The organism is Alistipes communis (assembly GCF_006542665.1).
Classification (GTDB): Bacteria; Bacteroidota; Bacteroidia; order Bacteroidales; family Rikenellaceae; genus Alistipes; species Alistipes communis.
On sequence record NZ_AP019735.1, the window covers coordinates 287665 to 749037 of the forward strand.

Consider the following 461373-nt stretch of genomic DNA (forward strand, 5'->3'; position numbering starts at 1 on the left):
AACCGCTCCAGCAGCTCCATATCGCGCGCCACGCCCGGCATACCGCCTCCCTTCAACGCCCGCCGGGCGCCGTCGAGCGTCATCCCGCGCTCCTTGACCAGATGATAGATCAGTTTGAGGTTCTCCACGTCCTCGGGCGTGAACATCCGGTTGCCCTTCTTGTTCTTCTGCGGTTTCAGCACCTCGAATTTCGACTCCCAATGCCGGATCAGAGAGGGGTTCACATCGAACATCTCCGACACCTCGCCCATCGAATAAAACAGTTTCTTTGCCATATCCCGTAAAATTTATCGTCCTATCCTTTGAGTATCCTGAGCGAATTCGGATACAGATTGTTGCAACGGCGCCCGATCCGCTTGGCGAATCCCAGCGCCGCACCGTCGGCCGTCACCAGATTCATCCCTTCCGCGAAACGGTCGGCAGCCACCTCGCCGCGACGCAGGTAGCGCAGCGCCTCCTCCGGCGGCAACTCGCACACGGCCGCAGCCCCGCGGCGCAGCCCCGTGAAGAGCGCCAGCGCATGGGCCGGCCGGAGAACGCCCTTGAAAAGCTGTCCCATCTCCACCCCCGACGCAATGACGTTCAACACACCCGAAAGCATCGCCACGGCCTCCGCCTGCGGCTGCCAATAGCCGTAGAACGTATCGCCCACGGCAGCGAACCGCATCGCTTCGGGCTCCTCCACCCACCGCTCCAACTCCTGCACGGCACGGCGGTCGGCCCACGCCAGCGGGTCGCGCTGCGGTCTGAGCACTCGCCGCCGCTCGCCGCCGGCGGCACGTTTGCGCACCGCCGCCGCGAAAAAGCCCTCGCCCTCCACCCTGTGGGGATAGAAGCGGAAGGTCTGGAAATCGCCCTCCGCGCCGCACACGACGCCCCACGCCGGATCGACCGCGATCCGTTCGGCAGGTTCGGTCTCGCCGGCCGCCCAGGCCGAGAAGTCGCGCAGCACTCCTTCGTTCTCCGTAAAGTTGAAGGTACAAGTGCTGTACAACAGCAATCCGCCGGGACGCAGGGCCCGCCACGCTTCGCGCAGAATACCCCGCTGCCGTTCGGCGCACAGCGCTACGCCGGCCTCGCTCCACTCCGTGCGCGCCTCCTCCGACTTGCGGAACATCCCCTCGCCCGAGCAGGGCGCATCGACCGCCACCGCGTCGAACCACCCTTCGAGACGGGCGACCTGCGACGGATCGTTGACCGTCACGACCACGTTGCCCACGCCCCATTTACGGACATTGTCGGCCAGCACGGCGGCACGGTTGCGGACGATCTCGTTCGCTACGACCAGCCCGCCGCGCCCCGCAAGCGTCGAATAGAGGGTCGTCTTCCCTCCCGGAGCGGCGCACAGATCGAGCACGCGTCCGCCCCCGATTCCGCCGCACGCCGCGACGATATGGCCGACGAACTGCGACGACGCCTCCTGCACATAGTAGCGTCCTGCGTGAAAATCGGGGTCGAGCGTAAACGACGGACGGGCATCGAGCCAGTATCCCCCCGAGCTCCAACCGATCGGACGGCCGGAGGGTGCGGCGAGTCCCTTGGCCGCATTGAGCCGCACCGAAACGGACGGTTCGCCCGTCAGCGCACGGCACAACGCGCCGCCCTCGTCCGGACCCAGTTCGCGCAGGACGCGTTCGACGAATTTCGCAGGCAGCATCGTCAACGCTTCTGTTCGTTACGCAACCGGTCGATCCGCCGGCAAATCTTCTCCAACACGGCGGGATTCTCCACGAAATCCTCCGTATCCTTGTCGACCAGGAGCACTTCGCCGTCGTAGATGTCGTTGACCCAGTGTTCGTACTTGGCATTCAGACGGCAGAGGTAGTCCTCGTCGATATTCATTTCGTAGTCGCGCCCGCGTTTGCGGATCTGCGCGGTGAGCGTCGGCACGCTCGCCCGAAGATAGATCAGCAGATCGGGGCGGGGAATGAACCCCGAACCGAGCCGGAAAATCCCCATATAGGTCTCCAAATCGCGCGTCGACATCAGCCCCATCTGGTGCAGGTTGTCGGCGAAGATGTGGGCGTCCTCGTAGATCGTGCGATCCTGAACGATCACGTCGTCGCCCGATGCGAGCATATCGAGCGTCTGCTGGATACGACTGCCCAGAAAATAGATTTGCAGGTGGAACGCCCACCGCTGCATGTCGTTGTAGAAATCGCCGATATAAGGATTGTTGCTCTCCTCATAGTAGGCCTTCGCGTTGTAGTGCCGGGTCAGTATCTCGGTCAACGTCGTCTTTCCGCTGCCGATATTTCCCGCAATTGCAATGTACATGTCGTTATAATCTCCTTCGTTATCAATTCACACCTGCCGCCGGACGTTCACGCCGCACATTGCCGCTGCGCGGATGCCGACATTCCCTCCCCTTCGCCCCTCCCTTTGGCAAAGGGAGGGATTCAAACGAAATCCGAACTCTATATTCTCCTTCGTTATCAATTCACACCTGCCGCCGGACGTTCCTGCTGCCATCTTCCCGACAGTGCTGCGCGCCGTCGCCCCGTGCGGCGAAGTGCTCTCACACGAAACGGCTCGTGCAACTCCGACCGCTGCCGACGAACCGCGACACCACAGCCGCCGGGGCCGCTACCCCCGCACGCCTACCGCCGCATCCTGTTCGGCCGTCGTCGCCAGCACATCCTCCAACACCCTGCGGTCGTTGGCAAGGCGCGGAACCTTGTTTTTGCCGCGCCGAAGCATCCAGCGGGCGAACGTACCCGCCGGAACGACATGCATCTCGGGCGGCGCCATCGTACTGCGGCGTTTGGCCTCGTAATCGGAGTTGAGCCGCATCAGTTCGCCGTCGAGCTTTTGGACAAAGGCATCGAAACTCTCCGGAGCGCGGCCGAACTCCACGATCCATTCGTGGGCGCCCCGCCCGTGCAGCGTCATGTAGCGGGGACCGGCCGTATACTCCGACACCACGGCACCCGTGGCTTCGGCGGCGACCGTCACCGCCCGTTCGGCATTTTCCATGACCACCTCCTCGCCGAAAGCGTTGATGAACTGGCGCGTACGCCCGGCGACCCGAATCCGGTAGGGATCGGTCGAGGTGAACTCCACCACGTCGCCCAACTCGTAACGCCACAGCCCGTTGCACGACGAAATGAGCATCGCATACCGCCGCCCCGCCTGCACGCCTTCGAGCGGCACCACCTCGTCGCCGTCGCGGAACTCGTAATAGGTGCCGTAATCGAGCATCAGCAGCATGTCGTCGCGCGACGCATCGTCGGCGATGGCAAAAAATCCCTCCGAGGCGTTGTAAGTCTCCATGTAGTGCATCCCCGCCGAAGGGATCAGTTCGCGGAACGCCGCACGGTAGGGTTCGAACCCCACGCCTCCGTGAGCGAACAGTTCCAGATGCGGCCATACCTCGCACAGGTTGCGGCGCCCCGTGTACTCCACCATGCGGCGCAACAGCGCCAGGTTCCACGACGGGACACCGGCGAAGGCCGTCACCCGCTCCGATGCGCACTCGCGGCAGATGCGTTCGACCTTCTCGTCGAAATCGGCCAGCAATGCCGTCTCGCGGCGCGGCGTGCGGAACCAGCCGCTCCAAAAAGGAGTTCGCTCGACCAGCAGCGCCGACAGGTCGCCTACGACGATTCCGCCGCTCTTCGAACAGGTGCCCCCGAGCGTCAGGGTCTTCCCCTCGAATACCCGTGTCGAGGGATACTGCCCCACGTAGAGGGTCGCCACGTCGCGCAGCCCCCGCGTGTGGCAGCGCCACAGCGAGACGTCGGTGACGGGCAGGTATTTGCTCCGCTCGGAGGTCGTGCCCGACGAACGGGCGAACCACCGCACCCGGCCGGGCGCCGCGACATCGGCCTCGCCCGCCATCATCCGCTCGACGTAGGGTTTGAACGACGTGTAATCGAACCGCTCCACCCGCTGCGCGAACGCTTCGGGCGTGCGGATCTCCCCGAAACCGTACCGTCGTCCGAACTCGGTTCGTGCGCATTCGCGCAGCAACCGTTCGAGTTCTTTGCGCTGCGTCTCGGCGGGACGACGCCGGAACCGTTCGACCGAACGGCTGCGCAACGAGAAAAAAGTCCGTAAAATCGTACTCTTGAATGACACCGGAAAATCAGTTACAACTGCGCCTCGCCGCTCCCTCCATCCGTTCCGATCGCATACGGAGCGGGCCGGCCGCCGTTAATCAATTAAAAAAATCGCACACTCGCTCCACCGCATCCGGCAGGGCGAAGACCACCACACGGTCGAAAGCCTTGATCTCGGTACTCCCGACGGCGATTTCGACCTTGTCGCCGCGGACGATGCCGCCGATGATGACATTCTCCGGCAGCCCCATCTCCTTGATGCGGCTGCGCGTAGCGGGCGAGTTGGGCTTGGCGATGAACTCCATCACCTCGGCTTCGCTGCCCGTGAGGTATTTGATCGCCTGCACGTCGGACGACATCGTGAAACGAAAGATGTTCGACGCCGTAATCAGCTTCTTGTTGACGATCGTATCGATGCCCATGCTCTCGGCCAGATTGATGTAATTGAGGTTCTCGACCTCGGCGATCACCTTCTTCACCCCCATGCGGCGCGCCAGCAGCGCCGCGAGGATGTTGGTCTCGCTGCGCCCCGTGACGGCCAGGAAGGCGTCCATATTGGGCAGTCCCTCTTCGAGCATCGCCTCGGTGTTGCGGCCGTCGACATTGATGATGAGCGTCTTGTCCAGCAGCTCCGCCAACCGGTAGGCCTTCTCGGCGTTGTAGTCGATCAGTTTGATGTTGACCTCGTTCTGCAACTCGGAAGCCACCTGCACGCCGATGCGCGATCCGCCCAGGATCATCAGGTTCTTCACCTCGATGTGCGACTGCCCCGACAGGTCGTTCACCTCGCGCACCGCATCCTGACGGGCGATCACGTAGATCGTGTCACCCTCCTCGAAACGCTCCTCGGCGTGGGGAATGATCGTCCTCCCGTCGCGCGTGATGGCCACCGTACGGTAGCTCAGCTCGGCGTCGCTGTCCGAAAAGCCGGCCAGCTCCCTGCCGACGAGCGGAGAGGTAGGTTCCAACTTGAAGACCGACAGCGAAAGCCGTCCGCCTGAAAAATCCACGTATTCGGTCGTCGAGGTGTGCCCCAGCAGATCGACCACCTCGGCCGCCGCGACCTTTTCGGGATAGAAAAGGTAGTCGATTCCCATTTCGATGAAAATCTCCTTATTGTTGGGTTCGAGATACTCGTTGTTGTCGATGCGGGCGATGGTTTTGCGCGCACCGAGCTGCTTGGCGATCACCGCCGCGACGATGTTGTCGTTTTCGGTGTGGTTCACCGCGATGAAGAGATCGCACTTGCGTGTCGAGGCCTTGCGCAGCGCCTCGAAGGTGGTCGAGTCCCCCTCGACGGTGATGATGTCGGCCAGCGTCCCCACCTCTTCGAGCGCCTTGGCGTCGCGGTCGATGACCGTGATGTCGTGGCCGTTGCCGCTCAGCATCGTCGCCAGATGGCTGCCCATCTCTCCGGCTCCTGCTATGACGATTTTCATAATTGCTCTTCGTTGTTTTCCGCCTCCGGCGCGCACGTCGCCGGCGTCCGCCTCCGTCCGCCGCGACATCCGCCCGCAGGGATCGTGCCGCAGGCGACCGTCCCGTGCGAACGATCGGGGCAGGCATTTTGCGTTTTGCAGACAAATGTATAAATTTGTTGCGGAAAGCACAAATTTTCCACCCCTTTTTCCTCCATGAAGCGAGACTTCAAGTCGGAGTCGGGAAACTTTTAAGATTGAATTCGTTATGTCCAACTGGATCATCGTCATTCTGTGCGCCGTCGCGGCCGTCGCGCTCTTCGTCGCGGGTATGTCGCTCACGCTCATGCTCAAAGGCCATCATATCGATTCGGAAATCTCGACCAACAAGGAGATGCAGCGCCGCGGCATCAAATGCGCCGTACAGGAGACGCGCGAAGCGATGCAGCAGGCCGACTGTTCCGACACGTCGGGCCTCTGCTCGGGCAACTGCGCCGGCTGCGACGTGGAGCACGAACAGAAATAACGGTCCGCTCGCACGAAGAGATTCCGCAGCGCCGAAAACCGCGTAATGGGCTTTCGGCGCTGCGGAATCCGTTTGTTCCCGGACACGGATGCGGCCGGCAGCGAAAATCGGTGATTTTTGACAGATCGTCCGACGTATCGGGCTTTGCGGCGGCGTAAAAAACGATTCCTTTGTTCCGAAGAAACCATTTGCCATGAGAAGCCTTTTACGAACCGGTCTGTTCCTGCTTCCGCTGCTCGCCGCAGGCTGCGACCATATCGAATACCACCCCTACGACACCGACATAAGCGGAGAGCAGAATATCAACGCCAAGAACATCGCCCGCATCGAAGCCGCCTGCCGCGGCAGGCAGACCGTGCGTTTCGCCATGATCAGCGACACGCAGCGCTGGTACGACGAAACCGAAAAAGCCGTCGAAGCGCTCAACGCCCGCGACGACATCGACTTCGTGCTCCACGGCGGCGACCTCTCGGATTTCGGGCTGAAAAAAGAGTTCATGTGGCAGCGCGACATCCTCAACCGCCTGCGCGTACCTTACGTCTGCCTGCTGGGCAATCACGACTGCCAGGGTACGGGCGAAGCGGTGTTCGAGAAGATTTTCGGACCGTCCGACTTCGCATTCACGGCCGCCGACGTGCGCTTCGTCTGTCTGAACACCAACGCCATGGAGTACGACTACTCGCATCCCGTCCCCGATTTCGATTTCCTCGAACACGAATACGGCTCGTTCGCACCGCCGGCGCGCCGCACGATCTTCGCCATGCACGTGCGCCCCTACGACTTCCAGTTCAACAACAACGTGGCCAAAGTCTTCGAACACTACGTCATGCGCTTTCCCCAGCCGCTCTGCTGCATCTTCGGCCACGAACACCGCTGGATCGAGGAGGATATTTTCGGCGACGGCATGATGTACTACGGCTGCCCGAACATCGAGAAACGCACCTATATCCTATATACGCTCACCCCCGACGGATACAGCTATGAGAAGGTCGATTTTTAGTCTGCTGCTCCTGCTTCCGCTCTGCGGGGCGGGACACGCCGTCCCCGCCGCCGACTCTCTGCCGCTGCATCCGCCCGCACCCGCCATCGCCCCCGCAACGATCGCATTCTCTCCGGCCGGCCGTACGGAAGAACTGCCGCAGCTCGCCGGCGACACCCTGCCCGCTGTGCGGACGCACCGGATCGAGCGGCTGCCGCTCGACCGGCGCCGCCATACCTGCCGCGACGGATGGCGGCGCATGATCCCCACCCACGTCAAGGTACAATACGCCGGCGGCATGGGTTTCCTCTCTTTCGGTGCCGGATGGGACTACGGACGCAAATGTCAATGGGAGACGGATCTCTACCTGGGATTCCTGCCGCGCAGCAAGGCCGACAAATTCTACGTCACCACCACAGCCAAACAGAGCTACATCCCGTGGAGCATCGCCTGCGGCAACCGTTTCGCCGTCGAACCCTTCTACTGCGGCATGTACATCAACACGATCATCGGCGAGAAGTTCTGGGTCAAGGAACCCGACCGCTATCCGCGCAAGTACTACACCTTCTCCACCAAGATACACACCTTCCTCTTCATCGGACAGCGGTTGACGCTCTATACCAACCGCTACACGCGCTCGCTGCTCAAAGGCGTCACGGCCTACTACGAACTGAGCACCTGCGACCTCTACCTCATCAGCGCCGTCACCAACAAAAGCCTCGACGGCTGGGACATCGTCGGGCTGTCGTTCGGAGTGAAATTGCAACTGTTCTGACCGGCGGAGGCACCGTCGCCCCGCACGTCCGAAGACGAAACGGCGGAACGACCGATCCCGCCGCAAAAGAAACGCTTATCCGCAGAATCTCTGATTTCCGCGGGTCCGTCCGCTGTTCGCCGACGCCGGAACCGATGCGAGTCCCGGCGAGCGCAAGCCGCCCTATCTCGACCTCCCGAAACCGGACAAAGGCTACTATACAAAAATCCGGTCTCCCTTCCAGGGAGACCGGATTTCGTATCCGTCGTGCCCGGCTTACTCGGCCAGAGGCGTTACGCTCACATAGGATTTGCCTTCACGCTTCTTGCAGAACGAAACCGTTCCGTCGACCAGTGCGAAGAGCGTGTGATCCTTGCCGATACCCACGTTTTCACCCGGGTTGTGCACCGTACCCCGCTGGCGAACGATGATGTTGCCGGCCTTAGCGAACTGACCACCGAAAAGCTTCACTCCGAGTCGTTTGCTCTCCGACTCACGGCCGTTCTTCGAACTACCTACACCTTTTTTGTGTGCCATGTTTCTCTAATTTTAAGGTTATGCGACAATTTCTTCAACCAGAACCTGGGTCAGATACTGACGGTGACCGTTCTGCTTCTGATAACCCGTTCTGCGCTTCTTCTTGAACACGAGGACCTTGTCGTCCTTCAAGTGTTTCAGAATCTTGCACTTCACCGAGGCGCCTTCTACTACAGGTGCGCCTACCTTGACCTGACCGTCGTTGTCTGCGAGCAGGATTTTGTCGAAGCTCACCGACGAGTCTACCTCGCCCGAAAGACGGTGAACATAGAGCTTCCGACCTTTTTCAGCCTTAAATTGCTGACCTGCAATCTCTACTATTACGTACATCTGTGTCGATTATGTTTTCAAACATAAATTTCAGTCCGCAAATATACGCAATATTTCGGAATATCCAATCCGGGCCCCGTAAATTTTTCGCCGTCGGCAAACCGTTTTGGCATATTTTTAGGAAGTTGCGAAACCGGATACCGCCGCAACGGCATTTCCGAAGGTTTTTCCGGCATTCCGGAGAAGCAATAAGCGGTATGTTTTTACGTTTTATATACGCAATATCGAAAATATTGTTATCTTTGAACGGGCCAATGAGTATCAATACGACCGAAACCATGTTGAGCGAACAGATCAAACGCTTTCTGCTACCCCATACGTTCAATGCCGCAGTACGTGCCGGAGCCGCCGTAATGCGGATCTACGAACACCGCGACGATTACGACCTGTCGAAGTACGACGGAAATTTCCGCTCCATCACCGCCGCCGACCGTGCGGCGCACGAGGCGATCAAGCGCACGCTGGGACAGACACGCATCCCGATTCTGAGCGAGGACGGCCGCGAAATGCACTACGAGGAGCGCTGCAACTGGGAACTCTTCTGGCTGGTCGATCCGCTGGACGGCACGCGCGAATTCATCGCCGGCAACAACGAGTTCACGATCAACATCGCCCTGATGGAGAACAACGTCTGTGCGGCGGCCGTGATCTACGTCCCCTATCTGCACAAGATCTACTTCGCCGACCGGGGCTTCGGCTCCTATGTGCGCGACGGGGTCGAACCCAGCGCCGACGCCGCCTACACCTTCGACGAAATCAAACAGGGAGCCCGCCGGCTGCCGCTCGTCGCCGAACGGCACGCGCACCCCTTAATCGCCATCTCCCGTTCGCACAACACCCCCGAAACCTTCGCCCACGTCGAGGCGCTCCGGCGTCGTTATCCCGACGCCCAAGTGATCGAGCAGGGCAGTTCCTACAAATTCTGCCTGCTGGCCGAAGGGCGGGTCGACTACTACGTCCGCACGACCCACACCTACGAGTGGGATACGGCCGCCGGCGAACTGATCCTCGCCGAAGCGGGCGGACGGCTCGAAGCGCTGGCGGACGGCGCCGCCTTCCGCTACAACAAGCGCGACCTGCAAAATCCGTGGTTCGTCTGCCGCGCGCACAACTGCGCCATCGGCTGAACCGCCGGCGTCCGCGCATCGACTCACAGAGACCGGAAAATTCCGGTCTCTTTCGTTATGGCCGACAATTCTGCCGAAAAAGAAAGGATAGGAAACAAAACATCACGGAAGTTTTGATTTCTCCTGCTCTTTTTCTATTTTTGTTGGGATAATCGACTACTAACCTAACTTTCTAATCTTATGAAAAAAAGTCTGCTGCTCCTCGGCGGCGCTCTCGTACTGTTCTCGAACAGCGCCTTCGGATGGGGAAAAATGGGCCATGACGCCATCGCCTACATCGCCGAATGCAACCTCACGCCCAAGGCGAAGAAAACGATCGAAAAGATCCTCGGCCACTCGATCGTCTACTACGCCACCTGGATGGACGAATGGCGTGCCGAGCCCGGTTACGAACATACCAGCGCCTGGCACACGGCCTCCGTGGACAAGAATCTCGTCTATGCACCGCGTCCGAAAGGCGACGTGATCTTCGCACTCGAAGACGCGATCGCCAAATTGCAGGACTACAAACAGCAGGACGACTCGACCGTCGTGATGAGCCTACGCTGCATCATCCACTTCGTAGGCGACATGCACTGCCCCGTCCACGTGAAGTACGCCGACCAGAAGAGCTACAACGTCTACCTCAACGGCGACAAGTGCAGTTACCACAACGTATGGGACGACCAGATCATCTCGCGTTCGCACCGCTGGGGCTACCTCGAATACGCGCATCAGTTGGATCGCTGCACCAAACAGCAGATCAAGACGATCACCGCCGGCACGCTGCGCGACTGGTTCCACGAAAACGCCCGCGACAGCCGCCACATCTACGAACTGGTCGGCCCCAATGAGAAACTCGACAAGAACGAAACAAAGTCCTTCGTCAACCATACGCACGAATACGCCGAGCGGCAAATCCTGCGCGCCGGTTACCGGCTGGCACACGTGCTCAACGAACTGTTCGACTAACCGATCCCGCAATACCTAAAATGAAAAAGACGCTCTTCCTGCTCTCCGCGGCGCTGATTCTCTGCTTCGACTCCGCTTTCGGCTGGGGGAAAATGGGCCACGACGCCATCGCCTACATCGCCGAATGCCACCTTACGCCCAAAGCGAAGAAAACGATCGAAAAGTACATCGGCACCTCCATCGTACACTACGCTTCGTGGATGGACGCCTACCGTTTCGAGCCTCAGTACGCCCACACCTCGCTGTGCATACCGCCTGGGTCGACGACAACGACGAGTACGATCCCACGCGCAAGCCCGACGGCAATGCGATCAAGGGAATCGAGGATACGATGGAGCTGCTGCGCGACTACAAGTCGCTGGACGACTCGACGGTCGTGGTCAGCATCAAGTATCTGGTGCATCTGGTGGGCGACATGCACTGCCCGACGCATGTCAAATACCCCGGCATCAAGGGCTTCAACATCTACGTCGACGGCCGCAAGCTCAACTACCACGGCGTCTGGGACAGCTACGTGCTCGACTGCAACGTGCGATGGAGCGGCATGGAATTCCAGCACATCCTCGACCGCTGCACCAAGCGGGAGATCAAGGCCATCACCGCCGGATCGGTGCGCGACTGGTTCCACGACTGCGCCGTCTACTGCCGGCAAATCTACGTGCTGGCACAGCCCGACCAGCAGTTCAAAAGTCCCGACGTATGGGAGGATTTCCTCAACCCCGCACTTCCCATCGCCGAACGGCAGATTCTCTACGCCGGCTACCGGCTGGCGCACGTGCTCAACGAACTGTTCGGATAACACCCCATCCACACGAACACAAAAACGGCGATCCTTTCGGGATCGCCGTTTTCGACAAATACCGTCCGCCCTATTTCTTCTCAGCGGGCGTCAGTTTCTCGGCCGGGACGACGGCCTTCACCGAATCGGTTGCGGGAGCCTCCCCGACAGCCGCAGGTTCGGCCGCAGGCAGCGGTTCGGCCTTCGTTCCCTTGAAGACGAGCGCCTTCTTCCCGTCGTCGAAAAGCGTCAGCACGTCGCCGTCGATCTCGTACTTGTCGGCCTCTTCGAGCAGCTTCGCGAAACGGCTCTCCAAATCCATGTTCGGACAGGCCATCATCGTGCTGGCCAGCCGCTCGATGTCGAGTCCGTTCCCCTCTTCGAGTTCGTAGGGGCCGAACAGGCGGTTGCAGGCACCCACGCCGTAGACCATCATCCGCGACGGGTCGAGCGTGAAATTGAACGTATCCTCTCCGGCCGCGAAGGCGGGATCGGCCTTGCCGTCCATCTCCGTGAGTTTCCACTGCGTCCCTTCCAGCGGGAGGTTCGTTTTCGGGCTTCCGCAGGCCGCCAGCATCAGCATCGCCGCAGCCGCTCCTAAAATCTGTTTCATCTTCGTAATCATTTTGGTTTCGATCGGTTTCCGATCCTGTTTTCAATAAAAATGCCGGAAGAAGGCAAATCCTGCATCCTTCCGGCAAAATTCGTCATGCGGGACTAATATTCCATTTTCGAGAGCCGCTGATAACCGGCGTAACGCCACTTGGCATTCTCCTCGGCTGCCTCGAACAACTCCTCGGCCTCGGCCGGGAAGGTCTTCAACAGCGAAGTGTAGCGCACCTCCTTCATCAGGAACTCGCGGAACTTCGACCAGTCGGGCTCCTTCGAATCGAGCACGAAGGGATTCTTGCCCTGCTCGGCCAGTTCGGGATTGTAGTGCCACAGGTGCCAGTAACCGCAAGCTACGGCCTCCTTGCCGACGGTCTGCGTGCGCGTCATGCCGCCCTTGATACCGTGGTTGATACACGGCGCATAGGCGATCACGAGCGACGGGCCGGGATAGGCCTCCGCCTCTTTGAGCACGTTGAAGAGCTGCATCTGCGATGCGCCGATCGAAACCTGCGCCACGTAGACGTAGCCGTAGGTCATGGCCATCGCACCGATGTCCTTCTTGCGGATGCGTTTGCCGCTCGACGCGAACTTCGCCACGGCACCCACCGGCGTCGCCTTGGACGACTGACCGCCCGTATTGGAGTAGACCTCCGTGTCGACGATCAGGATATTGACATCCATACCCGACGCCAGCACATGATCCACGCCGCCGTAACCGATGTCGTAGCCCCAGCCGTCGCCGCCGATGATCCACTGCGACTTCTTGACCAGCAGGTCTTTCATCGCCAGAATCTCCTTGCAGGTGTCGCAGCCGCAGGCCTCCATCATCGGGACGAGCCGTGCCGACACCTCGGCCGAACGCGCCGACGAACCGCGCGCTTCGATCCACTCCTTCATCACGCCTTTCAGCTCGTCGGAGCACTTCGTGCATTCGGCGATCGCCCGCTCCATGAGGTGCTGTATCTTGTCGCGCTGCTTCTCCACGCCCACGTGCATACCCAGACCGAATTCGGCATTGTCCTCGAAGAGCGAGTTGGCCCACGCCGGGCCCTGTCCCTGCGCATTGGTGCAGTAGGGAGTCGAAGGCGCCGAACCCGAGTAGATCGACGTACAGCCCGTAGCATTGGCCACCATCATCTTGTCGCCGAAGAGCTGCGTAATGGCCTTGATGTAGGGCGTCTCGCCGCAGCCGGCGCAGGCTCCCGAAAACTCGAAGAGCGGCTGCGTGAATTGCAGATTCTTGACCGAACGGGTCTTGTCGACCGCATCGCCCTTGTAGCCCACCTTCTCGTTGCAGTACTCCCAGTTCTTCTGCTGATCGAGCTGCGATTCGAGCGGTTTCATCACCAGCGCCTTCTGCTTGGCGGGGCAGACGTCCACGCAATTGCTGCAACCCGTACAGTCGAGCGGCGAAATCTGGATGCGGAATTTGTACTCCTTCGTCTCGCCCAGGCCCTGCTTCCATGCTACGCCCGATGCGGCGGCCTCCTCGTCGGTAGCCAGGAACGGACGGATCACGGCGTGCGGGCAGACGTAGGCGCACTGGTTGCACTGGATACAGTTGTCGATCTGCCACTCCGGCACGTTCACGGCGATGCCGCGTTTCTCCCACGCCGCCGTACCGTTGTCCCACGTACCGTCCTCACGGCCGTTGAAGGCCGAAACGGGCAGCAGGTCGCCTTTGAGAGCGTTGATCGGATCGACGATGCTGCGCACGAACTCGGGACGCTTCATGTCCACGCCGTGCGACGCCTCCTTCACCTCGATCCCTGCCCACTCGGCGGGCACTTCGACCTTCTCGACCAGCTTGCCGCCGGCGTCGACGGCCGCATAGTTCATGTTGACGATATCCTCGCCCTTCTTGCCGTAGGTCTTCGCAATGGCCTTCTTCATCTCCTCGACGGCCTTGTCGAAGGGAATCACGCCGGCGATCTTGAAGAACGCCGACTGCATGATCGTATTCGTGCGCGAACCCAATCCCAGCTCGGCGGCGATCTTCGTGGCGTTGATGATATAGAAATTGATCTTGTTCTTGGCCAGATAGACCTTCATATGATCGGGCAGCGTGCGGCAGGTCGTCGCAGCGTCGTGCACCGAGTTGAGCAGGAACGAACCGCCCGCCTTCAACCCTTTGAGCACATCGTACTTATCGACGTACGACGGCACGTGGCACGCCACGAAGTCGGGCGTCGTGACCAGATAGGGCGACGTGATGGGCAGGTCGCCGAAACGCAGGTGCGACGAGGTGTAACCGCCCGATTTCTTCGAATCGTAGGAGAAATAGGCCTGGCAATACTTGTCGGTCGTGCCGCCGATGATCTTGATCGAGTTTTTGTTGGCACCCACCGTGCCGTCGGCGCCCAGTCCGAAGAAGAGCGCCTCGAACGTACCGGGCTTGGCCATCGAGATCTCCTCGCCCACGGGCAGCGAACGATTCGTCACGTCGTCGACGATGCCCACCGTGAACTGGTTCTTCGGTTCGCCGGCTTTCAGATTCTCGAACACGGCGAGCATCTGCGCCGGCGTGGTGTCCTTCGACGAGAGACCGTAACGGCCGCCGATGATGAGCGGTTTGCGCTCGGCGGGAATCTCCTTGCACGTGGCGAACGCCTCGACCACGTCCAGATAGAGCGGATCGCCGTTGGCTCCCGGCTCCTTGGTACGATCCAGCACGCAGATGCGCTTCACAGTCTCGGGCAGCACGGCGCCGAGGTATTTCACCGAGAAGGGACGGTAGAGGTGTACGGTCACCACACCCACCTTCCCGCCGCGGGCGTTCAGGTAGTCGACCGTCTCTTTGAGCGTCTCGGTCACCGAACCCATCGCCACGACGACATGCTCGGCATCCTCCGCACCGTAATAGACGAAAGGCTTGTAGTCGCGGCCCGTGATCGCGGAGATCTCGCGCATCGCCTCGGCCACCATGTCGGGCACGGCGTCGTAGAACTTGTTCGCGGCCTCGCGCGTCTGGAAATAGATGTCGGGATTCTGGGCCGTACCGCGCGTCACGGGGTGCTCGGGGTTGAGCGCACGGGCACGGAACTCTTTCAGCGCGTCGCGGTCGAGCATCGCCGTAAGGCGCGCCTCGTCGATCAGCTCGATCTTCTGGATCTCGTGCGAGGTGCGGAATCCGTCGAAGAAGTGGAGGAACGGCACGCGCGATTTGAGCGCCACGATGTGCGCCACGCCCGCCAGATCCATCACCTCCTGCACCGACGAGGTAGCCAGCATCGCGAAACCGGTCTGGCGCGTGGCCATCACGTCCTGATGATCGCCGAAGATCGACAGCGACTGCGCGGCCAGCGCACGCGCCGAGACGTGGAACACGCCCGGCAACAGCTCGCCCGAAATCTTGTACATATTGGGAATCATCAGCAGCAGACCCTGCGATGCGGTGAACGTCGAGGTCAGCGCGCCGCTCTGCAACGAACCGTGCACGGCACCCGCGGCACCGGCCTCCGACTGCATTTCGACGACCTTGACCGTCTCTCCGAAGATGTTTTTGCGACCCTGGGCCGCCCACTCGTCGACCAATTCCGCCATGGTCGACGACGGCGTGATGGGATAGATTGCAGCCACCTCCGAAAACAGGTAGGCGATGTGTGCCGCAGCATAATTTCCATCACAGGTGATAAATTTTTTCTCTGCCATATCAATAGACTTGAAAATTGTTAATTTTCAGCATTTTACACACATACATGCGCGCAAGACTGATGCAAAGGTATAAAATTCCCCCAAGAGTACCCAGCATTTTTTGCGTTAGTTTTTTAACAGTCGGAATGTTATTCTTTTCACACTCCGCCCGGTTGTTTTCTCCGCCGAAATCCTCTATCTTTGCACTTGGAGAATTCCGGCCCGATAGGCGGCGTTCCAGCAGAAAAACGCATCGGATTCTGCACGCGACTTGCACTATCTCCGCCTCAAACCCCACACGATGATACCGTACAAACGACATACCCTTTCCAACGGGCTGACGGTGGCCGTCAACCGCGACCGCCAGTCGAAACTCGCGGCCGTAAACATCCTCTACAAGGTCGGGGCGCGCAACGAAGATCCCGCCCGCACGGGCTTCGCGCACCTGTTCGAACACCTCATGTTCCGCGGCACGCGCGACGTGCCCGATTTCGACCTGCCGGTGCAGATGGCCTGCGGCGACAACAACGCCTTCACCAATAACGATTATACGGACTTCTATATTACCTTGCCGAAGGACAATATCGAGACGGCCCTCTGGCTGGAAGCCGACCGCATGACCGGACTCGACATCTCGCCCGAAGCGCTCGAAACCGAAAAACGGGTCGTCATCGAGGAGTACAAGCAGCGTTATCTCAATCAGCCCTACGGCGATCAGGGAATGCTGCTGCGTTCGCTGGCCTATACCCTCCACCCTTACCGCTGGGCTACGATCGGGCTTACGCCCGACCATGTGGCCCGCGCGACGATCGACGAGGTGCGCGCCTTCTACCTCCGCTGGTACCACCCCTCGAACGCCATTCTGTCGGTCTCGGCCGACATCGACGAAGAGCGGGTCTTCGAACTGGCTGAACGCTACTTCGCCCCGATCGCCTACACGCCCTCCGCAGCCGGCCCGCTGCCCGCCGAACCCGAACAGACGGCCGAACGCAGGCTCGAAGTCGAGCGCGACGTACCGGCCACGGCGGTGACGGTCGCCTACCCCATGGGCGACCGCCTTTCGCGGGATTTCTATCTGGGCGACATGGCCTCCGACATCCTGTCGGGCGGCGATTCGGCACGGCTCTACGAACGGCTCGTCAAGCGCGACCGGCTCTTTTCGAGCGTCAACGCCTACATCACGGGCGACGTCGATCCGGGGCTTTTCGTCCTCACGGGGCACCTGCTGCCGGGACGCACCGTCGAGGAGGCCGAAGAGGCCTTCGCCCGCGAAATCGAGGAGATGCAAACCCTCCCCGCGAGCGACTACGAGATCGAAAAGGTGAAGAACAAGTTCGAAGCGAACGCCCTGTTCGGCGAGTTGAACGTGATGAACAAGGCGATGAACCTGGGTTACTACGAAATGCTCGGCGATCCCGGCCTCGTCAACCGCGAGGTGGAGCTCTACCGCTCCGTCACGGCGGCCGAACTGACCGACTTCGCGCGTCGCACCTTCCGCGCCGCACGCCGTTCCACCCTTATCTACCGCGCGACACGATGAAACAACCGCAACTCACCACTCCGTCGGACATATCGCTCCACGAACCCCTCCACCGCACGCTCCCCAACGGCGTGACGATCCACACGCTCTGCGCCGCGGAATTCGAGGTCGTGCGCGTCAGCTTCGTCTTCCGCGCCGGCTCGGCGCAGCAGCGCAAAGCGTTCGTCGCCACGTCGACGGCCAACCTGCTGAGCGAGGGGACGCGCGACATGACCTCGCAGCAGATCGCCGAACAATTCGACTTCTACGGCTCCTATTTCGACGTGAACGTCGACCGCGACTACGTCTACATCAGCTTCTGTTCCCTGTCGAAATATTTCCGGCAGACGCTCGCCGTCGCCGAACAGATCCTGCTTCACCCCCTCTTTCCCGAAGAGGAGGTCGCCTCCTACCGCGAAAAGCGCAAGCAGCGGCTGCGCATCGAGCGCATGAAGGTCGAGACCGAGGCCCGCGAAGCCTTCGCCCGCGCGCTTTTCGGCCCTGCGCACCCCTACGGAATAACATGGCCCGAAACAGCCTACGACGACCTCACGCGCGACGACCTGCTCGATTTCTACGCACGCCACTATACCGCCCGCAACTGTTTCGTGGTGTGCAGCGGCGCAGCCGACGCGGCCGTCGTCGACGCAGTGGCCGAGGTGGCCGGACAGCTGCCCGCAGGCGCCGACCGCGCCGCAGAACCGTTCCCGCCGGCAGTCACGACGCCCCATGTCGCAGTGCCCCACGCAGGGGCCGTGCAGTCGTCGATCCGCATCGGCCGGCTGCTCTTCGGCCGCAACCACCCCGATTACGTCGGGATGCAGGTGGTGGCGATGCTGCTGGGCGGTTATTTCGGGTCACGCCTGATGCAGAACCTGCGCGAAGCGAACGGGTTCACCTACGGCGTGGTCGCAGCGATGGTCAACCTCGAACGCGAAGGCTACCTGGCCGTCGCGACGCAGGTAGCGCGCGACGCGACCGAGCAGGCGCTCGCAGAGATCTACCGCGAAATCGAACGGCTGCGCACGGAACCCGTCGCCGAGGAGGAGCTGTCGCTGGTGCGCAACATGATGACGGGCGAGATGATGCGTATTCTCGACGGGCCGTTCGGCATCGCCGACGTCACGATCGAAAACATCCTCTGCGGCCGACGCAACGACGTCGTGAGCGAGAATCTGCAACGCATCCGCGCCATTACCCCCGCCGAGGTGCAGCGGCTCGCCGTGAAATACCTGCCGCGCGAAGCGCTGGTCACGGTCGTGGCGGGAGGACCGGAAAGCGTCCTCTGACGGGACGCCGGCAGTTCGGCCGCCGCCATCCGATTCCGGCCCGACGGAGCCGGAATTTGCTTTTCCGGACGAAATGCGTTATTTTTGTCTTCGTCCCGCAGGGACTTTTCGGAAAGTTAGGTTTTTAATAAAACGATTGCAATGAAAAAATTTTTCTGGTTGCTGGCAGGACTCGCAGCGGGTCTTGCGGCAGGGTGCAGCGACGACGCGAACGAGGGGGGGGGTACTGACGGCCCCGCGCCCATCCCCGAACCCGAACCGCTGAGCCAGCTCACGGCCGACGTCTCATTCACGCCCCAAAGCGCGAAACTCGTCCGCGAAGCGGCATTCGACAAAGAGGGAGGCGAGGGATACTTGCTCACGCTCACCGACGCCGAAGGCGCCGAAATCCGCGTCGCGCTCCGTGCGGACGAAGGCGCTTCGCCGTTCGGTCGGTACGACTTCTCGCGTGCGAACGACTGCGTGCCGGGGTCGAACGACGGCGCCGACGCGGCGACGGGCAGCTGGTACTACGCCTCGCAGAAAGCCGTCGCCCCGATCGTGGGCGGCGTGCTGGATCTGAGCCGCGTACCGGGCAACAAACCCTCCGATACGAGTTACCGCGTACAGGTCGCCTTCGAGGACGACCATTCGCCCGCCTTCGGAATCACGGCCGTCTATTCGGGAGCGATGACGCTCGAAGGGGTCGACGCCACGCCCGACGCGACGACGACCTACTGCTACGCGGGCGCCTCGGGATTCTACGCCGACGACGGCTACAACTCGTGGGGCATCGACTTCGACAACGCCGACTTCACGCACCTGCTGAGTATCTTCGAATTCAACGTCGCACCCGACGCCACCGAGCAGGACGGAATCCCCGCCGGCATCTACACGATCACCGAAGACTACGCTCCCAACACCGTCACATGGGCGACCTACGACGAGGAGATGACCTACCTCTCGACAGGAACGGTCACCGTCGAACGCGACGGGGAGGAGTACAAGGTCACGGTCGACGCCGTCGACGAATACGACGCTCCGTTCAAGGCCGATTTCGCAGGACAGATCTACTACGAAAACACCTCCGAGCAGGCCTCGATCTCACCCCGCGAGGTCTACGTGGTCTGCTACGGCGAGAAAGACGGACTGACCAACTGGTACATCACGCTCGTCGACCGGGGCTATCTCACCACGCGCGACGCCGTTGGCAACTGCTACTACGGCTCGATCCTCCATTTCGACCTGCGCAGCGACGCGGCCAACGATTACGCAGACGGAGTGCCCGAAGGCACGTTCGCCGTACGGAACGGACAGTCGGGCGTGGGCATCTGGGGCGGCGACAACGCCGCATGTACCTCGTTCCTCGCCGAATATTTCAGCGGTTCGCCCGCGATCGGCAAGCTGACGGAAGGCAACGTCACGATCGCGCGCGACGGCGAGTGGTACGAAATCTCGTTCGACGGGCTGACCCTCGCAGGAAGCGATCAGACATCGCTCACGGGAAGCTACGAAGGGCGCGTGCAATACATCGACGCACGGGAGTAAGCCCTTCGACACTTTATGGAAAAACGCCTTCGAACCGTGGTTCGAAGGCGTTCTTTATCCGGCCGGCCGAGGGGGGGGGAGTCAGCCCCCGATCCGCTGCTCCACCCACTGCGTGAGCGCCACGAAATCGGCCACCGACAACTGTTCGGCGCGCTGCGAGAAAAAGGGATGCTCCGCCCCGCCGAAATCGCCGAAGGCGGCGCGTAGCGAATTGCGCAGCATCTTGCGCCGCTGACCGAACGAAGCCTTGACCACGCGCACGAACAGCCGCTCGTCGCACGCCAGCCGCACGACGCCGTTGCGGCGCAGGCGGATGACGGCGCTTTTGACCTTGGGCGGCGGGTTGAAGACCTTCTCCCCTACCGTGAAGAGGTACTCGATGTCGTACCACGCCTGCAACAGCACCGAGAGGATGCCGTACTCCTTCGATCCGGGCGGGCAGGCGATCCGCTCGGCCACCTCGCGCTGGATCATGCCCACGCACTCGGGGACAAGGTCGCGATGCTCCAACACCTTGAAAAAAATCTGCGAAGAGATGTTGTAAGGGAAATTTCCGATCACACGCACTCCGTCGGGAAACAACGCGCGCAACTCCATGCGCAGGAAATCGCCCGCCATGAGCCGCGGCGTAAATTCGGGATAGTGGGCACGGAGGTAGTCGACGCTCTCGGCGTCGATCTCGGCGCCCCACACGACGATGTCGCTGCGCCGCAGCAGGAACTGCGTCAGCACGCCCATGCCGCATCCCACCTCCAACACCGGCGCCGGCGCCTCGGCCGTACCGCCCGACAGGGCGTCGCAGATTTTGCGCGCTATGTTCAGATCGACCAGAAAATGCTGGCCCAAAGCCTTTTTCGCCCTGACTTCACCCACTCGGCAATCGTTTTACGGAATCCGGCGGCGCACCGCGCGCCGCCGCACGGCAAAGGTAACTATTTCGACGCGATTATTTGCGGCGACGGCACTTTTTTATTAATTTTGGAACCTGTAACACCATTCATCGTCATGGCCTACGACATCTTCATCAGCTATCGCCGCGACGGCGGCAAGGAGTTGGCGCGACCGCTCAAATCGGAACTGGAACTGCGCGGTTACCGCGTCTTTCTGGATTTCGACGAACTGAAAGACGGTGTTTTCGACCGCCGCATCATGGAGGCGATCGACGCCGCACCGATCTTCATGGTCATCCTCTCGCCCCATGCCCTCGACCGCTGCGCGAACGCCGACGACTGGGTGCGGCGCGAAATCGAATACGCCTTGGAGCACGACCGCCACTTCATCCCCATCGACCCCGACCGCTCGTTCACAGGGTTTCCGCCCGATATTCCCGACACGCTGAAAGCGGGCTTGGGGCAGCATCAGTTCTCGCAGGTGATGTTCGAACAGTTGTTCAAGGTCTCGGTCGACAAGATGGTGCGCGAACGCATCGAGCCGCTGTTGCAGCGGGCGGGACGCACAGCCATGCAGGAGCAGGGCGGCGCGCTGTTCCATGTCGAGACCGACCTGCCCTGCCGGATACTGAAATTCGGCAAGGAGTTGTGCACCGTCCGCCCCGGAAGCGACACCGTCATCCGTCTGCGCAAGGGGCGTCACAAACTGGAAGCCGTCTGTCTCGACTGTCCCGACGACCGGTTGCAATGGGTGCAGACGGTCGAGGACAACGAGATGGAGGATCTGCTGACCGTCGAGCTTCGGCCTGTGCGCGAGCGGCGGCTGGCTGCCGAGGCCGATGTGTTGGCCGAACGCGGACAAACGGCCTACGATGCCGGCGATTATGCCGAAGCCGTAAAACTGTGGTGCGAAGCGGCCGAAGCGGGAAACCGTATCGCACAAAACAGTCTCGGGGATTGTTATTACTATGGCAAAGGCGTTGCAAAAGACTACACAGAAGCCGTAAAGTGGTACAGAAAGGCCGCTGAACAGGGGTATGCCAGTGCACAAAACAATCTGGGCACCTGCTATCACTGGGGCAAAGGCGTCGAACAGGACGACGCAGAAGCCGTAAAGTGGTACAGAAAGGCTGCTGAACAGGGGTATGCCGTTGCACAATTCGAGATGGGCTGGTGTTATAAACACGGCTATGGCGTCCCGAAAGATCTCGCCGAAGCGAAACGGTGGTACCGGAAAGCTGCGGATGCCGGTATTCAAGAAGCCAAAAAGCACTTGGCCGAGCTGGGCGGATAACGACGCCCCGCCTTTCTGTTCACCCCCCCCCTCTCGTGGGACGCATCGTATCCGGCAACCGGCCGGATCCCCTGCTCCGGATACCCCGTTCGCAATGTACGGGCAATGCGATCGACCGCACCGCAGCCAGCCGTCGACGCGCATAAAACCACCGAGGGATTGAACCGCCTGCGGCCGATTCCGTCCCGACGTTTCGCACGTCCCGATCCCCCGACGTTCCCAAGTCATCCTCCCCGGCTGCGCCCTCGAAACAGACCCGCTTTCCGACGAAAAAAGAGGGTCAAAATCAGTATTTACACGTACGGAAATCCGACCGGAAAAGCCGATCTTTGCGGCGTCGAATTTTCGCAGAAACGCAATGAATTACCGTTCCGCAAGATGAAAAACCTCTTAGCTCAACTCAAAACCGAAGACTGGGTGATCGTACTGGCCGGCGTCGCGATCCTTGCGCTCGCACTGCTCTTTCCCGCCGGAATGCCGGCCATGCCCAAGACGCTGGCCGGCGGCGATGCGTGGCTCGAAGCCGGCTGCATGTTCGCCTTCCTGTTCGTGCTGACCTGCCTCTGCATGGCCGTGCTGGGACGTCCGGTCAAGGGAATCTTCGGCTCGCTGCTGGCGATTTTCGCCGTCGCGCTGGCGGCGCAGGCCGTGGCATCCGTCCCGCTGTTCAAGGATTTGGGACTGGAATCGGTCTTCTTCTCAGTGATCTTCGGCCTGGCGGTCAGCAACTTTTTCCGGGTTCCGGCATGGCTGAAACCGGCGATCCAAAGCGAATTCTATATCAAAATAGGCATCGTCTGCCTCGGCGCGACGATCCTCTTCGGCGAAATTCTCCATTCGGGCGTCTATGCGCTCGCGCAGGCCTTTATCGTCGTCTTCCTCGTCTGGTACTTCGCCTTCTGGGTCTCGCGCCGCATGAAGGTCGACGACGAAATGGCCACCATGCTATCCAGTTCGGTGTCGATCTGCGGCGTTTCGGCGGCGATCGCCACCTGCGGCGTCATCAAGGGCGACAGCAAGAAACTCTCCTACATCATCTCGCTGGTGCTCGTATGCGCCGTTCCGATGATGTACGTCATGCCGTGGCTGGCGAAACTCGTCCTGCCCGCACTGCTCGGCGATCCGAAGGTCGTCGAAGAGGTGGCCGGCGCCTGGATGGGCGGTACGATCGACACGACGGGAGCCGTCGTGGCATCGGGCGCACTGCTGGGCGAAACGGCCGAGCAGACAGCCGTGATCGTCAAGTCGTCGCAAAACGTGCTGCTGGGGCTGGCGGCTTTCGTCATCTCGCTCTACTGGTCGTACCGCGGCCGCGAGGGGCAGGAGAAGCCGTCGGCCGGCGTGATCTGGGATCGTTTCCCGAAATTCGTCGTAGGGTTCGTCGCAGTCTCGCTCCTGTTCAGCCTCTTCTTCGACGGCGGCGCCGGCACTCCCGACGCCGTGGTGCGCGGCACGGCGAAGAATTTCAGCAACACGCTTTTCAGCATCGCCTTCGTCTGCATCGGGTTGGAAACACGTTTCTCGGAGATCTTCTCCAAAGAGAACCGCAACGCGCTGTGGGCCTTTCTCTCGGCGCAGACGTTCAACATCGTCGTCACGTTCATCGTGGCCTTCCTGCTGTTCGGCGTCCTGAAACCGATGTGGGCCTGACCGTCGTCGGAAAGAGTCCGCCCGACACGCCGACCCTACGGCAACCGCCCCGACTGCAATGAGTGCAGTCGGGGCGGTTGCCGTTCCGGACGCAGATTACGGCTTCGGCAGCCGGTAGAGGAATTCGAACGGCTCGGAGACGACGAACCGCGAGGTCGCGTCGCCCGCATACATCTCCCCGCCGGTGAGCGTTAACCGCCGCGCGGGAGCGCCCTCCGACAAATCCACTCGACTGAGATCGACCCAGAACAGCGACGGCACCATCGTCCCCTCGAAATAATAGACCTTGTTCTTCTGATCGCAGACCGAACGCCAGCGCGTCGAGGAGATATGGGGCTGGTCGGGCGTCGAAATGCCGAACGGCACCGAGACGTTGCGCATCACGCTCAGCACGGCAGGTACACCCACCGCGGCATCGGCCGTCTGCGGGATGACGCCGATATAGAACGACGCCCGCGCGAAACGGTCGCTCGAACGATTCGTTCCGGGCAGCATCTTCAAACCTCCGATCGCCTCCCAATAGTCGTTGACGGCCAGTTGCAGATCGTAACGCGGCGAATTGGTCATCACCCGACACTGCCGGCCCTCATGGATCCGAAGCCGGCCGTCGATGTATTCCAAAATGGCGCTGTCGCCCGTCGCATCCGAAATGGCCAGATGCAGGCGCGACTTCGTGCCGTTGGGCATGTCGGGCGCGTCGATGTAAATCCCGTCGCCCCGCAGCGCACCGACCGCCTCGGACACCGTTCCGAAATTGTCGAGCACGTACTGCGTCCACATCGCGATCCCCATCACGGGACGCTTGCCCTGCTTGCCGTAATCCGATTCGGGCAGAAAGAGCAGGCTGGCTACCAACCCCGCTTCGTTCATGCCGTCGCACGTGGCGAAATCGTAGGCCGAAGCGACCACGCTGCCGTACTTGGCACGCCAGCGGAGCGTCGTGTCGCGGTCGTATCCGGCGCGTTCCATGCCGCGGGGGAAGAGGTAGAGATTCGTCCCGATCTCCTCCTTCCAATCCATCGTCCGCCCCGTAATGACCAACCCGTCACGCCCCAGATAGACCGCCCGCGTACAGGCATCGGCAGTCGCCGCAGCCGCGAGGAGGGCCAGCGCACCGGCCGCCGCTCCCCAGAATAGTCTTGTCTTCATCTTACTTGCAATTTACGGGCGGGATTCGTCCCGCCGCGAACGAACGTGCATATTCGATGCCGGAATCGACGGACGGACGCGCATCAGCGCAGGTAACGTTTCAGATACGGCCGCAGGATCGCCTCCATCGCATCGAACCCGTCGGAGGTCGGATGCACACCGTCACGGGTGTAGCGGGCGTCGAGCGCGCGGTCGGCGTCGGCCAGGCCGGGGTGGAAATCGACCCACTCGCAACCGTTGTCAAGCGCATACTCCCGCAGCATCCGGTTGAGCCGGTCGATCCGGTCGGGAGCGTCGGTCACTTCGGGGCGCCAGCCGTAACGCGCCGCCGGAAGCACCGAACAGAGGAAGACCCGCATCCCGTGCGCCCGCGCCAGTTCGGCCATCGAGCGGATATTGTCGGCGATCCGCTCCTCGTCGATCGGGCCGTTGTTGCGCGCGATGTCGTTCGTTCCGGCCAGAATCACGACCGCCCGCGGCCGCAGCGCCACCACGTCGCACTGGAACCGTGCCAACATCTGCGCCGTCACCTGTCCGCTGATACCGCGTGCGGCGAAACCGTTCGCGTCGAAGAACGAGGGATGAGCCGAGTACCACCCTTCGGTAATCGAATCCCCGATGAAGACGACCTTCGGTCGTACTGCGAGCGCCGCATTGGCAGCCGCATACCGTCCCGTATTCGCCCAATCCCGCGACTGGCCTCCGGCTGAAAGCCACACCGTCGCACACAACCATAAAGCAACCAATCTTTTCATCCGAATATCTGTTTCGGGACAAACGTTTTCGAATTCATGAAGAGACCGCCGAGGAGGTGTGCAAGTCGTACGGTCCGCAGCCTCCGGCGGCATGAATGCCTCCGCATCCGCCGCACGACACCCCGTCCGATACGGTCAACAGCTCGAAGCGGTCACCTTCCGGCCGCCCGACCGTCGGGAATCCGCCGAAGCTCCCCACGGGAACGGCGCGGATCAATTGCCCTGCTCGCACATGAACTTGATGCGCACCAGCCGGATCTCCTCCTCCGTGTAGTCGCCGCCCAGCTCCTCGACCGCGTCGTCGAGCGAATCGCTCTCGGCATCCTCCTTGAAATAGAGGTAGATGTCCTCGGCCTTGTCCTCGTCCATGAACTCATCGATATAATAGGAGATGTCGAGCCGCGTACCGGAATTGACGATCCCCTCGATCTCGGTGAGCAGTTCGTCGAAATCGAGGTTCTTCGCGCGGGCGATATCCTCGAAATCCATCTTGCGGTCGATCGACTGGATGATGAAGATCTTGTTGCCCGACTTGTTGCCCACCGATTTCACGACCATGTCCTGCGGGCGGATGATCTCCTTCTCCTCGACATAGGCGCGGATCAGCTTGATGAACTCAGCGCCGAACTTCTTCGCCTTGCCGACGCCGACGCCCGAGATGTTCTGCATCTCGTCGAGCGTCACGGGATACTGGATCGACATATCTTCGAGCGACGGGTCCTGGAACACGACGAACGGCGGCAGATTGTGCTGCTTGGCGACCTTCTTGCGCAGGTCTTTGAGCATCGAGAAAAGCTCCTCGTCGGCCGCACCCCCGCGTCCGCCCGCCGGTGCGGCGGCTTCGGCCTCGCGCTCCTCGGCGTCGTAGTCGTGGTCGAGCGTAATCATCACGGGGAAGGGCGAACGGAGATACTCCTCGCCCTTGGCATTGATCGAAATCAATCCGTAATTCTCGATATTCTTGTCGGCCAGCCCCAGGATCAACGCCTGACGCATCACCGCACCCCAATATTTGGCGTCGTGCTCCTCGCCCGCACCGAACCATTCGAGCTTGTTGTGGCCGTAGCTCTTGATCTGCGCCGTCAGCCGGCCCGTCAGCAGGTTGGTCAGGTGATCGACCTTGAACTTGTCGCCGATGGCACGCAGCGCTTCGAGCGCCAGCACGAGCGACGCCCGCGCATCGACCTTCGGTTTGGGATGACGGCAGTTGTCGCAATTGCAGCAGTTGTCCTCCGTATACTCCTCGCCGAAATAGTGCAGCAGCGTCTTGCGGCGGCACATCGAACTCTCGGCATAGGAGACCGTCTCCTGCAACAGCAATTTGCCGATCTCCTGCTCGGCGATCGGTTTGCCCTGCATGAACTTTTCGAGCTTCTGGATATCCTTGTAACTGTAAAAGGCCAGACAGTGACCCTCGCCGCCGTCGCGCCCGGCACGACCCGTCTCCTGATAATACCCTTCGAGCGACTTGGGAATGTCGTAATGGATGACGAACCGCACGTCGGGCTTGTCGATACCCATGCCGAAAGCGATCGTGGCGACGATCACGTCGGCGCGCTCCATCAGGAAATCGTCCTGATTCTTGGCGCGCGTGGCCGCATCCATGCCCGCATGATAGGGCAACGCCTTGACGCCGTTGGCCACCAGCAGCTCGGCCAATTCCTCGACCTTCTTGCGGCTCAGACAATAGATGATGCCGCTGCGCCCCTCCTTCTGCTTGATGAAGCGGATGATGTCGCGGTCCACGTCGTTCTTGGGACGGATTTCGTAATAGAGATTCGGACGGTTGAACGACGATTTGAAAACCGAGGCGTCGTTCATGCCGAGGTTCTTCTGGATGTCCAGCTGCACCTTCGGCGTGGCCGTCGCCGTCAGGGCGATCAGCGGCGCCGTGCCGATCTCGTTGATGATCGGGCGGATGCGGCGGTACTCCGGACGGAAATCGTGGCCCCACTCCGAAATGCAGTGCGCCTCGTCGATGGCGTAGAACGATATCTTGATTTTGCGCAGAAACGCGACGTTGTCCTCCTTGGTAAGCGACTCGGGGGCGAAATAGAGCAACTTGGTGCGCCCCTCCAACACGTCGGCGCGCACCTGTGCCACGGCGGTCTTGTTGAGCGACGAATTGAGGAAATGGGCGATGCCCGACTCCGACGAGAAAGTGCGCATGGCGTCCACCTGATTCTTCATCAGGGCGATCAGCGGCGAAATGATGATCGCCACGCCGTCCATCAGCAGCGCCGGCAGCTGGTAACAGAGCGACTTGCCGCCGCCCGTGGGCATCAGCACGAACGTGTCTTTTCCAGCAAGCACATTGCGGATTACAGCCTCTTGATTGCCTTTGAACGACGAAAAGCCGAAATACTCCTTGAGCTTCCCGTGTAACAAAGTATCTTCGATTTGCTTCATTGTGCTTACAGACTCCTTAGTGAAATGAAATTTTATGTAAAGATAAAAAATATTTCGGAAAAAAACATAACTTTGTGAAAATTTATCAAAAGAAATGCGCCTTTTCACAAGCGAACTCGTCAAGAAATACAAAGCCCGCACGGTCGTCAACCACGTCTCGATCGACGTCAACCAGGGAGAGATCGTCGGACTGCTGGGGCCCAACGGCGCGGGAAAGACCACCACGTTCTACATGATCGTCGGGCTGATAAAGCCGAACGAGGGGAAAATCTTCCTCGAAGACAACGAGGGCCGCGTCGCCGAACTGACCGACGAACCGGTCTACCGCCGCGCGCAGATGGGCGTGGGGTATCTGGCGCAGGAGGCTTCGGTCTTCCGCCGGCTGAGCGTCGAGGACAACATCCGCGCCGTACTCGAAATGACCCGTTTCTCGAAGGAGTATCAGGCCGAGCGCGTCGAGGCGCTCATCAAGGAGTTCCGCTTGGAGAAGGTGCGCAAAAGCATGGGCATCCAGCTTTCGGGCGGCGAGCGCCGCCGCACGGAGATCGCCCGCGCCGTGGCGATCAATCCGGCGTTCATCCTGCTCGACGAACCCTTCGCCGGCGTCGACCCGATCGCCGTGGAGGACATCCAGTCGATCGTCGCCACGCTCAAAAACAAGAATATCGGCGTCATCATCACCGACCACAACGTCGACGAGACGCTCGCAATCACCGACCGCGCCTACCTGCTCTACGAGGGCAAGGTGCTCAAAACGGGTTCGCCGGAGGAGCTGGCCGCCGACCCCGAAGTGCGCAAACGCTATCTGGGCAAGCACTTCGAACTGCGCCGCAGCCCGACGATCGACCGCCTGCGGCAACAGGGTGCCGAAGCGCAGCACTCCGTTTCGGAAACCGATGCCGAAGCTACGCACGAGTAGCCCGACACGCCGCCGCACGAATACATACAACGACCGAATAGTTAAACCACTGCGAACGACTCTATGGATAGATCCGTCCCGCCGGGGGAGATACAAGGAGAGCTTACTCCCCCCTGCTCGAAAAGTTACGCGCAGCGCGCCCTTGCGGCGGCGCTTCTGGCAGAGGGAGAATCCACACTGCGTAACATCGAACTGTGCGACGACACCCGCTCGGCCATGCGCTGCATCGAAGCGCTGGGCGCCGACGTCACGGTCGTCGACCCTCATACACTGAAAATACGGGGCGGTCTGGCCCCGCGCGGGCGCACGCTCCACGTGGGCGAATCGGGTCTTTCGACCCGGCTGTTCACGCCGATCGCAGCCCTTGCGGGCGTTCCGCTTCGCATCGAGGGCGAAGGGACGCTGCTGCGCCGCCCGATGACGATGATGATCGCCCCGCTCCGGCAGCTGGGCGTCGAGGTGCGCCACCGCGACGGGTTCCTCCCGTTCGATGTCTGCGGCCCGCTGCACAGCGCGACGGTCGAGGTCGACGGTTCGGTCTCGTCGCAGTTCATCACCGGCCTGCTGCTCGCGCTGCCGGCCGCCCGCGGCGAATTCACGATCGACGTGCGGCGCGCCGTCTCCACACCTTATATCGATATGACGGTCGAGGCGGCACACCGCTTCGGTGCGGAGATCCTCCACAACGGCTACACCCAGTTCTACATCGAAGGCGGCCAGCGCTACCGACCGACCGATTACAGCATCGAAGGCGACTGGAGCGCCGCCGCCACGCTGCTCGTGGCGGGAGCCGTCGCCGGCGAAGTGACGCTGCACAACGTGTCGATCCTTTCGAAGCAGGCCGACACGGCCGTCTGCACCGCACTGGTACGGGCGGGCGCGGAGCTGATCCACGAAGCGGATCGCATCACCGTCCGCCGCCGTCCGCTCCGGGCCTTCGAGTTCGACGCCACGCAGTGCCCCGACCTCTTCCCGCCGCTGGCGGCGCTGGCCGCCGCCTGCGAAGGCGAAAGCCTCATCACAGGCACGTCGCGCCTTGCGCACAAGGAGAGCGACCGCGCCGAGACGCTGCGCGAGGAGTACGCCAAGGTCGGCATCGAGATCGACCTCTCGACGCCCGACGTCATGCGCATCCGCGGCGGTGCGATCCGTCCGGCACGGGTATTCAGCCACGGCGACCACCGCATCGCCATGTCGATGGCCGTCTCGGCGCTGCGTTCGTCGGGTGCGATCACGATCGAAGGGGCCGAAGCGGTGGCCAAGAGCTATCCGCGTTTCTTCGAAGACCTGGAATCGCTGCGCGTAAATTAATCATGACTGCTATATCTAACTTTACACCTCGTCGGTTTTTCGGACCGCTGCACACGCCCGCTTGTCGGAGCGTTCGCGGCTACGCCGCGTTTACAGATTGGATCCACCCCCAAACCCCTGCCTTAGCGGGGGCTTCGAGCAAGGCCCGCCTGGCTGGCAGGGCTTTGAGGTACGGCGGTGTAGAATGGCATGTAGCAGCCTTAACCGATCCATACCTATGAACAGCTTCGGCACTCTCTTCCGCATCACCCTTTGGGGCGAATCCCACGGTCCGCAGATCGGCGTCACGCTCGACGGCGTACCGGCCGGGCTTCCGCTCGACATTCCCGATTTCGAAGCCGATCTGGCCCGACGCCGCAGCGGCGCCAAAGGGACGACGCCGCGCCAGGAAAACGACCTGCCGCAGATCGTGTCGGGACTCTACAAGGGACACACCACGGGCGCACCGCTGACGCTCGTCTTCGAAAACGCCAACACCCGTTCGGGCGACTACGACAACCTGCTCACGCAGCCCCGTCCTTCGCACGCCGACCGCACGGCGGCCGTCAAGTTCGAAGGATGGAACGACCCGCGGGGCGGCGGCCACTTCTCGGGCCGACTGACGCTGGCACTCGTAGCCGCGGGCGTCGTAGCGAAAAAAATACTCGGCGGTGCGACCTTCTCCACGCGGTTGACCGCCGTCGGCGGCCAGACCGATCCGGCGCGGTTCGACGACGCGATCGACGACGCCCTGCGCGACGAAGACTCCGTGGGCGGCATCGTCGAGTGCCGCGTAGCGGGCATCCCCGCCGGCTGGGGCGAACCCTTTTTCGACTCGGTCGAAAGCGCGGCAGCACACCTGCTCTTCGCCATCCCCGCGATCAAAGGGGTGGAGTTCGGCGACGGGTTCGCCGCAGCAGCCCTGCGCGGTTCCGCCCATAACGACCCGATCGCCGACGCCGACGGCCGCACGGCGACCAACCATGCGGGCGGCATCGCGGGCGGCATAACCAACGGCAACGAACTCATCGTGCGCGCGGCCGTGAAACCGACGGCCAGCATCGCCCGCGAACAGCAGACCTTCGACTTCGCCGCCGGCCGCGTCGCACCGCTCCGCATACGGGGACGGCACGACGCCTGCATCGCCCTGCGCGCGGCCGTCGTCGTCGAAGCGGCGATGGCCGTCGCACTCGCCGACTTCAAACTCCGCGACCGATGCCGACGCGCCGCGAAGTGATCGACCGCATCCGCCGTGCGATCGCGCCGCTCTACGAGCCGCGCGAAGCCGAGCAGATCGCCCGCCGCTTCACCTTCGAGCGGTGCGGCATCACGCTGACGCAATACGTCGTCGCCCCCGAAGCGCAGGCCGACATCCCCGACCTCGAAGAGTCCGTCCGCCAGTTGGCCGCCGGACGCCCCGTGCAATACGTGCTGGCGCATACCGAGTTCTGCGGCATGACCTTCGAAGTCGGCGAAGGCGTTCTGATCCCGCGTCCCGAAACCGAGGAGCTGGTCGCAGCCGCCGCGGCCAGAGCTGTCGCCGGAGCCGCAGCGCTCGACGTGGGAACCGGAAGCGGCTGCATCGCCGTAAGTCTCGCGCGGCTTATCCCCGATGCGCGCGTAACGGCCGTCGACCTCTCGCCGCAGGCACTCGCCGTCGCACGCCGCAATGCCGTGCGGCTGGGCGCCGAAGTACGCTTCGTGCAGGCCGACGCATTGGCCGGCTTGCACGAACTGCCCGACGCGGCGTTCGACCTCATCGTCTCCAATCCGCCCTACGTGCCGCAGAGCGACCGCGCGGCGATGCACGTCAACGTGCGGGACTACGAACCGCCCGAAGCGCTCTTCGTCCCCGACGACGATCCGCTGCGCTTCTACCGCGCGATCGGTCGCGCCGCACGCCGGCTGCTGCGCCCCGACGGACGGCTCTGGTTCGAAATCTACGAACAGCTGGCCGACGAGACGGCGCGGCTGCTCGCCAACGAAGGGTTCGGCGACATCGCCGTGCGACGCGACATCAACGACAAACCGAGAATACTATGCTGTACGGCAAGAAAATAAACGCGGTGCCCCGCACCAAGACACCGGAACAGGCGCTCGCTGCGCTGATGCGCCTCTGCGCCCGCGCCGAACGCTCGGAGGAGGACGCACGCCGGCTGATGACGCGCTGGGGCGTAGCACCGGCCGACCGGGAACGGGTGCTCGAACGTTTGCGCCGCGACCGATTCATCGACGACGCCCGCTACGCCGAAGCCTTCGTGCGCGAAAAGATCAACCTCAGCGGCTGGGGCGCACGCAAGATCGCCGACGCGCTGCACCGCAAACGCATCGCCCGCGAGACGATCGAGCGCGCGCTCGCTGCGCTCGATGCCGGTACGGCACGCGAACGGCTGGCCGACCTGCTGCGCCGCAAGGTGCGCACCACCCGCGCCGCAACACCTTATGAACTGAAAAACAAACTGATCCGCTACGGTCTCGCACAGGGCTACGACTACGAAGCCGTGCGCGACGCGGCGGACGCGCTCATCGCAACGACCGACGACTCATGCGACACATTCTTTTAACGCTGCTGTTTTCGGGCGGGCTTCTGGCCGCCCCCGCGCAGGAACCTCGATCCGAACGTTACCGCTTCCCCGTCCGCAACGTGGCGGGGCTCTACTCGGCCAACTTCGGCGAGATGCGCCCCAACCATTTCCATTCGGGCGTGGACATCAAGACCGACGGCGTGACGGGCAAGCCCGTCGTGGCTGCCGCCGACGGCTACGTGGTGCGCATTGCCGTCTCGCCCAGCGGATACGGTCGCGCACTCTACATCGCGCACCCCGACGGCACGACGACCGTCTACGGCCACCTCGAACGCTTCCGCACCGACATCGAATCCTACCTGCGCTACAAACGCTACGAGCAGGGGCGCAGCAACGTCGATTTCACCTGCAAGCCTTCGTTATTCCCTGTCCGCGCGGGCGACACGGTCGCCCTGTCGGGCAATTCGGGCATGTCGTTCGGGCCGCATCTCCACTTCGAGGTGCGCCGCAGCTCCGACCAGCGGACACTCAACACGCTGGCCGCGAAACTGCTACCCGTACGCGACCGTATCGCACCCCGCATCATGCGGCTGCACTACGTCGAGGTCGACTCGCTCGGCGACGTTCCCGTCCACAGCCGCCCCCGCACCTTCGACGTGGTACGCCGCAGCGAAGGGGACTATGCGCTGCGGCAGACGCAACCCGTCGCGGTCGGGCGGCGCGGCTATTTCATCGTCGAGTGCTCGGACCGCAAGGACGAAGTCTACAATACCTTCGGCATCTACCGCCTGACCGAAGAGGTCGACGGAGAGGTACGCTACGAGTACCGCATGGACGGGTTCCTCTTCGGCGACACACGCTACTGCAACGCCGTGAGCTATTATCCCATGCAGCTCTCGTCGCGCAACGAGGTGATCCGCCTCACGCAGCCGGCCGGTTGTCCCGACCGCTTCTTCACGACGATGAAGAACCGTGCGCTGCTGACCACCCCCGCAGGCAGGCGGCAGGAGGTGCGCATCACGGCCGAAGACGATTGCGGCAACCGTTCGGTGCTCGCCTTCACGGTCGAAGGCAAGGCAGACGAACGCTCGTTCCGCGCACCGGCGTGCGATTCGCTGCCCGTCGTCCGCCACGACCGCGACTTCCACCGCGAGGGCGACGGCGTGCGGATCGAGATTCCCGCCGGAACGCTCTACGAATCATGTTTCTACACGCAGCGGCCCTACGACGAACCGCAGCCGAAGGACTCGACGCTGCTCTTCCTGTCGCGCGGCGTCGAGATCCTCGACGTGCGGTTGCCGATGCACCGCTACGCGACGCTGTGGATCGACGCGACGCAGGTTCCGCCCGAGCTGCGCCGTCACGCGGTGCTGGCCTCGCTCTCGCCCAAGGGGAAGCTGCGCTACGAAGGCGGCAAATGGAGCGACGGACGCATCCGCCTGCGCACCCGCTCGCTGGGAACCTTTTTCGTCGTGGCCGACACTGTGCGCCCCACGATCCGCCCCCGCTTCACGGCACACGACCTGAGCGGACAGCGCAGCGTCACGTTCTCCGTCGGCGACAACTTCTCGGGCGTCGGTTCCGTCAGCTGCCTCGTCGACGGCCGCATGGCCATTCTGGAAGAAAACCGCGTGAAGGGCACCTACACCCACTACTTCGACGACGAGCTCTTCGGCCGCAACCGCGAGCATACGCTGCGCCTCACGTCCACCGACGGCGCGGGCAACACCCGCGTGTGGGAGGGAACGTATTACCGGTAAAACCTCGTTCCGTTCGAACAAGGAACACCCCTGCCGCAGCAGTTGCGGCAGGGGTGATTTCTGTCCGGACAGGCCGTCGGGAAACCGCGCCGATCCGTTATGAATTGAAAATGCTGCGCAGGATGATGCCCGTAGCGCCCTGGTTGCGCGCGGTGTAATCCTTGGCCGTGCGGCTGGCACGACGGAGCGTCTCCTCGTCGTCGCGCAGCGGCGCGAACCACGCCGCCAGTTCGCCGGCCGTGCGCACCGACACAGCGCAGCCGAGCGACACCATGTCGCGCGCCTCCTTGAATTTGCCGTAATTGGAGCCGAAGGCAATCGGCAGGCCGAAGGTCGCTGCTTCGAGCGTATTGTGGATGCCGACGCCGAACCCGCCTCCGACGTAGGCCCAGGTCGCCGATCCGTAGACCGACGAGAGCATCCCCATCGTGTCGAGCACGAGCACCTGTACGTCGTCGAACCGTGTCGCGGCATCGCACTGCGTATAGCGCACGGCGCCGCCCTTCGCATCACGCATCAGATGCGCGATACGCCCCTCGTCCATCTCGTGGGGCGCAATGACGAACTTCACATCCGGATTGGCGTTCACGAGCGGCAGAAGAATCTCCTCGTCGGGCCCCCACGTCGATCCGGCCACGAAAAGACGACCGCCGCCACGAAAGCGTTCGATCGTCTCCACCCGCTGCGCCGCTGCGGCGATCTGAGCCACACGGTCGAAGCGCGTATCGCCCGCGACGACCACGTTGTCGAACCCGATCTCAGAGAGCAGCCGTTTCGATTCGACGTTCTGCACGAACAGCGTGTCGAAGGTCTCCAACGCCTGCCGCCACATGGCGCCGTAGGGACGGAAGAAAACCGAATTGCGGCGGAAAATCGCCGAAACGATATACGACCGCACCTTGCGGCGCCGCAGTTCGGAGAGCAGGTTGATCCAGAATTCGTATTTGATGAAAATGGCGATCTCGGGGTGGACGATGTCCAGAAAACGGCGGGCGTTGGAGGGGGTGTCGGCAGGAAGATAGAAGACATAATCGGCACCCTCGTAATTCTTGCGGATCTCATACCCCGACGGGGAGAAGAACGTGAGCAGGATCTTGTATTCGGGATGTTCCGCCCGCAGGCGTTCGATGATCGGACGGGCCTGTTCGAACTCCCCCAGCGAAGCGGCATGTACCCAGACGATCCTGTCGGAGGGACGGACGGCAGCCTCCATACGTTCGAATATATTCCGTCGGCCTTCGCTCCACAGCCGGGCTTTTCCGTGCCAAAGAGCGGCCAGGCGGATGCCTCCGGCATAGAGCGAAATACCCAAATTATACAACCACATGCGCTGTTATCGAAAGTTGAGTTCGGCAAAGGTAACTATTTTTGCGTTAAAACCCAAATTACCAGTTGCATTCCATCGCCCGCTCCGTAAAACGCACGTTCATAGACCCGTCCGGAAACAGATCGACCGCCGCCAGATCGAACTGCGGTTCGAGCCGCACGCGATGCTGCGTCATGTAGGCCTCGGCGGCACGGCGCAGCGAGGCGAACTTGCGGGGCGTGATCGCCTCTTCGGGCGTCGTCAGGCCACCCGCACGGCGTGTCTTGACCTCGATGAAATGCAGCTCGTCCCATCGCCGCGCGACGATGTCCAACTCGTAGCGCCCCGACCGCCAGTTGCGTTCGAGGATTGCAAAACCCGCCCTGCGCAGGTAGTCGACGGCCGCCTGTTCGCCACGGCGGCCCGTATCGGCGGACGGAGGAAAGGTCACGGCAGGATCTTCTGAATGGCATTGGCCCGCTGCATGGCCGCCGTCAACCCTTCGGCGTCGTCGCGCTCGATCATGCGCCGCATGATCTGCAACTGGTGGATATGCTCGCGCAGCACGTCGAGCACATTGTACTTGTTGCGCAGCAGAATCGGCACCCACGTGCGCGGTGCACTCTTGGCCAGTCGCACCGTCGATTCGAAGCCGCCGCCCGCCAGGTCGAAGATATGCTGCTCCTCGCGCTCCTTCTCCAACACGGTGAGCGCCAGCGCGAACGACGTGATATGCGAAATATGGGAGACATAGGCCGTATGCAGGTCGTGCTCCTCCGGCTCCATCGACACCAGCGGCATCCCCAACGCGCCGTAGAGGCGCTCGACGGTCTCGACCGCATCCCGATCGCTGCGTTCGCGCTCGCAGATCACGGCCGTCCGGCCCGCGAAGGCTCCGCGGCTGGCGGCGTCGGGACCGCTGTACTCGGTACCCCACATCGGGTGCGTGGCCACGAACCGTCCACGGCGGGCGTGCATGGCCACCACCTCGCACAACTCGCCCTTGATCGAACCGGTGTCCATCACGACCTGATGAGGCGCGATGCGGTTGAGAATCTTCACCGTCAGCAACGGAATCGTATCGACGGGCGTAGCCAGCACGATCAGATCGGCCGAGGGAAGCCCCTCTTCGAGCGTCACGATCCGGTCGACCAGCCCCCGTTCGAGCGCCCGCCGGGCATGTTCCTCCGACGCCTCCACCCCCTCGATGCGCTCCGCCAGCCCGCGGTCGCGCAGAGCCAGCGCAAACGATCCGCCGATCAGGCCGACGCCTATAATCAACACATTCATCGTCTATTCCTTTTGCAGAGTCGTCTCCAATTCCATGACATAATCGTCCATCACATATCCGCCGCCGATGTCGGTTACCTGCGCACGCACCTCGCGGAACCCAGCCCGGCGATAAGCGCCAATCGCCCGCTCGTTACGGCGGTTGACCGTGAGCCAGATCGTCCGTGCGCCGACCTCGCGGCACAGTCCGCGCAGGTATTCCAGCATCTGCCGGAAACGTCCCTGCCCCCGCGCCTCATGCAAGAGGTAGACTTTGCTCAGGAACAGCCGCCCGTCGCGCGGCTGCACGCCGCAGTAACCGACGGCCCGTCCTTCGTCCTCCATCAGGAAATAGCGATAGCCTTCGAGCGCCAGCTGCTCGGTAATCGCCCGCACGGACTGGAACCGCTCGATCATGTAGGCGATCTGCTCGCGCGAGACGATCCCGCGGTAGGCCTCGTGCCAGATCAGCCCCGCCAGCCTGTTCACCTCCATGATGTCGCTCCCCGACTCGATTTCACGAATAGTCATCATATATACCTTAATTATAATAAAAACGAAAGATCGTCGCCCGGCTGCACCTCATAGGGGGTCAGTCCCTTCTTGAAAATCCGCATCGGACGGCTGCCCAACAGCTCCAACCGGCCGTTCTCGTAGCGCAGCATACACCCCTCGCGCAACCCCACGGCGTAACGGCGGGGATTGGCTGCGACGAATTCCAACAGGCGCACCTCGCGCGTCTCGCCGGCATGTCCTTCGGGATTGGCGTCGAGGTAATGGGGATTGATCTGGAACTTCACCGCACCCACCGCACGAAACGACTCCGGCTCGACGATCGGCATGTCGTTGGTCGTCGAGATCGCGGGGCAGGCCACGTTGCTGCCGGCCGACCAACCCACGTAGGGGACACCCGCCTTCACCCGGTTGCGGATCGCCCGCATCAGCCCCTGCTCCTGCATCTTTTTGGCCAGCGCGAAGGTGTTGCCGCCGCCGACGCAAATCGCTTCGGCACGGCGGATCATCGCCGCGGGATCGGCGGCGCGGTGCACCGAGCGGACGCGGATGCCGAATTCCGAGAAACGCGCCTGCACGCGCCGCTCGTAGTCGGCATAGGAGAAGGTGACGGCAGCGTAGGGGACGAACGCCACCTCCCTGACCCCGCGCAGGAACTCTCCGATACGCGGCATGGGATAAGCGAGGTAAGCCTCCCCCGCATTGGTCGAGTTGGATATCAGCAATAATCTCATAATATTCTACTATTCAATATCTTAAATAAAAAAATCCGTAATTTGTGGACAATCGTGTTGATAAAATCTTTTGCGAGTATGACAAATGTAACAAAAAAAGTGTTATTTTTGCGAAAAATTCTGCGTGAAAATAGAAAAGTATTTTCAACAATATTTGTTTAACTAAAAAATTACAATCATGTCAGAAGTTCAACAGAAAGTCGTCGAGATCATCGTAGACAAGCTGGGAGTCAAAGAGTCGGAAGTCGTACCCGAAGCAAGCTTCACCAACCACCTCGGTGCGGATTCGCTCGACACCGTAGAGCTCATCATGGAGTTCGAGAAGGCTTTCGATATTCAGATCCCCGACGAGGACGCAGAGAAGATCGCGACGGTCGGCGACGCGATCAAGTATATCGAAGAGCACAAGAAATAATTTCGCCATAAGTTTCTCTTCGCAGCAATTCGTTTCATTTCAATCAATCCGATTTTCAATATGACAGCAAGACGTGTAGTGGTGACAGGTGTAGGTACGATTAACCCACTCGGCAATACTATTCAGGAATATTTTTCGAATCTCGAGAAAGGTGTCAGCGGAGCCGCCCCCATCACGCACTTCGACACGGAGAAATTCAAAACGAAATTCGCTTGTGAAGTAAAGAATTACGACCCTTCCCAGTATTTCGACCGCAAGGAGGTACGCAAGTACGACCTCTTCACCCAGTACGCCCTCATCGCCGCCACGCAGGCCGTGGAGGACGCAGGGTTCGACATGGAGAAGCTCGACAAGGAGCAGGCGGGCGTCATTTGGAGTTCGGGTATCGGAGGACTCAAATCGTTCTTCGACGAATGTACGGGCTATGCCGAGGGAGGAAACACCCCGCGGTTTAGCCCGTTCTTCATTCCCCGCATGATCGCCGACATCGCGGCCGGTTTCATCTCGATGAAGTACGGATTCATGGGCCCCAACTACTGTATCGTTTCGGCCTGCGCTTCGTCGAACCACGGCATGATCGACGCCTTCAACCAGATCCGCTGGGGCAAGGCCGACGTGATGGTCACGGGCGGTTCGGAGGCTTCGGTCAACGAACCGGGCGTGGGAGGATTCTCGTCGATGCAGGCCATCTCGACCCGTAACGACGACCCCCAGCACGCTTCGCGCCCGTTCGACGTACACCGCGACGGATTCGTGATCGGCGAGGGCGCCGGCGCGCTGATCTTCGAAGAGTACGAACACGCCAAGGCGCGCGGTGCGAAGATATACTGCGAAGTCGTAGGCGGCGGCGCATCGGCCGACGCACACCACTTCACGGCTCCCCACCCCGAAGGGAAGGGCGCCATCCTGTCGATGAAAGCCGCGCTGAAAGATGCCGGGATGCAACCCGAAGAGATCGATTACGTGAACGTTCACGGTACCTCGACCCCGCTGGGCGACATCGCCGAGCTGAAAGCCGTCGCAGGCGTTTTCGGCGACCACGTCTACGACCTGAACATCTCCTCGACCAAATCGATGACGGGTCACCTGCTGGGTGCCACCGGCGCCATCGAGGCACTGGCCTGCATCCTCGCGCTCACCCGGGGCGTGGTACCGCCCACGATCAACGTGGAGGAGCTGGATCCGGAGATCGACGCCAAACTGAACCTCACGCTGGGCAAGGCACAACACCGCGATGTGAAGGCCGCGATGAGCAACACGTTCGGGTTCGGCGGTCACAACTCGACGATCATTTTCCGCAAGTTCTAACTTCCGGCGGAGGTGATCGATTTCCTGTTACGCCCCTGGCGGTGCAATTTCGGCCCCGACAAGGAGTTTTACCGCGCGATCGACGGGCTGTTCGGATTCGTTCCGCACAACATCGAACTTTACAAGCTGGCTTTGATTCACAAGTCAGCTTCTTTGGTTTTGGAGGACGGACGGCAGATCAACAACGAACGGCTCGAATATCTGGGCGACGCCGTGATCGAAGCCGTCACGTCGGACTACCTTTACATCGAATTCCCCGACCGCGACGAAGGATTCATGACCAAGCTCCGGTCGAAAATCGTTTCGCGCCAGTCGCTCAACGCGATCGCCCGCCAGATCGGTCTCGACCGTTACGTCATTCTCGACGGGAGCAGCAATACGCTGGCGCAGAAGCACATCTTCGGCGATGCGTTCGAAGCGATGATGGGTGCGATCTACCTCGATCAGGGATACAATTTCGTCAACCGGCTGCTCATCAACCGCCTCTTCCGCGAACACCTGTCGCTCGAAGAACTGACCGAGTCGGAGAACGATTTCAAGAGCCGGCTGATCGAGTGGTGCCAGAAAAACCACCACACGATCCGTTTCCGTACGACCCGGCAGGAGAATTCGGCGGCGAACCATCCGCTGTTCCGTTCGACGGCGCTCATCGACAACATGGAGGTGGGACACGGCAGCGGCGAGTCGAAAAAGGAGGCGGAGCAGCAGGCGGCCTACTCCGTTTCGCAGAGCTTCTCCGACGAAACCTGCGCCGCACTGCTCGACAAAGTCGACCGGCTCCGGCTGGGCGGGGAAAGCCGCTGATGCGGACCAGTCCCCAACTCACCTCTCCCATGAAACAACTTCTCGACAAACTCACTTCACGGGGTTCCGCGTCGCTCGACGACACGGAACTGTTGACGCTGTTGTTGGGCGAAGGCGGCGAGCAAGCGGCGGCTCGCCGACTGGCCGAACGGTTGTTGGAATACTACGACGGAGCTCTGGCCCGGCTCGGCCGCGATCCGCTGCCGCGGCTTCGCATGGTCGAAGGCATGGGTCAGCGCCGCGCGGCACGCATTGCGGCCGCCGCGGAACTGGGTCGGCGCATCCTGCAAGCGCAAGCGGCCGAAACGACGACGCTCGTCACGAGCGACGACGTGATCCGCCTCTTCCGCCCCGAGCTGGAACAGCTCGACCACGAGGAGTGCTGGGCAGTCTACCTTTCGTCGTCGAACCGCATCATCGAACGGCAGCGCATCAGTCAGGGCGGCGTGCAGGGAACGGTGGTCGACCACCGCCTCATCGTCAAACGGGCGCTCGAACTGCTGGCGACGCAGCTGATCCTCGTCCACAATCACCCTTCGGGCAGCGCCGAAGCGAGCGAACCCGACCGGATGCTGACGGCCCGCATCGCGCAGGCGGCCGCGCTGTTCGACATCCGGCTGCTCGACCACATCATCGTCGCCCGCGCCGGCAGTTTCTCGTTCCGGTCGGCCGGACTGCTCTGAAACGCCGCCGCACGAAATCCCCGCTCCCCTCTGCGGAACGACTCCGCGTATCATCTATTTCAATCGCCGGAAACGCTCGACGGTCGGATATTCCAGTTCGTACTGGTCGTGATCCATCACCCACATCTCCTCTTCGTCGAGACGCATGACCAGCATCCGCCCCTCAGGAAGCACCAGTTCCCCGCTGCGACGATTGAAACGATAATCCATGTAATCCGAATATCCCCTTCTGACCGAAAGCAGACCGGCCTCGCCCACCTCATAGTAGCTGTCGGTCTCTGCATCGTGCTGTACGGACTGCGTACCGGCGACATAGGGCAACTCCTTCAAATCGGGGATTTCGCCCGGATCGATGTCGGGAACGATCCCGTAACGTCTTCTTCCGGGTGCGACCTCGGTGCGAACCAGCCGGCCGCGGCTCTTGAAATCGAGCAGCCAGACGGAAAAATCGCGGTTCATACGCGACGTGCGAACCCTCCGCCACACCCCGTCGCCGCGCCGGTCTTCATACGAACCCGCTTCCAACCAGCGGCCCACGATCGAAGCCCGAATATCGAGCCGTTTTTTCGCCTCGACATAAGGCACGAAAAATTTGATGTCCATAACAGTACGAGATTAAATCCGTGCTTTACGGACAGGCCCCGTTACCGGCATCCGCCGGTTCCTTCCGGAGTCGAATCCTGTCCGTCGCTTCCGGAACCGAAAAACAGAACCTTCCCGCGATCTTCGCGTCGCGGAAATTTTTCGAATCCGGTCGGATCGCAACCCTCCTTCGAACGAAACTGTGCGAAAGACACGAACGCGATCCGCAAGCTGACAAAGTACTGGTATACTCTATAAAAGACGGACGGCCCGTGCCTAACGCACAGGTACAACACGAGCTTTCCGTTATTCCCGTTATAATCCAAAATTTACCAGTTTTTGTCAGCTTACAACAGGGCTCGAATCGGTTTCCCAATATGTACAAACCTGTGGAAACCGTATCCAAAAGTAGGAAAAAACACAACTCTATGCAAGTTTTTATATGAAAAATGCCCATCGAATTTCTTGGCACACCCCGATCAATTCCGTCTCCTCGTGCTTTTTCGCCGGATTTTCCGGATACACAGATGGGTGCAGAACAATTCTATCGAGCACAGAACTACAATATTATATTGCCCGTCAATACACAAAACACATGCCTAAGCACAAAGCCGGCCCCGGAACGGGATTTTACGATCCGAATCGCCCCCCCCAACGAGAACAGTTCGCAATCTCCAACTCCGTCTCAGGCATTCCGTTCCGACATAATCGAACTTTCGCTTGCTTCTGCGCCCGACTTTTCGTATCTTTGCCAATCGGAACGATCTGCAAAACAAAATACGACATACGACTATGACTCAGGACGAACTTTTCAAGAAACTCGTGGCCCACTGCAAGGAGTACGGCTTCATCTTCCCGTCGAGCGAGATCTACGACGGTCTGGGCGCCGTCTACGACTACGGTCAGAACGGCGTCGAGTTGAAGAACAACATCAAGCGCTACTGGTGGGATTCGATGGTCAAGCTCCACGAAAACATCGTGGGCATCGACGCCGCGATCTTCATGCACCCCCGCACATGGGAGGCTTCGGGACACGTTTCGGCCTTCAACGATCCGCTGATCGACAACAAGGATTCGAAGAAACGTTACCGCGCCGACGTACTCATCGAGGAGTGGATCGCCAAACAGGACGAGAAGATCGAAAAGGAGGTCGAAAAGGCCCGCAAGCGCTTCGGCGAGTCGTTCGACGAGGAGAAATACCGCGCCACGTCGCCCCGCGTCGCCGAGACGGCCGCCAGACGCGACGAGGTACACGCCCGTTTCGCCGAGGCGATGAACGCCAACGACCTGGGCGGACTGCGGCAGATCATCCTCGACTGCGAGATCGCCTGCCCCATTTCGGGCACGCGCAACTGGACGGAGGTGCGGCAGTTCAACCTGATGTTCTCCACCCAGATGGGATCGACGGCCGAAGGGGCCAACACGATCTACCTGCGTCCCGAAACGGCGCAGGGCATCTTCGTCAACTTCCTCAACGTCCAGAAAACGGGCCGCATGAAACTTCCGTTCGGCATCGCGCAGATCGGCAAGGCCTTCCGCAACGAGATCGTGGCGCGGCAGTTCATCTTCCGCATGCGCGAATTCGAGCAGATGGAGATGCAGTTCTTCGTGCGTCCGGGCGAGGAGATGAAGTGGTGGAACCAGTGGAAGGAGACCCGCATGGCATGGCACCGCGCACTGGGCTTCGGCGACGATCAGTACCGGTTCCACGACCACGAGAAGCTGGCGCACTACGCCAACGCCGCCACCGACATCGAATACAACTTCCCCTTCGGCTTCAAGGAGGTGGAAGGCATCCACTCGCGCACGGATTTCGATCTGGGCAACCACCAGAAATTCTCCGGCAAGAAGATGCAGTATTTCGATCCCGAAACGGGCGAAAGCTATGTGCCCTACGTCGTCGAGACTTCGATCGGCGTCGACCGCATGGTATTGCAGGTGCTCTCGGCGGCCTACCGGGAGGAGCAGCTCGAAAACGGCGAGAGCCGCGTGGTACTCGCCTTCCCGCCCGCGCTGGCGCCGGTCAAGGTGGCCGTGATGCCGCTGGTCAAAAAGGACGGACTGCCCGATGTCGCACAGCGGATCATCGACCAGCTCAAATACGACTTCAACGTGGTCTACGACGAGAAGGATTCGATCGGCAAACGTTACCGCCGCCAGGACGCCGTCGGCACGCCGTTCTGCGTGACGGTCGACCACCAGACGCTCGAAGACGGCACCGTCACCGTGCGTCACCGCGACACGATGCAGCAGGAGCGCGTGGCGATCGACGACCTCTACCGCATGGTGGACGACGAGGTCTCCTACCGTAAACTCTTCCGGAAACTGAACCTCTGATATGAATCGCCGCGAGAGAACGGAGTGTGGCAGCCTCCGCCGGAGAGCCGCCGTGCTTTCGGCCGGACGGCCGGCAGCGATTCGTCGTCATCCAGACCGCACCTGCTGATGGGCCGGATCATCGCCATAGACTACGGTACGCGCCGCACGGGAATCGCCGTAAGCGACCCCCTGCAACTTATCGCAGGGGGACTCGCCACGGTCGAAACACGCGAGTTGGAGCGCTACCTGACACAATATATCGCACGGGAGGACGTTTCGGTCATCGTCGTGGGCAAGCCTTTGAAGATGAACGGCGCCCCGTCGGAAACGATGCGCTTCGTGCTGCCGCTCGTGGCGCGGTTGCACCGTACCTACCCCTCGATCGAGGTCGTCCTCTACGACGAACGGTTCACGTCGGCGATCGCCCACCGCGCCATGCTCGACGGCGGCCTGCGCAAAATGGCACGCCGCAACCGCGCGCTGGTGGACAAAATATCGGCGACGATCATCCTCGAAGATTTCATGTCGAGCCGCCGCGCCGAACAACACAGATAACCCCGCCGCGGCTACCACGACGCCTGCGGAGGAAAAATACCGAACCATTTCGTTAAGCCGAGTGCAATCGAGTTTACTTGAATTGCCGAGGCGAGAAACGACTATGGAAAAAAAACGAATAACACCATGATTTACCCGATTGTCATTTACGGTTCGCAGACGTTGCGCAACCCTTCCGAAAATATCGCGCCCGATTACCCCGGCCTGGCAAAACTGGTCGAAGACATGTTCCTCACGCTCGGCGAAGCCGACGGCGTGGGGCTGGCCGCACCGCAGATCGGCAAGAACATCCGCCTGTTCGTCGTCGACTGCACGCCGTGGGGCGAGGACCATCCCGAATTGGCGGACTATCGCCGCGCCTTCATCAATGCCGAAATCTACGAACGCTCGGAGGAGACTTCGCTCTTCAACGAAGGGTGTCTCTCGCTGCCGGGACTGCACGAGGACGTGCGCCGTCCCGTCTCGATCCGGATGCGTTACGTCGACGAAAAGTTCGTGGAACACGACGAGGAGTTCACCGGACTGCCCGCCCGCGTGATCCAGCACGAATACGACCACATCGAAGGAAAGGTCTTCACCGACCGGCTTTCGCCGCTGCGCCGTAATCTTTTGAAAAGCAAGTTGCAGCGGCTTGCAGGCGGAAAGTACCGCTGTTCATACAAGACGAAATAAACACGTCGGAAAGAGAAACCGCAGAGAATTCGGAAACAATCTCTCTTCGCGCAGAGCGCCCCGAGCGGCGGCGTTGCCCCGTCCGGATTCAGGCTGAAATATCCTCGGACATCGGGGTTTTCCTATCGTCGGCCGACGCCTCGTAATTCCGTTCCGGCATAATCAGACCGGCGTTTGCTTCTGCGTTCCGCTTTTCGTATCTTTGGCTTTGCCGAAGATACTTTCGCTCGGCAAAATGCAAGCGAGTTTGCTTTTGCCCTTGCTTATTCGTATCTTTACAGCAGGACAAACCGCCTTCGGATAAAAACGGACTCCGGCCTCGGGGATTACGGTCGATTACGGCAGTATCTATCTTTGAAACGAAACGGGCAACATCATGATCGGTTACATCTGGCTGACAGCAGCGATCGCCGCTGAACTGGCAGGAACGACCCTGCTCAAATACACGGAAGGATTCTCGCGGTTATGGCCGTCGCTGGGATGCGTCGCAGCCTATGTATTCTGCTTCTACGCTCTGTCGAAAGCGCTGCATTACATGCCGCTGAGCATCGCTTACGCCACGTGGTGCGCACTGGGAATCGTCGCTGCGACATTGCTGTCGGTGCTGCTGTTCCGCGAACAGCTGACCTTGACCGGCATCGCGGGCATCACGCTGGTAGTGGCCGGTGTCGTCATCCTGAACCTCTGGGGCGGAGCCTCACACTGATCCCGCCCCCTCCGAATAAACGGCGTCCCTGAGGGGCGCCGTTCAGCGTTCGCAGTCCGCAGGTTTCTTATGAGTCATGATGTCGAGTACCAGCCGGTCGGTAGCCGCCATCCCCTCGCGGCCGATCGCCGTGAGGTTGCGGATGCTGCGATCCACGTCGTCGTCGATAATCCCCTCGGCCGAGGTGACGCACTTCCCCTCGACGGCCAGCAGCGCCGACATCACGGCCGTCGAGACGCCGCTCGACACTTTGAGCGCACAACTGGGCTTCGCACCGTCGCAGATCATCCCCGTCAGGTTGGCGATCATGTTCTGCACGGCACAAGCCACTTCGCGGTAACCGCCGCCCATCAGGTAGGCGATGCCGCAGCTCGACCCCGTAGCCGCTACGACGCAGCCGCACAGCGCCGAGAGCCGCCCCAAACTCTGTTTGATATAGATCGCCGTCAGGTGGCTCAGCACCAGCGCACGGCGCGTCCGCTCCTCCGAAGCGCCCGTCTGCCGGGCGTAGACGGCCACCGGCACCGTGGCCGCGATCCCCTGATTACCGCTGCCGGAGTTGCTCATCACCGGCACCATCGCACCCGCCATGCGGGCGTCGCACGCGGCAGAGGTATAGGCCAGCATCCGGGAAAAGAGGCTGTCGCCCATGACGTGCAGCTCCCTCCGGCCGCGCAGCGTCCGCCCCAGCGAATGACCGTATTCGCCGCCCAATGCCAATTCGGCCGCAGCCATATTGAGCCGGCGCGCCTCGTCGATGAACGCCAGTTCGTCGATCGGCGCCGCCAGCGCATAGTCGAAAACCCGTCGCAGCGTCAACGGTACGCACGGCTCTTCCTCTCGCGACGACGCACCCGTCCGGCGGTCGAGCACGACCTCGCCGTCGCAGGCCAGATAGACGAAGCGGGTGTGCGAACCCGCGATCACCGCTTCGGCCCGCCGTCCGCCCGCCGTACAATGCACTTCGACATAGAGCGTCTCGGAGATCCCCTCTTTGAGCGCGACCGACACGGCATCGGCCGCAAGATAATCGCGCGCACGCGCCACCGCTTCGGGCGTCACGTCGCGCAGCACCTCCAACCCGCATTCCGACCGCCCGATCTGCGCGCCGAGCGCCACGGCGATCGGCAGCCCGATCATCCCCGTACCGGGAATCCCGACGCCCATCGCATTTTTGAGGATATTGGCGCTCAACAGCACCTCGATACGTTCGGGCAGGCCGCCGAGCAGCTCGCGGGCACGCGCCGTACACAACGCCACGGCCATCGGTTCGGTGCACCCGATCGCCGGCACGACCTCGCGCCGAAGCAGATCGGCAATGGCTTTTCGCTGCGAAGAAGGAATCATCTCGAAAAGAAATTTTACGCACCAAAAGATACGGATAAACGCAGACAAAAGCAACTTTTTCAAGCACTTTGCCGGAACGGACGATCCAAAACAAGGTTAAAGACATGAAATCCAGCGCTTATGCGCAGAAATTCCCCGCACTTTCAAGGTATCTTCTGCGATTCGCCGACGGCGGCAGGTTCCGCACGAGCCTCAGCGCAGTGCAGTCCGCCGCGCGGGATGTCGGCGAACTGCCGGCATCGCTCCGCGGTGCCGCCTTTCGGCAAATCGCATACGCTCCCGCACGGGAAACGCAAAAATATCGTATCTTTGCCGAAAAGCGAATTCCCATGAAACAACCCGATCACCGACCCTGGAAAGTCCTGAACAGCGAATATCTGGCGCATGAGCCGTGGTTCACCGTGCGGCGCGAAGCCGTCGAACTCCCCGGCGGCGCACGCATCCCCTCCTATTACGTGCTGGAATATCCCGACTGGGTGAACGTCATCGCACGCACCGACGATGGGCGGTTCCTCCTGATCGACCAATACCGCCACGGACTCGGACGCACCTCCTACGAGATCGTCGCCGGCGTGCGCGACCCGCAGGACGCCACGCCGCTCGACGCCGCACGGCGCGAACTCTACGAGGAGACCGGATACGGCGGCGGCGAGTGGAAAGAGTACATGGTGCTCTCGGCCAACCCCGCCACCCACACCAACCTCACCTACACGTTCCTCGCCACCGGCGTGCAGCCGCTTTCGACGCAGCACCTCGAAGCGAGCGAGGACATCCGCATCCATCTGTTCACCTTCGAAGAGGTGCGCCGGCTGCTCGAAGAGAACTGCATTCCGCAGGCCCTGATGGCCGCCCCTCTGTGGCGTTACGTCGCCGAACACTCCGAACGGCGGTAACCCCGCCCCGGAGATCCGCCCCGCCGACAGCCGGAAAACTGTCGGCGGGGTCTTTGTTTCTCGGGGAAAAAGCGTATATTTGTTGACACTAACCCAAATCTAAAACGGAAATGTACCGCTACGCCCTCTCGATCATAGGCGGACTGTTCATCGGATGGAACATCTGTCTGGCCGCTACGAACAGTGATCTCCACTCCCGGAATGCGGAGGGGGGGGGAATTTCGACCCGCTGCTGACCCTCTCCCAAGACGAACTTCTCCGACGGCTCGATTCGCTCGTAGCCGAACGCAAAGAGGCGATCCGGCTCAAACTCCACCGGATCGACACCTACCGCAACGATCTGCATAAAAGCCGCACCCCGCGCGACAGGTATGCCGCCGCCCTCCATCTCTACAACGAATTCCAGAAGTTCCAGCTCGACTCGGCGCTCCGTTACAGCGACCGGCTCGAAACGTACGCCCGCCAACTGGGCGATCCGCAGCGGATCAACGCCGCACGGCTCATCCGCTGCAAGAATCTCATCTTCCTGGGAATGTACAAGGCCGCAGCCGACCAACTGGAAGCGATTCCGGCCCACGGCCCCGAATTCGATTCGGTGGACTACTACAACTGCTACCTGAAACTCTATCATACCATGGCGCAAACCGCCATGGCCGGCCCGCTGCAACGCGAATACAGACGGCTGAAAGGCCTCTACCGCGACTCCGTGCTGCTGGTCGTAGACCGCAACCGGCTCACCTGCACGCTGATGCGCCACGACAAGCGGTATGAAGAGGGCGGAGATCCGCAGGAAAGCATCCGCGAACTGAACGCATTCTTTTCACGCAACGACAACTCCACACCGAACAAGGCGGTGATCGCCAACAGTCTCGCCGACGCATACGGCCGGTTGGGCGACGACGAGCAACGTCTGCGTTACCTGACGCTCACCGCAATCTACGATCTGGAAGTACCCAGCCTCGCATACAGCGCCCTGCCGCGACTGGCCGACCTGCTCTTCCGACGGGGAGATCTCGTGCGCGCCAACCGCTACATCACGCGCAGTCTGGATGACGCGATCGACTGCAACTCGGTCAACCGTATCCTGATCGCGTCGCGCACGATGACCGAAATCAACCAGAGTTTCATGCAGGAGATCGCCCGCCACCAGCACCGGCTCTACCTCCTGCTCGCCGTCGTGACGGGCACGATTCTGCTGCTCACGGGAATCCTCGTCTTCACGCTGCGGCAGAAACGCACCATCAAACAACTCCAAACGCAACACGCCAACGACAACGAGCGGCTGCGCGAACTCAACGAACGCCTCAGCGTCATCAACCGGCAGCAGGAGACGATCAACGACGAACTGTCGAAAGCCAACACGGTCAAGGACAAGTACATCCGTCACTATATGCAGCTCAGCACGCTCTATATCAACAAACTGGAACGTTTCCGCGTCCAACTCTTCAAGACCTTCAATACGCACGGGCTGGACCGCCTTCTGCGCGAACTGCGCTCCCCCTCCTCCACCGAACGGGAATACAAGGCCTTCTTCAACGAGTTCGACACTGTTTTCCTCTCGATCTACCCCGACTTCATCGAACAGGTCAACGCGCTGCTGCATGAAACGGAGCGGCTCAAATCCACCAAACTCAACACCGAATTCCGGCTGCTAGCCGTCATCCGGCTCGGCATCACCGACAATGCGCAGATCGCACAATTCCTGCACATCTCGATCAACACGGTCTACACCTACCGCAACCGGCTGCGAAACGCCGCGACGATCCCTCCGCAGGAGTTCGAAAAGCGAATACTGGAAATCCGGTAACCGATCCGACGGTTCGCGGCCTGTTCCGATTCATACGCAATTCATATAATCGAACCGGACGAATCGAAATATCCATCTGATTACGAATATATTACAGCAAAATCGAATTTATATTTTCTTTTGACGCCATTGGTTCGTATCGGTCAAAGGTCTACTTTTGATCTACCTGAATCGGACTTCGTTTCGCCCTTATTTCCAACGGAAAAGGGCATCCGCACGCGATACTTCCGCAACCAACCTTCATTCTCCGAATGATTCCTTATATATACACCGACCTGAACCATTTCCGCATTGCGACCGTCTCGCAATGTGCGATCGTTTCTACAATTCTAACTCTAATCTAAAACTTTCATCTATGAGAAAATCTCTTCTTTTTCTTCTGAACACGCTCCTTGCCGCCGCGACGCTGTGCGTCGTATCGTGCGGCATCGACGACGTGGACGCGGAAGACGGAGCGATCCAATTCGAACTCTACGACACGGAGGGCACCCTCATCGAAGGTCTCCAAAGCATGAAGTTCGGCGCGACGACCGCCTACACGCTGAAAAGCGCATTCGTGACCTACACGGAGGTCACGGCTCCCGCAGGGTGGAAATGCAGCGTCATCCCCAGCTCGCGGAGCTGCACGGTGACGGCTCCCGTCGCCTCGGATCTGGAAGCCGAAGCCGGCGGCGACATCACGATCGCGATCACCTCGCAGGCCGGACGCACGATGAGCTACACGCTCAGCGTAGCCGCCCTCGAAGAGAGCATTTCGCTGACCTTCGACGGCGACGCGACGACCAAAAACCACATCTTCTCCTACGGCAAGAGCCTCGTCTTCCCCTTCTCGTGCGAAAACACCTCTTCGCTCGAAGTCGAAGCTCCCGAGGGCTGGACGACGGAAACCGACCTCGAAAACAGCCAGTTGACCGTCACGGCGCCGATGCCCGACAGTCAGAATCCGACGCTGACCGGTGCGGTCAAGGTGACGCCGCTGAGCGTCCGCGGCACGGCCGGCGAATCGTCGTCGATCAGCGTCGAGCTCTCGACCAAGATGCCCGTCATCCAGTTCGCAGAGCCGATCGACCGCTTCGTCTTCGGCGAACAGCGCAACATCCCCTGCACGATGCAGTATGTAGACAAGTGCGACATCACGGCCCCCGAAGGCTGGACGGTCGAACTGGATATCGCCGCATCAATGCTCAAAGTCACCGCACCTGCCGAAGGGGTCGGAATCCCCGCCGGCACGGTCACACTGGATGCGGTTTCGGCCGAGGAGCTGACCGAATCGTTCGAAACGCAGCTCTCGCTGAAAGGCATCGCCACGGGCGACGATTTCGTGGCCTTCGGCAAAGCCGTCACGGAGGCCGCGCCGCTCGACGAGTTCATGCAGGAGGGCACGGTGATCCTGTTGCAGGACGTCGACCTGAGCGCATTCTCCCAGACCTGCTTCGTCGGGCAGGCCGAAAATCCGTTCACCGGCACCTTCGACGGCAAGGGACATACCCTCACGGTCAGCCTCAACGACGGCGACGCCAAGGAGCTGGGCCTGTTCCACACGCTCGATGCAACGGCCGCGGTGAAGAATCTGACGCTGGCCGGCAGCATGACGATCAGCAAAATCGATCCCGTTACGGCCGGTACGCTCGCTGTCTTCAACAACGGCGCCGCACTGACCGGCGTCACCAATACGGCGGCAATCACTTTCTCGGGATTGAAAACCAGCAGCACGATGGGAAATCTCGGCGGTCTGGTCGGTCAGGACAAGGCCGGCTCGATCTACACCGACTGCCACAATACCGGTAACTTCGAGTTCCTGCAATCCGTCCGTTCGGTCGCTATCGGCGGTCTGGTCGGCAGTGCAGCCGACGATACGGTAGGTTCGTTCGTCGACTGCTCGAACAAAGGCAAGATCAACATGAACCTCGCCGACTCCGGTCAGGATTCAGGCCGCATCGGCGGTATCATCGGCATGACCGAAGCCGCAGAATGGAGTTACACCAACTGCGTGAACGAAGGCGCCATGACCATGGACTTCAACGGCACGAACAAGCAGTTCCACTCGCTCGGCGGTATTCTCGGCTACGGTTACGGATCGTTCGAGAAGTGTTACAACCGCGGACAGATCGTCATGAACAATGCGAAATCGGCCAACCGCCGTATCGGAGGTATCGCTGGCTGCATCGGATCGGACAAAGGAAAAGACAAGCTGTCGTTGAAAATGGTCGACTGTCACAACGAGGCAGATATCGCCGTCACGACCAACTACACCGGCGGTCTGGTGGGTATCGCCGAGAAGATGAAGAGCGGTCTGATCGAGAACTGCACCAACACGGGCAACCTCAGCAATCCGAAAACAGACGAAACGGCCGCGGGAAGCGTACCCTCGCAGATAGGCGGAATCATCGGTTCGGCCTACGGCAATCTTCAAATCAAGGGTTGCATCAACCGCGGATCGATCACGGGCGTATTCAGGTATCGTGCCGCAGGTATCCTTTCGGCTGCCCGCAATGCCGGCAACTCGATCGAAAGCTGCGAAAACTACGGCAACATCACCGTTACGACCATCGAACCCGCTACGACGGCCTTCCCGTTGGTAGCCGGTCTGGTCGTGATCGAGAACTCGAATACCGTCGTGACGATTTCCACCAGCAAAAACGTCGGAACCCTCACGGCGACCGTCAAGAGTGCCGAGCACGTCAATCCGGTCTATATCTATCAAAAAGTTTTTGAAAAAGATGAAGCAGACGTGACGATCTGCGATCAGGCCACGAAGGACGCATCGGCCGGAACCGTCATGAACATCACAATCAAAGAGTAACATCAACCCAACTACTACAATACAGTCATGAAGAAATACGGTTTTTTAACACTGATATTGTGTCTGTTTTGCCTGGGAGAGGCCGCCGTGGCCTCTCCGGGCAAGGCGGATGCGGAACCGGCCGCACAAGCTCAGTCGTCGAAACTGACGGTCAAGGGATTCGTCAAGGACGACAAGGGCGACCCGATGATCGGCGTGACCCTTATCGTCAAGGGTACGAACTTCGGCACCGTGTCGAACGCCGACGGCAGTTACAGCATCGACGTCCCCTACGGCGGCGCGACGCTGATGGTCTCCTACATCGGTTACGCACCGCAGGAGATCAACGTGAACAACCGCACGAAGATCGACATCACGCTGCTCGAAGACAGCAAGGCGCTCGAAGAGGTCGTCGTCGTGGGTTACAACGTCCAGAAAAAGGAGACGATCACCGGTTCGATCGCCACGATCACGACCAAAGACCTCAAACAGTCCCCCACGGCCAACATCAACAACGCGCTGGCCGGACGTATGCCGGGTCTGCTGGTGAACCAGTTCTCCGGCGGCGAGCCGGGCAACGACGCCGCACAGCTCAACATCCGCGGTATCTCGACCTACGGACAGTCGGGCGTCATCATGATCGTCGACGGTATCGAGCGCGACATGAGCTATCTGGCTCCCGACGAGATCGAGACCTTCACGATCCTCAAAGACGCATCGGCGACGGCACCCTACGGTATCCGCGGCGCCAACGGCGTGATCGTCGTGACGACCAAGCGAGGCCGCAAGGGCGAGAAACCGACCGTCGACTTCAAGGCCTCGGTGGGCATCAGCGAACCGATCCGCTACCCCGACTACCTCGGATCGGCCGACTACGCGACGCTCTACAACGAGGCGATGCTCAACGACAACCCCTCGCTCGCGGCCGACTCGCCTTCGCTCTTCACGCAGACGGCGATCGACAACTACCGCCGCGCCAAAGGCGACAACTCCGACGGGCTGGGTTACAACTGGGATTATTTCGACTATGCGTTCCAGCCCTCGGTATTGCAGGATTACAGCCTCTCGGTACGCGGCGGCACGGACCGCGCCCGCTACTTCATCCTGGGAAGCTACTACAAGCAGGGCGGCAACTACAAGCACTCCAACTCCGACAACGCCAACAATTTCCTGCGCTATAACTTCCGCGCCAACGTCGACGTCGACGCCACCAAACGGCTGAAAATCTCGGTCGATCTGGGTGCCCGCGTGACGGAGTATACCTATCCCGGCGCCACGGCGGCCAACATCATCTCGCTGGCCAACACACAGCCGCCCTACCTGCCGATCGTACTGCCCAACAACGGCAACGAAGTCAATCAGGGCGATTTCGAGGAGAACGGAGGCTACCTGCTCTACGCCGACAACGACTACCGCTACAACATGCTCGGTCAGTTGAGCCGTTCGGGTTTCAGCAAGCGCACGCGCCGCTACCTGCAAGGATCGTTCAAACTGAGCCACGATCTGGACTTCATCACCGAAGGTCTGAGCATCGCCGCGCAGTTCTCCTACGACACCTTCAACCAGCACACGATCAACAACAGCGTACCGACCCACAGCACAGGTAATCTGACCTACCCGGGCTACTCGACGTGGATGCTACCCGAGGAGTACAGTATCGACGAGTGGAAGAACAACTCGGCCTATTGGATTCAGAACGGTTCCTACGTGACGGCCAACCAGCGCACCACCGACGACGCGCAGGGCAACAGCCTCAGCCACGCCAACCCCGAAGGGACGTCGCGTTTCCAGGCCCGACTCGACTACGCCCGCAAGTTCGGCGACCACAACGTGACGGCGATGGTACTCTACTACATGCAAAACAAGATCGTCGGCAAGGAGGTTCCCTATCGTTACATGGGTTTTTCGGGACGTGCGACCTACGACTACAAGAACAAATACCTCTTCGAATTCAACATCGGCTACAACGGTTCGGAGAACTTCGCACGCGGACACCGTTTCGGCGTATTCCCCGCAGGTTCGATCGGCTGGGTCGTCTCGCAGGAGGAATTCATGAAGAACGTGCGTTGGATCGACCACCTCAAACTGCGTGCATCGTACGGTCTGGTAGGTAACGACCAGATGGGGAGCACCCGCTTCGCCTACCTGCAATACTACACGTCGGGCAGCAACATGAACATCTACTTCGGCGAAGACAAGAAAGCATTCGGAACCACCCTCATCGAAGGCATCTTCGCCAACCCGTCGCTGACGTGGGAGAAGGCACGCAAGTTCAACTTCGGTATCGACGCCGAGTTCTTCCACCAGCGGTTGACCCTCTCGGTCGACGTCTTCAAGGAGCACCGCTACGACATCCTCACCTCGCTCAATACCGACGATAAACTCGGCTTCCCCTATATCGTGGGACAGACCGCCCCGATCGTCAACTCGGGTATCGTGGACAACCGCGGTATCGAGTTCCAGCTCGGCTGGGACGGCCGCATCGGACAGCATTTCCGCTACTGGATCCGCCCGAACTTCACCTTCGCCCGCAACAAGGTGAAATTCTGCAACGAGATCAGCTACATCGACAACAACGGTCGCGACTGCCCGTGGCGCTACCAGACCGGCCGCCGCGTGGGTGAGAACTTCTGCTACATCTTTGATCACTTCGTCGCCGACCGGGACGAAGCCGATCGCCTGAACGCCATGAACGGCGGCAGCGGGTTCGCTATCTGGGGCCCCGTACAACCGGGCGACGTGGTTTACAAGGACATGAACGGCGACGGCGTGGTCAACAACTACGACCGTGCGGCCGTCGGCAACCCCCGTACTCCCGAAATCCAGTACGGTATTCCGGTCGGGCTGTCGTACAAGGGATTCGATTTCAGTATGCTGTGGCAGGGCTCGGCGCTCTGTTCGGTGCAGTTGAGCGGCCCGGCCGTATGGGACTTCCCGCTCTACGACCAGTCGCGCACGGGCAAGGTGCGTAAGATGCACCTCAACCGCTGGACGCCCGAAACGGCCGCCACGGCGACCTATCCCGCCCTGCACTACGGCATCCACAACAACAACAAACAGCAGTATTCGAGCCTGTTCCTCTACGACGCTTCGTACATCCGTCTGAAAAACGTCGAGATCGGCTATACGCTGCCCAAGGCCTGGACGTCGAAGGCCGGCATCCAAAGCGTCCGCATCTATGCACAGGGACAGAACCTCCTGACGTTCGACCGCCTGGGCGACGTCGACATGGACCCCGAAATCAAGAACGGCGACGGAAGCTGGTTCCCTGTGCAGCGCGTCGTGAACCTCGGCATCAACATGACATTCTAACCATTCCAAAACATTCGAATCGACTATGAAAAACATATTGAAATACCTGCTCCTCTGCTGTTCGGCCCTGTCGCTGTTCGGCTGCGAGGACTACCTCGACAAGACGCCGCAGGGCGACAAGACGGAAGAGGATGTTTTCACCCGTTTCAACGAAACGGAACAACTTATCAACCGTCTCTATTTCTACGTGCGCGCCGCCGACCAGCCGCTGGTGCATATCCGCTATTTCAGCGACTCGGCGCTCGCCGACGAGTGCGAAGGTTCGTCGGCCGAGAACGGCTGGTCGAACAAGTTCAACGAAGGCGACTGGGAACCCGGTGCGGAACTCTACTCGAAATGCAACGCCACGACCGACGCCGGAGCCTGCCACACTTTCTGGCCTGCGCTCTATCAAGACATCCGCTGTGCAAACGTCATTCTCGAAGGTATCGAGAAATACAACACGCCCGACTCGCAGGTACACCCCGGAACGCTGTCGCAGCGTATCGGCGAGGTCTATTTCCTGCGCGCCTACCTGCACTACTGCGTGTTGAAGAGCTACGGCGAATGCCCCTACGTGGACTACACGGTCGACCCCAACAACCTGCCGAAATTCGAGCGCGAGAACGTCCACTCGATCGTCGAAAAGATATGCAACGACTGCGACAACGCCTTTTCGCGCGTTCCGGAGCGCTATCTGGCCGAGCAGTTCGGCCGTGTGGAGAAGGGTACCTGCCTGGCATTGAAAGCCATGGCGCGTTGGATCGCCGCCACGCCGCTCTACAACGGCTCGACGCTCAAAGGCGATAACCGCAACTACGCCTCCGAGTACCAGCGTTACGATCCCGCCCGCTGGGACGCTGCCGCCGCGGCAGCGAAGGCCGTCATCGATTTCACGACCAACACCGGCGAAAAACGCTATTCGCTCTACCAGGGAGCCGATAAGAGCAACACGACGAACTTCGGCAACGTAGACGAAAGCAACGGCAAGGTCTACACCCGTCTGTGGGAGTTGTTCAGCGGAACCGCCCGCTCGCTCGACGCCAAGAAATGCGAATGGATCTGGTTCTTCCTTCAAGCCAAGACCGTCGGTTATCACAACGACATGTATCCCCCCTCGTCGCAGGGACAGGCTCGCGAAGTTCCCGTACAGGAGCATGTCGACGAATACGAGGTAATCGGCCCCGACGGCTACGGCTATCCGATCTACGCCCTCAAAGAGAACCACAAGGCGCTCTACGGCGGTCTGATCTCCGAGGAGGATATGGCCAAGGCCTACGACGACGCCAACCCCTACGAGAACCGCGATCCGCGTTTCTACCGCGACATCACCTACCACGGCGCGATGTTCAAGGGCAAGTGGATCAACACCGCGACGGGTTCGGATGAGATCAACGCCGCAAACTCGACGACGACGGGCTACTTCACCCACAAATTCTTCGACGGCTACTACACCAAGGGCATGTCGGGCGACTGGAACATGGACGCTCCGCTGATCCGTCTGGCGACGATCTACCTCGTCTACGCCGAGGCCGTCACCCGTTCGAAGGGCGCGACGGACGAAGTCTACAACATGATGAACGACCTGCGCGCACGCTCGTTCATGGCTCCCATTCCGCCTGCCGCGAAGACCAACAAGGAGCTGCTGCTCGACTACATCCTGCGCGAACGCCGCGTCGAACTCTACCACGAAAAGAGCCGTTTCTTCTCCACGCGCTTCTACCTCGAACCGACCAGTCCGACCGAGTTGGCCAAAGAGTCGCAATGGAACGCATTGCCCGGCAGCAACGACGAGAAGGCCCAGCAGTACTTCGCCAAGTACGGCGCCTATCCCAAGACGCAGCACCGCATCTGCGGCATGAGGCCCGTGGAAGACCCCGACGGCAAGATCTCGGTAGGAGGCAAGAAATACCGCATGGAACGCTTCTGGAAGGAAGACCGCGTGTTCCTCGAAAAGCACTATCTCTTCCCGATCCCGACCGAAGAGCTGCAACGAGCTAACATCCAACAGAATCCGAATTGGTAAACAATCCTCAGACCAGATGTCCGGCGGACATCTGGTCTGAAACTAAAATGCAACTGCTATGAAAATGAATCCGATCTTCAATCTGCTGCGCCGCACGATGTTCGCAGCATTGGCCGCAACGACGATCGCCTGCGGCGGAGACGATCCGGTCGTCCCCCAACTGCCCGGCGGAGGCAATAACGGCCAGGACGGCACGGAAGAGGAGAAACCCGAGATCAAGCCCGACGAGGGCATCACCCTCTACGGGCTGGTGAGCGACAGCGAAGGCAATCCCCTCGAAGGCATCGTCGTCAGCGACGGTTACAGCGTCGTCGCCACCGATGCGAAAGGCGTCTACCAGATCGTGCGCAGCGCCAACGCCAAGTACGTCTTCATCTCCGCCCCGTCGGGTTATGAAATTCCCACGCAGGCGAATTACGGCTCCTACCAGGGAACCTACCAGGCGGCGAACTCGCTGACGGGCAGCAGCACGAAGCCCTACCGCGCCGACTTCACGCTGACGAAACTCTCCCAGAGCGACACCCGCTTCCTGCTCTTCGGACTGGGCGATCCCCAGCCCGACAACGACGAGCACATCAAGCGTTTCCGCACGGAGACCGTGCCCGACGTCAAGAAGATCAAGGCCGACTACACGATCCCGACCGTCGGCATCGCGCTGGGAGACATCCTGGGCAAGGGCGACGCACAGACCTTCACCTCGATGAAGCGTGCGCTGGGCGAGACGGGCGTCCCCTTCTTCACCACCATCGGCAACCACGACAAGAGCTCGGTCGACTACACGGGCGACACCTATCGCGACGTGCTCGGCCCGCGGTGGTACTCGTTCAACCGCGGCGAAGTGCATTTCGTCGCGATGGACAACTGCCTCTTCTCGGGTCAGGACTACACCGGCGGCTTCACCGACGAGCAGGTGGCGTGGCTCGAAAAGGATCTGTCCTTCGTCCCCACGAGCAAGATGATCGTGCTCTACTACCACATCCCGCTGCGCGACACGAACTACCGCAACCGCCAGAAGGTGCTCGACCTGATTTCCAAATACCAGAACCCTACGCTGATGTGCGCCCACACGCACTATTTCCAGCCCTATCACATGCGCTCGCATAACCTCTTCGAACGTATCCACGGCGGTACGTGCGGCTATTTCTGGCGCTCGAACTGCGGCGGCGACGGCACGCCCAACGGCTTCATGGTCTACGAGATCGACGGAACGAAGATCGTCGACACCTATTTCAAGGCCTCGCAGCGTCCCGACGATCACCAGATACGCCTCTATCACGGCGACGCCGTCTTCGCGGGGCCTTACGCCACCTACAAATACGATCTGGGGGCGGACGTCGTCGTAGCCAACGTCTTCGCCGCCGGCATGGACGGCACGACGTGGAAAGTGGAGCTGTCCGAGGACGGCGGCAAAACGTGGAGCGACATGAGCCCGATCGAGCAAAACTACGGCGACCGCTGGATTCGGGGATACCACATCGGCGTCGAACACCACCCCACCGAAAGCGGTACGAGCCCCTGCTATCACCAGTATCAGTACAAACTGAAAGATGCGGCCGCCACCGCCATCGAGGTGCGTGCGACCGACAGCTTCGGCCATGTCTACACGCAGGATACCTTCACTGCGGACAACGACTTCACGGAGGCGGAAAAATACTGACCGCACCCCTCCCGCACAAACGGACGGACTGCCTTTTTCAGGCAGTCCGTCCGTGTTTCCGAAACCGGCCTTAGCCTGACCGGCGAAGCGTGCCGAAAAAGATTCGTACCCGCAGCCGCCGTATTTTCAAGAAAAAACAGTACCTTTCTCAACCGGAACCGGACACCCGCTCCCGACCGAATCGGAACGGCTTTTGCACCGGACGCGGACAAAACGAAAGGCATTATTTATGGAGAAAGTCATTCATCGGGCCGCCACGCGCGGTTACTTCGACCACGGCTGGTTACAGACGTTCCACACATTCAGCTTTGCGGATTACTACAACCCGCAACGGATTCATTTCGGTGCGCTGCGCGTGCTGAACGACGACACGGTGGCAGGCGGGGAAGGTTTCGGCTCGCACCCGCACGACAACATGGAGATCATCTCGATCCCCCTGTCGGGCGAGCTGCGCCACGAAGACAGCATGGGCCACGGCGAAGTGCTGCGGCCGGGCGAAATACAGGTGATGTCGGCCGGCACGGGAATCGTCCACAGCGAATTCAACAACCTGCCCGACCGGGAGGTGAAATTCCTGCAAATCTGGATTTTCCCCGACCGTGACGATTTGACGCCCCGCTACGAGCAGATCCGCCTCGCAAAGGCCGAACCCGACCGGCTGCGCCCGATCGTCGCACCGAAAGGAGAAGGCGGCGAGCACGTGGGGTGGATTCACCAGAAGGCATGGCTCTCGACGCTCGACCTGACGTCCGGCGCCGAAACGGATTACGAACTGCACGGCGCCAATCACGGCGTCTACCTCTTCGTGCTGGAAGGTGTCGTCGAAGCGGCCGGAGAGACGCTCCGCACGCGCGACGGCATGGGCATCCGCCGGACGGAACGTGTCGCGCTGCGAGGCATTGAGAATTCGCACCTCCTGTTGATCGAAGTACCGATGTAACGAAACGAAACTATAAATTCAATCATGCAAAACGAAACACCCGACTTCCCGACGCGCCTCGCCGCCTGCGCCCGACAACTCCGCCGCCACGGTTTCGAAGCCGTGTGCGTCGCCGACCTGGCCGAAGCGGGCCGGAGGCTGCGCGACGAGATCGCCCGCTGCGCACCGCGGTCGATCTCTTACGGCGATTCGATGACGCTGCGCGCCACAGGGATCGTCGAAGAGCTGCGCAACGGCAGCCGCTATGAATTCATCGACGGATTCGATCCCGCCCTGCCGCGACCCGAACAGCTCGAAGTACGGCGCAAAGGATTGCTCGCCGACTTTTTCATGACGGGCGTCAACGCCGTCACGCTCGGCGGATCGCTCTATTGGGTCGACATGGTGGGCAACCGCACCGCACCCGTGATCTTCGGGCCGCGCCGCGTAGTGCTGCTGGCCGGTCGCAACAAAATCGTCGATACACAGGCCGACGCCGAGCGGCGCGTCCAGCAGATCGCAGGGCCGAAGAACGTCGCACGCCACACGGGATTCCGCACCCCGTGCGCCGTGACGGGACTCTGCGCCGACTGCAACTCGCCGCAGCGCATCTGCAACTCGCGCGTATGGCTCGAACGGTGTTATCCCGCCGGACGAATTCTCGTGCTGCTGATCGACGAGGAGGCAGGACTTTAAGCCTCTTTCGCACGACGCAGCGACTCGGGCAACGCTAGCGAAATGCGGGTGCTGCTGGCCAACGCGCCGGCCAGTGCCAACGCCGCCGAGACATAGAGCGCCAGATGCGTACTGTTCGACGGAAAGAGGTGGAAAAAGAGCGCCATGAGCGCCGCGCCGGTCGTCTGACCGATGAGCCGCGCCGTGGCGAGCATCCCGCTGGCCGAACCGCTGCGGTAGGCGGGCGCCGAAGCGATGAGGATGCTGTTGTTGGGCGATTGGAACAACCCGAAGCCCGCACCGCACACCACCAGCCGCCAGATGATCGCCCCGTCGGTCGGATGGTCGGGCAGCAGGGCCAGCAACAACAGTCCGGCAGCCATGACCGTCAGTCCCACGCCGCCCAACACACCCGCATGGACGCGCTCGACCAGCAGCCCCGCCACGGGGGCAACGACGACGATCACGGCTGGCCACGCCGTGAGCAGAAGTCCGGTCTGGACGTCGCTGTAACCCAGCTCCTTCTGTAAGAAGAACGGCAGTGCCACCAGAGCCAGCATCTGCGCGACGAAGGAGCAGATCGACGTGAAAACCGAGAGCGAAAAGATCGGAATGCGCAGCAGATCGAACGGCAGCAACGGATAGGGTTTCCGGAGCTGGCTGCGCACGAAGAGATAACCCACCACGCAGAACGCCGACGCGCCGCAGGCCACGATGCGCGGATCGAGCCCGTGCGAAAAACCCTCGACCGAAGCGATCAACAGCCCGAAGGTCAGGGCGTTCATTACGCCGTCGCGCCAGTCGAAGCGACGGTCGGAGAGCCGGACGGGATTGTACGGCAGGAAACGCATGCTGAGCCAGACGGCCGCGATGCCGATCGGAATATTGATGGCGAAGAGCCAGTGCCACGACGCCATCGAAAGAATCGCGGCCGCGAGCGTCGGCCCCGCCACCGAGGCGATGGCCACCACCGTGGCATTGATGCCCATGCCGCGCCCCAACTGGTCGCGCGGGTAGATGATACGGATGATCGACGTATTGATACTCACCACAGCCGCACCGCCGAATCCCTGAATCACCCGCATGGCGATCAGCATTTCCAGCGAGCCGGCAAAAGCGCAGCCTACCGACGAGAGGGTGAAGAAGACGAGTCCGCCGATGTAGATGCGGCGGTAGCCGACGACATCGCCCAGCGTCGAAAAACTCAGCAGCGAAACGACGATCGCCAGCTGATAGGCATTGACCACCCAGATCGAATCGGCCGACGAGACTCCCAGCTCGTGGGCGATCGTCGGCAGCGCGACATTGGCGATCGTACCGTCCAGTACCGACAGCGCCACGCCGAACGTGACGGCCAGAATCGCCCACAGCCGGCGCGGCATCGGCAGCCCGTTCCATTCGGTATCGCCTACGATCTGTCCTGTCATGACTCCTGTGCTGCGTTATCAGTCGACAAAATTACAACTTTTCACCGGAAACGCCTGCTCAAAAACGGAAAATCGTTATCTTCGGCTGACGCCGAAGATACTTCGCCTAAACAAAAAGCAAATAAATTTGCATGGCGCCCGTTTATTCGTATCTTTGACTTCGTCTTAGATACTTCGCCTCGGCCATGCAAATAAATTTGCATGGCGCACGGCTTAATCGTATCTTTGTTCGAACGCCGTCTTCGTCGGGCCGAACCGGACCGCCGCGTATCGGGCCGGAAACAGGGGAACGGCGATCGAAAACAGATGTTTTCCCCGAGCCGAGCGCAGAGGCGAACAAAATTCGGGCTATGCCGAGGCGAGAAAACGACTGCAAAAAAACAAACCATTTCGTCAAGCCGAGTGCAATCGAGTTTACTCGAATTGTCGAGGCGAGAAATGGACGAACGAAATTCAACATTTTTCCGTTAAAACCATTCAGCCATGAAAAACCTGCTTTTCGTCGCAGCCGCCCTGTTGGGAGCGTGCGCGACACAGCCGCCCAAGCCGGCGGCCACCCCCGTCGAGATGACCGAATGCATCGCACTCGCCGCACCTGCGGCCAAGGCCGGAGCGACGATCAACGAGGCGCTTGCCGCTCGCCGCTCGTGGCGGGAGTTCGGCCCTGAGAAACTCTCGCTTGAAGAGCTTTCGGGCGTACTGTGGGCCGCAGCGGGCGAGAACCGCACGGACGGAAAGCTGACCGCGCCGTCAGCACTGGCGCTCTACCCCATCACGGTCTATGCCGTTTTCGAAGAGGGCATCTACCGCTACGACGGCCGCGAACAGACGCTGACCCGCGTAGCCGAGGGCGACCACCGCGCCGCCGCAGGACGCCAGCCCTTCGTGGCGACCGCACCGCTCAACCTGGTCTACATCGCCGACCTGCAAACCTACGAAGGCAAGGGCATCCCCGAAGAGAACGTACTGATGCTCTGTGCAATGGATGCCGCAGGTTATGCCGAGAACGTCAACCTCTACACCGCAGGCCATGCGCTGCGGTCGATCACGCGCGGCAGTGCGGCAGCCGACGAACTGCTCTCCCTGCTGCGGCTCGATCCGGCGCGCTACCGCTTCATCCTGGCGCAGTCGGTCGGGAAATAACCGGTGAAACCGTATGAAAAGAGGAGGGCTGCGACTTATTTGTCGCAGCCCTCCTCTTTTCGGAACGCACCTTTTTTAGAAACGATAGGAAGCGCCTACCGAAATAATCAGCGGATTGCTCCAATTCTTGTGCGTCTCGATCATGTACTTCAAGCCCGCGGTGATATCCCACCGGTCGGCTACCGCATAGTCGAACCCTGCACCGAGGTTGATACCGGCCGACCAGTCGCCGAAATCATTGACGCTGATACCCGCCAGCGGATAGAGATTCCAACGGTCGGCCACGGGGAACAGGTAGTGTACGTCGCAATTCAGATCGATCGAACAGCCGTCGTGGCAGAGCAACGTCAGCGCCGGTTCCAGACGCAGCTGGTCGAGAACATTGTAACGCGCGGCAGCTCCGATGCCGAAAACCGTATCCGCATCCCACGCCGTGTAAATGTTAATACGCGGCATGATCGCCCAATCGCCCTTGTCCTGAGCCGAAGCCGTCGTCGAGATGCAGACGACAGCCGCAAGCAACAATAACAACTTTTTCATCTTTTTCTTATAGATTTAAAATTCCAGTTTCCAAAAATAGAAAAAATTTTGCCAAGTTGTTATTTTTTTCAATGGAATCCGCCTTTTTCAACACAAACGGCCCGCTTCGAAGCGGGCCGTTTGTGTATTCCGGACAAATCAACTACTTTCCGGTCAGCGCAGCGTGGGCGGCCGCCAGACGGGCGATCGGCACACGGAACGGCGAGCAGCTGACGTAATTCAGGCCGGCATAGTGGCAGAACTCTACCGACGAAGGTTCGCCGCCGTGTTCGCCGCAGATACCGCATTTGAGTTGCAGACGCGTGCTGCGACCTTTGAGCACGGCCTCCCGAACCAACTGCCCCACGCCGTTGCGGTCGAGGATCTGGAAGGGGTCGTTCTTCAAGATGCCCTTTTCGAGATAGACCGGCAGGAACTTGGCGATGTCGTCGCGCGAGAAGCCCAGCGTCATCTGCGTCAGGTCGTTCGTGCCGAACGAGAAGAACTCCGCCACCTCGGCGATCTGGTTGGCCGTCACGGCCGCACGCGGCACCTCGATCATCGTACCGACCATATAGTCGATCTTGTCGTTACGCTCAGCGAAGACCTCGTCGGCCGTGCGGTCGATGATATTTTTCTGGTAGCGCAACTCCTTGTGGTTGCCCACCAGCGGCACCATGATCTCCACATGCACGGGGATACCCGCCGCACGGACATTCATCGCAGCCTCGATGATGGCGCGCGTCTGCATCTCCGTAATTTCAGGATAGGTATTTCCCAGACGGCAGCCGCGGTGCCCCAGCATGGGATTGACCTCGCTCAGCTCCTCGACCTTGGCCGCGATCTTCTCGAAGGGTACGCCCATCTCCTTGGCCAGCTCGCGCTGCTCCTTCTCGAAATGGGGCACGAACTCGTGCAGAGGGGGATCAAGCAGGCGCACCGTCACGGGGTATCCTTTCATCACCTTGAAGAGGCCCTCGAAGTCGCCGCGCTGGATGGGCAGCAGCTTCGCCAGCGCCACGCGGCGGCCCGCCTCGTCGTCGGCCAGGATCATCTCGCGCACGGCCTTGATGCGGTCGCCCTCGAAGAACATGTGCTCCGTGCGGCACAGGCCGATGCCCTCCGCACCGAACGCGAACGCCTGCTCGGCATCCTTCGGCGAATCGGCGTTGGCGCGCACTTTCAGCACCGAATATTTACCGGCCAGCTCCATCAGCTTGCCGAAGTCGCCGCTCAGGTCGGCGTCGCGCGTGGCGACCTGGCCGAGGTAGACCTCGCCGGTCGAACCGTTGAGCGAAATCCAGTCGCCCTCCTTGATCGTATAGCCGTTGACCTCGATCGTGCGTGCCTTGTAGTCGATCTTCAACTCGCCGGCACCCGACACGCAGCACTTGCCCATACCGCGCGCAACGACCGCCGCGTGCGACGTCATACCGCCGCGTGCGGTGAGGATGCCCGCAGCGTCGAGCATCCCCTTCAAATCTTCGGGCGAAGTCTCGATACGCACCAGCACCGCCTTTTGACCCGTCTTGGCCAACACCTTTTCGGCATCGTCGGCGAAGAAGACCACCGGCCCCGTCGCGGCGCCCGGCGATGCGGGCAAACCCTTGACGATCACCTCGGCGTGCTTGATCGCCGTCTTGTCGAAGACGGGGTGCAGCAACTCGTCCAGCTTGGCAGGCTCGCAACGCAGCACGGCGGTTTTCTCGTCGATCAGCCCCTCGCGCAGCATGTCCATGGCGATTTTGACCATCGCAGCGCCCGTGCGCTTGCCGTTGCGGCACTGCAACATCCACAGCTTGCCGTCCTGAATGGTGAACTCGATGTCCTGCATGTCGGTGAAGTACTTCTCCAAATGATGCTGAATCTCGTCGAGCTCCTTGTAGACGGCCGGCATCACCTCCTCCAACGAAGGATATTTCGCACGACGCTCCTCCTCCGAAATATTCTGCGCCTTGGCCCAACGCTTCGACCCCTCGACGGTGATCTGCTGCGGCGTGCGGATACCCGCCACCACGTCTTCGCCCTGCGCATTGATGAGGTACTCGCCGTTGAAGATGTTCTCGCCCGTGGCGGCATCGCGCGAGAAGGCTACGCCCGTCGCCGAATTTTCGCCCATGTTGCCGAAGACCATCGCCTGTACCGACACGGCCGTACCCCACTCGGCAGGGATGTTGTTGAGCTTGCGGTAGAGAATGGCACGCTCGTTCATCCACGAACCGAAAACGGCGCACACGGCACCCCACAGCTGATCCCACGGATCGGCGGGGAAATCCTCGCCCGTCTGCTTCTTGACGGCGGCCTTGAACGCAGCGACCAGTTCTTTCAGATCGTCGGTCGTCAGTTCGGTATCCTGCTTCACGCCGCGTTTGGCCTTCTGCTCCTCGATGAGCACCTCGAACGGATCGTGATCCTCCTTCGTCTGAGGCTTCATACCCAGCACCACGTCGCCGTACATCTGTACGAAGCGGCGGTAGGAATCCCATGCAAAACGCGGATTGCCCGTGCGCTTGGCCACAGCCTCGACGGCCACGTCGTTCATGCCGAGGTTCAGAATCGTATCCATCATACCCGGCATCGACGCGCGGGCGCCCGAACGCACCGAGACCAGCAACGGCATGGTCTTGTCACCGAAGCGCATGTTCGTGAGCTGCTCGATGTGTTTCACCGCACGCTCCACTTCGGGGCGCAGCAACTCGATGACCTTATCCTTTCCGTGAGCGTAATACTCCGTACATACCTCCGTCGTGATCGTAAAGCCCGGGGGAACGGGAATGCCGATGAGATTCATCTCGGCCAGATTGGCACCCTTACCGCCCAGCAGCTCGCGCATCTTGCCATTTCCTTCGGCGGCCTTGTTGCCGAAGGTATAAACACGTTTTACATCTGCCATAATTCCTAAAAAATTTAACTATCTTAAAGTTTATTCGTTGTTATTTTTAACTTCTTCCTACAAAGGGAGTGCGAATATAATATTTTTTTCGTGACGGGCCAAAGATTTTCACCGGAAATAACAGAATACCGGCAAATTAGCGCCCGGTCCGCCCTCGTACCGCCGGCGGGTATAGGTCGCCCACGGCGCTTCGCCCGACGGGTCGAACAGCCAACGGCGGGCGTACACATCGCCGCGAACTACACGGAACGCCGTATCGATCAACACGTTGCTGCGCATTTCCCAGCGATTCCCCGCACGGCGCGTACCCCGTCCGGCACGGCGTGCCGCCGCAAGGGGTTCCGACAGTCCGCAGCGCTGCGGCTCGGCACCCGCCGTGCGCCCCGCGACCAGCAGCCGTTCGTCGGGATGCTGCCGGCGGTGCTCCTCGATCTTGTAGCCGATATAGCGGTCGCTGGCGCTCATCAGCAGACACACGCGCCCTGCTCCGCGCAGTTCGCCCGCCGCCGTCATCCAGAAATGGCCCGCCTCCACCCTGTCCGGGAAGAAGCGGTCGCCGAAGTAAAACAGGGCGAAATCCAGTCCGTTATAGCTGTCGGTCGTGCGAAACAGGTAAGCGTAGTCGCCCTTGCAAGCCGCCGCCACGTCGCGCACCACCGATTCGTTCTCGACGCCGTACAACCCGACGAGCGGCAGTCCCAGCGAGTCGATCACGGCGGCCGTCTGCATCACTTTGCGACGGTAGCGTTCGCCCGTCCAGCGCATCTCTCCCTGCGGCAGATAGCGCGTATCGTTGCCGAACGGCGACGGCACCGTGTCGTAGAGGCAGTCCGCATCGTAAAAGGCCACGCCGTGCGGCGGCTGCGCGCGAACCCGAAGCCCTGCGGCCAGCAGGCAGAAACCCGCCATACATCCCACTATGATCCGTAACTTCGGCACGTTCGACGATTTAGCGTAGGTAAAGATAGTAAAAAACGGGAATCCCGCAAGCGACGGCTCAAAAAAATCGCGCCGGCTTTCGTGTCCGACCGCGGCCGCACCGCCCTCCGCACGCGGCAACGGAGGCGAACGCCGGACATCGGCCCGACAAATATCCCCGCACGATTTGCCGTTCCGGAAATTAAACCTATCTTTGACGCAAATAAACACGCCGGATGTACGACACGTTTTTCAAACCGGATTCGGTTTCATAGGAATCCGCCCACCGTCGCGGATTCCGACACATCGGGTTCCCGGACATTGCGTCCAGGGAGATTTTTCATGTTATCCATTCATTCGCATCCGAAGGATCCGCTCGGCGGCTCCCCGCAGATGCACAAATACAAACAACGACAATGAGCAAAGAGTATAATCTGATTTCCGACTTCGACTACCGAATCATCGCAGCGTTTTTCGCCGGTCTCGACCGGCAAGGCCCGGGCGACGACGCCCAGACACGCCGCGCGCTGAGCTTCATCGACGGACTGCCGCCCCGTCCCCGCATAGCCGACATCGGCTGCGGCACCGGACGCCAGACGGCGGTGCTCGCATCGGCGCTCGACGGTCCCGTCACGGCCGTCGACCTGCTGCCCGAAATGATCGAGGGATTGCACCGGCGAATGGAGACCGAAGGCCGGACGGAGCAAGTCACGGGCATCGTCGCCTCGATGCTGTCGCTGCCCTTCGCCGAGGCGTCGTTCGACCTGCTGTGGGCCGAAGGTTCCATTTACAACATCGGCTTCGAGAAGGGGCTGACCCAGTGGCGGAGGTTCCTCAAACCCGACGGGTTCATCGCCGTCACGGAGTGTTCGTGGCTATCGTCCGCACGGCCCGACGAAATGGAATTCTTCCGCGACAACTTCCCTGAAATCGACGACATTTCGGGCAAAATCCGCTGCATGGAACGGGCCGGATACCGTCCCGTCGCCCACTTCATCCTGCCCGATTCCTGCTGGACGGAAAACTACTACGCACCGGCAGCCGCCCGCGCACGGGAATTTCTCGCAACCTACGACGACGCCCCTCTCGCCCGACATTTCGTCGAACGATTGGAAGAGGAGATCGAGCAGTACCGTCGCTACGGCCGTCGTTACGGCTATGTCTTCTACATCGGGCAACGGACAGAGTGATCCGTATGCACACGCACAGCGAGGGCTGGCAACTGATGTTGCCGGCCCTCGTTCCGTTCGGCCGCTACCGGTCGATCACCCCCGAACCAACCAGCGTCTCCCCGTCGTACCAGACGGCGAACTGGCCGGGCGTGACGCCCCGCTGGGGCTCGTCGAAAAGCAGATACCCGCCCTCGTCGCACACGACGAGTTCGGCGCCCTGCAACGGCTGGCGGTAACGGATACGCACTCGGAAACGCCGCCGCTGCCCCGCCCGCATCCGCTCGGCGGGGTCGATCCAGTGCAGGTCGCCGGCCTTCATGAAGAGCGCCTTGCGGTAGAGCCCCGGGTGCGCGTCGCCTTCGCCGACATAGATCACGTTCTGCCCGACGTCGGTGGCCAGCACGAAGAGCGACTCGCGGCGGCCGCCGATCCCCAGCCCCTTGCGCTGGCCGATCGTATAGAAATGGGCCCCGTTGTGCTCGCCGATCTTCTTGCCGTCGCGCACGGTGTAGCGCCACGGCTCGGCCAATGCCGGAAGGTCGTCGGGAGCCGCTGTGCGGGCGTATTTCGGCCAGTCAGCCCGGATCTCGTGGACGTTGCCCCGTTTGGCCGCGAGCTTCTGTTGCAGAAAAACCGGCAGGTCGACCTTGCCGACGAAGCAGATGCCCTGCGAATCCTTGCGCCTGGCCGTAGCCAGGTGCTGCTCTTCGGCGATGCGCCGCACTTCGGGCTTGGTAAGCCCCCCGACGGGGAAAAGCGCCCGCGACAGCTGCTCCTGCGACAACTGGCAGAGGAAATAGCTCTGATCCTTGTTGCCGTCGACGCCCGCCAGCAGGCGGTAATGCTCCGTGCCGTCGGCCGCCGCGACGCACTCCCGCCGGCAATAGTGTCCCGTCGCCACGAAATCGGCCCCCAGCCGCAACGCCTCTTTCAGGAAAACGTCGAACTTGATCTCGCGGTTGCACAGCACGTCGGGATTGGGCGTGCGTCCCCGTTCGTACTCGGCGAACATGTAATCGACCACCCGCCGCCGGTACTCCTCCGAGAGGTCGACGACGTGGAAGGGAATGTCGAGCCGCCTGGCGACCAGCTCGGCGAACACGCGGTCGTCGTGCCACGGGCAGTCGCCTTCGAGCGTACCCGTCGTATCGTGCCAGTTAATCATGAAGAGGCCCACCACCTCGTAGCCCTGCTCTTTGAGCAGGTAAGCCGCCACCGAGGAGTCGACGCCCCCCGAAAGTCCTATGACAACGCGCTGCATGGTCTTCACTTCGAATTTTTCAGTCGTTCAGCGACAGCAGCCCCTCGGGCAGCGTCATCCGCAGGCGCCGGCCCTCGAAATCGATCTCCGCAATGAACTCCCCGACGGCCGGCACGAGGTATTCGCGCCCGTCGATCGTCACGCCCAGCAGCGGATTGGCCTCGCTGTCGTAATAGTCCGTCACCTCACCCTGCCGGCCGTCCACGTCGGCGGCGAATCCGATCAGATCCTCCATATAGAACTCATCGTCGGAACGCTCTTCATCGGCCTCGACGAAGAGTTCGAGCCCCACCAGTTCGGAGGCTCGCCGCGCCGTATCCCAGTCGGCGAACTCCGCCAGCGCGCCCGCGGCTCCGCGACGCTCGAACCGCTCGCACCACAGCGGCACGTCGAGCGAATCGATGCGCACGAACAACGGCTCCGACTCCGGCGCGAAATCCTCCGGAAACTCCGCATAGAGCGCCACGACGACGCCTCCGCCCCGTTCGGCGCCGAACAATTTGGTCACTTTGGCAACAGGTAACAACATAACGATCCGGAATTAAATTTCAGCAATCGACGATCGATGCGGCCCCCGTCCGAACAGACCCGACAGCCATGCTGCCGACCGGAAGCCCCCGCCCGACCTCGTATGCTCCGTCACGAAAATTCCCTCCGACACCCTCGCAGGGTATCAGAGGGAATTCCCTATCCAATAATCGAAAAGCCTTATTCTGCGGCAGCCTCGCCCTCGGCAGGCGCTTCGGCGGCTTCGCCCTCGGCGGCAGCCCCTTCGGCCTCAGCGGCGGCAGCGGCTTCGGCAGCCTTCTTCTCGGCGATCGCCTTCGCACGCTCCTCCTTCACCTTGGCCTCGGCAGCCAGACGTGCCTTCTCGGCAGCCTTGGCGTCGGTAGCGAGCTTCGACTCCTTCGAAGCGATCTTGCCCAGCTTCTCCTCCATCCACTTGTTGAACTTGGCCTCGGCATCCGACTCCGAGAAAGCGCCCTTGGCTACACCGCCCAGCAGGTGCTTCTTGTAGAGTACGCCCTTGTACGAAAGAATCGCACGGCAGGTGTCCGTGGGTTGCGCGCCTTTCATCAACCAATCCAGAGCCCGTTCGAAATTGAGCTCGATCGTAGCAGGATTCGTAATCGGGTTGTAGGTACCCAATTTCTCGATGAATTTGCCATCACGTGGCGCTCTGCTATCTGCGGCAACGATATGATAGAAAGGCGCAGCTTTCTTTCCGTGACGTGCCAAACGAATTTTAACAGCCATTTGCTTGTAAAAATTTAATTGTTAATCAGTTATTAAAAGCGCAAAACCCTCGCGGACTTTGCAGCGGGGCAAAGATAGCAAGAATTTTCCACGCGGCCAAATTTCCGTCGGCCAAAAACGCCGCCGACCGGAGCCCCCTAAACGACACCTCCGCAAGCGTGTTCCGAGCCGCAGTCCCGACGGCCGCACGGACACCCACCACCTCTGCGGACGGCCATACACCGTTCGCTCCTGCGTGCCGGAGACCGACTTCGTGCACCGGCAGCCGTCGCAGGTTCAGTACTCGACCTTGTCCTCCTTCCGCTCCCACAGCCGGAAGGCCTGCAACGCCTCGGCGCGCATCATCTCCTCGGAGGGAACCGTCCGCCGCGACGGGGCGAGCGGGATCTGGTCGTAGATAAACGAATCGTCGAAGCCGATCCGCTTGGCGTCCTCGCGCGTATTGGCGAAATAGATCTTGCGGATGCCGGCCCAGTAGATCGCGCTCAGGCACATCGGGCACGGTTCGCAGGAGGAGTAGATTTCGCACTCCTCCAGCTTGAAATCCTTCACCGCGGCGCAGGCGGCGCGAATGGCCGAAACCTCGGCATGCGCCGTGGGATCGTTGAGCAGCGTGACGGAGTTCGTCCCCGTGGCCACCACCTCGCCGCGACGCACGACGACGGCCCCGAACGGGCCGCCGCCCTCGGCGACGCTCTTCTCGGAGAGCGCGATCGCCAGCTCCATAAATTTGTTTTTCGAACCGTTCATGTTTTCGATCTTTAAAACGGGGGATGATCCACCGATACAAATATAGGGATTTTCGCTATATTTGCAAAAAGAAGCGCACTATGCATCCATCGGATATTATCGGCTCGATCGCCGCCATCGCCATGGTCTTCGGGTACCTGCCCCAGACCGTGCGTACCGTTCGCACCCGCTCCACCGACGACATCGCCACGGGCACCTTCCTGATGATGGGGTTCGGCTCGGCCTGCTTCGCCGTGCAGGGCATCCTGACAGGCAACATCCCCCTGTTCGTCACCAACCTCCTCACGACGATCATGAGTTCGATCGTCTTCGGGATCAAGATCTACAACGACTATTTCAAAAAGAGACGGTAGACGCCCGTCGCACGACATCGATGAAAACCTATGATTTCGACCGGATCGTCGACCGGCACGGCACGAACGCCGTAAAGTACGACGCGCTGACCGACGTGTTCGGCCGCAAAGAGTTGCTGCCCCTGTGGGTGGCGGACATGGACTTCGCAACGCCCGATTTCATCCTCGACGCCCTCCGGCGGCGACTCGACCATCCCGTGCTGGGCTATACGCAACTGCCCGACGACTACTGGCCGCAGATCGCCGCGTGGATCGAAGCCCGCCACGGCTGGCGTCCCGATCCGGCGTGGATGCGCTTCATTCCCGGCATCGTCAAAGGCATCGGCATGGCGGTGCTGGCACTTACCCGTCCGGGCGACAAGGTGGTCATCCAGCCGCCCGTCTACCACCCCTTCCGGCTGGTCCCCGAACAGATGGGACGCCGCGTGGTCTGCAACCCGCTGCGGCGCACGGGCGACCGCTACGAAATGGACTTCGAGCAGCTCGAAGCCCTTCTGGACGACGACTGCCGGCTGCTGCTCCTCTCCAACCCACACAATCCCGCGGGCATCGTCTGGCCGGAGGAGACGCTGCGCCGGCTGGCCGCGATCTGCGACCGCCGCGGCGTCGTGGTCGTCTCGGACGAGATCCACTGCGACATGGCGCTCTACGGGCATCGTCACCGCCCCTTCGCATCGGTCAGCGACGCGGCGGCGCATTGCAGCGTCACCTTCGGCGCCCCGACCAAGACCTTCAACATCGCCGGCGTGGTCAGTTCCTACGCGATCGTCCCCGACGAGGCGCTGCGCCGCCGCTTTTTCGGCTGGCTCGAAGCGGGTGAGTTCCACGAGGCGCCCCTGCTCTCGGCCGTCGCTACCCGGGCGGCTTTCACGCCCGAAGGCGACGCATGGCGGCGGCAGATGCTGCGGTACGTCGAGGCGAACGTCGACTTCACCGACGACTTCCTGCGGCGATACGTTCCCCGCATCCGGGCGATCCGTCCCGAAGCGTCGTTCCTCGTCTGGCTCGACTGCCGGAAACTGGGGCTGGCGCACGATGCGCTCGTCGACCTCTTCGTCGCACGCGCCGGACTGGCGCTCAACGACGGCGAGATGTTCGGCCCCGGCGGCGAAGGACATATGCGGCTGAACGTCGGGCTGCCGCGCATCCGGCTCGCCGAAGCGCTCGAACGACTGCGGGCGGCGGTCGACGCACGCTGAGGCCCGTTCCGGCAGACGTCCCGACCTGCACTGCGGCAGACGCCGCTTCGCGCCATCGCGATCCGCCCTCCCATTACCGTACCCCGCCGCCGCGATTCTCCGCCGGGTGGGTTTGGAAAGTCGGTGTATTTATATTACTTTTGTGCCGCAAAACGTACTGCATCCGATACGGACGGACGGTTCCGTAGCTCAGTTGGATAGAGCAACAGCCTTCTAAGCTGTGGGTCTTGGGTTCGAATCCCAACGGAATCACGAAAGAAAAAACCGCTTCTCAAAGTATTGAGAGGCGGTTTTTGTCGTCTTATCGGCTTCTTTCCAACAAATATTTACACATCGAAATCGCTTACTTTTGACACTTTCTGTATATATTTGTCTGCAATTGTTGTTCTAATGTTGTTCAGCTATGGCGACCTTCCGAACCTGTATCTTTTCCCACCAGCGACGCGCAGACGGTACTTACAATATCAAGCTGCGCATAACCCACCACCGAAAAAGCCGCTGGATAAGCACGACGCTCTATGCACTGCCCGATGATCTGACGCGGGGATTGAAAATCAAGGATGAAAAACTCAGCCGCAAATGCCGCGAACTGGTCGAAGATTGCATCGACCTCTGCAACGACATGGGATACGCCGTCGAGGAAATGGAGATCGACGAACTCGTCGCACGCATCAAATCAGGATTGAAAGGCGGAGAGCGATTCCGGCTCGATTTCATAGCGTATATGAGGCAGGAAGCGGCGCGGATGAATTCCGGTACGGCATCGATTTACATGACAGCCCTCAACGCGCTGAGACGATACATTGGCCGCGATACGCTCGACATCGGCGAGATCACGGCACCGTTCGTCAAAGGATTCGTGCAATTCATCGAATCGGAGCCTTCGCAACGAGGCGCCAACCGAAAGCAGAAAGGTGAAACTGCAACCAAAAACAAGGGCAACAGGGCACTGTCTCTGTATATTTCGCGCATCAAAACCATCTATAACCGCGCGAAGGAAGAGTTCAACGATGAAGAACTCGGACAAATGAATATTTTGGGCAACCCTTTCAGAAACTTGCGCCTCGAAACACCCGCGCCGACGGCCAAACGAGCCATCTCCGCGGAGTCGATACAGCAGATAATCGACTTGCCGCCACTCGCCAACGAACGCGCTCGGATGGCGCGGGATTGCTTCCTCCTGTCGTTCGCACTGATGGGGATGAACAGCGCCGATCTGCTGACCTGCCCGCCGGCCAGGAAGGACGAAATCGTGTATTTCCGGCAAAAAACCGCATCCCGCCGCACGGACCGTGCAGAAATGCACGTTCGGATAGAGCCGTGCGTCAGCCCTTTGATCGCTCGCTATTCGGATAAGACGGGAAAACGGCTGCTTCACTTCTACCTCCGCTACAAAGATCGCGTGTCATTCAACAAAGCGATCAACAAAGGCCTGAAAGATGTCGGCGAGGCGATAGGCGTCGATGGCCTGACGTTCTACGCTGCGCGGCACTCCTGGGCAACCATAGCGCGGACTCCCCGAGAGGAGGGCGGAGCCGGACTGGACAAATACGTGATTCATGAAGCGTTGAATCACGTTGACACATCCATGAAAGTCACCGATATTTACCTCGTGAAAAACTGGCGTGTCATATTCGACGCCAACAAAGCCGTAATGAATCTTTTCGATTGGAGCGGAATCGGGAAATAATTCCGGCAACGAGTTATCGGAACACGGCCCATCCTATTTTCGTGCCGACATATTGTTCTTCCCGGATCGGATCATACCCTACTATGACCTCACCGCTCCATCGGCCTCTCGTATAGCGTCCGTAGATGCCCGCCCACTGGTTGTATGGATCGATTCCGAGGGCGAGTCCCGTTTCCCAGCGCGGCGGCCGCACCTCGGTATGCAGTTTTGTAACCGTAATCTCACGGACAACGGGCTTTACTACGGCCGAAGCCCGCAACAGCCGGTTTTCTCCTACGGTCGCATCGACAAGGAATGTTCCGGTCGAATCGGCGGAGAAATCCAGCCGGTAATCCCGTTCGAGCAGATAGTCGGCGATAATTGCGGCTGTATCTACACTCATGTATTTCCATACCGTATCGGCCGGTTCGCGCACCGCGACCGGATAAGGTTCCCGAATGGTGTCGTACACGGGAACCGGCCACGGCACCCATCGGGTAACGGTGCTGTCGCGCATTTCGACGGAAGCCGCCCCGCGGCGGTAGCCCCAGCCGAAAAACAGTGAACCGACGATGAGCACGGCCAATAGATATGCGAGCAGTCGTCTCACAGATGCAACACCTGCCTTCGGTTCTTCCCGTCGGCACGGTATGAAATATGGATCCAGCGGCCCCGATTCTCGTCGATGAGCTGGTCGAAGGGGATCGCGCTGGCTGCGATGCGTTCGAACAGCCGCAGATTATCCGCGACGCTGCCGGTGGTGATGTCGGCCGCTTCGCCCTTCATGTGCTGGCTTGCCGCAGCTCCGCCGACGGCTGCGTTGAGCGCCGGCGATCGGTAGCCGCTGTTCACGCCGATCGGCTTGCCCCAAAGTTCGCGCACGGGATCGAGGCATTCGTCCATCAGCGCATTGAGCCGGCGAATGACGTCGTGCGACGGCGCGTTGTCGATGCTGCGCGCTGCGGCCGTATCGGAACGCAGCAATTCGGAAAGGGTGAAATACGTTGCCATACCTATCCTTTCATTCGGTCATACCACATCTTTGCCCGCCAGCCTGCGGCGGCTCCTGCGGCCGCCCCGAATCCTGCGCAGAGCGTCGCCGTGGTGCGGATGCCACTCGGCAGGAGGTTGAACAGAACGACCAGCGCAATGACGGCGGCCGACACGCAGAGCGCGATTTCGACTTGCTTTTTCATGGCTTTTACAGTATTAAGGTTGAAGCGATTCATACGTTATCGATACTCGGGCAGCAGGTATTGGATGTTCATGGCCGCCGTGTGCATGATCTCCCGCGCATTCTCCTCCGATACGGACAGCGGGCGGGTGAACTCGCAGAAGATGCTGCCTATCCAGTCGTGGCGGTTGTCGTTGAGCCGTTTGATGATGGCCGCCCGACATCCGTAACTCGAAAGGATGGACTTCGCATATTTGTCGTTCACCTGCTCGTCGATGTCCGTGATGTAGAGGAAGAGATTCTTCACCAGATCGCTGCTGAACTTCGGCACCTCCGAAATCGGAAGGCCCTGCATGTGCGGTTTCATCGGTTCCACCCCTTTGCGCTTGACCTCGTAATAGACGGACAGCAGACTCTCGTTGCCGAGCGGATGCGGCTGTACGATATAGACCCGATCGGCATCCAGCTCGTGCAGGACGCTCCACAACTCACCGTACACGATAGACGAATTGTCGGCCCGACGGATGCTTTTCGTCTCTTCGTCCTTTTTGAACTTCTCGATTTTCAGGTCGGTCAGCTTGTTTTTGCTGTACTGGTTATAGGCGAACCACGCAGCGATAATAGTCCCGAGGGCACTGATGATTGCGGGGAGGTATTCCATAGCGATTTCAAAGGTTAAGCGTCGTGTACATGCAGTGATTCCACCTCTTCGCGCTGCGCCACCCGTTCGGCTTCGAGCTCGGCGAGGGTCATCTCGTAGCGGTTGTACTCCTCTTCTATCTGCCGGCGTTCGTCATCTGTCAGCGACAGAATTTCCGAATCGGGCGGAAACAGAATGCCGGAATCTGTGTAGTTCCATTTTTCCAATCCCCGTTCATCGGTAATCTTTCCCCCGTACAGGTTGCACAGGACGCTGCCGTCCTCCACGATTTGTATCACTTCTGCCTCGCTATAAGGCGGGAAATCGATCTTCTTTCTCATACCCCTAAATATTTACATATTACTCTTACTCGCATACCTCCGGACGTTGTATTTCCTGTCGCCATAACTTTAAGATATTGGACAGTAGGGTCTATCGTAATACCTGTCCCATTATATACGGATTTGTTACCGGCGGCGGAGACTGAATATACGGCTCGTGCGTTATAGACCGTCGCGCCGTATATGAACGCCCGTTCATCCGTCCAGTTTTGCACGGTGACATTTGTCAATGCAGACGCATTGTAATTATAAACGGCCACGGCCAGAGCCACATATCCTCTCGGTACGTCGATCCGTTTATTGGCTGTTCCTTCGGCAATATCGGTAAAGAATATACCGCTGTCTATGACTATTTCGCCTTGATTCGGGACACTTTGATACGACAGTTCGGCCGTGCCGCCCGTTGCGGTCGGAACATACGGCAGATCGAGGCCCGCGCCCGACGTGTCGCGCCACTTGTCTGCCAACAGACCTGCGGCGATGTATTCGGCGACCAGTCCGGTGCGCATCTCACCCGACAGAGGCAGCATATACCGTTCGGGCTCGCCGCCGTTCCACAGCGTGGCGACCTCCGAGGCCGTGAGGGCGTAGTTGAAGATGCGATGAAAACGGACAATTCCTTTGAAAATGTAAGCCGAGGTAAGCCGGCCGACGATATACACATTCGCATTTTGATAATTGGGAAAAACAGATGTCTGATTTGTCAGGACTCCATTTACATATACTTTCCCCGTTGTATTCGCAACATCCACCGACAGTAGCACATGGTATGATGTTTCAGGAGACACCCGACCCGCATTCATTAACTGTGACCCTATGTACGCATACATCGATCCATTAGAGACGAACAGTTGAACGTTGCTTTGGGAGCCCCTTGCAGTCGTAAATAGCCTTTGATCCGTAGTTACGTCATCTCCTGTCGTGAAACATATTTCATGTGTCCGATCCCCTTCGAACAACAATGCCGGAGCGTCTGACGAAAAATATCCATCCGAGGTATTTACTCCCGTCTGACGCCCTTCGAGCGGAGCTATCTGCGACGACTCGACGAAGCCCGTCGCGGGGTCGAGGTCGGCTTTGCCGGCGAGTGCAACGGGAATATCCGATACGGACACAGAGGTACGCGTCGCTGAAAAGGTGCCTCCTGACTCTGTAATGGTCAATGCAATGTATTTCCCCGAAGATATATATTCGATTTCGAGTGTTATTTTCAGTGGCAGACCAACACTCCTATTTACATCTACTATCACAGGAATAGATGCACTCCTGTTCGCCGCAGCGGGATCGGTCGACACAACGACGATACAGTTTCGCCCGAGCAACTTCGAGCATAACTTTCTGAATGCGTCTACACCCCCGACGGCCGCACTGATCTCTTCGCTCGTACTGTCGCTATCGATGCCGAGATAACCGGAGGGAAGGGCCGTGTTGTTGAGCAGATCGGCCCACTCCATCGATGATGCCGTATACGGCAGTCTCGATAAGGTAAATGTTTCCGATGTCAACGTAAGACTGGACGGGAGCACGTATGTCTGCGATGCATAATATCCGATGACGGCCTTCGTATCGGCATGCACTCCATATCCTGACGGTACGAGGTATTGTCCTCCGTTATCGGGAATCCTGACAACAGGTACCGTGTGAATCGGATCCGCAACGATCCGATCGTATGCTGCCGCGATTTCAGAGGCAGACATATCGGGCAGATAGCTGTCGTCTATGGGGCCGGCTTTGGTCAACAACACCACAGGGGTTGTGTTCCCCAGAAACTCGGCGATCTGGTCGAGCGTGGCGAAGGTGGACATGCTATCCCCGTCCTGAATCTCCAACGCAACCGCACCGTTCAGGGTCTGAGCTTGCTGTAAGTCTTTGATCTTATAATTTGCCATAGTGTCATTCGGTTTTGGGTAGATCGCCCAGACGCAGGAAATCGTGTACGTTGGACGGATGTTGTCTGAGATGATGCCGAGCCGCTGCGGCCGTCAGATTCAGGTGTGTGTAGAGTTTTCCGCGATAGCGGATCACGATGCCGGATTTGAGCATGTAACCGCCGTTTGCGCCTTTCTGCTCCTTCCGCAAATAGGAGGCGATCATCGCGGCCGCATCACGGAAGCGGTTGGGACACCGGCCGCTGAAATCGGAAAGCATCGGACGCCCGAACACTTCCCGATAATCCGATTCGATCCGCTTCTTCTCTTCCATGCACAGAGAGGTGCCCGATGCGCACCTCTCCATGTACCAGTCCAACGGTTGCATACCCCCCCCTACTCGGCCGGAGTACACAATGCTTCCAGCGCGGCGCGAGAAGCGTCGATACCGCCGGCGTCGAAGAAGATCTGCGGCGTCGGTGCGTTCTGCTCGATCAGGTCGCCGCCCCAACCTCCGTTGTAGCCGTCGCCGTACTTGTCGAGCGTCGCGTTCTGCATCGATGCGCCCTGTTCGTAGCCGATCACACAGAACGCCTGGCTGCCGTCCGCACCCTTCGCCTTGTTCTCGTAGACAGCGACCCAGTCCTCGTTCTTGAACGCCTCGATGTTCTGCGAGTTCGCGGGGCTGTCGGCCAGCATACGCAGCGGCAGCGTCTTGTTGATGGCGATGCCGATTTCGGCGTTCTGATCCTCGTAGATCAGCCCGTTGTAGGGCGTTTTGGAGGGAATCGAGAACCGATAGGCCCTCTTGCCGGATTTGAGTGCGATCTTGGTGATCTTCGGTTTGGTGTAGGTCGTCGCCGATTCGTCCAGATCGGACTTCTTGATAAGATAGGCAATCTTCTCGACGCCCACCCCATAGACCGTGTTGCAATCTTGCAGGATATCGCCTGCCAGATCATTGATACATTCTGCCATTGTTTTTTTAATTTATTATAAAAGGGTTAATTCGTGTTTGAAGCAAATATAGGATACGCAGGAAGGGTTCCTCCGAACTTTTCGCTGTTTTTTACCTTTTGCGTCCGGCGTAGCGCGCCGTCTCATCCTGCACCTTGACCCGCCGCTGACCGTTGTTTATATCCCTGACCGTCACGACAGGATTCGGAAGCCGGCGCATCACGCGCTCGAACATCTGTTCCATCTGACGCATCCCCGAACTCTTCTCCGGAAGATGCCGCGTCGGAATGGCGTTGCCGCCGCTCGACACGTTCATCATCGAGAGCACCGGCCCCCAATCCACGACCGCACGGGCCGTCATCACGGCCTCGCCGTTGGACAGCCGCGCAGGGATGCTGTCGCTCGTACCCGTACCGGGGCCGGTCACAAGACCGCCGCGGGCATAGTGGTATTTCGCGCCCTCCTCGGCCGCAGTACTATTCAACGATTTCATCTGAGATATAACGCTCGTAATGGTCGCAATAGCAGTAATGGAAGCTGCGATGCCCTCCCAAATATTGCCAGTGGAGAACGCCTTACTCAACGCTGCACCCATTGACGCGATAGCTTGGGCCATACCTAACACTGCAACAACCGGCGCGCTCGCCCCAGCTTCTTCTGCCAAGCCACCCAGCGCACCCGCGAGATCGCTGGCGGCTTGAAAACTCATTTGCATGCTCTGCGCCTCTTTTTGGGCGCCTTTATTCATTTCGTCATGCAGGCGAATGAGCATTTCAAGCCGGCGGTTGTCTATTTCGATAGCCGAATCCCCCATTGCTCGGTACGCTGCGGCATACGAATCGAATTCGGCCAACTGTTCCCGAAGAATGGCAACGGTTTCATTCTGCGCGGCCTCATCTCCGCCTGTGGCCTGCGCATTCAGAATCCGATTCCGGTATTCGGACTGTTTCTGATTATATTGGGATATGAACTCGGCCGATACATCCTTGTCCATCTGCGACAGGATTTTTTCGAAATCACCCGTCACGTCAATACCCATCTTACGAATGATTTCCCGTTGCTCGTCAACCCATTTTTGAAGCTCCTGTTTGCTGCGGGCATAATACCCCTCCATCATTCGTTCTGCTTTTTTTACGCCGGATTCATCAGCATACGGGTCGTCGTTCGCCGATTTTGAACTTTTCTCAGATTCTTTTATTCCCGCTCTGTCGAGGATTGATTTTGCATCCGCATTTCGTGTGACAGTCAATTGCGTGAATGCCGATGCTTCCGCTTCGAGGGCTTCGACCTCGGCTAATATTTCCTTCTTCTCGTCTTCGGTATATGCTCTACGACGATATTCATAACTGGTATCTCCATACTCATCTATTCCTGCGTAGACTATTTCACCTGTACCTCTTTTTATTTTGTCTTCCGCTTTTTGTCGGGCAATCAACGCATCTTTGTACTTTTGAGTTGCCAGTTCGTTCGCAGCATTAGCTTGCGCGCGCAGATTCATTGCTTCGATAAACGCATCCGTATTCTGAATAAACAGATTATCGGCGTCCGCAACCGTTGTTATAGCTACTCCCAACTTATCGAACGCCTCTCGGTTGTTTTTAACGAACTCTGTTTTTGCTTTGAGATCATCTCCCAATTGATTCCATTGCAGCTGCAAGGCCCTGAGTTGGGCAACCTGATCGCCATAACTGCCGGAAGATTCTGCCATTTGCTTATTCACCTCTGCCTGGGCTTCCGCCATTGTCATGGCGGCCTCTCGCCCCTTGAACAGATTCCCGATCCAGCTGACAATATCCTTCCCATATACCGTGAGCAAGGTAATGCCGACGGATATAAGGCTGTTCCAGCTGAACACAGCATCTCCCAACTGTTTGAGGATCGGTACTCCCTGCTTGCCCTCCTTCATGGCCAATTTATTGGCCGCACGAAGTTTGTTGATCTCGTCGACAAGCATCGGGATATTGTTCGAGATGGCGAGGAAAAACATATTCGCTCCCATTGTGGCCGACGGCAATTCGCGGACGATCTGCGACACCGATACATTCAGTCCGTTGAATGCCGACTGGTAATTACCCACATTCGAACGGAAATTCCCCAGACGCTGTTCGGCCGCACTGACTTGCGCCTGCATCTTGGATATTCGCTCCGCTATCCCATTGCCTACGGAACCCTCTCGATCGGCGGCCGACAGTGCATTATACTGTGCCGTAAGATCGCGAATGGATTTACGCAGCCCATTTACCGAACCTTCGAGATTCTTCTCCTCTTTGATATTGTCCTGAATCTCGTGCGAGTATAATCGCATCGCCGATTGAAGCGCCTTTACCTCTTCCCTGTTCGCAACCAACTCTTGCGTTGTTTGGGCTACCTGTTCATTATAGGCCTCCTCGTCGATCGTTCCGGCTTTGCGTGCGGCTTTAAGTCCCTTCAAACCGGACTTCAATTCGGAGATACGGTCGTTGAGCGTATCGATACGTTTAGCCGATTCGGACATTCCCTTGATCAAATCCGAGTATTTTACGCGGATATTGATAATTTTATCAATGTTTTCCATTTTGATAAGTTGTTTTATTTTTCATATCTTTGTTCTTAACCAAATCTCAATCATCATGACAGGCATCTATGCAATCATCGGAATCGTAATGCTGGTATTCGGCATTCTGCAAATCGTTCTTTTCTTCAAACTCTGGGGAATGACGAACGATGTAGGTCAAATCAAGGGTTTACTATCTAATCTTTCAACTCAAAAAGCTACCGCTGCAATGAGTTCTCATGATTTAGAGCAAACATCGTCCGAACAAAAAACCGAACAAAAAGTTGTCGGGGAATGGCCCGTGGGAACTCTTGTTGTTCATACGGCTACGTGGCAACAGATGCGCATCAAGGAAATCACGCCCGACCATAAATATGTGTGCACACAAGGTAATCTTGTTAGGGGGACATATGCAAAGGGATGTTTGATGTCATATGAAGACTACGTTACTACCATTTTAAGTGAAAACAACTCCAGCGGCTCCATAGTAGGCATTTTGATTGCTCTTATCGGTATTTTAATCATCGCTATTCTATTTTTTACAGCTTGATCAATTTGCACTCGCATATACCGTCCTCACCGGTCGTGACGGAGTAGATGGCGAAATAGCATCCGTATACATCGAGGTAAACCCGCCGCGTATAGTCGAGATTGCAGATGTCGGCCACGGTCAGTTTGACGTAGACCGTAATCATGCGGAACCTTTTCAAGATCCGCTGGTAGTCTGCATACCGTTTCGCCACGATACCCTCCGATCCGCCGAAATACATCGTGCGGGGGAACAGGCCGTGCCTGTAACGACCTACCGTACCGTTTCCGTCTTCAATCGTCGTATTCACATCGGCAAGAATACGGGCAGAAGGAGCAGAGTAATTTACCTTCTTTGCTCCGTTGACTGTCTGTTCCTCATAGCAAGGCACAAAAGCGAATGGCCTATCAGGGCGATCCGGATTCCAACCTGTTCTATTGGTCGAAGCCGAGAAATCCAACGATACCAATTCGTTCTCCCGCTCGATGTTCTCGTTGTCGATGGAGATGATGCCCTGCGTGTTCAACATCTCGGCATCCTCGTCGTTGTCGTAGTCGAGCGTGTTGGTCTGGGCATAATCCCCCATCGTGAACTCCGTCCCCTCCGGCCGCCAGATTTCGCCCCGATCGTTCAGAATCACTTTGCGGCTCCAATCCTGAATCGTTGCGTCGAGATGACTGTCGACGATTCGTCTGTCTGTTTGCGTGTTCGGCGTCCGGTCGTCTTCCGAACCAACGGTGCGGTAATCGTAGTCGATCGTCTCCGTCGAATTATAGAACTGATCGGGCGACATCATGTGGATCGTATTGCTATCCGAACTGTCCGGATAGGCGAAAAGTCCGGCCATTGTCATCAATGCCGACAGGAACTCCGCGTGCGTCATATCCGGCAGATTCTCGGCAATCGGAAACGGAGAGGGGAATTGGATGTCGTCGAAATGGGGCGTGATAATAAATTTCGCTGCAACTGTAAACTCATCACTTGTCGTTGCGTCAATTGTGACGGCGTTACTTAGAATCCATCGAACTGTATCGTAGTCTTCGACATTTACCTCGACATTATTAAATAGATCGGGTTTCACGCCGAAACGAATCCCGGACCCCGTGTCGATACCTTCCACCGATAGTAACACTTCCGATGTCCCATTTCCCGAGTCTCCTCTAAGTTTTAACGTCGGCGATGCCGATGCTGCCCGCATACCGGGGAAAAAGACGGCGGATGAATAGCTAATGATGGATACATCAATAGTCTTGGTGGACGAGACATCGATCGCATAATTCTGGTCTGTCAAAATGGACCGCTTGTCGGATACTATTTCTCTAAATTTTAACGCGGTATTACTGGAACCGGAATTACCATAATGCGCGGAACTTGCCTCGAACCGATCCGAATACCAACTGTCGGGCCCCGAGTTTTTCGACACGAGCGGAACGATCATCGGATGTTTGTCGCTGGTTTGGCTCAAACGGGTTATATTCTCTATCGTGATACCGTGATATTTCTGTATGGCATCCAAGATCGCGGATACTTGTACGGACGGATGCGAATAATTGATATTACGTCCTGCCCCGAAATCAATCTGGATAAATCCTGCCAATGCTGTATCGGAGGGCAATGCCCACGGCACCTCTTTGTTCCACTCGACATAATCCGCTCCCGCCACCTCGATGATCTGCTCGCGCAGATCGCGCAGCGAAGCGTCGAACAACGGCTGGAAGTTGTCGATGTTGCCCCACACGAGTGTGATGTTGATCGTGTCGGTTACGTCCGTAACCATCGCATACCCCCGCGTGAAGATCGGAAAGCCGCCGAGGTAGTACGCTGCCGAATGCTTCCTGTATACCGCCGAATCGTCCAAGATGTCGATGCGGTCGATCAGACCGAAGGCCTTGCGGTTGCGGGGCGTCAGCGGCAGATTGATCTCCGCGCTGCGGTTGCTCTGGATCACGTCGAGATCGTTGAAGACCGGCGACTGGAAGATCAGCGACGGCGTATCTTCCAGATCGCACAACTGACCGTTTATGTAGAGTTCCTTCGTCATAGCGTCAAGTGCTTTATCGAAAGTTCTACCACGCAGTCCTGCATGCAGGCATTCGTCCGCGAGATGTCGCCGTCTTCGACATAGGCGTCGATCCACACCTTCCGCCGGGCGTCGTACAGCTGCACCTCCCGTCCGGAGAGAATCGATGCGCACAGGTCGAACAGTTCGCGGTCGACCAGTCCGCTATGGAGCGTATGGGTCGTGGTCGCCGTGATCGTGCGGTGGCGTTCGGGTGTCAGTTTCTCGGAGAGCGTTTCGAAGGTCTCGTCTTCGGATACGTCGTCGACGCGCTCGGTCGGATGCCAGAGGAAGTAACGCATCAATCCCGTTGCATCGCGCCAGCGCACGAACGATCCGCTGTCGCAAGGATTCACCACGACCGTCAGACGCGCGCTCTTCACGGCGCCGGTCGTGCCGCCCGTCGAGACGATCAACTGCCGCTCGCCGCCTCCGAATTCGCGGAAGAAGGTCATCGGAAGGGAGAACACGGGATCGACACGCGAATAGACCTCCCGCCGGCCGCTGTCGGCATCGGTGAAAGCGAAGTCCTGCATGGCACCCGTATAGGAGTTGACGAGGATCTGCTCGCTGTAATCGAACGCCGGAAAGACCACGATCTTCGACGGCTGGGGCCAGCTGATCGGGGTATCGGCCTGCGCATTGTTCGTCATCGCGCGCGCCGACGCCCCTTTGAGCAGATAGATCGGCGACGAGGCGATCGCCTGCCCGTCTACTTCGAGACTGATCGTCGTTTGCGCATTCCCGCCCTGTGCGATGATTTCGAACAGATCGTCCATCGGGAATACGGCCGAACCGTTGATGATCGAACGCACCAACGTATAGCCGCCGACTTTGACAACGGCCGCATTGTATGTCGGCGCTTCGCTGACTCCGACCGTATTGTAGTTTCTCGCCAGCGAAATGGCGGGTGTTAATCTATATTTAGGCATAATCACTGATTGTTTCATTCAACATCGTAAACACGCTGCGGCCGAGCTGCTCGGAGAGTTGCCGGTCGATGTCGTCCACGGCCGGCTGCAACAGGTCGAACAGAATCTCCGTACCGCCGCCCTCGCGGTAGAGCACCGTGCCCTTGCTCCATACGTTCGCCGCCACGGCGTAGGCGTCGATCTCCTCAATGCCGTAGAGCCCCTCTTTGGCCTGCGCCCATCGTTCGATCGCAAGGAGAAAGGCATCGAAGGAGGCGTATTGCGCCTGTACATCGCCCGAAGAATACCCCTCGTCGACGCCGGCGATCCCCTGCCGGCCGACGAACGCCACTTCGAAACCGTCGTCGTTCTGTTCGACCTGCGTTTGGAGCGATGCCGCCGTCGCGCCCGTGGCCCACTCCGGCACGCCGAGGCTGTTGACCCGCTTTCCGCTGCTGCCCGTCTTCGTTTGCAGATTCGCCACGACCTGCGTGCGCAGCGTATCGAACCGCGCTTCGCACACCTCGATGAATCGCTGCGGATCGAAATAGCGCAGTATCTTGTCGATCCTATCCATTGTTGCAGGTCGAATAGGTCATCGTCGCCTCGCATTCGACTCCGCAGACCAGCTGATCGAATCGGGCGGCGAACGGGGTGATCTTCGTGACCTGCACCTCGACTCCCCGATCCCGCAATGCCTCGAAAAACTCCGCCGAGCGGTCGATCATCTCCTCGACGATCGGCATGACCTGCGTCGCGGTATCGGGTTCCGCTTCGCCGAGGTCGCCGCAGAAGAGGAACTTCGAGGCGCGCTTGTAGACGCCATCGAGATCCGTCGGCGTGATCGTCTCGAAGAATTGCCGCACGACGACCGGATACTCCGTGATCGTTCCCAGGATGTAGTTCGTCTCTTTAAGGCGGGCATAGATATACGAACCGAAGCCGCACGCCCCGGCGGCCTTGTCGATATGGTCGTTCAGCGAGTTTATCTTCACTCCCACGATACGGCGGGCCGGCGGCGTCTGCCCGACGACCCTGTACTCGTATTCCTTGTTGTCGGTCATCTTCTTTTGATTTTAGAGGTTTGTATCCTGCTGAGATTGCGCTGCTCGATCACGTCGTTCGTCGTCGACTCGAAGGCTTCGTAGACGACGCTCCACTCCATGCCGTAGACTGACGCGGGCGATACGGCGCCGTTCATGATCTGCACGTACTTGCGCACCACGGCGGCGATGCCTCGGTCGGGGCGGTCGATCTGCGCCTGCCGCTCCTCGTCGGTCGGTTCGATTTTCAGATCGGCGAATCTCTTCGAGATGGCCGCGAGCGTGTCCATGCAGTGCAGAAAGTAGCGGTACGCACGGATGAACCGCAAATCCGCGACCTTCTCTTTCGGGATGCCGAGCATTTGCGACAACACGTTGACGAAGTAATCGGTGGAGCGGTTCGTCGCGTTCAGCACCGCCAGATCGCGCATCGTCATGTGTTTCGGATCGCGGGCCGCAATACGCCTGTCCGGCAGCCACCGCCGATGCAGTACGCAGCATTCCGGTTCCGCCCGTCTCTTGATCTCTTCTGCGAACCGACGGCTTTCGAGGTTGAACAATGCCGCCCTGCCGATGATGATGTCCCGAACGGTGTCGGTCGATTTGACGATCATAATCCGAATAAGTTTGCGGGTTCGAAAATTGCCGAACAATAGTCCGGCACGGCCCCCAGTTCGACGAGCTTCGGCCGCAGGACGCAGCATTGGCGCACCATATCGTTCCAAACCTCTATGGCACGGATGCGCGGACTCGCTTCGTCCGAATATTCTCCACGCTGCACCTTCTCGCCGGCCGGTGTGCCGACCGTAGTATGCGTGCGCAGCCAGTAGAAATAGACATAGTTCGCAATGGGCGAGGTCTTGACCGCTTCGTTTCTGAGCAGCGCAACGATCTGCGGATTCTCCTCCGCCGTCTCTGCCAGTGCCTCACCCAACAGATTGCGGAGGAATCTCGGCTCGTAAATGGCGATGTAGGAGTTCGCCGAATCGATGAGTGCCTGAGCGAGCGCCGTCGGCTTGTCGTCCTTCCGATTGGCGATGCCGGAGATGTAGATCGGATCCTTTTCGAAATAGGTATTGTCGATAATCATGGAAAATGTATTTAGCGGGCGCAGGGGCGATCAAACCCCTGCGTCCTGAAATTACTTCACCGTTTCTCGGTGGCGCGGCCCAACTTGATGAGCGTCTTGGCATGTACGGGATGCACCTCATAGGCTTTGCCCTTCTCCAGCGTATTGCCGGGGCCGCCGGTTCCGTAGACCGTCACGCGATCGTTGAAGTCCACATTGGTCTTTTCTTCTTTCGTTGCCATATTCTTTTTCGTTTAACTTGTTTGACTTAGGCTGCCTTCTCCGAAGGCTCGGCAGCCGGTTTCTGCAAGGCGGCGATAATGGTCGCGAACGTGCCTTTGACGAACGCCCCCTGATCGACCGATGCGAAGTACGAGTGCAAGCGCTCCTCGCAGATGACCGTGAAGAGATTCTTCTGGAAGTCGTCGTCGACCCACCCGAATTCGATGCGAATGCCTTTGTACGGGCGAACGTTCCATTTGCTCGTATCGGCAACGAGGAAATCGCCGGCCTTGACGTAAGTCGATTCCACGATCTCCACCCCGCGGATGAGCCGGAACAGCTCGTCCGAGATGTAGTGACCCGTCGAATCCTTCGTCAGGTCGATGGAGGCCCGATCCGAAGGATTGAGCATCACCACATCGGGATAGAAGTTCAGGTTCCGCATCTGGAGGATCGCTGCGCGGATCGCATCGGCCTTGTTCGCCATTTCGACCGTCCCGTCGAGCGCGGTGGTCGCATAGGTAGCAGCAGCCGTAAAGATGCCTTTGAGATTCACGCCCGTGCCGTCACCGGTGAGCAGCTGTTTCGTGCGTTCCTGAACGAGCGACGTGCGCAGCATGTTGTCGATCTCCGACTGCATATAGTCGAAATCGTCGCGCATCTCGTAAGAGATTTTGGCCGATACGGCCACTTTCTTCGCCGTCGACGTCTCAGGGACATACGACCAGTCCATAGCGGGCTTCAAGGCCCCCTCGGCGATGAATGCAGGAGCGCCGTTGCCGGGCTCGCGATCCACCCAAGTGATATTGGGCGAGTTGGTAGCTCCCTTGAACAACCGTTCTACGACGCGCGTGTCTTCGCTCGGCGCGTAATGGATCGTGCGGTCTACTTCGGTGTTGAGCGCTGCAACCGCCGCGGTATTGGCCGCCACGGTGATCGTCGTAGCATCCTCTTTGATCTCCAGTTCGAGCGCCGTATTGCGTTTCTCCGCGAAAGCGCGTTTCGCCTCGTCGCCCGAAAGGAACGCCTTGATCTGCTCGCGGATCGTGCGGCCCTTTCCGGCGCTGCCGCTCATCGAACGGCGGATCTCGCTCCCCTGCTCCTTGAGAGCCTTCTCGATCTCCTCGATCTTCTCGGCCGACACGCCCAGTTTCCCGAGCGACGATTTTACCGACTCGACGATCTCTTCCTCCGATTTGATCCCCTCGGCCAGCATTTCGAGCTGGTCGTTGATGTGCTTGCCGAGCAATTCCATGCCCTTGCGATCCACATCCGAGAACTCCCCGCTGTCGGGCAGTTCGAATTTCTTGAATTTGAATGCCATGTTTTTCAGTTTTTGATTTGACCTAATTTTTCGAATACCGAACTGCGTGAAGTGAGTGGCGCGGGGGCCGGCTCGGCTTTGAACATCGACAGTATTCTGCTGTGTACTTTTTCGTATTCATCGGGCGCGGTCTCCCGTAATGCCTTGACATATCGTTCCATGTCGTCCAAGGCTTTCATGTCGCCGATATACTCCGTGTGCTCGTTGGCGCCGAAGGTGACGACCGAAATCTCGTGCAGAATAATCTCCTTCACGATCAGGCAGTCGAGGTCGGGATCGTAATCGCATTTGTCCCATACATACCGATAGCCGATCGAGAACTGGTTGAGCACCCCTTCGTGCATCTGCACCCATGCGCGGCGAGCGTCCGGCACGGCATCGAAATCCGAGAGCTGCACCGTGGCGTATCCGCCGTCGTCCTTCTCCTCGATCGACAGGATGCGGCCGATCGGGTTCTTCGTCTCGTGCTGCCACAGGAATTGTATCTTCCGGTTCGTCGCAGACGCCGGCCCGCGCTCCTGAATACTCTTGCTGATGCAGCCCTTCATCAGCATGTCGCCGTCCGAATCGACCGTTCCGAACGAACAGAACTTCACGAGAATGATGTGTTTCTCTTCGTCCACGACATCGGCCTTCAATATCGGCGCTTGCTTGAAAGCCCCGCCGCGGCTCATGACTTTTTTATACAGTAGTTTGTCCATTATTCCAGAATGTTTGCAATGATGTTTTTCCCCTGTTGCTCGGTAATGAGACCGGAGGCGATCGCGTTGCTGGCAGCCGTCACGGCCGCCGTCAGCGAGTCGGCATACAGCCGCTTCGCTTCCTGGAAGATCGACAGGTGATCGAAATAGGGAACGATGCGGAATCCATCGAACCCGTGCGCCGCGTTCAATACCTCCGATATTCGCTCTGCATCCGGTTTGATCGCATCGTTGTACAATTTGACCTCGGCCGCCGTAAGATTCGCATAGGTCGTACCTTCGGTGTCGATCAGTACATACGGCACTTGATAGGCATCGGCGATCTCCTTCTTGGCATTGCGCTGTACCTCCGTGAGATTCATGTCCTTCATGTTGGCAGAAATCTGCACGAAAGCGGCCTTCAATCCGGTCACAATGTACTTATATTGGCCCTTCATCACGCCGTATCGCCGCAGGGCCGCTTGTGCCTGCTCCCGATCCTCCTTGTTCTCCGGCAACACGGATGTCCGGAAATCCTCGCTGTTCAACGAGATGATACCCAATGCCCCTCTGTTGATGATGAGTTCGTTCTGCGCCTCGAATGACGACACGAAAGGATTGACGGCGTTCTGCAAGGCTGACAGACGCGACTGCGATGCTCCGAAGATATTCGGATTATAGGCCGAATCCCGCACGACGAACATCTGATCCCGATCGACACGAATTTGATAATCGTTGATCGAAACCATATAATAATCGATCTGCGGATCGGGCCGGAACCCGGTGAATTCGGAGGTCGTCACCTCCTGAACAAGCGGATTCGGAATCACGTAGAGTTCGTAGGCCGTGGGCACACCGACCGGCTCCCAGCGAAGAATATAGGCTTTTCCGTAAATATCCTTGAAGGCTTCGATCATCGCCGTGAAATCTTCGATCGTTTGAAAGTCATTCGGATGCTTCCACCTGTTCAGTTCCTCCGTGCGACCTGCGACCTGGCGAGCGTCGTCCGACGGATCGACAGCCCACCAGCGGGCGTTGCGAATTGCCGCGGATTTCTTGGTCACGACCGAAAACAACGCGCTGCACCGAGCGTAAGCGATAGTCTGTCCGGCAACGGTGTCGCAGTTGATCGTACTACCGCTGCCCAATCCCATTGCCGAGAGAAAATCGCGCACAGAGACGAACCGCTGTTCCTCCGCTGTCGGAGTTCCGCACTCCGATTTCGTCGTCAAGTCCTGACTTTTACTTCGCCACTTCAAGCTGAATCTCATTGCACATAGCCTTTGAAGCAAATGTAAGGGCGATAAAAGAGGGTTCTCCGAACTTTTCGCTGTTTTTTCATTTTCGGCGGTTGCAGACCCAATAGAGATACTCCATTACAGCGTATCGGGCCGCATCCCACAAGTGATTGAATTTGTCGATCGGCTGGTTGATCGTAATGCCGTTCACCGAATCCCACACATAGGAATTGGCCTCGGTTTGGAAATTACGGCTGCGGACGATATGGAGGCGGAACGATTTGACCATGTGAATTCCGTCCGTCACGGAACCGGCATATTTCTTCGCCTTCACCACGCTGAGCCCGCGCAGCAGCAGGCCGTCGACCATCGATTCGGGATTTTTAGCGTATTTGTCCGCCGAGTCGGCGAATATGGGCATCCGCCCGACCACCCCCTCGATCGCATCGTAGAGCAAGGCCGGATCGGAGCAGGGTGCATAAAACTCTTCCTTCATGTATAGATCAAGCCCCCGAAGCCCCAGACGGACGAGCGCCGTAGGATCGTTCGTAAATCCGAAGTCAAGGCCGAACACGACCCTTTCCAGGTCGGACGGAAATTCATCGATCCAGTCGATATTCGGATAGACAAGACCCTCTTTCGCTGCACGGATTCCCAATCCATAGACTTTCCATCGCCACTCGTCGGCCGTGCCCGCAGCAATGTTCGCCGGTGTAGGTTCATAGGATTCGATTTCTCGTATAACCCCAGGCGGGCAGAACGGATTGTCTTTGTATGTCGTGTGCGTAAAATAGGTGTGCGGCTGCCCTTCCAGTTCGAAGGCCCAATGTTCGGTATATTTGGGATTCCAGTCGCCGATGACCATCGTCGTGCAGCGCATCGTGATATTTTTGTACTGCTGCTTCGAGATGTCGTCCAGCATCTCGTTGATGTAGATGATGTCGCAATCGTATCCTTCACGGCTATCCATTCTGTCCAATCCGCGGAAATGGATCACGGAGTTGTTGATATAGTAGTCGGGATGTTGATTCTCGCTGCGCATCGCATCGGGATCGTAGACGCCGCGCAGGGTCAGTTTCTTGCGGAAATCGGCAAGGGTGATCTCCTTGCAGGCCTGCAACGTATTTCGATATACGAAGATATTGAGCGGGGATAATGCGAGCGTACAGATGTCGTACAGAAAATCGAAGGCATCGTAGGTCTTCCCCGAACGGCTCGACCCTTCATTAAAAATCTTCAACACCGCATCCCGTTCCCTGTACTGCATGTACCGATACATGAGGTAACGATACACTTTCCCCCGATAGGTGCGGATGTCAGGCAGACGATGCATCGGCAGGCGGTGTTTTTTCGATCGACAACGCATCCTCCGCGTCTATTTGAATGACGACGGGAGCGACGGCAGGATTTTCTATCTTTCCGGATAGTTTCACCTCCTTCGGCGCTGCGTAACCCAACATGTTCATGATGCTGTCGAGACTCTTCTGCTTGTCGTAGCACTCGATCTTCACGAACTCCTCGACAATCTCATCGCCATTCGAAGCGATCCGTTTGACCTGTTTGGTATTGATCGACTTTATACATGCCTTCTCATCGTCCGTAAGCGACTCGAACTCTTTAAGCGACATCCAGCCGTTACGAATGCGGGTCGCATCCGAGAAGGCGATCTTCTGGTGCTCGCGGATGATCTGCAAGGCCGAGATGCCCGCAGCCTCGGCAAGGTGAGTTTTCAGATATTCGATCCTCGCTGCAACCTCGCTGTTTTGTAATAGCAGATAGGCATTATTCCATACCGTGTTATCGCTCATGTTCGAACATCTGTAAGCATAGCGATATGCCTCGGACGCATTACCGCATTCGAGGTACTTATTGCAAAACTTTTCCTGTTTGATCGTGAGCTTGCCCATATATGCAAAGATCGCCTATCGGGGAGACGATTCTTTCAACTTTTCGCTCTTTTTCATTGCCCGATATAGCGGTATTGTAGGTGTGCATGTAAATCATGCCACTCTTCGATCAGTCGGGGATGCCGTTCGACAAATGCCTCCCACTCGATGCGGCGCAGATAGATCCGCCCGTTGCGGACGACTGTGCCGAGTGTCCGATCCACTCGAATCGATTTCCATATCCAACGTGTCGAAATGCCGTACTCATCGGCTGCGGCCTGAATGCTGATAAGTTGATCCATTTGCAGAATTATTCAAATATTTTAATGTTTTACCTCCTCGTCCATTCCGACGATACCTCGCCGGCGCAGACGCTTGATAAAGTTCTTCATGTTCAATGCCTGCTCATAGTAACAGTCCTTTTCGACCTTGACACGCGATTTGCGGTCGCTCTCGATCTTCATGTTCTCAGGATTCAGCCACGAATCGGCCGACACCTCCACTTCCGCTCTCGACGCTGTCCGCGTAACCGTATTGAATTTATAGAGGGTATGACCGGGCACCCGAACCATCTGTCCGATCAGTTTGTATTCGTTCTGCTTTCGTTCGACGGCCTCGATCTGCGCTTTGGCTATCTTATCGTTCGTCACGCCGTCATGTGGAGTCAAGATGTCCATCGTTCTATTCGTTTTCGTAAATCGGTCGCCAGCCGATAACCACACCATCGTATCCGAGACACTCTTCTGCATTCTGGCAGAAGGAATAGCCTCCATCACACATCCACACATCATCTTGGCGGGCTCCAAGATAAATTCGCTCATGTTCGCCGTCCGAGACTTTCATCAAAACACACGAATTATTTTCCGGCAGTTCCTCATTCGGATTACGCCAGCGGGTCAATTCTTCCCGCTCGGATTGTGCACCGGCGATGAAATCCAATTCAGTTGCTTTCTTGTGATTAATGAAGTCTCTTGTCCCACCGCGCCACACTTTTCGCGCGTATGATTTTGCCCGTTCTTTAATCGATTTCATTGCATCCATCATATCTGTAATTATTTCGAGATTTTGCCAGAATCTCGCTATTTCTTGAAATGTTTGATAATCTCCTCGGCGGTGGCCTTATGCCGAGCAAGTCCCTCCCATTTAGATATGATCGGATCGTCTTCAACATGATCCATACCGATACATAGTGACCATCTATCCGTAATTTCGTTTACATACCACTGCATGTAATCGTTCTCGTCGTTCATCGCCGCCAATGCCTTAAACAGCTCGATATTCTCGCCGCAGTCTATGGCTGGGTGTCCTTTGGCAACATTTTCAGCCTTGAACTGGTCGATGGAATATCGGGTTTCCTCGTCGTAGTCGCAGATCCCGTGCACCTCGTAAGCGATTTTAAGCCGATCAATCCCTCTGCAATGCAGGGTGTTACAGCCGTCAAATAGGCAGCAGGAGCAGACGTGATACCCGATTCCCTTCAGCCATTCGGTCAGCTCCTTTCGCTTTTCCGCATCCTCGACACGGACAAAGCACGGTGTTGTAAACTCCATACTATTTCACCAATTCGAATTCGTAAACCACCACCCACGGGTTCCGATCCCATGTTCCACGGCCGGACACCTTGTCGATCAGCGAAGCGAAGGCTTCGCGGGGAGTAGGGAATAATTTCCAAGTTCTGCCGTCCTCGGTATCTACATACGATTCTTTGCTCCAATCCTTGCATTTTATGCCTGGAACATAATACCCAATTATCCCGCCTACTACTCCCTCTTTCATGCACTCCGCGTCCGAAATATCTTGCAACCGTTCGCACTTGATTCCGGTGATGCGGATTTGATGGGGCATCAACTCGGCCTTAGTAAGCATCTTGTTCGTCCAACCAGATGGTTTATCATCATCTTCCCAAGCATACGGATTGACACAGTTGGAGTAGTCGAAAATATCTTGATATCTCTGCGCCACGGCCACGACCTCGCCGACCTTGTAGGACAGCTTTTTCTCAGCACATACATCGCCACTACGCCCGATGATTTGGACGTATCCTGCAAAAATTCGTACCTGTACGTCGGAGGTGGACTTGATATTAATCAGCATCATCGCCATGGTCTTTCGACCCTCGATGACCGCCTGCGTCAAGCCGTAGCGGTCGTTGAACATAATCTTTTTCATCCTTTATAGTTTTTGAATTCCACACTCTTGAAAATCGCCCGATGATTGCACCAGCGGGCCAACCGTTTCTGCTCATTTGCCGGCTCGACGTTATTATCGAAATCCCTGTATGGCTGGGCGAACGGGAGTACTCCCAATTTGCGCAAGGCGCTGATCCGCTCCAATGCGTCATCGACATCTTGAATCAGGCAGTAGACAAAAATCCGATAAGGCTTAACACCTCGACGTCCCAATTCCTTCACACACTCGGCTACCGGTTCCAGCTGTGACATCCGGTCACAGGCGAATCGTATCTGATTCATCCATTTCACGCGGGACAACAAGTCGAGGATGAAGGCGTCGTCGTAAGCCCGACGTGCATCCAGACCTTGATTGAAATCTACGGAGATACCCATACGGACGATCTCCTCGATCTGTTCCAACCCGAAGTCCGACGCCAGCACATTGTTGTCGAGCAGCACGGCGCGCCGTTTGTCGCCGATGAATTCACGAAGCGGCGATGCCGGACGGATCGAACCCTCCTTATGCGGAACGATGCACCACGGGCAGCGGTTCACGCATCCCCGCGTCAGAAAGCCATAGGCTTCGTCCACTCCGTACAGTGAATAATCCGGACAGCAATGTTCGATCTCGTCGGGCAGCGTCGTCGTGTAGTCTTTATAGCCGGTGCCGGCACGTACGACCTCGCAAGGGTAATAATCCGGACAGTCGGGCGTGAAGGTGAAGACCTTCGACATGTATACCCGATCGTAATGCCCGAACATCGGGTCGGCGAACTCCACCCTATCGCCCTGCGACTTATGCCACGCCGACAACTTCATCAACGCGAGATTCGGAAAATGATGCCCGTCGACATCTACGAGGCCTATTCGCATGATAATTTTATGAATTTTCCCTTTATCTTCGATTCTCTCAAGAGTCGTATATTCTCCCGCCCGTAGGCAACCAATACTGACGGAGCCCCGGAATTGTGTGCCGCGCGTTCACCGGTCACGTGATAGAAGTATAAGCGACCTTCAATGAATAAAACCGCATCGGCCTTGTTCCACACTTGCGAAAAGAATGTTTTAGTTTCAGTTCGTGCGAATATCAATGCTATCCCATTTCCATGTTGAGCCATCCTCGCAAGCCATTTGGCAGCTTCATCATATGGAGGATTGCACCAAACTCGTCCTTTCCATTCCTTGTGCAATCCATCGTCAACAATGGTGTAGTGATGTTTTGCTGTCGGCCAAGGACGGACTACTGGAGCACAAGGATCCAAATCAAATGATCCGAGGGCATCGATAATGTCGGGAGGTGTCAACCATTCGGTTTTGAGTGATCGCGCACTTTGATGAGAGCCAATTCCTGATTTCAACATAGTTCGTATTCATTTATCGTTTCGAATATCCGCAGCGCGGTGGAGGATGTAGGCCGCCCCATATTTCAGAGGCGGCCATCCTGTTATGCGGCTTTGTTGAGAAACTTGTTTACGAAGTAGACCTGACCTTTTCCTGTCACTTTTGTCGTGCACGACACCAGCACCGAGCCGTCCGGCTTGTTGATGGCCGTCTTCTTGACCTCAAAGAGTCCCATCTCCATTGCCCGTTGGGTCGGCTGGTTGTAATACTCTCCTTTGGAACAGAGATAACCGTTTGTGCGCAGCCATTCAAACAGTCGGTTTTGACCGATATTAACCCCGTTTTGTTGGAGTATTTTCGCAAGTTCAGCAACAAGGCACGAACGGTCAGAGGTAGCCACGGCATCGGCAAACAATTCTTTGGGACGTGCCGCTTCCCGCTCGGCTTCAATGGCGAGACGCCTCGTACGCTCCTCTTTCAGATTTTGGAGCAACTGTATCGCAAAATCTGGGTTTTCGATCATCTTCTCGACCGTATCGGGAGTCGCATACGCACCGTGCTTGCGGATTGAAGGAAGGACTTCGGAAGTAACCCATTTGCGGAAAGGCTTAGCTGTGGGAGCATCCGAACGGATAATGACGTCATACAAGCCCGCTTCGGTGACATAGACCATCCGCTGAGTACCGCCTGGCGTAAGGGTCGGAATCAGATTCCGATCCTCTTCGTCAATGCGTTCTGCTACTTTATGCGGAGATGTAAGCCCCAACACCTTACACACATCCGTAAGGCAGAACATCGGTTCGTTATTGACTTCGGCTACCCTTACTTCACCGAATGCCTCGTTTTTGAAAATCTGAATATTGCTCATAATTAGCAGTTTTTAAGAATCATTTCAAGTCTCGATTCAAAAGATTGGTTATCTATGGAATAGGCACGTGAGTACTCGGTGAACTCCGAAAGGAGTCCACGGGAGAGGATGAATGCATAGGCTTTGTTCTTGGCGTTCTTCTCGGCCTCGAAACGCTTGCGGGCTTCGTCGATGAAGTCCTCAAAGCAGGGGATGGAATAAGGGTTGGAAACAGGCAACTGAACAGTTGCGATGCTCGTGTCGTGAGCTGGACGGTTTGATCTGGGTGTAATTTTCCCATTCAAACATTTTTCTCTGGTGTTGGACATAACCGAAAATGTTTGTCGGGCGGAAATGAAAAACGGTTCCGCCTTTCCCGTTGTCCTACACCAGAGCGGCAGTGGGCGCATTAACGCTCCACACGGGGGTACGAAACCGTGTATATGTAGCGTCAGGGCATAAAAAATGCCCGCTACAAACAGGCAGAATACTCTGCCGCTCTGAATATAGGACGCTACAAACATACAAATCTTTTTCATTCCTGCAAAATTTATCGGCTTCCCTTATGCCACGCGGCCGCCAGATCGAAGCCGCCGATGCCGCTGAATAGAGAGCCGTGCGTCATTAGTACTCCACCGCTGCCCTGCGATCGACAAAGAAATGAATACCCTGTGCGCATTCGCTCCACCTGTTATCGTCGAAATCCGGAACTTCGACTGTGGCACCGACGGTGTAGACGAAGTTTTGGTCATGGTCGGAACGAACGGTATCCTCAGTTGCCTTGGTGCCGTCCATGTTCTGAATCTCCATGACGTATGCTTTATCGCAACGGCATTTGTGTCCCGTTGCCGAACTGCGTCGCGCATCTTCCGGAATCCGTAACTTTACGATACACCCAGAGGCTTTTTTCCAACCGATAAAACTACCCTCGGTCGGGCATGATAGATAACATCCTTTGGCATCGCGCAGGTTGGCACCGCACAGGTTGGCACCGCGCAGGTCAGCACCGCGCAGGTCAGCACCGCGCAGGTCAGCATTGCACAGGTCGGCATCGCTCAGGTTGGCACCGTACAGGTCGGCATCGCACAGGTCGGCATCGCTCAGGTTGGCACTGCGCAGGTCAGCATCGCACAGGTCGGCATCGCTCAGGTTGGCACCGCGCAGGTCAGCATTGCACAGGTCGGCACCGTACAGGTCGGTATCGCGCAGATCAGCACCGCGCCTAATAGCTTCCAAAACCGTTTCGGTGATTGTGTTTCCCTCTTTCGTGTATTCAAATACGACCGAGCCAGTCCAACGGTTGCGGATTTCGATTTTAATCTGTTTCGTTGATTCCATTGTGGTAAATTTGTTTATCCGGATTCATGTATTGATTTGCGGCAGCAATAGCATCTTCGAGCGTGCGAACTACAACATACTTGTTCCCCGCAGTCTCAAAGGACTCTTGCCATCTTCTCTGTACGGCACTCTGACGACTGCCCTTTCCCTGTGTCTTGAACTCCAAACCGAGCGATCCGTACTTGCCCCTCGGAACGAGCAGAAGCAAATCCGCAGCACCGGCCGTCATACCTTCGGCCTTCATGATTGCGGCTTCGGTCTTACTCCGGAGTCCGCCGTTCGGGACACTCGTCAGACATAGTGCATAGGACGGATATTGCATCCGGAACCAGCGGACGAACGACTGTTGTATACGAGATTCAACGTGCCTCATTTGCGCAGACTGTTTCCATTGAACGCAACACGATAGCACAGGTATTTAATACGGTCATATATCCGGTCACCATAGCGTTCCTTGATGCCTTCACCCGACAGATTTGAGGAAGCTATAACCATCCGATCGGGGTTATCCTGCACCTTGTTCACGATCTCGACTACCACATTCCGGCGTGTACCGAATTCGACGCGATCCACCTCTACACCTATATCGTCCAATGCGATGAACTTGCGTTTTAATACCTCGTCGATACATACGTCCTGCGCTCCGCAGTCCACGACCGTAACGATTCGATTAGCGAACTTGCGCAACAGCATGGGAATGGCGTAGCGGGTTATCAGGGATTTTCCGCGTCCGCAATTACCGAACAGCAAAAGTCCCTTACCGTTGTTATCCGACAACCACGCTGCAACCTTGTCGTATTCGGGAAGCCATACCAATCGTTCTCCCATTGCCGACAGCACAGTAACCAGCGCGTTTTTCAATTCCGTCCGCGCATCGGGTATCCGAAACCGGAAGCGTGCGCATGGAACCGGATTACCCTCAGTTTGTAGTTGTTTGAGTATTTCTTCGTAAGACATATTCAGAATTCATCATAATGTTGAGTCGGTTTTGCATGGTAGGTCGTAGCCGGATGCCGAGTGTTCGAACGGGGCAACGACGTTTCATTACGCCGACGCGCCCAATTCAGAAATGTCAGATAGGCCGAACGATTGCGTTTCAGCAAGGGTTCGTAGTTATGCATCGCGCGCAATAGGTCGCAGATGAAGTCAAGAGCATAAGCCTCTTTTAAAGCCGAGAATTGCGCCTCGGAAAAAGGCTCTTTCATTTTCGCGACTCGCGGTGCATTTTCCGAAATCCATTGTTGAAACTCCAAGAACTCGCGGGAGGGGGTGCCGCGGAACTGGGGGAGGGTGTTGGAGGAGTCAGTTACCTCTGCCTTCTCCGAGAAGGGCGGTAGTACGACTGTCTCCCCATTAGGGGGATTATAGGGGGTAATATTATTCTTGTCTAGTCTATCTTCTATACAAGAAGTATCGCCTTCGTTTTGGCTCCGTTTTTGGCTCCGTTTTTGGCTCATGTTTTGGCTCATGTTTTGGCTCATATTTAAGCCAATTGAACCATTTGAAACGATGCCTGATTCGGGATTCGGTTCTTCAACGAATGAAAAAGCTGTGCGGTTCCCCTTCCCGCGTCCTCCCGTTATGATATGTAACAGACCCGCTTGCTCTAATCGGTTTTTTGCTCTCGAAATTGCATTGCGTGACGCCCCTACATTCTCGGACAGCCTTCTGTCGGAATGCGTGAAGCTATTCGGCCAGCCTAACCGATTCGCTTGTTCTACAAGGTAGAAGTAAAGCCTCGATTCACAGCAGCCAAATTGCCACGTTGCATCCAATTGCCAAAATTTGCGTATCAGGTCTATATAGCTCATAATCGCATCCTCTCTTTCTCGAAACTTATCATCGTGCGAAGGTTGTCGCATTGGTGCTTGCACGCCGCATTGATCCGATCCAGCCACTTTTCAAGGGCATTCAGCTCGGAAGACGCACTGCCGATCAGTTTGTTCGCAAGCGACGGGGAAAGGCTGAGAATAGTCTCTTTCTCGTCGTGAAACAGCTTGGCCACAGCTGCATCGCGCATCCCGACCACCTCGCTCAGCAACGCCCCGCTGCGAGCATAATATACACCCAGTTGATCCAGCCGCCCCACCATCGAATCGATGTCGGAAAAAGTCGTGCATTCAAGAAGATTCTGGATGTCTCGCGCCTCCCTGCGTATCTGTTCGATCCTTGTCATGACGTTTGTTTATTTTCTTCAATAACAACCTTCCGCGGCGTAACGCATCCCATTCCTTTGCGGTCAGCAACGTATGCCAGCGGATGCGGGACAGGACGCGGAGGATGCGGAGCGCTTCCCGCCCCTCCGCATCGGTAATCCGCATATCCATCGTCAGAAGGGAAGATCATCCGTATTATCCGCTACGGGCAAATCGGAGACTTGATCCGGCGTAGGTTCCGCAGGACGGAAGATAACCGACTTGCCACGGCCGACATACGTGCGCGCGTCTTTTCGTTCGCGCTCCTCTTTGCTCTGACGGATGAATACGCAGTGCGTATTCTCGTACTGATCCGGCTGGCGAAGCTCCGAAACGCATATCGAAATGTACTTCTTGCCGTTTTCGGCGACGAAAATTTTGTCTCTGGGAATATCGCTCACGCAGAGCGATACATTGATAAAATCTGCCATTGCTATCGTTTTTTGAAGGTTACTTTAAGTGTCGTCTTGCTGCTTCGCGCAGGAGGATAGAAGATTTCGCCCGTGGCGGGATCCGTCAGGCCGGAGGCCGGCAACGCCCGCAATATCTTCTCCTTCTCCTTGATGTCGGCCATGACCGCATCACGCATTTTGTACAGGTCGTCCAAAGCCTGGCAATTACAGCCCGAGTAGTCGTACTTGACGCCAGCCTCCACCTCTTCGATCGTACAGTCCGAGGATGTTTTCCCGTGTCCGTATTTAGCCAGTTCGTGCAACGTAATGTCGCGCACCTCTTCGGACTTCTTGAACAGCTCGATCGCCTTCTCCATGCGGGATATATTCTCGTAAGCGACGAGCGGATCGACCTCTCCGCGGGTGACGGCGTCGACGGCGAGCTTCGCCAGCTCCGCGGGGCTGCTCGTCTCGCGTATCAATATCGGCTGCGTGTTCATCTTTTCTGCTGTTTACTGTTTAGATATTCGTCGTAAAATTTGGCGAAGACTACCGCCGTCGTATCGTCCGCATCGTAAGTGCGACGAAGGAAGGCGATGACATCGAATTTCGTCGGGTCTTTGACCGTCCTACTACCTTTGTACGCCCAGCGCATGAACTGATCGCGCAAGATCGGATCGTTCAGCATATCGGCCGTGATCCGTTTCTTCGGTGCCACCGGCGCGGGTGCGGCAGCCGGTATCGGGTCGGGAGCAGCCGGTTGTGCCGGCTTGGTATTCTGTGCAGCCGCCTGGAATTTGCCATTCGTGTACTTCCCCTTGAAAACGTCGGCTCCGATTCCCAGCCACGAGGCCACTTTCGTAATGGCGTCCGTCGTGGCGCCCTTGTAGGCATCTCCCAGATCCGGATTGTCATTGCCGCCGTAGCACTCGTAGTAGATGCCGTAATCCGGGATCGAAAATTTCAGCTTCACGACGACCATGCGTTCCTGCTTTTCCACGGCATCCGTCTCGATGCGCCAGCGTCCGACACCGAATACTTCGTTTAAGCGTTCCGTAACGTAGATGGACTTGATCGACGAGAGAAACTTTTTCGTCGGGTGCGGCGTGACGGCCTCCGCCGGAAGCGGGAGTGACAGCTGGCGGAGTTGTTCGCTGTTCAGTGTCTGTAATTCCCTGTTCATCTCCATATACTAATCTTTTATGTATGTTACTTCCGGTGCCGTGACTTTGGCCAAATCGAGATTGCGCAGGCAGTCCCGTTTGGCTTTCTCGATCTCTTTGGCCGTCATGCGGCGGTTCTCCTCGTGGCTGGCGATGACCTTGCCCGTGGCACGGCTCTTCACCTCAATGCGTGTTTTCATTTTATAGATTGTTATGTTTTCCGTAGTAGTTGAGTTTGTCGACAATCGCCGGAAACGACATATCTCCGTAGTCGAAATCCATCACGTTTACGATTTCTATATCGTCTCGGCGGATGTCCAGCAGAGGAGCGCCGGATCCATCGACATCTTTACACACCTCGTAGTGGCGAACCGCTTCCACATGGTAGAGGTCGAAGTCGGTCTCGACTCTCTCGCCGTCGTAGTCGCCCCTGCTAGTCTGACCGACCTGCTCGCGCAGATCATTGAAGATAGATTTTGCAACTGTAAGGGTTATCGATGTCGTATAATCGTGCGACCGCCCCAATTTCGAAGGATAGATGTCGTATATATCGGTCTTCGATAGCGGGATTGAATAGGTCTGGTTCATCTTAGTGCTCATTGAATAGTTTGTCGAAGAGTTTATCGAAGCTATCACGGTGCGCAGCCGCAAACCCGTAGGCGGCCAGGATCGCACACGAGAAAAGAACAAGGATCACAAGCTCGGCCATAGGCTATCGGTTTCGATAGATACGACAAAGGGTGTCGAGCGTGCTCTTGATGCCGTCCGTCGACGTAGAGGCGAAGTTGCCTTCTTTGACACGGACACACCACCGCGCTACCGTCGCGATGGCGCAACGATAAAACTCGTCGTAAGTGAGTGGCGGGTCGATGTGACCGGTTGAGATAATTTGGATAAGTTCCGCCTTCGTAAGACGGGAGGTAACAGCCTTACTCTGCTTCGGGCTGGTACTTTTAACACTGTCTGGCATAACGTCGTTAAAAGTTTAATATATGCATAAAAAAGAGGACGTACCCCTTTTGTCGCCAGACAGTCGCATCTACGAAAAGCAGAAGCGGACAAGGATACGCCCAAATTAAATAGGCTTCGTATGTACTTTGTTGTCGTTGATACGACTATCTGGCACAACAAAGGTACGCAATTATTTCGAACCGCCAAATTTTCACCGATATTTTTTACAATGGAGTACATAATTGATCGCTGTTTAATAGCTTAAAAGGGCCGCCCGCCACGAATGGCTGTCAAACTATTTCGCTTTATGGTTGCGAACGGCCCTCGTTTTTCCTATCTTTGATTCGTCAAACTAATTTGCTCGCTTTATGAATGGTTTTATCGAAGTAACCGAATCGTCCAGGAAGGTGCTTATTTGTATCGACGAGATTTCCTACATCACGGCTACCACTGACGGAACAATGATTCATCTAAAAAGATGCGGCAGCGATAACCGCCCGATTCCTATTATTTCATCGGACAACTACGACGATGTTGTACAGGCTATAAGGGAATCTTCCCGCTCTTGATCCAATTATACATATTGTCCGCATGCTTGACTACCATATAGTACGGTAGTCTGTCGTTAGATTGCGTCAAGCACCACTTTCGGAGTCTCACATCGGCCCCGAATAGATTTTTGATGTAGTTTATTAGTCGTTTCATATCTGATAAAGTTTATGAGGTTCGGAGAGACGTTTGCGCTCTCGATAGAGGAACAGATCGCGTTTGCGACGCTGAGTATGGACTCGTTTATACCACATGCACCAGAAATAACCGGCTACTCTCTTCCAGAGAGGCGCGGGCTTCAATTCGAATGAATCCATGACTATCGGTTTTTGTAAAGTTTTTCCAGTGATGACAACTGATCCTTAACGCTATGCACCGAGGCAAAACCTCCGGTAATAACGTTGTCGCACCAACGAAAGACGATACTTGCTGCACAGCGGTAGAAATGCGCAGCAGAGAGCGGATTAGATGTAGTTCCGTGAAGAATGCCGATAAGGTCGGCTTTCGTGAGATGACTGTACGGGTAAGGTACAGATGTAGCCCCGCTACTGTTCTTCGCGGGTCGGCTACTTTTAACTTGGTCTCGCATTGTCAGTTAAAAGTTTGTATGTATAGGGCAATAAAAAAGGCGTTGCCCCTATCAGTTTGCGAGACCGACACGACTACCGTAGTAGAAGTGGACAAAGGGCAACGCTTTATTACAAGCGTTAATTATGTTCTTTTGATACGATCATCGTATCGATCTCGCATTGCAAATATAGCGATTCATTTTGAAACTGCAAAAAAAGAAATGAAAAAAGGCATCGCTTGGATGCCTTAGAAAAAAGAAATTAAAATAGACTACCGACTTTTCTTTGCCTTGAAGAAAATGAATACACCAGCCACAGCAGCGATGGACCCGACAGCGATGTATCCGGCTACGGTATCGAATCCTCTATACAAAGCGTAGACTACCGATCCCGATAGAATCAACACAGACATGAAAGCGAAGATTATTCCTAAAAAGGTACTGCGAATGGCACTCCTTGTCATTGAATCTTCCACGCGATGTCTATGCTCCATTTCTTTCTCTGCCATTTTTATAATACGCTCTGCGGCTCCAGGAACAATTTGATCATATTGGGCCAAAGATTCAGGCTGGGGAAGTGGTCCCGAATAATGTTGCTGAACTTGAACGACTTCTTTAACAGGATTTGTATTTCTCATACGCTCGTCTTATGTCGTTTCCTACATTGTACCAATCCTGCGCCATGTTTTCTGTGTCTGTCCTTTCTTGACGCTGTTTGCGGCATTTCTCTATCGGATTCTCTGCCAATGAAAAGAAATACAAAACGCTGTCTAAAAATATGACAAAAAGATTTTTCATAATAATATCTCCCTTGCAAATATACACTTTTATTATGATAACACAAAAAATGTGCTGTTATTGTGCAAACAGTTGTTTTTGTCGCGCCGGCAGGATTCGAACCTGCGACTTCACCTCCAAAGGGTGACGTGTTGCCCCTACACCACGGCGCACTGGATTCATTTGTCCCGGTGGTCCTTGCCGCTCGTGTCGTCGCAGCTTCGGAGCCTATGCCGGTTTGTTGCGCTTCGGCTATTCGCCGTCGCGGGGCTGTCTCTTCGAGTCTTGCCCACGACCCGCCGATTTGGGTATTATCGGCCTACCCGATACTCTTTCTGCCCTTGCGGGCTGGGGTGATTTTGCCAGAGCACCAAACCCCTCACCTCTGCGGGTGGCTATTGGCTCCCGTGTCGCCGATCAAAGCGGCACGGGAATGAAGAATCTATTACCGCTGACGATAGATAGATTGAAGTACTTCGAGTTTGCTCTTGATGCCGTCCGTCGACGTGCAGCCAAATCCTCCTTCTCGGACGCAGACGCACCAATGGGAAACGGTTGCTATGGCGCAACGGTAGAACTCGTCGTAGGTAAGAGGTGGGCCGGTATGGCCATTGCGGATGATGTCCAGCAACTCCGCCTTCGTGAGGCGGGAGGTAACAGATGCGGTCTTTCGCGCCGCGGGCGTTGAAGCGGACGCAATACGGGCGTCGGCTGTCAAATTTTTGTCACGTCTTGGCATTATGGAAACAAAAATTTGCTGTATGTATATAACAAAAGAGGCGAGGCTCTTCTGGAAATCTGCCAAGACGTCGACTTCTCCGAAAAGAAATCGTCCAAAAAAGAACCCCGCTTTATCTGCGGTGAATCGTATGTCTGTCTTTGATTCGAAGAATCGCCGACGTCTTGGCACTGCAAGTATAGCGACTTCTTTTGAAACCGCCAAATTTTCACCGATATTTTTTCCTGCCAAGTACATATTAGTCGCTGTTTTTAGTAAAATCTCTGAGGTGTCGGCGGGACTCGAACCCGCTGCGGCCTTTACAGGCAAGCCCATCCAATGCGGCACCTTTTGCCGGTCTTTCCCGGCCGTCATCCTGCTGCGAGCCTCACGGAGGACAGTGAGGAATCATCACACTGATTGCCTATGCGCATTGGAGGCGCGCAAACCTTTGCCAAGCCCCGAAGCCGCAAAACACCCTTCTCTCAAAAACTCCAATCAAGAACACCACCGGCTTCGGACGCTCTCATTTCAATCCTGCCCCGTCGATCTTCTCGGCTTTCAGGAGCGCTTCGACTTCGAGCCGGCTGAACAGTATCGCAGAGTTTTTAGCCGCTCCGGCCTTTATTCCCCGGATATTCTTCCGCTTGATATGATAGTCGAGCCAGTCGTTGGGATAGCTCTCGTACAATTTCCGACGTGTCATCATGTCCGACTTCGGAGCATTACGACGGCACACGGCCAAAGCCACGAGATCGGCCGATTCGATCAGCGCATTCTGTATATCTCGGATGTTCATCGCTCTATTAACCTTCAATCAAAAATTCTACTTCATTCCTTCTACCCCGCCGCGCCCGCGGGGCGTTAATATCATATCTGTTTTCATAGTCTAAAAAACAGGAGAAATCGGTCAAATTCGCTATATTTGCTTCGAATCTTGTCAAATGCAATCCCCGATGCGGGTATTCACGGCTTAGCCCAAAGCGGGTGAAGGGTTTTATCCCTAATGTTTCATTTCTAAACATTTTGCATCATGGCAAAGATTCAAATTCGTGTCAGAACGCAAATTCGCACGACTGTGAGAACTACGGTTCGAACTGTGCGTAGATAGCTTCTGACCGTGAGAGGGCGGGCAATTTCCGCCCTCTCTAAATTTCTCCTGTCATCTGCTGTTATTCTCAGGATCGTTTGTATCAATGAATTTTATCCGATATTTTAGTTCAAGGTATTGGATATATGGGTCTTTATAATCATTATTCAAAAACATCGGGAATGAGCGGATCAAATAATACATAACGAAGATTGCAAATACCGCAAAACACACCGATAGCAAACACGCTGAACACATCAATATTCTAAGAGCGAAGATTTCCATAAGACCAATTTTTATTCACGCACCCACCTGATTTTGGTGTTCTCGAATCCCCCGCGTTCACGAGCCATTCGGCGGATGCGATCCGGCTGTTCGCCATAGGTAGGGTATGTGAGATTCAATGCGTTATTTACAGTGTCAACCGTACACCCCAGCTCTGCGGCGATCTCCTTCTTTATCGCTGGCGCAACATCGATGAATCGGATCTTCTTTTTGGTCAGTTTGTTTGTAATCTCTTGATTCTTCATTATATTTGCATCTAATATTGTTCGTTCGGTTATCGAAACGGTTACCGCTCTATGAACTTGACAATGCAAATATATAACATTGTTATTTATTATCCAAATAAAAAATAACAAATCTACCTAAAAAGATGAAAGAACCCAAGAAGTATACTGTAAAAGAGCGAATTATACATTATCTAAAAAAGAGCAAGATTACGCAATCAGAATTTTGCAAGCGAGTCGGATTATCTTCGGGATATATCGGAGCAATGCGAAAATCCTTTCAACCGGACACGATAAATAAAATTGTTATTGAATTTCCCGATCTTGATATTACATGGCTTCTCACCGGCGAAGGTGAAATGCTGAAAAACGCCGTTGAAGTTGCTACATCCGGCCACCGGATCCGCTACTGGGTGGATGTTGATGCCACAGCCGGAGGTGTTACGCAGTTCGATGATATGATGAGTAGCCAATATATCGACCTGGCGATTCCGGAATTCCGCGACTGTACAGATGCGGTCAATCTGTACGGCGACTCAATGTTTCCGCTTTATAAAAGCGGGTCGATAATCATTCTTAAAGAGTGGAAGGAATCGTTCATTGACTTTGGCAACGTATATCTTATAATAACCAAGAACGGCAACCGTATGGTAAAATACCTGCGAAAGGGGTCTGACGTCGCTCATGTACTCTGCGTATCGGAGAATAAGGAATTCGACCCGTTCGAGATAGAGATAGGTGATATTCTTCGGCTATATCTTGTTAAAGGCGGCGTTCATAAAAACACCTTGTGATTATTAATAGATTTTCTTATACGACATAGTGAATGTATAAATGGAAGAGAAGGATATAACTCTTGCGGATATGATTCTGGCCAGTTTAATGTCAGAAAGCGAACACATTATGCTCTATGTCATACACGAGAAAGCGACAGACGAAGCCCAAGCCCAACGTGTAATATTGTCTCTCTGTTCTTATGGTGCGGCACATGAGACCGACATACACTTAGAAAAGACTGACAAAACAGCCAACCTTATAGCACTTGGAGGAGCGCGGTATATCTACGAACAAGAGCGCCTTAAAGAAAGATATAACAAATTATCAATGTTAGATATAGAATTGTCGATACAAGAAAAGAGACGAAATAAATGGTTGTCTATTAGCGCAATATTAATCTCTTTTGTTGCACTTGTTATTTCTATTGTGAGTCTTTTCGTATCGTGATAAAAAGTCATCTACATTTGAAAACCAATCTATATATACCGCATAGCATGAGCATGCGAAAGCAATTAATGACAATATAACGCAGAGGACTTTCATAGTATTGCAAATATAATAGAAAATTCGATCAAATATGTTGACGGGACAAAATAAAATCAATTTAATATTAGATCACGTAGGCATTAAAGCCCCTACGTTTGCTAAACATGTCGGGGTTAAATATCAGCGGATATTAGATATTCAAAACGGAAAGGTTAAAAACATCTCTGCTGAGGTAGCAAGCCGCATTATAGACGCTTACCCACAGTTCAACATTGAATGGCTTCTCACCGGCGAAGGTGAAATGCTGAAAAACGGGATTGCTCATGAACCAGACAATGGCACCACGATCGGCTCTGGCAGAGTGATCCCGTATTATGACGCCGAGGTTGCAGCAGGAACCGAGTACGGTATGGAGATGATGCAGACGGCACCCGTAGGTGTAATCGAAATAGGCGGCCTGCTCAAAGACAGCGAATTTGCGATGCGTGTCTACGGCAATAGCATGGTTCCGAACTATCCTGCCGGATGCGTGATCGGGCTGCGCCAATATAACGAACATTTCATTGAACCCGGAACTGTGTACGTGATAGAGACGGAAGAAAACCGTTTTCTCAAACGGCTGTATTACAGCAAGGATAAAAAGGCATTCCGCTGCATGAGCGACAACCACATGAAGCATGAGAACGGCCCAATGGAGGGAGAATATTTCTACCCTGAATTCGAAATCCCGTTTGAAGATGTCCGACGGTTATTGCGGGTGACGGGAGTAATTAAGCGCAATATTTTATAGGATGATTACAACAATATATTGTATTATGAAAAAGATTTATCTGTTATCATTCTTGATGGTGATCGTTGGGATCAGTTGCGAAAAGGAGACTGTCATCACTATATCCAACGAATCTTTCGAAGAGTATTTCCCGTATCATGAAAATGGGAAATCATATAATGAACCTTTTCGATATGTAGGAGAAGATAAAACCTACGGATTTCCAGTTTGGAGATCGTTATACGAGATCAATGAATCGGGAAATAGATGTTCTCTTGAATTCATAGACAATAAAGGGTATGGTGGTCAAACACCTGAAGAGACCAGATTACCATCTTTGTCACTACTACAAGAATGGAATTATTTAAAAGAGCGACCGCAAGACTATGGAGTTGACGCATTCCATATTGTTGCCTATTTCACCTTTACCTATGAAAATATAGATGGGAATTATTATATAAAGAATTACCACTACACTACAGATGCTCGCATATTCGGAATGAACTATCTTGAATTCGATTCTTCGAACGGAAAAATCGGCAGGTGGGTTCATAAAAAGTAATGTGATAGATGTGGATGATGGGGTGATCAATTCGATGTAATGCTATTAATCTAAACTTTAAAACTATAAGATATGGAAGATTTTTTTTGTAATGATGCTAATTGTATGGGCGGTGGGTATCTTGTCAATTATATTATTCTTCAAATTATGGAGGATGACAAATGACATTAAGAAGATTTGCATTTCTGTGGTAAAAGAACCGCAACGAGGCCGAAATTGGGTGGTTTCTACGATGCTGATGAAAGGCGAGTCTCCAGAAATGATAAGTAAATATTTAATTGAATCTTTTTCAGAGGATATTCATAGACTATACAAAGTTGGATATACGGAACAGGCGTTTACCCAATATGCAAACGCAAAAATCACCCAATATAAAAAGTTATATGAGTTAATTGGAATAGAGATGCCAGATAGTATACAAAATGCAAATACAATCACAAAAGTAAAAACCATTTTTCATCAAGGATGATAACGCTTGTCTCGACTCTTCGGCAGGCTTATCCCTTGCGATAGCATTTTAACAATACCTCATGGAACTGCAACCCATCCAAAGCAAGATATACGAAATCCGAGGCCAGCGGGTGATGCTGGATTTCGATCTGGCAGAACTCTACCAAGTGGAGACAAAGCGGCTGAAAGAGGCCGTAAGGCGCAATATTGAGCGTTTCGAGGGCGATGATTTTATGTTCGTACTCTCGGAAAAAGAATATGAAATTTTGAGGACGCAAATTGCGACCTCAAGTCTAACATCACAAAATGCGTCCTCAAATTGGGGTGGTCGTCGCTATCCGCCCTTTGCCTTTACGGAAATGGGGGTTGCAATGCTTTCGAGCGTGTTGCGCAGTGAGACAGCCATACGGGTAAATAGGGCTATTATGCGGGCTTTCGTAGCGATGCGCAACTACATCATGACCACGACGACAGTAACGGCAGAATTGGCCGAAATTCGGGCACGGCTGGCGTTGTTGGAGCAGACAGGCAAGGACAACGCCGAAGCGGTCAGCGATCTATCGGAGGATATGCGTAAGGAGCTCGACAATATCTACGAGGCAATTGCGGCACTCTCCGTGAAGGTTCCGCAGGCACGCAAATCTCCTCAGCCAATCGGGTTCAAAAAATAGACAGATTATACTCGATCGATGCAGATGTTATCCTAATGTTGTTCGAATATTTTCGAATAAATATCGTAAACATTTAGTAAACAGCAAATAAAATAATTGTTTATAACAGCCTTCTAAGCTGTGGGTCTTGGGTTCGAATCCCAACGGAATCACGAAACAGAATCGCTTGCGGATCGGGGAGGGATCTCCCCGATCCGCAAGCGTTCATATCGGCCGGACCTGCACAGGTTCAGGAACGCACGAGGCGCACCCAGCCGTCCCGGCATACCGCACGACGCCTCCGGAACGGGCGCGTTCGCCGTGCGGCGGAAGGGTGCCGGATTCGGGATTCTTGCGTATTTGCGATTTTTTTCATAGCTTGCCTGCATAAATCGCCCGAAAGAAATTCAGAAATCTCCCAAACACCGTATGAAAAAGATATCGAGGAAACTTTTCCTGAAAAAAGCAGCAGCCGGATTGGCTGCATTGGCCGTGTCGCCCGCACTGCTCTCATGCGACGAATCGGACGCCGGCAGCCGGAAAATCCGGAAGCTCGCCCCGCTCGCGGGCCGGTACGACGTCGTGATCGCAGGCGGCGGCCCTGCGGGATTCATCGCGGCGATCGCGGCGGCACGGCAAGGCGCGAAGACAGCGATCGTCGAGCGATACGGCTTCTTCGGCGGGATGGCCACGATCGGATACGTCGCGCCGATCAGCGTATTCGCACTCAAAAACGAACTGGTCATCGGAGGAATCCCCTGGGAGTTCGTCAAGCGATTGGAGTCGATGGGCGGCGCTTTCATCGAATGGCCCAAGGCGAACATCGATTTCGACGTCGAACTCTACAAACTCTGCTGTCAGCGGATGATCCGGGAAGCCGGCGTGGACATGTACATGCACTCGGCGATGATCGGCTGCGAAATGGAGGGGAAGAGAATCGAAACGGTGATTATCGAAAACAAAAACGGCCTCGAAACCCTCGCCTCCAAAGTCTTCATCGACTGTACCGGCGACGGCGATCTGGCACACATGGCCGACGTGCCGATGCAGCCGAATCCGGACGGAGAGCTGCAACCCTCCTCGTACTGTTTCATCCTTTCGGGAGTCGACACCGAGAGCGAATTGCTGAACAGGTGCATGTACCACAACGGCATCAACGGACCGAGCCAGTGCAAACCCGTACGCGAAAAACTGCTGGCCATGAAGGCGGCCGGAGCCGATCTGCCCGATTTCGGCGGCCCGTGGTTCAACAATGTCATGCACAAAGGCAGCGTGGCCGTGAACATCACACGCAGGGCGGCCGATGCCACGGACAACCGTAATTTCAGCGCCGCGGAGTGCCAGCTCCGGGAGGACATCTTCACCTTCACGCGCATCCTCAAAGAGAACTTCGCCGAATTCGCCGACTGCTACGTCTCCTCCACCGCACCGCAGGCCGGCGTGCGCGAATCGAGAAGAATATGCGGCGTACATACGGTAACGGCCGACGAGTATGTCAACGCCTACCGCTACGAGGACAGCATCTCCCGCGGAATCCACCCGATCGACATACACGCCAGCAAAGGCACGCACCAGACCCGGATCGATCTCGACAAACCGGCCTACGTCCCCTATCGGGCCCTTATCGCTCCGAACTACCCGAACCTGCTCGTGGCCGGCCGCTGCCTGTCGGCCGACCGTCAGGCACTCGCCTCTCTGCGCGTGATGGCCAGCTGCATGGGAACCGGCCAGGCCGCGGGCGTCGCCGCCGCGCAGAGCGTCGCGAGCCGCCGCCCCGTACAGGAGATCGATACGGCCAGACTCGTTTCGACCCTGAAAGATCTGGGTGCGGTTCTCTGACGCGGCCGACGAAACCGGTAGCGGACAAACAGCGGGGCGGACAGATGTCCGCCCCGCTGTTTCGGTTCTCCGCCGACGAATGCGCCGCAAAAAGCACCGGCACGCAATGTTGCGTGCCGGCACTCCCTTTTACCAATTCAAACCTTTCCAGTGTCGTTATCTCTGCGGACGCACGTCGAACCGATAGGTTCCCGATCCGACTGCGTAGACCTTGCAGCCCTCCTTATAGCCGAGGTACTCGATTCCGGCAACCTTCTCCACGGGCAGGTTGCTCTCGAAGACGGCGGCATCCTCGGCCGCAGGCAGCCACACGGTCGACGTCGTATTGGCGGGAACTTCGGCCAGCAGCTCGAAGCTTCCGTCGGCGCCCTTCGACCACTCGCTGCGGATCTGCCCGTAGGGCGACTCGAAGCTCACGCGCGCCATCGTCAGGTCGCCCACCGCCTCGGGTCGGATGACCGACCGTTTGTAGGCCAGCGCCTCCGTGTCGCGGCGGATACCGCCGACATGGGTGTAGAGCCACTGCATGAGGTGTCCCAGCATGAAGTGATTGTGCGACTTGATCGGCACCACCTGCCACGATTCGGGCAGCGCCGTAGCGCCCTGTGCCAGCATGTAGCCGTAACCGTAGACGTCGTAACGCGAATTCATGTCGAAGATCACGTCCGACCGGCCGCCCGCTTCGAGCGCACGCAGGATATAGGTATAACCCACGTCGCCGCCCGTCAGGCCGTTGTTGCGGCTGCGGATGTCCTTCACCACGTTGTCGAGCACGCCCTGGCGGTACTCCGGATCGACCAGACCCGCGCAGAGCGCGATCGAGTTGGCAGTCTGGCTGTTGCGGTCGTAGTAGCAACCTTCCTTATGGAAGAATTTCTCGTTGTAGGAGGTGCGGATCGCATCGGCGAGCTTCTGCCAGCGCTCCGCATCCTTCTTCTTGCCGAGCAGCTCGGCGCCCTTGACCATCGCCAGCGCATCCATGTAGTAGATCGGCGTGGCCGTCGCCGCGAGCGACGAGAGCTGCGCGCGGCCCGGCATCTTGGGACCGATGTCGAACCAGTCGCCCAGACCGTGTTTGAGGATGTGGTCGTCGGCTTTCGAGGTCAGGTAGTCCACGTAGCGGCCCATCGCCTCGTAGTGCTTGCGCAGCATCGTACCGTCGCCGTAGTATTCATAGAGGTAGAGCGGCACCAGCACGAAGGCGCTGCCCCACTCGGGCGAGTCGCGGAACGCCTCGCGGAAGAGCGCGTATTCGGGTGCGATGTCGGGCACCAATCCATTGGGCAGCTGCGCCATAGCCATGTCGTCGAGCATCTTCTCGTAGAGGCTGAACATGTCGAACGTATATTGCAGCGAACCGAACATCAGGTGCAGCTGCTCCAACCACGGCAACTTCTCGCGGTGCGGGCAGTCGGTCAGGTAGCTCACCATGTTGCTCTTGATGCCCCAGCCGATGAGCCGCTGCGTCTTGTTGAGCAGGTCGTTCGACGAGACGAACGTTCCCGATTCGGGCGTCGAATTGCGGATATGCAGACCGCGCACGTCCACGATTTCGGGCAGCCCCTCGGGGTTGGGTTCGCCCGCCGGCACGGCGCCGTCGATAAGCACGTAGCGGAAGCCGTGGTAGGTGAACTGCGGCGCCCAGCTCTCGGGCTCCGCGTCGCCGCGAAGCGTATAGGTGTAGCGCGTCTCGCCGCGGTAGCCGCCGTGGATCTGGATCGAGTCGACGGCGGGATCGAACAGTTCGCAGGTGTTCATCCGCACCGCCTGTCCGCGCTTGCCCTTGACCGTCAGACGCGCCACGCCCGAGAAGTTCTGCCCCATGTCGTAGAGCCACTTGCCGTATTTGGTCTTGCGGATCTTGAAGACGGGGAACTCCTCCATGACCTTCACCGGCAGCGCCTTCGGGGCGATCAGCTCGCCGCGCTGCGAGGTGAAGAGCACCTCCTGCCACGACGAATCGTCGTAACCGGGCTTCATCCAGCCCGTGCGTTCGAGCGTCGCGTCGTAATCCTCGCCGCCGAAAATGCTGCTGTACGTCACCGGACTGGTCGTCGTGCGCCAGCTGCCGTCGCTGACAATCACGTCGTGCGTGCCGTCGGCATATTCGACGTCCACCTTGCAAATCATCATCGGGTAGCCGTAGGTCATCAGCAGTTTGTAGTAGCGTTCGCGCGGCACGTTGTACATGCCGTTGCCGAGCATCACGCCCAGCACGTTGGCGCCCTGCTGCAAACGGTCGGTCACGTCGAAGGGGACGTAGCAGACGATCTTGTCGTAGTCGCTCCACGCCGGATCGAGGAAGTTGTCGCCTACCTTGTCGCCGTTGATGAAGAACTCGAACTGCCCCAGACCCGAGACGTAGGCCATGGCCCGTTTCACAGGTTTCCGGACGTCGATCTCGCGACGGAACTGCGGCAGGCGGTTGGGTGCCGTGATGCGGTCGCCGATCGTGAGTTTGTTATACTCCTCGCCCGGCACCAGACGCAGGCTGTCGGGCTGCACCTCCATGGCGATCCAGCGGGCTCCCGACCATGCGTCGGGCGACATCAGCCCCGTCGAGAAGCGGTTGACCGGCATCCAGGGCGAGACTTCGCCCGCAGCGTTCCAGACGCGCACGCTCCAATAATACTCCTTGCCCGATTCGAGCGCCTTGCCCGCGTAAGGGATGTGGAGCGACTCCGCGCCCTTGGCCTTTACCCGCCACAGATTGCCGCGGCCGGCAGCGACGGCCGCACGGTCGTCGCCCACGATCAGTTCGTAGGCCGATTGCAGGAACCCGCGGTCGCGGGCGCTGATCTGCCACGAGAAACGGGGCGTCAGCGTATTGATACCCAGCGGTTCATCGCGGTATTCGCAACGGGGATTCACCACCGAAAAATCCTGCGCGGCCGCGCCCGCCGTCGAGCAGAGCAGCGCAAGCAGAAGGATTGTCCATTTTTTCATCGTCAGGTTTTCGTTTAAAGATTAATCGTTAGCCATTTTGATTGCAAGTTAGCCATTTTCCGCCGATCGGGGAGTATGTTTTTTGACATTTAAATTTCTAATTCTGACATTTCGGACGAAAGGAAAGAGAGCCTATCCGCCCCTCGCACCTCTACGGTTCGCCGCGGGCGGAGGAAACGGTACGAGCCGTTCAGGCGAGTTGCAGGCCGCCGCGCGGGGCGGAGAAACAGCCGTATCGTCCTGCGACATCGAAACGATTAGAAATCGAACGCGGGATACAATTGCGAACGGACACGAAAAACGGGGCGCCGAAACGCCCCGTATCTTACCGTCTTCTCCGGCCTCAAAGGTCGAGCGACCGCACCAGCCGCCGGTTGACCTCGTGCAGCCGGTCGACGTCGACCTTCACCACCTCGCGGTCGTAGGTCACCAACCCGTTGACCTCGCCCTCGACGTCGGTCGTCTGCGTATAGACCGCGGCGCTGAACCCGCGCTCGACCAACTCCATGAGCTTCTCGGCATAGGTCACGTAGCGATCCGTCACGTCCTCCCTGGTCTTGAACTCGATGTAACCCCAATTCTTGTCCGCCGACCAGAGGTGCCCCTCGACGGGCAGGCCGATGCCGCCGTACTCGCCCAGCACGTTGACCCGCTTGGCGTCGTAGAGATACATCTTCGGTTCGGGATAGTTGTGCAGGTCGAGCATGTCGCCGCAGTCGCGGTAGTTGCCTCCGCTGGCCGGATTGACCAGCCGCGACGGGTCGCGGCGCTTGGTCCAGTCGGCCACCTCCTCGGCGCGGTACTGCCCCCACGCCTCGTTATAGGGCACCCAGACCACCACCGACGGATGCCGGCCGCAGAAATCCATGATCTCGCCCCACTCCTTATAATAATTGGCGAACGACTCCTCCGAACGCGCGGCGTCGGTTCCCGCGCCGTAGCGGTGCGGCTCCCACTTGCCCGTCGACATGTCGCCGCTGGGCATGTCCTGCCAGACGAGGATTCCCTCACGGTCGCAATGCCAGTACCAGCGTTCGGGTTCGACCTTGATATGTTTGCGGATCATATTGAATCCCAGCTGCTTCGTGAACCGGATATCGTAGAGCAGCGCCTCGTCGGTCGGGGCCGTGTAGAGGCCGTCGGGCCACCAGCCCTGGTCGAGCGGGCCGAAATGGAAGAGCGGCCGGCCGTTGAGCGTCATGCGCTCGATACCGTTGGCGTCGCGCCCGGTGGCGATCTCGCGCAGCGCGGCGTAGGATTCGGCACGGTCGATCACCCGTCCGTCGCGCAGGAGCGTCACGGTCAGGTCGTAGAGATAGGGATCGTCGGGACTCCACAGACGCGGATGTTCGACGGCGAGGTGCACCGGCTGCCCGGCCATGCTGCTTCGCTCGGCCAACGTCTTGCCATCGGCCGAGAGCGTCACGCAGACGCGGTCGCTGCCCGTGCGGGCGGTCTTCACGTCGACCGAAAGGACGCCGGCGCGGATGTCGCTGCGCGTCGTGATCCCTTCGATACGGTTGGCAGCAGGAACCGGTTCGATCCACACCGTCTGCCAGATACCCGTCACGGGCGTGTACCAGATGCCGTGGGGTTCGAGCACCTGTTTGCCGTGGGGCTGGAAACCCTTGTCGGTCGAATCGGTCACCTTGACCGTCAGCTTCTGCACCCCTTTGGCCGAAAGCGCGGGGGTGATGTCGAACGAGAAGGGGGTATATCCGCCCGTATGACTGCCTACGAGCAGGTCGTTGACATAGACCTCGGCACGCCAGTCCACCGCGCCGAAATGGAGCAGCACGTCGTTGCCCCGGCGCCATGCGGCGGGCACTTCGAACGTGGTCTCGTACCACAGCGCCTCCTGCGGCGTCACGCCGCGCTGCACGCCCGACAGCGACGATTCGATCGGGAAGGGCACCAGAATCCGCCCCTGCGCTTCGCCCGGAGCCGCCGCTCCGGCCGGCGTGAGCGAATAGTTCCACAGGCCGTTGAGATTGCGCCACCGGCTGCGCACGAGCGTCGGACGCGGGTATTCGGGCAGCGGAGCCGCGGGATCGACCTCGGCGGCCCAACGGGTTTTGATCCGGTCGCCGGCAGGTTTCCACGGTGTCTCGGCCGCAGAGGTCAGGCAGCCGAACAGCGCGGCCGCCAGCAAAAGATGTTTCATAGAAAAGCTGGTTTGTAGTTTCCACAAAGATAGGGAAATTCCGGCAACCGCCAAATCCCCGCCATCCATTCCCCGACCGCAATTCCCCTCCGCACGTGCGCACCGATTTCAGAAAAAGCGAACGGGAACCCTCTCATTTCAAGACGCCGCCTCTCAAAACGATAGGGTCTTCCGCATCCGCCATAAAAACGCACTCCACTCATATTCAACATATTGACACCTGAAAAAGAGATATGGCGCTCCCTTTGTATCTTTTATTCATATGAAATTATACATCATATCCAACCGACTGCCCGTGAAAGCCGTACACCGCGACGGCGCCTACCTCTTCACCCGCAGCGAAGGCGGTCTGGCGACCGGTCTCCATGCCCTGCACACCCGTTACGAAAAACATTGGATCGGCTGGCCGGGAGTCGACGTAGAGACCGACGAAGACCGGCGGAGCATCCGCGAAGAACTGGCGAAAATGAACTTCCACCCCATTTTCCTCACGCCGGAACAGATCGCGAACTACTACGAAGGGTACAGCAACAGCACGATCTGGCCGTTGTGCCACTATTTCTTCGCGTTCACCCGCTACCGCAAGGATTTCTGGGAGGCCTACCGGAAAGTCAACGCGCTCTTCTGCGAAGAGATTCTCCGCCGGATCGAACCCGACGACATCGTCTGGGTGCAGGACTACCAGCTCATGCTGCTGCCCGGACTGCTGCGCGAACATCGTCCCGCGCTGCGCATCGGTTATTTCCACCACATCCCCTTCCCGTCGTACGAACTCTTCCGCATCCTGCCCGAACGGGCCGAGATCCTGCGGGGCGTGCTGGGAGCCGATCTGGTCGCATTCCACACCCACGACTACATGCGCCACTTCATCGGTACGGCGGAACGGGTGCTGCACATCGATTTCCGGCTCGACGAGACGCAGATCGGCAACCGCTGCGTCCGCGTCGACGCGCTGCCGATGGGCATCGACTACGCCGCCTTCCACGGCATCTCCTCGAACGCCGGAGCGCAACCGCTGATCGCGAAGACACGGGAACAGTTCGGCGACCGCAAGCTGATCCTCTCGGTCGACCGGCTGGATTACAGCAAGGGAATTCTCCATCGGCTCCGCGGCTTCGGTTCGTTTCTGGAACGCTATCCCGAATACCGGGGGCAGGCGACGCTGGCGATGGTGATCGTCCCCTCGCGCGACCGTGTCAACTCCTACGCCGACTTGAAGACGGAGATCGACAAGGAGATCGGGGCGATCAACGGACGCTACTCCACGATGGAGTGGACACCCGTCCGCTACTTCTACCACGGCTTTTCGTTCGAGGAACTGGCGGCGATGTATTACGTCGCCGACGTAGCGCTGGTCACCCCGCTCCGCGACGGGATGAACCTCGTGGCCAAGGAGTATGTAGCCGTCAAGAACGACAACCCCGGTGTATTGATCCTCAGCGAAATGGCCGGAGCCGCCGTCGAACTGGCGGACGCGTTGCCGATCAATCCCAACGACACGGAGCAGATCGCGGCGGCGATCCACCGTGCGCTGACGATGCCCGTCGAGGAACAGCTGCGGCGCATCGAACGGATGCAGGCCGTCGTATCGACGCAGACCGTGAACAAATGGGCAGCCGATTTCATGAAGGAGCTGGCCGACGTCTGCCGCCGCAACGAAGCGGTACGCCGCAAACGGCTGACGTCCGAAACCGTCGCGGCCGAGATCGTCGGGCCATACCGTCGTGCGAAACGACGGCTGCTGCTGTTCGATTACGACGGTACGCTCGCTCCGATCCGGTCCCGTCCCGAAGAGGCCGTACCCTCGCACCGGCTCTGCGAACTGCTCCGTACGCTGGGAACGGATGCCGCGAACCGCGTGGTCATTTGCAGCGGCCGCGACTCCGGCACGCTCGAAAAGTGGTTCGGCGGACTGCCCGTATCGCTCGCTGCCGAGCACGGTGCCTTCTACAAGGATCGCGGCGCATGGCGTTGTAACATCCGCCCCGCCTCGTGGGATCCGAAGCTGTCGGCGTTGCTCGAACACTTCGCACGGAAGACGCCCCGCTCGCGCATCGAACGCAAACAGACGGCACTGGCATGGCATTACCGCGAAGCCGACAGCTGGCTGGGACAGTTGCGCGCACAGCAATTGGTCAACGCGCTCATGCCGCTGTGCGCACGCCTGAACCTGCACATCCTGCAAGGGGACAAGGTCGTGGAGATCAAGTCGCCCCGCTTCACGAAAGGCTCCGAAACGCTCCGCCTGCTGCGGCAGGAACGCTACGATTTCATCCTTGCGCTCGGCGACGACACCACCGACGACGACATGTTCGCGGCCCTGCCGCCCCGAGCCCTCTCGATCAAGGTCGGCAACGCTTCGGAGCATGCCCGCTACAATATGCCCGAACAGAGCGAGGTCGTTCCTCTGCTGGAACTCCTCGCCCGGGACCGCGGCAGTTTCGACCCGGCCGGCGTGAAACACGCGATCCGCACGACATGGAACAATCTGAAAAAACTGGTGGCCGGCCGCCGAACCGAGGAATATGGACAATAATCTGAATTACGGCGTCGTCGGCAACTGCCGTACGGCGGCACTCGTCTCCGCACGCGGAACCATCGAATGGATGTGCCTGCCCGACTTCGACTCGCCATCGGTGTTCGCATCGCTGCTCGACCGTCGGAAAGGGGGATGCTTCGGATTCGACGTCGCGGAGGAATACCGCATTTCGCAGGCCTACATCCCCCACACGAACATTCTCGCCACGACCTTCTCGGCCGCCGAGGGCGAGTTCGTCATACTCGATTTCATGCCCTGCTACCGTTCGCGCAGGGACGAACACTACATGCCTCCCGAACTCTACCGCTACGTCCGGTGGGTCAGGGGAAGGCCGCGCCTGCGGGTACATTACGCCCCTGCGCCCGACTATGCCCGCGGCCGCACGGAGCAGACCGTCACACCCGAATTCATCGAAAGCCACAGCCTCTCCGACCCGAAGAACCGGCTCTATCTCTACGCCTCGCTGCCGCTCGGAAAGATCGCACGGAGGGAGGAGATCGTCCTCGAACGCGACGAATTCTTCCTGCTGTCGCACAACGAAAAAGTGATTCCGGTGGACATCGAACGCGAAAAACTCGAATACTGCCGCACGCTGGTCTACTGGCTCAACTGGACGAACCGCACGAAAAGGTTCACTTATTACAACGACGTGATCGAACGGAGCCTGCTGACACTGAAACTCATGTCCTACTACAACGGCGCCGTGCTGGCGGCCCTCACGACCAGTCTGCCCGAAAGCGCCGGCGACGTCCGCAACTGGGATTACCGCTTCTGCTGGCTCCGAGACGCTTCGATGTCCATCGAGACGCTCTTCCGCATCGGACACCCCGGAGCGGCCGCCCGGTTCATGCGCTTCATCCAGTCGACATTCGTCAACACGCACGAGCCCTACCAGATCATGTACGGCATCCGCGGCGAGCGGACATTGACCGAGACTACACTGGATCATCTGTCGGGTTACAGGAACTCCAAACCCGTGCGCATCGGCAACGATGCCTACCACCAGCGGCAGAACGACTCGTTCGGATACCTGATGGATCTGATCTACCAATACTACCGCCTGATGCCGGGTTCGCTCGACGAAATCGAGGACATGTGGGAGATGGTCAAGAACATTCTCTCGACCGTGACGGAAGAGTGGCGCAAACCGGACAAGGGAATCTGGGAGATCCGCGGCCGGAGCCGCCAGTTCGTCTCTTCGAAAGTGATGTGCTGGGTGGCGTTGGACCGGGGCGCGAAGGTCGCCGACCTGCTCGGCAAAAACGAGTACGGCCGCCGCTGGCGGCGGGAGGCCGACGACATCCGCGACGACGTGATGAAAAACGGATGGAAGGAGGAAATCGGAAGTTTCTCGCAAGCCTACGACAACCTGGCGCTGGACTCGTCGCTGCTGCTCATGGAACCCTACGGTTTCATCGAGGCGACGGACCCGCGTTACAGCCGAACGGTAAGGGCGGTCAAGGAGGCGCTGCTGCACGACGGCCTAATGTATCGCTACAACAGCGAGGACGATTTCGGTATGCCCGCATCGGCCTTCACGATCTGCACGTTCTGGCTCATACGCGCGCTCTTCGTCATCGGAGAGCGGGAGGAGGCCCGACGGTTGTTCGACGGAGTCCTGCGCTGCGCCAACCACGTGGGGTTGTTCAGCGAAGATATCGATTTCGATACGAAAGAACTGCTCGGAAATTTTCCGCAGGCCTATTCGCATCTGGCACTGGTCAATACCGCCGTGCTCTTCGCGGAAGAGGACAGAAGCCTGACCTTCGTCCGTCCCTGAGAACCGGCGGCTCGGCCTCGTCCCCCCCGCCTCGATACGAAAAGAGACCCCGCTCTACGGCGAGGTCTCTTTCGCATTTCCGGCGAGCGGAACGACCGGCAGGCTCTCCTCCTCCTGTTCGGGCGGACGCCAGCCCAGCGAATACATCCACTCGATCACGTCGGGCTGCACCACGTCGTTGCGGTCGCTCCAGCGGCGGCTCTCGATCAACCGGCGTTTGAAGGCGTCGATGCGCGCCGCGATCGGGAACTGCGGGCGTGACTGGCTGCTCTTGGCCGCACGAATCGAAGGCCGGATCGTGCGGTCGAAGACATCGCGCTGCGCGGGCCGGCGCTTGGCCTCCCACTTGAAATCCTTCAAGAAGAGATCCACGTCGGGCGGAATCTTGTCCATCGGATAGATCGTATAGACGGGATTGTTGCGATAGGTGATCTTCACCACCTGCTTCTCCTCGATGAAGAAGGTCAGATCGCCGCTTTCGAGCACCAGCAGCCCGATGATGTCGGGCGAATCGTCCTCCTGCATGAAATAGATCGTCTGGGCGTTGCCCTTCACGTCGTTGCGGTAGATCTGGTTGTTGCGGAACAGGGCGGTCATCGTCTTGCCCGCCACCTGGTTGTAGTGCATCGTATCCAACTCGGAGACCATCAGCGGCCGCCCGACGAACTCCGCCCGAACGATCTGGCTGTTGGCCGTAAAGATGTCCATCACGTCCGAAGTGATCTGGCTGTTCTGGTTCCACAGCACGGGATCGATGTAGAGATGAATGGTCGAGTCGCGCGAAACGGCCACCAGCGAATCGCATACCGACTGGAAGTCGGAGCGGTAGATGCGCACGTTGCGGAATCCTTTGACCAACCGGTAGATCGTATCGCGCGCCAGCGAATCGAGCGAATCGGCAGGCGTCAGCCCCAGCGAGTCGAGCGACAGCGAATCCGCAGCCAGAGAATCCCTGCGCAAGCTGTCCGCCGCCAGCGAGTCCGCTCCCTCCGTATGCCGGTCGAGCGAATCGAGTTTCGTGCTGTCGACCGGTTCGGGCAGTCCCAGCTTGGCACGCCGCCGAGCCGCCTTTTCGGCCCGTTTGGCCGCCAATCGGGCATTGCGCAGCGAATCCTTCGCGCGCTGTGCGTCGAGTTTCGCGCGCGTCTTGGCCAGACGGCGCGCCGCGATCGTATCGAGTTTGGCCTGCCGTTCGGCATCGCGCTTCGCTTTCAGTTCGGCCTTCTCGCGTGCGGCCGCCTCGCGCAGCAACTGTTTGCGCTGCTCCTTGGTCATTACCACCGTATCCTGCTGCAACGAATCCCGAAGGAGCGAGTCGACATGCAGCGAATCCGCCGCCAGAGAATCCCTGCGCAGGCTGTCCGCCCGTCGCGGCGCCAGAGAATCGATGCGCTCCGTTCCGTTCCGTTTCGCGTCGCCCCGCCCCTCGGACAACGATCCCCGGCGGGCCGCGACGATCGGCGCCTCGGGCCGCACACCCTGCACCGAATCCCCGGCGGCGGGCGCCAGCGAATCGACACGCAATGAATCGGTACGCAACGAGTCGGCCGCACGGGCTGCGGCGCGCAACGAATCGGCGCGCAGCCTGGCCGGATCGATCGTATAGAGGAACATCGAGTCGGCCGCCATGAAGAGCGAATCGCCCTGCGACGTATCGTAGCTCACCACCGCGGGGCGGCGCGTGAGAAAGGCGTTGCCCGGCTCCTTCCAATACTCGCCGAAATCGCCGAACGCGAGCACCTTGTGCTCTGTGTCGTCGATCTGGATATTGCCGCGCAGTACGGCATGTCCCGCGAGTTTGTAGTAGTCGATCGAATCGCTCCACACCTCCTGCTTCTCGGTGAGGATATAGCCGTTTTCAGTGACGGTATACAGTTCGCCGCCCTTGTCGTAGCTGCCGCGGTCGGCATAGAGGTAGTCGCCCTGCGTATTCCAGATATTCGTATGGCGGAAATAGTAGGCGTGGTCGGTCGTCAGGTTGTAGACCACCGAATCGCCCGTGAGGTCGTACTCCTCACTGCGGATCTCCACCCGATCCACACAGATCACCGTGCGGTCGTTGGCATAGTAGTAACCGCGGTCCGATTCGAGTTGGTTTTCGCGGTTGGTCACCACGCCCCCGTCGGCGAATTCACCGACGTTGGTCTTGGTGTTGAAAAGGAATTTGTAGGTGTAGAGCGTCGCGTCGCCGTCGACCACCTTCACCAGATCGGAGTAGACGTTGGCCACGTGCGTCTCGCCGTTGTAGTCGGCGCGGTCGCCGTAGACGTAGGTGTCGTTCTTGTTGATGAGCACGTTGCCGAAACACTCCATGTGCTTCTCGCTGTAACGCACGGCGCTGTCGCAGGTGATGACCGCACCGCTGTGGTAGAAGGCGACGTTGCCGACCAGACAGACGGCCGACGTATCCCGAAACTCGATCGGGTACATCACGTCGGCTTTCAGGTCGACGACCTTCTTTTCGGGCTGTGCCGCACCGCGGCCGCCCGTCCGGGCGAACATCGTCGCGCCAACGGCCAGCAATACGAACGCTATGGTCAGGAATCGTCTCAAACGGATGACTGCTTCAAAAAACGGGCCGGCCCGCCGCATTCCTTCACCGGACGCAGCGCAGGAGCGCCGGCCGGATTCGCCGCGGAACCGCCTTCGCTATTTTACCCAATGTTTGTTGGCGAACTCCCCGTCGCGGAACTCGGGATCGATGTAGACGTACATGCCGTCGATCTTCTTGGAGAGCCACTCCCCGAAAACCTTCTCCTGCTTGCGGTTGAGCGCCATCTGCTCCAAACGCAGGTAGTCCTCGTTGAGCGAGGCGACGTGCGTGGGGATGATCTGAACCAGCTTGACGATCTTGCTCAACTGGTTGCCGTTCATGTCCTGCGTCTGATAGGCCGGTGAAATATCGCCGACTTTGAGTTGCGAGAGCGTGCGGAAATCGGCAATGGCGCTGGGGCCCATGTTGCCGAAATCCTCTTTCAGGAACTTCGTGGCCGTATAGCGTGCGTCGTTAGCGTTGTAATGCTCCAGCAACTCGTGGTTGGTCACGATACCGCCGTTCTGGCGCGAATAGGGATCGTCCGAAAAGCGCAGGGCCGCCTCCTCGAACGTCAGCGAATCGGCGCGGATCAACTCCGCGATGCTGTCGAGCTGACGGTCGGGCTCGGAGAGCTCTTCGGTGGTGTAGGTCGGGCGGATCAGGATATGACGGCAGTGATAGAGGTTGCCCTTCTTGTCGATGAGCTGGATGAGGTGGAAGCCGTACTGCGTCTCCACGACCTCCGATATCTGTCCCGGTTTCAACTCCGAAAGCGCGTCGGCGAAGGGCTGCACGAAGGTCTGCAACGTCGCAGGCTCCATTTCGCCGCCGTGCAGCGCCGAACCGTCGACCGAATAGATACGCGCCAGCAGGTCGAACTTGGCGTCGCCCGTGATGATGCGTTCGCGCATCTCCAACAGACGCTCGCGCGCGCGGCGCTTGGCCTCGTCGATCGACTTGGGAAACTTGGTGATATGGGCGTAGACGTATTGGTCGCCGATCACGGGCAGGCTGTCCTTGTCGGTCTGGCGGTAGAATCGCTCCACCTCGCCGGGGATGATCGTCACCTTGCCGATCACCTCGCGCTGCATTCCCGAAGCGTAGGCCTCCTCCTCATAGCGGCGGCGCAGATTTTCACGGATATTGAAGATCGGGTTGTGCATCTTCGCCTCGACGGCCGGAATCGTCCCTTCGCGGGCGATCATATCCTGCACCTCCTCCTCGACGCGGGCCATGATGTCGGTCTTCATGATCTCCACCGAGTCGATGAGCGCCTGATTGTAAAGCAACTTCTGCATCATCAGCTGTTCGAGCGCCTCGTTCATCGGGTCGCGGTCGGAGGTATAGCCCTGTTCGCGGCGCGACTCGGTCAACCGCCGCGCGGTGTTCTCCACTTCGGAGTAGGTGATCGACGACCCGCCCACGACGGCCACGACCTTGTCCAGCATCACCTGCTGGGCCCGCACGCCGAAAGCGCAAACCGCCAGCGCAGCACAACACAGAATCCTTGCAAATCTCATATCGTAAAGTCTATAAAGTCTAATTGTTCCTGTTCCCGTAAATTTTCGCCTCGCCTTCCGCCAGCGCCGCGTCGACCAGCTCCTCCTCGTGCGAACGGATCACCTCGGCCTGCCGCAGGTTGAACAGGATACGGCGAATGGTGGCCCGGCGCGTTTCGAGCGGCGCCGTCTGGCCGCTGCCGGCCACCTCCGTCACGAAGAAATAATAGTGCGACTCGTTGTCGCGCAGCTGCTGCACCTCGCCCGGTCGGATCAACTGCTCCGACGCCATTCCCTGACGCAGCGGCAGGTTGGCCGCAAAATCGCTCCACGGCGTCCACTCCGCGAACTCCTTCAACTCGAAATCGTTCTTGGCGCAGATGTCGGCCAGATCCTGCAAACGGTCGGCCGAACTCGCCTTGACCAGTTCGCGCAGTTTGAACGACTGGCGGTGGTTCACCGGAAAGCGCACGATACGCCCCTTGACCAGCGGCCGATCGAGCTTGAACTCCGCCTTGTGAGCATTGTAGTAGGCCGCGATGTCCTCCTCGGTGAAGGTCGTGTCGATGCGTTCGTCCACATAGAACTGGTCGAGCTTGCGGATCAGCAACGACTGGCGGTAGGCCTCGACCTTCGCCTCGATGTCGTCGGCCGAAGCCGAAAAGAGCCGTTCGGCCTCCGACAGCTTCAACTGCTTGCCGATCCATTTGCGGACATACAACTCGGCGAAGGCGACGCTGTCGTCGCCCGTCAGCCCCGCCGGCAACGCACGGCCGAGTTCCTGCTCGTCGAGCGTCGCGCCGCCCGCCTTGGCCAGCGTGCGGCCGCCGCCGACGGTCACGGTCGGCATCTCCCGACAGCCGACGGCCGCCAGCAGCAGAAGTCCTGCCGTTATCTTCGTAACAATTCGCATATCCGATGGGCAAAGATATAATTTTTACCGCAAAAGAACGCTAATCCGACCGGATTATTGTGCTTCGGCTGCCGCCTGCTCCTGCTCCCGCAGGCGCGCGATGGTCTTCCACACCATATAGCCGGCCACGAGGAAGATGCCGAGCGACACGCCGTAAACGACCGTATAGAGCATCTTCAAGCCGTGGGCGGACATCAGTTCGTACAGCGTCGTATGCGCATATCCGAGCGTGAGCAACAGCATGGCCAGCGCATTGTTGAACGCATGGAGGATCACCACGATGTAGAGCGAATTGGAACGGATATAGATGAATCCGAGCAGCAGCCCCATCACGAAGGCGTTGACGACGGCCGCCGGATAGAAGTGGATCACGCCGAAAAAGAGCGCCGAAAAGAGCAGTCCGTAAGCCGCGCCGCCTTTGGCGCGGGCGGCGTCGAGCAGAATGCCCCGGCAGAGGAACTCTTCGGCCAGCGGCGCCATGACCACCGTAAGCAGCAGCGCCCGCCAGCCCCGCCCGTAGAAATCGGGGATTTCGGGCAGCAATTGGAGCAACGGCTCCAACACCACGTTGGTCGCCGCCATCAGGAGCATCCCCCACAGAATCAGCGCGGGATTCAGCCCGCGCACGGCGTAACGCCCGAGGCGGCGGTTTCCCCCGCGCAGACGGCGGTAGATCAGCGTCAGACCGATCATCAGCCCCATCGTCAGCGGATAGGCGTAAAAGTTGAACTGCGCGGCCGCCGCATGGGCCCGGGCGGCAACGGTCTCGTCGGCACTGCCCAGCGCGGCCGCATCGGGCATCCTCGCCCCCGCGAGCAGCAGCACGAACGCCACGACCAGCTGGATGACCACGAACAGCCCTACGAGGGCAAGCAGATCGAACCACGTGGGAAACTTGTAGCGCGGAGCGGCCGGATCGGCAGGAGCGTCGTTCGGGCCGGAAGCCGCCGGCGCTGCGCCCTCCGGCGCGGACGGGGCGGTATCGTCCATGGAAACGGGAACCTCCTCCCGGTGCGATTTTCTGAATTTCATCTGTATAACTTTCACGGTCAACGGTTCGAGAGACCAAAGGTAAGCATTTTTTCGGGAACGTTGCTGAATTTCGATTTAAATTCACTAAATTTGCCCGATTGTAAACCCTTTTTACGAATGGCAAAAATCATCGCACTCGCAAACCAGAAAGGCGGCGTGGGAAAGACCACGACGGCGATCAATCTGGCCGCTTCGCTGGCCATTCTCGGCAAGAAGGTGCTGCTGCTCGACGCCGACCCGCAGGCCAACGCCACGTCGGGCCTGGGCTTCGACATCAATGCCGAGGGCATCTACGAATGCATCACCGGCGCACGCCGCGCCTCGGAGGTGATCCTTCGCAGCGAGGACGTCAAACGGCTGTGGCTGCTGCCGTCGAGCATCAATCTGGTGGCGGCCGACACCGAACTTCCGAAAATGGAACAGGGCCACCACGTCGTCAAGCGGATTCTTGCGGAGGTGCGCGACGACTACGACTACGTGCTCGTCGACTGCTCGCCCTCGCTGGGATACACCACCGTCAACGTCCTCACGGCCGCCGACTCGGTGCTGATTCCCGTACAGTGCGAATACCTGGCGCTCGAAGGGCTCTCGAAGCTGCTCAACACGATCAAGATCGTCAAGAGCGGCCTGAACCCCGCGCTCGAAATCGAAGGATTCGTGCTGACGATGTACATGCGCAACCGCCTGAACAACCAGGTTGCCACCGAGGTGCGCGAGCATTTCGGGCCGCTGACGTTCGATACAATAATCCAGCGCAACATCCGTTTGGGAGAGGCCCCCTCGCACGGCAAGCCCGTCATGTTGTACGACGCGGCCGCATCGGGTTCGGTCAATTACCTCAACCTGGCCAAAGAGTTGCTCAAAAGAAACAGGAAAAACGGGAATTGAGCATCGGCGGCCGGTCGGCCGCCATGCGGGAAACGACGCAGACGATCGTCTCTGCGCTCGTGCGAACTTTACGATAGGACGCCGACCGGCCATCGCGAAACCAAGGCCCGCGGCGCATACGGGGAAGTACGATTCCCCGACTTTAATTACGAGACAGTATGAAACAGAAGGGATTAGGCAGGGGGTTGGACGCCATTTTCGGCAACGACCACCTCGACGCAAAACTCAAACCGATGACCGAAATGGCAGAAATCGCCGTCTCGGAGATCATCCCCAATCCCACGCAGCCGCGCACGCAGTTCGACGAGGAGGCGCTCGACGAGCTGGCCGACTCGATCCGCACGCTGGGGGTCATCCAGCCCATCACGGTCAAGCGGCAGGGCGACGGGAAGTACATCATCATCAGCGGCGAACGCCGCTGGCGCGCCGCACAGCGCGCCGACGTGGCCACGCTGCCCGCCTACATCCGCGAGGTGGACGACGAGAACCTGCACGCGATGGCGCTGGTGGAGAACATCCAGCGGCAGGACCTCAACGCGATCGAAATCGCGCTGGGAATGCAGCGGCTCATCGACGAGTGCGGGCTTACGCAGGACGCGCTCTCCGAAAAGGTGGGTAAGAAGCGCTCGACGGTCTCCAATTTTCTGCGCCTGCTCAAACTGCCCGACGAGATCCAGCTGGCACTCAAAGAGGGATTGATCTCGGCCGGCCACGCCAAGGCGATCGCCGGAGCACCGGCCGACCGGCAGCTGCATCTGCTCAAACGCTGCATCAAGAAAGACCTCTCGGTACGCCAGATCGAGGAGCTGGTGCGTTCGTTCAACGCGCAGCGTCCCGCCGAGCCGGCCGAAGACGAGGAGTATCCCGAAAGCTACCTGCGGCTGGTGGAGCAGCTCGAACGCTTCTTCTCGCAGGAGATCAGCATCAAGCGGTCGAAAAACGGCGGCGGAAAGATCGTCATCGATTTCGCCGGCGACGCCGACATCGAAAAGTTCCTCACCCGTTTCGCCGACAAATAACGCATGAAATTCCGTCCGGGCATACGTCGTTCGCTGCTCACGGCCCTGCTGGCCGCGGTCGTCTGCATCGCGGCGGCGGAAGCGGCCGTACCCCAGACTCCCCCGCAGGGCGTCAAAGGTGGCTCGGTGTCGCTCGAACGGTTCCGGGGAAAGAAGTCCATCGTGCGGGGCGGACGAATGCCGTTGCCCGACTCGCTGCGGCGCGATTCGCTGGGGCGCGATTCATTGCGCACGGCCGTCGACAGCACGCTGCTTAGGCTCGACTCGCTGGGCGGCGCGCTGCTGCCGCAGGATTCGCTGCTGCTGCAACTCACCGGCGGCGACTCGCTGCTGCGCGACACGCTGCTGCTCGATTCGCTGCGCCGCGATTCGCTGGCGCTCGCACCGGCCGACACCGCCCGCACCGAAAAGAAACGCAACTGGTTCATGAGCGACTCGATGTCGCTGTCGCGCGTCTGCTGGATGTCGATCCCCATCCCCGGCTACGGCCAGATCTACAACAAGCAATATTGGAAACTCCCGATCCTCTACGGCACGTTCGGCACCTCGCTGGCGCTGTACTTTCACGAGAACAAGAAGTTCAAGCCGCTCAAACGCCGCTTCGAGGAGATCACGAGCCAGGAGATGTCGCGCACGGAGGAGCTGGACGCCGTGCAGAGCGAAATGATCCACCACAACACGCGCCGGCAAATCTACCTGTTCGCAGCCATCGGCTCCTACATCTATTTCATCGGCGACGCGGCGGTCAACTACGCCACCAACGACGTATCGTCGGTCAAGAAAGCCACGACGCTGGCCACGATCTGCCCCGCCGCCGGCCAGATCTACAACAAGAGTTACTGGAAGGTGCCCATCGTGCTGGGCGGATTCGCCTCGATGATCTACATCATCGACTGGAACACCCGCGGTTACCAGCGCTTCAAGAAGGCCTACCGCCTGCGCTACGACTACGACCAGAAGGTCGCGGCCCACAACCAATGGAAGGAGGACGTGAAGAACGACCCCGACCTGCCCGAACCCGAAAACCCCGCGTCGTCGACCGACGAATTCAAGGGCCGCTATTCGGCCGATTTTCTCAAAAACCTCAAAAACAATTACCGACGCAACCGCGACCTGAGCATCATCGCCACGGCGGGTCTCTACATCCTTCAGATCGTCGACGCGCACGTCGACGCGCATCTCAAGGATTTCGACGTCTCGGACGACCTCTCGATGCGCATCGAACCCGCAGTCGACTACGCCTTCATCGCCGGCACGGGCGTACGGCCGGTCGTCGGGTTCAACTTCTCGATTAACTTCTGATTATCCCTGTCCGCCGATGAAAACCGCCCTGCGATACGCTCTCCTGCTCACCTTTCTGTCGATCTTCTGCCTCGACGCCGACGCCGCGCGCAAGCGTCCCCGCAAGCGGGCGAAAAAGAATGCGGCCGAAGCGGTCGCACCCGATACGGTCTACATCATCAAATACGTCCAGCCCGTCGATACGGCCGAGGTTCCGCAGCGGCCGAAATTCGGAGAACGCGGCTGCACCGACTATTCGCCCGAAGTGCGCGACTCGCTCCTGTCGGGGTGGTACCGGCGCAACGTCGTCGCCTCCTACGACGACTTCTTCGACCGCTACGTCTCGGAAGACACCACCGCAAACGGCTCCGACGACGCGACGCCCGACTCGGTCTACGCACGCCGGCTGCAACAGCTCGTATCGCCCGTCCAGCTCCCCTACAACCCTATCGTCCGCGGTTACATCGCCCGCTACACCAATCCCCGCTACGGTACGATCAGCCGCATCCTGGGGCTGTCGCAATACTATTTCCCGCTGATCGAGGAGGAGTTGATCAAGGCGGGGCTCCCCGTCGAACTGCGGGCGCTGCCGATCATCGAATCGGCGCTCAACCCGACGGCCGTGTCGCGCATGGGCGCCGCAGGCTTGTGGCAATTCATGCCTTCGACGGGAAAACTCTACGGACTGGAAGTCAACTCGCTCATCGACGAACGCTACGATCCCGTGCTGGCGACCCGCGCCGCCTGCCGCTACCTTAAAGACATGTACGCCGTCTTCGGCGACTGGATGCTGGCGATCGCCTCCTACAACTGCGGGCCGGGGAACGTCAACAAGGCTATCGCCCGTTCGGGCGGCGGCAAGACCTTCTGGGAGATCTACGACTACCTGCCGCGTGAAACGCGCGGCTATGTCCCTGCCTTCATCGGCGCCTCCTACGCCTACGCCTACCACAAGCAGCACGGCATCGAACTGACCGAACCGCCCCTGCCGCTGGCCGTCGACACGATCCGCGTCACGAAACTCATGCATCTGGGACAGGTCGCCTCGACGCTCGACCTCCCGATCGAAGTGCTTCGCCAGCTCAACCCCCAGTACCGGCTCGACATCATTCCGGCCACCGGAAAACACTACACGCTCGTGCTTCCGCAGGAGTATGCCTGCCGCTACATCGCCTGCGAGGAGGAGATCCAGCGCAAAGATTCGCTCTATCTGAAAGAGTATATCAATCCGGTCAACGTCGCCAAGAAACGTGCGGCGACGAGCAGCTACCTCATCCACACCGTCAAACGGGGCGAAACGCTCGGCTACATCGCCCGCAAATACCGCGTTTCGCAGCAGACGATCATGCGCGACAACCGTATCCGCAACGCCAACCGTCTGAGCATCGGCCAAAAACTGAAAATTCGCCGCCGATGAACACCCCGAACGATACCATCGTCGCGCCCGCCACCGCAGTGGGCGGCGCGATCGCCGTTGTGCGCATGAGCGGCCCCTCGGCACTCGCGATCTGCGACACCGTATTCAGCGGCGCACGGCGGGCGGGCGAAGCGGCCGGCTACACGGTGCTCTACGGCACGATCGCCGACGGCGCACGCGTGCTCGACGACGTGCTGGTCACGGTTTTCCGTGCGCCGCACTCCTACACCGGCGAAGATGCTGTCGAGATCTCGTGTCACGGCTCTCGATACATCGTCCGCGAACTGCTCGCACTGCTGGTTCGCCGCGGCGCCCGCATGGCGACGCCCGGCGAATTCACCTCGCGCGCCTTTCTCGGCGGCAAGCTCGACCTGTCGCAGGCCGAAGCGGTCGCCGATCTGATCGCTTCGGGTTCGCGTGCGGCACATACACTGGCCACCGACCAGATGCGCGGCGGTTACTCCGCCGAGTTGGAAACGCTGCGCGGCGAGTTGCTGCGGCTCGCCTCGCTGCTCGAACTCGAACTCGATTTCGGTGAGGAAGAGGTCGAATTCGCCGACCGCACGGAACTCCGCGCCGCAATGGAGCGGATCGGTGCGAAGATCGACCGGCTGATCGACTCCTTCGCCTTGGGCAACGCCATCAAGGAGGGTGTCGCCGTCGCAATCGTCGGCCGCCCCAACGTCGGGAAAAGTACGCTGCTCAACCGTCTGCTCAACGAGGAGCGGGCGCTGGTATCCGAAATTCCCGGCACGACACGCGATCCGATCGAAGCCACGCTGAACCTCGACGGCATTCTCTACCGGTTTATCGATACGGCGGGCCTGCGCACGACCGACGACACGGTCGAGCGCATGGGCATCGAACGTGCCTACGCCAGTGTCGCCCGCGCGCAAATCGTCCTGCAAGTGTTCGATGCCGCCGACCCCGCCATCGAGCCCCTCGACCTCCGGCCTGACCAATGCCGCATCCTGATCGCCAACAAAATTGACCGGATGGATCCGGCAGCCGCACCGGTATCGCTGCCCGACGGGGCACTGCCCCTCTCCGCCCGCGAGGGCAGGGGAATGGAACCGCTGTTGGAGAGACTGCGTGCAGCCGTCGACGCCTCGGCGCTCGACGACGGCCGGACGATCGTCTCCAACAGCCGCCACTACGAAGCGCTGCACCACGCCCGCACGGCGCTCGACGACGCCCTCGGCGGTCTGGAAACGTTACCCTCCGACCTGCTCGGCGAAGAGATCCGGCAAGCGATCTTCCATCTGGGCACCATCACCGGAGAAATCACCACAGACGAGGTCCTCGGTCAGATTTTCTCAAAGTTCTGCATCGGCAAGTGATGGCTTGGAAACAGCCGTAACTAACCATAATCATTCAGAACAAAGTCGCTGTATATCAGCGACTTTTCTGTTTTAACACTTTCCAGTCCGTATTTGGAAGTAACGGTTTTTATCCATATTTTTCTATCATATTTCTACCGCGACGGAAATTCACGGTTAGCCCGAATGTCACAGTAACGCATTAGTTGACGTGTGTTGACAATGGTTTACATGTGTAGACAAAAAGGGAAATTAAAAAACAGAGAAAATGATATAGAAAATATGGAAGTAAAGAGAATTTGTCAATGGTGCGGCAAACCGTTCATTGCACAGAAAACAACGACCTGTTATTGTAGCCCTCAATGCTCGAAGCGAGGTTACAAACATCGTATCAAGGAGCGCAAAATGGAACTGCGCCACATTCAGGAAATGCAGGAGCTGCGCTCCAGTTTGGAGAAGCAAGAATATTTCACTTTCTCGCAGGCTGCTCGATTGATGGGCGTGAGCCGTCAGTACATTTATAAATTAGTCAAAGAGGATAAACTTAGAGCATCCCGAATTAGCGGAAGAATGGCTTTGGTAAGGCGTGCAGACATAGAGTTAATGCTCAAAAGCAAACCTTACGAACGACTGGTTGCAAAAAACGACTTCGACATCACCGAGTATTACACTGCTGAAGAAATTGCAGAGAAATATAAGGTCAACGCCAAATGGGTGTGGACTTACACACGGCAACATAAAGTGCCGAAAGTGAGAATCCGCCAGTTCAACTATTACAGCAAGAAACATATCAATGCCGCCTTTGCCAAATACGAGGTGGATTCCGACCTTACTGAATGGTACACACCGGAAGAGATTCAAGAGAAGTACGGCATGACACGTGTCGCCATCCGTTCGCAGGTGTATCGGAACAACATTCCATCCAAGAAGGAGCATGGGCAGATATTCTACTCCAAGCTCCACTTCGACCTCTCGAAGAGTTCCGAACAGGAGAGCAAGGCGGAATACTATACCGTCAAGGAGGCAATGGAGAAATTCAAGCTCTCTCGTGATTCGGTTTACGGTATTCTGCAATTCCATCAGATCAACCGTGAGAAGAACGGACGGTTCGTCAGATTCCTGAAAGTGGAGTTTGACCGGGTAATGGGTGTCCGCAAATAGTCTAATTTATGACTATCCGTAAATTATTCAAAAATTAATCCCTGCTGTAGGTAATCTGCATGATTACATTATAGAGTTTCGCCGACGAATTAATAATAACCATAAAAATATAACATTATGCATGAATGCAAGACCGTGACATTAAGGACACGTCCGCTAAAAGGCAGGATGATGTCTTTCTATCTGGATTATTATCCGGGGTATCGAGACAAAGAGACAATGAAAGTTATCCGTCATGAATCGCTTGGTATTTATATCTATGCCAATCCGAGAAACAAACGTGAACAGAATTTCAACGAGGTAATGACCGAGAAAGCCGAAGCCATCCGTTGCCGCAGGTTCGAGTCGGTAGTCAATGAACGGTATGACTTCTTTGACAAGTACAAACTCAAGGCAGACTTTCTGGAGTATTATCGCAAGCAGCTCCGTAAGCATGACCAGAAATGGGAGTTTGTCTATCTGCATTTCAGTAACTTCGTACATGGTAAATGCACCTTTGAAGAGATTGACATCGACCTCTGTAACAAGTTTCGGGAATATCTGCTCACGGCCAAGAAACTGAGACGTAACGGCCCTATCACACGGAACTCCGCATCGGGATATTGGTCGACTTTCAGGGGCTTCCTGAAAATCCTCTACCGCAATGGAATGATAAAGACCAACGTCAATGATTTCTTGGATAAGATTGAAACGGAAGATGTGGTCAAAGAGTATCTGTCTGTAGAAGAACTGTATAAACTGGCTGAAACACCGTGCAAGAAACCCATTCTGAAAATAGCATCGCTGTTTTCATGTATGACCAGTTTACGTATCAGTGATATTCTTGCCTTATGTTGGGAAGATATTGTAGACTATTCAGCCGGAGGGAAATGCGTACACATCATTACACAAAAGAACAAAGCGGAAGACATCATTCCCATCAGCGAGGAGGCATTGGGATTGATAGGCTATAGTTCTGAAAAGAAAGGTTTGGTATTCAAGGGACTTATGCGCAGTTGGACACAAGCACCCATGAAAGAGTGGATTCGCTCTGCCGAAATTACTAAAAACATAACTTTCCACTCGTATCGGAGAACATTCGCCACGCTGCAAGCTGCGGCAGGAACGGACATCCGCACCATACAAAGCATAATGGCTCACAAGAGTATAACCACTACGCAAAGGTATATCAAAGTCGTGGATGCCAACAAACGTGAAGCCAGCAAAAAGATTACTTTGACAAGGAAAGACTGACAGCCGTTTCGTCCTCGATTTCTGCGGTCAGAGTATGATTTTAGGTGAAAAATCATACTCTGACCGTGATATTTAGGATGATACCTGGTAACTATCAGTCTCTTTATTGCAACTATCTGGAATATCGATTATATCTTTAGCGCAAAACGATTCCAAATACTTGCAGACCATGACGAATAAAAAACAAATTCAGACTAAAAAGATAAGTTTTATCCTCGCACTGTCCGTTATCATTTATGCGGCCATAGATACTTATCTTTTCCTTTGCCATGACATCAATATCATGCGTATAACGACCCCTGTCATCCTTGGACTGGTAATAGCTATCATATTGTGCGGGCTCCTGCACAAATTTTTCTATAAATGGCTGACAAAAAATCCTATCAACTTCTCTTTGGGCGAACCATATACCCCTATTGTAAAATCAGAGAACGCCATAGAACCTACGGATGCTACTGAAACACTGCCCATCGAGCAACCGATGGATTTGCTTGAACAGAAATGTCCTCCGTCCCAACAGTCGAATCAAGATACTGTAAACTCTGATTGTCCGCAAGATTCTCATTTGAATAAATATGATTCCATATTGGTGGAACTCAAAAAGAAAGAGATTGAAAGGCAAGCGGAAATCATGGATGTGATTCGGGAATATGTAACCGTCAAGACTGCCCCCTATCTCTCCAAAGAGGATATTGCCACCCTCATTTCCAATATAGAGCATATGGCTTACGATCAATCTGAGTCATATAAACCGATTCGTTCCAATATAGACAATCCGCTGAGGTCGCCGGGACTTCGCCATTTGGCATGGAATGTCGGTGAACGCTTGGGAGTGCCCTTAGCGAAAAGAGCAGTTTTTATCAAGAAATCATTTCCATACGAACTTGTAAATGCGACCCTTGAATATCTCAGGCTCAATTTACGGGATAATGTTCCAAGCCAGATTCCTATTGATGTACCCGATAAAGGCGATTATCGCTTCCATTTAGATGCAGATAATGATGACTCGCAATAAAAAAAGTATGCAGACGAAATAATTAATCCGGTCTGTATTGTTCTGCAAGGTTTCATTGAGTTGGTTCGCAGCATGTTAAATGATTAAAATAGTCATAATATGGAAAAAGACCAACTGACATTCAACGACCTGCCGACTGTGGTAGGCGAACTATGCGACAGAATCGCAAGTATGGAAAACCTGCTTACGGAGAAACTTTCAAAGCAGTACGAAACCAAAGAGAACACACACGTCCCCATGACCGTACAGGAGGCTTGCAACTATCTTAAAATGCCGTTGTCGACCTTTTATTACAAGGTCAAGAAGGACGATATTCCGGTTATAAAACAAGGAAAGCATCTCTACATCTATCGTGACGAACTGGATAGATGGCTGGAATCTTCCCGGAAGAATCCGGCTCCGCAAAGTTTCGAGGACGAGAATGAGTCCTTGCTCGCCTCCCATCGCCGTAAACCGAACCCTAAAAACTGGTAGCGATGGAAAAGACAGACACTATTATTCTTTCTCCGGAAGAATTGGCCGCTTACATGGCGGAGTCTACAATAAGCGTAACAAGTACATACGAACACTCCCCGATGGTTCTGATGGTGGACGATACCATTATCGGAACATTGGGAAACTTCAGTGCTTCCATCGGAAAAGCCAAAAGCAAGAAAACTTTCAACGTTTCAGCCATTGTCGCATCGGCATTGAGTGGCAGCACCGTACTTCATTACCGGTCTATGTTCCCTGAGAACAAGCGGAAGATTCTATACATAGACACAGAGCAGGGGCGGTATCATTGCCAACAAGTATTGAAACGCATATTACGTTTGGCCGACTTGCCGGAATACAAGAATCCGGATAATCTGATTATGCTGGCTCTGCGCAAGTTTTCCCCTAAACTACGTCTAGCGATAGTTGAACAGGCCATTGGCACAATACCGGATTTGGGATTGGTCATCATAGATGGCATTCGTGATTTCCTTTACGACATCAACTCCTCCAGCGAATCCACCGACATCATCTCCAAATTCATGCAGTGGACGGATGACAGGCAAATCCATATCCATACCGTCTTGCATCAGAACAAGAATGATGAACATGCCCGTGGTCACATCGGCACGGAACTAAACAATAAAGCGGAAACCATCATGCAGGTCGAAGTGGACAAAGAGGACAAAGCTGTAAGCGTGGTCGAAGCCGTCCATATCCGTGACCGTGAGTTTGAGCCTTTCGCCTTCCGCATAAACGAGGAAGCCATGCCCGAACCGGTAGAGTCCTATCTGCCCAAAGAGAAGAAGACCGGACGACCAACCAAAGGACCGTTCGATCCAGACAAGGAGATTCCAAAGAATGTACATCGTCCAGCATTGGATACCGTTTTTGCCAATGGCAACATCAGCAATTACGATGATTATATAGAACGCTTGAAAGAGGGTTACGGATTGCAGGGTATAAAACTCGGTTATAACAAGGCGGTAAAGGTCGCAACATTGCTAAGCGACAAACAAATGGTTATAAAAGAAGGGAAAGATTATGCCTTCAATCCAGAATACCATTATTGAGTTCAACTTTACTTTATTGTCGGGGCGTATACATAAGAATAAAGTAAAGTCGGCAGGAAGACATCATGTGAGATATTCATATTCTCCCCTCTTTTAGAGGCTCATTTCATTCTATGTTTCCTATCCGAGTGCCAGTTCACTATACGCATCCGATATGGCTTGCCGTGAAGCATCAACAGGTAACTGTTGCGAGATATGCCAAGGTATAACCTCACTGCGTTACGGTTGTACATTGGCGCTCTCGCCTGCTCAGTTCCCTTGCTGGTGCGGTACTCGCAAGCTCGCACCTATTCAACCATTATAAAATGATTCAGATGAAAGAAGATATTGAAAATACATCGGACTCCTCGAAAGAAACCAGAAGTGTCTTCATCGGAGCAAAAGTCACTCCTACTCAGAAGGAGCATATAAAATCACTGGCCGGACAATGCGGCATGACTGTAAGTGACTACATATTATCACGTGCGTATAACTTCAAGCCAAAAGCAAGGCTCACGAAAGAAGAAGCGGTACTGTTACAGAATCTGGACGATTGTCGGTCAGACCTCGTAAAATACACCTCCGCCCTACACGGAATGTCCACAAAGCAGCGCATGGCAATGTTCAATCAGGTTCCGTTTATGGTGGGCTGGCTGAAAGAATTAGGTAATGTGGCTGAAAATATCTGCCAGTTCCTGAATGCTGTAAAAGAGAAGAACAAAATTCCGTCCACCCCTAAATCCGAAGAAGAATGATTGCGAAAGCCAAAGCCATATCGCACGGCATAAACGACCTCCGTTACATTACCGGCGAATCACAGCATAAGAAGCATCCGGAGAAAATCTATCGGGTATTGGACAATCTGTTGTCCTCAGAACCGGATGCTATGGGGATATGGAACTCCATGCAGTTGACCCTATCCCAGCATCGACCGATAAAGAACTCCGTTATCAGAATCGAGCTGAGTCCATCACCCGAACATACCCGATTCTATGACATCGAGGACTGGCAAAAACTCTGGCACGACTTCGCAGAGGAGTTCGACAAACAAGTGATTACCGGTAAGAACGGAAAAGTCCGTTCTTGCCAAACCAATTTGGCTAATAGCAAATACTCGGTTTGGTTGCATACGGAATCCAAAGGTGAAGTCCCCCACCTCCATGCTGCGGTTTGCCGTTTGGATGAAGATGGAAATATCAACAATGACCACAATATTCATCTCCGGGCGCAACGTGCAGCAGAGCGAGTGGCAAAGAAACGTGGCTGGACGACTGCGGCACAAATCCGAAATCGCAACATCCCACAGGTGAACAAGGACTGTATGGAGGTGTTGAGAGCGATGCCGTCATGGTCATGGGATGAGTATAAGAATGCCCTTGCACAGAAAGGCTATACCGTGCATGAACGAGAGGACAAGCAAGGTATTCTCCGTGGTTATGCACTCGTGCATGGGAATACCAAATACAAGGCTTCAGAATTGGGAGTCGGCAGAAATCTTATGATCTCGAAACTTCCTACAACATGGAAGAAACTGCACCACCAGCCGACCACAACCATTAAGAACAATACTCCCCAAGTCGTCCAACAACCAGCAGAACATAAGGCTGTCCCTATTGACTACACCCAATATCGCGCAGACCGTTCAGACATGATTCCCTATACCCTTAACCATGAAGGCAAGGAATACCGATTCTATATTCCGGGAAAAGTGCTTGACTGTTTCAATGACGAGTTCGATTACAGGTTTGTTGCCAACTGTCAAGAGCTTACTGATATAGCGGTAGCTATTTTTGTTGGGCTACTTGATACGCAGAATGTTGTAACTGGAGGTGGTGGCGGAGGTTCGCAAAGCGACCTTCCGTGGAGAGACAAGGACGAAGACGATTTGCAATGGGCTCGCAGATGCGCTCGTGTTGCCAACCGTTCGTTAGGAAAGAAAACGAAAACAGGATTAAAACGATAAGCCTATGAAGCCGAACATGAAAAAGAAATTCGATTTTTCCGCTGAAATGAATGAAGCGGAATCCATAAAAGCCACTCCAAAGAATGAATATCTGGAGGAAGAGAAACGGCTACTCAAAGAGAACATCAAGGAACTTGCCAGCCTGAATGACAACGTGCATTATATAATTACAAATCTGGACAATCTGCTCGAATTTCTACGAGAGTACAAAGTGGCTATTGCACAAGGGACGCAGGAACAGGCGGAAAAATTCGGGCAAACTGTCCTTGATAAGTTCCTTCACCAAATTCAAGACAAATGTAATGAAACTGAGCGAAAAATCCGTAAGGTTGACAGCCATATTTTCATACCATACACGATATTCTATATCTTGATTATCATACTGGTTGTCCTATTTTCTTTTTTCGCTAGCATCATAGTGGTCAATACGGAGATTTTGCACTCGGCATTGATTTGGAAGGCTGTTTTATGGTGTACAGTATCAGCTGTGATTGGAATGGTAATAACGATTCTGCTATCGAAAATCCTGAAAAGATTAATTGATAGATAGGAATTTACATGAGTAAGAATACAATTGAAGATAATTCTTTATCTTTGTCGAGTACATCTAACATGACATGAAATGAAATTATACAACAAGAAATATCTATCCTTCTTATTATTTATAGGATTACTACTAATAATCCCTATTATTTTGTTCTTCAAATACCTTCTCACTTCCCGATTATTGGCGATTCGCAGACATGGCTTTCCTTTTGGGCTTCTTACATCGGAGCCATTGCATCATTCGCTATGATTGCTGTAACATTTTTAACTCTAAAACAAAATCAAGCCCAACTAAATGAAATCAAACGCCAGTGGGAGGAGGAACATCGACCTCATCTCGTCTGCCGAATCATTGTAAATAAAAAAGCCTTTATTCTGCAAATATCCAATCCGAGCCAATTTGACGCATCTAACGTGATAACAAGCTTTGGAGATGACCTAATCAACAATCTTGATGATAAATTCCGCAACATGTACACCAATACTTCACAGAACCCTGTATATATCTCTTCTGGCAAATCTTGGAACTGCCTTATTGGATGGTGTGAAGATATTAATCAAAAATGGAAAGATAAGGATTTCAATATAATTACGGAAGTTAGCTATAATGACAAATATCGTTTAAACTCCATCATTCCCATCAAAACTTTTGTCAACCGCATTAACATACTCGTACAAAGTCCATTGGAAGATGCAGCTCAAGATTTGGTCGCAGGTCTTGTCAAACCCCATTCTGTCTCTCCACACAAAACAGTTCAAGTTTCTCTTGAAGAAATATCGAAAACCTTGAGTAAAATATCAACTAAACTTGACACTGTAGATGAAACAGATTAAGTAAAATGTGATAATTAAATAGAGCGAAGAAATTGCGATACTAAATTTCCTCGCTCTGTATATAACTCTATTTACCAAGTGACTTGAACACCTTAGCTATGCATCGCTTTTTCTGTTCCATATTGGGGTGAACATATAAGTCCAGTGTAGTCGAAATGTTGGAATGTCCCAGTAATACACTAACGGTCTTATAGTCACAACCGACTTCTATACAGCGAGTCGCGAAGCTATGACGCAGTCCATGATACTTCAGCTTGGGAATATCAAGTTTCTCCATAAGCCTTTTATAGTAGTTGCGATATGTGCGTGGCTCTGTCGGACGCTCATCATTAGTAAGAATGTAATAATCGTCATTAATTACTTTTTTCAAAGGCTTTAACATAGTAAGCAATTCTTTGTTTATCGGGATTTCACGGCAAGAGTTTTTTGTCTTTGGCGTGTTGATGACCAGCTCTGTATGTTTTCTCTCTCCTTCTATGATATAGATGCGTTCTATCGTCCGGTTAACGGTTAGAATCCCGTCATATACATTGATGTCGCTCCATTTCAAAGCACAGATCTCCCCTATACGCAGACCGGTACTAAGGCTGATATAGATACCAAGTCCCGGAAAGGAAAAGTGGCTCTGAATATAGTTCAGAATCTTTTTATGATTTGCCACGGACAAGACCTCCAACTTTTTACCAGCAACGTCTGTTGGGTACTTAATATCCCATTCGTAATAGTTCATCCATTCGTTTTTCACCCCGAATTTCATAACCATCTTTAGGACAACAAGAATGTCCTTAACAGATTTCATGCTCAATCCGCCTTCCAACTTTTCAAGCACAAAGCCTTGTACATCATTTTCATGAAGTTCGTTACTCTCACCAAACTTTGGCAAAATGTGATTTTCAAGAATCAACATGTAGGCTGCCAATGTCGATTGTTTCACATACGGTCGCTTGTTCTCTCGCCATGCGTCCGAAATTTCTCTAATTGTCTTCTGATTCATAATCTTGAATTTAATTGGTTCTAATAATTAGAGAAATATAATAGGTAATGTTCCCCATTTGAGATTTCCGGAGTTTACGGAGGAGTGGGAGGAAACTACATTGGGCAAAATTTCAGAGATAACAAAAGGCAGTGGAATATCTAAAGATCAATTATCTGAACAGGGCTCTCCTTGTATATTGTATGGTGAACTTTATACCAAGTACAAGTCTGAAATTATTGATGAGGTATATAGTAGAACAGAGTTGGATTCATCATCGCTGGTTAAAAGTAAGGCTAATGATGTCATAATCCCATGTTCTGGAGAAACTGCTATAGACATATCAACAGCTCGATGTGTTCCATTTAATAACATCCTGCTGGGTGGAGATTTGAATATCATAAGACTCAAACATGATGATGGAGGATTCTTTGCCTATCAACTTAATGGTGCTCGTAAAAAAGACATCGCTCGTGTCGCCCAAGGTGTTTCTGTCGTACACCTGTATGGTGAAAACTTAAAGCATATTAGAGTTTATCATCCTGCCATTGAGGAACAAAAGAAGATAACACGTCTATTGTCTCTCATAGACGAGCGCATTGCTACCCAAAACAAAATCATTGAGGATTTGAAAAAACTAAAGTCCGCAATAACAGATTTACTCTTTCATTCAATAGCAGATGCTCATACCATACGTTTAGGCGAAATTGCACATATTACGAATGGTGCTGGTGACGTGCAAGATGCTAATACAGAACATCAAGAAGATTGGTATCCTTTCTTTGACCGTTCAGAAGAATTAAAATGGTTTCCAACTTATTCGTTTGACAAAGAAGCTGTTATTTATGCTGGCGAAGGACAAAGTTTTTATCCTCGATATTATAATGGGAAATTTGCTTTACACCAAAGGTGTTACGCCATAACGGATTTCGCTTCATGTATTATACCAAAGTATTGTTACCATTTTATGAATACATTAAATTCTTATTTTGTTAGAAATTCAGTTGGTTCTACTGTACCATCTTTGAGAATGGATATATTTCAAAAGGTAGAAATTAGACTACCTCCTATACCAAAGCAACAGCATATATGTAAAATTATTGATGCTTTTTATACTAAACTTGAAGTCGAACAAAGGGGCATTTCTATTTTACAAGAATTGAAGCAATTTTTGCTCTCGCAGATGTTCATATAAACATTTGCGAGAGCAGGTATCTTCGTTGCTGCTGATATTTAGAAAATATGCTATCCACTAATGAAAGATTGTTTTCGATTTTTGAAATGTACTTACTGATATTCTTTTGTTGCTCAATACTTGGCAAATGAATTTCTATATTGCACAACTCCTCAAAAGTAAGACATAAGCGAACACTGCCTTCCAGGCGTTTATACATTTCATGTTTGAATGTTTGTGATGCAAAATAGTACTTTAGATAACTGGGTAATAATTCTGATTTTGTAGTAAAGCAAACATACATGGGACTAACAATACCATTACTGTCCATTTCGTACAATGCTATTGAGCCAACATTTATACGAGCAGGATTGTATGCAAACATACCTTTCTTCACAACCTTATAATTTGAGGTATCATCGCTTGCTACTTCTCTGTCCTCAAATTGGTCTGATTGAGCTATAAATCCGTATTTGTTACTAACCGAAAGAACTTGCAAATCAGAGCCACTGCGATTTCTATCAGAACATTGTTTGAGTAATTCGGACAGTGGAATCATATTTGTTTGTGAAGAATAGCACCGATGAATAATTGCGGACATTACTGTACAGCAATCCTTAATTAAAGGGCTTATAGATGATATAATAACTCTGAAATGTGGGCAGTTAGTGGCATTTGAAACATTATATAGTAAAGCAGGTGAGGGTGGAACACCCACTACGTCAAATACAGAATTTTATGATAACGGCAGCATTCCTTTCATAAAAATAGACGATTTGAGCAATAAATATTTATCGGCTAACAAAGACTATATTACAGAGTTAGGACTCAAAAAATCTTCAGCATGGCTGATTCCTACGCACTCCATTATATACTCTAATGGAGCAACAATCGGTGCTATTTCTATAAACAAATATCCAGTCTGTACCAAACAAGGAATTTTAGGTATTGTCCCTAATACAAATATTGATGTTGAATTTCTTTATTACTTTATGCAATCTTCATATTTTCAAAAAGAAGTTGAACGTGTTGTAACTGAAGGTACGATGAAAACAGCCTACCTAAAGGATATAAATCACATAAAATGCCCAATACCAGATTTAGATAGGCAAAAAGAAATTAGTCATCTTCTTTCAGTGTTATCGCTTAAAGAGGATGTTGAAAGGCAACTATTACAGAAATATCAAATACAGAAACAATATCTATTAAGGAAGATGTTCATATAAACATCTTCCCCAACAAATACAGTTTTTGTTGATTGAATGACGCAAGAAGTTCTTGCTCAACAAAAAGTTTGCTCTCCAATTTGTCAAGCACGTTTGCGACACGCTTTTGTTCAGCAAGTGAAGGACAATATATTTTCGCTTTACCATAATCTTTGAAGTAGATATGTGGTATCGCCATACCAGTTTTGTACGGTTGAAAGTTGAACACTGACAGCGCAAAGTACAGATACCGCAAATCATTGTTGCCTATGACAGTAAGATAGTTGAGTGTGCCAATTACCGAAAATTTGCCCTGTGCATAGGAAACTGTACCAACACCCGAACCATCCTTGATTACCAGTATCGCATCACCGTTCATTTGTGGCACATCTTTATAACCAACCAATCCATTTGCACCAAACACTTTGCATAGTCCACTAGACAAAACCTCGCTCTCTTGAAGTGTTGAGCTATGACACTCTAAACACTGAGAAATTGCAATGTTAGCCTTTTCTTTGGTAGTTAGCGCAACTGCAAGCCCTTTAATTAAGGATTGCAGTTTCTCAATGATTTTGTTTTGGGTGGCGATACGCTCATCCAATAGTCGAAATAGCTCTGCTATTTTTGTGCGTTCTGCATGGTTCTCAGGAAAGTAGAATTCAAATCCGTTAAAATCAGATGTCGTTATCTGATTTATTCTTGCTCCTAGATTTTCTCCCACTTGCGAAAAATACTTCTTTGTACTTAGTAATGGAAGTATAAATGGGTTATCGTTAGCTCGATATACCATCATAAATGCCCCAAATGTATTGTTAGCATCTTCTTGTTTTATTATAGCATTTTTACCTATCAGTCGTTGGCTGCCATTTCTTGCACATACTAAAATATCATTCTCTTTCGTAATGATTTTGTCCTTAATATGTTTATTAACACGTACTAAATCAGAATAGTCTATCATTCCGTTTTTTATATTCGAGGAACGAAAGACAATAATTCCGTTATTATCTACAACATCAGAAGGTTTATATGTTAAACCTATAATTGTTTCACCGATTTCACCTAATGAATGTTTCTTCCACTCTCCACTAAACTCAGGGAATCTCAAATGGGGAACATTGAGGACTTTATTTTCGTTATTATCTGCCATAATCATTATTCTTTATCGGGATTGATATCAAACGGCAACAATTTGTCACCATCATTAAACCGGTCGAAATCGGAGATAAACGAACGGTCTTGAATCACTTTATATTTTTCATACTCACAATACGCCTTCTCTCGTGCCTCTTCTTGAGAAACTTTACCGGCTGAATCTTGTGCTTGATAGTCCATTGTAGCAAGAAACTGTTCAAGACGCTGCTTCCAGTCTGCCATCGTTGTAATGATATGGCGTTGAGCACGCTGTTCTGCAAATTCAAGAAATGCGTTAGTTACGCCGTTGAGTTCTGAAACCTCTTTGTCAGACAAGTAGTTCTTTGCTACAATCGTATCAGATTTCTGTACTCTGCCATTGGGAGCTTTTTTCCAAGTGGTCAGTCCCATGTGCGGCATTTCCGAGTCGGCACGTTCATATACTATTTCGGCAGCAGTACGATGAGTTACAGCCAAGTGCATCATGTTTTGCACCATCTTGAAGAACAATTTGGTACAATCCGACTTCGGGTCGTAATCCGCACTGCATTCGGCATAGATGTCTGTTATCTTTTGGTAGTATCTGCGCTCTGAGGTACGTATCTCACGAATACGCTCCAGTAAATCGTCAAAATAATCTTTGCCAAAGTGTTTTCCCTGCTTCAAACGTTCATCATCAAGCGCATATCCTTTAATAATAAACTCCTTCAATACAGATGTAGCCCAGATACGAAACTGGGTGGCTTGATAGCTATTGACACGATAACCTACCGCAATAATAGCATCCAAATTATAGAACAGAGGTGTACGTTCCACATCCCTTTTTCCCTCTGATTGAACTATCCCAATTTTTCGGATAGTTGCCTCTTTTGTAAGCTCGCCTGTTTCGTAAATCTGACCAAGATGATAGTTGACAGTCCGTACATCCACCCCGAACAAATCGGCCATACGCTTTTGTGACATCCAAAATGTTTCACTGTTGAATATCACTTCTATTCGTGCCTCGCCTTGCGCCGTTTTATACAGCAAAATGTTAGAACTCAACGAATTTTGCATCAATTCGTTTGTCGAAATTGTTCGAGTAAAATAATCGCGAGCTTGTTGTACCAACACTTTTTTGACATCGGCATTTTCGGCAACAATCATACATGCCATACGAGACAGACGGAAGATATTGACCTTACGGAATGAACCGCTTCCAATCCTTACCATATCAACCGCTTGGTTGAAATGGTCGTCTACATTCATTCCTTTTTCACCTGCCACCTTGATAGCCTTGTCTATGACTCTTTGGAATTTCCAATAAGCCGAATAGCCCATAGCAGCGCACAGGTCGCGAGAACTCCAGTATTCGTTTCCGCCCTCATCCTGACGGCGTATATTGCCGAATGATGGACGCATTTCGGGGATGTTGTCTATCTCTGCCATAGTGTAATTATTCAACCAGCCCCAATTCTTTCAAATAGATCTCTATCTCCTTATCCAGTTCGGCTCGCTTGGCTTCCAATTCCTTTATTTCAGCCATCACAGCTTTGATGTCGATAGGCTCTTCTTCCTCAAAAGTATCGACATAGCGAGGAATATTCAGATTATAGTCATTTTCGGCAACCTCCTGCAACGTAGCAAGATGACTGTACTTTTCAATTTCCTTGCGGTCACGGTAGGTTTCTACAATCTTCTGTATATGCTGAGGCCGGAGTTTGTTCTGGGTCTTGACCTTTTCAAACTCTTTGCTGGCATCAATGAACAAGATATTATCGTCTTCCTTACGGCATTTCTTCAATACGAGAATACAGGTCGGAATACTTGTACCATAGAATATATTGGCTGGCAAACCGATAATAGCATCGATATAGTTTTTCTTCTCTATCAGGAAGCGGCGTATAACACCCTCTGCATTCCCTCGGAACAGAACTCCGTGCGGAGCAACGCAAGCCATCGTACCACCTTCATTGAGATGATGAACCATGTGCAGGATAAAAGCATAGTCGGCTGTTTTCTTAGGGGCAAGCCGTCCTGCTTTACTGAAACGGTCGTCGTTGTTAAATTTGTCGGCGGCACTCCATTCGGCAGAGAAAGGAGGATTTGCAACCACCGCATCAAACTGCATATCATCGAATGCATCCCATTCAAGTGTATCGCCATTCTCTATTTTGAAGCTGCTGAAGCGGATGCCATGCAGCAACATATTCATTCGGGCAAGGTTGTAGGTTGTCGGATTCTTCTCCTGTCCGTAGATATATGCTGCCTTGCCAATACTTGCAGCACGGAGCAACAGTGAACCACTACCGCAGGTAGGGTCGTAAACATTACGCAAACGGTTATGTCCAAGAGTAACAATCTCCGCCAATATACGGCTGACCTCTTGCGGAGTATAGAACTCACCTGCTTTCTTGCCTGCACCGGCAGCAAACTGGCTAATCATATACTCATAAGCATCGCCCAAAATGTCAATCTCCTGCGATGCCTCCACACCAAACTTTATGTCATCGAGTGCAAGCAGAACATTGCTAACAAGCGTATTCTTGTCATCTGCTGTCTTTCCGAGCTTAGGGGAAGCAAGGTCAATATCCGAAAACAGACCACCGAAATCCTCTTCACTGTCACGTCCGAGCGTACTATCCTCAATGCGTTTCAATGAACGCTCCAGCATCGGAAGTATATTTTCTTTCCGCTTGATAGCTTCGATTACGGAAGAAAACAAGAATTTCGGTTCAATGAAGTAGCCTATATTTTCCAAGCACTGGTTCTTGACCTCTTCCTGCAATTCCGCAGCATCCGAATCGGGCATTTCCCATAATTTCTTGAATGTAACTTCATCATCCTCCAAAGCACTGTTAGCATACGTTTCTATCTTCTCCGACAGATATTTGTAGAAAATGAAGCCCAAGGTAAAATACATGAAATCGCTTGCCGACATATTGCCGCGCAAACGGTTTGCGACCTCCCAAAGCTGGTCACGGAGTTTCTGTTGCAGTTCTTCGCTCATATCTTTATTACTCTATATTATTCTGTATTACATCACTTTCCGGCAATGGTATATTGCTCTCTATTATACTTCTCAGGTCATCCAGCACTTTCCCTTTATATGAGAAATATTTTGCCCCTTGATATGCACCTGATGTATTCCGTTTCTCTTCTGGCATAAACGTACCGACAAAAGGGGACAATTTATAAATACGCCCTTCATATTCAACGGAATCATCGCTTGCCACCTTGACTTCTGTATTCGTAGGAATAAAGGTAACGCATTCGCCTATTTTAATACCGACCATGCTGAATTTGAAACGTCCTCGTTTTACGGTTCGTTTCTGCATTACAGACAACGATTCTTTTTCATTATGACAAACCGGTTTATTATCTACATAGACCGTGACAACCGCATCATCAATCATCTTGGCTATGTCATTGAATATATCCAAAGCTATTTGCGGCGGCACATTGAAAAACTCCCGATTCTGGCGAATACGCAAATCCGTCAACCGGTCGATGGTCTTGTGTACATGTTTTTCAACATCGTTATATTTGACAGTCTGAATGGTTGCATAAATCTCAAAAGGCAACGGAACTGCCGTATTATCAAGTTCCTTGGAACGTATATCAACAGGTCGCGCACTTTTACCGATCTTGACCCAATCCTCACGAAAACTTGGATTAGTCAAGATATACACATATCCTGGTTCATTTGTCTTTACCATATCTGTATTCCTTTTAATCCCAACTGAAAGTGCGTATGATATTACGCAATCTGTCTAAAATCCTTGCCAACGCCTTTCTCGTTTTTATCAGGCCGAGATGCTTCTCTTTCAATGCTTTTTGTATGATTTCTGGCTGCTCTTTTTGCAGGTAATCATATTCTTTAAGGAAGTGATTCAATACCGATGACGATATATCCTCTTCCTCAGCCAATGAGTTGACGGCATTTTCTCGCTCAACGGCAATATAGCGGTTCAACCGTTCTTCCAAATCGCTTGTACCGTCAACCTTGCCTCGCTGCATCATGAAGTTTTCCTTATCGTCATCCACATTCTTTTGAATGAAGCCATCGATAAGTTTGGCTTTGCTGCGCATTTCAGCGTCCTTAATCATCGTGTCAATGATATTCTGACGGCGTTCCGCATAATCGGCACTATATGGGTCAAGTTCTGCAATGAGTTCAAGGATATATGCCACATTGATAACGTCGCTATGCAAAAGCTCAAGGCAGAAATCCACATCGCCGAGGTCTCCATCATCCGAAGTATCTGTATTATCATCCGGTTTGGAAGACGGAGCTGGATCAACGAGTGCAAAAGTATCATGGATATCAAGATACTTACTCCTGAAATCCATAAACTGCTGTTCCGTCATGCCGAGATCATCAGCTTCTTCGCTATAATCCTCATATATTTGAATCTCTGCGTGTTTACGGATAATATCACGAAATGCCAAAACAAACTCTTTCTTAGCCGTTTCGCTCTGCAAAAGGTCTATGCAGTTTGTGTCCGGGTATTTCTTCAGAAAATCGGATGCAAGTTCCTTGTATTCCTGTTTGATTTCTTCAAACGGAGGTCGCACTATTTCTTCCGGATTGTTGCTGTTACTGAATAATTTGATAGCAGCATCCACATTGCTCTTCAAATCACGGAAACATACAATCTTTCCGAAGCGTTTCTTTTCGTTCAGCACACGGTTCGTCCGGCTAAATGCCTGCAACAAGCCGTGGTATTCCATGTTCTTATCTACATAGAGCGTATTAAGTTTCTTGCTGTCAAAACCGGTAAGGAACATTCCGACAACAAGGCAAAGATCAAGCGGCTTCATATCGGCTCGCTTCTTTTTCATGCGCAGGTTGATGTCATCGTAATATGCACGGAAGTTCTCAGTCGTAAACGATGTGCCGAACATTTCGTTATAGTCATCCATGATGGCTTGCAGCTCATCGACTTCGCCTGCACTGTCATTCAGATAAGAACCTGTACCCATTCCTGTCAGTTCATCATCCTGACTTCCATTGGCTGCATAGGTAAATACTGCACCTATACGAATCTTAGGATTCAGTTCCTTGAATATCTTGTAATAACGGATAAGCATCGGCACTGACTGCACGGCAAACAGCGCATCGAACTCTCCGTCAAATGTTGACTTATTGAAATTATTAAGGATGAATTGGGCTATTTCCGTCATGCGATTGGTACTGCCGTTCTGCACCTCCTCACTGCCATGATAGTATTCCACAAGAAAACCGAGAACATTCTCATCAGCAATGGCATCCTTAATCAGATAGCGATGCAGGCAGTTGCCGAACACCTCTTTGGTCGTATGACCATCAACTGCATTCTCTGTAAATATTGGAGTTCCGGTAAATCCGAATATCTGGGCATTATCGAAGAATTGCATAATCTTCTTATGACTCTCCCCGAAATGGCTACGATGGCACTCATCGAATATCATCACGATACGAGAATGGCGTATCGAATCTATTTTGCTGCTATACCATGTCTTGCTTACGGCTGCATTGAGTTTCTGAATAGTGGTAATGATAATCTTGGAGTTGCTATGCAGACGTTTTACCAACTCGTCCGTATTGTCCGTACCGTCAACGGCTCCCGGTTCAAAGGCTTCATATTCCGACTGTGTTTGTGTATCAAGGTCATGGCGGTCGACAACGAACATTACCTTATCTACATCATCTAACTCCGAAACGAGTTGCGCAGTTTTGAATGAAGTCAAAGTCTTTCCTGCCCCTGTTGTATGCCAAATATAACCGTTATCATTGGAGTTCTGCACTCGATCCAATATCTTTTCTACTGCATAGAACTGGTATGGGCGCAACACCATCAAGCATTTATCACCTTCATGTAATACGATGTACTTTCCGATAATCTTACCGAGCGTACACTTTTCCAAGAAAAACACAGCAAACTTATCCAGTTCATTGAATGGCAGGTTTGCCGCATCCGTCCAGTTGAATGTAAATTTATATCCGCCATTGGGATTATTGGCGAAATAACGAGTGTTCACACCATTGGAGATGACAAACAACTGAATATAATCGAACAACCCATGAAAGGATGTCTTATGATAGCGTTGAATCTGATTGTATGCCTGTTTGAGTTCTACTCCCCGACGTTTCAATTCAATCTGAACTAAAGGGAGACCATTGATAAGAATCGTCACATCATAGCGACACTTCTTTCGTCCCTCCACCGTAATTTGGCTCGAAACCTGAAATTCGTTCTGACACCATTGGGTACGATTAAGAAACTCTACCCAAATGCGCTGTCCGTTAGCCGTATCAAGAGGATATAGGTCGCGAAGCTTCTTTGCTTTTTCAAAGCGAGTACCACCTTCCAGATAGATTAATATCTTCTCGAACTCTTCATCCGTAAATGAGTTACGGCCAACTTCCGCCAGTTGTTTCTTGTTGTGAATTTCCAACTGCCGCTTGAAATTGGCATAAAGATTATCTTCTTCGGTAATCTGAACATACTCGTAGTCCATTTGCCGAAGTGTGGCTATCAGTCCGGCTTCCAACGCCGCTTCGCTCTGTATTGACATATTCTTGCGCCCTGTTATGGTGTTATTACTTATCTATTCCGGCTTGCAGTATTCTGATGCCTAATGCATTTTCTATCTTGCACAAGGTTTCTAATGACAGATTCTCGCGACCTTTCAGCACCTTGGAGACATATTGCTGAGTGCAATTCATCTTCTCGGCCAACGCTCGTTGTGTCATACCAAGTTCCTCCATTCGGTTTGACATAGTTGCAGCGATAGCTTGCGAATGACACATCCACTTTTCGTCTTTATTCTCCTCCGTTCCTTCAACCAATCCTAAAACCGTGTCTATCTGTTTTTCAGCCATTGTATACATCAAAAAATACCTTTGCCTTACTCTGTAGGCAAAGGTAGTATAAATAATCGAGATGACACAACTTTCAGGTTGTTGATTGATTTTTTTTTGAGCAAAGAATATTCCTATTTAATTGCTGTTATCCTTAAATCATATCTACGGCTACCAGCATCAAGAGCAACATCATACTCTTTCAGTCCTTTTTCAACTGCAATCAGATGTAATTCATCCTTATCCTTTGGGATTATATCTGGACCATAATAAATTGCATTCAAACATCCGACATCTGGAATTGATGCATAATTATTCTCATCCTCTAAGTTATAATACAGCATTCTCCATTCATGTTCATGTTCGTATTCTTTTTGGTCCTTATAAAGATAAGATCGATACCAATATAATTGATTGACTGATATCATGGAAGACAAAAAGTTCAACCAATTTTTATCTCCAACTTGCTTAAAATACTCGTAAGTATGAATATTTCCCTCATCCAATGTAACGTCAGGTCTTAATTCAGTATAAATCACAGGAAAGAGATTTACATCCATTCCCAATGAGTTATATTTAAAAATACATTTTCTAAGATCGTATTCTAATGCAAATCCCTTATACCCATCAGCATATCTATCCCACATATATTTTGACTGTACACTTTCTGTAAAACATGCTATTTTTGCACTATTTCTCGGATTTCTAAAACGCGACTCTTGCTTTTTTATCGCAGACCCAATGTTGTTACAAAAATCCATATATTCATCTGTCAATATTTTATCTATAATTTGTTCATCCGTATATCCACACTCTCTGTAGTAACATATTTGCGTTGCCTTTTCTGCCCTTATATCAGAGGATTTCTGGGTTATATGCGACAATGTTATGCGCAATGCATCCTTTAATGCCTTTTTTAAATCTTCGCGAATTTTGTCTTGATCTATATATAAATATGAATCATACTTATCCGGAAACATTCCTGCATGGCATAATGAAATAGTTCCGGATTTTAATGATTCAATAGTATAACCTTTATCGTCTATTTTACGATATCTAAAAAGTTTTTCTGGAATATTAGGAAGTATCAATTTGTAAATATTACTCCATACATCTGAAGTTGCAGCTTTATCTATATTGAACGGAATATAGGATTGCTCTATAATTTCCTGAAATTGTTTTCTAAAATCTAGCATCTTTAAGTCGTGAATTGTTATATCCTTTTATTTCATTAACTCAATAACATCTTCTGGCAACATTGCATTCCCAGCATCATCTTTCAGAGCACTCTTAAGAAACAGCACCGGAACGATGGTGTAGTTCTTGATAAATAGTAACAAATTAGCTTTACGGAGAAGTTCGCCTGTCAGTTGTTTGCCATTCTCTTGGGTTGTCCATTTGCATTCGTCAACCAGCAGATACTTTTTATCGAGCGATTCTGCCATCACATCAAATTCAACTTGTTCCGGCTTCTTGTCCTCATTGAGACATGGGTAGCGCCTTGGTTATCGGCATTATGAAGTAACTCATACACAAAATGTGCTTTGTCTTTATAAAGATTCTGGGCGATTTCCAATGCTCCACGATACATAGGATTCTTGAAGATTGTCCAAGCCTCCCGACCTTGTTTACTGAGTACCTTGAAATATAATTCCTCCTCCTGATTCATAACTGCTCCTTGATTTTTCTGATGACGTCTTCCACCTCTTCGGTCATTATTGCACCATTTTCATGATCGCAAGTCGTGAAAAGATTTTCTCCGAGGGTATAACCTATTTCCTCGTAGAATTTTAGTTTACGCTCCCATGAAGCCTTGTATTCCGGAACGACAAGCATTCCCAGATGTTCCCAGATGATTCTATCACCCCATGGGGTTTCAAAGGAAAAGTCGGGAATGCATCGGTGGCCATTTTCTTCCAGTAGTTGCTCGTACTCAAATTCCACCCCAGCATTTACCAATTGGTTTACAATTACAACTTCTGACTTGCTACGCACAAACAGACCTTTCTTGGCTGTTCCATGAATCAGGCCCTCAACATAAGGAATATTAAGACGTTCGGCTCGAACGGAATAGTCAAATAGATTGGTATTTCGTCGTGCGAGCACTGAGGCTTGTGGTTTAGTAAATTCTCTCAACCAACCAATAGAATCTTGAACAAGCAGGACTACACGCTTCTTTGCTCTGGTAAGAGCTGTATATATCAACTCACGACTTAAAATGCGGCCGGTTTTGGGCAATACCACAAAAACCGTATCAAAATCGCTGCCCTGGCTTTTATGGATTGTAATAGCGTATGCAAGCTCAATAGCAGCATCCTGGTCTTCCCCTTTATCTCCCCTGAAGCCGAAGGTTTCATGAGGTATGCCAACATACATAACATTGATATGTCCTTTATTTATAGACTTAACAAAGCCTATCTGGCCATTGGAGAGAGGATATTTTTCTTTTGATGGATAGGATTCTCGTAATATATTTTGAAGTTGAATGACTTTATCATTCTTATATATCTTCTGGGTTCCGATTTCCTGATAATCCCCTTTGCGATTGATATTATTTCCAACCCATGACTGAAGATAGGAATTCAGTTGATATGTACCCCATGCGAGATTTATTACTGGAGCAAGAATCTGAAGATTTTCGAGCGCTGCCGGATCTGACTCAAGCGATTTTAAGTCGTCAATACCTATTTTTTGCTTCAAGGATTCTGGCAGTTCGACATCGGAACAAGCGAGTTCCTTGCAAATTGCATCCCTAAGGATTTGAGGCAGATCCTTTTCATCGTTCCAGTAATAAACTGAAAGATCGCCTTTGAGATTCTTGCTTTCGATTTTCCAAAATATTTCATCGGCAAATTTCTCCGGTTTGTTTCCACTGAACCAAGAGGCCAAAGTCAAGACATCTGAATCTCCACTGGCTATTGTGCGCACAACGGTGCGGAGATAGGTAATGGCAGATTTCAGATTGGCGTCCGCGTCATCACAATTAAGATAATGGCATAAATCCGAGAAAGCCCTGCCCGGACCTATCGGAGGTAGCTGATAGGGGTCTCCGATAAGTATTATTCGGTTTATGAACTTCAGGTCAAGCGACATAATAAGCGCATGAAACGTGTCGGTAGTTAGCATCGAACATTCATCAATGATTATATTCTTAGCACGTGAGTATTTGCGCGAGTCTTCAGTTAGACGCGGTTTCATGTTTTCAAAATCGAAGGCGCCGAGACTGGCAAGAAACTGAGCTACGGTTTTTGAACTCACATTTTCGGCCATATTACTGAGCCTTACTCTCGCCTTTCCAGTGGGAGCCAGCAGCAGAACGCCTTCTGCTTTTATCTTGTCAGAACAGAGAAAGGATCTCACTACGGTAGTCTTACCGGTACCTGCGCCTCCCGTGAGAACTGAAAGGCGCTTTTTGTCCATCATTTCAAGAGCTTTGGCCTGCTGTTCAGTAGCCTGTTGACTGCGCTCGTTTGTAGGATCATAATTCTTGTCTGACATAGCGAGGGATAGCCAGTCCTCACCGGTAGGCTTCTTAACATCTCTCTTTGCTCTTTCTCGTAGCACTTTCCGAAGAAACTCCTCCATTTGATAATATTCCTTGAGTTGGATAGCAGTAGGGTTCTCATCAGGAACATAATCGAAGGATACTTCAAAAAACTGGCGATGTGTGAGAAGTATGTTTTTCGGGAGGCGAGCTTTGTCTTCTTCCGTCATTATGTCGCGCAGATAGTCCTCCATCTCTTTTATTGACACAAGGGTATCACCATCTGTTAGAACGGAATAAAGCCTTTCAACGACTAATGATCTAAGGCGTCGAGTATCCAAAATGGACTCCGCTGCGAACGGAGGCACTGGAACATTATCACCCTGAATTGTTGGGTCGGGGAAGGCTCCAAGATCAATTGTACGCGTTGAAACTTTCTCTATAAAATTCCGAGCGCACCATTCGCTAATGAGGTATGGATTGCTTAGTATATCAGACTCTACATCATCTATAAAATGCTCAATAACATCGGATTCAAGTTCAAATCTGGATAAAGTGATAAGACGCTCACGTACATTACTTGTTTGGCCCTCCCAACTTATTCGATACGTAGGAAGAGACGAGTTGTAAACAGCACTATCAACTTTGATTTCCTTATTTAGCAACTTTTCAAAATGCCCCCAGGGATTGTCTTTCGGTCCACATCCTTTTTTTCGCAGGTCGCTTTCAATCAGATTGCCATAATCTATTCCCAGCGCTTTAAGTGCTGAAGCGAATGAAGGGAAGGGAGTGATTTGTTTCTTGACATGCTCAATACGGGCATCAATCCACCTGAGTTGACATTGCCATCCCTCGATTGAGCCAGCCAAGCCATGTCGAATTACTGCCTCCAACGAACGCCGAGCAGCTTCAAGAATCAATAGCATTGAATGATTGCTTATAAAATCACAACCATATGATAGTTCATCAAATATCTTTCCGCTACTGTCAAATTTATCCAGCGATAATTTGATCTCATCAAGAGCCTGTATCTTTGACAGACCCTTCCCTTGGAATATATTCTCATCCAACTCCAGATATTCTTTATAGGGGAGAATGAAGCCGCGAGATTCTTTCAGGTCTGGGCGAATGGAATGAGAGAACATTATCTCCCATAAGGGATATGTATAATCGGCAGTTGTTTCGTAGTCTTGAACACCACAATTTTTTACTATATCCCCCATTCCCACAATCATTCGTAAACCTTCATCGTCAATCGGATTGCCTTTCTTACAATAAAAGACGCATATCGATTCCTCGGTTATCTCTGAGCTGAACCATTTAAGCACATCATACAATCGCTCAGGATTATAAACCCAAGCCGAACCGAAAGGTGCACTTTCGGCAGGGCGAAATTCAGGATGCTCCTTGCTAAGGTCTTTCTGTGCATCCATATTCAAGTAACGGAATGGTATTCCAAGAGCTGAATAAGCTGGTATCATTACTTTTGTAGGTAATAACTTAGAATGTGGATTGTCTGAATTCCAAGCATATATGTGAATAAATTCACGCTCATAAGCCTTGTAATTCATGAATCCCCCATTCTCTCCAGCACAAGCAGGACGTTCTTTTGTAGTTAATTTAGACCAGTCGATTCCACACGACAACTGCTCACAATCTACTTTTGAGTTGACAATATTAGGTAGTTGTTTACAGAATGTATTACAACGAGGATTTGCACATACATGCGAATTCCAACCATTGTCGTGCCAAGGTACTCGAACAGATATATGTTTCATTTTTTTAATCTTTTTACAATGTTAAATTATTGTTATACAAAATCATTATTACAATTATAAACTCATCTAACTGAAACTACTCCATCTTACATCGCTCATCCAACACTCCGGCAAACATATCCATCTCTCTCTTGGAAATCCCCAATCGTGTTGCCAATTCTCGCCATCCTTTTATAGCTTCAGTTACCTCAACAACAATCTTTTCTGCTGTTGTACGGTTTAGCATATAGTCTTCGCAAGCATCCAGCAAAATACCCAGTTCTGCCTTATTGGAGGTTGATGAGACAAGCAGACTCTGATACTCATTCAAAGTAGGGTTCATGTCATATGCAGGAGAAAGCGTCCAACCTTTTGCAGTCAAAAGAAAACCATGATTACGGAAATGATCATCGCTATTACCAATGCAGATATTGAAAGCCACACGGCGATAGAGTTCCTGCAGATTCTCTTCCACATTCGTGCAGTTCTGGATTATGAAATCGACTATATCCAGATAACCATGCCCTGTAGTTGCATTGTCACCGTCATTGAGTCCCAATAAAGTCATTGCAGAAGCAAAGTGAATCCGTTTCCCCTCTTGGGTTCTGTCGAAGCGTTGAGAAAGCAACGTGTGATATTTCTTTCCGGTTGCCAGCACTTTGGTCTTTGCGGCATTTATACCGGCTTTTGCAGCAAGAAGGTGACTGAAATGCTCCCAAAGTCCGGCATCATAATCATCCTTGCGAGAAGGGAACTTGGCTATATAAAGCGTTTTATCCGTGTCTATCACACTGGCTTTAGGTCTTGCACCTCCCAATGAAGAACCGGGCTGCACGAGTTGGGCAACCCATTTCCTGTCAGGCAGGACATTCCCCTCTTCACTTTTCTCAATTTCCGCACTGGCCGCAATCAACTCCCTTATATCCGCCAGAGGTGGGATTTTCAACAACTCACTTACATTTATAAATCCTCCGTCTTTTAACTCCTTGAAACGGAAAGCACCCATTCGGGAAAAGTCATCGATACTAGTCAAAAAATCGAAAGAAGATAGTCTCCGTACCGGTCGCCCCTCTTCCATCGCAGCAATCTGCTCACGTCGCAACAACAGCGTTCGTCCCCAACGATCCGGCAAAGCATCCGAGAAACATCCGAATATATCTTTCTCCGGTTGCGTATATTGCTGTCCCGGATAATTATTGAGGTCATCACTCAGAAATAAATCTCCGTGTTTCTTCAGCCATTCATCGCTGAAGGTAAAGCAATAGCTGTCCGAGCCACGAAGAGATTCATAGCCTAACTCGCCAACGAGTTCTGTCTCGTTGAGCCAGTCAAAATCGGCATAAACATATAACATCTTCATCGTTTACTCCTTTTTTGAGGCACGTTCCCTTGTCTTCAAACTCAAATCCTGCAAGGCTTTTCCCAATTTATCTTCTTTGGCTAGCCACAGAATATCATCGTCCAGTTGCAGAGCATAGAGCACTCGCAAATAAATTCCGATTGCCACAGTCGGCGCACCTTTCTCTATTCGGGACACAGTCAACGGAGAACAGGTGGCACGTTCTGCCACCTGAGCTACGCTCAAATTCCTGCGCAAGCGAGCCAGTTTAATCTGCTCTCCCACAACTGACATTTTCTGCTCCAACTTTCGGGGCAACTTGGTTCCCATTGTATTTTTAGCCATAATCAACTTATCATATAATATGCAAAGATATTACTTTTTACCTATTTAATGATATATTGCGGACGCAAAAATCACAAATTCAAAAGATACGACTATTAAATACTGATTTTGCTACCAAAATAGAGATTTCAAAGAAGCAGACTTCTACCTTTATCTATGATTATAGTCAAGATAAAAGCCAGCTTCTTCAATTTAAGCATCACTCGATGGGTTTCACCAATTCTTCATCCTGCCATTCCGCAAGAGAAACAATCGCATTGTATTGCTCCAAAGTCAAATCCGATTCACTATCGTCTGAGCATTCGTATTCCCACGGCAGTTCGTAAACAGTACCTTCTTCCTGATAATCCATATAGTTATGGTACGTATTAGGAATTAACCGCACATAATCTTCTTCGCGCAGAATCCTCAAAAGTTTCTCGGCATCACGAATCAATAATGGCACTCCGACCTTATATAGAGCAGTGGCAACCTCAATGGCCAGCTCGACATTTGCCGAGTAGCTATTAGAAACAACTATCATCCAACCCTGCTGTGGCACCTTCGATGCAATGATGTTCAAGCGCGAAAACCCCAACTCGCCATAGTGGTCTGTTGCAAACCGTATAAAATCCTCCGGGCTGTCAATGTCATAGAGTTTATCTACATCTACGAATTTCACTCGTTTGTAATAGACTACATCTCGCAGTTCTTCCGGGATATTCGGTTGTTCTTCGTAGAGACGATTTCCAATACTTCGCTTCCGGTAGTATGCCTCATAAGCCTCGTTAGCGATACGATAATATGTGCAATATTGCCGAATGGTCATAGTCTTCAGATGAAGTGCGGAATGTTCCTTCGCAGAATCCTCCAAAGCCTTTATCGCTGTTTCCCGATCTTCCACATTAATCTTAAAGCTCGGAGCTATCCTATTGAGTTCCTTTCGTGCAATCCGCCCAATCCGTTGCTGGCACGGCAGATTGTGCGCCACATAGTCGTTGAACCCATCAGGATTTGCAACAATAACATCAACCAGCCTCTGCAAATAGCAGAAAAGTCGGGCAAGGGAATCCTGATACCATCCGTTATCTGATTCTCCTTCGGCACAAGAGGAGCGATTCGTTATGACGAAATGCGTATGTTTTCGGTCTGTAATGCGAATCGACCGGAACTCTTCGTATCTATAAGAGGCGATATGAAACCACTGCGTTTCCGTTGGATTGAATGCGAGCCAGTCCGCAAGGAACGCATCTTTGCTTTGATACTCTCCCGAAGCAATCAGTTCCTCGACATCACCCCATTCCTCAGAAGTGGGGCGTGGCACCTCAATGTAGAAGCCACGGTACTCATCATCTCCCATTACGGCAAATCGCTCGAACTGATGCTGAATTTCAACTAGACGTTCCAGCATATTGCCGCTAACTGTGATTTCACAATGACGCATTTCACCCATTGCTTCTATATGCGAAGCGTTCAAGCCAACCTCATTTGCCAAATCAATAAAGAGTTTTCTATCTATTATTCTTTCATCCATTGCTTAATGCTCATTAAATTTCAACATGCTTTTTCGGATCAAACCCATTCACAATGTGCTCATTCGCAAAAATATATCCCATCTGATTACAGATTACTTTTGTACTACCAATCTCTGTGTCTATATTGGTATGTGAATGTCCATAAATCCAAATATCTATCCGACTGTTGGCAATCCAATCACCATATTCGCTAGCAAATGCACTATTCAGTACGGAGTTCTTGTGCTGTGGATCAATCACCTCCAAAGTAGGCAAATGATGAGTAACCACCACAATATGACCAGCCGTGCTCTCTTCGACACTTTTCCGGATAAAATCAATACAGGTCTCATGCATCCGATTGAATTCCTCTACCTGTAGCAATTTTCCGTCAAATTTGATTTGGCGAAAGTCATTCATACCTTTCCACACGAAATACTCGTCATTCGGGTTAATCCGTGACCATAGCGTACTCAGGACAAAATCGGTATCATCGATACGGATTACCTGATTCTGATAGAACCCTACATTCTCACGGAACATCCACTTCCATTGCAGCCCTCGTTCCATCACGTCCGAATAATTATAGTATTCGTGATTGCCGGGAACAATCAGAACCTGCCTGTAATTATCCGAAGCCCATTTCCAGAATTTCATCATAGGAGCTATCCTATCCCTAAGATAGAATATATCTCCAGCCAAAACCAGCACGTCACCGGTAACAGGTAATTCATTATGCTTTAAATATCTGCTGTTCTCCCTGAACTCCAGATGTAAATCGCTCATGTATTGTATCTTCATTGCTCTTTCATTTTTAATTGTTCAACTTGTTTTTCAATAATTATCTTCATCTGTGCAAATGAAACCGGCATAAAGTTGTTGTTATCAACACCTACGTCATATTGTGTAGGATAGAGATACTGAAGCCGGGCTGCATCAATTCCAGTGTTATTCTTCCTCGTATGCACATGGCCGAACAGTTGCCATACATCTTTATAGCCGCCATCAAAGCACAGAAACGGATAGTGATTCAAATATATCTTCTGTTTATCCACTTCTATATGCATCTGCATGGTCACATGCTCAAACCTATCGACATACCCCTGCCTCAAGTTCTTTAAATCATGGTTGCCGAGAATCAGATATATCTTGCCATTCAATCTATCAAGAATTTTAGTCCATTCAGCTGAACCGCCCAGACAGAAATCACCCAAGTGAAAAACAGTATCATCCAAGCCAACTGTATTATTCCAATTGGAGATAATCGTTTCATTCATCATTTCCACATCCTCAAAAGGTCTGTTGCAGAAACGAATGATATTTCCGTGATAAAAGTGGGTATCAGATGTAAAAAATACTTTACTGCCATCAAATTTATAATTCATTTCTTCTCAATTTATGTGCATCACTGCACGTTAATAATCTGTTTGTCAATCACCCATCAGACGGAAATGACAGAAAAGCATCGTAAGATAACTGTCACAAATGGGTATAAAAACAAAATAGTTGGAAAGTTCGGTAAAGACTCTCCAACTATTCAGTTTATATTTTCAATCAGGGGTAGAATAAACTACACCATGCTATGTTCTTCGTTGGAAAGTATTTATAATACAAGGTTCAATGCCAAAGACATGAACACACAATACAGATTCAGGGCGTTTGTTACCCCAAATTGTGACCTTCGATAATATGTTCATTCTATTTCTTTGCATTGTTAGTTTTTATATCGTTTCAAACTCAGCGCAAAATTAGCAAATAAATTCCATATCACACATCGCTTTCTGAGAAAATCCACGTAACCTTTTGCCTATATGCCGCATAATAAAAACTGAACCTATGCAATTAATACACAGATTCAGTTCCTTATCATTTAGCTCACTCCATTGATTCCCGAATAATCCGCCGAGTCTCTTTCTTATACTCCTTGCGGTCATATTCGAATCCCCTGCACATCCAACAGCTACACGGAGTACCTGTTGTTTTGTAAACTTGTGCCCATTTCTCTTTTGCCAATTCAAACCAACGGGGATGCTCATAATAGCTTCCATCCTCACGAATGATGCAATGACCATAAGCGGCATAAAGAATCATGCGAGCCTTAAACACACGAGCCATTTGTTGGCGTCTCCAAAATTTGTTTCTTTTGTCCATCGTCTCTTTCTATTAAAGTTAGGATGAACGATGATGTTACTTTGGTGAGACTTAATATATCCATAGAATTATACCTTTGAATGTTATTCAGTTTGATGACGCAGAATCTCTTTATACCTTTCCGGGTATAAAGTTGGTACAAATATTCGATATTATATCAGATAAGGTATAATTTACAGAGATTTTGAGTTGTAAATTATGAAGGCTCAGACAAGCACAATATAACAGCTCTACACTTTTTCAAGCGAATAAATCGGATTCGTTACACCTTTTCCAACGAATCACTCCCATTATACGACATTTTTTCAAGCGAATCACAGCATAAATCACCGAAACCAACTTTACTTTATCTCCGTATTCATATATACGTGCATTAAAGTAAAGCTAACAAAGGGAGAAAAAGAAATGGCTTCGCCAAGACCAAGCCGAACCAGACCTACAGACTTTCTCTTTTGGCTGCAAAATATGAGTAACCTAAGTGTGTAGATTGAGCAAAATACAACTCAAAGCAAAACAAGATTCACTCCTTGCCAAGCCACAAAAGGCAATCCAAAAATCCGTGAATCCGTCTTTCATTTTGCAGCCCGAATCGGCGAATTTATCCCCGATATGCCTTATCTTTGCGAACCGGAGGTTTCGGGGCAAAAGAGGGTAATTTTCCCCATTTTCCCTCTGTTTTGAGATTGGCAACGAAGAAAAGTGTTAAATCTTCGATTTTTGACGAAAAAACAAGTAAATTTTTGAGCGGTCTATCTTTTAAGCTGTAAACTACTGATAATCAGCCAATATAATATGCTGCATCGGCAAATAACCACGTACAATTAATTGATTATCAATATGTTACACAACGTGCAATAGGAAGTAAAAGAAGAAACGATCCAATTTCGATAATATTGATAATCAACACATTAAACACACAGGAATAATAAAGCATTGCATCAATTTTTCCTGATTTTGTCCCCCGTTTGTTCCCGAAACGGATACAAGGGACAAATTCTGTCCCTCATACAATTTAACGGAGGTAAAATAGGCAAATTTTATCAGTACCTCTTAAACTTATCCAAGTTACAGATAATATTCGAATAGAACTGAATTGTTTTTCAGCCAAAATAGATTCTGATAATCAAGCGATTGACATATTTGAATATAACAGCAGAAATCATCACCAATGAGATTTCATATAATACATTTGATAAATATTCCCAACCATTATTCGCAAGTATTCGAATCATAGCATATTGAACATCCTCTTAAGTCTCACAGCGATTTTTATAGGGTAATTTAAAGAATTCAATAAAAAATATTTGGAGTATTGCGAAATTATTCTGTACATTTGCGCCACTTTTGAAAATTTACAATGCTGCAAAATAGAATAGACATATTATCCCAAACGACAATTCGAGGCAACAAATGTTTCGGAGTTCGGTCGTATGTTCTTCATGTTTGGAGCATTGAAACGTCTGCAAATTTCATAAATACTTTCCAGCGAACACATATAGGGGATAAGATGCGATAGATGCTCGCATCTTGATCTTAGAATAAACAGCAGAATAGTTGGAGAGTCCTTACCGAACTTTCCAACTATTTTGTTTTATGCCCATTGGTGACTGTTTGCTCCGTGCAATTCCTCTCCCGTCATTTCCGTCCAATGAGCGCAAGAACAATCAATTTTAATTAACCGCACAGCGATGTACACAAAAGAGAGCAAAATGAATTACAAATTTGACGGAAGCAAGGTGTATTTTACATCGGACACGCACTTTTATCATTTGAATATCATTGGCTTTTGCAAGAGGCCATTCAAGAATGTAGAAGATATGAATGAAACACTGATCGAAAATTGGAACCGGGTAGTTAGTCAAGATGATATCGTGTTTCATCTAGGGGATTTTTGCCTGGGAGGATCTCATGAATGGACCAAGATTCTTAACAGACTGAATGGAAAAATCTATCTCATTCTCGGTAATCATGATCTAAAAAATATCAGGCAAGGATACACCAGCAGGTTTGAATTGACAAGCATGCAAATGCACATAGAGGTCGATAAGCAGAAAATCTACCTGAACCACTGTCCGCTCCTCTGTTATGGAGGTGCTTACGGGAATACGTGGCAACTGTTCGGGCACGTGCATACGAGCAAATATAACACGGGAAAAGACGCTTCACGACTGGATATGCTCTTTCCGACGCAATATGATGTGGGAGTGGATAATAATGACTTTACTCCGGTCTCATTCGCGCAGGTAAAAAGGATAATCCAAAAGCAGATTGAACAATCGAATAAAAAACAGTAATATGAAAATACAATACATGAGCGATCTGCATTTTGAGTTCCGGGAGAACAGCAGATACATAAAACATAACGAATTCCCGGTAACGGGCGATATACTCGTATTGGCCGGAGACATTTTCTATCTGAAAGACAGAGTGGCTCCTTTGGGGAATTTCTGGAAATGGGCTTCTAAAAACTATAGGCAGGTTCTTATTGTTCCCGGGAACCACGAGTATTACAATTATTGTGATGTGATGGAACGGGGGTTACAATGGCGATGGATGTTCAAAGAGAATGTCGGTTATTATCAAAATCAGGTATTGAGAATAGACGATACCGATTTCATAATGAGCACACTCTGGTCGCATATCGAACCGGCAGACGAATATTTTGTTTGGAAAGGACTTAACGATTTCCGTCAGACCTTGTATAAAGGGAAACTGCTCCAAACGGAAGCATATAATCAGATGCATGACTTCTGTTTAGGTCATATCAAAAAGAGTCTTGCCGAAAGTACGGCAAAACACATAGTGGTCGTGCCCCACCACCTGCCGACCTTGCAGGTTGTTGCTTCTCAGCATAAAGGTTCCGTATTGAACAGTGCATTTGCTACTGAATATGAAGAACTGATAGCCGGCAGCAGGATCGATGCATGGATTTACGGTCATACACATACCAATATCGACACGGAAATCGGGAATACAAAATTGATCTGCAACCAGATGGGATATGTATTTGAAAACGAGCATGTAATCAACGGATTTGATCCAGGGAAATTTTTAACCATTTGAAAAGGATGAACATATGAAACAAAATAAGAAGACAAACTTTACCAGGCATTTTTTCATAGACTTGGCAAAGGAATGCGGTTTGAATGCTACGATATTCGAACAGCTTGGAAGCAGGCGCGATACAGAAATCGTGGTTGATAACGATACATTGGAGATGTTAGTTAAACTTCAGGAGCAATTTGCCCGACTGGAAGAGATGGGTGACGATGAATACAGAGGATTTTATATCGAATTGCCCCGCCCTACTCCGGAAGAATGGGGAGATTGCGAAGCGTCGATCGTAGACGGAGAATATGAGAGCAAGGAAGAATACCTCCGGGATTGGGAATTGTTAAATCCCAGAGAAACGGTATGGTATCATGTCAGCTCCGCCAGGTACAGAGAAAATCGCACCATACAATTCACGGATAGGAAACACTCGTATTTTACTATTGCGAATTATTCTCGATATATAAACCGAGTAGGCAACAATTTTCCCAATGAATGGCAAAGGGATTTCTTGGCAAAGTTGGCCTTATATTTTCATAAACTAATCGATGCTATCATACAAGATCCGAAAGGGTTCAATGATTATGTGGCGAATCATCTTCCTTACCAGCAGCGAGACGGGAAAATTGCGAGAAAGGAGCTCAACAGAATCGAACCGAGATTTAAAATTGAGGTCGAAGACGAGACGACGGCAATAAAAGCACTGGAGGATTCCGTTTGCAAGAATTTCGGGCGGCCGTTAGATACAATGACGATACGTTCGTATTGCAAATATTATAGGATCGCTCATGAAGCCTATGACCGGTATTTTGAAAGGTTTGATACTACACAAAAGAAGCGTACCCTTCCGAATGGAGTACCATTGGAATTACAGGATGTCGCATATTACAACATGGTTAAGTTCTGCGATTTGCAGGATAAATACAATCTCGACAGTGAAACGGATTTCAACAAATTCGCATCGGACCATTATGGGGAACTGGGATTGTCGCGGCTGAACGTACTCGCATCGGATTTTGACAGCCCCGGATGGAGAATCATTGTTTCCAACAGCTACTCGGCGTATGTGGATGTTGCGGTAGAAGTCGCCACTGCACTATACAAATCTGGCGTTCCTTTGGAAATACACGACGCTGGCAAACTTTTGCGAATACTCAAGGAGGAGGATCATGTGAAATTGATTCCGTACACATTCCACGATTACATGGGCCATCATGAAGAAGGAACCGTTTATCAACTTCCATGGGAGTACGAATGTATGGATAGCGAGGAGAATGTTTTATCATTGAAACAATACCATGAAATCATCTCTCTGGCAGAATGGGATGAAATAGAAAAAGTAAACATTGACAAAAACGGGATATAATCCCATAATTATTAGCAACATATTTGGCAGACTGTCATTGTCTGCCAAATATGTTATAATTAGTTATTTCAAATTAAAAGCACGAGGAACATTTCTATTACATCGTAAATACAAGAACAAAGAATCCTGCTACCACATCTGCTTGTCGTAACAGTTTTGCAACTTTCAAGTAAAGACACTTGATGTAAGGAAAACTCTGTATAACTATTTCTTTCTTCATGTTTTAATCAGATTATAGAGTCCTTGTTCCTGGAAATTCATAAATTTCTATCAACTCATCCACCAAGGCTGTGGTACGAGCTTTGATGTCCTCAATCGTCCATGTATCTTTAGTAGCTATCCCACGATTTATTTCAAGCCCGTTCTTATAACCTATAAAGCGTTTGCCGTCCTTACTTTTTCGGTCGCGCTTTTCTTCAAACGACTTGTTGCCAAGTGTACTATTATAACCCGTAATAGTAAGGTTTCCAATTTTATGGGTGTACTCCTCCAGATACTTTTTGGCTAAATTCTTATCGCCATTAGCAATCATATCCACCCAACATTGTGGAATATTTTCCCCTTCGGGGAAGATATGTTCGATAGTCCACACAAACACCTTCTTATCAGTACGTCTCCACAAATCAGTCCATGTCTCCTGTGTCATGGCAGACTCTGCGAGTTTACAAAGTATGTAGCGCGTAGCACCTACATTATCTTTATATACATCACCTTCCAAACTTCGACGGAATTGCTCATCGGAAGCACAATTTGCAGGTATACTCAGTATGTCCACAATCAGTGTCATTACATCATTGCCAACAGAATTCGATTCTTCTATTTTACTGATAATATCCATAAAGATTCGAGTCAAATCACGTGTATTTGGATAGTCCGTGATATTTCTGCGAACAAAATACTTAGCAAGTAATCGGATGAGTTGGTTGATTTGATCTTCAGTAACAGTAAGTTCTTTCTTATTTCTCATCACGTACATGAGGAGAAGGTAAGAAGGGGCACCTTGGATATGGTCGAGGTCTTCCAGAGCTTTACGATAGGTCGTTTCTGTAGAATCTTGTAGAATGAGCCAAGAATAAATTTGCCCGCAAAGTAAAATATCATCGAGGAAAGAAGGCAAGTCTTTATTAATAAGACTCTCAAAAATATTGAGCAAATTAGAGCGAGTGGCCACAACACCTAACGGGTCTTTCTTGCGGTCATTGGTACTCTGGAAAGGCTCATTCAAACGATGCTTGAAGGCATTATAATAGTGACGAAAAAAACGTTCCTGTATCCCATAGTCATCGGATAGGTTGCCGAGCAACATTTGCCAACGGTTGAAGCAGTCGTCAATAGTCAGATTGTTACTCTCCGCCCGTGCCATAATAAGGTTCTTCATCAAATCGATCGCGGTCAATGGCGTTCCTCGATTGTTCAGTGACTCAAACAGCACGTAAGCGTCAGAATGAGTAGAGACCTCTATCTTAACCAGCATGGCTTGCTTCACTTTATTGTACTTACCCAACAAGAAATTGATAGCATTATGACCATCCATACCCTCCATCTCTTTATCGAGACGCTTTAAGAAATAGGTGTAGCAACGAGCAATTTTTCTCATGGGGTAATAGGCACGCTTTGGTACAGTAGATTTTCGCAACCCTACCTCGGTCAATAGGTAATCAAAATCATCCTTATTGAAATTCTGCACCTGTGGCACCAGCTTCATTTCGTTCGGAGAATTCTTGCTTTTCAGCGACTTCCTTAATGATGGTATCACGTCTTCGTCATCCTCACTCAAATCGTCCTTATATTCCTTCAAGCGAGTATAAATAGCTGTTAGGAATAGGCTGATGGTAGTCAGTCGCTGCTGACCATCTATCACTTCTAAATAAGGATTGATAGCATCGCCCAAAGGAATACATATGATAGATCCTATGAAATACTCATCGTTGTTCTCACTGATGTCATCGTAAAGAGCTTCCCATTCGCGATGACTCCACGTGTATTCACGCTGATATTTTGGAATAGTATAGTAAAAATTACCATCCGATGAAAGAATTTCGTAGATATGATATTTGTTAACGCTTTGTATCATGATGTTATGTTTTACTCGATTTTATTTCCTATGAATCGTCCCGTATTCTTCTCAATTTCATTATACAAAGCTAATCCTTTGGTTGTAAGCAGATATTTCTGTCTCGGATGATTTGGCTTTTCTGGGTAGAGGACCTTGATGAAACCCGCTTGAAAAGCCGGATTGATATAATTCTCCAAAAATGTCGGACGATGTTTCAAGCCGACTTTCTCCATCAATACTTTTAACGATAAAAATTCGATGATGAGTTTTCGGGATTTATTAAAATCAGGGACGAATCCAACGTTACAATCAAACTAGATGATCTGCGGATAATCCTCGAAGAAACGGCAGGCACGTTAAAGCCCATACCGCAGGAACGACCACAGTCAGACAGTCTTTTCATTCGCCTCGCCATTCCGCAAATATCAACTTTTCACTCTACGCTAACGGGTAACTCCACCGCAATATCCGCCGACGAAGTTCCCAGCGAAAGCACATACTCTCCGGGATCGACGCGCCAGCCGTGCGTCCGGTCGTCCCAATAGGCCAGGGCGCTGCGATCGAGCTCGAATTCGACCTCCCTGCTCTTGCCCGGAGCCAATTCCACCCGACGGAACGCTTTCAGCTCCTTCTTCGGCCTCACGACCGTGGGATTCCGCTGCGAGACATAGAGCTGCACGACCTCGGCCCCGGAGCGGGAGCCCGTGTTGGTCAGGGCTACACGAACGGTCAGCGGGCCCTTTGCCGGAAATTGCTTCGCCGCATGGGGTTTCGATAGTGAAAAAGTCGTATAGGAGAGCCCGAACCCGAACGGATAAAGCGGTTCGATCCCCTTGGTTTCATACCAGCGATATCCCACCAATACGGACTCCGCGTAGTCGATGTCATAGATTCGGATCAGCTTCTCGTTATAGGCCCGCGGCGCCTTGTTGTAGAACTCCGCACCGGCCGGCATCGTCCCTTTGGCCGGAGAGTCCGCAAACTCCCTTTCGATGGTGATCGGGAGCTTCCCCGAAGGATTGATTCTGCCAGAGAGTATTCCCGCCAAGGCCGTCATGCCGTTCTGACCGGGATACCAGCCGTAAATCACCGCCGCAGCCCGATCGTTCCAGCCGCTCATGCGGATTCCCGACCCCGAGTTGACCAGCACGATCGTGTTCGGATTCGCTTCGACGCACATGCGGATAAATGCCTCCTCTTCTTTCGGCAGGGCGAACGGACGCTCGAACGACTCCACGTCGATCGTTCCCGCCGAAAGCAGGACGACATCCGCTGCCGCAAGCTGTTCCCGCGTGGGACGTTCCACGACCTGCACGGCGTCGCCGAATTCCGCACGGACAGCATCCGCAAGCGAAACATTGTCGTATCCCAGTACTTCGGCCGACGAGGAGGTGCTGCCTCCGGTGCGGGGTATCTCCCGGATAAAGCGTCCAGTGAGCAGGATCCGGCGGCCGACGGCCAACGGCAGAATCCCGTTGTTCCGCAGCAGCACCGTGCCTTTCGCCGCAACTTCGCAGGCCGTTTCGGCATGCGCCGGGAAGCGGCCGAGCAGGTCGGGACGGTATTTCACCCGGTCGTAAAGCCCGAAAGCGACGGCGGTGGCGACGTTGGGCCGGATCATCCGTTCCAGATCCTTTTCCGAAATGCACCCCTGGCGAAGCAGCTCCCGCACCTCCTCAACGAACTCACGGCGGCCGGGCATCTCCACATTCTGACCGCTTTTGACGACTTTTTCCGTGTCGTACACGGAGCTCCAGTCGCTCATCACGCATCCCCTGAATCCGAGCTCGCCGCGCAGCAGTTCCCCGATGACACGACTGTTCTGACCGGCCCACTCCCCGTTGAGTTGGTTATAGGAGGTCATCACATAGGCCACACCGGCTTCGATACCGGCGCGGAACGGAGGCATATAGATCTCGTGCAGCGCTCGTTCATCGATCAATGAATTTGACCGGCGGCGGTAAAATTCCGTTTCGTTGCCGATGAAGTGTTTCAGACAGGCGGCGGTCCCCGTCGACTGCATACCCCGCACGTAAGCCGCAGCCATGACAGAAGTCAGCAGCGGATCTTCACCGAAATATTCGAAATTGCGGCCGCACTGGGAATTGCGTGCGATGTTCAGTCCCGGTCCCAGCAGCACTTCGATGCCGCCTGCACGGCACTCCTCCCCCACGGCTTCCGCATAACGGAAAGCCAGCTCGGGATCGAACGACGAGGCGAGCATGATCGGACAGGGAAAGGCCGTCGAGCGCTCCAACTGGCGGACCATCGTGGAGTCGGGCAGGTTGTTGCGCAGATGAACCCCTTGCGTGGCGTCGGAGAGATAGAGATAGGGAATACCCTTCTCCGGAACGCCGTAGAAGAAAAACGAGGAATAGCCGCGCGCAAAATAGATCTTTTCGTCGAGGCTGAGCCGGGCGATCAGGGAATCGGCCTGCCGATAGGCTTCATCCCAAGAGACGAACTGCTGAGCGAAGAGTCCAGCGGCGGCACAACAGGCCGCCAAGGACAGCATGATTTTTCGTATCATAAATATCAGTCTGTTTTCAAAAAGGGAGGGGGCGGAAAATACTCCGGCCCTCTCTCCCGGTTTTGTCCGTTCTTTATTTCGTCACGCAGATATCGTCGATGAACCAGCGGGAGAACTCGTCCGAAGCAGGTTCGCTCGTGAAACGCAATTGCGTGGAGGCCGTCGCACCCGTGATCTTCAGCGAATAGGTATTGAACGCATCGGTTGCCAGTCCCGATACAATCGCCTTCGTTGCGCCATTGATCGTTCCGCCGCCAACTACCTCGACAACGATCTCCGTCAGATCGCCTTTCTTGTCCTTAGGTTCGTTCGCCTTGCCTTTAGGGCGATCCGAGCAGGTTTTGTAAGCCATCGCGCGGAAAGAGAGGTTCAGGTCGCCTGCCGCGTTCAATGCCGGCGTGAGCAGCGCCCCCGCTTCGTTCTTATACTCCGCCCTCTTCACGGCCTGCGACTCGACATAACCGATCTGAGCATAACCCGGCCGCTGACGGACATGGGTACCTGAAAGTCCGTTTTTCAACTCGGCGCTCCACTCCGAAATGTCACTGCCGCAATAGTTCAGCATAGCGGCCAGTTTATCGCCGTAAAGGTAATCCAACCCTTCGGTCAGTCCGTCGAAAGGTTCGAAATAAACCGCTCCGGCTGGTTTCGACGTACTGAATTTCGGCACGGCTTCGATTGCGATACATGAATGCAGGCGCGAATCCGAATTATATCCGGCTGTACCACCATTGCAACTGACATTGTCCGTTGGATAAAGTTTCAACAGCAGCGTCTGGCCCTTCATCAGCCGCAACTGCGGCGTCAGGGTTACCGTGAAATAATAAAAATAGCCACTGCCCGTAATCGCCTCGGGAATCGCAATCGCCGTAGAGCCGTCAGACGGGGTGACATACTCCTCGCCGTCGGTCGAATAGGCCATCGCCCAGTTCTTCGGAGCGCCGCCCGTTCCCGACATACCGAACGAAATGCGGAACGATGCGGGCATGTCCTCGGCCAAAGGTACGGTTAACAGGAAATAAGAATCTTGACCGTAAACCATCGACTTGGCCGGAATGTTATCGTGTGCACCCTCGTCTGCCCAGTGCGTCAGTCGGAAATGGCTGCTGTTCGACGTCGAGGCCACCTTCGCTGTCAGCACGACGCATTTGGAGACATCCTTGTCCTCGACTTTGAAGTCCGCGCCCAATTTATCGAACGAGCCGTCAGTCACCGTCACATACTTACAATCCTTGTTGGCCTGCGAGGAGGCGTAGAACGAGAAGACATAGGGCAGTCGGATGCCGACTTGTGCACCGAAACGCAACCCCGTGAGCTCCTTGTCCTCGGCCGTGCAGGGGCGGATCGCATAGGCACCATCCTGCGGCACGACGATTCCTTTGAGCACGCCGCTGCCCGTTGGCGCAGGGTCGATGCCGAATGAGGAAGCCTGCGAAGCAACCAGCCGAAAGCGATTGTTGTCAGGATCCTGCATCGACAGATTATCCTTAAGCGTCATATCTCCCAACGAACCACCTTCCGGCACGTAAACCTGGGAATATAAGCCCGCATACATCGACTCGTAGGCACCCGATCGAAGCTCCTCATAAGTAATCTTCAGAGCTTCGATCTTCACCTGAGAAGTCTCCGTACGGGTGATCCTGTCGTCCGAAACGGGCTTCAGCTCCATCACGCCGGTCTCGGTGTTCACGCCCACCACGGCGCCTTTCAGATCGATCTCCAACTCTTCGCCCGGATTGCGGTAAAGCGTTTCGTCAGTGCGCAGCGTAATGCCGCAGCCGGGTTTCAAGGCGCTTTGTAGCGCGAGGCAGTTCTCGAAATAGTTGTTGTCCTGAACGCTCGATACCACAATGCCGCGTAGTTTCATCTCCTCGCTCACCGTATAGTCGCCGTCGGCAGCCAGTGCCCGAAGTTCGGGAATGGAGAGGTACCCCTCGGCTGATGCAGAAGCTTGCTCGAAAATTAGTTCATCTGTCACATCTGCATTACGTTTGGCCACGGCCCGGATCGTCAATGAACGACTCTGCGCAGTCGTGTTCTCGTCGACCATCACCGATACGGTAGCTGTCCCCGTCGCCGAAACCTGAGAAAGTTCAGCCCAGCCATCGTCGTTACCCGTAACAAATATCTGCCATTCGCAATTGGCCGCAACATCGAAAGAGAGTGTCGTAGCGAACGACGGCGCGAGAATCGCATGCGAACTCAGCGTGATCGACTGCATCGGCAGCGCCACGTCATCCTTGCACGCCCCGGCCGAAAGCAGCAGCGCGAAGGCCGCCGCCATCCGGAAAAAACTGTTTAAAAGTCCGTTTTTCATAATCGCTTACTTTTTGAGGTCTACCAATACGGGAAGGTGGTCGGAAACCGTCATCACATTGATCTCCTCATACGACGGTACAGCCGTACCCAACAGCTCATAATGGGGCGAATTCCCCGTATAGACGAGCACATAATCAATGCGCGACGGCGAAGCGGTGTTCACAAAGGTGTTGGCCGAAGTACTGATAATCTTCCACGATTCGAGCGCCGTTTCCGGGATTTCCGACGTATTGAAGTCGCCCGCCAGATAGATCGGCTTCGTGTAAGAGATGTAATGCGCGGTGATATATTCGGTGATGATCTCGAACGACCGCTGCCGGTTCTCGTCGGACTTGTGGCAGAAGTGCGTAGCGATGAAGATATAGTCGTCGAACTCCGCCAGGAAGAACTTGCGAGGCTCTTCGCCCGGCAAGTCGCCCGCATAGGTATTTTTAGGCGCCGTTTTGCAGAGAATGCCGATACCGTAGTCACCGCCGCGGTAATCGATCGTCTTGCAGTAATAGGGTCGCATCCCGGTACGGTCGGCCAATTCCTGCAACTGGTCGGTGGGATGCCACGTGGTGTTCTTGTCCAATTCCTGCAAGGCGATCACGTCGGGGTCCATCAGCGAGATGACCTTGGCCGTGTTGTTGTAGTTCGCACGGTCGGTCCCGGAGTTCTGGGTCCAACCCTCGCAGCGGTGGGTGTTGTAGGTCGCCAGCCGGACCGAACTGGGCAGGCGGTCGTACCCCTGCCCGTCATAGGGGTTCTCGGGTTCGTCGGAGGGCATGTCCCCGAAATTGAAATCGGAGTTGTCGCCCGACAAGTCGGAACACGCCACTGCGGAGAGGACCAGGCAGCAGCCGAATAAAGCAGACAATATGAATCTGGTGATTTTCATGGTAGTTCGTTTTTAGGTTTCCGTTTAGAAATTCAGTCCGTCTTTCCAGCCGGGATTCTGGGTGATGGCGCCCTGCGTCAGCACCCGGTCGTCGGTCGGAATGGGATAGAGATAGTCGCGTTCTTCGTTCCAGGTCCGGACATAGTCGGTATGGACGATGATGTTGCCGCGGTCGCCTTCGCTGAGGAAAATATCCTTGTTCAGCTCGTAAACCGTCGCCGCCGAAGTCGAAGGTTTCGAGCCGGACCAAATGCACACATCGTCCACCCCGTCACTATTCAGATCATAACTTCCCGTACCGGGGAAATAAAGTCCCGTAAAGGGCTTTTCGAAACGCTTGCCCTCCTTCCAGCGCATGATGTCCCAATAGCGGAGGTTCTCCATCAGCAGTTCGACGGTACGTTCACGGCGTATTTCGAGAATCACACCCTTGTTGTCGCCCGTCACGTTGGCGTAGCCCGTCTCCGCAGAAGCCAGATAGGGATCAGGATGGGCGTTGGCCTCCGTGAGCGAGAGATCCGCAACATCGGCCCGCTCGCGCAGCGGGTTGATCGACAGTTCGATGTCGTCCTGGGTCAACGTCCCCAACTCGGCTTTCGCTTCGGCATAATTGAGAAGTACCTCGGCGGCGCGAAACAGCGGTAAATCGCTCGTCGAAGCTTGGTAGGAGTCATATTTGGCCGACGTCAGATATTTCACCAGCTGGTAGCCGGTCATCGTCGCGGCGAGGTTCGGGGCCGATTCGGCCGTGTCGTCGACACGCTTGTAACCGGGCGTGCGGACCGTCTGGGCGAAACGCCCGTCGCGGTTCCGGCTCTCGTCGGGCAGCTGCATAGTCTCCCAGCCGGGCTGCGAGGTGAAGGGCGTACCGTCTTTCATCAGATACATATTGGCAATGTTCTTCAACAGCCCCGGACGCCCCATCGTGATACTGGTGAGGTAACCGTTGACGTCGTGTTTCAGACCAATGTCCGTATTATAGGCTCGGGCCAGAACAATTTCCGTGTTGATAGCCTTGAGTGAAGAGAATAGCCCCAGATAGGGTGTCGTGCCTGAATCGTAGATCGCGTAACCGCTTTCGTCGATAAACCGTTTCGAAGCATCTGCACAGACTTCGAGATAACTCTCCCAGCCTTGCAATCCATGATACTTGCGGAACGTGCCTTCGAACAGGCACGCACGGCTCTTGAGTGCCAGCGCCGTCCAGCGCGTCACCCGGTAAACCTGCCTTTCGGCAGGCAGGTTAGCGATAGCGAAATCGAGGTCGCCGATCACCTTCTGCATCACGAACTCACGCGAATCTCGCCCCTTGTAAAGTTCCTGATCGTCAGACGCAAGCGGACGATCGACCCAAGGTACGTCTCCGTAATAGCGCACTTTGTCAAAATAGAAATAAGCCCGGAAAAAGCGCGCCAATCCTTCGTATTCGAACCGCACGCGATCGTCGGTGCAGTTGGAGGAGTATTGCAGGAAAAAATTGATGTCACGCAGCTTTTCCCATTTCCAGGTGCTCGCCGTGGCAGGCACGGTACGGTTGCCCAGCACCTCGCTCGTAAGCGTATTGCAGGTAATAATGTCGGCTGTCTCATTGTAAATGGAGGCCCCGGAGGGGAAGATCGTATAGAAATCATTCGTGTAAAGCTCGCACTCCTCCTCGGTATGGAAAAATTCGTCAGGCGTAAGCCGGTCTTTCGGGAAACGGTCGAGTGCATCCTCGCAACCGCAGAAACTGCACGCCGCCATACCGGTCAGTAGATAAAGAATGTATTTTTTCATAACGGCAATTGCTTTAGAAAGTTAAATTCAGTCCGATCGAATAAGTCTTGCACCACGGATAAACGTTAGCCTTCTTATCCGAATCAGCGGCCGCCTGCTCGGGATCAAGGAAATCACTCTTCAGCGCCGACCACGTAGCAAGATTCTCTCCGCTGAAATAGATGCGGCACTCCTTGATGCCGACCTTCGAAGTCAGCCGTCTGGGAATCGTGTAGCCGATCGTGAGGTTTTTCAGACGGCAGTAGGCCAGATTCTGCAAATAACGATCATTGGTGTAGTAGGCCGTGCCTGAATTCGAATTGAGCGATGTATAGGCACGGGCCCGTGGGAAATAGGCGTCGGGATTCTCCTCGCTCCACACCTGACTCATAAAGTTTTTCGGGACAAAGGTCGCATAGGGACGACAGTAAGGACCCCAAAAACGCAGATTGTCAGCACCAGGATACCAGTCCAGCCGGCCGATGCCCTGCATGAACACCGACACGTCGAATCCGTACCACGAGAAGTTCAGCGACGCTCCGTACTGGTAACGCGGTGACGAGTTGCCGATCACGCGTCGATCCCCCGGATCATCGAGCGTGCCTTTGCCGCCGTTGACGATGTTGTCGCCGTTCAGGTCGAGGTATTTGATGTCTCCTCCGCGGACTCCCTTGCCATAAGCACCCGTCGCGGTGTAGTAACCCGAGGCGACAGTCGAGAGGTCAATCCGCGAAGCGTATTCGGCGGCCTCCTTGTCGTTACGGAAAAGCCCGTCGACCTTATACCCCCAGATCTCACCGTACTTCTTGCCCACATAGGGATCGCCGATCAATCCCGTCGGATTGTCGCACTTGGTGTACTCAGCCGTATAGTCGGAAAAGGTTCCTGTGATACCGTAGCTGAAGGTACTGCCTGCTAACTTGAACGAATCGCGCCAACCCAACACCAGTTCATAGCCCTTCGTACGCAAGTTGTTGGCGTTCATCTGCGGCTCGCTCGCGCCGTAGATCGACGGCAGCGATTTGCCCTTGCCCAAAATACCTTTCGTATCACGGATATAGAAATCGGTCGTCAGCGACAAGCGATTGTTGAACATATTGAGGTCGAGTCCGAGGTTTTTCGACACGACCTTTTCCCACGTTTGGTCGCCCGACACGGGATCGCTCACCGTAGCGTGCTGGCCGAGGACCGTCCCGTCGAACGAGTAGTCGCTCATCGACCCCTTGGTTGTAATAGTCTGAATGAAGTCGTAGTAACCGATCTGCTGGTTGCCCAGCGAACCGTAGGAAAGACGGATTTTCAGATTGTCCACCGCCTTGCGCAACGGCTCGAAGAAAGGCTCCTCGCTGATGCGGTAAGCCGCAGAGAACGAGGGGAAGAAGCCGTAGCGCTTGCCGCGCGGGAAGCGCGAAGTGCCGTCGTAGCGGCCGTTGACCTCGAAGAGGTACTTGCCCCTGTAATCGTAGGCTGCCCGGTAGAAGAGGCCCATGATGGCGTATTCGTTGCGGCCTCCGTTGAGCGTGAAGTTGGTGGTGCCCTTGGCCAGGTTGAAGTCCGAGAGGTCTTCCGACAGCAGGCCGTCGTTGGCCGCCGTCAGGTCGCGGTAATACTTGGCCTCGTAGTTGTAACCGGCGATCAGCGTCAGGTTGTGTTTCTCGGCGAAGGTCCGGTTGTAGGTTCCGTAAACGTCGGCCACATAATAGTTCTGATCCCAGACGACCTCCTTATATTTATTGGGGAAACTGCCTTCTGGTTCAGTCATCACCTCGCCCGGATACTGCGAATACTGGACGTTGACGCTGCGGTAGTCGTTGTGCAGGTAGCCCTGCGTATAGCTGAAGTCGGCCTTTATGTTGAAGTTTTTATGCAGTTTGAACGTGGCTTCGAACGTCGTGGTGATCTCCTGGGTCTTCTTGTTGCCGAAGCTCTTGCCCTTCTGCATCATGGCGTTGTAGCCGTCCATCACGTAGTGGGTCGAAGACTGCGTCATCGAAGTATGCGACACGGCCGTTCCGTCGGGATTCACCGGCACGAACGACGCCAGCGCATGCAGCGTGGGCTTGCGGAAATTGTTGTACTCGTCCTCGTAGCCGTAATACTTGTAGTTCGACTGGAAGAATTTGGTGTTGCTGGCGATGGTCAGCCACGGCTTGATCTCGGCCTGCAATTTCACGCGGAAATTGTAGGACCTGAACATGTCGGGTTCGAGCCGGTTGACGCCCTTCTGCTGGTAGTAGCGTCCGCTGACCATGTAGGAGAGCGCCTTGGTTCCGCCCTTGATGTTGATGTTGTGATCCCACGTCGGGCGGCTGTCGTCGTAGAGGTAGTTATACCAGTCGAAGTTGGCCAGATAGACGTACTGCTGACGGCCGTTGCGCCTGTCGGTGATGACCCACGGACGCGCCGGATTCTCGGTCTTGTCGTTGCGCCGCTCCCAGAGCGCCTTGTAATCGGCTTCGGTGTAGGAGGTGTAGGGCGTGTTCTGAGTCGCCATCATGAAGAAGTCGGCGATCTTGGCCGAGTAGTAGCCGCGGGTTTCGTAATCGGTCGAGGTCGTGGGGCTGGACATGGAGAAATAACCGTTGTACGACACCTCGGCTTTTTCGTTGTACCGCCCGCTCTTGGTCGTAATCAGAATGACGCCGAACGCACCGCGGGCACCGTAGATCGCGGCCGAGGAGGCGTCTTTGAGCACCGTGATCGACTCGATGTCGTTCGAGTTGATACGGTCGGGATAGGTTTCCACACCGTCGATCAGAATCAGCGGACTGCCTCCATTGGGCGAAGTCGTACCGCGGATGTTGTACGACGCGCCGGCTCCGGGCTGCCCCGAAGAGAGAGTTACGTTGAGGTTGGGAATCACGCCCTGCAAGGCGCGGCCTACGTTCGACACGGGACGGTCTTTCAGCTCTTTCTGCGACACCGTGGCGACGGCTCCGGTCAGGTTGGCTTTCTTCTGCACGCCGTAACCGACCACCACCACTTCGTCGATGCTCTGCTGGGCGGAAGTCAGGACCACGTCGAAAAAGGTCCGGACACCGACCGTCGTCTTGTAGGTGTCGAACCCGATGAACGACACTTCGAGCGCGGCCTTGTCCGAAAGGCTGAACGAGTCGAAAGCAAAGGTACCGCTCGCCCCGGAAGAGGTGCCCCGGACCGCTTCGCCGTCTTTGAGCAGGATGGTGGCACCTACGACGGGATTACCGGAAGCGTCCGCGACCTTGCCCGAAATTTTGCGGGGGGGGGAAACTTGCGCACCGCGGCGCGGCGTCAGGATCACCTTGTTCCGCTCGACGTTTACGAGAACATCGGGAATACATTTCAACACGATCCGTTCGATGGGCCAGGCCTCCGCAGCGACGGAAACGACACGGGTCAGGTCGATGTCGGCGTTGTTATACGCAAACGAGTACTTCCCCTGCGCCTCGATCTGCCGCAGCAGTTCGGCGACAGTGACATTTTTCAGATGGATCGTCACGGGCGGGTTAGCGGCGGAAACGCCCCCGACGGACATAAACAGAAAAATGAATAAGGACATGATTTTTACAGGCAATCGCCGCTTGTGCGGGGCGCTGCCATCGGATTGTCCAAAAAATTTCATAGTTTTGTAACGATTTAAAGTTCATCATTCGTAGTATTATCTACGATAAGGTCTAATTTTAAGTCATGGGGCGGATGGTAGGAACATCCGTCCCAATTTTTTTAAGCTTGTCAGATCATCATAGGCAAATGGTTTTCAGGATTCGAGTTCGGGATTGCGTCATTCCGGGGCGAGAAAAACCGTCCCGCCGCGGATGTCGTAGCGTATCGGGGCGATCCGCGAGATCAGGCGCATCGCCTCCTCCAACGATTCGTATTCGATATGGAAAGAGAGTTTTGCCGAAAGGTCGATGTTCCCTTCGGAATGGAAATGTACGCCGTACCAGCGTTCCAGATTGACCAGTATGGCCGAGAGTGATTTGTTGGTGAAGACCAGACGGCGGGACGTCCAGCTGCAATAATCGCAGGCGGAAACCTCGGAAACCGCAATCCGGCCGGTCTGCGTATCGAACAAGATCCGTTCGTCGGGCCGCAGCAGGATCGGACTTTTACGGTCCGGGGTCAGGACACGGACGCTGCCCGATTGAAGGATCGTTTCGGCATAGCGAGTACCGGCCCGGTGACGGGCGTCGAACTCCGTACCGAGTACCTCGACCTGCATGACCTCCATATCGACGACGAAGGGATGGGAGGCATCGTGCCTGACCTGAAAAAAGGCTTCGCCGTCGAGCCGGACCCGACGGATTCCGGCATCGAATGTTTCGGGATAGCTCAGACGACTGTCGCCATTGAGCCAGACCCGCGTCCCGTCGGGAAGCGTGAACTCGCTCTTGCTGCCTCGGGCCGTGACCAGGCACACCGAAGGGGCGCGTTCATACCGCGAACGCAGGAACAGGTATTCCCCGCAGACGACGAGCGCCAGCAGGGCCGCAGCGGCCGCAAAACGCCGCAAAGATATGAACCGGCTCTTCTTTCCGGCCCGGTCCAGCATGTCGATCCGGTGGTGTATGTCGGGGAGTTTATGGCGGTAATCGCGTTCCGCAGGCCGGGCGAGCAATTCCTTCCAGGCCTGAAAAAGCGCTGCGTCCTTCGTTTCCCGGTCGGCCGGGGCGGTCATCCACCGTCGGAAACGGCGTTGGATCTCCTCCGGCATATCGCCGTGCAGAAAATCGCGGACGAGTCTGTTGATTTTGTCGGTCTTCATCGTTTGGGGTGCTGCTCATAATATAGAACGACGAAAGAACGGCGAACCCCCAGCCGGAAAGAACGATTTTCAGAAAAAAAGCGTGATCGAGGCAAGCAGGCGCCGCAGTTGGCCGAGTGCGGCGGTCATATGGTTTTCCACGGTCTTGACGCTGATCCGGAGCCGCTCGGCGATCTCCCGGTTCGAAAGACCCTCGTAACGGCTCATCCGGAAGATACGCCGCCGCTGATCGGGCATCTTGTCCACGGCGATGGAGATCAACAGCGCCAGATCGTTCGTCTCCACCTGGCTGTCGAGCGTATCGTCGTGAAAATAGCGGACGGAGGACAACTGGGCCGATTCGTATTTCTCATGCACCAGCGAACGGTTGTAAATGTCGAAAATAGCGTTTTTCGTCATCGTAAAGAGGTAATTGGAAAAACGGGTCATCTGCGCGATCTCCTCTTTGCGTTCCCAGACTTTCAGCATGATGGACTGCATGACATCCTCCGCCTCCGTCCGGTTCTTCAACATCCAGAACGCCAGTTCCTCGACTTTCGGAGCATAATGCAGATAGAGCGCATCGAACGCCTCCCGATCCCCCTGCGCCAGCCGATCCAATATTTCCCGCTCCTGCTCCACTCAAAAAATGTTTTTACAAAGATACGAAATATTCTTGCCATATTTTTCTTCCTTTATCAACTCTCTAATGGTTACCCCTAAAACTTTTGCGATATCATCCAATACCGCCAATGTCGGTTGTTAACGATTACAACAATAAGCATTCACGGTGTTAAAACTTTTGCCTATTTTTCCCGCCAACTCCGTTTGAGAAATATCTTTCTCGATGAGTACCAATTTAATCCGATTAAGGTTTTGATTCATATATCCGGCTACTTCATTTTATAAATATAGTAAATCGCCCGCTATCTACATTACATTTTCAGCTAAAAACGGGACACAATCCCTAACACACAACTCAACTTAACTCAACCATATCTCCTAAACAAAATAAGATGCCAATAAAAAACTTAGCTTACCCCTATACAAACCCGCATAGAGATAAGCCAAGTTACTAATTATCACAGTCCCGTCAAACGATGGAGTTCACCCGCTCCTCTTGCTGCCATTCTGCAAGGGAAACAATTGCTTGGTATTGTTCTAGAGTCAAATCCGAACCTCATCATCCGAGCATTCATATTCCCAGGGCAATTCATAGACAGCACCTTCTTCTTGATAGCCCATATATGTGATATGAATCGGGAACCAGCCGCACATAATCCCCTTCCCGCAGGATTCTCAGAAGCTTCTCTGCGTCGTAGATCAGCAGCAGCGCCCCAGCCTTATACAGGGCAGTAACCACCTCAATAGCCAGCCCGACATTGGACGAATAACTGTTGGAGGTAACAATCATCCAACCTTGCTAACGCTTGTTTGAGGCAAAGATATTCAAGCGAGAAAGTCCTAGTTCACCGTAGTGGTCCGTTGCAAACCGTATAAAATTCGCCGGACTGTCAATGCCGTACAGGGTCTCCACATCCACGAACTTCATCTGCTTATAATAGGCTACATCACGCAGCGTTTCCGGAACATCCTGCAAATCCTCATAAACACGTCCGCTGGCGCCCCGTTTTCGGTAGTAAGCCTCATACGCCTCTTGGCAATGCGGTAATAAGTGCAATACAGCCGGATGGTCATACACTCCAAAGGAGGCACGGAACGCCCGTGCACCGAGTCCTCCAATGCATTGATGGCCGTTTCCCGATTTCCACCTCAATTTTGGAATTCGGTACTATGCGGTTAAATTCCTTTTGTGCAATACGCCTATTCGTTGTTGATACGGTAGGTTGTGCGCCACGTAGTCATTGAATCCGTCTGGATTCGCAACAACGACATCAATCAGCCGTTGCAGATAGTCGAAGAGGCGGGTTAGGGTCTTCCTGCACCACGCATCATCTGGTTCCCCATCAACACACGCGGAGCGGTTCGTGATGATGAACCTGGTACGCTTCCGGTCCGTAACACGAAGCGACCGAGAATCCCCGTATCAGATCGAAGCGACATGGAACCACCGCGTCTCCAGTGGGTTGAATGCAAGCCAATCCGCAAGGAACGCCTCCCGGCCGTCATATTCCCCCGAAGCAATCAACTCCCCGGCATCGCCCCACTCTTCTGGCGTAGGCCGCGACACCTCGATATAGAATCCCCGGTACTCATCGTCGCCCATCACGGCCAGTCGTTTGAATTGACACTGAATTTCAACCAGCCGTTCCAGAATATCGCCACCAACGACAATCTCCCATTGGCAGCTTTCGCCCAACGCCTCCAAATGCAAAGCGTTCAGACCAAACTCCTTCGCCAAATCGGCAAGAAACCTTCTATCCATGATCTTCCTCTTGTTTATTTCTGTATACTCATAAGATCTTTTCTACGTTCCTTTGGCAAAACAGTCCTATGGACTGCTTCCGATAATATGTACACATAAATGGCATTGCAAACACACGTTCGACTAGACTACAAAATGATCAGTTATGTCAATAGTGAAACCGCAGCCTTCATAACTCGATTGTCCCGATAAATGTATTCATCAAACAGATCCAATACCTCATTCATAGCATCTGTATCTTCATGCAAACTTAGTTTCTTGTAAATCTCAAGCAAAACATTTACAACCTCATCATCGACTAGAGATGCATCCTCAGTATCAAAATACCTCTGAGACGATATGAATCTATAACATAATACTGGGCTAGTCGAAATACATTTCTTCACATAACCAAGCTCAAAATGAACTTGCTGATACTTTTTTCCTAAATATACTGGGGTAATGCTACAATACCAATTGAAAGCCTCCGTCGGGAGAGAATCACAATGCATACAATAGGCATTAACAACTTTTTCCCGACTGTCAGATGCATAATGTTCAAGAATTTTCACACTCAAATCTCGGTACTCTACATGCTCATATGATTTCATTGCCGTCTCAACAAGTTTGGCAACAATCTCTTCATTGTTAATGGCTAGTATCTTCTCAAGCCGCCTTTCGCATTCTTCCGAAATAGGAGTCCCTTTCATACCGTAAAAGTATATCTGGACAAGCAATTCATGAGTTGAAGGATCGGGCTCAATACGGTCAATATAATTACAGACCACATCATTCCTATAATAAAAGCACCATTGGATCGCATTCACCTGGAGATATAAGGACTCTGGCCCCATACCTGACAAAAGAGATCTCACCAGAGGGAAATACAACTCTTCATCATAATAATCTTCCATGTTCAAATAATGGAGTGGTACTGTTTTGATATACTCATGCAGAAGAATATTATTATCGGCAAAGAATGTATAAACTATCGGTCTTCTCGAAGGAATCGCACACATGCGTACTAACAATTCTGCGGCACAACCTTGGTATGAATTAATTGCTTTTGTAAGCATGTCTGTAGCTCGCCTACTCATATCCCTCTTACCATCTTCCGCCGTAAACAAACTACTTTCTTCAGAAAAAGGAGAGATGGTCAAGGTTTTACAAAGCTCCATTATTTCCTCAATGCACTCATTCTCTTCCTTGATATAGTACTCAACAATCTGACTAAAAGTATAGGAATTTGCTTTAGCGAACTCTTCTGAAATGTATCGTTTTGATAAATTCCAAAGTGAATATGGATTGACTCCACCTGCTAAAAGCCCTTCTAAACCTGCAATCTTGTACATATCTTGAATATCCGCCATATCACTAATTTCAAGCACGAAATCGTAAAATCTGTCCGGATTAGAGGATACACACTTTTTAAATGCATCGGCATGCTCCCTCAAACTAATAGGACCTCGACCCTCACGCCACTTATACTCACCAAGTTTCAGAAATGAATTCAACCAGTTAGAAATTGGCCATCTTGCATATGTTTCATCACCTACAACGCCACCGCAAATATGTGCCACACCGACGGAATGATAATTTCTCTCCACCATATGTTTCTGTCCGAATCTGCGCAAAAGTTCTTGGTAGCATCTCCTCATCTCCGGAATCATATGATCCTCTGGCAATGTATTGCATATCAATTCCCATTTGTCTTGCCATAAATGGGGACACAAAAACTGACTCCACCGTCTTTCTGCATCGTATTTAAAATCAAATTCAGACTTATACGATAATAAAGCCCGCTGATACCTCTCAGCGTCATTTTCATTCAACGTCTCATACCATGCCCTGAGCATTTTCAGAAAGAAGAACTCAACATCTCCACGAAGATATATTCCGATCGTCGCATTATCCTCCAACAGGAGCCGAATCTGGTCATCATACTGTCTCGGAGCCTCAGCCATAGCTGCAAAAGCCACAGACAACGTTGTCTCATTATTTAATGACAGAAGTTCAAGGACAAATGAACGCCCCAAAGTATCAGATGCATAACGAATCATTAGATCCTCATACATTTTCAATATCTTTCCTACATAATTATTTTCTGTGTCAACCCGATAGAACTTTTCAGTTGTTGAAAACCCATAATAGCCACTTTGCGCTGTTTTTCGAACTGTCTCACAAATACAGCAATGCAGTATTCCGAGTAGTTCTTTGGGATATTCTACACAGAACTGCTTACATAACACATCTGCCAACTCATAACCGTCATGGTTGTTATATGGACTTCCGGATACAAGATACCTCATAATCAACTCCTGTGTTTCTCTCAATGCAAATTCTTTGTTGCTTTTAATCGCATCCTGAAGTATATGGACGGTAAAAAAGATGTTTTGTGGTTTTGCTTCAGCATATGCTTTGAGAACACAAGGATGACTGTAGTCGTTATGCTCTCGCACTACATATGCAATAGCGAATAATCTCGACTCTCGATCTTGTATTTGATTTATCATTCCATACACCGCCTCTGGATTATCAAAGACATAGCGAGACAAGCATGATATTATAGGGAAGAATTGTTCGTCATCTTTCTTGAGTTCAGACATTATACCGTTCGGCATCTTCCGAATAGTCTGGAACCAATCCGGAGAATTTACTCCGCGGAGGAAATACACCAACAGCCGCCCATCCTTCTGACAAACATCAGCAACAAGAACCTTCTCTGCACGGGCCGGATTATTCACAAAAGCCAGCACAGACAATGTCAACAACTTCAAGTGAAGACGAATATCGGGATCCTCAAGAATACTGCGGGCTTCATCCACGAATTTGGCAGTATCATGACCTCGTTTGAAATCAAGGACTGCCTTGACCGTCGATCGTATCTCCAGGCCTTGAATCTCTTTTTTGAGATCAGCCGAGAACAGACCCCCGGTCTCAGAATAATGACGGGCAAGGGTATATTCATAGAAAGACTGATGAAAGAATGAGACAGCAGATCCATCACGCCGAATCAGACCATTACTTGCCAAATACTCATATGCACGTTTCTGACTGGAATCAGGAATAAACTGAGGATTCAGAGTCCCTGCAATTTGTATTGTTTCAACAATCTTATACATTAAATGCTCCCGCATTTCTACATCATGCCGTAGAGATGAGTCACAAATAACAGCATCCCAAAGAGCATCGTATAATTCAATCTGATTATTGAAGTTGATTTTAGACTTATTCCGCCGAAACAAGAGAGAAAATGAATCCAGCATTTGAACGGTCCTGAGCATCGTGGCCGTCACACGATCTATTTCCTGACCAAGACCATTCTCCAGTTTATTGAGAGCTATTGTCACCTCCTTCTCGGTTAGCTCTCCAATCTCAACAATTGTAGATCTATCCTTTAAACTGTTCAGGACAGAATCATACTCCAGATCATATTTACGGCACGAGACAACGGCTCTGACATTCGGCCAATCGTTTAATGAAGATAGTACCGCCATCATCATATTCAGATGCGTTCTATCATTCGTGAGGGATTGAGACAGCGCATCAATCTGGTCAACAATCAAAATCACCTTATCTGCTTCCGTGCTGTAATACGCCAATGTATCCTGCATATCGCTCAAAGAGACCGGGTTGCCATTATCATCAATAGCGTCGGACTTAACACACAAATACTTGATACCCTTCTCGGACAGTATGGCTATTAAATCTTTCAACACAGCGGATTTTCCGACTCCTGCATCACCCACCAGAAGACAGATATTCCCTTCGTTCTGAACAGGATCCTTGCTAATCCATTGCACAATCTCATCAACCTGGAGTCGAGATATATGCGAGTCTCTCACCCCATGCAACTCGGAAGAAACGGCATTGAAGCACATTTTTTGCCGCGAAGCAAACTGGTCTGCCAGATACTTATCATCCTTGATGGACTCCATCTTCTGTTTATACAACTGACGCCAATGATCGATGGTCGCGTCAACATTCTTCTCACCGCATTTTTCGTTGTCTTTAAAATAATATCTCGCCTTAGTTCGGATACGATCAGATTTATTTTTAAACTCTTCGATGGCAGCCGTATCAATGTTCCGCCAATAGAATTTTCTAGAGGCATAATCACAAGCTATAAAGAAGACGAGTTCTCCTTTATGTATTTTCGCATATGCATAAACCGACTCGGGAATATCATAAAACACTTTCCCATTTTTCTCCGGATATGTCAGGTGTTTAACTTGAACTGTTATTTTTTCTCGAGCTATTCCATTTTCATCAAGAATCTCAAGATAGCCATCAATATTTGGTAAGGTACCTCCCTCTTGAAGTTGAGAACAGTCTACACAATTATCAGGAAGGATACTCTTCAGAAGATTTATCGAACGCCGATCATGCAATACGGATTCTGAGATATTCCTATTTGGCTGTAATTCCATAACACTCACGATTCGTTTAATAGCTCAGATCTTGTAGTCACCTCTAATCATTAATTCTTTCTTGCACCCCATCAAACATCGCATCCGCCTCCTTCTCATTCAACCCAGCCTTTACCACTACAGCCAAAAGATCTTCTTTCGTCGGTTCGATACTGTCATTGATTGAAGTCGTGCGAAAACCATTAATGCCATCGCTGGGTAACAGGTCATAGGCCGGAGCAAAATACCAATCGCCATCCCGATGAATAAAGGCAAAGTTCTTAGCGTGGTCGTCCTTGTTATCAATGAGAAAATTGAATATCATCAGTCGATAAACTTTCCACAACTCGGCTACACTATGCGTCAGCATGGCGCACACCTGAAAAATATGCTTGTAGTCGATACTGGGTAACCGATAATCGGCACCAATAAGACCGGCCACGCTAACGACATGCAGTTTGCCACCCAGTGTTCGGTCGAAACGCTCCACACCAAAGTACTTGCCTTCAAAAAGTCGAGTCTCCGGCATTTCGATCCCGCACTCTTTGGCTAGCAGCGAATAGCGGTATTCATCCACACCGATACTCTGCGAATCCCTCTTGGCTCGAAACTTTACCAGCCATTCTTTGTCGTTATAACGAACGAAGATTTTAGGCCTCGCGCCACCCGGAGAACCACCTCGATCCTGAAACTCCTCGATCCCTTCGCCCATATAATCGTCGCTGGCCAGTATCTTCTCGGCCTCCAAAGCCAGCTTCTCGAAATCTGCAAAATCCTGCCGCGTCACTACGCTATTATCAGGACGAAACTCCAATGCTCCGCGTCCTGTCGATCCCACCAAGGCAAGACGATCCAGTAGAGTAAGTGTGCGAGGATTGATTCCCTTTTGTTGCAGGTATCGATCCAGAATAAGAAGTCCCCATCCATCGGGCAGGCAATCATCGAAAACACCGAATCCCCCCTCAAACGGACGGGGTTTAGCAATAAAGACACCGCTTCGCAAAGGCAACTCAAATGGAGAAATAGAGAAACCAGAGCTAAGCCACTCTGCCGAATATTCGAAGGCACACAACCCCTCTCGCGTCAGAGCAAGACGACCGACCAGCCGATTGTTATATATTACTTCTATCTGCTTGATACTATTCATTTTTCTTCCCTCGTTTGCGGGTAACACTCTGTTCTTTCAATACATCATCCAACGATTGATATTGCTTTTGTGCAAAGAGAACATCAAACTCAGATAACACATTCAAAGCAAATCCAATCTGCAGCAACCCCTTCAAAGAGATTTCTCCTGTCTGTTCGAAACGGCGGTAAGTAGCGAACTTAAGACCGGCTCTTGCAGCCATACCTTCCTGAGTTAGGTTCAATTCCAGTCTACGAGTTTTAACTCTCGCTGCAATCTGCAAAGCTACTTCGCTTGGACTTAAGACATCAAATGCCAATATATTATTCATAGATTCATTTATATCAAGTAAACAAACAAGATAATATTCATTGTAAAGATAGCGGATATTTTTATTTTAACGTCAATGTTTAAGACCTATTTTTCTCACCAAAAGAAAAAGTAACTTTACTTTATCTCCGTATTCACATATACGTTCAATAAAGTAAAGTCAAAATAAGGGAAGAAAAGAGATGGCTTCGCCATGATGAAATGGCTCCAGCCATTTTCTCTTTTGGCTGCAAAAAAAAATATAAGTTACCGGATTGATAAGTCAATCATTCCGTCCCAATCTACCCACAAAATGACTCGCAAAACATATGCGGATTCACCTCCAATTTTATAGTATATTCTGGCGAAATAAACCCGCCCTGAACGGAATGTATCGAGGTCTACAAGGATGTTTTTCCCTCTGTTTGGATGGAGCCGATGAAAAGGTTGCATCCATAATGTTAAAGTTAGATAAGATCTGACTACAAACTTAATTAAGAATACAATCAAACAGGATAGTGTAATACACAATGCATAAACAAAAAAAAATTCTATATTTGTAAAATAAACTGTAAATTACTCCTAATTCCATGCAGGAGAACCCCATATCGAACAGCCTGTCCAAAACGGATTCCAATGAGGCATCGAATCCAATCCGTAGCCTCATGCCCTTTCGGTATGGACCGTTGTGTTATGCGATTGTGGACGTTGAGATCGGACTGACCGACCACCGGATTCACGACATTGGGGCACTCCGCTACGACGGGGCCATCTTCCATAAAGCCTCGACAGAAGAGCTGCTACCCTTCCTCGAGCGTGTGGAGTATCTCTGTGGTCACAACATCATCCACCACGATGCCAAATACCTCTTTGAGGATCGACAAATTCCTTGGCGGCTGGTCGACACGCTCTACCTCTCGCCCCTGCTCTTTCCTGAACGTCCCTATCACCGGCTCGTAAAGGATGATAAGTTGCTCAGCGACCAAATGAACAACCCGGTCAACGACTGTGAAAAGGCCCGTGATCTGCTTCTGGACGAGATGGCCCGCTGGGATGCATGGCCCGAACAGAAACGGAGGCTCTTCACCGCACTGCTGAGGAATCAGCCGGAGTTCGACGGATTTCTCGATCTGATGGGAGCCGGCTTGAAAAATTGCGACCTGCGCGAACAAATCGCAACCGTCTACCGAGGCCGCATCTGCCAGAACGTCGAACTCGAACCGTTGATCGAACACTACCCCTGTGAACTGGCCTACGCATTGGCGCTAATCGACACGACCGATCATCGCTCCATCACGCCGGGATGGGTACTGCACAACTATCCGAGCGTGGAATTCATCATCAAAAAGCTGCGGCACACCCCCTGCCTAGCAGGCTGTACCTACTGCAACTCCCAGCTCGACGTCCACCGTAGCCTCAAGTCGCTGTTCGGTTATAATGCCTTCCGTACCTACGAAGGTGAACCACTCCAGGAACGGGCGGCACAGGCGGCCGTCGAGGGACGCTCACTGTTGGCAATCTTCCCTACCGGCGGTGGAAAGTCGCTCACCTTTCAACTGCCGGCACTCATGGCGGGACTATCTGTCCACGGACTGACAGTAGTAATTTCGCCCTTGCAGTCGCTGATGAAGGATCAGGTGGACAACCTCGCCGAACGGGGCATCACCGAGGCCGTCACCATCAACGGCATGCTGGACCCTATCACACGGGCACTGGCCATCGAGAAAGTGCAGGACGGAACTGCTGCGCTACTCTACATCTCGCCCGAGATGCTCCGCTCGGCAACGATCGAACGCATTCTCCTTGCCCGCAACGTCGTCCGCTTCGTCATCGACGAGGCCCACTGCTTCTCGTCGTGGGGACAGGATTTCCGGGTCGACTACCTCTATATCGGCCACTTCATTCGCAAATACCAGCAGAAAAAGGGAAGCAAACTCCCGATCCCGGTCTCCTGCTTCACGGCCACGGCCAAACAGAAGGTGATCCAGGACATCCGCGACTACTTCAAACAGACGTTGGATCTGAATCTGGAACTCTTCGCCTCGAAAGCCACACGTACAAACCTGAGCTACTCGGTGCTGCACGTCGACAACGACGAAGAGAAATACCAGCGGCTGCGCGAACTCATTGCCGACTCACAATGTCCGACCATCGTCTATGTTTCGCGAACTCGTCGAACCCGGGAGTTGGCGTCACGCCTCACCCACGACGGCTTCCGGGCCCTTCCCTTCAACGGCAAGATGGATTCTGACGAGAAGATCACCAACCAGGAGGCCTTCATGAACGACCATGTACGCATCATCGTCGCCACGTCGGCCTTCGGCATGGGTGTGGACAAGAGCGACGTGGGGCTGGTGATTCATTACGACATCTCCGATTCGCTGGAGAACTACGTACAGGAGGCGGGGCGCGCCGGCCGCAACCCCCATCTGCATGCCCGCTGCTACGTCCTCTACGGCGACAGCGATCTGGACAAGCACTTCATCCTGCTGAACCAGACGAAGCTGAGCATCGGTGAGATCCAGCAGGTATGGAAGGCCGTGAAGGAACTCACGCGCCAGCGCATGCGGGTCAATTCGTCGGCACTGGAGATTGCGCGTCAGGCCGGTTGGGACGGTTCGGGCTCCGACATCGAGACCCGGGTACGAACCGCACTCGCAGCACTTGAACAGGCCGGCTACCTCGAACGGGGTAACAACGTTCCCCACGTCTACGCCACGGGCATCACCGTGCGGAATCTCGACGAAGCCCGCCGACGGCTGACGGCCTCACCGCTGTTCGACAGCAAGGAGACCGAACAGGCGGTCCGCATCATCAAGTCACTCATCTCGAAAAAGTATATCGCTAAGGCGCAGGACTCGGAGGCCGAATCGCGAATCGACTACCTAGCCGACATTCTGGGCATGAGCAAGCGCGAGGTTATCTCCGCCGTGGAGCGCATGCGCCAAGAGGGGATTCTGGCCGATAGCAAGGATCTGTCGGCCTATCTGCTCGGAACAGGGGATTCGGAGCGCAAGTCGCAGCAGCTGCTCGAACGCTTCATCCAGCTCGAACGCTACCTGCTCCACCGCATCCCGGAGGAGGGGCTCTGCATCTCCTGCAAGCAGCTGAACGAGGATGCCATCCAGGAGGGAATCGGCACCTCAAAAGAGAAGGATATCCGGACTCTGCTCTATTTCCTTACGGTCAAGGGATACCTCCGCAAACAGGAGGATGCAGACCACAACCTGCAACTTCGGCAACAAACCGACCAGCAATCAACGGAGGCCCGGTTCGATAAACGGGCCGAAATCTGCCGCTTCGCCATCGGATGGCTCTACCGTCAGGCCGCCGAGCTGACGCGTACGCTCATGCAACCCAACGCCACCGGGCAGGAACACACCGTCGCAGACAATGCCGTGCAGTTCTCGATCGTCGAGTTATTGAATCAATTCAAGGCCGACAACCGGACGATGCTCTTTGAACGGAACGACCTGCAGCTGGGCGAGGTCGAGGAGGCACTCCTCTATCTCTCGAAGATCGGGGCACTGAAGCTCGAAGGGGGATTTCTGGTCCTCTACAACGCGATGGACATCCGCAGGATCAAGGACAACAAGTCGCGCTACAAGGTCGACGACTACCGGTTACTCAACGCCTTCTACAAACAGAAGATCCAGCAGGTCCACATCGTGGGCGAGTATGCTAATCTGATGGTCAAGGACTACAATGCGGCGCTGCAGTTCGTGCAGGACTATTTCCAGATGGACTACCGGCGTTTCATCGCAAAATACTTCCGCGGCGAACGCATCAACGAGATCCAGCGCAACCTGACGCCCAAGAAATACGAGCAGCTCTTCGGGTCGCTCTCCCCGCGACAGATGGAGATCATCTCCGACAAAGAGTCCCACTGCATCGTGGTTGCGGCCGGACCCGGCAGCGGTAAAACCCGAGTACTGGTCCACAAACTGACATCGCTGCTTCTGCTCGAAGATGTCAAGCATGAACAGCTGCTGATGCTCACTTTCTCGCGCGCGGCGGCCACAGAATTCAAACAACGACTAATGGTGCTGATCGGCAATGCAGCCCATTTTGTCGAGATCAAGACCTTCCACTCCTATTGTTTCGACCTGCTGGGGCGTATCGGCAACCTTGAAGATGCCCAGGACATTGTCTCCCGGGCTGCCCGAATGATCGAACAGGGGGAGGTCGAACCCAACAAGATCGGCAAGACGGTGCTCGTCATCGACGAAGCACAGGACATGGCCGACGACGAGTATGCCCTCGTAACGGCGCTGATGACCCACAACGAGGAGATGCGCGTCATCGCCGTGGGTGACGACGACCAGAACATCTACGAATTCCGGGGATCCGACTCAGACTACATGTTCCAGTTGGCTCAGCGCCCCAAGGCGCGCTTCATCGAGATGACCGACAATTTCCGCAGTGCCCGCCATCCTGTCACCTTTGCCAACGAATTTGTACGATCGATTTCCAAGCGCATGAAGCACACGCCGATTAAATCGATGCGCAGCGAAGAGGGGTGGGTCAGCGTCACTCACCACACGTCGGAGATCATGTATCAGCCGCTGGTCGACGAGTTGCGCTGCCATCGCCATGCGGGCACCTCGTGTATCCTTACCCAGACGAATGAGGAGGCGGTCATCCTGACCGGACTTCTGCGCAAGGAGGGCGTTCCGTGCAAACTGATCCAGTCGATGGACGGCTTCCGCTTCTGGAACCTCTCCGAGATACGTTATTTCCTCCGATACCTAGACAAGCGAGTGACGACGCCCGTGATTTCGGGCGAACTCTGGGAGGAGGCGAGGCGTGCCACGAGCAATACCTACGGGCGAAGTCAGAATCTGGAACTTGTGAAGCGCTGCTTCGAACAGTTCGAGCATCTCAACCAGACGAAATACATCAGCGATTTCAAGGAGTTCGTCTTCGAATCATCAATGGAGGATTTCTGCGATGTTTCGGGCTCCGAGGTGGTGGTATCGACCATCCACAAGGCCAAAGGGCGCGAGTTCGACGATGTCTACATGCTTCTGACTGACAACTACACCAAGAATGCGGAGCTGATGCGCCGCTACTACGTGGGGATCACCCGTGCCAAGAACCGGCTGTTCATCCATACCAACGGACACTGTTTTGACCGTCTGACGGCAGACCGTCACGATCACGACGATCGGAGCTATACCCTACCCGAAGAGATCGTCCTGCAACTCTCCCACCGGGACGTCTATCTGGAGTTCTTCAAGGGGATCAAACGCGAAGTACTAGCACTGCAGAGCGGTGATTCGCTGCAATACCACGACTTCACGTTCTATACCGAGAAAACAGGCCTCCCCGTAGCCAAACTCTCGACCCGAATGCAGAAAACACTTACCGATTGGTTTACAAAAGGCTACCGGGTCAAATCCGCGACCGTTAGCTTCATCGTGGCCTGGAAACCCAAGGATGCCCCGAAAGAGGAGCCGGAGACAGCTGTTCTGCTGGCCGATCTTACCCTCACCCTTTGATTGAAGATCCAACAAAAGTCGGGGTTCCAGAAGACGGAGTTTACCTTTTCCCCACTGTTTAGAGAGGCGATGAAAAAGTTATTTTTTTTGATTTTTTTACAAAAAAACGAGTAAATTTTTGAAAATTCCATCTTTTAAGTCGTAAGCTATTGATAATCAATAACAACACAATAGTATATCAGCAAGCAGACAAAATTCATCAATACCGCGAAAACTTATCAAAGTCATAGGAAAGATGACTATCCAAATATCGGATGGTATAATGTTTTTCATAAGGTGACCCATATCTTCGGAGCTAATCGATGCGATTACGCATGACATCTATTCAAGCTCGCGAATGAAACTTGGTTGGTTAGAACCGGGCCGTTGGGCAGCCGCGTTCTGAGGTGCGAGCTTTCCGAGCGAGAACGTCAGCGAGCCGGGTACGGCGGTATGGTCGCTGGGCTGCGCGAGTTCAGGAGAGGGGGGGGCACATCCGCATCGCCGTCTAACCGGAAAAACCGCAGGCATCTCCGAAATACGGCTCGGATAAAAACGATACGATTCTGCCGGCGCGCTATTTCGAAAATGAGCATACCGACTTTTTAATCGGGACATCTCCATACGCCTCTTTTGGCGTAGTCCGCCAAACCTTTCATATAAGCCGTATACATCCGTACGCACCAAGACTTCCGATCAAAATCCCAAGGCAAGACTCCTCCGCACAGAAGCGACCTCATCTTTCTTCTCCGGATACACGTCAATATCGGAAAAGCGTCGAAAATTCCACAATGCACATCTTTCGGCGCTCGGGCGAAGCTCATCGACCTTTCGGGCTGAAAAAAGCACGCGGCGAATGACAAATCACAAGCTCATTAAAAAAACTCGTCATCGCCTGTAAATTACAAATAATTTGATATTTTTGCCTAAAATACTTATTTCATTCAAGGGAACATCGACCGATCCGGCCCTAACCGTCCGGAAAAGCGCCGTATCTCCCGCATGTCATCCGATGGAAAAGCGACCCTTTCAGAATCCGACAGAACAGATGCTCGACCGCTTCCGGCAAGGCGATGCCAAAGCATTCGCCAGTCTCTATCGCACCCACTGGAATCAGGTTTTCCGTTTCAGCCGCCTCTACCTGAAAAACGACGAGGATGCGGAGGACGTCGTACAGGAGGTGTTCATCCGTTTGTGGCAGATTCACGAACGCATCCACCCCGACGGCAATTTTTCGGGACTGCTTTTCATCATCACGCGCAATCTGATCTTCAACCGCTTTCATAAACAGATCAACCCGTTGAGTTTCAAGGTATCCGTCCTCGCAGCCCTCGAATCATCCGACGACATCGAATCCGAAGTGAGCGCCCGCGACCTTGCGGAATACATCGACCGACTGATCGACCTGATGCCCGCCCGTCAGCGGCAAGTCTTCAACATGAGCCGCCGCGAGCACAAGAGCTACCGGGAGATCGCAGAAGAACTGAACCTTTCGCAAAAAACCGTCGAAGCGCACATGCACGAAGCGCTGCGTTTCCTGCGCGACAACCTCGCGCTGCTGCTCTGGCTCGCGCTTTTCAACGACGGACCGGTCTGCTAAACGACATTCCGACCGGAATCGGAGCGTTTTTTTCCGAAAATCACAAAAAATTACCGCACGCACTAAGGGTATCTGGTGCCGTGCCGGGTATTTATTACGGATACCGCAAAAAACACGAAATGACAGATATAAAAACGCTCGTCCGCAAACTGCTCGCCGGCAAACTCCCGCAGAAAGAGATGCCGGAACTCTGGCAGCGGCACGACGTCACGCAATACATGCAGCGCGAATGGGATCGTTGCGCAAAACCGGCCGAAGACGACCTCCTGCGCGAAAGCCGTATCTGGGAACGCATCGTCGCCCGCACGATGCCGCATGAAAAAATCCGGCGGAGGGGAGGGGTACGCACCGCATGGCTTAGCCGGAGCTACGGCGCCGCCGCTTCAATCATGCTGGCCATAGGTGCAGGACTCACCCTCGTCAACCTGCTGTGGCGTCCCGCTCCGGAAATCATCCACACCCTGTACAGCGGGAACCAAAGCACCGAACAGGTAGCGCTGCCCGACGGTTCGACCCTCTGGCTCGGAGCCAACTCCTCGTGCCGGTACGCCGCGGATTTTTCGGGCAGGGAACGACGGGTGGAGCTCAACGGCCAGGGGTTCTTCGAGGTGGCGGAAGATCCCTCCCGACCGTTCGTCGTGAGCAGCAATGGCATCGACGTCACGGCTCTGGGAACGGCTTTCGAAGTCTTTTCCGATCTCGGGGGCCGGCACGTGGAGGCCATCTTGCGCAACGGCAGCGTACGTGTATCCCTCCCCGGAGTAACGAAACAGACCTTCACGCTCTCGCCCGACCAGAAATTCACCTACTCCGCCGACACACGCAAAGTGATCGTCAGCCGGGTAGACGCCCAACGCTACACGCTTTGGCACGAGCGCATGTCATTGAGTTTCGAGAACCAACCCCTGTCGGTCATCCTGCCGCGCCTCGAAAGATGGTACAACTGCCATATCGACTGTCCCGAAGAGATCGCGACACGCTACCACTACACGTTCTCGCTGAGCGACGAGACACTCGACCGCACCTTGCAGCTTCTCCAATCCTCGACCGACCAGACACCGCTCTTCTACCGACGCGACGGTATGTACGTGCGCATCTACGAAAAATAAAAAAAGAACCCGAAACGACCCGCCTCATGAAGAAGAACCGAAGATACGGATAACGGCTCCGCCGAACATTCCGGCCGCACGGCGGCCGGACTCCGCACCGCACCGACCCAAACCTAATTCTAAAAAACCTTATGAAAAACCTTTACAACATCCGGAAAAGCCTCTGGATCCTGTTTTGCTGCATGTCGCTCCTTGCAGCAAACGGCATCCCCGCAACGCTTCATGCACAGGAGAGGAAGAGGTTGACCGTCGAAATGACGGACGCTCCGATCCTCGACGTGCTCAAAGCCATCGAAGCGCAAAGCGAACTCTCCTTTTTCTACAACAACAATCTGATCGATCCCACGCTGCGCATCACCGTATCGAAACGCGACGCTCCAATCCCGGAAGTGCTCAACCGTGTGTTCGCCGGTACGCCCTACGCCTACCGGATCGTCGACAAACAGGTGCTTATTTCGAAAAAAGAGGATGCGCCGAAACCCGACAAACCGCTGAAAATCCAAGGACGGGTCATCGATTCGAAAGGGGGCCCGATCGTAGGCGCCACTGTCGTCAACATGCGCACGCTCCAAGGCACGGTGACAGACTCCGACGGGCGCTTCGAACTGACGGTTTCCGCCCTGACGGAGGAGCTGACCTTCAACTATATCGGGTTCAAGACCAAAGTACTTCCGGCATCGAACGCCGAAGAGGTCCGTCTGGAAGAGGCTACCGTTCTCGAAGACGTCGTGGTCGTAGGCTACGGCACGGTCAAGCGCGTGAATCTCACCGGCTCGGTCGCCACGATCGATATGCGGGAAAAGGCCAACCAACCCATCACCAACACCGCGCAGGCGATGTACAACACCCCGGGCGTGTGGATCAACCAGAACAACGCCAAACCCGGCGCCGACGGAGGCACGATCCGCATCCGCGGCGTCAATACGCTCAGCAGCGCCAATCCGCTCGTGCTGCTCGACGGCGTGGAATACGACATCAACGAAATCAATCCGGCCGACATCGAATCGATCTCCGTGCTGAAAGACGCTTCGGCGGCCATCTACGGTTCGAAAGCCTCGAACGGCGTGATTCTCATCACCACGAAAAAGGGCGTCAAAGGCGCTCCGGTAATCAACTATCGGGCCAATTTCGGCGTACAATACGCCACCTACCTCCCCGACCCGATCGACGATCCGATCCTCTACATGCGTTTGCGCAATCAGGCAGAAATCAATTCGGGCAAGGCGCCCTCGGGAGTCTCCTATTCCGAAGCCGTCATCAAGGAGTATCAGGAGGGCATGAAAACCAATCCCGACGTCTACCCTGCGACCAACTGGTTCGACATTTGCCTCAAACCGGCCTTCGTCCACCAACACGATCTGCGCATCTCGGGCGGAACCGAACGGCTCGATTACAGCATGGCCGTAGGCTACATGAAGCAGGACGGCGTATTCATCGCCAACGACTGGGCCGACCGGATTTCGATGGACCTGAAACTCGGCATCCAGCTCAACAAATACATCAAGGTCGGCGGATCGCTCTACGGAAACATGCGTCACTACACGGAGCCGGGATACGGCACGAACAAGGTAATGGACGCCATGATGCGTGCCATTCCGATCATGTCCGACTACCATAAAAACGGCATCTACGGGTCGAGTTGGATCGCCACCCCGGGCCGCGGCAATTACGAGAATCCCCGCATGATCATCGAGCAGGGTTCGATCGACCGCCGCGTACAACAGCTGCTGGCCAAGGCGTTCGTGAAGCTGACGCTCCCTTACGGCATCACCTACGACGCCAATTTCAGCTTCCGCAAACGCGACACCCGCAGCAAAGACCACGTTCCGGCCATGTACACCATGAATCCCAAGACCGAAGAGGTCCGCAACTACAACTCGGCGGTGCCGCGCGTCAAGGACTGGGATGCCTGGGCGACGGGCAGTTTCTTCACCCAGACGCTGGGCTGGGAAGGGAACTTCCGCGACGAACACCACATCGGCGTCATGGTGGGCCAGGACTATCAGGAGTTCTACAACGACAATTTCCAAGCCTACAAGGAGGGATTCTACGACAACTACCACACCGATCTCAACTCCGCTTCGGGACAGGTCAACGCTCAGGCCACCGGCGCCTCCTCGCGCGAAAAGCTGGTCTCGGTTTTCGGACGTCTCTCCTACGACTACAAGCAGCGTTACCTCGTGAGCGCCGTCTTCCGCTACGACGGTTCGTCGCGTCTGGCCCCCGACCACCGTTGGGCCTTCTTCCCCTCGGTCTCGCTGGCATGGCGCATCGACCAGGAGAACTTCATGAAGAACGCGGAGTTCATCGACCAGCTCAAACCGCGTTTCTCGTGGGGTAAGATGGGCAACCAGGCCGTCTCGCTATACAGTTACCTGAGCTCGGTCAACACGTCGGGCTACGATTACAGCTTCGACGGCACGAAATACGGCGGCGCAGCCATCTCCGCTCTTGCCGACAACACGATCACCTGGGAGGAAACGACCTCCTACGATGCCGGAATCGACTTTTCGGCCTTCGGCAACCGCGTTCTATTCTCGGCCGACTGGTTCCTCAAACGCACCGAAGGCATCCTGCGCACGGTCAACCTGCCCTCGCAGGTCGGCGATCTGAGCGGCCCGAAGAGCAACGTGGGCGTGGTGGACAACAAAGGCATCGAGCTCTCGCTCACGCTGCGCGACTCGTGGGGCGACTTCTCGGCAGGCATCTCGGGCAACTTCTCCTACACGCGCAACGAAATCGTGGATCTCAACGGCGAGACCGAAATCAACGGCCGGCTGATCTGCAAGGAGGGGTATCCGATCAATTCGTGGTACCTGCTCGAAACCGACGGCGTCTTCCAGAACCAGTCGGAGATCGACAACGCGCAGGCCGTCTACGGCAACCGCGCCAACCTGCGCCCCGGCTACGTGAAATACGTCAACCAGAACAACGACAACACCATCGACGGCAACGACCGCGTCATCGCCGGCAACACGATACCTCGGTTCGCCTACGGCTTCAACCTCAACTTCGGATGGAAGGGCTTCGCCGTCGAAGCGCAGTTCCAGGGCGTCGGCGACGTGTCGGTCTACCCGTCGAGCAACATGGCCTTCGGCCTCTACAACGGCGCAGGTCTGACCAAACAATGGGTGAGGGATTCGTGGAGCGCCACCAACCGCAATACCGAATATCCGCTGCTGACGACCTACCCCGAAGCGGGCGAGAACTTCCAGAATTCGACGCTATGGCTTCAGGACGCCTCCTACCTGCGTCTGAAAAACATCCAACTGAGCTACACTTTTCCCAAGCAGCTCGTCGGACGCATCGGTATCAAGGGCTTGCAGGTCTACGTCAGCGGTCAGAACCTCGTCACCTTCTCGGACTTCAAGATCTGGGACCCCGAAATTTCGATCTCGCAGGTCAACTTGTTCTCCTACCCGATCCTGAAAACCATCAGCTTCGGCATCAACCTCACCCTATAACCGATCTTACAAAAACCGATCAACCATGAAACGCATTCAAATCATCATACCGGTTCTGCTCGGAGCCTTCTGCACCGGCTGCGACCTGGACATCGAACCGCAGGACCGCTACGACCAGCAAACCTTCTGGTACAGCGCCAAAGCCGCGGAGGGCGGCCTGACGGGGTGCTACAACGCCCTGCTCGAAAACGGCATCTACGGCCGCGCCGCCGTCTACTGGGAAGACGACGCCACGCCCAACGGCTATAATTTCAGCAACGACGACTCCTGGACGACTATCGCCAACGGTGCGCAGACGGCCACTTCGGGAGGCATCATCGCCAACCGCTGGAGCCACGCCTACAAAGGCATCGGACGCTGTAATACGCTGCTGGACAACATCGACCTCAACCGCGAGCTGGACAAGAGCGTCATCGAGGAGTACAAAAATCAGGCGCGCTTCCTCCGCGTACTGTTCTACTACATGCTGACGACCTACTACGGCGACTGTCCACTGATTACCACGACCCCCGCCATGGAGCACAAATCCCTGCCGCGCACCCCGCGCACAGAGGTGGTCTCCTTCATGCTCGGCGAACTGGAACAGCTTTCGAAGGTCCTGCCTCCGAAGGCCGAACCGGGACGCCCGACGTCAGGCGCGGCACTGGCCCTCAAAGCCCGCATCCTGCTCTTCGAGGCCAGCCCGCTGCTCAACCCCGGCCACGACGACCAGAAGTGGCGTGACGCCGCCGACGCGGCCCGCGCCGTGATGGACTGCGATTCGGATTACGAACTCTTCACCGCCCCGGGCCAGATCGGTTCGGCCTACCGCAATCTCTTCCTCGAAAGCGGAGAGAACAGTTCCGAATGTATTTTCAGCGTACAGTGCATGAACCAGAACAAGCTGGGGCTCTCGTTCGAACTGATTGCCCGCCAATACGGGACGATGGCGCCGCTGCGCGACCTCATCGACTTCTACTGCGACCGCGACGGCAATGCCCGCACTCCCGGTGAACAGCGGCTCGATCCCTCGAAAATCGACCCGCGCTTCGGCGCCACGATCGTCTACCCGGGCTGCAAGTTCATGGGCTCGACGGTCACGGCGACGCAGTTCCAGCAAACCGGATGCACGATCAAAAAGTACACGGTCTACGACGAACACACGCCTACGGCCGCCGAGAAAAGCATCGGCGACACCGAATCGCCTATCGACTACATGATCCTGCGCTACGCCGACATCCTGCTGATGTACGCCGAAGCCAAAAACGAATTGAACGAGCTGGACGAGACGGTATGGAACGAAACGGTGCGCCCGATCCGCACCCGGGCAGGATTCACAGCCGAGTCGGCGCTCGAATTCCCCGGCAAGGATCAGGAGAAACTGCGCGCCGTCATCCGCTACGAACGCCGCGCGGAGTTCGTCGGCGAAGGCTACTATTACAACGACCTGCGCCGCTGGCGCGAGGCCGAAAACGTCAACAACGGCCCGATCCGCAAGTTCAACAACGATGTCATTCTGGTACGCAGTTTCGAGCCCTCGCGCGACTATTGGTGGCCGGTTCCGCAGGGCGAAATCGACTTGAACCGCAACCTGCTGCCCAATAACCCCAATTATTGACAATGAAACGAATACTCACGCTAATCGCACTCTGCATCGTGTCAGGAGTTTCGGCCTCGACCCGACAACTGCAAATCATTCCCCAGCCCGTCAAGGCCGAACTCCGTACGGGCGTCTTCGTCACGGCCGGATGCCGCGTCGAATGGGAAGGTTTCGACATCCGGCCCGAAAATCTGGCTGCGCTGACCGGACGACTGGTCAAGCCATGCCATCCCGCGTCGACATGGAACGGAGTGAATGCCATCGTTTTGCGACGCGACACCGCAGCCGGAATCCCGCCCGAAGGCTACCGAATCGACATTTCCGCACGCCGCGCGCAGCTCTCGGCCGGCGACGACGCCGGTCTCTTCTACGGCCTGCAAACCCTCCTCCAACTGGCCGACGAACGGGGCAACCTTCCCTGCGTCTCGATCGAGGACCATCCGCGCTACCGCTACCGCGGCCTGCATCTCGACGTCTGCCGCCACTTCTTTCCGGTAAGGTTCATCAAGCATTACCTCGATTGGATGGCTTCGTGCAAACTCAACACCTTCCACTGGCATCTGACCGACGACCAGGGCTGGCGTATCGAGATCAAACGCTACCCGCGCCTGACCGAGATCGGCGGCTACCGAACCCGAACCCAGATCGGCGGATTCCACGAAGACCCGATCACCTACGAACAAGGCCGCTACGGCGGGTACTACACGCAGGACGAGATCCGCGAAGTGGTAGCCTACGCCGCCAAACGGCACATCGCTGTCATTCCCGAGATCGAAATGCCCGGTCACGCGACGGCCGCCCTGGCCGCCTATCCCGAACTAGCGTGCGGCCACGGCCCGAAAAGTTTCGAGACGAGCGGACGCTGGGGCGTCCTCGACGATGTTTTCTGCCCGGGCAAAGAGCAGACCTTCGAATTTCTCGAAGGCATGCTGGACGAAGTGCTGGAACTCTTCCCGTCGAAGCTCATCCACATCGGCGGCGACGAGTGTCCCCGCGTACGTTGGAAGGAGTGCCCCGACTGCCGGGCCCGCATGGAGGACGAAGGGATCGAGGACGAAGCCGGACTGCAAACCTACCTGACCCTCCGCATCGGCCGTCACCTCGAAGCCAAGGGCCGCCGGCTGATCGGCTGGGACGAGATTCTCGACGGAGAGCTGGCTCCCGGCGCCGTGGTGATGAGTTGGCGCGGCACCAGGGGCGGAATCGCCGCCGCACGCCGCCGGCACGAAGTGATCATGACACCGAGTACCTACCTCTATTTCGACAAGAAAGCCACCGATTCGTACGACGAACCCGTCAGTCTGAGCAGCAGCCTCCTGCCGCTGGAAAAAATCTACGGCTACGATCCGGACGAAGGGATCGCACCCGAAGACCGGCGCTACCTGCTGGGCGTACAGGCCAACCTGTGGACCGAATTCATCCGAACCGAAGGGCGCGCGAGCTTCCAGCTCCTGCCGCGCATCTACGCGCTGGCCGAAATCGCATGGTCGCCCGTCGAGCGCAAGTCGTGGCGGGAATTCTCCGAGGTGCGCCTTCCGGCCCACCTCGCACGGATCGACGCCTCAGGAGAGCCTTACCGCCTGCCCGCCCCTCTGGGCATCGAGGACGGAACCTCAGAAGGCGAAAGTTTCTCCTTCGTCATCCGGCCTCCGTTTCCCGGCTGCAAAGTCCGCTACACGCTCAACGGCGCCGTACCGCAGGATTTCGACCGTGAGATGCCTGAGAAGTTCGACATCGCGGTTCCTCGCGGCGAGCAGCGGACGCTGCGCTGCGTGACCATCGCCCCTTCGGGGCGGCGCAGCACCGTCACGACGCTCGTGCTCACCAACCGAATGCAAACCAATAACCCCGAATGATTATGAAACGCCGTATAATAGCCCTTTTATGCGCAGGCTGCCTCTTCTCCCTGACCGCCTGCCAGGAAGACATCGAGATCACGGAGGTTCCCATGCCTCCGGTCGAGGAGGAACCCGAACCTGCCCCCGACGACACCGACAAAATCTACGAATGCAAGCACCCGCTGCTGCTGACCGAACAGGCACAGGGACGCATTCTCATCGTCGACGCCGATACCCGAGAGACCCTTTGGGAGTGGCGGGCCGCAAGCGCCGCAGACATGCCCGACGCTACGTCGCTCATGCGGCTCCCGAGCGAGGTCAAAGCCATCTACAACCGCCGTTACATACTGGCCACGGCTTCGGGCGGCGGCGTAGCGATCATCCGCATCGCCGACAAAAAGGTGATGTTCTACGCTTCGGCGGGCAACAATCCCCACTCGGCCGAGGTCTTCCCCGACGGGAACCTCGTCGTGGCGTCGACCGACAACGACGGGTTCCTCAGCACCTTCCGCGTCGATACGGTGGCCCGTACGGGACAAGTCGTCCAGAAACTGCCGCTGACCTTCTGCCACAGCGCCGTCTGGGACCATTCGCGGGGCCGCCTGCTGGCCACCTCGGACAACAAGCTGTGCGTGTTCACCTACAACGGCGACGGCAACGATCCCCGTATCACGAAGGAGTCAGAAACCGCGATTCCCGAAGGCAACTGGGCCCACGACCTCTTCCCCGTCTACGGAGAAAACGCCCTGTGGCTCACGAACAACGATTACGCGATGAAAGTCTCGGGCTCCGATCTGTCGATGGAGACGGTCGGCTTTTCGCAGTCGGACATCAAATCGGTCAGCTCGGGGCCGGAGGGTTTCCCCACCGTCCTGCTGATTCCCAAAGCGGACGAATGGTGGAACACGAAGGTCATCGACACGGAAGGGCGCACGGTCTTCGAGCAGAACGGCATGCAGATCTACAAGGCGCGCTGGTTCCTCGACAACCCATACAGCTACCCTGCAAAACACGATTTCGTACAACCCGCAAAATAACCGGCATCCATGAAAAACGCACTCAAATTCCTCCCCCTGCTCCTGTTCCTGCCCCTCCTCGCATCCGGCCAGAAGCGGCTGAACGAAGTCGGCGCAGTCTACGGGGCCATCCGCTCGATGACGCCCGAAGCCTACAAGGAGGCGCACGACAAATACGGCATCCGCTGGATCGAAGCCTGGACGGGAAATCTGACCGGCGGCACCGAGGAGCAATACGACGCCTGGATCGAGCGGTTCAACAACGCCATGAAAGGCTCCGGACTGAAACTGTGGTCGGTACACCTCCCTTTCACGCGCAAGGCTCCGAACGACCTCTCGGACGACCGTCCCGAATGGCGTGAAGCGACGTTCAAAAACTGGATCGAGATTCTCGACCGCGCGACGCGCCTCGGCAAGTTCCGTGTAGTGGTGGTACACCCCAGCAGCGAAGCCCGGATCTCCGACGAGGAGCGTCCACGGCGACTCGAAAACCTCCGCGAAATGCTGTTGCGATTCATTCCGCTGGTGAAGGAGCGCTACAACGCGGCGGTGGCCGTCGAGGATCTTCCGCGCGGGTGTCTGGGCAACAGCAGCTCCGATTTCGAATGGCTCGTGGCCAACGTCCCCGACATCAAAATCTGCTACGACACCAACCATCTGCTCGGCGAAGAGAGCCACGCCTTCGCGGAACGTTTCGCCCCCTACATCGCCAACATCCACGTCTCGGACTACGACGGAGTGGACGAACGCCACTGGATGCCCGGACGCGGCATCGTCGAGTGGCCGAAGGTAATCGACATACTCATGCGGTCGGGCTACGACGGGCCTTTCATGTACGAAGTCACGCCGCGCAACGATCCGCGCGGAAGCGTCGAATACATGCGGCAGACGACGGACAGCCTCTTTACCCGATACGCGCTCTACAAAAAACAGCGGGCAGGCGAAAAATAACCATCCAAAATCCGAACCTTTATGAAACGACACATCTGGTATCATATCGTACTGACGATTTTCGCAGCATGGTGCGGCACAGGCTGTTCCGAAGGCTACGAATATTTCAACCCCAATCCCGGCGACGAAGAGCAGCAGGCATCACCGATCGTCAATACGGGCAAAGCCTCCGTCGACGCCGCGGCGGGAAAGGCGACGCTCAACGGCAACTGCAACGCCATGGGCCGTACCGTCTCCGAAGCGGGATTCCTCTACGGCCGCACGGCAGCCGAAATGATGAAATCCGAACGGCGCGTCTGTCCGGTCGACGAAGAAGGGCGTTTTTCGCTCACGCTCTCCGACGTGGACAACGGCGACCACTATTTCCGGGCCTACATGGTCATCGACGGCAAAACCTACAACGGAGTCACCGGCTGGTTCGAGGTGAAAGTGGCTTCCGTTCCGGAAGTGACCACCGAACTGTCCGAAGCCGCCGGAGGAGTCCTCACGCTCAAAGGCAGCTACAAACTCGACCGCGACCTGAGCGTCGAGCCAGGGTTCCGCTACGCCGCGACCGCGGATGGCGTCGCCTCCGTACAGTTCGTACGGGCTACGCAAGTCGACGAAGCGAACAAAACTTTCAGTCTCGACATTCCCGATACAGGCCAACCCTGCTTCTTCCAGGCCGTTGTGCGCATGTCCACCGACTTCTACGACGGCGAAGTGAGCGAGGTGATCCGCCCGAAGGATCTTTCGGCGGCGGGCGTCGCAAACTGCTACATCGTCACCGAAGGCGGCTGGTACAGCATCGAACCCAAACGTCCCGACGGAACCGCCGTCCAAGGGTCTGCCGCCGACTGGGTATGGTCGTCGGGTTCCGGACTTGTATCGGGCGTGCACTTCTCGGCGGGCCGCATCGTCTTCCAGACCAGCGGGAACGCCGGAAATGCCGGAATCGCACTCACAAACGATGCTGGCGAGATCGTTTGGAGCTGGCACATCTGGATGGCCCAGGCCCCCGCCGAGCAGACTGTCAACGGCCGTACGTTCCTCGACCGCAACGTCGGCGCCACGGAGTTCGACGGGGCTCTGGTCGGCTCGCTGGGCGTCTACTTCCAGTGGGGCCGCAAAGACCCGTTCATCGGCGCCAACCGCATCCAGAAGAACTACACCGACGAATACGAAGGCGTCGGATTCCAGACCACGGGAGACAACGGCTTCACGGCGCTCTTCCTCTACAACGACGCTCTCTGCGAAGGGTTCAAGTTCGTGAACAAGGAGATGGACATGAGCATGAGCATCGCCAATCCGACCGTTTTCTACGGGGTCTACAACTCCGGCGGCTGGAAAGGCTCCAACAGCGAGGTCGAAGACTACTGGGGCGGCGCGAGCGGCACAAAGACCAACAACGACCCGTGTCCGGCCGGTTACCGCGTACCGACGTTCGACGAAATCAACGGGTTTATCAAGGACATCGACACGAACAAGACCGCGCAGGAAAACGTCAGCGACCAGTCGTACGGACGCAAATACACCGTCGGCGACCAAACGTTCATGTTCCCGGGCTCGGCCCTGCGCGTATGGAGCGCCAAGATGCGCTACCCGGGGCGCGTAACGTTCTTCTGGTCTTCAACTATTTCGCCGACAACGGAAAAGAAAGCCCTCGACTTTTATGATTACCGTTGGAACACCAATGCCGATAATACCTGTTGCGCCATGGCGGTTCGCTGTATTAAAATTCAGTAAATAAGTTCACCGGAAAGGAAAAATTCCTTTCCGGTGAAACATTGGCCGCACTTTATTCGTTAATAAATAAATCGGGGACGACTGTATCTTCATGAGAATACCGCTCGTGGATACTCTCTGACTCTACTACTTATTTAATTCGGGAACCTTATTATGAAAAAACTGCTGCTGTTGTTTGCCCTCTTCGCTGTCGCCGCGTCGGCCACAGCATCCCCCACGGAACGGTGGCTCGATCCGGAGTGTTTCGCCGTGAACCGCGCTCCGATGCGCACGAGTTTCATCGTCTTCCCGACGGCCTCGGAGGCCGTTCCCGAGAACGACTACACCCGTTCGCCTTTCTACCGCACGCTCAACGGCGAATGGGCCTTTCTGCGCGCGGAACGTCCGGGTGCGGAGCCAGAAGGATTTTTCCGCACCGGCTACGACGACTCGTCGTGGGGCGTGATGCCCGTGCCGGGAATCTGGGAGTTGAACGGCTACGGCGACCCTGTCTACACCAACAAGCCCTATCCGTGGTACAAATTCTTCGAGGTGAAACCTCCGCTGGTTCCCCATGAGCAGAATTACACGGGTCTCTACCGTCGCACCGTCCGGGTTCCCGCCGATTGGAAAGGCCGCGACGCATTCATCCACATCGGCTCGGCGACCTCGAACGTGACGCTCTGGGTCAACGGCCGTGAAGTGGGGTACAGCGAGGACAGCAAGCTCGAAGCCGAATTCGACGTCACCCGCTACATCACGCCGGGCCGCGACAACCTGATCGTGCTGCGCATCAACCGCTGGTGCGACGGTTCGTACCTCGAAGACCAGGACTTCTGGCGTCTTTCGGGCATCGGCCGCGACTGCTACCTCTACGCCCGCGACAAACGCCGTCTGGCCGACGTGCGGCTCACGCCCGACCTTGTGAACGACTACCGCGACGGGACGCTGCGCGCCGAAGTGACCGCGACGCCGGGTGTCGGCAGCGTACGGCTGACGCTCCGCGACGACGAGGGCCGCACGCTCGACACCCGCACGCTCCGTCCCCGCCGCAACAGCGCCGAAACGCTGTTCGAGGTCGCCGCCCCGAAGCAATGGAGCGCCGAGGCCCCGAACCTCTACACGCTCACGGCCGAGGCTCTCGCCGCCGACGGTTCGGTGACCGAAGCCGCAGCTTTCCGCGTGGGGTTCCGCAAAGTCGAGATCCGCGGCGGACAGCTGCTCGTAAACGGCAAGCCGATCCTCATCAAAGGCGTCAACCGGCACGAAATGGAGCCCAACACGGGTTATTATGTCACACGCGGGGAGATGGTGCGCGACATCCGCGAAATGAAGCGGCTCAACATAAATGCCGTGCGCACGTGCCACTACCCCGACACGCCGCTGTGGTACGACCTCTGCGACAAGTACGGGCTTTACGTCGTGGACGAAGCCAACATCGAGTCGCACGGCTACCACTACCGCGACAAGTCGAAAAATCTGGCCGGTAACCCCTCCTTTGCCGCCGCACACCTCGACCGTAACCGGCGCATGGTGTTCCGAGACTACAACCACCCCTCGATCATCGTATGGAGCACGGGCAACGAGGCCGGAAACGGCCCCAACTTCGAACGTTGCTACGACTGGATCAAGTCCTTCGATCCGTCACGCCCGGTGCAGTACGAGCAGGCCTCTTACCACGGGGACTACAACACCGACATCGTCTGCCCGATGTATTGGAGCTACGACCAATGCGAGAAATACCTCGCCGACGATCCCGCGAAACCGCTTATCCAATGCGAATACGCTCACGCCATGGGCAATTCGCTGGGCGGATTCAAGGAGTATTGGGACATGATACGTCGCGAACCGAAATATCAGGGCGGGTTTATCTGGGACTTCGCCGACCAGGCCCTCGCATGGCGCAACCCCGAAGGGAGGCTGACCTACCGCTACGGCGGCGACTACAACGCCGTCGACGCCTCCGACAGCACCTTCTGCTGCAACGGCGTACTGGCCGCCGACCGCACGTGGCATCCCCACGCCTACGAAGTGAAGCACCAGCACCGGCCGATCCACACCACGGCCCGCGATTTGGAAAAAGGCATCGTGAACGTCTATAACGAAAACTTCTTTACCGACCTTTCGCCCTACCGCCTTCTCTGGGAGATCACCTCCGACGGACGGCCCGTGTTGAGCGGCGCGGTCGAACGCCTCGACGTGGCTCCGCAGGCCACCGCCGCCGTGACGCTGGGCTACAAACCCGAACAGGTCGAAGCCCTGGACGGGGAGGTGCTGCTCACGGTGCGCTACCAGTTGCGCGAACGGCAGGGACTGCTCGACGCGCTTTATGAAGTAGCCGCCGACCAGCTCGTATTGCGCGAGGACGATCCTGCGGCCCGCTTCGCCGCCGCAGCTCCCGCCGGAACGCTCCGCATCGCCGACAAAACCGTTTCGGGCGAGGGATTCTCGGTCACGTTCGACCCGAAGAGCGGTTTCATCCGCTCCTACCGCCTGCGCGACGTCGAGCTGCTGGCAGGCCCCTTGCGTCCCAGCTTCTACCGTGCGGCCACGGACAACGATCTCGGCGTGCGCCAGACCGGAAAATATCCCGACAGCCGGATGTGGGCCGGGGCCGAACCGGAGCTCGTCAACTTCACCCTCACGTCCGGAGACGGCGGGGCGAAAGCCGTCGCAGACTACATGATCCCCGCCGTCGGCGCCCAACTCCGCCTCGCCTACGTTATCGCTGCCGACGGGTCGATCCGCATCGGCGAAACGATGACCGCCGACCCCGCGCGCAAGGATGTCGCCGACCTGATGCGCTTCGGCATGGCCTTCGAGACCCCGGGCATGTTCGACGCCGTGGAATACTACGGCCGCGGCCCGATGGAGAACTACGCCGACCGGTCGAGTGCAGCATTCGTAGGCCGCTACGCACAGCGCGTCGCCGACCAGTTCCACCCCAAATACGCCAGTCCGCAGGAGTCGGGGACACGCGGAGGTGTGCGCTGGTGGCGGCTGACCGACGCTTCGGGATTCGGAATCGAGTTCTGCTCCGACCGTCACTTCTCAGCTTCGGCAATCCCCTACGCCATTCCGCAGCTCGACAACGGATCGTCCGAATACGTCCGCCATCCCGGCGACCTCGTACCCGACGGACGGACGCACGTCCATATCGAAAGCGCCCAGTCCGGACTGGGATGCGTGAACAGTTGGGGACGCCTGCCGCTCCCGCAATACAGAATGCCGTATCGGGACTATGTGTTCAACTTCATGCTAAAACCTGTTCTTGCCAGAGAATGAACTATATAGAATACGAAGGGAGGCCGTTTTTAGCCTCCCTTCGTATTTCTTATCCTGCAAACATGAAGGAATCGACGACCGCCATTCTATAATCATCCCTACAATGGCCTGCGCTCATATCCTTATCTCTATTCAGATATACGAATCGTATCGGGTCACACAAAATATCGGGGAAAATATTCTATTATCAACGATGGAATACAAATAAGCAAAAATACCGTCTAAAACTTGTCAGACGGCCTCTTCATAGCCCTTTCGGACAATCGAGGCTGTCCGGAAAAAGAAGAGTAATCGTGCATTACTCTCACGCTTTCGCTCCTGCCGCATTTGCGACGGGGTGATTCGTTTCTCATTTTCTGTATGGGAATAAGTTCATAATCCGACGCGATGCTGATGCCGCCGTAACCCGATTTGTTCACGCAGAAAAATTCCAGAAACTCGTCGATAAAGAACGTAAAAAGAGGGGGGGGGCAGAGAGTTTCACCAGATACTCGAATATCTCGGCAATACGTCCAGCCCTGCCCATGGTCGGAATACCCTGCTTACTTGCTATTTCGAGCCGGTAATCCTCGTCCTCCTCCCCGAACTTACGGACGACGGAAGAAATAGAGAATCGGTACGTCCCCGTATACTTTCCACACGAGCGACGTCTTCCCGATACGGCGGGGAGTTGCGGCAGGTGCGGCTTCCCGTTTCGGACGGATCGGAATCTTTTTCCGGTCGGGAAGGTAGGGATTCGGCCCTCCGATCCGTGAATAAGATAGATGAACGCACAAAACCGACATATCGACCGACTGATCGCACGCCACCTCGACGGCGAACGTCTCTCCGATGCCGAGCAGGCCGAACTCCTCGACTGGCTCCGCTTTTCGGAGGAACACCGCCGCAGCTACCTCGACGCCTACGACGCATGGGGCGAGAGACACTTGCCCGACACCCTCTTCGCCGCCGAAGCGGCCTACCGCCGTCTCACGGAACGGATCGCGGAACCGGAGGAGTGTCCCGCGGCGCCGGCCGTCCGGCGGCGTCTCGTCGGAATCGCCTGTGCAGCCGCCTGCACCGTGCTGCTGGTCACCGGATTTTTCCTCCGCGGCAAGACAGGACAGCAAATCCCCGACATTCGGGAGTTCGTCCAGACGGCAGAGGCCCCCGTATACACCGAAAAGGAGGTGCAGCTCATTCTCTCGAAGCAGAAAACGGTGCGGCTCGAGGAGAAGAAATCCTCGATCCGCTACGATGCCGCCGAGATCCACATCAACGAAGATGCCCGAAAGCCGATCACGAAAAAGGAGGTGGCCGCATTCAACCAGCTGCTCGTACCCTACGGCAAGCAGACGACCTTAACGCTGGCCGACGGCACCCGCGTGTGGGTGAATGCCGGATCGCGGCTGATCTACCCCTCGGCATTCGACGATGACCGCCGCGAGATCTACGCCGAAGGCGAAATCTACATCGAGGTAGCCCACGACGCCGCACGTCCCTTCACCGTACACACCGGAAAGATGGACGTCCGCGTGCTGGGAACCCGGTTCTACGTCTCCTCCTACGGACGCGACCGAACCCAGGAGGTAGTGCTCCGCTCGGGATCGGTGAACGTCGCGCCGGCCGACGCCCCCGAGCACGGCATACGGATCGAACCCGACCAGCGCGCTTCGCTCGATACGGCCGGCACGTTCCGCATCCGCGAGGTACGCGCCGAAGACTACATCAGCTGGATTCACGGATACTACCGCTTCGACAACACGCTGCTCTCCGACGTACTCGCACGGCTTGCCCGATACTACAACCGGACGTTCGACTACTCCCCCGAAGTCGGTGCCATGACCATTTCGGGAAAGCTCGAACTCAACGACGATCCCTGCGAGGTGCTGCGGATTCTCTCGCTCACGGCACCGATCCGGTTCCGAGTATCCGAGGAGGGATTCCGGCTCTCCTCGGCGCAAACATACGACGACAACCCAAACCGAATGCCTATGGAAAATCACGAGCCGAACTGAAAAAAGCCGGGCAGCGTCCTCCAACACCGCCCGGCACGAAATGAAATCTAAAAACTATCCTATTCTAAACTTCAATTCATTGCAAATGTACAACAAAAATGGCAATATCGGGGCCTCTGTACCCGATAATAAGCAATTATCCCGTCTGCTACGGATAAAAGTCCTGTTTTTGCTGGCCGCAATCGGGTTGTCCGGCTCCGTCGCCGCACAGACCTCCTCCCCGAATGCACGTATCTCGCTCGACTTGCAGAACGTCCCCCTCAAAGAGGTATTCGCCCGCATCGAAGACCAAAGCAACTATATTTTCGTCTATTACGACAGCATCCTCGACGCTTCGCGCCGGGTATCGATCAGCGTCTCGGACCAACCCGTCGGGAATGTGCTCGAAGTGCTCTTCGCAGGAACGGAAAACACATGGAAACTCTCCGGACGGCAGATCGTCATCGGCAAGGCCGCAGCGGCGGGCAAAGCCGAAAAGCAGACCCCGCTGCGCGTCATGGGTTCGGTCAAGGACACAAACGGCGAACCCCTGATCGGCGTGACGGTCTTCGTGAAGGAGCGGCCCAGCGTCGGTACGGCCACCGACATCAACGGAAACTACCTGATCGACGTGCAGACCGACGACGTGTTGGAGTTCAGCTACGTGGGCTACAAGACGCAGGATGTGGCCGTCGCCGGACGCGGCCTGCTCGACATCGTGCTCGAGCAGAACGACGCCATACTCGACGCCGTGGAGGTGGTCGGATACGGCGTGCAGAAGAAGATCAGCGTCATCGGCTCGCAACAGAGCATACAGGTCAAGGAACTCAAAGTACCCGTGGCCAACCTCACGCAGGGGCTCGCCGGCCGCGTCGCCGGTCTGGTCTCCGTGCAGCGAACCAGCGAACCGGGCTTCGACGACGCGGACATCTACATCCGCGGCATCTCGACCCTGACGGCCAGCATGAGCGCACCGCTGACGCTCGTGGACGGCGTGCCCCGCTCGTTCGCCAACGTCGATCCGGAGGACATCGAGAGCTTCTCGATCCTCAAAGACGCCTCGGCGACGGCCGTATACGGCGTGCGCGGCGCGAACGGCGTCATCATCATCAACACCAAGAGCGGATCGAAAGGACGACCGAAGTTCACCGTGCGCTACACCGAGGGCATCACGACTCCGACGAAAATCACCGACTTCGTCGACGGCGCCACCTACATGGAGATGTCGAACGAAGCCTCGATGACCCGCGGCGGCGGAGCGCTATACAGCCGCGAGGTGATCGAGAAGACCCGCACGCATGCCGATCCCTACCTCTATCCCAACGTGGACTGGATGGACGAGATCCTGCGCGATTACAGCCACAACCGCTCGGCGAACGTCAACGTGTCGGGCGGATCGGACAAGGCCGTATACTACATCGGACTGGCCTATTACGACGAGGACGGCATGTACAAGGACACGAAACTCTCCGATTACAACTCGAACACCTACTACCGGCGTTACAACGTCACGACAAACCTGACGCTCAATCCGTTCCGCACCACCGAGATCAAGCTCGGCATCCAGGGCTACCTGGCCAACGCCAACTACCCCGCCTCGGCGCAGTCCACGATCTTCGAATCGGCCTACTTCACCCAGCCCACCTACATCGCCCCGCTCTATCCCGACGGCAAGCTCGGGGCCTTCTCGGGCGGAGAACTCAACCCCGTGGCCAAACTCGGCGCCACGGGCTACGCCAACCAATGGCGCAGCCAGGTCTATTCGAACCTGCGCATCACGCAACAACTCTACAAGGGTCTGTCGATCACCGGCATGTTCTCGTTCGACACCTACAATTACACGAGCAACCGTTTCACCAAATCGCCCAACACCTACCACGCCACGGGGCGCGACGCCAACGGCAACCTGATCTACGAACAGACCCGGCAAGGCACCGAGAACCTCGCTTACAGCCTCAGCGCCAAGGGCGACCGCACGATCTACCTCGAAGCGGCACTCAATTACAAGAACACCTTCGGGCGACACGACGTGTCGGGTATGCTGCTCTTCAACCAGAGCGACGAGATCAACACGAAGGCGACCAACGTCGAGGAGGCCCTGCCTTACCGCTTCCGCGGTCTGGCCGGACGCTTCACCTACGGATTCGACGACCGCTACTTCGCCGAATTCAACTTCGGATACAACGGCTCGGAGAACTTCACCCCCAAGAACCGCTACGGTTTCTTCCCCTCGGTGGGTCTGGGCTGGGTGATCTCCAACGAGTCATTCTTCGAGCCACTCACGAACGTCATCCAATACCTGAAAGTCCGCGGCACGTGGGGTCAGGTCGGAAACAGCCAGATCAGCGGCCGCCGATTCGCCTACCTGGCCACCGTAACCGACAGCAGCTCGACGAGCTACACCTTCGGCAAGAACATGGATCAGAACTACGGAACGACGGCCATCGACGAATATGCCGTAGACGTGACGTGGGAGGTGGCCGACAAGACCGACATCGGCGTGGACATGCGCCTGTTGAACAACAAGCTCAACCTCCAATTCGACTACTTCAAGGAGTCCCGCGAGGGCATCTACCTCCGCCGTTCGAGCATTCCTTCCTACGTCGGAATGATCAACAACCCCTACGGCAATATCGGAAAGGTCGAGAACAAGGGCTTCGAACTCTCGGTAAACTATGCCAATTCGTGGGGGGGGGATTGGTCGCTGAGCCTGATGGGCAACTACTCGTTCAACCGCAACAAGGTACTCGAAGATGACAGCACGGTCGTCTATCCGTGGCAGAACACCATCGGCAACAAGGTCGGGCAACGCTTCGGGCTGGTGGCGCTCGGGCTGTTCGAGAGCTACGGGGAGATCGCGGCATCGCCCGTGCAGACCGGCGACACCCGTCCCGGCGACATCAAGTACAAGGACATAAACGGCGACGGCAAGATCGACGAATACGACAAGGTGCCCATCGGCTGGGGCAGCGTACCCGAGATCATGTACGGCTTCGGCTTCTCGGTGGGCTGGAAGAACCTCTCGCTCACGGCCATGTTCCAGGGTGCCGCCCATGTGGACGCCATGCTCAGCGGCGAAGGCGTGCTGCCCTTCTCGCAGGGGTCGAGCCGCGGCAATCTGCTGAGCAACATCACCGACCGTTGGACCGAGGAGAATCCCCGCCAGAATGCCTTCTATCCCCGTCTCTCGATCGGAAACATCAACATGAACTACGAAGAAAGCACCTGGTGGCTCAAAGATACCGACTACCTGCGCCTGAAGAACATCGAACTCTCCTACCGGCTGCCCGACCACTGGATGAAACGGATTCATCTGGACAATGCCCGCATCTTCATACAGGGCGTAAACCTTCTCACGTTCAGCTCGTTCAAGATTTGGGACGTGGAACTCGGCGACGGACGCGGCGCCCGCTATCCGAACATCGCCTCCGTCAGTCTGGGCGTAAACTTCAATTTCTAAACACCGATCAGCCATGAAATTCAAAATAACACTGCTCGCGCTGGCTTCGGCCGCCTGCCTGACCGCCTGCAACGACGACTTCTTCGATCAGGTGCCCGACGACCGAATCACCATCGAACAGGTCTTCCAGCGCACTTCCTATTCGGAGAAATACCTCGCCACCGTTTACAGCTACATTCTGAACGAAGCCCATCGCACGAGCCCCATTCCGTGGGATCCCTGCTCGGACGACCTGGACGTCACCTACGACCGCGAGGACTACAACTCCTACCAGATAAACCTCGGCAATTGGAGCGCCTCGTCGGACTACTACGAATTCTGGAGCCACTTCTACCGCGGCATCCGTTCGGCCACCTACTTCATCCAGCACATCGGCGACAACCAGGAGATGCTCAACGACCCGACGCGCGGTCCGCTCGTGGTCGAGCAGTACAAGAACGAAGCCCGCTTCCTGCGCGCCTGGTTCTATTACAACCTCCTGCGCCAGTACGGCCCCTGCGTGCTGCTGGGCGACGAAGTGTTGCCCGGCGACCTCGACCGCGACGACGTCAAGATGAACCTGCCCCGCAGCTCCTACGACGAGTGCGTGGACTATATCGTCGGCGAACTGGACGACATCATCGACAACGAACGCCTGCCGCTGCACTTCACCTCGCAGGCCGACAAGGACTACGGCCGCGCGACGCTGGCCATGTGCATGGGGCTCAAAAGCCGCGTGCTGCTGCTGGCGGCCAGCCCGCAGTTCAACGGCAATCCGGCCTACGCCAACGTCGTGAACAACGACGGCAAGCACCTCTTCGCGACCGAGAGAGATCCCGAAAAATGGAAACGGGCGGCGGACGCGGCCAAGGCGATCATCGACCTGAACATCTTCGACCTCTACAAGGAGTACCACACCGACGGGACGCTCGACCCCTACATGTCGTGCCGCAACGTCTTCCTGGAAAACTGGAACAGCGAGGTGATGATGGTTCGCATCTACAACAACCTTTCGAGCTGGGAGCGTTCGGCGTCGCCCCGCCAGTTCAGCGGCTACGAGAGCATGGGCGCGACGCAGCAGCTCGTCGACGCGTTCCGCATGAACGACGGCTCGGCCATCACCGCCGAGCAGGAAAAGGGATTCTCGACCCAGGAGTACAAGGATGCCAAATCGGGCTGGGTCTTCGCTCCGGCCGGCACGCGCAACATGTTCGTCAACCGCGAACCTCGATTCTACGTGAACATCTGCTTCAACGGCGCCTATTGGATCGGCGACCAGAAGACCCGCATCCAGCTCTACTACACGGGCGGTTCGGGCAAAAAGGGCACATGGGACTACCCCCGCTCGGGCTACATCGCCATCAAGAACGTATCGCCATCGAGCAATCCACTGAACAACAATTATATCAAGCGGCCGTTCCTGATGATGCGCTATGCCGAGATGCTGCTCAACTACGTCGAAGCGCTCAACGAGTACGATCCGGGAAATCCGGACATCGAAAAGTACCTCAACCTGATCCGCGAACGCGGCGGCCTTGGGCCTGTGCAGTCGGGCCTCTCGCAGGAGCTCATGCGCGAGCAGATCCGACTGGAACGCCGCATCGAACTCTGCTTCGAGCAGCTCCGCTACTTCGACACGCGCCGCTGGCTGATCGCCGAACAGACCGACGGCGGCCCGTTCTACGGCATGAACGTCGACGCCGGCAACAGCTTCACCGACGAGGCGTTCTACGAGAAGACCGTGTTCGAGACCCGCGTCTTCCGGCCCGAATTCTACCTCTTCCCCATTCCGCAGTCCGAAATCAACCGCGACCCGCAGATCGTGCAGAACCCCGGCTGGTAAACCCTAAAAAACATCCGAACATGAACCACACGAAATATCTGGCGCTTCTGGCAGGCTGCTCGTTCGTCGCCGCCTGCGAAAATCCGGTCGACGGCGACCTGAACGTCGACAACCCCGACGCCTACACGCTCGTCTACACGGTCAACGCCGTGGAGAACGACTCGAAGAGCACGCTGACCTTCCCGCTCGAACGCGACACCGTGTTCTCCGTCTACGCCAATCTAAGCTGCATCCGCGACCCGGGAAGCGACATCACGGTCGAATTCCGCACGGCCGCCGAGCTGGTCGATGCCTACAACGAGGAAAAGCAGACCTCCTATGCGGCCATGCCCGAAGCCTGTTACACGATCGACGACACCCGGGCGGTGATCCCCAACGGGAAATACATCTCGTCGCCCGTGACGATCCGGCTCAACAGCGCCGCATTCGACGGCGTGGGCACGTTCCTGCTGCCGATAACGATCGAGCGCGTGACGCCCGACCTGCCGGTCAGCCCGACGCTCGGCACGGCCTACCTGCGTATCAACGGCACCTACACGACCAATCCGTTCCGCTCCATCGACCGGAGCGGCTGGAGCGTGGAAGCCTTCTCGACCGAGGAACCCGAAGCACAGACCGGATACGACGACAACGGCAAAGCCTTCTCGGCGATCGACGACGCCCCCTGCACCTATTGGGGAACGCAGTGGCGCAACGCGAAACCGGGCCCGCCCCACTGGATCACGATCGACATGGGCAAAAGCGAGGAGCTGCACGGATTCACGATCCGCGGCCGTGCGGATCCGTTCACGTCCGACACGCCCAAGGCCAGCGGCAACCCGCGCATCTTCAACGTGGACGTGAGCGACGACAACGCCTCCTGGACCCGCGTCGGCACCTTCACCGTCGAAAACCGGATCGAGAACGAAGTCTACCTCGACCACAAGGCGACGGCGCGTTACTTCCGCATAACGGTCACCGCCACGCAGGCCGACATGTACCAGACCTGCATCGCCGACATCAAGGCGTTCTGATCCGCACTACGAACCGCTAAAACGAAAAACCGACTATGAAAAGAATACTGACAGCCGCGGCGTTGCTGCTCGTCGTCGCGGCCTGCAACAAGGACGAGAACTACAACGACAAATACGGCGATCGGGCGGTCATCCCGCCCAAGGGCCAGAGCCTGCGCGTGATGACCTACAACATCTACGGCGCCCGCGCCACGAGCCCCGCGAATGCGGCCGACCTGGACGCGATCGCCGAGGTGATCCGCCGCCAAAACCCCGATTTCGTGACCCTGAACGAAGTCGACGTGTTCACCAACCGCACGGGCAAGGACGTGCACCAGGCCCGCGATCTGGCCGAAAAGCTCGGCATGGAGTGGCACTTCTCGAAGGCCATCGACCGCGACGGCGGCGAGTACGGCGACGCCGTGCTGTCGAAATACCCGATCCTCGAAAAGCGCAGCTACCGCCTGCCGTGCGCCGCCGAACAGCCCGGCGAAGACCGTTCGCTGTGCGTGATCCGCGTTCAGATCGACGGCAAGGATCTCTACGTCGCGTCGACGCACCTCGACCACCTCTCGGGCGACGCCAGTCGGCTGGTGCAGGCCACAGAGATCCGCCGCATCCGCGACACGGAGTTGGAGGGCGACCTGATCCTCTGCGGCGACCTGAACGCCATCCCGAGTTCGAACGTCATCGCCACAATGACCTCGTTCCTGACGAACACGGGGCCGATCGACCAATACACCTTCCCGTCGGACGATCCCTCCCGCAAGATCGACTACATCATGTACGCCCCGATCGAGCATTTCGGCGTACAGAACTGCCAGGTCGTATCGCGCGGCGACCAGCAGGTCGGCGGCGTCGATGCTTCGGATCACCGTCCCGTGATCGCCGACATCCGCTTCCAGACCGAAGAGGACATCTCCGGCGAAGACGGTGGAGGGGAAGAGTGATCCCGGGCCGAAGGGCGGCTCCCGCATACACGGTCCGGACCGGCCGCCAGACAAATGGTCGGTCCGGATTTCTTACCATCTCCGCTACGAAGCCGCCCCGAAAGGGCGGTTCCGGAAACGAAAATCTTCCAAAAAACAGACGAACATGAAAAAAATCCTATCGACGATCCTGGCGCTGGCCGCGTGTACGACCCTCACGGCACAGGATTTCAAGATCACGCACGGCCCCTGGCTCTGCGACCTGACCTCGGACGGCGTCACGGTGGTCTGGGCCACCAGCAAACCCGCCCTTTCGTGGGTCGAGGTGGCCGAGGACGACGGACGCAGTTTCTACGCCGCGGAGCACGAACGCCGCTACGAAACCGTGGCCGGGCGCAAACAGGCCCGCAAGACGCTGCACAGCATCCGCCTGAAAGGGCTTCGGCCCGACACGAAATACCGCTACCGCATCTTCTCGCAGGAGGTGCGCGAGTGGAAATACAACGACAAGGTCTATTACGGCGACATCGCGGCATCGAACGTCTACTCGCGCCAGCCGTTCGCGTTCAGCACCCTCCCCACGTCGGGATGCGACCTCTCGTTCGTCGTTCTGAACGACATCCACGGGCGGGCCGACTACATGGCCGGGCTCTGCCGCCCGATCGACTTCGCACGGATCGACTTCGTGGCCTTCAACGGCGACATGTCGAACAGCACCGAAAGTCCCGAACAGCTCTACCGCGACTTCATCGACGCCTCGGTCGGGGCCTTCGCCTCCGAGACGCCGATCCTCTACAACCGCGGCAACCACGAGACGCGCGGCATCTACGCCGACCACCTGCCGGAGTACTTCCCCAAGGTCGGGGGCAACTACTACAAGCTCTACATGGCCGGCTCGGTAGCGGTGCTTCTGCTCGACTGCGGCGAGGACAAACCCGACTCGGACATCGAATACGGCGGACTGGGGGCTTACGACGCCTACCGCGAGGAGGAGGCCGCCTGGTTGCGCGAAACGGTCGCCTCGGAGGAGTTCCGCAACGCTTCGGCCCGCATCGTGCTGCTGCACATCCCGCTCGGGAACGGCACCTGGCACGGCAACATCCATCTCGAAGAGCTGTTTCTGCCGATCCTGAACGATGCGGACATCGACGTGATGCTGTCGGGACACACGCACCGCTATTCGTTCCATCCTGCCAACGACAAGGTACGTTTTCCGGTGCTGGTGAACGACAACGCGAGCCTGCTCAAATGCGACGTCGGCGACGGCAAGATCACGGCCCGCATCTACGGGCCGGAAGGTACGGTGACGCACTCGCACGAGTTCCCGCTGAAATAGGGGCGGATCGTTCGCTCCGCCGGAAAAAGGGCAAGGGCCCGACCGCATGGTCGGGCCCTTGCCTCATGCGATGCGACCGGAATCGGCGGCGGATCTTCCGAAAAGAATACGCGGTCAGAGAAACAGGTTGAAGAAGCCGCTGCGGCTCAGCCTGAGACGCAGCTTCGACAGGGCCACGCCGATGTGCTTCTCCACGGCCTTGACACTGATGTTGAGCCGCTCGGCGATCTCGCGGTTCTTCAATCCGGTCACCCTGCTCAGCAGAAAGACGCGCCGGCACTGTTCGGAGAGCTGCGACACGCCGTCGTCGATCTCATGCCGAAGCCACGAAAGATCGAACTCCTCTTCGCAGCGGTCGGCAACCAGGCAGCGGACATATCCGTCGAGCGTATCAAGCCCGCAGGTGCCTTCGCCACGCGATTTGCGGCTGCGGAGGCAATCGATGCTCCGGTTCCGCACGGCCGTCGTCAGGTAGGGCAGCACCGGACGCGAGAAGTCGATCTCCGTGCGCCGCTTCCACAACATCAGAAAAACGTCCTGCACGATATCCTCGGAGAGGTTGCGGTCGTGAACCAAACGGAAAGCCCGGATGCACAACGTCTCGTAATGCACCAAAAAGAATTGCCGGAACTCGGCCGAATGAGCGTCCAGTTTCTCCATCTTCTCAAATCCGGGCGATACGGACGACCGCAGTCTTCCGAATCCATTTTCAAATATACAAAAACTCGTTCACATCCGGAAGTTTTTCGGGAAAATAATGCAAAGCGTCCGAAACCGAACGGGATGTCGTTTCGCACCGCACTCTTCCGTCGGAGGCTTTTGGCCGCCGGGGTCCCGGAAAACAAATCGTTGCCTGTCCGTTGCTTTTTCGGGATCGAAACAAAAGTTCGGGAATCGCTTCCGCATTTCGTTTCAGATTCACAAACGCCCCCATTTTATTTATTGGAATACAGCAAATTACCCCAAAACAACAGAAATGACAGCAATCATAGCGATCGTCGACGATATCGCAACAGCACATGATCATGCGGTCAAACAATCGATAGCCGGCAGACGACAGGTATGCGGGTCGTCCCGTGCGGCAAGCCAACCGCAACAAGCCGTGGCTCTGGAAGCATGATGTACGCCGCCGGATAGTTCCCCGTCTCCGCATCGTAGACGAAATCCTCTTCGAATGCGGCGTCCGGCATTGATAGCGGAGCGTAGCCGGTGCAGGCATTCGGGGCGGACACGCCGCACAGCACCATCAAGGCATCGTATGGAAGGCCGGCAGACGCCGCAGCGGTGCAGGCAAGGCGGAGCATACAACAGTCCTCATCGGGAACGGAGCCGGATTCGTCGGAGGTGTCGAAAACCAAAACGGAGTACGATAAAACTCGATACGTCCAATCTCCATGTATGTCGCAGTCATTCTGAATACAAAATCGGGAAGTCCGGCCGGAGCCGGTGCTTCCCGAAAAAACAAGAACGCGGGTTCCGCAGGACGATATCAATCGGTTCCGAGCATACGGGCGATCGGGGCGCTCATGGGCGAAACGTACTGCTCGGCATAGAAGCGCCGCAACTCCTTTCGCATTCGTTCGATCCGACGTTCGTATTTCGGATCGCCGACGGCGTTTTTCGTTTCGAGGGGGTCTTCTTCGTAATCGTAGAATTCGCATCCCACGATCTGTCGTTCATCGAAAGGCAGGCAGGTTTTGAATCCCCGTACCCATTCCACATAGCGGTAGCGGCTGTCGCGGATCGAGTAACCCTGTATTTCCCGACGATTCGCCTGCATGAAGGCGTATTTTTTAATTCGCTTGCGGGGATTTTTCAGCACGGGCACCAGACTCGTGCCGTCGATCCAGGAGGGCGGTTCGATACCGGCCAGCTCGCAGACGGTCGGATAGATATCCACGAACTCGGTCATCGTGCGGCATTGCTGTCCCCGGGTCATGCCGGGGACGGACATCATCATCAGCGTGCGTGTCGGAGCCTCGAAATTCGTCAGTTTGCTCCACAGGCCATGATCGCCCAAATGATAGCCATGATCGCCCCACACCACGACGATCGTATTGTCGTCCAGCCCGACTTTCCGCAACGCATCGAGAACCCGACCGATCTGCGCGTCCGTATAGGAGGTGCAGGCGTAATAACCGTGTACGAGGCGGCGCTGAATTTCCGCATCGAGTTCCTGCCCGGGCATATAACTATGGAACGAGGGTACATCGGTATAAGCCTTCACCTCATTCGAATTGTGATAGGCGCACGGTACGGGATCGGAACTCATCGATTGGAATTCGGCCAGCGGCATCTTGTCCCGATCATAAAGATCCCAGTACTTTTCGGGCGCTACGAACGGCAGATGGGGACGGATGAAACCGACGGCCAGGAAGAACGGTTTGTCGCTTCTGCTCAAAGAATCGATCCATGCGACGGCTTCATCGGCGACACGTCCGTCGAAATAGGCATTGTCCGGAACATCGACGCATTCGGTCACTGGTTTGCCCTCCGGCAGCATGTAGACCGGCGCCTGAGGCTTTATATAAGGTTTCGTCCACGAAACCGGATCGTTGTTGTAGGTTTCGTCCGAGAGCGGATGATACACCTTGCCGATGCCGACCGTCTCGTAGCCGTGCGCAGCGAAGAGCTGCGGGAGGGAGACGATTTCCGGATTATTGCGCCGGAAAATGCCGTCGAGCGTCCATACTCCCGTATGATCGGGCCGCAGTCCGGTGAGAACGCTGGCGCGTGTCGGGCCGCTTAACGGAAACTGGCAGTAATTGTTCATGAAAGTCACCCCCAACGCCGCGATACGGTCGAATGCCGGCGTTCGGGCGATCGGGTCTCCGTAAGGGCCGATATTGGGTTTAAGGTCGTCGACCACTAAAAAAAGGATATTCGGAGGGGTCGGAACCTCCCCCTTTTCCGAGGCGGGAGCCTGCTGGGCCGTTACGGAACCGGCCATCGAGAGCGATCCGACGCCCAAAAGCATTTTTTTCAGGTCTGTCATTGCTTTTTCAAATTTTAATCTCTATTTTTGTTTCGTTCGAAAGGGTCTGAATTTTATTCCGTAACTTTAATTCTTCACTACCATGAAAACCATTGCAGCGATGCTGACTCTCGGAGTCGCGTGCTGGGCTTTCGGTACACAGGCCCAGACTTTCGATACCCGGTTGCTTTCACAGTACGATGCGTCTGTTTTGCGGGAACTCTATCCCGTATGCCGCCACACCACCGTCTCCGCGGAACAGCAGGTGCGGCTAGCCGAGCGCATCCGGCAGGAAAATCTCCGTTTCGCGGAATTGATCCGTTGCGACGGCGGAGTGCTCGCCCCCGCCAGCGAGACGGAACTCGAACGGATGCGCGATAACGCCCTGCGCGAGATTCTCACCGAAGAGCAACTGCTCCAATACTATCGTTACGAAGCGCTTCCGGCAGCCTACGCCCGCGGGCGCGAAGCCAAGAAGATCGTTTCGAAGCAGCTCCAACTCACCTATATGGAGCTGAAATATGTCAATAACGCCTTCTTCGTCATCGAGCAGGAGACGCAGGCGGCCAAAAAGTTCTGGCGCGGCAATCCCGCCGAAGCGCGGGACAGAATCCGCAGCGTCTACGAACGCGAAATCGCGCAGCTCGAGGCCAAGAGCGGAATCCGGATCGACAAACAAATGCGTGCGGTGCGGGTCGTGGAATTGACCGACTACGCTCCGCTGATGCCTGCCGGAAAGTAATCGTCCGCGATCTCCGGCCTCACGGGACCGTCCTTCGGGACGGTCTTTTTTCTTGTCAAAGATCGACCTGCTGCGTCCGGGTCTCCCCGAAGCGCGATACCACACGGATCGTAACCCGTTTCGAGCGGGGAGTGCAGCGGAACAGATGATCCGTCACTCTGGCCTTGATCCAGGGACGGGCGGCAATCCGCGGACTCCCTGCCGTACCGAAATATTCGCATGCTACGGGATCGAGCGCACGGGGATCGTCGTACCCGCAGCGTTTCATCGGGCGGAACGTGCGGCCCCCGTCCTCGGAATACTCTACGCGCCACTGCGGGTCCCAGTCCCAAACATTGACGAGCAGCTCCGATGCGGGGCGCGAAGCCCCGCAACGCGACGTATCGGGCGGATAAACGCTGAAAAGACGTTCGGGTGCGGCTGCGGCGACGTAGCGCCAGCGGAACCGGCGTCCCCGCACCTCGAAGAGTTTGTATCCGAGCGGAGTGCCGTCCAGACAGACCGGCCCCTCCCAGAAACCGCCGCAGGCAGCTCCTACGGTGTGCTCGGTCACTCGACGCGAAGGAGTCGCCACGCTGTTGCAGTGCGTATGTCCGGAGATGATCTGCACGCGGGCATATCCGTCCAACAGCGCCAGCAGGGCGGAACTGTCGCCGTAATGCTCCGGATCGGGGAATTGCCGGCTTTGCAGGGGAGCGTGTACCAGAACGACAACGGCGCGTTTTTTCGGGACGTAGGAGAGGTCGCGCTCGACCCATGCGAGCTGCTCCTCACCGAAACCGATGTCGTAAGCATCGCGTTTTCCGCCCCGAAAACGGATGTTATCCAGTACGATGTAATGTACGCGCCCTCGGTTGAACGAATAATACGTCGGCCCGTAATGCTCCCGAAATCGACGTGTGGCGGGCTCCTCGTTGGCAGGGGTTTCGCTGTCGCGGATCGGGCCGTGGTCATGGTTGCCGATGGCGTAGAAGACCGGCCGGCCGAGTACCGCAAAACTCTTCTTGCTCGGCAGGTGCATCTTCGGACGGTTGAAAACGATATCGCCGGCGACAAGCACCGGAATTTCGGATGACGCCGGAAGTTGCGCCACGGTCCGTTTCAACGCGGCGAGCAGCGAATCGAGCTGCGACAGTTCCCGACGGTTGCGCACCTGCGGGTCTCCCATCGCGACGAAACGGTGCCGGCGCCCTTTATCCGGCTCGCGGAGCAGCGTAAAATCGATCCCCTCACGCACGGCAAGCGTGTCCACCCGAATCCAAAACATCGGAACGCTCTCCGCGACCGGAACCGTGTAGCCTGCCGGAACGGAGATATATACATGCATGGCATTCTCTCCGCATACGAGTCGATAGGCTCCGTGCGAATCGGTTTGCGTGAACCTTTCCCCGTCGGTGACAACCACGCCCGGGACGCCGCGCCCGCCGCAGAGGACACGTCCGCATACCGGTTCCTTGGCCATCGCATGCTCCGCAAACAAAAGCAATACGAACGACATCGGACCAGCCAGACACGTAAAGAGAGAATTCATAAATAACAATAGTTTAGTGTTGTGTGGTGCAAATATAATCGGATATTTTTCAAAAAGCAAGTTTTCCGATACCGAAATCGGTAAAAAAAGCCGGAGTCCGTCTGACGGACTCCGGCTACTGAACCGGATACGGGACGATCTGCGCAATATCTATTCTGCAACCGTATCGTTCTATCGCGGGCTGTTGCTGTCTATCAGAACGTGCTGCGCCGCGTCATTCTAAAATCGCATTTCACCTTGCGAAGTTGTTTGTCGAGAATCATTCGCGCCGCTACACTTCCCATTTGTCGGAAATCGGTGGAAATGGTAGTCAGTCCGTTCAATACGATCTCGTTGATCGGCGATTCGTTGTAGGAGATGAAACCGATATCGCGTCCGGCTTTGAGTTTCTTCTCCTTCGCGGCACGCGCCAGATCAATGAGCTCCGTATCGAGCTGTCCGTTGAGGATGAGGTAGACTTCCTGGGGACGGACGATATCGGGGGTTACGGCCTGATAGAACTCGCACGGAATGCCGTGATCGGAGCAAAACCGTTCCGCCCCCTCGCGAATGAACGTATAATAGAGACTCGACGCTTCGGTGATGATATTGAGCCTGTTCTGTTTCCGGAGTTTTTTCAGCGCCTGCATCAACCCTTCGTAGACGTCATTGGTAAAGTCCTGATATACGACACCGTAGTTGCCGGGAAGCGAATCGAGGCACCGGTCGAGCAGGATGAGCTTGCGGTTCGGAATCCGCATCAGCGCCTTGACCGCACGCCGCTGCGTGGATTCGTCGAGCGGAAAGTGCGGGGTGACGACATAATAATCGAACTGATCGAGGTTTTCGTCGATATAGTATTCGAGCAGGTCGATCTGCTGGTTGTGCAAACGGATAGTGATCTCCCCCCGTGTTCCGATCGTCGAGGAGAACGAGCTGAACAGCACCTGCTTGTAGGTGCTCAATTTATCGAACAACACCAGTATCTTGGGATTTTGCCCGCTGTTTTCGGATGAAACGTAAAAGCCCTTTCCCTGCGTGGCACTGATAACTCCCCTGTCGCGCATGAGCGAATAGGCTTTCTTGACCGTTTCCTTCGATATCCCCAGTTGAAGCGAAAGTTCGTTCATCGACGGCAGCAGGTCTCCGTATCTGTACTCGCCGTTGTGGATAGCCGTTTCGACACTGTTGATGAGCTGTTTGTAGACGGGTGTCTGCGATTTCAAGTCTATTTTTATGGTATATGCCATATCCGGATTATAAAAAATAACTGTTTTTTTTGTTTTTCACGACAAATGGAGTATATTTGCACCACACTACAACACACATAAATCAAAACTGATGACGCCTATGTTGGGTTGAGTGTGCTATACTTTGGTACAAAAGTAATAAAAATAACCTGAATTGTAACTCAAAAACTACGACAAATGAGCAAACTTATCAGCATGACCGCAGCAATGACCTGTCTGGCGATCACCGCATCTGCCGGAAACGACACTCCGCATTGGTCCCTCACGTGGAAAAAAATGCAGACGACCGGCCCCGAACTGGAACTGATCGGTACATTGCCGACACGCACGACGCACGAATTGGGGGCTTCCGACTGGTCGGTCGGTTGCGAGACGCTCGACCGGGACTACGCCGATTTCGACAGCTACAAACCTTATCTGAGCGAATTGGGAGTAACTTCGGCACGTATTCAGAGCGGCTGGGCCCGCTGCGAAAAGCAGAAAGGGCGCTACGACTTCGCGTGGATCGACCATATCGTCGACGGAATGCTGGAAGAGGGGGTGCAGCCCTGGATCAACCTCGGATACGGCAATCCCCTGTACGGCGCTGAAAAAGGTCTCGGGTCGAAAATTTTTACCGACGAACCGACCATGAAAGCCTGGCTGAAATTCGTCGAGACGATCGTCGCCCGTTACCGGGACAAGGTACACGAATGGGAAATCTGGAACGAGCCCAATCTCGGCGAGAACCGCACGAACTACGATGCCTATGCCTCGCTGTTGTCGCATACCGTTGAAACGATCCGCCGAGTACAGCCCGACGCCGTCATCATCGGCATGGGGCTTTCCCGTATGCCGTTAGGCTATACCGAACACGTGCTCGACCTGCTTCGCGAGCGAGGGCAGCTCGGCATGATCGATTATGTGAGTTTCCATCCTTACCACGAAAATCCCGACGACGCTACTCCCGGCATCGAAGCATTGGCCCGATTGGTGAAATCCTACGATCCCGACATCCGGCTCTTCCAGGGAGAATCGGGATGTCCCGCGACGCTCGAATGGGCACATGCCCTGCGTTACTACGAATGGAACGAATACAGCCAGGCCAAATGGGTCGCACGCCGCATGGCCAACGACTGGATGATGGGCATCCGCTCGTCGATCTTCACCTTCGTCGACCTGCAATATCCCAACATGCAGCAGTCGTTCGGGCTGTTGCGGACAAATCTTTTCAAGGAGGTGGTTTACAAACGGCCGTCGTTCCATACCGTGCAGCATATGGTCAATCTCTTCCGCCCCGAACTCCGTTCCGCAGGGCACCTGAACCACGAGAGCAACACGCCGCGACGACTCACGGTCGCAGGCATCGAACGTCAGAAGGACGGAACGCTCGTCGGCGCCGTCGTCTGGCAGAACGACCGCATTCCTTCGGACAACCTGGCTTTCGAGCCGATCGAACTTTGGATCGAAGGACTCTCGCTGAAAGATCCCGTACTAATCGAGATGATCACGGGCCGGATCTACGCTCTGCCGAAATATCACGGGCATTCCGGCGACGGACGCATGAAATTCACGGGACTTCCCGTATGGGATTCTCCCGTAGTGATTCTCGAACGGAGCGCCCTGCCCGAAGGGACGCAAACACGCGAACGCCAGATTTCCGGATCGACCCGGGACATGCATTTCTGACGACTATTTCCCGAACCGAGACAAAAGCGTTTCAAGTTTATGACAGGATACGACAAAGTCCGTAAAGGATACAAATGGGAGGTGCTGGCCCTGCTGTGGGTCGCCTACCTGCTCAATCAGGCAGACAGACAGGTATTCAACGTGGTGCTTCCGCTCATCCGCGAGGACTTGGGGCTGAGCGATGTGGCCGTCGGTACGATCGCCACGGTTTTCAACCTGTTCTATGCCGTGCTGGTCCCGATCGGAGGATTTATCGGCGACCGTTTCAGCCGCAAGTGGATCGTGACGGCGAGCGTCCTCTTCTGGAGCATCGCCACCATGTTCACGGGACTCTGCAACGGATTCCTGATGCTGGTCGTGATGCGCAGCATCGCAACGGGCGGCGGCGAAGCCTTCTTCGGGCCTGCGAACTACTCGCTCATCGCCGATTACCACGACCGGACGCGAGCCTTCGCCATGTCGATCCACCAGACGGCTTATTATGTCGGGATCATCCTCAGCGGGTATGCCGCCGGCGTCGTCGGCGAACTCTGGGGCTGGCGCAACGCCTTCTACATCTTCGGCGCCATCGGGGTTCTCCACGGCATAATCATGGCCGGACACTTGCGCGACCGCAAACATCCTGCGACCGAGCCGACAGAAAGAGGGGGGGGGAACGAGCAGAAACCCCGTTTCGCCGAAGGATTCCGCATCGTTTTCACGACTCCGACGGCACTCATTCTGACGCTCAGTTTCTCCGGACTGATCTTCGTGCTGACGGGGTATCTGACCTGGATGCCCACCTATCTCTACGAACGTTTCGACATGGATCTGGCCGCTGCCGGTTTCCACTCGATGTTCTACACGCATCTGTTCGCCTTCGTCGGAATCCTGATCGCCGGACGCATCTCCGACCGGATTGCCGCGAAACACCCTGCGAGCCGAATGGCCATGCAGGGCATCGGCCTGCTGGCCGCCGTGCCGTTCATCGTGATGATGGGACACTCTTCGACGCTGTGGATCATCTATCTCGGCTTCGCAGGATTCGGCTTCGCCCGGGCATTCTTCGACGCCAACACCTACACGGTTCTTTACGACGTCGTTCCCGAACGCTACCACTCCTCGGCGTCCGGCGTAATGATCATGACCGGATTCGCCATAGGAGCGCTGGCACCCGTCATACTGGGTGCCGTGAAAGAGGCGGCCGGACTCTCTTCCGGCATTACGATGCTGGCCGGCGTATGGCTCGTATGCGGCGTGCTGATGCTTGCGGGCAGCAAACGGTTCTACATGAAAAACTATAATCGCATAAACAATGTATAGCAAACAGAAAAACAGAAAGGCGAAAGCAGGGCTGCTCCTGATCGCATCGCCCCGATTCAAGAATCTGGGGGAAGGGCTGCCGCACGGCACCTACGGAGAACGCAAAGCCATGCAGGTCGAGGAAATTCTCGGGACACTCGACTTTCTCGACGTCATCTTCCCGGGGATCGTCTACGAACGGGAGGATGCAGTCCGTGCCATGGAACGATTCTATCTGGAAAAGGCGGACTTCATCATCGCCGAGTTCCTCTCCTGGTCGGAAGATTTCGCATGGATACGTTTCCTGCGCGACATGCCCGAGGTGCCGATGATCTTCGTCAACGTAACCAAGGAGCGAATGGCCTTCCGCGACACGCTCGACGAGGACGACTTCATCGAGTATCTCTGCTCCGGAACGCTCGTCGGATCGCTCGAAGGGTCGGGATCGCTTCCTCGTGTCGGCAGAAAACACGTCCGCATCGTCATGGGATCGCGGGAGGAGGTGACCGGACGCATCCGGACATTCGCCTCCGCCGCCCGCGTACGCAGCCTGCTGCGGCAATCGAATCTCGGACTGCTGGCCAATTACAACGAGGCGATGTGGTCCACCTATTTCGATCCCTACGCGCTCTTCACGAAAATCGGTCCGGAGATCCATTTCCTCCCCTATTCGACCTACGGCGAGGTCATCGACGGCGTGAACGACACCGTACTGAACGCATATTGCGACGAGTTGACGGCCCGATACCGGATGATGGACGATGTCGATCCCGAAAAATTCCGGGCTTCGGTTCGCGCCTCGATCGGACTGGCGGAGATGGCTCGCATGTCCGATTCCGACATTTTGGTCTTCAATGACATCGACCAGGCGATGTTCCGGCTGGTGGGACTGCGCGCCGGTTTTTATCACCCTTGGTTCAACGAGAACATCTCGGTACTCGTCCCCGAAGCCGACACAGGAGCCGGACTGATCTGCTATATCCTGAAACTGCTCTCGGGACGTCATGTAAACTTTCTCGAACCTTTCCACATCGAATCCGAATTCGGAACCTTCGCCGGTGGTCACGCCGGCCCCAACGACCACAACGACTCCTCATGGCAGGGGAATGTGGTCATCGCACGCGACGTGCGCTTCGCCAAAACCGACTACCGCTACGCCGGAGCTCCGTTCGCATGGTATCGTATCTCTCCGGGGCGGAAAACACTCGCCCAGCTCGCCGAAGAGAACGGACGCTACAAACTCATTTGCGGAATGGCCGAGTCGCTTCCGGGCGACCATATTCTGACTACCTATTCGCACAGCATTTTCCGGCCCGATGTTCCCGTCGGACGCTTCTTCGAACAGATTCTTCGCGTGGGCAGCACACAGCACTTCGGGGTCGTCGACGGAGACTACCGCCGAGAGTTGAAGGAGGTCGCCGCCCTGATGGACTTCGACTACTGCCCTATCGAATAAAAACATTCATCCCATAAAATTTACATACCATGAGTTTCATGTACAATCCGTACCCTTACGACGATCCGCGTGCGATCAATAAGCCGGTACTCGCCCCCCAGACCATCGAATCCGTCACAGCCGGAACTCCGCAGGCGGCAGCCAGACTCGCCCGGGAATTCGCAGAGACATTGAAAGCGACGCCCCAACGCAACCTGATCGTCGCATTCGACGGATACACCACGGCCGACTGGACCCGAACGATCAACCTGCTCTCGCAGCAACTCGGACTCCTCGGCATCGGATTCGAAGCGATGGATTTCGCACGGGTCTACAAAACCGAGGAACAGATCCACGAAATGGTCGACCCCTATCTGGAATGGGATCGCACGAAAGACCCGACGCTACTCTACGGCCGGATCTTCCGAGGCGGATACGAAGCGATGTTCGACCCTGCGAAAATCGAAGGGTTCGCACGACGGCTGTCCGAATTACAGGCATCCGCGGACCACGGCAAGGTGATCGCCGTCTACGGATACGGATGTCTCGTCGAAAGGCTGCGGCCGCTCTACGACAGAAAATGTTACTTCGATGTCACTCCCAAAGAATCGATCCTGCGTATCCGCCGCGGCGAATACGCCAACCTGGGCGACCGTACGGCCCGGCCTGCCAACCTCGTTATCCGGCGTTGTTACTACGTGGATTTCGAAATGGCCGTACACCTGCGCGGCGAACTCTTGCAGCAGAGCGTACTCGACTACTATGTCGCTTCCGACCATCACGACCGGATACATCTGCTGCCGCGGAATGCCATGGAACAGATGCTCGGCGCCCTGGCCGCCTATCCGTTCCGCTGCAAGCCCGTCTATTTGGAAGGGGTCTGGGGCGGCACCTATGTCAAGAAACTCCGCAACCTGCCCGACGCCATGCGCAACTGCGCGTGGGTCTTCGACCTGATCCCGATGGAGGTCAGCATCGTCGTCGAGGCCGGTGCCGAGCGGGTCGAGTTCCCGTTCTTTACTTTCGTACAGCGCGAAGGCGAGGCCATCATGGGCGATGCCTGCGTAAAGAAATTCCACGGTTATTTTCCGATCCGCTTCAACTACGACGACTCCTACCACAGCAACGGCAACATGTCGATCCAGGTACATTCGGGAGCCCGTTACAACCAAGAAAATTACGACGAGCTGGGACGTCAGGACGAAAGCTATTACGTGGTCGTGGCCGGACACAACGCCCGCACGTTCGTCGGATTCCGCGACGACGCCGACACCGAGCAGTTCATCCGGGACATCAAACGCGCCGACACGGAGTACAAGCCCGTCGATTATCTGAAATACGTCAACTACGAGGTTTCGAAACCCGGATTGCAGGTCATGCTTCCGGCCGGAACCATCCACTCTTCCGGCCGCAACCAGGTGGTGCTGGAAATCGGCAGCCTGACGATCGGTTCCTACACCTACAAACTCTACGATTACTTGCGCGCCGACCTCGACGGCAAGCCCCGGCCGATCCACACCTGGCACGGCGAACGCAACCTTGCATTCGAACGCAAGGCGTCGTGGGTACATGACCATATCGTACAACAGCCTCGCATCGTCCGCCAAGGCGAAACATGGGCGGAATATATCGTCGGAGAGAGCGACATGCTCTACTTCTCGCTGCGACGCCTCGAATTCGAGACAAGCGTCGAGGACAACACGAACGGCAGGTTCCACGTGTTGACGCTCGTCGACGGCGAACGCATCCGAATCCGTTCGATCGAACATCCCGAACGCTATTTCGACGCCGAATTCATGGACATGGTGGTCGTCCCCGCGGACATGGGGCGCTACGTCATCGAGAATCTCCGCACGGAGCCGATCTGCGTGCACAAAACCATGCTCAAAGATGGATTCGACGCCGAATAACGGGAAACTGCTTTTCGATGTCGGAGGGACGTTTCTCAAAGCCGTCATCGCCGACGGAAACGGACGGTTCGTTCCGGACACGGAATACTCCGTACCGATGCCGTCGGACGGTCCGCGCGAAGAGATCGAACAGGCCCTGATCGCCGCCGTGGAGCGAGGCATGCGCTCCGCGGCGGACCGAGGCCTGCGGATCGGATGCACGGGAATCGCCTTCCCCGGCCCGTTCGACTTCGGACTCGGCATTCCGCTGATGACGCACAAATTCCGGAACATATACGGCATATCGCTGCTCGACCTGCTCCGCACACGTACGGATGTGGGACCGACGATGCCCGTTCTGTTCATGCACGACGTGAACGCCGCGATGCTGGGCGAAATGCGCTGCGGAAACGCCCGGGGCTTCGCCAACGCAGCGCTCATCGCCCTCGGAACGGGACTCGGGTTCGCCTGCTGTCTCGACGGCGAGGTGCAATACGCTCCGACCGGTTCCCCTCGGATCACCGTCTACAAGAAACCGTTCCGCGACGGAATCCTCGAAGATTATGTCGCCAAACGCGGATTCCTACGACTCTACGGCGAGATAACGGGACAGGATACCGGGCCGTCGCTTACGGTGGCCGACTTGGGCCGCATGGCCGGAGAGGGGAATCCGGCCGCCAGGGAGACCTTTGCGACCATAGGCCGCATGCTGGGCGAGGCTCTCCGCGAACTGATCCGCAAGGAACGGATCGAGTGTCTGTTGCTGGGCGGTCAAATTTCCCGTTCGTACGCTTATCTCGAACCTGGCTTGCGCAAAGGCTTGTATGGGACGGCGTGTCTGCGGAGCATTGCTCCGGCGGCACACATCGGACATGCGGCTTTCTACGGACTTCTCGCACGACTCGACGGCCTGCGGCCGGAGACGTGATGCGTCGGGGGGGGGGCCGATCGCGGATCGTCTTTTCCTCCGATTCGACATATTACCTATCATACCCGTACGACCGACTGAGGCATCGGGAAAATCCAACCTATAAAACCAATGAAAAACAACTCTTTCACCTCGATAATCCATCGTTTGTTCGCTGTATCGGCGGCATTGATCCTGCTAATGGCCCAGAGCACCGGCTGCTCGAAGGAGGATTCCGAAGAGCACGGCATCCTCGATATCTCGGATGTCGTGCTGCTCGATCAGATCTACACATCGATCGGCAGCGAAGTCTCCATCTCCGGCAGAGGATTCGAATCCGGAGACGTCGTGGTACTGCGCCCCGTCCTCACAGGTTCGGCGGAATATACCGCTCCGGCCGTGCTCGTCACCTCGACGGAGATCGTTTTCGTCGTTCCCGACGGTCTGACCAGCGGCGAATACAAAGTCTATGTGTCGCGCAACGGCCAGAACCTGCTGCTCGGACGCACGACCTTCAATCTGCTTTCGGACATTCCGGACAAAGCGGGCATGAATATCAAAGGCACCGTCACCTGCAACGGCGAACCGGTGGCCGGAGTGGTCGTATCGGACGGTTCGGAGGTGACAAGGACGGATGCCGAAGGGATCTATTACCTCGCATCGGACAAAAAGAACGGATATGTCTTCATCTCGGTGCCGAGCGGTTACGAAGTGGATCATTCGGGTACGACGCCACGCTTCTTCGGCTACCTAAACCAGTCGGCTTCGACGGTCGAGCAACGGGATTTCGCACTTGCGAAATGCGACAACAGTCATCATCGCATAGTCGTCTTCACGGACGTGCACCTGGCCCGGCGCGTTTCGGACCGCAGCCAGTTTCAAAGCGGATTCCTGCGTGAAATGACCGACTATCTGAAAAGCTGCCGCGCAGACAACATTCCGGTATACGGGATCGCCCTGGGCGATCTGGCCTGGGATCAATACTGGTACGAAAACGATTACGACCTGAACGATTATCAAAACGACCTGAAATCGCTCGACTTCCCCGTATTCAGCGCACCGGGCAATCACGACAACGATCCCACGGTCGCCAACGACGATTTCGCGGCCGCAGGCCCCTTCCGGCAGATCATCGGGCCAACGGATTTTTCGTTCAACATCGGAAACGTACACTACATTCTGCTGGACAACGTCGTTTATGAAAATCCGAACGGAATCGACGGCACGCATAGTTATTCGGTCCGTCTAACGGATGAAAAACTCGAATGGCTGAGGAAAGACCTCGCGACAGTGGACAAGCAGACTCCGGTCTTCGTCGGGATGCACGTCCCGCTGCACAAGACTCCTACCCTCGACGACACCGGCCGCACGACTACAAGCTATAATATGGAGGATGCCGAACGTTTCGTGGAGTGTCTGGAAGGCTACGACGTGAACATTCTCACGGGACACACCCACTACAATTTCAACATCACGAAATCGGAACGCCTGCGCGAACACAATATCGCCGCCGTATGCGCTACCTGGTGGTGGACGGGGCACACCGATTACGCCGGCAATCATATCTGCCGCGACGGGTCGCCCGGAGGATACAAGATCTTCGAAGCGACCGGCAGCGACGTACGCTGGTACTACAAAAGCATCGGCAAGGACGCCGGATACCAATTCCGCACCTACGACCTGAACGAGTGTCTGCTCGAGAAATCGGACTTCTGTCCGTCGGCCAGCGACTCCGACTTCGCAAAATACGCTTTCGGGTATGATCGGGCGAACGACAATAACGAAGTGCTCATCAACGTCTTCGACTGGGCGGACGACTGGAAGATCGAAGTGACGGATCTTTCGGACGATTCGTCTCTCGCGGTGCAGCGCGTCCGTACGCACGATCCTTTGCATGTCATCTCCTACAATATGCGGAAACTCGACAAGAAGAGCGCAATGACTTTCCCGACCTCGTATTCGGCCCATATGTTCAAGGTAAAGGCCCGTACGGCCTCTTCGTCACTGCGCATCGTCGTAACCGACGGTTTCGAAAATCATTACGAACAGATCATGGAGCGCCCGAAAGCTCTCTCCTTCGCCATGGAATGAAATCGTTCCGTCCGTCGCGGCAAACGGGGTTCCCGGAAATCGGGAACTCCCGTTTTTATTTTCCGTGATCGTGTCTATCCGGATGTCGAGTGCGTCATGGCCCGTATGCGAAAAACGACGACGGAGCTGTCAATCTATTATCAGCCCTATATATTCGATCGGAATGAACAGGCATGTGCCGTATTGCGTGCGCATCCGTATAGACGAAGAGGCCCGGAACTGATGTTCCGGGCCTCCTGTTTTCGTCGTTCGGGAGCGGATCAATATCCGGTATTGTTTTCGATATTGGGCATGACCTCAGTAGTTTTGTTCGGGATCGGCCACAAGTACATTTTGGGGGCGATGAACTGCCTCTGCGAGAGTTTGTTGGCCTGCGACTCGAAAAATGAGGGCTCCCCTTTGACGGTTCGGCTGAAATCGGGGCATCCGCTTTCGTCGATCTCGGGAACAGCACCGTGGAACCAATATTGCATATAGGCGTCCTGGCGCGCCTTGTTCTTTGCCGGAAGGCCATAATTGGGATAGTTCATTACCTTTTCGGCAATACGCCAGCGATAGAGATCCAGGTAACGTAGCTGTTCGAAAGCGAGCTCCATACGACGTTCCGTACGAATGATCGTGCGCAGCTTGGTCTGCTCCCGTTCGGCGACGGCCGGATATTGCCCCGTCGCAGAAACTTCGACGCCGTAAGCACGGGCGCGCACACGGTTGATCGCTTCGAGCACCGAATCGTCGATTTCGTTGAGTTCCATTTTGGCCTCCGCATACATCAGCAATACGTCGGCATAACGCAATATCCGTTTGTCTGGCTCCGTCTCATAGGGCGAAAGCCAGCTTTCGTCGATTCCTTTTTTCAGGGCCAACCCGTTGTAGGAGGCGTATTGGTTCGAATTCCCCGATATCAGATACGTGCGCGAGTCGTTGTTGGTCACCATCTTGCCCTCTTTGCTGCTGTATATTTCCGCTACGTCCAGCCGGGGATTGAATTCATATCCCAAATGCTGGGTTCCGAATTCGACGATCGTGTAACTGCACCGCGGATCGCGATTCTTAAAAGGCTCGCTCGGATCATAAAGCGGCGATTCGTCGATCGGCAGACCGTCCGTGCAGAGAAACGAGCACAGAAGATCCCAGGACGGAAGCTCGCCCAATGCGTTGGTGCCCACAGGAGTGCGCGTCAGTTTCACGGTCACGGACTGCCCGTTGAGGTACTGTCTCAACGACCCGTTGGAATAGGCTTTCGAACGCGGGATCACGAAAATGCCTTCGGGCGAATTTTTCGTCGATTGCAGGAAGAGTTCCGGAAAGCTGTCGTGAAGTTTGTACACGTTCAGATCCATGCAATTCTTGGCTGCTTCCGCTGCGATCCCGAAGAGCCGTTCGGCTTCCGAGGGATTTCCCAGTCCATAGGTGTCCCACTTCCGAATGGACGCGAAATGGAGCGCCGTGCGGGCTTTCATGCCGTAGGCGGCTCCTTTCGTGGCCCGCTGCACCTCCGAAGCGGAGTACTCCCTGGGCAGCATTTCCACGACGTCATCGAACTCTTCGAGCACGTCCTCCAGCACCGACCAACGGTCGGTACGTTCGAGCAGATAGGCCGCATTTCGCCCCTCTTCGGATTCGATGTCGATGTTTTCGTCCACGACCACCACATCGCCGAAGTGCATCAGCAGACGGGCATAGAAACAGGCCCGGTAGAAACGTGCGTTCCCCAGAATACGATTTCGGAGTTCCGGGTCCATCTGCGCCTCGACCTTGTGCAATTCCGTGATGATCTTGTTGCATCGGTTGATCGCCGTATATGTGTTGTCCCACATGGCCGTCGCCACGGGATTGGTGCTGTTGAGCGATCCGTTGGTGAAGCTCAGCAGCTTGTCGCGGTTGGTGAAGTCGTCGGTGATGGCATCCAATGCACATTGGTTGGAGCCGGTCCACTCCAAACGTTCCTGAGGCCAGAACATATGGAGCAAGAGTACATTGAGGTTCATTTCGAATTGTTCGGGTGTCTGAAACCAGTTTCCTGTCGCGGCCTCATCCTTCGGATTGAGATCCAGATCGCTGCATGCCAGGAGAGCCGCGCTGCAAATCGCAGCTATCATATACCTTAAACGTCTCATATTTTAGGGAATTTATGTAGATTTAAAATGTAATCTGCGCGGAAAACAACACCGATTTAGTGATCGGATAGGCCGAAACGCCTCCCTCGGGGTCCCATCCTTTCGGAAAATCGCTGCACGTGAAAAAGTCGGTGAGCGTTACCGAAAAACGAAGGTTGCGAACCCAGACCTTATTCATCCACCGTTCCGGCAGAGAGTAGCCGAGCGTAAGGTTCTTCACCCGAAAATAGGAGCCGTCGAACATCCAGAAGTCGGAAATGGCATAATTGTTTCCCTCGCTCTGATACGAATAACGCGGGTAGCGGGCATGACGGTTTTCCTCGATCGTATTTTTCCTGCTCCACGAATTCGCGCCGGCGATCAGCGTCGGGACATTGTACCATTGGGCCCGCAGCGGTTGTACCATGCTCTCCGAGAGGTAGGAGTTGCGTTTGCCGACACCCTGGAAATCCATACTGAAATCCAGCCCCTTCCATGCGAGCGAGATGTTGCCTCCGTAATTGAAGTGCGGTAGCGAAGACCCCAATACGACCCTGTCGTAGGCAGCGTTGATCACATTCGGGGAGTCGGCTCCGTCCGCTATATTCTTATAACGTATGTCTCCTACGGTTACCGCGCTGTTGGTTCGGGGCGAGTCGTTTACTTCCGCTTCGGTCTGGTAGATGCCGTCGCTCACATATCCGTACCACGACTGGTACTCGACGCCTTCCCTGATGATCTTTCCGCCCGAGATGATCTCCTTGTTGCCGATATACCCCATTTTCGAAACGTCGTCCGACAAGTTGAAGGATACGGAATACGTCAGGTCTCCGATTCTGTCGCGCCATCCCAGCGTGATTTCCCAGCCGCGGGTATTCATCGTTCCGACGTTGTCGTAGGGATCGCTCAGACCGATGATCGGTGCGATAGGTACGGTCAGCAGCATATCGTCCGTACGTTTGTAGTAATAGTCGGCCGTCAGCGAGAGCCGATTTTTCAGAAATGTCAGGTCGACGCCCACGTCGTAGGTAGTGGTCGTTTCCCAGGTGAGGTCTCTGACGACCGCCGCTGTCTGGGAATAACCCGGGAGCGAGGTTACGGTATTGCCGATATAGCCGACCGAATATGCCGGAGTGAGCGTCGTCTGGTAGGGATAATAGCCGTTGATCCGTTCGTTGCCGAGTTCGCCGTAAGAGACACGGAGTTTGCCGAAATCGAACCAGTCTTTCGTTCCGGACATGAAGTTTTCCGAGGTAAAGACCCATCCGGCGGAAGCTGACAGGAACGTACCCCAGCGGGAATCCGGAGCAAAACGCGAAGAACCGTCCCTGCGGATATTGCCCTGAATGTAATACTTATTGCGATAATTGTACATCACGCGCCCGAAATACGAACGACGGGCCAATTCGAAGACGTTCTCGCTTTTGGCCACTACGTCGGAAGTACCTCCGGCCGAGAGATAGGGGATCAGCGAATGCGGAAATTTACTTTTCGAGGCAAGCAGCCCCTCCTGTTCGTATTTGTAATTTTCGTAACCGATCATGGCGCTGAAATTATGGTCTTCTCCGAACGTCTTTTGATAATTGGCATAAAACTGCGTCGTATGACTAAATGTATCGCTGCGCGTCTCTTTGAGTTCGGTCGTCGTCGCTTCGGTGATGTATTTCGTGCTTACGGTCGAGGAATCGCCGGCGCGGAAATAAGGCACCTGCTTCTGGAAGTCCTTTTCCTTCGTATACGAGAAGTTCGGGGCGAACACTCCCGTGACGGAGAAACCCTTGAAAGGTGTCAGGTCGAGCTGGAACTTTCCCGTCATCTTGTAACCGTGCACGTCGATCGTACCGCCGTCCATCAGGGCTGCATATTTATTGCTGCCCTCTTTCCCTTCCGCATAGCGCCCGTCGCTCAATGTCGCAGCGTAAATGGCCGGAATATAGCGCATCTGGGCCGACGGCGAAGTATGGGGGTTCACCTTGTCCGTTTTGCGCAGGGAAATGTCGGCCGACGCCTTCATCCATTTGAAAAGTTCGAAATCGTTGTTCAACCGCAGCGTATAACGCTTCCAGGAAAGATTTTTCGTAAAAAGACCGTCCACGTCGTCGTACCCGAAATTCAGCGACGTGCTCCGTTTGGCGCTTCCCGAACGGAAGGAAACGTTGTGCGACTGTCGCACGGCGTAATCTTTCAACAGCAACGAAAGCCAATCCGTATTCGGATATTTGTCGGGGTCCTCACGGTTGAGATTCCAATAGTTGTCCACTACGTCCTTCGTATAGGTCTGATACCATCCACCCCCCCCCGGGGAAATCGTTGTAGTTTAATTCGTTGACCGCTTTCATGTAGTCGACGGCATTCATGTAGTCGGGCATCGACGTCGGAAAATCGAGTCCGAGCGTATAGTTGTAGGTAACGCTCGTTCCGCTATTCCCCCCGCGTTTGGTTGTTACCAGAATGACGCCCGCCGCGGCCTGCGACCCGTAGATCGAAGCGGACGCAGCATCTTTCAATACCGTTATGTTGGCTACATCCGTCAGATTGAGATCGGAAAGATTGCCCGGAACCCCGTCGATCAAGACATAGGGATCCGAAGCGCCTTCGGTCATCGAAGTGATGCCGCGGATGCGAATGGTCGCCGATTGGCCGGGTGCAGAATTGGTGCGTGTCACCGTCACGCCGGGCATCGCTCCCTGAAGCGCCATCGAAACGGTCTGCGTCTGTCTGTTGAGGATCGCTCCGCCGTCGATGCTGCTGAGCGATCCGGTCAGGTCTTTCTTCTGGACGGAGCCATAGCCGATAACCACTACCTCGTCGAGCAGGTTATTGTCCTCCTCGAGCACTACCGAAATCGCGGCGTTGCTCTCCGTGAGCGGAATTCTCTTCGTTTTGTATCCGATGCAGCTGACCGAAAGCGCGGAACCTTGGGACGGTTTCTGCTTCAAGTCGAGTGTGAAAGTACCCGTCACGTCCGATGTCGTGCCGAACTGGGTTCCTTCGAGAACGATCGTTGCACCTACTACGGGGGCATCGGTCGTCGTCCGGACTGCACCTTGAATCGTGTAAGCAGGCGAGGATTGGGCCGCAGCGAGGAACGGTATCAAACCGACCGTTGCTAAAAGCATATTTATTGGTATTGCTACCAGTAAATTACTTTTTTCGCGAATGTAACATACGATTTTTTTCATGTTGTTAAAATTAATAGTATATTTGCGGTACCACACAACACCAAACCTTGCTTGAATAATATAAGTGTTGTTAGGTGTGGTACAAATATAGCTTAATTTTGCGAACTGACAAAAAAGAAGGAAATTTTAACGACTTTTTTAACGTGTTTTTTTGTCTGAAACGACTGTTTTCAGACCTGATTCCGGTTTTAAAACCAACTTAAAATGCAGAACCATGAAAAAGAGCCTTTTTAATTTTGCAGCGACGATGCTCATGTCCGCAGGAGCCGTCGTATTCAATGCCTGCTCCGACGACAATACGGACAGCGACGGAGGAGTCGGAACCTTGGAAGTTACGCCGGCTTCTCTCGAAACGATCGCCGACTACGGCGGTAGTTTCTCGTTCGATGTTCGGAGCAACTCCTATTGGCATGTCTCCGTGGAGGATGCCGACGAACTGCCGTTGGATTGGGCGTCTGCCGATATCGTTTCCGGCATGGGAAATGCGTCGGTCAATCTTTCGGTAGAAACCAACGACGGGCAGGCGGTTCGGACGGGACGCATCGTTTTCGAACTCGATGATATGAGCAGCCGTACGGAAATCCCTTTTTCGCAGCAGGGAAATGACGCGGGCGGAACGGAAACGGTCTATGCCATCACGCCGATTTCCGATTTCTTCCTGTGCGATCCGCAATCTGCCGACGGTGGAGAATATCGAGTTTACACTTGTACGTTTGACGCCGACACGGAAACCGTCACGTTCTCTCAGACCGGCAATACCGTTTGGCGCATAGGAGGAACGGACGACAAGACTTCGCGTGTATTCGGCAAATCGCAAATTTATAACGGCCGTTTTGCCACGACCGGCTGGGGCGGTGAAGATTGGGAGAAATCCGCATTGATCGTCAAGATGAAAGCCACGTCCGATCTGAAAGGACGATTGCGTTTCGGATTCGGATTCGTTTCCGCAGATGCCGTTCCGAAAAACTGGGAATGCACTTGGAGTGCGGACGGAAAGAGCTGGAACAAGGGCATGGAGGTAGCGGCGACGCCGTATACGGATTTTTCCCCGACGTTTGAACTCAAAAGTACGTCGCCCTATAAAATGGCGCGTTTCAGCATTTCCGAAGGACAAACGATAAAAAAAGCAATTTCCTATATATAAAAATCGCGCCGACGGACAATACGCCTATCAAAGGATCGGAAGTACTGTCGACCGGTACCGTCACGCTGAATCACGGGTTCTATCTGACGACGCACGAAAAGAAGGCTTACAATACCCGTCCCATGCCCGACGACGACAATATCGTTCTGGCGCACGGTTTCGACGAAGCGTTCAATGGCCATGATTACTTCATTCCCGCACGTTATTTCCTTTCGAATTATAACAACCTTTACAATGAGGTTATGCCGGACGGCTGGTCGGCGAGCGATACCGGCGTTCGCGAATGTCCCGGCTACGTCATGTTCGGAGCCAATCAGGACAAAGGAAGCGGGTGGCTTATGACTCCCCCGCTCGCGAAACTCGGCGATACGCCTTCCGAAATCACCGTTACGTTCGATCTGGCTTTCTATGCGTCGGCGGCTTATAAGAATGAGACCAAGTCGATGTCGGTCTCCGTCGAGGGGCCGGGAACGGTCGGAGCACAGCCCGATTACAGCGATCTTCCGAGCATCAATGGGGCGACGATCGCCGAAATGGAGGCTACGGATAAGGCCTATTTCAAATGGTACGAAGGTTATCAGGTGAAAATATCCGGAGCGACGAAAGATACGCGGATCAAATTCGCAACCGCCAACGGCCGTCATTTCCTGGACAACATTGTCGTGACGAAAGACTGACGGAGTTGAGGAACGGGATTCCTGCGAATTCCGGAGATTTCGGTCGAAAACGCAGATAAACAGAATCGGAGGGGTCGGGAACTTTTCGTTCCCGACCTCTGTTCTTTCGCCTCTTTTACCGGTACACGCGAATGATTTTATCCCATCCAGGACGATCCGCTGCCATTCAGCCTTACGGAGGAAACAGTCCCTGTTACCCCAGCCGCGACCGCCGTCGGGATAGATCATGTATGGAAACTTTTACCCGATTTCCTTCAACATATCGAAACGGTTCAGATTTACATAATGTACGGTCATGATCTCAGCCTCCCTTGAAAATATCCGGCGACATTCCCAAAAGCGAAGCGGAACGGAATCGCACCTTCTTACGAATTCAGTTACATCTCTTTCAGGCGCAAGTTCAGTCTTCGCAGCAGAATCTCCCTTTCCGTTCTCCGGTGCCGAACGTCATCGGGAAACAGAGGTCGAATGGATAAACGACTTTCTTATGAACGTCTGAATACTATCCGATCCTATCACAGAAAATCGCGGCAGTCAAATGACTGCCGCGATCGAACGATCGGGAACCGCCGCAACGGTTTCCGGCACACGGACGCCCGCCGATGCGGGCCACCCGCATCTCCCGATTAATACCGTCTGCGGTTGTAACCGCCGCCGTAGCCGCCATTACCGCCGCGATTGCCGCCGCCGTAACCGCCCGACGAACGCTCCGTCTTCGGACGGGCCACGTTCACCGTAAGCACCTTGCCTTCGAACTCGCTGCCGTTGATCCGGTCGATGGCTTTCTGCCCCTCGCCGTCATCGGGCATCTCGACGAACCCGAATCCGCGGGAACGCCCCGTCTCCCGATCGGTAATCACATTTGCCGACGATACTTCGCCGAACTGTGCAAATAAATTCTGTAAGCTTTCGCTGCTTGTACCCCAGCTGAGGTTCGAAACATAAATGTTCATCTGAATCTGTAAATTAAAAATTGTTATTTGTTGCTGATCGCTACGCGCACCGCGTTCATCCCGCGCGTGCCGCGTTCGAGTTCGAATGTCACCCGATTGCCCTCGGCAATCGCTGCGGGAGCCTGCGTGATATGGAAAAAGTACTTTTCGCCGTTGTCCGAGTTCCGGATGAAGCCGTACCCCTTGGCTGCGTCGAAATACTCCACGCGGCCCTCGAAAGGGACGATCTCCTCCGGTTCCGACCTGCGGGGTACCGAGACCTCGATCTGCGATGCGTCGATCTCCTCGCGTTCCCCGACTTCGGGCGGTGTCGTGTGAAGAACACCGTTTTCATCCACATAAGCTAGCATCTCCTCGAAATTGCGGCTGCCGCTGCTCTGGCGTTCTTCCCTTTTCCGTTGTTTGTCCAGCCGCTTGGTCTGTTTGATCTTTTCTCTTTCTCTCTTTCCCGATGTAATCCGTTTTGCCATTTATCAATTCATTTTTTCTGAGGGTTCCGACACCGTGCGCAATACGCCGCAACAGCGTACACTGCGCCCGCCGCAGGCATATTGCTCCAAACAAAGGAGCCGATAATGACGTCGATTTTGAGAATAGAAAGACCCGCGTATACGACCGGATCGAACTCTTACAAAGAAAGATTCAGAATAAAACTCGATTGTTTCCCGACAAAGATAGGTATTTTATTCCGTATTTCCTATTTTCTTGAAAATCTTATGACATCCGGCCTCTTTTTTCTTTCCGCGGCGACCGGAAAAGGAAGCCGCGGAGACGGCGATTCCGGAAAAAAGCGTATTTTCGCTCCCGAAATCATACACCGCAAAAACATCCGACAACGATGATACGCCAGATCGAATTCACCCTCCGCCCCCGCAGCAGGGGCTTCCACCCGATCACCGACGAGATCGAAGCGAACCTTCCGCCGCTGCCCGCCGCGGGATTGCTGCACCTCTTCATCAAGCACACCTCGGCCGGTCTGACCCTCAACGAGAACGCCGATCCCGACGTGCGCACCGATCTGGAAGCGATCTTCGACCGCCTCGTCCGCGAACGCGAAGCCTACTACATCCACACCTGCGAGGGCGACGACGACATGCCCGCCCATGCGAAATCGACGCTCGTGGGGACGGCTCTCACGCTTCCCGTCAGCCGCGGGCGCATCAACCTGGGCACGTGGCAGGGGATCTACCTGTGCGAATTCCGCAATCGGGCCGCAGGCCGGCGCATCGTCGCCACGGTCGTCGGGTAAGCGTCCGCAGGAACCCGCGGCACCGACCGGCGTCACTCCATCGCCACGACGACCTTTCCGCGAACCCCGCCGCCTTCCAGCCGTTCGTGAGCGCGGGCGATTTCGCCGAACGGGAAGACGCTGTCCACATGCACCCGCAGCCTGCCGCCGGCAAGCAGATCGGCGATACGGCGCATCCCCTCGCCGCTGGAATGCATCAGGATGTGCCTGTAATTCCCGACGCCGTACGCTACGGCCGCTTCATCGGCCTCCGCCTTCCGATCCGAAGGCAGCAGCACGATCATGCCGTCGGGACGAAGCACGTGCAGCGACCGGACGAAATTCTCGCCGCCGACCGTATCGAGCACGAAATCGATCTCCTTCGCCCGCTCCTCGAACCGCTCCGTGTTAAAGTCGATCACCTCGTCGGCACCGAGATTCCGCACGAAACCGGCATCCCTGCCAGCCGCCGTCGAGATCACGTAACAGCCTAACGTCTTTGCGATCTGCACGGCATGATGCCCCACGCCGCCGGCTCCGCCGTGAATCAGCACGCGGGCCCCCGCCCCGATGCCTCCCGTCTCGACCAATGCCTGCCAGGCCGTCAGCGGCGACTGCGCAGCCGCCGCGGCCTCTTCGTGCGAAACGTTCAGCGGTTTGAGGGCGAGGTGTTCCGCCGGTACCGCAGCGAACTCGGCATAGGCGCAGCCCGGCCCGGGGAAATTGACCGTTCCGAAGACAGGATCGCCGATGCGGAACTCCTCGACGCCCTCCCCCGTTTTCGACACGACACCCGAAAGATCCCATCCGAGGATCATCGGCCTCTGCCGACGCAGGGAATCGGCGATCCCGCCGCCCCGACGCGTCTTGACGTCGATCGGATTCACACCGGCGGCTTTTATCGTGACGAGTACCTCGCCCCTCTTCGGAACGGGGGCGGGAACCGTCGCCACGGCGAAACGCTCCGTTCCGCCGAAACGTTCGAGAATCATCGCTTTCATAACGGTAACTTTATGCTATCCACGGGAAACGCCATCCGGCCCCTCCGCCTCGGGAATGCGGGAGTCGGTAAAACAGAGGCAGCCGTCGTAAACGGCAAAGGAGTCCGACCGGCAGTTCCCGCCTCGAAGGATTTTTCGTAGCCGGCACACAGAGCCCGCTCAGAGAAACCGTCCCCGAAAATTTCCGTGACGGAACAGGAGACACCGTCGTGCCGACGCGGAAACCAGACGCACATCCTGCCTCTCTCGCAGATCGCAATTCCGGTGGGTTGCACTCCTCGGAACGAGGCTACGGGAAAAATGCCGACGCGGTCGGTCTCCGTCGTTTTCATAGCGGTCAATCGTTTTTGTCCCGCTACGGCAAAGATAGTGCCCCGCTGCGTGCTTCTCTCGGCAGGCATCGCCGTTCGGTCCCTATTTCGCCCGCCCGAACCGCCGCACGGCATCCGAACGCCGCACCGAGGCATCGATTTTGCATATCGAATCGAAAAGCATACGAATTCGGCCCCGTCGACCGTTTATCCGATACGAATCAAAACAGAAAGACTATGGCAACGACAAAATTCAAGGACATGCCGGTACATCTCTCCGGTGACTTCATCGCAACGGGCGCTGCGGCCCCCGACTTCGAGCTGGTCAAAACCGACCTCGGAACGCTCTCCCTGAGCAGCTTGAAGGGCAAGCGCGTCATTCTGAACATCTTCCCCAGTCTCGACACGGGGGTCTGCGCCATGTCGGTGCGCAAATTCAACCAGCTGGCAGCATCGCTGCCCGACACGGTGGTGTTGGCCATATCGAAGGATCTTCCTTTCGCCCACGCGCGTTTCTGCACCGTAGAGGGGATCGAAAACCTCGTTCCGCTCTCGGATTTCCGCCATTCGGATTTCGATGAAAACTACGGCGTGCTGATGGCCGACGGCCCGCTGCAAGGATTGCTCGCCCGCTCGGTCGTGGTCATCGACCGGGAAGGCAAGGTCGTCTATACGGAACTCGTTCCCGAAATCACGCAGGAACCCGACTACGACCGCGCCGTCGAAGCGGCAAAGAGGGCCTGAGTCCGTCCGAAAAACACGGCGGCCGGCATCCTTTCTCGGATGCCGGCCGCCGTGTCGAATCTACTCCTCCATCGGACGGAACTTCTCTTTCGGCGCCCCGCAACGGGGACAGTGCCAGTCGGCAGGCAGCTCCTCGAAGGGCGTACCCGGGACGATTCCGTGCTTCGGATCGCCTGCGGCCGGATCGTAAATCCACCCGCAAACGCTGCATTTATACTTTTTCATGGCTTCGTCGTCTGAACCGTTACAGCCTGTCGGCCACCTTCTGCCAGTCGACCAGATCCCACCAGTTCTTCACGAACTCGGCGCGCCGGTTACGGTAATCGATATAATAGGCGTGTTCCCAAACGTCGACCGTCAGCAACGGTTTCAGTCCCCGCGTCATCGGGTTGCCGGCGTTGGATTCCGCCACGATCACCAGCTTGCCGTCGGGCTGCTGTGCGAGCCATGTCCAGCCCGAACCGAACAACCCTACGGCCGCCTTCGTGAAGGCCTCCCGAAAGGCTTCGACCGAGCCGAAGTCGCGCGCCAGCGCCGCCGCCAGTTTTTCGGGCATCGGCTGCTGGTCGGGCGTCAGCGTGAGGAAGAAGAAGGTATGGTTCCAAGTCTGCGCGGCGTTGTTGAAGACGCCTCCGTCGGCCTTGCGGACGATTTCGTCGAGCGGCATCTCGGCATAGGGCGTCCCCTCGATCAACTTGTTGAGATTGTCGATGTAGGTTTGGAGATGTTTGCCATAGTGGTACTCGAAGGTCTCCGCGCTCATCTTCGGCGCGAGCGCTTCCGTTTTATAGGGAAGCTGAGGCAACGTGTGTTTCATAGTCTGTCGGTTTTTACTGTTTGACAATGTGTCGATATTTGTTGTTAAAACGTTTTGCGTCACGATTTTATTATCCGGATTCTTCACGAGGATATATCCGTTGAGGTAGGTCGCGAAGAGGATCCACAGCACGTAGGGTGCAAAAAGCCACGCCGCCGAAGGAGTCCGGTGCCGCACCCGGCAGATGTAGACGATCACCAGCGCATCGAGCAGGAGGATGTCGACGAATCCCGCCAGCGGGCTGCGCAGGTAAAAGAAGAAGACGCTCCACAGAAAATTGACGGCCAGTTGCAGGAACCACAGCGTGACGTAGCGTTTGTCGCCGTATCGGAGCACGCGCCCCAGCGAAAGGCCCATGCAGAGGTAGATGATTCCCCATGCGATCGGAAAGGCGATGTCGGGCGGCGTCAGCGCGGGTTTCGCCAGCAGGGGATACCATACGGCGACGGACTCCGCTTGAAGACGCCCCGCCACGAGACCCGCGATCAGACACAGCAGGACGGGGACGACGTAATAAGCAATCTTTTTCATAGGGCAAACGTTGCGTTGCAACCGAACGACCGTGCAAATTTCAGGCGGAACGCACTCCCAAGTTAAGAAAAATTCGGACAGATTGTTACGCTCTTCGGAAGAAAAAAGTGCTGTTTCGGGCCGAATGCCGAAAACGGTCGCCGATCTGCGCCGTTCGTACCGCCGGTACGGCATCCGATGCAGTGCAAACGCGCCGTTCATGCCGCCGGCACACACCGACGGACGGAAAGCCGGCAGCGACGGCCGTTTTCCGTTTTTTTCGTACATTTGTCAACGAAAGGCACCGGAAATGCACTGCACGTCACACATGGGAAAACGGTTACTGCTACTCCTCTTATCGATAGGATGCTGCCTGGCGGGATTCGCCGCCGAGAGCTACACGCTGCGCGGCCGTGTCATCGACCGGCTCACGCGCCGCCCCGTCGCCTATGCGGCCGTCGTACTCGACGGACAGGGCGACAAGGGCGCTTCGACCGACTCGACGGGACGCTTCGCCATCGAACGCGTCCGCCCGGGCATCTACCGGCTGGCGGCCTCCTGCATCGGCTATCGCAACACGCTCACGCCCGAATACGTCGTCTCGGCCGCCACGCCCTTCATCGAGATCGAGCTTGTGGAGGACGCCGCGCAGCTCGACGCCGTGACCGTCACCCCCACGCCGTTCCGCCGCACGGCCGAGAGCCCCGTCGGGTTGCAGGTGATCGGCCTGCGCGAGATCGAAAAGAGCCCGGGCGCCAACCGCGACGTTTCTCGCATCGTGCGCTCCTATCCCGGCGTATCGTTCTCGCCCGTCGGTTACCGCAACGACCTGATCGTACGCGGCGGCGGCCCGTCGGAGAACGTCTTCTACATGGACGGCATCGAGATTCCCAACATCAACCACTTCGCCACGCAGGGCGCTTCGGGCGGCCCCGTGAGCATCGTCAACGCCGATCTGGTGCGCGAGATCAGTTTCTACACCGGCGCCTTCCCCGCCGACCGGGCCGGAGCGCTCAGTTCGGTGCTGGATTTCCGCCTGCGCGACGGCGACCCCGAAAAACACTCCTTCAAGGCGACGCTCGGCGCATCGGAAGTGTCGCTGAGCGGCAACGGCCCCCTCTCGGAGCGGACGACCTACCTCTTTTCCGTACGCCAATCTTACCTGCAACTGCTGTTCAAGATGCTGGGACTTCCTTTCCTGCCCAACTACATCGATGCGCAGGTCAAGATCAAGAGCAAACTGTCGGCCCGCGACGAGCTGACCGTGCTGGGACTTACCGGCATCGACAACATGCGTCTGAACACCGACGAAAAGGGCGAGGAGGCTGAATACCTGCTCAGCTACCTGCCCCGCATCCGGCAGGAGACCTTCACCGTAGGCGCCGTCTACCGCCACTACGCCGGACAGCATACGCAGAGCGTCTCTCTGAGCCACAACTATCTGAACAACCGCAACCTGAAATACCGCGACAACGACGCATCGAGCGACGAGAACCTGATGCTGCGGCTGCGCAGCGTCGAACAGAAGACGACGCTGCGGGGTGAAAACCGTTCGTGGCTCGGACGATGGACGCTGACCGAAGGCGTCGAACTGAACTACCGCCGTTACACCAACCGCACGCTGCAACGCCTCTACGGCCGTGAAACGGACTTCTCCGACTACGATACACGCCTCGGTATCGCGGGCTGGGGGCTTTTCTTCACCGCCGCCTACGAGTCGTCCGACAAACGGTTCACCGCCTCGGCGGGGCTGCGTGCCGACGGCTGCGACTACTCGGCGCGGATGCGGCAGTTCTGGCGGCAGCTTTCGCCGCGCCTGTCGTTGGCCTATGCGCTCGGCGACGCATGGTCGGTCAAGGGCAGCGCCGGCATCTACCACCAGCTGCCGCCCCTGACGGCGCTCGGACTGCGCGACAACGACGGCGCGTGGGTCAACCGCAGCCTGCGCTACATGCGGGTGAAGGCCCTGAGCGCGGGGATCGACTGGCGGCTGCGCGACCGGCTGATCGTCTCGCTCGAAGGATTCCGCAAAGGCTACGACCGCATCCCGCTGTCGCTGGCCGACGGCATTCCGCTCGTCTGCAAGGGCGACGACTACGGCACGGTGGGTGCCGAACCGCTCGTTTCGACGGCCGAAGGCCGCGCCTACGGCGCCGAACTGACGGCTCGCTGGCAAATCCCCGGCAAAATCAACCTCGTCGGCTCGGCGACGCTCTTCCGCAGCGAGTACCGCAACGGCCAGGGCCGCTACGTCCCCTCGGCTTGGGACAACCGCTACGTGGTCAACCTGAGCGGCACCTACGATCTGCCCCGCTCGTGGAGCGTCGGAGCGCGCCTGAGCTGGATCGGCGGAGCGCCCTATACCCCTTACGACGAGGCGAAGTCGTCGCTCGTCTCGGCCTGGGATGCGCAGGGGCGCCCCTACTACGACTACGCATGTTACAATACGGAGCGGCTCGCGGCCTTCGGGCAGCTCGACCTGCGCATCGACAAGACCTTCTATTTCCACCGCTGCATGCTAGGAATCTACATCGACCTGCAAAACGTCACGGCAAGCCGGCTCGAACGCCCCGACGTACTGATGTCGACGGGCGTCATAGCCAACCCCGCGGCCCCCGCCGACGAACAGCGCTACCTCATGAAATACATCGGCCAGTCGAGCGGGACGCTGATCCCGACGCTCGGCGTGACCGTCGAATTTTAATCCCGCAACCATGAAAAACAACCTGCTTAGCGAGAAACTGGTCTACACGGGCGACACCCGCACCCCGACCCACCTCCATCTGGTGCGTTATACGCCGGACGAGGTGCACGAATACACGGCCGACAGCCTCCCGCCGATCGAACCGCAATTCTCCGAAAAGGGGATGATCTGGCTTCAGGTGCACGGGCTGAAAGAGACCGAAACCGTACGGCAGGTCTGCAACCGGTTCGGTATCGACTTTCTGGTGATGCAGGATATCCTCAACGCCGACCACCCGACCAAGGTCGAGGAGCACGAACGCTACATGCTCGTCGTGGCGAAATTCTTTCGCGGCGGGGAGGAGATGCAGGTCTGCCTGGTGCAGGGCGCCGACTTCGTGCTGAGCTTCATCGAGAGCGAAAGTCCGCTTTTCGACGACATCCCGCAGGCGATCCGCAACAACGTGCTGAAATTCCGGTCGCGGCCGTCGGACTACCTGCTCAGCGTACTGCTCAACAGCATCACGGCCAACTACGCCACGCTCATCTCCAAACTGGACGGCGACCTCGACGACCTGGAAACCGGACTGCTCTCGACGACCGACTGCCGCGACACGGGCGGCCAGATTCAGGAGCTGCGCCACCGCTACCTCCAACTCAAACAGGCCGCCCTGCCCCTGCGCGACCAGTACGCGAAACTGCTCCACTCCGACTCGGCGCTGCTTCACAAGAACGTGCGCCCCTTCTTCAACGACGTGAACGACCACCTGCAATACGTCGTGCAGCAGATCGACCTCTGCCGCGAAACGCTCTCGTCGCTCGTTGACCTCTACATCTCGAACAACGACCTGCGCATGAACGCCATCATGAAACGGCTGACGATCGTCTCGACGATCTTCATCCCGCTCACCTTCCTCGTGGGCGTATGGGGCATGAACTTCCGCCGGATGCCCGAACTGGAATGGGAATACGGCTATCCGGCGGCTTGGGCGGCGATGCTGCTCATCGGCGCGGTCGTCTACCTCATTTTCCGCAAGAAGGAGTGGCGCTGAGGCCGCCGGTCGTTTCGGAACTCTCGCCGGAACGCAACTGCGGCCTGCAAATTGCATGACCCAAAATGCCGGACAACGTCGTCCGCCACAACGTTTCACGTCATGCCGAACAATCGCAACAATATCTTCGTCGACCCGCGCGGGGAGTACTACCACGACGCCTACCCCGCCCAGCAACAGGAGCCGCCGGGACTCGAAAGCCGGATGCAACCCCGTCCCGACACCGGCGAAGAGAGCTATCGCGGACACGGGCGGCTGCTGGGGCGCAAGGCGCTCATCACGGGCGGCGACTCGGGAATCGGCCGTGCCGTCGCCATCGCTTTCGCCCGCGAAGGGGCCGACATCGCCGTCAACTATCTGCCGGCCGAACAGCCCGATGCCGCTTCGCTCCGCACGCTGCTCGACGGCGAGGGAAGCCGCCTGACGCTGCTGCCGGGCGATCTGAGCGACGAGCAGAGCTGCCGCCGCATCGTCCGCGACGCCGTCCGCGCACTCGACGGGCTCGACACTCTGGTGCTCAACGCCGGCACGCAGCACGCCGTCAAGGAGATCGCGCACCTCTCGACCGAACAACTGGAATATACCTTCGCCACCAACGTCTTCTCGCTCTTCTGGAGCGTACAGGAGGCGCTTCCCCACATGGAAGCCGGCGCCAGTATCATCACCACTTCTTCGATCCAGGCTTTCCAGCCGTCGTCGTTCCTGACCGACTACGCCGCATCGAAAAGCGCCGTCGTGGGGTTCACCCGCTCGCTGGCCAAACAGCTCGCACCGAAGGGAATCCGCGTCAACTCGGTCGCGCCCGGCCCCGTCTGGACACCGTTGCAGGTGAGCGGCGCGCAGCAGCCCGAGAATATCCCCGGTTTCGGAAGCCGGACACCGCTGGGGCGTGCAGGGCAACCCGTCGAAGTAGCGCCGAGTTACGTCTTTCTCGCCTCCGAAGAGTCGAGCTACATTACCGCCCAGATCATCGGCGTCACGGGCGGACGCTACATTCTCTAAACCCCGCGACCATGAGAACACCCGCCGCCCACCCCGACCGCCTCACGGCCGAAGAGCGCCGCGAACTCGACGACGATGCGTTCGGCATCCCCTCGCGCCGCGAATTTCCGCTCGTCGACGCTGCCCATGTCCGCGCCGCCGAGAGCTATTTCCGCTACGCTCCCGAAGCCGACAAACCCGCCCTCGCTTGGCGCAGGATGCGCCAAGCGGCGGAGTTCGGCATCGAGATCCGCAGCGAAACGATCTTGCGCTGGGCGGCACGGACCGCAAAGCGGTAACGGCAGACAGCTGAAAAAAACGTATCTTTGCAAAAAACGATGTACATGAAATCTCTTATTCCCGTTACCGCCGCCCTGCTGCTGCTCGCGGCCTGCGGCCAACGCAACGCATCCCGACAAACCGCACCGGCCGCCGCGCAAACCGCCGCACCCGACATGCACGACGCCGAAAACGCCCTCGACTACCAGGGCGCCTATACCGGCGTCTTTCCGGCCGCCGATGTACCGGGCATCGCCGTCACGCTGACGCTCGGCCCCGACGGACGCTACACCGAGGTGAACCGCTACTGCGAACGCCCCGGCCAGTTCACCGACTACGGATGCTACACCGTCCGCGGGAACATACTCACCCTGCGCCCCGATTCGCCGAAAGACATCCCCGCCTACTACCGGGTCGGCGAAAACCGGCTCTGGCGGCTCGACAGCCACCAACAGCCCATCACGGGACCGTTCGCCGACCAGTACATCCTCACCAAATCGGATTCGGCAACTCCCGCAGGCTGCTACTGACGCCCCTGCCGACACGATCCATCCCTCCGGTACGGGAGTCTCCGCCGTCCGCCCACGGACGGTCGCGGCACCGCGGCCGCCGCTCCGACAGGGGAAATCAAAAAACCTCCCGCACGGGTTTCGTGCAGGAGGTCGAGCGAAACGGCACCGAAGCGCCGTTCAGGCGTATGCGCTGCTATTATTTGTTGTTGTAGGCAGCCATCTTCTCGATGAGCATGAGCACCTTGTTCGAGTAACCCCACTCGTTGTCATACCACGAAACGACCTTCACGAAGGTGTCGGTCAAAGCGATACCGGCAGCCTTGTCGAAGATCGAAGTACGGGCGTCGCCCAGGAAGTCGGACGAAACGACTGCATCCTCGGTATAACCCAGAATACCCTTCAATTCGCCCTCCGAAGCCTCCTTCATGGCAGCGCAGATCTCGTCGTACTTGGCGGGCTTCGCCAGATTGACGGTCAGGTCGACGACCGATACGTCGAGCGTAGGAACGCGCATCGACATACCCGTCAGTTTGCCGTTCAACTCGGGAATCACCTTGCCTACGGCCTTAGCGGCACCCGTCGACGAGGGGATGATGTTGCCCGAAGCGGCACGGCCGCCGCGCCAGTCCTTCATCGAGGGACCGTCGACGGTCTTCTGCGTCGCGGTGGTCGAGTGTACGGTGGTCATCAGACCGTCGGTGATGCCGAACTTGTCGTTGAGCACCTTGGCGATCGGAGCCAGGCAGTTGGTGGTGCACGATGCGTTCGAAACGATCGTCTGGCCGGCATAGGTGTCGGTGTTGACGCCGCAAACGAACATCGGCGTATCGTCCTTCGAAGGAGCCGACATGACGACGTACTTGGCACCTGCCTTCAAGTGAGCCTCAGCCTTCTCCTTGGTCAGGAACAGACCGGTCGATTCAACGACGTACTCGGCGCCCACCTCGTTCCATTTCAGGTTCGCGGGATCCTTCTCGGCCGTTACGCGGATAGCCTGACCGTTGACGATCAGCTGGCCCTTTTCGACATTGTAGTCGATCGTACCGTTGAACTGGCCGTGCATCGTATCGTACTTCAGCATGTAAGCCATGTAATCCACCGGTACGAGGTCGTTGATGCCCACTACTTCGATCTGATCGTTGGTGCATGCGGCACGGAACACCAGACGGCCGATACGGCCGAAACCGTTGATACCAATCTTAATCTTTGACATAGTCGTAATTTTTATTGTTAGGAAAAAACTTTACTGTTATTCGCGTCACAAAAGTACATACTTTGTATATATTTAACAAATAATCCAACTAAAAAATTTTAATTTCCGATCCGACGCCCGATCGTGGAAACGGGTTCGCAATTATCGTGCTAACCCCGCCCGCCACGGACGGGGAACCTCCTGCGCCGCGACGACGCCCGCCCGATGCCGGCGTTCCGCGGCGCGGAAGCGTACGGACGGGGCCGCAATCCCCCGAATTTTAGATAATAAAAATATCGTTCAAGATTGATTTCTAACAACTTTTTTCCGAAATTTGCATCAACAATACTCCAAAGAGTGTTTTTTTAGCAAAATAGTTTTTATCTTTGTGCTGTCGACGACTCCGGTCGCCGACGGACATATTCGATGAAAGTGTTTAGCTTTTGTCCTTGAGCGAAAATGTGGTAGTTTTCAGTAAACAGGGATAGCAATAACACTCGTCACTTGTATTGGTACGCGATGTGCTCTGCTCCGTGCTATACAGGTGTGGAGTATTGTTTATTTGTTTACGGGTATACCACAACCTTCGCTCAGATAAACTAACGACTCCACACTTTCTTTTTTTGGATCCCACCTCTCAGGAGTCGGCAGGTGACAAACCGAAACAATCATGGAAACGAGTAAAGGCTGCAAGAAACTTTACCTGGCCCCGACGTTGTCTCTCTCGTTCGTTGAAGTCGAGCAAGGCTTCGCGACCTCCGAGACAGGCGGCAGCGGCGACTGGCGGGAGGATCCCATCGTGCCCGGCGACGGCAGCGACTGGGATTGACACCGCCCGCAATACGGGCAGTCGCCCGCCTTGCAATCCGACTTATTTATTAACCAATTCACTCTATCCGAACGAAAATGAAAACAATCTATTGGGGATTGTTGTCCCTGTGACTGGCTCTAGCCGGCTGTACGAAGGGTGTCGACGAGCCGACACCGGCCGGTGCAACGCCGGCGACCGATGAAACTCCGTTTTACGGCACGATCGAAACCGATGCCGACACCCGCTGCGCCACGAAGGACTCCGACGGGCAGATCGACGTCCACTGGAACCCGACCGACGAGATCGCCCTCTTCAAAGGCTGTCCGCTGTGCAGTTGCTACGGCGTGCAGCCCGACCAGAACGATCCCAGCCACTGCGAACTCTATTTCAAGGAAGGAGCCCACGGCGACCAGTTCGGCGGCGCGACGATCGAATACGACGCCAACTATGCGCTCCATCCCTATTACGCCGACGGCGTGGCCTGCGACAAGGTCGGCGGCGTACCGATGATGACCTTCTCGCTGCCCGCCACGCAGCGTTACAACGCCGCGGCGCACGCCGGCATCGGCTGCGTACCGATGACGGCAGCCACCCGCTCGCGCACCGAAACCAACCTGCCGTTCATGGTGGCCGTCGGCGCCCTGCGCCTTCAATTCTACACGACCGAAACCGATCCGGTGAAGGTGATGGGGCTGCGCTTCATCGCCAATGGCGACGAGGGCGTTGCGGGTGCCGCCGCTGTGGCGATGAACTATCTCGAGGAGGGCCAGTCGGGCGAACCCCGTCTGACGATGGCTGCCGACGCCGCAAAAGAGGTCGCAGTCGACTGCGGCGAAGGCGTCGTCCTGAGCACCGATGCCGATTACCCCACGCAGTTCGCCGTCGCTCTGCCCCGCAGACCTTCGACCAAGGCTTCACGATCGAACTGACCGACGACCGCGGACGCACCATGGAGATCACCAAACCGGCCGAGTCGGCTTCGCCCGTCACGATCGTCCGCCGCGAGTTCTACGCCATGAAGGCGATCGAGTTCAAACCCGAACCCGAAGCGGTCGACCTGGGCAAACCGGCCAACTGCTACGTCGTTTCGCAAGCCGGCACCTACATGTTCCCCGCCGAACTCGTCGACGGCACCGCCATCAAGGGCTCCTTCGACACGGTCGACTGGACGTGGCGTACGACGGGCGTCGAACTGAGCGACATCGCCTATGTCGACGGCTATATCCGTTTCACGGTGAAGAAGTTCGTCAAGGGTAACGCCTCGATCTCCGCCTACGACGCGCAGCAGCATCTGATGCTGCACAACTGGCACATCTGGCTGACCGACGCCCCGCAGGAGATGGGAACGGTCGCCGGCGCCTCCTCGCCCGTATTCCTCGACCGGAACATCGGTGCCGTGGCGACCGATCCCAATGACCCGAACAGCTACGGCCTGCTCTACCAGTGGGGACGCAAAGACCCGTACCGCAACATGGCTGCGGGCAGCATCAACGAGCGGCCGGAGATCAACCCCGCATGGAAAACCGTCACGGGCAACACGGTCTATTGGAACGACTGGAACATCCAGAACGCATGGAGCAGTTGGGAGAAGCGCAACAACTATCCGCTCTGTTTCATGTATTCGCGTACTTATTATGACGGCCGCGACTACAACTGGGTGAAATACGAAACGGCACCGACGCACTATCTGTGGTTCACGCCCAAGACCAATTTCGACCCGTGTCCCGCCGGATACCGCATTCCGACGCAGCAGGAGTTCGACGTCGATTATACACTCGACGACGACGGGAACATCGGCTTTACGGTGGTCGCCGACCGGCAATTCAATCCGCTGCCCGCGCAGGGCTATCTGAAATTCGACGGAACACCCCGTTTCATCGGTCAGGAAGTGACACTCTGGACGTGCCAGCCCTATGCCACCGGTGCAGGACAATTGGGTGCATACAACTTCGACTACTACATCGGCGAGCCGTCGTCGCTGACGAATACAGACCTTGTCAACCGGTCGTTCGCCATGCCCGTTCGCTGCGTCAAGATCAAATAAGCGGAGCGGAACCGGCATCCGTAATCGCAGAACATCTCCTTGCGCCCGTCAGCCAGCGGGAACGATGTCATGTGTGTGTTGTTTCGGAGAAGCCATCGCAAGGGGCTTCTCTTTTTCATGCTCCCCTTGCTTTCTTGCCGACGCACCGGCGGGAGGCGAACCGCCCTCCAATACGGGGCGAAACATACGGAAAGGCGCAGTCCATCGTGCGGAGTGCGCCTTCGCCCGCCGTACCGGCCGCCGTCAGCCGATCGCCTTCTTCGCGCGCTTGGCCATGGCCGAAGCGAAGACGAAATCGTTCAGCTCGCGGTTGTCCGTGTGCAGGATGTCCTCCTTGGTGCCTTCCCACCATTTGCGGCCCTTGTAGATGTAGACGATCTTCTGCCCGATCTCCATGACGGAGTTCATGTCGTGGGTATTGATGATCGTGGTGATGTTGTACTCCTCGGTGATCTCGTGGATCAGGTTGTCGATGACGATCGAGGTCTGCGGATCGAGGCCCGAGTTGGGCTCGTCGCAGAAGAGGTAGCGCGGGTTCAGGACGATCGCGCGCGCGATGGCCACGCGCTTGATCATGCCGCCCGACAACTCCGAAGGGTAGAGATCGTCGGCGTTTTCGAGCCGCACGCGCCGCAGGCAGAAATCCACGCGCTCGCGTTTCTCGGCCTCCGACTGATCGGTGAAGAGATCCAGCGGCAGGCGGATGTTCTCCGCCACGGTCGACGAGTCCAGCAGCGCACCGCCCTGAAAGATCATGCCGATGTCCTTGCGGATCGCCTTGCGCTCCTTGAATCCGAGCGCCGTATAGCGGATGTCGTCGTAGAAGATCTCCCCCGAATCGACGGCGTGCAACCCCACCAGACATTTCAGCAGCACGGTTTTGCCCGAACCGCTCTGCCCGATGATGAGATTCGTCTTTCCGGTCTCGAACTCCACCGAGATGTCGTCGAGCACCGTGCGCCCGTCGAACGACTTGAAGATATGTTCCGCGCGTATCATGTCAGCAGGATTTGCGTGAGGATCAGGTTGAAGATCATGATGACGATCGACGAAGCGACCACCGCCCGCGTCGAAGCCTTGCCTACTTCCAGCGAATTGCCCTTGGCGTAGTAGCCGTAGAAGGCCGACACGGAGGTGATGATGAAGGCGAAGAAGCAGGTTTTGATGAGCGAATAGACGATCGAATAGAGTTTGAAATCGTAGAGCAGTCCCGTGACGTAGTCGTCGGGGATCATGATGCCCGTGAAGACGGCGATCATCCAGCCGCCGGCGATGCCGATCAGAATGCTCAGGATCGTCAGGAACGGAAAGAAGAGCACCGTAGCCACGATCTTGGGCAGGATGAGGTACGACGCCGAGTTGACGCCCATGATTTCCAGCGCGTCGATCTGCTCGGTAATGCGCATCGTACCGATCTCGGAGGCGATGTTCGACCCCACCTTGCCGGCCAGTATGAGCGCCACGACCGTCGAGGAGAATTCCAGGATCATCGTCTCGCGCGTGGCGTAGCCGATGATGTACTTCGGAATGAACGGCGATTCGAGGTTGATCGACATCTGCAACGTGATGACTGCGCCGATGAAGACCGAAATGATCGCCGTCAGCCCGATCGAGTTCAGGCCGAGCGCATCCATTTCGTAAATGATCCGGCGACGGTAGATCGGAAGCTTCTCAGGACGCGAGAAGACCTTTCCCATCAGGATGAAATATTGCCCGACGAGGGCGAAGAGTTTCGACAACATAGCAATCTATCCCGGCGACCGGACTGCATTCGGCCGCCGCAGGTTTATTTTTTCGGGTTCTGCTCCTCCACCTCCTCGAACTCGACGTATTCGCCCACCGAGTCGTTGATCCGCTTTTCGGGCGTGTCGGAGGTCTTGTAGACCTTCACGTCGCCTTCGTCGCGGCGCGAGTACCACGTATAGGTGCGGCGGCGCGGGCCTTCCTGCGAGAAGCCTCCCTGCTGCCCCATTTCACGGCGCAGCTTGTTGACACGGTATCGGAACAGAAGGACGAAAACGACGCCCAGCAACAAAATCGTCAGCATAACGTAAAAGATAAAGTTGGCGATACCGACCAGCACCGACGGCGCGGCGACGGCCAGTATCAGGATAACGAGGCACGTCACGGGGTTGCGGCGGACGAACTCCGTGAGGCCGTATAGAATCCGAGTGAAAAATTCCATAACAACATTCACCATTATTCGGACAAAGATACGAAAAGTCGAGTGCAGAAGCAAACATTCATGTTTGATTATGCCGAGACGGAGTATCTTCGGCGTCAGCCAAAGATACGAATAAGCGAGGGCAATGTCAAATTTATTTGAACATTGCCGAACGGGAGCATCTAAGGCATCAGCCAAAGGTACAAAAATCAAACGATAAAAACGCAATCCGGACCGGATTCCTCCGGAACCGATGAAAAAACGCTAATTTGTCCTGATTATTTTCCGAATCCGCCATGAATCTCCCTGCCTCGCCCCGTTCGCTTTCGCGCTCGGCCGATTTCGGACTGCTGCGCATCGACCGGGGACTCGACCGCATGGCCGACGGGATCGAACGCTGCCGGCTCGCCGCGGGCAAACGCATCCCGTTCGGAGAGATGTCGTGACAAGCACCTCTTTCGACAGCCGGCCGCTCCGTGCGAAAACAGACAAAAAGATTGAAAAATACGGCGATCGAACAGGTATTTCCGAAAAAAAGCTTATCTTTGAAAACCTTTTCGACAAGCCGAGCGCAGAGCCGAACCCAGTTCGAACTATGCCGAGGCGGGAAAAGGATTGCGAAAGCGGCGGAATCCCATCCGACGAACAGAGACCGCACCCACAACAAAAGCGGCGCTCGTCCATTCGATGTTATCTCCGTGTAAATTTTAGCGAATCGGCAAATTTTCGAAATCAGATGAAAAAACGACTTATCCTCTCGATCCTTCTGCTCGCCGCTTTCGGCTTGCAGGCCCGCGCGCAACGCAAAATCGCAGGGACGCGCACGGCGGACTTCACGATCGTCTACTGCTCCGCACTCGAAGACGAGGAGGGCATCGATGCCGCGCGGACGCTCCGACAGGAGCTCGCCGGCGCCGAACAGCCCGAATTGCGGATACTGCCCGACACGGCGTTCCGCCGGGGCCGGGCCATCCGGCTCGTCCGGTCGGAGGATCGGGCGCCCTTCGACTACGCCGTCCGCGTCTCGCGCGGCGATCTTCTGATCGACGGCGGCGGCAGCTGGGCCCTGACGAAGGCCGCGCAGCATGTCGCGCAAATGCTCCGGGAGGGCGACATTCCGCGCGACGCGCATATCGAAGGCTCGGTCGAGGGCGAATGCCTCTTCGCACGCGCTGCGGGTTCGAACCTGCGCATCCTGGCCGACAACATCTGGGATTACAGCCGCGACGACATTCCCGAAGCATGGCGCCTCATCGGCGAAGATCCCCGCGACGACGTGCGTGCTCCGCAATTCGCCCAGCTCGTGCGCGCCTTCATGCCCGACGTGCTCGATTTGCAGGAATACAGCCTCCACATGCACCAGCGGTTCTACCCGCTGATCCGCCGATACGGCTATCGGATCGCCTACGAGGGCGAGGAGCCGTGGAACAACACGCCGATCTTCTATAACCCCGAAACCGTGGAGCTGGTGGACGTCAACTACGTCCTCTACGCCCCGTCGTGCTGGAGCAACATCGGCAGCAAATCCTACACCTCGGCGGTCTTCCGCAAGAAGGACACGGGCCGGCTCTTCGCCGTGGTCAACACCCACCTGTGGTGGAAGAGCGAAGCCGCGCAGCCGGGCAGTACCTACGCGCGTGCGGCACAGGTACGTCTGATGATGGCCGAAGCCGAAGTGCTGAAAAACAAGTACGGCTGCACGATTTTCGTCACGGGCGACATGAACGCCTACGAAGATTCGCTGCCCATACGCCAGTTCATCGAAGGGGGTTACACGCCCTGCTACAAGGCGGCGACGGACGCGACCGACAACGGCAACGGCCATCACATCTGCGGCCCGAAAGACGGCTATTCGCGCACGAGCCGGCGCCGCAGCCCCGACCGCGAAAAGGGCGCTATCGACCACTGCTTCATCTACAACGCCCAAGAAGGCGTGGCGGTCAAAGTCTTCGACTGCATCACGGCCCGCTTCACCGTCAAACTCACCGACCACTACCCCTACCTGATCGATGCGGCCCTGTAAGCGGACTTCTCCGGCCTGCGGAGGCGGCGGCTCGCCGGACGAGCCGGACGATGGAAAATACCGGCGGTCGGTTTTCATCGGTGCGCTCACGCTCGGATTCGGGCTGGGCGTCGCCCTCTTTTTCAGCACGGGAGCACCGCTTCCCTGCAAGGTCTGCTATCCGGCCGCCTGGCTTTCGCTCGTGCTGTTCGCCCTGCGCGACAAGGCGTGCGTGCCGGTAGCCGGCGCCCTGCTGCTCTCGGCGGCGGGCGATGCCGCCGGAGCAGTGCACGACTTTCTGCTCCAAATGTTCCTCTTCGCGCTGGCGCACGTCGCCTACATCCGCTATTTCCTGCCGTCGGCCGAATTCTCCCGCAGACGCATCGCCGCCGCGGCAGTCGTCGGTGCCGGCCTGCTCCTGTTCCTCTTCGCCGGCATCGTCCCCCGCGTGGCGTCGTCCGTCGAACGGACGGGTGTCGCACTCTACGGCACGGTGATCGCAGCCATGCTCCTCAGCGTGCTCTTCTATCGGGGACGCTACGCCCCGGGCTTCCGCGTCGCGGCGCTGCTCTTCGTCTTCTCCGACGCGACGATCGCATGGAACAAATTCGTGGAACCGCTCCCCGACGCCACCCTCCGCATCATGTCCACCTACTACGCCGCACAGTACCTCTTCGCCCTGCTGGCCCTCGCGGCAAGCAGCCGCAAAGCGGCGGCGGCCAGGCCGTGAACGACACTTCCTCCCGCAACCTCCGTACGCCGGAAATCCCACCCTCCAAATTTCCGAATCCCCGCTTTTTTGCCTACCTTTGCCGCATCAAAATCCGACACGATATGTTATTGAGCAACCTGACCGCCATTTCGCCCGTCGACGGACGCTACCGCAAGGTAACGGAGCGACTGGCCGACTACTTTTCGGAATACGCCCTGATCCGCTACCGCGTCCGCGTCGAAGTGGAGTATTTCATCGCCCTGTGCGAACTGCCGCTGCCCGAATTGAAAGGGATCGACACGACCGCATTCGAGCGACTGCGCGGACTTTACCGCGACTTCTCGACGGCCGACGCCGAGCGCGTCAAGGAGATCGAGCGCACGACCAACCACGACGTGAAAGCCGTCGAGTACCTGCTCAAAGAGAAGATGGATGCGCTGGGGCTGGGCGCCTGCAAGGAGTTCGTCCACTTCGGCCTCACGTCGCAGGACATCAACAACACGGCCATTCCGCTCTCGATCAAGGAGGCGCTGGCGGAGGTCTGCTACCCTGCACTGGCCGAACTGCGCGAGAAGCTCGCCGCGCTGGCCGCCGAGTGGCACGCCGTCCCGATGCTGGCCCACACGCACGGCCAGCCCGCCTCGCCCACGCGGCTGGGCAAGGAGCTGATGGTCTTCGTCGAACGGCTCGACCGGCAGATCGACCAATTGAAAGCCGTCGCCGTCACGGCCAAATTCGGCGGTGCGACGGGCAATTTCAACGCCCACCACGTCGCCTACCCCGCCGTCGACTGGATCGCGTTCGCCAACCGTTTCGTCGGGAATACACTGGGGCTGACCCGCTCGCAGTACACCACCCAGATCGAGCATTACGACAATCTGGCGGCGCTGTTCGACGCGCTCAAACGCATCGACACCATTCTCATCGACCTCTGCCGCGACATGTGGACCTATATTTCGATGGAGTATTTCAAGCAGCGCATCAAGGCCGGCGAGATCGGTTCGAGCGCCATGCCCCACAAGGTCAACCCGATCGACTTCGAAAATGCCGAAGGCAATCTGGGCATCGCCAACGCGCTCTACGAGCATCTGGCGGGCAAGCTGCCCGTTTCGCGTATGCAGCGCGACCTGACCGACTCGACCGTGCTGCGCAATGTCGGCGTTCCGGTGGCCCACACGCTGCTGGCCGTCGCTTCGCTGATGAAGGGGCTGGGCAAGGTGATTCTCAACGAGGAGGCGCTGCGCCGCGATCTGGACGACAACTGGGCCGTCGTGGCCGAAGGCATCCAGACCGTCCTGCGCCGTGCGGGCTATCCCTCGCCCTACGAAGCGCTCAAAGCGCTCACGCGCACCAACACCCACATCACCGCCGAGGCGATCGCCGCATTCATCGCCGGGCTCGACGTCTCGGAAGAGGTCAAGGCCGAGTTGCGCGCCATCACCCCCGCCAGCTACACGGGCATCGACTTCTGACGGATAGATTCCCCGTTCATGCTAAAAGGGAGAGGCTTCGGCCTCTCCCTTTCCCGTTGTACCCCGCACCCCGCGGCATTCGCGGTATTCCGGCCGACGCGGTGCGTTCCGCCCCTCCCGAACGGACATCGCCGCCGATCCGCGAAAAGCATAGCGTCCGTAATGGTCAAAACGAGCCGTTTTGAAAAAGGATATTGTTTATTCTGAAAAAGGCACTACCTTTGCAGCAGTTATCCAAAACATTATCAACCATGACAAAAGCAGAACTGGTAAAAGCAATCGCCGCACAGACCGGCGTCGAAGCCGTGACGGTCGCCACCGTAGTAGAACAGATGATGGAGGAGATCCGCCAGTCGATGATCGGCGGGGAGAACGTCTACCTGCGCGGTTTCGGAAGTTTCATCCTCAAACACCGTGCGCAGAAGGTGGCGCGGAACATCGCCAAGAACACGTCGATCACGATCCCCGCACACAACATTCCGGCTTTCAAGCCGTCGAAGGAGTTCATGGACAAAGTGAAGTAGGCGGATGTCACGAATCCTGCGGTTCCTCTTCCCGACGACGCGCTATACCGCACGGGCTTCGCTCTTCCTGCTGGCCCTGCGGGTGCTCTTCGGCGTGCTGCTGCTGTCGCACGGCATCGCGAAAGTCGACGATTTCGCCGCGCTGTCCGAAGTCTTCCCCGACCCGTTGGGGCTGGGCAGCCGAATTTCGCTGACGCTGGCCATTTTCGGGGAGTTGTTTTGTTCGGTCGGGTTCATCGTCGGCGCCTTCTACCGGCTGGCGCTCATCCCGATGATCTTCACCATGTGCGTCGCGCTGTTCGTCGTCCACGGCGACGATCCCTTCGCCGTGAAGGAACTCGCCGCGATCTACCTCTCGGTCTTCGTCCTGATGTATATTTCGGGACCCGGCAACTATGCGCTTGACCGCCTGATCGCCGAGCGGCTTCGCAATTAGCGAATGCTACGCAAGTAAACGCCGACCGGCCCGTCGTTCGACGGGCCGGTCGCGTATCTCCGAGGCCGGCGGACCCTACGCCCGAAACGGCTTCCCGTCGTTGCGGAGTTTGATTTCGAGCGACGCGCCCGACCACTGGTTGATTCTGTAATGCATGTCGCCGAACGGAACGCCCCCGTAACCGACGCGCAAACGCACGTCGAAAGGCGCGACATTGCCGATCTCGCGGGTTTCGGGCAGCGTGTGCGGCACGATGTAGACATACATGACGATGTGGTCGCACGCGACGCTGCGAATTCCGATCCTGCGCTCCGCAGCCGCTCCCTCCGGCGGAGCCGAAAGATCGCTTCCCACAGGCGCCACGACGCTCTCGGCCGAGGCGAACCCGATCCGGTCGCCGTCCGCGTCGAAACAACCGCACAGAATCGTTACATTATAACGCCACCACCCCTCGTAACGGCTCTCCACTTCCACCGAGAATCCTTCGTCCTTTTTCATACCCGTGCCTTTCACTTTCGGACAAAGATAGTACAAGCCGAGGGCAGAACCAAATTTATTCGGGTTTTGCCGAGGCGCAGCCTATCTGAGCGGAGGCTCGTCCTCCGCAAAGTGTGCAAGCCGAGCGAGAACCTAATTTATTCGGGGTTTGCTGGGGCGCAGCCTGCCGGAGCGGGACTTGCCTCCCGCAACGCCTGCCGGACGCACCGCAAGGCGGGCCTCCGCTCACGGCGGTTTGCGCCCGCGCGGTTCCTTCAATCCGTTCACGATGAGACACAGCGCCCCTGAATACAAAAAGACGAAAATCTTTGTGATTTACTGGAAATATTGTAACTTTGCACGATAAATCTGCACACCGATGGATGTGACGAAACAATACGCAATCGCCTGGAAAGGGCTGAAAAACGGCACCTACCGCTTTGATTTCAAGGTGGATAATGCGCTGTTCGAGGCCTATGGGTCGACCGACATCAAGGACGGCGACCTCTCGGTCGGGGTCACGCTCGAACGGGGCGAGTCGATGCTCTCGTTGCAAACCGTCATCCGCGGTACGGTGACCGTCGCCTGCGACCGCTGCCTGGAAGATTGCCGCCTGCCCGTCGCTTTCGACGGAACGCTGCTCGTCCGCTTTTCGGACGAAGTCGCCGACTACGACGGCGAGGTGATGTGGATTTCGCCGGCCGAGGGGGAAGTGTCGCTCGCACAATATATTTATGAGAGCATCGTACTCTCGCTGCCCTACCAGCGGGTGCATCCCGAAGGCGAATGCGACGCCGACATGCTGCACCGTTTCCGGATCGTCTCGCAGGAGGAGTTTTCGCAGATCGAACACGACGCCGAAACCCGCGCCGAAGCCTCGCAACCGCTCGACGGCGACGCGCTGGCACAGCTCTCTTCGCTCAAAGAGAAGTTGGAAGGCGAAAAGAAGTAGAAATTAAGATGTTGAACTTAAATAACTTATAACAATGGCACATCCTAAACACAAAATCTCGTCTACCCGACGCGATAAGAGAAGAACCCACTACAAGGCTGTCGTTCCGACCGTCGTAACCTGCTCGAACTGCGGCGCAGCGGTGCTCTACCACCGTGTCTGCCCGGAGTGCGGTTTCTACCGCGGCAAGCTGGCGATCGAGAAGAAGGCCGCCGAATAATTCGGCCCCCGAGCGGGCGCGCTGCTGGATCGCGGCGCGCTCTTTTGTACCGCAGACCATTACAAACCAAAGACTGAAGCTATGTTGAAGATTGGTTTAGACGCTATGGGCGGCGACTTCGCACCGGAAGCCGCCGTAAAGGGAGCCGTCATGGCATCCGCAGAGATCGGCGCCGACAGCAAAATCGTACTCTTCGGCGACAAGGAGCGCATCGAGGCGATCCTCGCCGGAGAGAGTTGCCCGGCCGACCGTTTCGAGATCGTTCCCACGACCGAAGTCATCGAGATGGGCGACCACCCCGCCAAGGCATTCCAGCAAAAGGCGGATTCGAGCATCACGGTCGGATTCGCACACTTGGCCAAGGATGCCATCCAGGGCTTCGCATCGGCCGGCAGCACGGGTGCGATGATGGTCGGTTCGATGCAGGTCATCAAACCGATCGACGGAATCATCCGCCCCACCATTTCGTCGCTCGTACCGACGGTAGCGGGGCGCCCCGCCCTGTTGCTGGACGTGGGTCTGAACGTCGACTGCAAGCCCGAAGTGCTGAACCAGTACGGCCTGATCGGCTCGATCTACGCCGAGAGCGTGCTGGGGATCCCCAATCCCCGCGTGGCGATTCTCAACATCGGGGAGGAGGAGACCAAAGGCAACGCCCAATCCAAGGCGGCCCACGAAATGATGAAGGCTTCGGGCCGTTTCAATTTCGTCGGCAACGTCGAAAGTTCGCATATCTTCTCCGGCAAGGTCGCCGACGTGATCGTCTGCGACGGTTTCACGGGCAACGTCATCCTGAAAATGGCCGAAGGGCTCTACCGCATCAACAACGCGCTGGGCGGCAACAACAACAAATTCTGGGAAGCGATGAACTACGAACACGTCGGCGGTACGCCGGTGCTGGGCGTCGGTGCTCCGGTCATCATCGGGCACGGCTGTTCCTCGCCCCTTGCGATCCGGAGCATGATTCTCTCCACGGAACATACCGCGAAGGCCGGTCTGACCGAGAAACTCCGGCTTGCATTCACCGATTAAACTTACAACAAACTTACTTCATAGATGGGAAAAATCAGAGCTGCAATCACAGGCGTCGGCGCTTACCTCCCGGATTATCTCCTTACCAACGACGAACTGAGCCGTATGGTGGATACCTCCGACGAGTGGATCATGACACGCATCGGCATCAAGACCCGCCATATCCTCAAAGGCGAAGCGCTCGGCACCTCGTACATGGGCGTCAAAGCGGTACGGAATCTGCTCGAAAAGAAAAACATGAACCCCGAAGAGATCGATCTCGTCATCTGCGCGACGGTCACGCCCGACATGTTCTTCCCTTCGACGGGAAACCTCATCGCAGGCGAAGCAGGCTGTAAAAAGGCATTCGCCTACGACGTATCCGCCGCTTGCAGCGGATTTCTCTTCGCACTGACCACCGCTTCGAAATTCGTCGAAACGGGAACCTGCAAGAAGGTGATCGTCGTGGGTGCGGACAAGATGTCGTCGATCGTCGACTACACCGACCGCAAAACCTGCCCCATTTTCGGCGACGGCGCTGCGGCCGTACTGCTCGAACCCGACGAAGAAGGTTACGGCGTCATCGATCATATTCTCCATTCGGACGGTACGGGAGCACCCCACCTCTATATGAAAGCCGGCGGTTCGCGCTATCCCGCCTCCGAAGAGACCATCCGCAACAACTGGCACACCATCACGCAGGACGGGCAGGCCGTCTTCAAGGCCGCCGTCTCGAACATGGCCGACGTTTCGGTCGAGATGATGGAGCGCTACAACCTCACTTCGGACGACATCCGCTACCTCGTACCCCACCAGGCCAACCTGCGCATCATCGACGCTACGGCCAACCGCATGGGGCTGACCCGCAACAAATGTATGATCAACATCGACCGCTACGGCAACACCACCGCAGCGACGATTCCGCTGTGTCTCTACGACTACGAAAAGGAATTGAAGCGGGGCGACAAACTCATCCTCGCTTCGTTCGGCGGCGGCTACACCTGGGGATCGGTCTATGTGAAATGGGCCTACGACGGCGAATCCGCGAAATAGGTTTCAATTCCAAGCCGAAAAAAGAAATGGACATCTTTTTTATAAAAGACGTCCATTTCTTTTTTTTCGGAATCACCGTATCTCCGATCAGAAAGCGAGAATGGGACGAGCGGCGCAATCGGCATCATACCAATTGATATACAACTCGATCATACCCTTCGTACCGATCTCGACGATACAGACCGCTTCGGAATCGAACGGTGTCGAAGCCCAGATCGAGCAGAAGGGATGTCCCGCATCGTCGACGACCAACTCCTCTTTCGCATCGGCCGGAATCTTCTCCATCGTGGAATTGAAACGTGCCAGCACATCGTAACCGACCGTTGCACTGCAATATCCATAATCCACGCGATAGGTCGACGTCTGCCACTCTTTCATGGTCGAAGCCACACCGCCTCCGCAGAGATTGGCGATCATATCCCACAACTGGCCGGTACTGGGCAGGAACCAACCGCTGGTCGTCGCAGGTGCAGTCAAGCCGAAACCGTTGATCGTCCAATCGAAAGCCGGCATCATCGTAATATTGGAACCGTAGGTATCTCGAACCGTCATCGTTTCGACATATCCGTTGACATTTTCATACCACGTCGACGGCAGCTTCGCACCTTTCAGACAATCGAAATTCACATCCGACGACCACCATGTCGTCACCTTGTCCGTCCCATGGGCACTGCGCACGGCTACGGCATATCCGTGCGTGTAACCTGCATCTTTCTCACTCTGCGCAATACGATCCGACGCTGTCTGGCAGACGATCGCTACGACGCTTTTCCCTTCGACGGGAGCCGGTTTCTCCTCCGCCCACACGGGATTGAGTCCATCGGATCCGATACTGATCAGACCGCCGTCGCTCCATGTCCCATCGGAGTAGAGATAATCGCCGATCTTCGGAGCCTCCAATACGGCTACGCGCAACGTCGTGATCGAACCGGCATTATCGGGACCGAAATAGACGATAGACACCTCGCCCTCCGAATCGGCGCAAGAAGCGTGCTCGGCAGTCGGAGCGGTCACCGTCAGTTTGCCGTCGGCATAGGCGACCTTCCACTCGTCGGGTTTGGTGATCGTATACTTGATCACGCCCTTCGACTCGACCTCGAAACTCTTGGTCTGGCCGTAGGAGAAATCGGCCAGTGCCGCAGCGCCTTTGATGCTCAGATAGAAATCCGCACCCTTAGCCAGCTTGATCACCGTCCCGGCTTCGTCGTTGAGCGTGATGTAGACATAGGAGTCGTCATACGTGACGCTTTCGAAAAAAGAGGTATCCTGCAATGCCGCCACCGGATTCCCTTCGCTGTCCACCACACGCGAAGAGGTCGTCCCGCCGTCATAGCTAATCGTCCAATAACCCTCGGCATCCACGCCCATCACCGGCGTAACTCCCGATACCGGCATTTTTTCATTCTCCTCGTTCAGCAACCATTCGGTCTTTCCATCGATCGTGCGCGTCCAGTAATAGAGACCGTCGGTATCTTTGTCGATTCCGATCACCGGAGCTGCAGCTCCGGCGGCTCCGTTCTTGATTTCGGCAGTCGTTCCGTCCGAGAAGGTGATCCGGTAACCGTCGGCGATGGGATCGACCTTCGAAACGTAAACTTTGCCCTCCAACGCATCGACGATTCCAGACAATGCGGTATAATCGCCGTTGAGCTTCGCCACCGATTGTTCCAATTTCTCGACACGACCAGACAGTTCGCTCAAATCGCCGCGCAATTGCGAATCGTCATAATCATCGCTGCATCCCGCAACGGTCGAAAGCGACACGATCACCGCACAGCAGATCGCAGATTTAGCGAGCGAGCGGAGAAATCCCCCCCCCTCCGAATCTCTGTAAAACTTCTCATAGCTTAACTAATTTAATTATAAGGAACTAATGTCTTACAAAGATAAGCATGTTCCGAACAAATTGTACTCTCCCTGCCAAAAATCGATTCGAACGAAAAAGCCGGAGGCTTCACAGCGTCCGGCTTCCCATCAATTAATCCAAACAAAACTATTAAAGAAAACTCATAAGTGATTATGAATTTTATCGTCTCCTCCGGCTCCTTTCGAAGCCGTATTCCGGCCGTCGATCCGTCGCAGCCGGAGAGGAGGCAGCGTGCTACTCTACTTCCCAGATACCGCCCTTGCCGAACAGCCGTTCGAGCCACTCGTCCATGAACCCGCAGCGATAGGCGATGTCGATATTCGAGAAACGGCTGCGCATGTAGGGAATCTTGGCGAACGTGTCGCGGAAGCGGGCGCGCGAAACACCCAGCTGCTCCGGCTCGTAGGGAGCGCCGACCAGTTTCAGGCGACGGCGAACCTCTTCGAAGGGAATGATCTGCTTGCGGATGCGCTCTTTCAGCTCGGGCCATGCGGCCTTGAAGGCCGTAAGTTCCCGACGCAGCCCCTCCTTGTCGACATATTTGTTCTTGGTCTCGGTCAGGGCGCGGTCGATGAAGCCGGGTTTCCCGTCGAAGATACGCAGTATCTCCTTCTCGGTCTCCTCCCACGACTTCCACTTGGCCACGCAGGCATCGATGTCGAGCGACTCGATCGGTGCGGCGAGCAGCAGTTCGAGCGAAGCGGTCGAAGCCAGCGTACCGATGCCGACCTTGAAGCCGTGCGACACGTGCTTACCTTCGAACTCCAAATCCTCCATATCCCAGAAGTGGCTGAACTGGTGCTCCATGCCCGACGCCGGACGGCTCGATTTGGCGGCCTGCATGGCAAAACCGCTCAGCAGCAGTCCTTCGGCCAGCTGTTCCACCTTCTTCACGTCGCCGTTGTAGACCCCTTCGGGATCGCTCAACGCCTCCTGCAAACCGTCCTGCACCAGATCGAACGCAAAGCGGTCGATCGCCTCCGATCCCACGACATCGGCGATCATCCAGTCGGCGCCGGCAGGAATCTTGGCGATCAGATCGGCATACCCCGACGCCGACATCGCCTTGGGGGCCTTAGCCGCGATCCGCGGATCGAGGGCCATGCCGTAGGGCGCCGGACAGTCGAACGTCTGCTTGTTACCCTGATAAGTGATCGAAGCGCCGTAGGCCGTATAACCGTCCATCGAGGCGGCCGTGCCAACGCACATGTAACGACGGCCGCAACGGTGCGCCGTCAGCTTCGTCAGGTCGTTGATGACGCCCGAGCCCACGGCCACGGGAATAGCGTCGGTCTTTTTCAGCACGTTCTCCAACTCCTCGACATACGTCCACTCGGCGAACGAATCGTCGTAACCGTATACGTGCGGTTCGTCCTGCGCGATACCGGCCGCGGCGAAATAGTTCTTCACGGCTTCACCGGCCAGCGGATAAGTGATCTTGTCGGCCACGATAATGGCCCGTTTCCCGGGAAACAACTCCTTAAACATCTCGGCCGAACGGGGCAGGGCGTCGCTGCCGATAACCAGCGCTTTGGTGTCCGTCGTCCGTTGCAAGGCACTTTCAACTTTGTTCATTTCTTATGATGTATTATATTAACGATCGTATCGGATTGTGTTCACAAAGTTAGAAAATTAATTTCATATCCGCAACGGCCTTCTTTATTTTTCATCCCCATATTCAGGTATTTTGTTTTCTTTCACCTCTCAATCCGTTGCTTTTGTCACCGAACAGTATAGAAAAGGAAAAACAATCGGTCGGAATACCCGTGCCGCACGAAGCATCGCAGGGAAGGCGCACCTTAAATTATATATATGACAGGCAACGTCCCGACCCGACGGCCCTCGTCTCGCCGACCGGCTCGAAATCGTCCCGCCGGCAATCGTACAAGGCGGTTTTCGAGGGAATCACCGACTTCACCGACACCGAAGCGGCGGCACTGCGGCTGTCGGCCGGAATCGACAGGACGGTATGGACGCCGGAAAGCGGCCCCGATCAGGACGAGGCACCCACATGGGAGGAGATCGCAGCCGAAATGCGCAGCAACTACCTGAGCCGGCTGCAATGGCCGGACGGCGAAATCGCCAGGTGGCAGGGATACGGAGGACAACAAAAAAGTACGGCAGGGAATCTCACGATTGCCTGCCGCCTTCGAGAAGAATTGCTCTTCTCCAAAACTACTAACCCAAACTTAAATAAATGAAGAAACCTCACTACATCAGGTAGTTATTCCGATGCAGTTGTCTATTATGATCGCAACTCCCGTGCCAAAGCGGAGTCCGCTCGGGAAATCGGACGGTTCCGCGGAGAGAGGGAGCCGGACGGAACATTTCGCGCTCCGTCCCCGATCCACCTCCCCGCGGCAGCCGTACACGGGCGCCGCCGGTCTCGAAACCGGTTCCGGAAACCGCTCTCCGAAAACAGACGCTCGCGCCGCCCCGAAAGGAGCGGCGCGAGCGTCTGGCAAAAAATATCCCGGATTACATCTCGCGCAGCGTATCGTAAAAACTCTGCTGCGCACCGACCAGCATGTCGAGCATACGGGGAACCATCACGGAAGGTTCGGGCGTCTCGTCCAGCAGCACCTCGGTCATCAGAAAAACGCCTTCGCCCATCACGACGGCCTTGACGATCTTCTTCGACAGGTTGATCTTGTTGCAGGCTTCGAGCGCCGCGACACGATTCTCGGCCGTCACGTCGAAGATGAACGGCATCATGATTTGCAGGAACTGCCTGTCATCTGGATAGTTGGAGACAACGAAATTACGCATCTGGTATTTGAATCGGATGTCCTTGTCCTCATCGTATTCGGGCACGAGTCCCTGCACTTTGAGGTAGTCGAAAATCATCTCTTGTGTGGTCATGAGCAATAGGTTTAATGGGTTTGTCGTTTAAATCCGATCGGAGTACGTGCGGCCCGCCGCTCCATGCCGGTCATCTTGTCGCGCAGCTTGTCGTACTCGGCCAGCATCTCCTCCGTGACCGACGGCCGCATACAGTCGAGCGTTTCGCAGAGAATCTTCTGAGAAATGGGCACATTGGCGAATGCCGCCGTGATGGCCGCGTCGTTGACGGCATAGGCGATGTCGCTCGCCACGAAATTGACCGTCCGCTCCGCCAGCGCGGCACAATCGACATCTTCCGTGGGACGATCTTTGAGGTTGATCTCGAAGAGCAGCCGACGGGCGTCCTTGTCGGGAACCGGCACATAGATCATCCGGTCGATACGCCCCGTGCGCAAGACGGCAGGGTCGATCATGTCGGGACGGTTCGAGGTGGCGATCACGAAGACCCCCTTCTTGCCGCAGTTGTTGAGCTGCGACAGGAACTCGTTGACTTCGCCCGCCATACTCGCATGCGTCGACTCCTTGCGGCTGGGTACCAGCGCGTCGAACTCATCGAAACAGAGCACGGTCGGCGCCTTGGCACGCGCCTCGTCGAAAAGTTTCCCGATCATCTGCTGCGAACCGTGGATGTAGATGCTCGCCAGGTCCGACGACTTGACCACCGTATAGTTGAATCCCGTCTCCTCGGCGAACTTCTCGGCGATGAAGGTCTTGCCGCATCCCGGAGGGCCGTAGAGCAGCATACCGTTGGGAATCGCCAGACGATATTTGAGCGCCCGCTCCCGATCCTGCAACACATTGATCACTTTCGCCCGCAGCAGCTGCTTCAACTCCTCCATTCCCGCCACGTCGGCAAAACCGTTGCCCTCGCCCTTGGCGAAGGTCGCACGCGGGGCTTCGCCTTCGGCCTCTCCGCCGCGCTGTTCCCCATCGGTCGTAACATCGCCGTTCGCCGAAGGCGGCGCAGCGGATTCGCGCTTGGTAGGCGGCATCTTCACCTCCTCGCCGCGCAGCGCCCCGATAAACTCGTCGGCACTGCCGAAACGGTCGCGGTCGATCAGCGCCAGGGCGCGTTGCAGCACCTTGTGCAACTGTTCGGTCATCCCCTCCGGCTCTTTCTCCGGAAAGCGAAGCCCCGCCTTGCGCGCCTCACGCAGCTCTTCGCGCGCCTCCGAGGGCGATTTCGACGCATCGCAGCTCCACGGCAGACACCCGTAGATCATCTCGTAAAGCAGCACGCCGACCGAAAAGAGGTCGGACAGTTTGGAGTAGATTCCGATGAAGGTTTCGGGCGCACGATAGCACAGTTCCAGATCGGAGGTCTGGAAATCGGGACGCCCCATCACCGGATGCGAGAGATGCCCCATATCGATGATCCGGGGCCGGAGCAGGGCATCGCCCACGCAGTCGTACATGATGTTGCGTGCCGTTATATCGTTATGAATCAACGTTTCCGCCTGACCGTGCAGGTAGCTCAACCCTTCCAGCACACGGATCGTCAGCTCGACGGCCTGCGCTACTGGCAGCCGGTGTTCGCGGCTCAGCAGCTCGGCCAGCAGACCGCCCTGAATGTAATCGGTAATCAGGTAGGCGTACCGTTTGTCGCCGATCGACTCGATCCCCGTGCGCCGGCAGGCCACCAGCGACGGGTGCTCCAACCGTGCGCACATCTCCACCTCGAAAGGCATTCCTCCTTTCGTGAGCCTCGCGGCGGGAATCCGTTCCAGATCGAAGATTTTCAGGAAGAACGGCTGTTCCCGAATATCGCAGACGCGGTAGGTCTCGGCACAACTTCCCTCCTTGATAAAAAAACGCACGACATAGCTGCCGGCGAACGTATCGTTATTCTTTAAAATACTCATGCGTAATTCTTCGGATTAGGCCGATAACAAATATAGGCATCTTTTTTCAATTTCCCAACTCCCCGCCCGGCGCCGGAGAAACGACGCTCCGCATACGGAAAGGACGGGCCGATCCCCGTCTCCGGGTCGGCCCGTCCTTCGTGTCATGCAGCATTACTCGCCCCTGGTGTATACGACACCCGATCCCTCGATCGTCAGGGTCGGCACGCCTCCGTTCTCGCCCAGCACGGCCGTATCGGTCACGTCGATCGTCTGGCCGTTGCCGATGCTCTGCCCGTGGAGGATCAGCTTGCCGGGCTCGCCCTGCAACTCCCACGAGGCATACGGCAGCGTCGCCATGTTGATCGACTGCGCCTTGCCGCCGACTCGCAGTTCGACCCCCATCACCTCGCCCTCCTTGACCGGATCGGGCATCACCCAACGGCCGATGGCATCGGCGTAATCCTTGCTGCACGCCACTTTCGTGGCAACAGGCATCTCGCCCTCGCCGGCAGCCTTGTAATCCACCATCACCACGTTGCCTTCCAGCAGGCCGTAAGCCTCTTTAAGATCAGTCGCATCGTCCAGCGCGAAACTCTGCCGGGCGGCATCGCCGCCGATCGGATCGACCACCAGCACGTGCATCGACGTTCCGCCGTCGACAAAGCCCGACATCTGCTTGATTTCGGCCTTCTTATCACCTCCGCACGACACGGCCAGCAAAGCCGCGCATGCCATCATCACTACTTTTTTCATCTCTTTTATCGTTTAATTAGGTGTATCCTTAACTTACGCCCTATCGCGTCCGGATGTATTCGTCGATGGCGCGTGCCGCACGGCGGCCTGCCCCCATGGCCAGAATGACCGTCGCGGCACCCGTCACGGCGTCGCCGCCGGCGAAAACGCCCGCCCGTGTCGTGCGCCCCTCCGCATCGGCCGTGAGGCATCCCCGCCGATCCGTCTCCAATCCCGAGGTCGTCGCCGCCAACAGCGGATTGGGCGACGTCCCGAGCGCCATGATGACCACGTCGCACGGCACGTCGAACTCCGACCCCTCCTTCTCGACCGGTCTGCGGCGGCCGCTCTCGTCGGGTTCGCCGAGCGTCATTTCGACGCACCGCAGTCCGCGTACCCAACCCTGCTCGTCGCCGAGCACTTCGACCGGATTGGCGAGCATCCGGAAGACGATCCCCTCCTCCTTGGCGTGGTGCACCTCCTCGGCGCGCGCCGGAAGCTCCGCCTCCGAACGGCGGTAGACGATCGTCGCCTCCGCACCGAGCCGCTTGGCCGTGCGCACGGCGTCCATGGCCACGTTGCCGCCGCCGACTACCACGACGCGCTGCCCGACGTAGATCGGCGTATCGTAACGTGCGTCGTAGGCGTGCATCAGATTGGCGCGCGTAAGGAATTCGTTGGCCGAGACCACCCCGTTCAGGTTCTCGCCCCCGATCCCCATGAAACGCGGCAGACCGGCACCCGAACCGATGAACACGGCGTCGAATCCCTCCTCACCGAGCAGCGAATCGACCGTCACCGTGCGCCCGACGATCACGTCGGTCTCGATCTCGACGCCCAGCCGCCTCACGGCCTCGACCTCGCGCTCGACGATCTTCTGCTTGGGCAGTCGGAACTCCGGAATGCCGTAGACCAGCACCCCGCCCACCTTGTGCAGTGCCTCGAAAATCTTCACTTCGTAACCCATCTTGGCCAAGTCGCTCGCACAGGCCAGACCCGCAGGCCCGCTCCCCACGACAGCCACCCGACGGCCGTTGCGCGCCGGCAACGCCGCGGCGCACTGCGCCGCATGGCCGATGTTCCAGTCGCCCACGAACCGTTCGAGCTTGCCCACGGCCACCGGCTCGCCCTTGATGCCGAGCACGCAGGCCCCTTCGCACTGCGTCTCCTGCGGGCAGACGCGGCCGCAGATCGACGGCAGCGAACTGTCGCGGGCGATCACGTCGGCAGCCCCCGCCACATCGCCTTCGCACAAGCGGGAGATGAAATCGGGAATCTGCACCCCGACCGGACAGGCCGCCACGCAGCGGGGATTGCGGCAATGCAGGCAACGCGACGCTTCGGTCCGTGCCTCTTCGAGATTATACCCGTAGCAGACCTCTTCGAAATTGGTCGCACGGAGCGCCGGATCCTGTTCGCGCACCGGCACGCGCGGTATTTTGTTCGCCATGATCTCCTTCGTTGAGCGTTCGTTTATTTGTCGAGTCCTATGCGGCACCGGTGTCCCGCCTCGCGTTCGGCGGCGATCGCCCGTGCGCGCTCCTCCTGCGTGCGGTACATCCCCTGACGGCGCATCGCCTCGTCGAAATCGACGGCATGACCGTCGAATTCCGGCCCGTCGACGCAGGTGAAGAAGGTCTTGCCGCCCACCGTCACCCGGCAGGCGCCGCACATCCCCGTACCATCGACCATCAGCGCGTTGAGCGACACGGTGGTTTTCAGCCCGTATTCGCGCGTGGCGAGCGCCACGAACTTCATCATCACCATCGGGCCGATGGCCACGCACTCGTCATAGCGCTTGCCCCGCGTGTCGATCAACTCGCGGATCAGTCCCGTCACCATCCCCTTATATCCTTCCGAACCGTCGTCCGTGGCGATGTAGAGGTTGCCCGCCACGGCACGCATCTCGTCGGTGTAGATCAGCATGTCGCGCGTCTTGGCGCCCACGATGACATCGGCCCCGACGCCGTGTTCGTGCAACCACTTGACCTGCGGATAGACCGGCGCCGTGCCTACGCCGCCGGCGACGAAAAGATAACGCCGACCGCGCAGCGCCTCGGGCGACAAGGTTACGAACTCCGAAGGGTGCCCCAGCGGACCGGCGAAATCGGCCAGCGCGTCGCCGGCTTCCAACGCGCAGATCTTGCGCGTCGAGACGCCGATCGTCTGCGTCACGATCGTGACCGTACCGGCCGTGCGGTCGTAATCGGCCACCGTCAGCGGCACCCGCTCGCCCTGCTCGTCGGCACGGACGATGACGAACTGTCCGGGCAGCGCCGAAGCCGCCACACGCGGCGCTTCGACCCGCATCCGGAAAATCCCCGCCGCGAGTTCCGTCTTTTCTACGATTCTAAACATATCCTATTTCTTGATAAATGCTCACTGTTCGATCACCGCCGTCGCACGCACCGTCAGCATCGGGCGTTCGGGATCGTCGGTGACGATGCGGATCCGCTCCACCGCGACGCCGTATTCACAGTCGGAAGGCGTAAGGCGGATCCCCACCTGCGCCTCCCCGCCTGCAGCGATCCGCACACCCGGTCGCAGCGTACAGCCGAATACGCGGCTCTCCACGGCCCGTACCGTCAGCGGGCATTCGCCCGTATTGCGCAACGAAATCCACTTCGTCGACGGCCCGGAAGAACGCTTGACCGGGCCAAATTTAACAATATTTTCGCTTATTTCCGCCTTCGGAGCCGAATTATCGCTGTACAAGAGCGGATTATCCACCGCAATGCCGCTCACGACGATCCAGTCGGCCACAGGAGCCCCGTCGACCGACAGCCCGATCTCGTCTTCCAACGTCCCGTAAACCCCGCATCCGGCAGGCAGGTCGTATCCGAAATCGAACGACGCCCGCTCCCCCGCAGCGAGCCGCGCCGGCACGCTCGCCGTCAGGCGGCCACTCTGCCGGCCATAACGCAACGTCAGTTCGATCGGTTCCGACGACACGTTGACCAAGCCGATCGCGCTGCGCTGCGGCTGCGCGTGCCGGACGTATCCGAAGGCATGGCTCGTCGCCGCAGCCCGCAGCCCTCCGCCCAGATCGCAGGGATAGAGCTCCTCGACGCTGCGTTCGCGCGGCGTCACCCGCCCCGTAATGCGCAACCGGATCGGGTCGCCGCTCTCCGACGTGAAGACCGAAACAGCCTTGTCGAACCGTCCGGGCCGGTTCATCGGATCGAACGTCACGGCGATCTCGGAGCGCTCGCCCGGCAGCACGGGACGCTTCGAATAGACCGGAACCGTACAGCCGCAGGTCGCCACCACGTCGGTCACCACCACCGGACGGCCGCTCCGGTTCGCAAACCCGAAACGGTGAGTCACCCTGCCGCCCGCCTCCGCGACCGTTCCGAAATCCCAGGTCAGCGTGTCGAAGCACAATGCAGGAGTCTGCGCCAGAGAAGGCAACAAGCTAATTATAAATAAAATGGAAAGTATACAAACCGGTAATCGTCTCATCATCGAAGATTCAATGCGCAGGACAAAGATACATTTTTTCTATTTTTTTGCGGGAAATATTTGGCGGGAAATATATTTTGCTCTATATTTGCACCACCAAACGAGGAAAATCCGATCTCGGCTGCGACGAATCGTCCCCGAACGGAAATCGCTCCGGCGGTCGGAAACGTTCTTCGAAATGCCTGAATAGCTCAGTTGGTTAGAGCACATGACTGTTAATCATGGGGTCCTAGGTTCAAGTCCTTGTTCAGGCGCACTACTCGCAAGAGTCGGAAGCTTAGCTCAGCTGGTTCAGAGCGTCTGCCTTACAAGCAGAGGGTCGGGGGTTCGAATCCCTCAGCTTCCACCAAACGAAAGCAGCCGCTTACAGCAATGCAAGCGGCTTTTTCATGAAAGGGAGCATAGCTCAGTTGGTTTAGAGCGCCTGCTCGACAAGCAGGAGGTCAGCGGTTCAAATCCGCTTGTTCCCACGATCCCGAAAACACCGCTTACATTGCTGTAAGCGGTGTTTTCGGTTCGGATCACAACGTTTTCCACCGCTCCCAACCGAAGCGCCAACCGAACCGACCGGCAAAAAGTCGGACATCCTCCGCACATCATGACGCCGGCGGCATCCTCTCTTCGCCGACACGGCCCCGCAACAACCGACGAAGTTTTTCGAAAAACCGTGGCACGGAACGGGAAGAAGCGTAAAAGGCTTTCCAAAATGAAGCGGAGACTTGCAGGAGAAATAAATTTATCCTATCTTTGCACCCGCAATCGGGGAGCTTAGCTCAGCTGGTTCAGAGCGTCTGCCTTACAAGCAGAGGGTCGGGGGTTCGAATCCCTCAGCTCCCACAGATCCGAAACGAAGACCACTCCCAAAGGGGTGGTCTTCGTTTTCCGAATACCCTGCGAACCCTGTGTTGCTCCGGAACTCCGGAAAACCGCGACTTCTACACCGGACATTCATGCTTACCCGCAATTTTGCTCCGGAACCGATCTCCGACAGATCGGGCGGCATCGTCGGGTAATGCCGGCAGAAAAGCCACCCTAAGGCAAAACCGCAACTCGCCGAAACGCCGGCCTCGGCGAAATACAGGTACGTCGAAAGCGGAAGCCCCTCTGCGGACGGACACAGGCATTTTGCATCCGCACCGTCCGCAAACCCCGTATCCGCATCGTTACGCCCCGAACAAGGAGTCTTCGCCTCCGGTCAAAACGATTAATCGATACCTCCGTCCGCAATCGTTCCGACCGCTTCCGGACCGACCTTTCCCCGCAAAAAAATACATACCGCCGATCCCCACGCACCGCATGGACACCCGACCGGTCGACCGGCCGCCTCCGACCCTCCGGATCAAAATCTATAACAGAAATACCAAAACGAATAATCTTTTCCATATCCGGCACCCTGCTGCCGGAATAATTTATTCCTATCTTTACCCTGTAAATTATACCCAAACAAAAAAAAACGATGATCGAAAAACTACTTCTCACCTTCGGTATCGCTACCGCACTGTCCCTCTCCGCACCCGACGCCGCAGCCGCCCCGAAAGGGGGCGACCTGACGGGCGACGCCTTCCTGAAAGAGGTTCCCGCAAGCAAACTCTACGAGAAATTCCGCACGCCCGACAGCTCGTCGAAGCTCTTCGCCCGCTGGTGGTGGAACGGTACGCGCGTCTGCGAAAAGGAGATCGTGCGCGAGCTCGACTCGATGCAGCGCGCCGGCTTCGGCGGCGTGGAGATCAACTCCATCGCCTTCCCCGACCGCTACAAGGACACGCTGGGCTTCGCACAGGTGCCCTGGCTATCGGACCGCTGGCTGGAACTGGTCGACTTCACCATGCGCGAAGCCGCCGCGCGCGGCATGTACAGTGACCTGATCGTCGGCTCGGGCTGGCCGTTCGGCGCCGAGTTCCTCTCGCGCGACGAGCAGATCAAGATGATGGCCCTCGGCACGATGGAGTTCGAAGGCCCCTGCAAAGTGACCGTCCGTACCGACGACCTCATCCGAAGCGCCACGCCCAAACTGCTCTCGGCCAATCGCGACAAACTCTCCGAACTGATCGAGGTGCGGCTCTTCCCCGCCCACATCACCGAACTCATCCCCGGCACGCCCGTGACCTTCGCGCCGGGAGCGCAGGAGGTGACGATCGACGTTCCGGCCGGCCGCCACATCGCCTACGTCGTGGTCAAGCACACCGGCTACATGGGCGTGATCCACGGTGCGCTGGGTGCCCGCGGGCCGGTGCTCGACCACTTCAACGCCGAGGCCGTGCGCCGTTACCTCAACCGGATGTCCGATGCCATGCGCCCCGTCGTCGGCAACCTCCACGACCGCATCCGCTCGTTCTTCACCGACAGCTTCGAGCTGGAAGGCTCCAACTGGTGCAAGGACATCCGCGAAGAGTTCCAGAAACGGCGCGGATACGACCTCTACACCTACTACCCGCTGATCCTGAAAAAGGTAGGCCCCTACGGCAACGAGATCAAAACGCCCTACGGCGCCCGGATCGAACCCGACGTGATGGAGCGCATCTACCGCATGCGCTACGACTACGAACTGACGCTGGCCGAGCTCTTCAAGGAGCGTTTCCTCGACGAACTGAACGCATGGTGCCGCGCCTGCGGCGTCAAGTCGCGCATCCAGGCCTACGGCAAGGGCTGTATGCCCGTCGAGTCGCTCATGGACGTCGACATTCCCGAATGCGAGACGTGGTACCACAAGGAGAACGGCGAGATCTTCCCCGACGACAAGATGTCGGGACACGGCTACAAGATGGTCAACAAGTTCGTCGCTTCGGGCGCGCATCTCTCGGGCAAGAACGTCGTCAGCTGCGAGGAGATCACCAACACGCGCTTCGTCTTCAACGAGACGCTCGAACGCATCAAGATCACGGGTGACCTGAGCAACCTGTCGGGCGTGACGCACTCCGTGCTCCACGGCTACAACTACTCTCCCGCCGAGGCGCCGTTCCCGGGCTGGGTGCGTTACGGTACGTTCTACAACGAACGCAACCCGCTGTGGCGCTTCTTCCCCGAATGGATCTCCTACAAGGCCCGCCTGTCGACCGTCCTGCGCAACTCCGAGATGCAGACCGACATCGCGCTCATGCAGCCGCTCGTCGACATGTGGACCTACCTGGCGCCGCAGTTCGAACCTTCGCCCGGCAAGTGGCGCCCCTTCTACGTCAACACGCTTTGGGAGGCCGTTCACCAGAACGGCGGCGGCTGCGACTACCTCACCGAATCGATCCTGCAACGCAGCACGTTCGCCGACGGACGGATCGAGTACGGCGACCGCAGCTACAAGGCGCTGCTGCTGCTCGAAGTCGAGACGATCTCGCCCGAGACGCTCGCCGCGATCGGCCGCTACGCCGCTGCCGGCGGCAAGGTCTTCTTCGTCGGCTCGACCCCCTCGAAAGCCCCCGGTCTGGCGGGTCTCGAAGGCGGCGACAAGGAGGTGCAACGCCTGACGGCCGACCTGATGAAGCAGTACCCCGACCGGATCCTCCACGTCGAGGCGCCGCGCAAGGGGCACCTCATCGCCTGGTACAAGGAGTTGCAGCAGAAATACGGACTGACACCCGCCGTCCGCATCGACAATCCGCAGGCATTCGTCAACCAGAACCACTACAAGGCGGGCAATCTCGACATCTTCTTCTTCGCCAATTACAGCCTTACGGAAGCTTATACGCTCGACACCGAGTTCAACATCGACCTGCGCGGACGGCGCATGTGGCTGTGGGATCCGATGACGGGCGAGCGCGCACTGCTGCCCGACACGGGGACGCGGCTCAAACTGCACCTCGAACCCACCGAATCGCGGCTGCTGGTCTTCGACAAACCGGTCAGGGGCGCTGCGACCGCCACGGCCGACGCACGGCTCGAAGGTCCCGCCGAACGTCGGGCCCTGCATTGGAACGTCACGCTCAACCACTACGACGGCACCGTCGCCGAACTCGAAACCGACCGTCTGTTCGACCTGGGCAAGGAGAAGCGTTTCGAATCCTTCTCCGGCCAGATCGTCTACCGCACGACGCTCGACGTCCGTCCCGGCGAATGCGCGCACATGGAATTCGGCGTGGAAAACTGCGTTTCGGAACTCTACGTCAACGGCGTAAAGGCCGGTACGGTATGGCACGGCCGCCACGTCTACGATGTCGCGAAGCTGCTCCGTCCGGGCAAAAACGAGTTGAAACTCGTCCTCACGACCACACTGGGCAACTACATGCTCTCGCTCAAAGAGAATCCCACGATGGTCAAGTGGAGCAACTTCAAATACAAGCAGGTAGTCAATCCCTGCGGTCTGACGTGGGGGCCCGACCTCTACCGCGACTGACACTCCCCTCCCGCTCTTCCGGACGAGGCCGTTCCCGCACAGGAACGGCCTCGTTCCTTGCGGGCAGGAGGCCCCGACGGCGGCGTTCCCGACCGACCTGCCTCTGCGATCCGCCGACATCCAACAGCCGAATGCAGAGCGAACCGCCCCGCAGCGGGTCTGCCGGTCGGTTCGGCATTTTATGGAACGGTGTTTGGGCGAATTTCCAAATTAATGATTATATTTGCCCCTACGATAATGCCACACATGCCGAAACTCTACATCATAGCGGGATGCAACGGCGCCGGTAAGACAACGGCTTCCTATACGGTGTTGCCGGAGATGCTCGACTGCCGCGAATTCGTCAATGCCGACGAAATCGCCAAGGGCCTCTCGCCGTTCAACCCCGAAAGCGTCGCCATCGACGCGGGGAGGCTGATGCTGCAACGCATGGACGACCTGCTGATCGCCGGCGAGGACTTCGCCTTCGAGACGACGCTCGCCACACGCTCCTATGTGAAGTTCATCGATCAGGCTCACGCGATGGGGTACTTCGTTTCGCTGCTTTTCTTCTGGCTTCCCACGCCGGAACTGGCTATCGTGCGCGTCGCAACGCGGGTGAGCAAGGGCGGTCACGATATTCCCGAGGAGGTGATCCGCCGCCGCTATGCCACCGGCATGCGCAACATGGTCGCACTCTACGCTCCGCTGTGCGACTACTGGGTCATCTACGACAACAGCTCCGCCGATGCCGAAATCCGGATCATCGCGACGGGAGAGAACGATACAACAAAGCACATCGAAAATCCGTTAGCCTACCAACAATTCATGAGCTATGAGCGAAATTGAAATAAAACAACTTCAAGAAAAGATCAACGCAGGCATTCTCCTGGCACGTAAACGCCTGATCGAGAAGACGAAGAAGGAGAACGGCGAACTGGTCGTCGTCCGTGACGGCAAGGTCGTCTGCATCAAGGCTCAGGAGCTGGAATAGCTCTCCCGTCCGCAGGAATTTCGTCCTCGGCTCCCGCAGAGTCGGGGCTTTTTCATAGACGGAAGTTCGTCGCAGGAGATCGCCGGACGAACAGATTTCCAACCGGAAACCGTCCCCCCGTTCAGCGGCCCCATGAACCGCGCGAACTGCAACCTGCAACGGCGGTTCGCCATGGCTCCCCTCCGCAGGCTGCGACACGCCGATCGAATCGCCCGAAACCACCCCTCACCCCGCTAAAAGAGCGAAGAGCCGTTGCAATTCCGGACGAAAAACCGTAACTTTCGCATAAAATACAACCGCCCCATGCAAGTCAAAATCGAAGAGAGCTGGCGTTCGCAGTTGCAGGAAGAGTTCGACAAACCCTATTTCGCGCGGCTGGCGGCGTTCGTGCGCGAGGAGTACCGCACGCAGCGCGTCTGTCCCGTCAACGGCGATCTCTTCCGCGTCTTCAACCTCTGCCCGTTCGACCGCGTGCGGGTCGTCATTCTGGGACAGGATCCCTACCCCGACCCGCGGTTTCTACTACGGAATCTGTTTCTCGGTGCCCGACGGCGTGCCGATTCCCGGCTCGCTGCAAAACATCTTCCGCGAAGTACACGACGACACAGGGCACCCCGTCCCCGCATCGGGACGGCTGGAACGTTGGGTCGCACAAGGCGTCCTGTCGATGAACACGATCTTCACCACACGCGCTTTCCGGAGCGGATCGCATCGCGGCCGCGGATGGGAGGAGTTCTCCGACGCCGTGATCCGCCGCCTCAACGAGCGGCGCGACCACCTGGTTTTCCTGCTTTGGGGCGCAGCCGCGCAGCAGAAGGCGGCGCTGATCGATCCCGAACGCCATCTCGTGCTCACGGCGGCGCACCCCTCGCCCCGGTCGGCCGACCGGGGGTTCTTCGGTTGCCGCCATTTCAGCCGCGCCAACGCCTACCTGCGCGCGCACGGCATCCCCGAAATCGAATGGTGATACGATGAAACCCACGAAGAAAAAAACGGTCGCCTGCCCCGCCGCACTCCGGCTCGAAGCCATGCTCCCAGTCGACGCCGGCATCCTGTCGCAACAGGCGGACGACTGGACGGACCGAAGCGTGGAACGCGGTACGGTCGGCCCGCTCGCCGCCGAGCACGCTCTCTGGCACAACTGCCTCTTCCGCAACGTGACCTTCACCGACTGCCGGCTGCACAGCGCACAATTGAGCGACATCCGTTTCGAAGGGTGCGATCTCTCGAACCTCGCGCTGGACGGTGCGGCGCTCAACCGCGTGGAGTTCGTCGGCTGCAAACTGCTGGGCGCCGCCCTGCCCGACGCCACGCTCAACCACGTACGGCTGGAACGTTGCAACGGCCGCTACCTCAACCTGTCGGGCAGCCGCCTGCGGCAGGTACGCTTCACGGAGTGCGACCTGACGGAAGCGGCGCTGAACGACTGCCGCCTCGACGGCGTCGCCTTCGAGGGCTGCACGCTGCGCAGCACCGAGTTTTCGCATACGCCGCTGCGCGGCATCGACCTCAGGCAGTCGCAACTCGGCGACCTGCGGCTGACCGTCGACGACCTGCGGGGCGCTATCGTCGCCCCGAGCCAGGCCCTCGACCTGCTGCCGCTGCTGGGCGTCGTCGTCCGCACCCAAACCGCCGAAGAGACCGAATAACCATGGAGATCCGCGAAATTACCGGCGACAAACGCCGTTACCTGCCGCTGCTGCTCGTCGGCGACGAACAGGAGGAGATGGTGATGCGCTACCTGCCGCACGGAAGCCTCTTCGTCTGTTTCGATCCCGACCCGTGCGCCGTCGCGGTCGTCACCGACGAGGGCGACGGCTGCTGCGAACTGAAAAACCTCGCCGTCGAACCCTGCCGCCAGCGGCAGGGCCACGGCCGGCGAATGGTCGCATTCGTCGTCCGCCGCTATGCTGAGCAAGGCTACCGCACGCTGCGGGTCGGCACGGGCGAAACGCCCTCGACACTCCGCTTCTACGCGCAGTGCGGCTTCCGCCCCGCAGGCCGCATCCACGACTTTTTTACCCGCAATTACGACCACCCGATCGTCGAGGAGGGCGTCCTGCTGCGCGACATGATCCTGCTCGAACAACCGCTCGGCACCGAATAGAGTTCCACAACCCCGAATCGGCATGAAAAAGACCGGAACCCGAAGTTCCGGTCTCATGACTGCGCGTCGTGCACGCCCTACATGAGCGTGAGGTTGCGCTTGCGTTGCGCGAAATTACGCGACAGCACGGGTGCGAAGGGAGAATCGTAGCTGCGTGCGCCGACGGGACATCCCTTGACGCAAGCACAGCAGCGGATACACTTCGCCGCATCGGTACGAAGCTCGTCGCCGGCGACGATGGCTCCCGTCGGGCAGAGTTTCACACAGCGGCCGCAGTGCGTGCACCTGTCGGCCGAGGTCTCGACCGCCACCCGTTGCGGATGCCGCTTCTGACTGCGGCGGTAACCGAGTACGAACCGCACGAACCGCCACATCGAGAGCATCCCGTTGCGCACGGTCGGCAACCTCTTCGCATCGATCGCCCGCACCCCGCCGGCAGCGAGTTTCGCCGCCACGACGCGCCCGAAGGCCTCGGCCTCGGCGCAGTCGTCCCCGTCGGGCCGCCCCGCAGCGATCGGCCAACGCGCCGTGGAGTAGGAGTGCTCGCCGACGAAAGCGGCCGCAGCCACGGGCACGAATCCCCGCGCCGCCACGAAATCGGCCAGCTCGCACGCGGCATGTTCGTAGGCGCGATTGCCGTAGAGCACGACCACCACGGCCGGCGTACCGTCGCCCCGCACGGCATCCAACCGCCGCAAGGCGAGCGGAGCCGCATGCCCGCCGTAGACGGGTACGGCGAAGACCGCCGCGTCCCCGCGCTCCGCCGCAACGCAGACCGCATCGTGCGTCGCGTCGCAAACGACCGTCTGCGTGCAGTTCAATCCCCTGCCGACGGCCTCCGCCACGCGGCGCGAAGTCCCCGTCGGGGAAAAGTAACAGATCCAACTCTTCGCGGGTTTCATCGGGCCGCCTCCTTTCCTCCGGTCAGCACCACCGTCACCGACATCGGGCCGTGCGCACCGATCACGAGCGCCTGTTCGATGTCGGCCGTCTTCGACGGGCCGGACATGAAACAGCCGAAGCCGAAATCGCGGTCGAAGCGCGGGTCTTCGACGGCATCCTGCATCGTGGCGACCACCGCGTCGCGCGGAAGCAGGATCACCAGCGACTCCACGGCGAAGTAGAGCGCCTTGTGCCGCGCCCGCTGCGGCAGCCATACGGCGCCGTTCTCGGCCACGCCCAGCACTCCGCCGACCACGGCCGCGTCGATCCCGTCCAGTTCGCGCGCATCTTCCACGGCATCCGCATCGAACGCCGAGGGAATCTCCTCCACGGCCGACACCACCCGCCGGCCCTCCAATCCGAGCGACCGCAGCAACTCTCCGGCCGGAACACCTTCCGCCCACTCCGCCACGCGGCCGCCCGCCGCCTCCACCGACTGCCGGAACGCCGTCAGCGGATCATCGAACCCTTCGCGCCCGAAATCCAGCGCAGGCATCGGGTGCTCGGGCATCCCGCTGTGCGCCAGACGTGCCAGGATAGCTTCTTTCGTATTCATCGTTTTTCCTTTTTTTCCGTTGCGATTTTTCCCTCTTTCCACAGTTCGTTGAAACTCCGGCGAGCGAAATGCGGCATCTCGCGGCCGGCGCACCACGGGTTGAAGCGGTTGTTATAGACGAAGCGCGGCACCCACGGAATCAGCTTCAAACCCGTGTAGAACAAGGTTTTGTGCCGCATCACCACGTCCATTCCCTCGACCGTCAGTTTCTTGCGGGTATCGGCCACGCCGTCGGCATCCATCTCCTGCCGCCACGCGTAGATCTGTTCGCCCAGGTCGATCCGCGCCGGACAGACGTTCGAGCAGGAGTAGCACAGCGAACAGCCCGACACGTTGCCCGCATAGCGTTCGGGCGAGCGCAGCATCCCCAAGTTGATTCCCAGCGGGCCGGGGATGAAATACGAGTAGGAGTAACCGCCCGACCGCCGGTAGACGGGACAGGTATTCATACAGGCGCCGCAACGCAAACATTTGAGCATGTTGCGGTGCGCCTCGTTGCGCAGCGATTCGGTGCGGCCGTTGTCGACGATGACCACATGGATCTGCTTGCCCGGCTCCGGACGTCGGTACAGCGACGTATAGGCCGTCACGGGCTGCCCCGTGGCCGAACGCGCCAGCAGACGGGTGAAGACCGCCAGCGAACGGTAGTCGGGGACGACCTTCTCCAACCCCATGATCGCGATATGCAGATCGGGAAACGACGTCCCCAGATCGGCGTTGCCCTCGTTGGTGCAGACTGCGAAGGCCCCCTCCGAGGCCACGGCGAAATTGACGCCCGTCATGGCGACGTCGGCCGTGAGGAACTTGCCGCGCAAATGTTTGCGCGCCTCGTGCGTCAGGTAGGTAGGATCGCTGTCGCCCCGCGCCGTGCCGAGTTCCCGTTCGAAGAGTTCGCCCACCTCCTCGCGCCGCACATGGATCGCCGGCAGCACGATATGGCTGGGCGGACGGTGCATCAGCTGCATGATCCGCTCGCCCAGGTCGCTCTCCACGGCATCGATCCCCTGTCCGGCCAGGAAGGGCGCGAGGCCGCACTCCTCGGAGAGCATCGACTTGCTCTTGATGAGCGTCCGCCCGCCGTGCCGGCGCAGGATGTCGAGCACGATCCGGTTCATCTCGCGGGCGTCGGAAGCCCAGTGGACGACCATTCCGTTGGCCGTCGCATTGCGTTCGAACTCTTCGAGATAGCGTCCCAGATGCGACAGCGTGTGCAGCTTGATCTCGGAAGCCGCCTGCCGCAGCGCCTCCCATTCGGGAACGGCGTGCGCCATGCGGTCGCGCTTCTCGCGCACGTGGTAGAGCGCGCGGTCGTGCCATGCGGCACGCTCCCTGTCGGCGAGGAATTTCGCCGCGGCCTTCGCATGTGTACTCATTGTCGTGCAGTCAGGATTTCAACGATATGCAGGGTCTTTATCGGCAGCCGTTCGCGGTCGATGACGCCCTGCATGTGCATCAGACACGAACTGTCGGCCCCCGTGATATACTCGGCGCCCGTAGACATGTGGTCGCGGACCTTGTCGTGCCCCATGCAGACCGAGACCTCCTTCTCCTCCACGGCGAACATGCCGCCGAAACCGCAGCACTCGTCCACGCGCGCAGGCTCGAAAACCTCGACCCCTTCGACCAGCGCCAGCAGGTCGCGCAGCTTGGAACGATAGGGAATGTTCAGCTCGCTGGGCGTACTCAGCCCCATCAGCCGCACGCCGTGACACGAGTTATGGATACTCACCTTGTGGTGGAACGAGGCGTCGAGCCGTTCGGGACGCACCACGTCGTGCACGAACTCGCAAATTTCGTAGATGCGCGACGCCAGACACGGCCCGCCGTCGGCGTGCGGCACCAGGCGGGGATACCCTTCGCGCACGAAACTCACGCAGCTGGCCGACGGCCCCACCACATAGTCGTACCCCGCGAAGAGCTCCTCCATGCGTTCGGCCAATGGTTGCGCGTCGCGTTCGTAACCCGCATTGGCCATCGGCTGCCCGCAGCAGGTCTGGTCGAGCGGATAGTCGACGTCGAGCCCCAGCGACCGCAACAGCCGGTAGGAGGCCTCGCCCACCTGCGGATAGAGGGCGTTGATGTAACAAGGTATGAATAGCGCTATCTTCATCGTATTTCCCGATAAAAAGTCCGTTTCGGTATCCGTTTCCGCCTCAGCGCCATTCGGCGACCTCGTCCGGCGACTTGCGTTTCTTCTGCGCCGGAGCGTCGGCCGGATAGCCGACCGGGATCAGCACGACGGGTCGCAGCGTCGCGGGCAGCTCCAACGCCTCGCGGCAGAGCGGCACGTCGAAATTGCAGACCCAGCAACTCCCCAATCCCTGCTCGGCTGCTGCCAGACAGATGTGTTCGGCAGCGATCGCCGCATCGATGTCGGCATGGTCGTGTCCGTCGCTTTTACGCTTCCACGACACCGACTCGTCGACGCACACCGCGATGCAGAGCGGCGCTTCGGCGAACCACTCGCGGTGATAACAGCGTCGCAGGGCCTCCCTGCGCGCATCGCTCGCCACGACGAAGAATCGCCACGGCTGGAAATTGACCGCCGAAGGCGCCAGCCGCGCACACTCCAACAAATACTCCACCTTCTCCCGTTCGACGGCCTGCGGCCGGTAACTCCGCACCGAATAACGCGCCTTGACCAAATCCAGAAAATTCATACCGTTCATTTTTTATCGTCTCCTGCACTTTTCATTCCACGACCGGCAGAGGACGCCGGCGGGCAATCGGTCTAACGAAGATACGAATAAGCGAGGGCAATGTCAAATTTTATTCGAACATTGCCGAGACGGAGTATCTTCGGCGAAGCCAAAGATACGAAATATTTCACGGAATTATCCGGAATGCACGATATTTCATAAATTAAAAATCGAATCCGATACGCTCCTTCCGGCCGCACGGCGCGGGCGAGGGAACTGGCACAATCGCAAATAAGTTTGCTTTTGCTATCTTTGCAGACGGAATGTCTGACTGCGGCCGTCCTGCCGAGCCTAGACAGAACCGACCCCGTCCGAACGCTGCCGGGGCAAGAAAACGAAGAGTGAACATGAACAGACTCGAAATTATGAAAAGACGAATTTTACTTTTGGTGCTGGCCGCGGTCTTCGTGCTGCCGGCCGTGGCACGGACTCCGCTGCAACAGCGGCTCGAAAAACTGGAACGGGCCGTCGAGGTGACGCCGCTAGAATCGACCCGCTTCGACGAGAAGTACGAACTGGTCCTGCGCCAGCCGCTCGACTGGCAGGCCCCCGAAAAGGGCTCTTTCACGCACCGCATCGTCGTCTCGCACGCCGGCTTCGACAGGCCGACGATCCTCGTCACCGAAGGTTACGGCGCGAAATACGCCTACCGTCCGGATTACCGTGAAGAGCTGTCGCAGCTGCTCGACGCCAACATCGTCTTCGTCGAGCACCGCTATTTCCTCGGCTCGACGCCCGACCCGCGCGACTGGCACTACCTCACGGCCGAAGCTTCGGCCTGCGACCTGCACGACGTGCGGCAGCTGCTGGGCACGATCTACCCGGGCAAGTGGATCGCCACGGGAATCAGCAAGGGCGGCACGACGACGATGCTCTACGCGACCTTCTTCCCCGGCGACGTCGACGGCTACGTCCCCTATGTGGGCCCGGTCAACCGCTCGCGCGAGGACGGACGGCACGAGAAGTTCCTGCGCCGCGTGGGAACGGCCGACGAACGCGCCGCCGTCGAGCGTTTCCAGACGGAGGTGCTGCGCCGCCGCGACCGGCTGATGCCCCGTTTCGAAGCCTACTGCCGCAAAAAGGGATACGAGTTCCGCGCGCCGCTGACGGAAATCTACGACCTCTGCGCATTGGAGTACGCCTTCTCCTTCTGGCAGTGGGGCTCGAACTCCTACGAGATTCCCGCTACGTCGGCTACGGACGACGAACTGTTCGATTACTTCATCGGAGCGGTCGACCCCGAATACTTCGTGCGTGAAACGCCGACGACCTCGTTTTTCGTGCAGGCGGCCCGCGAACTGGGGTACTACGGCTACGACACGCGCCCCCTGCGCAAATACCTCAGTATCCGCAACAGCAAAGACTACCTGCGGCGGATCTTCCTGCCCGACGAGCTGCGCGACCTCGATTTCGACCGGACGCTCTACCGGCGGATGCACCGCTACCTCAAACGCGAAGACCCGAACATGGTGATGATCTACGGCGCCAACGATCCGTGGACGGCATCGGGCGCGGCATGGGCCGTGACGCCCCGCAAGCGCAACATGAAGCTCTTCGTGCAGCCCGGCGGATCGCACCGCACGCGCATCGCCACCCTGCCCGAGTCGATGCGCGAAGAGGCGATCGCCGCCATTCGCGGATGGTTGGAATAGACGGAGCACGCTCCGCCCGAACGGAAGCCCGAACTCAGGCTTCCGTTTTTCTGTGCCGTTTGGGAAAGAGCCGCCGGAAGCGAAGCAAGAAAGAGGCGAACCGCCCGCCGGCGACGATGAGCGTCACGGCCACCAGTATCAGCGCGATGCCGAGCCCCAGCCGCGCCGTAAGTTCTTCGTGGAAAATCACCACGCCGAAGAAGACCGCCGTGACGGGTTCGAGCGCACCGAGGATGGCCGTCGGCGTGGAGCCGATGTAGTGGATGGCCTGCGTGGTGCAGAGCAGCGAAACGGCCGTCGGCAGCGCCGCCAGCGCCAGCACGTTGCCCCACAGATACCACGACGGGACGGCTTGCAGGCCCGAGAGGAAATCGAGCCGCACGACGTAGATCGCAAGGCCGAACAGCAGGGCGTAGAAGGTGAGCTTGACCGTCGGCAAGGCCGCCAGCGCGGAGCGGTTGACGCCCACGATATAGACGGCGTAGGAAAGCGACGAGAGCAGCACGAGCGTCACGCCCGTGAGGCTGAGCGTCTGGCCGTCTCCCTCGTAGAGCAGCCCGATGCCTAAAACGGCCAGTGCGATGCAGAAGATCGTCAGCGGCGTGATGCGTTCGCGGAAGCCCAGGGCCATGATGAGCGCCACGAGGATCGGATAGACGAACAGAATCGTCGAAGCGATACCGGCGTCCATGTAGTTATAGCTCATGTAGAGAAAGAGCGACGAGGCGGAAAAGAGCAGACCCATGGCCACGAGCGGCAGCATCTCACAGCGGCGCAGGCTGAAATCCTGCCCTCGCAGACGGATCATCACCGCCAGAATCGGCAATGCGAAGGCGTAGCGGTAGAACAACACCGAGTCGGGCGTCATTCCCGCATGATAGAGCGGCAGGGTGAAGAGCGGGTTCATCCCGTAGGTCGCGGCCGCCACCGCACCGCAGACGAGACCTTTGGTTCTGACATTCATGGTCGTATCGATTTCGGCCGCCCCTTCGGAAGCGGCCTTTTCCGGCAGGCAAAGATACGCAACATGCGCCGAGAAAAAATCGGATTGCGCAAAAAAGTTGCGAAGCGCCGGTTCGCACCCCGCGTCCGGACTGCAAAAAAGAGGCCGCAGCGGAAGACGCCCCGCTATTTCGACTTCACCCGCGCCCGGATCCGGCTCAAACTCACCGGCGTAATCCCCAGATAGGAGGCGAGCGTCTCCAACGGTACCCGCCGCAACAGTTCGGGGCGTTCCCTCAGCAGCGTCTCGTAGCGCCGGGCAGCCGGAAGGAAAAGCATCGGAATCAATTTCTGCTCCGTACGCAGGAACTCCGATTCGGCGAACCGCCGCGCCCAGTTGGCGATGTGGATGTCCTCGGCGAGAAATCGCTCCAAATCGCTGCGTTTCAACACATACAACAGGGAATCCTCCATGAGTTCGACCGTTTCGTAGCCCGGTTCGTCGTCGACGTAGCTTTTCAGGGAGATGAGCGCCGATCCCTCGGCCCCGATCCAGAAGGTGACCTTTTTCCCGTCGGCGGAAATACAGGCGCGTGCGATCCCCCGGCCGATGAAGAAGAGGTTCGGCTCCACACGCCCCGCTTCCAGCACGCAGTATCCCCTGGGGCGGGACAGACTCGACATGCAGGCCGCCAGCCTGACGGCGGAACTCTCCGGCATCCGATAGATCCGGTCGATGATTTCACGTATATCCATGACGATGCGTCCGCAAGCGTTTTCCCTGCAAAGGTAGTCAAAGTCGCCGGCACACGCGCACTTTTCCGATTTTCTTATCAAATGTAAAGCGCCGGACGGAATTTTACGGGTAACTTTGCATCCGTAAAAGAATAAAACACGACGCGATGAACTGGATCATACTGATCGTGGCCGGCCTGTTCGAGACCGGCTTCGCATTCTGTCTGGGAAAGATGAAAGAGGCCACGGGAGCCGAATACTGCTGGTGGGGAACAGGATTCCTGCTGTCGCTGGCGCTCAGCATGACGCTGCTGGCCAAGGCGACCCAATCGTTGCCGATCGGCACGGCCTATCCGGTGTGGACGGGCATCGGTGCCGTGGGAACGGTGCTGGCGGGAATTCTGTTCCTGAACGAACCGGCGACCTTCCCGCGGATCTTCTTCCTGCTGCTGCTCATCGGCGCTATCGTCGGGTTGAAACTCGTCGGCGAACCCCATTAGCCTTCCGCGAAGCCCCTCCGGCGCAGCGGCGGCTAATAGCGGAGCAGATTGGCTCTGCGCACCGCATCGGCCGAACGGCGGGTGGCGACGCCCAGCCACAGCCGGTCGCCCTTGCGTTTGATCCCCTCGGCCTCGGCATATCCCGTATCGGTCAGCCCCAGCACACGAAGTCCTTCGAGATCGGAGTAGGCCCCGACGGGAAGACGCCAATGGACGATCCCGCCGTCGAGCGTGGTGACGGTGATGCGTGCATCGGAGGGGCCGTTGGCCGGTTTGTTGCCGTTGCCGGCACCTTCGAAGAGATAACAGCAGCGGCCGTCGACGTCGAAGCCCTGGAAGGGATAACTGCAAAAGTCGCGGGCGGTATCCTCGCCGTGCGGCATCAGAAAGCCACCTACCGGTATGAGCCGCCGCAAATCCCGACAGCGGATCGCCCGCTCTTCGGTACGCTCGCACTCGCCCGACCGTTCGCCGCCCCACGTCCGCACGACGCGGAGCACCGTGTCGGGCAGCTCCAATGCCTCCGAGAGGCGGAAGTGGCGGAAGCCGTGCGTTCCGTCCGCCTTGCGGTAGGAGATCGAGAGCAGGTCGTGCGCCCGATCGACGGCCGGCAGCAGGTTGAAACAGCCGTCGTCGAAATAGAAGGTCTCGCCGCCGTCGTGGTCGCAGCACGTGCCGGCACGGAACGGGATGCGCGACACGGTGCACGACTGCCAGTACTCCCCTCCGACGCGCGTGGCATTGCTGTCGATCCAGACGTAGCGGGTGCCGCCGCACTCCTCGACGGCGATGTTGGCGCCGTGCCCGAAGTAGCGGAGCGTCATGCGGGGCATCGTGTCGCAGCCGGGCCGCACCTCGAAGACGTAGACCTCGTGGGAGCGAGTCCGGCCGGGAACGTGGTTCTCGAATGCCCCCAACTGCGAGATGTAGATAGTAGAATCGGACACGACGTCGAACGACTGCATCACCCGCCGCGGGGCGAGTAGTTCGAGGTCGCGCAGCACGACGAGCGTGTCGTCGAGCGGCCGCGCCAGTCGTTCGGGCAGGCTGCGCACGAAACCGGACACGGCGGTCTGCGCCGCAGCGGGGCGCACGGCGGCCGACAGGCAGAGGAGGAGAAGAAGTCGTTTCATTGCGGGAAATCGGATCGATCCGATTGACAAAAATAGCATAATCATCCGAACCCGCCGCCGTTTCGAGCGAAAAAGTTTCGAATTTTCCCGCACGAAACCGGCTTATACCCCGCACTGCCAAAAGGCCGCGACAAAAGCATCCAGCCGGGGAACGGCTGACGTCTGCGCCTACAACGCTACGCGGACGAGCTCGCGCCCGCGTTTTTCGACGGCGCAGCCGCCGCCCGTTCCTCTTCCCGATTTTTGGCAAGGCGGAGACAGTTGTGCGTTACGCGCAACCATGATTATTTGCAGGTGTCCGCACATGGCAGGCCGGAGGCCTGCGGGATCGTACTGCGAAAATAGCGGAAAGAGTGACGACAGCAGCGCGAGCGCCCGGAGCGATCGTGCGCTGCGCGCAACCATAAATCCTTTGCTTGCCAAACTTTTTCGTATTTTCGGCTGCTCCTCGGATACTCCCGCTCGGCAAATTGCAAACAACGTTTGCATTTGCCCTCGCTTTTTCGTATCTTTGCCCGCCAAAGCGAGTGAAAACAAGCAAATAAATATACGTTATGGAGATCAAAAGAACACAGAAAGAGGAGCAGACCTCGTTGATTTCGGTCAAGGTCGGCGAAAAGGACTACGGCGAAGCCGTCGAGAAATCGCTGCGCGACTACCGCCGCAAGGCCAACATCCCGGGCTTCCGCCCCGGCATGGTGCCGATGGGAATCATCAAAAAGATGTACGGCAAGGGCGTAGTGGCCGAGCAGTCGTACCGCACGGCGTCGAACGCCGTCTTCGAGTACCTCCAAAAGGAGAACATCGACTATCTGGGCGACGTGATTCCCGCCGAGGAGCAGGGTGCTTTCGATTTCGATAACGACACCGAGTTCGAGTATATGTTCGAGATCGGCGAGGCGCCCAAGATCAACCTCGCTCTTTCGGCCAAGGACAAGGTGACCTACCACCGCATCAAGATCGACAAGCAGATGCACGACAACTACCGCTCGAATTTCCTGCGCCGTTACGGCCGGCTGGTGGACGTCGAGAAGGTCGCCGACGACGAGGCGCTGACCGTCACGCTCGACAACGGCGAACTGCGCGTCGAGGATGCCTACGTGGGGCTGATCTCGATGAACGACGAGGAACGCAAGCCCTTCAAGGGCAAGAAGGTCGGCGCCAAGATGAAGGTCGACATCAACGAGCTCTACAAGAATCCCGCGCAGCGTGCCGCGGCCTTGCAGCTCAAAGAGAACGAACTGGCGGAGGTGAAGCCCGAATTCTCGCTCGAAATCACCAAGATCCGCAAATTCGCCGATCCCGAGCTGAACGAGGAGTTCTTCAAGACCGCCTTCCCGCAGGGCAACGTCACGGACGAAGCCGGACTGGACGCCTTCGTCGACACCGAGATCGGGAAGGAACTGTCTCGCGAGAGCGATTACCTCTTCACGCTTCAATTGCGCGACTTCCTGCTGAAAAAAGCCGACTTGAAGATGCCCGCCGCCTTCCTCAAACGCTGGCTCTACGTCATCAACGAGGAGAAGTTCTCGAAAGAGGAGATCGAAAAGGACTTCGACCAGTTCCTCAAAATGTTCTCGTGGAACTTCATTCAGAAGCACTTCATCAAGGAGGACAACCTCACCGTAACGGCCGACGAGGCGCTCGCCGAAGCGAAGGCTTTCGCCGCCGCACAGTTCGCGCAGTACGGAATGCCGGCCGCACCGGACGAGATGCTCGAAAACTTCGCCAAGCAGCAGATTCTCGCCAACAAGGAGCAGTCGCAGAAGATCTACGAGAAACTCTACGAAACGAAGGTGGTCGAGGATGTGAAGGGCAAGATCAAGGTGACCGAAAAGGCCGTTTCCGCCGACGAATTCGCAAAACTGGCCAAGGAGATATAGTCCGGAGTACGCGGTTTTCGGAAAAATGATTAACTTTGGACTCTGCGGGCGTGATGTTTGCAGAGTCCTTCTTTTGATCCGTCGCCGGCCCGCGGCGGTGCGGACTGCGGGAAAAGCCCGGCGAACAACGATGTAAAACCATATTAAACGTACAGTCATGTCTTCCGAATTCGAAAAATACGCCGTCAAGCATTGCGGCATCAGCAGCCTCCGGCTGCACGATTTCCGATCCGTCATCTCCGACTACGTGTCGCCCACGATCATCGAGGAGCGCCAGTTGAACGTCGCCACGATGGACGTCTTCTCCCGCCTGATGATGGACCGCATCATCTTCCTCGGGGCGCCGATCTACGACGATGCGGCCAACATCATCCAGGCGCAGCTGCTCTTCCTGGAATCGGCCGATCCGGAGAAGGACATCCAGCTCTACATCAATTCGCCGGGCGGATCGGTTTCGGCCGGTCTGGGCATCTACGACACGATGCAGCTGGTGAACTGCGACGTGGCGACGATCTGCACGGGGCTGGCCGCCTCGATGGGCGCAGTGCTGCTCACGGCCGGTACGGCGGGCAAGCGTTCGGCGCTGCCGCATTCGCGCGTGATGATCCACCAGCCGCTGGGAGGCGCGCAGGGACAGGCGTCGGACATCGAGATCACGGCCCGCGAAATCCTGCGCACGAAGCGCGAACTGTACGAAATTCTCGCCTCGCACGCCGGCGTGCCGATCAAGAAGATCGAAAAGGATGCCGACCGCGACTACTGGATGACGGCCGACGAAGCCAAGAACTACGGCCTGATCGACGAAGTGCTGAAAAAACGCAAGTGACCCGCCGCGCGCCGAAAACGGCGCGCACGCGGCATATACCCATACGAAACGACAACGAATGACACATACGAAGAACCCGAAGAACGGAAATTCGCACACGACCGAGGAGCACTGCTCCTTTTGCGGCAAACACCACAGCGAGGTGCTGATGCTTTTTCAGGGCGGCAGCGGCGCCCGCATCTGCAACGAATGCATCGAACAGGGCTACCATACGCTCGTCGAGCACCACGTGGTAGCCGATCCCCTCTCCGCGACGCCCCCGATGCAGCAGACGCCGCTGCATTACGAAGAACTGCTCAAACCCGCGCAGATCAAGGAGATGCTCGACCAGTACGTCATCGGTCAGGAGGCGGCCAAACGCTACCTGTCGGTAGCGGTCTACAATCACTACAAACGCATTCTCTCGAAATCGGCCGACGCCGAAGGCGAGATCGAGATCGACAAGTCGAACGTCGTGCTCGTCGGCCCGACGGGAACGGGCAAGACGCTCATGGCACGTACGATCGCGCGGCTGCTGAACGTCCCCTTCACCATCGTCGACGCCACGGTGCTCACCGAAGCCGGCTACGTGGGCGAAGACGTGGAGAGTATCCTCTCGCGGCTGTTGCAGGTGGCCTCCTACGACGTGGCAGCCGCCGAACGGGGCATCGTCTTCATCGACGAGATCGACAAGATCGCCCGCAAGGGCGACAACCCTTCGATCACGCGCGACGTATCGGGCGAAGGGGTGCAGCAGGCGCTGCTGAAAATTCTCGAAGGGACGACGGTCAACGTACCGCCGCAGGGCGGGCGCAAGCATCCCGACCAGAAATTCATACAGGTCGACACGCGCAACATCCTCTTCATCTGCGGCGGTGCGTTCGACGGCATCGAGCGCAAGATCGCCCAGCGGCTCAACACGCGGGCGATGGGCTACGGCCGCGCGGGAGCCGACCCGATCGACCGTTCGAACCTGATGCAGTACGTCATGCCGCAGGATCTCAAATCGTTCGGCCTGATCCCCGAACTGGTCGGGCGCCTGCCGGTGCTGACCTACATGCAGCCGCTCGGCCGCGAAGCGCTGCGCTCGATCCTGACCGAGCCGAAGAACGCCATCGTGAAACAGTACGTCCGGCTGTTCGAGATGGACGGCGTGAAGCTCGCCTTCGACGACGAAGTTCTCGACTACATCGTCGACCGCGCCATCGTCTACAAGCTCGGCGCACGCGGCCTGCGCTCGATCTGCGAGGCGGTGATGATGGACACGATGTTCGACATTCCGTCGAGCGGTTGCAAGGAGTTTCGCGTAACGCTGCCATACGCCAAGGAAAAGATAGAAAAAGCAAATTTCGTAGAGCTTAAAAAGGTAGGATAATAAAATATTATTATCTTTGCAGGGGATAAATCCCGCTCGGAAAAGCGACAGGCGGCACGCACCGCACAGGGTGTCACAACGGCCTTCGCCCGACGAATTGACAACTACTAAACAACTGGAAATATGGCAGACAATGCAAAACTGACGCGTGCGGCGGACAACATCCGCGTGCTGGCGGCATCGATGGTCGAAAAGGCGAAATCGGGCCATCCGGGCGGCGCGATGGGCGGCGCCGATTTCATCAACGTGCTCTACACCGAATTCCTGCGCTACGATCCCGACGACCTGCGCTACCCCTTCCGCGACCGTCTGTTCCTCGATCCGGGCCACATGTCGCCGATGCTCTACTCGACACTGGCGCTGGCGGGCAACTACACGATGGACGATCTCAAAGCGTTCCGCCAGTGGGGAAGCTGCACGCCCGGCCACCCCGAAGTGGACGTGCTGCGCGGCGTGGAGAATACCTCCGGCCCGCTGGGTCAGGGACACGCCATGGCGCTGGGCGCAGCGATCGCCGAGCGCTTCATGGTGGCCCGTTTCGGCCAGTGGCAGGCGCACAAGACCTATGCCTACATCTCGGACGGCGCCGTGCAGGAGGAGATTTCGCAGGGCGTGGGCCGCATCGCAGGTCATCTAGGACTGTCGAACCTGATCATGTACTACGACTCGAACAACATCCAGCTCTCGACCAAGGTCGACGAGGTGGACACCGAGGACGTAGGCGCCAAATACAAGGCCTGGGGCTGGAACGTGCTCCACGTCGACGGACAGTCGGTCGACGAGATCCGCGCCGCGCTCCGCACGGCAGGTGCCGAGACCGAGCGTCCGACGATCATCATCGGCCGCACGGTGATGGGCAAAGGCGCGGTAGCCGCCGACGGCACGTCGTATGAGAACAAGGTTTCGACGCACGGCCAGCCGCTTTCGGCCGCCGGCGCCGACATCGCCGCCACGGTGAAGCACCTGGGCGGCGACCCCGAAAACCCGTTCACGGTCTTCGAAGAGTCGAAGGAGATCTACGCCGCACGCCGCGAAGAACTGCGTGCATGGGTCAAGGCCCAGAAGGCCGTCGAGGCCGAGTGGCGCTCGGCCAACAAGGAGCTGGCCCGCAAACTGGACATATTCCTCGCAGGCGAGCTTCCGCCCATCGACTACAAGTCGATCGAGATGAAGGCCGATTCGGCCACGCGCGCCGCGTCGGCGACGGTGCTGGGCGTACTGGCCGAGCGGGTGGAGAACATGATCGTCGCTTCGGCCGACCTGTCGAATTCGGACAAGACCGACGGCTTCCTGAAAAAGACCAAAGCCTTCACGAAGGGCGATTTCAGCGGCAAATTCTTCCAGGCCGGCGTGTCGGAGCTGACGATGGCCTGCATCATGAACGGTATGGCACTGCACGGCGGCGTGATTCCGGCCTGCGGCACCTTCTTCGTCTTCTCGGACTACATGAAGCCGGCCGTACGCCTCTCGGCACTGATGCACCTGCACGTGATCTATATCTGGACGCACGACTCGTTCCGCGTAGGCGAGGACGGCCCGACGCACCAGCCGATCGAGCACGAGGCGCAGATCCGCCTGATGGAGCACCTGCGCAACCACGCGGGCGAGCGGTCGATGGTCGTGCTGCGTCCCGCCGACGGCGAGGAGACGATCGCAGCATGGCGTCTCGCTCTCGAAGAGAAACGCCCCGTGGCGCTCATCCTCTCGCGTCAGAACATCAAGAACCTGCCCGCGCTGGCCGCAAGCCGCCGCGAGGAGGCCGCACAGCTCGCCAAGGGCGCCTACATCGTCGCCGACACGGCGAAGCCCGACGTAGTGATGGTCGCTTCGGGTTCGGAGGTGGCGACGCTCGTCGAAGGTGCAGGCCTGCTGGCTCAGGAGGGCATCAAGGCCCGCATCGTCAGCGTCCCGAGCGAAGGTCTTTTCCGCGATCAGCCCCAGTCCTATCAGGAGTCGGTACTGCCCGCCGGCATCGCACGCTACGGCATGACGTCGGGGCTGCCCGTGACCTTGCAGGGGCTCGTCGGAGAGAAGGGCTTCATCCACGGCCACGACATGTTCGGCTTCTCGGCTCCCTACACGGTGCTCGACAAGGAGTTCGGCTACAACGGCGAGACCGTCGCCGCCGAAGTCAAGAAACTGTTGGGACGCGCATAGCCCGATTCACAGCAAGAAACAGCGCGGGTGTCCGATAGATTCGGACACCCGCGCTGTTTTTCGCCGGAAGTCGCATCCAGGACGGAACCCGCGCGGAACTCGCATCCGAAACCATCCACACGAAATTCCCGACAACTCTCCGGTTCACGGCACCGTCGGACACGGGCGGATTCCTGCGTCGACAAGAGTCATTCGGCAGCTTTTCAGGCGTCTTTCGCCTCCGACACGACGAACGGGGCGTCCCCCCCTGCGAACGCCCGCACCGACCCGCAAAAACAACGACCGCAGCCGGAAAGCTGCGGTCGGAAAAACATTCGCCGGCAAACGGCATCAACCGAAATTCGGCGAAAAGATGCCCGGATGTTCCGTCTTGTACTCGTAGCGAAGCGACTTGTCGAACGTCTTGTCGTACATCACCCCCTTGATCGTGTGGGTGCCGTCGCCGTTATCGACGATCTCGCACGTCGTCCGTTCGGTGTCGTCGGCTGCGAAACAGCCCGTCTCCAACCCGTTCTGATAGGTGAACCAGCCGCAGCCCTGTACATTGGGATCCCCCTCGTCGTCAGTATAGTGCTTGCCGATGTACCACATGCGGTCGGTATGTTTCTCCACCGAATCGGTGTAAAACGGCGAGATCGCCCCCGTAAAGAACTTCCGATAGGTATACCCTCCCGTCGAAGTCAGAATCTCCGGTTCGAAATCGGTATAGATGTAGACGAGAATGTCCACATAATCGCCCGTATCGCCTGTCGACATGCTCTTCGAGCTGAGCATCACCGTCGTACGATATTTTCCGGAAGCCTCGTCCAGACCGTCGTAAGCGAAAAATCCATCGGCTACCGCAATGTCGAAATCATATTCCGGTTCAGGCTCGGGTTCCGGTTCGGGTTCGGGCTCAGGTTCGGGTTCGGGCTGAGGCCCAGGCGTCTCGGTGCCGGGATTGCCATTGTCACCGAAATCGTCGTTGGACTCGCCGCAGGAAAATGTCAGTGCGCACGCGGCGACGAGAATCAGCAGTTTTTTCATATCCTTCTATCTCCGAATTTTCGTTTGACGATTAACGGGCATAGCCTCCGCCGCCCATAGAGGTATAGTCGTCCAGTTCGATCGGGCCGTCGTAGGAAGCTTTGAAATGCTGTCCGTTGGTCTGCATCAGATCGAAATCGATGTCGTAAACGCCGTCGGCATAGGCCACCGTCACCGATCCTTCGTCGAGCGTCAACGTCTCCGAAGTCTTCTTGTTGACGATGCGGTATTGCGTGACGCAGCCCGTTCCGCTCTCTACATAGGACGAGTAGAGATATTTGTAGGCCGGAATCTGCGAACCCGTACCGCCGTCGTTGCAGAACTCGAAAGCGGCCTGCCACTCGTCGTTTTCGAATTCGACGGAGTAGTTGATCGCCCAACCCGTCGCATCGGCTTCGGCATAGGCCTGCGAGATCGATGTGAAGACGATCGCATCGCCCGGCTCCTCGGGCTGGGTCACACCGTAGATGGAGACATCGAGCGAAAGCGGATACCCCTCGGCCGTCGTCAGTTCCCCCTTGATGACATAATTCGTTTCGGACGGCAGGCTCAGTTCGACGCTGCCGGCCTTGACCGCATACTCCGTCGTACCGCAAATGAGCGCCGAGTTTCCGCCCAGCGTGCCGTTGTCGAACGAGTAGGTGCCGGCGGCGATCTTATCGGTGATGAATTCGAGATTCAGTCCGTAGAGGTTCTCCCCCGTGAATGCGGCCAGATAGCCCTTCTCGCTCTTTTCGATCTTGCCGCTGTTGAGTTTGACAGGGAAGGCGAGCGAACCCTTATAGTCGATGTCCAGCTGTTTGTTGTCCTGAGAAATCAGGGAGCCGACGATCGTATAGGCCCCGTCGGCGAAACCGACGTTCACCGATCCCTTCTCGATTTCGAACGCCGCACCGCTGACGGCCGTTACGCTCGACGTGCTGGCCATCACCCAGGGCTCGTTGCTGTGGTAACCTTTCAGGTAGCTGTATTCGTGTGCGGGAATAACGGGCGCCTTCTCCTTCGCATAGTCGTCGTAGAGATCGAGTACGACCGTATAGGCGTCGTTGGTGAGTTTGACATAGAAGTTGTTGCCGCCGCTGTAAACTTGGAGTTCGCCCTCGGTGAAGTGCTGCTGATCGACGTTTTCGGGTTTGTCGCGTTTGAGCGTCGTCATTTCGAGCGGCTCGGACATCTCCTTGTCATAGCTGTCGGCAGCTTCGACGACCGCAACGATCACATAAGTGGTATCGTCGTCGAGGTTTTCGAGCAAAATCTCCTGCGGAGAGGAGGTCTCCACCTTGTCGCCCGTGGCGAAGATGTCGTATTTGTCGGGCAGAACGAAATCTTCGGTCTTCTTGAAATAGCGGTAGCGGCACTCGGCGGCATTGGCGGTAGTGACCGTGAACGAAAGCGTGCTCTCGGTCCGCTCGCCCTCGGCGAGCGTCACCTCCATCGTAGTGCCCTGATTGACTTTCTCGGTCGTCAGCGTGATCGGTTCCGACAGGACGGGGGCGTTCTCCCCTGCCGAAGCGGCCGCCAATACGACATACTCGGCTTCGGCTTCGAGTTCTTTCACCTCGACAAGCTGCGTCTCGACCTTTTCGAGTTGCCGGCCCTCGGCCATGACGGAAACAGCGTCGGGCAGTTCGATCCCTTCGACATTTTTCAGACAGACATAGGCGCATTTGTCCGCATTCTGCGGTGCGACAGTGAAGCTGACCGAACTTGCCGTCGTCGCACCGGGCGTCACGACGACGGATACCTCCGGCTTAGTATTTTCCCCCCCCTCGCCGGGATCGGTGGAGGTGTTGTCGTCATCGCTGCAAGCAGCGAAACCAAGCGCTCCGACGAAGAGCGCCATCGATGCGAATGAAGCAAATAGATTCCTCATACAATCAATGATTTAAAAAATAACAATCGTATTTCGGGCGTCAAAGATAGTAAAATTTTTTTAATAAACCGTCTCGACTATCGGACCTCGGAATACCCTTGCATACGGGTATAAAGCCGTTTCCGTTCAAGCTTTGCATCGAAAAGCACAGAACCGCCGAAACATTGAAACCCGAAACGAGGAATTTCCGTCCGATTCGTAAGCAACTTGTTTCGCGGAAAAATCGTTTCTCCGCAAAAGACCTCCGGCCTCTACATCGGTCGAGCGGCGAAACGGGGACCCGCCCTTCGTCCCGACGCCTCTTTTCCCGAACCGACACGGCGGGCACCGGCCGTCAGGAAGAGGAATTCCGGGCAGCGACCGCCGCGGGAAAAGCGGCAAACCTCGCCGGAACTCACTCCGCAATCGAACCGGCCCTGCGACGGAGGAAATGAAAGAGGGAGCGTCCGCAATTCGGACACTCCCTCCGTATGACCGGAATCCGCGAGACACAGGCTGCGCTGCGTCGCCCCGCGGCTCTTTACAGACGTTCGCTCTTCTCCAACTCGCGGAAATAGCGGTAGGTGCTGACTTTCAACTCGCCCACGGCCGCCTCGTCGGCAACGATGATGCCTGCGGGATGAACCTGCAACGCCGAGATCGTCCACTCGTGCGAGTAGCACCCCTCGACACCGTGTTTCAACGCGCGGGCCTTCTTGTGGCCGAAGGCCTGGATGATGACCTCGTGCGAATCCATGATCGTAGCCACGCCGACCGACATGGCCTGCTTGGGCACTTTGTTCACGTCGTTGTCGAAGAACCGCGAGTTGACGGCCACGGTCTCGGGCGTGAGCGTCATCACGCGCGTGCGCGACACGAGCGACGAATAGGGTTCGTTGAAGGCGATATGGCCGTCTTCGCCGATACCGCCCAGGAAGAGGTCGATGCCGCCTGCGGCGACGATCTTACGCTCGTACTCCTCGCACTCCTTTTGCAGATCGGGGGCGTTGCCGTCGAGGATGTGGATGTTCGCGGCCGGCACGTCGACATGGTCGAAGAAATGCTTGCGCATGAAGGTGTGATAGCTTTCAGGGTGATCTTCGGGGATGCCCACGTATTCGTCCATGTTGAACGTAACGACGTTGCGGAACGACACCTCGCCCGCCTCATAAAGGCGCACCAGTTCCTTGTAGGTCTCCACGGGCGTCGAGCCGGTGGGCAGTCCCAGTACGAACGGACGGTCGGTCCGGGCCGCCTTCTCCTTGATCCGCGCGACGATGTAACGGGCCGTCCACAGGCCGGCTTTCGCGTCGTTCTCTTCGATAATCAGTCTCATAGAATCTTATTTGGTGTTAAAACATTTTCACGAAGACCTCGATGGCCTGGTATTCGGCCATGCCCAACTTGTCGTAGAGGCGGGCGGTATTCTGCGTGCGCTCCTCGGCGCGCTGCCAGAATTCGCGCGAATCGCTGCCCGGGAAGGGCACGATATCCTTCTGCGACACGTGGCGGTAGATGGCGTGACGTTTCTTGATCAGCTCGTCGGGCGAAAGGGGCACGGCCATGTCGACCATCCCCAGATCCCACTCCAACCACGCCCCGCGATAGAGCCACAGATGGCAATTCTTGAGCCATGCGTCGTCCTTAGCGACCTCCAACGCTCCCAGTACGGCCTCCATGCAGGTGCGGTGCGTGCCGTGCGGATCGGCCAGATCGCCTGCGGCATAGATCTGGTCGGGTTCGATCTCGCGCAACAGCTTGACGATGATATCGATGTCGCGCTGCGAAAGCGGCGCCTTCTTCAATCCGCCCGTTTCGTAGAAAGGCAGGTTCAGGAAATGGACGTGCGACGGGTCGAGCCCGAACGAACGGTCGGCGGCCTTGGCCTCGGCGCGGCGGATCGCCGCCTTGATTTCCAACAGCTCGCGCGGTTCGGGCTGCCCCTTCACTTTACCGGCGATAAGACGTTTCACCTCATCGAAACGATCCGCGAAACCCAGTTCGCGCACCGTATCGAGCTGTTGCAGGACGACGTCGTCGTTGACGGCGAAATCGCCCGACGTCTCGTAGGCCACGTGCACGTCGTGCCCGTGGTCGACCAGACGGATGAAGGTGCCGCCCATCGAAATCACGTCGTCGTCGGGGTGCGGCGAGAAGATCAGCACCTTTTTGGGAAAGGGCTTCGACGGAACGGGCCGCGTCGAGTCGTCGGCGTTGGGCTTGCCGCCCGGCCAGCCGGTAATGGTATGTTGCAGGTCGTTGAAGACGTCGATGTTGATCTTGTCGTAAGGCCCTTTGGCTTCGAGCAGTTCGCCCAGCGAATTTTCGATGTAGTCCGAGTGGGTGAGTTTCAGAATCGGCTTCCCCACCACGCCGCACAGCCAGATGACCGCCTTGCGCGTGAACTTGGGCGTCCACTCGCAGGGGCCGACCAGCCACGGCGCAACCTCGCGCGTGAGCTTTCCGGCGGCGTTCTCGTCGATCACCACCTCGATGTTGTGGTGCTCCTGCAACGCCGTGGCGGGCACCTGATCGGTGATCTGCCCCTCGACGACCTTGCGGATCACGTCGGCTTTCTCCTCGCCCCATGCCATGAGTACGATCTTGTCGGCGCGCATGATGGTATCGATCCCCATCGTAATGGCCATTTTGGGCGTATCGTCGATCCCCGAGAAGGCCGACGACTGGATCTTGCGGGAGTCGTGCGAAAGCTGCACCAGCCGCGTGCGCGACTTCTCGTAGGAGCCGGGCTCGTTGAACCCGAGCTGCCCCTGCTCTCCGACGCCGATAATCATCAGGTCGATGTGGTTGATCGCCCGGTCGTAGGATTCGCAGTAACGCGAGATGCGCGATTCGGGCACCGTCCCGTCGGGAATATGGATGTTTTCGGGCAGGATATCGATATGGTTGAGAAACTCCTCGTGGATGCGGTAGTTGCGGCTCTGCGGCTCGTCGGCCCCGATCGGGTAGAATTCGTCGAGGCTGTAAACCGCGACGTTCGAAAAACTCACCATGCCGTCCCGGTAGCGGCGAACCAGCTCGTGGTAAAGCCCCAGCGGCGTTCGGCCGGTCGTGAGTCCCAGCACGAAGGGCTGCACGTCCTCGAAAATCTCGTTCGAAAGCGAATATTCGTTGTGTTTCTTGATCGCCCGCACGATCAGATCGGCGACATACCCCACGCCTTCGGATTCGTGTTCAAAGACCGAGGCGGGAATCTTTTCATAGCGGCGGATGATGTCGCTCGGAGCCGAGTCGACGATCAATCCTCCGTCTTTGGGCAAAGCGTATTTGCTGTTCATATCCGTATATTTTAATTTAGCCCCTGCCAGTCTGCGTCCGGAGCGCGCCCGCCGGAGCGGATCGCCGGCCAGCGGCCGCATTATTTTTTACAAAGATACGAAAAGTCGCATAAAAACGGCAGGATTGAAAAAAATTAAAGTTAAGGAATTCTCCTATTTGAGCGTTTCTCTATTGATACGGTTTTAAAAAAGTAGAAAAGTGAACGTTAATCGCTATTTATCCTAAATTTGTCTTTTTTCGAACATTTTTAATTTTTTTTACTCACCATTGAGAGTACATTACCTCAAATAACGATCGCATCTCCGAAAAACGTACCGCGGAAGATCTTTGCTTTTCAATTATCCGGTATCGGAGAAATATGAGAGATGTCGTCCGAATCGTATTCAATTTCGTTGTCCAGCCATACTTCTCATGGCGATAAATAACCGGATAATACAAAAATTTCATATTATCAAATAGGGTTAAGGAACAACCGGATGCAAAGAAGACGTTCTACTGAATAATCAATATTCAAATATCGGCAATAGAAGTATTTTATTAGCATTTTATAATTATATTTTTTACCTTTGTGCACAACAAATTCCTATTCTCCATAAGGGAATAGTTGATAGGGGGGGGGAAATAAGTGTTATAAAAGTTGCCAATACGATTATAACATCTATTATAAAGCCCCAATGAAGTGCATGCGAAGTTCAAGAAGAGATGCCAATTTTCCGGCTTGAACCGAACGTAAACATCTGTAATATACCCTAATACACACGTTGGGGTGATCTAAGAATGTGTGTTTATGTATGAATATTGCTTCAACCGATACAACAAATACTACGACTGTATGCTGGTTCGTTATGAGGGCATACAAAAGCGAGGGGAAAGCGGAGGAGAAACTCGCCGGTAAAGATGGTTTAGCATACTTTATTCCCAAATGTTATGCGATAAGAGTTTATCACAGAGTGAAGTCTAAAAGGCTCGTCCCGGCTATCCCGAATCTTGTATTCGTTCACGCCAGTCGCTCTCAAATTCTGAATTTCAAAAAACGATATAACTTCCTGCAATTTGTGATGTGGAAAAAAAGTACGGGATCAGAATATATCGTTGTACCGGATGAGCAAATGGATAGTTTCATAAAGGTTGCCTCACAATACGATGAGAATATAAGTTACTATCGGCCAAGTGAAATAAATTTACAGAAAGGAACTCGTGTCCGCATACACGGAGGAAAATTCGATGGGGTTAAAGGTATATTCATGCAAGTACGAGGTAAAAGAAATCGCCGAATAGTCATAATGTTAGAAGGTATCATAGCCGTTACGGCAGAAGTTGATCCCGACTTGGTCGAAGTCATTTCATAATACTTCGTTATCCGCCAGAAAAAGCGCTAACTTTTTTCCGTAGATCGCCGACAACGAGTCAGCAAGCAGACACGTAATAGCAACAATACTCTCCTTACGACTAAAATTGATTGCAACGAGCCGTTGATTTCGGAACTTTCCGATGTAGAATACCGTCTTTGCATGAACGTACGATAAAGAAATTTCCATAAACACCAACTATTCAACGACAAACTTGGAAATTGCCGCATTCAACGAATACATGAACGACAATCATTTATCCATCTCTATCACTCTGACGGAATAATATACGACACATAGACGAGATATGGGATTTCTCGATAATTTAAAGAGCGACAGACAAAAAACATGATTTTGCGTTTTACACAAAGGATAATCTGTTATATGATTCCTTCCGGATTTGAACTTTCTCAGACATTTTAAATCCGGAACGTTCACTTGACCAAAACTTTTACTCCTCCCCATATCCAGAACCTTTTGTCGTCGTTTGTCACCCATTGTATATACATCACGTGTATTATTTCGGGGGGGGGTAAGACATATAGCAATCTGTCACTTTATGAATAGTGTAGAAGCCTCTGCAGGGCTGATATTCGAAGATAATCCATCAAATGAATATACCTCAGAATTCAGATCGAAGAATTCTGGAGGTATTCGGTAAAAATATACATTAATAAGCGATGATGAGAAAAGTATTGGTAACGGGAGGTGCCGGATTTATCGGTAGCAACCTATGTGAAGCATTACTGGAAAGAGGTGACTGGGTAGTTTGCCTTGATAATTTTTCTACGGGACATATGGAGAACTTAATTCCACTGATCTCCCGCTATCCGGATTCGTTCCGACTGATTGTGGGTGATATCCGGAATTTCGATGACTGCCTGAGAGCTGTCGAAGGCGTAGACTACGTACTACATGAAGCAGCACTGGGTTCGGTACCACGGTCTGTCAAAGACCCCGTAACAACTAATGAGGTCAACATCGGCGGATTTCTCAACATGATCGTCGCCTCTCGTGATGCCAAAGTAAAACGGTTTATTTTCGCAGCCAGTTCATCGACCTATGGCGATTCGAAATCGTTGCCTAAGGTAGAGGATGTCATCGGAAAGCCGCTCTCCCCATATGCTATCACCAAATACGTGGACGAACTCTACGCCGATGTTTTTGCCCGCACCTACGAAAAGTTCGAATATATAGGTCTGCGCTATTTCAATGTATTTGGCCGGCGCCAAGACCCGAATGGAGCTTATGCGGCAGTCATACCTCTCTTCGTAAAAAAACTGCTGAATCACGAAGCTCCCAATATCAACGGAGACGGAGAATATAGTCGAGACTTCACTTATATCGATAATGTAATCCAGATGAATCTACTGGCTATGGAGACCACGACTCCTGAAGCAATGAACCAGATATACAACACGGCCTGCGGGGAACGCACGACGCTTAACCAGCTAGTAAATTATCTGCGTGAATACCTTGGGGAGTATGATCCCGAAATCAAAAAAATTGAACCAACCCACGGTCCAAACCGAGTAGGAGACATCCCTCATTCGCTGGCTTCGATCGACAAGGCCCGCCATCTATTGGGATATGCTCCTCAATTCTCGATGAAGCAGGGTTTGAAAGCGGCTTGTGAATGGTATAGGAAAAATCTTTAAACATATAATTGCATGGATAGAGAAATTAAAATCTGCGTAATAGGCCTAGGTTATGTAGGACTTCCTCTGGCTCGACTTTTCTCGACAAAATATAATACTGTCGGATTTGACATGAGTTCAAATCGTGTAAACGCATTGATGTCTGGCCATGATACGACGCTGGAGGTACCGGACGAGTTATTACAAACAGCTCTTGCAAACGGTTTTGTTTGTACATCAGATATCGATGCAATCCGCGATTGTAATTTTTATGTAGTGGCAGTCCCGACTCCCGTCGATGAAAATAATAATCCCGATTTGCGCCCCCTGTATAATGCCAGCGAAACGATCGGCAAAGTCATTTCGAGAGGGGATATTGTAGTTTACGAATCAACTGTTTATCCGGGAGTTACAGAGAACGAATGTATTCCGGTGATCGAAAAAGTTTCCGGCTTGAAGTTCAATGAAGATTTTTTTGCCGGATACTCTCCCGAACGAATAAATCCCGGCGATAAACAGCATACGGTCGAAAAGATAAAAAAAGTGACCTCCGGATCCACGCCAGAAATTGGGCAGAGGATCAACGAAGTATATGCATCGGTTATTTCGGCTGGGACTCACCTTGCTCCCTCAATCAAAGTTGCGGAAGCAGCCAAAGTGATCGAAAACTCTCAGCGGGATATCAATATAGCTTTTGTAAACGAACTTTCGAAGATTTTTACCCGTATGGGTATCGATACGCAAGCGGTATTGGAGGCAGCTTCCACCAAATGGAATTTCCTACCGTTTAAACCCGGCTTGGTAGGTGGTCACTGCATAGGCGTCGATCCTTACTATTTAGCGCAATGCGCCCAGCGTTACGGCTACAATCCTGAAATTATTCTGGCAGGTCGTCGAATGAATGATGGCATGGGTGAATATGTGGCCCAACAGGTAGTGAAACTTATGATCAAGAAAGGAATCAAGGTACTCGGAGCTGATATTTTAATTTTGGGTTTTACATTCAAAGAAAACTGCCCCGATGTTCGTAACACAAAGGTGATCGACATCTTGCGTACGTTTCAAGAGTATGATACGAACATTTCCATTTATGATCCTTGGGTCGATCCTGCTATCGCACAACGGGAATACGGTATCGAAATCACAAATAATTTACCTGATCGGAAATTCGATGCTATTGTTCTTGCCGTGGCTCATGAACAATTCAAAAGTCTGAATATCGAAGAGTTGAAAAAATCGAATGCCGTCCTCTTTGATGTGAAATGGTGTATTCCGAAAAATACCGATGGACGATTATAAAATTAGGTTTTAATGAAAATCTGTCTCACAACATTTGTTCAAGGGCATCTTTATCAGGAATATTTGCCCATGCTGATTTATTCAATAGGAAAAGCCTATCCGGAATATGATGTTAAGATTTTTTTGCACGATACTTTACGTGACGATCTGCGGCCGGCATTAGATATGATCCGATCGACCTATGATCGTTTCGAGATTCGGGAACATACCTTCGCAGATTGTCCGAACATGAACTCTCTTGTGGCCCGAAGTCTACGATGGGTGTTATGGGATGAATCCTTCCGTGATTACGATTATCTTTATACAATCGATATTGATATGTTCTATATTCGTGAGCCCCAAGAACTCATGGAACAACATATCGAGCATATGAATTATATCGGTTCTGATTGCGTGAGCAATTTTCGCCGTATTAACGTTATACGGAAAACGCCGTTCGAAATAATGCGGATGTTTAAATGGGGCGGAATCCGAGGAGTGATCGACATGCTGAAGACGGATCGGGTAAACCGAATGTCCGGTCTCCATTTTGTCAAGGTCAAAGAATATTACGAGCATATTACTCCGGAAATCCTGCATAAATACCGATCGATCATATATGCCAACAAAATTATGCGTCTCAAACCTTTGATTTCATGTGAGCCACTGCTATACGACATGATGGAGGAAGGAGGTATTGATATGTCGGTATTCGGTGTTCAAAGTAGTGTGATCTCGATGTTGGATTTCGAAAACCCTCACGATCGAGGCTTCGGACCCAATCACGGTATCCATTTCGGGTTATTCCGGGTCGACCCTGCTGATATGGATAAAGACATAACCATTCAACTCGACCACAAAGCCTACCAATATTATATCGAAATATTCAGAAAGGAGATCCTGCCCGATCCTCTTTTCCGAAAACTTTATACAATGTTTCCGGAAAAGCTCAAAATGTATTTCCACAGATTTTTCCAGTACTACTGCTTGGAAACGAACGGCATAGCTGAATAGTAAAAATCCTCGATCTTGACGGATTCTTCTCGGACATCGAAGAGTATTCGGAACAGTAAAGTAGCTCTGATATATACGTTTTTCAACAGTATATTGAGCTTCTTCTCCCGGAAGATTTTTTTGGATCATCTGGGTACCGAAATTCTCGGACTCAATACCACAGCGGTCAACATTCTCCAGTTTCTCAACTTAGCCGAATTGGGAATTGGAACGGCAGTTACATTTACGATTTATAAGCCTCTTTTTGAGAAAGACTATGAATCAGTAAACGAAATAGTCTCTGTCCAAGGATGGCTCTATCGTCGGATTGCATGGTGGATGATTGGAGGGGCTCTCGTGGCAATGTGCCTTTTTCCATTCATCTTCAACAAAATGGAACTTCCGTTATGGTATGCCTATGCATCTTTCGGCGTACTGCTCGTTAGTTCCTTACTGGGATATTTTGTCAACTATAAACAAATCATACTGTCCGCAGACCAATGCGAGTATGCGATCACGTACAGCTACAAGGGCACACTGATCGTCAAAACGTTCTGCCAAATGGCTGCCGTCTATTATTTTCCAAACGGTTATCTATGGTGGCTTATTCTTGAATTTGTATTTGCTTTCGTCGCCTCTTGGCGGCTCAACCAAACCATCCGCAAACGAGCTCCCTTTTTGCATTCCAGCGTGTCGCTCGGACGCAAAATAAAGGGGAAATATCCGGATATCATCATAAAGATCAAACAACTATTTTTTCATAAAATCTCCGGATTCATTCTCACCGAAGTCACTCCATTGATTATTTACGGATATGCCAATTTGTCATTGGTAGCACTTTACGGAAACTATCTGGTTATTATCTCCGGAGTTAAATTAGCCGTTAGTTCTGTATTCGACAGTATCGGAGCCAGTGTAGGAAATTTAGTTGCCGAAGGGGATTCTCCCAAAATCATGACTGTATTTAACGAATTATTCAGTTCTCGATTTTTATTTATCACTACAGCCTGTTTTTGCCTTTATATACTCACTCCTGAGTTCGTAACGTTATGGATCGGGCCACAATACGTCCTTTCCAACTCTACCCTGCTGCTTATGATCCTCACACTCTATATCCGATGTCGGAAAACAACCGTCGACGTGTATCTGAATGCATATGGTTTATTCAATGATATTTGGGCACCGATAACAGAAGCCTGTCTGAATATCGGCTTATCAATATTATTCGGTTATTTCTGGGGATTAAACGGTATTTTAGCCGGAGTATTAGCGAGTCTGTTCATCGTACATTCGTGTTGGAAACCTTATTTCCTTTTCTCCAAAGGGTTGCACGTGCCTATAATAACCTATATACAAATCTATGCAAGACATATTTTAGCCGCAGCAATCGCTACGGGTCTGACTCTATGGATTTTCAGTTTTATCCATTTCCCGAGGAACGGACATTTTTCAGGATTTCTGCTGCGTGCTGCAATTACCTCCTCGATATATTTTTTGCTTCTATCGATAGGACTTTTTTGTTTCACCGTTGGTATGCGAGATTTTGTTGCCAGAATTCGAAGAATAATAAGTTGATATGAAAGGGCTGCACAAAAAAATAATTATAATTTCTACCGAATTTCCTCCGGGTCCCGGAGGAATCGGCTCCCATGCCTATTCTCTAACCGAAGCCTTATCTAATAAGGGGTGGGAAATGGACGTTTTTACTTGTGGAGATTATTCTTCGAAGCAAACGATCGTCGATTTCGACAGAAAACAATCTTTCAAAATCCACCGTTTCCGGAGAAAAGGGTGGCTTACCTACTTTTATAGGCTATATGATGTCGCACACTATATCCGTAAGCAAAGGGGGGGGGAAATTGTTATCGTATCAGGAAAATTCTCTCTTTGGATCGGGTTATGGCTCAGACTTCGTTTTTTCTACAGAGACCTGCATATTCTCGGTATCTTACACGGTTCCGAAGTGAACTTACCCGGTCTTTTGGGAAAGAAATTCACCCATCTTTCCATGATGGCCTGCAACCAATTAGTCGCAGTATCTCATTATACGGCATCGATTATTCCCGCATGGATACGGAAAAGTAAAAATATAAGCATAATTCCGAATGGAATCGACTGTCAACGAATGGATCGGAAATTAACCGAGTCTGTCCCTTTAAATTTACAAGGAAGCCCTATTTTGTTAACTGTCGGAGGAGTAACCCCTCGAAAAGGACAACATAGAGTAATACGTGCACTTCCCGAGATTATCCGGTCTTATCCCCAAGCTTGTTACCATATCGTTGGATTACCGATTTACCAAAAACAATTCGAGGAGTTAGCCATTCAGTGTGGAGTGCAAGAGCATATAGTGTTCCATGGAGTATGTCCGACTTGGGAGAAACTGACGGAATATTACAAAGCCGCGGATTTATTCATGCTTTTGAGTGAAAATCAAAAAAACGGAGATGTGGAAGGATTCGGTATCGTCGCATTGGAAGCTGGATTCTTCTCTTTACCGGTAATCGGAGCAAAAGGTTGCGGAATTGATGATGCCATCGATGACGGAAGAAGCGGCATTTTGGTAAATGGAGACAATGCAACGGAAATCTGCAATGCAATGACAAAGATTCTTGCAGACAAAAGCAGCTTCAAACAGAGATCGAAAGTCTGGGCCGAACAGCATGATTGGAATATAGTCATAGAAGATTTTATCCGCATACTGCCACCTACAAAAGCATAGAATCAATGAATTATTTAGATAGTCGGAACTATTCGATTCCATTTAAATGGTTAGTATTACATATCCTGCTGGGGATTACTGTCGTATACAGTCATACGGTGGCACAATTATGGGGTATCGTAGCATTAGTCGTCGGAATCGGGCTCATTTTGAAAAATCGGAATCGAAATGAAGAAGTTGCGAGAGTTATCGCCTACCTGGCTTCGCAAGAGGTACTTCTAAAAGTATGTGATGCGCAGATAGGTAGCGAATTCATAAAATATATTGTTGTTTTATTCTGCGTGATCGGTATACTGATATCAGACGTACCATACCCTAAAAATCGTCTTTGGATACTATTCCTAATTTTGTTGATTCCATCTACAATTCTTAGTATCAATTCGATAAAGTGGTTTGAAAATATCCGATATTCACTTTCAGGAATTGTTGTATTAGCCATATCCGCATACTATTTTACGGGAAGATGTGTAGAATGGAATAATTACAAAAAGATTTTAGGCGCTATTATACTCCCGTTGATTTCCCTATCTATAGTGGTAACGCTTGAAACTCCCGACTTCTCTGCAGTGGAGTTTACAGCCACTTCCATGTTTGAAACAACCGGAGGGTTTGGTCCTGTCCATTTATCCGTGGTTTTAGGTGTAGGAATTCTAATTCTCATCACTCTTTCTTTGATTAAACAATCGTTAGTTATAAACCTACTCGGAAATTACATTGCAATATGCTTTCTGGCCTTCAGATTGTTACTCTCTTTTTCCCGAACTGGAGTCGTTGCTTTGGTTGTCTCCTTGGGAGCAATTCTGTTTTGCTTGATCATGAATAACTCGATCAAGCTGAAAAAGATATTGATTTACCTAAGTATTATCGTTATGGCTGGTATCGTCGTTTGGAACAAGGTTGACGATGTCACGCATGGAGTAGCTTCGTTTCGTTTTTCAGGTAGAAACAGCGTCGGAGATAAACTTGACGATGTAACATCTGGACGTATTGATCTTTTTACAGAAGAACTATCTATGTTTGCAGAAAATCCTATTCTCGGTATTGGAGCTGGTAATACATCTTCCGAACGACAACATCGTTTCGGTCAGATACACTCCTCTCATACAGAATATTCGCGCCTGCTTTGTGAACATGGAATATTAGGTATTGTAATGAATTTGATCTTATTGGGAGTCCCTTTATCGTTTTTAAAAAAAACACGGGGAGTGACCCGGCTTTTTTTCGTGGCATTTATCGTCTATTCTCTGCTAAGCATGGTTTCAGCCGCGACCCGGACAACTTTACCTTTGCTGATATACGGACTGGCTTTTTTACGGATAAAAGAGGATTATATCAAGAAATAATGGTCATGAAACATCTCAACTCCATAGACATTGTCCGGTCACTCAGTATGCTTTATATCTTGATATTCCACTGCGGAAATTATACCGAAGAGATCAATTTCCAGCCTTGGGGTGACTTTTTTAAAAATGGGGCGTTGGGAACATTTATGTTTATCTCAGGTTATTTGCTGGGACGAAAATACACTATTTTTCATGGGATAGATGCAGTTAAATCTTTTTTTATCAATCGAGCCATTCGTATTCTGCCATTATTTTTCCTGTCGCTACTAATATATTTGTTCATGGGATATCTTTCGGTCAAAACCGTATTATTATCTATGACAGGATTTTCCGTAATTATTCCGCCTCAGCCTCCTACGCTTTGGTTTGTTTCCATGATCATATTATTCTACTATCTTTTCCCCATCATGTCAGGACAACGAATATCCTCTGTGTTTATGATCGCAGGCTGTATTATACTCGTGGTTATGGCCGCTCAGGGGGGGGGTCTGGATGTTGATCGACGTTTTTATTATTATTTTCCATGCTTCATTGTCGGAATTATAGCCGCAAGATATTTACCAAACCAATTCTCAAATTATAAATTTGGTATATTAGGGGCTATCGCATTCTCTTTGATTAGTACCGGATACTTGTGGTTAGATTTGTTTGGCAATGAACCTGCAAACTCTGTTTTTCGGATGCTAATAGCACTGTCAGGTACGATGTCATTCATATCGTTGTCTTACTATCTAACAAACTCTTCCCATATCTCTTTCTGGGCTTCTCGTATCGCCTATTCCAGTATGGCTGCATATCTATTCCATCGGCAAATATTTAGCGTTATCAGACAATATGTTTATTGGCCGGAAGATGGAACCGGAAGAGTCTTGTTTTTACTGTTTGTATGTATTCCAATCATTTTGTTAATTGGGTACATTATCCAAACCGTTTATGACTATTTCCTAAAAAAATTAGTAGTTCGGGAATAGATTGCCGTATTCCAATTAAATATCTATCTTATGAGACTTGTTATCCTACTGTTATACTACGGATTTTTGCGGTTTCTTCCCGCAACAGACAATGCCTATTGGATATTTTCTTTATTCAGAAAAACACGATCATGGGTCGGACACTTTCTATTTGACCAATGTGGAAAACAAATCAATATCGAACATGGAGCAAATTTCGGAACCGGTCGTGGAATCTCAATCGGCGACCGATCGGGAATTGGTATCCGTGCGAAAATACGGGGACCATTGCATATCGGATCGGATGTCATGATGGGACCTGATGTTATTATTCTTACTTCGACCCATGAGATATCCCGTACAGACATTCCGATGCGTGAACAGGGGGGGGTACAGGAAAAGAAGATCGAACAGTAGTGATCGGCGATGATGTTTGGATCGGTACGCGCGTTATTATATTACCGGGGGTAAAAATAGGTTCCGGGGCCGTGATTGCCGCGGGAGCTGTGGTAAGCCGAAACGTACCCGACTTCGCTATTGTCGGAGGAATTCCGGCCAGAGTTATCAAAATGAGAAAATAATAAATAGTTTATGAGGATTTTATTATTGAGCACGGGAGGAAAAATCGGAGGAGAGGAAACATTCACCCGAAATCTGGCTCTGGGGCTGATAGAACGAGGCCACTATGTCGAAATGGCGGTAGGAGGGCCGGTACAACGCGAAGACGCAGAAAAAGCAGGGATTAGAATCACCGAAATCGACATAACAGGCCGATCACCCAAGCGCATCGTATGCGCCGCCCGGCAATTAGCACATTATGCAACAAAGAACCGATTCGACATAATACATGCCCAAGCCGTCGGCCCTGCAATTATGGGTATTATCGCTAAAAAGTTTTTCGGTTGCAGGATTCCCTGGATATGGCATAATCACGGTATTACGGATTTCGCATATCGCTTTATTGTTCGTCACCTGAATAGTCTGGATCGAATTATCGCCAATTCGGATTATGTAAGGGAAATGCTCACAGGTAACGGAGTGAAAAGAGATCGAATCGAGCGAATACATAACGGAATTCATATCGCCGATTATACCGTAACGGAACAGGAACGTCTCGATGCCCGGGAGGCTGTCCGCAAAGAGTTTTCGCTGTCCGCCGATTGCCGTATCATTACTTATGTCGGACGCCTTTCTCCGGAAAAAGGGGTGGAGGTTTTAGTGGATGCTTTCCGAACCCTATGTATCTCAACAGAGAATGTCGCTTGCCTGTTGGTAGGAGATGGTGTGCAGCGGGAAGAACTGCAAGCCCGAATCAACTCGTATCCGTGCAAAGAAAAAATCATTTTTGCGGGATTCCGTAGAGATATAAAGCATCTACTTGCCGGCAGCGATGTTTTCGTGTTACCCTCTCATATTGAAACATTCAGTCTTTCCATTCTCCAAGCTTTCGCAGCCGGAACTCCTTGTGTGGCCAGCGACGTGGGAGGAACCCCTGAGCAAATCTTGCCAAGACTCAACGGCCTTCTGTTTCAAGACAACGATTCGACCGAACTGGCATCCAGATTAAACGAGATATTGAATGATGAGGAATTTCGCTGTTATTTGACTCATAATGCCATCGTTCTGAGTCATTCATATCTTAACGATAACAGAATGATCGGCGATATAGAAAATCTTTACGGACGTTTGATTTCCAAATAAATATGAAAGTAGCATTTCTGACAATGGGGAAAGATATAGGAGGAGCTAAACAGGACGTACTCACTCTTTCCCAAAAAATAGCCGCACACGGACACGATGTGTTCGTGATTGCCGCTCCTGGAGTTATGGATCGGGAACTGACAGGTACACCCGTCCAATTCATTCCGGCAGAATTCTATGTTCGTCGACCTTGGGGATTATGGAAAGCTTCTCGTTATCTGCTTCGAGTCGTACGGGAAAACAATATCGAACTGGTTAACCCGCAAGGCTTTTTTACGGCAATTATTGCATGGTTGATGCGTTTCAGTCTACATCGCCCGCATATTCCCATCGTGACGACTATCCACATGTTCTCGTCGTTGAATTTCTACAAATACGCCAGATTACTCAATATTTTCTCGGATGAAATTATCACCGAATCCAATTGTGAAAGGGTCCGGCTCGAAAGCGGAGGGGCAAAACGAAATCGGATCGAAGTGATCAACAATTCGGTCGATATGCAGCGGTTTTCCCAAGAACGAACAACTCCTGTTCTGAGAACTGAATACAGTATCGAATCAAGTTGCGTAGTATTCGGAATAGTAGCAAGACTCAGTCCTGAAAAACGGCATTCGGATTATATCGAAGCAGCCAAGATCGCACATCACAGGTTCCCTGATACTCGATTTTTCATCATAGGAGACGGTCCGCTTCGAGATACGTTACAGGCACAGGCTGCTGGACACGATTATATTATTTTCACAGGGGCACGACGGGACATCCCGAATGTATTACGGAGTTTGGATTGCTTTGTTCTCTCTTCAGAAGTGGAATCTCTGCCATTATCCATTCGGGAAGCTATGAGCATGTCTCTTCCTGTAATTGCAACCGACGTAGGCGGGAATAGAGAAATCGTAGCGGAAAACATTACTGGATATCTCGTAATGCCCAAAATACCCGATCAGCTTGCAGAGGCGATGTCGAATGTAATTGCTGATCGACTTAAACGCGAAGCTATGGGAAAAGCTGCACGAAAGTTCTGTGCAGATCGTTTCAATGCGGACAATTGGGCGGTGTATACAGAACAAAAATTCGAAAAAAGCATAAAACAACATTAATATGGACTTGATTGTCGGTGCAGGGATAACCGGATTATCCTACGCAGCAGCTACTTCAAACGATTATTTAGTCATCGAGAAAGAGCCGGAAATAGGAGGTTATTGCCGGACAATTCTACAAGATGGTTTTATATGGGATTACTCCGGACATTTTTTTCATTTCCGAAACAAGGATATCGAACGATTCGTGATGGATAAAATGCATAAGGATCGGGATATTATCACACTGAAAAAAATGACTCAGATTCGATATAAAAATAAGCATATCGACTACCCGTTCCAGAAAAACATTCATCAACTTGATAAAGCCGAATTTATCGATTGCCTGTATGACTTATTTGTCAACGAATATCGTGAAGGAACGACATTCAAAAGTATGCTGTATGCAAAATTCGGCAAATCCATTGCTGAAATTTTCCTCATCCCCTACAACGAAAAGTTATATGCTTGCGATCTTGACGAACTCGATCCGGATGCCATGGGACGCTTCTTCCCTTATGCAGACAAACAAGAAATTATTGCAAATTTCAAACATGCCAAGGAGAACTCGTATAACGCAACTTTCGAATATCCGAAAGGAGGTGCTTTTGAATACGTTAATTCAGTTTTCCAAAGAATAGATCCAAAGAAAGTTGCCACCGGCGAAGCTCTTGTTGAATTAGATATAGCTCGAAAGATCGCACGTACAACCCGCCGAAGCATAAAGTACGACCAGTTGATTTCTACGATCCCACTTCCGAAATTGCTCAGTTTATCCGGAATCGAGCATGATACACACCTATATTCAAGCAATAAAGTATTGGTCTTTAATCTCGGATTTGATCGTAAAGGCAACGAAAAAAGGAACCATTGGCTTTATTTTCCTGAGAAGAAATATATATTTTACAGAGTAGGTTTTTACGATAATATTTTCAACAGCGACCGCCTTTCTGCCTATGTGGAAATCGGATTCCGACAAGATGCACAAATTGACATAGATGCCTGTCTGACGCGAGTCTTGAAAGATTTGGAGACCGCAGGCATCATATCTGGACAAAAACTTGTTTCGTCACATTCCGTTATCATGGACCCTGCTTATGTCCATGTTACTTCGGCCATGGAAAAAGATAGAGCCGAAAAGATGAAAACGCTCTCTTCCTACGATGTATATTCAATCGGTCGGTACGGAGGGTGGTATTATTGTTCCATTGAAGATAATGTGGCAGAGGCACTCTCGCTGGCTCGTCGTATATCGCATGAATAAAATGAATTATCCCCTTGTTGCAATAGTCATTCCCACACTAAACGAAGCGCTTTTTATCGGGCCTTGTCTGGATTCTATTCTCGGACAGAACTATCCATTCAATCGGCTTGACATTATGGTCGTGGACGGAGGCAGCGATGACAAAACTCATGAAATAGTAAACGGTTATGCCGATAAATGGTCAAATATACGATGGATCGATAATCCTCGGAAAATTCAGTCTGCTGCTTTCAACATCGGAGTCAGTCGCTCTTCTGCTTCGATAGTGGTTAGAATGGATGCTCATGCCCGTTATGCTAGTGATTATATCTCAAAATGTGTCGCCAAACTATCCACCAATCCCGAACTGGGGAATGTAGGAGGAGTGTGTAAAGTCGAAGCCGGAGCTCCCACCCTAATGGGAAAAGCAAATGCCGTTCTGAACCAAACCTCGTTCGGTATTGGAGGAGCGGCATTTCGCATCGGAACCAAAGCCTGTTTTACCGATACAGTACCTTTCGGTGCCTTTCCCCGGAAGGTACTCGATGAAATCGGACCGATGAATGAAAAACTATCTCGCGGAGAAGATAACGAATATAATGCACGCATCCGAAATGCCGGGTACAAAATCTATTTCGATCCCCAAATCATTTCGACCTATTATTCCCGACCGACCCTTACCTCTTCCGTCCATCAAATGTACCGCAACGGACGTTCGATAGGAGTATTATTGCGAACTTTTCCACGGGCCGTAGGACTTCGGCACGTCGTTCCAGCCTGTTTTGTTGTGGGAATGCTCTCCTGTCTGTTGTTCGGTTGGTGGGTTCCTATTTTATGGAACGTATTGATATGGATACTAGTAGTGTATTGGATCGCAGCTCTGGGAGCAACAGGGTTGGCATGCCTCAGATTTGGATTCGACATGGGATTCATACTGCCGATATTATTTTTTTCTGTCCACATTGCTTATGGGACAGGTACCGTATATGGATTTTTAACTAAAAAAATATAAAATTTATGCAAATACCATTTTCCCCGCCAGATATGACGGAAGCAGAAGAGATCGAAGTCGCCCAAGTCCTTCGTTCGGGATGGATCACCACAGGACCTCGCACAAAAGAATTTGAACGCCAAATTGCTTCATATTGCCATACGCCCAAAGTCGTATGCCTGAACTCTGCCACAGCCTGTATGGAAATGATTCTGCGGGTACTGGGTGTAGGGCCCGGAGATGAAGTCATTACATCGGCATATACCTATACGGCTTCGGCCAGCGTAGCCTGCCATGTGGGAGCAAAATTAGTCATGGTCGATACAGCGCCGAATTCTTTCGAAATGGATTATGAGCAACTGGCGCAGGCTATCACGTCCCGGACAAAAGTCATCATTCCGGTGGATCTGGCAGGAATCATTTGTGATTACGATCGTATTTTCTCTATTGCAAACGATAAAAAACAACTGTTCCAGCCATCCAACAAGTTGCAAAACTCTATTGGTCGAGTAATTATTCTTGCAGATGCGGCTCATGCATTTGGAGCAAAACGGAACGGTAAAATGTGTGGAGAGATTGCTGATTTTACCTCTTTTTCGTTCCATGCGGTAAAAAATCTCACCACAGCAGAAGGTGGAGCACTGACTTGGCGCTCGATTCCTGGAATCGACAACGAATGGCTTTACCAACAATTTCAACTTTTGTCCCTTCACGGCCAAAATAAGGATGCATTGGCCAAAACACAACTCGGTGCATGGGAGTACGATATTGTCGCTCCTAATTTCAAATGCAACATGACAGATATCATGGCCGGTATCGGATTGGTACAGTTGAAACGTTACCCCGAAATATTGCGCCGCCGCCAACAGATTATCAACCGTTATGATGAAGTGCTGCGAGATCAAAACCTGCAATTACTCCTCCATTACGGAGAAAATCACACTTCGAGTGGTCATCTCTATCTGGTACGCCTGATAGGACGAGAAATCGACGAGCGTAACGAGATCATAATAAAAATGGCAGAACGAGGCATTGCTTGTAATGTCCATTATAAACCTTTGCCGATGATGACGGCATATAAGAATCTCGGATTCGATATTGCGAATTATCCAAACGCTTATAATCAATATCGTAACGAAATTACACTACCATTACACACACGTCTCTCTGATGAAGAAATAGAATATGTCTTAGCTAATTTCATCAATCTCATTTCAAAATAATAGCTTCGTTGAAACGTGTCTTTGATCTTATTGTAAGCAGTCTGGGACTGCTGATTTTAAGTCCATTGCTTCTTGTATTGGCAATATGGGTTAAATGCGACTCTCCGGGGCCCATCTTCTACCGCCAACTGAGAGTCGGGCGAGGTAATCAGGATTTCTGGTTATTCAAATTTCGTTCGATGCAAGTGGAGGCAGATAAAACGGGATTGATCACCATCGGAGGACACGATCCTCGGGTAACACGTTCGGGATATTATATCCGAAAATACAAATTGGACGAATTACCTCAATTGATTAATGTGTTCCGTGGTGATATGAGTTTGGTAGGGCCGAGACCGGAAGTCCGGAAATACGTTAATTTGTACACTTCGGAACAATTAAAAGTTTTGCAGGTACGACCTGGAATAACGGACCCTGCTTCAATTCGTTATCGGAATGAAAATGAGCTATTAGCACAAGTCCCTGATCCGGAAAAATATTACCGAGAGGTAATTATGCCTGATAAATTGAAAATCAATCTAAAATATATTGCCAATATCTCTTTCAAAAACGATTTACAAATTATTCTCCATACGTTTTTTGCCATATTAAAATAACCCAACTATATGTAGATTCAGGGAGTTTTTCTCTTATATCCGATGGCGACCTATGGTCGCCATTTTTTACCAAAATTATATTTAGATATATACAGTCGTATAAATTATGACTATTATGTAAAGTTGCAAACTGTATTTTGCAACTTGTTTTGTTCATTCAATTTAAAGTATCAACTTTCAGACTACGAACCGGGGCCGTCGCCGATGATAAAAAACGCCGTTCCCCGATCGGGGAACGGCGCAGCCGAAATGTCGGAGAACGGCTATTTCGTAAATTTGTTCTGGTGTTTCAACGCGCCCGAAGCATCGTAAATCTTCACGTCGATGTTGCGGGCGTCCGCCTTTACGTCCATACGGGTCAGATTGGGATTGCACAGCACGGGGAAATCGCAGCCGTTCTCGCCCTTGTCCCAGAATTTGTAACGGTGGATATGGGCCGACAGCATCAGGTCGATGCCCGCACGGTTGAGAATCGGGACGAACAGCCGCGCCACCTCCGAGCCGCCGTGCCAGCCGCCGGGAGCAGGAGGCATGTGGCAGAAGACGATGCGCACGGGGGCGCTCTTGAAATCAGGCTCCTCGACCACGCGCGCCAGCCACTCGGCCTCCTCGGCACGGAAATCGTCGGAACGCATCAGATCCATGTTGCGGATGTCGCTGTCGGGCTTGTCTTCGCCGCTGTCGAGCACGATGAAGTAGACGGGCCCCTGACGGAACGAAAAGTAAGGACGCCCCGTCGACGAAGGAAAGTAGTTCATCCACTCCATGGCGAACGTACCGCGGTTCTCGTGGTTGCCGCGCGCCACGTAGAGCGGCGTATCGGAGGCGAAGAGCTCCGACGACGAGGTGAGGTAGTGATCCATCAGCTCGCTCTCGGCGTCGATCGACGTGGTCATGTCGCCGTTGAAGCAGACGAAGTCGTACTTGCCGGGCTTCACGTCCTTGTAGAGAACGCGCAGGATCGAGTCGTGCTCGTGCATGTCGTTCACCACCGAGAAGGCGACCTCGCTCTTCGAGCGGTCGAGCGTCGTCACCTCGAAGGGCTTGTGCCGCAGGATGTCGCTGCCGAAGCCCTCGCCGAAGATGACGCGCTTGCGGCCTTCGTTCACCAGCACGCCGTTCTGCATCACCCTGTAACGGTAGGTGGTGGCGGGTTCGAGTCCGCTCACCGTCACCACATGGAGCTTGCCGATCGGACGGCGGCCGTTGAGCACCTGATAGTATTTCGGACGTTCGGTGTTGTAGAAATGCGTACCGTCGTCGGGTGCGATCTCGACCCACGAGACGGCGTCGATGTTGGTGGTCCAAACCACCGTGAACTCCCGCTCGCCCACCGCTTGGAGGTAGGGGCCGGAGACGACATGCACCGAAGGCTGCGCGGCGGCCGTCATCGGCAGCGCGAACAGGAGGGCTGCCAAAAAAAAGTAGAGAAGTCTTTTCATTTTCGAGAATACGTTTAGGGTTCTGGTTCGCCCGAAATATACGGTTGAATATACCGCAAATGTAAAGAGAAAAAATCATAATTCCATAAGTAACGTCTGCCTTTCTGTTGTTCTTTACGATTTTTTACTTACATTTGCATAAGCAGTCGAAACAATACGAACCGCTTTCACTGGCGCGCGACACACCGCTGCGGCAGTGGAACTCAAACTCAAACCGAATGATGACACCCGAACAAACGAAAAAATTCAAGTACTGGCAAACCCGCACCATCATCGTCTCGATGATCGGTTACGCACTCTACTATTTCGTGCGCAAGAACTTCAACACCGCCATGCCGAGCATCGAGGCTACCTTCGGCATCACCAAGACGCAGCTCGGAATCTTCCTGACCCTCAACGGCGTCATCTACGGCGTTTCGCGGTTCATCAACGGATTCATCGCCGATCGGGTGAGCGCCCGCAAATTCATGGCGCTGGGCCTGGCGCTCTGCGCGCTCGTCAACATCGGGTTCGGGTTCAGCGACAAAATGGCCCTGCTCATCACGGGCACGGCCGGCGGCAGCGAATACATCACGGCGCTGACGATCATCATGGGTTCGATCCTGCTGCTGAACGGCTATTTCCAGGGCATGGGCGTGCCGCCCGTCTCGCCGCTGATGACCCACTGGGTCCCGGCCAACGAACTGGCGACCAAGATGTCGATCTGGAACATGTCGCACTCGATCGGCGCCGGTCTGATTTTCGTGCTGGGGGCGCTTCTCGTCCACCACTTCGACAACAGCGCATGGCGTCTCTGCTTCCTCGTTCCGGCGGCCATTTCGCTCATCGGCGCAGGTGCGCTCTATCTCACGCTGCGCGACAAGCCGTCGTCGGTCGGACTGCCCGAGCTGGAAACGCAGGCCGCACCGCCGGCCGTCGGGGAGAAGAAGGAGACCACGTCGGACTCCGCCTACCACAAGGCGTTCCTGCGCCGCATGGTATTCGGCAACCCGATCATCTGGGTGCTGGCCGTCACCAACTTCTTCGTCTACATCGTCCGCTTCTCGATGCTCGACTGGGGCATGATGCTCCTGCCCGGTTCGAAGGGCGTATCGGTCGCCGTGGCGGGCATCATGGTAGCCGTCTTCGAGTTCGTAGGCGGCAATCTGGGCATGGTCGTCGCAGGCTGGGCCACGGACCATATCTTCGGCAGCCGCGCCCACCGCACCTGCGTGTTCTGTATGCTCGGCGCCATCATCTCCACGGCGATCTTCTGGCTCGTCCCCGACACAGCCTCGGCATGGGTACTGGCCATTCCCTTCACGCTGATCGCCTTCTTCATCTACGGCCCGCAGGCATTGCTGGGCATCGCGGCGGCCAACCAGGCCACCAAGGAGGCGGCGGCCAGCGCCAACGGCATCCTGGGTATCTTCGGTTACGCCAGCACGCTGATCTCGGGCGTGGGATTCGGCTACGTGGCCGACCACTACGGCTGGGGCAGCACCTACATCGTGATCCTCGCCTTCGCCGTCGTCGGTATGCTGACGATCGCCACGATCTGGAACGCCAAGGGCGACGGCTACGAAGCGGCGGCGAAATTCAACGCCGAACGGGAGAAAAAAATCAATCTGCAAGCATAATAAATACACCATGCAACCCACCAAAGAAGGAAAAATATCGGTTTCGGTCATGTGCTCCGATCTGATGAATCTGGAGCGCGACATCAAGCAATTGGAACGCAACGGCGTGGATTACCTCCACGTGGATGTGATGGACGCCCATTTCGTTCCCAACCTCACGTTCGGCGTCGATTTCATCGCGGCGATGCACCGCGTAACGAAGCTGCCGCTCGACATCCACCTGATGGTCGAACACCCCCTCCCGATCATGGAGGCGATGGACATCCGTCCCGGCGACCGGATTTCGCTGCACGTCGAACTGGGGGAACAGCTGCACGAGCTGGCGAAAGCCGTCCGGGCGCGCGGAGCGCATTTCGGACTGGTGGTGAATCCCTCCACGCCGGTCGAGGCGCTGACGCCCTATCTCGACGAGATCGAATGGGTGATCCTGATGCTCGTCCAACCCGGTTTCGCCGGAGCGAAGCTCATCGACGGCATCCTCGACAAGGTCGCTGCCGCACGCCGCTTCCTCGACGAACACGGCCACCCCGAAACGGAAATTTCGGTCGACGGGTCGGTAAGCTGCGAACGCGCCCGCCTCATGCGCGACATGGGCGCCTCGATCTTCGTCGGCGGGACGGCAGGCATCTACCGCAAGGGAATGACCCTCGACGAAAGTATCCCGCTCTTCCGACAGGCAATAAAATAGCACGAACATGAAGCCCCCTCTCGAACACACTCTCTCCCTTCCTCAGGCACCGGCGATCGTCAACGAACGGCACCGCAGGATCATGGCACTGTTGCACCAGCAGACATCGCTGTCCGTTTCGCAACTGGCCCACATGCTCGGCGTCTCGGAGGTGACGATCCGCAAGGATCTGACGCTGCTCGAACAGCAGCAGATGCTTTACCGCGTACACGGTTCGGCGATCCTGGCCAACCCCTACATTCAGGAGCGTCACGTCAACGACAAGGAGAAACTCTGTTCCGACCAAAAACGCGCCATCGGAGCCTATGCCGCACGGCTCGTGGAACCGCGCGACACGATTCTCATCGCTTCGGGGACGACGACGCTCGCCATGGCGCGCGAGATCCGCGAGGTGGAGGAGCTGACGGCGATCACGACGTCGCTGAGCGTCGCCACGACGCTCGCGGAGAACGACGAATGCACGGTAATCCAGCTCGGCGGCGTGCTGCGCAACAGTTCGTTTTCGGTCGTAGGGCCTTTCGCCGAACAGATGCTCCGGCAGTTTTCGTGCAGCAAGCTCTTCTTCGGGGTGGACGGTTTCGATCTCAACTACGGTGTGACGACGACCAATCTCATGGGCGGTCACCTGGCGCTGATGATGATCGAGACGGTGCAGAAGGTCATCGCGCTGGTCGACTCCTCGAAATTCGGCCGGCGGGGATTCTGCAAGATGTGCGACGTCGACCGCATCGACATGGTCATTACCGACGACGGCGTGTCGCCGATCGTGGTCGAACAATTGCAGGAAGCCGGCATCGACGTCCGTATCGTCGAAGTCATCCGGACGACGGTGCCTTGACCCGCTCCGCATTGCATACGCCATACGGATCGGCCCAGCGGGATCTTCGTCCGTACAGGGAGCGGTACAGCCTTCCGATACGGATATGCACTCGTCCTTCTCCGGGAGCGTCGAAGGACGAGGAGCGAAGGAAGCGTCGAAAGGGAATGAATTTTTTTACTCAGAATTTGGAATTTTAAAAATTATCCTTAACTTTGCACCACGATTCGAACGAAAATCCGTTCCGGATCGGGATGGTGCCATAGCTCAGTTGGTAGAGCAAAGGACTGAAAATCCTTGTGTCGCTGGTTCGATTCCCGCTGGTACCACTTGAAAATGAACGACTTACAGCAATGTAGGTCGTTCTTCTTTTATCTTTTTCGTAGCGGTTTTATGCACGTTTGAACAGGTTGTTTAAACCGTTGTTTAAACCATGAGTGCCACAATCGAGGTCGTTTGCTACAAGTCCAAAGTATTGGCAAACAATGAATCACCGCTAATGTTACGAATCACGAAAGACCGTAAGTTGAAATATTCCAGCATCGGTGTTTCGGTCAATCCTGCATTGTGGGATTTCGAGAAAAACAAACCACGTAGAAATTGTCCTAATCGTTTGCATATCGAACGCCTTATTGCTGATAAGATAGAAGCCTATCGTGCAAAAATGATTGAATTGCAGGCCGAGAAAAAAGAGTTTACCGCAACATCGTTACATGAAAGAGTTGTAGATAAGACTACCAAACGCACGGTTGATGAAGTATTTCGGTCTCAAATCGAGAATTTGAAGCAAACGGGGCGAACAGGCTATGCGCTTTCGCATCAAGAAGTTTATAATTCCTTGCTGAAATTCAACGGGCATCTGAATATCTACTTTTCAGACATCGACACGGTTTGGTTGAAACGCTATGAAACATGGTTGCGGGGACAGGGATTTTCAGAAAATACGATAGGTCGCCGATTCCGTACTTTGCGGGCAGTCTATAATGTAGCCATTGAGGAAAAGTGTGTGAAAGCAGATTATTACCCATTCAAATCCTACAAGGTTTCCAAACTGCACCAAGCGACGGCAAAGCGAGCCATAAGCAAGGCAGACATCATGCGGATTATCGAATACCGCAGTAATGATTTTTACAAGCAATTTGCAGTCGATTTGTTTGCGTTCGGTTACTTCATGGGTGGTATCAATTTCGTGGATATAGCCTACCTTAAAACAGATAATATCGTGGATGGGAGGTTAATCTACACACGGCGAAAGACGCATAAGTTGATAAGGCTACCTTTACAGCCCACAGCACGGGAGATTATAGATCGTTACCAACAAGACGGTGCGCTCTTTTTGTTTCCTATACTTTCTGCATTTCATAAAACCGAGCAACAGCAGCGTAACCGAGTTCACAAAGTCATTTCCAAAGTGAACGAGCGATTGAAAGAGGTGGGAAAAGAGTTGGAAATCCCGATCGACTTAACAACCTATGTTTCGCGGCATAGCTTTGCGACCGTATTGAAACGTGAGGGCGTTAGCACGTCGATAATTTGTGAATCGCTGGGACATAGTTCTGAAAAGGTAACGCAAATCTACTTGGATAGCTTTGAAAACAGCCAGATCGACGCGGCTATGCAGCACTTGTTATAGAGGAAAAAGGAGGTCAGGAGTCGATAGGCTCCCGACCTCTACAAACCTTAAAGGCGGTTAAGTGATTCTTAACCGAGATACTGCGTCAGCATATCCATAATCAACTGCTCCCGTGCCATACCTTCTGTTTTGTGAGGATTCATAATCTGGTCTGCCTGGTCGCGTGTGAGGGCATTGATCTTCCGTTCCATCTCCGTCGTGAACTGTTCGAAATCTTCATCGGGATTCTGTTGCTTGGTGATAAAGTCGATCAAATACCTGTTCATAAGGAATTTATCCTTGAATTTCCCTTGTGCGGCCTTGAACCACCTTATGCTGGAACGAAACCATGCTTTATCCTCAAAGATTTCGGGCAGTTTCTTCGTATTGAGACACTCCACCAAGTCTTTTGCTTGCAGGGATTTCTTGCCGAAGCACCATAACGAGATCGTGGAGAGGGGACAAGCCTTGCCGTGCAGGAACATGGCGAAATCGAATACCTCGTTGGCTTCTTTGAGCATCATGGCAGGTGCGGCCATGTAATCCGACTTTTTCCAGACGGTGGTGCAGATGTTCATCTGCGCGATGATCTCCGTAATGGACAACTCGGCATTGAGAGGTTCGCAAATTACAAGGTCATTCAAATCTAATCCCAAATTCTGATAGGCCACCAATCGGTGCTGGCCGTCCAGTACGGCGTAATACTTTCCTGCATCCCCGTCAGGGATTTCGTTTCCCTTCAAATCGACCAGACGGCCGCCCATCTGAATTACCCGTTCTCCATCGGTTACCGTGATAGGAGTTAGTTGCCCATAGGCTTTCATGGATTTCTCTTTCTGCTTCACGGCCCTAACGTTTACAGGTCGATTGCCTTTGACGAATGCAAACTGACGCTGTGCGTCATCTACTGAAATTACCATCTTTTTCATGGCTTTTAGTTACTCTGTCCTTTAACAGAGGGGCTGATAATGGCTGCAATCCCTGCCCGAAGATTACAGACTGCAAGGAACACCCTTACGGCAGGGCAAAGGTCAGCATAAAATGGAATCGTTATATCCTATTAAATAGCGAGTTATCGGCGATGCACAGGCTTGTTTGGATTATATGTTAAAAGCACTTGTCAAACTACTTGACATTCGGTTAAATATTTTATATCTTTACAGGGCAAATTCGAGATACTGCATCCACCACTACCAATCGAGCAGTTCCTACAAGGCAGATTCGTCTGCCTTTTCTTTGCGTGGTGTTGCCACATTTTTTGAGTGTGAAATGAAGATTCCCTTTAATAGGATAGTTTCAGAATCGAAAAATATGGAATCGTCAGAAAGTGCATCCACTAAAAACAGCCGCTTTTAATGACGCATCATGTAACAATGAAAACAAATTATTCATGCAAAAAAACTTTTCATCGAAAAAGCGATGTACGATTTTTTGCGATAATTTTTTTCTCACGACTTGTGCGATGAAAAACTTTTTTGCCAGTTTTTTTATTCACGCATTTTTGCGTGTAAAAAAAATATCGCTAAAAAAAGTATTTATCATACTTTATTGGAAAACCTATTTTTCGTGATTGAAACTGTTCTTTATTTATCGGTTACCACATTTTTTGAGTGTGAAATGAATATTTCCTTTATAAATACAATTACAGGATTAAAAAATATGGAAGATTGCAGAGACAGAAGATTTCAAATAAAGAGATATTTTAACAATCAAACCTTTATAAATGTGAATACAAATAACCATGCAAATCAAAATTGAGTTATCGCCGCTCCCAAGGGAGTAACTTATTTGGGAGAAATCAACAAGGAGACCAATAAACCGTGAATGACCGTAATTCCTGCAAACTGCTTATTTAACAAGAAGCAGACGGGATGCGGAGCTACCGAGTTGGCTATCCGCAATTCCATTCCAACCATTATCGCCATGCCTTACGTGGCATTGGTGAAGAACAAGACCATCTACCGCAAAGACGATCTATCCGTACTGGGTGTTTACGAGGGCGTAACAGAACAGGAGATTATCGCCTATGCACAGAGCCATTCTCCATTGAAGATCGCCGTTACCTACGATTCCCTACCACGAACCATCAAGGCATTGCAGAGTATAGGCATAGACCCTTATAAAGATACATTCTTATTGGTGGACGAATGACACGTACTGTTCAACTCCTATTCGTTCCGCCATACCGCCATTAAGAATTTACTTGCAGAAGCCGCTAAATTCGACAGGGCGACTTATATGACGGCTACTCCGATAGAACAGGAGTATGTTTTGGAGGAGTTGAAACACCTGCCTGTTTGCGAAATCGACTGGCCGCACTTAATGGAAGTCAACATCCGTTCCCGTCAGACATCCAAACCAGCACAGTATATCGTCAAGGAGTGCCGCAAGGTGCTGGACAGCGGATTGGAACACAACCTGCATATCTTCGTAAACAGCGTGGAGTTTATCGCAAAGGTGATAGATATGGCTAAACTTACTCCCGAACAGGTTAAAGTCGTTTGTTCGGTTAGCGGGGACAATAGCGAGAACAACCAGCGCAAGTTGGGCAGGGAGTATCCCATCGGCCAGCCGTCAGACCCCGTAAGGAAGATAAACTTTTACACCTCGACCTGCTTTGAGGGGTGCGACCTTTACGACGAGAACGGCGTTACATTCATCGTTAGCGACGGCAACAAGTCCCACACTTTGTTGGATATTTCGACCTTGTTCACGCAGATTTGCGGACGGTTACGGGATTCCAAGTATAAAGGTGAAATCGTACACGTCTATTCCACGACCAAGTACAGCCGAGAGGTGACATTGGATGAATTCGTGGCATCTACAAAGAAAGTGCTTGCAGAAGCGGTAGATTATGCCAAGGAAATAAACTCATTGAGTGAAACGGCACGAGAAAAGACCTTATCGAAAATCAAATATATCAACGAGCAGTATGTACGCATAGAGGATAATCGGCTGGTGGTGGATAAGAACCTTGCCAATATGGATATTGTGAATTTCAAGATATGCCGTCATATTTACAGAACCTATGTAAACCTTACAGATGAATTAAAGAAGAACGGCTATACGATAACCCGTCATACGTTCAGCGAGATTATGGAGAAGATAGAGAACAAGGCCAACGCACGGGTTACGTTCAAAGACTTGTTCGATGAATACCACCGTCTGAAAACAACCAAGCCGTTCTTTTCATTGGAGAGCCACGAGGATTTATGCGCTCAAATAGCGGTTAAATATCCGTTGGTGAAGCAGGCTTACGACGAGTTGGGAACAGACAAAGTGCAGGCGTTGAAATACCATGTGAGCAATATTAAACGAGAGTTGATGAAACGCCAGCCTGCACCGACCGAGTATAAGATCGTGAAGATGATAAATGCGACCTTTGCAAAGTTGACACCCATTGCCAAAAGCAAGGTCAAAGCAGAATTGCAACGCATTTACGATGATTTGGGGATAAAGCAGAGAGCAAAGGCCGCAGACCTCAATAAATGATACGAGGTAAAACAGACCACGCCTAAAATCAATGGCAAGACAACGGCCTGCATGACCATTATTAGGGACAGGATGATTACCAAATAAAATACTGCAAATTTGGCATAAAAAACCTGACAAAGACTAGTCTTTGTCAGGCACATCCTAAATATTTTGGCACTTATTTTCTCTTTGACTCCCTTTGGGACAAAGCACTTGCCGCAATACTTTTGGTTCTTGCACTCGAACGTCCATCTTGTAATGCTTTTGAGGCTTTCGAGGCAACAGACTTTGAAGTAACTTTCTTAGCCATAGTTTCTTCATTTTAAGTTTAACAAAAGGATAGCGTTAATAGTTGAACTCGCGATTCATCGGTAGCTATCTCGATACCATACAATAAAGCATTGTCAAACGATATACCAAACAATTCTATCTGCCATTTTGACAGTTGATTAAAAAATTAACAATCAATTTGTATACTACCCACGAACAGATAGACAGATCAAAGCCCCCGCCCCTTATTGAATGTAAAATCTAAAAATATGGATAGACAATCAAGGGCAAAACGCATTGCAGATTTGCATGTGTTTTATGGGCAGAACGAGGTGGTCGGGGAACTCATCCGTGCAGGCAAGATCGACGAGGAGTATACCTATCCTTTCGTCGATACCGAGGAGGAGGTTTTCGAATGGTGGCTGGTATCGCCTTACTTGGCACGGGAACTCAAAGAGCAGGGCGAGGTCATAATCGACGCACTCGGTTGCCATTGGTGGGGACGTACCACCAGCGGACAGGCTATCTACATGGACGGCGTGATACAAAAGATTGCAGGAGAGTAAAACTTAGCTTGCATATCGATATAGTAAATTCATAAATTACAGAGATCAGGGGAATTGCAAGTTCGAGAAGATTTTGCAACCTCTGATTTCTGTTTTTATGTTGGCTTAATGCTGGAATATTGCACAATAACAGATTGCAAATAATGGATTTTACGCCACCGAGACAGCGTAAAACAAAGATACGACACAATGTAATATTGCATATCGATACGGAGACATCGGGAAGTGCGGATCGTCTTGGAGACGATTTTCCCAAACTGCAACAAAGAAAATTCAGAATCCAATCATAAAAACCTTGCAGAATAACTTTGTTTTCGGGAACTTTGTAACTACAATACCCCAAGAGTGTTGCGTATTGAAAAACATTTCCTAACTTTGTGGCATCGTCCCCAAACGGACGAAGACATATTAGTTTAGTGAAAGTGTTTCGCTAATCCTTATCGAGAAAATTTGGCGATTTTAGAGAACAAGGATAAGCAATACGAACACTCATCACCGTGTGTAGGCATATATCATTCTCGATATATTCTATTCGGTGTGGGGTATTGTTTATTTGTTCTCGGGCTACGCCAAATGCCTCTCGATAGATAAACGAACAACTCCACACTTTCTTTTTACCCATAACCCACCGCAGCAGGAGTTGATACGGTAAGAAATCTTACAAATTATGGATTTTAAGATCGGAGATGTTGTCAGACTAAAATCTGGTGGCTATGAAATGACAGTCGCTCAGTATCCATTCAAAACAATGGATGGTGTAGAACATCCAGAAAAAGTTGAATGCAAGTGGTTTAATGGGGATCACCATCTTAAACATGAAGTGTTCCATATCAACGAAATCGAAAAGCTATGAACTACTGGCGTGTGATTTAGAAATTTAAAACTCAAACTCATTATGAAAAAACTATTCTTATTTGCCGCAGTGATGTTTTCGAGTATTTTGTTTTCGGCCTGTTCCGAGGATGATAACAAAGAGAACCAGACATCGCAAAAACTACTTAAACAGATAGAAAAGATATTTAGGAATGGCACCTGCTATTATAATTTCAGTTATGACGACAGCGGCCGCCTTGCGAAAGTTACCATCAATGGTGATCATGATTTCTGTGGTGATTATCCTTATACCTATACAGACAATAGTGTCAGCGTTAAATATAACGATCATGGTTACGATCCATGGAATTATGACGCTGCATTTATTCTTGATCATAACGGTTATGTTACCGAATTCGATATTAATGGCGAGACCCGCTGGCGATATGAATACGAAAACGGTTATGTGTCCTCAAAAAGTTCCAATAGAGATAGAGATATTGTGACTTATCGTTGGGAGAACGGTAATCTGATGGAATGCCGACAGGTCGTTGAAAATCTTCATGACACTTATACACATACATACACTTATACATACACTGATAAACCGAATAAGTTAAACGTTAATTTGTTTGATGGAGAATTGTCGTACACCGACAGCGGAATCTTTGAATACAACTCTCTGTTTACCAATTTCAAAGGCTCCATCTCATCCAATTATCTAGCTTCGATAGGAAACTACGTGGATGGCAAATTATCTCCCTATTACTCTTGCAAAATATCTTACGAATACGATGACGAAGGCTATCCCACAGGGATAGTGTTGTCCTATGATACAGGCGGTTTTGTTTATTTGAGATTGACCTACTATTAATCCGTCATCATTACAGAATAGACCTGTGCAGCGGGCTGTTCTGAGATTAGAGTTATTGACAAACTTAAAAATTCATTATTATGAAAAAGCTATTCTTATTTGCCTTGTTAGCAGCCTTGTGTTGCAGTTGCACAGAGAGCAATACGGATGAGAATACAGACCCGAACGGAGGTTCCAATTCTGGACAAACCACTCCGCCCGACCCCGATTCAGATGCAAAGGATGTGATTCATGTTCCTGAGGGAGGTATGCTTGCAGGGATTCTGAATGAATTGGGGCTGAAAGAGCCCTTGTCATTGAAATTATCTGGGACGTTGAACATATTTGACTTTATGACAATACGGACCACTCCGAGTTTGGAGCACCTCGATATTTCGAGAGTAAACCTTTCGGTTTTGCCAGAGCAAGTATTCTCTGGATGTACCAATATTAAGAGCCTCATCCTTCCCAACACGCTAACTGCAATCAAATCATACGCTCTTTCAAAAACTTTGTTGGTTTCAATTTCGATCCCTGCAAGCGTGGAGACGATTGAAGAATACGCCTTCGAGGGTTGTGAAGCATTGACCTCGATCGAGATCCCTGCAAGTGTGGAGAAGATTGGAGAGTTAGCCTTCTATGGCTGCACCTCCCTGCAAACCGTAACGTTTAAGAAAGGGTCGCAACTCAAAACAATCGAAATGTCTGTCTTCGGGCATTGTAAGGCATTGGCCTCAATCGAGATTCCTGCAAGTGTGGAGACGATTGTAGGTAATGCATTCTATGGTTGTACAGCATTGGCCTCGATCGAGATACCTGCAAGTGTGGAGACGATTGGAAATAATGCCTTCCCGTATTGCACCGCTCTGCAAACCGTAACGTTCGAGAAAGGATCACAACTCAAAACGATTGGAGATAGCACCTTCTCGGGTTGTACCTCTCTAACCTCGATCGAGATACCTGCAAGTGTGGAGACGATTGGAAGAAATGTCGTCAATGGCTGTACCTCCTTGAAAACCGTAACGTTCGAGAAAGGGTCAAAATTGAAAATGATTCAATATAACACCTTTCGTGATTGTACCTCTCTAACCACGATTGAGATACCTGCAAGTGTGGAGACGGTTGAAGCTAATGCTTTCAATGGCTGTACCTCCCTGAAAACCGTAACGTTCGAGAAAGGATCACAACTTTTAATGGTTGATGGGTATTATATGGATAATGGAGCCTTCGTTGGTTGTAGAGCATTGACGACTGTGGATATGTCTGCATGTACACAAGTAACAGAGATTGGAGGCTATATCTTTTACGAAGATTCCCAGCTCCAATTGTTCAAGATCGGAACGAGAACACCGCCGAGTTGTGGATATAATGTATTTATGGGTATAAATTCCTACTCCGTTCTGAAAGTGCCTGCTGGATGTGTCGATGCATATAAAAAAGCAACAGGCTGGAACAAATTTACAACGATTTCTGAATTGGACGAATAAAAACAATGATCCTCTCCTGCTGTGTTTCGACATGGCGGGAGAGGTTAAGTATAAAATATGTAATATGCATTGGCCAGAAAGACTATATGTAAATCAAAATTTAATAACTCTAATTGTCTGTTATGTAGGAGTAGCATACTCAGAATTGAACGATTTATGTCATCTGTCTTGTGCTTGTTGGTTTCTCTTTATGTTTGCTGCGTTTTCTGTAATAGTTACATTGTCATTTTACACTTACAATTATTGTCGAAATAAATGTGAGAAAAAACATAAATGATGAAACTATAATCAAAGGGCAGACTTGGACAAACGGTCTCTGTTTAATCGTTTTTCTAAGTCTGTCTTTTTTATATATTTTATTGCATATCTCATGAATTTTTCGTATATTTACATCATAATCAAACATTTAATAACAATTTAAATTTTAGCTAAAATGAAAAGAAAAACACCAAGCATCGATTGAAAAACAGGCACGGAGACGATCGACGATGTGCAAATATCGTATATCTCCAAAGGCGTATCTTATGATAATGACCACGGCATCTGTCTGTTTGTAGGGCGTAGAACAGACGATCCTACACCACGAGAGTTCACCTATATTTTTGAACTCGACATCGACCCTGCGAAAGATATGACCGTCTGTTTCCAGAAACGGGGTCGTTATATGGCAGGATTCTCCTATCTGCTGAATCCAAAGGCCGTAGAAGAGGGTCATCTCGCCATTGTATTGCCCAACATCGTAGATTTACCCAAGTCCAGCTGCAAGCTCAATCTTTTCGAAGCCCATATCGAGAGCGACACGGCCGTATTCGGCTATACATCGGTAGAGGGTAAACAGAAAGAGTTCCGTTTCCCGCTGACGGGTTTCAACGAGAAGTATTTGGAACAGTTCATATAAAAAGAAACAAGGACAGACTTTGACAAGAGGTCTTAATATAGACTGTTTGACAATGTTTGTCCTTGCTGTTTTCCACAGAAACAAAAGCAACTCAACATTCTTAAAAGGGGAGAGCAGGGGAAAATTTTCCTGCGCGATTTTCTCCTTATCTTAGTGTTGCTTTTAACTTGTATCTATAAGATTTACAGATAATTTACCTATTTATTAATCTTGCAATTTGTTTAAACCAGTGTTTAAACCGCAACGAAAAGACAGAGACAAGGGGCGAACAGGCTATGCGTAAATCATTGATATATAGATATATCAATACGGGATGGTGCCATAGCTCAGTTGGTAGAGCAAAGGACTGAAAATCCTTGTGTCCCCGGTTCGATTCCTGGTGGTACCACACGAAAAGAGTTGTCACGCGACAACTCTTTTCTTTTTTATTCGGAATCCGAATTTCACCGGCATAATCCCGTCAGGCGCTCCGCAACCGTAAAACGGCTGCCAGACAGATCAAAACGTATCGAACTTTGTTCGGAAACCCCGCCCTCTACGGCCGGAGAAGCGAACATCGACCTGCAATTTTTCATTTTCGTTTTTAATTCGTATTTTTGTAAAATTATATACATATTAGAAACGTGAAACCGAGTTTACCGATTCTTTTGCTGGCTCTGGCCACAGGCTGCGCCGGGCGGCGTCCGGCACCGTCGACAACGGCCGCACAGGCTCCCGTCGAACCCGTGCAGTATACCTACGTCGTCAAGGCGAGCTATCCGCACCTGACGACGAGCTACACGCAGGGGCTCTATTTCGACGACGGCTTCCTGTGGGAAGGCACCGGCCAGTACGGCGCCTCCGCGATTCAGCGGCTCGACCTCCCGACAGGTCGCGCCGACGTACTCGTCCGCCTGCCTCAGAGCGAATTCGGCGAGGGAATCGCCCGCGTAAAAGACCGTATCTATCAGCTCACGTGGCAGAACAACACGGCCCACATCTACGATGCACAGACGTTCGAGAAACTGCGCGACGTACGCTATGCCGGCGAAGGCTGGGGGCTCGCCACCGACGGAGAGACGCTCTATCTGAGCGACGGTTCGGAGCACATCTGGGAGGTCGATCCCGCCACGTTCCGGCGCGGACGCAAGATCACGGTCACGGCCGCCGGCCGCCCCGTGCAGTTCCTCAACGAACTGGAATGGATCGAAGGAAAGATCTGGGCCAACGTCTACACCACCGACCAGATCGTCATCATCGATCCCGCTACGGGGACGGTCGAAGGGGTCGTGGACCTCGCGGGACTGCTGCCCGAAGAGGAGATCACCCCCGTGACCGACGTACTCAACGGCATCGCCTACGACGCAGCCACGCGGCGCATTTTCGTCACGGGAAAGAATTGGAGCCGGTTGTTTGAAATCGAAATCGTCAAAAAATGAGAAAACCGATCGAAGAGATACTCGACGAACGCATCCTGCTGCTCGACGGCGGCTTCGGCACGATGGTGCAAGGCTACGGGCTGGACGAAGCGGCCTACCGCGGCGAACGGTTCCGCGACTGGGAACGGCAGCTGCGCGGCTGCAACGACCTGCTGGCGCTGACCTGCCCCGACGTGGTGCGCGAAATCCACGAAAAATACCTCGCCGCAGGCGCCGACATCATCGAAACCGATTCGTTCAATGCCAACGCCGTCTCGCTGGCCGACTACGGTCTGGAGGGCTGCGCCTACGAAATCGCCCGCGCAGCAGCCGGCGTGGCCCGCGCAGCAGCCGACGCCTTCACCGCACGCAACCCGCTCAAACCGCGCTTCGTCGCCGGCTCGATCGGCCCCACCAACCGCACGCTCTCGATGTCGGCGGACGTCAACGATCCCGCCGCGCGCGACATCACGTTCGCCGAGATGTGCGCCGCCTACCGCGAGCAGGTGCGGGGATTGCTGGACGGGGGCGCCGACCTGCTGCTTATCGAAACGGTCTTCGACACGCTCAACGCCAAGGCTGCGCTGGCCGCCGTCGACGACGAGTGCCGCACACGCGGCATCCGCACGCCGGTGATGATCTCCGGCACGCTCTCCGACGCATCGGGACGCACCCTTTCGGGACAGACCGTCGAGGCCTTCTACGCTTCGGTAGCCCATGCACGGCCGCTTTCGGTCGGGCTCAACTGCGCCTACGGCGCCAAGCAGCTGCTCCCCTATCTGGAACGGCTGGCCGCCGTGGCCGAGACGCGCATCTCGACGCACCCCAACGCCGGCCTTCCGAACATCATGGGCGGCTACGACGAGACGCCGGCGATGTTCGCCGCCGACTGCGCCGAGTACATGCGGCGCGGGCTGGTCGACATCATCGGCGGCTGTTGCGGCACCACCCCCGAACATATCTTCGAACTTGCGAAGATCGCGGGCGACTACGCGCCGCGGCGTCTCCCCGCACCGCGCCATATCACGGTCCTGAGCGGTCTCGAACCGCTGCGCATCGTCCCCGAGGCCAACTTCGTCAACATCGGCGAGCGCACCAACGTGGCCGGCTCGGCGAAGTTCGCCCGTTTCATCCGCGAAGGCGACTACGACGAAGCGCTCACCGTGGCCCGCGCACAGGTCGACGCCGGAGCGCAGCTCGTCGACGTCTGCATGGACGACGGCCTGATCGACGGGCCGCAGGCCATGCGCCACTTTCTGAACCTCATGGCCTCGGAGCCCGAAATCGCCCGTGTGCCGGTGATGATCGACTCGTCGAAATGGGAGGTGCTCGAAGCCGGTCTGCAAGTCGTGCAGGGCAAGAGCGTCGTCAACTCGATCTCGCTCAAAGAGGGCGAAGGCACCTTTTTGGAACGTGCCGCCGCCATCCGCCGCTACGGCGCGGCGGCCGTGGTGATGCTCTTCGACGAACGGGGACAGGCCGACACCTACGCCCGCAAGATCGAGGTGGCCGAACGCGCCTACCGGCTGCTGACCGAAGCGGGATTCCCGCCCGAAGAGATCGTTTTCGACCCCAACGTACTGGCCGTCGCCACAGGCATCGAGGCGCACGACCGCTATGCGCTCGACTTCATCGAAGCTACGCGCTGGATCAAGGAACACCTGCCCCACGCCAAGGTGTCGGGCGGCGTTTCGAACCTCTCGTTCGCCTTCCGCGGCAACAACGCCGTGCGCGAGGCGATGCACTCGGTCTTCCTCTACCACGCCATCGCAGCGGGAATGGACATGGGCATCGTCAATCCCCAGCTGTTGCAGGTTTACAGCGACATCGAACCCGCACTGCTCGAACGCGTCGAGGACGTCGTCCTCTGCCGTCGTGCCGACGCTGCCGAGCGGCTCATCGACTACGCACAGCACCTCCGCACCGACACCGCGGCCGAAGGAGCCGCACACGAGGAGGCGTGGCGCACCCGGCCGCTGCCGGAACGCATCGAATACGCTCTGCTCAGAGGAGTGACCGACCACATCGAGACCGACACGCTCGAAGCCTACCGCGAACTGGGCGACCCGATGCAGGTGATCGACCGGCTGCTGATGCGTGCGATGGCGCGCGTAGGCGAACTCTTCGGCCAGGGCAAGATGTTCCTGCCGCAGGTCGTCAAGTCGGCGCGCGTGATGAAACGCGCCGTCGGGGTGCTCACCCCCTATATCGAACAGAACGCCGCCGGCCGAAAGTCGGCGGGCAAGGTGATCGTGGCCACGGTCAAGGGCGACGTCCACGACATCGGCAAAAACATCGTCGCGGTGGTCATGGCCTGCAACGGCTACGAGATCCGCGACCTGGGCGTCATGGTCGAGGCGCAGCGCATCGTCGACGAAGCGGCCGCATGGGGCGCCGACGCGATCTGCCTGAGCGGCCTGATCACCCCGTCGCTCGACGAAATGATCCACGTGGTCGAGGAGGCCGAACGCCGCTCGCTGCACATCCCCTTCATCATCGGCGGAGCCACCACCTCCGACCTCCACACGGCCGTGAAGATCGCCCCCTGCACGGCGGCACCGGTCATCCACTCGCGCGACGCGAGCGAGAACAACCGCATCCTCGCGGCCCTGCTGGGTCCCGATCGCGAAACCTATGTCGCCGAGGTGCAGGCCCGCCAGCAACGGCTGCGCGACGACTACCTGCGCCGCGAACGGCTGCGTGATCTGATCCCCGTCGCCGATGCCCGCCGCAACCGCCGCCCGCGTCCCGTATCGCAGATCGCGCCCGCAGCCCACACGGGACGGCTCGTCTTCCCCGACTTCGACATCGCCGACGTCGAACCCTTCATCGACTGGAACTTCTTCTTCCCCGCATGGGGGCTCAAAGGACGCTGCCCCGACCTCTTCGACCACCCCGAACGGGGCGACGAAGCCCGCAAACTCTTCGACGACGCACAGGCGTTGCTGCACCGCATCGCCGACGAACGGCTCCTCACGCTGCAAGGCGTCGTGGGAATCTACCCCGCCGTCAGCCGCGGGGACGACATCCTCCTCACCGATGCGAAGGGACGCCGCCATACGCTGCCCATGCTTCGCAACCAGACGCGCGGCGCCGAAAACCTCTGCCTGTCCGACTTCATCGCCGACCGGCGCGACGGCGCGACCGACTACATCGGCGCCTTCGCCCTCACGGCCGGAATCGGCCTGCAAGAGCTTTGCGACAAGTTCCGCTCCGAGGGCGACGACTACTCGGCCATCATGGCCAAGCTGCTCGCCGACCGCCTCACCGAAGCCTTCGCCGAAGTGGTGCACAGCTTCGTGCGGCGGCAGATGTGGGGCTACGAAACCGCAGAGGCGCCGACGCCGCAGCAGGTCATCGCGGGCGAATACCGCGGCCGGCGCATGGCCTTCGGCTACCCCGCCTCGCCCGACCACTCGCTCAAACGCGAGATCTTCGATCTGCTCGCCGTCGAACAGACGACCCGCATGCGGCTGACGGAGAACTGGATGATCTCGCCCGGCGAAGCGCTCTGCGGGTTGTTCTTCTCCGATGCCCGCTATTTCTCCGTCGGACAGATCGACGCCGAACAGCTGCGCGACTACGCCGAACGGCGCGGACTGGCAGTCGAAACCGTTGAAAAAATCATTCCGAACAACGTCTGAACATGAACGTACTGGATATCATCCGCGAAACCTCCGCACGGGAGACGACCCGCTTCTCGTTCGAATTGCTGCCGCCGCTCAAAGGCGACGGCACCCGCAGCGTCTTCACCACGATCGAAGCCCTGCGCGAATTCGACCCCGCCTTCATCAACGTCACCTTCCACCGCGAGAGCATCAAGGAGACGCTTACCCCCGACGGCCACATCGAGTGGCACCGGATGCGGCGGCGTCCCGGCACGGTGGGCATCTCGGCCGCGATCCGCGACCGCTTCGGCATCGAGGTGGTGCCGCACCTGATCTGCGGCGGCCTGTCGCGCTACGACATCGAGGACGCGCTCATCGACATGGACTTCCTCGGGCTGCACAACGTGCTGGCGCTGCGCGGCGACTGCGGCCCCAACGAACGCCATTTCATGCCCCATCCGCAGGGGCACTCCCACGCCATCGACCTCGTGCGGCAGATCGCGGCGATGAACCGCGGCGAGTTCGTCGACGGCGAAGTGGAGGAGTGCCACCACTCGAAATTCTCGATCGGCGTGGCGGGCTATCCCGAAAAACACGTCGACGCCCTCGACGCCGAAAGCGACCTGCGCCACCTCAAAGCCAAGGTCGACGCCGGCGCCGACTACGTCATGACGCAGATCTGCTACGACGCCGACCGCATCCTGGCCTTCATCGGCCGCTGCCGCGAAGCGGGGATCGACGTGCCGGTCATCCCGGGCGTGAAACCCCTCTCGACGCTGCGGCAGCTCACGCTGCTCCCCGAAACCTTCGCCATCGAACTGCCCGAAGCACTGTACAGCGAAGTCCGGGCGCACGCCGACCGCCCCGAAGCGATCCGCCGCATCGGCGTGGAGTGGGCCGTCGACCAGTGCCGCCGGCTGAAAGCCGCCGGCGTACCGGTGATCCATTTCTATACCATGGGCCGCGCCGAGAACGTGCGCCAAATCATCAAGGAGGTATTCTGACCATGGCCGACGAGCTCGACATCATCGCTTTCCGCCGTGCGCTGCACCGCCGTCCCGAACTCTCGTTCCGCGAGACCGGGACGCACGACCTCATCGCCCGCACGCTCGACGGGCTGGGCATCGCCCACCGCACCGTCGCCCGCACGGGCGTCCTGGCACGCATCGAAGGCCGCGGCAATCTTCGTCGTGCGGTCGTCCTGCGCGCCGACATCGACGCGCTGCCGATCCGCGAACAGGCCGACGTGGCGTGGCGCTCGCTCAACGACGGGGTGATGCACGCCTGCGGCCACGACGTCCACACGGCCGTGCTGATGGGTGCCTTGCAGGAGCTCAATCGTTCGCGCGACTTCGAAGGGACGCTTCTCGGGCTCTTCCAGCCGGGCGAGGAGTGCAACCCCGGAGGCGCGTCGCTGGTGCTGGCCGAAGAGCCTTTCGCCGACTACGACGTGCGGGCCGTGGTAGGCGAGCACGTCGAACCGTCGCTCGAAGTGGGCACCTTCGGATTCCGCGCGGGCAAATACATGGCTTCGAGCGACGAACTGCGCTTCACCGTACACGGCACAGGAGGCCACGCCGCACTGCGCAATCAATTGCACGATCCCGTAGCCGCCGCCGCCGAACTCGTCGGCGGACTACTGGCCCTCAACCTGCCGGAGCGCGTCCTCTCGATCGGCCGCATCGAGGCCGACGGCGCGACGAACGTCGTCCCCGACGACGTCCGGCTCGAAGGGACGCTGCGCACCTTCGACGAGGCGCTGCGCTGCGCCTCCTACGACGCGATCCGCGAAATCGCCGCCTCCGCCGACCGCCGGTACGGCACACGGACGGCCGTCGACATCGGGCGGGGCTATCCCTGCGTGGTCAACGACCCCGCCCTCGCCTCGCTCGCCCGCAGCCTGGCTGCCGAGCGGTGGCAGGCCGTCGACCTGCCGCTGCGCACGACGGCCGAAGACTTCGGGTTCTACACCCACCGCTATCCGTCGCTGTTCTACCGGCTGGGCGTCGGCACGGCGTCGGGGAAACCGCATACATCGACCTTCTCGCCCGACGAGAAGGCCATCACCACGGGCATAGCCTTCATGCAGGCGCTGGCCCTCAAACTGTTGAATGAAAAATGACAAGAACGAAAAAACAAACCCATAACGGCGACGAACGCGCCGCGCTGATCTTGGAACTGTTCCGGCAGCTGCCCGACAACAAATTCTCGCTGCGCCACCTCGCTTCGGCATCGGGCGGCGCAAGCAAGGAGGGCCGCCGCGAGACGATGCAGATCGTCGAACAACTGCTCGCAACGGGCGTCGTCGAGAGCTGCCCGCGCGACAAATACCGCCTGAGCCCCGCCCAGCGGCCCCGACTCGAAGGCACGGTCGAGATGCTGAATACCGGCTCGATGTTCGTGCATGTCGAAGGCATGGAGCAGCAGGTCTACATCCACTCGCGCAACTCGCTGAACGCTCTCGACGGCGACCGCGTGCAACTGGTGCTCACGCGCAAGGCACGGGGTTCCAACGCCCCCGAAGGCGAGATCACCGCGATCGTCGAACGCAGCCGCAAACGCTACGTCGGCACGGCCGAAGTCAACGAACACAATGTCTTCGTGCGTATCGACTCGCGCAAGATGCCCGTCGACGTCTACCTCCACAAGCGCGACTGCCCGAACGTGAAAAACGGCGATAAGGTCGTCGTACGCATCGCCGAATGGGCGCCCGGCTCGAAAAGCCCCGTGGGCGAACTGGTCGACATTCTGGGTAAGGCGGGCGAGAACGACACCGAGATGCACGCCATTCTGGCCGAATACGACCTCCCCTACCGCTTCGAGCCGGAGGTCGAGGCGGCAGCCGAAGCCATCGACGGGCGCATCACCCGCAAAGACTACGCCGAGCGGCGCGACTTCCGGCAGACGGTGACCTTCACCGTCGATCCGGCCGACGCCAAGGACTTCGACGACGCGCTGTCGGTCCGCAAAGTCCGCGACGGCGTGTGGGAAGTGGGCGTCCATATCGCCGACGTGACGCACTACGTGCGGCCGGGTTCGGTGGTCGACACCGAAGCCGAAGCGCGCGGCACGTCGGTCTATCTGGTCGACCGCACCGTGCCGATGCTGCCCGAACGGCTCTGCAACGAACTCTGTTCGCTGCGGCCGCACGAGGAGAGCCTCTGCTTTTCGGCGGTTTTCACCCTCAACGAGAACCTCGAAATCCTCGACGAGTGGTTCGGCCGCACGGTGATCTACTCCGACCGCCGCTTCGCCTACGAGGAGGCGCAGCAGGTGATCGAGACCGGCCGGGGCGACTACGCCGAAGAGATCCTTACGCTCAACCGGCTGGCGCAGGCCATGCGCCGCGAGCGGTTCCGCAACGGCGCGATCAGCTTCGACCGCGCCGAGGCCAAATTCCGGCTCGACGAGAAGGGCCGGCCGCTGGGCGTCTATTTCAAGGAACAGAAGGAGGCCAACCAGATGATCGAGGAGTTCATGCTGCTGGCCAACCGCCGCGTTGCCGAGTTCTGCGGCAAGGTCAGAGGGCGCAAGTCGGGCCGCACGATGGTCTACCGCGTCCACGACGAACCGAACGTCGACAAGTTGCAGAGCTTCCGGCAGTTCATCCTGCGCTTCGGGCACGTCTTCAAAGCCTCCGAGGGACGTCCCGTCGCCAAGGAGATGAACAAGCTCTTCCAGAAGGTCAAGGGCCGCCCCGAAGAGAACGTCGTCACGACGCTGGCCGTACGTTCGATGGCCAAAGCCTACTACACCACCGACAACATCGGCCACTACGGACTGGCCTTCCCCTACTACACCCACTTCACTTCGCCGATCCGCCGCTATCCCGACATGATGGTGCACCGCCTGCTGGCACGCTACCTCGAAGGCGGCAAGACGACCGACAAGGCGGCATTCGAAGCACTGTGCGAGCACGCCTCGGAACGCGAAGTGATCGCCGCCGAGGCCGAACGCGCCTCGATCAAATACAAGATGGTGGAGTTCATGCAGGCACGCCTGGGCGAGGAGTTCGCCGGCCACATATCGGGCATCACCGAGTGGGGCATCTTCGTCGAGATCGACGAGAACCACATCGAAGGGCTGGTGGCCATGCGCGACATGCACGACGATTTCTACGACTTCGATCCGGCCGAATACACCGTGACGGGCCGCTCGACGGGCCGGCGCTTCACGCTGGGCGATGCCGTGCGCATCCGCGTCAAGCGCGCCGATCTGCAAAAACGCCAGCTCGACTTCGACATGGTGCTACCCGACGCACCCCGCACCGACACCCCGCAGCGAGGCCGCCGGAGCCCGCAGGTAAAACGCCGCCGCTGACATGACGACCGACCGCATACTCGACAAGGCCGTGCGGCGCGAGCCGCTCACGCGCGACGAAGCCTATGCGCTCTACGAATGCACGCCCGTGCAGGAGCTGGCCGCAGCGGCCGACGCCGTGCGGCGTGCGACGGTCGCCGACCCGACGGTCGTGACGTGGCAGATCGACCGCAACGTCAATATCACCAACGTCTGCATCTCGGGCTGCAAGTTCTGCAATTTCCACTGCAAGCCCCACGATACGCAGCGCGCCTTCGTCACCTCGCGCGAGGAGTACCGCGAAAAGATCGCGCAAACGCTTGCGCTGGGCGGCGACCAGCTGTTGTTGCAGGGCGGGCTGCATCCGCAGCTCGGCATCGACTTCTACGAGGAGCTGTTCCGCGACCTGAAACGGATGTTCCCCCGGATCCGGCTTCATGCGCTCGGTGCGCCCGAAGTGGCCCACATCGCCCGCATCAGCGGTCTGACGACGCTCGAAACGCTGCGCCGGCTCATGGCCGCCGGACTGGATTCGCTGCCGGGCGCCGGAGCCGAAATTCTCGACCCCGACGTGCGGCGCGCGATCTCGCCCGCCAAGCCCTCGGTGGCGTCGTGGCTCGCGGTGATGCACGAAGCCCATACGCTGGGGCTGGCCACGTCGGCCACGATGATGTACGGCCACGTCGAGCAGCCGCGCCAGCGCGTCGACCACCTGCTCGCGATCCGCGATCTGCAAGCGCGCTGCCCCGAAGGGAAGCCCGGCTTTCTGGCCTTCATCCCGTGGATCTTCCGCTCGACGGGCACGCGGCTCGAAGCCGAAGGGACGTCGACCGATTTCTCGCCGCTGGAATACATCCGCATCATCGCCGCCAGCCGGCTGATCCTGAACAACATCCCCAACATACAGGCGTCGTGGCTCACCGTCGGCCGCCAGACGGCGCAGGCGGCGCTCCACAGCGGCGCCAACGACATGGGGTCGATCATGATCGAGGAGCACGTCGTCTCGTCGGCCGGCGCCGACAACCGCTTCGACGCCGAAGGCATCCAGCAGGCGATCCGCGAAGCGGGCTTCACGCCGCGCCTGCGCAACCAACTCTACGAACTGCGGCCGTGGCCGCTCGACGACACGCTCCGATGAACCGCCCTGCAACCCTCCTCGTCCTCCTGCTGGCCGGACTGCTCGCCGGCTGCGGCGGCGGTTCCCGGCCGACCGGCATACGAGCCGCCGAAACGCCGGCCGACGACGTGGCCGAATACCAGCCCCGCTGGCGGTCGCACACGGTCGACTCGACGCAGTACCGCAAGGTCTTCCTCGCCGGCACGATCGACATGGGACGCAGCGCCGACTGGCAGGCGGCTCTCGTCGCCCGCTTCCGCGACAGCATCGGCGGCCGCTGGCTCTTCTTCAACCCCCGCCGTCGGGAGTTCCATGCCTCGCCGGCCGAAATGGAATACCAAGTCGCGTGGGAGCTGGCGCACCTCGAAGCGGCCGACCTCATCGTAATGAATCTGCTGGGCGACAGCCGCTCGCCGATCTCGCTGCTCGAAATGGGACTTTACGCCCGTTCGGGCAAGCTGTTCGTGGCGTGCAGCCCCGACTACTACCGCTACGACAACGTGCGCATCACCTGCCGGCGCTACGGCGTGCCGCTCTACGATTCGCTGACGGCACTGCTCGACGACCTGCCGCAACAAAGCGACGAATGACATGGAAGGATTTCTGGACACGGCCACGCAGCTCTGCATCGACTGGGGCTATTGGGGACTTTTCCTCTCGGCCTTCGTGGCGGGGAGCATCGTCCCGTTCAGTTCGGAAGCGGTGATGGTCGTACTCGTCCGCTTGGGACTCGACCCCGCACTCTGCCTGCTGGCAGCCGCCACGGGCAACACCGCAGGCGGCATGACCTGCTACTGGATCGGTCATCTGGGCAAACGCGAATGGTTCGGCCGCTACCTCGGCATCGGCGAAAAACAACTCGACCGTGCCGGACGCTTCCTCGCAGGAAAGGGGGCATGGAGCGCCTTTTTCGCCTTCCTGCCCTACGTCGGCGAAGCGATCGCCATCCTGCTGGGACTCATGCGCAGCAACGTGTGGATCACCACGCTGGCCATGTTCGCGGGCAAGGCGCTGCGCTACGTGGCTGTCCTCTACGCCGTGCAAGGCGCAATATCGCTGTTGTAGGGCGCGCACGGCGCGATTGTTGCACATCCGACAGAGCGTTATGAAACGAATCATCGCAGGGGGAATCGCCCTCATGGGAATTCTCCTCACGGTAAATGCACAAACCATGAAACCGCTCACACCCGACGAACGCCGGATCATCGTCGACAAGGGAACCGAGGCTCCCTTCACGGGAAAATACTACAAGCACAGCGAGCGCGGCCTCTACCGCTGCCGCCAGTGCGGCGCGCCGCTCTACCGTTCGGAGGACAAGTTCGATGCGGGGTGCGGCTGGCCCGCCTTCGACGACGAGATCGCAGGTGCGGTACGCCGCACGCCCGACGCCGACGGCCGCCGCACCGAGATCACCTGCGCCCGCTGCGGGGCGCATCTGGGGCATGTCTTCACGGGTGAACGCTTTACCGACAAGAATACGCGCCACTGCGTCAACTCCCTCTCGCTCGACTTCGTGCCGGCCGCGGAGTCGTCCGACCGGACCTCCTCCGAGGCGGCCGCCACGACCGAAACGGCGATCTTCGCCGGCGGTTGTTTCTGGGGCGTGGAATACCTGCTGGAACAACAGCCCGGCGTCCTCTCGGTCGAAGCGGGTTACACCGGCGGCCGCACCGACCGCCCTACCTACGAGGAGGTGTGCAGCCATACCACGGGACACGCCGAAGCGGTGCGCGTGACCTTCGATACGTCGAAGGTCTCCTACGAAACGCTCGCACGCCTCTTCTTCGAGATCCACGCCCCTACGCAGATCGACCGCCAAGGGCCCGACATCGGCGACCAGTACCGCTCCGAAATCTTCTACACCTCGCCCGAACAACGCGCCGTGGCCGAACGGCTCATCGCCCTGCTCCGCAGCAAAGGTTACCGCGTCGCCACGCGCGTGACGCCGGCCGGCCCCTTCTGGCCCGCCGAAACCTGTCACCAGGACTACTACCGCCGCCGGGGAACGCTCCCCTACTGCTACGCCTACACCCGCCGCTTCTGAGGTCTCCTCGCTACTTCCAGAGAGTTTCTTCCGGTCGACCGCCGTGTCACACCGTTAAAAAAAGAGACGATATGGAAAATCTGAACACCACTCCCCTGCCGCGCATCGGCGACAAGGCCCCGTCGTTCGAGGCCGTCACTACGCAAGGCCCGATCCGCTTTCCGGAAGATTATGCCGGACGCTGGATCATCCTTTTCAGCCACCCGTCGGACTTCACGCCCGTCTGTACCTCCGAATTCATGACCTTCGCGGCGCGCAGCGACGAATTCGAAGCGCTCAACTGCCAGCTCGTCGGACTCTCGGTCGACGGACTGTACAGCCACATCGCATGGCTGCGCACGATCCGCGACAAGATCGTCTACCGCGGAATGCAGCACGTCGAGGTGCGCTTCCCGCTGATCGCCGATCTGCGGATGAAAGTCGCCAACCTCTACGGCATGATCCAGCCGGGCGAAAGTTCGACGTCGGCCGTCCGAGCCGTCTTCTTCATCGACCCCGACGCCACGATCCGCGCCGTGATCTACTATCCGCTGGCGCTGGGCCGTAACTTCGACGAGATCAAACGCGTGCTCGTCGGCCTGCAAACCGTCGACCGCTTCAACGTGGCGCTGCCCGCCGACTGGCATCCGGGCGACGAAGCGATCGTGCCCACCGCCTCGTCGTCGGCCGCTGCCGAAGAGCGCATGACCCGTCCCGACGAAGGGACGCAGTGTTACGACTGGTTCTTCTGCACGCGGCCGCTGCCGCAGGAAGAGCTCGAAGAAGTTCCCGTACAATAACCGCAAAACAACCGCAATCATGGCAATCACGCAACTGACCAAAACCGAATTCTCGGAAAAAATCGCCAACCTCGACTCCGCCATCTCCGAATGGCACTATCTGGGCTCGCGACCGGCCATCGTCGACTTCTATGCGACCTGGTGCGGCCTCTGCCGCACGCTCGCACCGATCCTGGAAGAGCTCTCCGAGGAGTACGCCGGCGAAGTGGATATCTACAAGGTCGACATCGACCGCGAACAGGAGCTGGCCGCAGCCTTCGGCGTGCGCTCCGTCCCCACGCTGCTCTTCATCCCCGCCCGGGGAATGCCGCAGATGGCTACCGGGGCATTGCCGAAGGAGACGCTGCGCGAAGCCATCGGCGAGCTGCTGCTCAAACTCCCCGCCGCCGAGTCCTGATCCCGCAGAGAAACGACAACGAAGGGGCGTCACTGATGTGACGCCCCTTCATGTTTGCAGACGGATTCCTCCGCTTAGAACATATATTTGATACCGAACTGCATCGTCCAATAGGAACCGATATCGGGTTTGTAGGTACGATCCAGCGAAATGTCGTTGCCGTAGATGTCCTTCAATCCGTTGGTCATCTTGTATTGAAGCGTATAGTCGTTGGCCGCCGTCGGCTTCTGCGTGACGGACAAGAACTGATACTGCTGACCGTTCGTCCCCAGATACTGCGAGTAGCTTACACCCCAGTTGCGGTTGAGCAGGTTGAGGAAGTTGTCGATGTTGAAACTGAATCGCAACTTGTGCTCGCGACCGTTGCGCTGCGGAACGATGATGTCGTGCGAAATGCTCAGGTCGAGCTGATTGGCGAAGGGTGCCACGGCGCCGTTGCGCTTAGTGTACTCGCCGCGGTGCTTGCTCAGATAGGCGTCCTGCTCGATGAACTTGTCCATCGCCTGCCAGGCATTCTCCCAGGCCTGCGCCTCGTCGAAATCCTTGTCACCGGCCATGTTGCCGTTGTTGTCGGCGAAACCGTCGGAAACCAGATGGCCGACCGCTTCGTCGCGGTTGGCCGGCACGTAGATCAGGTCGTTGGCCGTCTGACCGTCGCCGTTGGCGTCGCCGCCGTAGCAGTAGGAGAAGCGGAAAGGACGGTAACGCTGGTAGACCAGACCGAAGTTGGTCGCACCGTGCTTGCCCCAGCGTGCCGTGTAGAAGGCGCTCAACAACAGCCGCCCGTCGAACGAGCCGGCCGAATAGCCCAGCTCCTCGCTGTTGACAGCCACCTTCTGCGTATATTTCCAGGCCGACGTAGCCACCGACGACGTACCGTCGGTCACGCTGCGCGCCGTACCCATCGTATACGATCCATTGAGGTAGAGACCGCGCAGCGGCCCCTGCACGAACTCCTTCTGAATTTGGAGCGTGGTGTAGAACGAGTAGCCCTTGTTCGTATTGCGAAGCATCACGACGTGCGAAGCGGCGCCGTTTTCTCCGTTCATCGGGTTGAGCGTCTTGTTCTCGGCGTAATATCTCCCCGTGAAGGCCGTGCGCTGTCCTTGACCGCCGTCGTTCACGTATTTGCCTTCGGCGACCTCGATACCGATGTTGTCATGGTAGATCGCATTGACATCCTTCGTGTAGAGGGCTTCGAGCGTGAATACCCAGCCGCGCCACTTGTAGTCGAGCGCAAGATTGCTCTTCCACAGGCTCGGATACTTGAAATCGGGATCCGTCACGGCGATCTCGGCACGGGAATAGGCCGCCTCGGCGGGTTTGTACATATTGGCGTTCTGATCGATGCTGCCCAGGAAACCGAGATTTTTCAGCGCCTCGCCTTCCATGTCGATCGACCCGAAAAGCACGCCGTTGTTGCCCGCCTGATTCGAAATCCAGACATAGGGAGGCGTGCCCGTGAAGAGTCCCGTACCGCCGCGCAACTGCAACGAACCGTCTTCGAGCGGTTTCCAGTTGAAGCCCACGCGCGGCGAGAACTGCGGGTGCACGCCCGGATATTTCGAAACGTCGACCTTGATGCCGTCACGATAGGTCTCGGCCGCCACGCGCGGATTCTCAGGCAGGTCGGTCATGAAAATCGGCATATCGACGCGCAGACCGAACGTCAGCGAGAAACGGTTGCTGGGCGTCCACTTGTCCTGCACGTAAAAGCCGAGTTGCAGCACGTCGATCTCGGCGAAGGGGAAGCCCTCCATAAGCGAATACTTCTGCAAGTAGTGCGTCTGCCCCGTACCGGCGCTGTTGGCAAGACCGCCGTTGACCACGCCCTTCAGACCGAACTGCGAGGGGTCGTACTTGGTAATGTCGAAGCCCGTCATATTGCCGTGCGAAGCCATGTAATCCTTTGCGGCCAGCACGTTGAACTTGAAGTCGTCGATCGACGAAAAGACCCACGAGCCCGGATAGTTCTGCGCGAAGCCGTTGCTGAAACTGCGATAGTCCGACTGCGTGCCGACGGTGATCTGGTGACGGCCGTAGTTCATCGTGAAGTTGTCCTGAATCTGGAAGATGTCGGTATCGAGCTGGTTGTTGTAGGAGTTGGCCTCGGTACCGAAGACCGTATAGCTCGATCCGTCTTTGAGGATGTCGACCTGCGGGAAGAAACCGCCGTCCATGTCGCGATAGTCGCGCAGACGCGAGTACCCCACCTTCAACGTGTTGGACATGTGGTCGTTGATCGTCGAGTTCCAGTCGGCCATGACGATGTTGAAATCGTTGTTCGTGCGGTAGTAGCTCGACGAGAAGGGCATGGCATAGGCGTTGGGGCCGCGTCCGTTGGCAGGAGCGCCCGACGTCGAAGGTGCGTTCGTATTATAGGATTTCAGGTAGTAGTACTTCAACGAGAAGGTATTCCGATCGTTGATATTCCAGTCGATACGCGCCGTAAGACGATCGGCCCGCGTCTCGGTCTTCGACAGATCGTAACCGCCCGGATTGTAGTTGAACTGATCGCCGAGAAACTTGGCCAGATCGTCCAGATCGGCAGCCGAGACACGCGAATCGGCCAGACGGTTCGAGATCGGTTCGTCCTGACGGTCCAGCTCGCCGTTGACGAAGAAGAAGAGCTTGTTCTTCACGATCGGGCCGCTCAGGCTCACACCGTACTGACGATTGGAGAACTCCGACACCTGACCGACATAGTCGCGCACGCGGCGGCCCTGCAACTCGGGACTCTTGGTATACATATAGGCCGAAGCGTGCCACTCGTTGGTACCCGACTTGGTCACCGAGTTGATACCGCCGCCCGTGAAGCCGCCGTTGCGCACGTCGTAGGGAGCGATCATCACCTGCACCTGCTCGATCGATTCGAGCGAGATGGGCTCCGTACCCTGGGCGCCCAGCGCCGACGACAGGCCGAACGAGTTGTTGAACGACGCACCGTCGACGGTCACGTTGTTGAAACGATACGACGTACCGGCGAAATTCTTACCGCTCGACATGGGCGTCAGTTTGACGAATTCATCGAGCGAACGGCTCGTCGTAGGCAGTTTCTCCATCATTTCGAGCGTCACGACCTCCTGCGCGCCCGTGCGGTTGGCATTGAAGACCGGATTGGCCTTGCCTACGACCACCACTTCACCAATCGACTGCGAGTCTTCGCGCAACACGAAGTCCAACGTAGCCTCCTCGCCGATGGTCAGATAGATTCCCTCGATCTTTTCCGTATTGCAGCCGATAAAGCTGACCTCCACATCGTAAGGACCTCCCACACGCATACCGCCCAAGTTGAACTGGCCGTTGCGTGTCGATGCCGTAGCATACTGCGTACCCGTCGGCGTATGCACGGCGACGATCGTCGCACCGATGATCGGCTGGCCGTCGGTGTCGGCGACGCGACCGCTCATGCTCGACGTCGTCACCTGTGCCGAAGCCGTACAGAATGCGAACAGCGACAAAAATAAAAAGGCAAGTTTCCTCATAAGTATAAGTTTAGATTAATAAAAAGGGAGATTTCCATTCGTCTACGGCATCCGGCTCCGAAAAACAGAGTCGCCATGCCACCCGTTACCCGTTGTCTTTTCGGATCGATCCGTAACATAAATCTGCTGCAAAGATAACGCTTTCCTACAAATTATAAACGCTTACCTATATATTTATGAAAATCCGGCCGCTTTTACCTCCGAAACGCAAGTGGTCGGACTCACGACGTGAGTCCGACCACTTTACGAATCGGGTGTTTTCGTCAGAAATAACGGCCGCTCAAATCCTTCATCTCGGCCATCTCCTGCAAAGCCGGCAGGAGGCGCTGCTGCATCATTCCCTCGGCCATCGCTTCGGCACGCACCTTCTCGTCCTCGGCCGTCTGCTGCCGCTCGGCCGGATCGATCGCAGTCACCTCGAAGAGGTAAACGCCCGAAATGCCCTTGACCGGAGCCGAAACCTTGCCTTTCTCGGTCGTCTCGGTGATCGCACCCACGAGCGCCGGCTCGACACCCGCACCGTCGATGTAGAACGACCCGAAGGTCACGTCCTTGAAATCGGTCACCTCGCTGCCGAAGCTCTCGGCGGCGCCTGCCAGCGACGCATCGGAGAGGTTCTTCACGATATAGTCGTATTTCTTGTCGCGCAGCAGGCGGTTCTGAATCTGCGGGGCAGCCTTCTTCACCGAAGCGTACTCGTCGTCGTCGATCTCCGTGAGCAGCGCCACGACATAGTCCTTGCCGACCTTGAAAATCTCCGACAGGTCGCCCTTGTCCGCGCCGTAGGCCCAGCGGGCCACTTCACGCGAACCTTCCAGACCGCGAACCGAGCGGTCACCCATGTTGAGCGTCGCTATGCGCGGCGTCACGGCAGCCTTCGAGGCCGCCTCGTTGAACGCGGCGGCGGAACCTTTGGCGTTCACGGCGAAGGTGCTGGCCTGATTGTGAACGTCGCGCAGCGTTGCGGCCGAAGCCTCCACGGGATAGCTTACCGTCGCCACCTTGTAATGTTTCGAGGGTTTGTCGGCACGGTAAACGTTGACGAGCTGGATGGCGTCGCCGCTCATCACCTTCACCACGTCGCCCTTTCTGGCGTCCGAAAGCGCTTCGGCCATTACGGTATTGAAGGCCGAGAAGGGGTAGACGCCCACCTCGCCGCCTGCGGCGGCCAACTCCTCGTTGGCCGAATACTGACGCGACAGGTCGGCGAAATTCTCACTCGTCGCCACCGTTTTGAGACTGTCGGCCAGTTTCTCGGCGGTATACGGAAGCACGATCATTTTCAGACCGAGCGTATCGGGAGCCATGCGGCTCTCCACCACACGGGCCATCGTCCAGACGTTGTTCTTCAACTCAGGGCCGAACATCTTGCCCGCGACGAGCGCCTCGGCCTGTTCGCCCAGCTGCGCCGCCGTCACATAACGGTCGGCGATCTCGCCGTGGCGATCCTGACGCACGAAGAGTTTCACGTCCTCCGCGGCGTCGAACTTCTCGCCGACGGCGCGCACCTCCTTTTCGAGGTTCAGCATATCGTCGTCCGTAGCGTTCACCTCGAAGACCACGTACGACAGCGTGCGCGACGGCGACTGCTTGAACATCTCCTTATGGGCGTTGTAGAACGACTTGATCTCGCCCGACGAGACGCTCACCAGCGAATCGGGCACCGACGAATAACGCTTGGCGACATACTTCCCGCCGAAGACCTGGTTGGCCGCATCGACACCGTCCTCGATTTCGAGTTTGTTGACATAGGCGCCCTTGCCGATCAGCGTGGCGTATTTCTGCACGGCGCGTTCCAGCCGGGCCTGCTCGTTCAGGTCGTTCCACGCCTGTTGCGCGCGGGCGTCGGAAGCGGCCTGCGACAGGAACTGCGACACGGCGGCAGCGTTGTAAGCCCCCGTACGCGGATCGCCGAAAGCCGAATAGAAGGCCTGCGAAGGGATCTTGCCGCTGACCATGTCCAGACGCTCCTGCTCGGGAACCTCGATACCCATCCGCTCGAAGCCGGGGACGAGCACGTGGTCGGCGAAAAGCGCCTGCCACGTCGCGGCGGCCAGCTGGTCGGACTCCTGATCGGTCGAAGCCTCTACGCCGCCGTTGCGGTTCTTGATGGCGTCGTACTGATTCAGATACTCGGAGTAGCGGATCTTGTCGCCGTCGATCACGCCGACCTTCGGATCGTTGTCCGAGAAACCCATGTCGGTCTTCAACGACAGAATGAATGCCAAGAGGGCGAGTGCGATAATCACCGACAGAAGCGCGCCGAACTTGGTCCGTAAAGTGTTCAAACTTGCCATAAAACTGTATTTATTTTTTCATTAGTTTGCTTTCCTGCGGACGTTTTTTCGCCTCGGCACAGCCCGAACGGGTGCGGCTCTGCATCCGGCTTATCGAAAACGTCCTTTTTTCGGGCCTCCAAAGATAGTAAATTATTCGTAATTAACCCGCTGATCGGCCGAAAAAAAGCTCACAACCGTCTGACCCGCGCCAGCTCGATGCGCGAACGGGTCGTGCGCAACACACGGATTTCGAGGCCGTCGACCGTAAGCGACTGACCGGCAGAAGGAATCCCGTCCAGATGCGAGATGATATAACCCGCCAGCGTGTCATATTCGCGGCTCTCCTCGATGCCGAGCCCGTAGCGTTCGTTGAGGTATTTCACTTCGAGCCGGCACGAAAAGACGTACTCGTTCTCGTCGACCTGCTTCTCGATCATATCCTGCTCGTCGTGCTCGTCCTCGATCTCGCCGAAAATCTGTTCCAGCACGTCTTCGAGCGAGATGATGCCCGCCGTGCCGCCGAACTCGTCGATCACCACGGCGATGTAGGAGCGGTGCTTGATGAAGTGTTCCAGCAACGCCTGCAACGGCATGGTCTCCGGCACGAAATAGGCCGTCATCAGTACCTTCCTCAGATCGGCCGGCTGGCGGAACAGGCTCTTGGAGTTGACGTATCCCACGATATTATCGATACTGCCCTCCCAGACGAAGATGCGCGAATATTTGCTCTCGACGAAGCGGCGCGTCAGCTCTTCGACGCTCGTCGACAGCTCGACGGCCTCGACATCGATGCGCGGCACCATGCAGTCGCGCACGCGCAGATCGGCGAAGTCCAGCGCGTTCTGAAACAGTTTGATCTCGTTCTCCTCGTCGTGCTGCACCTCCGTCGACCCCTCGATCAGACTTTCGAGATCGGTGCGGTTGAAGTCGGCCGCCGGCGCCTGCCTCTTCATCCGGCAGCCGAACAGCCGCAGGATGACATACGAAACGACGGTCGTAAGCCATACGATCGGATAGAGCAGGATGTAAAAGACGAAGAGCAGCGGCGCGAAGGCTCGGTAATAGAAATTGGGATTTCCCTTGACGATCGACTTGGGCAGATATTCCGCCACGAAGATGATGACGACCGTCGAGATGAGCGTTTCGGCCAGCACCGACCCGCCCTGCGCCACGGCGTCCCAGCCGGCCAGCGCAGCGAGCGCGCGCAGCAGCGACGACATGTAGAGCGAATAGACGACCAGCGCGATGTTGTTGCCCACCAGAATCGACGTGATGTACTGCCCCGGATGCCGCTCGAAGACCTTCGCCACGAAATCGAGCAGGCCGCTCTGCTTGCGGTCGATCTCCAGTTTGAGGCGGTTCTTGCTCACGAAGGCGATCTCCATGCCCGAAAAGAAGGCCGAGAGGAGCAGCATCACGAGGATCAGGATAACGGATACGGTCATCGCTACGCGTCGGTTTGCGGTTCGTCCGCCTGCGGCGAAAGGGCCGCAGGGGCAGGATCGCCGTTATCGGGAGTCTTCTCTCCGGTCGGGGTTTCACCGGGGACGGCAGCCCCCGATTCGGCGGCAGGCTTTTCGCTCGCTTCGGCGGCCCGTTCACGTTCGGCTGCGGTAGGCTGCCCTTTTTTAACAGTATCGGCGGGATTGCCTTCGGCAGCAGGATCCGAAACAATTGCGGCAACCTCCGATCCGGCAGCAGGCTTTCCGCCCGTTTCAGGCGCCAGCTCGCGTCCGGCAACGGTCTGTTCCTTCCCGACCGCACCGGCAGGACCGCGTTCACCCGCAGCGGCAGGCGCAGGTGCGGAGCCGGCAGGCGGGCGGGTCACGGACTGCGGCGTCTTTTCGCCGGCCGGCCGGTCTTCCCCGTCGGCAGCTTCCGATTCGGACGGTTCGTCGTCCTCCTGGCTCACATCGACATCCATTTTCCCCGTGAAGCGGCGGAAACGCCATTCCTTGAAGGCTTCGTCCGACTCGAAGCCCTCGCCCTGAAAGACGTTGCCGCCTTCGTTCTGGACGATCTTCGTATCGACGTTCGAATAGATGCGCTGCGTCTTGGCATTCCAGAAGAGCTGCTGGGTGTAGAGTGTCTTGCCGTCGGACTTGACGACCACCACGTCGCCCTTGGCCTCCCACAGCTTCCGGTTCTCGTAATAGATCGCGTAGTTGGCCGTCAGCACGGCGTCGACCGTCGTCAGCGAGTCGTCCTGGTAGGTGGTGATCTCGATCCCCTTGCGGAACTCGCGGTACGGCTCCTTGACCAGCGTATATCCTTCGAGCAGCGGCGCCTTGAAGAAATAGGAGCGCCGCCCGTTCTCGGACATGATGACCGACAGGTGTTCGCTGTACTCGGTCATCAGCGCCTCGTCGCCGCCGCTCGCTGCGGCAGGAGGCTTGTCGCACGAGAATAGCAAGATAGCACTCCCCGCAACGAGGAGTGCTACCAGAACATATCGTCCGATCAGACGGGCCATCTTCGCAGGCGCCTGATTAGCGGATGCAGCGAACCGTCGTCGCAATGCCGTTGACGACATAGCGCTGACCGGCCTGCACTTCGTTGAAGAAGCACTCCTCCTTCGAGGGCCATGCGCTGCGGAAGGCGGCCATCATCTTGGTCGCGGTCTCTTTCAGATCGGCCTCTTCGAGCAGCTGAGCGGCCTTCTCCATCGTGTCGTAAGCCACCCAGTACATCGCCTGCGAAGTAAAGTTGGCACCCGAAGCCTGTGCGCCGTAGCACTGCGCCAGCACGAAATAGGTCATGCCGTCCTCGGGATTGAGCGCCTGCGCTTCGAGCGCGGCCTTGCGGGCCTCGGCATAGTTCTTCGTAGCCAGCTGTACGACGCCGATGCGCACCAGCAGCTTCTCCTTCTCGACATTGTCGGTCTCGACGGCCAGCGCCTCGGTCAGATACTTGATCGCCTTGTCGTACTCCTGCTTGTTCTGGAAAGCCTGCGCGAGGAACAACGCGGTTTCGGCCGACGGCTTCACTTCGTAATATTTCTCGGCGGTAGTCAGATAGAACTCGCTGTCGCATTTGGCGCGCGTCATCAGATCGACGGCCTGCGCCAGCACGTCGGGATCGTTGTTGCTGGCGGCGATCTTTTCCTTGAACATCGCTTCCAGATTCTCGCACGAAGCCACGCCCGACAGGCCGAAGCACTTGTCGAACTGATCCTTATACTCGGCAGCCTGCCCCGTAGCGCCGTCAAAGACAGGTGACAGACGGTCGTACTCGGCGATGATCTCCTCGGGCGAACCTTCGCCGTCGTCCTTATAGTAGTCGGTGAGCTGCTTGAAATAGATCGCTACCAACTCCGGATCGGGCTGTGCGGCGATCGCCTCGCGGAACAGCTCCAACACCCGTTCGTGGTCGAGCGGATTATAGATCAGAAAGTCGCGTGCCTTGCGGTCGAGGATGTAGGCCTTGCCGCGGGTCGCATGATCGCCGAAATTCTCGATACGCAGATCGTAGAGCAGCATCAGCGAGTCGATGTAGGTCTTCTTCTCGGCTACGCTCTTGGCACGCGCGATCTTGTTCTTCATCACCGTAGCGCCCTTGGCATAGATATTCTCCGAAGCCTTGGGACACTTGTCCAGCAGTTGTTTGAGGTACCCCGAAGCAGTCTGGAAATCCTGGTTGCCGACCGCCTCGTTGAAAAAGTTGAGCAAATAGATGTTGTCTTTCCGTTCCTCGGGCGTTGCGCCGTATTTGCCGTACTTCGCATCGTCGCTGAAATCCTGGGCCATCGCCACCACTCCGACGACGGCCAACGCTACAGAGAGCAGAATTTTTACGCTTTTCATCTTAACTATTCCCTTCTTATTTTTAGATTTTGTCAAGTTTAATCGTATTTGTAACGCACGAACCACGAATCCTCGCCGAAGAGCGTCAGACCGAGCGAGAATTTCACATAGCGCTGCCGTACCAGCCCGATCTGCCGGTTGTCGATCCGAAGCGGCGAATCGTTTCCGCGCTGGCCGAACTCTACGCCGAAATCGATGCTCGACCGGCCCAGAAAACGCACCGGCATACCGAATCCGGCCGTCACGGCATATTGCGACAAGGTCTTCCCCTCGAAGGTCTGGTAGTAGGTTCCGTACCGGAATCCCACGCGGTAAGACCAGCGTTTCAAGTAATTGCGGATATCCATCCGGTTGGGCGTATACTCGAATCCCAACTTGACGGTGTTCGTGTTCTTATAGGCGACGTTGACCGCTCCGGGAACGGACTTCGGCGACTCGTTGTTCTCCCAGTTCTGGTAGATGTAGTCGACGCCCGCCGCGATTTTGGCGTTCTGGTAGTAGAGCCCCACGCCCAACTGAACGGGCAATTTGAGTGCCATGCGCGTCGTATCGCCCCGCACCACGGTACCGTAAATATCGCCGTTGACGACCGTCTGATTCACCGACGGACGCAGATTGCCGCCCATATCGTAGGTCGCGCCCAGCGTCAACACCTGCCGCTCGGACTGGATCAGATCGGCTTGCAGCCCCAGCTGCATCTTGATGCGCGAAATCCCGTAGGAGTCGGTGCCCGTCACCGTATTGACCGAACCGCCGTTGACGATGTTGTTCGAGACCACCGTCTGATACGTCCGCTCGATGTCGCCCCAATAGTATTGGGCGGCGACGCCGATCGAAACGCGCTTGACCACCTCCCAACCGATGCCCAGCTTCACCTCCGTCAGGTCGCCCTCGCCGGCGTAAAGGTACTGCACGCGGCCGATATTGCCCCACACGTCGTCGCTCTGTTCATCGGCCGAAACACGGTAGCCGACGCTGCTGTACGGCGTCAGGCTGAATCCCAGTCCGAGCCGCCTGGCCAGCGGCAGCTGAAAGGCGATGTCGTGGAAATTGAACGTATTGTAGCTCGTGCGCGACGTGGTCTGCGCACCGTCGGCATACTTCTGCTGGCGGTTGTAAAAGTTGACCCCCTCCACGCCGAAATCGAAGAGAAATCCCTGGCGGGGCGTCAGGCTGTACGCCGCAGGATTGAGCGGATTGACCATCACCGAGCTGCGCATCCCCAAGCCTACGCCTCCCATCGACCGCTGGGCCACCACGCCGGGCGTCTGCAATTCGCCGATGCCGTACATCGAATAGGGAGAAAAGGCATTGATACTGCTTGTCTGAGCCATTGCCGAAACCGGCACGACCAGCATCGCAGCGACAGCCAGTCTATACATTAATCTCTTCACTATCATTCGTTTTAGCATTCGGCATTAAACTCCAAAATCCGATTCAGACCCAAGAAGACGAGTTCACAGTCTGCAAATATCGCATTTTTAATTCTTTTCGCAAAGTTTTTTGCGGCGCCACCGGTAAAAATTATGCAAATATCCGCATTTTCCCGCCGGAAACGCGCGATGTATCCTTCGATTTCGAAGGCGATGCCGTTCATCACGCCCTGCTCGATGCAGGAGGTCGTAGTCGTCCCGTAAAGGCGCTCTTCGGCAGTCTCGCGGCACAACGGAAGCCTGGCCGTATAGCGGTGCAGCGCCTGAAAACGCATCCCCATTCCGGGAGAAATGGCCCCGCCGCGGTAGGTGCCGTCGCCCGACACGTAGTCGACGGTGATGGCCGTTCCGAAATCGACGACCAGCGCGTCGCGCCCTTCGGCCACGAGCGCCGCCCCCACCGCGGCGGCGAGGCGGTCGGCGCCGAGCGTTTCGGGCGTATCGTAGCCGTTGCGGATCGGCACGGGCGTCGCCGGTGTAAATTCCAGACACTTCACGGCACGCACCCGCAGCATCCGCGCCAGCGGTGCGGTACGGCCTCCGGTAGAGGCGATAATGGCCCGGTCGATCGCCGGCCAGCGCGCCAGCAGGCCGTCGAGCAATTTGGTGTCGCACTCCTCGGCGAGCAGTTTCTCGACGATTTCACCCCCGTCGAAAACCGCCATTTTTATCAGCGTATTGCCGATGTCGATCGTCAGGTTCACGCGTCTTGTTCTTTATACAACGATTTCAGTATCTTCCATGCCCCTGCGATGTCGGTTACCCCTCTAACGGTCATCGCCAAACGGTTATTGTGCTGTTTGAGCACAAATTTATCGGGCCGTCGGGTCACGCGGCGCAACAGCTCCGAGAAGACCTCGCTCTTGTAGAAGGGCGACGCCGCGTCGCCCACGAAGTGTACGATCATCAACCCGTTCTTGACCTTCACGCGCTCCATGCCCAGACGCACCGCCTCCCAACGCAGACGCACCACGTCGAGCAGCTCCCTGGCCGCCTGCGGCAGCGCCCCGAAACGATCGACGAGCCGCTGCTCGAACCGTTGCAGCTCCTCCTCGCTGCGCATCGCGTCGAGCTCGCGGTAAAGCCGCAGTTTTTCGGCCGTCTGGCTCACGTAGGAGTCGGGCAGCTCGGCCTCGACGTCGACCTCGACGGCCGCATCCTCCACATAGCGCAACTGTTCGACGACCTCCTGCTCGCGGTCGCTCAACCCCGCCACGTCGAGTCCCTCGGCCCGCAGTTCGGCCACCGCTTCGCGCATGATCTTCTGATAGGTCTCGAACCCGATGTCGGCGATGAATCCGCTCTGCTCGGCCCCCAGCAGGTTGCCGGCGCCGCGGATGTCGAGGTCCTGCATGGCGATGTTGAACCCCGACCCCAGGTCGGAGAACTCCTCGATGGCACGCAGACGCCGCCGTGCATCGCTGCCGAGCAGTTCGTCGGGCGGCGACAACAGGTAGCAATAGGCCTTGCGATCCGACCTCCCCACACGGCCGCGCAGCTGATGCAGGTCGCTCAGACCGTAGTTCTGGGCGCCGTCGACGATGATCGTATTGGCGTTGGGGATGTCGATGCCGTTTTCGACGATGGTCGTCGAGACCAGCACGTCGAACTCGCCGTAGATGAAATCCATGACGAGCCGTTCGAGCTGCTCGGCCGGCATTTTGCCGTGACCGACCCCGACCCGCGCCTTGGGGCAGACGCGCGTAATCAGGCCCGCGACGGTTTGGAGATCCTCCACGCGGTTGTGGACGAAATAGACCTGCCCGCCGCGCGCCAGCTCCGCTTCGACGGCATCGCGGACGATCTCCTCCGAGAAGACGTGCGACTCCGTGACGATCGGCTGGCGGTTGGGCGGCGGCGTCGAGATGACCGACAGGTCGCGCGACCCCATGAGCGAAAACTGCAACGTACGCGGAATGGGCGTCGCCGTGAGCGTGAGCGTGTCGACATTGACGCTCAACTGCGTGAGCTTCTCCTTGGCCGCCACGCCGAACTTCTGCTCCTCGTCGATGACCAGAAGCCCCAGATCGTGGAAGCGGACGTTCTTGCCCAGCATCTTGTGCGTGCCGATCAGAATGTCGATCCGTCCCGCTTCCAGATCGGCGAGAATCTGCTTGGTCTCCCTGGCCGATTTCGTACGGTTCAGGTATTCGATTTTCACCGGAAAGTCGCGCAGCCGCTCCATGAACGAACGGTAGTGCTGCAACGCCAGAATGGTCGTGGGAACCAGTACGGCGGTCTGCTTGCCGTCGCAGGCGGCCTTGAAGGCGGCGCGGATCGCCACCTCCGTCTTGCCGAAGCCCACGTCGCCGCAAACGAGCCGGTCCATCGGTTCGGCCGACTCCATGTCGCGCTTCACGGCCTCGATGGCCGCCTGCTGGTCGGGCGTCTCCTCGTAACGGAACGAGGCTTCTAGCTCGTGCTGCAAGTACCCGTCGGCCGAGAAGGCGAAGCCCTGCGATGCCTTGCGCTTGGCATAGAGCGCGATCAGCTCGCGCGAAATATCCTTGACGGCTTTCTTGGTAGCCGCTTTGAGCTTCTGCCAGGCGCCGCTGCCCAGCTTGTAGACCTTGGGCGGCTCGCCGTCGCCGCTCTTGTAACGCGAAATGCGGTGCAGCGAATGGACGTTGACGAAGAGTACGTCGCCGTCGCGGTAGACCAGCTTGATCGCCTCGTGCGTGCGCCCGTTCTCGTTGATCTTGACCAGACCGCCGAACCGCCCCACGCCGTGATCGATATGCACCACGTAATCGCCCGGTTTGAGCTGGTTCAGCTCGGCGACGGTCATCTGCTCGTCGCGCCGGATCTCGCCGTTGATGCGGTAACGCTGGTAACGGTCGAAGAGCTGGTGGTCGGTATAACAGCAGAGACGGAGCGTATGGTCGACGAACCCCTCGTGCAGCGTGAGCGACACCGGCGTGAAGACCACCCCGCCGCGGCCGACCTGGTGGAAAATATTTTGCAGGCGTTCGACCTGGGCCTTGTTCTCCGATAATATATAGGTGCGATACCCTTTCTGTATCGCGGCGGAAAGGTCGTCGGCCAGCAGCTCGAAATTTTTGTTGAAGGAGGGTTGCGGCGCCGTGCGGAACTCCACCGCGACCGTCGCCGGCCGCTCGGCCAGCGTATCGCGCGCCGCGAAGAGTCTCTTCCCGGCCAGCGCGTCGAGCAGTTGCCGGCGGCTGGTCAGCGCACGGTCCACGCCGGCGGGATCGTCCGCCTCGGCGAGCATCCGCCGCCGCAGATCGTCCACGCGCCGCAGGGCGTAATCCGCATCGAAAAACCAATAGCACACGTCGCCCGCCGCCTCGACGAGCGACACCCGTCCGCCTTCGCGCGCATTGAGGTTGGGAATGATCTCGGCCTGCTGCAACTTGTCCTGCGACAGCTGGCTCGAAATGTTGAACCGCCGGATCGAGTCGACCTCCTCGTCGAAAAAGTCGAACCGATAGGGCAGGCTCTCGACGTAGGAGAAGACGTCGACGATGCCGCCGCGCTGAGAGTACTGCCCCGGCTCGTAGACGAAATCCACCCGCACGAATCCGCTCTCGTCGAGCCATTCGACCAGATCGGCAGGGCGCAGGTGGTCGCCCGCCCGCACGGTCATCGTCTCGCGCCGCAGTGCCTCCGCGTCGACGACCCGTTCGGCCAGCGCTTCCGGATAGGTACAGAGCGCCAGGTATCCCGCCGGCGGCGTCCGCAGTGCATTGAGCGCCGCCGTGCGCTGCACGACGCCCTGCGCATCCTCGGCGCCGTAGACGATCGACCGCTTGTAGGACGACGGGAAAAAGAGGATGCGCCGCTCGTCCAGCAGCGCGTAGAGGTCGTTCAGGAGATAGGCGGCCGCATCGCGGTCTTCGGCGACGAAGACGTGCACGCCGCCCGTGCGGCGTATGGTCGCTGCGGCATACAACGAAAAAGCCCCGCCGACCAACTCCTTGAGATGGACGGTGACGCTTTCCGTTTCGTATTCGCGGCACAACCGCCGGAGGTTCTTCGACCCCTCGACGAGTGCCAGCATCTGCTCGCTCGCAGTCATAAAAAAGTAAGGCCGTTAGTACTCAATGCCCCGAACCGTTCGCCCGGCTCCGCTTACAGCAGTTGTTTGCCCCGCTTGTCGAAGAAGCGCGTATCGACGATGCCGACGCTCTGGTCCGCGACGATGTGCAGCCACGTCTTGTAGCGCCACATCCAGCGCAGGCGCAGCGACCATACGCCCCGGTGAAGGAACGCCGAAACATAGGGACTGACCTTCAATTTGAGGTATTTGTGCCCGCGGTCGATCGTCAGGTAGGAGATGTTGTTCTCGATCTTCTTGTCGAGCAGAATGGTCGGCTCGATCTTGCCCGTCCCGCCGCAGGTGGGGCAGACGTCCTTCACCTCTTCGACCGCCACGGGACGCACGCGCTGGCGCGTGATCTGCATCAGACCGAACTTCGTGAGCGGAAGAATCGTATGCTTGGCCTTGTCGGTGGCCATCAGCTTGGTCATCTCGTCGTAGAGCGTCTGCCGGTTGACCGCCTTGTGCAGATCGATGAAGTCGATGATGACGATGCCGCCCAGATCGCGCAGGCGAAGCTGGCGGGCGATTTCGCGCGCCGCAGCCAGATTGACGTCCAGAGCCGTCTGCTCCTGGTCGTCTTCGGCCTTGGTGCGGTTGCCCGAATTGACGTCGATGACGTTCATCGCCTCGGTATGTTCGATGATGAGGTAGGCGCCCCGTTTCAGCGACACGTACTTGGCGAAGAGCGACTTGATCTGCTTCGAGATGTCGAAATTGTCGAAAATGGGCACCTTGCCCCGATAGAGTTTGACGATCTTCTCCTTCTCGGGGGCGATGACGCGGATATAGTTGCGGATCTCGTTGAACATCGTCTCGTCGTCGACCGTAATCTGCGAGAACGACGAGTCGAGCGAGTCGCGGATGATGGTATTGGCGCGGTTCTGCTCGCTCAGGAGCAGCGCCGGAGCCGTCGATTTCTTGACGTTCTGCAAGGCCGTGTGCCACTTGTCGACCAGCGAACGGATGTCGTGTTCCACGTCGGCGTCCGAAGCGTTCATCGCCGCCGTGCGGATAATGACGCCGAAATTCTTGGGCAGCACCCCCTGCGCGATGCGTTTGAGCCGCTTCTTCTCGTCGGCGGAGCGGATCTTCTGCGAAATGAAGACCTTCGACGAAAACGGCACCAGCACGACGTTGCGGCCGGCCAGCGAGATGTCGGCCGTCAGGCGCGGGCCTTTGGTCGAAATGGCCTCTTTGGCCACCTGCACCATGACCGTCTGCCCCACTTCGAGGTGGGCGCCGATCTTGCCGCTCTTTTCGAGCGCCGGTTCCAGCTTGATTCCTTCGAGACGGACGCCGCGCTTGCCGGGCTGTTGCGCCGCCACGAGCTTTTTGAGCGACGAAAACTGCGACCCCAGATCGAGGTAATGGATGAAAGCGTCCTTTTCGTGTCCGATGTTGACGAACGCGGCATTCAGACCGGGCATGATCTTGCGAACCTTGCCCAGATAGATATCTCCCACCGAGAAGCCCGTCTGACACTGTTCCTTGTTGAGCTCGACGAGCACCTTGTCTTCGGCCAGCGCAATGGAGATTTCAGTCGGGGTTACGTTGATGATTAATTCTCGATTCATATGGTTTTCCTGCAAAAAGGCACTCCTGCGAACCGGCCCGCTCTTCACGAACGGACTCGGACCCGTTTCGCGGAAAGCGGCGGCGAACGCCTCTGCGACACCGCCGGCCGGCGAAGGATTTCCGCATTCGCTTCCGACCGCCGTTTCCGGAGCCGGAGACGCATACCACCTCTTTTTCAGCCGGTTCCAGTCTGAAAACGAAACGACCGTCCGGCCGGAAACGGAGCGGGGCGGAGTTGCCTACGAAAAAATAGTTAAAGCTAAAGGCTTTCGGACCTTTAGCTTTACTATCTGTCAATACATAAGAGTGCTACTTTTTCTTATGACGGTTCTTGCGCAGACGTTTCTTCCGCTTGTGCGTAGCCATCTTATGACGCTTATGCTTCTTTCCGTTCGGCATAGTTGTAAATTTAATGGTTTGACTTTAAGTTTGGATCCGGTTCGGCCCTATTTCACCTTCGCGGCGAAGCTCTTGGCGGGCTTGAACGCGGGGATGTCGTGTGCCGGAATCGTAATCGTGGTATTCTTCGAAATATTGCGGGCTACCTTCGTGGCGCGCTTCTTGACGATGAAGCTGCCGAAGCCGCGGAGATATACGTTGTTCTTCTTCTCCAGAGATCCCTTGATGCTCTCCATGAAAGCCTCGACAATGGCCTGTACCTGTACCTTCTCGGCACCGGTGCTTTTGGCGATCTCGTTTACGATATCTGCTTTTGTCATAGTTGTAAAAAATTAAGAGTTAATATGTTAATTCCTTTCTATCCCTGCTTCTGCCACACCTTCTACACCTTTCGCTCACCACGGCAACCGCCCGCCTGCGGGTCGGTCGTTCAGCCTCGGATTCCGGAAAAATCGCTTTTTCAGGTGTGCAAATATACTATTTATTTGATTAATCCACAATTCGCTAACATTTTTTTTCATTTCCGGCATCCACGCGACACCCTCCCGCAGGAAAAAATCTATCCGTCAGTGTGTGAGTGCCATATAACAAATAACGCGCCAAGCAGGAGGAAATTGCATGGCGGCCGGCCGACGATGCGGAAAAAACGTCCGACACGCAATATTTTGCCCCGAAATTGCATTATCCTATGGAAAACGTTACTTTTGCACAACCTAACCGACAGCGACATTATGGTGAAAATCCTATGGGTGGACGACGAGATCGAACTGCTGAAACCCCACGTGCTCTTCCTGCGTCAGAAAGGGTATGAAGTCGACACCTGCAACAACGGGTACGACGCGATCGACATGGCCACCGAAGGCGGCTACGACCTGATCATCCTCGACGAGATGATGCCCGGCATGACCGGACTGGAAACCCTCCCCAAGATCAAGGAGGTACGCCCCACCACGCCCGTCATCATGGTGACCAAGAGCGAGGAGGAGAACATCATGGACAAGGCGATCGGCTCGAAGATCGCCGACTACATCATCAAGCCCGTCAACCCCAACCAGGTACTGCTGTCGATCAAGAAGAACGTCCACCAGCAGCAGCTCGTCACCGAGCAGACGACGGCCGACTACCGCGTCGAGTTCGGCCGCATCTCCAATGCGCTGCAAATGGCCGAGAACTTCTCCGACTGGTGCAACATCTACCGGCGCATCACCTCGTGGGACATCGAGTTGTCGGAGTCCAGCGACGCTTCGATCAAGGAGGTGATCCAGTTCCAGAAGTCGGAGGCCAACCAGGCCTTCTCGAAATTCGTGCGCCGCAACTATTTCGACTGGATCAACCGCCGCGACGACCTCACGCCCGTCATGTCGCATACGCTCATGCGTTCGCGCATCCTCCCCGTCGCCGACGAAAATTCCAAGACGACGCTGCTGCTGATCGACAATTTCCGCTACGACCAGTGGCGTTCGATCAACCCGCTGCTGCGCGGCTACTACGACGTGGCCGTCGACGACTTCTACTGCGCCATTCTCCCCACGGCGACGCAATACGCCCGCAACGCCATCTTCGCAGGACTGATGCCGCTGGCCATCGACCGTCTGATGCCCGAACGGTGGCTCAACGACAACGAGGAGGGCGGCAAAAACCAGTACGAGGAGGAGTTCCTGCGCCGCCAGTTGCAGAGCAACGGCAAGAACTACCGCTGGACGTTCGACAAACTGGTGCGCCCCGAAGCGGGCCGCAAGCTGGTGGACAACATCCAACGCATCTACGACGCCGATTTCTCGGTGATCGTCTACAACTTCCTCGACATCCTGTCGCACGCCCGCACCGAGACCGACATCATCCGCGAGCTGACCGAGGACGAGGCGTCGTTCCGCTCGCTGACGCGCTCGTGGTTCGAACACTCCGACCTCTTCACGCTGCTCAGACTCCTCTCGAAGCGGGGACACACGGTCATCATCACCTCCGACCACGGCACGATCCGCGTCGACAACCCGATCCGCGTGACGGGCGACCGCGAGACCTCGCCCAACCTGCGCTACAAGACGGGGCGCAACCTCTCCTACAACCCGCGCGAAGTCTACGAAATCACGCGGCCGGAAGACATCCAGCTGCCGCGCATCAACCTCTCGTCGAGCTATATCTTCGCCTACAACACCGATTTTCTCGTCTATAACAATGACGCCAACCGCTTCATCCGCTACTACAAGAACACGTTCCAGCACGGCGGCATTTCGATGGAGGAGATGATCGTGCCCTATATCGTATTAAAACCCAAACAATAAGCATGAAAACGCTCGCTATCGATTCGCTCGACGACCTTCCCGACGCGGCCGAAGCCGTCATCGACGCCCTGGCAGGCCGCACGGTGGTCGCCTTTCGGGGCGAAATGGGCGCCGGCAAGACGACCCTCATCGGCGCGATCCTCGACCGTCTGGGTTCCGCCGACACGGTCACCAGCCCCACCTTCGCACTGGTCAACCAGTACGACACGGCCGACGGACGCCCCGTCTTCCACTTCGACTTCTACCGCATCGACCGCATCGAGGAGGCCTACGACTTCGGCTACGAAGAGTATTTCTATTCGGGCAACCTCTGTCTGGTGGAGTGGCCCGAAAAAATCGAGGAGCTGCTCCCCGACGACACGATGACGGTTCGCATCCGCGTGGACGGCCCCGAGCAGCGCACGCTGTTCATCGACTGAGGCGGCCCGACGAACCGGCAGGGCGGCGCACTGTCGCAGTGCGCGCCGTGTCGTTCGCCCCGCAGGGGTCAGATGCGCGGTTTCTGCACGAGGCGGATCACCAGCGAAAGCGCATAGATCATCATGCCGTACATCACGGGGATCAACGACACCTTGAACCCGTTCAACAGCAACCCGACCGAAGGCCACTCGCCGACCTCGGCGACGACACCGGCCGCCTGAAACAGCCCCGCAAACTGCCAAAAGCAGCCTGTGACCAACGCCAGCAGGCCGATTTCACGCACCCACGCGGGGGCTTTCCACGCCGCGAAAAAGAGACAGACCAACTCGACGGAGAGCAGCGACATCGCGCCCGGACCGCCTGCAATGAAAAGATCGAACATAACGCACGGATTTTTAAGGTTCAACAATTCGGGGAATCCCCGCTGCAAAGATAGGCCGAACGCCGCACGCAGCCAAACGATCGGGCCGTCGAATCCCCCTCTCGCAGTGCAGAATCCCGTCGTCGCGCTTTTCCGGCGCCGGCGCACGGCGGAATCGGCCGAAAATCGCTACCTTTGCGTTCGCAAACCGACCGTCCGCACATGAAACGACTCTTCCCGCTGTTTTCGGCCCTCGCCGCCGTGCCGTTCGTGGCGCTGCTGCTCGTCAGCCTCGGTTACACCCTCGGCGAAGCGTCGCTGCTGGCCGTCATGTTCCTGCCCGGTCTGTTCGCCTTCCGCCATTTCCTGCCGCAAATCCGGTTCGCCGAACGACGGCGCGGGGCCCTGCAACTGTTCTATCTGACGGGGGCCGTCCTCACCTTCGAGTACGTCGCCCTGATGCTGACGAATTTCTACCTGCGCTACAACGCCTCCGTCTGGCGCTACGACATCACGATGTCCGATCTGCTGCAAAACCCGCTCTTCATCCTGCTGCTGCTCGCCGCCTGCGCGCTGCCGATGCACTGGATCGAACGCCGCTGCAACACACAGCCCGCCCGCGACCGCTACGTCGAATTCATCTCCGACCGCCGCCGCGTCCGCCTCGAAACGGAGCGGATCTCCTACCTCGAATCCAACGATTCGGAGGTGTGGATCCACACCTCGACCGGCGAATCCCTACGCACCAAGACCAAGATTTCGCAGTGGGAGCAGCAGCTCGACGACCGCTTCCTGCGCATCCACCGCTCCTATATCGTCAACGCCGACCGCGTCGCAAGGCACACGGCCGGCGCGGTGGTCGTCGACGGACGAACGCTCGAGGTTTCGCGCAAATACCGCGACAGCGTCCGCGCGGCGATCCCCGAAAGCGCGCCGTCCGCCCGCGTCCGGCACATTTCGAACGACAAGCCCTCCTGAGCGGTGCGAAAGTTGGACGATTCCGGAAAAATCGTTATTTTTGCTCCTCCGAAAACAACTACGATCATGCAGGAATATACCTCCCGCCAACAGCAGATCCGCCGCTCGGCGCAGCAGATCTACGACGTCGTCAGCCGATTCGACAACCTCACCCCCGCCCTGGCCGACCGGGTCGAGGAGTGGCAGGCCGACGAAGACACCTGTTCGTTCAAGGCCAAAGGCTTCACCGTGAAGCTGCGCATCGCCGAAAAGGAGGCGCCCAAGACGATCAAGATCGTCGGCGGCGACGGCGGCGTACCGATGGATTTCGCCTTCTGGCTGCAACTCAAAGAGGTGGCACCCTACGACACGCGGATGCGGCTGGTGCTGCACATCGACCTGAACATGATGATGCGCATGATGATCGGCTCGAAGATTCAGGGTGCGATCGACCAGATCGCCGAGGCGCTCGCCAAGTCGTTCAACGCCGCCCCGCAGGTCTGAGCGGACGCCGCCCGCAGGGCGAGCGAGGAAGGCCGTGAGGGCCTGCACCGGAGGTGCAAAGGCCCTCACGGACGGACGAGCCTCGCTTTTCGCAAGAAAAGCCGTCCGCCATACCGCCACAGGCGAAACGGAGTCCGCAGGACGACGTAGCGCCGCCAATCCCGCAGCAATCGAAAGAGCAGGACGAGGAGGGCCTGCACCGGAGGTGCGAAGGCCCTCACGGACGGACGAGCCTCGCTTTTCGCAAGAAAAGCCGTCCGCCATACCGCCACAGGCGAAACGGAGTCCGCAGGACGACGTAGCGCCGCCAATCCCGCAGCAATCGAAAGAGCAGGACGAGGAGGGCCTGCACCGGAGGTGCGAAGGCCCTCACGGACGGACGAGCCTCGCTTTTCGCAAGAAAAGCCGTCCGCCATACCGCCACAGGCGAAACGGAGTCCGCAGGACGACGTAGCGCCGCCAATCCCGCAGCAATCGAAAGAGCAGGACGAGGAGGGCCTGCACCGGAGGTGCGAAGGCCCTCACGGACGGACGAGCCTCGCTTTTCGCAAGAAAAGCCGTCCGCCATACCGCCACAGGCGAAACGGAGTCCGCAGGACGACGTAGCGCCGCCAATCCCGCAGCAATCGAAAGAGCAGGACGAGGAGGGCCTGCACCGGAGGTGCGAAGGCCCTCACGGACGGACGAGCCTCGCTTTTCGCAAGAAAAGCCGTCCGCCATACCGCCACAGGCGAAACGGAGTCCGCAGGACGACTGGCACCGTCCGGCAAACGTCACGGTCCGCATCGGCCGACGCTGCCGATCCTTTTTTCCGACGGCGGGATTTTGAAATCCCGCCGAAATACGTTATATTTGTAAGAACTATCAACCACCAATACTCGGCTCATGGCACACCACGTTTTCATCAGTTACGCAAGTAAAAACAAACAACTGGCCGATGCGCTCTGCCACACGCTGGAACAACACCGCATCTCCTGCTGGATCGCCCCGCGCGACGTCCTGCCCGGAGAGCCCTACGCCCGCGAAATCATCCGCGGCATCCGCGACTGCCAGATCATCGTGCTGATCTATACCAACGACTCCAACGCATCGGAGCACGTGCTCAACGAGATCGACAAGGCGTTCAACTACGGGAAGGTCATCATCCCCTTCATCGCCGACGATACGCGCATGAGCGACGAGTTCGACTACTACCTCAGCCGCAAGCACTGGCTCACGGCCTTTCCCAACCCCGAACAGCACTTCGCCAAATTGGTGGAATCGATCGCCCGGACGCTGAAACTCGACACGACGCCCGTCGTGACACCGCCTCCGACACCCACGCCGCCGCCTGCCACGACGACTCCGCCGCCCGCAGTGCCGCGCCCGACGATTACTCCTGTCGACGTTCCGCGCCCGCTGGCCGAACGCAATCGCACACGCGGCAAACAGAACTACGACAACGGCGACAGCTACGAAGGTGAACTCTTCGACAACAAACGCGACGGGCAGGGCACCTACACATGGAAAGACGGAGACAAATACGTCGGCGATTTCATCGATAACCAGCGCACCGGAAAGGGCACCTTCTACTGGGTCGACGGAGAGCGTTACGAAGGCGAGTTCCTCAACGGAAACCGGCACGGCCGCGGCATCTATTTCTTCAAGAACGGCAACCGCTACGAAGGCGATTTCCGCGAAGGGAAACGCACGGGCCGCGGCACGTTCCAATGGGCCGACGGAGACCGTTACGAAGGCGAGTTCATCGACGGCGACCGCACCGGCAAAGGCTCCTACTACTGGAAGAGCGGCTCCCACTACGACGGCGACTTCATCAAGGGCAGCCGCACGGGCAAGGGCTCCTACTACTGGGCCGACGGAGACCGCTACGTGGGCGATTTCGCCGACGACAAACTCCACGGCCAGGGCGTCTACTACTACAAGGACGGCACCCGCTACGAAGGCACCTTCGCGGAGGACAAGCGCACCGGCCGCGGTACGTTCTACTGGCCCGACGGAGACCGTTACGAGGGCGATTTCATCAACGGCGAACGCACGGGCAAAGGCTCCTACTACTGGGCCGACGGCGATCGCTACGAAGGGGATTTCGTCAAGGGAAAATGCCACGGGACGGGTACCTACTACTACAAGAGCGGGAACCGTTATACCGGCGCTTTCGTCGACGACAAGCGCACCGGCAAAGGTACGTTCTACTGGGCCGACGGCGATCGCTACGAAGGCGACTTCGTCGAGGGGAAATGCCACGGCAAGGGTACCTACCATTGGAATTCGGGCAACTATTACGTCGGCGACTGGGTCAACGACGAACGCACCGGCAAGGGCGTTTATTACTGGGTCGACGGCGACCGCTACGAAGGCGACTTCATCGAGGGCTCGCGCACGGGAAAAGGATGTTACTACTGGCCGGACGGCGACCGTTACGAGGGCGACTTCGTCGAGGGAAAGAGTCATGGCAAGGGTACCTACTACTGGGCCAACGGAAACAAATACGTCGGCGACTGGGTCGCCGACAAACGCACCGGCAAGGGTGTCTTCTACTGGACCAGCGGCGACCGCTACGAGGGAGATTTCGTCGAGGGAAAATTCAACGGCGAGGGCATCTACTACTGGGCCGACGGAGACCGTTACGAGGGAGAGTTCTCGGACGGCGATTTCCACGGTTACGGTATTAAATACCATGCCGACGGCACCCGCCAGGCCGGCCGGTGGGAACACGACAATTTCGTGGGATAAACGACCTTATCGAAAAAGCGGACGTCCGACGATTCAGACGCCCGCTTTTCCAATCCCTTCTGCCCGCCTACAATTTGGCGAAAACCCGCCGGATAGTCGGAAAAGTCTGCTGCAAATGCAGTTCTACCTCGTCAGGCGTACACCAGCATACGCGGTCGATCCCCTCTTCGGTCTGCGGCCGGAGCGTCGCGTCGGCCGCGGCTGCCATCTCGAACCAATGGGTGCGTTTCATCTCCCACTCCCCGCGTAACTGGTAACAATGGAGCGTGTCGCACAGGTGACGTCGGATCGAAGCCGCGACGCCCGTCTCCTCCCGAACCTCGCGCAGGGCGCACGCCTCGATCGTCTCGCCCCGCTCCCAATGCCCCTTGGGCAGATCCCAACGGCCGTTGCGGTAGATCATCAGCCGCTCGCCGCGGTCGTTGACGACCGCGCCTCCGGCCGCCTCGACGAGCCGGAACGCCGCGGCGAAGGCCGCGAAACAGCGGTCGGGGTCGGGAGTCACGACCGCCACGAAATTGAATGTTTCCAAAAAATTGAGTATCTTCGCCTGCGGAAGCGTCGTGCCGGCTTCGAGCGGAATCTCATGGTAAGGCTCTCCGACGGGACGCGATGAAAAAAGCAGAATCTTATCGGCGAAATAGATCGTTCGGCACATGAAGCATACGATTTGTTCCGGCAAAAGTACGAAGATTTGAACGAAATGAAGAAACCCAACTCGGCAAATATGAAAAAATTTTTCCTGCTTATGGCATGTACGGTTCTGGGACTCGGCTCCTGTACGGAGCGGCCCCGACCTCTCGAAATCGACAACGCGCTCACGGCCGAAGAGATCGCCGCGGGACGTTTCACCCCGGAGGTGATGTGGAAGATGGGAAGGCTCGGAGGGTCGCAGCTTTCGCCCGACGGCAAATGGCTCGTCTACACGGTCACCTATTACAATCTCGGCGAGAACCGCGGCGTGACGGCGCTTTACCTGCGCGACATGGCATCGGGCGAGGTGCGCCAGCTGACCGACCACACGTCGAACAACACGTCGCCGGCGTGGTCGGCCGACGGGCGCACGCTCTATTTCCTGTCGGACCGCAGCGGCACGCAGCAGGTATGGCGCATGGCCGCCGCGGGCGGCGAGCCGCAGCAGGTGACCGCCTTCGACGCCGACGTCGAGGGCTTCGGCGTCAACAAGCCCGGCGATGCGATCTGGTACGTGCAGACGGTAGCCGTCCCCGGCGCCGAGAAGTGTTCGGCCGACCTCTATAAGGACATGCCCCGGTCGAAAGCGCACATCTACGACGATCTGATGGCCCGCCACTGGAACTATTGGGACGAGGGGCGCTACCGCCACCTCTTCATCGCCGCCCTCACCGACGGCAAAGCCGCCGAGGGCGTCGACATCGTAGGCGCCGACGCGGCGTGGGACGTACCCACGGCGCCCTACTTCGACACGGCCGAGATCGCATGGAGCAACGCCGGCGACCGGCTGGCCTACACCTGCAAGCCCCTCACCGGCACCGACTACGCCCTTTCGACCGATTCGGACATCTTCGTCTACGACCGCGCGAGCGGCCGCACGGTCAACATCTGCAAGCCGATGGAGGGCCGCGTCCGCTTCAACGCCATGGTACACCGCAATACGCCCTTCCCCGGCTATGACAAATACCCCGTCTGGTCGCCCGACGACCGCTACATCGCCTTCCGCTCGATGGCCACGCCCGGCTACGAAGCCGACAAGGAGCGCCTGATGCGCTACGACTGCCGCACGGCGGAGATCACCGACCTCACGCCCTCCTTCGACTACCACGCCACCAACGTGGCGTGGGCCGACGACCGCACGCTGTGGTTCATCGCCCCGATGGAGGGAACCTACCAACTCTGCCGCCTCGCGCTGCCGGCCCCCGACGCCACGTGCGGCACCGTCGACCTGCCGAAGGTCGTCACGTCGGGCGACCACGACATCAACGCCTTCACGATGGCCGGCGGACGCATCGTCGCCGAAGTGACGACGATGCGCATGGCCACCGAACAGTTCGAGGTCGACCCCGCCGACGGCAAGCTCACGCAACTCTCGGCCGTCAACAAGGAAATTTACGACCACATCCGCTTGGGAACGGTCGAAAAACGCTGGGTCGAGACCACCGACGGCAAGCGGATGCTGACGTGGGTCGTTCTGCCGCCCGACTTCGATCCGGCGAAGAAATACCCCACGCTGCTCTTCTGCGAGGGCGGCCCGCAGAGCGTCGTCTCGCAGGCGTGGAGCTACCGCTGGAACTTCGCGCTGATGGCCTCACAGGGCTACGTCGTCGTGGCGCCCAACCGCCGCGGCGTACCCTCGTTCGGGCAGGAGTGGCTCGAACAGATTTCGGGCGACTATTCGGGACAGAACATCCGCGACTACCTCTCGGCCATCGACGACGTGGCGCGCGAACCGTGGTGCGACCGCGACCGGCTGGGCTGCGTGGGCGCCTCCTACGGCGGTTATTCGGTCTATTTCCTGGCCGGCTGCCACCAGAAGCGCTTCAAGGCCTTCATCGCCCACTGCGGCATCTTCAACTTCGAGTCGATGTACGGCCAGACCGAGGAGCTGTTCTTCATCAACCACGACTACGGCGGGGCCTACTGGGAAAAGGATAACCCCACGGCCATGCGTTCCTACGCCAATTCGCCGCACAAGTTCGTCGACCGCTGGGACACGCCCATCCTGATCGTCACGGGCGAATACGACTTCCGCATCCCCTACACGCAGTCGCTCGAAGCCTTCACAGCCGCCCGTCTGCACGGCATACCGGCACGGCTCGTGGCCTTCGAGGACGAAGCGCACCAAGTATTCAAGCCGCAGAACTCGGTGGTCTGGAACCGCGAATTCTTCGGCTGGCTCGACAAATACGTCAAGGAGGCCCGGTAGCCTCTTCCGACGAGCCCCGCATCGGGAGCGCACCCCTCCGGACAGGGATGCGTTCCCGATGTCGTTTTACGATTACTCCGACCTGTTCATGATGAAAAACGGGGTGTTCGTTGAAATTTTTTCCTATATATTATCGAACCGGCTATTTTTGTACACAAATTGAAAGTTGTGTTCAAACCGAAAAACGACGGCCGTCCCGCAGAAGGCCGCATCGAGATAACGAAGATGAAAAAGATCCTCCTGAGCGTTTCCATGTTGCTGGCACTGGCTTTCGCGCCGGTGTCGTGCGACCGCGAGAAGGCCGAATACGGCGACGGACAGCAGCCCGTCGGGACCGCCACGGGCACGTTGTCGCTCGCGGCGATGACCGTCGTCCTCTCCACCGAGACCGAAACGCACGACGCGGTCGTGCGCCCCGACGCCGCAGCCGCGACGAGCGCTCCGGCCGCCTCCGGCCGCCTGCAAACGGCCGCCCGTGCGGAAGCCGAGACCACCTATACATGTACCGTTACGGATGCGGCGGGCGCCGCCGTCGCGCAGTTCCCCTACGACCGACGCCCCGAGACGCTCACCCTGCCCGCCGGAGCCTATACGCTGACGGTCGAGTCGGCCGAACCGAAAGCCGCAGTATGGGACGACCCCGTCTACGCCGCCCGTCAGGAGGTGCTGATCGACCGGAACGCGACCGTCGAAGTGGGCGAGGTGCTCTGCACGCCGGCCGCCGTCGGCGTCGCGCTGGTCTTCGACCCCGCATTCGGTACGCAGTCGACCGCCACGGTCGACTGCGGCGGCGAAGCGCTCGCCTTCACGACCACCGAGAGCCGCACGGGCTGGTTCGCAGTCGGGACGGCGCGGACGCTGACCCTGACCGTCGAAGGAACCGCAGGCGAGGGAACGCCCGTGTCGTTCACGCGACGCTACACGGACGTGCAGGCCGGACAACTCTACCGCTTCACCGTCAAGGGCGAATCGCTCTCGGCGCCCGACATCGAATGGGTCGGCCACGACACCTCCCAGCGCTACGAAGCCAACGACGAACTCGAAGCGCAGATCGTCGTCACCGCCGCGGCCGGCATCCGCGCCTTCACCGTGGAGATCATCTCCGAAGAGGTGCTGACGCCCGAAGTGCTCGATGCCGTGGGGCTCGCGCCGGAGCTCGATCTGGTCTCGCCGGGCGACTACAAGGAACCGCTCGAAGGGCTGGGATTCCCCACCGGAGAGAAGGTCGTCGGCCAGACCTCCGTATCGTTCGACATCTCGCCTTTCATGCCGCTCATTCCGCTGCTGGGTACGGGCGACAGCGATTTCCGTCTGACGGTCACCGACAACGAAGGGCAGACCACCGTCGCCTCGATCATGGTGCACAGCACCAACGGCGAAGCACCCGAACCCGAAGGCCCCGAAGAGGAGTATCCGGGCGGCGATGCCAAACCGCTGGAACCGCCCCACGCCGGACAACCCTATCCGGGCGGCGACGCCAAACCGATTCACAACACACAAAAAATAACCACAATCCGATGATTATGAAGCAGAACATTACGAATTTCGGGGGGGGGTCGAAGACCTATCTCCGTCCGGAAGTCACCGCAACGGAAGTTGTCGTGGAGACCGGCTTTGCAGCCAGCGAGGCATTCCCCGGCGGAAATGCCAAACCTTTCGACGCGTGGGGCGATCGAGTGTTCGATGCCTACGGCGATCCGATCGAAGAATAATAAAACAGACATCCATATGAAACACGCATTTACCAAAGGATTGTTCGTTGCAGCCACTGCAACGCTCATCGCGGCCTGCTCGACCGACGACGCAGCCGACCAAATGCCGGTAGCACCCGGCAAAATCGAGGTCAGCCTCAAAGCCGCGCTGCCCCAGAGCCGCGCGCAGATCGAGGTCGACGAGTCCAACGGACGTTTCTCCGGTTCGTGGGAGGCGACCGACGAGCTGACGGTCTATGCCAAAGGCAGCCAGACGGGCGAAGATATCCAGAAATTCACCTACGACGCCGACGCCAAAGTGTTCAAAGGCCAGCTGACTGAGAAGAAGCAGGACTGGACCTACCAGGCCGTCTACCCTGCCGTCGACGCTACGCCGCTCAACATCCCGTTCGGTGCGGAGCGTACGCAGAAGGGCAGCAATTTCAACGGCGCCTACGATCCCCTCGTGTCGGTACCCGTAACCCATGTCGGCGCCGAGCCGGGCAAGACCCCGCAGGGCGAAGCCGTGACCTTCGGTCTGAAACGTCTGACGGCCATTCTGGCGCTCACGTTCGAGACCGACGACGCCACGGTCAAGGCCGAAAAGGTGAAGTCGGTAGCACTGACCGCCGCCGGCAAGACGATCGCCGCCAAGTCGTTCGACATCACGCTTGGCGACCAGTCGGGCGCCCTCAACGCCTCCGAGCCGTCGGAGACGATCACGCTGAGCTACGAAGCCGGCAGCGAACCGACCGCCGCCTCGTTCAAGGCCTATTTCAACGTTCCGGCCGCCACCTACGGCAAGCTGTCGGTGGTCATCACCACCGAAGGCCACACCGCATCGCTCGACCTGACGACCGACGGCATCGAGCTGCTCCCCGGCGAGTTGGCCTACACGACCAAAGCCGTGAGCGGCTGGACTGCACTCGCTGCCGCTCCGACACTCGAATGGGTTGACAACCCCACCTTCGAGCCGCAGGAGATCAAGGAAGGTATGAGTGTAAAGGTCAATCTGCAAGCAGCAGCCGGTATCGAAGGATTTGTTATCAAGATTAAATCCCCAGCATTATCTGCCATTCTCGGCTCTACATTCCCGCCGGTAGATAATACGATGACATTGGACATGGTTAACGATAAAAATACAGCGACAATCAAAGATATGATTCCGGGATTTCCCGATCCGCTGGCCGGTCATACGGGAGCATTCCAACTCGATCTTTCCACGCTCGTTCCGCTGATTTTATCATTGCCGGAATTGGGTGTTCCAGAGGGGCAAATTTACGGCAACCATGAATTCTCGCTCAGTATGAGCGATGCCCTTGGGCGTCCGATTGAAAAAACGCTGATTTTCTATGTTCCAACCCCTGCTGCCAATCCGACGATTGTTTATAATAACGATGTCAATTTATGGACAAACAAAGCTACGTTCACCTTGTCCGATATACCTTCGAATGCATCTTCGATTGCAGTCAAGTACAAAGCAACAGACAGCTCCGAATGGCTCGACGCCGATGTTAAAGGGACAATCGCAACCGCTTCACCGGAATGGGAAGGTCCTTTCACTACGGTAGAAACCTCTCCGAATTCGACCGTAACACCTTATTATCGCCAAAAAACCGCTACCGGTATCCGAAACGGTAAAACATACGAATATAAATTGATCGTCGACGGCAACGAATATGCTGGAGCAACAACATTTTCCGCCAATACCAAAGAAGCCAATGGCGAAATTCCATCGTTGGATAACGCACAATTGTCATGCTATGATTGGGACAAATGCAATACCGACGATACATGGTGGGCAAGCGGCAATTGCGTGACAAAAATGTTTATAGAAGTTACAACTACTTGCTTAAAGTATGAAAATAATGCAGCTAAATTAGTATCATCCAAACCTCTTGCAATCGTTAAGCTATCGGCAGGAAATCTATTTACCGGCAAATTCAAGAAAGCCGATGCAACCACAGGTGTAGCTTCGTTCGGAGTTAATTATTCATGGAACGTTCGACCGACAGGGATCAAATTTTCTTATTACGGCGCCGTTGCACAAGGAAATCTACAACAACAACACGGCAAGCAGGTAACATCTGCCGAAAATGATTATGCTCGTGTCTATGCCGCTATCATCGATTGGTCGAATTCAAAACCGAGAGCTGTCTCATCGGGTTCCAAAGCTCCAACCGGCACTTGGGATCCCGAAATCGTGGACAATTCGACACATGAACCAACGGAAGTTGAAACATACGGCGGCGGCAAAGTCATCGCCTATGCTTCGTACTGGATCGATAAAAACAATATGCCTGCCGAGTTTTCTACGAAAACGTTGCAGTTCAACTGGTACGACAAAGAGGCTAAACCTACGGATGGAAATTTAAGCCTTATCATATCCTGCGCATCCAATGCTTACGGGGATTTCATGTGCGGTTATGATGGCAATTATATGTATATCAAAGACTTCGAGTGGGTATACTAATCCTCTGAAAACGACAACCCTGCAAATTTCCGGGCGGCCCGACGACCGCCCGGAGATTCGTTAGGGTCGGAAACGGCTGCGGGGAGGGCCGCCGAAAAACTCCCGCGATACGCAAAGAACCGATTAACGCACTTCGAAATGCGCAAACTCAAACTTCTGACACTGATTCTGCTGCTGGGGACGGCCGTCGCGGCCGCCGCCCCGCGGCCGGAATCGCCCGTCGACCGAACGGCCGCCGCACCCGATCCTATGGCAGCGGAAACGTCCGACATCGCCGACGCGGAGCCGCCGCTCACCGCCGAACCCCTTCCCGCGACCGACGTCGCTCCGGTATCGGAGGCACCCGACGGGCCGACTGCCACGACGCCGGCCGGCGACCGTGCAGCCGGACTCACGGCGATCGCGGACGGGGAACAGCCTCAGTCGGCGAAAACCGTCAACCAGCGGCGTGCCGAGCGCGGCATCAGCTCGCGGACCAGCCTCTTCGTCCCCAAGGGACAATGGGTCTTCGGCGGTACGGTCTCCTATTCGACCCACAACAACCGCGACTACGACGTGCTCGTAATCGACGACATCACCTCCGAAGGCTACACCTTCAAGGTCAGTCCGATGATCGGCTACGCGCTGGGCAACAACTCGACGCTCGGCGTGCGCTTCATCTACGGCCGCACGCTGCTCAAACTCGACGGGGCGAACGTCAGCTTCGGCAACGGCGACTCGTCGACAGACCTGAGCGTCGACTATTACTACGCGCTGCGCCACTCCTATTCGTTCGCTGCGGTCTACCGCCGCTACATCCCCTTCGGCGAGTCGAAGCGCTTCGGCATCTTCACCGACATCCAGCTGCTCTTCGGCGGCTCGCAGGGTAAGTTCGCGGCCGATTCGCCGATCAAGGGCACGTTCCAGCGGGGCTTCGACTTCGAGCTGGGCCTCTCGCCCGGCCTGATCGCCTTCGCCACGAACAGCATGGCCGTCGAGGTCAATGTCGGCATGATGGGCATCGGGTACAGCCGCGTGCGGCAGGTACACAATCAGGTGACGACCGGCACGCGCCACCAGAGCGCCATGAATTTCAAAGTCAACCTGCTCTCCATCGGGCTGGGCATATCGTTCTACCTCTAAAACCGCACGGCAATGAAGAAATTCCTACTTTTGATGCTCCTCGCGCCGGCGGCACTGTCGGCCGCGGCCGACTCCGGCGCCGACGCCTCGGTCGTCGTGCGCAAAGACTCGGCCTTCGTCGAGAAACACCGTTTCCTGCCTACGGCCAAGCGCATCGACCGCCGCATCGACCGCAACAAATTCGCCTACAAAGGCGAGGTGGCGCTCGGCATCACGGCCTCCTACGGCACGATTTCGAGCGACGACACCGACATGATGCTCATCCTCGACAACATCAACCTCGACGGGACGATAGCGCAGGTCAACCCCTTCGTGGGCTATTTCTACCGCGACAACAACATGGTCGGACTGCGGCTCGGCTACCGCCATATCGGCATGGGACTGGGCAATCTGGAAGTCGATCTGGGTTCTCAGAACGATCTGGACATCTCGCTCGACAACATGGACTACTCGGGCAACGCCTACTCGTTCGGACTGTTCCACCGCTCCTATACGGGTATCGACCCCAAGGGCAGTTTCGGTCTGTTCGCCGAATTGGAGCTGTCGGGCATGATCGGCCGCTCGGACTTCTCCTACCTGTCGGGCGACACGCCGAAATCGACCCACAGCAAGTCGTTCAAGATGAACATTTCGTTCAATCCCGGCGTGGCGGTCTACATCTTTCCCAACGTCTGCGGAACCCTCTCGTTCGGACTGGGCGGCTTCCAGTATTCGAAGATCGACCAGACCGACCAGGACGGCAAAACCGGCAGCCGCACGGCGTCGAAAATGCGTTTTCGGCTCAACCTTGCCAATATCAACGTGGGTATGACCGTTCATTTGTGGAACAAAAAGAAAGAGTAACCATGAAACGACTCATCCTTTTCGGCGCACTGTGCCTTCCGGCGTTCTTCGCCGGCTGCATCCATAACGACCTGCCCTACCCCGTGGTGACGATCAACATCGAGGCGATCGAGGCCGAAGGGCTCGACGGCGCAGCCCAGATCAACGCTGCGCAGCAGACCGTCATCCTGCCGCTTTTGGAGACCACCGACATCCGCAACGTGCACATCACCTCGGTGACGCTCACCGAAGGCGGGCAGTCGTCGGTCGCCTTCCCCGGCACGTTCGACCTGCGTACGCCGCTCTACACGACGCTGTCGCTCTATCAGGAGTACGGGTGGAGCATCGCGGCCACGCAGACCATCGAACGCTATTTCCGCGTGAAGAAGCAGGTGGGCGCGGCCGAGATCGATCCTGCGAACCGCACGGCGACGGCCTATGTCTCGCGCAGCACCGACCTGCAAAACGTCCCGGTCAAGGAGCTCAAACTCGGCCCGGCCGGAATCACGACCTACTCGCCCGAAATCGAGGGAACGACCTCGTTCGAGACGGTACGGCTGGTCGACGTCACGGCGCACGGCCGCACGGAGCAGTGGCGGCTCCGCGTCGTGCCGACCGACGTCACGGTGCGCATCACGCAGTGCGACGCATGGGCGCGCATCGCATGGCTCGCGGCCGACGGTCTGAGCGACACCGAAATGGGCTTCGTCTACCGCCGCAAGGGCGACACGGAGTGGCTCGCGGTACCCGACGTCGAGATCGAGGGCGGAACCTTCCGCGCGAAACTCGCCGGCCTCGACCCCGAAACGACCTACGAACTGCGAGCCTTCTCCGACACGGACAGCTGCGACATGCGGGAATTCACCACCGAAGCGGCTCCGCAGCTGCCCAACGCCGGATTCGAGACGTGGAGCACCGACCGCAGCGACATCCTCTACCCCTACGCCGCCGACGCGCCGCTGGCCGAGCAGTTCTGGGGTTCGGGCAATCCCGGTTCGATGACGCTCAAAAAACTCGTCACCACCAACGAAAAAGACCCGCGTCCGGGTTCGGAGGGCCAATACTGCGCACAGCTCAAATCGCAGTACGTCGCCTTCCTCGGCGTCGGCAAGTTCGCCGCCGGAAACCTCTTCTCCGGCCACTACGCCGAAACGAAGGGCACCGACGGCATCGTGAATTTCAGCCAGCCCTTCACCTCGCGCCCCGTGGCGCTGCACGGCTGGGTGAAATACAACCGCGGCAAGATGGACTACATCAAAAGCAGCCCCGTGGGCATGAGCTTCGCCAAGGGCGACCCCGACGAAGGCATCATCTACATGGCGCTGGGGCGCTGGACGGCCGCCGAATACGGCGGAACGGAGCAGTCGCCCGTGCAGGTCTACACCCGCGACACGAAGACCTTCTTCGACCCCGAAGGCAAGGACGTCATCGCCTACGGCGAGGTGGTCTTCACCACCAGCGTCGACGAGTGGCGCGAATTCACCGTCAAACTCGACTACACGGCCACGGATGTCGTACCCACGCATCTGATGATCGTCTGCTCGGCGTCGCGCTACGGCGACTACTTCACCGGCAGTTCCGACAGCGTGATGTGGGTCGACGACTTCGAACTGGTCTACGAATAACGTCCCGGAACACGATACGCGAGGGGTCGGCGCTTTCGAAAGCGCCGACCCCTCGCGTATCATTCTCCCTGCGCTACCGCCGCTTCAACTCGGCGCCCAGCATCACGCCGGGATAACGTTCCAGAATCGCGGCGATCTGCTGCAACTTCGGATTCTGCGCATACTGCTGCGACGAAGCGCGCAGCGAACCGAGCGCGGCATTCGCTTCGAAAAGCAGCGTCAGCACGCCGTCGGCATGTTTCGCCCGGCCGGTGAAAGAGACCGGATTGCCGGCGAAGAGGCACTCGACCGTCAGCTCCCCCGTATCTTCGTCGTAGCGGTACACCCCTTCTACCTTATGGGTGTCCAGCACTGCCTTGAAGACACCGCGACGGGAGAAAGAGACCGTCGCCTTGCCCGGTTGCAGCCCCGCCTGCTGGAAATAGGAGGGCAGCTGCCCTTTGAGCGTCGAGGCCGCCAGCGAGGCGAGCATATCGTCGCCCGTGTACTCCATCGCCGGCGCCTGATAGCTCCACGAGCCGAACAGCTCCTTCTCCGGAAGCGGTTCGGGGGCAGCGGTCGCCGCGGCGGACTCCGACGAAGTACCGCCCGTCAACGACTGGATGGCGCTCTTGAACATGTCCTGCCACGACTGCGCCGAAACGGGCGTCGCAAAGGCGGCGGCGAAGGCCGCGATCAAAAACAGACGTCTCATCGTCATTGCTTCGTAAATTCGAATCCCAGATAGAGATCGTCGAACTTGCCGACCAGCGTGCTGACCGTCGCGGCCGTCGTGCTGAACGAAGCGAGTTTCTGCCCCAGCACGTCGACCATTTTCAGCAGCCGCGTAGCCGGAAAGAGGATTTGCAGGTCGGTTCCCGACAAGTAAGTCTTGCCGTTGAGCGTCCCCAGATCGTATTTCGACGACATTTCGAAATGCAGCGCGATATCGTGGCTCTCGCCCGTGAACTCGTAGGTTCCGGTGAACGTCCGGCTGCCGAACGTCGCCGTGAAGCGCTTGTCCGCCGCGAACGAGAACTTGCACGCACCGGCACGGATTCCCGCCAGCGCGTAGAGCTTTTCGAGCTGCTCCTCCATTTTGCCCGTCACGGCCGACGCTCCGACGTCGGCCAGCGCGTTGTCGCTTTCCAACTTCACGCCCGGCGCCTCGTACTGCCAGTCGCCGATCATCAGCGTTTCGGTCGCCTTGCCGCCCGTCGCCTTGTCGACGACGTTCGAGGCCGCGCTCTTCAACGCCTCTTTCCAATCCTGCCCGACGGCCGGTACAACGCAGCACGCGGCCAGCAGGCACATCAAAAGTCTCTTCATAAATTCCGATAATTTGTTTCGTTCACTCCTTTTCGAGCCGGTCGATCTCGGCGAGCCATACCGCGGCGCTCGCATCCGACGGCATCCGCCAGTCGCCGCGCGGCGACAACGCCACCGAACCCACCTTCGGCCCGTCGGGCATCGCCGAACGTTTGAACTGCTGCGAGAAAAAGCGGGAGAAAAAGGTCTTCATCCACCGCAGGATCGTCGCCCGGTCGTAACGCCGGCCGAACGCACGTTCGGCCAGAAAAAGTATCTTCGCGGGCGGAAACCCCTGCCGGACGAAGCGGTAGAGGAAGAAGTCGTGCAGCTCGTAGGGGCCGACCAGCTCTTCGGTCTTCTGCGCGATACCGCCCTCTGCATCGGCCGGCAGCAGTTCGGGTGAGACGGGCGTGGCGGCCACGTCGCACAACACCTCGCGCACACTCCCTTCGGCGCAGTGCGCAGCATACCACTCGACGATATGGCGCACGAGCGTCTTGGGTACCGAGGCGTTGACGCCGTACATCGACATCTGGTCGCCGTTGTAGGTCGCCCAGCCCAGAGCCAGTTCCGACAGGTCGCCCGTACCGACGACCAGCGCACCTTCGCGGTTGGCCACGTCCATCAAAATCTGCGTCCGTTCGCGCGCCTGCGCATTCTCGTAGGTCGTCGAGCGGTCGTCTTCCGGCAGCCCGATGTCGCGGAAATGCTGTTCGCAGGCGGCGCGGATCGGTATTTCGCGCGCCGTGACGCCCAGTCCGCGCATCAACGTCAGGGCATTGCCGTAGGTGCGGCCGGTCGTCCCGAAACCGGGCATCGTGATCCCCACGATCCCCTGCCGGTCGAGTCCCAGCCGGTCGAACGCACGCACCGTCACGAGCAGTGCGAGCGTCGAATCCAGTCCGCCCGAAATGCCGACGACGGCCTTCGTGCTCCGCGTATGCGCCAGCCGGCGCGCCAATCCCGTCGCCTGAATGTTGAGAATCTCCTCGCAACGGCTGTGCCGCCGGTCGTCCTCCGCCGGTACGAAGGGCATCGCCTCGACCGTGCGGTCGAACGGACGGTCGTCGGCCACGGGCATCGTCACGGCGACCGTGGTACGGCCGCCCGCGCCGCTGTGGCGGAACGTCGTCGTGCGGCAGCGGTCGTTGCGCAGCAGCTGGCAGTCGACGTCGGCCACGACGAGCTGCTCGCCGAGCGAGAAACGCTCCGACACGGCCAGCACCGCGCCGTTCTCGGCCACCAGCGCATGGCCGGCGAAGACCAGATCGGTCGACGACTCGCCGAAACCGGCCGAGCAGTAGAGGTAGGCCGCGCGCGTACGCGCCGACTGTTGTACGACCAGCTGCCGCACGTAGTCGCTCTTGCCCACGGTTTCGGGCGACGCCGAAAGATTGAGAATCACCTCGGCGCCGGCCGCAGCCGCCTCCGCCGACGGAGGGGCCGGAACCCACAGGTCCTCGCAGATCTCCACCGCGCACCGCGCACCGCCGATGTCGAACAGCAGGTCGGGCCCGAACGGCACGCTCTGCCCGCACAACTCGATCTCGACCGTCGGGCGCCCCTGACCCGAAGCGAACCAGCGCGACTCGTAGAACTCGGCGTAGTCGGGAATATGACACTTGGGCACGACACCCAGCACTTCGCCCGCGGCCGCCACGACGGCGCAGTTGTAGAGCATGTCGTCCACCGCGACGGGCAGGCCGACCACGAATGCCGTATTCAGCTCCGCCGTGCGCCGCAGCAGCTCCGCAAGGGCCTGTTCGGCAGCAGCCAGCAGCGCCGGTTGCAGGAAGAGATCGCCGCAGGTATAGCCCGTCACCGACAGTTCGGGAAAGAGAACGACCTCGACGCCGCGTCCGGCCGCATCGGCCACGAGCGCGGCGATCCGCTCGCCGTTATAGGCGCAGTCGGCCACCCGCACCGAAGGGATGGCCGCCGCCGTTTTCAGATATCCGTACCGATCCATCGTCAGGCGCTATTTGGCCCACAGCTGCGCCAGGTTCAGGATCACCTGCACGGCCTTGCGCATCGTCGTGAGCGAGCAGTACTCGAACTTGCCGTGGAAATTCATGCCGCCCGTGAAGAGATTGGGGCACGGCAGTCCCATGAACGAGAGCCGCGCGCCGTCCGTGCCGCCGCGAATCGGACGCACGAGCGGTTCGACGCCCGCCATCCGCATCGCCTCCATCGCCTTGTCGATGAGCTGCGGATGCGGCTCGACCATTTTACGCATGTTGAAATACTGGTCTTTCAGCGTGAGCGTCAACACCCCGTCGCCGTATTTTTTCGTCAACAGGTCGACCGCGCTCCACAGATAACTCTTCTTCTGTTCGAACTTCGCGGTGTCGTGGTCGCGGATGATGTAACTGATCTCGGCGCGCTCGACCGTCCCGTCGAAGCCCACGCAGTGGTAGAACCCCTCGTACCCTTCGGTATGTTCGGGACGCTCTGCGGCGGGCAGCATGGCATTCAGCTCGCAGGCCACCTCGATGGCGTTGATCATCTTGTTCTTGGCATAACCCGGGTGGACGTTGCGGCCCTGCACGGCGATCTTGGCGCTGGCGGCGTTGAAGTTCTCGTACTCCAATTCGCCCTCCATGCCGCCGTCGACCGTATAGGCGAAATCGGCGCCGAAAGCCGCGACGTCGAAGTAATCGACGCCCCGTCCCACCTCCTCGTCGGGGGTGAAGCCGATGCGGATCTTGCCGTGTGCGATCTCGGGATGCGCCAGCAGATACTCGGCGGCGGTCATGATCTCGGCCACGCCCGCCTTGTCGTCGGCGCCCAGCAGCGTCGTACCGTCGGTGTGGATGAGCGTATGCCCCTTGAAGAACGCCAGTTCAGGGAAATCGGCCACGCGCATCGTCAACTGACCGTTAAGCACGATGTCGCCGCCGTCGTACTCCTCGATCGTGCGGGGACGGACGTCCTTGCCGCTCATGTCGGGCGAGGTGTCGACGTGCGCGATAAAACCGACGACGGGCGCCGACTCGCAGCCCGGCGTGGCGGGCACGGTACCCATCACGTAGCCGTGCGCATCCATCGTCACTTCCGTCATTTCCAACGCCTTCATTTCGTCGGCCAGCTCGCGCAGCAGCACCAGCTGCTTGTCGGTCGAGGGGAAGGTCCGGCTCTGCTCCGACGACTGCGTGTCGTAGGAGACGTATTTCAGAAATCGATCTTTGAGTTCCATATCTTATTCGTTACAAATGAATTACTCCTGTTCGGGCTTCGCACGCATCGTGTGCCAGGCCATATAGCCGATCAGGGCCGCATACATCGCAAGCCCCAACCATTCGGCGCCGTTCGACGACGCCCACTGCCCGAAGTACCAGTCGGCGCCCGCGAATTTCAGCACGGCTGAAACGACACCCATCAGCGCACCGCCGGCGATGAAGCCCGACGCAATGAGCGTACCGCGGTCGAGCCGCGCCTTGTTCACGGCGTCATCCTTCGAGCGGGTCGAGACGTACCACGCCACCAGACCGCCCACCACCAGCGGGGCGTTCAGCTCCATGGGGATGAACATCCCCAGCGAGAAGGCCAGCGCCGGCACGCCGATCGAGGTGAGCACCAGCGCCAGCACGGCGCCGATGAAATAGAGCACCCACGGCGTCGTGCCGCCCTCCATCAAGGGCTGGATCACGGCCGCCATCGCATTGGCCTGCGGCGCCACGAGCGCACCCTCGCCCACGAAACCGTAGGTGCGGTTGAGCACGATCATCACGCCCGCCACCGTCGCCGCCGAAACGGCCGTGCCGAGGAATTTCCACGCCTCCTGCTTGGCCGGCGTCGTACCGATCCAGTAGCCGATCTTCAAATCGGTGATGAAGCCTCCGGCCATCGAAAGGGCCGTACAGACCACGCCGCCGATGACCAGCGCGGCCGTCATGCCGCTCTTGCCGCTCAGTCCGATCGAGACGAGCACCAGCGACGAAAGGATCAGCGTCATGAGCGTCATGCCCGACACGGGATTCGTCCCCACGATGGCGATGGCGTTGGCCGCCACGGTCGTAAAGAGGAAAGCGATCACGAAGACGATCGCGAGCGCCACGAGCGTCTGCGCCCAGTTGCCCAGCACGCCGAACTGGAAGAAGACCAGCAACGCCGCCAGCGTGGCGATCACGACCGTGAGGATCAGCCGCATCGTCAGGTCGCGCTGCGTACGCACGGTCGTCTGCTCGGCGGTCTTCCTACCGCCCAGCTCCTTCACGGCCAGCCCCAACGCCTGACGGATGATCCCCGCCTGCCGCACGATGCCGACGAGCCCGGCCATCGCGATGCCGCCGATGCCGATCGGCCGGCCGAAATCCTTGAACAGTTGTTCGGGCGATACGCTCGCCGCATCGGGGATCACCGATCCCACCAACGGCACGACGAGAAACCACACCAGGCACGAACCCGCGGTGATGATCGTGGCGTATTTCAGGCCGATGATGTAGCCTAAGCCCAACACCGCCGCACCGGTATTGAGACCGAAGACCACCTTGAACTTGTCGGCGCACATCGCGCCGAAATCGCAGATGCGCGTCGAAACCGATTCCGTCCATGCCCCGAAAGTCGACACCACGAAATCGTACAGTCCGCCCACGGCACCGGCCACGGCGAGCAGCTTGGCCTGCGCGCCCCCCTTCTCGCCCGACACGAGCACCTCGGTGGTGGCCGTCGCTTCGGGGAAGGGATACTTGCCGTGCATCTCCTTGACGAAATAGCTGCGGAACGGGATCAACAGCACGATGCCCAGCAGACCGCCGAACAACGACGAAAGGAAGATCTGGTAAAACGCCGCGTCCAGCCCCAGGATGTAGAGCGCCGGCAGCGTGAAGATCGCCCCGGCGACGATCACGCCCGACGAAGCGCCGATCGACTGGATGATGACGTTCTGGCCCAGCATGTTGCGCTTGCCGAGCACGCTGCCCATGCCCACGGCGATAATGGCGATCGGGATCGCCGCCTCGAACACCTGTCCGATTTTGAGTCCCAGATAGGCCGCCGCAGCCGAAAAGACGATGGCCATGACGATGCCCATCCCGACCGAATAGGGCGTCACTTCGGCGGGAGCGGCCGACGCCGGCAGCATCGGCGTGTACTCCTCGCCCGGCGCCAGCTCGCGGTAGGCGTTCTCCGGCAACGAGGTCAATTGTTTTTCCTGTTCCATTCTCGTTTTTTAAGTTTGAATTCGCGTCTGATTGACAAAGTTAGGAATTTTTTCGAAAAATCGATCTTCCGCCCGCCGAATTCGGCCGATCCGAAAGGAACGGCATGATGAAACGCGGACACCCGACGACCGTCGGGCATCCGCATACTATCCGCGCTTTCTTCTGCCGGACACAGGACAAGCATCAGCCAAAGCACTGTCCGATCACAGCCACTCGATCAATCGTTCCAGTCCGATCCCGTGCGACCCTTTCAGCAGCACGAACTTGCCCGCAAACGGCGACGCCTGCAACGCGGCGGCCGCTTCGTCGCACGTGGCGAACAGACGCACCCGTTCGTCGCCGCACCCCATCGCACGCCACGCGGCGGAGAACTCCGTCCCCACCAGCCACAACTGCTCCACGTCGCCCGCAAGCGCCTGTTCGACCGCCGCACGATGTTCCGCCGCACTCCACGCCCCCAGTTCGAGCATATCGCCCAACACGGCGACCTTGCCGCCGGCCGACTCCTCGCCGAGGAAATTGGCCAGCGACGCCTGCATACTCGACGGATTGGCGTTGTAACAATCGACGACGAGCGTATTGCGGGCCGTCGACCGCCGCTGCGAGCGATTGTTGTCGGGCCGGTATGCGGCCACGGCGTCGCGGATACGCTCCTCGTCCACGCCGAAATAACGGCCTACGGCCATCGCCGCCGCTACGTTCAGGCGGTTGAACGCCCCTTCGAGCCGGTGCCCGACGCCGTCGGCGATCGCCGGATCGTAGAGTTCCACCGCCAGATTTCCCCGTTCGGCGGCCATTTTCACCAGCGTCCCGTCGTCGCGCCGCACGAAGGCACGGCCGCCGTTGGCAGCCAGATAGTCATACAGCTCGCCCTTGCCGCGCCGCACCCCTTCGACACCCCCGAATCCTTCGAGGTGCGCCCGCCCGACGTTGGTAATCAGGCCGAAATTGGGCTCGGCGATCGCACAGAGCAGGGCGATTTCGCCGCAGGCGCTCGCCCCCATCTCCACCACCCCCAACTCCGTGTCGCGCGTCATCGCCAGCAGCGTAAGGGGTACGCCGATATGGTTGTTGAGATTGCCCTGCGTGGCGTAGACCGCGTATTTTTCGGCCAGCACGCGGCTCACCAGCTCCTTGGTCGTGGTCTTGCCGTTGCTGCCGACGATCGCCAGCAGCGGAATGCCGAGCCTGCGACGATGCTCGCGCGCCAGCGCCTGCAAGGCCGCCAGCGCGTCGTCTACCGTCACGATCCGCCCGGCATAGGCTTCTCCGGCCGACGCCGCGACCGCCGGATCGTCGACGACGGCGCAGGCCGCACCGGCATCGAGCGCCGCCAGGGCGAAGCGGTTGCCGTCGAAACGGTCGCCCCTGAGGGCGAAGAAGATCGTCCCTTCACCTGCCCGCCGCGAGTCGGTCGCGACGGCGGGATATCGCTCGAACAACGCATAGAGACGCTGCGTTCCGAGCCGTTCGTTTTCGTTCAATTGTCAATCGTTATTCATCGATTATCAGATATACTCCTCGCCCTTGTTGAACTTCACCTCGTCGATATACTTCTTGATGTTCTGCTCCTCGCCGCGCGGGCAGATCATCAGCACGTCCTCCGTATCGACGACGATGTACTCCTTCAAGCCGCTCACGACGGCCACCTTGCCCGCGGGCAGCGAGATGATGCAGTTGCGCGTATCGTAGGCGTAACAACCCTCCGCAGGCTTGGCGTTGGCGTAACGGTCCTTGCGCGAGAGCTGGTAGAGCGAACCCCACGTCCCCACGTCGCTCCAACCCACGTCGGCATTGGAGCGCACGTAGACGTTGCCGGCCTTCTCCATGACGCCGTAATCGATCGAAATGGGATGGCTGCACGAAAAGACCCGTTCGACGGCCTCGTCCTCCTGCGGCGTACCGAACGCCGCCTCGACCGACGAGAACAGCGCATGGTGTTCGGGCAGGTATTGGGCGAAGGCCCGCACGATATCGCGGACCTTCCAGACGAAAATACCCGAATTCCAGAAGAATTCGCCGCACTGCACGAAGGTCTGGGCCAGTTCCAGATTGGGCTTTTCCGTAAAACTCTTCACCGGACAAATGGTCTCGTCGGCCGAGGCCTGTATATAACCGTAACCCGTTTCGGGGCGTGTGGGACGGATGCCGACGGTCATCAACGCATCGTGGCCCGTCACGAAATCGAGGCACTCGCCGATGATCGAGCGGAACCCCTCCTCGTCGACCACCCAGTGATCGGCCGGCGTGACGATCATCTGCGCTTCGGGATCGTGTTTCCGCAACCAGTAGGCGGCGTAGGCGATGGCCGGCGCGGTATTGCGGCCGATCGGCTCGCAGAGAATCTGTTCCTTGCGGATCTCGGGAAGGATATTGCGGATCAGCTCCTTGTAACGTCGGTTGGTCACCACGATGAAATTTTCGTCGGGCACCAGCGGCGCGAAGCGTTCGAACGTATGGCGCAGGAATGATTTGCCCGTCCCCATGATGTCGAGGAACTGCTTGGGCTTGTTCTGCCGGCTCAGCGGCCAGAAGCGGGTTCCCACGCCTCCCGCCATGATGATACAGTAGCGATTCATATCGTATCTCGTTTGATTGTTCCTGAAATAATATACAAAGATACGAAAAGTCGAGGGCAATGTCAAATTTATTCGAACATTGCCGAACGGGAGTATCTTCGGCAAGCCAAAGATACGAAAAGCCGGAAGCAATGCAAATTAATTTGCTTTTTGCCGAGGCGAAATATTCTCGGTGCAGCCAAAGTGCGATTTCCCTTTGTCAGTCCGCGGCCGGCGGAGGATGTGCCGGACGCCGCAGGCGGAGCGATGCCGCCCTCTGCATGGGCGGCTGCGGGCTTCCGCTCTTCGGCTGCAGCCGAAGAGCGAATCTTTCGAAACTGTATTTTAGCAGGCCTCCGGCCTGCGGGATCGCACTGCAAAAACAACCTAATTCTCACTTCGGGAAGCATCCCGCACCTCCGATTGGGTGTCTCCTGCAAGGAGCGGATTTACCACCTTTTGTCACCGAAAGGTGGCGCCAAAAGTGTCCGCAGAGCACCTACGTCGGGATCGGACGGAGCAATGCGGAATTTGCGGTGCACTGCGCGCAACGATGATTATTTGCTGATCTCCTATTTTAGCAGGTCTCCGGCCTGCCGGATCGCACTGCGAAAAGAGCGGAAAGATTCCTACGCTCCACTGCATTCCGTCCGGAACGACAAATCCTGTCATCCTCAGGAGGAAGTCCAAACCAATTCCGACACAGGCATCGCCCCCTGCATCGCCCCGCAAACAGCGGAGAAAAAGGCCGTGTCCGATCGGTTTTCGGCACATTTGCCCGAAAACCGAAAAATAATTCGTAACTTTGCCGGTCAATCTATCAATTGTCGGGCACGAATATGAAGATCAAGCTCTTTACCATTCCCAACCTGCTCACGCTCTCGAATCTGCTCTGCGGGATGATAGCGACGGTGGCGATACTCACCGACGGCGACCTGCATCTGGCCTTCTGGCTGCTGGTGCTGGCGGCCGTCTTCGATTTTTTCGACGGCTTCACGGCACGGCTGCTCCACCAGTCCTCGCCGATCGGGTTGCAGCTCGATTCGCTGGCCGACATGGTTTCGTCGGGCGTCGCACCGACGGCCGTCATGCTCACGCTGGCATGGCAGGCCGGCAGTTCGTGGTGGGCGGCAGACACGGCAGGTCCCTGGAGCTGGATCGTACTGCTGCTGGCCGTCGGGACGGCGCTGCGGCTGGCGAAATTCAACATCGACGACACGCAGCGCACCGAGTTCTGCGGACTGCCTTCGCCCGCGGCGGGCCTCTTCTGCGCCTCGCTGGGTCTGCTCCACGCCGAAGGAATGCTCTCGCTGCCCTATGAAGCCGTACTGCTCGCCGCGGCGGCGACGGCTTGGCTCATGATCAGCCCGATCCGCATGTTCGCACTCAAATTCCACGGCTTCGGCTGGACGGGCAACCGGCTGCGCTATCTCTTTCTGGGGGCGTGCGTCGTACTTATTCTTACGCTCGGCGCATACGCAATTCCCGCGATTTTCGTTCTCTATGTCGTAGTCTCGCTCGTCCGGTGGCTCCTGCAAGGGCGCAGGGCGGCCGAAGCCTAAGAAAGAAAACGCATGTCGAAACGGCTCGGAACATATCTGCTCCCGGCAGTGCTGCTCTTGGCGGCGCTGCTGCCGGGGCGTGTCTGTGCCCAGCTCGACGCCCGTTCGCTCATGCGCGCCCAGCAACGCGGCGAAAACACCAACCTCTACGGAGTACCGAACCCCGCGCCCGAAGACGAGGAGGGGCAGGCGCAGCAGCCCGTCGACTCGACCAAGGAGAAGCGCATCAAAAAACCGCTCGAATCCTACTTTTTCAGCGACTCGATCCGGGCGCTGCCCAACTTCAAATGGAACGTCTCCCAGGACTACAACCGCGTGCGGATCGAACCGCTCGACACCACGCTCACGGCGTGGCGAATCGACTACCCCTTCTACCGCAACGGCGTGGGTGATGCGCCGATCGGCGCGCTCGGCCAGGGATCGGTTCCGCTCAACTATTTCGAGCGGCCCCAGTGGCAGGATTTCAGTTTCGCCTCCCCGTTCCACTCCTATATTTACGACATGCGGAACGCGCCGTTCTACAACGGCAAACGTCCCTTCCTGCAAATGACCTACATCGAATCGGGACAGAAACGCTACCGCGAGACCAATTTCGAGATCCGCCACGCGCAGAACATCTCTCCCTCGACCAGTTTCAGCATCGACTACAAGTCGCGCGGCACGCGGGGACTCTACGAATGGTCGCGTACCAAGAATCAGAACATCGCCGTGACGGTCGCCCACACGGGCAAGCGCTACTCCGTACATGCCGGTTACGTCAACAACCACATCGAGACGCAGGAGAACGGCGGCGTGGTGGGCGAATGGGCGATCCGCGACACGGTCTTCGAGATGCCGTCGGGCGTACCGATGCGGCTGACGAACGCCAAGGCCGAAAACATCTACCGCAACCATGCCTTCTTCCTCACGCAGTCCTACGCCATTCCGCTGCAACGCGTCACCGAAAACGATTTTTCGCTGGCCGACCTCTCGGCCGTATTCATCGGCCACTCGATCGAGTACGACATTTGGAGCAAGACCTACACCGACATCTTCGGCACCTACACCGACGAACGCGGGTCGAAAGACGAGAACGGCAACTTCGTCGCCACCGAGGGCCACGAGTATTACGACAACTGGTTCATCCACCCCGACGCCTCGCGCGACACGCTCTGCGAACGGAGGCTTTCGAACCGCCTGTTCGTACAGGCGCAGCCGTGGGACCGCAACGGCGTGATCGGCACCATCGACGGCGGCGTGGGGTTCGACATCCACACCTACTCGCAGTTCGCGCTCGGCGACTACATCACCGGCAAATACCGCCGCACGCGAAAGACCAGCTATTTCGCCTACGGGTCGATCGCCGGCAAAATCAAGAAATACGTCGACTGGGACGCCAACATGAAGGTCTACCCGTCGGGGTACAGAGGCGGAGACATGTCGCTGGGCGCACACCTCGCGCTCAAAGGCTATCTCCGCGGTCACGCCCTGATTCTCGAAGGACGTTTCTCGAACGAGAAGCGTTCGCCGGGTTACTGGCAGGAGAATCTCTTCTCGAACCACTACGTGTGGTCCAACTCCTTGGCCAAGGAGAATGAAACCCGTATCGAGGCTTCGTTCCGCGTGCCGGACTACGCGCTGGAACTCGCCGCATGGCAGGGTGTCGTAAAGAACAAGATTTATTACGGCCCCGTCGGTCCCGGCGACTCCAACGTAGGCGTCCTGCAACACGACGGCAACGTCAGCCTGACGAGTTTGTATGCCCGCAAGGATTTCCGCATCGGCGGACTCCATCTGGACAACAGGGTATTGTTGCAGTGGAGTACAAATCAGGAGGTCATACCCGTTCCGCTCGTGAGCGCCTTCCTCTCGTACTATTACGAGTTCTGGGTGGTGCGCGACGTGTTGAGGCTGCAAATCGGTCTCGACGGCCGCTACAACACGAAGTATTACGCCCCGGGCTACAATCCGGCCCTGTCGGCGTTCTACAACCAGCGCGAAACCGAGGTGGGGAACTATCCCTACACCGACGTTTTCGTCATGGGCAAGTGGAAACGAATGCGCATCTTTCTGAAATATCAGCATGTCAACAGGGGGCTGTTCGGCAACGGCGACTACTTTTCCGTGGCCCGCTACCCGCTCAACCCCGGCATGTTCAAGATGGGTATTTCGTGGGGATTCTACGACTGATCGATCGGTGTACTGTACGGCACGCAGAGAGCTGCCCGCAACGTAAAACTTTATGTTAAAAAAGACATTTTTAACGTTCGTGTTCTTAACATTGCTGACTACCTTCTACGGTCTGAACGCCAATTTCGGCCCCTACGGCAACCGCACGGCAGGCAGTTTCATCGGCAGCGCCGAAAGGACGGAGATCGCCCACACCATCTCGGTTTACGACGAACTGATCCGTTCGGTCAGCGAAGAGGAGGGTTACGACTGGCGTCTGATGAGCGCCATCGCCTATCACGAATCGCGTTTCTCGCCCGACATCGTTTCGAAACGGGGCGCCGCCGGACTGATGCAGATCATGCCCGCCGTGGCGCGCCAGTTCAACGTGACGGGCGACCGGCTCCTCGATCCGGAGACCAACGTCCGGCTGGCGGCACAGGTGCTCTCGAAGATCGACGCCGGACTGCGTTTCGCGCCCGGCACGCCGGACGACGACCGGATGAGCATCATCCTGGCCGCATACAACGGCGGCATCGGCCACGTCAACGACGCACGCCGGCTGGCGCGCAGCCACGGCGAGAATCCCGATTCATGGGAGACCGTGGCCCGCTATCTGGCGCTCAAAGCGCTGCCCGAATACTACGAGCAGCAGGAGGTACGCTGCGGCCGGTTCACCGGCGGCAGCCAGACGAGGGCCTACGTCCGCGACGTTCTGAAACGCTACGACCGTTACTGCCGTATCGCAGCACGTTGAGAACCCGATCCCGATTCCGGAATAGAAAACAGCGAGGCAGTTTACCTCGCTGTTTTTTTATCGAACTGCCGCCAGCCGAAATTCAGTACGCGCCGTGCGGAAATCAACGGCCAACCTTCGCTGCTTCGGGATCGCGCCAAAAGCGGCAAAAGATCGAGCGGCGGAACGAGCGGAAGAGAATCCTTTCGCCGCACACCTACAACAGCAGCACGGCGAGCGTCGCGACGATGAACCCGCCGGCATAACCCGCGGCGACCTGGCGGATCGTATGGCATCCCAGCCACAGACGTGCCGAGGCGAGCGCACCCGCCGCCAGCACGGCCACGGCCAGCGCACCGGTCAGGTTCCCTGCGTTGCCGAAGGTCAGCAACACGAGCAATGCCGCGGCGGCTCCCTGCGCAGCCAGATGAAGACTTATTTTCCAGTAGAAGGTCACCGCCAGACAGAACAGTTCGCAACAGGCGCCCGCCAGCATGAATTTGCGCACGATCATCGCCGAAGGAATCCGCGCCACCGTAGCGGCGCAGAGCAGGTAGCAGACGATACCGATCGCCAGCGGCAGAATCCGCTCGCGCCGGTCGTCGATCGCAAGCGACGAAATACGCCCCACCGAACGGAGCAGCCCCACCGAGAGCAACGGAATGACGGCCGTGTAGAGCACGGTCACCCACAGCAGGTAGAACTTGACCGACGCGGGGAAATAGGAGAGCTGGGTCGGTCCCGCCACCAGCAGCAAGATGACGTAGAGCGGCATCACCAGCGGATGCAGCACTACCGACACCGCTCTGGACAGGCGCGTGGGCAGGCTGCGGTCGCTACGGCGCAGTGCGGAAGAGGGATCGGCAATTCGGGATTCGTCCATCAGATCTGTTTTCGCAGACGCGCCACCGGAATGCCCAGCATTTCGCGGTATTTGGCCACCGTGCGGCGCGCGATGCAGTAACCTTTGTCGTTGAGTATATCCATCAGTGTCTCGTCCGTCAGCGGACGGCGCTTGTCTTCGTCGTCGATGCAGCTACGCAGGATGTTCTTGATCTCGTAACTCGAAACCTCCCCGCCCGATGCGGTCTGCATCGCCTCCGAAAAGAGCGATTTCAGGAGGATGATCCCGAACTGCGTCTGCACGTACTTGCTGTTCACCACGCGCGAAATGGTCGAAACGTCCAGTCCCGTGCGGTCGGCGATATCCTTGAGGATCATCGGGCGGAGCTTCGACTGGTCGCCCGTCTTGAAATACTCCTGCTGGAAATCCAGTATCTCCTGCATGGTGCGCATCAGCGTGTCGCGCCGCTGCTTGATCGCCGAGATGAACCACTTGGCCGAATCGATCTTGTTCTTGACGAACTGCACCGCCTCGCGGTTCTTCTCCTGCACGCGGCCGTCGGACGACACCATGTCGCGCATCATCTCCACGTAACGGCGGTTGATCCGCACGTCGGGAACATTGTAGGAGTTGAGCGACAGTTCGAAACGGCCGTCGTGATAGTCCAGGATGAAATCGGGCACCACGTAGGGCGCGGCGTCCGACCCGCCGTCGGAGTAGCCGTTGGCGGGCTTGGGCGAGAGGTGGCGGATCTCGGCGATGGCATCGCGGAACTCGTCCTCGGTGACCTGCAACCGCGAGATCAGCTTCTCGTAGTGTTTTTTTGCGAATTCGTCGAAATAGGAGGTCAGGATCTTGCGCGCCAGCCGCCGCGAACGGGTCGTCATAGGCAGTTGCGAGAGTTGCAGCAGCAGACATTCGCGCAGGTTGCGCGCACCGATACCCGCGGGTTCGAGGTCGTGGATGACCTTCAAGATCGCTTCCAGCCGTTCGGGCGAGACCTCTTCGCCCAGCGTAAAGGCGATGTCGTCGGCCACCGATTCCAGATCGCGGCGCAGATAGCCGTCTTCGTCGATGCTTCCCACCAGATAGACCGCCAGCCGCATCTCCTCTTCCGAGAGGTTGCGGTAGCCGAGCTGTTCGATCAGGTACTCCTGCAACGAACGGCCGCCCGACAGGGGAATCTGACGGGGCTTGTCGTCTTTCGAATAGTTGTTGGCCCGCATCTTGTAGGCCGGCGTGTCGTCTTCGCGCAGGTATTCGTCGACCGATATTTGCTGGGGTTCCTCCTCCTCGTTCTGCTGTTCGGCCTCTTCGAGCACGATGTTCTCCTCGATCTCCTGCTTGATGCGCTGTTCGAGCTGCACGGTAGGCAGTTCGAGCAATTTAATCATTTGGATCTGCTGCGGGGAGAGCTTCTGCTGAAGCGTCATCACCTGTTTCTGATGAATAGCCATGGGTCGATAAAGTTAAAATCAATGCACACGAGGAAGGGAACCGCCGCACACCCTCCGCACACCCCGTATACCCGATTTTCGGTCGGCGAGCCGCTGCGCCTAAAATTCGGCGTGCTGCGGGGTGCGGGGGAAAGGTATCACGTCGCGGATATTGCCCATGCCCGTAACGAAGAGGAGCAGACGCTCGAAGCCGAGTCCGAAACCGGAGTGGGGAGCCGATCCCCAGCGGCGGGTGTCGAGGTACCACCACAACTCGCGTTCGTTCATGTTCAACTCCTTGATACGGGCACAAAGCTTGCCATAATCGGCTTCGCGTTCCGATCCGCCGATGATTTCGCCGATTTTGGGGAATAATACGTCCATTGCGCGTACCGTCCGCCCGTCGTCGTTCTGCTTCATGTAGAAGGCCTTGATCTCCTTGGGGTAGTTGACGAGGATCACCGGACGCTTGAAGTGCTCCTCCACCAGGTAGCGCTCGTGCTCCGATTGCAGGTCGCATCCCCAGTCGCACGGGAACTCGAACTTGCGGCCCGAAACTTTCAGAATCTCGATGCCCTCGGTGTAGTCGAGCCGCTTGAAATCGTTGTGCAGCACGAATTCCAGCCGTTCGATCAGCTCCTTGTCCCACATCTTGCACATGAATTCCAGATCCTCGCGGCAGTTCTCCAACGCATAGCCGATCAGGTATTTGAGGAACTCCTCGGCCAGCTCCATGTTGTCCTCCAACTCGTAGAAGGCCATCTCCGGCTCGATCATCCAGAACTCCGAGAGGTGGCGCGGCGTGTTGGAATTCTCGGCACGGAACGTGGGGCCGAAGGTGTAGATGCGCCCCAGCGACAACGCGCCCAACTCGCCTTCGAGCTGTCCCGATACGGTCAGGTTGCAGGGTTTGCCGAAAAAATCCTGCGAATAGTCGATCCGCCCGTCCTCGGTGCGGGGCGGATTGTTCAGATCGAGCGTCGTCACCTGGAACATGGCGCCCGCACCCTCGCAGTCGGAGGCCGTGATGAGCGGCGAGTTCCAGTAGTAGAAGCCGCGGTCGTTGAAGAACTTGTGGATGGCGAAGGCCATGGCGTGACGGATGCGCAGCACCGCGCCGAACGTATTGGTACGCGGACGCAGGTAGGCGATGTCGCGCAGGAATTCGAGCGAATGGCCCTTTTTCTGCAACGGATAGGTCGCAGGGTCGGCCGTGCCGTAAATCTCGATCGAAGAGGCCTGCACCTCGACGCCCTGGCCCTCGCCGGGCGACTTCACGAGCCGGCCGTCGACACGGATGCAGGCGCCCGTGGCGATCTGACGCATCGTCTCGTCGTCGAACTTCGCCAGCTCGACGACCACCTGAATGCTCGCCACGCACGAACCGTCGTTCAGGGCGATGAAGGCGACGTTCTTGTTGCCGCGCTTGGTACGCACCCACCCCTTGACGGTCACATCGCAATCGACCGCATCCGACTTGATCAATTCTACGATTCGTAGTGTTTTCATAACGTTTTATCTATTTTAGCATTTTGCAGAATTCCGGCGCAGACGACCGCACGGGCGGAAACGGAACGGCCCCGATTCCGCGGTCGATCCGCATCGTCTTCTCCCCGAGTTACAAAAGTACAAAAAAAAACGCATACAATCGATCGTATCCGACGACGATTTATTACGACTCCGCACTGCCGCCGACACTTCATCCGCTATTTTCGCAATGCGACCGGACCGGCCTGCCGGCCTGTCAAAACCCGCAACTCCCGCTGCGACACTGCGGCGCCACGGCGCCGTGCGGGCCGAGCCTTCGCCTGCGGAGGCCCGCAGTACGCGTCCTCCGCAGATTTCGCCTTGCAAATACGAAAACCGCCGATCCTTACGACGAAAGCCTTTGCAGACTGTACCCTTAGGACGATAAATCAGAATTTTCAATTGCAAGGCATCACTTTTGCGCTCGGCAAAAAGCAAATAAATTTGCATTGCCCTCGTTTATTCGTATCTTTGACTTCGTCTTAGATACTTCGCCTCAGCCATGCAAATAAAATAAATTTGCATGGCGCTCGGCTTAATCGTATCTTTGTCCTCGACCTCCGGCATGAAGAGGCGGCGGGCACTGCGGTACGATCGGACTCGTTCCGCTCCCGCCGGCCTGCGACATTGCGGCCGGTAATTTAAGAATATCGAGATGAAACGATTCATTACACTCTGGACGGCTCTTTTCGCCCTTGCGGGCGCGGGAGCGCAAACCGCCGAGGTATTCCGTTCGGAATTCGTCCCCTTCGACACGCGCGACGACGCCGCGCTGCTGCGTCGGGGCAACATCGCCCATTACGAAACGTTCTCCCCGCAGATCGTCGTGCAGCAGGCCGACACCACCACGGTGGGACAGGTCGTCGAAGTACCGCTGCTGCTGACCGACCGCGACATCTACCTCCATTTGGAGAACGTCGGCTCGGCCTACACGCTTCTGGTCAACGACGCCCGCGTAGCCGACGTCGAGGACGACCGCACGCCGCGCGAATTCCTCATCTCTCCCTACATCCGCCCCGGACGCAACGCCGTGATGCTCGACCTGCGCCCCTCGAAGACTCCGCAGTTGCAGGCCGACGCGCCGGCGCCGCGGCTGGCCTACGCCAACAGCTACCTCGTCTTCCAGCACCGGCTCCACATCGACGACTATTCGGTGGCGCTCGTTCCCGACTCGACGCGCAAATACGGCGTGCTGAAACTCGACATCGTGGTCGAGAACTCCTACAACGGCGAAGAGCCGATCACCGCCGGCTACGACATCTACGATCCGAAGGGCAAGCTGCTCGACTACGGTTCGCGCGAGATCATGGTGGAGGGCCGCTCGCGCGACACGGTGCACATCGAGCGGCTCATCTACCACGCCTACGCCAATCAGTGGGACGACAAGCGGCAGCCGCTCTACAAGGTGACGCTCTACACCAAGCGCAACAGCATGTTGTGGGAGTATATCCCCCTCTACGTCGGCTTCGGAGAGAGCGAATACCGCGACGGCCGCTTCTACCGTTTCGACAAGGAGCTTTCGCTGCGGCCCCAACGCTACAACGCCGCAGCCGACGAGAAGACGACCGCCGCCGAGATGAAGGCGCTCAAAGCCCGGGGCATCAACACCCTGCTGCCCGATTATCCGCAGCCCTACTGGTTCTACACGCTGGCCGACCGCACGGGGTTCTACGTGGTCGACTGCGCGGCGATCTACGCCCCCGACGCGCGCGACGACCGCTCGGTAGGCGGCACTCCGTCGAACGACCCGCGTCTGACAGACGAGTATCTCGGCCGCGTGAAGGCGATGTACCACCGTTCGCGCAATCACACCTCGATCATCGGCTTCGCGCTGGGACGCGATTCGGGCAACGGATACAATATGTATAAGGCCTACCAGTGGCTCAAATCGGTCGAACCGTCGAAACCCGTCTTCTACGTCGGCGCCGACGGGGAGTGGAACAGCGACGCCATTCCGTTCCGAATGCAATGAACATCGAACTGCTGGTCGTCGGAAAAACCGACTCGAAGGAGGTCGAAGCGCTCGTGGAACTCTACGTGCGCCGCGTGAACCGCTACTGCCGGTTCGCCGTCACGGCGCTGCCCGACGTGCGCAACACGCGCTCGCTCACGCAGAACCAGCAGCGCACGGCCGAGGGCGAAGCGATCCTGCGGCAGCTGGCCGCCGGCGACCATGTCGTCCTGCTCGACGAGCGCGGCGACGAGATGCGTTCGGTGGAGTTCGCATACTGGCTCCAAAAACGGATGCTGGGCGGCGTGCGGCGGCTCGTGCTGGTCATCGGCGGACCCTACGGCTTCTCGGATGCGGTCTACGCCCGCGCCGACGGCCGGCTGTCGCTTTCGCGCATGACCTTCTCGCACCAGATCGTACGGGCGATCTTCGCCGAGCAGATCTACCGCGCCTTCGCGATCCTCAACCACGAACCCTATCACCACGAATAACCCATGCAGCCCCACCGTCCCGCCATCGCCGTCGTCACCCCCTCGATCCTCACGGGTCTGGGGCTGGAAAGCATCCTGCGCCGCATCATCCCGATGGCCGAGGTGGAGGTCTACGACCGTTTCGAACGTTTCGCAGCCGACCGCCCCGACCGCTTTTTCCACTACTTCGTCGCCTCGCAGACCTTCGTCGAACACAACGCCTTCTTCCTCGAACGGCGGCACAAGAGCATCCTGCTGACCGATGGCGCGCCGCAGTCCACGCTGCGCGAACTGCATTGCCTCGACATCGCCCAAAGCGAGGAGGGGCTCGTGCGCGACATCCTGCGGCTGCACCAGCACGCCCACCGCGAGGGCTATCCCGACGGGACGGCCGCCGCATATCCGGCCACGCACCCGACGCATCCCTCCGCACGACCTGCCTGCGACCCGCACGGCCGCATGACGGACGAGACGGTGCAGCCATCCCTCACGCAGCGCGAAATCGACGTATTGCGGCTCGTCGTGGCGGGGCTGCTCAACAAGCAGATCGCCCAACGGCTCGACGTCGCCCTGACGACGGTCATCTCCCACCGCCGCAACCTCGTCCGCAAGCTCGGCATCCGCTCCGTGGCCGGACTGACGATCTACGCCGTAACCAAAGGGTACGTCGACGCCGAGCAACTGGGAGAACAGTAAAAGGGCACGTCCGACCACCGCTATCGCCGGCATCCGAACGGCTCCGCGAGCTGCGCGAGCCGCAGCCTCCGCCGCCGGAGGCTCGCTATGGCTCCCCCTCCGCAGGTTGCGGCACGCCTCCACCTCCGCCGTCTTTTTCTTCTCCTTACAAATGAGGATTGCGGGAACGGAAATAATGTCGTTACTTTGCCGTGAAATTCAATGCGATGATTCCGACACCGTTCCGCCGCCGTTTCTGCGTATGCCTCCTGCTTTGCGTCGCCGCGCTATGCGCACACGCCGAGCCGCGTCGCACCGTGCGCACGCACGACGAAGCACCGGAGGCGATCGACACGGCCGTAGTGATGGACAACGTGCAGGTGACGGCGATCAAACAGGGACTTACGTTGCGCAACCGCCCCGTCGCGGCCTCGGTCGTGGGACGCGAGACGATCGAGCGGCGCGGCGTCACCGCCATCAAGGAGCTCTCGCAGCTCGTTCCCAATTTCCACATCCCCGACTACGGTTCGCGCATGACCTCGTCGGTCTACGTGCGCGGTTTGGGCGCACGCATCGACCAGCCGGTCATGGGCCTCAACGTAGACAACGTCCCCTACCTCTCGAAGGACGACTACGACTTCGACCTGGCGGACATCGAACGCATCGAGGTGCTGCGCGGCCCGCAGAGCACGCTCTACGGCCGCAACACCATGGGCGGCGTGATGAACATCTACACCCTCTCGCCGCTCGCCTACGAAGGGACGCGGCTGGGTGCGGAGTATGCCTCGGGCAACACGCTGCGGCTGCGCGCCTCGACCTACCACCGCCCCTCGCCCCGCACGGGTATCTCGCTGGCGGCGCGGTTCATGCACGGCGACGGCTTTTTCACCAACGAATACACGGGACGCACCTGCGACTGGGAGCGTTCGGGCGGGGCACGGATGCGACTTCAATTCCGTCCCGACGAGCGGTGGAGCATCGACAACACCCTCGCGTTCGGGATGCTCCGGCAGGGAGGCTACCCCTATGCCTCGGCCGCGACGGGGCGCATCGCCTACAACGACCCCTGCGGCTACCGTCGCACGACGCTCAACGACGGCCTGACGATACGCTACGCCGCCGACGGGTGGGAGATCGCCTCGATCACCAGCTACCAGTACAGCGACGACCGCATGACGCTCGACCAGGATTTCCTGCCCGACTCTTATTTCACGCTCACGCAGGCCAAACAGGATCACGGGCTGACCGAGGACATCGTCGTCCGTTCGCGCGGCGAGGGGCGCTACGGCTGGCTGGTGGGCGCCTTCGGCTTCTACCGCCACCGCTCGATGCAGGCGCCCGTACTCTTCAAGGAGGACGGATTGGAGCGTCTGATCGCCGACAAGGCCGAGCAGTACACCGGCCTCCGGCCGCATTTCGCCTCCGACCGCATGGCGCTCGACAGCGATTTCCGCAACCCCGCGTGGGGGGCGGCGCTTTATCACGAGTCGCAGTTGCGGCTGGGACGCTTCGACCTCTCGGCGGGGTTGCGCATCGACTACGAGCGCACACGTTTGTGCTATCTCAGTTCGACCGACATCGACTGCACGTTCGGCGACGGACGCATCACGCCCTTCACCGAACGGGACACGCTGCACAAGTCGTTCGTGCAGCTGCTTCCCAAAGCGGCGGCCGTCTACCGCATCAACGACGGTAATTCGCTCTACGCATCGGTCGCCAAGGGTTACAAGGCGGGCGGATTCAACACCCAGATGTTCTCCGAAGTGTTGCAGAACAGCGTCATGGAACGCATGGGCGTCTACTGGGACCGTCACTACGACATCGACCGCGTGGTAGCCTACAAACCCGAAAAGAGCTGGAACTTCGAGGTCGGCAGCCACTTCGCGTTCGCAGACGGCCGCATCCGCGGCGAGGCGACGCTCTTCTACATCCTCTGCCGCGACCAGCAACTCACCGTCTTTCCCGAAGGGCAGACCACCGGACGCATGATGACCAACGCCGGCCGCACCCGCAGCCGCGGCGGAGAGCTCTCGGTGCAGGCGCTCGTCGCACGCCGGCTCGACCTGCGGCTGAGCTACGGCTTCACCCACGCCACCTTCGCCGAATTCCGCAGCGGAAACGCCGACTACGCAGGCAAGCGGATTCCCTACGCACCGCGCCATACGGCGGCTGCCGTGGCGGAGTACACGGTTTCCGTCGGCCGCAGCTGGCTCGACGGAATCGTCCTGAGCGTCGACGGCCGGGGCGTCGGGCCGATCGAATGGAACGAAGCCAACTCACTGCGGCAGAAATTCTATGCGCTGGCAGGCTGCGCGATCCGGTTCGAACAACGGCACGGCTCGCTGAGCCTCTGGTGCCGCAACCTCACGCAGACACGCTACGACGTCTTCTATTTCGAGTCGATCGGCAACGCCTTCCTGCAACGCGGCCGGCCGCGCGAATGGGGCGTCACACTGACAATCAATTTACAACATAACGAACGATGAAAAAATTTCTCCTTCTGGCCCTCGCGGCCTTCGCACTGGCCGCCTGCAACGACGACGACACCCCCGACGAGTTCGTACAGGGCGACAACACGATCGCCGTCTTCGAAAACGACCGGCTCGTTTTCTACGACTACGACGTCTTCTGGGAATACTCCGAGCCCTACACCGACCCCTATGGCGTGACGTGCATCGACCTCTACATGAACAAGACGCGCTTCGTCCAGAACATGCCGGCGCTCGACATGGAGGTGCCGGGAATCCCCATTCACCCGACTCCCGCCGGATTCGAATTCGACTTGCGACAGGCGGTTCCCTATTATCGCGGAGAACCGATGCCGCGTTACACGCTCTACGACCTCGAAGGCGAGCTGAACGGCACGCTTCTCGAAGTGGAGTTCTCCTGCATCGGCTACGACGTCGAATATCTGGGACGGTTCTGAACGCACGCCGCACGCCGCCAAAGAGCGCCGCGACACTCCGGGCCGGAAAGGAAAATCGGAGCGCGGCGCATTTTTTTGTCCGGTGCCAGACGAAACGCCGCCGCACGAACCATTTCGTTAAGCCGAGTGCAATCGAGTTCACTCGAATTGCCGAGGCGAGAAATGGAGCATGAAAATGAACGTTTTCGTTAAGCCAGATGAGCAGAGCCGCGCTCGCGCGGGCTATGCCATGGCGAGAAAACGACTGTTGAAAACAAACGAACGTTTTCATTAAGCCGAGCGCAGAGCCGAACTTGTTCAGGCTATGCCGAGGCGAGAAAACGAAGAGAGAAAATCAACGTTTCTATTCCGCGATTACCGACTGTACGGATACTCCGCCTCGGCAAAATGCAACCGAAATTTGCTCTTGCCCTCGGCTTATTCGTACTTTGATTGTGCCGAAGATACTCCCGCCCGGCAATGCTCAAATAAATTTGACATTGCCCTCGGCTTATTCGTACTTTGGCTGCGCCGAAGATACTCCCGCTCGGCAATGCTCAAATAAATTTGACATTGCCCTCGCTTATTCGTATCTTTGCACCCGAATAATCAGAAACCATCACGATCATGAAAACCGAATACAAACCCTATGTCGACGCGCTGATCGAACTGGCCATCCGCGAGGATATCGGCGACGGCGACCACACTTCGCTCTGCTGCATTCCCGCCGACGAGCGGGGGCGTATGCGCCTGCTGTGCAAGCAGGAGGGCATCATCGCTGGCATCGAGATCGCACGGCTCGTTCTCGAACGGCTCGACCCCACCGTCGAATTCGACCAGCGGATCGCCGACGGCACGCGCGTGCGTCCGGGCGACGTAGCCTTCTACGTGTCCGGGGCCCTGCGCTCGCTGTTGCAGGCCGAACGCATCCTGCTCAACATCATGCAGCGCATGAGCGGCGTAGCCACGCAGACGGCAGTCTACGTGGCGCGGCTCGAAGGGCTGCACACCAAGGTGCTCGACACCCGCAAGACGACGCCCGGCATGCGCGTACTGGACAAAATGGCCGTCAAACTGGGCGGCGGCGAGAACCACCGCATGGGCCTCTTCGACATGATCTTGCTCAAAGACAACCACATCGACTTCGCCGGCGGCATCGTCCCCGCGATCCGCGGCGCGAAGCAATACCTGCGCGAGCGCGACAAGAACATCCCGATCGAGTGCGAAGTCCGCACGCTCGAAGATATCGACCTCGTCTTCGAGGCAGGCGGCGTCGACCGCATCATGTTCGACAATTTCTCGCCCGAGATGACGCGCAAGGCGGTCGAAAAGGTCGCCGGACGCTGCGAAACCGAGTCGAGCGGCGGCATCACGCTCGATACGCTGCGCACCTACGCCGAGACGGGCGTGGACTTCATCTCTGTGGGCGCGCTCACGCACCAGATCCGTTCGCTCGACATGTCGCTCAAAGCCTGCGAGTAGCAGGCCGCAGGCAGTGACCGCCCGCCGGTGCAGGAGCCGGCAGGCGTGCGAACACCCCGATCGAGAGAGATCATGAAACGGCTGCTGAAAAGCCATATCGCCCTGCTGGCGTGGCGGCTGGCGCTGCTCTATGCGGTGCTGGCGATTTGTCGTGCGATCTTCTGGCGCTACAACTATGCGGGCATCAGCCCCCTCGCGGACGCCGAACTGCCGGCACTCGCAAGGGGTGCACTGCTGTTCGACACCGTGTCGGTGCTCTACGCCAACGCCCTGCTCATCGTGCTCTCGCTCATCCCGCTCCATCTGCGCGAACGGCGCTGGTGGCAGCGGATGCTCTACTTCTATTACGTCGTCGTCAACGCCCTGCTGGTCGTGGCGGTCAACCTCGGCGATGCGGTCTATTTCCGTTATACGCAGAAACGCTTCACGGCCGAAGAGATCTTCTTCGCCGACAACGACAATTCGCTGCAACTCGTCGGCAAATTCATGGCCGAGAACATCCCCCTGCTGCTCGCAGGGATCGGCCTGATCGCTCTGCTGGCGCTGGCCGGCGGCCGCAAGGCGCGCCCCGAACCGCTCTGCCGTCGTCCGCTCTGCTACTATGGCGGCGGTACGGTTCTGCTCGTCGTCGCCGCCCTGCTCTCCGTAGCGGGAATGCGGGGGGGGGTCACGCGCATGACGCGCCCCGTCACGCTCTCCAACGCCACGCTCTACGCCTCCGACAACGCCCGCGCCAACCTGATCCTCTCGAACCCCTTCTGCATCCTGCGCACCGTGGGGTCGGGCGGAAAGATCAACTACGAACGCTACTTCGCACCGGAAGAACTGGACGGTATCTACACGCCCGTCCACTGTCCCGACTCGGTCGGCACGGCACCGCTCGAAGGACGCAACGTAGTGGTCTTCGTCATGGAGAGCATGTCGGCCGAACACTCGGCCCACCTCCATCCCGAACTCTACGCCGACCGGCAGGTCAAGGGCTACACGCCGTTTCTGGATTCGCTCATGCAGGCGGGCTACTGCTTCGAACGCATGTACGCCAACGGCACCCGTTCGATTCAGGCGCTGCCCGCCGTACTGGGATCGATCCCCTCGTTCAAGACCCCCTTCGTGCTGATGCCGCAGGCGCTCGCACCGACGCGGCAGCTGCCGCGCATCCTGCGCGACAAGGGCTACGCCACCGCCTTCTTCTGCGGCTCGGCGGCCGGCTCGATGGGTTTCGGCGCCTATGCACGTTCGGCAGGCATCGAACGCCTGTACAGCCGCGAGGATTACGAGGCCAGGCACGGCCGAGACGATTTCGACGGCTACTGGGGCATCTGGGACGAACCCTTCCTGCAATACGCCGGCGAGGAGATGAGCGCATTGCCCGAACCCTTCTTCGCCGCGCTGTTCACCCTCTCGTCGCACCACCCCTTCGTCGTTCCCGACGCCTACCGCGACCTGCTGCCCGAAGGGCTTACACGCAACCACAAGTGCGTGGCCTACACCGACAACGCCTTCCGCCGCTTTTTCGCGCGTTACGCCGGCGAGGAGTGGTTCCGTCGCACGGTTTTTGTATTCGTGGCCGATCATGTATCGAGTGAAAAATTCGCGGACGCCACGCGCGTCTTCCCCGGCGACCACCACATCATTGGCCTGCTGTACACCCCCGACGGCGCACTGCGCGGCCGCTGCGACGAGGCCGTCTCGCAAATCGACCTCATGCCCACGCTGCTCGGACTCATGGGCAACCGCGAGCCTTACTTCGCTTTCGGACGCGACCTCTTCGGCGAACAGACCCCCGAAGGGGGCTTCGCCCTCGCTTACGACAGCGGATTCGAGGCCGTCGGCGGCGACCGCCTGCTCTTCTTCGACGAGCGGCGCACGACCGGCTCCTACCGCACGGACGACCTGCGCCGCGAACACGATCTGGGAAACGATCCCGAAGCGGCAGCGCTGGAAAGACGCGTCAAAGCCTTCGTCCAGCAATATTACCGTCACCTCGAACAAAAAGATTTCACCGTCGAATAATCCTATGGAATTCCGACCCGTGCGGCTCGAAGACAAGGCCGCCATCGAACGCTTCACCCGCCCTTCGGGCATCTGCAACTGCGATCTGGCCTTCGCCAACATGTACTGCTGGGAAGGCACCTACCGCAGCGCATGGTGCGTCGAGGAGGGTTTTCTGCTGATCCGCTTCTACATCGACGGCAGCCATCACATCGGCTACATGCAACCGCTGGGCGAGGGCGATTTCACGCACCTCATCCCCCGTCTCGAAGCCGACGCCCGCGCCGCGGGACAACCGCTGCGCATCTCGGGACTTACGCCCGAAGGGGCCGCAGCCGTACGCCGCGCCCATCCCGAATTCGGCATCTGGCGCAACCGCGACTACGAGGATTACGTCTACCGTGCCGACGACCTGCGCAACCTCACGGGACGGCGCTACCAGCCCAAACGCAACCATATCAACCGTTTCGAAGCTGCCTACGATTACCGCTACGAGGAACTGACGCCTGCACTCGCCCCCGAATGCATGCGCCTCGAACGCGAATGGCGCGCCGGCCACGACAGCCATGCGGCCGAGCTGACGGCCGAACAGCGCGCCATGCAACGGGCATTCGACCACTTCGGGGAGCTGGAACTGCGCGGAGGCGCGCTCTTCGTCGGGGAGAAGCTCGTGGCCTTCACGATCGGATCGGCCATCAACGACGAAGCCTTCTGCATCCACGTCGAGAAGGCCGACACCCGCTACGACGGCGCCTTCACGATGATAAACCGTCTCTTCGCGCAACACCTGCCGCCGCACTACACCCTCATCGACCGCGAGGAGGATCTGGGACTGGAAGGGCTGCGGCAGTCGAAACTCTCCTACCACCCCCTTTTCCTGCAACCGAAACTCACGGCGCAACGGCTCACCGAGGAGCAGTTGCAGCTCCGCGCGTTGTGGCTCGCCTGCTTCCCCGAAGACACGCAGGACGATGTCGAACAGTTTCTGCTGAGCCGCTACGACGAACGGCGATGCCTCGTCGCACGACGCGACGGGCGGATCGCGGCGATGCTCCACATCGTGCCGTTCCGCGATACGGCCTACATCTACGCCGTGGCGACGGCGCCCGACTGCCGGCAGCAGGGACTGGCCGGCGGACTGCTGCGCGAAGCGCTCGACCGCTGCCGCGCCGAAGGATTCCGCTACGCCGCGCTCATCCCCGGCAGCGAGGAGCTGCAACGCTGGTATGCCGGCTTCGGTTTCGCGGGGGACTACCCCGCGCGCTTCCGTACGCACGACGACTTCGACTTCGGCACGGGCGACCCTGCGCACGACCGCGCCATGGTACTGCCGCTCACCGGCGAACCCTTCGCCGGCGAGACGCTCGACCTGAGCGATCTGCCGCAGGAATCATAGATCGAGCCGGAAACAATCCGTCTCGTAGCGCACGAACCCCATTCGTTCATAGAGCCGGTGGGACGCCCTGCGCGTCGCATTCGAGGTGAGCATCACTCGTGCGACGCCCTCGCGGCGCGCCAACGCCAGCGCTTCGCGTACCAGCGCCTCGCCGATGCCGCGACCGCGCGTCGCCGCATCCACCACCACGTCCTCGATCCACGCCTTGCGCCCCGAAGGGACGTCGTAAAGGGCCACGCTGAGCAACCCGACGATCCGGCCGTCCTCCGCTGCGGCGACCAGCTGACGGGTCGCAGGCGAGGCGACGATCCGTGCGACAGCCTCCCGGTCGGGTGCCGTCATCCGTTCCGACAGCTGCGGCAGCAGCCGCGCAAAGGCCTCCGCCAACAGGTCGGAGGGTTCGGTCGCTTCGTAAATCCGTATCATAAACTCGTTCGTTTTCCCCCGCAAGATACGAAAATCGGGCGGACTTTTCGGCAAGTCCGCCCGATCCGCTCCGCTCATGCGGGCTAAATTCCGAAAAGAAACACTTCGAGCATGTAGACCCCGATGCCGGCCAGATAACCGACGAAGGCCATCAGCGAAATCTTCTTGAAATACCATACGAAGTTGATGTTTTCCAGGCCCATCGCCACCACGCCGGCCGCCGAGCCGATGATGAGCAGGCTGCCGCCCACACCGGCGCAGTAGGCCAGCAGATGCCAGAAAACACCGTCCTGCACGAACATCGCGGCATAGGTCGGATCGGCGCTCGCCGCCACGGCCGCCGCATCAGGAATCGGATACATGCCCATCGACGCCGCCACGAGCGGCACGTTGTCGACCACCGACGAAAGGATGCCGATCAACGTATTGATCGCATAGACGTTGTGCAGGTGTTCGTTGAGTCCCGTGGCGAAACCCGACAGGATGCCCGCGCTTTCGAGCGCTGCCACGGCCATCAGGATACCGAGGAAGAAGAGGATCGTCGACATGTCGATGTGTTTGAGCACCTTCGCCACGCGGCATTTGATCGACTCCTCGATGTTGCGCTTGCGGCGGTACATCAGCTCGGTGAAGACCCACATGATGCCCAGCGCCGTGACCATTCCCATGTAGGGCGGCAGGTGCGTCACGCTCTTGAAGACCGGAACGGCCACCAGCAGGGCGCAGCCCAGGAAGAGGATCGCGCGGCTCTCGCCGTCGGAGATATAATCGGGCTGCGACGACCCTGCATCGGCCGGATCGGTTTCAGGAAGCGACCCTTTGAGCCAGCGCGAAGCGATGACCAGAGGGATGACGAGCGACACGAGGCAGGGCAGCAGGAGGCTCTCGATGAGTTTGGCCGACGAGACGTTGCCCTTCATCCAGAGCATGATCGTCGTCACGTCGCCGATGGGCGAACACGCGCCGCCGCTGTTGGCCGCAATGACAATCACCGAGGCGAAGAGCATCCGCTCCTTGGTCGTGGGGACGATCTTGCGCAGAAGCATCACCATGATGATCGTCGTGGTCATGTTGTCGAGCAGCGCCGACATGAAGAAGGTGAGCAGCGCCACCAGCCACAGCAGACGCACCTTGCGCCGCGTGGTGATGCGCCGCGTGATGAACTCGAACCCTCCGTGGAAGTCGATCAGGTCGACGATCGTCATCGCTCCGATCAGGAAGACGAGGATTTCGCACGTCGATCCCAGATGCCGCAGGATCTCGTCGCTCACGGTCGTCTGGGTGAGACCGGGCAGGGCGGAGGGGTATTCCAGACTGAAAATACTCCAAAGAATACCGCACATCAGCAGGGCGATGGCCGATTTATTGATTCCCGTTTTGTGTTCGAAGGCGATGAAGGCATAGCCTACGACAAACAGGATGAGCATGGTTGTAATCATAATTACTCGATCGCTTTAAATCCGTTTATTTACAAGAGATGTTTTCTGCACCCGGAAGAGCCTGCCGACAATGCGGTCCTCCTGATCGAAAACGAAAATTTTCCTTCTTTATTTTCCGCATTCGGCACAATTCGGGCAGTTTCGGCACCCGCCGGTCGAAAACGGTCGGAAAGATTGCGCAACGGCAAATTGCGCGCCGGCGGGAAGAACCCTCGACCGGCAGGGGTCGGAGCATCCGCTAAATCCGGATTTTCCGCAGCAGGAGAATCAGATCCGCGTCGCCGGGCACACGCCGTTCGACCGCCGACAGGACATATGAGGCATCCTGTCCCCACCCGCCGGACGCTCCGTCGCGGGACGGAAAGTCCCGGCCGAGATCCTGCATCCGGTCGAATGCGGACGTATCGCCCGCCTCCAAACTCAACCGCACCAACAGCGCCCGCAGACCGTAGGCGTCGGCCACGCGCACCGGCACCTGCCGTGTCAGTTCGCTCGGAGCGGGCAGCGGCGTCTCCCCGTCGGATGCGACGCACCGCGCATCGGCCGCGAGCAGCACCCACAGCACGCCGGCAAGCACACAACCGAAGATCGTCCGAAGTTTCATTTTTCCAACCGAAATTGCGTCAAAGGTAGGCTTTTTCCGCCGAACGGCCAAATTCCGATCCGGCGGCCGGCGGATAATTGCACGATATTTTCTATCTTTGACTGCGTCTTAGATACTCCGCCTCGGCAAAATGCAAATAAATTTGCTTTTGCCCGCGGCTTATTCGTATCTTTGCCATGCGGAATTTCCGTCCGGACAGACGACGTTCCGACAGATCGGACCGACCCGATTTCAGTTCGACCGCCCGTCTTTACCGACGAATCGTACAACATCGACTCATTATGGAATACCTCTACCTCCTCGCAGGACTCGTTCTCATACTGGCCGGAGCCAACTACCTCACCGACGGATCGGTGGCGCTGGCCGAACGTTTCCGCGTACCGGGTTTCCTGATCGGACTGACGATCGTAGCCGTCGGCACCTCGACGCCCGAACTGGTCGTGAGTTTCCTTTCGGCCCTCGAAGGGCAGGGCGACATGGCCGTGGGCAACGTCGTGGGATCGAACCTCTTCAACGTCTTCATCATTCTGGGCGTCTGCGCCCTGATCCGCCCGCTGCCGCTCACGCGGCAGAACATCCGGCGCGACCTGCCCGTCGGCGTCGCGGCGTCGCTGGTGCTCTGCGCCGTGCTGGCCGACGAGGTGCTCGACCCGACGCATCCGGCACGCATCGGCCGCATCGAGGGACTCGCGATGCTGCTGCTCTATGTACTGAGCGTCTGGACGGCCGCCCGTGCAGCCCGCAGGGAGCAGCCGGCCGAAGAGACGCCCGCCGCACGGCCGATAGCCGGCTGGCTCATGGCGCTGATGATCGTCGGGGGACTGGCGGCGTTGGTCTTCGGCGGCGAAATCTTCCTCCACAACGCCGTGGCCATCGCCCGCAAGCTGGGCGTCAGCGAGTCGGTGATCGCCATTACGCTCGTGGCGGGCGGCACGTCGCTGCCCGAACTGGCCTCGTCGGTCGTCTCGGTCGTCAAGGGCCGGCCCGACATCGCGCTGGGCAACGTCGTGGGATCGAACATCGCCAACATCCTGCTCATCCTGGGGCTCTGCTCCACCGTCGTCCCGCTCACGCCGGGCGGCATCGACGCCGTGACGCTGGGTGCCGTCGTCCTCAGTTCGCTGCTCCTCTTCGCCGCCGCCTTCACCTTCCGCCGCCGTGCACTCGACCGTTGGGAAGGGGTGCTCTTCCTCGCTATTTACGGCGCCTACCTCTGGTGGCTGCTGGCCAAATAACCGCCGCGATGACTCCCTCCGACCGCAATCCGCTCAAAGAGCAGGTAGCGCTGCTGCCGCTCGAACCGGGGGTGTACCAATTCCTCGACCGGACGGGTACGGTCATCTACGTCGGCAAGGCCAAGAGCCTGCGCAAGCGCGTCTCCTCCTATTTCATGCAGAACAAGGAGCATCCCCCCAAGGTGCGGGTGCTGGTGCGCCAGATCGCCGAGATCCGCCACATCGTCGTCGACAGCGAAACCGACGCCCTGCTGCTCGAAAATTCGCTCATCAAGGAGCTGCAACCCCGCTACAACATCCTGCTCAAAGACGACAAGACCTACCCGTGGATCGTCGTGCGCCGCGAGAACTTCCCCCGCATCCAGTCCACGCGCCAGTTGCAGCGCGACGGCTCGCAATACTTCGGGCCCTACTCGTCGGTGACGATGCAGCACAGCATCCTGGAATTCATCCGCGAGGTGATCCCGCTGCGCACCTGCTCGCTCAATCTCGCTCCCGAAGCGATCGCGCGCGGCCGGTACACCGTCTGCCTGCAATACCACCTGGGCAACTGCAAGGGGCCGTGCATCGGCGCGCAGAGCGCCGAGGAGTACCGGCAACTGCTCGACATGGCCGTCTCGGTGCTCAAAGGCGACTTGCGCCCCGTGCGCGCCTACCTCGAAGGGGAGATGCGCCGCGCGGCCGAGGCGTTGCAGTTCGAGACGGCGCAGCGTTACAAATCGCGGCTCGCTGCATTGGAGAACTATTCGGCCCGTTCGGTCATCGTCAGCGCCCGCATCGTCGACGTCGACGTCTTCTCGCTCGTCGAGGACGACGATGCCGCCTACTGCAACTTCCTGCGCATCCGCAACGGTTCGATCACGGCCGTCTCGACCGTGCGGCTCACGCCGGGCGTCGATACCGACCGCGCGCAAATGCTGACGCTGGCCATTCAGCACGTCGTCGAGCAGATCGCCGGCGGCGAACTGGCGCGCGAAGTGATCGTCCCCTTCCTGCCGTCGGCTACGATGCTCTTCGACGGGGTGACCTTCACCGTACCCAGGCGGGGCGAAAAACTCGACCTGCTGGCTTTCTCCGAGCGCAGCGCCCGCATCTACCGCGCCGAGCAGCTCAAAAACATGGAGATCAAGAATCCCGAACGCCATACCGAACGGCTGATGAACGCCATGCAGAGGGAGCTGCGGCTGCCGCGGCAGCCGCGCCACATCGAGTGTTTCGACAACTCGAACCTGCAAGGAACGAACCCCGTCGCCTCGTGCGTGGTCTTCCGCGACGGCCGCCCCTCGCGCAAGGAGTACCGCCATTTCAACATCAAGACCGTCGTCGGAGCCGACGACTTCGCCTCGATGCGCGAGATCGTCTTCCGCCGCTACACGCGCCTCATGGCCGAGGGACAGGAGCTGCCCGACCTGGTGATCGTCGACGGCGGCAAGGGACAGCTCTCGAACGCCTATGCCGTCCTGTGCGAACTGGGACTCGAAAAACAGGTTCCGATCGTGGGACTGGCCAAACGGCTCGAAGAGATCTACTACCCGGGCGATCCGATGCCCTACTACCTCAGCCGCACGGGCGAACCGCTCAAAGTGGTGTGCCATATCCGCGACGAGGCGCACCGCTTCGGCATCACCTTCCACCGCCAGAAACGCAGCAACGACTTTCTCAGAAGCGAACTCAAAGGCATCGCCGGTATCGGCCCCCGCACAGTCGAGACGCTGCTCGGGCATTTCCGCACCGTCGCACGCATCCGCAACGCCTCCGACGAGGAACTCATCGAGCTGATCGGTGCGGCCAGGACGCAACGCCTGCGCAAGCACTTCGCATCCTCCTGACCGTCCGCCGGCAATCCTCCGAGGCCGCACGACATCTCCGCCACTCTCAGCCTGTATGCGGAAAGCACCGCCGAACGCCCCTTATCGACGCAATACGACACCTCCGTATACCTGCGATGCGGCCGTAACGACTGCGGAAAAACCGCGACAGCCATTTTTATCGGTTCAGAATTTGCAAATTGAGAATAAATCCCTACATTTGCACACCCGATTCTTTCACGAAAGAACGGCCTTGCCCGGATGGCGGAATCGGTAGACGCGTTGGTCTCAAACACCAATGATAGCAATATCGTGCCGGTTCGACCCCGGCTCCGGGTACCAGTAAAATCGCTTAATCTGTTGATAAACAAGGATTAAGCGATTTTATTTTTCCGGATTTTCCCCACATTTTCCCCACACGTGCTGAAATGTTCGTTAAATCTAGTTTTGATAGTTGATAATATGGAATAATAGTTGGCTTAATCTATTCTATGCTTTCACATGAATTTTGATAATTTTATATTGTCAAATTTGAAGTCTCCAAAATCATATTTATCCTCATTGTTATCAGGGAGCATGAAGATTTCCCGTCCTGGGAGAATATTCAAAATCTGTTCATCTGATAATGTACGAAACTGAGTGCGAATACGCTTAAAGAAACTCACCTCTGAATATTCAATATTCTTGTCTGCTTCAATGATAGATATTGCTAATCTAATTATTTCTAATTTCTCATTTTCTGATAATGTATCGTTGGCAAGCTCGTCTATATATGCCACTAAGAAATGCGCCCCACTTCTATTTATGGCGTTAATATAAATATTGAGAGTTTGCTCAATATCTATATCGGCAAATAAGTCAGGGTGAGCAGCAACATATTCTTTTATTAATTCTATTTCTTCTGTGGCGATATCTCCATCGCATGCCATGCAGCAAAAAGCTGTTTTCAAATATAATTCATTCGTTTTCATATGTGCTAAAATCCAATTTTTCTTCTTGCAGTTGGTTCAGAATTTGAGGGCTCAAATTTAGCCTTGATAGCTTCATAGCTTTTAATTGTCTCCAAAGATACACTTGGTTTTGTTATTTTAATGGCATTTTCCAAGACTTCTAATGATATGCGGTTTAGCTTATTCCTAAAAACGAATCGAGCGGCAGTATCAACGATTAATTTTATATCGGCCGATATATAATTATCTGTTAATTTGGCCAATTTGTCATAGTCAATGCCAAGGTCTACTTTTCGCCTTTTTAGATGAATTCTAAATAAAGCTTTGCGAGTCTCAAAGTCTGGTAGTGGAATGTAATATTTAAATTCCAACCGACCAGCTCTTAATGCAGCGTCATCTATTTCGTTTGGCTTATTGGTTGCTCCAATAACAATTACACCATCTATTCCACAGTTGTTAAGTTGTGATAGAAATTCATTAACCTCTCCCGACATACTTGCATTGTCCTGTTTGCTACGACTTTGTAACATTGCATCAATTTCGTCAAAGAACAATATTGTTGGGGCATTTTTTCTAGCCTCTGCGAATACCGCCGCAATCTTGTCTTGACCTCCATGGATATATGGAGAGGCTATATCTGAGCATCGTATGTACATATAATTACAACCGACCTCTTCTGCAAATTTTTCGGCAAAATATGTTTTTCCACATCCGGGAGGACCGTAGAAAAGTAATCCATTTGGCAAAGCCAGCCCCAATTCCTTCGCTTGCTCGGGATTTTTCAGCAAATCAATCACATCTGAACGTAATTGTTCCTTGAGCATCTCCATGCCAGCAACATCCGCAAAACCATTTCCGGAGCGAGTCGATGATTTTGACAATTGCCTACTTTGTGTCGGTGAACTATGGCTAGAGTTACGACAAATTTTTATTTCGCCTGTTAAAGCCTTAATGAATTCTTCTGCATTCTTGAATCGGTCATCGATATTTTCAGCAAGAGCCTTATTTATGACCTCAACTATTGGGCTCCACAAATTGGTATCACTAAATTCTGGTACTTTAAGCGGTTTGCGCCGCTCGTTTAGGATGGCATCAATTAGGTTGTTACGATCTTGCTGAAACGGAGATAAATCTATAAAATGCGGTGGCAATCCAAACAATATATGGTATAATAGCACCCCAACTGAGTACAAATCGCTTTGTGCTGTAAAAACACCATTAAATGTTTCTGGAGCCATGTAAAATGGATTAAGTCCTTCCGTTAAAAAATCACGTTGACTTTGCTGGAGATATCTTGCATACCCAAAATCAATAATTTTGGGTGTGGGTATACTCTTTGATAGGTCCAGCATTATATTCTGAATGGTTAATTCATTGTGCATAATAGGTTGAGGCTTCGTGTGAAGATACCGAACTCCTTCCAATATGCCTAATGTAATTTGCCTGGCGTCATACAACGAGCATTGTCTCTCACGATTCACCTTTTCAGCAAGAGTTTCACCTACAATATAGTCATATACTGCATATGCTTTCTTGCACCCATTACATATTAACTCTCCATCATCATGAAGAGTTAATATGTTGGGATGATGTACATTTTTGACTATAGACAACTCCAAAATTTCCCCTCCTTCATCGAATTGTGTGCGATGGAGTTTCGAGTAATCAAATAATTTTAGGAAAAAGTTTTTCCCTGTCTCATCTTTTACCCTGTATGTTTCGGCGTATTTACTGTCCTTTACATGAAAGGTTACTATGTAGTTGCCTATGCGTTGTTTCTTGCTAAATGTAGGCATATTATAATGAACCTATGGTTGGCTTTTCGTTTTCCGGTATATCGAGAAGATCTATTACCGCCCGGACAATGGGTAACAGTTCTTCCGCGGTTGGGTTGTTTTGTATAATTTGCAGACCTATGTTTAAAAGCGACCTCGCCTGCATGGGATCCTTCCATTTCAATGTTCCAAACGATTGAGAGTGATGATGGATAAATCCGATAATTTGATAGATATATGTCACTGCAAAAAACTGCTCGTGAATCTGCTTCAGAACAATTCTACCGTATTGTACGTCCTTTCTGGTTATGGCCTCATCGGCTTGTTTGCGTAAGCTCTCGATGGCCTCATCGTGTTTGTTGCCTAAATCATTGTTCGCCTTTTCAAGCCTATCAAATTCTTCTCGTATTTCCGTTTCCAAAGTATCCCATTCGTGATTTTTCTCGACACGTTCCAGTGCAATAAATGCACGTCTCAAATCTGCGAGCAAGTGCATCTTCCCGTCCTCGCTGTTTTTTTCATTGTCAAAACGCTTGTAAACATCCGTAATAATAGCATCTGCATCGTTAATTTCCGCATCACTAATACCTGATTGTTCTTTAAATCGGTTCAGTTGAGCCATGGCCTCATTTAAGCGTTGGGTTAATTCTTGAATATGAACGCCATCGCGCTGACCAATTTCAATCTCTTTTTCAATAGTTTCACCAATGACAGGGAATGTTGCCTCCAATCGCATCATTTGCGATCTGTCGACTTTGATAATGATATCAATATCGCTATTCATTGGTATAAGCGCAGGAACATCATCTCCGTTGATCTCCACGTTGCAGACATGATCATTATGTATGGCGCTTGTCCCTTCCGCATTAAATTCACCCAAATAGATAGGAATGATTAATCTGTCGGCTGCCATACCCGGACGAATTTGTTTAGGCGTTTTGAGCCCATTTTTAACCCCAACGGCAGGTATCTGTTGATTTTTCTCCAGTCCAGTTAATGGCATGAACACGTCTTTGTCAATTATTTCGTCATGTACTTCAATGCCAATATTATATGGAAGAACTGCATTGCCTATTTTCGTTCCCTGTACGATTGTGATCTCATTGGGGAAACACGGAATAATATTGCCGCTATTATCATACGCAACAATAGCAAATGTGTTAGCTTTCCCTTCTATGAGTTGGCATTCTATGACATCTCCAATTTCATTAATTTCGACTTTGCCGCTTGACCATGCTTTATCCCCTCGGATCAATTCAATATATAATTGAGAAGGTAGAGGCATTGACGAATCTTTTGACGAGGCCTTGACCGTTACAAATTCGAGTGTCTCCACCGTATTTGATTCGTATTGCACTTCAAGAGCAATGAACCCTGATTTAGATTCAGTCGTGGCCTCGCAGTCAATACCAGAAGCATATAATGCAGCACCTCGAGCGACCGCAGTCATCGGATCAATGCTTGTATCCACATTCGGAGTTATCTGCTCACGAAGCATCTGTCTGAGTACGGGTGAGTATGTAGGACCACCAACAAGAATAAGGGTATCCAATTTACCAGCAAGATTATTTCTGCTGATAAGTTGTTTGCATATGTCTATGGCTTTCTGGAAAATAGGAGCAACTACCGGCTTAAGTTGTTCCTCCGTGATGATCATATCCAGTTCCAATTCATTCCCTTCATCATCATCGCCGAATTCATCTAATTGTGATGTGATGTCACATTTAGGCTTAAATGATAGTTGATTTTTTGCCTGTTCAGCGTAGAATTTCATGGCATCTCGCAGAATCTCTCGTTTGGAATCGTCTGCAAGAATGCAGTCAATCGAAAAATGTTCTTTCAAGTATGGAATAATAATTCCATCAACAATCGCATAGTCTAGATTCTTTCCGCCCAGATAATTGTCACCTTCAGTGTCAACGACTTGCATGATGCCCTCCTCAACCTTTAATAGGGCAGCGTCAAAAGTTCCGCCACCAAAGTCGAATACCATCCAATAGCCGTCTTTTTTGGTTGTACTAAGCCCGTATGCCATAGAGGCAGCAATAGGCTCCTGCAGGAGTTCGCAATGTGTAATACCCGCCAATGTTGCAGCTCGTTTTGTTGCTGCAATCTGGTCTGTTTTGAATTTCGCAGGGATAGTTATGACGGCCGATGTTATACTTTCTTCTGTGATGAAAGAACGCAACGTTTTAAGCACCTCGGCCGAAAGCTCCTCCGAAGAAAAACCGCGCCCCATATACGAACTCATATATTGGGTTGAAGAACCCATTGTTCGCTTAAACTCAATGTATACATTTTCTTCACCTCTAGACCATTTTTTTGTGGCTTTAGACTTATCTTGGCGTAAATCGTTATATGCACTATCTCCGACTCGGATAATTCTTTTTTTAGTATAAGAAACACATGAAGGAAGAGTGTCTTTTAATGTGTCTGTTTTTCTAATGACAGGCTCTCCATTTTCTATTTTACAGATTGCAGAATTGGTTGTTCCCAAATCAATTCCATATCGCATTTTAACTTGTACCATATTCTTAATGTATTAAATGTTTTGACTAACTGTTACTTGCGCAGCTTGAATCATTTGACCTTTAAAATTAATCTGAGGTTTAATGATCGCTGTTATTATTTGAGTTCCATTTTCAAGATTCTCATCTTCAGTAAAGTTTGCTATTACCCTCATGCCTTCGTGATACGGCTTTCCCAACATGTCAACTAATTCATAACCGTTGGCAAGCAGATTGTCTTTCATCTGATTGATCGCCTTTGATAATTGTTTGTGGCCTCTTACATCCTTGTCCATTTTATAAAGCGTCATTTCCATGAAAGTGATTCTGTCAGCCAAGGCTTTTATTAGTTGCACCTCTGCATCTGAAGATTCATTGCTCCCTGATGCCTTGCCAACCGTGGATGCTATTTTCTGCAATTCGCCAATCTCAATAGCCAATTGTCCTACAATCTTCCCATTCAACTCTTCTGCGGCTTTTTTCAGGGATTCTATCTTGTTATCTCCTTTGCGATGGAGGAAAATACATATGATAATTGAACCAACAAATGCGAGACACAACACAACAATGCCCCATATTGTTTTGCTCTGGAGATTATTTGCTAATCCTATTGTTTGTTCAGCTTGGTTCTTTACTTGAACTCGGGTATTTCCAATTGATGCATTCAAGCTGTCGTTAACACCAGTCAATCTAGTGTCAACTTGTTGGATATCTTCTTTTATGCCATCAATCGTTTCTGCCTGTTTTAGAATATCCTTTTGCAATTTAGATTGTTCGACCTGTAATTCCGTAATAGCCCCTTTCAATGCGACCAATTGAATGCTGTCTGCCTGTTGCTGCAAAACGACACGCTGTTTTAGCTCAACAAGAGCAAGACTATCTGTGTTGGCAAAAACAACAGTGGAGGCCATGAGAGCCAAAGAACTTAATAAACTAATTTTTTTCATTATTGTATATCTTTATAAATTTATCCAGGAGACTTCGTATTATTTTATTGATTCTCTTTTTGTCCTTCATATGCTCAACCCATGTGGGGGAGTATCGATAATAAAAACGTATAAATGCTCGCCCCAATCGGTGCTTTTGTAAAATTTGATCTCGGAAATCTCGCAATACGAGAACTTGAGGATGATCGTAGTCTCCATAAACCATTGTTGCGATATAACAACCACTACTGCTTGACGAAGAGGATGCCTGGCTGCTATAATTCTCTAATTGTCGTTTAAGACTATTGATTTTATTAACAGCAGCTGAAATTTGATCCCTCATTTCAGACAACGTTTGTTTGTTGGTTGCAAGACGAGCGCGTTCTGCAGAAGACATATCGAGTGTTCTTATTGTCAACATAACAGACATTGCTCGATCCACCGAATCCTTTAGTGATTCCAAAGCGGAGATATTTTGGCTAGCTGAATTTTGCTCTCTGTTTATAACAGACACTAACATTCCCAATGCGTTGTTGGCAACAGCGGTTGATATTTGAAGATACAATTCGTTATCCTTGCCAAGATTATTGGCTATGACTTGGAGATGAGGGCGGCAGTTGGATACCAATTCGCTGGCGGCACTGATAGTCGCATATTTATCTTTAAATCTTCTTAACTCATTTGCAACATACTCTACATCTGCACCTATTTTTTCCTGCTCTTTTCTCTTATTCAGTATGTCAACATTTTTTTTGCATCGGTCTTTAACTAATTTTGATACTGCAATGTTTAAGGCATATTCTTGCAACTCCAGGGCTTTGTCGACATCATCGGAGTCATTGGAGTTGTTGAAATAATTAATTCCACATTGTAGAATCTGCTCTGCTAATTCATCCGCGATAACTTGATATTGAAGATTTGCTGACATCAAGCGCTTTAGCGCAGCAAATGGAATGCGCGTTTTGCTAATTAGATTTTTACCAGCCGCATATGAAGCTATTGCATCTTGGCTATTCACTTTCTTTGCAACAGCAATCTCGCTCCTGATTTTTTGCATATACTCCGATAGCACCTTATCCTTAATATAGATTGTGTCGCCTGCACATGCTTGAACTGCGTCTAATATTGCTTTAGGTTTCCAATTGGTCAATAAAACATCCATGTACATTTTCCACAAGTCAGATGCGGATATTGGCATAGTATTACCACCGATTGCCATAATGAAAGCATTAACAGCGTCGCTGTCTTTCACGAAAAATGACACGCACCCAATAGCAGCTCCTAGGTTGTTGTTGATTAAGTGCAACACTGACAAATTTATTAACGCTGAATATGTTGCTTTTTTACCAAACAATTCCATAGCCTTATTGACATCTCCATTTTGGAGATAATCCAAAGCCATTTTATCTATTGGAGTTGCATTAATAAACCAGAATAATGCATATTTTGCTTTATTAATCGGCAGCGTTAACTCATGTTCTGCATTAAGAATACTATCACCAGTTCGAGAGATTGCTCCTAATAACTGCTGAAGGTCAGATGGAAATGTAATAACTTTTCCCACCTTTGAATATGCCGCCAGTTTAGTTTTATTGGCCGTAATCTCTTTTAAGGATGCATTAGAATACACGCCCAAGGTTCGGAATGGATTTGCCTCAATCAATTTTAACATATGCTTGTATTCAAATCATTGAAAGTTCTAGGAAAACAATCTATTAATTAGATTATTTGATTCATTACAATTACAATGGAATATGCCTTGCCGATGATGTATTTGTATGTTTGAGTCTCATCATGTATCATTTGAAGTTTGCTAATTTCGGCCTTGTTTCTTACAAAGTTAGTAAAATAAACCAAATCTTGTAAGTTTTGATTAATGCGTATTGTATTCGTAAAGCGATGCTATAAGTTTAATATATATTATATTATAATTATCTCTATATGCTGCATTGCGCCCGAAGAGTCGACTACGGTAATCGTGTGAACTCCGCGTGTCGGTGCGATTGTCATTTGGTGGATATCACGGGTTGAACCGAGATAGGTGTTGTCCAGATGCCAGAAAAGCTCCGTCGCTGGATTCGTGTGTGCAACCCGGGCGACAAATGAACCTGGCGAGCCGTCCAATTGTCGTGGCAGCGAGATGATGCTCCCGTTGGCCGGATAGATGAAGTGCATCGTGGTGATCGGATCTGTCCCGGAACCTTGTTTCAAGGGGGGCAACGCCCTATATTCGGGATGGAGCGGTTTGTAGAAATGTTCGATCATCGGCGGCAGAACGAACCGGCCCTCCAGGCGGACGGGCTCGCTGCGATCCGCGACCTGCCGCCCGCCGTCCAGCGAGAGGGGCACTTCGCGACAATAGGGGCAGGGACGGCACGCGGTAGCCCCCTTGGGCAACAATTCTGTCTGCGTCTCCGGGCAAAAGCGACCGGCCGGATACCCGGAATGGCTGCATACCGATCGGATCATACCCTCTTCATCTCCGGGCTCCTCAAACCATCCGCATCCTGACAATAGCCCGAACAGTTCGAACAGAATGGGTCCTGCGATGCGGGCTCCGGTTAGGTCGGCGACGCCGCTTCCGTTGGCATTTCCGGCCCATACTCCGATAACATACTTGGGAGTAAGCCCGATGGCCCACGCATCACGCGATCCGTAACTGGTCCCTGTTTTCCAGGCGATGTTCTGTGCGGAACTGGCCCGTCGCCAATCCATTTCGTCGGGACGAACCACTTCGCGCATCGCCTCGAACGTACGATACAGGGCGATCCGATCGTGCAGCGGAAAGCTCGGATAACGGGTCGATTCCTGGTAACATGCTGCCATTCTGGCATAGCATGTTGCAATATCCACCAATGTAACCTCGGCTCCGCCCAGAATTAGGGAAAGGCCATATTCATCCGCGGGGCGTGATAATGTTTTCAATCCGGCCTGCCGGAGCGTCTCGACAAAGCGCAGGATGCCGTACTCTTTCAACAGATATACGTTGGGAATGTTGAGCGAAAGGGCTAACGCCTGATCGGCTTCGATGGCCCCGGCATAGGTGCCGTCGAAGTTCTTGGGGGCAAACCCTCCGAAATCCATCGGGACATCGGGCAGGAGCGAGTTCGGGAGAATCGTTCCTTGTTCGAGAGCTGCCGCGTAGAGCAGCGGTTTGAGAATGCTGCCCGACGAACGTGGCGAACGGGCGATATCGACCCATTTCCCATCGCGGTCGAACGACAGATCGCTGTTGCCGCAATAGGCTGCCGGCTCACCGCTCTCCACCTCGACGATAATCGCTGCCAGATCCAGGATCCCCTTTTGTCGCAGTTCCCGGTTCCAACGCACGAGTACCTCTTCCATGCGGTGTTGAAGATCCCGATCAATGTGAGTTACGGTGCGTTGTCCGTGTGCTTTCCGGTCGTACCACTCCACCAGATGCGGAGCATATTGGGGCATCGGATAAGGCTCGCCGATCAGCGGCTCTTCCAAGGCCAGCGCATAGTCCTCCTCGTCGATCTCGCCTTTGGCATGCAGACGGGCCAGCAGCCGGTTGCGTTTGGCCAGCAGCTGATCGCGGTTCTTGGCCAGATGGATGCTGGACGGCGCATTCTGCAGCACGGCGAGTGTGGCGGCTTCGGCCCATGACAATTCGGTCCGGTCACTTCCCAGATACCGCCACCTGGCGGCATCGATGCCGACGACGTTGCCTCCGAACGGGGCGTGGGCGGCATACAGACGCAGGATTTCCTCTTTCGAGCAGCGCAGCTCCAGCCGTGTGGCCATACATGTTTCGACCAGTTTCTGCCACAACGTCCGCGGTTTTTGCCGCGAGAGGCGGATGACCTGCATGGTCAGCGTGCTGCCTCCGCTTACGATGCGACCGTTGCGGATGTTCTGGATCGCAGCACGCACCAACGCCCGCGGACTGACGCCGCAATGGTCGAAAAAGGTACGGTCTTCGAACTCGACGAGCGCCTTTACGAACTTCTCGGGTAAGGTGTCGCGTGGCGGGAAGCGCCATTGCCCGTCATCGGCGACCCTCGCACCGAGCAACGCACCGTTTCGGTCGGTCACAACCGTCGAATAGGTGGTTCCCTCGAAGAGGTCGCGTGGCAGACAAAAGAGCCACAGCAGCAGGAGAACTCCTGCCGCTGCAGCTGCTGCATATTTCAGTTTGCGCCTCATTTTACCACTTTGACACGACGATTCGACAGCACGGCCCGGCAGGATGTGTCGTACATATCCTCACATACGGTTGCCGGCAGGACAAACTCTCCGCACCAGGCAGCACGCAACCGGACAACAAACTCCCGAGTTTCACCCGCCTTCAACCCGAAGTACCAGCAGATCCGGTCGTCGCGAATATCCAGGTGTTTGAGATCCCCGGCGGCGGCTTCATGAATCAGCCGCTCGTTCCAGATCTCCCAGCCCGACGGCACGGCCAGGGTCAGAGCCATTGACTCGGAGTCGTTCCCGCGCTTCCGGACCTCGATGCGGGCCAGAAACTCCTGCCCCTGCTGCAGCTTCGCAACCTCGATCCCCTGCCCATGCAGGTCCGTATAACGGACGCTGATCTCAACGCCGTCAGCCCTGGCCGGAATAATCTCGTCAACGGCCGGTCGCCGCGAAGCTGTCAGCGACACACAGACGGCCTCGCGGCCGCGGTTTTCGAGGGTGACACTTCCAGCTGCGGCCGGCAGCTTCACCTCTTCGATGCCTTGCATGTTGCGGAGAGTCTGCGCCTTTCCGCCGGACGTACGTATGACGACCTCCTTGCTGCCGGGAGTCATCAGGTCGGCCAGTCGGCTCATCGCCACACTCGTAAAAGCGATCTCCTGGGTCGAACAACTCGTTGGTGCGAACTTGTCCGCCAGATCACGGGCTGCAGCTGCCGCCCGATTGCCCTCTCCGAGCAGAGCCCAGGTCTCTACCTCCATGGCCAGATCGCGCAGCGGACTGTAAAAGGTTTCGTAATTGCCGGAGATCCGGAGGGCTTCGTCGGCTTTTTCGAGCAGCTTTGCCGCGACGTCGCCCCGTCCCGCGAGTGCATAGGCGGCCGCCAGACGCATCAGCGCCTGCCGCGACAGATTCCGGGATTCCCGCAGCCTGTTCATGGCGGCCGAAGGCATGTCTCCGGCCAAAGCCAGCGTGTAAAGTCGATAGGCCTGTACCAGATCGGCCGCACAGACCGTCGTGTGCCGGTAATCGCGCGCTGCCGTTGTCTGATAGGCGGCCCAGCGATCGATAGCCTTCCGGTCGATGGCAAACCCCTGCCGGCGGGCTTCGACCATCACCTCCCCGGCCATGGAGGTAACCCACGGGTGGGCTTCGGAGTATCCCGGCCAATAGGCGAATCCACCGTTGGAAAGCTGGCGGAACAGGATGTTTTTCAAGATGTCGGGTAACGCCTCTTCAGCCTGACGTTGCTCGCTCTCGTGCAGGAACCGCCGGGCATAAAGCAGATACATGGCCCTCGCCGAGAGCTGTTCGGTGCAGAAGTGCCCGTAATCGGCCACAAAGGAGAAGACGCCGCTGAACGGGATGGACGGTATCGTTGCGATCTCCATGCGGACGCTCCCATCCTCCAGCCCCCGCCATGAGAACCGATCGCTCGCTCCGCTCCGTACGCTTCGGCTTTCTACCGTTGTAACCAGCGGCTGCGGATTCCGCACCTCGATGGCGAGTGTTTCGTTCACCGAATGCCCGCCGCCCCGTGCCGAGATGCGGATTTTCGCCTGCCCGCTTTTTTGCCTGTCGCACAACAGCTCGAAATCGACCATCTTTTCTCCGGCGGAGGCGAAATGCAGCGTTCGGGAACGGCCTCCGACAACGGAAACGGGACCTTCGGTCTCGATGTTTACCTGGATGTCGCCCAGCACCTCGTCCGAAGCAAAGAGATTCACCGGCAGGCGAACCCGGTCGCCGCACGCAAGCACCCGGGGCAGCGTTGGCAGCAACATCAGCGGTGAGCGGATCGTCACCGTCTTGTCTGCACTTCCGTAACTGCCGGCATGGGCTGCGACCACCATCACGCGGACCGATCCGACGTACATCGGCAGCGTGATCCGGTGGGTTTTCGTTCCGCCGTTCAGGGTGAACGGTCCGAGAAACTTCACCACCGGGTTGAATCGTTTCTCCTTGCCGGCGGCCTCGCGGATGGCCTCGTCCCCGCCGACACTCAATATCGAGGTGAACTTTCCGGCATATGCACCGATGACATCGTCGAACATGTCCCAGGTGCGGACGCCCAGTGCCTCGCGGCGATTCATGGCCTGCCACGGCTGCGGGGTCCTGAATGCCGTGATGTCCAGCAGCCCCTCGTCCACGATGGCCAGCGTGTAGCTCATCGGCTTGTTGTCGCGTTCGTGGATCCGGATCGCAAATTCCGCTGGGGCAAGGATCTCATCAGCAACCTCGATCTGCGGGTGGAGGATCGTGCGACGGTCGATGACCTCGGCCCCCTCCACGCCGTACATCCGGATCGGCAGGTCGTTTACGGTCTGGGCGTGCGGCTGCAACAAGGTGGCGTGTACATAGAAATTGGGCGACATGTCCTTGTTTACCTGCAGTTTATAGGCGGTCTCCTCCTCGCCGGACAGCCGCACCCAGCGGCGCGACAGCACGCGCGACCCGTTTTCCACCGAGAGAAGCACCCTCCCTCCCGACGATCGGGGCAGATAGACCGTCGCCCGGTCGCCGACTTCGTAGTTCCGCTTGTCCAGGGCGAACGAGAGCATGGTTGTGGCCGTCGGATCGCTCTTGCCCGAGTGCCCGCGCCAGTCGGGCCAGTCGATGTAGATTTCCCCGCCCGAGACGTGGCCGCTCCCGGTATCGCGGACAAAAACGAGGTATTTGCCCCATTCGGGATAGTCGATCCGGAAGGGAATCTCGGCTTTGCCCGCCGAGGTTTTCAACCGTCCCGAAGCCACCGGCCGGGCGGATTCGCTCTGAACATAACGGCTTAACTCCGCGGCCGACCCCTCCTGCCACCAGCTCCAGTCGAGACGATAGATCTTGTACTCCAGTTCGCGCGAATCGAGGGGTTTCCCATCGAGATCGACCGCGACAACCGGGAAATGCAGGTCGCAATCGGTTTCGAACTCCCGATCGCCCAGCCGGATCCCCACGTAAGCCTCGTAGGGGGAATAGCGGACCGAACGGGAGGTGATGCTCTCATCGCCGCCGGCCTCCGCCACGCGGGCGATCAGATTGGCCTGCAGCACCCCGGGAGCCTGCTGGGTCGCCGGAATGCGGATCTGCCTTGTGATTTGCCCCAGGGAGTCCAGCCTGCCGGAGAGCAGGTCGTGTCTGGAAGACGAAAACGCGTAGAGCGGATTGGCAAACCGGTAGTCGTCGTAGCGTTCGAACGGGTGCGGATCCGTGAAGAGCGACATTTCGACGCTTGCCCGTAAACCGGCTGCGACGGGACCGGTCAGCCAACGGGCGTCGAGGCCGATCTCTGCCCCCGATGCGCCACGCAGTATCTCCGGAGCGGAGATGTTGATCTTCAGCCTGTTGGGCTTTATGGTCTCTATGCGGACGGTGTGGTGGAACGTCTGCCCGCCCACCTTGAACCGGGCATCCCATTGTCCGGTCGGAGCATCCTCGGCCGTCTTTGTCCGGAAGACATAGATGCCGTCGACACTGCGGGTGAGCGTCTGCCGGTCGTAGAGCTGTTCGCCCGGCGTATGGAGTTCCATCGTCACGGGATGGTTGGCCGGAAGGGCATGCTGCCTGTCCTCGACAATCAGTGTGAGGTATATCTCGTCGCCCGGCCTCCAGACTCCGCGTTCGCCATAGATAAAGCCCTTGATCCCTTGCGGGGTCTTCTTGCCACCGACATCAAACCGGCTTGTCGAGAGTTCCGACGCGCCGTTGATCTTCAGAAACGTGGTGGATACACCGTCGGAAGCCGTAACGACGAAGGGATTCCCGTCCGTGCGGAAGTCGGTAAAACCCTGCTCGTCGGTGCAGGCCGAGCCGATCTCCCGCAACTGGAAATTGTAGGCCGTTACGCGAATCCCGGCGAGCGGTGAGGCGGTCATGATGTCCGAGACCGTACACCACAGGCGGTCGGAGTCCGCCCGTTTGACAATCAGCCCCAGATTGGAGGCGGCCAGATTGTATTCGGGCATGTGCGCCGTCGACATGTAGTAGCTCTCTTTCGTCGGGTCATCGCTCTCCCGCCATTCGTACTTACCCCAGTCATAATCCGGGGCTCGGCGTCCGATATAGGCGCGGGGTTTGTCCCAGGTCTCCTTGTCCGATAGGGTCAGACCGTTCTGTACTTCGAACGGGGCTGCCTGGACTCGGTCGTAAAGCGAATAGGCCTGGCGAAACGAGAGCCGGATGTTGTAGATTGCGCCCCGTTCCTGCCGGAAAAGGTGATTCAGATCGACCGAGAAGTTCTGCCATTGGTGAAGGTCCAGCGACGGGTCTTTGTCCAGCCGGACGGTCTGCCTGTAGATCAGCCGTCCGACCCGGCGCAGCTCGTAGGTTTCCTCCATTTCGCTCTCCTGCAGAAAGGTCAGCACGTTGTCGGCATAGATCTTGACCACCTCGACATCCACCGCGGCCAGATTGACGGCTCGGAACGGCAGCGAAAGATTTCGGCTATCGGGAAGAATCGTACCGCTGATGGGAATCTCGACGGCCGGAGGAAGTACCTCCTGCTCCAGGTGTTGCACTACCTCGGTCTGCAATCTCCGGCCGTCCTCGGAGCGGATCAGTTCGGAGAGCCGCAGCACCATATCCCTTAGCCCGTTATTCGGATAAAAGATGCGGACCCGGTTTCCGCTGCGCTCGATGCGAAGGGATTCGATCCCGTCGATCGTAACAAGCCCGTCCAACTCCTGCAAGGCGTCGAGCGGGGCGCTGAACTCCAACTCCAGACAGGGCTGTACGGTCTGGTGTCGTTCGACTCCCAGCAGTTTGAATTCGGCTTGACCGGGAATCACAACTTTCGTCGCGATTTTGTTACACCCCTCTGTTGCGCCGTCGTATTCGATCTCCAGCTCGGAATCCTTCTCCTGCCGTCGGACTTCCGAGATGCGGAAGGTGTATTGCCGGGCATCGGCTGTCGGCTGGATCTGTGAAACAGCCCGCTGTCCCCGGCAGTTCAGCCGTGAGTTGTCGGGCGAAAGACGGCCGGGCTGGAAACTGAATTTCAGAATACCCTCAATCTGAACCATTCCTCCGTTTGTCGGATCAATCCGGACCCGAACCTCCTTGAATTTGACCTCGCGGCGAGCCACCCGGAATTCGAATGCAAACTCCTTCAGCGTGTCGATACCCGTCAGCGCCGCCATGTCCAGATGACAGCGATAGCTCTCTTCCGGCTTCAAGGCGCCGGGACGGGGGCTGAATTCGAGATACCGACCGCCCTGTGCATACACGGCCTCGCCCTGAATCGAGGGGGAGAAGCGGAATGCCTTTTCCAACGGACGCAAGGTGTCCAGCCGGGCCAGCAGGGAGTCGGTCGCTTCGATCCGGATCCTTGATGCCATGTCGATCTGTTCAGGCGTGTAGGCGGCAATCCAGCGGGTGGCCTCCTGTGTAGTCATCGGTTCGGAGGTGCAGGCAGCCAAACCTGATGCCGCTATTGTCACAGCGAGCAGTCGTAGTAGCGTTTTTCTCATCTTTTGTATGTGTTTTTGATGGTTTGTCCTTGTTGCTGCACATACAAAATTGACAAAAAGAAATCGTACAGTCCGGACATTTACCCCGAACTGTACGAAACCGATATATTGGTGTACGAAGTGTGCCGATGCGAGCGATTTGGCCTTGCCTGCCTATGCCCTATTTCCTTCTCCAGACGATGTAGCTCGTATTTTTGGGCATGCGTCGGCGGCCGGTATAATAGTTGTTATCGCCAAACTCATGACAGATGCCCTCCTGGTCGATGGCCCAACCGTAGGCGGACGAACCGACCAGATAGACTGCATGATCGACTCCCAGATCGACCAATGCCTGTGCAAAGTCATGTAACGATTCGGGAGTCCCGGTCTCTACCATGAAGATCTCACCCATACGGTCGCAAATCCCCCGGCGGATGGCTTTTCCTTTGAGTGCGTTTTCAACGAGTTGTCTGTTGTCGACCAGCGGATACTGACGGAAAAAATAACCCTCCTTCTCCGTTGCCTCTTCAAACAAGGGGGAGTTTTCTGCAACCCCCACGGTCACCACTCCATCAATGGATGCACAAAATCCTTTTTTGGACAAGCCCCACGCACGGGGGGTTCCCTTCAGTACGAAGGCTCCGACGATGCCTCCGTTGTCAGCGCGTACATCGGCAGCCTGGGCCGTATATATCACCGACGTATCCTGTTGATTCATCCGCCCGATATGCAGGGACATTTCTGCATTGTGGGGAATATAGATTCGCAGGGGGATGTCATTGATGAGCGTGTCCCTGATTTCGGTGAATCCCTTTGCGAGGGAATCCACCCGGGAACCGAGCCATTCTCTTCCGATCGGTTCGGGTGTCGCCTCCGGTTCGAAATAGGACGGTTCGGGTTCTGTCTCCGATGCTTTTTCGCGATTCATTATTACAAACAGGATTCCTCCGCCAATCAGTAACAATACACATATAGCCAAAATGATCATCCGGGGATGTCGGAAAGGAGACTTTTTCCTGTCGTCCTCACCGATAATGCGGATCTGATCGTCCTTGATATCCTTGTATTCTTTCATACTTACCTGGCCTCCTTCTCCAAAAGTTCCTTCAGCTGTTTCAGAGCCTCCTTGGATGCCGTCACCGTGTGGTTGAATGTGTTTACGTCCGAGAGGATCAGCTTTTGCTTCGGGATATTGATGTAGTAAATGTATGACCGATTGATGATCAGACTTTTCCCTATGCGGATGAAGACGGCACCTTCGCTACCGAGTTGGGAACTGATCAACTTTTCGATTTGCCCCAATTGGTAGGATACCATGCGGACCTCGCCGTCGGTCTGTACGATGGTTGAATAGTTTCCGTCCGATGCAAAATAGACAACGTGATCCGGTGCGATTCTCACCAGATCTATCGAAGTCGATATGACCAATTGTTGCTTCATCTCCTTGTTTTGCAGGACAAAAATACGTCTATTATTTTAGAAAAGGAAGATCGGTGCTCCGGAATGTATGTAACAGCGTTCAGAATGTACCAAATTTTTGTGTCGTTGCCCTCTTTATTGACAGTGCGTTGCAATTTCCGCCGATTCTGGAGAGCGCTGATTGTTCAGTTTTGCCTTTTATTTCGCCCTTCCCGTTTGGTAGACAAGCCGAAGCCGCCGGAGGGACTATGCGCAAGGTTTGCCTGTGGCAACTTGTCCTGACCTTGCGTTGTCCGTCCGGCGGCTTATCTTTGCGGCAGAAAGGGAAGGGCTATTTGTTCTTTAACTTCGCTGCATCACGCTTGAGTTGCTCGGCCTCTTGGGCTTTCAGCCGGGCCTGTTCGTCGAGAGCTGCCCTTCTGCGCACCAGCCGCTCGTACTTCTCGACATCCTTCCGCATCGAGTCGATGCACCGCTGATCCCGCTCGACTTCGAACAGCTCCTCCAGCTCCGACAGCCGTTTCGGTGACGCCTCGCCCTTCATCAGCACATAGCGATACTTTAGGTCGTTGTCATACCGGCCGCGGTCGGGCCGCCAGTCCAGATAGAGCCCGACAGACTGCACCGCAATCACGATAAACATCGACATGAAGAGCCAAAAGTTGCGGGTTGCGTCGAGGGAGAGCGCGAAGCGGTGCTGCACCATCCGCGGCGGCAACTCCTCGGGAATCTCCATTTCGGCCACTTTCTCGTCGATCTCCGCGATCTGCGTTCCGAGGTCTTCACAAATTTGTTCCTGCCGCTCGGAGATTGCTTGAAGCCGCTGCTCAATCCGATGGCCCCGTTCCTGCTGTGCCTCGCTTACCCTTGTCTGGGTCTGCTCCAGTTGCAGAATCCGAATCTGCAGATGCTTGATTGCGTTCGTATCAATGGTTGCTGCCGGTTGTGATCGGGCCTCGGACAACTCCGTGCGGAGCGTCTTGATAAGGGTCTCCTTCAACTCTTCGTACATCTCGAAGGAGAGCTCCAGAGTGTTCTCTTTCATCTTTTCGTATTTTAGGTTTGTTATCCGATTTTACGGGAGCGTGCCTCCATGCGACGCTTGCGCTCCACGAGGGCTACGGCCATCGCCTCGGCCGCCTTGTTGATCAGGACCGTGATGCGGGCTATATGCTCCTCGGAGCTCTCACCTTCACGCCGCTGCATCATCTCGGGTGAAAGGGCAAATGGCGAGTCGAACGGCGGTAACGGTATCGACCCGGCACTGCCGAGCGACACCGACCCTGCGCCATGGCTTCCGCCTCCACCTCCTCCCGCTGCGGAGAAGGGACGCCCGCCTCCGAATAACCCTGCAAAAGCAGCCTGGAAGCTCCCGACTGCCGCCTTGAGTCCCGACATCAGTGTTGCTTGTCGCTGTTGCACTTGTCCGAAGTGGCTATCCAGTTTCGAGAAACTGAAGGCCCGGTCGACCTTCGAGCCGGAAAACACAAAGCCATTACGGGCGAACTTTACTCCTTCAATGGTACCCTGCGCCCCTTTTCGCTTGAAGATCGTCTCGATGCCATGCCGCTTCAACCGGTCCCGCAATTCGTTCCAGTTACGACAACGGGGAAGCTCCTGCCGAATCGTATCGTAAATCTCGTACCGGGTCCGGTCGGGTTCGCGCAGCCGCTCCCGCCGGACGGCCTCCTTGCCCGGAGCCAGATGCAGCCCGAAGCGTTCGGTCAGCTCGCGGCACACCTTCGCATTACGGAGTTTGATGTTGCGGTCGGAGATGGTCTGCCCGTGATCACCTACACGATTGTAGACCAGATGACAATGGGGATGAGGCTGGTCAAGGTGTCGCACCAAAAGGTATTGCGTATCGGTGATGCCCATCTTCTGCATGTATTCCTTTGCAATCTGTGTCATCTGCTCATCGGTGAGCTTCGGGGCGTCCTCCGGCGAAAACGACAGGGAGATATGTCCGACGTTCTGCTGCAGGCGGGGATTGAGGCGCGCCTGATCCTCGAAATCCTCGACCATCTCCCGCACGCCGGGCGGCTCGACACCCCGAGCCTCCAGCACGCGCGACTGCTCCTTCATCACATAGCTGACCGTGCCGCCGAATGATCCTCCCGAAATGACCTTACCGATCACGGCGCAGGGCTTCGATCATCCGCACCAACTCGGCCTGAAGCGTCGCATGACGTGCTGCGACGGCGGCGAATCCCTGGGTGTGGGCCAGCCGGGTCAGCTGGTTCAGATTGCGGGCAAGGCCCTTGAGCTGTGCGAGCCATTCGAGGTGTTCACTCCGCAGCCGCTCGCGGATCGAGCCGTTGAGAATCAGTTGCCGCAGCACCTCGGTACGCGGAACGCCGGCCGCACGGGCCAGGGCGCGGAGCTTGAAGTTACAGGCTGTGTTGCACCGCAGGGTGATGCGGTACTCCTGTTTTCGGGCGCGTCCCAAAGGCGGACGGCCTCCTTTCTTCGGTGTATTCATGGATAGGAATTTTTGAGTTGAGACCATCGGGATAGGGCCTTGCGGCCGGTTTTTGGCTGACAAAAACACAAACTTGCCTCTGTTACCTCTGTTTTTCGAATGCTCGGGGATCTCCCTGGCATTCTCAATCGACTATTTGCTCTCCCGCTCACCGAGAATCCGTTGAATATCCGATGTGCGATATCGGATCTTGTTGCCGATCTTGACGGCCTTCAGGTACCCTTTCCGGTTCCAATGCCAGAGCGTTGCATCGCATACGCCACACAGCTCCTTGACCTGCTCCTTGGTCAGGAAGCGTACCTTGCGAGCTTCGGCGACCTGGGTGGCCAACTCCTCTTTGGCGCGATTGATCAGATGGCTGGAGAAGGTCAGCAGATCCTCGCCGCTTACCTCCAGACGAATGCTCCCGGGCGCTTCGCGGAGGATGGATAATAAGTCTTTCATAGGTTGTTGTTTCCGCACGGGTGGGACGGCGCTTTCCGGCGGAACAAAAAGCGACGCCGTCGCCCGGATATCCGAGTGACGGCGCAAATATAATAACTTGATTGAACGAACTTTAAGCGTTTAATTCGCGGTCTATTCGGACGAATTAAACGAGTTCGTTTCGGATAGAAAATCCTTGATTTCACGAATGGCGACGGCTTCGGGACCTCGATCCCGTACCGATTTCCCGGCAAGCAACGGTTCGGTCAGCCGGCTGTATGCCTCCTGAATGCCGCGTTCGTGAACGATGCGAATCTCTCGGCCGTATTCCTCCTGCAGTGCGTCGCGGAACGGCTTGATTGGAATCGGGAGCGTCAGATAACGCAACTCTTCGAGGGCGATCTTCAGTCGGGCAATATCGGTTTGTGTATGCCGGGTGAGGAGATACGTTCCGATCTTACGTCGCAACTCCTCGGGGCGGGATACCGTCGGGGCGAACATCTCCGTCAGAGAGCGGGTGGCTCCGGGACGTCCCGGCTTGCGTTTTGAATCGTTCTTGTCGCTCGACGACTCCTCCATGGCCCAATCCAGCACCTGATCGCTTTCTGCCAGACGCATGGCTTCGCGGTGGGCTTTCCACTCCTCCCGGGTCCGAAGCCCCAGTTTGATGGAACGGGCAATCAGCAATCGGATCGTGGCGCTCATGGTGATCTTCTGGAAGTAGCCCAGTTCGGGAGTTCGGCGCAACTCTTCGCAATGCTCCACCATGCGTTCGAAGCTCTTTCCGAAGTAGAGCCAGCAGAGCATTGCCGGAACCGGCGATCCGGCGACCGGCTGCTCACACTCTCCGATCAGTTTGCGGGCGAGGTCGTTGTCTTGGGCGGCCTGTTCGATCTCGTTGACATGGTTGAACAGCCCCTCATTGGCCTTGGCCGCCGTGAGTTTCCGATATTGCGGAATAAGGGCGATGGCCTGAAGCAATACGGCTTGACACCCGGCCATGTCCCGGGTGTTCATCGACTCTTCGAATGCGGCATATTCCTCGGGATGGGCCTCCATCCACTCCCGCAGTTTTGCCTTGAAGGCTTCGTATTCCGCCTGGCCCATGGCTTTATTGATCAAATTCCTGTAATTCGATTCTCAATTGCTCGGCAAGTTGCTTTTCAGTGGGCAGATAGAGCTGGTATTTGCTTGCCAGAATCGTATTGTTGTTCTCCGGCAGCGTATATTTTACCAGCAGATCGTTCTTGTCGGCGCACAGCAGGATTCCAATTGTCGGGTTCTCATCGGGCGCCTTCTCGTTCCGATCGTAATAGTTTACATACATTTGCAACTGACCGATGTCTTCGTGTGTGATCTTGTGGGTCTTCAATTCAATGATAACGAAACAGCGGAGCAGCCGGTTGTAAAATACCAGGTCTGCGAAGAATTCATCATCTTCGAGCAGTATCCTCTTTTGGCGGGCAACGAATGAGAACCCGTTCCCCAATTCCAGCAAGAAAGCCTGCAAATTGGTGATCAGGGCGCGCTCCAGGTCTTTTTCGTAATAGGCTGCGTCGGGTTTCAATCCGAGAAATTCCAGTACCATGGGATCTTTGATGATCTCGGTCGGAGATTCGGGTTGACGTTCTTTACGAGCCACCTCCAATACCGATTTCTTGTCGTTGCTCAACAGCAACCGCTCATAAAGTCCGGAATTGATCTGCCGTTCCAGTTCGCGTCCGGTCCAATTATTATTGGCGGTTTCCAGTTCATAATACTCCCGTTTGTCGTTGTCGCTTATTTGAATCAGAAGACGGTATTGATACCAATTCAATTGCGTCCGCAGTGCGGTCGCAATTGGATAAGTGCGGTAGAACCGCCTTGCCCGTTCTAACTGGCGCACGGAAAAACCACTACCGAACTCTTTTTCAATTTCCAATGCAACGTTTTGAAGAAGGTATGCTCCGTATTCTGCTCGGTCTTGGCCTTTTTGTTCTTCGATAAAGATGCGTTCTCCCAGTTTCCAGTACATTTTTACACGCTCGAAATCGACACTTCGTATGGCAGTCGTTCGTGCGGTGATGATGATGTTTCGGATGTCGGAGACAAATTGTTCGTCCAACTTGAAGATTGCCGGTTCGTTCATAGTTCTCGCTATTGAATAGTGAACGCGCTGCGTTCAATTATGACAACAAATTTACTAATTCTTTTTTCATTTCATCGTCGATGGTGCGGTAGCGGGCAAAGGCCTTGCTACCTTCTTTGTGTCCGCTCAGTGCACCGACCAGATTGGGATCCTTGACTTTCCGGTAGAGATTGCCGACAAAGGTCCGCCGCGCCAGGTGCGACGAGGCAATCTCATACAATACCCGCTTCTCCTCCTCGCGGGTCGTCGGGTTGATGACCGTAACCAATCGCTTTAACCCGGCCGCCTTGAAGATTCGCTTGATGGCCAGGTTGTATTTCTGTTCGGAGATGAACGGCAGCAGCTTGTCGCCGTCACAGGCTTCATACCGGGCAAGAATCTCCGTGGCCATGGCGTTGAGCGGTACCCGTACCGTCAGCGGACGTCCCTCCTTGGTCTTGCGCGGAATGTATTCGATGGCGCCGCCGATGAGATTCGATTTTGTCATCTTCAGCAGGTCGCCCACCCGGCAGCCGATCAGACATTGGAAGACGAAGATATCCCGCTGGACGGCCAACTGGGGATGGCGCTTCAGATTGGTGGCGTAGATTCGATGCAGCTCCTCGATGGTGATGTAATACGGCGTCCCGTAGGTGCACTCCTCCAGCGGGAAATCGTCGAACGGCCGGTTCCGGCTCTTTTTATGACTGTTGCACCAATAGAAGAAGGTTCGGATACGCGAGAAGCAGTCCAACAGCGTGTTCTTGCCTCGGGGCTGTGGAGTGCGGGCCTCGGGAATGGCCTCGTAAATCTCGGGATAGATGGCGCAGTAGCGGTACTCGTTTTCCAGAAAGTTCCAGATGTCCCGCAGGGTGTCGGCCGTTACCCAGTCCACATCCAGCGTGAAGTCCTCCTTCCCCATCTGGGTAGCCCGGATGTAGAGTTCATAGCGCTGCAAAGCCCGCTTGATGACGCGATAGTTCTTCTTGCGAACCTCCGAAAGCCGGTGCTTCTCGAGAAACTCGTCGAACAGCGCGGTCAAGGTCGGTTTGATGGCGGATACTTGCTCCAGGTTGTACTTCTGCGGATTGTAATATTGGTCCAGTGCCTCTTTCAGCCAACCTTTCGATACCGTCTCTTCGGGACGGTTTTGATAGGCTCTCTCGATGTAGGTCTTGAGCCTGCGGGCTTCGTTGTTGTAGCGGGTGCGCATGGCCTCGTCGCAGACGACTTTGCTCTTGACCTGCTCGGCCTTGTCATCCCAAAGATTCGGATTGATCGTAAGACGGGTCGGAGCAACCAGATCGAGTTGCCGGCCGTCGCGCAGACGCGCGTAGATGGTCGCCTGGGACTCCGTGTCGTAACGGGTGACGCTCTTTTTGAGAATGAGGGTTACTTTCATGGTTCAGCAAGATCTAGGGGCTTGTGACAAAGATAGGAATCTTTCCCCACATTTTCCCCACACATGCTGAAAAATCTTCAATGCCCTTTTAGTGATTAAAACAAACGAGTGAATATATAATGCTGAAAATAAGTGAAATATGGTGAAATTTGCACATATATCCAATTATTCTGATTTAATAGGATTTACTATATTCAAATGCGGCTCCGGGTACTATGCAAAAACCTCAAATGATTGTCTGTAAATCATTTGAGGTTTTTGTTTTGCTTGTTGCGTCCGCAACTTGTCCGCATTTGTTGCAATATTGTTCTTTGATATTAAAATTGCATGCTTCATTTCGCACTATCATGCACGCTCTTACCATAATTAGGAAAATAAATACCTATCTTGCAGGTAACTAAAATATTTAAATTCCATAGCTATGAACAATAAAGTTCGATTATTTATAAGTTATTGTCATGATGTGATGCAGTACATATCACATCATTCAACAAGCACATGACAAAATTTGTTGATGATAATATTTTAGATATATGGTGGGATAAAAATATAACTGCTGGATATGACTTTTGGGAGCAGATAGATTTCCATATAGAAAATCGAGATATCATATGCTTATTTATTTCAGCTAATTATCTAGCGTCCAAAGCATGCAAGGAAGAAATGCGAAGAGCATGTGAATTACGTACACATAATGGAATTTGTGTGGTTCCTATTATTTTATCGTCATGCAGCTGGTTAGATTACGATAATCTGAAGCCATTGTTAGCAATTCCTACCGATGGAAAAGCAATTTCGTCTTTTCCTAATCCTGACGACGGTTGGCATGATGTGTATAATCATATGAAGAAAGTTATCAAGGACTTCTAAAATATAAAAAAATTACACTTTAGTTCGCCGTTTTCAGTTTTTTTAGGAGATGCTATTTTACCGACTAAAACACACTATATAATAAAAGGAATGTGAAATTAGATGATATTTTCATGTATCCAGATTTATCATTTTTTGATAGCGAAAAAGACAAACAAATTAAATGTCTTTCAGAGGATTTGATTAAAAATTTCACAGAAGGAGACAGACTCGTTATTATTGGAGATGACTAATCAGGAAAAACGTCCCTATTAAAGAAATACATCATCATTCTTAAAGAGAAAAACTTTATTCCCGTATATATATTTGACAAAGAAAGAGGATTACAAGGTAATTTTGACAATCGAACAGCAAAAACATTTAAAGAAGAGTATAAACAATAGCCCACGCCCTAAAGGAAGGACGTAGGAGAAGTCGACTTATATTCCTTGGTGCAAAAAGAACTGTCGGATTCGATTACCAGAAATAAGTCTACACTTTCCGTGTAAAAAATATGTCTGCGCGTTAGCGCACCACAAATATAGACATTTTTTACACATCGGTGCAACGTTCTCCTTTTGGGGCTGTTGCAGTTTGTTCAAAGATCGCTTTCGGGGACAAACACAGAACCCCACTGCGCCAAATTCAGGCACAGTGGGATTTATTTATGAAAAAAAAAAAATTCGAAATTAGCGGTGCTGTCCGAGCATCTTTTCGAGGATGGCCGCATATTCCTGCCGAACCTCTTCGGGCGAGACGATCTCCATGAATTCCCGGGGTGCAAGTATTTTGCGGTAGAATTCATTGGTCGGAGCGAGGTAGTAGCCGAACAGTGACCATCCGTCATGCTGTTCTGTCTCCTCCTGTGAATAGTGCAACGGCAATGCCCGCAGGTATTGCGGCTGCTCTCCGGTGCATTTTATTACGATACGACGCGGCGGAATATCCGGATAGGCGTGATGCCGATAGAAGTCGCCAGATGCTCCTCGGCCGAGAAACCTTTGGGCATGCGGAACGTCTGCCCGGAGATCGAGAGTCGCTGAACCCTGTCCAGAGCATAGACCTTTATTTGCCGGTTCTCTTGGGTCGGGCCATATACATACCACCGCCGTTCGTAGAGCTTCACAAAATAGGGGAGCAGCTGTATATGCTGGGATTCTTCCAGGTAAAACGGATGATATTCGATCTCCAGCACCCGGTTCTCGCGCATGGCCTCGAGAATATCGGTCAGGTGTTGCAATGCCGACGGTACATCCTCGACAAGAATACGATTGCGGATACTCTTGTTCTCATGAACCATATTACTGGCCGAGAAACTGTTCAACAGCCAACGGGAGACATCGTTCTCGACCAGTTCTGTCTTATTTTCGATATAGTATTCGTTGGTCGGCTTGTAACAAGCAGCGTATGTCGAAAAACTCCTCGACGGCTTCCCTATGCTTGTGGAAGGCCCGCAACGGGATTGGCTTGCCTTCGGACATGTTGTTGTGCAGCCAACGGCGGTTGATCTCAGCGAAGGTAATGCGTCCGGCTCGATAGATCGTATCGGCCAGCCAGATATAGCGGTGAAAGACATTGGATGACATCGAAATCAATTTCCGGTAAAGATACAAAAAACTCTGCCTACAAGCGGCAGAGTTTTGAATGGAGCAGTTCTATATCTGGATTTTTTCAGTTCGAAAATACCTTCCGAAAAACGAAAGGTGACGATTAGTACACCTTTGGCACTCTGTAAAAGCACGAAAACTTTGTAATCCAACAATTACAAAAATCCGTCAGCATCTAAGAGAGTATCACAATTGCTCACAATGATATAGTCAATAGCCAAATTTTCAATCACAGCGTTATCTCTGAGGGAATAAAGAGAAGAAAGAGATTGAACAAACCTTTCTTTTTTACAATACAGCTGAATTATACTTGATTAAAGTAACATTTCATATTTATCTTACCATATTGGTGACATTCGGAATTTAAACTCATAGTCCCGATACGGCATTCTGTATTGCGGGAGCGGCAGGCGTCCCCAACTGTTCACGCATCCCAGTCCGGACTGGGCGCTTTCGATATGGACGTGCGTCCGTCCGTCGGGTACGAGGTCGCCGGGATGGCGGACGTATTCGGACGATCCGTTGTCGAGCTGCGGAATGGCGTAGGGGATTGCCGAAGCTGAGAAGTGACGGTCGGAGCAGAACTCGATTCCGAATCCCGAAGCGTCGGTCAGCCGCCACCAGCGCACACCTCCGCGTGTCCCCGACTCCTGCGGACTGGCGTATTTGGGGTGGAACTGGTCGGCGACGCGCTGTGCGTAGCGGCCTACGAATGCTGCACTCGACCGGTCGGCGTAGTTCTCCATCGGGCCGCGGCCGTAGTATTCCACGGCGTCGAACATGCCCGGGGTCTCGAAGGCCATGCCGAAGCGCATCAGGTCGGCGACATCCTTGCGCGCGGGGTCGGCGGTCATCGTTTCGCCGATGCGGATCGACCCGTCGGCAGCGATAACGTAGGCGAGGCGGAGTTGGGCGCCGACGGCGGGGATCATGTAGTCTGCGACGGCTTTCGCCCCGCCGTCTCCGGACGTGAGGGTGAAGTTGACGAGCTCCGGTTCGGCCCCGGCCCACATCCGGCTGTCGGGATATTTTCCGGTCTGGCGCACGCCGAGATCGTTGTCCGTGGCCGCACGGTAGAAGCTGGGACGCAAGGGGCCTGCCAGCAGCTCGACGTCGCGCAGGCGGTAGGAGCGGATGAAACCGCTCTTCGGGTCGAACGTGACCGAGAATCCCTCGCCCGAAACGGTTTTGTCGGCGATGCGGAGCGTTCCGGCGGGAGCTGCGGCGGCGAAGCGGGCCGCAGGATCGTCCTCGCGCAATACGAGCTGGTCGGCGGCTACTTCATAAAGCGCGTCGAGCAGTCCCTGCCGTTCGCGCAACTGGTAGCGCACCGTGAGCAGCACCTCCCCGTCCAGGGCTTCGACCTGTTCGGGTTTGTAGCCCAGCGTCACGGCGGCGGTGGCCTGCGGAGCCACGTCGAGGCGTTCGACCGCGCCGCTCAACACGGGCCGTCCGTCGGAGGTGATCTCCCAGAGAAGGCGGTAGGGCGAAAGGTCGGTAAAGAAGTTTTCGTTATAGACGTTCACGATGCCTTTTTCCAAATCGCGGGCCGTGGTGTGGATCGGCCGGTGCTGGTGCTTCACTTCGTAGGCGTGGGGATGCCACGTGCGGTCGGCGGCCAGTACGCCGTTGCAGCAGAAGGTGCTGTCGGAGGCGTCGACGGCGTTGTAGTCGCCGCCGTAGCGGTAGGTCAGCCTCCCTTCGGGGTTGCGCCATGCGAGGGCCTGGTCGGCGAAGTCCCAGATAAACCCGCCCTGATATTTCGGTTCGCGACGTATCATGTCCCAATACTCCTTGAATCCGCCCAGCGAATTGCCCATGGCGTGAGCGTATTCGCATTGGATAAGCGGTTTCGCGGGATCGTCGGCGAGGTATTTCTCGCATTGGTCGTAGCTCCAATACATCGGGCAGACGATGTCGGTGTTGTAGTCCCCGTGGTAAGAGGCCTGCTCGTACTGCACCGGGCGTGACGGATCGAAGGACTTGATCCAGTCGTAGCAACGTTCGAAGTTGGGGCCGTTTCCGGCCTCGTTGCCCGTGCTCCATACGATGATCGAGGGGTGGTTGTAGTCTCGGAACACCATGCGCCGGTTACGGTCGAGGTGTGCGGCGGCAAAGGAGGGGTTACCGGCCAGATTTTTCGACTTGTCGCGGTAGTGGTAGCCGTGCGACTCGATGTTGGCTTCGTCCACGACGTAAAGCCCGTACTTGTCGCAGAGGTCGTACCACAGCGGCGTGTCGGGGTAGTGGCACGTGCGCACGGCATTTATGTTGAGCCGCTTCATTTCGCGGATGTCGCGCACCATCTCCCCGCGTGTGACATAATAACCCGTGTTGGGCTCCATTTCGTGCCGGTTGACGCCTTTGATGAGGATCGGCTTGCCGTTTACGAGCAGCTGTCCGCCGCGGATCTCGACTTTGCGGAACCCCACGCGGAAAGCTGCGGCTTCGGTCACCGAACCGTCGGCGGCGAGAGCCTCGGCCGTGAGCGTGTAGAGGTTCGGGGCCTCGGCGCTCCATTGCTTCGGGGCGGCGACCTCGAACAGCGTTTCGGCGCTGTTGCGGCGGGGACGGAGCGTGCGGGTGTCGAGCGTGCGGCCCTCGTCGTCGCGGAGCGTCAGCCGTACGCTGCCGACACCCGGCGTCGCGGTCACTTCGGCGCGCAGCGTCCCGTCGCGGTAGTCGTTCACAAGGTCGGGCGTGAGCCGCACGTCGGCCAGACGGCGTTTGTCGCGGGCGTAGAGGTAGCAGTCGCGGCCGATGCCCGAAAGACGCCAGAAGTCCTGGTCTTCGAGGTACGAACCGTCGCACCAGCGGTTGACGCGCAGCACGATCAGGTTGTCGCGGCCCGGCGTGATGTAGCGGGTGACGTCGAATTCGGCTTCGAGCTTGCTGTCCTCGCTGTAACCCACTTCACGGCCGTTGACCCAGAGCGTCACGTTCGAGGTCGCCGAGCCGATGTGGATGAATGCGTCGCGGCCTTTCCAATCGGCGGGAACCCGGACGGTGCGGCGGTAGAGACCCGTGTAATTCTGCTCATGGGGAACCAGCGGAGGTTTCACCTCGAAGAATTTGTGCCACGGGTAGGGCTTGTTGGTGTAGACAGGGTCGCCGTAGCCGTTCAACTCCCAGATTCCCGGCACGGGCATCACGCCCCACGACGAGTCGTCGTAGCCGGTGCGGAAAAATCCTTCTGGCTCCGCACCCGGACGTTCCGCGCGCAGAAAGGCCCATTCGCCGTTGAGCGTGCGGTAGAAAGGCGAACGGGTGTAGTCGTTCTCAGGAACGGCCTCCGAGGCCGTCGGGAAGACGATGAAGCTCGTGCGCATCGGAGCGCGGTTCACGGCGAAACACTCCGGATCGAGCCACCGTTCCGTGGGAGATGCTGTGGCCGACAAGGCGACAGCGAAGAGGACCGTAAACAGGTGTATTTTCACTTCTCTGGATTTTTATGGTGTTTATTCGATACTTTGATATAGCGCATACCGGGCAAAAAGGCTATCTGTCGTCGAGCGCATATATTCGACGCTCCCGCGCGGATCGTTGCGCGGCGTAACTTCGTACATGAAAGGCCCGTCATAGCCCGACCGGATAAGAACATCAATCACCTTTGGCCATTCAACAATGCCGCGTCCAGGCATCCAATGACGTTCATCTACGCCATCATAATCCGAAACGTGGATACTCACGATATAAGGAGCGAAACGGGCTGCAAAAGCATGACTCTCTTCCCCGAGCAAGTGGTTGGTATCATAGCATATTTTAAAATCCGGGACATTGGCCACTAGCCAATCAAAATCGGCACTACTATTACCCAGACATCCACGCGGAAGGTCTTCAACAGCCACCACTGCGCCGTAACGTTCTTTCACAAGCGGGATAAAGCGCAACAACATCTGCCGAAGATTCTCAAGACGCCGGGGACGCTCCTCGTCAGAAATCTGCGCTTCACTGCTGGGATGCATCACTACCACACGAAATTTGCCGATACGCGTCGCACGGTCAAGGATTTCAATCCAGTTCTTGAGTGTCGCCTCGCGCCATTCGGTCCGATCATCCGACAGATCATTCGGTGCCTTGCGCGTAAAAGGCAAATGAACTGACCAGAGTTTCAGTCCGGAACCTTTCATTGCGGTATTGAAGCGTTCGATCCAGGCATCATACTGCTCCTCAGTACCACCGGTGAGATTACCCGTCCAAGCTTCGATCCAGCGGATACCGTATTTATCGTGTGCCTCTTTGTAGGCTTCAGGAGTCATCGAACGAATGGCTCCGTAAACGGCACCAACCTCATTGAAGCGGTCCTGCCCTAAAGCCAGCACTGGAAGGAGCAATAACAAAGGGAGAAATATGAATATTCTTTTCATAAAAAATATTTTACCAATTATATGGAATCATATTTATCGAGATAATTCATTGAGCTTTCGTTTAGCCTCGGAAAGTCTGTCTTGCCAGTTCGCTTCCGGCGTTACGGTGGCAAATCCGGAGAGCAGCGCTTCGAGTTGCCCAAACCGTGATGCAGCTTCCGGCGTTCCGGCGGCTGTGAACTCTTTTTTCAGAATCGAGATCTTTTCGGCATCCTGGATTCCTTCGACCAATCGTTCGAACCGGACGGAAGAACGCGCCCCGGGATAAACGATATATGTATCGCCGGCGGGGAAGGTCCTGAAACGCGAATCGGTCAGCGGTTCCTCAACCCACGAATTGTAGGCCCAGCGCAAAAAACCGTCGTAACCGCAGGCAGCCGTATACCATCCGGCATAGACCGCTTCGGCAGGGTCGGAAAAAGTGAACATGTTGGGAAAACGGTCCGAACAGCAGACGTAGTAGGTCGTTACGAAGCCTTGGGCGCGTCGCCCAACGATATGCTGTGGCGGAACCCTGTCGCAAACTTTGACGCACACGCTATTTACAAAGGGATAACTCAGGTAGCTGTTCTTATTGTCGGCCATGGCAATTCCCAGTTCGGGAGCTGTTTTCCGCAGGAGATCGAGCGCATCGGTCATCTCCTCCGGCGAACGTTCGTCCATAGCGATATTTGTCCGTCCGAGCCACCCCTTTTCGCGGAGGTGCCCGGTGAAGTCAGTGAGGAACGGTACCCACAGCTCTTCGAAGGCCGGAGTGCCCGGATCGGCCGTCACGTCGGCGAAACAGCCCGTAACATCATCCCGATAGTGGAGCTCGTTGTTCCACGGCAACATCGAGTAGCAGTTGATGGTGTGATCGATGCCTAAATCCATCATCAGTTCGACCCATCGGTCGAAGACCGTATAGTCATAGCTCCACGAACCGTCAGCCTTTTTCGTCCAGATGATCATGTCGGCGTAGGAGTCGAAACACTGGTTGTTCCACGGGTCCTTGTTCAGAGTCGTCGTAACGACCTTTTGTCCTGCATCGGCCAAGAGTTGCATATACGGGACAAGGGCCTCAAAATGGGCATCGCTCCACATGTCGAGCCCCTCAATGCGGGCGACAGCCGCAGGGTGCTGCCAGAGGTCAAGATAATAGTTCCACTCGGCAGGAGGCGGGAGCTCCCTGCCAATGACCGTGAGTTCGATGTCGAACGTTTGGAGCTGTTGGCCTTTTGCAAACAGTTTGACTGTCGAAACATACTCTCCGGCGGGGGTGTCTGCCGGGACGGAGATCGTTATCCACACCGGACGGACGTTTCGAGCCTTTATGTCGAAAACATCGATATCGTCGAGCATGTCCGGAACCAAGTGCGGCGGGTAGATCGTGGGATCGTGATAGCCGCATTTGTTGCCGAACTCATCGCTCAGGACATAGCGGACGAATCGAGCCTGGGCGACATCTTCGGAAAGCGTGTGTCCGTCCGATCTAAATGGTCCCACCTTGACCTCTACGCCGTCTGCACCGGAGGCGGTCCAGAGCAACAGTTGGGCAGATACCCGTTCGCCTCGCCATCCTTCCAACTGGGCAGATGCCGAGGGAGCTACATCCGGAGCGACCGAGCGTCTGAAAACAGCGTCCGTGCTCACGAACGAGGCATGGAGCCCTTGGGGAACGCCCGACCAATCGGAGAGTGTGTCGGCCGTGGGGTCGGGCAATTCATCGAACGATGAAATCTTCCGGACGGTCCCGCTATTGCACGAAACGAGCAGCAGAAAGAGACCGACCGATAATAATAATGAGGAAAGGTACGATTTCATATCTTGAAAGCACTGAGTAATTTACACAAAATTAACGAAATGGAGTATTACCCCTACCGGAGTAACACTCCTTATTCACAGTATCCAAAGAAAGATTATCTTATCTTTACAGCGTCGGTAGCCATCCTTTTGTAGATGGCTACCATTTCACTGAATGATCCTTCACCGCGTTTGAGTTCATACATGAAGACACCTTTATATCCGGCTTTCATCAGCGCTCTGTACAACGCGGGCCAGTCAATCTTACCTTTGCCCGGAAGCCAATGACGCTCGTCGATCATATCGTAATCCGAGACATGAACGGTCGCAATCCGATCACCACACGCCTCGACGAAATGCAGCAGGCCCTCAGAAAGCAGGTGATTCGTATCGAAACAAATTTTTACGTCGGGATACGGGGCGATGATGCGCAGCAACTCGGCGGAATTCCGTCCAAGGCATGTGCGCGGCAAATCTTCGATACAGAGCTCCGCGCCAATGCATGCCGCCGCCTCACGCAGCACCCCGATCGAGGCGATGCTATTCAGGATGCGCTGTTCACGCTCGGCATCGGCGATCGG

The 461373-nt window shown here is 56.0% G+C and carries 383 protein-coding genes, 9 tRNA genes and 6 pseudogenes (2 of these 398 cut by a window edge); 198 read left to right on the forward strand and 200 right to left on the reverse strand.

The window, feature by feature from the left end; all coding sequences use genetic code 11:
* The 5 genes from FMF02_RS01230 to trkA form a co-directional block, all read right to left on the reverse strand.
* Positions 1-275, reverse strand: the 5' portion of a protein-coding gene (locus FMF02_RS01230; protein WP_141411930.1) for a MerR family transcriptional regulator. 226 nt of this gene lie to the left of the window's left edge; only the first 275 of its 501 coding nucleotides appear in the window; the start codon lies at positions 273-275; its stop codon lies off the left edge, out of view.
* Positions 276-295: 20 nt separating this feature from the next.
* The gene (locus FMF02_RS01235; RefSeq protein WP_141411931.1) at positions 296-1657 is read right to left on the reverse strand and encodes a methyltransferase RsmF C-terminal domain-like protein; all 1362 of its coding nucleotides are present in this window, start codon (positions 1655-1657) and stop codon (positions 296-298) included.
* A gap of 2 nt (positions 1658-1659) precedes the next feature.
* On the reverse strand, positions 1660-2277 hold the full coding sequence (locus FMF02_RS01240) for a deoxynucleoside kinase (RefSeq protein WP_141411932.1): 618 nt from the start codon (positions 2275-2277) through the stop codon (positions 1660-1662).
* Positions 2278-2586: 309 nt separating this feature from the next.
* Complete coding sequence (locus FMF02_RS01245; protein WP_141411933.1) at positions 2587-4080, reverse strand: GH3 auxin-responsive promoter family protein; 1494 nt, start codon at positions 4078-4080, stop codon at positions 2587-2589.
* A gap of 79 nt (positions 4081-4159) precedes the next feature.
* Positions 4160-5500, reverse strand: coding sequence for a Trk system potassium transporter TrkA (gene trkA / locus FMF02_RS01250; RefSeq protein WP_141411934.1), 1341 nt, complete (start codon positions 5498-5500; stop codon positions 4160-4162).
* Between the two features lie 247 nt (positions 5501-5747).
* Between trkA and FMF02_RS01255 the strand changes: the two genes are divergently transcribed.
* From FMF02_RS01255 to FMF02_RS01265, 3 genes are all read left to right on the forward strand, one after another.
* Positions 5748-6005, forward strand: a complete 258-nt coding sequence (locus FMF02_RS01255) for a hypothetical protein (RefSeq protein ID WP_141411935.1) — start codon at positions 5748-5750, stop codon at positions 6003-6005.
* A gap of 193 nt (positions 6006-6198) precedes the next feature.
* Positions 6199-7005, forward strand: a complete 807-nt coding sequence (locus FMF02_RS01260; RefSeq protein WP_141411936.1) for a metallophosphoesterase family protein — start codon at positions 6199-6201, stop codon at positions 7003-7005.
* Complete coding sequence (locus FMF02_RS01265) at positions 6986-7759, forward strand: hypothetical protein (RefSeq protein ID WP_141411937.1); 774 nt, start codon at positions 6986-6988, stop codon at positions 7757-7759. Before FMF02_RS01260 ends, FMF02_RS01265 begins: the two co-directional genes overlap by 20 nt.
* A 255-nt stretch (positions 7760-8014) precedes the next feature.
* Here FMF02_RS01265 and rpmA read toward each other — a convergent pair whose 3' ends face one another.
* Positions 8015-8275 carry a 50S ribosomal protein L27 gene (gene rpmA / locus FMF02_RS01270; RefSeq protein WP_019131104.1) on the reverse strand — a complete coding sequence of 87 codons (261 nt, stop codon included), beginning with the start codon at positions 8273-8275 and terminating at the stop codon, positions 8015-8017.
* An 18-nt stretch (positions 8276-8293) separates the two neighbouring features.
* A complete protein-coding gene (rplU, locus tag FMF02_RS01275; RefSeq protein WP_141411938.1) occupies positions 8294-8605 on the reverse strand; it encodes a 50S ribosomal protein L21 in 312 nt (103 codons plus the stop codon).
* A gap of 254 nt (positions 8606-8859) precedes the next feature.
* Between rplU and FMF02_RS01280 the strand changes: the two genes are divergently transcribed.
* The 4 genes and pseudogenes from FMF02_RS01280 (at position 8860) to FMF02_RS01290 (ending at position 11482) form a co-directional block, all read left to right on the forward strand.
* The gene (locus tag FMF02_RS01280; protein WP_141411939.1) at positions 8860-9732 is read left to right on the forward strand and encodes a 3'(2'),5'-bisphosphate nucleotidase CysQ family protein; all 873 of its coding nucleotides are present in this window, start codon (positions 8860-8862) and stop codon (positions 9730-9732) included.
* A gap of 180 nt (positions 9733-9912) precedes the next feature.
* Positions 9913-10683 carry a S1/P1 nuclease gene (locus FMF02_RS01285; RefSeq protein WP_141411940.1) on the forward strand — a complete coding sequence of 257 codons (771 nt, stop codon included), beginning with the start codon at positions 9913-9915 and terminating at the stop codon, positions 10681-10683.
* 92 nt (positions 10684-10775) lie between these two features.
* Positions 10776-10865 (forward strand): annotated as a pseudogene (locus FMF02_RS13980) (S1/P1 nuclease); the annotation flags it as partial.
* 62 nt (positions 10866-10927) lie between these two features.
* Complete coding sequence (locus FMF02_RS01290) at positions 10928-11482, forward strand: S1/P1 nuclease (RefSeq protein WP_317129833.1); 555 nt, start codon at positions 10928-10930, stop codon at positions 11480-11482.
* A 70-nt stretch (positions 11483-11552) separates the two neighbouring features.
* Here FMF02_RS01290 and FMF02_RS01295 read toward each other — a convergent pair whose 3' ends face one another.
* Both FMF02_RS01295 and nifJ read right to left on the reverse strand, forming a co-directional pair.
* Positions 11553-12074 carry an META domain-containing protein gene (locus tag FMF02_RS01295; protein ID WP_227044127.1) on the reverse strand — a complete coding sequence of 174 codons (522 nt, stop codon included), beginning with the start codon at positions 12072-12074 and terminating at the stop codon, positions 11553-11555.
* A gap of 104 nt (positions 12075-12178) precedes the next feature.
* A complete protein-coding gene (gene nifJ, locus FMF02_RS01300; RefSeq protein ID WP_019131110.1) occupies positions 12179-15724 on the reverse strand; it encodes a pyruvate:ferredoxin (flavodoxin) oxidoreductase in 3546 nt (1181 codons plus the stop codon).
* 283 nt (positions 15725-16007) lie between these two features.
* On the opposite strand from nifJ, the gene FMF02_RS01305 reads away from it, so the two are divergent.
* From FMF02_RS01305 to FMF02_RS01315, 3 genes are all read left to right on the forward strand, one after another.
* Positions 16008-17246 carry a M16 family metallopeptidase gene (locus FMF02_RS01305; RefSeq protein ID WP_141411941.1) on the forward strand — a complete coding sequence of 413 codons (1239 nt, stop codon included), beginning with the start codon at positions 16008-16010 and terminating at the stop codon, positions 17244-17246.
* The gene (locus tag FMF02_RS01310) at positions 17243-18514 is read left to right on the forward strand and encodes a M16 family metallopeptidase (protein ID WP_141411942.1); all 1272 of its coding nucleotides are present in this window, start codon (positions 17243-17245) and stop codon (positions 18512-18514) included. The genes FMF02_RS01305 and FMF02_RS01310 overlap by 4 nt, the downstream gene beginning before the upstream one ends.
* A 141-nt stretch (positions 18515-18655) precedes the next feature.
* Positions 18656-20041, forward strand: coding sequence for a hypothetical protein (locus tag FMF02_RS01315; protein ID WP_141411943.1), 1386 nt, complete (start codon positions 18656-18658; stop codon positions 20039-20041).
* A gap of 81 nt (positions 20042-20122) precedes the next feature.
* Here FMF02_RS01315 and rsmA read toward each other — a convergent pair whose 3' ends face one another.
* Positions 20123-20914 carry a 16S rRNA (adenine(1518)-N(6)/adenine(1519)-N(6))-dimethyltransferase RsmA gene (gene rsmA / locus FMF02_RS01320; protein ID WP_026075023.1) on the reverse strand — a complete coding sequence of 264 codons (792 nt, stop codon included), beginning with the start codon at positions 20912-20914 and terminating at the stop codon, positions 20123-20125.
* Positions 20915-21019: 105 nt separating this feature from the next.
* On the opposite strand from rsmA, the gene FMF02_RS01325 reads away from it, so the two are divergent.
* Positions 21020-22225, forward strand: coding sequence for a toll/interleukin-1 receptor domain-containing protein (locus FMF02_RS01325; RefSeq protein ID WP_162502253.1), 1206 nt, complete (start codon positions 21020-21022; stop codon positions 22223-22225).
* Between the two features lie 378 nt (positions 22226-22603).
* Positions 22604-23875 carry a YeiH family protein gene (locus FMF02_RS01330; protein WP_141411945.1) on the forward strand — a complete coding sequence of 424 codons (1272 nt, stop codon included), beginning with the start codon at positions 22604-22606 and terminating at the stop codon, positions 23873-23875.
* Between the two features lie 96 nt (positions 23876-23971).
* Here FMF02_RS01330 and FMF02_RS01335 read toward each other — a convergent pair whose 3' ends face one another.
* From FMF02_RS01335 to recQ, 3 genes are all read right to left on the reverse strand, one after another.
* The gene (locus FMF02_RS01335) at positions 23972-25024 is read right to left on the reverse strand and encodes a linear amide C-N hydrolase (protein ID WP_141411946.1); all 1053 of its coding nucleotides are present in this window, start codon (positions 25022-25024) and stop codon (positions 23972-23974) included.
* A gap of 83 nt (positions 25025-25107) precedes the next feature.
* Positions 25108-25779, reverse strand: a complete 672-nt coding sequence (locus FMF02_RS01340; RefSeq protein ID WP_141411947.1) for an SGNH/GDSL hydrolase family protein — start codon at positions 25777-25779, stop codon at positions 25108-25110.
* A 213-nt stretch (positions 25780-25992) separates the two neighbouring features.
* Positions 25993-28188, reverse strand: a complete 2196-nt coding sequence (gene recQ, locus FMF02_RS01345; protein ID WP_019131119.1) for a DNA helicase RecQ — start codon at positions 28186-28188, stop codon at positions 25993-25995.
* Positions 28189-28282: 94 nt separating this feature from the next.
* Between recQ and lptB the strand changes: the two genes are divergently transcribed.
* From lptB to FMF02_RS01375, 6 genes are all read left to right on the forward strand, one after another.
* Entirely contained in the window at positions 28283-29107 is an 825-nt protein-coding gene (lptB, locus tag FMF02_RS01350; protein ID WP_141411948.1) for an LPS export ABC transporter ATP-binding protein, read from the forward strand.
* Between the two features lie 63 nt (positions 29108-29170).
* Positions 29171-30418: a 3-phosphoshikimate 1-carboxyvinyltransferase gene (gene aroA, locus FMF02_RS01355; protein ID WP_141411949.1), complete on the forward strand. Its 1248-nt coding sequence runs from the start codon at positions 29171-29173 to the stop codon at positions 30416-30418.
* 217 nt (positions 30419-30635) lie between these two features.
* On the forward strand, positions 30636-31634 hold the full coding sequence (locus tag FMF02_RS01360) for a chorismate synthase (RefSeq protein WP_141411950.1): 999 nt from the start codon (positions 30636-30638) through the stop codon (positions 31632-31634).
* Entirely contained in the window at positions 31613-32458 is an 846-nt protein-coding gene (gene prmC, locus FMF02_RS01365) for a peptide chain release factor N(5)-glutamine methyltransferase (protein WP_141411951.1), read from the forward strand. Before FMF02_RS01360 ends, prmC begins: the two co-directional genes overlap by 22 nt.
* Positions 32437-32961 carry a regulatory protein RecX gene (locus FMF02_RS01370; protein WP_141411952.1) on the forward strand — a complete coding sequence of 175 codons (525 nt, stop codon included), beginning with the start codon at positions 32437-32439 and terminating at the stop codon, positions 32959-32961. Before prmC ends, FMF02_RS01370 begins: the two co-directional genes overlap by 22 nt.
* Positions 32943-34682, forward strand: coding sequence for a M23 family metallopeptidase (locus tag FMF02_RS01375; RefSeq protein WP_141411953.1), 1740 nt, complete (start codon positions 32943-32945; stop codon positions 34680-34682). The genes FMF02_RS01370 and FMF02_RS01375 overlap by 19 nt, the downstream gene beginning before the upstream one ends.
* A 97-nt stretch (positions 34683-34779) precedes the next feature.
* Here the strand turns inward: FMF02_RS01375 and FMF02_RS01380 are convergent, their stop codons facing one another.
* The 5 genes from FMF02_RS01380 to pepE are packed head-to-tail and all read right to left on the reverse strand — an operon-like array spanning position 34780 to position 38504.
* Positions 34780-36009, reverse strand: a complete 1230-nt coding sequence (locus tag FMF02_RS01380) for a 3-deoxy-D-manno-octulosonic acid transferase (RefSeq protein ID WP_141411954.1) — start codon at positions 36007-36009, stop codon at positions 34780-34782.
* Between the two features lie 58 nt (positions 36010-36067).
* Positions 36068-36439 carry a YraN family protein gene (locus tag FMF02_RS01385; RefSeq protein WP_141411955.1) on the reverse strand — a complete coding sequence of 124 codons (372 nt, stop codon included), beginning with the start codon at positions 36437-36439 and terminating at the stop codon, positions 36068-36070.
* Complete coding sequence (locus tag FMF02_RS01390) at positions 36436-37278, reverse strand: prephenate dehydrogenase (RefSeq protein ID WP_019131128.1); 843 nt, start codon at positions 37276-37278, stop codon at positions 36436-36438. Before FMF02_RS01390 ends, FMF02_RS01385 begins: the two co-directional genes overlap by 4 nt.
* Positions 37279-37281: 3 nt before the next feature.
* A complete protein-coding gene (locus FMF02_RS01395) occupies positions 37282-37791 on the reverse strand; it encodes a GNAT family N-acetyltransferase (protein WP_141411956.1) in 510 nt (169 codons plus the stop codon).
* 11 nt (positions 37792-37802) lie between these two features.
* Complete coding sequence (pepE, locus tag FMF02_RS01400; protein WP_141411957.1) at positions 37803-38504, reverse strand: dipeptidase PepE; 702 nt, start codon at positions 38502-38504, stop codon at positions 37803-37805.
* Between the two features lie 178 nt (positions 38505-38682).
* Here pepE and FMF02_RS01405 point away from each other — a divergent pair, with 178 nt between their 5' ends.
* The 4 genes from FMF02_RS01405 to radC are packed head-to-tail and all read left to right on the forward strand — an operon-like array spanning position 38683 to position 41714.
* Positions 38683-38919 carry an acyl carrier protein gene (locus FMF02_RS01405; protein ID WP_019131131.1) on the forward strand — a complete coding sequence of 79 codons (237 nt, stop codon included), beginning with the start codon at positions 38683-38685 and terminating at the stop codon, positions 38917-38919.
* A 60-nt stretch (positions 38920-38979) separates the two neighbouring features.
* Positions 38980-40227 carry a beta-ketoacyl-ACP synthase II gene (gene fabF, locus FMF02_RS01410; RefSeq protein ID WP_026075030.1) on the forward strand — a complete coding sequence of 416 codons (1248 nt, stop codon included), beginning with the start codon at positions 38980-38982 and terminating at the stop codon, positions 40225-40227.
* 12 nt (positions 40228-40239) lie between these two features.
* Positions 40240-41031: a ribonuclease III gene (gene rnc / locus FMF02_RS01415; protein WP_019131133.1), complete on the forward strand. Its 792-nt coding sequence runs from the start codon at positions 40240-40242 to the stop codon at positions 41029-41031.
* Positions 41032-41060: 29 nt separating this feature from the next.
* On the forward strand, positions 41061-41714 hold the full coding sequence (radC, locus tag FMF02_RS01420; protein ID WP_019131134.1) for a RadC family protein: 654 nt from the start codon (positions 41061-41063) through the stop codon (positions 41712-41714).
* 54 nt (positions 41715-41768) lie between these two features.
* On the opposite strand, the gene FMF02_RS01425 is transcribed toward radC, so the two are convergent.
* A complete protein-coding gene (locus FMF02_RS01425; protein WP_141411958.1) occupies positions 41769-42317 on the reverse strand; it encodes a hypothetical protein in 549 nt (182 codons plus the stop codon).
* A 771-nt stretch (positions 42318-43088) separates the two neighbouring features.
* On the opposite strand from FMF02_RS01425, the gene FMF02_RS01430 reads away from it, so the two are divergent.
* The 4 genes from FMF02_RS01430 (at position 43089) to FMF02_RS01445 (ending at position 46548) form a co-directional block, all read left to right on the forward strand.
* Positions 43089-44633 carry a glycine--tRNA ligase gene (locus FMF02_RS01430; RefSeq protein ID WP_019131137.1) on the forward strand — a complete coding sequence of 515 codons (1545 nt, stop codon included), beginning with the start codon at positions 43089-43091 and terminating at the stop codon, positions 44631-44633.
* Between the two features lie 108 nt (positions 44634-44741).
* A complete protein-coding gene (gene ruvX, locus FMF02_RS01435) occupies positions 44742-45170 on the forward strand; it encodes a Holliday junction resolvase RuvX (protein WP_026075031.1) in 429 nt (142 codons plus the stop codon).
* Between the two features lie 126 nt (positions 45171-45296).
* The gene (gene def, locus FMF02_RS01440) at positions 45297-45842 is read left to right on the forward strand and encodes a peptide deformylase (protein ID WP_141411959.1); all 546 of its coding nucleotides are present in this window, start codon (positions 45297-45299) and stop codon (positions 45840-45842) included.
* A 376-nt stretch (positions 45843-46218) separates the two neighbouring features.
* Positions 46219-46548 carry a DMT family transporter gene (locus tag FMF02_RS01445; protein ID WP_141411960.1) on the forward strand — a complete coding sequence of 110 codons (330 nt, stop codon included), beginning with the start codon at positions 46219-46221 and terminating at the stop codon, positions 46546-46548.
* Between the two features lie 42 nt (positions 46549-46590).
* Here FMF02_RS01445 and FMF02_RS01450 read toward each other — a convergent pair whose 3' ends face one another.
* Positions 46591-47892, reverse strand: a complete 1302-nt coding sequence (locus tag FMF02_RS01450; RefSeq protein WP_179952791.1) for an L-cysteine desulfidase family protein — start codon at positions 47890-47892, stop codon at positions 46591-46593.
* A 332-nt stretch (positions 47893-48224) separates the two neighbouring features.
* Between FMF02_RS01450 and FMF02_RS01455 the strand changes: the two genes are divergently transcribed.
* The 8 genes from FMF02_RS01455 to FMF02_RS01495 all read left to right on the forward strand — a co-directional run bounded on the left by FMF02_RS01455 (position 48225) and on the right by FMF02_RS01495 (position 61966).
* A complete protein-coding gene (locus FMF02_RS01455; protein WP_141411962.1) occupies positions 48225-48788 on the forward strand; it encodes an NUDIX hydrolase in 564 nt (187 codons plus the stop codon).
* 340 nt (positions 48789-49128) lie between these two features.
* A complete protein-coding gene (locus FMF02_RS01465; RefSeq protein WP_489689358.1) occupies positions 49129-50595 on the forward strand; it encodes a SusR-related protein in 1467 nt (488 codons plus the stop codon).
* A gap of 355 nt (positions 50596-50950) precedes the next feature.
* Positions 50951-53398 carry a GLUG motif-containing protein gene (locus FMF02_RS01470; protein ID WP_141411964.1) on the forward strand — a complete coding sequence of 816 codons (2448 nt, stop codon included), beginning with the start codon at positions 50951-50953 and terminating at the stop codon, positions 53396-53398.
* 27 nt (positions 53399-53425) lie between these two features.
* Positions 53426-56689: a SusC/RagA family TonB-linked outer membrane protein gene (locus FMF02_RS01475; protein ID WP_244611599.1), complete on the forward strand. Its 3264-nt coding sequence runs from the start codon at positions 53426-53428 to the stop codon at positions 56687-56689.
* Positions 56690-56714: 25 nt separating this feature from the next.
* Positions 56715-58694, forward strand: a complete 1980-nt coding sequence (locus FMF02_RS01480) for a RagB/SusD family nutrient uptake outer membrane protein (protein WP_141411965.1) — start codon at positions 56715-56717, stop codon at positions 58692-58694.
* 58 nt (positions 58695-58752) lie between these two features.
* Complete coding sequence (locus FMF02_RS01485) at positions 58753-60351, forward strand: calcineurin-like phosphoesterase C-terminal domain-containing protein (protein WP_141411966.1); 1599 nt, start codon at positions 58753-58755, stop codon at positions 60349-60351.
* A 229-nt stretch (positions 60352-60580) separates the two neighbouring features.
* Positions 60581-61291, forward strand: coding sequence for a pirin family protein (locus FMF02_RS01490; protein ID WP_141411967.1), 711 nt, complete (start codon positions 60581-60583; stop codon positions 61289-61291).
* A 24-nt stretch (positions 61292-61315) separates the two neighbouring features.
* The gene (locus tag FMF02_RS01495) at positions 61316-61966 is read left to right on the forward strand and encodes a lactate utilization protein (protein WP_141411968.1); all 651 of its coding nucleotides are present in this window, start codon (positions 61316-61318) and stop codon (positions 61964-61966) included.
* Here the strand turns inward: FMF02_RS01495 and FMF02_RS01500 are convergent.
* Positions 61963-63327, reverse strand: a complete 1365-nt coding sequence (locus tag FMF02_RS01500; protein ID WP_141413531.1) for an MFS transporter — start codon at positions 63325-63327, stop codon at positions 61963-61965. The genes FMF02_RS01495 and FMF02_RS01500 overlap by 4 nt on opposite strands.
* Before the next feature lie 528 nt (positions 63328-63855).
* Between FMF02_RS01500 and FMF02_RS01505 the strand changes: the two genes are divergently transcribed.
* The gene (locus FMF02_RS01505) at positions 63856-64515 is read left to right on the forward strand and encodes a nitroreductase family protein (RefSeq protein ID WP_141411969.1); all 660 of its coding nucleotides are present in this window, start codon (positions 63856-63858) and stop codon (positions 64513-64515) included.
* Positions 64516-64590: 75 nt separating this feature from the next.
* Here FMF02_RS01505 and FMF02_RS01510 read toward each other — a convergent pair whose 3' ends face one another.
* From FMF02_RS01510 to FMF02_RS01520, 3 genes are all read right to left on the reverse strand, one after another.
* The gene (locus FMF02_RS01510; protein WP_026075036.1) at positions 64591-65055 is read right to left on the reverse strand and encodes an outer membrane beta-barrel protein; all 465 of its coding nucleotides are present in this window, start codon (positions 65053-65055) and stop codon (positions 64591-64593) included.
* 142 nt (positions 65056-65197) lie between these two features.
* Positions 65198-67927: a pyruvate, phosphate dikinase gene (gene ppdK, locus FMF02_RS01515; RefSeq protein WP_019131154.1), complete on the reverse strand. Its 2730-nt coding sequence runs from the start codon at positions 67925-67927 to the stop codon at positions 65198-65200.
* A gap of 108 nt (positions 67928-68035) precedes the next feature.
* On the reverse strand, positions 68036-68836 hold the full coding sequence (locus tag FMF02_RS01520) for an endonuclease/exonuclease/phosphatase family protein (protein WP_019131155.1): 801 nt from the start codon (positions 68834-68836) through the stop codon (positions 68036-68038).
* A 425-nt stretch (positions 68837-69261) separates the two neighbouring features.
* Here FMF02_RS01520 and FMF02_RS01525 point away from each other — a divergent pair, with 425 nt between their 5' ends.
* Positions 69262-70035, forward strand: coding sequence for a class I SAM-dependent methyltransferase (locus FMF02_RS01525; protein WP_019131156.1), 774 nt, complete (start codon positions 69262-69264; stop codon positions 70033-70035).
* Positions 70036-70099: 64 nt separating this feature from the next.
* On the opposite strand, the gene mnmA is transcribed toward FMF02_RS01525, so the two are convergent.
* The 4 genes from mnmA to FMF02_RS01545 all read right to left on the reverse strand — a co-directional run bounded on the left by mnmA (position 70100) and on the right by FMF02_RS01545 (position 73285).
* Complete coding sequence (gene mnmA / locus FMF02_RS01530) at positions 70100-71278, reverse strand: tRNA 2-thiouridine(34) synthase MnmA (RefSeq protein ID WP_019131157.1); 1179 nt, start codon at positions 71276-71278, stop codon at positions 70100-70102.
* Positions 71279-71297: 19 nt separating this feature from the next.
* Positions 71298-71807 carry a ribosome maturation factor RimM gene (gene rimM, locus FMF02_RS01535; protein WP_179952775.1) on the reverse strand — a complete coding sequence of 170 codons (510 nt, stop codon included), beginning with the start codon at positions 71805-71807 and terminating at the stop codon, positions 71298-71300.
* 179 nt (positions 71808-71986) lie between these two features.
* Positions 71987-72535, reverse strand: a complete 549-nt coding sequence (locus FMF02_RS01540) for a 30S ribosomal protein S16 (protein ID WP_026075038.1) — start codon at positions 72533-72535, stop codon at positions 71987-71989.
* Positions 72536-72811: 276 nt separating this feature from the next.
* Entirely contained in the window at positions 72812-73285 is a 474-nt protein-coding gene (locus FMF02_RS01545; RefSeq protein ID WP_141411971.1) for a nucleoside deaminase, read from the reverse strand.
* An 80-nt stretch (positions 73286-73365) separates the two neighbouring features.
* Here FMF02_RS01545 and FMF02_RS01550 point away from each other — a divergent pair, with 80 nt between their 5' ends.
* From FMF02_RS01550 to FMF02_RS01565, 4 genes are all read left to right on the forward strand, one after another.
* On the forward strand, positions 73366-73638 hold the full coding sequence (locus FMF02_RS01550) for an SWEET family sugar transporter (RefSeq protein WP_019131161.1): 273 nt from the start codon (positions 73366-73368) through the stop codon (positions 73636-73638).
* Between the two features lie 20 nt (positions 73639-73658).
* A complete protein-coding gene (locus FMF02_RS01555) occupies positions 73659-74837 on the forward strand; it encodes a MalY/PatB family protein (protein ID WP_141411972.1) in 1179 nt (392 codons plus the stop codon).
* 178 nt (positions 74838-75015) lie between these two features.
* Positions 75016-75089 (forward strand) — tRNA-Arg (locus FMF02_RS01560).
* A gap of 151 nt (positions 75090-75240) precedes the next feature.
* Positions 75241-76527: a phage integrase SAM-like domain-containing protein gene (locus FMF02_RS01565; protein ID WP_141411973.1), complete on the forward strand. Its 1287-nt coding sequence runs from the start codon at positions 75241-75243 to the stop codon at positions 76525-76527.
* Between the two features lie 13 nt (positions 76528-76540).
* On the opposite strand, the gene FMF02_RS01570 is transcribed toward FMF02_RS01565, so the two are convergent.
* From FMF02_RS01570 to FMF02_RS01610, 9 genes are all read right to left on the reverse strand, one after another.
* Complete coding sequence (locus tag FMF02_RS01570; protein WP_141411974.1) at positions 76541-77116, reverse strand: hypothetical protein; 576 nt, start codon at positions 77114-77116, stop codon at positions 76541-76543.
* A complete protein-coding gene (locus FMF02_RS01575; RefSeq protein ID WP_141411975.1) occupies positions 77113-77517 on the reverse strand; it encodes a D-Ala-D-Ala carboxypeptidase family metallohydrolase in 405 nt (134 codons plus the stop codon). Before FMF02_RS01575 ends, FMF02_RS01570 begins: the two co-directional genes overlap by 4 nt.
* A gap of 2 nt (positions 77518-77519) precedes the next feature.
* The gene (locus tag FMF02_RS01580; RefSeq protein ID WP_141411976.1) at positions 77520-77702 is read right to left on the reverse strand and encodes a hypothetical protein; all 183 of its coding nucleotides are present in this window, start codon (positions 77700-77702) and stop codon (positions 77520-77522) included.
* Between the two features lie 36 nt (positions 77703-77738).
* Entirely contained in the window at positions 77739-78341 is a 603-nt protein-coding gene (locus tag FMF02_RS01585; protein ID WP_141411977.1) for a hypothetical protein, read from the reverse strand.
* Between the two features lie 14 nt (positions 78342-78355).
* Positions 78356-78661, reverse strand: coding sequence for a hypothetical protein (locus tag FMF02_RS01590; protein ID WP_141411978.1), 306 nt, complete (start codon positions 78659-78661; stop codon positions 78356-78358).
* A complete protein-coding gene (locus tag FMF02_RS01595) occupies positions 78658-80550 on the reverse strand; it encodes a LamG-like jellyroll fold domain-containing protein (RefSeq protein ID WP_141411979.1) in 1893 nt (630 codons plus the stop codon). The genes FMF02_RS01590 and FMF02_RS01595 overlap by 4 nt, the downstream gene beginning before the upstream one ends.
* A gap of 4 nt (positions 80551-80554) precedes the next feature.
* Positions 80555-80917, reverse strand: a complete 363-nt coding sequence (locus FMF02_RS01600) for a hypothetical protein (RefSeq protein ID WP_141411980.1) — start codon at positions 80915-80917, stop codon at positions 80555-80557.
* Positions 80918-80925: 8 nt separating this feature from the next.
* Complete coding sequence (locus FMF02_RS01605) at positions 80926-81507, reverse strand: hypothetical protein (protein ID WP_019129594.1); 582 nt, start codon at positions 81505-81507, stop codon at positions 80926-80928.
* Positions 81508-81598: 91 nt separating this feature from the next.
* On the reverse strand, positions 81599-84040 hold the full coding sequence (locus FMF02_RS01610) for a hypothetical protein (protein ID WP_141411981.1): 2442 nt from the start codon (positions 84038-84040) through the stop codon (positions 81599-81601).
* Between the two features lie 55 nt (positions 84041-84095).
* Between FMF02_RS01610 and FMF02_RS01615 the strand changes: the two genes are divergently transcribed.
* The gene (locus FMF02_RS01615; protein ID WP_141411982.1) at positions 84096-84569 is read left to right on the forward strand and encodes a hypothetical protein; all 474 of its coding nucleotides are present in this window, start codon (positions 84096-84098) and stop codon (positions 84567-84569) included.
* Here FMF02_RS01615 and FMF02_RS01620 read toward each other — a convergent pair.
* The 36 genes from FMF02_RS01620 to FMF02_RS01785 form a co-directional block, all read right to left on the reverse strand.
* Positions 84559-86589 (reverse strand): hypothetical protein, encoded by a 2031-nt coding sequence (locus FMF02_RS01620; protein ID WP_141411983.1) that lies wholly within the window; start codon positions 86587-86589, stop codon positions 84559-84561. The two genes, FMF02_RS01615 and FMF02_RS01620, sit on opposite strands and share 11 nt — an antisense overlap.
* Entirely contained in the window at positions 86586-87539 is a 954-nt protein-coding gene (locus tag FMF02_RS01625) for a hypothetical protein (protein ID WP_141411984.1), read from the reverse strand. Before FMF02_RS01625 ends, FMF02_RS01620 begins: the two co-directional genes overlap by 4 nt.
* A complete protein-coding gene (locus tag FMF02_RS01630; protein ID WP_141411985.1) occupies positions 87532-88095 on the reverse strand; it encodes a hypothetical protein in 564 nt (187 codons plus the stop codon). The genes FMF02_RS01625 and FMF02_RS01630 overlap by 8 nt, the downstream gene beginning before the upstream one ends.
* Complete coding sequence (locus FMF02_RS01635; protein WP_141411986.1) at positions 88088-88582, reverse strand: hypothetical protein; 495 nt, start codon at positions 88580-88582, stop codon at positions 88088-88090. The genes FMF02_RS01630 and FMF02_RS01635 overlap by 8 nt, the downstream gene beginning before the upstream one ends.
* Positions 88579-89175, reverse strand: a complete 597-nt coding sequence (locus FMF02_RS01640; protein WP_019129601.1) for a hypothetical protein — start codon at positions 89173-89175, stop codon at positions 88579-88581. Before FMF02_RS01640 ends, FMF02_RS01635 begins: the two co-directional genes overlap by 4 nt.
* Positions 89172-89651, reverse strand: a complete 480-nt coding sequence (locus FMF02_RS01645; RefSeq protein ID WP_141411987.1) for a hypothetical protein — start codon at positions 89649-89651, stop codon at positions 89172-89174. The genes FMF02_RS01640 and FMF02_RS01645 overlap by 4 nt, the downstream gene beginning before the upstream one ends.
* Before the next feature lie 56 nt (positions 89652-89707).
* On the reverse strand, positions 89708-89872 hold the full coding sequence (locus FMF02_RS13600) for a hypothetical protein (RefSeq protein WP_162502254.1): 165 nt from the start codon (positions 89870-89872) through the stop codon (positions 89708-89710).
* 26 nt (positions 89873-89898) lie between these two features.
* On the reverse strand, positions 89899-91176 hold the full coding sequence (locus tag FMF02_RS01650; protein ID WP_141411988.1) for a phage major capsid protein: 1278 nt from the start codon (positions 91174-91176) through the stop codon (positions 89899-89901).
* 5 nt (positions 91177-91181) lie between these two features.
* Positions 91182-91877, reverse strand: coding sequence for an HK97 family phage prohead protease (locus tag FMF02_RS01655; RefSeq protein ID WP_141411989.1), 696 nt, complete (start codon positions 91875-91877; stop codon positions 91182-91184).
* Positions 91877-93088 (reverse strand): phage portal protein, encoded by a 1212-nt coding sequence (locus FMF02_RS01660; RefSeq protein ID WP_162502255.1) that lies wholly within the window; start codon positions 93086-93088, stop codon positions 91877-91879. The genes FMF02_RS01655 and FMF02_RS01660 overlap by 1 nt, the downstream gene beginning before the upstream one ends.
* 106 nt (positions 93089-93194) lie before the next feature.
* On the reverse strand, positions 93195-94427 hold the full coding sequence (locus FMF02_RS01665) for a terminase large subunit (protein WP_162502256.1): 1233 nt from the start codon (positions 94425-94427) through the stop codon (positions 93195-93197).
* Complete coding sequence (locus FMF02_RS01670; RefSeq protein ID WP_141411992.1) at positions 94411-95001, reverse strand: terminase small subunit; 591 nt, start codon at positions 94999-95001, stop codon at positions 94411-94413. The genes FMF02_RS01665 and FMF02_RS01670 overlap by 17 nt, the downstream gene beginning before the upstream one ends.
* Positions 95002-95054: 53 nt before the next feature.
* Entirely contained in the window at positions 95055-95282 is a 228-nt protein-coding gene (locus FMF02_RS01675; RefSeq protein WP_141411993.1) for a hypothetical protein, read from the reverse strand.
* Between the two features lie 21 nt (positions 95283-95303).
* Positions 95304-95657 carry a hypothetical protein gene (locus FMF02_RS01680; protein ID WP_141411994.1) on the reverse strand — a complete coding sequence of 118 codons (354 nt, stop codon included), beginning with the start codon at positions 95655-95657 and terminating at the stop codon, positions 95304-95306.
* 4 nt (positions 95658-95661) lie between these two features.
* Positions 95662-96024, reverse strand: coding sequence for a hypothetical protein (locus FMF02_RS01685; protein WP_141411995.1), 363 nt, complete (start codon positions 96022-96024; stop codon positions 95662-95664).
* Between the two features lie 35 nt (positions 96025-96059).
* Complete coding sequence (locus FMF02_RS01690; RefSeq protein ID WP_141411996.1) at positions 96060-96530, reverse strand: hypothetical protein; 471 nt, start codon at positions 96528-96530, stop codon at positions 96060-96062.
* A 1-nt stretch (position 96531) separates the two neighbouring features.
* Positions 96532-97149: a hypothetical protein gene (locus tag FMF02_RS01695; RefSeq protein ID WP_141411997.1), complete on the reverse strand. Its 618-nt coding sequence runs from the start codon at positions 97147-97149 to the stop codon at positions 96532-96534.
* Positions 97146-98024, reverse strand: a complete 879-nt coding sequence (locus FMF02_RS01700) for a radical SAM protein (RefSeq protein WP_141411998.1) — start codon at positions 98022-98024, stop codon at positions 97146-97148. The genes FMF02_RS01695 and FMF02_RS01700 overlap by 4 nt, the downstream gene beginning before the upstream one ends.
* Entirely contained in the window at positions 98015-98512 is a 498-nt protein-coding gene (locus tag FMF02_RS01705) for a DNA N-6-adenine-methyltransferase (RefSeq protein ID WP_141411999.1), read from the reverse strand. The genes FMF02_RS01700 and FMF02_RS01705 overlap by 10 nt, the downstream gene beginning before the upstream one ends.
* Before the next feature lie 83 nt (positions 98513-98595).
* Positions 98596-99360 (reverse strand): phage antirepressor, encoded by a 765-nt coding sequence (locus tag FMF02_RS01710; RefSeq protein WP_141412000.1) that lies wholly within the window; start codon positions 99358-99360, stop codon positions 98596-98598.
* A 2-nt stretch (positions 99361-99362) separates the two neighbouring features.
* Positions 99363-99878, reverse strand: coding sequence for a hypothetical protein (locus tag FMF02_RS01715; RefSeq protein ID WP_141412001.1), 516 nt, complete (start codon positions 99876-99878; stop codon positions 99363-99365).
* Positions 99879-99963: 85 nt separating this feature from the next.
* Positions 99964-100677: a pentapeptide repeat-containing protein gene (locus FMF02_RS01720; RefSeq protein WP_141412002.1), complete on the reverse strand. Its 714-nt coding sequence runs from the start codon at positions 100675-100677 to the stop codon at positions 99964-99966.
* Entirely contained in the window at positions 100655-100921 is a 267-nt protein-coding gene (locus FMF02_RS01725; protein ID WP_244611600.1) for a VRR-NUC domain-containing protein, read from the reverse strand. The genes FMF02_RS01720 and FMF02_RS01725 overlap by 23 nt, the downstream gene beginning before the upstream one ends.
* A gap of 125 nt (positions 100922-101046) precedes the next feature.
* Positions 101047-101634, reverse strand: coding sequence for a P-loop NTPase family protein (locus FMF02_RS01730; RefSeq protein ID WP_141412004.1), 588 nt, complete (start codon positions 101632-101634; stop codon positions 101047-101049).
* Positions 101635-101636: 2 nt separating this feature from the next.
* Entirely contained in the window at positions 101637-102488 is an 852-nt protein-coding gene (locus tag FMF02_RS01735) for a helix-turn-helix domain-containing protein (protein WP_141412005.1), read from the reverse strand.
* Complete coding sequence (locus tag FMF02_RS01740; RefSeq protein WP_141412006.1) at positions 102485-102853, reverse strand: hypothetical protein; 369 nt, start codon at positions 102851-102853, stop codon at positions 102485-102487. The genes FMF02_RS01735 and FMF02_RS01740 overlap by 4 nt, the downstream gene beginning before the upstream one ends.
* A 153-nt stretch (positions 102854-103006) precedes the next feature.
* The gene (locus tag FMF02_RS01745; protein ID WP_141412007.1) at positions 103007-103303 is read right to left on the reverse strand and encodes a hypothetical protein; all 297 of its coding nucleotides are present in this window, start codon (positions 103301-103303) and stop codon (positions 103007-103009) included.
* A gap of 2 nt (positions 103304-103305) precedes the next feature.
* Positions 103306-103764, reverse strand: a complete 459-nt coding sequence (locus FMF02_RS01750) for a hypothetical protein (protein WP_141412008.1) — start codon at positions 103762-103764, stop codon at positions 103306-103308.
* Positions 103761-104453, reverse strand: coding sequence for a Rad52/Rad22 family DNA repair protein (locus FMF02_RS01755; protein WP_141412009.1), 693 nt, complete (start codon positions 104451-104453; stop codon positions 103761-103763). The genes FMF02_RS01750 and FMF02_RS01755 overlap by 4 nt, the downstream gene beginning before the upstream one ends.
* A gap of 3 nt (positions 104454-104456) precedes the next feature.
* Positions 104457-104627, reverse strand: a complete 171-nt coding sequence (locus FMF02_RS13605) for a hypothetical protein (protein WP_162502257.1) — start codon at positions 104625-104627, stop codon at positions 104457-104459.
* 1 nt (position 104628) lies between these two features.
* Positions 104629-105027, reverse strand: coding sequence for a hypothetical protein (locus tag FMF02_RS01760; RefSeq protein ID WP_141412010.1), 399 nt, complete (start codon positions 105025-105027; stop codon positions 104629-104631).
* A 1740-nt stretch (positions 105028-106767) separates the two neighbouring features.
* Positions 106768-107133: a DUF2335 domain-containing protein gene (locus FMF02_RS01765; RefSeq protein WP_019129613.1), complete on the reverse strand. Its 366-nt coding sequence runs from the start codon at positions 107131-107133 to the stop codon at positions 106768-106770.
* Positions 107134-107374: 241 nt separating this feature from the next.
* Positions 107375-107445 (reverse strand) — tRNA-Gln (locus tag FMF02_RS01770).
* A gap of 272 nt (positions 107446-107717) precedes the next feature.
* Complete coding sequence (locus FMF02_RS01775) at positions 107718-108326, reverse strand: hypothetical protein (protein WP_141412011.1); 609 nt, start codon at positions 108324-108326, stop codon at positions 107718-107720.
* 190 nt (positions 108327-108516) lie between these two features.
* Positions 108517-108789 (reverse strand): hypothetical protein, encoded by a 273-nt coding sequence (locus FMF02_RS01780; RefSeq protein WP_141412012.1) that lies wholly within the window; start codon positions 108787-108789, stop codon positions 108517-108519.
* Between the two features lie 587 nt (positions 108790-109376).
* Positions 109377-109610, reverse strand: coding sequence for a hypothetical protein (locus tag FMF02_RS01785; RefSeq protein WP_141412013.1), 234 nt, complete (start codon positions 109608-109610; stop codon positions 109377-109379).
* Positions 109611-109735: 125 nt separating this feature from the next.
* Between FMF02_RS01785 and FMF02_RS01790 the strand changes: the two genes are divergently transcribed.
* The 7 genes from FMF02_RS01790 to FMF02_RS01820 all read left to right on the forward strand — a co-directional run bounded on the left by FMF02_RS01790 (position 109736) and on the right by FMF02_RS01820 (position 115122).
* Positions 109736-110383, forward strand: coding sequence for an XRE family transcriptional regulator (locus FMF02_RS01790; RefSeq protein WP_141412014.1), 648 nt, complete (start codon positions 109736-109738; stop codon positions 110381-110383).
* Between the two features lie 40 nt (positions 110384-110423).
* Positions 110424-110813, forward strand: a complete 390-nt coding sequence (locus FMF02_RS01795) for a hypothetical protein (RefSeq protein WP_141412015.1) — start codon at positions 110424-110426, stop codon at positions 110811-110813.
* Between the two features lie 130 nt (positions 110814-110943).
* Positions 110944-111642, forward strand: a complete 699-nt coding sequence (locus FMF02_RS01800; protein WP_141412016.1) for a S24 family peptidase — start codon at positions 110944-110946, stop codon at positions 111640-111642.
* A gap of 25 nt (positions 111643-111667) precedes the next feature.
* Complete coding sequence (locus tag FMF02_RS01805; protein ID WP_141412017.1) at positions 111668-112183, forward strand: hypothetical protein; 516 nt, start codon at positions 111668-111670, stop codon at positions 112181-112183.
* A 154-nt stretch (positions 112184-112337) separates the two neighbouring features.
* Positions 112338-112652: a hypothetical protein gene (locus FMF02_RS01810; RefSeq protein WP_162502241.1), complete on the forward strand. Its 315-nt coding sequence runs from the start codon at positions 112338-112340 to the stop codon at positions 112650-112652.
* A 61-nt stretch (positions 112653-112713) separates the two neighbouring features.
* Positions 112714-113304: an ORF6N domain-containing protein gene (locus FMF02_RS01815; RefSeq protein ID WP_141412019.1), complete on the forward strand. Its 591-nt coding sequence runs from the start codon at positions 112714-112716 to the stop codon at positions 113302-113304.
* Between the two features lie 408 nt (positions 113305-113712).
* Complete coding sequence (locus FMF02_RS01820) at positions 113713-115122, forward strand: FAD-dependent oxidoreductase (protein ID WP_232044686.1); 1410 nt, start codon at positions 113713-113715, stop codon at positions 115120-115122.
* Positions 115123-115278: 156 nt separating this feature from the next.
* Here the strand turns inward: FMF02_RS01820 and FMF02_RS01825 are convergent, their stop codons facing one another.
* Together FMF02_RS01825 and FMF02_RS01830 are read right to left on the reverse strand one after the other, a co-directional pair.
* Positions 115279-118068: a family 78 glycoside hydrolase catalytic domain gene (locus FMF02_RS01825; protein WP_141412020.1), complete on the reverse strand. Its 2790-nt coding sequence runs from the start codon at positions 118066-118068 to the stop codon at positions 115279-115281.
* A gap of 343 nt (positions 118069-118411) precedes the next feature.
* Positions 118412-120232: a glycoside hydrolase family 2 protein gene (locus FMF02_RS01830; protein ID WP_141412021.1), complete on the reverse strand. Its 1821-nt coding sequence runs from the start codon at positions 120230-120232 to the stop codon at positions 118412-118414.
* Positions 120233-120494: 262 nt separating this feature from the next.
* Between FMF02_RS01830 and FMF02_RS01835 the strand changes: the two genes are divergently transcribed.
* Together FMF02_RS01835 and FMF02_RS01840 are read left to right on the forward strand one after the other, a co-directional pair.
* Positions 120495-122768 (forward strand): bifunctional alpha,alpha-trehalose-phosphate synthase (UDP-forming)/trehalose-phosphatase, encoded by a 2274-nt coding sequence (locus FMF02_RS01835; RefSeq protein ID WP_141412022.1) that lies wholly within the window; start codon positions 120495-120497, stop codon positions 122766-122768.
* Positions 122758-124551 (forward strand): glycoside hydrolase family 15 protein, encoded by a 1794-nt coding sequence (locus tag FMF02_RS01840; RefSeq protein ID WP_019131167.1) that lies wholly within the window; start codon positions 122758-122760, stop codon positions 124549-124551. Before FMF02_RS01835 ends, FMF02_RS01840 begins: the two co-directional genes overlap by 11 nt.
* A gap of 54 nt (positions 124552-124605) precedes the next feature.
* On the opposite strand, the gene FMF02_RS01845 is transcribed toward FMF02_RS01840, so the two are convergent.
* The 4 genes from FMF02_RS01845 to FMF02_RS01860 all read right to left on the reverse strand — a co-directional run bounded on the left by FMF02_RS01845 (position 124606) and on the right by FMF02_RS01860 (position 130531).
* The gene (locus FMF02_RS01845) at positions 124606-127104 is read right to left on the reverse strand and encodes an OstA-like protein (RefSeq protein WP_317129836.1); all 2499 of its coding nucleotides are present in this window, start codon (positions 127102-127104) and stop codon (positions 124606-124608) included.
* 96 nt (positions 127105-127200) lie between these two features.
* Positions 127201-128607 (reverse strand): peptidylprolyl isomerase, encoded by a 1407-nt coding sequence (locus tag FMF02_RS01850; protein WP_026075041.1) that lies wholly within the window; start codon positions 128605-128607, stop codon positions 127201-127203.
* Between the two features lie 19 nt (positions 128608-128626).
* Positions 128627-129499, reverse strand: coding sequence for a hypothetical protein (locus FMF02_RS01855; RefSeq protein WP_141412024.1), 873 nt, complete (start codon positions 129497-129499; stop codon positions 128627-128629).
* A 54-nt stretch (positions 129500-129553) separates the two neighbouring features.
* Positions 129554-130531: a CPBP family intramembrane glutamic endopeptidase gene (locus tag FMF02_RS01860; RefSeq protein WP_141412025.1), complete on the reverse strand. Its 978-nt coding sequence runs from the start codon at positions 130529-130531 to the stop codon at positions 129554-129556.
* Positions 130532-130648: 117 nt separating this feature from the next.
* On the opposite strand from FMF02_RS01860, the gene FMF02_RS01865 reads away from it, so the two are divergent.
* The 14 genes from FMF02_RS01865 (at position 130649) to FMF02_RS01930 (ending at position 144733) form a co-directional block, all read left to right on the forward strand.
* Positions 130649-131419, forward strand: a complete 771-nt coding sequence (locus tag FMF02_RS01865) for a ParA family protein (protein ID WP_019131172.1) — start codon at positions 130649-130651, stop codon at positions 131417-131419.
* 158 nt (positions 131420-131577) lie between these two features.
* Positions 131578-132438, forward strand: coding sequence for a ParB/RepB/Spo0J family partition protein (locus FMF02_RS01870; RefSeq protein WP_026075042.1), 861 nt, complete (start codon positions 131578-131580; stop codon positions 132436-132438).
* Between the two features lie 3 nt (positions 132439-132441).
* Entirely contained in the window at positions 132442-133740 is a 1299-nt protein-coding gene (locus FMF02_RS01875) for a DUF5683 domain-containing protein (RefSeq protein WP_141412026.1), read from the forward strand.
* 16 nt (positions 133741-133756) lie between these two features.
* Complete coding sequence (locus tag FMF02_RS01880) at positions 133757-135136, forward strand: lytic transglycosylase domain-containing protein (protein ID WP_141412027.1); 1380 nt, start codon at positions 133757-133759, stop codon at positions 135134-135136.
* On the forward strand, positions 135133-136476 hold the full coding sequence (gene mnmE / locus FMF02_RS01885; RefSeq protein ID WP_141412028.1) for a tRNA uridine-5-carboxymethylaminomethyl(34) synthesis GTPase MnmE: 1344 nt from the start codon (positions 135133-135135) through the stop codon (positions 136474-136476). Before FMF02_RS01880 ends, mnmE begins: the two co-directional genes overlap by 4 nt.
* A gap of 261 nt (positions 136477-136737) precedes the next feature.
* Positions 136738-137616: a helix-turn-helix domain-containing protein gene (locus FMF02_RS01890; protein WP_117513472.1), complete on the forward strand. Its 879-nt coding sequence runs from the start codon at positions 136738-136740 to the stop codon at positions 137614-137616.
* Positions 137617-137733: 117 nt separating this feature from the next.
* Positions 137734-138849, forward strand: a complete 1116-nt coding sequence (locus FMF02_RS01895; protein ID WP_117513473.1) for a tyrosine-type recombinase/integrase — start codon at positions 137734-137736, stop codon at positions 138847-138849.
* Between the two features lie 169 nt (positions 138850-139018).
* Entirely contained in the window at positions 139019-139864 is an 846-nt protein-coding gene (locus FMF02_RS01900) for a hypothetical protein (RefSeq protein WP_117513475.1), read from the forward strand.
* 99 nt (positions 139865-139963) lie between these two features.
* Complete coding sequence (locus FMF02_RS01905) at positions 139964-140338, forward strand: helix-turn-helix domain-containing protein (protein ID WP_117513477.1); 375 nt, start codon at positions 139964-139966, stop codon at positions 140336-140338.
* Between the two features lie 2 nt (positions 140339-140340).
* Positions 140341-141411, forward strand: a complete 1071-nt coding sequence (locus FMF02_RS01910) for an AAA family ATPase (RefSeq protein ID WP_117513479.1) — start codon at positions 140341-140343, stop codon at positions 141409-141411.
* A 314-nt stretch (positions 141412-141725) separates the two neighbouring features.
* Positions 141726-142145, forward strand: a complete 420-nt coding sequence (locus FMF02_RS01915; protein ID WP_060385806.1) for a plasmid mobilization protein — start codon at positions 141726-141728, stop codon at positions 142143-142145.
* Positions 142142-143353, forward strand: a complete 1212-nt coding sequence (locus FMF02_RS01920) for a relaxase/mobilization nuclease domain-containing protein (RefSeq protein WP_141412029.1) — start codon at positions 142142-142144, stop codon at positions 143351-143353. The genes FMF02_RS01915 and FMF02_RS01920 overlap by 4 nt, the downstream gene beginning before the upstream one ends.
* Positions 143354-143357: 4 nt before the next feature.
* Positions 143358-143903: an inorganic phosphate transporter gene (locus FMF02_RS01925; protein ID WP_225550585.1), complete on the forward strand. Its 546-nt coding sequence runs from the start codon at positions 143358-143360 to the stop codon at positions 143901-143903.
* Positions 143904-144145: 242 nt separating this feature from the next.
* Positions 144146-144733, forward strand: a complete 588-nt coding sequence (locus FMF02_RS01930) for a hypothetical protein (RefSeq protein WP_117513485.1) — start codon at positions 144146-144148, stop codon at positions 144731-144733.
* A 67-nt stretch (positions 144734-144800) separates the two neighbouring features.
* On the opposite strand, the gene FMF02_RS01935 is transcribed toward FMF02_RS01930, so the two are convergent.
* Positions 144801-145727 (reverse strand): tyrosine-type recombinase/integrase, encoded by a 927-nt coding sequence (locus FMF02_RS01935; protein ID WP_117513486.1) that lies wholly within the window; start codon positions 145725-145727, stop codon positions 144801-144803.
* 58 nt (positions 145728-145785) lie between these two features.
* On the opposite strand from FMF02_RS01935, the gene FMF02_RS01940 reads away from it, so the two are divergent.
* Positions 145786-146901 (forward strand): restriction endonuclease subunit S, encoded by a 1116-nt coding sequence (locus FMF02_RS01940; RefSeq protein WP_141412030.1) that lies wholly within the window; start codon positions 145786-145788, stop codon positions 146899-146901.
* On the opposite strand, the gene FMF02_RS01945 is transcribed toward FMF02_RS01940, so the two are convergent.
* Positions 146894-147439: a restriction endonuclease subunit S gene (locus tag FMF02_RS01945; protein WP_225550583.1), complete on the reverse strand. Its 546-nt coding sequence runs from the start codon at positions 147437-147439 to the stop codon at positions 146894-146896. The genes FMF02_RS01940 and FMF02_RS01945 overlap by 8 nt on opposite strands.
* Positions 147440-147548: 109 nt before the next feature.
* Between FMF02_RS01945 and FMF02_RS01950 the strand changes: the two genes are divergently transcribed.
* Positions 147549-148106, forward strand: a complete 558-nt coding sequence (locus FMF02_RS01950; protein ID WP_032943358.1) for a restriction endonuclease subunit S — start codon at positions 147549-147551, stop codon at positions 148104-148106.
* Here FMF02_RS01950 and FMF02_RS01955 read toward each other — a convergent pair.
* The 16 genes and pseudogenes from FMF02_RS01955 to FMF02_RS02030 form a co-directional block, all read right to left on the reverse strand.
* A complete protein-coding gene (locus tag FMF02_RS01955) occupies positions 148099-149232 on the reverse strand; it encodes a restriction endonuclease subunit S (RefSeq protein WP_141412031.1) in 1134 nt (377 codons plus the stop codon). The two genes, FMF02_RS01950 and FMF02_RS01955, sit on opposite strands and share 8 nt — an antisense overlap.
* Positions 149233-149237: 5 nt before the next feature.
* Positions 149238-150644 (reverse strand): virulence RhuM family protein, encoded by a 1407-nt coding sequence (locus tag FMF02_RS01960; RefSeq protein ID WP_162502258.1) that lies wholly within the window; start codon positions 150642-150644, stop codon positions 149238-149240.
* A gap of 7 nt (positions 150645-150651) precedes the next feature.
* Complete coding sequence (locus tag FMF02_RS01965; RefSeq protein WP_141412032.1) at positions 150652-152205, reverse strand: type I restriction-modification system subunit M; 1554 nt, start codon at positions 152203-152205, stop codon at positions 150652-150654.
* 7 nt (positions 152206-152212) lie between these two features.
* Entirely contained in the window at positions 152213-152914 is a 702-nt protein-coding gene (locus FMF02_RS01970; protein WP_118433761.1) for a GIY-YIG nuclease family protein, read from the reverse strand.
* A 13-nt stretch (positions 152915-152927) separates the two neighbouring features.
* A complete protein-coding gene (locus tag FMF02_RS01975) occupies positions 152928-155756 on the reverse strand; it encodes a type I restriction endonuclease subunit R (RefSeq protein WP_141412033.1) in 2829 nt (942 codons plus the stop codon).
* 25 nt (positions 155757-155781) lie between these two features.
* On the reverse strand, positions 155782-156063 hold the full coding sequence (relB, locus tag FMF02_RS01980) for a type II toxin-antitoxin system RelB family anti-toxin (RefSeq protein WP_032577722.1): 282 nt from the start codon (positions 156061-156063) through the stop codon (positions 155782-155784).
* A gap of 113 nt (positions 156064-156176) precedes the next feature.
* Complete coding sequence (locus tag FMF02_RS01985; protein ID WP_032591964.1) at positions 156177-157238, reverse strand: DUF2971 domain-containing protein; 1062 nt, start codon at positions 157236-157238, stop codon at positions 156177-156179.
* Between the two features lie 27 nt (positions 157239-157265).
* Positions 157266-157529 (reverse strand): annotated as a pseudogene (locus FMF02_RS01990) (ATP-binding protein); the annotation flags it as partial.
* Positions 157487-157711: a hypothetical protein gene (locus FMF02_RS01995; RefSeq protein WP_118433757.1), complete on the reverse strand. Its 225-nt coding sequence runs from the start codon at positions 157709-157711 to the stop codon at positions 157487-157489. The pseudogene FMF02_RS01990 and the gene FMF02_RS01995, both read right to left, overlap by 43 nt.
* A complete protein-coding gene (locus FMF02_RS02000; protein WP_141412034.1) occupies positions 157708-161304 on the reverse strand; it encodes an ATP-dependent DNA helicase in 3597 nt (1198 codons plus the stop codon). The genes FMF02_RS01995 and FMF02_RS02000 overlap by 4 nt, the downstream gene beginning before the upstream one ends.
* A 76-nt stretch (positions 161305-161380) precedes the next feature.
* Entirely contained in the window at positions 161381-162643 is a 1263-nt protein-coding gene (locus FMF02_RS02005) for a type II toxin-antitoxin system HipA family toxin (protein WP_141412035.1), read from the reverse strand.
* A gap of 3 nt (positions 162644-162646) precedes the next feature.
* Positions 162647-162967, reverse strand: a complete 321-nt coding sequence (locus FMF02_RS02010; RefSeq protein WP_021646388.1) for a helix-turn-helix domain-containing protein — start codon at positions 162965-162967, stop codon at positions 162647-162649.
* A 199-nt stretch (positions 162968-163166) separates the two neighbouring features.
* The gene (locus tag FMF02_RS02015; protein ID WP_141412036.1) at positions 163167-164480 is read right to left on the reverse strand and encodes a hypothetical protein; all 1314 of its coding nucleotides are present in this window, start codon (positions 164478-164480) and stop codon (positions 163167-163169) included.
* 13 nt (positions 164481-164493) lie between these two features.
* Positions 164494-165261: a metallophosphoesterase gene (locus FMF02_RS02020; RefSeq protein WP_024987109.1), complete on the reverse strand. Its 768-nt coding sequence runs from the start codon at positions 165259-165261 to the stop codon at positions 164494-164496.
* Positions 165258-165845 (reverse strand): metallophosphoesterase, encoded by a 588-nt coding sequence (locus FMF02_RS02025; protein ID WP_021862421.1) that lies wholly within the window; start codon positions 165843-165845, stop codon positions 165258-165260. The genes FMF02_RS02020 and FMF02_RS02025 overlap by 4 nt, the downstream gene beginning before the upstream one ends.
* A 490-nt stretch (positions 165846-166335) precedes the next feature.
* Positions 166336-166611: a hypothetical protein gene (locus FMF02_RS02030; protein WP_021862420.1), complete on the reverse strand. Its 276-nt coding sequence runs from the start codon at positions 166609-166611 to the stop codon at positions 166336-166338.
* Between the two features lie 1709 nt (positions 166612-168320).
* Between FMF02_RS02030 and FMF02_RS02035 the strand changes: the two genes are divergently transcribed.
* From FMF02_RS02035 to FMF02_RS02045, 3 genes are read left to right on the forward strand one after another with little or no spacing between them, the layout of a single operon-like run.
* The gene (locus tag FMF02_RS02035) at positions 168321-168905 is read left to right on the forward strand and encodes a metallophosphoesterase (RefSeq protein ID WP_141412037.1); all 585 of its coding nucleotides are present in this window, start codon (positions 168321-168323) and stop codon (positions 168903-168905) included.
* 1 nt (position 168906) lies between these two features.
* Positions 168907-169674, forward strand: a complete 768-nt coding sequence (locus tag FMF02_RS02040) for a metallophosphoesterase (protein ID WP_141412038.1) — start codon at positions 168907-168909, stop codon at positions 169672-169674.
* 13 nt (positions 169675-169687) lie between these two features.
* Positions 169688-171028, forward strand: a complete 1341-nt coding sequence (locus FMF02_RS02045) for a hypothetical protein (RefSeq protein ID WP_141412039.1) — start codon at positions 169688-169690, stop codon at positions 171026-171028.
* Positions 171029-171260: 232 nt separating this feature from the next.
* Here FMF02_RS02045 and FMF02_RS02050 read toward each other — a convergent pair whose 3' ends face one another.
* The 14 genes and pseudogenes from FMF02_RS02050 to FMF02_RS02115 form a co-directional block, all read right to left on the reverse strand.
* Positions 171261-173102 (reverse strand): DUF262 domain-containing protein, encoded by a 1842-nt coding sequence (locus tag FMF02_RS02050; protein WP_141412040.1) that lies wholly within the window; start codon positions 173100-173102, stop codon positions 171261-171263.
* Positions 173103-173113: 11 nt separating this feature from the next.
* Positions 173114-173317, reverse strand: coding sequence for a Fic family protein (locus FMF02_RS14035; protein WP_394344403.1), 204 nt, complete (start codon positions 173315-173317; stop codon positions 173114-173116).
* Positions 173318-173517: 200 nt separating this feature from the next.
* The gene (locus tag FMF02_RS02060; protein ID WP_141412041.1) at positions 173518-175614 is read right to left on the reverse strand and encodes a beta-glucosidase family protein; all 2097 of its coding nucleotides are present in this window, start codon (positions 175612-175614) and stop codon (positions 173518-173520) included.
* A gap of 73 nt (positions 175615-175687) precedes the next feature.
* A complete protein-coding gene (locus FMF02_RS02065) occupies positions 175688-177931 on the reverse strand; it encodes a DUF5689 domain-containing protein (RefSeq protein WP_244611601.1) in 2244 nt (747 codons plus the stop codon).
* 6 nt (positions 177932-177937) lie between these two features.
* The gene (locus FMF02_RS02070; protein ID WP_141412042.1) at positions 177938-178813 is read right to left on the reverse strand and encodes an endonuclease/exonuclease/phosphatase family protein; all 876 of its coding nucleotides are present in this window, start codon (positions 178811-178813) and stop codon (positions 177938-177940) included.
* A 24-nt stretch (positions 178814-178837) separates the two neighbouring features.
* Positions 178838-180589 carry a RagB/SusD family nutrient uptake outer membrane protein gene (locus tag FMF02_RS02075; RefSeq protein ID WP_141412043.1) on the reverse strand — a complete coding sequence of 584 codons (1752 nt, stop codon included), beginning with the start codon at positions 180587-180589 and terminating at the stop codon, positions 178838-178840.
* Between the two features lie 13 nt (positions 180590-180602).
* Entirely contained in the window at positions 180603-184106 is a 3504-nt protein-coding gene (locus FMF02_RS02080; protein WP_141412044.1) for a SusC/RagA family TonB-linked outer membrane protein, read from the reverse strand.
* Positions 184107-184328: 222 nt separating this feature from the next.
* Positions 184329-185312 carry a FecR family protein gene (locus FMF02_RS02085; RefSeq protein ID WP_019131199.1) on the reverse strand — a complete coding sequence of 328 codons (984 nt, stop codon included), beginning with the start codon at positions 185310-185312 and terminating at the stop codon, positions 184329-184331.
* Positions 185313-185381: 69 nt separating this feature from the next.
* Positions 185382-185933 (reverse strand): RNA polymerase sigma-70 factor, encoded by a 552-nt coding sequence (locus FMF02_RS02090; protein WP_232044691.1) that lies wholly within the window; start codon positions 185931-185933, stop codon positions 185382-185384.
* Positions 185934-186176: pseudogene (locus tag FMF02_RS13825) on the reverse strand (helix-turn-helix transcriptional regulator).
* A gap of 1162 nt (positions 186177-187338) precedes the next feature.
* Positions 187339-187677 carry a hypothetical protein gene (locus FMF02_RS13830; RefSeq protein WP_244611602.1) on the reverse strand — a complete coding sequence of 113 codons (339 nt, stop codon included), beginning with the start codon at positions 187675-187677 and terminating at the stop codon, positions 187339-187341.
* 143 nt (positions 187678-187820) lie between these two features.
* Complete coding sequence (locus FMF02_RS02105) at positions 187821-192086, reverse strand: AAA family ATPase (protein WP_141412045.1); 4266 nt, start codon at positions 192084-192086, stop codon at positions 187821-187823.
* Positions 192087-192129: 43 nt separating this feature from the next.
* Positions 192130-193212, reverse strand: coding sequence for a type II toxin-antitoxin system HipA family toxin (locus FMF02_RS02110; protein ID WP_141412046.1), 1083 nt, complete (start codon positions 193210-193212; stop codon positions 192130-192132).
* Complete coding sequence (locus tag FMF02_RS02115; protein WP_019131203.1) at positions 193205-193522, reverse strand: helix-turn-helix domain-containing protein; 318 nt, start codon at positions 193520-193522, stop codon at positions 193205-193207. Before FMF02_RS02115 ends, FMF02_RS02110 begins: the two co-directional genes overlap by 8 nt.
* Positions 193523-194165: 643 nt before the next feature.
* Between FMF02_RS02115 and FMF02_RS02120 the strand changes: the two genes are divergently transcribed.
* The 10 genes from FMF02_RS02120 (at position 194166) to FMF02_RS02165 (ending at position 215526) form a co-directional block, all read left to right on the forward strand.
* Positions 194166-199001, forward strand: coding sequence for a RecQ family ATP-dependent DNA helicase (locus FMF02_RS02120; RefSeq protein ID WP_141412047.1), 4836 nt, complete (start codon positions 194166-194168; stop codon positions 198999-199001).
* A 991-nt stretch (positions 199002-199992) separates the two neighbouring features.
* Positions 199993-200580, forward strand: a complete 588-nt coding sequence (locus FMF02_RS02125; RefSeq protein WP_244611603.1) for an RNA polymerase sigma-70 factor — start codon at positions 199993-199995, stop codon at positions 200578-200580.
* A 119-nt stretch (positions 200581-200699) separates the two neighbouring features.
* Positions 200700-201689 (forward strand): FecR family protein, encoded by a 990-nt coding sequence (locus tag FMF02_RS02130; RefSeq protein WP_141412048.1) that lies wholly within the window; start codon positions 200700-200702, stop codon positions 201687-201689.
* Between the two features lie 131 nt (positions 201690-201820).
* Positions 201821-205153 (forward strand): TonB-dependent receptor, encoded by a 3333-nt coding sequence (locus tag FMF02_RS02135; protein ID WP_141412049.1) that lies wholly within the window; start codon positions 201821-201823, stop codon positions 205151-205153.
* Positions 205154-205178: 25 nt separating this feature from the next.
* The gene (locus tag FMF02_RS02140) at positions 205179-206750 is read left to right on the forward strand and encodes a RagB/SusD family nutrient uptake outer membrane protein (protein WP_019131210.1); all 1572 of its coding nucleotides are present in this window, start codon (positions 205179-205181) and stop codon (positions 206748-206750) included.
* A gap of 2 nt (positions 206751-206752) precedes the next feature.
* Positions 206753-208588 (forward strand): beta-N-acetylhexosaminidase, encoded by a 1836-nt coding sequence (locus FMF02_RS02145; RefSeq protein WP_244611604.1) that lies wholly within the window; start codon positions 206753-206755, stop codon positions 208586-208588.
* A gap of 2 nt (positions 208589-208590) precedes the next feature.
* Entirely contained in the window at positions 208591-209607 is a 1017-nt protein-coding gene (locus tag FMF02_RS02150; protein ID WP_141412050.1) for a DUF6528 family protein, read from the forward strand.
* Positions 209608-209616: 9 nt separating this feature from the next.
* A complete protein-coding gene (locus tag FMF02_RS02155) occupies positions 209617-210537 on the forward strand; it encodes a sugar phosphate isomerase/epimerase family protein (RefSeq protein ID WP_141412051.1) in 921 nt (306 codons plus the stop codon).
* 21 nt (positions 210538-210558) lie between these two features.
* Positions 210559-212262, forward strand: a complete 1704-nt coding sequence (locus tag FMF02_RS02160; protein WP_141412052.1) for a fibrobacter succinogenes major paralogous domain-containing protein — start codon at positions 210559-210561, stop codon at positions 212260-212262.
* A gap of 153 nt (positions 212263-212415) precedes the next feature.
* Positions 212416-215526 carry a glycoside hydrolase family 2 TIM barrel-domain containing protein gene (locus FMF02_RS02165; protein WP_141412053.1) on the forward strand — a complete coding sequence of 1037 codons (3111 nt, stop codon included), beginning with the start codon at positions 212416-212418 and terminating at the stop codon, positions 215524-215526.
* Between the two features lie 407 nt (positions 215527-215933).
* Here FMF02_RS02165 and FMF02_RS13985 read toward each other — a convergent pair.
* Positions 215934-216191: pseudogene (locus FMF02_RS13985) on the reverse strand (ATPase); the annotation flags it as partial.
* A gap of 99 nt (positions 216192-216290) precedes the next feature.
* On the opposite strand from FMF02_RS13985, the gene FMF02_RS02175 reads away from it, so the two are divergent.
* The 6 genes from FMF02_RS02175 to FMF02_RS02200 all read left to right on the forward strand — a co-directional run bounded on the left by FMF02_RS02175 (position 216291) and on the right by FMF02_RS02200 (position 226041).
* Positions 216291-217523, forward strand: a complete 1233-nt coding sequence (locus FMF02_RS02175) for a FecR family protein (RefSeq protein WP_141412054.1) — start codon at positions 216291-216293, stop codon at positions 217521-217523.
* 169 nt (positions 217524-217692) lie between these two features.
* The gene (locus FMF02_RS02180; RefSeq protein ID WP_141412055.1) at positions 217693-220962 is read left to right on the forward strand and encodes a TonB-dependent receptor; all 3270 of its coding nucleotides are present in this window, start codon (positions 217693-217695) and stop codon (positions 220960-220962) included.
* A 13-nt stretch (positions 220963-220975) separates the two neighbouring features.
* Positions 220976-222784: a RagB/SusD family nutrient uptake outer membrane protein gene (locus tag FMF02_RS02185; RefSeq protein WP_141412056.1), complete on the forward strand. Its 1809-nt coding sequence runs from the start codon at positions 220976-220978 to the stop codon at positions 222782-222784.
* Positions 222785-222804: 20 nt separating this feature from the next.
* Positions 222805-223797 (forward strand): BT_3987 domain-containing protein, encoded by a 993-nt coding sequence (locus FMF02_RS02190; protein ID WP_141412057.1) that lies wholly within the window; start codon positions 222805-222807, stop codon positions 223795-223797.
* A 35-nt stretch (positions 223798-223832) separates the two neighbouring features.
* A complete protein-coding gene (locus tag FMF02_RS02195) occupies positions 223833-224726 on the forward strand; it encodes an endonuclease/exonuclease/phosphatase family protein (protein WP_034780464.1) in 894 nt (297 codons plus the stop codon).
* Between the two features lie 145 nt (positions 224727-224871).
* Positions 224872-226041, forward strand: a complete 1170-nt coding sequence (locus tag FMF02_RS02200; protein WP_141412058.1) for an FN3 domain-containing metallophosphoesterase family protein — start codon at positions 224872-224874, stop codon at positions 226039-226041.
* Between the two features lie 114 nt (positions 226042-226155).
* Here FMF02_RS02200 and FMF02_RS02205 read toward each other — a convergent pair whose 3' ends face one another.
* Both FMF02_RS02205 and FMF02_RS02210 read right to left on the reverse strand, forming a co-directional pair.
* Complete coding sequence (locus FMF02_RS02205) at positions 226156-226701, reverse strand: RNA polymerase sigma-70 factor (RefSeq protein ID WP_141412059.1); 546 nt, start codon at positions 226699-226701, stop codon at positions 226156-226158.
* An 829-nt stretch (positions 226702-227530) separates the two neighbouring features.
* Positions 227531-229036, reverse strand: a complete 1506-nt coding sequence (locus tag FMF02_RS02210; RefSeq protein WP_141412060.1) for a sulfatase — start codon at positions 229034-229036, stop codon at positions 227531-227533.
* Between the two features lie 82 nt (positions 229037-229118).
* On the opposite strand from FMF02_RS02210, the gene FMF02_RS02215 reads away from it, so the two are divergent.
* The gene (locus FMF02_RS02215) at positions 229119-229757 is read left to right on the forward strand and encodes a hypothetical protein (protein WP_141412061.1); all 639 of its coding nucleotides are present in this window, start codon (positions 229119-229121) and stop codon (positions 229755-229757) included.
* A gap of 55 nt (positions 229758-229812) precedes the next feature.
* Here FMF02_RS02215 and FMF02_RS02220 read toward each other — a convergent pair whose 3' ends face one another.
* Together FMF02_RS02220 and FMF02_RS02225 are read right to left on the reverse strand one after the other, a co-directional pair.
* The gene (locus tag FMF02_RS02220; protein WP_141412062.1) at positions 229813-231288 is read right to left on the reverse strand and encodes a calcineurin-like phosphoesterase C-terminal domain-containing protein; all 1476 of its coding nucleotides are present in this window, start codon (positions 231286-231288) and stop codon (positions 229813-229815) included.
* 194 nt (positions 231289-231482) lie between these two features.
* Positions 231483-232517 (reverse strand): GntR family transcriptional regulator, encoded by a 1035-nt coding sequence (locus tag FMF02_RS02225; RefSeq protein WP_019131226.1) that lies wholly within the window; start codon positions 232515-232517, stop codon positions 231483-231485.
* Between the two features lie 177 nt (positions 232518-232694).
* Here FMF02_RS02225 and FMF02_RS02230 point away from each other — a divergent pair, with 177 nt between their 5' ends.
* The 6 genes from FMF02_RS02230 (at position 232695) to FMF02_RS02255 (ending at position 241788) form a co-directional block, all read left to right on the forward strand.
* On the forward strand, positions 232695-234185 hold the full coding sequence (locus FMF02_RS02230; RefSeq protein WP_229090254.1) for a GH39 family glycosyl hydrolase: 1491 nt from the start codon (positions 232695-232697) through the stop codon (positions 234183-234185).
* 39 nt (positions 234186-234224) lie between these two features.
* The gene (locus FMF02_RS02235; RefSeq protein WP_141412063.1) at positions 234225-235487 is read left to right on the forward strand and encodes an MFS transporter; all 1263 of its coding nucleotides are present in this window, start codon (positions 234225-234227) and stop codon (positions 235485-235487) included.
* Positions 235480-236922, forward strand: coding sequence for a hypothetical protein (locus FMF02_RS02240; protein WP_141412064.1), 1443 nt, complete (start codon positions 235480-235482; stop codon positions 236920-236922). Before FMF02_RS02235 ends, FMF02_RS02240 begins: the two co-directional genes overlap by 8 nt.
* A gap of 29 nt (positions 236923-236951) precedes the next feature.
* Complete coding sequence (locus FMF02_RS02245) at positions 236952-238811, forward strand: class I mannose-6-phosphate isomerase (RefSeq protein ID WP_244611605.1); 1860 nt, start codon at positions 236952-236954, stop codon at positions 238809-238811.
* Positions 238792-239718 (forward strand): ROK family protein, encoded by a 927-nt coding sequence (locus FMF02_RS02250; protein WP_141412065.1) that lies wholly within the window; start codon positions 238792-238794, stop codon positions 239716-239718. Before FMF02_RS02245 ends, FMF02_RS02250 begins: the two co-directional genes overlap by 20 nt.
* A gap of 111 nt (positions 239719-239829) precedes the next feature.
* Positions 239830-241788, forward strand: coding sequence for a calcineurin-like phosphoesterase C-terminal domain-containing protein (locus tag FMF02_RS02255; RefSeq protein ID WP_141412066.1), 1959 nt, complete (start codon positions 239830-239832; stop codon positions 241786-241788).
* A gap of 260 nt (positions 241789-242048) precedes the next feature.
* Here FMF02_RS02255 and FMF02_RS02260 read toward each other — a convergent pair whose 3' ends face one another.
* From FMF02_RS02260 to FMF02_RS13835, 3 genes are read right to left on the reverse strand one after another with little or no spacing between them, the layout of a single operon-like run.
* Positions 242049-243905: a RagB/SusD family nutrient uptake outer membrane protein gene (locus FMF02_RS02260; protein WP_141412067.1), complete on the reverse strand. Its 1857-nt coding sequence runs from the start codon at positions 243903-243905 to the stop codon at positions 242049-242051.
* A gap of 22 nt (positions 243906-243927) precedes the next feature.
* Positions 243928-246144 carry a SusC/RagA family TonB-linked outer membrane protein gene (locus FMF02_RS02265; protein WP_244611606.1) on the reverse strand — a complete coding sequence of 739 codons (2217 nt, stop codon included), beginning with the start codon at positions 246142-246144 and terminating at the stop codon, positions 243928-243930.
* Positions 246116-247003: a TonB-dependent receptor plug domain-containing protein gene (locus FMF02_RS13835; RefSeq protein ID WP_244611607.1), complete on the reverse strand. Its 888-nt coding sequence runs from the start codon at positions 247001-247003 to the stop codon at positions 246116-246118. Before FMF02_RS13835 ends, FMF02_RS02265 begins: the two co-directional genes overlap by 29 nt.
* Before the next feature lie 214 nt (positions 247004-247217).
* Here FMF02_RS13835 and FMF02_RS02270 point away from each other — a divergent pair, with 214 nt between their 5' ends.
* Entirely contained in the window at positions 247218-248210 is a 993-nt protein-coding gene (locus tag FMF02_RS02270) for a BACON domain-containing protein (RefSeq protein ID WP_141412068.1), read from the forward strand.
* Positions 248211-248332: 122 nt separating this feature from the next.
* On the forward strand, positions 248333-248887 hold the full coding sequence (locus tag FMF02_RS02275) for a hypothetical protein (protein WP_141412069.1): 555 nt from the start codon (positions 248333-248335) through the stop codon (positions 248885-248887).
* Positions 248888-249513: 626 nt separating this feature from the next.
* Here FMF02_RS02275 and rbp read toward each other — a convergent pair.
* Complete coding sequence (gene rbp / locus FMF02_RS02280) at positions 249514-249840, reverse strand: RNA-binding regulator (RefSeq protein WP_019131236.1); 327 nt, start codon at positions 249838-249840, stop codon at positions 249514-249516.
* Positions 249841-249863: 23 nt separating this feature from the next.
* Complete coding sequence (locus FMF02_RS02285) at positions 249864-250310, reverse strand: cold-shock protein (protein WP_141412070.1); 447 nt, start codon at positions 250308-250310, stop codon at positions 249864-249866.
* Positions 250311-250678: 368 nt separating this feature from the next.
* Here FMF02_RS02285 and FMF02_RS02290 point away from each other — a divergent pair, with 368 nt between their 5' ends.
* Positions 250679-251089, forward strand: a complete 411-nt coding sequence (locus tag FMF02_RS02290; RefSeq protein WP_019131239.1) for a secondary thiamine-phosphate synthase enzyme YjbQ — start codon at positions 250679-250681, stop codon at positions 251087-251089.
* Positions 251090-251121: 32 nt separating this feature from the next.
* On the opposite strand, the gene FMF02_RS02295 is transcribed toward FMF02_RS02290, so the two are convergent.
* On the reverse strand, positions 251122-252069 hold the full coding sequence (locus FMF02_RS02295) for an NADP-dependent oxidoreductase (RefSeq protein WP_141412071.1): 948 nt from the start codon (positions 252067-252069) through the stop codon (positions 251122-251124).
* Between the two features lie 548 nt (positions 252070-252617).
* On the opposite strand from FMF02_RS02295, the gene tpx reads away from it, so the two are divergent.
* Complete coding sequence (tpx, locus tag FMF02_RS02300) at positions 252618-253124, forward strand: thiol peroxidase (protein ID WP_019131242.1); 507 nt, start codon at positions 252618-252620, stop codon at positions 253122-253124.
* 60 nt (positions 253125-253184) lie between these two features.
* Here the strand turns inward: tpx and rd are convergent, their stop codons facing one another.
* Together rd and FMF02_RS13990 are read right to left on the reverse strand one after the other, a co-directional pair.
* The gene (gene rd, locus FMF02_RS02305) at positions 253185-253349 is read right to left on the reverse strand and encodes a rubredoxin (RefSeq protein WP_141412072.1); all 165 of its coding nucleotides are present in this window, start codon (positions 253347-253349) and stop codon (positions 253185-253187) included.
* 19 nt (positions 253350-253368) lie between these two features.
* Complete coding sequence (locus FMF02_RS13990) at positions 253369-254472, reverse strand: Fe-Mn family superoxide dismutase (protein ID WP_019131244.1); 1104 nt, start codon at positions 254470-254472, stop codon at positions 253369-253371.
* A 307-nt stretch (positions 254473-254779) separates the two neighbouring features.
* Here FMF02_RS13990 and FMF02_RS02315 point away from each other — a divergent pair, with 307 nt between their 5' ends.
* The 5 genes from FMF02_RS02315 to FMF02_RS02335 all read left to right on the forward strand — a co-directional run bounded on the left by FMF02_RS02315 (position 254780) and on the right by FMF02_RS02335 (position 259975).
* On the forward strand, positions 254780-257155 hold the full coding sequence (locus tag FMF02_RS02315) for a TonB-dependent receptor (protein ID WP_179952776.1): 2376 nt from the start codon (positions 254780-254782) through the stop codon (positions 257153-257155).
* Positions 257156-257165: 10 nt separating this feature from the next.
* Positions 257166-258185, forward strand: coding sequence for a magnesium/cobalt transporter CorA (gene corA, locus FMF02_RS02320; RefSeq protein ID WP_141412074.1), 1020 nt, complete (start codon positions 257166-257168; stop codon positions 258183-258185).
* 102 nt (positions 258186-258287) lie between these two features.
* Entirely contained in the window at positions 258288-259187 is a 900-nt protein-coding gene (locus FMF02_RS02325; protein WP_141412075.1) for an SDR family oxidoreductase, read from the forward strand.
* An 11-nt stretch (positions 259188-259198) separates the two neighbouring features.
* Complete coding sequence (locus FMF02_RS02330) at positions 259199-259465, forward strand: DUF6582 domain-containing protein (RefSeq protein WP_141412076.1); 267 nt, start codon at positions 259199-259201, stop codon at positions 259463-259465.
* Positions 259466-259510: 45 nt separating this feature from the next.
* The gene (locus tag FMF02_RS02335) at positions 259511-259975 is read left to right on the forward strand and encodes a copper resistance protein NlpE (RefSeq protein ID WP_141412077.1); all 465 of its coding nucleotides are present in this window, start codon (positions 259511-259513) and stop codon (positions 259973-259975) included.
* Between the two features lie 178 nt (positions 259976-260153).
* Here the strand turns inward: FMF02_RS02335 and gap are convergent, their stop codons facing one another.
* Positions 260154-261170, reverse strand: a complete 1017-nt coding sequence (gene gap / locus FMF02_RS02340) for a type I glyceraldehyde-3-phosphate dehydrogenase (protein WP_019131250.1) — start codon at positions 261168-261170, stop codon at positions 260154-260156.
* Between the two features lie 649 nt (positions 261171-261819).
* Here gap and FMF02_RS13610 point away from each other — a divergent pair.
* From FMF02_RS13610 to FMF02_RS02350, 3 genes are all read left to right on the forward strand, one after another.
* Positions 261820-261978 carry a hypothetical protein gene (locus FMF02_RS13610; RefSeq protein ID WP_162502190.1) on the forward strand — a complete coding sequence of 53 codons (159 nt, stop codon included), beginning with the start codon at positions 261820-261822 and terminating at the stop codon, positions 261976-261978.
* A 326-nt stretch (positions 261979-262304) separates the two neighbouring features.
* Complete coding sequence (locus FMF02_RS02345) at positions 262305-262889, forward strand: hypothetical protein (protein ID WP_141412078.1); 585 nt, start codon at positions 262305-262307, stop codon at positions 262887-262889.
* A gap of 20 nt (positions 262890-262909) precedes the next feature.
* A complete protein-coding gene (locus FMF02_RS02350; protein WP_141412079.1) occupies positions 262910-264004 on the forward strand; it encodes a fibrobacter succinogenes major paralogous domain-containing protein in 1095 nt (364 codons plus the stop codon).
* A gap of 243 nt (positions 264005-264247) precedes the next feature.
* Here FMF02_RS02350 and FMF02_RS02355 read toward each other — a convergent pair whose 3' ends face one another.
* From FMF02_RS02355 to FMF02_RS02365, 3 genes are read right to left on the reverse strand one after another with little or no spacing between them, the layout of a single operon-like run.
* Entirely contained in the window at positions 264248-265003 is a 756-nt protein-coding gene (locus FMF02_RS02355; protein WP_019131251.1) for an ABC transporter ATP-binding protein, read from the reverse strand.
* The gene (locus tag FMF02_RS02360; protein WP_019131252.1) at positions 265000-265746 is read right to left on the reverse strand and encodes an MlaE family ABC transporter permease; all 747 of its coding nucleotides are present in this window, start codon (positions 265744-265746) and stop codon (positions 265000-265002) included. The genes FMF02_RS02355 and FMF02_RS02360 overlap by 4 nt, the downstream gene beginning before the upstream one ends.
* Before the next feature lie 44 nt (positions 265747-265790).
* A complete protein-coding gene (locus FMF02_RS02365) occupies positions 265791-266189 on the reverse strand; it encodes a DUF4834 family protein (RefSeq protein WP_141412080.1) in 399 nt (132 codons plus the stop codon).
* A gap of 275 nt (positions 266190-266464) precedes the next feature.
* Here FMF02_RS02365 and FMF02_RS13615 point away from each other — a divergent pair, with 275 nt between their 5' ends.
* The 6 genes from FMF02_RS13615 (at position 266465) to FMF02_RS02390 (ending at position 271314) form a co-directional block, all read left to right on the forward strand.
* Positions 266465-266614, forward strand: coding sequence for a hypothetical protein (locus FMF02_RS13615; RefSeq protein ID WP_162502191.1), 150 nt, complete (start codon positions 266465-266467; stop codon positions 266612-266614).
* A 290-nt stretch (positions 266615-266904) separates the two neighbouring features.
* Entirely contained in the window at positions 266905-268191 is a 1287-nt protein-coding gene (locus FMF02_RS02370; RefSeq protein ID WP_141412081.1) for an endonuclease/exonuclease/phosphatase family protein, read from the forward strand.
* Complete coding sequence (locus FMF02_RS02375; protein WP_179952777.1) at positions 268178-268900, forward strand: lysoplasmalogenase family protein; 723 nt, start codon at positions 268178-268180, stop codon at positions 268898-268900. The genes FMF02_RS02370 and FMF02_RS02375 overlap by 14 nt, the downstream gene beginning before the upstream one ends.
* A 104-nt stretch (positions 268901-269004) precedes the next feature.
* Complete coding sequence (purB, locus tag FMF02_RS02380) at positions 269005-270354, forward strand: adenylosuccinate lyase (protein ID WP_141412082.1); 1350 nt, start codon at positions 269005-269007, stop codon at positions 270352-270354.
* A 251-nt stretch (positions 270355-270605) separates the two neighbouring features.
* Positions 270606-270878 (forward strand): HU family DNA-binding protein, encoded by a 273-nt coding sequence (locus FMF02_RS02385; RefSeq protein ID WP_019131257.1) that lies wholly within the window; start codon positions 270606-270608, stop codon positions 270876-270878.
* A 4-nt stretch (positions 270879-270882) separates the two neighbouring features.
* Positions 270883-271314, forward strand: a complete 432-nt coding sequence (locus FMF02_RS02390; protein ID WP_019131258.1) for a DoxX family protein — start codon at positions 270883-270885, stop codon at positions 271312-271314.
* A gap of 75 nt (positions 271315-271389) precedes the next feature.
* On the opposite strand, the gene FMF02_RS02395 is transcribed toward FMF02_RS02390, so the two are convergent.
* A complete protein-coding gene (locus tag FMF02_RS02395; RefSeq protein ID WP_162852308.1) occupies positions 271390-271812 on the reverse strand; it encodes a hypothetical protein in 423 nt (140 codons plus the stop codon).
* A 358-nt stretch (positions 271813-272170) separates the two neighbouring features.
* On the opposite strand from FMF02_RS02395, the gene FMF02_RS02400 reads away from it, so the two are divergent.
* The 4 genes from FMF02_RS02400 to FMF02_RS02415 all read left to right on the forward strand — a co-directional run bounded on the left by FMF02_RS02400 (position 272171) and on the right by FMF02_RS02415 (position 275027).
* The gene (locus tag FMF02_RS02400) at positions 272171-272743 is read left to right on the forward strand and encodes a YceD family protein (protein WP_141412084.1); all 573 of its coding nucleotides are present in this window, start codon (positions 272171-272173) and stop codon (positions 272741-272743) included.
* Positions 272744-272777: 34 nt separating this feature from the next.
* Entirely contained in the window at positions 272778-272963 is a 186-nt protein-coding gene (gene rpmF, locus FMF02_RS02405) for a 50S ribosomal protein L32 (protein ID WP_019131261.1), read from the forward strand.
* A gap of 105 nt (positions 272964-273068) precedes the next feature.
* Positions 273069-273995 (forward strand): phosphate acyltransferase PlsX, encoded by a 927-nt coding sequence (gene plsX, locus FMF02_RS02410; protein ID WP_244611644.1) that lies wholly within the window; start codon positions 273069-273071, stop codon positions 273993-273995.
* Positions 273996-274019: 24 nt separating this feature from the next.
* On the forward strand, positions 274020-275027 hold the full coding sequence (locus FMF02_RS02415) for a beta-ketoacyl-ACP synthase III (protein ID WP_141412086.1): 1008 nt from the start codon (positions 274020-274022) through the stop codon (positions 275025-275027).
* Positions 275028-275114: 87 nt separating this feature from the next.
* Here the strand turns inward: FMF02_RS02415 and FMF02_RS02420 are convergent, their stop codons facing one another.
* Together FMF02_RS02420 and FMF02_RS02425 are read right to left on the reverse strand one after the other, a co-directional pair.
* Positions 275115-276728, reverse strand: coding sequence for a PL29 family lyase N-terminal domain-containing protein (locus FMF02_RS02420; protein WP_162502259.1), 1614 nt, complete (start codon positions 276726-276728; stop codon positions 275115-275117).
* Between the two features lie 400 nt (positions 276729-277128).
* Positions 277129-278469, reverse strand: a complete 1341-nt coding sequence (locus FMF02_RS02425) for a sn-glycerol-1-phosphate dehydrogenase (RefSeq protein ID WP_141412088.1) — start codon at positions 278467-278469, stop codon at positions 277129-277131.
* Positions 278470-278660: 191 nt separating this feature from the next.
* On the opposite strand from FMF02_RS02425, the gene FMF02_RS02430 reads away from it, so the two are divergent.
* Positions 278661-279095 carry a hypothetical protein gene (locus FMF02_RS02430; RefSeq protein WP_141412089.1) on the forward strand — a complete coding sequence of 145 codons (435 nt, stop codon included), beginning with the start codon at positions 278661-278663 and terminating at the stop codon, positions 279093-279095.
* 277 nt (positions 279096-279372) lie between these two features.
* Here FMF02_RS02430 and FMF02_RS02435 read toward each other — a convergent pair whose 3' ends face one another.
* The 6 genes from FMF02_RS02435 to FMF02_RS02460 form a co-directional block, all read right to left on the reverse strand.
* A complete protein-coding gene (locus FMF02_RS02435) occupies positions 279373-279756 on the reverse strand; it encodes a YbjN domain-containing protein (RefSeq protein WP_141412090.1) in 384 nt (127 codons plus the stop codon).
* Between the two features lie 11 nt (positions 279757-279767).
* On the reverse strand, positions 279768-281600 hold the full coding sequence (locus tag FMF02_RS02440; protein ID WP_141412091.1) for an AAA family ATPase: 1833 nt from the start codon (positions 281598-281600) through the stop codon (positions 279768-279770).
* A 153-nt stretch (positions 281601-281753) separates the two neighbouring features.
* Positions 281754-282335, reverse strand: a complete 582-nt coding sequence (locus FMF02_RS13850; protein ID WP_244611608.1) for a lipocalin-like domain-containing protein — start codon at positions 282333-282335, stop codon at positions 281754-281756.
* 40 nt (positions 282336-282375) lie between these two features.
* On the reverse strand, positions 282376-283764 hold the full coding sequence (gene gltA / locus FMF02_RS02450; RefSeq protein ID WP_141412092.1) for an NADPH-dependent glutamate synthase: 1389 nt from the start codon (positions 283762-283764) through the stop codon (positions 282376-282378).
* A gap of 23 nt (positions 283765-283787) precedes the next feature.
* Positions 283788-284672 (reverse strand): sulfide/dihydroorotate dehydrogenase-like FAD/NAD-binding protein, encoded by an 885-nt coding sequence (locus tag FMF02_RS02455; RefSeq protein WP_026075067.1) that lies wholly within the window; start codon positions 284670-284672, stop codon positions 283788-283790.
* A 21-nt stretch (positions 284673-284693) separates the two neighbouring features.
* Complete coding sequence (locus tag FMF02_RS02460) at positions 284694-285728, reverse strand: DUF1573 domain-containing protein (RefSeq protein WP_162502260.1); 1035 nt, start codon at positions 285726-285728, stop codon at positions 284694-284696.
* Positions 285729-285956: 228 nt separating this feature from the next.
* Between FMF02_RS02460 and FMF02_RS02465 the strand changes: the two genes are divergently transcribed.
* From FMF02_RS02465 to FMF02_RS02505, 10 genes and pseudogenes are all read left to right on the forward strand, one after another.
* Positions 285957-286030 (forward strand) — tRNA-Asn (locus tag FMF02_RS02465).
* Between the two features lie 17 nt (positions 286031-286047).
* Positions 286048-286125: transfer RNA gene (locus FMF02_RS02470), tRNA-Val, on the forward strand.
* Between the two features lie 46 nt (positions 286126-286171).
* Positions 286172-286246: transfer RNA gene (locus FMF02_RS02475), tRNA-Val, on the forward strand.
* Positions 286247-286538: 292 nt separating this feature from the next.
* A tRNA-Val gene (locus tag FMF02_RS02480) sits at positions 286539-286613 on the forward strand.
* 619 nt (positions 286614-287232) lie between these two features.
* Complete coding sequence (locus FMF02_RS02485) at positions 287233-290100, forward strand: glycosyl hydrolase (protein ID WP_141412094.1); 2868 nt, start codon at positions 287233-287235, stop codon at positions 290098-290100.
* A gap of 246 nt (positions 290101-290346) precedes the next feature.
* Positions 290347-290928 (forward strand): ATPase, encoded by a 582-nt coding sequence (locus FMF02_RS02490; RefSeq protein ID WP_019131274.1) that lies wholly within the window; start codon positions 290347-290349, stop codon positions 290926-290928.
* Positions 290915-291073 (forward strand): DUF8506 family protein, encoded by a 159-nt coding sequence (locus tag FMF02_RS13730; protein ID WP_019131275.1) that lies wholly within the window; start codon positions 290915-290917, stop codon positions 291071-291073. The genes FMF02_RS02490 and FMF02_RS13730 overlap by 14 nt, the downstream gene beginning before the upstream one ends.
* Before the next feature lie 303 nt (positions 291074-291376).
* Positions 291377-292040: pseudogene (gene ung / locus FMF02_RS02495) on the forward strand (uracil-DNA glycosylase).
* A 4-nt stretch (positions 292041-292044) separates the two neighbouring features.
* A complete protein-coding gene (locus FMF02_RS02500; protein ID WP_141412095.1) occupies positions 292045-292722 on the forward strand; it encodes a pentapeptide repeat-containing protein in 678 nt (225 codons plus the stop codon).
* A 2-nt stretch (positions 292723-292724) separates the two neighbouring features.
* Positions 292725-293180 (forward strand): GNAT family N-acetyltransferase, encoded by a 456-nt coding sequence (locus FMF02_RS02505; protein ID WP_141412096.1) that lies wholly within the window; start codon positions 292725-292727, stop codon positions 293178-293180.
* A gap of 77 nt (positions 293181-293257) precedes the next feature.
* Here the strand turns inward: FMF02_RS02505 and FMF02_RS02510 are convergent, their stop codons facing one another.
* From FMF02_RS02510 to FMF02_RS02530, 5 genes are read right to left on the reverse strand one after another with little or no spacing between them, the layout of a single operon-like run.
* Positions 293258-294082, reverse strand: a complete 825-nt coding sequence (locus tag FMF02_RS02510; RefSeq protein ID WP_141412097.1) for a 4Fe-4S binding protein — start codon at positions 294080-294082, stop codon at positions 293258-293260.
* Entirely contained in the window at positions 294079-294678 is a 600-nt protein-coding gene (locus tag FMF02_RS02515; protein WP_141412098.1) for a LutC/YkgG family protein, read from the reverse strand. The genes FMF02_RS02510 and FMF02_RS02515 overlap by 4 nt, the downstream gene beginning before the upstream one ends.
* Complete coding sequence (locus FMF02_RS02520; protein WP_141412099.1) at positions 294675-296051, reverse strand: lactate utilization protein B; 1377 nt, start codon at positions 296049-296051, stop codon at positions 294675-294677. The genes FMF02_RS02515 and FMF02_RS02520 overlap by 4 nt, the downstream gene beginning before the upstream one ends.
* Positions 296048-296788, reverse strand: a complete 741-nt coding sequence (locus FMF02_RS02525; RefSeq protein WP_019131282.1) for a (Fe-S)-binding protein — start codon at positions 296786-296788, stop codon at positions 296048-296050. The genes FMF02_RS02520 and FMF02_RS02525 overlap by 4 nt, the downstream gene beginning before the upstream one ends.
* 43 nt (positions 296789-296831) lie before the next feature.
* Positions 296832-297338, reverse strand: coding sequence for a nitroreductase family protein (locus FMF02_RS02530; protein ID WP_141412100.1), 507 nt, complete (start codon positions 297336-297338; stop codon positions 296832-296834).
* Between the two features lie 404 nt (positions 297339-297742).
* Between FMF02_RS02530 and FMF02_RS02535 the strand changes: the two genes are divergently transcribed.
* Positions 297743-299029 (forward strand): serine protease, encoded by a 1287-nt coding sequence (locus FMF02_RS02535; RefSeq protein ID WP_141412101.1) that lies wholly within the window; start codon positions 297743-297745, stop codon positions 299027-299029.
* A gap of 34 nt (positions 299030-299063) precedes the next feature.
* Here FMF02_RS02535 and FMF02_RS02540 read toward each other — a convergent pair whose 3' ends face one another.
* Both FMF02_RS02540 and FMF02_RS02545 read right to left on the reverse strand, forming a co-directional pair.
* Positions 299064-299993 (reverse strand): EamA family transporter, encoded by a 930-nt coding sequence (locus FMF02_RS02540; protein ID WP_141412102.1) that lies wholly within the window; start codon positions 299991-299993, stop codon positions 299064-299066.
* A gap of 164 nt (positions 299994-300157) precedes the next feature.
* Positions 300158-300727, reverse strand: coding sequence for a Crp/Fnr family transcriptional regulator (locus FMF02_RS02545; RefSeq protein WP_141412103.1), 570 nt, complete (start codon positions 300725-300727; stop codon positions 300158-300160).
* A gap of 146 nt (positions 300728-300873) precedes the next feature.
* Here FMF02_RS02545 and FMF02_RS02550 point away from each other — a divergent pair, with 146 nt between their 5' ends.
* Complete coding sequence (locus tag FMF02_RS02550; RefSeq protein ID WP_141412104.1) at positions 300874-301206, forward strand: DMT family transporter; 333 nt, start codon at positions 300874-300876, stop codon at positions 301204-301206.
* A 32-nt stretch (positions 301207-301238) separates the two neighbouring features.
* Here the strand turns inward: FMF02_RS02550 and FMF02_RS02555 are convergent, their stop codons facing one another.
* A complete protein-coding gene (locus FMF02_RS02555) occupies positions 301239-302339 on the reverse strand; it encodes a hypothetical protein (protein ID WP_141412105.1) in 1101 nt (366 codons plus the stop codon).
* Positions 302340-302893: 554 nt separating this feature from the next.
* Here FMF02_RS02555 and FMF02_RS02560 point away from each other — a divergent pair.
* From FMF02_RS02560 to FMF02_RS02575, 4 genes are all read left to right on the forward strand, one after another.
* Positions 302894-304222: a trigger factor gene (locus tag FMF02_RS02560; protein ID WP_141412106.1), complete on the forward strand. Its 1329-nt coding sequence runs from the start codon at positions 302894-302896 to the stop codon at positions 304220-304222.
* A gap of 157 nt (positions 304223-304379) precedes the next feature.
* Positions 304380-305048: an ATP-dependent Clp endopeptidase proteolytic subunit ClpP gene (gene clpP / locus FMF02_RS02565; protein ID WP_019131291.1), complete on the forward strand. Its 669-nt coding sequence runs from the start codon at positions 304380-304382 to the stop codon at positions 305046-305048.
* A 58-nt stretch (positions 305049-305106) separates the two neighbouring features.
* Positions 305107-306402, forward strand: a complete 1296-nt coding sequence (gene clpX, locus FMF02_RS02570) for an ATP-dependent Clp protease ATP-binding subunit ClpX (RefSeq protein WP_141412107.1) — start codon at positions 305107-305109, stop codon at positions 306400-306402.
* 123 nt (positions 306403-306525) lie between these two features.
* Positions 306526-308559, forward strand: a complete 2034-nt coding sequence (locus tag FMF02_RS02575) for a transketolase family protein (protein WP_141412108.1) — start codon at positions 306526-306528, stop codon at positions 308557-308559.
* A gap of 330 nt (positions 308560-308889) precedes the next feature.
* Here the strand turns inward: FMF02_RS02575 and FMF02_RS02580 are convergent, their stop codons facing one another.
* The 4 genes from FMF02_RS02580 to FMF02_RS02595 all read right to left on the reverse strand — a co-directional run bounded on the left by FMF02_RS02580 (position 308890) and on the right by FMF02_RS02595 (position 314736).
* Entirely contained in the window at positions 308890-309585 is a 696-nt protein-coding gene (locus FMF02_RS02580) for a hypothetical protein (RefSeq protein WP_141412109.1), read from the reverse strand.
* Positions 309586-309616: 31 nt separating this feature from the next.
* The gene (locus FMF02_RS02585) at positions 309617-311458 is read right to left on the reverse strand and encodes a hypothetical protein (RefSeq protein ID WP_141412110.1); all 1842 of its coding nucleotides are present in this window, start codon (positions 311456-311458) and stop codon (positions 309617-309619) included.
* Positions 311459-311978: 520 nt separating this feature from the next.
* Positions 311979-312773 (reverse strand): glucosamine-6-phosphate deaminase, encoded by a 795-nt coding sequence (gene nagB / locus FMF02_RS02590; RefSeq protein ID WP_019131296.1) that lies wholly within the window; start codon positions 312771-312773, stop codon positions 311979-311981.
* Between the two features lie 16 nt (positions 312774-312789).
* Entirely contained in the window at positions 312790-314736 is a 1947-nt protein-coding gene (locus tag FMF02_RS02595) for a PIG-L family deacetylase (RefSeq protein WP_019131297.1), read from the reverse strand.
* Between the two features lie 792 nt (positions 314737-315528).
* On the opposite strand from FMF02_RS02595, the gene FMF02_RS02600 reads away from it, so the two are divergent.
* The 16 genes and pseudogenes from FMF02_RS02600 to FMF02_RS02675 all read left to right on the forward strand — a co-directional run bounded on the left by FMF02_RS02600 (position 315529) and on the right by FMF02_RS02675 (position 331839).
* Positions 315529-316086 (forward strand): UpxY family transcription antiterminator, encoded by a 558-nt coding sequence (locus FMF02_RS02600; protein ID WP_141412111.1) that lies wholly within the window; start codon positions 315529-315531, stop codon positions 316084-316086.
* Positions 316087-316766: 680 nt separating this feature from the next.
* Positions 316767-317744 carry an SDR family oxidoreductase gene (locus FMF02_RS02605; protein WP_141412112.1) on the forward strand — a complete coding sequence of 326 codons (978 nt, stop codon included), beginning with the start codon at positions 316767-316769 and terminating at the stop codon, positions 317742-317744.
* Between the two features lie 12 nt (positions 317745-317756).
* Positions 317757-319022 (forward strand): nucleotide sugar dehydrogenase, encoded by a 1266-nt coding sequence (locus tag FMF02_RS02610; protein ID WP_141412113.1) that lies wholly within the window; start codon positions 317757-317759, stop codon positions 319020-319022.
* Positions 319023-319034: 12 nt separating this feature from the next.
* Entirely contained in the window at positions 319035-320015 is a 981-nt protein-coding gene (locus FMF02_RS02615; protein ID WP_141412114.1) for a hypothetical protein, read from the forward strand.
* Between the two features lie 15 nt (positions 320016-320030).
* Positions 320031-321569 (forward strand): lipopolysaccharide biosynthesis protein, encoded by a 1539-nt coding sequence (locus tag FMF02_RS02620; protein WP_394344400.1) that lies wholly within the window; start codon positions 320031-320033, stop codon positions 321567-321569.
* A 1-nt stretch (position 321570) separates the two neighbouring features.
* On the forward strand, positions 321571-322716 hold the full coding sequence (locus FMF02_RS02625) for a glycosyltransferase family 4 protein (protein WP_141412116.1): 1146 nt from the start codon (positions 321571-321573) through the stop codon (positions 322714-322716).
* A gap of 5 nt (positions 322717-322721) precedes the next feature.
* Positions 322722-324059 (forward strand): O-antigen ligase family protein, encoded by a 1338-nt coding sequence (locus tag FMF02_RS02630; protein WP_141412117.1) that lies wholly within the window; start codon positions 322722-322724, stop codon positions 324057-324059.
* 5 nt (positions 324060-324064) lie between these two features.
* Positions 324065-325030 carry an acyltransferase family protein gene (locus tag FMF02_RS02635; protein WP_162502261.1) on the forward strand — a complete coding sequence of 322 codons (966 nt, stop codon included), beginning with the start codon at positions 324065-324067 and terminating at the stop codon, positions 325028-325030.
* A 30-nt stretch (positions 325031-325060) separates the two neighbouring features.
* The gene (locus FMF02_RS02640; RefSeq protein WP_141412119.1) at positions 325061-325426 is read left to right on the forward strand and encodes an acyltransferase; all 366 of its coding nucleotides are present in this window, start codon (positions 325061-325063) and stop codon (positions 325424-325426) included.
* A 2-nt stretch (positions 325427-325428) separates the two neighbouring features.
* Positions 325429-325584: pseudogene (locus FMF02_RS02645) on the forward strand (DapH/DapD/GlmU-related protein); the annotation flags it as partial.
* A gap of 16 nt (positions 325585-325600) precedes the next feature.
* Positions 325601-326710: a glycosyltransferase family 4 protein gene (locus FMF02_RS02650; RefSeq protein ID WP_141412121.1), complete on the forward strand. Its 1110-nt coding sequence runs from the start codon at positions 325601-325603 to the stop codon at positions 326708-326710.
* Positions 326711-326712: 2 nt separating this feature from the next.
* Entirely contained in the window at positions 326713-327807 is a 1095-nt protein-coding gene (locus FMF02_RS02655) for a glycosyltransferase family 4 protein (RefSeq protein ID WP_141412122.1), read from the forward strand.
* A gap of 1 nt (position 327808) precedes the next feature.
* Positions 327809-329050, forward strand: a complete 1242-nt coding sequence (locus FMF02_RS02660; RefSeq protein WP_141412123.1) for a protoporphyrinogen/coproporphyrinogen oxidase — start codon at positions 327809-327811, stop codon at positions 329048-329050.
* Between the two features lies 1 nt (position 329051).
* Positions 329052-330041 (forward strand): glycosyltransferase family 2 protein, encoded by a 990-nt coding sequence (locus FMF02_RS02665; RefSeq protein WP_162502262.1) that lies wholly within the window; start codon positions 329052-329054, stop codon positions 330039-330041.
* A gap of 5 nt (positions 330042-330046) precedes the next feature.
* Positions 330047-331243, forward strand: coding sequence for a DegT/DnrJ/EryC1/StrS family aminotransferase (locus tag FMF02_RS02670; protein WP_141412125.1), 1197 nt, complete (start codon positions 330047-330049; stop codon positions 331241-331243).
* 8 nt (positions 331244-331251) lie between these two features.
* Positions 331252-331839 carry a sugar transferase gene (locus FMF02_RS02675; protein WP_141412126.1) on the forward strand — a complete coding sequence of 196 codons (588 nt, stop codon included), beginning with the start codon at positions 331252-331254 and terminating at the stop codon, positions 331837-331839.
* Between the two features lie 263 nt (positions 331840-332102).
* Here FMF02_RS02675 and FMF02_RS02680 read toward each other — a convergent pair whose 3' ends face one another.
* Entirely contained in the window at positions 332103-333281 is a 1179-nt protein-coding gene (locus FMF02_RS02680; protein WP_026075070.1) for a purple acid phosphatase family protein, read from the reverse strand.
* Between the two features lie 221 nt (positions 333282-333502).
* Between FMF02_RS02680 and FMF02_RS02685 the strand changes: the two genes are divergently transcribed.
* The 5 genes from FMF02_RS02685 (at position 333503) to FMF02_RS02705 (ending at position 338038) form a co-directional block, all read left to right on the forward strand.
* Positions 333503-334900 (forward strand): MFS transporter, encoded by a 1398-nt coding sequence (locus tag FMF02_RS02685; protein ID WP_141413543.1) that lies wholly within the window; start codon positions 333503-333505, stop codon positions 334898-334900.
* A gap of 10 nt (positions 334901-334910) precedes the next feature.
* Positions 334911-335588, forward strand: a complete 678-nt coding sequence (locus tag FMF02_RS02690; protein WP_019131301.1) for a ribulose-phosphate 3-epimerase — start codon at positions 334911-334913, stop codon at positions 335586-335588.
* A gap of 7 nt (positions 335589-335595) precedes the next feature.
* Positions 335596-336426, forward strand: a complete 831-nt coding sequence (locus FMF02_RS02695) for a DeoR/GlpR family DNA-binding transcription regulator (protein WP_019131302.1) — start codon at positions 335596-335598, stop codon at positions 336424-336426.
* A gap of 235 nt (positions 336427-336661) precedes the next feature.
* Positions 336662-336734: transfer RNA gene (locus FMF02_RS02700), tRNA-Phe, on the forward strand.
* Between the two features lie 104 nt (positions 336735-336838).
* Positions 336839-338038, forward strand: a complete 1200-nt coding sequence (locus tag FMF02_RS02705; RefSeq protein ID WP_141412127.1) for a site-specific integrase — start codon at positions 336839-336841, stop codon at positions 338036-338038.
* A 68-nt stretch (positions 338039-338106) separates the two neighbouring features.
* Here the strand turns inward: FMF02_RS02705 and FMF02_RS02710 are convergent, their stop codons facing one another.
* Complete coding sequence (locus tag FMF02_RS02710) at positions 338107-338946, reverse strand: ParB N-terminal domain-containing protein (protein ID WP_141412128.1); 840 nt, start codon at positions 338944-338946, stop codon at positions 338107-338109.
* An 895-nt stretch (positions 338947-339841) separates the two neighbouring features.
* On the opposite strand from FMF02_RS02710, the gene FMF02_RS02715 reads away from it, so the two are divergent.
* Positions 339842-340168: a hypothetical protein gene (locus FMF02_RS02715; protein ID WP_244611609.1), complete on the forward strand. Its 327-nt coding sequence runs from the start codon at positions 339842-339844 to the stop codon at positions 340166-340168.
* Between the two features lie 171 nt (positions 340169-340339).
* On the forward strand, positions 340340-341509 hold the full coding sequence (locus tag FMF02_RS02720; RefSeq protein WP_244611610.1) for a hypothetical protein: 1170 nt from the start codon (positions 340340-340342) through the stop codon (positions 341507-341509).
* Between the two features lie 160 nt (positions 341510-341669).
* Here FMF02_RS02720 and FMF02_RS13935 read toward each other — a convergent pair whose 3' ends face one another.
* Positions 341670-341801, reverse strand: a complete 132-nt coding sequence (locus FMF02_RS13935) for a hypothetical protein (RefSeq protein WP_262710099.1) — start codon at positions 341799-341801, stop codon at positions 341670-341672.
* A gap of 229 nt (positions 341802-342030) precedes the next feature.
* On the opposite strand from FMF02_RS13935, the gene FMF02_RS02725 reads away from it, so the two are divergent.
* From FMF02_RS02725 to trxA, 17 genes are all read left to right on the forward strand, one after another.
* The gene (locus FMF02_RS02725; RefSeq protein ID WP_141412129.1) at positions 342031-342327 is read left to right on the forward strand and encodes a hypothetical protein; all 297 of its coding nucleotides are present in this window, start codon (positions 342031-342033) and stop codon (positions 342325-342327) included.
* Between the two features lie 667 nt (positions 342328-342994).
* Complete coding sequence (locus tag FMF02_RS02730; protein WP_141412130.1) at positions 342995-343180, forward strand: YodC family protein; 186 nt, start codon at positions 342995-342997, stop codon at positions 343178-343180.
* A 42-nt stretch (positions 343181-343222) separates the two neighbouring features.
* The gene (locus tag FMF02_RS02735) at positions 343223-344014 is read left to right on the forward strand and encodes a DUF4595 domain-containing protein (RefSeq protein ID WP_141412131.1); all 792 of its coding nucleotides are present in this window, start codon (positions 343223-343225) and stop codon (positions 344012-344014) included.
* Between the two features lie 80 nt (positions 344015-344094).
* A complete protein-coding gene (locus tag FMF02_RS02740) occupies positions 344095-345480 on the forward strand; it encodes a leucine-rich repeat domain-containing protein (protein WP_141412132.1) in 1386 nt (461 codons plus the stop codon).
* A gap of 664 nt (positions 345481-346144) precedes the next feature.
* The gene (locus FMF02_RS02745) at positions 346145-346378 is read left to right on the forward strand and encodes a hypothetical protein (RefSeq protein ID WP_141412133.1); all 234 of its coding nucleotides are present in this window, start codon (positions 346145-346147) and stop codon (positions 346376-346378) included.
* 315 nt (positions 346379-346693) lie between these two features.
* A tRNA-Phe gene (locus FMF02_RS02750) sits at positions 346694-346766 on the forward strand.
* A 235-nt stretch (positions 346767-347001) separates the two neighbouring features.
* Entirely contained in the window at positions 347002-347796 is a 795-nt protein-coding gene (locus FMF02_RS02755; protein WP_394344401.1) for a glutaminyl-peptide cyclotransferase, read from the forward strand.
* Complete coding sequence (gene metH, locus FMF02_RS02760) at positions 347793-351419, forward strand: methionine synthase (protein ID WP_141412135.1); 3627 nt, start codon at positions 347793-347795, stop codon at positions 351417-351419. The genes FMF02_RS02755 and metH overlap by 4 nt, the downstream gene beginning before the upstream one ends.
* Before the next feature lie 2 nt (positions 351420-351421).
* Positions 351422-352387 carry a methylenetetrahydrofolate reductase gene (locus FMF02_RS02765; RefSeq protein WP_141412136.1) on the forward strand — a complete coding sequence of 322 codons (966 nt, stop codon included), beginning with the start codon at positions 351422-351424 and terminating at the stop codon, positions 352385-352387.
* 2 nt (positions 352388-352389) lie between these two features.
* Positions 352390-353505 carry a M20 metallopeptidase family protein gene (locus FMF02_RS02770; RefSeq protein WP_141412137.1) on the forward strand — a complete coding sequence of 372 codons (1116 nt, stop codon included), beginning with the start codon at positions 352390-352392 and terminating at the stop codon, positions 353503-353505.
* Positions 353502-355703, forward strand: a complete 2202-nt coding sequence (rnr, locus tag FMF02_RS02775; RefSeq protein WP_141412138.1) for a ribonuclease R — start codon at positions 353502-353504, stop codon at positions 355701-355703. Before FMF02_RS02770 ends, rnr begins: the two co-directional genes overlap by 4 nt.
* A 1-nt stretch (position 355704) precedes the next feature.
* Positions 355705-356820, forward strand: a complete 1116-nt coding sequence (locus tag FMF02_RS02780; protein ID WP_141412139.1) for a CofH family radical SAM protein — start codon at positions 355705-355707, stop codon at positions 356818-356820.
* A complete protein-coding gene (locus FMF02_RS02785) occupies positions 356817-357389 on the forward strand; it encodes a nucleoside 2-deoxyribosyltransferase domain-containing protein (protein WP_019131340.1) in 573 nt (190 codons plus the stop codon). The genes FMF02_RS02780 and FMF02_RS02785 overlap by 4 nt, the downstream gene beginning before the upstream one ends.
* Position 357390: 1 nt before the next feature.
* Complete coding sequence (locus FMF02_RS02790; RefSeq protein WP_179952778.1) at positions 357391-357864, forward strand: YqaA family protein; 474 nt, start codon at positions 357391-357393, stop codon at positions 357862-357864.
* 106 nt (positions 357865-357970) lie between these two features.
* Positions 357971-358843: a bifunctional methionine sulfoxide reductase B/A protein gene (locus FMF02_RS02795; protein WP_141413546.1), complete on the forward strand. Its 873-nt coding sequence runs from the start codon at positions 357971-357973 to the stop codon at positions 358841-358843.
* 71 nt (positions 358844-358914) lie between these two features.
* A complete protein-coding gene (locus FMF02_RS02800) occupies positions 358915-359622 on the forward strand; it encodes a peroxiredoxin (RefSeq protein WP_019131343.1) in 708 nt (235 codons plus the stop codon).
* Between the two features lie 19 nt (positions 359623-359641).
* Positions 359642-360019: a thioredoxin gene (gene trxA, locus FMF02_RS02805; protein ID WP_141412140.1), complete on the forward strand. Its 378-nt coding sequence runs from the start codon at positions 359642-359644 to the stop codon at positions 360017-360019.
* A 74-nt stretch (positions 360020-360093) separates the two neighbouring features.
* Here trxA and FMF02_RS02810 read toward each other — a convergent pair whose 3' ends face one another.
* The 10 genes from FMF02_RS02810 to FMF02_RS02855 form a co-directional block, all read right to left on the reverse strand.
* Positions 360094-363504, reverse strand: a complete 3411-nt coding sequence (locus FMF02_RS02810; protein WP_141412141.1) for a TonB-dependent receptor — start codon at positions 363502-363504, stop codon at positions 360094-360096.
* A gap of 263 nt (positions 363505-363767) precedes the next feature.
* Positions 363768-365801 (reverse strand): peptidylprolyl isomerase, encoded by a 2034-nt coding sequence (locus FMF02_RS02815; RefSeq protein WP_026075084.1) that lies wholly within the window; start codon positions 365799-365801, stop codon positions 363768-363770.
* 170 nt (positions 365802-365971) lie between these two features.
* Entirely contained in the window at positions 365972-367228 is a 1257-nt protein-coding gene (locus FMF02_RS02820) for a hemolysin family protein (RefSeq protein WP_141412142.1), read from the reverse strand.
* 2 nt (positions 367229-367230) lie between these two features.
* On the reverse strand, positions 367231-368256 hold the full coding sequence (lptC, locus tag FMF02_RS02825) for an LPS export ABC transporter periplasmic protein LptC (protein ID WP_141412143.1): 1026 nt from the start codon (positions 368254-368256) through the stop codon (positions 367231-367233).
* A 16-nt stretch (positions 368257-368272) separates the two neighbouring features.
* Complete coding sequence (locus tag FMF02_RS02830) at positions 368273-369586, reverse strand: tetratricopeptide repeat protein (RefSeq protein ID WP_179952779.1); 1314 nt, start codon at positions 369584-369586, stop codon at positions 368273-368275.
* 38 nt (positions 369587-369624) lie between these two features.
* Complete coding sequence (bamG, locus tag FMF02_RS02835) at positions 369625-370986, reverse strand: BamG family beta-barrel-assembly machinery protein (protein ID WP_173364772.1); 1362 nt, start codon at positions 370984-370986, stop codon at positions 369625-369627.
* A 5-nt stretch (positions 370987-370991) separates the two neighbouring features.
* Complete coding sequence (locus FMF02_RS02840) at positions 370992-371723, reverse strand: type III pantothenate kinase (RefSeq protein WP_019131351.1); 732 nt, start codon at positions 371721-371723, stop codon at positions 370992-370994.
* Complete coding sequence (gene mfd, locus FMF02_RS02845) at positions 371720-375058, reverse strand: transcription-repair coupling factor (protein WP_141412144.1); 3339 nt, start codon at positions 375056-375058, stop codon at positions 371720-371722. The genes FMF02_RS02840 and mfd overlap by 4 nt, the downstream gene beginning before the upstream one ends.
* A gap of 53 nt (positions 375059-375111) precedes the next feature.
* Complete coding sequence (locus FMF02_RS02850) at positions 375112-376656, reverse strand: Rne/Rng family ribonuclease (protein WP_019131353.1); 1545 nt, start codon at positions 376654-376656, stop codon at positions 375112-375114.
* A gap of 447 nt (positions 376657-377103) precedes the next feature.
* Entirely contained in the window at positions 377104-377376 is a 273-nt protein-coding gene (locus tag FMF02_RS02855) for an HU family DNA-binding protein (RefSeq protein WP_019131354.1), read from the reverse strand.
* Between the two features lie 411 nt (positions 377377-377787).
* Here FMF02_RS02855 and porX point away from each other — a divergent pair, with 411 nt between their 5' ends.
* Together porX and tsaE are read left to right on the forward strand one after the other, a co-directional pair.
* Positions 377788-379338, forward strand: a complete 1551-nt coding sequence (gene porX, locus FMF02_RS02860; protein ID WP_019131355.1) for a T9SS response regulator signal transducer PorX — start codon at positions 377788-377790, stop codon at positions 379336-379338.
* Between the two features lie 2 nt (positions 379339-379340).
* Positions 379341-379757, forward strand: coding sequence for a tRNA (adenosine(37)-N6)-threonylcarbamoyltransferase complex ATPase subunit type 1 TsaE (tsaE, locus tag FMF02_RS02865; protein ID WP_019131356.1), 417 nt, complete (start codon positions 379341-379343; stop codon positions 379755-379757).
* Between the two features lie 68 nt (positions 379758-379825).
* Here the strand turns inward: tsaE and FMF02_RS02870 are convergent, their stop codons facing one another.
* On the reverse strand, positions 379826-380140 hold the full coding sequence (locus tag FMF02_RS02870; protein ID WP_019131357.1) for a hypothetical protein: 315 nt from the start codon (positions 380138-380140) through the stop codon (positions 379826-379828).
* 201 nt (positions 380141-380341) lie between these two features.
* Here FMF02_RS02870 and FMF02_RS02875 point away from each other — a divergent pair, with 201 nt between their 5' ends.
* The 3 genes from FMF02_RS02875 to FMF02_RS02885 all read left to right on the forward strand — a co-directional run bounded on the left by FMF02_RS02875 (position 380342) and on the right by FMF02_RS02885 (position 384313).
* A complete protein-coding gene (locus tag FMF02_RS02875; RefSeq protein WP_141412145.1) occupies positions 380342-381097 on the forward strand; it encodes a LytR/AlgR family response regulator transcription factor in 756 nt (251 codons plus the stop codon).
* 66 nt (positions 381098-381163) lie between these two features.
* The gene (locus FMF02_RS02880) at positions 381164-381580 is read left to right on the forward strand and encodes an SRPBCC domain-containing protein (RefSeq protein WP_019131359.1); all 417 of its coding nucleotides are present in this window, start codon (positions 381164-381166) and stop codon (positions 381578-381580) included.
* 885 nt (positions 381581-382465) lie between these two features.
* Entirely contained in the window at positions 382466-384313 is a 1848-nt protein-coding gene (locus FMF02_RS02885) for a TIR domain-containing protein (protein WP_141412146.1), read from the forward strand.
* Between the two features lie 67 nt (positions 384314-384380).
* Here the strand turns inward: FMF02_RS02885 and FMF02_RS02890 are convergent, their stop codons facing one another.
* A complete protein-coding gene (locus tag FMF02_RS02890) occupies positions 384381-384971 on the reverse strand; it encodes an NUDIX hydrolase (RefSeq protein WP_019131361.1) in 591 nt (196 codons plus the stop codon).
* A 69-nt stretch (positions 384972-385040) separates the two neighbouring features.
* Here FMF02_RS02890 and dpp5 point away from each other — a divergent pair, with 69 nt between their 5' ends.
* The 7 genes from dpp5 (at position 385041) to FMF02_RS02925 (ending at position 394948) form a co-directional block, all read left to right on the forward strand.
* Positions 385041-387215, forward strand: coding sequence for a dipeptidyl-peptidase Dpp5 (dpp5, locus tag FMF02_RS02895; RefSeq protein ID WP_141412147.1), 2175 nt, complete (start codon positions 385041-385043; stop codon positions 387213-387215).
* A gap of 225 nt (positions 387216-387440) precedes the next feature.
* Positions 387441-388736: a DUF4493 domain-containing protein gene (locus FMF02_RS02900; RefSeq protein ID WP_141412148.1), complete on the forward strand. Its 1296-nt coding sequence runs from the start codon at positions 387441-387443 to the stop codon at positions 388734-388736.
* Positions 388737-388738: 2 nt separating this feature from the next.
* Positions 388739-388927, forward strand: coding sequence for a hypothetical protein (locus FMF02_RS02905; RefSeq protein ID WP_034780492.1), 189 nt, complete (start codon positions 388739-388741; stop codon positions 388925-388927).
* Between the two features lie 16 nt (positions 388928-388943).
* Positions 388944-391379: a PCMD domain-containing protein gene (locus FMF02_RS02910; protein WP_162502263.1), complete on the forward strand. Its 2436-nt coding sequence runs from the start codon at positions 388944-388946 to the stop codon at positions 391377-391379.
* A 138-nt stretch (positions 391380-391517) separates the two neighbouring features.
* A complete protein-coding gene (locus FMF02_RS02915) occupies positions 391518-392501 on the forward strand; it encodes a hypothetical protein (protein WP_244611611.1) in 984 nt (327 codons plus the stop codon).
* 12 nt (positions 392502-392513) lie between these two features.
* Complete coding sequence (locus FMF02_RS02920) at positions 392514-393344, forward strand: hypothetical protein (protein WP_141412150.1); 831 nt, start codon at positions 392514-392516, stop codon at positions 393342-393344.
* Positions 393345-393346: 2 nt separating this feature from the next.
* A complete protein-coding gene (locus tag FMF02_RS02925) occupies positions 393347-394948 on the forward strand; it encodes a PCMD domain-containing protein (RefSeq protein WP_141412151.1) in 1602 nt (533 codons plus the stop codon).
* A gap of 73 nt (positions 394949-395021) precedes the next feature.
* Here the strand turns inward: FMF02_RS02925 and FMF02_RS02930 are convergent, their stop codons facing one another.
* The 7 genes from FMF02_RS02930 to FMF02_RS02960 form a co-directional block, all read right to left on the reverse strand.
* Entirely contained in the window at positions 395022-395642 is a 621-nt protein-coding gene (locus FMF02_RS02930) for a lipocalin-like domain-containing protein (protein ID WP_162502264.1), read from the reverse strand.
* Between the two features lie 2 nt (positions 395643-395644).
* Entirely contained in the window at positions 395645-396256 is a 612-nt protein-coding gene (locus FMF02_RS02935) for a DUF4923 family protein (protein WP_026075088.1), read from the reverse strand.
* Between the two features lie 22 nt (positions 396257-396278).
* Positions 396279-398207: an NAD(+) synthase gene (locus FMF02_RS02940; RefSeq protein WP_141412153.1), complete on the reverse strand. Its 1929-nt coding sequence runs from the start codon at positions 398205-398207 to the stop codon at positions 396279-396281.
* A 9-nt stretch (positions 398208-398216) separates the two neighbouring features.
* A complete protein-coding gene (gene pepT, locus FMF02_RS02945; RefSeq protein WP_141412154.1) occupies positions 398217-399434 on the reverse strand; it encodes a peptidase T in 1218 nt (405 codons plus the stop codon).
* Positions 399435-399455: 21 nt separating this feature from the next.
* On the reverse strand, positions 399456-401399 hold the full coding sequence (locus FMF02_RS02950; RefSeq protein WP_141412155.1) for an OPT family oligopeptide transporter: 1944 nt from the start codon (positions 401397-401399) through the stop codon (positions 399456-399458).
* A gap of 204 nt (positions 401400-401603) precedes the next feature.
* A complete protein-coding gene (locus FMF02_RS02955; protein ID WP_141412156.1) occupies positions 401604-402884 on the reverse strand; it encodes a UDP-N-acetylmuramoyl-tripeptide--D-alanyl-D-alanine ligase in 1281 nt (426 codons plus the stop codon).
* 24 nt (positions 402885-402908) lie between these two features.
* A complete protein-coding gene (locus FMF02_RS02960; RefSeq protein ID WP_244611612.1) occupies positions 402909-403979 on the reverse strand; it encodes a mannose-1-phosphate guanylyltransferase in 1071 nt (356 codons plus the stop codon).
* A gap of 818 nt (positions 403980-404797) precedes the next feature.
* Between FMF02_RS02960 and FMF02_RS02965 the strand changes: the two genes are divergently transcribed.
* The 3 genes from FMF02_RS02965 to FMF02_RS02975 are packed head-to-tail and all read left to right on the forward strand — an operon-like array spanning position 404798 to position 408425.
* Positions 404798-405520: a CDP-alcohol phosphatidyltransferase family protein gene (locus FMF02_RS02965; protein ID WP_162852309.1), complete on the forward strand. Its 723-nt coding sequence runs from the start codon at positions 404798-404800 to the stop codon at positions 405518-405520.
* Positions 405521-405532: 12 nt separating this feature from the next.
* A complete protein-coding gene (locus tag FMF02_RS02970; RefSeq protein ID WP_019131377.1) occupies positions 405533-407689 on the forward strand; it encodes a putative porin in 2157 nt (718 codons plus the stop codon).
* Between the two features lie 52 nt (positions 407690-407741).
* Complete coding sequence (locus tag FMF02_RS02975; RefSeq protein ID WP_026075090.1) at positions 407742-408425, forward strand: transglycosylase SLT domain-containing protein; 684 nt, start codon at positions 407742-407744, stop codon at positions 408423-408425.
* Between the two features lie 196 nt (positions 408426-408621).
* Here the strand turns inward: FMF02_RS02975 and FMF02_RS02980 are convergent, their stop codons facing one another.
* From FMF02_RS02980 to asnS, 3 genes are all read right to left on the reverse strand, one after another.
* Entirely contained in the window at positions 408622-409287 is a 666-nt protein-coding gene (locus FMF02_RS02980) for a hypothetical protein (RefSeq protein ID WP_179952780.1), read from the reverse strand.
* Positions 409287-410705, reverse strand: coding sequence for an RNA polymerase factor sigma-54 (gene rpoN, locus FMF02_RS02985; RefSeq protein ID WP_026075092.1), 1419 nt, complete (start codon positions 410703-410705; stop codon positions 409287-409289). Before rpoN ends, FMF02_RS02980 begins: the two co-directional genes overlap by 1 nt.
* A 99-nt stretch (positions 410706-410804) precedes the next feature.
* Positions 410805-412193 (reverse strand): asparagine--tRNA ligase, encoded by a 1389-nt coding sequence (asnS, locus tag FMF02_RS02990; protein ID WP_141412158.1) that lies wholly within the window; start codon positions 412191-412193, stop codon positions 410805-410807.
* A 673-nt stretch (positions 412194-412866) separates the two neighbouring features.
* Here asnS and FMF02_RS02995 point away from each other — a divergent pair.
* The 8 genes from FMF02_RS02995 (at position 412867) to FMF02_RS03030 (ending at position 423082) form a co-directional block, all read left to right on the forward strand.
* Positions 412867-414183, forward strand: a complete 1317-nt coding sequence (locus tag FMF02_RS02995) for a glycoside hydrolase family 2 TIM barrel-domain containing protein (RefSeq protein ID WP_141412159.1) — start codon at positions 412867-412869, stop codon at positions 414181-414183.
* Positions 414180-414653, forward strand: coding sequence for a 23S rRNA (pseudouridine(1915)-N(3))-methyltransferase RlmH (gene rlmH, locus FMF02_RS03000; protein WP_141412160.1), 474 nt, complete (start codon positions 414180-414182; stop codon positions 414651-414653). The genes FMF02_RS02995 and rlmH overlap by 4 nt, the downstream gene beginning before the upstream one ends.
* Positions 414654-414656: 3 nt before the next feature.
* Entirely contained in the window at positions 414657-415328 is a 672-nt protein-coding gene (locus FMF02_RS03005) for a helix-turn-helix transcriptional regulator (RefSeq protein ID WP_141412161.1), read from the forward strand.
* Positions 415329-415534: 206 nt separating this feature from the next.
* Entirely contained in the window at positions 415535-417793 is a 2259-nt protein-coding gene (locus FMF02_RS03010) for a TonB-dependent receptor (RefSeq protein WP_244611613.1), read from the forward strand.
* Positions 417790-418233, forward strand: a complete 444-nt coding sequence (locus FMF02_RS03015) for a lipoprotein (protein ID WP_141412163.1) — start codon at positions 417790-417792, stop codon at positions 418231-418233. Before FMF02_RS03010 ends, FMF02_RS03015 begins: the two co-directional genes overlap by 4 nt.
* A 606-nt stretch (positions 418234-418839) precedes the next feature.
* Positions 418840-419694 (forward strand): carboxylating nicotinate-nucleotide diphosphorylase, encoded by an 855-nt coding sequence (gene nadC, locus FMF02_RS03020; protein ID WP_141412164.1) that lies wholly within the window; start codon positions 418840-418842, stop codon positions 419692-419694.
* A 72-nt stretch (positions 419695-419766) separates the two neighbouring features.
* Positions 419767-421707 carry an LTA synthase family protein gene (locus FMF02_RS03025; protein ID WP_141412165.1) on the forward strand — a complete coding sequence of 647 codons (1941 nt, stop codon included), beginning with the start codon at positions 419767-419769 and terminating at the stop codon, positions 421705-421707.
* Between the two features lie 4 nt (positions 421708-421711).
* The gene (locus FMF02_RS03030) at positions 421712-423082 is read left to right on the forward strand and encodes a GNAT family N-acetyltransferase (protein ID WP_141412166.1); all 1371 of its coding nucleotides are present in this window, start codon (positions 421712-421714) and stop codon (positions 423080-423082) included.
* Here the strand turns inward: FMF02_RS03030 and FMF02_RS03035 are convergent.
* From FMF02_RS03035 to FMF02_RS03045, 3 genes are all read right to left on the reverse strand, one after another.
* Positions 423077-423508 (reverse strand): GNAT family N-acetyltransferase, encoded by a 432-nt coding sequence (locus FMF02_RS03035; RefSeq protein WP_141412167.1) that lies wholly within the window; start codon positions 423506-423508, stop codon positions 423077-423079. The genes FMF02_RS03030 and FMF02_RS03035 overlap by 6 nt on opposite strands.
* Before the next feature lie 83 nt (positions 423509-423591).
* Complete coding sequence (gene nhaD / locus FMF02_RS03040; RefSeq protein WP_179952781.1) at positions 423592-424947, reverse strand: sodium:proton antiporter NhaD; 1356 nt, start codon at positions 424945-424947, stop codon at positions 423592-423594.
* 238 nt (positions 424948-425185) lie between these two features.
* A complete protein-coding gene (locus FMF02_RS03045; RefSeq protein WP_019131393.1) occupies positions 425186-425551 on the reverse strand; it encodes a hypothetical protein in 366 nt (121 codons plus the stop codon).
* A gap of 281 nt (positions 425552-425832) precedes the next feature.
* Here FMF02_RS03045 and FMF02_RS03050 point away from each other — a divergent pair, with 281 nt between their 5' ends.
* The 3 genes from FMF02_RS03050 to FMF02_RS03060 all read left to right on the forward strand — a co-directional run bounded on the left by FMF02_RS03050 (position 425833) and on the right by FMF02_RS03060 (position 428936).
* Positions 425833-426786, forward strand: coding sequence for a calcium/sodium antiporter (locus FMF02_RS03050; RefSeq protein WP_141412168.1), 954 nt, complete (start codon positions 425833-425835; stop codon positions 426784-426786).
* 8 nt (positions 426787-426794) lie between these two features.
* Positions 426795-428615, forward strand: a complete 1821-nt coding sequence (gene uvrC, locus FMF02_RS03055) for an excinuclease ABC subunit UvrC (protein ID WP_141412169.1) — start codon at positions 426795-426797, stop codon at positions 428613-428615.
* 234 nt (positions 428616-428849) lie between these two features.
* Positions 428850-428936 (forward strand) — tRNA-Leu (locus tag FMF02_RS03060).
* 155 nt (positions 428937-429091) lie between these two features.
* On the opposite strand, the gene FMF02_RS03065 is transcribed toward FMF02_RS03060, so the two are convergent.
* From FMF02_RS03065 to FMF02_RS03140, 16 genes are all read right to left on the reverse strand, one after another.
* A complete protein-coding gene (locus FMF02_RS03065; RefSeq protein WP_179952782.1) occupies positions 429092-429565 on the reverse strand; it encodes a tellurite resistance TerB family protein in 474 nt (157 codons plus the stop codon).
* Positions 429566-429570: 5 nt separating this feature from the next.
* Entirely contained in the window at positions 429571-431340 is a 1770-nt protein-coding gene (locus FMF02_RS03070) for an AAA family ATPase (RefSeq protein ID WP_141412170.1), read from the reverse strand.
* Position 431341: 1 nt separating this feature from the next.
* Complete coding sequence (locus FMF02_RS03075) at positions 431342-433849, reverse strand: Hsp70 family protein (protein WP_141412171.1); 2508 nt, start codon at positions 433847-433849, stop codon at positions 431342-431344.
* A 12-nt stretch (positions 433850-433861) separates the two neighbouring features.
* Positions 433862-434773, reverse strand: coding sequence for a hypothetical protein (locus FMF02_RS03080; RefSeq protein WP_141412172.1), 912 nt, complete (start codon positions 434771-434773; stop codon positions 433862-433864).
* The gene (locus FMF02_RS03085; RefSeq protein ID WP_141412173.1) at positions 434760-436424 is read right to left on the reverse strand and encodes a CFI-box extended C-terminal domain-containing protein; all 1665 of its coding nucleotides are present in this window, start codon (positions 436422-436424) and stop codon (positions 434760-434762) included. The genes FMF02_RS03080 and FMF02_RS03085 overlap by 14 nt, the downstream gene beginning before the upstream one ends.
* Before the next feature lie 248 nt (positions 436425-436672).
* Positions 436673-438922 carry a penicillin-binding protein 1C gene (pbpC, locus tag FMF02_RS03090; protein WP_141412174.1) on the reverse strand — a complete coding sequence of 750 codons (2250 nt, stop codon included), beginning with the start codon at positions 438920-438922 and terminating at the stop codon, positions 436673-436675.
* Positions 438919-444375, reverse strand: coding sequence for an alpha-2-macroglobulin family protein (locus FMF02_RS03095; RefSeq protein WP_141412175.1), 5457 nt, complete (start codon positions 444373-444375; stop codon positions 438919-438921). The genes pbpC and FMF02_RS03095 overlap by 4 nt, the downstream gene beginning before the upstream one ends.
* 160 nt (positions 444376-444535) lie before the next feature.
* Positions 444536-445429, reverse strand: coding sequence for a hypothetical protein (locus FMF02_RS03100; protein WP_141412176.1), 894 nt, complete (start codon positions 445427-445429; stop codon positions 444536-444538).
* A 2-nt stretch (positions 445430-445431) separates the two neighbouring features.
* Positions 445432-445794 carry a LytTR family DNA-binding domain-containing protein gene (locus FMF02_RS03105; protein ID WP_141412177.1) on the reverse strand — a complete coding sequence of 121 codons (363 nt, stop codon included), beginning with the start codon at positions 445792-445794 and terminating at the stop codon, positions 445432-445434.
* Between the two features lie 310 nt (positions 445795-446104).
* Complete coding sequence (locus FMF02_RS03110) at positions 446105-446818, reverse strand: hypothetical protein (RefSeq protein WP_141412178.1); 714 nt, start codon at positions 446816-446818, stop codon at positions 446105-446107.
* Positions 446819-446838: 20 nt separating this feature from the next.
* Positions 446839-447912 (reverse strand): relaxase/mobilization nuclease domain-containing protein, encoded by a 1074-nt coding sequence (locus tag FMF02_RS03115; RefSeq protein WP_141412179.1) that lies wholly within the window; start codon positions 447910-447912, stop codon positions 446839-446841.
* A complete protein-coding gene (locus FMF02_RS03120) occupies positions 447902-448255 on the reverse strand; it encodes a plasmid mobilization protein (RefSeq protein WP_141412180.1) in 354 nt (117 codons plus the stop codon). The genes FMF02_RS03115 and FMF02_RS03120 overlap by 11 nt, the downstream gene beginning before the upstream one ends.
* Before the next feature lie 132 nt (positions 448256-448387).
* On the reverse strand, positions 448388-448699 hold the full coding sequence (locus tag FMF02_RS03125; RefSeq protein WP_141412181.1) for a helix-turn-helix transcriptional regulator: 312 nt from the start codon (positions 448697-448699) through the stop codon (positions 448388-448390).
* 132 nt (positions 448700-448831) lie between these two features.
* Positions 448832-449785, reverse strand: coding sequence for a DUF6043 family protein (locus FMF02_RS03130; protein WP_141412182.1), 954 nt, complete (start codon positions 449783-449785; stop codon positions 448832-448834).
* Positions 449786-449789: 4 nt separating this feature from the next.
* Entirely contained in the window at positions 449790-450806 is a 1017-nt protein-coding gene (locus FMF02_RS03135; RefSeq protein ID WP_141412183.1) for a PDDEXK nuclease domain-containing protein, read from the reverse strand.
* 37 nt (positions 450807-450843) lie between these two features.
* Positions 450844-452187: a site-specific integrase gene (locus tag FMF02_RS03140; protein WP_141412184.1), complete on the reverse strand. Its 1344-nt coding sequence runs from the start codon at positions 452185-452187 to the stop codon at positions 450844-450846.
* Positions 452188-452664: 477 nt separating this feature from the next.
* Here FMF02_RS03140 and FMF02_RS03145 point away from each other — a divergent pair, with 477 nt between their 5' ends.
* On the forward strand, positions 452665-453057 hold the full coding sequence (locus FMF02_RS03145; protein ID WP_149882030.1) for a toll/interleukin-1 receptor domain-containing protein: 393 nt from the start codon (positions 452665-452667) through the stop codon (positions 453055-453057).
* Between the two features lie 668 nt (positions 453058-453725).
* Here FMF02_RS03145 and FMF02_RS13940 read toward each other — a convergent pair.
* From FMF02_RS13940 to FMF02_RS03175, 7 genes are all read right to left on the reverse strand, one after another.
* Positions 453726-453914 carry a WCX domain-containing protein gene (locus FMF02_RS13940; protein WP_170214364.1) on the reverse strand — a complete coding sequence of 63 codons (189 nt, stop codon included), beginning with the start codon at positions 453912-453914 and terminating at the stop codon, positions 453726-453728.
* 44 nt (positions 453915-453958) lie between these two features.
* A complete protein-coding gene (locus tag FMF02_RS13945) occupies positions 453959-454336 on the reverse strand; it encodes a helix-turn-helix transcriptional regulator (protein WP_051014445.1) in 378 nt (125 codons plus the stop codon).
* 61 nt (positions 454337-454397) lie between these two features.
* Entirely contained in the window at positions 454398-454622 is a 225-nt protein-coding gene (locus FMF02_RS13625; RefSeq protein ID WP_149875238.1) for a hypothetical protein, read from the reverse strand.
* Between the two features lie 359 nt (positions 454623-454981).
* On the reverse strand, positions 454982-458080 hold the full coding sequence (locus FMF02_RS03160; protein ID WP_244611614.1) for a glycoside hydrolase family 2 TIM barrel-domain containing protein: 3099 nt from the start codon (positions 458078-458080) through the stop codon (positions 454982-454984).
* Between the two features lie 21 nt (positions 458081-458101).
* Positions 458102-459010, reverse strand: a complete 909-nt coding sequence (locus FMF02_RS03165) for a sugar phosphate isomerase/epimerase family protein (protein WP_019131397.1) — start codon at positions 459008-459010, stop codon at positions 458102-458104.
* Positions 459011-459043: 33 nt separating this feature from the next.
* Positions 459044-460813, reverse strand: a complete 1770-nt coding sequence (locus tag FMF02_RS03170; protein ID WP_141412188.1) for a DUF4091 domain-containing protein — start codon at positions 460811-460813, stop codon at positions 459044-459046.
* Between the two features lie 95 nt (positions 460814-460908).
* A protein-coding gene (locus tag FMF02_RS03175) for a sugar phosphate isomerase/epimerase family protein (RefSeq protein WP_317129837.1) crosses the window boundary here: on the reverse strand, positions 460909-461373 show its 3' portion. Its footprint extends 159 nt past the window's final position; the window shows 465 of its 624 coding nt (coding positions 160-624); the start codon falls outside the window, past its right edge — the gene reads right to left on this strand; the stop codon is at positions 460909-460911.

What these genes read in the sequence shown, in the direction of transcription:
- FMF02_RS02330 (WP_141412076.1), top strand. Translation starts at nt 259,199, where the DNA reads ATGAGAACACCCGCCGCCCACCCCGACCGCCTCACGGCCGAAGAGCGC.
- FMF02_RS02890 (WP_019131361.1), bottom strand. Translation starts at nt 384,971, where the DNA reads ATGTGCCGAACGATCTATTTCGCCGATAAGATTCTGCTTTTTTCATCG.
- FMF02_RS01510 (WP_026075036.1), bottom strand. Translation starts at nt 65,055, where the DNA reads ATGAAAAAGTTGTTATTGTTGCTTGCGGCTGTCGTCTGCATCTCGACG.
- FMF02_RS02785 (WP_019131340.1), top strand. Translation starts at nt 356,817, where the DNA reads ATGAACCGCCCTGCAACCCTCCTCGTCCTCCTGCTGGCCGGACTGCTC.
- FMF02_RS01500 (WP_141413531.1), bottom strand. Translation starts at nt 63,327, where the DNA reads ATGCCGCGCCGGCTGTGGGCGATTCTGGCCGTCACGTTCGGCGTGGCG.
- FMF02_RS02660 (WP_141412123.1), top strand. Translation starts at nt 327,809, where the DNA reads ATGGACTTGATTGTCGGTGCAGGGATAACCGGATTATCCTACGCAGCA.
- FMF02_RS03085 (WP_141412173.1), bottom strand. Translation starts at nt 436,424, where the DNA reads ATGTTAAAATTGATTGAGGCAAATCCATTCCGAACCTTGGGCGTGTAT.
- FMF02_RS03030 (WP_141412166.1), top strand. Translation starts at nt 421,712, where the DNA reads ATGGAATTCCGACCCGTGCGGCTCGAAGACAAGGCCGCCATCGAACGC.
- FMF02_RS02560 (WP_141412106.1), top strand. Translation starts at nt 302,894, where the DNA reads ATGGAGATCAAAAGAACACAGAAAGAGGAGCAGACCTCGTTGATTTCG.
- FMF02_RS02175 (WP_141412054.1), top strand. Translation starts at nt 216,291, where the DNA reads ATGAACGCACAAAACCGACATATCGACCGACTGATCGCACGCCACCTC.
- FMF02_RS02830 (WP_179952779.1), bottom strand. Translation starts at nt 369,586, where the DNA reads ATGAAAAGCGTAAAAATTCTGCTCTCTGTAGCGTTGGCCGTCGTCGGA.
- FMF02_RS03015 (WP_141412163.1), top strand. Translation starts at nt 417,790, where the DNA reads ATGAAAAAATTTCTCCTTCTGGCCCTCGCGGCCTTCGCACTGGCCGCC.
- clpP (WP_019131291.1), top strand. Translation starts at nt 304,380, where the DNA reads ATGTCTTCCGAATTCGAAAAATACGCCGTCAAGCATTGCGGCATCAGC.
- FMF02_RS02585 (WP_141412110.1), bottom strand. Translation starts at nt 311,458, where the DNA reads ATGAGGAATCTATTTGCTTCATTCGCATCGATGGCGCTCTTCGTCGGA.
- FMF02_RS02800 (WP_019131343.1), top strand. Translation starts at nt 358,915, where the DNA reads ATGGAAAATCTGAACACCACTCCCCTGCCGCGCATCGGCGACAAGGCC.
- FMF02_RS01650 (WP_141411988.1), bottom strand. Translation starts at nt 91,176, where the DNA reads ATGGCATTCAAATTCAAGAAATTCGAACTGCCCGACAGCGGGGAGTTC.
- FMF02_RS01760 (WP_141412010.1), bottom strand. Translation starts at nt 105,027, where the DNA reads ATGAGCACTAAGATGAACCAGACCTATTCAATCCCGCTATCGAAGACC.
- FMF02_RS02975 (WP_026075090.1), top strand. Translation starts at nt 407,742, where the DNA reads ATGTTAAAAAAGACATTTTTAACGTTCGTGTTCTTAACATTGCTGACT.
- FMF02_RS01260 (WP_141411936.1), top strand. Translation starts at nt 6,199, where the DNA reads ATGAGAAGCCTTTTACGAACCGGTCTGTTCCTGCTTCCGCTGCTCGCC.
- pepT (WP_141412154.1), bottom strand. Translation starts at nt 399,434, where the DNA reads ATGGAACTCAAAGATCGATTTCTGAAATACGTCTCCTACGACACGCAG.
- FMF02_RS02240 (WP_141412064.1), top strand. Translation starts at nt 235,480, where the DNA reads ATGTATAGCAAACAGAAAAACAGAAAGGCGAAAGCAGGGCTGCTCCTG.
- FMF02_RS02580 (WP_141412109.1), bottom strand. Translation starts at nt 309,585, where the DNA reads ATGAAAAAACTGCTGATTCTCGTCGCCGCGTGCGCACTGACATTTTCC.
- FMF02_RS13730 (WP_019131275.1), top strand. Translation starts at nt 290,915, where the DNA reads ATGAGCGAAATTGAAATAAAACAACTTCAAGAAAAGATCAACGCAGGC.
- fabF (WP_026075030.1), top strand. Translation starts at nt 38,980, where the DNA reads ATGACAGCAAGACGTGTAGTGGTGACAGGTGTAGGTACGATTAACCCA.
- FMF02_RS02780 (WP_141412139.1), top strand. Translation starts at nt 355,705, where the DNA reads ATGACGACCGACCGCATACTCGACAAGGCCGTGCGGCGCGAGCCGCTC.
- porX (WP_019131355.1), top strand. Translation starts at nt 377,788, where the DNA reads ATGGTGAAAATCCTATGGGTGGACGACGAGATCGAACTGCTGAAACCC.
- FMF02_RS01540 (WP_026075038.1), bottom strand. Translation starts at nt 72,535, where the DNA reads ATGGCTGTTAAAATTCGTTTGGCACGTCACGGAAAGAAAGCTGCGCCT.
- FMF02_RS02370 (WP_141412081.1), top strand. Translation starts at nt 266,905, where the DNA reads ATGAAAAAACGACTTATCCTCTCGATCCTTCTGCTCGCCGCTTTCGGC.
- FMF02_RS01960 (WP_162502258.1), bottom strand. Translation starts at nt 150,644, where the DNA reads ATGGCAGAGATAGACAACATCCCCGAAATGCGTCCATCATTCGGCAAT.
- FMF02_RS02725 (WP_141412129.1), top strand. Translation starts at nt 342,031, where the DNA reads ATGGATAGACAATCAAGGGCAAAACGCATTGCAGATTTGCATGTGTTT.
- FMF02_RS02440 (WP_141412091.1), bottom strand. Translation starts at nt 281,600, where the DNA reads ATGAGTATTTTAAAGAATAACGATACGTTCGCCGGCAGCTATGTCGTG.
- FMF02_RS03010 (WP_244611613.1), top strand. Translation starts at nt 415,535, where the DNA reads ATGATTCCGACACCGTTCCGCCGCCGTTTCTGCGTATGCCTCCTGCTT.
- FMF02_RS02250 (WP_141412065.1), top strand. Translation starts at nt 238,792, where the DNA reads ATGGATTCGACGCCGAATAACGGGAAACTGCTTTTCGATGTCGGAGGG.
- FMF02_RS01635 (WP_141411986.1), bottom strand. Translation starts at nt 88,582, where the DNA reads ATGACCGACAACAAGGAATACGAGTACAGGGTCGTCGGGCAGACGCCG.
- FMF02_RS02200 (WP_141412058.1), top strand. Translation starts at nt 224,872, where the DNA reads ATGAAAAAAATCCTATCGACGATCCTGGCGCTGGCCGCGTGTACGACC.
- FMF02_RS02110 (WP_141412046.1), bottom strand. Translation starts at nt 193,212, where the DNA reads ATGAATAGTATCAAGCAGATAGAAGTAATATATAACAATCGGCTGGTC.
- FMF02_RS03165 (WP_019131397.1), bottom strand. Translation starts at nt 459,010, where the DNA reads ATGAAAAGAATATTCATATTTCTCCCTTTGTTATTGCTCCTTCCAGTG.
- FMF02_RS13625 (WP_149875238.1), bottom strand. Translation starts at nt 454,622, where the DNA reads ATGTCATCCAATGTCTTTCACCGCTATATCTGGCTGGCCGATACGATC.
- FMF02_RS02385 (WP_019131257.1), top strand. Translation starts at nt 270,606, where the DNA reads ATGACAAAAGCAGAACTGGTAAAAGCAATCGCCGCACAGACCGGCGTC.
- FMF02_RS02150 (WP_141412050.1), top strand. Translation starts at nt 208,591, where the DNA reads ATGAAACGCCGTATAATAGCCCTTTTATGCGCAGGCTGCCTCTTCTCC.
- trxA (WP_141412140.1), top strand. Translation starts at nt 359,642, where the DNA reads ATGGCAATCACGCAACTGACCAAAACCGAATTCTCGGAAAAAATCGCC.
- asnS (WP_141412158.1), bottom strand. Translation starts at nt 412,193, where the DNA reads ATGAAAACACTACGAATCGTAGAATTGATCAAGTCGGATGCGGTCGAT.
- rpoN (WP_026075092.1), bottom strand. Translation starts at nt 410,705, where the DNA reads ATGGCTATTCATCAGAAACAGGTGATGACGCTTCAGCAGAAGCTCTCC.
- FMF02_RS13600 (WP_162502254.1), bottom strand. Translation starts at nt 89,872, where the DNA reads ATGGCAACGAAAGAAGAAAAGACCAATGTGGACTTCAACGATCGCGTG.
- FMF02_RS01735 (WP_141412005.1), bottom strand. Translation starts at nt 102,488, where the DNA reads ATGAGCTATATAGACCTGATACGCAAATTTTGGCAATTGGATGCAACG.
- FMF02_RS02140 (WP_019131210.1), top strand. Translation starts at nt 205,179, where the DNA reads ATGAAACGCATTCAAATCATCATACCGGTTCTGCTCGGAGCCTTCTGC.
- FMF02_RS01595 (WP_141411979.1), bottom strand. Translation starts at nt 80,550, where the DNA reads ATGGCAAATTATAAGATCAAAGACTTACAGCAAGCTCAGACCCTGAAC.
- FMF02_RS01265 (WP_141411937.1), top strand. Translation starts at nt 6,986, where the DNA reads ATGAGAAGGTCGATTTTTAGTCTGCTGCTCCTGCTTCCGCTCTGCGGG.
- FMF02_RS01525 (WP_019131156.1), top strand. Translation starts at nt 69,262, where the DNA reads ATGAGCAAAGAGTATAATCTGATTTCCGACTTCGACTACCGAATCATC.
- FMF02_RS02635 (WP_162502261.1), top strand. Translation starts at nt 324,065, where the DNA reads ATGAAACATCTCAACTCCATAGACATTGTCCGGTCACTCAGTATGCTT.
- FMF02_RS02395 (WP_162852308.1), bottom strand. Translation starts at nt 271,812, where the DNA reads ATGAAAAAGGACGAAGGATTCTCGGTGGAAGTGGAGAGCCGTTACGAG.
- rnr (WP_141412138.1), top strand. Translation starts at nt 353,502, where the DNA reads ATGACAAGAACGAAAAAACAAACCCATAACGGCGACGAACGCGCCGCG.
- FMF02_RS03080 (WP_141412172.1), bottom strand. Translation starts at nt 434,773, where the DNA reads ATGAAAAAAATTAGTTTATTAAGTTCTTTGGCTCTCATGGCCTCCACT.
- FMF02_RS02035 (WP_141412037.1), top strand. Translation starts at nt 168,321, where the DNA reads ATGAATTACAAATTTGACGGAAGCAAGGTGTATTTTACATCGGACACG.
- FMF02_RS01910 (WP_117513479.1), top strand. Translation starts at nt 140,341, where the DNA reads ATGGAAAAGACAGACACTATTATTCTTTCTCCGGAAGAATTGGCCGCT.
- FMF02_RS01575 (WP_141411975.1), bottom strand. Translation starts at nt 77,517, where the DNA reads ATGGCAACGTATTTCACCCTTTCCGAATTGCTGCGTTCCGATACGGCC.
- FMF02_RS02595 (WP_019131297.1), bottom strand. Translation starts at nt 314,736, where the DNA reads ATGAACAGCAAATACGCTTTGCCCAAAGACGGAGGATTGATCGTCGAC.
- uvrC (WP_141412169.1), top strand. Translation starts at nt 426,795, where the DNA reads ATGACTCCCTCCGACCGCAATCCGCTCAAAGAGCAGGTAGCGCTGCTG.
- FMF02_RS01725 (WP_244611600.1), bottom strand. Translation starts at nt 100,921, where the DNA reads ATGAAGGCCGAAGGTATGACGGCCGGTGCTGCGGATTTGCTTCTGCTC.
- pbpC (WP_141412174.1), bottom strand. Translation starts at nt 438,922, where the DNA reads ATGAGGCGCAAACTGAAATATGCAGCAGCTGCAGCGGCAGGAGTTCTC.
- FMF02_RS01475 (WP_244611599.1), top strand. Translation starts at nt 53,426, where the DNA reads ATGAAGAAATACGGTTTTTTAACACTGATATTGTGTCTGTTTTGCCTG.
- FMF02_RS03045 (WP_019131393.1), bottom strand. Translation starts at nt 425,551, where the DNA reads ATGAAACTTCGGACGATCTTCGGTTGTGTGCTTGCCGGCGTGCTGTGG.
- FMF02_RS02000 (WP_141412034.1), bottom strand. Translation starts at nt 161,304, where the DNA reads ATGAAACATATATCTGTTCGAGTACCTTGGCACGACAATGGTTGGAAT.
- FMF02_RS02275 (WP_141412069.1), top strand. Translation starts at nt 248,333, where the DNA reads ATGCCCGACGACGACAATATCGTTCTGGCGCACGGTTTCGACGAAGCG.
- nagB (WP_019131296.1), bottom strand. Translation starts at nt 312,773, where the DNA reads ATGAGACTGATTATCGAAGAGAACGACGCGAAAGCCGGCCTGTGGACG.
- FMF02_RS01825 (WP_141412020.1), bottom strand. Translation starts at nt 118,068, where the DNA reads ATGAAAAAATGGACAATCCTTCTGCTTGCGCTGCTCTGCTCGACGGCG.
- FMF02_RS02115 (WP_019131203.1), bottom strand. Translation starts at nt 193,522, where the DNA reads ATGAATAATATATTGGCATTTGATGTCTTAAGTCCAAGCGAAGTAGCT.
- FMF02_RS02525 (WP_019131282.1), bottom strand. Translation starts at nt 296,788, where the DNA reads ATGAAGATAGCGCTATTCATACCTTGTTACATCAACGCCCTCTATCCG.
- FMF02_RS02995 (WP_141412159.1), top strand. Translation starts at nt 412,867, where the DNA reads ATGAAACGATTCATTACACTCTGGACGGCTCTTTTCGCCCTTGCGGGC.
- FMF02_RS01340 (WP_141411947.1), bottom strand. Translation starts at nt 25,779, where the DNA reads ATGAAAAGATTGGTTGCTTTATGGTTGTGTGCGACGGTGTGGCTTTCA.
- FMF02_RS01935 (WP_117513486.1), bottom strand. Translation starts at nt 145,727, where the DNA reads ATGAATCAGAAGACAATTAGAGAAATTTCGGACGCATGGCGAGAGAAC.
- FMF02_RS02335 (WP_141412077.1), top strand. Translation starts at nt 259,511, where the DNA reads ATGAAATCTCTTATTCCCGTTACCGCCGCCCTGCTGCTGCTCGCGGCC.
- FMF02_RS02415 (WP_141412086.1), top strand. Translation starts at nt 274,020, where the DNA reads ATGGGAAAAATCAGAGCTGCAATCACAGGCGTCGGCGCTTACCTCCCG.
- FMF02_RS01800 (WP_141412016.1), top strand. Translation starts at nt 110,944, where the DNA reads ATGTTGACGGGACAAAATAAAATCAATTTAATATTAGATCACGTAGGC.
- FMF02_RS02685 (WP_141413543.1), top strand. Translation starts at nt 333,503, where the DNA reads ATGACACCCGAACAAACGAAAAAATTCAAGTACTGGCAAACCCGCACC.
- rpmA (WP_019131104.1), bottom strand. Translation starts at nt 8,275, where the DNA reads ATGGCACACAAAAAAGGTGTAGGTAGTTCGAAGAACGGCCGTGAGTCG.
- pepE (WP_141411957.1), bottom strand. Translation starts at nt 38,504, where the DNA reads ATGAGATTATTGCTGATATCCAACTCGACCAATGCGGGGGAGGCTTAC.
- FMF02_RS02765 (WP_141412136.1), top strand. Translation starts at nt 351,422, where the DNA reads ATGAACGTACTGGATATCATCCGCGAAACCTCCGCACGGGAGACGACC.
- FMF02_RS02610 (WP_141412113.1), top strand. Translation starts at nt 317,757, where the DNA reads ATGGATAGAGAAATTAAAATCTGCGTAATAGGCCTAGGTTATGTAGGA.
- FMF02_RS01815 (WP_141412019.1), top strand. Translation starts at nt 112,714, where the DNA reads ATGGAACTGCAACCCATCCAAAGCAAGATATACGAAATCCGAGGCCAG.
- rbp (WP_019131236.1), bottom strand. Translation starts at nt 249,840, where the DNA reads ATGAACATTTATGTTTCGAACCTCAGCTGGGGTACAAGCAGCGAAAGC.
- FMF02_RS01715 (WP_141412001.1), bottom strand. Translation starts at nt 99,878, where the DNA reads ATGAAAAAGATTTGTATGTTTGTAGCGTCCTATATTCAGAGCGGCAGA.
- dpp5 (WP_141412147.1), top strand. Translation starts at nt 385,041, where the DNA reads ATGAAAAAATTTTTCCTGCTTATGGCATGTACGGTTCTGGGACTCGGC.
- FMF02_RS01580 (WP_141411976.1), bottom strand. Translation starts at nt 77,702, where the DNA reads ATGAAAAAGCAAGTCGAAATCGCGCTCTGCGTGTCGGCCGCCGTCATT.
- FMF02_RS02290 (WP_019131239.1), top strand. Translation starts at nt 250,679, where the DNA reads ATGATACGCCAGATCGAATTCACCCTCCGCCCCCGCAGCAGGGGCTTC.
- FMF02_RS02225 (WP_019131226.1), bottom strand. Translation starts at nt 232,517, where the DNA reads ATGGCATATACCATAAAAATAGACTTGAAATCGCAGACACCCGTCTAC.
- FMF02_RS02915 (WP_244611611.1), top strand. Translation starts at nt 391,518, where the DNA reads ATGCGCAAACTCAAACTTCTGACACTGATTCTGCTGCTGGGGACGGCC.
- radC (WP_019131134.1), top strand. Translation starts at nt 41,061, where the DNA reads ATGAAACAACTTCTCGACAAACTCACTTCACGGGGTTCCGCGTCGCTC.
- FMF02_RS03105 (WP_141412177.1), bottom strand. Translation starts at nt 445,794, where the DNA reads ATGAAGCAACAATTGGTCATATCGACTTCGATAGATCTGGTGAGAATC.
- FMF02_RS02695 (WP_019131302.1), top strand. Translation starts at nt 335,596, where the DNA reads ATGAAGCCCCCTCTCGAACACACTCTCTCCCTTCCTCAGGCACCGGCG.
- FMF02_RS01395 (WP_141411956.1), bottom strand. Translation starts at nt 37,791, where the DNA reads ATGATGACTATTCGTGAAATCGAGTCGGGGAGCGACATCATGGAGGTG.
- FMF02_RS01820 (WP_232044686.1), top strand. Translation starts at nt 113,713, where the DNA reads ATGAAAAAGATATCGAGGAAACTTTTCCTGAAAAAAGCAGCAGCCGGA.
- nadC (WP_141412164.1), top strand. Translation starts at nt 418,840, where the DNA reads ATGAAAACCGAATACAAACCCTATGTCGACGCGCTGATCGAACTGGCC.
- FMF02_RS02965 (WP_162852309.1), top strand. Translation starts at nt 404,798, where the DNA reads ATGAAGATCAAGCTCTTTACCATTCCCAACCTGCTCACGCTCTCGAAT.
- bamG (WP_173364772.1), bottom strand. Translation starts at nt 370,986, where the DNA reads ATGATAGTGAAGAGATTAATGTATAGACTGGCTGTCGCTGCGATGCTG.
- FMF02_RS01305 (WP_141411941.1), top strand. Translation starts at nt 16,008, where the DNA reads ATGATACCGTACAAACGACATACCCTTTCCAACGGGCTGACGGTGGCC.
- FMF02_RS02640 (WP_141412119.1), top strand. Translation starts at nt 325,061, where the DNA reads ATGAGACTTGTTATCCTACTGTTATACTACGGATTTTTGCGGTTTCTT.
- rpmF (WP_019131261.1), top strand. Translation starts at nt 272,778, where the DNA reads ATGGCACATCCTAAACACAAAATCTCGTCTACCCGACGCGATAAGAGA.
- FMF02_RS01775 (WP_141412011.1), bottom strand. Translation starts at nt 108,326, where the DNA reads ATGGGCTTGCCTGTAAAGGCCGCAGCGGGTTCGAGTCCCGCCGACACC.
- FMF02_RS02520 (WP_141412099.1), bottom strand. Translation starts at nt 296,051, where the DNA reads ATGAGTACACATGCGAAGGCCGCGGCGAAATTCCTCGCCGACAGGGAG.
- nifJ (WP_019131110.1), bottom strand. Translation starts at nt 15,724, where the DNA reads ATGGCAGAGAAAAAATTTATCACCTGTGATGGAAATTATGCTGCGGCA.
- FMF02_RS01550 (WP_019131161.1), top strand. Translation starts at nt 73,366, where the DNA reads ATGCATCCATCGGATATTATCGGCTCGATCGCCGCCATCGCCATGGTC.
- FMF02_RS02295 (WP_141412071.1), bottom strand. Translation starts at nt 252,069, where the DNA reads ATGAAAGCGATGATTCTCGAACGTTTCGGCGGAACGGAGCGTTTCGCC.
- FMF02_RS01485 (WP_141411966.1), top strand. Translation starts at nt 58,753, where the DNA reads ATGAAAATGAATCCGATCTTCAATCTGCTGCGCCGCACGATGTTCGCA.
- FMF02_RS01585 (WP_141411977.1), bottom strand. Translation starts at nt 78,341, where the DNA reads ATGGAATACCTCCCCGCAATCATCAGTGCCCTCGGGACTATTATCGCT.
- FMF02_RS02015 (WP_141412036.1), bottom strand. Translation starts at nt 164,480, where the DNA reads ATGGATGAAAGAATAATAGATAGAAAACTCTTTATTGATTTGGCAAAT.
- FMF02_RS01945 (WP_225550583.1), bottom strand. Translation starts at nt 147,439, where the DNA reads ATGATTCCACTGTCCGAATTACTCAAACAATGTTCTGATAGAAATCGC.
- FMF02_RS03135 (WP_141412183.1), bottom strand. Translation starts at nt 450,806, where the DNA reads ATGAACGAACCGGCAATCTTCAAGTTGGACGAACAATTTGTCTCCGAC.
- FMF02_RS02145 (WP_244611604.1), top strand. Translation starts at nt 206,753, where the DNA reads ATGAAACGAATACTCACGCTAATCGCACTCTGCATCGTGTCAGGAGTT.
- FMF02_RS01870 (WP_026075042.1), top strand. Translation starts at nt 131,578, where the DNA reads ATGAAACAGAAGGGATTAGGCAGGGGGTTGGACGCCATTTTCGGCAAC.
- FMF02_RS01975 (WP_141412033.1), bottom strand. Translation starts at nt 155,756, where the DNA reads ATGTCAATACAGAGCGAAGCGGCGTTGGAAGCCGGACTGATAGCCACA.
- mnmA (WP_019131157.1), bottom strand. Translation starts at nt 71,278, where the DNA reads ATGCAGCGCGTTGTCATAGGACTTTCGGGGGGCGTCGACTCCTCGGTG.
- FMF02_RS01905 (WP_117513477.1), top strand. Translation starts at nt 139,964, where the DNA reads ATGGAAAAAGACCAACTGACATTCAACGACCTGCCGACTGTGGTAGGC.
- tsaE (WP_019131356.1), top strand. Translation starts at nt 379,341, where the DNA reads ATGAAAACGCTCGCTATCGATTCGCTCGACGACCTTCCCGACGCGGCC.
- nhaD (WP_179952781.1), bottom strand. Translation starts at nt 424,947, where the DNA reads ATGATTACAACCATGCTCATCCTGTTTGTCGTAGGCTATGCCTTCATC.
- FMF02_RS02510 (WP_141412097.1), bottom strand. Translation starts at nt 294,082, where the DNA reads ATGAAACCCGCGAAGAGTTGGATCTGTTACTTTTCCCCGACGGGGACT.
- FMF02_RS02400 (WP_141412084.1), top strand. Translation starts at nt 272,171, where the DNA reads ATGGATGTGACGAAACAATACGCAATCGCCTGGAAAGGGCTGAAAAAC.
- FMF02_RS01655 (WP_141411989.1), bottom strand. Translation starts at nt 91,877, where the DNA reads ATGGACAAACTACTGTATAAAAAAGTCATGAGCCGCGGCGGGGCTTTC.
- FMF02_RS02025 (WP_021862421.1), bottom strand. Translation starts at nt 165,845, where the DNA reads ATGAATTATAAATTTGATGGCAGTAAAGTATTTTTTACATCTGATACC.
- FMF02_RS01240 (WP_141411932.1), bottom strand. Translation starts at nt 2,277, where the DNA reads ATGTACATTGCAATTGCGGGAAATATCGGCAGCGGAAAGACGACGTTG.
- FMF02_RS13990 (WP_019131244.1), bottom strand. Translation starts at nt 254,472, where the DNA reads ATGAAAAAGATTGCTTATTACGTCGTCCCCGTCCTGCTGTGTCTGATC.
- FMF02_RS02365 (WP_141412080.1), bottom strand. Translation starts at nt 266,189, where the DNA reads ATGGAATTTTTCACTCGGATTCTATACGGCCTCACGGAGTTCGTCCGC.
- FMF02_RS02555 (WP_141412105.1), bottom strand. Translation starts at nt 302,339, where the DNA reads ATGAAACGACTTCTTCTCCTCCTCTGCCTGTCGGCCGCCGTGCGCCCC.
- FMF02_RS01495 (WP_141411968.1), top strand. Translation starts at nt 61,316, where the DNA reads ATGCAAAACGAAACACCCGACTTCCCGACGCGCCTCGCCGCCTGCGCC.
- FMF02_RS02160 (WP_141412052.1), top strand. Translation starts at nt 210,559, where the DNA reads ATGAAACGACACATCTGGTATCATATCGTACTGACGATTTTCGCAGCA.
- FMF02_RS01890 (WP_117513472.1), top strand. Translation starts at nt 136,738, where the DNA reads ATGGAAGTAAAGAGAATTTGTCAATGGTGCGGCAAACCGTTCATTGCA.
- FMF02_RS02790 (WP_179952778.1), top strand. Translation starts at nt 357,391, where the DNA reads ATGGAAGGATTTCTGGACACGGCCACGCAGCTCTGCATCGACTGGGGC.
- FMF02_RS02120 (WP_141412047.1), top strand. Translation starts at nt 194,166, where the DNA reads ATGCCCTTTCGGTATGGACCGTTGTGTTATGCGATTGTGGACGTTGAG.
- FMF02_RS02850 (WP_019131353.1), bottom strand. Translation starts at nt 376,656, where the DNA reads ATGAATCGAGAATTAATCATCAACGTAACCCCGACTGAAATCTCCATT.
- FMF02_RS01790 (WP_141412014.1), top strand. Translation starts at nt 109,736, where the DNA reads ATGAAAGAACCCAAGAAGTATACTGTAAAAGAGCGAATTATACATTAT.
- FMF02_RS02810 (WP_141412141.1), bottom strand. Translation starts at nt 363,504, where the DNA reads ATGAGGAAACTTGCCTTTTTATTTTTGTCGCTGTTCGCATTCTGTACG.
- tpx (WP_019131242.1), top strand. Translation starts at nt 252,618, where the DNA reads ATGGCAACGACAAAATTCAAGGACATGCCGGTACATCTCTCCGGTGAC.
- FMF02_RS02615 (WP_141412114.1), top strand. Translation starts at nt 319,035, where the DNA reads ATGAAAATCTGTCTCACAACATTTGTTCAAGGGCATCTTTATCAGGAA.
- FMF02_RS02245 (WP_244611605.1), top strand. Translation starts at nt 236,952, where the DNA reads ATGAGTTTCATGTACAATCCGTACCCTTACGACGATCCGCGTGCGATC.
- rimM (WP_179952775.1), bottom strand. Translation starts at nt 71,807, where the DNA reads ATGTTGTTACCTGTTGCCAAAGTGACCAAATTGTTCGGCGCCGAACGG.
- FMF02_RS02425 (WP_141412088.1), bottom strand. Translation starts at nt 278,469, where the DNA reads ATGAACAAAGTTGAAAGTGCCTTGCAACGGACGACGGACACCAAAGCG.
- lptB (WP_141411948.1), top strand. Translation starts at nt 28,283, where the DNA reads ATGCGCCTTTTCACAAGCGAACTCGTCAAGAAATACAAAGCCCGCACG.
- FMF02_RS02235 (WP_141412063.1), top strand. Translation starts at nt 234,225, where the DNA reads ATGACAGGATACGACAAAGTCCGTAAAGGATACAAATGGGAGGTGCTG.
- FMF02_RS01865 (WP_019131172.1), top strand. Translation starts at nt 130,649, where the DNA reads ATGGCAAAAATCATCGCACTCGCAAACCAGAAAGGCGGCGTGGGAAAG.
- FMF02_RS01665 (WP_162502256.1), bottom strand. Translation starts at nt 94,427, where the DNA reads ATGCATCGTCTGCCTGACATCCGCACCTATCGGGGGAAAGTGTATCGT.
- FMF02_RS01855 (WP_141412024.1), bottom strand. Translation starts at nt 129,499, where the DNA reads ATGCGAATTGTTACGAAGATAACGGCAGGACTTCTGCTGCTGGCGGCC.
- FMF02_RS02960 (WP_244611612.1), bottom strand. Translation starts at nt 403,979, where the DNA reads ATGAATCGCTACTGTATCATCATGGCGGGAGGCGTGGGAACCCGCTTC.
- FMF02_RS02375 (WP_179952777.1), top strand. Translation starts at nt 268,178, where the DNA reads ATGCGGCCCTGTAAGCGGACTTCTCCGGCCTGCGGAGGCGGCGGCTCG.
- rlmH (WP_141412160.1), top strand. Translation starts at nt 414,180, where the DNA reads ATGAACATCGAACTGCTGGTCGTCGGAAAAACCGACTCGAAGGAGGTC.
- FMF02_RS02190 (WP_141412057.1), top strand. Translation starts at nt 222,805, where the DNA reads ATGAACCACACGAAATATCTGGCGCTTCTGGCAGGCTGCTCGTTCGTC.
- FMF02_RS01970 (WP_118433761.1), bottom strand. Translation starts at nt 152,914, where the DNA reads ATGGTAAAGACAAATGAACCAGGATATGTGTATATCTTGACTAATCCA.
- FMF02_RS01615 (WP_141411982.1), top strand. Translation starts at nt 84,096, where the DNA reads ATGACAGGCATCTATGCAATCATCGGAATCGTAATGCTGGTATTCGGC.
- FMF02_RS01915 (WP_060385806.1), top strand. Translation starts at nt 141,726, where the DNA reads ATGAAAGAAGATATTGAAAATACATCGGACTCCTCGAAAGAAACCAGA.
- FMF02_RS01785 (WP_141412013.1), bottom strand. Translation starts at nt 109,610, where the DNA reads ATGAAGAATCAAGAGATTACAAACAAACTGACCAAAAAGAAGATCCGA.
- FMF02_RS03070 (WP_141412170.1), bottom strand. Translation starts at nt 431,340, where the DNA reads ATGCCTACATTTAGCAAGAAACAACGCATAGGCAACTACATAGTAACC.
- FMF02_RS02060 (WP_141412041.1), bottom strand. Translation starts at nt 175,614, where the DNA reads ATGATACGAAAAATCATGCTGTCCTTGGCGGCCTGTTGTGCCGCCGCT.
- FMF02_RS02350 (WP_141412079.1), top strand. Translation starts at nt 262,910, where the DNA reads ATGGAGATCACCAAACCGGCCGAGTCGGCTTCGCCCGTCACGATCGTC.
- FMF02_RS02530 (WP_141412100.1), bottom strand. Translation starts at nt 297,338, where the DNA reads ATGAATTTTCTGGATTTGGTCAAGGCGCGTTATTCGGTGCGGAGTTAC.
- FMF02_RS02875 (WP_141412145.1), top strand. Translation starts at nt 380,342, where the DNA reads ATGAAACGACTCTTCCCGCTGTTTTCGGCCCTCGCCGCCGTGCCGTTC.
- FMF02_RS01405 (WP_019131131.1), top strand. Translation starts at nt 38,683, where the DNA reads ATGTCAGAAGTTCAACAGAAAGTCGTCGAGATCATCGTAGACAAGCTG.
- FMF02_RS01620 (WP_141411983.1), bottom strand. Translation starts at nt 86,589, where the DNA reads ATGACGAAGGAACTCTACATAAACGGTCAGTTGTGCGATCTGGAAGAT.
- FMF02_RS01955 (WP_141412031.1), bottom strand. Translation starts at nt 149,232, where the DNA reads ATGGCAGATAATAACGAAAATAAAGTCCTCAATGTTCCCCATTTGAGA.
- FMF02_RS01280 (WP_141411939.1), top strand. Translation starts at nt 8,860, where the DNA reads ATGAGTATCAATACGACCGAAACCATGTTGAGCGAACAGATCAAACGC.
- FMF02_RS01375 (WP_141411953.1), top strand. Translation starts at nt 32,943, where the DNA reads ATGCGACACATTCTTTTAACGCTGCTGTTTTCGGGCGGGCTTCTGGCC.
- FMF02_RS13850 (WP_244611608.1), bottom strand. Translation starts at nt 282,335, where the DNA reads ATGAAAAAAGTAGTGATGATGGCATGCGCGGCTTTGCTGGCCGTGTCG.
- FMF02_RS01670 (WP_141411992.1), bottom strand. Translation starts at nt 95,001, where the DNA reads ATGGGCAAGCTCACGATCAAACAGGAAAAGTTTTGCAATAAGTACCTC.
- FMF02_RS02075 (WP_141412043.1), bottom strand. Translation starts at nt 180,589, where the DNA reads ATGAAAAAATACATTCTTTATCTACTGACCGGTATGGCGGCGTGCAGT.
- FMF02_RS01425 (WP_141411958.1), bottom strand. Translation starts at nt 42,317, where the DNA reads ATGGACATCAAATTTTTCGTGCCTTATGTCGAGGCGAAAAAACGGCTC.
- FMF02_RS02900 (WP_141412148.1), top strand. Translation starts at nt 387,441, where the DNA reads ATGAAAAAGATCCTCCTGAGCGTTTCCATGTTGCTGGCACTGGCTTTC.
- rd (WP_141412072.1), bottom strand. Translation starts at nt 253,349, where the DNA reads ATGAAAAAGTATAAATGCAGCGTTTGCGGGTGGATTTACGATCCGGCC.
- FMF02_RS03120 (WP_141412180.1), bottom strand. Translation starts at nt 448,255, where the DNA reads ATGAATACACCGAAGAAAGGAGGCCGTCCGCCTTTGGGACGCGCCCGA.
- FMF02_RS01315 (WP_141411943.1), top strand. Translation starts at nt 18,656, where the DNA reads ATGAAAAAATTTTTCTGGTTGCTGGCAGGACTCGCAGCGGGTCTTGCG.
- FMF02_RS01745 (WP_141412007.1), bottom strand. Translation starts at nt 103,303, where the DNA reads ATGGCAGATTTTATCAATGTATCGCTCTGCGTGAGCGATATTCCCAGA.
- FMF02_RS01680 (WP_141411994.1), bottom strand. Translation starts at nt 95,657, where the DNA reads ATGGACATCTTGACTCCACATGACGGCGTGACGAACGATAAGATAGCC.
- FMF02_RS02920 (WP_141412150.1), top strand. Translation starts at nt 392,514, where the DNA reads ATGAAGAAATTCCTACTTTTGATGCTCCTCGCGCCGGCGGCACTGTCG.
- gltA (WP_141412092.1), bottom strand. Translation starts at nt 283,764, where the DNA reads ATGGCGAACAAAATACCGCGCGTGCCGGTGCGCGAACAGGATCCGGCG.
- FMF02_RS02940 (WP_141412153.1), bottom strand. Translation starts at nt 398,207, where the DNA reads ATGGATCGGTACGGATATCTGAAAACGGCGGCGGCCATCCCTTCGGTG.
- FMF02_RS01330 (WP_141411945.1), top strand. Translation starts at nt 22,604, where the DNA reads ATGAAAAACCTCTTAGCTCAACTCAAAACCGAAGACTGGGTGATCGTA.
- FMF02_RS01625 (WP_141411984.1), bottom strand. Translation starts at nt 87,539, where the DNA reads ATGCCTAAATATAGATTAACACCCGCCATTTCGCTGGCGAGAAACTAC.
- FMF02_RS13610 (WP_162502190.1), top strand. Translation starts at nt 261,820, where the DNA reads ATGGAAACGAGTAAAGGCTGCAAGAAACTTTACCTGGCCCCGACGTTG.
- FMF02_RS01605 (WP_019129594.1), bottom strand. Translation starts at nt 81,507, where the DNA reads ATGGCAGAATGTATCAATGATCTGGCAGGCGATATCCTGCAAGATTGC.
- FMF02_RS02880 (WP_019131359.1), top strand. Translation starts at nt 381,164, where the DNA reads ATGCAGGAATATACCTCCCGCCAACAGCAGATCCGCCGCTCGGCGCAG.
- FMF02_RS02515 (WP_141412098.1), bottom strand. Translation starts at nt 294,678, where the DNA reads ATGAATACGAAAGAAGCTATCCTGGCACGTCTGGCGCACAGCGGGATG.
- FMF02_RS02045 (WP_141412039.1), top strand. Translation starts at nt 169,688, where the DNA reads ATGAAACAAAATAAGAAGACAAACTTTACCAGGCATTTTTTCATAGAC.
- mfd (WP_141412144.1), bottom strand. Translation starts at nt 375,058, where the DNA reads ATGACTGCGAGCGAGCAGATGCTGGCACTCGTCGAGGGGTCGAAGAAC.
- FMF02_RS01830 (WP_141412021.1), bottom strand. Translation starts at nt 120,232, where the DNA reads ATGAAACATCTTTTGCTGGCGGCCGCGCTGTTCGGCTGCCTGACCTCT.
- FMF02_RS03125 (WP_141412181.1), bottom strand. Translation starts at nt 448,699, where the DNA reads ATGAAAGACTTATTATCCATCCTCCGCGAAGCGCCCGGGAGCATTCGT.
- clpX (WP_141412107.1), top strand. Translation starts at nt 305,107, where the DNA reads ATGACACATACGAAGAACCCGAAGAACGGAAATTCGCACACGACCGAG.
- FMF02_RS02010 (WP_021646388.1), bottom strand. Translation starts at nt 162,967, where the DNA reads ATGGCTAAAAATACAATGGGAACCAAGTTGCCCCGAAAGTTGGAGCAG.
- mnmE (WP_141412028.1), top strand. Translation starts at nt 135,133, where the DNA reads ATGAACACCCCGAACGATACCATCGTCGCGCCCGCCACCGCAGTGGGC.
- FMF02_RS02815 (WP_026075084.1), bottom strand. Translation starts at nt 365,801, where the DNA reads ATGGCAAGTTTGAACACTTTACGGACCAAGTTCGGCGCGCTTCTGTCG.
- FMF02_RS01630 (WP_141411985.1), bottom strand. Translation starts at nt 88,095, where the DNA reads ATGGATAGGATCGACAAGATACTGCGCTATTTCGATCCGCAGCGATTC.
- FMF02_RS02215 (WP_141412061.1), top strand. Translation starts at nt 229,119, where the DNA reads ATGAAAACCATTGCAGCGATGCTGACTCTCGGAGTCGCGTGCTGGGCT.
- FMF02_RS13945 (WP_051014445.1), bottom strand. Translation starts at nt 454,336, where the DNA reads ATGGTTCATGAGAACAAGAGTATCCGCAATCGTATTCTTGTCGAGGAT.
- FMF02_RS01600 (WP_141411980.1), bottom strand. Translation starts at nt 80,917, where the DNA reads ATGCAACCGTTGGACTGGTACATGGAGAGGTGCGCATCGGGCACCTCT.
- FMF02_RS01805 (WP_141412017.1), top strand. Translation starts at nt 111,668, where the DNA reads ATGAAAAAGATTTATCTGTTATCATTCTTGATGGTGATCGTTGGGATC.
- FMF02_RS01310 (WP_141411942.1), top strand. Translation starts at nt 17,243, where the DNA reads ATGAAACAACCGCAACTCACCACTCCGTCGGACATATCGCTCCACGAA.
- FMF02_RS02135 (WP_141412049.1), top strand. Translation starts at nt 201,821, where the DNA reads ATGAAAAACCTTTACAACATCCGGAAAAGCCTCTGGATCCTGTTTTGC.
- FMF02_RS01835 (WP_141412022.1), top strand. Translation starts at nt 120,495, where the DNA reads ATGAAATTATACATCATATCCAACCGACTGCCCGTGAAAGCCGTACAC.
- ruvX (WP_026075031.1), top strand. Translation starts at nt 44,742, where the DNA reads ATGGGCCGGATCATCGCCATAGACTACGGTACGCGCCGCACGGGAATC.
- FMF02_RS02575 (WP_141412108.1), top strand. Translation starts at nt 306,526, where the DNA reads ATGGCAGACAATGCAAAACTGACGCGTGCGGCGGACAACATCCGCGTG.
- FMF02_RS01565 (WP_141411973.1), top strand. Translation starts at nt 75,241, where the DNA reads ATGGCGACCTTCCGAACCTGTATCTTTTCCCACCAGCGACGCGCAGAC.
- FMF02_RS03065 (WP_179952782.1), bottom strand. Translation starts at nt 429,565, where the DNA reads ATGAAAACGAATGAATTATATTTGAAAACAGCTTTTTGCTGCATGGCA.
- FMF02_RS02550 (WP_141412104.1), top strand. Translation starts at nt 300,874, where the DNA reads ATGAACTGGATCATACTGATCGTGGCCGGCCTGTTCGAGACCGGCTTC.
- FMF02_RS02505 (WP_141412096.1), top strand. Translation starts at nt 292,725, where the DNA reads ATGGAGATCCGCGAAATTACCGGCGACAAACGCCGTTACCTGCCGCTG.
- FMF02_RS01875 (WP_141412026.1), top strand. Translation starts at nt 132,442, where the DNA reads ATGAAATTCCGTCCGGGCATACGTCGTTCGCTGCTCACGGCCCTGCTG.
- FMF02_RS01455 (WP_141411962.1), top strand. Translation starts at nt 48,225, where the DNA reads ATGAAACAACCCGATCACCGACCCTGGAAAGTCCTGAACAGCGAATAT.
- FMF02_RS02230 (WP_229090254.1), top strand. Translation starts at nt 232,695, where the DNA reads ATGAGCAAACTTATCAGCATGACCGCAGCAATGACCTGTCTGGCGATC.
- FMF02_RS01695 (WP_141411997.1), bottom strand. Translation starts at nt 97,149, where the DNA reads ATGAAAAAGATTATGTTCAACGACCGCTACGGCTTGACGCAGGCGGTC.
- metH (WP_141412135.1), top strand. Translation starts at nt 347,793, where the DNA reads ATGAGAAAACCGATCGAAGAGATACTCGACGAACGCATCCTGCTGCTC.
- corA (WP_141412074.1), top strand. Translation starts at nt 257,166, where the DNA reads ATGAAAAACAACCTGCTTAGCGAGAAACTGGTCTACACGGGCGACACC.
- FMF02_RS01360 (WP_141411950.1), top strand. Translation starts at nt 30,636, where the DNA reads ATGAACAGCTTCGGCACTCTCTTCCGCATCACCCTTTGGGGCGAATCC.
- FMF02_RS02080 (WP_141412044.1), bottom strand. Translation starts at nt 184,106, where the DNA reads ATGTCCTTATTCATTTTTCTGTTTATGTCCGTCGGGGGCGTTTCCGCC.
- FMF02_RS01645 (WP_141411987.1), bottom strand. Translation starts at nt 89,651, where the DNA reads ATGATTATCGACAATACCTATTTCGAAAAGGATCCGATCTACATCTCC.
- FMF02_RS01690 (WP_141411996.1), bottom strand. Translation starts at nt 96,530, where the DNA reads ATGGAGTTTACAACACCGTGCTTTGTCCGTGTCGAGGATGCGGAAAAG.
- gap (WP_019131250.1), bottom strand. Translation starts at nt 261,170, where the DNA reads ATGTCAAAGATTAAGATTGGTATCAACGGTTTCGGCCGTATCGGCCGT.
- FMF02_RS02455 (WP_026075067.1), bottom strand. Translation starts at nt 284,672, where the DNA reads ATGTTTAGAATCGTAGAAAAGACGGAACTCGCGGCGGGGATTTTCCGG.
- FMF02_RS02885 (WP_141412146.1), top strand. Translation starts at nt 382,466, where the DNA reads ATGGCACACCACGTTTTCATCAGTTACGCAAGTAAAAACAAACAACTG.
- FMF02_RS02195 (WP_034780464.1), top strand. Translation starts at nt 223,833, where the DNA reads ATGAAAAGAATACTGACAGCCGCGGCGTTGCTGCTCGTCGTCGCGGCC.
- FMF02_RS02040 (WP_141412038.1), top strand. Translation starts at nt 168,907, where the DNA reads ATGAAAATACAATACATGAGCGATCTGCATTTTGAGTTCCGGGAGAAC.
- FMF02_RS02435 (WP_141412090.1), bottom strand. Translation starts at nt 279,756, where the DNA reads ATGACCACACAAGAGATGATTTTCGACTACCTCAAAGTGCAGGGACTC.
- FMF02_RS03100 (WP_141412176.1), bottom strand. Translation starts at nt 445,429, where the DNA reads ATGAAAGAATACAAGGATATCAAGGACGATCAGATCCGCATTATCGGT.
- FMF02_RS02950 (WP_141412155.1), bottom strand. Translation starts at nt 401,399, where the DNA reads ATGGAACAGGAAAAACAATTGACCTCGTTGCCGGAGAACGCCTACCGC.
- FMF02_RS02650 (WP_141412121.1), top strand. Translation starts at nt 325,601, where the DNA reads ATGAGGATTTTATTATTGAGCACGGGAGGAAAAATCGGAGGAGAGGAA.
- FMF02_RS01705 (WP_141411999.1), bottom strand. Translation starts at nt 98,512, where the DNA reads ATGTTGAAATCAGGAATTGGCTCTCATCAAAGTGCGCGATCACTCAAA.
- FMF02_RS02690 (WP_019131301.1), top strand. Translation starts at nt 334,911, where the DNA reads ATGCAACCCACCAAAGAAGGAAAAATATCGGTTTCGGTCATGTGCTCC.
- FMF02_RS02360 (WP_019131252.1), bottom strand. Translation starts at nt 265,746, where the DNA reads ATGTTGTCGAAACTCTTCGCCCTCGTCGGGCAATATTTCATCCTGATG.
- FMF02_RS01490 (WP_141411967.1), top strand. Translation starts at nt 60,581, where the DNA reads ATGGAGAAAGTCATTCATCGGGCCGCCACGCGCGGTTACTTCGACCAC.
- FMF02_RS01930 (WP_117513485.1), top strand. Translation starts at nt 144,146, where the DNA reads ATGATTGCTGTAACATTTTTAACTCTAAAACAAAATCAAGCCCAACTA.
- FMF02_RS02730 (WP_141412130.1), top strand. Translation starts at nt 342,995, where the DNA reads ATGGATTTTAAGATCGGAGATGTTGTCAGACTAAAATCTGGTGGCTAT.
- FMF02_RS01590 (WP_141411978.1), bottom strand. Translation starts at nt 78,661, where the DNA reads ATGAGAAAGAAGATCGATTTCCCGCCTTATAGCGAGGCAGAAGTGATA.
- FMF02_RS03170 (WP_141412188.1), bottom strand. Translation starts at nt 460,813, where the DNA reads ATGAAATCGTACCTTTCCTCATTATTATTATCGGTCGGTCTCTTTCTG.
- FMF02_RS01545 (WP_141411971.1), bottom strand. Translation starts at nt 73,285, where the DNA reads ATGAACGGTTCGAAAAACAAATTTATGGAGCTGGCGATCGCGCTCTCC.
- FMF02_RS13835 (WP_244611607.1), bottom strand. Translation starts at nt 247,003, where the DNA reads ATGCTTTTAGCAACGGTCGGTTTGATACCGTTCCTCGCTGCGGCCCAA.
- trkA (WP_141411934.1), bottom strand. Translation starts at nt 5,500, where the DNA reads ATGAAAATCGTCATAGCAGGAGCCGGAGAGATGGGCAGCCATCTGGCG.
- FMF02_RS02670 (WP_141412125.1), top strand. Translation starts at nt 330,047, where the DNA reads ATGCAAATACCATTTTCCCCGCCAGATATGACGGAAGCAGAAGAGATC.
- FMF02_RS01965 (WP_141412032.1), bottom strand. Translation starts at nt 152,205, where the DNA reads ATGAGCGAAGAACTGCAACAGAAACTCCGTGACCAGCTTTGGGAGGTC.
- FMF02_RS01335 (WP_141411946.1), bottom strand. Translation starts at nt 25,024, where the DNA reads ATGAAGACAAGACTATTCTGGGGAGCGGCGGCCGGTGCGCTGGCCCTC.
- FMF02_RS02820 (WP_141412142.1), bottom strand. Translation starts at nt 367,228, where the DNA reads ATGACCGTATCCGTTATCCTGATCCTCGTGATGCTGCTCCTCTCGGCC.
- FMF02_RS01995 (WP_118433757.1), bottom strand. Translation starts at nt 157,711, where the DNA reads ATGAATCAGGAGGAGGAATTATATTTCAAGGTACTCAGTAAACAAGGT.
- FMF02_RS03110 (WP_141412178.1), bottom strand. Translation starts at nt 446,818, where the DNA reads ATGAAAGAGAACACTCTGGAGCTCTCCTTCGAGATGTACGAAGAGTTG.
- FMF02_RS01895 (WP_117513473.1), top strand. Translation starts at nt 137,734, where the DNA reads ATGCATGAATGCAAGACCGTGACATTAAGGACACGTCCGCTAAAAGGC.
- FMF02_RS02085 (WP_019131199.1), bottom strand. Translation starts at nt 185,312, where the DNA reads ATGAAGACCGACAAAATCAACAGACTCGTCCGCGATTTTCTGCACGGC.
- FMF02_RS14035 (WP_394344403.1), bottom strand. Translation starts at nt 173,317, where the DNA reads ATGGAGAAAGTCGGCTTGAAACATCGTCCGACATTTTTGGAGAATTAT.
- FMF02_RS01925 (WP_225550585.1), top strand. Translation starts at nt 143,358, where the DNA reads ATGAAGCCGAACATGAAAAAGAAATTCGATTTTTCCGCTGAAATGAAT.
- FMF02_RS02705 (WP_141412127.1), top strand. Translation starts at nt 336,839, where the DNA reads ATGAGTGCCACAATCGAGGTCGTTTGCTACAAGTCCAAAGTATTGGCA.
- recQ (WP_019131119.1), bottom strand. Translation starts at nt 28,188, where the DNA reads ATGAAGCAAATCGAAGATACTTTGTTACACGGGAAGCTCAAGGAGTAT.
- FMF02_RS01610 (WP_141411981.1), bottom strand. Translation starts at nt 84,040, where the DNA reads ATGGAAAACATTGATAAAATTATCAATATCCGCGTAAAATACTCGGAT.
- FMF02_RS02210 (WP_141412060.1), bottom strand. Translation starts at nt 229,036, where the DNA reads ATGACAGACCTGAAAAAAATGCTTTTGGGCGTCGGATCGCTCTCGATG.
- FMF02_RS13830 (WP_244611602.1), bottom strand. Translation starts at nt 187,677, where the DNA reads ATGGATAGAAGGTTTCTTGCCGATTTGGCGAAGGAGTTTGGTCTGAAC.
- FMF02_RS02855 (WP_019131354.1), bottom strand. Translation starts at nt 377,376, where the DNA reads ATGACAAAAGCAGATATCGTAAACGAGATCGCCAAAAGCACCGGTGCC.
- FMF02_RS02285 (WP_141412070.1), bottom strand. Translation starts at nt 250,310, where the DNA reads ATGGCAAAACGGATTACATCGGGAAAGAGAGAAAGAGAAAAGATCAAA.
- FMF02_RS02710 (WP_141412128.1), bottom strand. Translation starts at nt 338,946, where the DNA reads ATGAAAAAGATGGTAATTTCAGTAGATGACGCACAGCGTCAGTTTGCA.
- FMF02_RS01480 (WP_141411965.1), top strand. Translation starts at nt 56,715, where the DNA reads ATGAAAAACATATTGAAATACCTGCTCCTCTGCTGTTCGGCCCTGTCG.
- FMF02_RS02500 (WP_141412095.1), top strand. Translation starts at nt 292,045, where the DNA reads ATGAAACCCACGAAGAAAAAAACGGTCGCCTGCCCCGCCGCACTCCGG.
- FMF02_RS01685 (WP_141411995.1), bottom strand. Translation starts at nt 96,024, where the DNA reads ATGATGGATGCAATGAAATCGATTAAAGAACGGGCAAAATCATACGCG.
- FMF02_RS01505 (WP_141411969.1), top strand. Translation starts at nt 63,856, where the DNA reads ATGAAAAACCTGCTTTTCGTCGCAGCCGCCCTGTTGGGAGCGTGCGCG.
- FMF02_RS01900 (WP_117513475.1), top strand. Translation starts at nt 139,019, where the DNA reads ATGACGAATAAAAAACAAATTCAGACTAAAAAGATAAGTTTTATCCTC.
- FMF02_RS03095 (WP_141412175.1), bottom strand. Translation starts at nt 444,375, where the DNA reads ATGAGAAAAACGCTACTACGACTGCTCGCTGTGACAATAGCGGCATCA.
- FMF02_RS01700 (WP_141411998.1), bottom strand. Translation starts at nt 98,024, where the DNA reads ATGCGAATAGGCCTCGTAGATGTCGACGGGCATCATTTTCCGAATCTC.
- plsX (WP_244611644.1), top strand. Translation starts at nt 273,069, where the DNA reads ATGGGCGGCGACTTCGCACCGGAAGCCGCCGTAAAGGGAGCCGTCATG.
- FMF02_RS01720 (WP_141412002.1), bottom strand. Translation starts at nt 100,677, where the DNA reads ATGGAATCAACGAAACAGATTAAAATCGAAATCCGCAACCGTTGGACT.
- FMF02_RS01555 (WP_141411972.1), top strand. Translation starts at nt 73,659, where the DNA reads ATGAAAACCTATGATTTCGACCGGATCGTCGACCGGCACGGCACGAAC.
- FMF02_RS01380 (WP_141411954.1), bottom strand. Translation starts at nt 36,009, where the DNA reads ATGTGGTTGTATAATTTGGGTATTTCGCTCTATGCCGGAGGCATCCGC.
- lptC (WP_141412143.1), bottom strand. Translation starts at nt 368,256, where the DNA reads ATGGCCCGTCTGATCGGACGATATGTTCTGGTAGCACTCCTCGTTGCG.
- rplU (WP_141411938.1), bottom strand. Translation starts at nt 8,605, where the DNA reads ATGTACGTAATAGTAGAGATTGCAGGTCAGCAATTTAAGGCTGAAAAA.
- FMF02_RS02050 (WP_141412040.1), bottom strand. Translation starts at nt 173,102, where the DNA reads ATGATACAAAGCGTTAACAAATATCATATCTACGAAATTCTTTCATCG.
- FMF02_RS01750 (WP_141412008.1), bottom strand. Translation starts at nt 103,764, where the DNA reads ATGAACACGCAGCCGATATTGATACGCGAGACGAGCAGCCCCGCGGAG.
- FMF02_RS02980 (WP_179952780.1), bottom strand. Translation starts at nt 409,287, where the DNA reads ATGGACGAATCCCGAATTGCCGATCCCTCTTCCGCACTGCGCCGTAGC.
- FMF02_RS02720 (WP_244611610.1), top strand. Translation starts at nt 340,340, where the DNA reads ATGGAAGTCAACATCCGTTCCCGTCAGACATCCAAACCAGCACAGTAT.
- FMF02_RS02125 (WP_244611603.1), top strand. Translation starts at nt 199,993, where the DNA reads ATGGAAAAGCGACCCTTTCAGAATCCGACAGAACAGATGCTCGACCGC.
- FMF02_RS02930 (WP_162502264.1), bottom strand. Translation starts at nt 395,642, where the DNA reads ATGAGACGTCTGTTTTTGATCGCGGCCTTCGCCGCCGCCTTTGCGACG.
- FMF02_RS02065 (WP_244611601.1), bottom strand. Translation starts at nt 177,931, where the DNA reads ATGAAAAACGGACTTTTAAACAGTTTTTTCCGGATGGCGGCGGCCTTC.
- FMF02_RS02185 (WP_141412056.1), top strand. Translation starts at nt 220,976, where the DNA reads ATGAAATTCAAAATAACACTGCTCGCGCTGGCTTCGGCCGCCTGCCTG.
- FMF02_RS02970 (WP_019131377.1), top strand. Translation starts at nt 405,533, where the DNA reads ATGTCGAAACGGCTCGGAACATATCTGCTCCCGGCAGTGCTGCTCTTG.
- FMF02_RS01710 (WP_141412000.1), bottom strand. Translation starts at nt 99,360, where the DNA reads ATGAGCAATATTCAGATTTTCAAAAACGAGGCATTCGGTGAAGTAAGG.
- FMF02_RS02740 (WP_141412132.1), top strand. Translation starts at nt 344,095, where the DNA reads ATGAAAAAGCTATTCTTATTTGCCTTGTTAGCAGCCTTGTGTTGCAGT.
- FMF02_RS02130 (WP_141412048.1), top strand. Translation starts at nt 200,700, where the DNA reads ATGACAGATATAAAAACGCTCGTCCGCAAACTGCTCGCCGGCAAACTC.
- FMF02_RS03075 (WP_141412171.1), bottom strand. Translation starts at nt 433,849, where the DNA reads ATGGTACAAGTTAAAATGCGATATGGAATTGATTTGGGAACAACCAAT.
- FMF02_RS02220 (WP_141412062.1), bottom strand. Translation starts at nt 231,288, where the DNA reads ATGAATTCTCTCTTTACGTGTCTGGCTGGTCCGATGTCGTTCGTATTG.
- FMF02_RS02315 (WP_179952776.1), top strand. Translation starts at nt 254,780, where the DNA reads ATGGGAAAACGGTTACTGCTACTCCTCTTATCGATAGGATGCTGCCTG.
- FMF02_RS02680 (WP_026075070.1), bottom strand. Translation starts at nt 333,281, where the DNA reads ATGAAAAGACTTCTCTACTTTTTTTTGGCAGCCCTCCTGTTCGCGCTG.
- FMF02_RS02870 (WP_019131357.1), bottom strand. Translation starts at nt 380,140, where the DNA reads ATGTTCGATCTTTTCATTGCAGGCGGTCCGGGCGCGATGTCGCTGCTC.
- FMF02_RS02735 (WP_141412131.1), top strand. Translation starts at nt 343,223, where the DNA reads ATGAAAAAACTATTCTTATTTGCCGCAGTGATGTTTTCGAGTATTTTG.
- FMF02_RS13605 (WP_162502257.1), bottom strand. Translation starts at nt 104,627, where the DNA reads ATGAAAACACGCATTGAGGTGAAGAGCCGTGCCACGGGCAAGGTCATC.
- FMF02_RS02625 (WP_141412116.1), top strand. Translation starts at nt 321,571, where the DNA reads ATGAAAGGGCTGCACAAAAAAATAATTATAATTTCTACCGAATTTCCT.
- FMF02_RS13615 (WP_162502191.1), top strand. Translation starts at nt 266,465, where the DNA reads ATGAATCTCCCTGCCTCGCCCCGTTCGCTTTCGCGCTCGGCCGATTTC.
- FMF02_RS01675 (WP_141411993.1), bottom strand. Translation starts at nt 95,282, where the DNA reads ATGGATCAACTTATCAGCATTCAGGCCGCAGCCGATGAGTACGGCATT.
- FMF02_RS01285 (WP_141411940.1), top strand. Translation starts at nt 9,913, where the DNA reads ATGAAAAAAAGTCTGCTGCTCCTCGGCGGCGCTCTCGTACTGTTCTCG.
- FMF02_RS01430 (WP_019131137.1), top strand. Translation starts at nt 43,089, where the DNA reads ATGACTCAGGACGAACTTTTCAAGAAACTCGTGGCCCACTGCAAGGAG.
- FMF02_RS02745 (WP_141412133.1), top strand. Translation starts at nt 346,145, where the DNA reads ATGGCAGGATTCTCCTATCTGCTGAATCCAAAGGCCGTAGAAGAGGGT.
- FMF02_RS02715 (WP_244611609.1), top strand. Translation starts at nt 339,842, where the DNA reads ATGACCGTAATTCCTGCAAACTGCTTATTTAACAAGAAGCAGACGGGA.
- FMF02_RS02105 (WP_141412045.1), bottom strand. Translation starts at nt 192,086, where the DNA reads ATGGAATTACAGCCAAATAGGAATATCTCAGAATCCGTATTGCATGAT.
- FMF02_RS02390 (WP_019131258.1), top strand. Translation starts at nt 270,883, where the DNA reads ATGTCACGAATCCTGCGGTTCCTCTTCCCGACGACGCGCTATACCGCA.
- FMF02_RS02165 (WP_141412053.1), top strand. Translation starts at nt 212,416, where the DNA reads ATGAAAAAACTGCTGCTGTTGTTTGCCCTCTTCGCTGTCGCCGCGTCG.
- FMF02_RS02020 (WP_024987109.1), bottom strand. Translation starts at nt 165,261, where the DNA reads ATGAAGATACAATACATGAGCGATTTACATCTGGAGTTCAGGGAGAAC.
- FMF02_RS02770 (WP_141412137.1), top strand. Translation starts at nt 352,390, where the DNA reads ATGGCCGACGAGCTCGACATCATCGCTTTCCGCCGTGCGCTGCACCGC.
- FMF02_RS01520 (WP_019131155.1), bottom strand. Translation starts at nt 68,836, where the DNA reads ATGGCGGGTTTCTGCCTGCTGGCCGCAGGGCTTCGGGTTCGCGCGCAG.
- FMF02_RS02205 (WP_141412059.1), bottom strand. Translation starts at nt 226,701, where the DNA reads ATGGAGAAACTGGACGCTCATTCGGCCGAGTTCCGGCAATTCTTTTTG.
- FMF02_RS02535 (WP_141412101.1), top strand. Translation starts at nt 297,743, where the DNA reads ATGAAAAGACGAATTTTACTTTTGGTGCTGGCCGCGGTCTTCGTGCTG.
- FMF02_RS03050 (WP_141412168.1), top strand. Translation starts at nt 425,833, where the DNA reads ATGGAATACCTCTACCTCCTCGCAGGACTCGTTCTCATACTGGCCGGA.
- relB (WP_032577722.1), bottom strand. Translation starts at nt 156,063, where the DNA reads ATGGCTGAAAAACAGATAGACACGGTTTTAGGATTGGTTGAAGGAACG.
- FMF02_RS01445 (WP_141411960.1), top strand. Translation starts at nt 46,219, where the DNA reads ATGATCGGTTACATCTGGCTGACAGCAGCGATCGCCGCTGAACTGGCA.
- FMF02_RS02905 (WP_034780492.1), top strand. Translation starts at nt 388,739, where the DNA reads ATGAAGCAGAACATTACGAATTTCGGGGGGGGGTCGAAGACCTATCTC.
- FMF02_RS02605 (WP_141412112.1), top strand. Translation starts at nt 316,767, where the DNA reads ATGATGAGAAAAGTATTGGTAACGGGAGGTGCCGGATTTATCGGTAGC.
- FMF02_RS02935 (WP_026075088.1), bottom strand. Translation starts at nt 396,256, where the DNA reads ATGAAGAGACTTTTGATGTGCCTGCTGGCCGCGTGCTGCGTTGTACCG.
- FMF02_RS01470 (WP_141411964.1), top strand. Translation starts at nt 50,951, where the DNA reads ATGAGAAAATCTCTTCTTTTTCTTCTGAACACGCTCCTTGCCGCCGCG.
- FMF02_RS01985 (WP_032591964.1), bottom strand. Translation starts at nt 157,238, where the DNA reads ATGCTAGATTTTAGAAAACAATTTCAGGAAATTATAGAGCAATCCTAT.
- FMF02_RS03035 (WP_141412167.1), bottom strand. Translation starts at nt 423,508, where the DNA reads ATGATACGGATTTACGAAGCGACCGAACCCTCCGACCTGTTGGCGGAG.
- FMF02_RS02795 (WP_141413546.1), top strand. Translation starts at nt 357,971, where the DNA reads ATGAAACCGCTCACACCCGACGAACGCCGGATCATCGTCGACAAGGGA.
- FMF02_RS01235 (WP_141411931.1), bottom strand. Translation starts at nt 1,657, where the DNA reads ATGCTGCCTGCGAAATTCGTCGAACGCGTCCTGCGCGAACTGGGTCCG.
- FMF02_RS02005 (WP_141412035.1), bottom strand. Translation starts at nt 162,643, where the DNA reads ATGAAGATGTTATATGTTTATGCCGATTTTGACTGGCTCAACGAGACA.
- FMF02_RS01795 (WP_141412015.1), top strand. Translation starts at nt 110,424, where the DNA reads ATGGAAGAGAAGGATATAACTCTTGCGGATATGATTCTGGCCAGTTTA.
- FMF02_RS01765 (WP_019129613.1), bottom strand. Translation starts at nt 107,133, where the DNA reads ATGAGAAATACAAATCCTGTTAAAGAAGTCGTTCAAGTTCAGCAACAT.
- FMF02_RS01295 (WP_227044127.1), bottom strand. Translation starts at nt 12,074, where the DNA reads ATGAAACAGATTTTAGGAGCGGCTGCGGCGATGCTGATGCTGGCGGCC.
- FMF02_RS02325 (WP_141412075.1), top strand. Translation starts at nt 258,288, where the DNA reads ATGCCGAACAATCGCAACAATATCTTCGTCGACCCGCGCGGGGAGTAC.
- FMF02_RS01390 (WP_019131128.1), bottom strand. Translation starts at nt 37,278, where the DNA reads ATGAATGTGTTGATTATAGGCGTCGGCCTGATCGGCGGATCGTTTGCG.
- FMF02_RS02260 (WP_141412067.1), bottom strand. Translation starts at nt 243,905, where the DNA reads ATGAGACGTTTAAGGTATATGATAGCTGCGATTTGCAGCGCGGCTCTC.
- FMF02_RS01780 (WP_141412012.1), bottom strand. Translation starts at nt 108,789, where the DNA reads ATGAACATCCGAGATATACAGAATGCGCTGATCGAATCGGCCGATCTC.
- FMF02_RS02545 (WP_141412103.1), bottom strand. Translation starts at nt 300,727, where the DNA reads ATGGATATACGTGAAATCATCGACCGGATCTATCGGATGCCGGAGAGT.
- FMF02_RS01840 (WP_019131167.1), top strand. Translation starts at nt 122,758, where the DNA reads ATGGACAATAATCTGAATTACGGCGTCGTCGGCAACTGCCGTACGGCG.
- FMF02_RS01860 (WP_141412025.1), bottom strand. Translation starts at nt 130,531, where the DNA reads ATGAAATTCAGAAAATCGCACCGGGAGGAGGTTCCCGTTTCCATGGAC.
- FMF02_RS03130 (WP_141412182.1), bottom strand. Translation starts at nt 449,785, where the DNA reads ATGGGCCAGGCGGAATACGAAGCCTTCAAGGCAAAACTGCGGGAGTGG.
- FMF02_RS03025 (WP_141412165.1), top strand. Translation starts at nt 419,767, where the DNA reads ATGAAACGGCTGCTGAAAAGCCATATCGCCCTGCTGGCGTGGCGGCTG.
- FMF02_RS01880 (WP_141412027.1), top strand. Translation starts at nt 133,757, where the DNA reads ATGAAAACCGCCCTGCGATACGCTCTCCTGCTCACCTTTCTGTCGATC.
- FMF02_RS01370 (WP_141411952.1), top strand. Translation starts at nt 32,437, where the DNA reads ATGCTGTACGGCAAGAAAATAAACGCGGTGCCCCGCACCAAGACACCG.
- FMF02_RS02630 (WP_141412117.1), top strand. Translation starts at nt 322,722, where the DNA reads ATGAATTATTTAGATAGTCGGAACTATTCGATTCCATTTAAATGGTTA.
- FMF02_RS02070 (WP_141412042.1), bottom strand. Translation starts at nt 178,813, where the DNA reads ATGAAAATCACCAGATTCATATTGTCTGCTTTATTCGGCTGCTGCCTG.
- FMF02_RS02355 (WP_019131251.1), bottom strand. Translation starts at nt 265,003, where the DNA reads ATGATACGCGCGGAACATATCTTCAAGTCGTTCGACGGGCGCACGGTG.
- FMF02_RS02255 (WP_141412066.1), top strand. Translation starts at nt 239,830, where the DNA reads ATGAAAAACAACTCTTTCACCTCGATAATCCATCGTTTGTTCGCTGTA.
- FMF02_RS01810 (WP_162502241.1), top strand. Translation starts at nt 112,338, where the DNA reads ATGACAAATGACATTAAGAAGATTTGCATTTCTGTGGTAAAAGAACCG.
- FMF02_RS01850 (WP_026075041.1), bottom strand. Translation starts at nt 128,607, where the DNA reads ATGAGATTTGCAAGGATTCTGTGTTGTGCTGCGCTGGCGGTTTGCGCT.
- FMF02_RS03140 (WP_141412184.1), bottom strand. Translation starts at nt 452,187, where the DNA reads ATGAAAGTAACCCTCATTCTCAAAAAGAGCGTCACCCGTTACGACACG.
- FMF02_RS02030 (WP_021862420.1), bottom strand. Translation starts at nt 166,611, where the DNA reads ATGGACAAAAGAAACAAATTTTGGAGACGCCAACAAATGGCTCGTGTG.
- FMF02_RS02485 (WP_141412094.1), top strand. Translation starts at nt 287,233, where the DNA reads ATGATCGAAAAACTACTTCTCACCTTCGGTATCGCTACCGCACTGTCC.
- prmC (WP_141411951.1), top strand. Translation starts at nt 31,613, where the DNA reads ATGCCGACGCGCCGCGAAGTGATCGACCGCATCCGCCGTGCGATCGCG.
- FMF02_RS03005 (WP_141412161.1), top strand. Translation starts at nt 414,657, where the DNA reads ATGCAGCCCCACCGTCCCGCCATCGCCGTCGTCACCCCCTCGATCCTC.
- FMF02_RS02600 (WP_141412111.1), top strand. Translation starts at nt 315,529, where the DNA reads ATGAATATTGCTTCAACCGATACAACAAATACTACGACTGTATGCTGG.
- FMF02_RS01730 (WP_141412004.1), bottom strand. Translation starts at nt 101,634, where the DNA reads ATGTCTTACGAAGAAATACTCAAACAACTACAAACTGAGGGTAATCCG.
- purB (WP_141412082.1), top strand. Translation starts at nt 269,005, where the DNA reads ATGTTATTGAGCAACCTGACCGCCATTTCGCCCGTCGACGGACGCTAC.
- FMF02_RS02490 (WP_019131274.1), top strand. Translation starts at nt 290,347, where the DNA reads ATGCCGAAACTCTACATCATAGCGGGATGCAACGGCGCCGGTAAGACA.
- ppdK (WP_019131154.1), bottom strand. Translation starts at nt 67,927, where the DNA reads ATGGCAGATGTAAAACGTGTTTATACCTTCGGCAACAAGGCCGCCGAA.
- FMF02_RS13935 (WP_262710099.1), bottom strand. Translation starts at nt 341,801, where the DNA reads ATGGCTAAGAAAGTTACTTCAAAGTCTGTTGCCTCGAAAGCCTCAAAA.
- FMF02_RS02925 (WP_141412151.1), top strand. Translation starts at nt 393,347, where the DNA reads ATGAAACGACTCATCCTTTTCGGCGCACTGTGCCTTCCGGCGTTCTTC.
- FMF02_RS01920 (WP_141412029.1), top strand. Translation starts at nt 142,142, where the DNA reads ATGATTGCGAAAGCCAAAGCCATATCGCACGGCATAAACGACCTCCGT.
- FMF02_RS01740 (WP_141412006.1), bottom strand. Translation starts at nt 102,853, where the DNA reads ATGACAAGGATCGAACAGATACGCAGGGAGGCGCGAGACATCCAGAAT.
- FMF02_RS02910 (WP_162502263.1), top strand. Translation starts at nt 388,944, where the DNA reads ATGAAACACGCATTTACCAAAGGATTGTTCGTTGCAGCCACTGCAACG.
- aroA (WP_141411949.1), top strand. Translation starts at nt 29,171, where the DNA reads ATGGATAGATCCGTCCCGCCGGGGGAGATACAAGGAGAGCTTACTCCC.
- FMF02_RS02655 (WP_141412122.1), top strand. Translation starts at nt 326,713, where the DNA reads ATGAAAGTAGCATTTCTGACAATGGGGAAAGATATAGGAGGAGCTAAA.
- FMF02_RS01255 (WP_141411935.1), top strand. Translation starts at nt 5,748, where the DNA reads ATGTCCAACTGGATCATCGTCATTCTGTGCGCCGTCGCGGCCGTCGCG.
- FMF02_RS02155 (WP_141412051.1), top strand. Translation starts at nt 209,617, where the DNA reads ATGAAAAACGCACTCAAATTCCTCCCCCTGCTCCTGTTCCTGCCCCTC.
- def (WP_141411959.1), top strand. Translation starts at nt 45,297, where the DNA reads ATGATTTACCCGATTGTCATTTACGGTTCGCAGACGTTGCGCAACCCT.
- FMF02_RS02665 (WP_162502262.1), top strand. Translation starts at nt 329,052, where the DNA reads ATGAATTATCCCCTTGTTGCAATAGTCATTCCCACACTAAACGAAGCG.
- FMF02_RS02540 (WP_141412102.1), bottom strand. Translation starts at nt 299,993, where the DNA reads ATGAATGTCAGAACCAAAGGTCTCGTCTGCGGTGCGGTGGCGGCCGCG.
- FMF02_RS01755 (WP_141412009.1), bottom strand. Translation starts at nt 104,453, where the DNA reads ATGGAGATGAACAGGGAATTACAGACACTGAACAGCGAACAACTCCGC.
- FMF02_RS01640 (WP_019129601.1), bottom strand. Translation starts at nt 89,175, where the DNA reads ATGATCGTCAAATCGACCGACACCGTTCGGGACATCATCATCGGCAGG.